The sequence below is a fragment of the Patescibacteria group bacterium genome (assembly GCA_041651355.1).
Classification (GTDB): Bacteria; Patescibacteriota; Patescibacteriia; order Patescibacteriales; family UBA12465; genus JAPLVX01.
Window position 1 is genome coordinate 173,014 of sequence record JBAZJK010000001.1, and the last position, 461,373, is coordinate 634,386.

The following is a 461,373-nucleotide window of genomic DNA, read 5'->3' on the forward strand; positions in this document are numbered from 1 at the left end:
TTTAGTATTATTTATTTATATGTCTTACACTTTAATTAGAAATTTATATCAAGACGCTAGTAAGTATTTGGGGCAGAAAGTTACGGTCGGTGCCTGGGTGCGAACGGTGCGTAGCTCTAAAGATTTTGCCTTTATTGAATTAAATGACGGTAGTTTTTTCAAAGGCCTACAGGTCGTTTTTGATACCAGCTTGGATAATTTTAGTGAAATTGAAAAGCTAGGAGTAGGCTCATCCTTGGAAGTGGAGGGGGTGCTCAAGGAATCACCGGCCTCTGGCCAAGCCTTTGAACTGAAGGCAGATAAGATTACTATCCTAGGCGATTCGCCTGAAGATTATCCTCTGCAGAAGAAAAAACATAGTTTTGAATTTTTGCGTACAATCGCTCACTTGCGTGGCCGCAGTAACACTTTCTCCGCCGTCTTCCGTCTCCGTTCCGCTCTTAGTTTTGCTATCCACAAATTTTTTCAAGAAGAAGGTTTTTCCTATGTCCATACCCCAATTATTTCTACCAGCGATGCCGAGGGGGCAGGGGAAGTATTTGGATTAACTACTTTTGACCTTAAAAAAACTTTGCCTAAAGATAAGGACGGAGAAATTGATTACTCACAAGATTTTTTTGGCCGTAAAGCCGGATTGACGGTCAGCGGCCAGCTAGAAGCTGAAACATTAATTAGCGGTCTTAATAAAGTCTATACTTTTGGGCCGACCTTTCGGGCGGAAAATTCTAATACCACTCGGCATGCTTGCGAATTTTGGATGATTGAGCCGGAAATGGCTTTTGCTGAGCTACAAGATGATATGGATCTGGCGGAACGGATGATTAAATATTTGATTCGTTACGTTCTCAAAGAGCTGCCAGAAGAGATGGAATTTTTCAATAAGTTTATTGACGAGAATTTACAATCTAGATTGGAAAAGGTCTTAAATTCCGAATTTATCCGCCTAACCTATACCGAAGCGATAGACAAGCTCATCGCTAGCGGTCAGAAATTCGAGTATCCAGTTAAATGGGGAATCGATCTTCAAACCGAGCATGAACGCTATCTGACTGAAAAGATTTTTAACGCTCCAGTTTTTTTGACCGACTATCCCAAAGACATCAAGGCTTTCTATATGCGCCAGAATGATGATGGAAAAACCGTGGCCGCTATGGATCTCTTGGTTCCGGGCATCGGAGAAATTATCGGTGGTAGCCAGAGAGAGGAGAGATTAGAAAAATTGGAAGCTAGAATCAAAGAATTGGGTCTTAAAGCCGAAGACTATTGGTGGTATCTGGATCTACGCAAGTACGGCAGCGTCAAACATGCCGGTTTTGGTTTAGGCTTTGAGCGGGCGATCATGTATTTTTCCGGCATGGCCAACATCCGTGACGTCATTCCATTCCCGCGTACGCCCAAGAACGCCGAGTTCTAATTTTAAATATTATACCAATGGGAAAAAGGCAATTTTATGATTGCCTTTTTTGTTGGCTTTAGTCTTTTCCTGCTATTTTCCATTTTTGAGGCGGGAAAAGATAAAGATCGAGACGAAAACCAAGAGAGCAGAAGCGAGCCAAGCCCAGGAGATCGAGAAACTGTCAGCTAGATAACCGCTTAACAGTAATCCGAGTCCGGCGCCGAGCTGGGAGATCATGGAGTCAAAAGATAGGACGGTGGCCCTTTGCTCGTCATTGATGCGCCTGTTTAAATAGGCTTGCTTTAGAGGACGCCATAGTCCCCGGCCGACTTCATGGAGCAGGAAGCCGTTTAAAACTGGGTATAGGCCAAGGCCTGAAGCGGCTAGCGCCATACCGATGGCCGTAATCGCTTGTGACCAGATAAGAGCATGTTTTTCCTGTTGAGGATTTTTTCGCCCGACTATCTTCAGAAAGGGTCGAGCTAATTGAGTCCCTAAAAAATTAGTCAAAGCAATCGCGTTGAAGATCCAGCCCATTTTAGCCACGCTGAGACCATAGCCAGAGAAGACTATCGGCCATTGCATGTTGAAGGCTTGGAAGGAGAGGGCTAAGCAGGCACCAAAGCCGATGAGATAGAAGAGACCGCGATGACGGTAGCCATATTGCACGCTCTCATGAGCGGTTTGGTGGATGGCTCGAAAGTTGAATTTGAGCTGTTTGTGGTGGGCGCCGTTTTTAGGTAAAGCCAAATGGATATAGATGCTGACTATCAGCATGCCCAGAGCGCTGGCCAGCCAAGGATAGCTGAGATTGAAAGAGCCGAGCCAGGCACCGCTTAAACTCCCCAGCATCAACCCGACCAGACGATAGCGGCCTTCTTTTTCGTAGATTTTTTCCAGATCGCCGGTGTAATTAGCTCGTTTAAGTGAATCAACCATCCAGGCCTCCAGAGCTCCGGAAATAAAGGTGCTGCCGAAAGCTCCAATTATTTCTGCTAAGACGAATATCCAGAAATTAGGCGACAGAAAATAGATGAGGAAGGATAGGCTGAGAATCAGGCAGCCGATGATAATAGATTTTCTCCGTCCAAATACATCAGCATAGGCCCCAGTGGGAATCTCCAGGATGAAGCAGCTTGCCATATAAGCCAGATTGATAAGATTGATCTGGAGATAGGACAAATGGTGCTCTAACAGGAAGAGCTGGTAGGTAGCAAAAAAGAAAGATTGCGCTAAAATAATTCCGCCAGCGCTAAATAAGTAGATGCGGGTAATTTTTTTAATCATAAGACCTCCGTTCTTATTTTGTTTGTTAATGAGCTTCAAAAAAGCCCGGTCGATGACCGGGCTAGGATGAATTTAGAGTCTTATGTGTGCGTTTAGCTGTGGTTATATCCATAAGAATTTAAAGCCATACTAGACCGGCCATTATCGAAGATTACATAAAAACGGCCAGTTTCTAACATCCAGGCGTAGTTTGGCTTTAAATTGTGTTGGTTGTTACTTATCATATGCTTATATAGTAATATACGGGAAAGAATAGTTTTTGTTACAGTTTTCTATTGTTTTTATCAGGAGCGCAGTCTATTATATTAATAAGACTTAATTTATGAAAATTACTTGGTTAATTCCCACCACCGGCTTAACTGGTGGCGTGAAAGTTATTTTTGAGCATGCCAACCGTTTGCAACGGCGTGGGCATCAAGTGACTTTAGTGTATCCCTATATTTTACCTCTACGGCCAACATCAAAGATGATTATCTTTGGTTATTTAAAAATGCTGCGGCGTTTTTTTATCTCTTTATTTAAAGGGAAGGGGATTGGTTGGTTTAATTTAGATAAAGGAGTGATTTTAAAAAGAGTTAGAGATCTATCAAATAAGAATTTACCTGATGGAGATATTATTATTGCCACCGCTAACGAAACCGCCGATTGGCTGAATATTTGTGCTGCTTCTAAGGGTAAAAAATTTTATTTTATCCAAGATTATGAAACCTGGACGAGAAACGAAGCCCAGGTAGATGCTACTTGGCGGATGCCATTTAAGAAAATAGTTATTTCTTCTTGGTTAAAGGATTTGGCCAAAGACAAGTTTCATGAGCCGGTAGCTGGATTAGTTTTCAATGGCGTTGATTTAGAAACATTTACGCCCAAAGATTATACAAGAGAGAGTAGACGGGGAAAGATAAATATTTTAATGCTCTATCACGTTTTTCCTAAGAAGGGTTTTATTGATGGACTTACCGCTTATAATAAAGCTAAGGAAAAATATCCTAATCTAGAATTATCACTTTTTAGCGTTTATCGTCCCAGACAAGATGTCCCAGCTGATGCTAAGTTCTATTATCGCCCGAGCCGAAGCCAGCTGAAAAATTTATATCAGGCAGCCGATATCTTTTTATGGCCTAGTCGTGTTGAAGGTTTCGGCTTGCCTCCACTTGAAGCAATGGCCTGCGGCACAGCCGTTATTACCACGGCCACCGGAGCCGCTTTTGATTATGCCAGAGATGGTGAGAATGCGGTAGTGGTATACCCATCCGATATTAATGCCATGGTAGACGCTTTGGAAGACTTGATTAAAAATTCAGAGAAGAGAACTTCGCTAGGAGCGGCGGCCGCTAAGATGGCGCAAGAATTTTCTTGGGAGAAGAGTAACAGTAATTTAGAGAACTTATTATTAAGGAGTTAATTTAATTTTTAAAAAAGGCGCTTTTTTGTTGTAGCGCCTTTTTGTATATTATTTTTTTTCTTTAATTTTTTTAATTATCTCCTTCGGATGCCTGACAAAAAACATTAATCTAGGCCAGAAGGCATCACTTAAGCTCCAATTTAGCCCCCAAGAATTCAAGCAACCCGGGCAATGTTTAGCTGTGCAACGAGCCTTTGCGGCCCCTGGGTTATTCCAGATTTCAGCGAAGCTTTGTCTGCGAGCATTGCCAATTTCCATATCCCAATGAGTAAGACAGGGAACAACGGTGCCGTCACATTTCATCACAAAGAAAGTATTGGCAGCGAAACAGCGGAATTTAATCGATTTATTTTCTAGTAATTTTAACCATCTTTCGCGTGTAGTACTTTGCACTTGCTTGGAAACAGCGTCTTTCATTTTTCTCTGTAGTTCTTTGCTGCTGCCATCTTTGTCGTTACCATAAAAAGATGATTGGTTATACCACTGAACCATTAATTCTATACCTAAGTTATCAGCGTATTTTTTAACATCTTCCCAACCATCAACCGTTAATTCTGATAGAGTTAAGCCAATAATAAGGGAAAGGTTTTTGGGATATTTGTTTTTTAGTTCTTTTAAGCCCTTTAAAAGTCGGTCAACTTTTTGGAAGTTACCCGGGACGCCTCTAATCTTGTCGTGTTTGTCGCCCAATCCGTCGAGTGAGACCCCGACATTTAGTTTGATTCCAGTTTTGGCTCCGTTTCTAAGGATTTCTTCAACGATACTGATTGTTTTGTCAGGAAGTAATCCGTTGGTGCTTAAATCTAGGTGGGCTTTAGGCAGAAGTTCGTGTTGTATTTTAACTATCTCAGTAATTTGGGGATGTAAAATGGCTTCGCCCCCAGAATTAATAATCGTTTCAACTTCATTGAGTAGGGGGTCGCTAAATATTTTTCTGATTTCATCTATATTAAGAGGCTTGGGGCAATTAGGTTGAGACCAGATGCTGCAATGAGTGCAGTGAGAATTACAGTTGTCAGTTACTTCAAACCATAGCCGCCTTGGTTTCATTGGTTTGCCGATTATTAGACGCCAAAGATTGCGATGACCATCAGTAAATCTTTTTAAACCTTTTCTAATCATAGTATTTATATAAAATAAGAAAAATTTGGTGGTTTTATGTCCACATTTTTCTTTATTTTTTAATAATTAACTTTTTTTATTTTTACTGCTTCAATAAACATGACGCCACTTTTAGGCTTGCTGATAATGGCAATTGGATAAATTAGGGACGCTAGAAATGACGGCGCGAATTTAACCCCAATAAAACGGGCAGTCCGGTAAACCGTTTTTTTAGTAATATGTTTTATCTTTCCTGGTATGCCTATTTTCTGTACGTTTCCGTTTGTCTGGTTGTTTGTTTTCGCAGTTGCCTTGAAACGTCTAGCTTGTTTAAAGTGTAGCTTGTCAGCTAAATATTCTAAGATTATTTCCCTGAGTTGGCCATAACTATTAATGTAGTCCGTCCTTATAACAGAAAATCCATGCAAAGATAGGGCTTTGCTTAGCGATGCTTGATCCCATCGGCTAAGGTGATGTAGCGGAAAGTCCCACTTCGCCCAGTTAGGACGGAAGCGTTCTCGCGAGGGCAGGCTTATAAAGAGTTTTCCGCTATCTTTTAGCCAAGGCTGAATAGCGTCTATTATTTCAAAAGGATCATCTGTGTGCTCGAAGACTTCAAACATTGTTACATAATCCATCTCGGTAAGTTTTGGTTGGCCTAAAAACTCTTCAATTTTTCCAGCTTGGAATTTGATTGATGGAAAAAAATTTTTCGCAATTTCAATAGCGGCGCGGTCAATATCAACCCCATAAGCTTCTCCGCCTCGTAATTTTAGGGCGTTCAAAAATTCGCCAGTGCCGCATCCAAGATCCAGAGCAGTAAATTTTTGCGGTAATTCTACTGTTTTTAAAAAGTGCTGGTGATAACAATGTGGATGACGAGGTTTCGCCTCGTCTTTTTGATTGTAGGTATCACCCTGTTCATACCAATTTCCGCCCGGATGGAAGAAGGGAAAAAAGAATTGTCCCTGACAATTTGCGCATTCGTATAATGAAAATTCCCCATTTTTGTTTTTTGTGTCTAAAATGAAAGAAAAATTATTTTGACTACAAGCAGGACAGGGCTTATTTGCTTCTTTTAGTGGCATATTATAAAATATATTAGCTTAATAATTATATTGTATCATTGGCAAAAAGGCAAACTAGCTAGTTGTTAACATATGCAGGAAAATTTTTGGCGCTTAATTTATCGTTTAACACCTTTATCGTGGCATCAGTATTTTGATCAGTCGGGTTGGAGGCGTTATTTTGGTAACACTTCTTGGCTTTTTTTGGCCCAATTGGTTTCTTTGGTTATATCTTTTTTTATTGGAGTTATTATTGCTCGTCGTTTAGGTCCGGAATTATATGGTACACTAAATTATGCCTTAAGCCTAACTACTATTTTGGGCATATTTTTTTGTTTCGGCATTGATGCGGCCATGAATAGGGAATTGATTAAATATCCCGAAAAAGAGAAGTCTCTTCTAGGGACATTCTGGGTTATTAAGCTATTGGGCGGGTTCTTGACTTTGGCTTCGGTTATTTTTATTTCTATTTGGAAGAATTTTGATGTATTAACTTTTAGTTTAGTGGTATTATTTGCCTTTGTATTTATAGGGCAATCATTTAATGTAATTACTCTGTTTTTTCAAGCTAGAGTTGAGTCAAAAAAATCATCTTTAGCCCAAATTGGTGCTAGCCTGGTGTCATTATCATTAAAAATCATTTGGCTATTTTCTTCGCTAAATCTTTTAGTCTTGGCGATTATCTATTTATCCGACGTCATTTTTAATAGTCTTTTTTTGATTTTATATTATCGTCGTGGGTCTGGCAGTCTACGCCAATGGCGTTTTGATTGCAAGGTATTCCGAAACATAATAACTTCGGGGGGCTTGTTGATGTTTTCTGGAGTAGCTATTTTGGCTATTTTGAAGATTGACCAGGTAATTATTGGTCAATTTTTAGGTAAGACGGAAGTTGGGTTCTATGCTGTAGCTGATCGTTTAACTGAGGTCTGGGATTTTATACCACGCCTAATTTGTTTGTCTCTATTTACAGCTATTATTAATGCTTATCGGACAGATATTAAGCTTTATCGTCGTCGTGTCCGTCGTCTTTACCAGCTGATGCTTGTTTTATCAATCAGTCTTACTATTTTGATTTTATTAATTTCCCGTCCGTTAATAATGATGTTATTCGGTCCAGAGTATGAGCCGTCGGTAGCTGTTTTAAGAGTTTACGTTTTGTCTTTGCCTGGTATTTTTTTGTTTACTGCCGCAAATCAGCGTTTAGTAGCGGAAAATAGAGAAAAGATTATTTTATTAGCCAATCTTTCTGGCTTAACTCTTAATATTGTTTTAAACTTTTTATTTCTACCTCGCTTTGGTTTAATCGGTTCTGCTTGGGCGACAGTAGTAACTTTTACTTATTTAACTATCTTTATGGTTTTTCGTCCCACCCGGCAACAGCCTAATGGGGCAGCTTCTTTAGTAGAGCCGGATAAGACTCGTGATGTCAATAGTATCTCGTTTTAAGATTTTAACATTTCCCATTTCCGGCAACATCGATCGGCCGTCAACTAGTCTGTTTTGACTGATACCGGGAACATAGAACAGGTTAGTATTAACCAGGCAGGAAACGGGTTTATCTAGAGCGATAGCTAGGTGAGCAGCGAAAGACTCTAGGCCGATAAAGCCCTGGCAACCCTTAATGAGGCTGGCCAGCTGTCCTAAGTCTAGATCACTACGAACGAGAAAGCGATTATATATTTCATTTTGGCCTCTTAGGCCATTTTTTATTTCTTCCAGCCACCCCGCTTGTTCTTTTGTTCCGCTAGCGATGATAATTTGTCCTGGATTTTTTTCTAAAAACACTCGAGAGAATTCTATCCATTTTTTCTTTTCCCAGGTCTTTTCCGGATCAAAGGAAACTGGTGCTAGCACCCAATAGGGAGCGTCTATCTCTTGAGCTAATTTTTGGAAGTTGAAAAACTGTCCTCGCGCTTCTGTGTTCTCTATGATTGTTTCTGCAACCCCGATGGCTCTTAGCAGATTCTGGTAATTTTTTTCTTCCCAAGACTTTAGGTCATAGGGCACGATAATATCAGCTAAATCGCTCAGCTGGCTGATATCGAAAGCAACCAAGGTTTTTCCTAATTTCCGGGCTAAGCGATTACTGCTCGGCCAGAAAGCGCGGCCGTTGATAACCAGGTCATAATCATGATCTATTTTAAGCTTAGAATAGTTTTTAAATATTTTAGACAGACTCATCCTTTGTCTGCCGGGGATATTGTTGAGGAAGCGGTTATTCCAGTGGTATATATTGTTAACGTTTGGATTATCTTTTAGGACGGCTTCATTTTTGGGGTTGATAAGATAATCGATATGGCTAGCTGGCCATTGTTTTTTGATGGCCGGCAAGAGCCAGGTGGAGAATAAGAGGTCGCCCAACTGATCAATCTTGATAATTAGTATTTTAGGTTCAGCGGGCAAACGATATTCTTTCTTCTTCCTAAATAATGATATCAAGTCGCTGATTATTTCTATAGGCCAGTAGGCCAAAAACCACAAAGCTTTGAAAATCTTGATTAGCTTCCGGATGCGGCTTACTTGCCAGTATGAAAGATTGGCTAAGAATTTCTGCCACAACTTCTGATGTTTTTTGATCAGTAAATTAATGGTCATAGCGATGGATTAAGGAATTGAAGTCTTGGGCGACTTGTGTCCAAGAGTAGTGTTCCAAGTTTTTTTGGCCGCGGGAGATTAATTCTTGTCTTAGCTTATCATCTGAACTGATTAAAGATAGAGACTCTTTGATGGCCGGTATATTTTTAGGATCGACTAAATAGGCGCCTTGACCGCAGATCTCGGGAATAGAAGAACTGTTACCCCCTAACACCGGAGTATTGAGAGCCTGAGCCTCGAGGGGCGGCAAGCCAAAGCCTTCATACAAAGACACAAAAGCTAAAGCCAAGGCGTTTTTGATGAGAGCCTGCTTTTCATTTTCAGTGATAAAGCCGGTGAAGATTATTTGGGAAGAAAATTGTGACCAAGCCCCATCTTCCTTAACCAGACTGGCTATCTTTCTGATTCCTTCATCCTGCTTGCCGGCGATGACTAAATAATATTTTTCCGCTTCATCTCCATTATCCACTAGAAATAGTCTGAAGGCTTCCAGTAGGCGATCTAAATTTTTGCGATAGTAGCCGGCGCCCAGGTAGAGCCAATATTTCTTGGGTTGGCGGTTTGCGCTGAGTAATTGGAACTTATTTAATACTTCAATCTCTTCGGTTTCAGATATTTCTGGAAATTCCGGCGCTCCTCGAGAAATGATGGCGATTTTTTCTTTAGGGACTCGCATTAGATCCACGATTTCCTGGCGGGAGAATTCAGAAATAGCGGCCAGCCCCAGGGAAAAATACTTGGCGGACCATAAGGCTAGTTTCAGGTATAGACGGAAGATGCCGCCCGATGATTCTTCACGGTAGCGGAGGAAGGCTAGGTCATGGATAGTAACTATTTTTTTACGCCAGAATAAGGGCAGGGCGAGCGAAGGGCAAAAGAGGACGTCTACCTTTTCTTTCTTTAAAGCTTGGTTGAAAGATAATTGTTGATATAGAGCAAGCTGGAACCGAGAGAGCCTAGGAAAATTTTTATTTATCATCTCTGCTCGAGGATTTAAATCCTTAAATAGTTCGCTTGATTTTTGATTGGTAAATAAAAGCAATCGGTCCTCCGGGCCGATTTGTAGATGCTCAAGCAGATTAGCGGCAAAGATTTGCAAGCCGTTTACTTCAGTATAGGGGATGAGATTAAAAGCAATTATCATTTTTTTAGCAGTTTGATGGTTTTATAGGGAAGGCGAATAAAGCGCATAATCAGACTTGCCAGTAGTCCATAATGTTTCTTAAAAAAATAGTTTTGGGAAAAATAGTAATACCGGCGGCGGGAGCGCTGCCTGGCTGGACTCTTGCCGCCATAATGGATGAGGCTAGCGCTTGGACAAATTACCACTAAGTAGCCTGATTTTCTAGTGCGCAGACAGAGGTCAGTGTCTTCCAGGTAAAGGAAAAATTTTTCATCCCAGCCTTTAATGCTCATAAAAACATCACGTCTAATGATTAGAGCGGCTCCGCTCACCCAGTCTGTTTCCCAATAATCAGCTTTCTTGCTTCGTAGCCAATTGGCTTTGGTGTTTTGCAGGAATAAGTTTTTAAGAGTCTGCTGCCGGCCGCAGGCGCCGAATTGCCACTTGCCTTCAGGGTTTAGCACCTTAGGCGCGAGCACTCCTATCTCCGTTTTACTTTCTAAAAGTTGTTTCAGCGGCGGCAAGATATTTTCTTTTATCTCCGTATCACTATTTAGAAAAAAAAGATATTTCCCCTTGGCTATTTGGGCGCCCTGGTTGTTGGCGCCGGCAAAACCACGGTTAGTATCATTTTGGATAAATGTGAGGCGCTCCTGAAATTTTTGCTTAAGCCTTGGAGCGCTATCATCATTTGAACAGTTATCTATTAAAATAATTTCCCAGCTCTTATCATTTGGCAAATAATTAAACAGGGAATCAAGACAATTTCTGCTTAAATCAAGAGTGCGATAGTTAATGATGATGAAAGAAAAATCCATAGGCTTAGCGGCCGCTTCGGCTGAGAATGATAGCTAAAGTCTTTAGAGCGATCGTTGCGTCCAAATAGAGGGAGCGGTGTTTGAGATAGAATAGATCATATTGTAGTTTTTCCCAGGTATCTTCCAGAGAGGGCGAATGGTATTGGCCAGAGATCTGGTCCCAGCCGGTTAATCCCGGTTTGATAAGTAGGCGAGTACGATAGAAAGGAATTTCTTTGCTTAGATATTCTGCTAGGTCCGGCCTCTCTGGCCGAGGACCGATGAAGCTCATTTCTCCTTTTATTATATTAATCACTTGAGGAATCTCATCGATCCGGGTCCGCCTCAAAATCCGTCCGCTAGCAGTTACGCGGTAGTCATTTTCCAGGGTAGGAGAGAAATCATTGCCGCTCACCCGCATGCTTCGGAATTTTATCAGTCGAAAATTTTGGCCATTCTGCCCGAGCCGATTTTGGCAAAAGAAGACCGGTCCGCGGCTGTTGATTTTGATAGTCAAAGCGACAAGCGGCCAGAAGGGCAGACTGATGGTGAGGATTATCAGGGCTAAGATAAAATCGAAGCCGCGCTTGAAAATAACGAAGGCATTCTTCTGTCCGGAGTTCAGATTATCTATGAACCAGGACTGGTCGATATCTTCGACCGGGATTTTTCCGGTCAGGAGTTCATAGAAGTCAGGGAAGTTGAAGTAATCAAGCTTGCTGGGGAGGCAATCGAACAACGCTTGGTTTAATTTTTCCGGCGCCCCTAGATTATCAGCTACCACGATCGTCTTGATATTTTTTTCCTGCACCAAAGCCGGGAGATTATCTAAAATACTAGCATCTTTGATGATGATAGCCGCCTGATAGCCCCAATGGGGGTGTTCTTTGAGGCTGTTGATCAAATTGGAAACCGAACGCTTGTCGCCGATGATAGCTAGATTGTTTTTGGGCAGGTAAGTCTTGATGATGAAGTTAAATAGTAGCCGCCAGGCGAGGAATAAGGCTAAGAAGATCAGGATGAAAATTAAGAGGTTAGTTTTAGGGGCGATATCTGATTTTACATTGAGATAGAAATAGGCAGTGGACAGGGAACTGGCGACTAAGGTCGAATTGATGAGGAGACGGTTAAAACGGCGGCCGGAACTGACCACATTCAGGTTGTACAGGTTATTGATATAGAAAACTAGGAGCCAGATCGGGAAGACGACTAAGAAATGGGGCCAGTGTTTCTGCCAAAGGAGGTTGATATCCAGGCTTTGATAGCGCAGGACTAAGGTCAGGTAAAGGGCGAGATTTAAGAGGAAAATATCGCCTAAGAGTAAACAGAGCTTTTTTAATTGTTTAGTCATGTAAGAAATATAGCAAAAACTTGGTGAAAAATCAATTTATATTGACATTTTTAATAAAATATGATATATTATTAGGTTAGTAATTAAACTATGTTAATATCAATATTTATTATTTTAATATTAGCTAAATTATATCATATGCTGACTAGAAATAAATCTAAAGCCTTAGTATTCTTCTTGGCCTTTCTATTAACTGGCCTATTTTTAGCCCGTCCCGCCTCGGCTTTGAGTCCGGCGATCCGCCAAGTGAAAACTCCAGATAACCCTGGCGTTTATTATCTTAACCACGCCAGCCAGACCAAGAAACTTTATTTGAACGAAGCGGCTTATTTGAGTTATGGCAACCATTGGTCGGATGTGAAGGTGATTAGCCAGGAAGAGTTGAACCGTTGGGCCAATGCCGTCTTGGTTAAAAGCGAGGCTAGCCCGGATATTTATTATATCCGAGGGGGACAGAAGGCTTTGATTGCCTCTAGCTCGGATTTGCTTAGCTTCAACTTGAGCAAGGAGCCGATCATTACGGTCAGTCAGATAGATTTAGATCAATATATCTTAGCTTCTTATAGCGATCTGGGCTTAGTCGCCAACAATCCTAATCCTAACTTTAGTAACCAGCCCGTCGCTCCGGTTTTAGCCTCTTCCACCTTAGAGATTTCTTTTGATAAAGTGACCAATAATACTAATAACAATATTTTAGCCGGCACTAACAGCAATCTGATCGGTGTCCTTAACCTAAAAGCCGGCGCTAATGACGTGGCCATCAAGACTCTAAAAGTCGATGTTACTGGTGTCTACGAAAATAGTTTAATTGATAAAGTATATATTACTTTAGAAGATTATAAGATGGTAGAACGCTATTCCCACTTCCATGACCGCCAGCTAGAGGTTAATTTTCCTGATGATCCCTATTTGATAAGCGCTAATAACACCAGGACTGTCAGGGTTTGGGTGAATCTTAAACCTTGTACCACTAATTGCGGTAATCAGAGCTTACGGACGGAAATAAAGAGCGCGGCTAATATTGATAGTAACGCCTCTGTCTCTGCTAGCTTGCCGCTTGTTTCTAATTATCTTGGGATCATATCGGTTCCCAATCTCTTGGGCCAAGCTAAGATTGAAGAACAGTCAATCGCTTCTAATACTAGCGGTATAAATATGGTTTTAGGGAAATACCTTTTAAGCGAAGAATCAGGCCAAGAAGAAGTTTATTTAAAAGAATTAGTTTTAACCAATCAAGGTTCAGCTGGCACCAGAGACTTGCAGAGCTTTCGTCTGCAACAGGGCGATACGATCATTTCTCGGGTCAGTACGATGTCGGATAATAAGATTGTCTTCAAGGTTAATTATTGCCGCATTAGCAAAGATAAGCCGGTAACCCTGATGGTTTTTGGCCAGAAATCTCCGGATTTCAACTCCGGCCAAACCCTCAACTTGGATGTTTCCAGTGCTTGGCTGGTCGGTAAGAATATCGGAGTTTCTCTTAATCCGGTGATCAATAATTTAAACGAAACTAAGATTATCAATTAAATCATAGATAATATAATAAAATAAGGGCGATTTCGCCCTTATTTTTTATTGGTTTTTTGTTTTTTCTTTGCTATAATTAGAGGGTGCCTCGGGATTTTTGTCTTCCCGGGCCGATCAAATATTTTTATGTCCAAGAAAATACAAAGAATTTTATTTTTGACGTTTTTTTTAGTTTTGCTTTTCGGTCTTAGCCTGACCGCCAGGGCGGAAAGCTGCGATATCGATATCGATTTCATCTTGCGTGACCCAGACGGCAATTTCATTCCCGGAGCCAGCGTTGATATTTATCGCCAGGTGGTAGATGCTAATGGCTATCATAAGCCGGGGGCGCGTTTGGCTGGGGCTAAAGTCAACGCGACTCTGGGTTCGGCTTTAATCCACTACCGCGACGCTGAAGGCGGCGGAACGATTGTCGCCCAAGTTAAGACGAATAATAATGCTAACAGCTACTTCTATTTCTATGACCTAAGTGCGGCTTGCGGTGATAACAGTTTTGACGAGGTATTAAGCGGACTGAATGTCGTTTTGCGCGATGCCGAGGGTAATCTGCAAAAAGACGCTAAGATCAACGTTTATACCCAGAAATATGACGCTGATAATAAGCCGGTACGGGAACGTAAGGACCTGATCGCTACCTTGAATACTTCGGTTATCGGCGAAGCTAAGATTTACGTCCCCCAGGGGAGCGTAAATAGCGTTGACGGCCGTGGTTCAGATTATTACGTAATCGAAATCGTCCGGCCGAAAGGTACTTTTTTCAAGTATGACCTAGGGGTTGTCGCCGGCGCTATGACTAACACGGAATATTTTTTAAGCGCTTTGCGGGCGAGTTTCACTAGTCCGGACGGATCCTTCTTTCCCGGTAAGACCAAGGTGGAAGTTTTTAAACAAACAACCGATGCTAATAACCAGCGCCAGAAAGGGAGCAAGGTTGGGGAGTTTTATACGGATGACAGCGGCACCGGTACTTTTGAATATCCCGCCGGCCTCTATGTCGCCGGCCTAATTGGCAAGGATGGTAAATATCAATATTTCTGGGACCTAGAAATCGAAGACCAGAAGTTAGCAGAATACGATCTTTCCTCGGATACTAATTGGACGCCTAATGCTGGCGCCTGTGAAAGCAATTCCACTTTTACTCTGACTGTTGGGGATTACCGTAACCAGCCTTTAGCCGGTTTAAAATTCGAGCTCTATGAACAGTCGGCTAACCTAAATGGCCAAGCGGCCCCTATCGGCCAGCCGGTGGTAAAAGGCGTCATCGATTCCGGCGGACGGGCGATTTCTACCTTCAAGCCGGATTCTCGTAAGACCTATGCTTTAAAAATCTACGATAAAAGCCCGAATTTCGGGGAATTTTGGTTCTTTAACGCCGTGAAGTTCGTCTGCGGCTATGACCGCAATCTCAGCAAGAATCTGCCTGGGCTCAAGATAGTCTTGCGCGATTCCTTAGGACGGCTCAAGAAGAATGCGGATATTTCTATTTACACTCAGCAGTTAGACGCTGATGGTAATCCGGTTAGGGATAAGAAAGATTTGGTGGCTACTCTGAATACTGGTTCAGAGGGCCAAGTTAATTTATATGTGGCTTCAGCCCATCCCTATGATTTGGAAAAACCAGGCGTCTATGTTTTAACGACGGTCGGTGATAAGAATTCTCAATTCACCCTCTATAACGTGAAAGCGAATGCTAACCAGGATACGGTCGTTAATTTCAATCTGAGCGAAATTTTCGTGACCGCCAAGAATGCTTCCGGACAGCTCCTGGCCAATCAGGAGATAAAATTATACGAACAGACCCAGTCTTCCCAGGGCAGGGCTTTGGGGCGGCTTATTACTCAAGGCAAGTCTGATAAAAGCGGGGTGTGGCGAGTAGAATATCCGGCCGGGAGTTATGCTTTAGTTATAAAAGATGACCTTAAACAGGATAATGTCTTTTGGGATCTCAAGATGCAAGATGGCATTTCTAACCGTTTCGTTATCAACGCTAATTTAACCCAGATAAGCATCAATAATTCCCAAGTTATAAATTTGTCTTCAGCTTTAAATCTCAAGGTTTTCGCTTTAACTAACAGCGGCGGTAACTCCTATATCAAAGGCAAGGAATTGGGCGCTCTAGCTTTCAAGAATGGGATTAACAATCGTTTCTCGATCGCTAATGGCTATTATCTGGTGTCCTATGTTGATAGCAAGAATAAAGTGGAATACGGACAGCCTTTAGGCGCCCAGAATGGCAAGTTGCAAAAAATTACCTTAAACCTTAAAGCCAGTAGTCGGATTACCGGCGACCAAGTCTTTACTTTAAGCCCGATTCCTTTAAGTACGGCAAGCAACGTCACGCCCGCCTCATCTGGTAATCCGGCTGCTTCTGGTTCCACTGGCGCCGTTAACACGGCTTTAGCTAATAAATTAAAGGGCTATATCCTTTTACAAATAGAAAATCAGGGACAAGCTTGGTATGTTAATCCTAAGACTGGCAAGCGCCGCTATCTAGCCAACGGTCAGGCAGCTTTCAACCTGATGCGCTCTTTGGGTCTGGGCATCAGCGACGCTAATTTGCGCAAGCTGCCGGTCGGTTTGGACAACCGTTTCTATGGCAATTTCGAAGATAGCGACGGCGATGGATTGCCCGATGTCCTAGAAAGGCCCATTGGTACCAGTGTGTTAAACAGCGATACCGACAGCGATAGTTTCTTGGACGGCCAGGAAGTGGCTAACAGCTTCGATCCTTGGCGGTCTAACCAGCGTTGGCCTCTGGATGTTAAATTAGTGGAAGCTGTCAAAGGGAAAATATTATTACAAGTTAATGCTGCCGGCGAAGCCTGGTATGTCTATCCTAAGAACGGCAAGCGCTATTTCTTAGCTGATGGAGCGACTGCTTTTCAGATTATGAAATATCTGGGTTTAGGGGTGAGTAATCAGGATTTAGCCAAAATACCGGTGGAAGAATAATATGGCAAAAACTCCTCTCCCAACTAAGACGCTAGGAGGAGCGTGGCCGGCTTTAGGCAATCAAGCAGCGGTTGATTTTTTAGCAAACAATATTAGCAAGGGAAAAGTGGCCCAGGCTTATATCTTCGCTGGACCGGCGGATTTAGGGAAATTCAGCCTGGCCACCGCCTTCGCCCGTAATCTTTTAGCGGCCGACTCTTCTTTAGCAGCTGATTTCTTGGATCGTCCGCAAGCCGATGATCGTTCCGATTTTTCTGGTTTAAGCGGTGATATCCATATTTTGCAACTTGAAGAGGGTAAGAAGAATATCAGTATCGAACAGACCCGGGCCTTCATTAAGATTTTGAGCCTGAGTTCTTTCCTTAATTCCTATAAGATTGGGATTATCCGGGAAGCTGAGAAGTTGAGCTTGGAAGCGGCTAATTCCTTGCTTAAGACCCTGGAAGAATCGCAGCCTAAGGTGGTAATTATTCTTACAGTTAATGATTTAACCGCTTTACCGGCCACCTTAGTATCCCGTAGTCAGATCCTTTATTTCCATCCAGTCAGTTCGGATTTGATCTATGATTTTCTGGTCAAGAGTGAACAATGCGACCGTAATTTGGCTCGCGATTTGGCTAATTTGGCTGCCGGTCGGCCTTTAAGGGCTTTAATGTTTTTTCAAGATAGCGAGGCTTACGAGAATTATCAGGCTATAGCCAGGGTCTTCTTGAACGCTTTTAACCAGGATTTGAATCAGCGCTTGGCTGCTTTAGCCGCTGTCTTCCCAAAGAACTACAGCGAGCTTGATCCACAGAGCGGCGCCAGAGCCATTTTAGAAATTTGGCAGAGTTTGGTCCGTGACCTTTTGCTAATCAGCCTGGAAGCAAAAGAGCTGGTCCAACATTCTGCCTTGGCGGCTGAGCTCCAAGCGGCTAGCGCCAGTTTAGGGGATCCGAGCAGCGAGACGGCTCGACTTTATCTGGTCGGCCTATTGGAAAGGATAAGGACCGGCCAAAGTTATCTGGCTTCTTATGTCAGCCCCGTAAATGTTTTAGAAAATATTTTGCTTAATTTATAATTTTAGAAATATGCATAAATCAATTTTAAAAATCAGCCTGCCACTTCTGCTTTTGCCTCTAGTGCTGTCAGGTTGTTCCTTGTCTTTTAACTCTGACCAGGGAGTGGAGAAGAACATCCCCGACGGCGGCGTCTATGTCTCCACTAACCGCGGCGACGCCTGGAAACAGATGGCGACCGTGCCGACTGTCGGCGGTAAAAAATCCTTAGTCTATACCGATGTTAGCACCTTAAGTATGGATCCAAGCGATAGCCGAGCCGTCTATTTCGGAGCGGTCGGAAACGGCCTTTATTATACATATAATATCGCTAACGGTTGGCGTGAGGACGAAATGTTCGCTAAAGCCAGCGTCAACGACGTCAAGGTCGACCCTAAAGCCAAGTGCACGATTTACGTTGCCGCCGGCAACAAGCTCTTCCGTTCCACCGATTGTAGCCGCAGTTTTGAACAGATTTATTATGATAACAATACTGGCGTGACCTTGAATTCGATCGTTGTGGACCAGTATAACCCTAAAAACATCTATATTGGGACTTCCCGAGGCGAGATTATAAAAAGCGTGGACAGCGGCGCTTCTTGGCGAACCATCCAGAGGCTCGACCCCAAGGAAGGCGTGAGCCGTTTGATTATTAATCCTTTGGACAGCCGCCAGTTCTTCGTGGCCTCGACCAAGAGCAATATCTTTAGCTTCAGCTCTAATACTAATACCAATGCTTCTAGTACGGCTGATGTTGAAGCTAACTTCGTGGTCGATAATTGGCTGGCTCTGTCTGATATCATGAAAAGCTCAGGCATGAAAGGCGACTTCAAAGATATGCTATATTGTCCAGCTGATCCCAAGATCCTAATAGCAACAGACAAGACGATCTTGCGTTCTGGAGATAATGGTTTGACTTGGGAGAACATCAATTTGATCCCTTCGGAAAAAGACGCAGTGATCAATGCCCTGACAGTTAATCCCAAGAATTGCCAAGAGATATATTATGTCACTAACACCACTTTCTATCGTTCGCTCGATGGCGGTGTCACCTGGACGACCAGAAAGCTGCCCACCACCCGTTCTGGACGCAAGCTATTAATTGACTTTAACAACCCCGATACCCTATACTTAGGGACGAAAAAGCTAGAAAAACAATCTAGCCTCTAAATATCTATCATATGAATCAATATTTAAATGACAAACAAGCTGACTTTGCCCAAGCTTTAGAATTTTTTAAGAAAGAAATCGCGACTTTGCGGACTGGCCGGGCTAATCCGGCAGTTTTAGACAGTGTTCAGGTCGAGGCCTATGGCGTTTTAAATCCGCTGAATGCCGTGGGTAATATCAGCGTTAGCGATGCTCGGAGTATCGTTATCGCTCCTTGGGACAAGACTGTCCTCAAGGCGATTGAGAAAGCGATTATTGAGGCTGATTTAGGCCTGGGGGTAGTGAATGAAGGCGATAAAATTCGCTTGACCGTACCGGCCTTAACCGAAGAGAACCGTAAAGAATTAGCTAAGCGCCTGAGTGAGAAGATGGAGAAGAGCCGGATCGTCTTGCGCCAGGCCAGAGAAGAAGTGAAATCTAAGATTGAAGCCGCTTTTGGCGCCAAAGAAATCAGCGAAGATGAAAAATTCCGTTTCATTAAAGAATTAGATGAGTTTGCGGCCAAGAAGAATGAAGAATTAAAAGAAATCAAGGACCGTAAGGAGAAAGATATTATGGAAATCTAAATTTAGCTTTTATTATGTTTTTTACGATTATCATATTCATTATTGTATTGTCAGTTTTAGTCTTTGCCCATGAGCTTGGCCATTTTTGGACCGCCAGACGTCTGGGCGTGAAGGCTGAAGAATTCGGCTTCGGTTTTCCTCCCCGGGTATTCGGCTGGCAGTTTAAATCTGGCCGCTTTTATTTCATACGGGGCAAGAGGGCTTTGACCGAGGCTGAGAGTGAACGCGGAACAGTCTATTCCTTGAATTGGATCCCGATCGGCGGTTTCGTGAAGATAAAAGGCGAGAACGGCGAGGGTCTGAGCGAGAAAGATAGCTTCGTTTCTAAGAAGATTTGGCAAAGAGCCTTGATATTGGCGGCCGGAGTCATCATGAACATCTTTTTAGCTTTCGTCCTCTTTTCTGCTTGCTTTATGATCGGCGCGCCCCAAGCGACGGATAGCCAGGGCCAGGTGCAAATCGAAGAAGTTATGGCTAAGAGTCCAGCAGAAAAAGCCGGAATCAAAGCCGGCGACCTGATAGTCAGCCTTGATGGCCAAGCTTTTTCCCAAGTCAGTGAAGTCCAGAATTTCATCAGTCAAAAGAAAGACCAGCCTTTTGACGTAGAAGTAAAGAGGGGAGGGGAAATAGTTAAGATAAATATTAAAGCCGAAGTAAAGGATGATAAGGCTTTAATCGGAGTCGGCCTCGGACAGATCGAGATTGTCCGTTATCCTTGGTATAAAGCGATTGCCGAAGGCTTTAAATATACTTTTTCCGTCCTCTGGCTGATTATCGTAGCCTTCTTTGAGCTCTTGCGTAATTTAGTGACTGGCCAGAGCGTGGGTGAAGCCGTTGGCGGCCCGGTGCGCATCGCCCAGATGACTGGAGACGTAGCGCGGGTCGGCCTCGTCTATCTCTTGAATTTCACCGCTCTTCTATCTTTGAATCTGGCGGTCATAAACTTCTTTCCTTTTCCCGCCCTTGATGGCGGACGTTTGCTCTTTCTCGTGATCGAGAAGATAAAGGGCCGGCCGGTTAAGAGGGAATTTGAAGCCGCCATGCACAATATCGGCTTTATCCTGCTTATGATGCTGATTATCTGGGTGACTATCAAAGACGTGCTCAGGATATTCAATTAATAATTAAATATAAATTTATGAACATTAACATCAAGTCAACACGTTTAGAATTGACCGACGCTATCCGTGATTATTTCCAGGACAAGATGGACATGCTCGATAAGTATTTAGGAGATTTAGAGGTGATAAACTGCGATGTAGAGATCGAGAAAGCGGTCGGCGGCCAACACAAGGGCCAGATTTATCGGGCGGAGGTCAACATCCAGGTGCCGCGCGAGATTCTGCGGGTAGAAAAAGTGGAGAAGGATCTGTACAAGGCCATTGATAAGGTTAAGGATCATTTGGAACTGGTTATTAAGAAGTATCGAGAGAAGAATCGGGATAAGAAAAGAGGAAAATAGCTATAGCTATAGAAAAACCCTGCATTGTTTGCAGGGTTTTTTGTCATATTAATAAAGTACGATTAGTTCTTCACCAGGAAATGATCCAGTCCGCTTTCTTTGATCAGTTCATCCATCTGGCCGTCGCCGATTCCTTCGGAAAAGCGATGGTTCTTATCAACTTTCAAGCAGAGGGCGCCAAGATTATCCTTGGCGTATTCAGCCAAACCCATGATCTGGGTGTTGAAGATGACGCTGAATTGTTTGCCTTGGAGGACACTGAGAATCATTTTCCCTAAACGGAAGCCGGCATCTTCCTGGGTGCCTTTACCGATTTCGTCGATAAAGACCAGAGATTGTTCTTTGGGCACCTTATGGATTTCTTCCAAAAGGTTTTTGACTTTGTTGACAAAGACGGTGGCAGTTGAGCCCTCGCCCTCATCGTTAGTTACAGAACCCAGGACGGTTTTGACATCCAGAGAGAAACTTTTGGCAAAGACTGGCAGTCCCGATTGGGCAAGATAGATATTTTCAATCACGCTTTTGCCGGTGACGCTTTTGCCGCCACCGTGACGGCCGGTCAGGCAGATCATTTGGCCGTTGATAGTCGGCAGGTCGAAAGGAATCATCTTCTTGTTTTGCCCCATCATGTTAATGGGAGCCAAACCGTTGAAGGATACTCCGATTTTGCCGCTATCCCTGATTTCCGGTACGCATAAAGGAATCGAAAGTTCCTCGGATTTTTTGATAAAGATTTCAATCACCCGGTTCAGGTCGGAGAGCTGTTGCAATGATTGCTTTAAAGCCATCCGCTGGTTAAGCAGATGTTTGTAGCTGAAAACATTTTCCTTCAAGTGGTAAAGGTTAGAGATTGCATACCATTTGAATTCTGAATCGGTCATGGTGGAGGGTATCCTGATCGTCCGGTTGAAAAGTTCGAAACGCTTTTGCATTTTTTCGTAAAACGGTAATACCCCGTACATTTCTCTGACGTGGCTCAGCTTTTCCGACATCTTGGCTTCGATGGAAGCGGCTATTTTCTTTTCTTTGTCAGTATAGCCGTCAAAATTACGGTAATGCAGTTCAAAGCTGGCGTTACGCACATTATTTTTCAGTCCGATAACCCTGATAGTCAGGCCGTGAGAGTCGTAGCGGAAGTAAATAGTCATGATCAGGCCGGATGTCTCTAAACTCCTGTTAAGGTCTATGATTTCCTTCCTCAATTTGTCACGTTTTTTCCTGTCGCTTTCGCTAATCTCCTCGCTCATATCCCGCCAATCGGTGGGAGGAGTGAGCAGGCTCCTGACGCCAGATTTGATGTCAGTTTCCAGGCAGCTGGGGAAGTGCAGGACGGCGGCTGAACGATAGGCATTCATTCTGACGGTTTCAGTTTTGATCTTCGTGGCCAGCTTTTTGATTCCGGTCAAGCGGCAGAAGAGGTTTTTCGTCCATTCGGGCGCATTTACTTTGTAGCCGGATGACCATTTGGCCGAATAAGCTTTACGTCCCCGGATAAACATATCCGCTTCGGAGTTGTAAACGAAGGGGTTGAATTCTAAGATTCCTTCCATTTCCGTGACGCTTTCCAGTTTCTTGGAAATTCTGGCAGCCATTGCCTTTTCCGTTTCCGATAGGATAGCTTTTTCCGCTTTCAGCTTTTCCGCCCAACCTTTAATCCTGGCCGGGGAGTCGGGACTGTCTAATTCCAGGATGATGGATTCGACCATCTCCCAGTAGGGGTTGTTTTCTTGCCCGTAGATACGAAGAAATTCATCTTCATTATTTGGCAGGCCGTTGAAATTTTTGGCAGCTTCGAGCCATTTATCGATTTTTTCTCTGGCTCCGGGAGATTGGAGGAGAAAGCGGGATATCTCATTCCTGAGCCTGATTTCCCGGGGGTTAGTGAGACCGAAAGAGTCCGGCAATAGTCCGGATTTTTTAATGGTCGAAATGATACTGGGCAGGGAGAAGTCCTGCGGATTAACTATGTTAATCCTTGATAAACTTTCCGGGTTAGGCCAGAAAGGGTTAACAACTACATTGGTTTTTTTCTTCATGTGCTGATTTTTTTGGGTTTTTGTCTAATTTTAGGTAATTATTATTGATTTTATTTAGTGTTGTTAAAGGGCTAAACAATTCGTAAATATTATAATATTAATCAAAATTTGTCAATATTTATTAAATAAGCAAAGCATATTATACTAAATTTAGGAAAATCATCTATATTTTCCAATTTTTTGATTTATAAACTATTTATATATCTATGGGTTTACTCAGCAAAATAATGGGCGATCCTAATGTCAAGATCATTAAAGGAATGAAGCCGATTTTAGATAAGATCAACGCTTTGGAACCAGACTTGCAGTCTTTATCCGATGAGGCACTAAGAGCCAAGACCCCAGCCCTTAAACAACGCTTAGAAAAAGAAACTCTAGACGATATTCTGCCCGAAGCTTTTGCCGTAATCAGGGAGGCGGCTCGAAGAATATTGGGCCAGCGACATTATGAAGTGCAATTAATCGGCGGCATCGTTTTGCATCGCGGCCAGATTGCAGAAATGAAGACCGGTGAAGGCAAGACTTTAGTGGCCACCCTGCCTTTGTATCTTAATGCTTTAAGCGGAAAAGGAGTTCATTTAGTAACCGTTAATGATTATTTGTCGCGAGTCGGTGCCGGCTGGATGGCTCCAGTCTATCATGCTCTCGGGCTGTCTACTTCCGTCATTATCCATGAGAATGCCTATATTTATGATCCTGAATATATTGATGAAACCCAATTCGATTCTCGTCTGCAGCATTTTCGCCGCCTGCCGCGCCGGGATGCCTATCGCTGTGATATTACCTATGGCACTAACAATGAATTCGGTTTTGATTACTTGCGGGATAATATGGTTGGGAGTCTGAGCCAGACTGTCCAGCGTCCTCTTAATTACGCGATCGTCGATGAAGTTGATTCGATTTTAATCGATGAAGCGCGTACCCCGCTCATTATCTCTGCTCCAGCTGAAGAATCTACCGACCGCTATTTTAAATTCGCCCAGCTGGTGGAAAGGTTGGAAGAAAATGAAGATTATAATGTCGACGAGAAGATGAAGGCGGCGACCCTGACGGAAAATGGCATCGCTAAGATGGAAAAATGGTTGGGAGTGGAAAATATCTATATCGCCGGCGGAGTCAAAGAAGTCCATCATATGGAGCAGGCCCTTAAGGCTCGGGTGCTTTTCAAGAAAGATAAAGATTATGTCGTCAAAGACGGCGAAATCATCATCGTTGATGAATTCACCGGCCGTTTGATGCCCGGTCGGCGCTATAGCGAAGGCTTGCACCAGGCGATTGAAGCTAAAGAGGGCGTGAAGGTCCAGAAAGAATCCCAGACGATGGCGACGATTACTTTCCAAAATCTTTTCCGTTTATATGATAAATTAGCCGGCATGACCGGTACGGCCGTAACCGAGGCAGAAGAATTCCACAAGATATATAAATTAGATACGATCGTTATCCCAACCCATAAGCCGAATATCAGGCAGGATGCTAACGATTTGATCTATCGGACCGAAGAGGATAAGTTCAAGGCGGTCATTCGTGATATCAAAGAACGTAACCAGAAGGGCCAGCCAGTGCTCGTCGGCACCATTTCAATCGAAAAGAATGAAGTCTTAGCGGATATGATGGAAAGAGAGGGCTTACATCCCGAAGTCCTTAATGCCAAGAACCACCTTAAGGAAGCTCAAATCATCGCTCAGGCCGGCAAGCGTGGTGCTATAACTTTAGCGACTAACATGGCGGGCCGCGGCGTCGATATTATCTTGGGTGGCAATCCGCCGGAAAAAGAAGAGCAGGCGGCCGTCCGGGAATTAGGCGGTCTGCATGTTATCGGTACCGAGCGCCATGAATCCAGGCGCATTGATAACCAATTGCGCGGTCGGGCGGGACGCCAAGGCGATCCTGGTTCTTCGCAATTCTTCGTCTCTACCGATGATGATCTGATGAGGATTTTCGGGGGCGATCGCATGCGCAATCTGATGAAGACCTTACGGGTGCCGGCTGATGTGCCGATTGAGAATCGGATGATTTCTCGCTCTATCGAATCCGCCCAGAAGAAGGTTGAGGGTAATAACTTTGATTTAAGAAAACACTTGGTTGAATATGATGACGTGATTAACAAACATCGCGAAGCTATCTATCGCCGCCGCCGGGAGATTTTGGAAATCGGCGAAAAAAATAATGAAGCCCCCGATGAGAACGGAGAGGCTAGGACTTTAGGTGATATCGTTTTAGAGATGGTCCAGGGAGAAATCATGGCCGTGGTGAATTTCCATACGGCCGGCGACCAGATTGAGGGCTGGAATGTGACTGAAATCTATGAAACGATGCGTAGCCTTTTTAACGCCGAGCCCGGTCTTCGCTTAGAACTGGAAAAGATCGCTAAAGGTGATGGTCATAAAGACAAGCTGCGCCAGGAGATGATTGATAATCTAATAAGCGCCAGCCGGGAAGCCTACGCGGAATTAGGTGATAAGTTTAAACAATCTAATATAGATTTTTCTGAAGTGGAAAAAGGTGTGCTCATCCGTTCGATCGATCAGATGTGGGTGGAACATTTGGAAACCATGGATTATCTCCGCCGCGGCATCGGTTTAAGAGGCTATGGACAAAGGGATCCTTTGGTAGAATATAAAAAAGAGGCCTATCGCCTCTATCATGAGTTAAATGACTTGATCCAGAAACAGATTGTCTATTCTATCTATAAGACTGCGGCCGCTTTAGCGGCTACCCCCAATTTAGTCAGTCTCATGGCTGAAGGTGAGAGCGAGCGGCCCCTAAATTTCCAGGGCGCGGCCAAAGAGATGGATAGACAGGCAAGAAATAATGATACGATTGACCTGGTTAAGGAGAAGGTAAAAGATGAAAGCGGCCATAAGGTCGGCCGGAACGACCCTTGTCCTTGCGGTAGTGGGAAGAAGTATAAGCATTGCTGTGGGAAATAAATTATTTTTATTCTTTATAAAAAATTTAACTTTTCTTAATGATGGTTTTGCTATAATGATTGGTATAATTTACTAATCATTAAAACTATGAAAAAAGAAGAATCTAAAAAAGAAATCGCCCTTTTTTCTGGGCAAGAAATCAGGCGTTCTTGGAATGAAGCGGAAGAGAAGTGGTATTTTGCGGTAGTCGATGTGATAGCCGTATTGACTGGAAGTGCTGATCCTAATGACTATTGGTATAAGATGAAAATTCGTGTTAAGAGCGAGGCCGGAGTTGAGTTATCGACAAATTGTCGAAAACTGAAATTTTTAGCTAAAGATGGCAAATATTATTTATCCGATGCCGCCGACACGGAGACAGTTTTCCGTATCATCCAGTCTATCCCGTCTCCTAAAGCTGAGCCATCCAAGCTTTGGTTAGCTCGGGTCGGTTATGAAAGAGTCGAAGAGGTTGAAGATCCGGAAAAGGCCATCCAGAGGGCAATGGCGACTTATTTAAAGAAAGGTTATTCTAAAGAGTGGGTTGACTTAAGACTGAAAAGCATTGAAATCAGGAAAGATTTAACTAATGAATGGAGCGCTAGAGGAGTTAAGAATAATGAGTTTGCTATTCTTACTGATGATATCACTTTTGCTTGGGCCGGAATCAAGGTTAAGGATTATAAGAAGATAAAAGATTTAAAGAAGGAGAATTTACGGGATAACATGACTAACTTGGAATTAGTCTTGAATATGCTGGCGGAAACTTCTACGACTGAAATTTCCAAGAAAGAATTGCCTGACACTTTTTCCAAGAATAGAAAGGTTGCCAAAAAAGGCGGCCGAGTGGCTGGCAAAGCTAGACAGGAATTAGAAAAACAGCTTGATCGCTCGGTTATTTCTAGAAATAAGTTTTTACCGGCCGAGAATAAGAAGCTAAAATGAAATATCCTGAGAAATAATATGCAAATAAATGTCGGTTCGAAAAATCCCGTTAAAGTTCAAGCCTTAGAAGAGATTCTTTCAGATTATCCTGATTTTAAAGGAGCGGAGTTGACTATAGTGGAAACACCCTCTGGAGTTAGCGACCAGCCGAAGTCTTTGGACGAGACCGTGCAAGGGGCTATGAATCGAGCTAAGAATTCATTTAGTAACTGCCAATATAGTTTCGGGATGGAATCAGGCTTGATGGCTGTTCCTAACACCAAATCAGGTTATATGGATGTTTGTGTTTGTGCTATCTTTGATGGAGAAGAATATCATCTTGGCCTGTCTTCAGCCTGGGAGGCGCCCAAAAAAGTAACTGAAATGATGTTGCGCGAAGGCTTGGACATGAACGACGCCGCCTATCGCTCTGGCTTCACCGATAATCTGAAGGTCGGGTCAGCCGAAGGTTTGGTTGGCATCATGACTAAAGGTAGGTTGACTAGGAAAGAATACACCAAAGAAGCTATCAGAACCGCCCTCATTCATGTGGAGAAATAATTTAAAATAATTATGACTGAAGCAAATAAAGATTTGAGGCCGCGTGGCGGTGTTGGTGTTTATATCATCAATAATCAGAAAGAAATTCTTCTGCTTTTGCGGGCGGCCACGCACGCCCCTGGTTTCTGGTGTCCGCCTGGAGGCCACATCGAATACGGTGAGAGTTTCTTTGATTCAGCGGCCAAAGAAGCCAAAGAAGAAGCGAATATCGACGTCGCCGAGATTGAAGTGATGGGCGTAACCAGCGATGTTTATCAAACCGAAACAAAACACTATATAACTGTACATCTCAAGGCCTTAAAATATAGTGGCCAGGAAAAGCTGATGGAGCCGAATAAGTTTGCCGATATCAAATGGTGGCCCCTAGCTGATTTGCCAGAGAATATTTTTCCAGCTGTGAGGAATTTTTTAGAAACGAATCCGGTCTGCCTTTGCGGCAGTGGTAAGAAATATTTAGAATGTTGTGCAAAATAATATGGCAATTATTAATAAAAAAATTTGGCCGGAATATTTTGAGCCAGTAGCCTCAGGCAAGAAAAAATATGAGTTGCGCCTCAATGATTTTAAAGTTCAGGAGGGCGATGTTTTAGTGCTCGAAGAATGGGATCCAGCTACTAAAGAATACACAGGCAGAAAGACCGAAAAGAAAGTAAGCTACGTCGGGGAATTTAGGATAGACGATTTATTTTGGCCAGAAGACCAGATTAAGGAAAAAGGTATTCAAATTATTTCCTTAGAATAATATGCAATTTAACGATCTAAAAGAATTTATTAAAGAAGAAGACAAGCGTTTGCGCGAGCGTTATGGTAATTATATCGATGATGAAAAGCGCATCTTAGCTAGAACCGTCAAGATTACGGAAGAATTAGGAGAATTATGCGATGAAGTTTTGAGTTTTAGTTCTTTGCAACGGCAAGATAAGCTGGATAAGCATGATCGGAATAATTTATCCGACGAGTTTGCTGACGTAATTATCACTACACTCCTGTTAGCTGATACTATGGAAGTCGATATCGAGCAGGCTCTAGAAGATAAGATTAAGAAGATAAGGTTAAGGAGCTAAGGATATGATACATGAGGATACCTTTAAAGAAGTAGATTTCAATGGTGCTAAGGGAATAGTTTTCTTGGGCGATAAAATGCTGGTCTATCGTCGTGATGATAAAACCAGTGATTCGCCCCTATGTCTTGATTTACCCGGCGGGGGACATGAGGTTAGTGAATCGCCCTTTGCTACTTTCCAGAGGGAAGTGAAGGAAGAATTCGGCCTCGATATCGAAGGAGAAGAAATTGAATTTTCCTGCACCATCCCGAGCGTAATGACGCCGGAGAAAAAATCCTTCTTTATAGTCGCTAAAGTTAAAAATTCTGGGCCTGAAGATATCGTCTTCGGCAATGAAGGCGTCGAATGGTTTCTGATGACTCCCGAGGAATTTATCGCTCATCCCGATGGCATTAAGCGCCAGCAGGAGAGGGTGGGGCAGTACCTATCAGGCAGCTTGGTTTCCGTATAATCTTCAAAGTAATATAAAAAGTTTAAAAATATGACAGCAGGAGAACAATTTAGCTTAATACCGGAGTTTGAAAAAGCCGATCGTGACGCCCGTAGCGAAGCGCAAGCTGAAGCCGCGCAAGATCGCGAAGAAGAAGAGAAGAAGATACAGGAAACTTTAAACCGTGGAACTTGGGAGGCCGAATTAAAAGCCCTTGATGATGAAAAACGCGCGGAAGAAATTGCCGCGGCCGAAAAAAAGTTGCATGATCTCTATGAGAAAGATGATCCTTGGTCAGACATTAATTCCCCGATTACTAACGAAATCTTGAGATCTAAGAAGAGAAAACGTTAAGCAAATTTAAAAGCGCCGTCTTCTGCTTTTAAATTTGGAAACAAACCTAAGAAATAAAGCAAAAGAGACGGCGCTTTAGAGAAGGAACGACACAACCAGTCGAACTTACTGAACATAAATAAATCAACAAAGCAGGTTAAATCAATACATGGCAAACTGACAAAACATAAACGAAAGCATCTGAAAAGACTGGTTGTTACCTATATTATATACTATAGCCTGTTTATAAGTCAAATCTATTAAAAATTTATCAATAAATATGCAGACTGAGCCAAAAAAGACGAATGATAATTCTTTTCCCAAGATGGAGGAACAAGTCCTTGATTTTTGGGCAAAGCATGACATTTTTAATAAAAGCTTGCACCAAGAATCGCCCCGAGGAGATTATGTTTTCTATGATGGCCCGCCTTTCGCTACCGGTACCCCCCATTACGGCCATATTGTGGCGAGCATCATGAAAGATATTATCCCACGTTACGCCACCATGCGCGGCTATCACGTCGACCGCAAGTGGGGTTGGGATTGCCATGGCCTGCCGATCGAAAATATCGTCGAGAAAGAACTGGGCACCAAGACTAAGAAGGAAATTATCGATCTAGGCGTAGCTAAATTTAACGACCTCTGCCGTTCTAAGGTCTTAACTTATGTCGATGAATGGAAGAAAGTCATCAGCCGCTTGGGCCGTTGGGCGGATATGGATAATGCCTATCGTACCATGGACTTAAGTTTCATGGATTCAATCTGGTGGGCCTTCAAGCAATTATGGGATAAAGGCTTGATCTATAAGGATTATCGTTCCATGCATATTTGTCCGCGCTGTGAGACGACCCTATCCCAGTCAGAGGTAGCCGAAGGCTATCGCGATATTAAGGATTTATCCTGTATCGCTAAATTTGAATTAAGCGACGAACCTGGAACCTATATCTTGGCTTGGACGACGACGCCTTGGACGCTAATCGGCAACGTCGCCTTGGCGGTTGGCGGAGAAATCGAATATGTGAAAATAAAGCTCGGGTCAGAGTTTTATATTTTAGCCAAAGAACGTTTAGGCGATGTCTTAAAAGACGCTCAATTTGAAATTACTGAGGAACTGAAAGGCCAAGGCTTGGTCGGGCGTTCATATAAGCCTTTGTTCGATTATTATTTTAAGGATAAAAGTCTGGCTAATCACGAAAACGGCTGGAAGATATATGCGGCTGATTTTGTCACGACCACCGATGGCACCGGCGTCGTCCATATCGCCCCTGCTTTTGGCGAGGATGACATGAATCTAGGAAAAGCCTGCCAGTTGCCTTTCATCCAGCATGTCGGCATGGATGGGCTGTTTAAGGCAGAGGTTAAGGATTTTGCCGGTTTGCACGTTAAGCCCCTGGCCGACCACAGTTCGAGCGATGTGGAGATAATCAAGCATCTGGCGGCCCGTAATTTGTTATTCCATAAAGAAAAGTATGAGCATAGCTATCCGCATTGCTGGCGTTGCGATACGCCGCTGATCAATTACGCTACTTCTTCCTGGTTTGTCAGCGTGACCAAGATTAAGGACCAGCTTTTGCAAAGCGCTCAGAATATAAATTGGTCGCCCAACTATATCAAAGAAGGCCGTTTTGGCAATTGGCTCGAAGGTGCGCGTGATTGGTCGATTTCCCGTCAGCGTTTCTGGGCTAGCGCTATCCCGATTTGGGAGTGTGAATGCGGTGAGCGCTTAGTCATCTCTTCGGTCGCGGAATTAGAAGCCAAGAGCGGGCAGAAGATTGAAGATATCCATAAAGATAAGGTCGATCCAATCACTTTCAAGTGTGAAAAATGCCAGGGAACCATCCAACGCATCCCGGATGTTTTGGATTGTTGGTTTGAATCCGGCTCCATGCCTTTTGCCCAGCTTCACTATCCGGAAGAGAATAAGGCTAAGTTCGATCAGAACTTTCCTGCCCAGTTTATCGCTGAAGGCTTAGACCAGACACGTGCTTGGTTTTATTATCTCCATGTTATCGCTGGCGGGATATTTTCTTCACATTCCTACGCTAACGTCTTAGTAAATGGCATTGTCCAAGCCGAGGACGGTAAAAAGATGTCGAAGCGTTTACAGAATTATCCCGACCCGATGCTTGTCATGGAAAAATACGGAGCTGATGCCTTGCGCGCTTATCTCGCCGCTTCACCTGTCATGCAAGCCGAAAATATAAATTTCTCAGAAAGGGGAGTGGAAGAATCCTTGCGCAAGAATATCATGGTCTTATGGAACGTCTATCGTTTCTATGAAATGTTTGCGGTTGATAAACAGGCAAAAGGAGTAAAAAGCACTAAGGCCTTAGACCTGTGGATCCTGGCTAAATTAAACCTTCTGGTTAAGGAAGTTACGGAAGCTTTGGAAGCATATAACCTGCCCAAGGCGGTCCGGCCGATAACCGAATTCATCGACGAATTGTCTACTTGGTATCTGCGCCGCAGCCGGGATCGTTTTAAATCAGAAGATCAAGATGACAAGCAAGGCGCCTTAGCCACCACTCAATATGTTCTCTCGCAACTTTCTAAGTTAATGGCCCCCTTCATGCCTTTTATCGCTGAGAATCTATGGCAGAAGGTAAATGGCTACGATTTTAATGATCCTGAGCAATCGGTCCATCTGCAAACCTGGCCTGAATATCAAACGAGCGACGCGGTTACGGGAAAAATATTATCCGAGATGGCAAGCGTCCGTGACATTTCCGCTTTAGGCCTAGCTAAGCGGGATGAGGCTGGCATTAAGATTAGGCAGAAGTTAAGCAAGGTTACAGTTAGCGGTGAAGTGGATCTAAGCGAGGAACTGATTCAAGTTATCAAAGATGAACTCAATATCGACGAAGTGATTATCCGTCCCGTCTCGGGTGCTCATTTGAAACTAGAGCTTGATACCGAGCTGACTCCGGAATTAAGGCGAGAAGGAATCAAGCGGGAGCTTATCCGTTTCATTAATCTTATGCGCAAAGAAAAGTCACTCAGCCTAAACGATCGCATTCAGATTTTGTATCAAGGCCCGGATGAACTCAGCCAAGACATTGAAGCGGCCAAGTCGGAAATAATGAAAGAGACCTTGGCGGATAGTTTGGAACAAGGAGACTTCGAAGCCGCCGCCGGCAAGACTTTGAAGATCGAAGGACAGGCGATAAACTTATTTATAAAAATAAATTAATAATTAACAACAAAACTATGACTACCTGGATCATCCTCGGCGTGATTGTCCTGATCGCTCTGATAATCATCGCCTTATATAACGGTCTAATCCGTTTAAAAAATCGTGTGGCCGAGGCCTATAGCGACATGGATGTGCAAATGAAGCGCCGTTATGATTTAATTCCCAATTTAGTCGAAACGGTTAAGGGCTACGCCGCCCATGAACGGGCCACCTTGGAAGCAGTGATTGCCGCTAGAAGCCAAGCGATGAATACTGGAGCTGAAGACGCGGAGAAAAAATTAGCTGCAGAGAACGCTTTGTCTTCTACCCTTAAATCCATCTTCGCTCTCGCGGAAAATTACCCCGATCTCAAAGCCAACCAGAATTTCTTAGAATTGCAAAGGGAATTGACCGACACGGAAGACAAGATCATGGCTGCCCGTCGGTTCTATAACACCAACGTCCGTGACTTCAACACCAAGCTACAAGTTTTTCCGACCAATATTTTTGGCCGGATGTTAGGCTTCAGTGCTTTTAAGTTTTTTGAAGTAGCTGATGCCAAAGAAAAAGAGCCGGTAGCCGTTAAATTCTAGGATTAGACGCTAAAACTATATGGCCTCCCTTTATACGCACAGCGCCGCTAATCGGCGTAAGACTTGGTGGCTGTTAGCCATCTTTCTGGTCGTCATCATCTTGATTGGCTATGTTTTTAGCTATTCTTTCGGCGATTCCAATATCCTCTATGGAGCCCTAATCTTCAGCATCTTTTTCAGTTTTTTCAGCTATTGGTATAGCGACAAGATGGTTCTATCTATGAGCCGAGCCAAAGAAGTCGACCATGATAGCGCCCGCGAACTCTATCATATCGTGGAAAATCTTTGCATTACGGCGGGTCTGCCCGTACCTAAAATCTATATTATCGATGACACGGCCCCGAATGCCTTCGCCACAGGTCGCAATCAAGAACATGCGGTGATCGCAGTTACTACCGGTTTGTTGCAAAAATTAGACAAGGCCGAACTTGAAGGCGTCATCGCTCACGAACTTTCCCATATCGGCAATCGCGATATTCTCTTAGCCACCTTGGTCACCGTCTTGGTCGGGGTCGTTGTTTTAGTGGCTGACTATGGTCGCCGCTGGTCATTATTCGGTGGCGGTCGCCGTCAGAACGACAGGGAGGGCGGCGATCAGTTGGCTTTTATCTTGGGTTTAGTCGCCTTAGCTTTATCAGTCTTAGCCCCACTTTTCGCTTATCTGATGCAATTCGCTATCTCCCGCAAAAGGGAATTCCTAGCTGATGCTGATGGCGCTCTCTTAACCAGATATCCGGAAGGTTTAGCGAGAGCTTTGGAAAAGATTGCTTCAGACCAAGAGCCCTTGGAAGTAGCTAACCGAGCCACCGCTCACTTATTTATCGCCTCTCCTTTTAAAGAAGATAGCCCCGCCCAGAAAAAGATCAGCTGGTTTACCAAGATGTTCATGACCCATCCGCCGATTGAGGAAAGGGTTAAGCGCCTAAGGGGAATGAATTCTTAAATATATATGCCTAAATTAGAGCTCCTCGCCCCAGCCGGCAACCTGGAAAAAATGAAGACAGCTTTTTTATATGGCGCTGATGCGGTCTATTTAGGCATCCCGGATTTTTCTTTGCGCGTCAGGATTAATGATTTTAGCCTTAAAACCTTGGGCGAAGGGATAAAACTGGCCCACCAACTCAAGAAAAAAGTTTATGTTACCGTTAATATCTTTGCTCATAATAAGCATTTAAAGAAGTTGCCGCCTTATTTAAAACTCTTAGGCCGTTTGCAGGTTGACGCTTTAATTATTTCCGATCCCGGAATTATAGCTTTAGCTAAAAAATATTGTCCAAAAATTCCCATCCATCTTTCTACTCAGGCTAATTGCACCAACAAAGAGGCGGTAAAATTTTGGGCCGGGCAAGGGGTGAGGCGTATCATCTTGGGTCGGGAAGTGACTCTAGAAGAAATTAAAGAGATTAAGCGCTTTGTACCCAAGATGGAATTAGAATATTTCGTCCATGGGGCAATGTGCATGGCTTATTCCGGCCGTTGTTTCTTATCTAAGGAATTAGTTAATCGGAGCGCTAATTTAGGCGATTGTGCCCAGCCTTGCCGCTGGCCCTATGAAATTAATATCCGCCCGGAAAAGCATGATGAGAGTTTTGAGTTGGTCAGCGAAGAGCACGGTTCCTACCTTTTAAACTCCAAGGATCTGTGTTTGATAAAATCTTTAGCTGATCTGGCCACCGCTGGAGTCAGCAGCTTCAAGATCGAAGGCCGGGCTAAAAGCATCTATTATTTAGCCATGGTGGTCGGGATATATAAGGCGGCGCTTTTAGAGATAAGGGCCGGGCGATCAAGACAGGCATCTTTTAAGAAGAAGATTAATTATTTTTTTCAGGAGCTTAAAACCAAGATTGCTCATAGGGGTTATACTTCTGGGTTTTTACTGGGGGAGAAAGGGGAACAGAATGTTTTTGATTCCCATGCTAAGATCGCTTGGGAGTTTTGTGGGCAGACAATAGCCTGGGCAGATGGCTTGGCTTTAGTGAAGGTTCATAATACGATTTTAGTTGGGAAAAACCTAGAGATTATTAAGCCGAACTATGATATAATAAAGGTGAAAGTCAAGGAAATGTTTGACGCCAATAGCCGGGAAAAGATTAAGGAGGCTCATGGTGGCGGCGGTGGCCAGCAGGTCGTGATCGCTTGCCCGGAAGTGCCGGCCGGTAGCGTCTGGCGCAGGCAGCTTTAAATTATTTTTTTATGATTGCTTATCTTCAAGGACCGGTTATCAGTAAGAGCCTTAATCAGGCCATCATCTTAGTTAATGGCGTCGGCTATCTGGTTTTTATTAGTGAAGCTTTAGCCAGTGAACTTAAACCAGGACAAGAAACGGAAATTTATACCTATCATGTCGTCAGGGAAGACGCTTCCGATTTGTATGGCTTTAAGAACCAGGAAGATTTAGAATTATTCGAATTGCTATTATCGGTTTCCGGGGTTGGACCGAAATCTGCTTTAGCGGTTTTAGCGATTGCTAGTGCTAGCGATATCAAGGAAGCGATTATCCGGGATAATGCCGATCTTTTAACCAAGGTCTCCGGCATCGGAAAGAAGACGGCGGAAAGGGTGGTTCTGGAGCTGAAGAACAAAGTAGCTAAATTGGGTGGCCGTCTCGATTTGAGTGCTGGTAGCGGCCTAGGAACCGGCGACGAGCTGGAAGCCTTGATGTCTTTGGGTTTTTCTTTGGCGCAGGCCCGTGAAGCTTTGAACGCGGTAGCCCCGGAAATAAAAGACAGCGGTGAGCGCTTGAAGGCCGCTTTAGCGAAATTAGCCCGCCAATAAGCGTTTATTTTGTTTAAAATTTGTCAATAAAATTAACTTTACAGCCTGTAGTTTTTAAGTTAGGATAAAGAGATATAAATCTATGGCCATTAACGAAAAAAGAACTATTACCAAACAAGCTGACGATTTTCCCGCCTGGTATCAGGATGTGGTAAAGGAGGCGGAATTAGCTGAGGTTTCGGAGGTGCGCGGTTGCGGCATTGTCCGGCCTTATGGCCTGAAAATTTGGGAGCTGATCAAGGAAGAGTTGAGCCGTCGTTTTACAGCTGACGGGGTAGAGAATGTCTATTTTCCGGTCTTCGTCCCCTTAGAAAATTTAGAAGCAGAGAAGGACCACGTCGAAGGCTTTTCACCGGAACTGGCGATTGTCACTCATGCCGGCGGTGAAGAGCTGACCAACAAGCTGGCGGTGCGGCCGACCAGCGAAGCGGCGATGTATAAAACCTATGCTAAGTGGATTCAGAGCTATAAGGACTTGCCTTTGCGTTTGAACCAATGGGCGAACGTCGTCCGTTGGGAAAAGAGGCCGCGCGCTTTCTTACGTTGGAGCGAATTTCTCTGGCAAGAGGGTCATACGGTTTTTGCTAGCGAAGATGAAGCGCGGGCAGAAGTCCGGAAGATGCTGGCTATCTATAAGGATCTGTATGAATATCTAGCTATCCCCGCTTTTTGCGGCCAGAAATCCGAAAGTGAGAAATTTGCCGGTGCTGTTAGCACCTTGACGGCTGAAGTGATGGCTAAAGATGGTAAAGCCATCCAAGGTGCTACCAGCCATTACCTAGGCACTAATTTCGCTAAAGTTTTTGAAGTTAAATATCTCGGAGCGGACGGCGAATTCCATTTTGGCCACCAAAACAGCTGGGGTCTATCCTGGCGGGCGGTCGGAGCGGTCATCATGGTCCATGGCGATGACAACGGCTTGCGTTTGCCTCCGAATATCGCCCCTATCCAGGTGGTACTGGTGCCGATCTATAAGGATGAAGCTAGCCGTCAGTCGGTCTTAGCCTATAGCGAGAAGATCGCCAAGACTTTGCAGAAAAAATATCGGGTTAAGATCGACAGCCGTGATTCCCAGACTCCGGGTTTTAAATTCAACTATTGGGAAGTGCGGGGCGTGCCAGTCCGTTTAGAAATCGGCCCGCAGGAAGCGGATGGTCAGAAAGTCACCGTCTTCCGCCGTGATAACAACACCAAGGAAAGCATCGCTCTCAGCGATTTGAATAAGCATCTAGCTAAGCTGATGAAAGATATCCATAAGAATCTGTATAGGCAAGCCTTCGATTTTTCCCGATCTCATATCCATCGCATCAAGGATTGGTCGGAAATCAAAGATCAAACCGGCTGGTTCGAAGCGAGCTGGAGCGAAGATCCGGAAACCGAAAAGCAGCTGAAAGAAAAATACGGCATTGTTTCACGCGTCCTTTTGGACAAACAGGCAAATTCTAAGCCGCGCCATCAGAAATGCTTCATTAGCGGCCAAGACGCTAAACATGACTGGCTTTTTGCCAAATGCTATTAGAGCCTTTCTTTTATTAGTTAATTATGTTTAAAAAACTTTTAGGAAAATTCAGCCATGATTTAGGAATAGATTTAGGTACTAAGAATACCCTGGTTTATGTTAGCGATAAAGGCATCGTGGTCAACGAACCGAGCGTGGTGGCAATTAATAAGCGGACCCATGAAATTTTAGAAGTCGGCGAAGAAGCCCGGAAGATGGTTGGTAAGACCCCGGGCCATATTGAAGCCATTAAGCCTTTGGTTGACGGCGTTATTTCTGATTTTGAGATTACCGAGAAGATGCTCAAGTATTTCATCAATAAAGTTCATAGCGAAAATTTCGTTTTGGTTCCTCGTCCTCGAGTGGTCATCGGCATCCCGTTAGATCTGACTGAAGTGGAAAAGAAAGCGGTTGAAGATGCCGCTCGTTCTGCCGGTGCCCGCAAAGTCTATCTGATAGAAGAAGCTTTGGCGGCGGCGGTTGGGGCTCGTTTGCCGGTAACTGAAGCAACGGCCACCATGATCGTCGATATCGGCGGCGGGACGACCGAGATCGCCGTCATTTCTTTGTCCGGCGTGGTTGCCTGGAAATCATTGCGGGTCGCTGGTAATGAATTTGATAATAATATCATTGAATATATCCGTGAAGAATTTAACATCCTGATCGGCGAACAGCTGGCAGAAGAGATCAAAGTGAAGATCGGCTCCGCCGTGTCCATTAAAGAGCTGAAGGAAATCGAAGTTAGAGGCCGAGATCTTCTCAATGGCTTACCTAAGGCAGTGATTGTCACTGATTCCCAGATCCGGGGGGCGATTAGCCGGACAGTCAATAAGATCATCGAGAACATCAAAATAATTTTAGAAACAACGCCGCCGGAATTGGTAGCGGATATCTATGAAAAAGGAATACATTTGTCGGGCGGCGGCGCTTTGTTGCGCGGTTTAGACCAGGCCATTTCCCAGGCGGCCAGGATTCCGGTTAAGATCGTCGACGATCCTTTGACCTGCGTCGCTCGCGGCACGGGTATCTTAATTAGTGATAAAGAATTACTCGCTAAAGTAACTTCACCGCTCGAAAGCGAGCGTTAAAGCTGTCAGCTATGTTGAGAATTTGGCAAAAACGAAAGTTGGTTTTGTTAGCGGTCGCTTTAGGGCTGCTAATTTTTTTTGGCCAGATCGGCTGGCTTGATCCGGTAGAAAATTTTTTAGTCCAAACCACGAATAAGCTGGCTAAAAGCGGGCATGACCTCAGTGTCCGTTGGGGCTTCGCCTACAGTGAACGCCGGCATCAAAAAAGCCTGGACTTGGATATTGCTAAGCTCGAAGCGGAAGTCGGGCGCTTAACGGCAGCTAATGCCAAGCTCCGGGAGCTCGAGGATGAAAATAACAAATTACGCAAGCAGCTTAATTTTTTTGCTTCAGAGAAATATAAATACGTCATGGCCCACGTCGTGTCCCAGCCGGCTTTACTTGGCGCGGCTGAAGCCGAAAAGGATTTAGTGGTTGATAAAGGTAGCAAGGATGGCTTGCGCCCAGGTTTAGCGGTCGTTAATGAGGATGGCTTGATTATCGGCAAGATAACCGAAACCAAGGATCGCTTGTCTCGCGCCTGTCTGATTACTAATTATAATTGTCGCCTAGCGGCCACGGTCCAGAACCAGACTAGGACAGTGGGGCTAACCGACGGCAATCTCGGCTTAACCATCAAGATGAGCTTTATTCCCCAAAGCGAGAAAATTAATCTGGGCGATACGGTCATAACCTCCGGTTTAGGTGGCAGCATTCCTAGGGGTCTAGTTATCGGCAAAGTCATCCAGGTTGATAATCGCAGTAATGAAATCTGGCAAGAGCTTAACATCGAACCTTTACTTAATTTGGACAACCTAACGATGGTGGCAGTGATCACCCCCTAAGCTTATGAGACGCCGCCTGGTCATCGCTTTAATTTTTTTCCTGTCTGCCTGGCTGATTTCCATCCTGCAGCTTTCTTTTTTAGATTCTTTGCCTGGCGTCTGGAGCCAGATTAATCTAGTCTTCCTGGCCTTGAGTTTCGTCCTATTCTTTTTAGATTTGAATAACGCCCTGGTGTTTGCTCTCATGCTCGGGCTATTTTTGGATTTTTTTTCTTTCAATCCTTTCGGTTTCAATCTTAGCCTGGCTCTGCTATCCGTTTTAGTCTTGAATCTTTTGCTAGTGAATTGGTTGACCAATCGTTCCTTCTATTCTTTAGTGGTACTGAGCGCCGTCGCTATCGTAGTCAGCCGGATCTTAGGTGCTTTGATACTGATGTTTGCCTCGGCCTGGGGGCCGGATAAGGCGGTTTTTGTTTTTTTACATTGGTTTTGGTGGCGCCAGATGCTCTGGCAGGTATTAGCCAGCTTCGTCTTAACCCTATTATTTTTCAACTTGATGAATATGCTCAGCTATCGTTTGAAGCCTTTTTTCTTGGCTAAAAAATGAAATTTGTGTATGATGATAAAAGCTAAATAAAGATTAAAATATTATGAAATACTCTGTGATTACTGTCGGCGGAGCGACTGAAGACATTATTTTCTATACCGCCGAAGGTTTGAGCCTCAATAACCCTAAAGATCTCTTGCGTCAGCATCTTCTTGCCTTCGAGGCTGGGGCCAAAGTCAAGATCGACCGTTCTTGGCCGAGTTTTGGCGGCGGCGCCGCTAACGCGGCTGTTAATTTCGCCGGCCTGGGTCTAAAGTGTGCCACCTTCGTTTGTTTAGGCAAAGATGATCGCGGCGCCAAAGTTAGAGCCAATTTCAAGAAAAGGGGAGTGGATGTCAAATTCTTATCCTATTCCAAATCACTGGAGACCGGCTTTTCTTTCGTCTTAATTGATCATAAGAGCAAGGAAAGGATTATTTTTTCTGCTCGGGGCGCTAATAGCGATCTCAGGATCAGCGCGAGCGAGCAACGGCAATTGGAAAAGAGCAAATGGATCTATATCACCTCCTTGAGCGGCGCTTGGAGCGCTAATCTTAAAGCTATCTTCAAGGTCGCTAAGCCCTTGATCGCTTGGAATCCGGGAGAAGCGCAGATCAAAGCGGGCGCTAAGTTCCTTAAACCCTTCTTGCAAAAAACTGAATTTTTATTTTTAAATAAAGACGAAGCCGTCGAGCTAGCTATCAGCCTGCCTAAGTTCAAGCATTTGCGTCCGACCCATAAGTTTTTTAACGATATCCATAATCTTTGCCAGATTATCAAAAGCCTGGGTCCGAAACGCCTGGTAATCACCGACGGCCGCCACGGCGCCTATTATTATGACGGTGGCGAAGTTTATGCCCAGACGCCGGCCAAAGAAAAGAAAAGAGTGGACGTGACAGGCGTCGGCGATGCTTTCAATTCTTCAGTCATCGCGGGTCTGGAAATATACCAAGGCGATATCAAGAAGGCTTTAAGTTTAGCGGCTAGGAATTCGGCAGCCAAGATCGCCCATCTAGGCGCGCAAACTGGCTTGATTAAGTTAAGATAAATTTATGATCAAAGGCGTAGTGATAAAAAAAATCGAGAGGTATGAAGATGAGCGCGGTTGGCTGATGGAGATTTTCCGTCAGGACGAGATGAATTTTTCTCCGCTAATGTCCTATGTCAGCCTAACCAAGCCGGGAGTTATAAGAGGACCGCATGAACACAAAGCACAGAGCGACGCCTTTGTCTTCATCGGGCCCGGGAGCTTTTCTCTCCATCTTTGGGATCGCCGCGATGATTCCGAAACTAAAGGTGAAAGCTTGGTTTTGGAGGTGGGAGAGAAGAATCCCTGCCTAGTGATCGTGCCCCCGGGTGTTGTCCATGGCTATAAATGTATTTCTGAGCAAGCAGCCCTGAGCATCAATTTGCCTGATAAGTTATATAAGGGCCCGAATAAGCAAGAGGAGGTGGATGAAATCCGTTGGGAAAAAGATCCTAGTAGCCCTTATAAGATTCAATAATTAAAGGTTCAAATAATATATGTGCGTTTTTTGCCAGATAATTAGCCAAGAGATTCCAGCCTACAGGGTCTACGAGGATGAAAAAACCTTGGCTTTCTTAGATAATCACCCGACTAGTCCGGGTCATACCTTAGTTGTGCCTAAAAGCCATTATGCTAATTTAGAGGAGATAAGTGACGAGGATTTGGCCGCGTTGATATCGACTGTCAAGAAGGTCGGACGTTTGTTGAAAGATAAGCTTGGCATTGCCGGCTATAATGTCAATGAAAATAACGATCCGGTAGCCGGGCAAGTGGTCAATCATCTTCATTTCCACGTGATTCCGCGGACGGAAAATGACGGCCTGACTCTCTGGCAGGGGAATGATTATAAGCCCGGAGAAGTGGAGGATTTAATAAATAAGTTAACTAGTCTATGAAAATCCTGGTTACCGGCGGTGCCGGTTTTATCGGTTCCAATTTTATCCGTTATTGGTTGGATAAATATCCTCAAGATGAAATTATTAATCTTGACCTTTTGACCTATGCCGGCAACCTGGATAATTTGTTAGCTGTTTCTGACCGTCCTAACTATCGTTTTGTCCAAGGCGATATTTGCGATGCAGCCCTAGTTGACAGCCTGTTAACCGGAGTCGAGCTGATTGTCCATTTTGCGGCGGAGAGCCATGTCGACCGTTCCATTAAAAATAGCGCCGACTTCATCAAGACAAATATCGAGGGTACTAGAGTGCTGCTAGAAGCTGCCAAGAATCATGGCAATATCAGATTTCATCATATCTCCACTGATGAGGTCTTCGGTTCTTTAGATTTTTCAGCGCCTAAATTCACAGAAAAGAGTCCCTATGACCCTCATTCACCCTATAGCGCCTCAAAGGCGGCGGCTGACCATCTAGTTCGAGCTTATTTCCATACCCATAAATTACCGATTACTATTTCCAATTGTTCTAACAACTATGGGCCCTACCAGTATCCAGAAAAGTTCATTCCTCTATTTATTACCAATTTGTTAGAAGGGAAGAAGGTGCCAGTATATGGGCAAGGGGCGAATATCCGTGATTGGATCCACGTCGATGACCATAATTATGGAGTTGATTTGATTATTAAACAGGGCCAGATAGGTGAGACCTATTGTTTAGGGGGTGATCAAGAGAAGACGAATTTAGAAATTACCAAGTTAATCCTGGACCTGATGGGGCAGACAGAAGAGATGATAGAATATGTCAGTGACCGACCCGGCCATGACCTGCGTTATGCGATCGATTTTACTAAAGCTAAAAATGAGTTAAATTTTTCTCCGCGGCGGGATTTTGCTTCCGGCCTTAAAGAAACCGTGGCTTGGTATAGCACCAATCGTTCATGGTGGGAGAAGTTAAAAAAATAATCATATGTCCAAGAAAATTTTTATCATCGAGGATGACACTAATATCCTGTATGCCCTAGAGGCCCAGTTTGCCGCCGAAGAGTTTATCGTGGAAACCAGTAATGGTGAAGAAGATCCGGAAGAGCTTTTTAAGCGCTTACGTCGTTTTTCTCCCGACTATATCGTCTTAGATGTGATTTTGCCGACTTCAGACGGTTTTGACGTCTTAAAGAAAATCCGTGAGGATGAGGAATTGAATGAAGCTAGGATTTTTGTCTTTACCGATATCAGCGATGAGGATAATAAGCATCGTTCTCTAGAGCTGGGAGCTGACTATTTCTTCTTCAAAGAGGATTTTGATACCTATGAATTCGTGGAGAAAGTTAAATCGATCGTCCGTAATGCCAGTAAGGAAAGGGAAGAGGAAACCGAAGACGATCGGGATTATGATGAATAGATTAGTAGTTAGCCGCATTTAAAGCTTTTTAAAAAGCGTCATCCGTTTGAGCGGATAACGCTTTTTTGTTAGTGGAGACAATAACGCAGTATTTGTTCCGCCTGGGGATTGCGATCGAAGAGGTGAAATTTAACATGATTAAAAGCGACCTTGATATCCGGGTCTTCCGGCCAAGCTGTAGCCACCGATTCAACCAAGTAAAAGGCAGCCAGACTGATCGCTTCATCAATATTTTCTTGATGGCCGGAAAAGGAATAGATGTAGCGGTAGCCTCTTAAGGCGCCGGCAAATTCATTGTTAGCCGGGTTCCGGCTTTCCCAGGACAAACAATGTCCGGGATTATTGAATAACCTTTGGCCTTTTTCTTGGCTCAGATGCAAATATCTGGCCTGTTTTTCTTCAGGGATTATTCCGCAAGCCAGGATGAGGACGATTTGGCCGGTTTTGGCATGTCGAATAGTTAGGTAACCGCCGCTACGGCGATTTTCTTCAGATAAGGCTGCATTTGCCCTAGCGATTATGTCATTGATAATTGCGTGGACTCTGGCAACGTTTTTCAGGAATTCTTCAGCTGTTTTCATGTTTAGAGGTTTTGGAAAGATCTAATTGGTAATCGTTTGATATTAACTGAAAAATCTATTTATGTCAATATTTAAGGTTTTGTTAAGCAAATTAAGCTAAATTTGACTAATCCCTAAAAAGTCGCTAAAATTAGTAATTATGTTTATCAAACGGATCGGGATTGATCTCGGGACAACTTATACGCTCGTTCATCTGCCAAAACGGGGCATAGTTATCAATGAGCCCAGCGTGGTGGCGGTTTCTTTAGATGATCGGAAAGTCTTAGCCGTCGGTAATGAGGCTAAAGATATGTTAGGTCGAACCCCGGATACGATCATGGCGGTCAAACCTCTTAAAGACGGGGTGATTGCTGATTATAAGGCGACGGAAGCGATGATCCGTTATTTTATCAACAAGAGCCTGGGCGGCGTGCGCTTGTTCCGTCCGGAAGTCATGGTGGCCGTTCCGGCCGGTATTTCTTCTACAGAAAGACGGGCGGTCATCGAAGCCACTATTGCCGCCGGAGCTAAGGCGGCCTATATCATTAAAGAACCGGTAGCGGCCGCGATTGGTGCTGATATCCCGATCGGTTCAGCCACTGGCCACATGATCGTTGATGTCGGCGGCGGCACCGCGGAAATGGCCGTTATCTCTTTAGGTGGTATCGTAGCTTCCTCTTCAGTCCGGGTCGGCGGTAATCGTTTTGATGCTTCCATCCTGGAACATATCCGCCGCAAATATAATCTGGCTATCGGTGAAAGGACAGCTGAAGAAATCAAGATCAATATCGGTTCCGCCTTGTTTATCGAAGATAAATTATATATGGAAGTCAGGGGTCGAGATATCGCTACTGGTTTGCCGCGGAGTCTAACCGTTTCCAGTGATGACGTCACTGAGGCAATCCAGAATGAGCTGGAGATGATTATTTCGGCCATCAAGAAAGTCTTGCACAAGACGCCGCCGGAGTTAGCGGCTGATATTATGGATAAGGGGATCATTTTATCTGGCGGTAGCGCTTTATTGCGGAATATCGACCAGCTGATCGCTCGCACCATGGGCGTTCCTGCCTATGTTGCCGATGACGCCCTCTTGTGCGTAGTTAAAGGCACAGGCATTGCTTTAGAGAACTTAGATTCCTATAAACGCAGTATTTTGGCAACCAAATAATTTTTTAAATATATGACTATCGGAATCGACGCTTCACGCGCTAATCGTCGATATAAAACCGGTACCGAGTGGTATTCATTTTATGTTATAAAAAATTTAGCGGAAATCGATCACGAGAATAAGTACGTCCTCTATACCAGCAATTTGCCGTCTTCGGAATTGCAAGAAATCATCCGTGATCATCCTAATTTTTCCCTTAAGGTTTTAAAGTGGCCTTTTAATTTTTTCTGGACCTTGGGCCGGCTGTCGATCGAAATGATTTTCTATCGTCCCGATATCCTATTCGTGCCCGCTCATACTTTGCCTCTGTTCCAGCCGAGGAAGACGATTACTACTATCCATGACATCGCTTTCACTAGGGAAAAAGCTCTTTATTTCCAGCATAAGCTGCCGACGACCACCCGTTTGGGGGAACTCATCCTTAATAATTTCGTGAAGATCATCACTTTTTCCAAATATGAGCCCAATTCCGTTGATTATTTGGATTGGTCGACCAGATATGCTTTTAAAAGAGCTAAAAAGATCATCACCGTATCCGATTTTACCAAACAGGAGATTTTAGACGTTTATCCTCAAGCCAAGGCTGATAAGATCGTTAGTATCCATAACGGTTATAATAATGATTTATATAAGAAGATCGATGATCCGCAAAGGATCGATAGCATTTTAGAGAAATATGGCTTAGAGCGGCCGTATTTTTTGTATGTCGGACGCTTGGAAAAGAAGAAAAACACCCCAGCTTTAATTGAGGCTTTTGCCCTCTTCAAAGAGAAAAACCCCGGCTATAACTATAAATTAGTCTTAATCGGCAGTGCTAGCTATGGCTTCGATGAAGTTAAATATGCGATCGAAGAATATAATTTGAATAAGGATGTCATCATGCCCGGTTGGGTGGAAGAATATGACATGCCCTATGTCTATAACGGAGCGGTCGGCTTCATCTTTCCTACCAAGCACGAGGGTTTCGGCATCCCGGTCATTCAATCCTTAGCTTGCGGTTTGCCGACAGCCGTCTCCGATATCCCGGTTCTCAGAGAAGTGGCTGGCGATTCGGTTATGTATTTTAACCCTAACCAACGTGAATCAATCGCCCAGGCTATGGAGAGTCTAGTTACCGACCAGCTTCAACGAGAAGAACTGATTAAAAAAGGCTATCTTACCGCCCAGGAATTCAGCTGGCGCAAGTGCGCCGAAGAAACTTGGCGAGAGATAATGAGCTTGTAAAATAGGGAGGAATCTAAACTTTTTCTAAAATAGAATATATGCTAAGATTAAGATGTTATGAGGAAATCAGTAACATCTTTTTTAATATTATCCAGCTTGGTTTTAAGCGGCGTCTTTTTTCGTAGCACCTACCTGACTCAAGCAGCTGACCCCAAGGATCCTTACTATTTCTATCAATGGTATCTGCCTAAGATCGGCGCGGAGTTAGCTTGGGACAAGATTAGCGCCAGTCCGAATATCACTATCGCTGTGATTGACTCCGGGGTGCAGATTGACCATCCTGATTTGAAAGATAATATCTGGCTCAATACTCGAGAAATTCCTGGCAATGGCTTAGATGATGACAAGAATGGTTTTATCGACGATACCCAGGGTTGGGATTTTATTGAAAATAAAGCTGATCCCCGGCCTAAATTCAGTCCCGGGTGGACGGAATCAGGCATATCCCACGGTACTATTATCGCTGGTATTATCGCTGCCGTCGGTCAGAATCAGCAAGGAGTGGCCGGCGTGACTTGGAGGGCTAAGCTGATGCCGCTTCGAGTCTTAGATGACCGCGGTGAAGGCCGCTTGGGTGATGTGGTGAGAGCGGTCGATTACGCGGTGAATAATGGAGCAGATGTAATCAATCTGAGTTTTGTCAGCTTTAATTACAGTGAAGCCTTGCAAGCGGCTATCAGACGCGCCTATCAAGCAGGCGTTATCGTGGTCGCGGCAGCCGGTAATGAACAATCAGCCGGCAGTGGCTATAACACCGACAAGGATCCGATCTATCCGGCTTGCTATGACGGTGAGCACGGGGAAAATATGGTTTTGGGAGTAGCAGCCACCGACGCTTTGGATCAGAAGGCAAAATTTTCCAGTTACGGCTATAATTGCGTCGATATCGCCGCTCCAGGCGTGAGTTTTTTTAGTACCATCACTAAAGGTGGTAACCCTAACGATTCTGATAAGCTCTATGATGGCTTCTGGTCCGGAACCTCGATGGCCGCGCCGATAATTTCCGGCACGATTGCCTTAATGGAGGAAATTAACCCCGATCTGAGTCGACAGGAGATTATCGATATCCTGTTCAATTCCGCTACCGATATCAGCCAGCTTAACCCCGCCTATCCAGGGCAGTTGGGCCACGGCCGGGTTAATGCGGCCCTAGCGGTGGAAGTGGCCAGGGAAAGGCTATTTACTAAATCAGGTAAGATCCTGATTACGCCGGTGAAGAATAATAATAAATTAGCGATTGTTAATAATAACGGAGCAATTTTCAAGGAGCTACCCTTGAATGAGAAGGGCCGGATTTCCTTGATAGCTGGCGACGTCAACGGCGATGGCCAGGATGAGATCATTCTGGCGCCGGGCCAGGGAAGCGAGCCGGTAGTCAAGATATTTAATGCTAACGGCAAGCTGCTCAAGCAGCTTTTGGTGGCTGATAAAAGCTTTCGGGGCGGAATCAGCGTCGCGAGCGGCGATGTCGATGGTGACGGGCAGGACGAGATTGTTACTATTTCAGCCACTAGCGGTTCGAGCCAGCTGAAGATTTTTAATTATCAAGGACAATTAAAGAAGCAGTTTTTCGTCGATAGCAAGAAATATCGGGGAGGATTCAATCTGGCCGTCGGTAATCTAGATGGTGCCGGCAATGCGGAAATCGTGGTCGCTTATGGCGCCGGAGCCAGGCCGATCCTGAAAATCTTTAATTACCAAGGCAAGCTGCAGGGAGAATTCATGCCTTATGATAAGAATTTTAAGGGAGGAATAAAGGTGGCGATTGCTAATATTGATGGCCGCAATAATCATAATAAGCAAGAAATAATCGTGGCCCCTGGGCCAGGAACTTTGCCGATAGTCAAGGTTTATGACAACCATGCCAAGTTGAAGCTAAAATTCGAAGCTTATAACTCTAATTGGCAGGGAGGAGTCAATATCGCTGCTGGGGACTTAAATAGCGACGGCCGGGCGGAAATAATCACAGCCGCTTATCCTGGAGCCGCCCCCCATGTCCGGACTTTTAACAGCAAGGGCGAATTGATTGATTCTTTCTATGCCTATGAAGAGAAATTCAACGGCGGAGTCAATGTCGGCTTTATCAAATTAAATAATTAGCAAATATATGCCTCAAAAAATTATTTTTGACAAGAAAAATGTCCTGGTGGCCGGTGGTGCCGGCTTCATCGGCTCTCATCTGTGTGATGAGCTGATCAAGACCTGCAAAGTGATCTGTATCGACAATTTTTCTTCCAGCAGTGAAAAGAATATCGATCATCTTCTAGCTAATCCGGATTTCGTTTTTATCAACCATGATCTATCCGAACCCTTAGATTTAGAGGCTTTACCAGAGCTTAAAAAATTCAAGATCGAATTCCAGGGCTTGCAAGAGGTATATAATTTAGCCTGTCCGATCTCGCCCCGGCGCTTCCTGGAAAATCGCTTGAATATCCTCCTGGCTAATTCTTTTGTCGTGAAGCATTTGTTAGATTACACTGTTAAATATGAGGCCAAGTTTCTGCAGTTTTCCTCCTCGGTAGTCTATGGCAATCGCCAAACTAGCCAGAATCTTCAGGTAAAAGAAGAGGATTTAGGGCTTGTGGATAACCTATCGGAACGCAGCGCCTACGACGAAGGCGAACGTTTTGCCGAGACTATGGTCTTTAACTATCGCCAGATTTACGGGATAGATGCCAAGATAGTCAGGGTATTTCGGACATACGGGCCTCGGATGGAGCTTAATGATGACCAGATGATTCCCGATATGGTCCTTAATGCTCTTAACAACCAGGATCTAGTCATTTTCGGCGGTCCGGAATTTTCTTCTTCTTTCTGCTATATCGACGATATTATCGACGGTGCTCTTAAAGTCATGAATTCTGCGCTTAATGGCCCGATTAACCTCGGCTCTGATGTCGATATAAAATTAGCGGACCTAGCGGCCATGATTATTGCCGCCGCCGGTTCGCAATCTAAAATCGTTCACGCTGAAACTAAGTTATTTATGAGCGAGTTGCTCTTGCCGGATATCCACAAGGCTAGGAACGAATTGAACTGGATGCCGGTGGTGACTTTGGAAAATGGTATCAAAAAAACCGTGTTTGCTCTTAGAGCCAATACCCAGCTTAGAGGCCTAGATGGCTAGAATTTACCTGAAATTATGAAAAAGCTTCTTATTTTCAGTCTCTTTATCTCGCTTTTTATCACTAGCGCCTGCGCTTCGCCAAAGCGTGAGAATGTCCAGATTCAGGAGAAAATGAAGGTGAAAGCTTTTTTTAGTAATAATACATTAGACCCGGAGATCAGTTGCCAAAAGGTTTTCCCGGTGGAGCGGGAGGTGGCTAAGACCCCAGCCGTTGCTAGAGTTGCCTTGTCAGAGCTGCTAGCTGGGGTGACGCCAGCGGAAAAAGAAGCCGGTTTCTTCACCAGCCTTAACCCCGAGATCAAGATCCAGTCCCTAACTATTGAGAACGGAGTAGCTCGGGTGGATTTTAGCAAGCAACTTGAGGCAGGGGTGGGTGGCTCTTGCCGCGTGTCAGCGATCCGCGCGCAAATCATTTCTACCCTCAAACAATTTCCTAGCGTAGAAGAAGTTATCATTTCTATCGACGGGCGCAGCGAAGATATCCTCCAGCCCTAAAGTCCTTGTGTCACTTTTTAAAAAGTTGTATAATATAGATAATTAAAAAATAAAGATAAAATAAATCTTTTTTATCTTATTATTAAGGGGGAACTATGCCTCATTGTTTACAGTTAATTACCAAAATAGACCTAATGTCACTTAGTAGTTTTTAAGGACGCCCACAGGCGTTTTTTATTTATATATTTAAAATAAAAATTATTTAAAACTTAATCATTAATTTAATTTCTGTTCTTAAAAAGTCGAAATTTAAGAATAGGCCAAAGTTATTTTAGTGGTTTGTAAAAATTATGAAAAAAATATTTAACGACAAAGTCTGGGGAAAACTTTTTTTCTCGGTTTTGTTTGTTGCTTTAATAGCCGGCTTCGGCCTTTATGCGCCGGCGGCTAATGCCGCTAGTAGCTATACCGTCACCGAAACCACGGCTACAGTGGGAACAGCCACTAATCTGGAAATTGAATATACGGTCGATTCTGGCGTCCAAACCTGGGCTGATGGCGATACCTTGACCATCACCTTGCCTAATAATTTCCCGATTTGGAGCTCTATGACGATGTCTGCTGAGTACGATACTGATACTACTAATAATGGCGTAGGTGAAACTCCAATCGCTCAAGGAGCGGGCAATGGCGAATATAGCCATGATGGCCAGAGAGTTTTGACCATAAAATGGAATGTTACTGGCTGGGGAGCAGTTGTTGATGATGCTTCAACTATCCGTATTTTAGTCACAGCTGATGCTGTTCCGATGTATGAAGATGCTACCTCTACTTTCACTTTTGGTGGAACGACTGCAGCTGGCGGCGATACTAATCCTAGCAGCACGGATGACGTTAACGTTTCCGCGGCTGATCCTAACGCTAGTATTGACGTGAGCGCGATTGATACTGTAGGTGAAACTGGCAATGTAGTCGCTACTTTTGATATCGATTATCCTTTAGTTAATAATGACCAAGTGTGGATAACTTTTCCCGCTAATTACGATGTTTCCGGAGCCACCTATGTTTCCGATACTTTTACTGGTGATTTTGACACCTGCGCTGTTGCTGGCCAGACAGTCAAATGCGATGCTAATGGCGGTATTGCCTCTCAAGGAAGCGGCACGATAACTATTAGCGGTATTAAGGCCAAATATGAAGCGGCTGCAAGCACCTATACCACCGCTTTATATGATGTTTCCGCTACTTCCAATATTTCTTCGGCTTCTGATGATGCGATTGGTGCGACTTATGCCGCTACTAGCTTTACCGGATCAGGTATAAACGCTTCTGAAGTTACTTTGGTGGGCGACACTGCCGGTCAAGTTATTTTTGCCATAACTTTTCCAGTAGCTTTGGCTGCCGGCGATACCATCAAAATAACTTTCCCTGATAATTATGATGTTTCTGGTTTAACCCAAGCCGCTGGCCAGAATTACAATTTAGATCAAGATGTCACCGTAGCCGTGGCGGGGCAGGTAGTTACCTTGACTTTATCAGGGGCTCAAACGGCAGGAACTGGAGAAATTATTAATTTTGAAGCTAATAAGATTTTGGCTAAATATGCCGCTACCGGGCAAACCGCGTCCATTCTTATTGAGAAATCTACGGGGCAAGATGTTTTGGCCGCTTCAACTGATGCCGGCGTGACTGATACTATCGAAAACACCACAGCTGCTGATCCAGTTTCTAGCATTAATGTCACCGCTATTTCTGAATATAACAAGACTGGCAATACTGTTGTGTCTTTTACCATCCCATATGCTTTAGCTAATGATGATGAACTAAGACTAACTTTGCCAGCTAGCTATAATGTCGCTAGCGCTGCTTACGTTTCTGATACTTTTACCGGAAGTTTTGATGCTTGTACAGCAGCAGGACAAACAATAACCTGTACCGCTAATGGTGCTATGACCGCTGAAACGGCAACGGTTACTATTTCTGGCATCAGAGCTGCTTCTAACACCCCAGCCGATGCTTCAACTTATACGACAACTCTGTATGATATTTCGGCTAGTGCTATAATTGCTACCGCTAATGATGACGCCATCGCGGCCACCACTGCTGACGCTACCGCTCCAACATTAGACACTGGTAATGTGATTGCTAATAATAGTCCAGCCGCAGATACTATCACTCTTCAGTTTAGCGAAAACATGGATGAAACTACTGCAGAAAATGTAGCTAACTATATCGTTACTAATAATGGCGGGTCTATAACCTATAATATCGCTACCGCCGTCTTAACTAATGACACTGTTGTCTTAACTCTGGCCACTGTTAATCCGGCTGACCCAACTACTTTCATGACCAGCACGGATGTAGCGGCTCACATTAAAGTTACTCCGAGCGTAAATATTAAGGACGCTAATGGCGTGGCCTATGGCGGTTTGCAGATTACAGAAAGCGGGGGATCTTTAGTTGATGCTACTGCCCCAACTTTAGCCGCTGGTTCCATCATTGTTAATAATCAGAATCAGCCGAATACGATAACTTTAACTTTCAGCGAGCCAATGGATCATACTCAGGCAGAAACCGTTGGTAATTACTTAGTACAAAGCAATGATTTGGGTATAACTTATGGCATCGCTTCCGCCGCCCAAGATCTTGGCGGAACCGTTATTACCTTAACTTTGAATGCTGTTAACCCCGCTGATAATACTACTTTTATCACTAATGCCGACGCTACGGCGGGGATTAAGGTGACTCCTAATGCTAACCTAGAAGATGTTTCAGGTTTCAATTATGCTGCTGGATTAGTATTAGCAACTGAAGACGGTTTCCAGGATATCACTCCTCCGACTTTACCGGCCGCCAATATCGATGTTAATAACTCCGTCTCTCCTAACACTATAACCTTGCAGTTTAGTGAAAAACTTAATAAAACTACAGCCGAAGATATTACCCACTATACTGTGACTAATAATGCGGCTGGAATTTCCTATACTATTGCCAGTGCCGCTCTAACCAATGATACCGTTGTTTTAACTTTAGCGGCTTTTGACAAGGATGATCCTCAGACCTATATAACTAATGCTGCTATTGCCGGTCATATCAAGGTTACACCATCAACCCACATCTTGGATGTAGTTGGCACTGCTTATGCTGGCGCTTTAGTAACTGAAGCTGGTGGTTCTCATACTTTACACTCTAGCGTTCCGACCGTGACGGTTGGCGGCACTTCAGTTGATAAAGCTGGTGACACCATCACCCTTACTTTTAATGAAGAAATGGACACTAGCACTATTACTAATGCCATCGTACAAGCTGATACTAATGTTACTCTTGATTATTCTGACGATGCCGGTAATACCAACCAGGCTAATATTCCTTTGACTAACGCCACCGTTTCCTGGAATGCCGCTAAATTGGTGGCCACTATTACCCTTAATGAAGCTACTGATTCCGCCTATATCCCCGACGGCAAGTTCTTAGGAGCAACTTTATCAGGCGTAACTGATATCTACGGTATCGCTGAAGCCGGCTCAGAAGTTTACTCCGGTGCTGGTATTGCCAAGGAAGCCACTGTCCCGACGATCGTGGTGACCGCCAATTCAGTTAATGCTGGCGGTGATACTATTACTATTACATCTGATGAAGTTCTATCATCGACTGCCACTACGATTGGTAATTGGACTGTCCAATACGATGATAATGGCGCCGGCCTTAACATCCAGACCGTTACTCTAGCTAATGCTGTGGCAACGATTAATGCCGCTAAGACCGTGGTTACCATCACTCTTGATGAAGTCACTGATGGCGCTTCTATTCCTAGCAGCAAATATGTTAAGGTAACTCCGAATGCTACTAATATCAAAGATTTAGTGGGTAATAATGGGGTAGCCGCTGATTATACTGCTGCTGGCGTTAGCTCTGAATCAACCGCTCCGACAATTTCCGCTACTTCCGTAGCTGACGGAGCCACTGGCGTGGCGGTTAACCCAACGATTTCCGTTACTTTCAGCGAAGCTTTAAGCCCGGCAACTGTAAACAGCAATACTGTTAAGCTGTATACTGATGTTGGTAATAATAATGCAGTTAATATTGGTACTGACACTGAAGTTCCAGTTACTATCAGCTTAGAGAACAATGGCGCTTCTACTAAAATCTATATCACCCCCAATTCTAATCTAAGCAATTCCGGTAATTATATCTATCGTATCTCAACCGGCGTTAAGGATTTATCTGGTAATGCTTTAGCTGCTAACGCTGATTACGACTTTACCACCGTCGCTCAATCCAATGGTTCCTTGGCGGTTACCAGCATTTCTACCACTCGTTCCTATGCCACCGCTGATGATACTTGGGGCAATGGTTGGGCTTGGACTTTCAATATTACCGTTCCAACTTCAGAAACTAGTTTCCGGATGAAATTTTCTAACTGGATTAGCGGTAGTAACACAATAGCGGCTGCTAACAATATCCGCTTCTATTCTGCTCAAGCTTCAGCTAATGCGGATGCGGACAACGCCCGCTTGATTACGGCGGCTGCTACCAATAGCGATGCGATCATTTTGGATGGTGATTTAGATGCTAATACAGCTGGTCGTCAGATCCAAGTGACTGTTGAAGCTAAGGTCCCAGCCGGATCTTCTGGTGGATCATATTCCACTTCTTACGGAGTTACTTCAAATTTACCATCATAATTGTTAGATAGTTGATTTTCCGGGGAAAGAATATTTTCTTTCCCCGATTAAGTCAATTATTAGTTTCGTTTATTTTTAATAAAAGATAAAAATATGAGAAAAAAGATTGTCAGCTTATCCCTGTTGGTCCTGTTGCTATTATTCGGAGTTTATTCCTTAAAGGTTAATGCTTCTACGGTCACAGGAGATTTAAACACCGGCTTAAATAGTAATTCTGGCAACATGGACGGCATCGTTATCGCCGCTCCCACTCCATCTCCGGCGGCCGGAACCTATACGAGCGCGCAAAATGTGACTTTAACAGCGGCCGGTTCGACGGCGATTTGCTACACCATCGATGGCTCTACTCCGGGCTGTACCAATGCTACCTCTTGCAGCGCCGGTAGCTTATATTCCGGGGCAATTTCCGTCTCATCTTCCAAAACCATTAAGAGTCTAGCTTGCTATAATAATAATTCTGCTGGCCCAGTTGCTACTAGCGCCTATACTATCAATATCTCTTCTGGCGGCGGCGGAGGCGGCGGAGGTGGTAACACCACCTACTGCTCAGCCGTAACTTATTCTGCTTGGGGAACTTGCGTAGGTAGCCAGCAATATCGTAGCGTTGTCTCCCAAACACCTAGTGGCTGCACTCTAACCACCACCCAGCAGATCGCTTTACAGCAGGCTTGCACGGCAGCGACTTCCACTCCGCCGGTTAATGAACCAGTTACTCCAGAAACGCCAGTGACGCCCCCCTCATCCGATATTATTAACGATATTTTAGATGAAGCGGGAATCGTCAGTTCTGGTAATCCGGACGATTTACTGGGCCACCTCAATAACACCCGGGATGAGAGCCGCGAAGGTATCGGTGCGACTAAGTATGGCAAGATTTTATCTCTTGATAAGAAACTAACTCGTGATGAATTGGATGCTATCGTCCGTTTCATTGTCTACGGTACCCGTACCACCCAGATTTTAGGGGAAGGGGAAAGAGCTGGGGTTATCAATTCCTATTTCCAGGCCTATTCCAAACTTCCGAATACTGAGGAAGAGTGGGCCGATGTCATTAAGATCGCTAACGGCCGGTGGCCGGTAGAACGAAGTACTAAGGCGGAAAACCAAGCTAAGTTAGAATTCCGCAAGGTCTATGCCCGTAATGCCAACTTAAGCAATAATATTGATGAGAACGCGATCATGGTAATCGCCTATGGCCTATTACCATCCCAGCGCAATCTAAACAGCGAAAAGGTGGCCATCAAGACTTTCAAATGGGTCTATGGGCATAATCCGGTCAGCGCTTTAGCTTGGAATGTCGTTCGCGCGATCGCCTATAGCGGTGCTACCAGATAATTAATTTAAAGATTAAAAATAAAGGACTGCTCTATCGCAGTCCTTTTGTTATAAAAAAGAATCCGCTTTGTTTAGCGGATTCGAGGCATAGGATCTTCTTATTTTAACTTAGCCATGATAATAGGCAGGAAGCTTTCAGTTTCGTCCGGTCTTTCGGCTTGTGGTGGGTAGTTGTCAGGATCGATGATGCGATCCAGAATCTGGTGGATTTCTTTGAAGATGCGGTTGTATTCGCTGGGATCAGCGATGTTTTTCAGCTCAGATTCAAAAACCTGCAAGCTGGTTAAAAAATAGTGGGCTTCCAGGCGGTCGGAAGAACCGATTTTTTCTGCTAATTTTAGCAGACAATGAAGCATGATGACACAGTAGTTCTCATCAGCTTGGCATTTCCGGATGTATTTAGCGGATTTGCTAAAAAACTTTGCTGTTTTAGCCATGTTAATGGGTTTATATCAGGTTGGTGATTTCAAGGAGCAATAAACCAGTATAACTATTTTATTTATTTTAGTCAAGGATATAGGAATTTAAAAAACTTTTAACCGTTATATGAATCCAGATATTTAAAAAATTATGAACTTTTATGGAGTCGGAGGGTCGGCGCTAATCCTCATCGTAACGAAACTTGAAGTTTCGCCCCGCAGTAGAGCCTTTCTGCATTTCAACCCCGTAAGAGTTCATAATCTATTTTAGAGTAGCAGATTTTTTTGGCAAAATCAAGCTCGGGTATTTAAATCTTTAATAATCCTTACTAACTCTGCCTGCTTACCTGGTTGGAACAGAATATCTTGGCTAGTCGTCAGCTCAGGAATGCCGCCGATACTAGAGGCGATGACTGTTAGGCCGATCTGCTTGGCTTCATAGATGACACTCGGAGAGTTTTCATAGACTAGAGAGGGAACCACCAGATAGTCGCTATTTCGCATCAGTTCCTTTACCTTTTCTTCTTTGTAGGGGAAGAATACGATATCGGCCCTATTTTTTACCATCTCTTTAAGATGCTTTTCTTCCTGTCCGTCGCCGATAATTATTAGCTCTCCTTTTTTATCTGCTTCCAGCCAGGCTTTAATGAGTAGCTCTAGGCCTTTGTGCTTTTCTAATTGGCCGACATAAAGGAATCTTTGCTTGTCTTGATTAATATCTTTTTTTTCTCTTGGGGTTTGGTTAAGAGGAAAGTTCGGTCTTACTATCTTTTCCGATTTTCTGAAGAAACCGCGCTGACTATGGATTTCAATTAGCCACCTAGAAGGTGAAACTATTTTATCTGCCCCTTGAAAAAGATAACGAGTAATTACTTGGTATATCTTGGCGCCCAGGGAATCGATAATCTTTTCTTGGCCGAAGTACATCAAGCCGCTAGGGTGGAGAAGCTGGATGTCGTGTAGATAATGTTCATGTTTTATCCCTAATTTTTTTATCAGCCTAGGAATTTGATAGCCTAGACCCATTAGGTTATGGCTAATGGCTAGATCAGGTTTTTCTTTTTTGAGGATTTTTTTGATTTGATAGTATTTATGGAGATTAAATAAGTTTATCATTTGCCAAAATAGGCGAAAGGCATAGCTATATTTGTGCAGTTCAGGAAAAAGGGAATTAAGCTCGTAGATGCTATATCGAATATTTATGGCTTTTTCTTGGCCCTTAGCTTTCGTGGCCACAAAAAAAACCTCGTGGCCCTGATCAGTCAGGTCTTGGGCCATTTTTTGGGCGACTTTTTCCGCGCCGCCGCGCTGATAGAGGCTATTTAAAATGGCGATTTTCATAAATATATTAATCAAACAACCCAAGTATCTGGTTGGCCATTAATCTAAGGTCATACTTATTCTCGGCTAATTTCCGAGCGGCTCGGCTCATATTTTCCCTTTGTTTTTCATCACTTAAGATCATCTGAATTTTATTTTGTAAATCAGAAATATCCCCTGGTTCTATCAGATAGCCTTCTTGCTTATCAGAGAAGACGCTCCTTACGCCCGGCAGATTAGAAGCAATAACTGGCGTGCCACAGGCTAGAGCTTCGATTAGGACCAAGCCGAAGGCTTCGTTTCTGTTAATCGAAGGCAGGACTAAAACCGCCGCGCCTTGGAAGGCTTTGATCAAATCATGTCCTCCCAGTTTGCCCAAGAACTTAACCTTATCTCTGATTCCTAATTCTGAAGCTAATTGTTCATATTGGGGCCGCAGTTCGCCCTCACCGCAGATTTTAAGGATGAATCTGTCATCTTTGAGACGGCTGAAAGCGGTAATCAGCTTATCCACCCCTTTGAAATAATGGGCTCGATCTAAGCCGCCAACGAAGAGGACGCTGAGCTGATGATGGTTGATAAAATTATCACTGACGAATTTGATGATATTCCGGCTGGCGGCGATCAGTGGGTTTTCCGGTTCGCTTTTTAGGATATCGGGCTTGAATTTTTCCAGATCAACGCCGAAAGGGATTTCTCGGAATTTTTCTGGATACTTCTGATATATATCTTTTATCGAACTGTTTTTCAGGTAATCAAAACTGGAGCAGATTATCTTATCCGCTTTTTTAAACAGGGAAGAGCGCAGGAGCTTAGCCGGCCCGGCCGCTATTTTAAGGAGGGGCGAGTCGAAATCAACGTCCATGTGATAGTGGATTATCAGTTTAGTTTTTTTGTTGAAAATCTTAAAGAGCCAGACCAATTCGCTGGCACCGAAGAAAGGATAGTGCAGATAGATATAATCAAAACGCCCCAGTTGGCTAAGGAGCTGGGGTGAAAAAGCGCTATGGCCGTAACGGAGCCAGGGTTTTAGATTGTCGGGATAGAAATTGGCTAGCTCGTACCGGCTGGAAATAATTTGTCCGATTTGGAAAGCGCTATTGCCGATGCCGCCAGCATATGGCGGCCAAGCGCAGACCAACTGGGCGATTTTCATAGTTTATTATCCTGAGCTTTTTCCCGGACCAAGGTCGCCAGGTTGTTTTCTAGCTTGGCAAGCTTGAGACGGAGGCGGAAAAGCAGGTAGAAGAGGGTAATGACTGCCAGGTAGATTAAGAAGTTAATGCCTGAGCCGGAAAATCCTAGATTATTAACCAAGCGGTCGATCGGCTTGATGAAAACGATGGCCAGACCGGCGATAATCCAAAAAATAAGCCAGAGAGCCAATTCATTCTTAGAGATACTATCTTGCCGCCTTTGTTTGAGCAGGCGGCCGATGAAGAAAACAATGATTACTAAGGCGAGTATTTGTTGCCACATATTTTTATTTGATGATTTTTTGGATAATCAGGTCTTTGATGATTCGTAATCCGCCGGAAAAATTTTGCCCGAATTCATGATAGGTGACGGTAATCGGCACTTCCTTGACTCTCAGCTTATGGCGGAAGGTCTCGACGATATATTCGCTACAATGAGCTTTGCCGTTTTGCCTGATCTTTATAGTCTGTGCCGCTTGGCGGCTCAAAGCCCGGAAACCGCTTTGCGGGTCGCTGAGGTTTACGCCTAAGAGCCGGTTGACGAAGCGGGCGAGCGGGATGATGATATTTTTTTTAACGAAAGGCAGATTGGATTTCTTACCCAAGAAGCGGGAGCCGAAGACCACATCCGCTTCATTGTTAATGATGGGAGCGATTACTTCCGGGATTTCAGATGCGGCGAACTGGTCGTCGGCATCAAAGTGGACGATAATATCGGCCCCTAATTTCAGGGCATAGCTGGTGCCGGTCTGCAGGGCGCCGCCTTGGTCGAGGTTGACGCTATGGCGCAAGACTTTAACTCCGCTGCTTTTGGCGATATTATAGGTTTGATCTTTAGAACAATCGTCAACGATGACAATGTCGTCTACCAAGGGCTTGACCTTGTCTATGACCCTAAGGATCCGTTCGGCTTCATTATAGGCCGGAATGACGCAGATTACTTTCATAGCTATAGTTTTAGCATTTCTTCCACTGATATTAATCCGTTTTTCAATTTTAGTAAAGCGTCTGCCAGCAGGGATTTTTTGTAATCCGGGCCGACCAGCTCGAACAGGGCGACCCTTAAGTCGTTGTCTGGATTTTGGCAGTGGCGGCAACCGCGGGTCTCATAGACGAACTTCGGCAGGTGGGGACCGATCTGTTTATATTTATGGCTTAATAAGCTGATATCAGAGGCGTTAAGACTTCGCTTGTATAAGCATTTAGGGCAATTCCTTTTGACCAGTCTTTGGCTGATGATCAGTTTTAAGTTTTCCTTAATTAGGCGGGCTGAACCGTGTTCTTTAAGCTCTTTAGCGACGTTAGCCGCTCTTTCCGCCTTCAGGCCGGCGAGGACTAAGCGGCCGCTGTGAGCCGCCTGGAGGGCTAGCGGCCAGATTTCCGGCTGGGATACTTCCATCAGGGCGATTACCTCAGAATCGTGGCGCAATAGGCGTTCCAGGGTTTTTTGGTAGTTCGCCTTATTGGCTTGCTTGATCAGCATCTGGTTGATTCCTTTGATCTTTAACTCCAAAAAATTTTCTAAAGTATAAATATTCAAGTGTTCAGCATTTAAGTGGTTGAGCAGGGAGTATAGGCTTTGGGATAAGCCCTGGTTGAAGGGAGCACTGACGATAATCAGGCCGGAGCGAGCTTTGAGGGTTTTTTTAATGAAGTTCAGGTCGGCCTTTTCTAAACCTAGACCGGTCAAGGGGCGGAGCTGCGGTTTCTTGTTGATGAAGTTGATGATTATTCTTTGGTTCTCGCCCTCCTTGATGGCGGTGATATAGAAAGTCCATTCCTTATCTCGATGCCTGATCTTATAGTATTTATTAATCCCCAGGGTCTTGCCAGACAGGCTCATGATTTCTTGGAGGTCGGCTAAAAGGGCGGCTTGCCGTTTAGGCGATAAGCGCCACTCGTGCTTGTTCAAACCGAGCTCGTCTCCGGAGATGATAGTCCCATCCGGTCCGGATTCAATTATCAGATTCTTCAATCCCTGCCAATTAGCATAATGACAGAGATGCTTGATAATTTTCGCCTGCATGTTCTTGGGTTCAAGCCGGTCTAAACGCAAAATAGGCCCTTAAACCTGGCTTGAGAATTTTTTTATATATTAGTCAATCTATCTTGATTATAGCATTATTTTATATTATGTTGAAATGTGTTAGAATTAAGGAGTAAAGAATAATTTTATGTTATATTTTTCTAAAGTCTATAATTATCTGGCTGATTTTAGGGTTAATTTCAAGAAGTCTTTCAAGCTGGTTTTCGCTCCGAAGATCTTCAAGCTTTATCTGATCTTAACTCTGGTTTGGCAGATACTAGCTTGGTATATTTCCGTCTATGTCTACCGTAACCTGAGCGGCCGTTTATTAATCCTCCATTATAACGTCGACTTCGGCACCGACCTGATTGGCGCTCCGATTCGCGTTTTTGGCGGGCCCTTGTTTGCTTTATTGATATTTCTAGTTAACGCCGTCTTCGCTCTGAGCTTAAATCGTCGCCAGGCGGCTTCGTTTCTAAACCATCTACTAATCGCCGGGGCCATGGTTTTAAATCTTTTTGTCCTAATCGCCCTCTTTACTATCTATCTAAGTAATTTCCGCTAACCGATTATCTTTTATGTTGGAATTTAATCTGATAAAAATCCTTTTATTATCTACGGTGGCCTTTATCTTCGCTATGCTGGTGACGCCTATTCTGGCTCATTTTTTATATAAGTATAAATTGGGCAAGAAGATCAGGAATAATGGCTCGACTCCGATATTTTCCAAGCTTCATGCCCATAAGACCGGCACGCCGACTATGGGCGGAGTCTTGATCTGGGGGACGGTCCTGATCTTTGCTTTGTTATTTTCCTTCTTGCCCAAGATAATCCCTGGCGATTTTTTCCAGCATCTTAACTTTCTTTCCCGAGCGGAGACCCTCCTGCCTTTAGGGGCTTTGGTAATCAGCGCCTTAATCGGTTTGTTCGACGATTGGCTTGATGTCAGAGGTAAAGGGGTTTTGGGCGGCGGCGGCTTAAAATTAAGACATCGGCTCTTGATTTATACTCTGATTGCCATCGCGGGCGCTCTTTGGTTTTATTTCAAATTAGATTGGACGGTTTTCCATGTGCCGTTTTTAGGGAACTTCGAAATCGGTGCTTGGTATATCCCGATTTTCATTTTTATCATTGTGGCTACCTCTTTTTCCGTTAATGAGACGGACGGCTTGGACGGTTTAGCCGGCGGTACCTTGCTTTTGGCCTTTGCCGCTTATGGCATCATCGCTTTTTCCTTGGGCCGTTATGATTTAGCCACTTTCTGCGGCGTCATTATCGGCGCCCTTTTAGCCTTCTTATGGTTCAATATCCCGCCCGCCCGTTTTTATATGGGGGATACCGGAGCGATGAGTCTGGGGGTCACCCTAGGCATAATCGCGATGCTCACCAATAATGCTTTGCTCCTGGTCTTTATCGGCGCCATCTTCTTGGTTGAATCCGCTTCGGTGATTATCCAGACCCTGTCTAAGCGTTTGCGCCACAAGAAAGTTTTCCTATCGTCGCCTATCCATCATCATTTTCAAGCCATGGGTTGGCCAGAATCCAAGATTGTCATGCGTTTTTGGGTCCTGTCCGGATTAGGCGTGGCTTTAGCTTTGATTATATTTTTATTGGATAAGCAGTTTTAAATAATGTTTAAGAAACTTAGAAAGCAATTTTCCACCAAAGGCCGCCGTGAAGTCGACAAAAACTTAATGGTCGCCGTTTTTATTTTGCTGATTTTTGGCCTAGTCATGCTATCAAGCGTGTCTTCAGTCGCCTCTTACGCCAAGTATGGCAATGCCTATCATTTTTTGTTCAAGCAGGTCATAGCCGTCCTGATCGGTCTCGGCCTCTTTTTTATTTTTTCCCGTTTGGATTACCATATCTGGCGCAAATATGCCGTGATGGCTCTCTTGGCTTCTTTATTTCTTCTTCTGCTGGTTTTTATCCCCGGTATCCGTTCAGAGAGCGGTACGGCTCGGAGCTGGATTAACATTTTCGGCTTTTCTTTCCAGCCGGCTGAGTTAGTGAAGCTGACTTTTTTAGTCTATCTAGCGACTTGGCTAGAAGCTAAAAAGGGACAGCTGAGCAGTTTTGAGGGCGGTTTTTTCCCCTTTATCGTTATTATGGGGGTTATCAGCGTTTTAATGATGGCTCAGCCTGATTTCGGCACCTTGTTTATTATCGCCTTTACTTCGATGGTCGTCTTTTTTGTGGGCGGAGCCAAGTTCAGCCATATTGTTATCATTCTGCTCTTGGCGGCGCTAATGATATTTTTAATGTTGAGCCTCAAATCTTCCTATCGCGATGACCGTTTCAAATGCCTTAAGGATCCTGGTTATAGCCCGCAGGATAAATGCTATCAAATCAACCAATCTTTGATTGCCGTCGGTTCGGGTGGCTGGTTAGGCCGAGGTTTGGGCCAGAGCCGGCAGAAATTTCTCTACCTGCCGGAGGTTTGGAGCGATGCTATCTTTCCGATCATTGCCGAGGAGATCGGTTTCATCTTCTGTGTTCTCTTAATCCTGTTATTCTTCTTTATCTTCTATCGCGGCCTCATGATTGCGCGCGGAGCACCGGATGCTTTCGGTCGTTTACTGGCAACCGGTGTCGTGTCCTGGCTAGCGGTTCAGACTTTTTTAAATATCGGCGGCATGATTAATCTGATACCTATGACCGGCGTGCCTTTGCCTTTCATTTCGGCCGGCGGCACGGCCGTCTTATCAGCTTTAATCGGCATTGGCCTGCTTGCTAGCATCAGTCGCCAGGCTAAGCTTTAGTCTATGTCTTTAAATGCAATAAAACCAAAGATAATCCTCTCGGGTGGCGGCACCATGGGTTCGGTTACGCCGCTTCTGATCCTGGCTGATGACCTTAAAGAGCGTTATGACTTTATTTTTGTCGGCACGACCAGCGGGGTGGAAAGGGAAATAGTCTCCAAGATAGCCTATCTGAAATACCAGCCGATCTTGAGCGGGAAGTGGCGGCGCTATTTTTCTTTTGCCAATCTTTGGGATCTTTTCAAGGTCATATTAGCTTTCTGTCAGTCGCTTTTTATCTTGTTCAAACTCAAACCAGCTTTGGTTATAAGCGCCGGTGCCTATGTCTCCGTGCCTTTGGCTTGGGCGGCCTATTTCTTGAAGATTCCGGTTTTGATCCATCAGCAAGATGTCCGGCCCGGCTTAGCTAACCGCTTGATGGCGCGGACTGCCCGGGTGATTACCACGGTTTTTGAAAAGTCGGTTCAGGATTATGGCACGAAAGCGGTCTGGGTGGGCAACCCGATTCGAAACTTGGATTTGGAAAGCGCCCAGCAGGTCATCAAAGCCTTCCAGATTAAAGATAACCGCCCCCTGCTCTTGGCTTTAGGCGGCGGCACCGGTTCCCAGTCCTTGAACCAATTGCTTGCAAACAGTTTAGAGGAGCTTACCTCATTCTGTCAGGTCATCCACATTACCGGGGCTAACAAGCAGCTAGTCCAATCGCTGTCTGATAATTATCAGTCATATGAATTCTTGCCTCACGAGAAGCTTTTAGCTTTGTTGTCTCGGGCTGATTTAGTTTTGTCTCGAGCCGGTTTAGGGGTACTGACGGAATTATCCAGTTTAGGCAAGCCGACCTTGCTCATGCCGATGCCTGCTTCCCATCAGGACGATAATGCTGATTATTTCGCTGAGCGCCAGGCCGCCCTGGTGTTAAGAGGTGAAGATTTGCGGCCGGAGCATCTGGTGGATAAAGTCAGACAGCTTCTATCTAACCATGAGCTCAGGGAGAACTTGAGCTATAATATCAAACGCGTTTTGCCGTCCGGAGCCAATGAGTCTTTGCGGCTCATCATTATCGGCTTGGCGGAAAATTCTCAGGGTAAATAAGATGATTAGGAAACAGAAAAAAAATAAATATTATTTCATCGGCATCAAGGGCGTGGGCATGACTATGTTAGCCCAGTTTTTGCATCAGTCCGGCCAAGAAATTATCGGTTCGGATGTAGCCGAGACTTTTTTGACCGATCGGGTGTTGAAAAAAGAAAAAATTAAAGTATTCAGCCCCTTTAATATTAAGAATATTCCGGCCGCCCCAGATGTCATTGTCCATTCTTCCGCTTTTACGCCTAAGAATAATCCAGAATTGGCATTCATTGCGCAAAATCGGGAGCGATTTAAGTCCTCTAGGCTCTTGAGCTATGCTGAAGCCCTGGGAGAAATATTCAGCCAGCATCGCGGCTTGGCGGTCTGCGGCAGCCATGGCAAGACGACGACTTCGGCTTGGTTGGGCTATGTCTTATGGCGTTCTGGTTTGGGCCCCAAGGTTTTAGTCGGTTCTCGGGTGCCGCAATTTCATGATAGCAGCGCCCTCTTCGGCGCTAGTCGTTATTTTGTTGCCGAGGTCGATGAGTATCAGAATAAGCTCCAGTATTTTTTTCCTTATGGCGTGATTTTGAATAATATTGAATATGATCATCCGGATTTTTTTAAGACGGAAGCCGACTATGTCCGAGTTTTTGCTGATTTTATCAAGAAGATTCCTAAACCGGGATTCTTGGTGGCCAATGAGGATGATAAGCAGATCAGGAAGATTAAGACTAAGAATCCTGGCCGCTATTTCCCCTATCGCTTGAAAGAGGTGAAGGATGTCCGCTATCAGCGCGGTCTGACCAGTTTCAAGTTCCGGTCTTGGGGTGAATTTAGGATCCGTCTCCAGGGTGAACATAACATCTCTAACGCCTTAGCGGTTATTTTAAGCGCGCGGGTCTTGGGCGTGCCTTTGGTTAAGATTAAAAAATATCTGCTCGAGTTTAAAGGGACGGCGCGACGAGCCGAAGTCCTAGGGAAATATAGGGGGGCTTTGATTATTGATGATTATGCCCATCACCCGACAGAGATTAAAGCGACTTTAAAAGCTTTGAGGAATGCCTATCCTCGTCAAAATATCATCACCCTTTTTCATCCCCACACCTATACCCGGACCAAGGCTCTGTTTCGAGATTTTGCCGAGAGTTTCCGGGATAGCGATGAACTCTTTATTTTAGACATCTATGGTTCAGCGCGGGAGAAGCAGGGAGGAGTTTCTAGCCAGCAGTTAGCGCGAGCGGTCAGGTCTTTCAATCGCCAGAACGGTATTGAGCAAAAAGTTGGGAATATTCCCCAACTCGAAGAAGCGATTAGTTATTTTAAGAACCAGCTCGGATCGGGCGACCTCTTAGTCCTAATGGGCGCCGGTGATGTCTTCCGGGTGGGGGAGGGTTTGATAAAAGCTAAAGTTTAGCATCTCGTTTTTCTTATTTTAATAGGCCATCTTTTGGCTTTTTTGATTATTTTATTTTTTTTGTAACGTTTAATAATTTTGTTCGTATACTATAGTGTCTTGATATGTCAGATAAACCGAAGCTAAAATTAAATGATTTCACGGCGAAATTCTGGAATCTAATGAAGCCTTTTCACGGGATGATGGGGCGGGTTTTTATTTTGACCTTTATTTTTGAAATCTTGGGTCTGGTTTCTCCTTATATCGTCAAGCTGATCATTGATGCTTTGACTAATTTTTCCGTGGCTGAATTATCTAAGTTGATTAGCCTGCTGCTTATTTTCTTTATCGCCGAACAAGCTAATTCTTTCAGCTATTATGTCCGTGATCGTCAGCTCTTCCGCCTCTTGATCGACATCGAATATCATTTGCCGATCCAGGCTCAGGGGAAACTAATGAACCTGAGCCTCGGTTATCACGAGACGGAAAATACTGGTAATAAGATAATTAAGACCGAGCGGGGGCTCAATAAGATCATCGATCTGATCGGCAACGTTTTTTGGGAAGTCCTGCCAACTTTACTTCAGTTGGTCTTGACCTTAGCCGTCCTAATTTTCGTGGATTATCGCTTAGCCCTGTCTTTCATCTTTTTCGTCCCCCTGTTTATCATCATTACCTATCGTTCCAATACCGTCCTCTATCCTTTGCGCAAACAGCGCCACAAGGAATATGAAGAAGCTTCAGGTAAAATGGGACAGTCGATCATGAATATTAACGCTGTCCAATCCTTCGTCCAGGAGAGAAGGGAAATCAAAGAATTCGGCAAGATAAAAATGGGTATCCGTATCAAGGAACTGAAGGAGTGGTTCCGTTTGCTCAAATTTGGCTTAGGTCGGAATCTGATTATCGATTTGGGACGGGTAGCGATAATATTCTTAGGCATCTATCTAGTTATCCAGAAAGAAATAAGCCTAGGTAGTTTGGTTTTTATTTTCACTCTGTCAGAAAAAGCTTATTTTTCCCTCTATCGCCTCTCCCGCTTCTATGACCGCCTGTCGGAGGGCGCCGAAGGCATTAATCGTTTTGCCGATCTCTTAGGAAGAGAAAATACGGTTAAGAACAAGGCTGATGGCTATCGTCCTAAGAATCTGGCCGGCCGGATCGATTTTGAAAAGGTTGATTTTTCCTATCGGCCTGACAGCCCCTTGGCCCTTAGAAAAGTCAATTTGAATATTAAAGCCGGGGCGGTGACCGCCCTGGTCGGACCCTCAGGCGGCGGCAAGACTACGATCGCCAAGCTGATCTATCGCCATTACGACCCCAGTAGCGGTGCGGTTAAGATCGATGATCGCGATGTTCGTGATTATGATCTATTCAGTTTGCGCCAATTTCTAGCTATCGTGCCCCAAGAGGTGGAGATCTTTGATTTGAGCGTCCGGGATAATATTGCCTATGCTAAGCCTCGTGCCAGCTTTAAAGAAATCCAGGCGGCGGCTCGAATCGCTAATGCCGAGGAGTTTATCTTGAAACTGGATAAAGGTTATGATTCTTTAGTCGGTGAGCGCGGCATTAAGCTGTCAGGCGGACAGCGCCAGCGTTTGGGCATCGCCCGAGCCATCCTGGCTAATCCGCGGATCCTGATTTTTGATGAAGCCACTTCTAATTTGGATAGCCAGAGCGAACGCTTGATCCAGGCGGCCATCGAAAAGATCCGCAAAGACAGGACTCTTATTATCATTGCTCACCGTTTAAGTACGATCAAGAAAGCTGATCAGATCATTGTCTTGGAAAACGGCCAGATAAAAGAGCAGGGCAGTCATTTGGAGCTATCACGTTTGGACGGCGGCCTTTATAAGAAATTGATCAAGTTGCAGTCGATGGGCGAGCTTGATTGATAAAAGCTTAATATTAATTATGAAAAAAGCTATCCTGAGTGGATAGCTTTTTTTATTTCGCTTATTATAAAGAACTATTGTTCATAGGGACGGCAGACTTTGGCTTTGAGCGTCCAGAAGCTGATGCGGAAATTCCTAACCCTTTGGTTACTATGAAAGGTTTCTGGCAGTTGCTTCAAGTCGACCTGGCTTTTAGGTTGGGTGAAGTGAAGCATCAGGTAATTTTGATAGGTCAGGCCTGGGTCGGGTTGGTCTTCTTCTGGTTTTTTTTCTGGCACCTTTTTTTTGATACTCATTTTAATTAAAATGGCGGCAAAAACGCTCAAGATAATTAAAGCGGTGGCAATCAGGTCGTGGCTAGGCCGGTTTTGACCAACATACATGCCATTATTGATGACAAAAATTAAGGATAGAATCCAAGCTATAGCCAGGTGGATTACAACGATTATCACCCAATTATTTCTTTTTTTCCAGTCTTCCAAGAGTCTTGTACAGATGGAGTTGATCAAGATACCAAGGAGCGCCGAGCCGGACATAAAACCTATCATATAAAGACCACTGATAAACATTTTGGTAGTTAGGAAGCTCAGCAGGGCTGTTAGGATGAGAAAAAGGGTGATATCAAGCGGTGAGAACCAGAGTTTTCCGCTTTCTTGGTAATAGCCGGTTTGATGATAGTCATGATAGAGCTGATATCTTTCTCCGGCGCAAATATCTATATCGATGTCTGCGTACAGGATAGCGTCTTTGATCCTTGCCCACCAGTCAGATAGGTAGATTGGCTGGTAGCCGATGAAAAGGGCTATCGGCGGGGCGATCAGCATATAGGCCAGGAAGATCATGAAACCGATGAATTTAAGCAACCACCAGGCGATAAAGAATGGTAGTTTCGGCAGAGCCAAAATGGCGGCGCGTTTAATGCTACATTCATCATTGGCTTTCCGGCTGGGCCATTTGAGATACCAGAAGAAGAATTTGCCGAGCAAGCTGCTTGGCTCCTTGGCAAAAAATTCGGCCGGGATGGTGAATTCCACTGTGGTACCGGCTAAAGCGCCAAGATGGGCATCTTTAACTTCTATCAGCTGGTCATCGATCGCTTCTCTGTAGCCTTGGCTATCTTTTAAAAGATGGGAAACGGCTTGGTCATAATCATTGAAAGCCAGGACGCTGAGGCGGTGTTGGCCGGAACGGTGGAGCTGGAGGAACGTGGCGGCTTGGTCAACACGGACCAAATAGCGCCTCCCCTTGTGTTGGGACGAAAATTGGTCCCGGGTCTTATCCACCAGAATAAGGTGGGTGGGTGAATATTCCGCCAGCTCTTTGGAGAAGAACCATTGGATTGGTATGGTAGCGCCTTGCAGCTCGTCCTTACCTCCGTTTAAGACCAAATTTATGGCTGGAGGCTCGTTTCTTCTAGGGGGTGCTTTCGAAGCAGGTTTTTTCATGTGTCTACTGGGTTTTTTAGGGTTATTATTTGGTTTATTTTGTCCTTGTTTTTAAAGAAATTATCTATTTCTAGATAATAGGTCATATTAGTATATTTATATAATTTTGTCAATAGTATGGATTGGCTTGCTTTAAAGCCTTTATTTACAGTATAATTTAAACATGTTGAAGATTTTAAAGAGGGTGTCTTTAGCGCCTTATACTAGTTTGAAAATCGGTCCCGCGGCTGACTTTTTTGCGATTGTGAAGACTAAAGAAGATTTGCTAGAAGCGATTTTTTGGGCCAAGAAAAACAAATATCCGATCTTCATCTTGGGCGGCGGCTCTAATGTCTTAATCACTAAACCCCTTAAAGCTTTAGTCATCAAGAACGAAATCAAAGGAATCAAGCGGAAGAGCAATTATTTGACAGCGTTGAGCGGGGAAATGTGGTCGCACCTTGTCCACGAAGCAGTGAAGGCTAAACTCTATGGCGCGGAAAATCTTTTCCTTATTCCCGGTACGGTCGGGGCGGCTCCGATGCAGAATATCGGTGCTTACGGCGTCGAGTTGAAAGACGTTTTTCATTTTTTGACAGCTATTAACCTGAAGACTGGCCAGGAAAAGATCTTTGATTTAGCTGACTGCGCTTTCGCCTATCGTCACAGTATTTTCAAGTCGAAATTAAAAGGTCGCTATTTCATCTATTCAGTCACTTTGAAATTAAGTCGTCGGCCGCAGTTCAAATTAGACTATGGCTCGATTAGAGGAGAATTGGAGTCTCAGGGAATCAAGCGGCCCCAGGCTAAAGATGTAATCAGGGCGATTGAGAAGATACGAAATAGCAAGCTGCCCAATCCGGCAGTCCTGCCTAATGCCGGTTCTTTTTTTCAGAATCCGAGCGTGGATCAAAAAGAATTTGCCCGGTTGGTGAAATTATATCCGGATATCAAGAGTTTTCCCGGACTTAAAGGCAGGGTCAAGATTCCCGCTGGCTGGCTGATTGAAAAGGCCGGTTTTAAAGGGAAGACCTTCGGGCCGGTGCGGATGTATGAAAAACAGGCTTTGGTCCTGGTCAACCAGGGTGGAGCTAGTGCCCAGCAGGTGTTGGGCTTGATGAAAAGAGTCCAAAAGGCCGTTAAGAAAAAATTCGGCCTCGATCTCCAAGCCGAAGTTAATATTATTTAAAATATTTAGCTATAAATCTATGAAGAGAATCTTAGGTACGATTACTATCTTTACTTCCGATCGCCAAGCCAGCTCCAGCGAGATGAATCGCATCTTAACGGAGAACGGCCACTTGATCATGTCCCGTTTGGGCGTGAATGTGCAGAAGGCTTGCGTGGACCATTGTCCCGGCCTGATTATCTTAGCCGTTGAAGGTGAGGACGAAAAAGTGTTCGCTTTAGAGGAAAAATTAAGGGATCTGCCGGAACTAGAGGTGAAGATCGCGGTCATGAGCGAACAGGATTAAGCCCCGATTTAATATTTTAACTGCTGTCAGCCAGTCAGGTTTATTTTTAATTATGAATATCCCTAAGCACATCTTAGATATCTTGCGTCAATTACGAGTCCATCAGCATGAGGCCTATATTGTGGGCGGTTGCGTTCGTGATTTGCTTTTGCAAAAGGAACCGAAAGATTGGGATATCACGACTAAGGCTAAGCCGGAGCAGATCTTGGCCGTTTTTAAGGATGCTAAATATGAAAATGAGTTCGGCACCGTCCTGCTGCCTTGGCGCCACCCAGCTAAAGCGGGGGAAGACAAGGGAGAGTTGGTCGATGTCATTGAGATAACCACCTATCGTAGTGAACAAGGTTATTCTGACCGCCGTCATCCAGACACGGTCCGCTTTGAAACTGAATTAGATAAAGACCTGGAGCGTCGTGACTTTACCATTAACGCCTTAGCCCTAGACCTGTCTGGTGATAAGCCAGTGGTGATCGACCTGTTTGGTGGACAAAAGGATTTAAAAGCTAAGATCATTAGGGCTGTAGGCGAGCCAGCTGATCGATTTAAAGAAGATGCTTTGCGTATGCTCCGAGCCGTCCGCTTCAGCGCCCAGTTAGGCTTTGAGCTCGAAGCTAAGACCCAGCGGGCGATCGTTAAATTAGCCGGCGGCTTGAAGTTCGTTTCCAAGGAAAGGATTAGAGATGAATTTATCAAGATAATCTCTTCTGACCGCCCGGCCGAAGGCCTGCTCTTACTCCATGAATGCAAGCTCTTGCAATATATTATTCCGGAATTGGAACAGGGAATCGGAGTCAACCAGGATAGACATCATATCTATCCGGTTTTCAAGCATAACGTCTTGGCTCTCAAGCATTGTCCGAGCCCAGCTTGGCCGGTGCGTCTGGCCGCCCTTTTTCATGATATCGCTAAACCCAAGACCAGAAAAATTATTAAAGGCGTCGCTACCTTCTATAATCATGAATACCTCGGGGCCAAGATGGTCGATCGAATCATGCTGCGCCTGAAATTTAGCACCCTGGAGCGCGAGCGCGTTGTCAATCTGGTCAGGAACCACATGTTCTATTATAATGTCGGAGAAGTGACGGCGGCCTCCGTCCGGCGGCTGATCGTCAAAGTCGGCCGGGAGAATCTCAAAGACCTGATTGATCTAAGGATCGCTGATCGCTTAGGCTCGGGGACGCCTAAAGCCGTTCCTTATAAGTTGCGCCATCTCCAATACATGTTAGAGAAAGTCCAATCCGACCCGGTTTCCGTCAAGATGCTCAAAATAAACGGTTCGGATTTGATGGAACAGCTGAAAATACCGCCTAGTCCAAAGATTGGAGCGATTTTAGACGTACTACTGAGCGAGGTGATAGAAAATCCAAACTTGAACACTCAAGAATATCTTAGCCATCGCGCCCTAGCGCTAAATAATTTAGACTTAGATGCTCTAAGAGCCCAGGCTAAAGATATTATCTCAGACAAGCAGCAGCAAGATGACCGGCAAATAAAAAAGAATTATAAAGTTTAATCATATAAAACCTATGAAAAAAATTCTTGTCTTCAGCCTTCTATTCGCTTTAGCTTTAAGCTTGTCGGCTTGCACTTCACAGACGATCGATAAGACGGAGCCAGAGCCAAGTTCGCCTCTGATCAACGATGAGAATAACAATAGCGCTGATGCTTTAACAAATAATACAAATACTAAGCAAACGGTCGAAACCCCAGCGGCCGCTACAAGTTCTATGACTAAAAAAAGATTTTTAGATGGCCAGGCTGATCTAGCCGCCACCTACAGTTCGGCCGCGATCGTCACTAACTTAGGCACGATCAAGGTAAAATTCTACGGTGATGATTCGCCTGTAACCGTCAATAATTTTTTGAATCTAGCCCAGAAAGGCTTTTATAACGGCGTTATTTTCCATCGCATCATTGAGAATTTCATGATCCAGGGCGGCGATCCGACCGGCACCGGCACCGGTGGTCCAGGCTATAAATTCGATGATGAATTCAATTCTCATAAGCTGGTTGAGGGTTCCTTAGCCATGGCTAACGCCGGTCCCAATACCAATGGTTCCCAGTTCTTTATCGTGACCGCCGAAGCAACCCCTTGGCTTGATGGCGCCCATACTAATTTTGGCGAAGTTATCGAAGGTCTGGATGTAGTCAAGAAGATCGCCGCGGTCAAGGTGGATGATAATGACAAACCTTTAAGCGCAGTGAAGATCGAGAAGATCGAGCTGATCAAATAAGTAATTACCACAAGATTGCCAAAAAGGTTCCGTTATCGGAACCTTTTGCTTAGTTTAAGAAATAGCGATGTTTCAGCCAGGCGAGGCTGATAGCCGACATGATAATAGCCCAGGCGGAAAAAAGCAGGCAAAGGATCAGGACAAAGCCGTTTTTCCAAGCGCTAAAAGCCAGAAGAATCAGCAGGAGGCTAAAGCTTATTGCTAGCCAGGAAATCTTATTTTCAGTGCTCATGTTATGGGGATTAAAGATCAGGTTTAACTATTGAAGTTATCATTTTGAATCGATTTTTGTCAACCCTTGGCAGAAATGATAAAATATTTTATAATATGATTCACTATAATTAATTTTATCCTAGGAGTATAATTTTTGTTCCTAGTTTAATATAATCTATGAAAGTGTATTTAGATAACGCGGCGACCACGCCGCTCGATCCTAGGGTCTTAGCTAAGATGCGGCCCTATCTTTTGAAGGATTACGCCAATGCTTCGGCTATACATTTCTTGGGGCAGAAGAATAATTTAGCCTTGGAAGCGGCTCGTTCTCGAGTAGCTGGGATTTTAGGAACAGATGCCAAGGAAATTATTTTCACTTCCGGAGCCAGCGAGGCTAATAATTTTATCCTTAAAGGTGTCATGGCTGCCAATCAAGACAAGGGCAAGCATCTGATCGTATCGGCCATTGAACATCCTTGCGTCTATCAAACCGCTAGGAACCTAAAAAATCAAGGCTATGAAGTAGATTTTTTACCCGTTACCGATGAGGGTTTAGTCAATCTTGAACGTTTGGCTAAAATGATCAAGCCAAGCACGGTTTTAGTTTCTGTGATGGCTGTCAATAATGAGATCGGAGTTATCCAGGATCTGGCCAAGATTGCTCGTTTGGTTCATGAAAAGGGCGCTTATCTACATAGCGATATCGTCCAGGCGATTCCTTGGTTAGAATTGGATTTAAATAATTTAGGGCTTGATCTGGCTAGCTTGTCAGCTCATAAATTCCACGGGCCTAAGGGCGTGGGCTTAGCCTATGTCAAGAAGGGAATTAAGATCCAACCTTTGATTGCCGGCGGCGAGCAAGAGAACGGCCTGCGGGCTGGCACCTATAATTTGCCTGGCATTATTGGTTTGAGCGAGGCTCTTGATCTGGCTTATAAGGAGAGAGGTAAGACGATAAAGACAGTGGAAAAAATGCGTGATTATTTGTGGCAGAGAATTAAGAAAGAAATCCCGAATGTGAAGCTTAACGGCGCCTTGAAATCACGGACGCCCAATAACCTTAACGTCATGTTCCATGGCATTGAAGGCGAGGCCATCTTAATGGATTTGTCCTTAAAAGGTATTTGCGTTTCTACTGGTTCAGCCTGTTCGGCTCATAACCTTAAGACTTCCTATGTCTTGCAAGCGATTGGTTTGAGCCTGAATGATCTTAACAGCAACATTCGTTTTTCCTTGGGTAAGCATAACACTAAGGCTGAGATCGATTATACCCTTAGGTGCTTGAAAGAAACCGTTAAACGTTTGCGGAGTTTTAGTCCGATAAAATAAAAACACCTCTGTTTGGAGATGTTTTTATTGAGTCTCGAAATTAGTAATCTTAAAGTTGACGTGCCTTTATATTAACATATTTATCAGGAAAGTCAATCGTGGACCAGTGGAGAATCGAACTCCAAAGACTCAAACGTCAACTTTAAGGCTTGAACCTTCCTGGCCCAAGCAGTTATTATAGCTCGAGCCCCTTAAAATCAATCTAAAAGATTAATAAACTAATAAGCATTAAACATATGGCGTTAAATTATACTAAAAAGACCATCGATCATTTCCGGCATCCCAAGAATATCGGTTCTATCAAGAATCCTGACGGCCAGGGGGAAGTGGGGAATATGGTCTGTGGCGACCAGCTGTCCTTTTTCTTGAAAGTGGAAAAAGGCAAGATAAAAGACGTGAAGTTCCTGTCTTTCGGTTGCGCTTCCAATATCGCGACCGCTTCGATCATGACGGAACGGGTCAAGGGCCTGACCGTCGAAGAGGCGAAGAAATTCAAATGGGCAGAGATCGTGGATGATCTTGGCGGCTTGCCGCAGCAAAAGATCCATTGCTCAGTGATGGCGGTCGAGGGCTTGAAAAAGGCGATCGCGGATTATGAGGCTCGCCAAGCGGCCGCTCCGAAAGCAGCTGTTAAGAAAAAGAGTCCGGCTAAAGCTAAAAAGAAAAAATAACAAAAAGACCCGCGGTGAGCGGATCTTTTTTAGTAGACTATGTGAGATTGATTTATTAGAATCTTTTTTCCATCGGTCTAGCTTCATTGACGATGACTTTGCGACCAGCGATTTCCTGGTTGTTGAACATGTTAACCGCTTTAGCAGCTTCTTCGTCAGAGGACATTTCGACGAAGCCGAAACCCTTGGCACGGCCAGTCATTCTATCTTTAACGATAAAGACAGATTCGACGACGCCGGCAGGAGCGAAAGCTTCCTTTAATTCATCCTCAGTGATTTGATAAGGCAGATTGCCTACAAATAATTTTTTCATTTTTTCACACTGACTTATTTATTCTTTAAGCCTTTGGCCAGAGAATAAATAAACTTTTATTAAACGTAAGACGACCTTTGGACTTTTAATTTCTTAAAAGCAGCTGGCTAATACTTTCTCAGATTGGGAGCAAGTATTGGCCAGCCGCTTTTTTACTCATAAAATACTTACTTTCTGACTATAGACTATTTTAAGTTAAATGTCAAGAGGCGAGCGTATATTATTAGATTTTGGTTTTTGGTGTGATATAATTATATTAATAAACTCATGTTCCCGTTTTTTCTAAAAATGTTTTAAAAAGTTAAGCTTAAGTCTATGTTTTTAAGTTTTGAGAAACCTAAACCTTTGACTGACGATAAAAAAGAATCACACGAACAAGAAACTTCCATTCCGGACAAGGTTGTAAATCATGAAACCCCCAGGCATTTAAGGATGTATGGTGATAAAACGATCGATTTATTTTGTAGTCAGTTTTCCGTTACCGGCCTTGATGACTTTAAAAAATTTAGAACCGAGCATCCAGATGAGAAATTTATCATCTCATCATCCCATTTGCATAATCTGGATGTTCCGGCCGCTTTAAGGACCCTGGGTCCAGAAGCCAATATCCAAATTACTGGCGAATCTGTTTTGTTAGAAAAAATGAAGTATCTGGGGCATAAGTTGATGATTAATTTGGCGGGGCGTAGCAATTTTACCCCTTTAGATTATAAGGAAAATAAAGTCGGAAAGTCTGGTGTTTTTAATCCAGATAATTTTGATGAGTTAGAGGAAAAAATGGCTGAGGGCAAGACTCCTTGGATCGCTGCCCATCCCTTTGCTTTAGATGGTAAAATGAAGAGGGCAAGTATTGGCCCGGTTTATTTAGCGGCTAAGACTGGAGCCTCAGTCCTGCCTACGGCCTTAGAAGTTTCTGGCGGCTCGGTTAATTTAGAAGGAATAAAAGAAAGCGCTAAAAATCTAATCCATCGCTCGGAAGCGACTTATCACATCGGCCAGCCAATCAAGTTTCCGCCCCTCGATGTTTCCATCATAGGGAAGGTATTAGCAGCTAGGGAAAAAGGTGATGAGGTGAGTCCTGAGGATCTAGCCGACTTTAAAGCTGTCCATCAAGAATTGAAGTCTAGGGCTGATATTCTAGCCCAAGCTATCAGTAATCTGTTGCCAGAAGAAAAAAGAGGTTATTATTCTCAACTAGAGCAACCAGGCGAAGAGTAATTTTTGCTTTTGATAAAAAAGGGATGGTTTAAAACCATCCCTGCCAGAATTTTCTTTTTGGCTCTTTTTTTTGAGTCGCCTGATGTTTAGTCTCGACATATTTAAGAGCGTGTTGAAATTGTCGTTCCGAAAGATAACCGAGTCGGGCGGGTCCTTTGTAAGCTTCAGCAATTGCCGGTCCGAAACCAAAAACAAAAAGACATAAATCAGTCGCCAGTTCGCTTTCTCTTAGTTCGTGTTTTAGGGAAAAAAGTAGCAGATGTGATAGTTCATGGACTGCGACGACGATAAACTGGGGGTAGTTGCGTAGATACTCTTCCTTGATATCAATCACAAATATCACTTTTTTATATTCTGGACTAGCGATGAAAGGCAGATCTTTGGGAAAATTTATCCGGCCTGAATTTTTTCCGTGAGGCCAAAGTTTTTCCGGAAATACCCTTAATTTGATGTGTGCGTCTATATTCATTATCCTTTTTAATTCTTGGATACATTCAGCATAAAGCCGGTGTTGATGTTGGATCCTTAAAGCTTTATCAGGACGTCTCAATACAAGGCCGAAGGTAGAGATCAATTTATCTAGATATTTTTCTAAATCACGATTAGAGAGGACTTCTGTTTGTTCCATTTTTTATCTTTTGTTTAAAGAACGATTTTAATTTTTATCCCTTATAATATTATTTAAATTTATTTTTGTCAATAAAAAACAGAGCCTTGCGGCTCTGCTTTTATTAGTATCGTAAAAATTATTGTTTAAGCGGCTACCACCTTAACAGCTGGGCTCATAGAAGCACAGATAGCGACGTTCTTCAGATATGTTCCTTTAGCGCTGGCTGGCTTGGATTTCTTGATGGTTTCAATCAAGGATTGGTAATTCTCGGCTAGTTTATTAGTATCGAAGCTAACTTTGCCGATAACAGCGTGCAGGTTGCCGGTGTCATCATTCTTGAAGCTGATCTTACCCTTTTTTAACTCTTCGACCGCCTTAGCCGGATTAGTGGTGACGGTATCGTTCTTAGGTGATGGCATTAAGCCGCGGGTACCCAATATCTTAGCGATGACGGCTAGGTTTTTCATCATCGCTGGTTCAGCGACGGCTACCTGGAAGTCGGTTTTTTCGCTCTTTTTGATTTCAGCGATCAGTTCATCGCCGCCGACATAATCGGCGCCGGCAGCTTTAACTGCTTTTTCGTTTTCCGCTGAGACGAAAGCCGCTACCTTGACGCTTTTGCCAGTACCATGTGGCAGGCTCACGGCGCCACGGACTTGCTGGTCGCCTTTCTTGGGGTTGATGCCTAAGCGGACATGGACTTCTACTGAGGCGTCGAATTTGCTACGGCTGATCTTCTTGATGATTTCTAAGGCCTCGCTGATCGAGTAGCTATTGCGGCGGTCGTAGATGGCGCTGAAATCAGTCTTAGTCTTAACAGTTTTGACTTTTTTTAGCTCCTTAGTTTTTTTGCTTGTTTTCTTTTCCATATGTTTGTTTAGTGGTCGAACGTCTTTTAGACTCCCACTTTAATTATAATTATTTTATTTCTACCCCCATTTGGCGGGCGGTGCCGGCAATGATTTTCATAGCCGCTTCGATATCCCTGGCGTTTAGATCAGACATTTTGATCTGGGCGATCTCTTTGAGTTGGTCCTGGGTGATGGAACCGACCTTATCGGTCAGGGGTTTGCCCGAGCCCTTAGAGATCTTAGCCATTTTTTTGATTAGTTCAGAAGCCGGAGCAGTTTTAAGGATGAAGTCATAGCTGCGATCTTCGTAGACGGTGATTTCCACCGGGACGACTTCGCCCATCTTGTCTTTGGTCCGATCATTGAACTGTTTGCAGAATTCGGCGATGTTTAAGCCATGTTGGCCTAAAGCCGGGCCGACTGGTGGCGCCGGGTTAGCCTGGCCACCGCTGATTTGTAGTTTTATTTTAGTTTTTATTTTTTTAGCCATATAGTTTCCCGGACGAAGAAGCGTCGTCCATTTTTTTATATTTTCTTAATTTGCAAGAAATCTAATTCAACGGGCGTTTCCCGGCCGAACATGGAGACTGAAACTTTAACTTTACCCTTAGCTTCATCGATATTAGTGACCTTGCCTTCCATATTTTTGAAAGGCCCTTCGTTGATTCTGACCGGAGTGCCAACGCTAACGTCGATCTTGAATTTCGGGTCTTCGACACCCATCCGTTTCTGCAGGGCCTTAACCTCTTCTTCGCTGATCGGAGTCGGGATAGTTCCGGTACCGATAAAGCCGGTGACATTAGGGGTGTTTCTCACGATATACCAGGATTCATCAGTGACGATCATTTCTACCAGGATGTAGCCGGGGAAGATCTTCTCTTCGACGACTTTACGTTTACCGTTCTTGATCTTGATCTTTTTTTCCGTCGGAATCAGAATATTGAAGATCTTGTCTTCCATATCTAAGGATTCCACCCTCTGTTTCAGGTTCTGAGCGACATTTTCTTCGTAGCCGGAATAGGTATGCAGGACATACCAGCGGCGGCCTAAGTTTAGTATTTGTTTAGCCATATAAGACTAAGCGAGCTGATCTGTTCCTCCTTGCTTAAGTTAAGCAGGTCCAGACAGCCTAATTATTTAGTAATGATAAATTGTAATCCCCAACCGAAAATCAGGTCTAAAAGTCCTAAGAAAACTGCCACGCCCAAGCTTAGCCCGATGACTAAGAGAGTGTAGTTATAGGTTTCTTTTTTGGTCGGCCAAGAAACTTTTTTCATTTCAGCGACCGCGCTTTTTAGATATTGGCTTATTTTATTCATATTAGTGTTTTAAAAAACAGCCCCCTGAGGCCACTTTTATCTATTAATAATATAGACAATTTAAGATTAGCTGTCAAGTAATTTCCGGCTTTTAGAGATTGGGGCTTTAGTTTGCCTTTTTTGGCCAAAAAAGATACAATAAAATAAAGCCAATATAATTAAAATTATGGTGAGTCCCAATCTTATCAAGCGGCTGGAAGACGATGGCGGGGCAGAGGTCAATAGCGACGCCAAGAAGCTTTTCCAGGTCATTTTTAATGCCAAAAACAAGCAGACTGAGGAAGATGACGAGGCTCCGAAGATCCACGTCTCCTCTTTGATTTCCCGCTTGTCTTTTTTCTATGAAAAAGTGCGCAACGCGGTTGATTATGACGAAGAGCATCTGCTTAGGAAGAACGCGATTAAAAGGATATTGAAGCGCCAGGTCGTTATCGAAGGCGTGCTTAAGGCTGCGAAGATAGAAGAGATTTCCTCGCACCTCTTAGTGGAATTGATCAGGGGTAGTTATCTGCCTAATGATAAGGTGCCGGAAGCCAAGCTGGGCGAGGTGTCTGCGATCATCGGCAAATACATCGGCCTGAAGAACCAGTGCGTCTTAAAGATCAATTCTGAGCTTAGCTTGAAAACCGATTGGAATAAGGCCCGCGGCCTATTCAGGGAGAAGAATAATCTGATCAAAAGACTCTTGGCTTTGGCGGCTTGCGAGATCGAAGAGAATCTGGGTACGGACCGGGTCAAGCAAGTCATGGTTTCTAATATGTTTAATATTCTATCTAAGAATATTAAACTGCCACCAGATCAACCTTATGAGAAAGATTTGGAAATCCAGATTTATTTGGCTATCAGCCGGACATTCTCCAAGTTCGATACGGACATGCTGAGCCTAGTGCTTTTTAAATATTATGTCGACAGCAAATTGCTGGAACCATCGAAATCGAAGAAGTTGGTGGATAATATCCAGTCCATTTTTGCTACTATCGATTACCAACTCAACCATCCTCTAGCTAGGCAGCTGGATAAGGTCGTGAAAGAATACGGCTTATATTTCAATGTCTTAGCGGAAACGGTCGAGCCGGATCCGGCTAAGATCTTCAGCGAAATCAAGAAGAATTCCAAGACTTTTATCAATCTGGTCAAAAAGACCTGTAATCAAAAGTATAAGAAAGCCAAGGGGCGCTTATGGCGGGCAGCGGTTCGCAGTATCATCTATATTTTCCTCACTAAGTCCATTTTCGTGTTTTTGATCGAAATTCCGGCTATCCGCTGGTTCGGCGAGCAGATAAATTATAGCGCCCTCTTCATTAATGTTAGTTTTCCGGCCATCTTGCTGTTTTTTATCGTTTTCCTAACCCAGACGCCGGGCGAGAAGAATACAGCCAAGATAGTCGAAGGGGTGAAAGAGATTTCTTTCGTGGGCGAAGAGCGTCGCCAACCCCTGGTCTTGCGCCGGCCGGGCCGACGGGGTTTCTTCATGAATGCTATCTTCAATATTATTTATACGGCCGCTTTCTTAGCCTCTCTGTTTTTCATTATCTGGGTCTTGACTAAGGTCGGTTTCAACTGGGTCAGCATCACCATCTTCCTCTTCTTCTTAGCTTTTGTCAGTTTCTTCAGCATCATTACCACTAAGGGCGTCAAAGATTTAATAATTATCGACCGCAAAGACAATCTGTTGAATTTCTTAGTCGATCTTTTCTATATGCCGATCATTTCGGCCGGACGCTGGTTATCCGGAAACGTTTCTAAGATCAATATCTTCATTTTCATCTTTGATTTCATAATTGAGGCGCCTTTCAAGGTTTTAGTCGAAATCGCGGAAGACTGGACCCGCTATATCAAGGAAAGAAAAGAAAGGATGACTTAATATGCCTACTCTTTATCTAGTCGCTACCCCGATTGGCAACCTGGAAGACCTGAGCTTCCGGGCTTTGCGTATTTTAAAAGAAGTTGATTATATCCTGAGCGAAGATACGCGGGTCAGCCAAAAGCTGTTATCGCATTATTCAGTTAAGACGCCCCTTATCTCCTATCATCATCATTCTGATCAAGCTAAGTTAGACAAGATTTTCAAGCTATTTACTACCGGCAAAGATTTAGCCTTAGTGACCGATGCCGGCACCCCCGGTATCGCTGACCCGGGTGGGCAGCTGGTTAAGGCAGTGAGGGAGCAGTTTGGCGAAGAAATAAAGATTATCCCTATTCCTGGCGCTTCCGCTCTGACCGCTTTATTGTCAGTCGCTGGCATCGCCGCTGATAAATTTTGGTTCTTCGGTTTCCTGCCTCATAAGAAGGGGCGGCAGAGCGCCCTTAGAGCAATTGCCGCGAGCGAATATCCGGTCGTCATCTATGAATCCAAACATCGCATCCTGAAACTTTTAGCCGAGCTTGATCCTCAATCTAAGGTCGTTCTGGGTAGGGAACTGAGCAAATTGCATGAGTCTTTCTATTTTGGTTCGCCTTTAGAGATTAGCGAGCAGTTAGGTCGGCAGCCAGCGGCGCTTAAGGGCGAATTCGCTTTAGTAATTTATCGAGATTAATATGTCTTGGTTTGATATCATCGTCATAGTCATTTGGGCCTCCTTCGTCTTTTTCGGTTTTTCTAAAGGCCTGATTAAGCTGTTTGGCCACATCGTAGCCTTGATTCTAGGGGCTTATGTGGCTAGCCATTTCTATCTGCAGTTTTTCACTTGGGGTCAGAGCCTATTTAGGGGCCATGATAATCTAGGTAAAGTAATCTGCTTCATTGTCCTCTTGGTTTTAGTTATTCGGCTGACCGACCTTTTGTTTACTATCATTGAAAAGATATTCAAGCTGATTTCCATTATTCCTCTGACTCAGCTCATCAACCGTCTTCTAGGGGCAGCTCTTGGCTTCATCGAAGGCGGATTATTCTTAGGTTTAATCGTCTTCGTTGCTTCCCGCTATGCCATCATCGGTAGCTTATTTGGCGGCCAGCTAGCCGCGTCTAAGGTTGCGCCCTTGCTTTTGAAGATCGTGAAGATAATCATGCCGGTTTTACCCCAGGCTCTTAAAGCCCTGAAATCCATTATCTAGAATTGCATGAGAAGCTTGAAGATAAGATTAAAGCAGTTAACACCTTCGCAATCGACGCTCATCGTCGATTGTTTAAATCGTGGCCAAGTACTGGCTCTGCCCACCGACACCATCTACGGCTTATCCTGCCGGGCGGATGATGCCCGAGCGGTCAATCGGATCAAAGCCATGAAGGGTGGCGCTAAAGACAAACCCTTGTCGGTCCTGATGTTTAGTGAGGAACAGTTGAAAAAGTATTGCTATCTTAGCCAGAGACGCTTAGATTTTATTAGGACTGTCAGAGCTGGTCGCCGGCCGGTGACCTTCATCTTGCCCTATAGAGGCGGTTTATCGCGAGCAGTGGTTGGCAATAGCCGCGGCTTGGGAGTGCGTTTGCCTAAAAGCCGTTTTTTGCGTAAAATATTAAGAGCTTCAGCTGTGCCTCTTGTTTCAACTAGTTTGAATCAGAGCGGCCAGGCGAATTTTAGCGTACCTCGGCGCTTACCGCCGAATCTGCAACCCGACCTAGTAGTAGATGCCGGGGAGCAGATAAGACCGGCGTCTCTAATTTGGGATCTCCGGGGCCGAGAGTTTAGAATTTTAAGAAAATAATATGTCAAAGAGAATTAAAATAATCTGGTCAACCCTTATCGTCTTAGTTATCATCGCCTTGTCTTTTGGCGGCGGCTTCTATTTCGGGCAGAAACGGCAATCGAGCGCTTTCAGCCGTCTTTTGAGCCGGCCTTTGGCCTATTCGGAAAGCTTAACTGGCAGAGGCGCTAAAAATGCCAGCTTATCTGGCGAGGTTGACTTTGATCTCTATTGGGAAGTTTGGCAGAATCTTAAGGTTAATTTCGTAGATAAGAATAAGATTAAGGATAAGGAGATGTTCTATGGCTCTTTACAGGGCCTAGCGGCTTCTTTAGGCGACCCCTATACCCTATTCATGGATCCTAAGACTTTTAAAGAATTCAATGACGATTTAGCCGGTACTTTTGAAGGCATTGGCGCTGAAGTCGGCATGCGTAATGAAATGGTGACGATTATCGCGCCGCTGGAAGGCTTGCCAGCCGCTAAAGCTGGTTTGCGCGCTGGAGACAAAGTGTTAGCCATCGACGGCCAAACCGCTTTAGGACTAAGCGTCGACGAGGCGGTAAAGAAGATTCGCGGCCCCAAAGGAACCAAGGTGACTTTGACGATTTTGCGAGGGAAGAGCGATAAGTCGCAAGATATCGTGGTTACCCGGGATGTCATAGTCGTGAAGAGCGTTAAGACGGGAATGAGGAAGGATGGAATTTATGTTATCAAGATAAGTAATTTTAATAACGATACCGAAGGCTTATTCGAGGCGGCTGTCCAAGATGTCCTCCTCAAGAACCCGAAAGGGATAATCTTGGATTTGCGCAATAACCCCGGTGGCTACCTGGAAACCTCTATCAAGATTGCGAGCGAGTGGATCAAGGAAGGGGTGGTCGTGGCTGAACAATTCAATGATAATCGGCGCAATGAGAGTTTCGCGGATGGCCAGGCTCGCTTGGCTAATTTCCCGACTGTCGTCTTGGTTAATGGCGGCAGTGCTTCTGCCTCAGAAATCGTGGCCGGGGCTTTGCGTGACTACAAGAAAGCTACTATCGTGGGAGAAAACACTTTTGGTAAGGGCTCGGTTCAGACGCTAAAAGACCTAAGCGATGGCTCAGCTTTGAAGGTAACGATCGCTAAATGGCTGACTCCGGCTGGGGATGCAATCGATGAGAAGGGAATCAAACCGAATGTCGAGGTCAAGATTAGCCAGGAGAATATAGATAAGAATATCGACTTGCAGATGGATAAGGCGCTGCAGATCCTGAAAGCGAAAAAATAAAAAAGCAGCTCCTGGGTAGAGAAGCCGCTCTTTATGGCTGTTTCTTTTGGGGGATTTTAATAGTATTCGTTGAGGAAATTTTCCCTCATCGCCTCCTCGGTGGGAGAATCGTGAACCTGATGGATCTTTATTTGCTCATGTATCTCCTTAATATCGAAAGGTGATACGTCGATGAGAATGTCATTATGACCAAGGATCCTTTCCGCCCAGTCATATTCATCGGCATTAAAGAGGTCATCAGCGAATTCTTCGCTGCCTTGGCCGGATGCGACCAAGTCCCCGTCGTCATTAAATAGGCAGATAATTCCGCCGTCATTTACTAATCGAGCCATGTTTACATTGTTTTAAATGGTTAGTAAGAACTATTATAATTTTTTTGATAATAAATTTATAACATACTATTATTCTTAAGTCAAGGGAATATGGAAAAGAAAAAAACATCTAAAAATAGCCCAAAATTTATCTTCGTGGTGGGCGGAGTCATGTCCGGAGTCGGTAAAGGCGTGACGACGGCGTCGATTGGTGAGATCTTGCAGGCACGGGGCTATAACGTCAGCTGTATCAAGATGGATCCCTATATCAATGTTGATGCCGGTACCATGAATCCGGTAGAGCATGGTGAAGTTTTTGTAACCGAAGATGGCGATGAAACCGATCAAGACATCGGCAATTACGAAAGATTCTTGAATAAGAATATTTATCGGGAGAGCTATATGACAACCGGGCGCGTCTATCAGACCGTCATCAACAAAGAACGGAATTTGGAATATAAAGGGAAGTGCGTCCAAGTTGTGCCTCATATCCCGCAAGAGATCCGCAACCGCATCGATGCTGCCGTGGCTAAGACCGGGGCGGAAATAATGATTATTGAAATTGGCGGCACGGTGGGCGAGTATGAAAATCTTCTATTTTTGGAAGCAGCCAGGGTAATGAAGCTCCATAACCCTAAGGATGTCCTCTTCGTCATCGTTTCCTATCTCCCGATTCCGAATAAGATTGGCGAAATGAAGACTAAGCCGACCCAGCACGCTGTCAGGAATTTACAGAGTGCCGGCATCCAACCCGACTTCTTGATTGCCCGCAGTGAAAAGCCGATGGATGAAGCGAGAAGAGAAAAGATTGCGATTAATTGTAACGTCTTTCCTGAAAATGTCATCGCCGCGCCTGACATCGATTCTATCTACGATATTCCTTTGAATTTCGAAAAAGGTAATCTAAGCAAGAACATATTAGAACGTTTCGGCTTGCCTTTGCGCAAGAAATCAGATAATCAGGAGTGGCGCAAGATGGCGAGTGCCATCAAGAATGCTAAGCAAGAGGTTAATATCGGGATCGTGGGCAAGTATTTTGCGACCGGTGATTTTTCTTTGGGAGATTCCTATATTTCCGTCATCGAGGCGATCAAACACGCCGCCGCCTATAATCACGCTAAGGCTAAGATCCATTGGTTGAGCGCGGAAGACGTAGAGGAGAAAGGCACCGGAGTCCTAAAAAATCTAGATGGTGTCATCGTGCCTCAAGGTTGGGGCGGCCGTGGTCATAACGGTAAGATAAAAGCCATTAGATATTGCCGCGAACATAAAGTGCCATATTTTGGTCTCTGCTATGGCATGCAGATGGCCGTGATTGAATTCGCCCGCAATGTAGCCGGCCTCAAAGACGCTAATTCTGCCGAAGTTGATCCTAAGACGACTAATCCGGTTATTCATATCATGCCAGGCCAGGAAAAGCTTATCCAAGAAAAAGGCTATGGCGGTACCATCCGCTTAGGCGGCTGGCCTTGTAAGATAACAGCCAGCACCCACTTAGCCAAAGCCTATGAGAAATTCACCGATCAAAAAATAATTTCCGAACGCCATCGCCATCGCTATGAATTTAATAACGATTATAGGCAGAAATTTATAGATTTAGGCCTCACTATCGCCGGCACCTCACCGGATGGGGAAATAGTGGAGGGTATCGAAATTACTAGCCACCCATTTTTCATCGGCGTCCAATTCCATCCCGAATATATTTCCCGCCCCTTAGCCCCGCACCCTTTATTTGTCGAGTTTATCAGGGTTTGCAAAGATTTAAGGAAGAAAAAATAATTTAAGAAAAAAAGAAGGCCGTCTTAATTAGACGGCCTTTTATTTTTTTATCCCCGAAAATGCTTGATCATTTTTTTCCTTAATTTATTCAAGGATATCCTAATAGCGAAGCTCAGGGCGTGCAGACCGACGAAGGCGATCAGATAGCCCGAAAGATAATGCTTGCCTCTGATATTTTCTGGATTTTCCATGATGTAGGTCATAAACCAGGAGGCGGTAATGCCGGCCATGAGCAGGAATTGGTAGAAATGATATGCTGGCCAAACCGTCCTTTCGCGATTATAGATCAGATCCGAGAACTTATAGATAATAAATAACATTACGATGGATAAGATCATCCAGAGAAATACAGAGGGCGGTTGGGCGATCAGGGCTATTATCCCAGCAGTGGTCATTATAGCTAAATTAAATAGGTAGGCGATAATAAAATCTTTATTCTTTTTGTCTAGGCCGATAAATCCATATAGCAGAATAACTGCGGCCGGAATTATAATCCCTAAGATAGTCCAGAACCAGCAAGCGCTTTCCTCACCCAGCTGGGATGATTTTTTAGCCGATATTATGTTTGACTGAGTTTGGTGCTCAGTGCTGTTTATAATATAAGCTTTTCTGACTGGCAGGATGGAGGTAATGATGGTCTTAGAGCTGGTGTCTTGTTTAATCACGCTTTTTCCTTGGAGAAGCTGTTTATAATCTTCCAGGTTAAGCGGCCGGCAGTCGTTAGCGATTTGCCATTTGGCCAGAAGCTGTTCGGTGGTGATTGTTAAGGAATCATGATTTTTTAATTCCTGGGTCCTACGGAAGAGGAAAACTTCTTCTCCCTGTTTTCTGAAGTTGGTGTCAGTCTGGCCAAAAAGCGGCAGACCGGCGCTGAGCATCAAGATGCCAAGCAGGATTGAGGCGATTTTTTTCATGAGGAATATTAATTTGGGGTTGTGAAAAGGACGATTAGTTTGATTATCTACCTTATTATTTATTTGATTATTTGTCAAGTAACAAAAAACCTCTTAAATCAGAGGTTTTTAGCTTATTTTTTGAAAATCAAAAGCCTTATTTAGCTGGGATTATGCTCACCACCTTGCAGCTTTTAGTAGAGCCGTCGTATTTAGTAAACTTCTTGGTACTGAATTTAACTATGCCGCTCTTTAAGGCGAACAAGGTGTCATCGCCGCCGCGTTTCACATTCAAACCGACCCGGTATTTAGTACCGCGCTGGCGGATGATGATCATCCCGGTCTTGATAGCTTGGCCGTCAGTGATTTTAACGCCGAGGCGCTTACTTTCTGATTCTCGGCCGAGCGAGGTGGAGCCGGCCGCCTTCTTATGTGCCATATTGGTTATAACTTAAAATGCCAGCCGGAAAGCTGCATTCTGAAGTCTGTAAATAATTTTTATATCTTTTGCTAATATAACAAAAGCTCGGTTTAATGTCAAGATTTGGCTGAGAAAAGCACTTTTTTCATTGCTTATTTGGATACTTTATACTAAGATTAAACAGGAAGGATTTTAAATAATTTGGTTTGATTTAATAATATGTCAAAGAAGATTTTAGTGGCCGCCGCCTGGCCTTATGCTAACGGTTCCTTGCATCTAGGGCATGTGGCCGGCCTGATCGGGGCGGATATCTTGGCACGCTACTGGCGCTTAGCTGGAGTGGAGGTCCTTTATGTCTCCGGATCCGATTGCCATGGGACTCCAATCAGCGTCGAAGCCGAGAAACAAGGCTTAGCGCCCAAAGCGATTGCAGAAAAGTATCATCAAGAATTTGTCGCGACCTTGGTCAAAGGCCTTAATTTTTCCTATGACAACTATACTAACACTTTGACCGACACCCATCAGAGGGTGGTACAGGATCTCTTTCTTCAGCTCTATGAAAAGGGCTTGATTTATAAAAAAAGCCAGAGTTTGCCATATTGCGTGTCTTGCAATCGTTTTCTACCTGATCGTTATCTGGAAGGCCTTTGTCCGCACTGTAATTTTGATCCGGCTCGAGGCGATCAATGTGATAATTGCGGCAAGATTTTAGATGCCAAAGAACTTATTAAGCCGCGTTGCAAGATTTGTGGCAGTACGCCGGAGTGGCGGGAGTCTGAACATTTTTTTCTTAAATTATCCGCTTTAGAAAAGGATTTAGAGAAATGGTTAAATACTAAATCTGGCTGGCGGGGTAATGCTTTGAATTTTTCCAAGAATCTCTTGAGTGGCGGCTTGCCAGATCGGGCGATTACCCGGGATCTAGATTGGGGAATTGAGCTGCCTTTGCCGGGTTATGAAGGCAAGAGGATCTATGTCTGGTTCGAAGCCGTCTGTGGGTATTTATCTGCCTCGCATGAATGGGCAGAGAAATCTGACCATCCTGAGGCTTGGAAAGATTTTTGGCAGGCAGAAGATGTTTTCCATTATTATGTCCATGGCAAAGACAATATCCCTTTTCATACCATTATCTGGCCGGCCATCCTTTTAGGCCAAGGACAGCTCCACTTGCCCGACATGATTGTCTCTTCGGAATATTTGACTTTAGCCCATAGACAATTCTCTAAGAGCCGCCATTGGGCGGTCTGGCTACCGGTTTTTTTGAAAAGCTATGACGCCGACACCCTGCGTTATTATTTAGTTATCGCTGGTCCGGAAACTTCCGATGCGGATTTTTCCTGGCCGGAATTTATGCTGAAGACTAACAATGAGCTTATCAGCACCTTCGGCAATTTCGTGAACCGGGTTTTGTCTTTAAGCGCGAAGAATTTTCCTGATGGTTTGAATTGGCCGAAATCGCCTAGTCTTTCAGCTCAAGCCCTCTTGGATTTGGCCGATAGAACCAGGGTGGCCGCTGGCCAGGCGATTGAAAAAGCTAATTTCCGAGAAGGGCTGAAATTGATTTTCCACCTGGTCGATGAGGCTAACGCTTACGTTAATCAAAGTTCGCCTTGGGTAAGTGTTAAGACTGATCCAGCTCAAGCTGAAGCGGATCTAGCTGTTTTACTCCAAATAGTTAAAGAATTAGCCATTCTCTTGTCCCCGTATCTGCCGTCAACCGCCCTGAAAATAGCAGCGAGCTTGGGTATATCCCTTAAAGCCTGGGAGAGACCGGAGTTCGCCTTTACCAAAGTCGGTGATTTCGCGCCTCTTTTCCGTAAGTTGAGCGAGGAAGAAATCGAAGCGGAAGCTGCTAAATTGGGTAATAAATAATCATAAAAATATGGTTTCACGCTTATCTAAGATGAAGAATCACAAGTCTTTCCGGCCGCTCCTGATCTTTTTCTTGCTTCTAGTTATCATCGTGTTAGCCATCTGGCTTAGAGCTAGGACTAATAGTTCTCAACCTTTGGATTTAAATTATCAGCCCAAGGCCCTGGAAACCAAAGCTGATTATGTCGCTAAAGATATCAAGGAAGAGAAAGTATATGCCTTACCCTCTGGCCATGACAGTTTCAATGACCTTTTCTTCTTTACTAGCCCGGACGGACAGAAGATCGCCTATGCTATTAGCAAGGATCAGGGTTGGGCGGTAGTTGTTAACGGCCAGGTTGGCGAAGCTTATGATTCCTTATCGCCAGTAGTCTTTTCTCCTGATAGCGAGCACTTCGCCTATACGGCTAAAAAGAACAATCAGGAAGTCATCGTAGTTGATAATCAAGCTGGCCCCAGTTTTGATTGGACCTTTGAACCCAAGATGTTTACCCCGGACAGTCGCTTTTTTATCTATAGGGCCAAGAAGGACGGCAAAGATCTGATAATGGTCAATAATTGGGCGAGCCGTTTATATGATGAGATCTATAAAGTTAATGTTTCGCCTGACGGCGGACAGCTATTTTTCTTTGCCCGCCAAGATAAGGAGCTGTGGCGGATTAGTATCGATTTGGATAAGAGCAAGGAGTTAAAATAGAGCTATGTCTCAGCGTTTAGATTTACTAAAAAAGAAAGCTAGAGCCGCGGTTCTGCCCGCTAAGACCCAGATCTTGCAGCGTTTTTTTAAGACCGCTCCGGGCGAATACGGGGCTGGAGATAAGTTTTTGGGCCTTATGGTGCCAGCTGCTCGGAAGATCGCTAAAGAATTTAAAGATTTACCCCTTAAGGATATCAGCCGTTTGATTAAGGACCCCTATCATGAATTAAGACTGATTGCTCTCTTGATCCTCGTGGAAAACTACCAAACAGCTAAGGACCAGCTCAGCCGGAAGCAGATCCTTGATTTCTATTTGCAAAATACTAGATATATTAACAACTGGGATTTAGTCGATTTGTCGGTCTATAAGATTTTGGGTGATTATCTACTCCTTTATCCCCGAGAAAAAAAGCTTTTAGTGAAATTAGCCAACTCGAGGAGTCTGTGGGAAAAACGGATGGCTATGGTTGCCACCCTTGCTTTTATAAAAGCTGGTTTTAGCCAGGAAACGCTTAAGATCGCTAAGATCTTAGTTTATGACCAGCATGACCTGATCCAGAAGGCTGTCGGCTGGATGCTTAGAGAGATGGGTAAACGCTTGGGAGAAAGGGAATTGAAGGCTTTTTTGGATCATTATTACAGAACGATGCCAAGGACCGCTTTGCGTTATGCGATCGAGAGATTGAAGCCGGCAGAACGCGAGCACTATCTCTATGCCGCTTAGCTTTGACATCAGGGAAAAATAGGGATAAAAGATAAAGAAGGATAATTTTAATAATATATAGATCTTTAACAATTCATTTTAGTATTAACCATATAAAAAAGGAGGCAAAAAATGGAGCCAGCACCCGTAACCGGACGAAATCTAACTATGCCGGACACTAACATCCTTTTGCACGACCCCAATGCCATTGATTTCTTGCGCGAAGGCGGCAATGTTGTCGTCTTAGCCCTAGAAACCATTGTCGAGCTGGACAATTTGAAGCGTAAGCCGGATATCGGCATCGATGCCCGCGAGGCAATCAAGAAAATCGAGAAGCTCCGCCACAGCGGCGACCCTTCTCTGATCATTGAGTACAACCCTAAGTTCGGGAACTTAAAGATTCCTGATCATGACAAGCCGGACCATAAGATCCTAGCTACCTTCAACAAGGTGGTGGATAATTTCACTGCCGGCCGCTACCGCAAGGAATACGGCAATTTTGACAAGATCAAATTCATCTCTAATGATGTCACTCTGCGCCTTTTGGTCCATGAATTAATCGGTGTTAGCCGTCCGAGCTACATCGCGGTCGAAGAGTATCGGCGCGATAAGATCAAAGTAGAAATTAAGCCTGACGTCGTCAAAAGGCTCCGAGTCAGTCATTCTGATGTTGCTTCCGACGGCCGAACCTTCTCTTTCCGGGCTAAAGCGAAAAAGGAGATAGCTGATGAGATTTTGGAAAACGAAGGCGTCGTCTGTCTGAGCAACCATAATCCCTATACCAAACAAGCCGAAGCTGAGTATAAGGAACGTTTTGTAGCCATTAAGAAAGGGGATTATTTCCAGATCGTCCATCCCAAGATTGCCGCTAGCGGTATCAGCTCCTTGTCCAATAATGGCAATGGCCCGAATTGGCAGCAGCAGATCGCTTTGGGCCAGCTGCTGGATCCGACCATTACCTGTAGTTTCTTGCAGGGAGGCGCCGGTACCGGTAAGACTCTTCTGGCCATCGCAGCCGCTTTGGAACAGAGGAAAAATTTTCGCCAGATCCTGATTTCCCGGCCGATGGTTTCCTTGGAAGATGAAGATAAGATGGGCTTTTTACCGGGTGGGATCAATAATAAGATGTCGCCCTGGATGGTCCCGATTATCCAGAATTTGGAGCTGATCGAACTGGTTAATCACCTGAATAAGTCCGCCGTCGTCTCAGCTGAGCCAAATGGTGGCAAGAATGGCAAAAAGAAGCGGAGTAATAGGGCTAATAACGGCAACAACGAAGAGGATAATAAGCCGCCAGAGGATATTTTTGTCCGTAACAAGATCATCAATGTCCCTCTGGATTATATCCGTGGCGCCACTTGGTTGGATCGTTTTGTGATTATTGATGAAGCCCAGAATCTGACTACCCACCAAGTCAAGACCATTATTACCCGGGTAGGGCAGAATTCTAAGATCGTCTTTACCGGCGACCTCGGTCAGATCGACCGCAAGAAGATTCCGGATTTCCGTTCTTCCGGTTTGGCCTATGCCTCACAGAAGATGAAGGGCAATCCCATGATTTCGGTTGTCAATTTTTCCGAAACGGTCCGTTCCGCCCTCGCTGCTTTCGCCGAGCAAGTTCTTTGATTCAAATATGCCAAGCGCGTTTATAAAAACGCGCTTGTTTTATTAGGGATAATCGATTAAAATAGTATTGCGATTTTCAAAAAGGTGTTATAATATAGGCAAATTTAAAAGACTAATTTATCTAATTTTATCAATATGACAGAAGAACACAAACATGCTTGTTGCGGCCATGAATCGGACGGCGGCTCAGGCCAATGCTGTTCCGGACGCCGCGGCCCTAAATTTTTCATCTTAGCCTTAGCAATCATCTGCTTGGCTGGGATCGTAGTAGTTTCAATTTTGCGCGATCGGATCGTTAGTCAGCAATATCGCCAGGTGACCGTCACCGGCCAAGGGCGTTTGAGCTATCAGCCCGATATCGCCATCGTGACCTTAGGCGTGCAGATCGACAAAGCCCCTTTAGCCGAAGAAGCCCTAAATCAGTTAAATGCTAAGGTAAACAGCATCAGTTCGGCTCTTAAGGCCTTAGGCGTCAGTGCGGAGAATATCCAGACGCAGAATTATTCCGTCATGCCCCAGTATGACTACAAGGATAATGTCAGCGTTGTCGGCGGCTATAATGCCAACCAGCAGCTGACCGTCAAGATTACTGATTATGACAAGAACCCAGGCAGCTTGAACCAAGTGATTGCCGCGGCCTCTAAAGCCGGAGCTAATCAGATCCTCAACCTGAGCTTTGATGCTTCCAATCTGAGCGATTTGAAACAACAGGCCAGGGTTAAGGCGATTGCCGACGCCCGAGAGAAAAGTGGCGCTTTAGCGGCGGCAGCCGGGGTCGAGCTCAAGAATATCGCTAATTGGTGGGAGAATTTGATCCAGCCGGTGCCTAGCTACAACTATGGCGGTATGGGCGCGGGTGGCGTCGGTGGGGGCGGCATGCCTCAAGTGCCGAGCGGCTCACGGGAGATTATCATCGAGATCGGTGTCACCTATAATATAAAATAAAAAATTTTTTAAACTGGCGGGTTTTTAGACGCGCCAGTTTTTGTCAGTTATGAACAATAATGAGCCTGGCCCGAATGGCAACAGCTTGGCGGACAAGACTATCTTGATCGTCTCCTCTTACAAGCGGTCATTTACCAAGAGAGTTAAGAACCTAGGGCTGAAAGTGATCGTTTTAGATAAGGAACTTAGCGGCCCTCAGCCCTATATCGACCACTTCATCAAAGCGGATAATTATAACCATAACGAAGCGATCAGCGCAGTCGATAATTTTTTGAAAGAGCATCCGGATATCAAGATCGATGGCGTCATGACTTTTTGGGAGGATGACGTTTTGTTGACTTCTAAATTGGCTGACAAGTTCCATTGGATTGGCATCCCCTATAAGGTAGCCAACCGGGCGCGCAATAAATTCTTGTTTCGGGAATTTTGCCAGCATCATGGTTTACCGACCGTCCAACATCAGGAAATAAAGCATGGCCGGGATTTGGAAGAAGTCATAGCAAATTTTAAGTTCCCAGTTGTTATCAAGCCTAGCTATGGCGCCGCCAGCGCCTTCGTTTTCAAAGCTAACGATCCGGATGAGCTCAGGGACAGCTATGCCTACATCAAGAAAGAGATAAACAATAAGGTAGAAAGCGCCCTAAATGACGGCTTAGGCGTCTTTGTCGAAGAATATATTGATGGCGATGAAGTCGATCTGGATATGATAATCCAGAACGGGAAGGTGAAGTTTTGCGCTATTTCTGATAACAGCAAGACTAAAGAGCCCTTTTTTGTGGAAACGACCCGTCTCACCCCCTCCAATCTACCGCTCAAGAATCGGTCCGAGCTGTTGAAGATGGCTGATGAAGTCTTGGAAAAATTAGGAGTATCTCAGGCTTGCGTTCATTTTGAAGCTAAATCTACCGCCAAAGGACCGGTTCCGATTGAGGTTAACTTGCGTCTAGGCGGTGATGAAATCTATCCCAGCATTAAAGCCGCCTATCATTTCGATTTGATCGAGGCGGCCGTTAAAGTGGCTTTAGGCGTCTATATCGCTCCGATAGAACCTTTCCGCGAACCATATAAATACTTGTTAGCTGAGACTTTTTCTTCTGACCATTCCGGCGTTTTGGTTAATTTAGATATCGCTGAGGATTTAAAGAAGAAGGAATTCGTTGAAGAGTTCCAGTTCGAAGCAGAAATAGGCGATTCGATCATGGCCCCGCCTAATGGCTATGATTATTTGGGCTGGATGATGGTTTCTGGCGAGCACCCGGTAGATGCTCAAGATAATCTGGAGTCGGCTCGGCAGGGCATCAGTTACGAGATTGCTCGTTTCCATCCGGCTTCTTCTTTAGGCAAGACCGAGAGGAAAAGCCACGTGTCTTTTTCCGCCCTTAACAAGGAATTCTTGAAGAGGCGAGGCAAGATTGAGAAGATCAGGCGCCTGTCAATTTCTAACCAGCGGAGTCTGCATATCGGCGTTGCCGGCAATCTGTATCAGGCTGATCCAAGCCAACTAGATTACCAGGAGTCGGTTAAAGGCGCTCTTAGCTCTGTTAGCGCGAATATCAAGAATACTTTGGAGGCTCGAGGTTATCGGGTAAGTTTTTTTGATTTTAACGACTTGCCCCAGGCTTTCAATGATTTAAAAAATAGTGATGTTGATTTAGTGTTCAACGTCTGCGAGCGTATCAATGATTCCAGCTTGCTGGAACCGCACGCCGCCTCGGTATTGGATACCTTGCAGATCCCTTATACTGGCTCTAATCCTTTTACCTTGGGATTGTGTATTGATAAGATCAAGGTGAAGAAGCTATTAAGCTATCACAAGATACCGACCCCGGAATGGGATTACATCTATTCTTTAGATGATGATATCCGGAGCGATTTGAAATATCCCTTAATGGTCAAGCCGGCTAATACCGATGATTCGATCGGCATCACTAACGATTCGGTCGTGACGGATAAGGAAGGTCTATATCGCGAGCTAAAGAAGATTATCTTGGGTTTAGGTCGTCCGGCCTTGATTGAAGAGTATATTGATGGCGATGAATATGATGTCCCAATTATCGGGAGCACCGAAGATGATCTTCGGGTCTTGCCGCTATCGCGCTCCATCTTCGATAATATGCCTCCGGATTATTGGCATATCTATACCTTCGAAGCGAAATATTCCCAATATGAAAGCGTTTATGACAAGTGCATCATCAAGCAGGAACCGCCGAAAAACATCAGCAAGAAGTTGGAATCACTCTTAAGCGAGATTGCCCTAGATACTTACAACATCCTGGATTGCCATGATTACGGCCGGGTGGAGATAAAAGTCGATAAGAACGATAACCCTTACGTCCTAGAGTTAAATCCTAATCCTTCAATCAATATTACCGATTGCCTTTCCCGCTCATCCAAGCTGGTCGGTTTTGATTATGGCGATTTCTTGGAGGAGATAATCCGTCTGGCGATCAATCGCTATAAGAACAACGACCCGTATTATCATCTGCAATCTAATTTGCTCTAAATCCATATGGTTAAGACCCCATCGCTCAAGACTCTAACTAAATCCTCCGACTGCTTTACTTGCCCTGACCCTTGTTGCCGTTTTGCTAAAGATGACGCCTATTTTGCTCCCGTGCTAGATGAAAAGGAATTAGCCAGATTGCGCCAGGCTGGCCGGTCGTTCGCGGTCTTGAAAAAGGGAAAAGGGGTCTATCTTTTGCGTTTGCGCCGGGGTCGGCGTCCCGGTCAAGGGCGGCTAGCTGGAACAGAAATATATGTTTGTCCCTTGCTGGATGAAGCTAGCGGCGCCTGTATCGCCTATGAGAATCGGCCGCTTGATTGCAGCCTCTGGCCCTTCATATTTTCTCGCAGTGCTGATGGCCAAAGAGTGATTCTGGCGGTTTTTAAAGGCATTTGTCCGAGTTTGAATCAGCGCAGCGCTAAGGAAAAGAAGGCTTATATAGATTACCTTAAAGAATATTTAGATCGGACTGATTACCAGAGCCGTCTTAAGAAATATCCCGCTCTAATCTGGGATTATGAGCCGGCAACCGAAGAGTTGATGACTATTTTTTGATTTCGCCCGTCTTTATTGGCTTTTTTATTAGGGTATGTTATAATACCCTTATAAACATTGAGGATTTTAAAATTTACAATAATTAAGAGCTGAGTCTATTAAATTTCCTTAGATTTTTCCAAGGTTATTAATAGTCGAGCCCCATGCAAAATTATGTCAAAAATGACTAAGTCCCAGCTGATTGCCAACCTGGCAGAAGCAACATCTTTAAGTAAAAAGGAGGTTAACAATTTCATGGAAGCCTTAGCGGATACTGTTTACAAGGAAGTAAAGAAGACTGGCGAATGTATCGTTCCTGGCTTCGGCAAATTAGTCAAAGCTAAAAGGAAAGCTCGCGAAGGCCGCAATCCTGCTACTGGCGAAACCATCAAGATCCCAGCTAAAACCGTAGTTAAATTCCGCTTAGCTAAAGCGGTTAAGGATACCATTCTTTAGTACTTAGCAAAATATATAGCAAAAAACCGCCTTAGGAATCGGGCGGTTTTTTGTTTGACATAATATTTATCTCGTGGTATATTTTTCCATCGTTCATTTTTGTGTTTTCTTTATAGACCTTTAAAATTTAATAACCATGGAATTAGAACACCGCCAGTTTTTAGAGCAATTCGTGTCTGATTATATTGATTGCTCCAATCTCGGAGATATTAACCGGGCTTTCAATAGGGCCGGGAAAAAAGAATTTGAGAGCCTGATGGCTCGGGCAGAGTCCATTCTGCAGAAGATTACAGATTTAGAAGCTTTACTTGTTTCCATTGATGAGCTTGATTCCTTGCAAGCCCCTTTGATTAAGCGATGCGGCTATTTCCAGGCCTTAGTGGCTAAAAGAGGGGCGGAAATCGCCTCCAGCATTAACAGCTTCGACGCCTTATGGGTGATTCCGTTTCAGGGTAAATTCCACATATCCGGGCCGCCCGCCTGGCTCTTGACTGCGCTTGATTCCCGGGCCGCCGTGCTCTTAAAGGAAGAGGCTTTAGCTCATGTATTTAATCTGGATATTTTAGCTAACTATTTATTCGATAGTGATCTTTATCCAGAAAGTCGTCGAGCTGTCCTTAATCGGATCAGGGAAGTTTTGCCCAGTGAAAAAGATGTGTTAGTCGTGGCCAGGCAATGTGATCGTCGTCCCAATTCGCAGGACAAATGTATGGAAGAATTTAAATATTTTTTGTTTAAACGCCTGGAAGAAATGTTGGATGACCTGCTTAAGTGGGACAATCCTGGGGTAATGATTAAAGTAATAGAAAAGATTGGATCTCCGCTTGATCCCGACCTGGAAAGGCTTTTAAAAGTCAAAGCCATGGAATTTTTGGAAAAGTGATTAATCCACAGCTGAAGTGAGAGTTTGGTTTTAAAGCCAAGCTCTTTTTTTATAAAAAAAGCGCTTAGTTGTCCCAGCGTTTTTTGTTTATTTAAATATATTGTTTAACAGTTATTCTTTCCACTTATCCACATATTGGCCTAAGCCGAAGTCTAAGAGCTTGTTTTGCAATTTGGTATTCTTATTCAGAAAAATCAAAAGGGAAGAGAGCTCGATTTGGTAGCGGTCTTTAACGATCTTATAAACAATCTTAGGGTCTGATTTAATGGCTCTTCTGATAGTTTTGCCTTGGACGCCGCCAATCTTCGCGGCTTCGGAAACTGATAACCAGAGAGGATTTTTGATTGTTTTATCAATTTTCTTGGCCATAGCAGATTTGATAGGTATTTAAGTCTACAATATTGTAGACTTAAATACTAAAAATGGCTAGTATAAAACAATATATAATTTTAAGTCCACATTAAATTAGACTTAAAACTTGGTTTTATTTAATAAATAAATATATAAAACGATTTTTGTAAATAGTTGATGGTAAAAATGAAATAAAACCTTTGTCAATCCGTCTGGTAATCGATATAAGTCCAATATTATTTGGACTTAAGTCACTTTTATCTTAAACATCCGCCTGCCAAAAGTCAAGGAGCCAAGAAGGGGCTTGCTTGGTGGAAATAATTTTTATATTTCAAATCTTAGACACCATCTTTAACTTGTTTTTGCTTTTAGCCTATGCTAGAATAAAATCAAGAAAAATAGCGTATAAATATGTGATCGGGCAGGGGGTAAAGTCCCTGGTTTTTCGTTTATCAGCATGACTATTAATTTAGCGAAAAAATTTAAAGATAAGAAAGCTATCAGCCAGCTGCGCAGCAAGGACCGCGAGGCCTTTATTGCTGTTTACGATAATCACGTTAAGGATATCCACCGCTTCGTCTATTTCAAGATCGGTCGCCAGGAAGAAGCTAATGACCTGACTTCCATGATTTTCTTGAAAACTTGGAACTATATCCAAACGAATCAATTGGCGGATGGTAAGACTTTGCGGGCGCTTTTATATAAGATTGCCCGTAACGCTATCGTGGATTATTACCGGGAAAATGGCCTTAAATTAGAGCTATCTTTAGATGATGAGAATAATCCGATTGAGGTGGTTGATGATAAGCAGGACTTAGCTGAAGACCTGACAGATAGGGCTAATTTAGAACTGATAAAGTCTAAGCTGCCTTTGCTTAAAGATGAATATAGGGAAGTGATTATATTAAAATTTGTCAATGATTTAGATTTGTCTGAAATTGCGGATATCACTGGTAAAAGCAAGGGTAATGTCCGGGTTCTGCTCCATCGCGCTTTAAACGCCCTCAGGGAGTTAGTCAGTGAGGCTGATCCTAAAACAGAGGAATAAGCCTTTAAATATCAAAAACCACCCCGTTTAAGGATGGTTTTTGTTTAAATCTCGTGGACAGAAATAGTGACTAGAATCGACTTTAATATAGTAGCATATTTTGAAAAAAAGTAAATATACTAGTCATTTTTGGTGGATCCGCAGGGAGTTGAACCCTGGAGATTTAGGTGTCGATCCTAGTCTCGAAACCCACCGGACCCAGGTTTTCAGACTAGCATAAACAGGCTGAGATTATCTTTAACTTTTCCTAAATTTTCCCTAAATCTTGCCAAGTGTAACAAAGACCCATATAATTCGTATACTATAACGTATGACGGAGAAAGAATTGCTCAAACAACTGAATAATCTTAAATCTGTCAACCCTAACCAAGCCTGGCTGCAAAGCAACCGGGAGATTTTATTAGCCCAAGTTTCTAATTCTGGGTCGGATAATCTATCTAATTGGAATAAGTTTTTAATCGACCTGAAGAGCCTGGTTCGGACTGCGTCCCAGCCTGCTTTTGCCCTCGGGTCTTTTTTGGTATTGCTTCTAGGGGCCAGCTTATTCAGCCATCAGGCCTTTAATCGCATCAAGCCTAATGATTCTCTATATATCGCCCGCATCATTTCCGAGAAGGCTCGGTTAAACACTGTCTTTAATGAAAACGACCGTGATCAATTAGCGATGGAATTTGCCGCGGAAAGAGCCCAGGATATTACCACCATCCTGTCCGATCCGAACTTTAACAACGAAGAACATAAGACTGAAGTCGATAAGCTTAATCAGAATTTCAGCCAGGAGATGGCTGTGGTCAAGACAGTTATCAACAAGACTAAACCGGTAGTAGCGGTGGTTGCTTCAACCAGCGATATAGTGATCAGCGCAGAATCTGCTAAAGATAAGGCTGGCGTTGAAGTCTATGAAAATCCGGGCGCTCAAGGCGCCAAGATCGCTTCTAATACTGATAAGGATGTCGTAAGCGTGGAAGCGACCAAAGACACCGGGTCGATTATCGATGAAGCCCAAAAGATGTTCAATAACAAGGAATATAATCAAGCTCTGGATAAACTTAAGGAAGTTAACGAGCTAATCAAGAAATAAGCTGATGCTTATTTATTAGTTTATCTCAGCCGCCCCTCCTTTTAGAAAGTTAGATCTCCTTCTTACTTCTGATTCGGACGAAAGCTCAGATAAATTAATAAATCCGCGTCAGCGGGTTGGCAAAACGGCTCAAGGTCGATTCTCGGGCAACCGGGAAGTTTTGTCCCTTAATAAATCAAAAAACTTATCCTTTGAAAGAAGCTTTTCAAATGTTTGAAGCTTAAAGCCCAATCTCTTAGCATAGATGATAGATTGGTTAAGCTTTTCTCCAGCCCGCTAGGACTTAGCTAGGGTTGGCAGAACTTTTTTTAAAGATCAGTCAGCCTTCGTCCCGGCGTCAAGCTGGCGAAGCGGGATTCCGACTGATCTATTAAAATATGAAAAGAGAAGAGGCTGAAAAGCGGAAAACAGATCAAGAGCTTCATATGAGGATGGGTAAAATCGTTACATTATCCCTATCGTTTTAACTTCAATGTCTAAAACATTCGGATGATGTCTTAATCAATTGTTTATGACTAAATTACGCAAATTCTTAACTATCGGCGTAATGGTAATGACAATTATTGCCATGAGTGGTGCTTTCATCACTCCAGCTAAAGCTGCCGCATCTGCTGGCGACTTAATTAAAATGGCTGGCAATTCTTCTGTCTATTACTTAGGTTCCGATAGCAAGAGATATGTCTTCCCTAATGAAGCTACTTATTTCTCTTGGTACAAAGATTTCAGCGGTGTGATTACTATCCCCGCTACTGAACTGCAGAGCTACATGCTTGGCGGTAATGTCACCATGAGACCAGGTACTAAATTAGTGAAGATCGTTACTGATCCTTCTGTATACGCTGTTGAACCAAACGGTGTATTAAGAAAGATCGCCAGTGAAGCTGATGCAATCGCTTTATACGGCTCTACTTGGGCAACCAGGGTAGTCGATGTAGCTGATTCTTTCTTCACTAACTACACTGTTGGCTCTCCTTTAACTTCTAACACTTATCCTAAGGGTTCTTTGTTAAAGAATGCTTCCAGTGCTAACATCTATTACTACGATGGTACTAACTATCGTTTGATTGCTAGCGACGCTGCTTTTACTGCTAACCGCTTTAATAATGCTTACGTCGTTACCACTTCCATGACCTTAACCGCTGGTGGTACTTCCATCACCGCCGCTGAAACCGGTATTACTAATACCGCTCAAGCTGGTGGCACTGGTCCAATCATCACTGGTTCTGGTTTAACCGTGGCTTTAGCTGCTGATCAGCCGGTTTCTGCTACTTATGTTAGAGATACTGGTGCTATCGTCTCACAAGCTGTTGCCCCTTTCTTGAAATTAAATTTTACAGCGGCCTCAGACGGACCCGTTACTGTTAATACCTTACGTTTAACAAGAAGCGGAATCTCTGCTGATTCTGATTTAGGTACTGTATATATTTATGATGGCGAAACAATGTTAGCAGAGCACACTTCTTTGTCTAACCGAGTAATCACCTTCAATAATAGTAATGGTTTATTTGTTGTGCCAGCTGGTACTACAAAGACTATTACTGTTAAGGCCGATATCGCTGCTGTTAATGCCACTGTTTCTGGTATAGTATTAGGTGTTAATGCTGCATCTGATATCACCTCTACCGGAGCCACTGTTTCTGGTTCTTTCCCGATTAATGGTAATTCTATGGCTGTTGGCACTGTTACAGACTTGGGTTATGTTAACGTAACCGGGTTTACAACCTGCCCAGCCACTATTGATCCAGGAAAAACCAATGAAGAAATTTGGAGATTCTCTGCTACTGCTAACGATCAGAACATGTCCATTAAATACTTAAAAATGACTGTTGTTGGCACTGTTGCGGTGAATGATTTAGCCAATTTTAAGTTAGAAGTGGGCGGCGTTCAGGTTGGCTCTACTGTAGCTAGTATGAATGCTAGTAAAGAAGTAATCTTTGACTTATCCGCAGCTCCTTATCAGATTACAAGCGGACAAACCAAGGTCTTCACTCTTAAGGCTGATGTCTTAAACGGTTCTAGCCGAGCCTTTAAGGTTACTATTAGGAAAGTTGGTGACTTTATTACCACCGATAATAATTATGGCGTACAAGTTAAGCCTCTAAAGAGTGGTGCTGCTTTCGCCTTAATTGAACCAACCACTGGCGCTGGTACTACTATTAATTCCGGCACCTTGACCGTTTCTGTTGCCTCTGACTCTCCAACTGGTAATATTCCAGCAGGCTCTAACGATGTTTCTTTAGCTAAGTTCACATACAAAGCTAATGGTGAAGATATTAAAGTAACATCCATTAACGTCTCAGTTAATGAAGAAAATGGAGATAAGGCTCTTAAAAATGGTAAATTGTATTGGAATGGTTCTCAGGTCGGTAGCACTGATACCAGTGTTGCTGATGAGACAACCGTTGTTTACACTTTAAGCCAGGTTATCCCAGCTGGTCAGACTGCCACTATTGAGTACAAGGCTGACACCATTGATGACACAAATACCAATCTTGTGTCAGGTCAAACTATCGTTGTGAGTCTAGTCGCCGGCACAACTGATGCTACTGGACAGTCATCTTTGAATTCTGTTTCTACGGCAGCTGCAACTGCAAGGACTTTAACCGTTGCTTCAGGTTTGGTAGTAGCTAGCGAGAATTTATCAATGGCTAATTACTCAGCGACCACTCCTACTGGAGTTGTCGGAGCGACTAACGTTAAAGTAGCTTCTGTTATCTTAACTGCTGGTTCTGGCGAAGGTGTAACCGTAAACCAGATCGTAGTTGGCGATGATGGTGATGACACTACTGAAGATTTTGGTGACAATTTCCAAAATCTAGTTCCAAAAAATTCTGCTGGTACCGCTTTAGCCACAGTTCAAGGCACTTTAGCGGCTACCGCTGGGGCTGATTATACTTTCACCCTATCTCCAGCCGTTGTTATCCCAGCTGGTCAACAGTATGTAGTTGACTTTTATGCTGATATTTTGACTGGCGCAACTGGTTTCGGTGGTGCCAGACCAGGCTTGGAGTTCGTGAACTTATCAGCTACTGGCAATACTACTAGTTCCGATGCCTATCCTAGTGCTAGCGTCGCTGACTTGCAGGATCTATACATAGCAGCTAATGGTTCGTTAACAGTTACAGCTGATGCTGACACTCCAACTGGCGCTCAGATAGTATTAGGTCAAACAGATGTTGAATTAGCTAAGTTAAAATTCACCGCTGGTGCTTCAGAAAATGTTAATATTAACAGGATTGCTTTAACTGATACCAGTTCAGCCGCTAATAGTTTAACTAACGTTAGATTATATGATGGCACGAATATGGTCGGTTCCTCAGTCGCTGCGTTTAATGCTGCAACTAATGGCGTAGCTACTTGGAATTTAGTAACTCCTTTAGTAATAACTAAGAATACTTCTAAGACTTTGACCGTTAAAGCTGATATAAATGCTTATCCTAATGGAACCTCTGCTAGCACTCATGTTATCAATTTAGCTTCTAATGCTAATATTGATTCTATTGGTGCATCTTCAGGCGCTCCTATTACCGAAACCGTTACTTCGGCTACCGGTAATACAATGACTGCCTATAGAACCAAAGTTTCTGTTAGTAAAGACGCAACTTCACCTTCTGGCGCGCCTACAGCTACTACCGATCAAACCGTCTTAGTATTCAACGTTACAAATACTAGTAATGTAGATAACCAGGATGCCACTGTTAAAGATTTAGCTTTAAATTTATCTACCTCTGGCACATGGTTGACTGCTACAACTAGAAATATTAAGGTTTACAAGAATACCATTACTGCTGGCAATTTAGTCGGCACGAAGGCTTTCGCCCCGGCCGCTGCTTTAGCCAGTGTGGCTTTCGATGGTTGGGATACCACTACATCATTAACCGATGTTAGTGTTGCCAATGGTAGCTCTGTAAAGTTTATTGTAACCGTTGATACTAACGAAGCTCCAACTGATGGTCGTTTGACTGTTAGTATTCCGAGCTCGAATGGTATTAAGTGGACTGATGGCGTTACCGCAAATATTGTGGTGGTTGATTCTTTACCACTTAACGGTGGGACTCTAACTTACTAATCTAAATTAGTTTGTTACAACAAAAGCACCCCTTATGGGGTGCTTTTGTTATTGATTTTTGGATATTTTTGCGGTATTATAAGAATTATTCATTAATTTTTTATTCATAATTTATGAAAAGTAGTAAATATATTAGAATAGGTTATTTAATTTTTTTACTTTTGTTTTTAAGTTTAGGATTGGTCGGTTTTTTATATTTTAAGAATTCTTTCACTAAAGTCGAACTTCCATTAAGTAATGAATCGGATGAGATAAATGAAAATAATGAAACTTTAGAACAGAGCGGTATCATTAAAGTTGATGAAGTTAAAAAAAATAATGTTGATCAACAAGTGGTTGGTTCCTATAATAATTATCTAGTAGAAGGTCTAAAATATAAAGCCAGTGGTGATGCTGGTAATAAGGACGACTATTATCAGGCTATAAATAGTTTTCAGAAGGCAGTTGATTTAACTAATGGACAATATTGGGTTCCAGTTGTGAATATTGCTAATATATACAAAACATTGGGCGAATATGGTAAGTCCGAGGTTTATTATAATAATGCTTTAAAAATATCTAATTATAGTGAAAGCTCTATTTATATTTCAAAAATTGATCTATATAAGAATTACCTTAAAAAAGACAATAATTCTATTATCTCTCTATACGATGAGGCTGTTGATAATGTTGTTATTGATCAGATGGTCGTTATTGCGGATTATGCCAGCTTCCTTAAGAGTATAAGTAAATATAGAGAGTCTCTAGATTATTATCGAATTTTGTCTAAAAGTTATCCTAATAATAGTCGTTATCGCGATGAAGTGGTTTTATTAGAGAGTTTAGTGAAATAAGTCTAAAATATATAAATCAAGCCGCCCAGATTGCCCATTTTCTGGGTTTTTTGCTATAATAATCAGCATAAGCCATTAATTCATTTTTTGTTTCAAATCTATGAAGCCTAAAGTTTATCTACTCATTTTGCGTCTGGGGGTTTTCTTGTCCTTGCTTACCGTCTTTTTGGTTTTTAGGAACCTTCTGTTTCCTTATATCACCTCTAAGCAGCTGGTCTTAAATATCCTGATGGAATTCCTTTTGGCGATCACCTTGGTCTTCTGGTGGAAGTTTCCTAGCTACCGGCCGAAGAAGTCTTGGATTACTTGGGGGCTTATTTCTTATTTTATAGCTATTATTGCTTCCTTATTCGTCACAATCGACTTCAATCTTAGTTTCTGGGGTGATGCGGAAAGGATGCTGGGCTTATTCCATCTCTTCCATTTCTTGATCCTGTATTTCATCATCATTACGGCTTTCCGGGAAAAGAAGGATTGGAAACTGCTATTTCTCGCCTCCATTCTGGTGGCGGTGGTGGAAAGCTATTTCTGCCTCAAGGGGCAGCTCGCCTATGGCACTATCGGTAATACGGCTTATGTTAGCGGCTACTTGATCTTTAATCTTTTCTTCGCCGCCATTCTGTTTCTAAAATCCAAATCAAAGCTCTGGCGTTGGTTATATTTAATCCCGGTGGTGATTATGCTTTTTGCCTTCCGCCGGGCCAATACTTCCGGGGCGATCATCGGTTTGGGCATTAGCGTTCTCTTATTCTTATTCTTATTCGGTTTCTTCCAGCGAAACAAAAAACTAAAATATTGGACTTTGGGAATAGCTTCAGTTTTGGTGTTAGGGGTGATTTTCGTCTTTTCCCAATCGCAATCCGATTGGTTCCAGTCAAGCACCCGTCTGCGTAATCTAACTTCCCAGAAGAGCACCTTCCAGACCCGCTTGGTTTCCTGGCGGGGTGCGGCGGCTGATTTCAAATTCCATCCGATCCTCGGGGTGGGTTATGGCAACTACGCTTCAGTTTTTGACCGTCAGTTCGATCCCAAGTTCTATAATTACAGCCGGACGGAAACCTATTTCGACCGGGCGCATAATAACCTGATCGATATCGTTACCACCACCGGCCTCTTGGGTCTCCTGGCTTATCTCAGCATCTTCGTCGCCCTCTTCTATTATCTATTCCTCTACTTCAAGCCCATTCTCCGCGATTATCGTGGTGGCGAAGAGGGAAGCAGCCGCCAGTTAGCTGAAGTCTTCTTGATTGTGTCGCTGGTTGTTGCTTATTTTATCCAGAACCTAGCGGTCTTCGATTCTCTGGTGACCTATATGGGGCTAATGATTATCTTGGCCTATGTATATTATCTGGTCCAAATTAAGCCCGAAGACGGGGAAGAAGAGGCTAGACCGGCGATCAAATCTAAGACGGAATATATCGCTCTGGGTTCTGTCATAATAGTCGCCTTGGTTTTTATCTATACTTTTAATGTCAGGCCCTGGCGTATGTTTGTAAATACGATAAATAGTTATTCCCAGACTTTATCCGGGGACGTGGTTAATGGCCTTAACAGCTATCGTGAGGCTCTAGACAGTAATACCGGTCTGGAGCGGGACGCTCGTTTTTCCTTTATTGGCCTGATCTCGACTAATCCGGCCGTCCTTTCCTATCTGACTCCGGCTGAAGCCCAGGATACTCTCGCCTATACGGTTAGCCTAGCCCAGAAGAACTTGAGCTATAATGAAGAGGATAGCTTGGGGCAATTACAGCTAGCGCAAATCGCTGATCTGGGCGCTCGGGTGAATTATCAAGACCAGGTCCTGTTTGAGAGGTATTCTACTCTCTCTTTGAACGCGATCGACGCGGCGATAAAAGCTAGCCCGCGCCGGCCAACCCTATATTTCGCTAAGGCCCAATTGCTTTTAGCGCGGGGTGATAAAGAGGGGACGATTGAAAGTATGAAATATGGTATTAGTTTGAACCCGGAATATCCGGATGGGCATTGCCAGCTGGCCCTTATCTATATCTTGTTAGACGATGACGAGGCTAGTTATCCTTATGTGACGAGTTGTTTGGATAATAAGGGACAATTCGCTTTCCCGGAGAAAGCTTTGACAATCTGGGCTAAGCACTATACCGCGCTTAAGGATACGGCTCATTTAGAGCAGATTAACGCCCAGCTGGAAGCTTACAAAGCTGATTCGCTGGCGCCAATACAACCCTAAAATCACTGATAATATAAAAGATCGACAAAACCAGCCTCCGGGCTGGTTTTTGTTAATGTTTTGCAGTCTTTGGCTTTTATCTTGATTTCAGGAAATCTTGGGCTTTCGATGAAGCCTGATGTGCTAGCCTGGAAGAGTAATATTTTCAATAAAAAATATGACTCTAAAAAAATTTTGCTTAAAGCATAGACGCACACTTCTAATCTCAGGCGGAATCATCCTGGCCTTATTGGTCCTAATGTTTATAAGCGCCCGTCCCTGGCGTTTAGCCGCCTCTTTGCGCGACCTGGAAGAATTATCTGCTTCTTTCAGGCGGGCCTATCCTTGCCATGAAGATTGTTTGATAAAGCGCTTGGGACTGGAAAACAAGCTGGCGGCGGCTTTAGAAGAAAAACAACCCGGTTTAGCAGAAATAATGGCCGCAAAAATTAAGGATGATTCCCAGGATGCGTCGTTTCGGCGCTCCTTGGATCGGATAATTAAATCCAGCGCTTATGAAAATGATTAAATTAGTTTCAAGTATCTGTTTTCTCTTGGCATCTCTCGTTTGTGGGCTAGAAGTTAAGGCGATGCCGATCGGTACCCTGTTGTATCGAACTTCTAACCAGGGTCTGATGTACGGCTATAACAGCCCGGAGCTGATCGTGAGCGAGAAAGGAGTGATTAAGCACATATATTCCGGCCATGTGGGAATCTATGTCGGTTTGGAAAATGGCGTGCCTTATGTGGTAGAGGCTTTGGGCGATGGCGTAGTTAAAACCCCGGCTCAGTATTTTGTAAATGAAAGCGCGGGGGAAAAATTTCTAGGCGCCAAATTCCCCAAGCAGGCGAACTCAGCCCAAGCCCAGCAAGCCGTGGCCATCGCCAAGAAGATAGCGGCTGATAATTTAGCCTATGACCTGGATTTCAGGCAACAGAAAGGTCCGGGCGATGGCGATTGGACTTGCGTCGGTTTAGTGGAAAAAGTTTACGAAAGCGCCAATATCTCTAATCCAGATAACCTAGGTGCTTTAGAGTATAATCAGCCCTATTATGCTGTCGATATTACGCCCGACGGTTTTGATAATACCAGCTTATATAATTCAGGGGGTGATTGCTTTTCTCGGAAGCGGGAATTCTCTAAAATTAGTCGCCAGGATGATCTTCTTGTCCCTCTGCCAGAATTGATCGGTTTTGCGGCCGGTTTAGAGTATAAAAATGAACGCTATATCTTTTTGCCTTATACTCAGTTCCTTCAAGAGAGTCTGCGGGAAGTAGCGGTAGATATTAAAATCAGCTCGTCCTTTCCGGAAGAGGAGATTAGGGGCTCAGTCTCGGTCTGGCCGGTAGTTTTAAAATGGAGCCTCATCAATAACCCGATTTCTTCTTTAAAGAAAGTCGTGCGCCTGATTTTTCCTAAGACCGATGATCTCGATGATATCCCCCTAGATAAAGCTGTACCGACCTTACTTAACCCCCTATCTGTAATTAATGAGGATGAGACGGATAAAGATGGTGAAGATGAAAGTTTGATAGAAAAGGTAGTACCGGAGGATTTGCTCGAGATAATTCCTCCAGTAGTGAAAGAGAAGGCCGAAAAAATCTTAGCTTCTTCAACAACGCTTAGCACTAGTCCGAAAAAGACGGCCGTGAAAGCGAGCTCTAGTCCAGCGGTCAAGCCTAAAACGGCCAGCTCTTCGCCTCCGGTACAAAATCAAGCCGCTCCATCTCCGCCCAAAGTCAAAGCGGCGGCGGAGACAAAGATCATCGCGCCGATCAGCACGAGCACTAATACCAGCACTCAAGCTTATGTGCGGCCGGTGAACACTTATGTCGCTACGACTTCGCCTGCGGCTAGTTCCTCAACTTCGACTCTGGATAATTTAGATCCGGCTTCGATCTTAGCCCCTGGTCATATTGTTATCAGCCGAGTCGGAGAAGCGGGCGAAGATGATTGGGTCGAGCTATTTAACCCCTTTCCTGTGGCCTTTGATTTAGCGGCTAATGATTATCGTTTGGAAAGGTCTAAGACTGCCGTAGATCCTTCAATCATACTACGTTTCAATGATCCTGAGGACGGAGTTTTCAAGACGACAGTCATCGCTCCTTATGGTCGTTATTTAATTACCAGGGCGGAAGCTAGCCCGGCTCTACGTAACCAAGCGCAGGCGATTTCTCTGCGGGATGAATTCTCCTGGCCTCTAGGGGGCTATACCTTGTATTTAGCCAAAGATGCGGTCAGCTCTAACCTTGATCCGGATATTATTGATTATCTTGGTTTCGGTGAAGCCGCCTATTATGAGGGGAGTGCTCCGGCGCCGGCCTTCACGGCTAATTATTATCTGAGCCGTAAAGCCCTGGCGTCTTCAACGCCGGTCACGATGCTAGAAGGCGGGGAGCACTACTCGCTTAACTTAGTCTATGATAGTAACAATAATTCCTTTGATTGGATATTATTACCGATATCCGGCAGTCTAGAGCTAGCGAGTTCTTCTGAGCCTTATGATGACACTGATTACGGCCTGGATTCTCCTGGCATAGTTTATCTTAATCATTTCGATGAATGTTATCAGCCCGGGCAGAAATTTATCGTCGGCCTCTTTGCTTGCGCCCGCATCTTTGATTTCAAAGAAACGATTGAAAGCGCCGATTTTTCTCCGTCTTTGGGGAACGGGAACTTTTCGCTTAGCTTTTTCTATAAGCCGCAAGGGGTTTTTCCCCGCTTCTTCTTCCGTCTGAGTAACGGTAATGGCAATGAAAATTTAGAAATCAGTTTAGAGTCTGGCATGAGCGAGATTGCCGGTTTGCCGGGCATCGCTTGGCGCAACTACGATCATAATTTTTGGCCGGATGAGGATTGGCATCTGTTTACCTTAGTGTCTAATAGCGCTGACGGCTATTGGGCGATTTATCAAGACGGAGAAGAAATCTATCGTCGAGACGTTTCGGGTTCTTTGCCTAGTTTTAATCATTTAGAATTTGGCGGTACTAACGGCTTCTTGGCTGTTGACGAATTTAGCGTTTGGAACCGGGCTTTAGGAGCAGGAGAGATTAGTCTGATCAGCCAAGCCAGACTGCCTTTCTATCCTTCGCCGCCGCTTAGTCCCTATGTTCCGGCAGTGCTGACTAATTTCTATAGTTTTGATGAAAATTTGGGTGACACGGCTCATGACGCGGTCGGCACTAACCATCTGTCTCTGGCCCATAATTTTTGGTATAGCAATGGCAAAGTCGGAGGCTATATCTTCCAAGACCAGAGGCAAACGCTTATCACTTCGCCTTTGGCAGATATCACTGGTTCGGATTTATCTTTAACTTTCTGGTGGCGCAATCGCTCGCACCCCAACGAGGGCAGGGTGAAGCTAGCTCTTAACCATGATGATAAGGCGATGTTCGGGATAGTGGCCGGTTATTATCGTCCTGCTTATATATTTAATGGAGAATACGGAATCATTAGCGAAGGCGAAGATAAGACTATTCCCTATGACGATAATTGGCATCACTTAGCTTTAACTTATAGCGCCCGTGATTACGCTTTGAATTTCTATGTCGATGGCCGCCTCAAATTTTCCCGCCCTTATATCTGGATTGCTCCGGGTGAGGAAATCAATAAATTGGAGATAGTTTTAGAAAACTATGAGGTCGATCTGGATGAGTTGGGCGTTTGGCGGGGAACCTTGAGCGCGGAGGAAGTGAAGAATATCTTTGAATCAGAGTAAACTTTATAAAGCTTAGCCATATTGACAAGTCTTATAAAGTTTGCCATAATGTCATTGTTGTGGTATTTATATGAATTTACGAGAAAAATTACAAATTATCCAAAATATTTCCAGTCTCACCCAGACAGCTTTAGCCGCCAGGTTAGAGGTTTCTTTTGCCACCTTCAATAGCTGGTGGACAGGGAAATCCCAACCGCGCCCCAAAAAGCTAGAACTGATAGACGGCCTGTATCGGGAGTTAAGCGGACAGAAGCTGATTCCCGACGATGTTTTAGTAGCCAAAAAGATGCTGGTTGCTAAGGAAGCGAAAAAATATCCTGATATCTTAAAATTAATCAGTGATAATCCGGATATCTATGACCAATTCCTTTTATCCTTGACCTATCACTCTAACAAGATCGAAGGTTCGACCCTTTCCGAAGATGAAACGGCCGATATCTTATTCAATAACCAGGCTCTCTCCAATAAAAGCCTGATCGAGCATCTGGAAGTAAAGAATCACCAGGCGGCCCTGAATTATCTTTTCACTTATCTGAAATCTAAAGTCAGGATCAGCGAGGAGTTGATCTTGAAATTGCACTCTATCTTGCTTAACGGCATCAGGGATGACGCCGGCTGTTTCCGCCAGCATGCCGTTCGGATCGTCGGCTCTTATGTGCCGACAGCCAATTATTTGAAAGTACCGGAATTGATAAAAGCTTTAGTCAAAGACATCAATGAAGCAGATAAAGATATTATCGCGACCACTAGCCGTATCCATGCCGAGTTTGAGAAGGTCCACCCCTTCGCTGATGGCAACGGACGGATTGGGCGCTTGATTATGGCGGCCCAGCTGGTTAGAGCTAATTTGCCGCCAGCCGTCATTGAGCAGGGGGTAAAGAGGCGATATTACAGCTCTTTGAACCGAGCACAGTTAAAGGGTGAATATCCGCCCCTGGAAGATTTTATTTGCGAGGCTGTCTTAAAAGGTTGCAAGATCGTAGATCGGAAATAAAAGTTTTGCTGTATCTATTGAAAAAGCCTGGACTTGTTAGTTCAGGCTTTTGTTTCTTATTCGGCGATCTGGCCGATGACATCTTCTTTGATTTTCCAATCGAAGGGAAGGGTAAGGCTATAGGAATTCGGGCTGGTCATTAAGTTGCCGTTCCCGAAATGATAGTAGTCCGTCTGGAGGCCGGGCTCTTCAATGTCCTGGTAGACGACTTCAACGCAAAGGAGAAAATGCCGCGCGTAGACGGTTTGCCAGTCGCGCTGGCCGCTAAGCATGCTTATCTTAAACCGTTGGCAACCGCCGCTGCGCCACAGGGCAACCTTCTTGACGCTGAGGACATGTTTATCGATGTAGTAATCCTCGTAGGTTTCATTCAGGATTTTTAAGATATCCTGGCTGGTCTTATGATGGAAGCCTTTGAATCCGCCGGGGATAAGCGCCGGGGCTCGATCCGGGTTGAAGTGATAGTAGATGATGAGCCACTTAGCCGTCCGGTAGATTTGGTATAAGGCGAGGACCGCCATGATCATAATGATCTTGAATTCTAATTTCTGTCCGATAGGCGTCGAAGAGTTGTCCGCTTCGCTGACCCGCCATATGAAAATGACGGCCAAGGCTAATAAAGCTAGGGCAGTGATCTGCATGGCTAGCTTCAGCCAGTGTTTGTTTCTTTCTTTCATGGATAAGGATTTGGTTTATAATGATTTTAAAAAGAGCGATTTTTAGTATCTGTCTATCTTATAATATTTATCTTTATTTGTCAATTATGTATTTATATATCTAATATTAGCTAATATTTATGAGTTACCAGCCTATTTTTCTGGTTCTTATTTTGCTTTTTATTCCTATAAATTTGGCTAATTCAGCGGGTCGGCCCTTGATTTTTTCGGCTTTTCCTTGTACTATGAAAACGTTATTAGGGCAGGCAGGTGGTCGCTCTGTTTTTTCAAACAGGGAGGAAAGTCCGGACTTCGTAACGGTAGTGGGTAACACCCACCGGGAGTAATCCTAGGGCCAGTGCCACAGAGACAATACTAGCCTTCCTTCGGGCAGGCGAAAGGTGAAAAGTTACCGAGGCGCAAGCTATCGGTTTCGGCCGGCGGTGACGCCGTGTCCGCGGTAAACCCTACCGGAAGCAAGAGCAAACTGGGATTCGTCCCAAGACAAGTGGCTCGCTTGACCGGCCCAGTGATGGGTCGGCTAGATAAATGACCATCCAACGACAGAATCCGGCTTATCGCTTGCCCTGGTAACCAGTTATCAATTAATTAATATATGAAAAAAATTGAATTGTTTTTTTCCTTTCTCTTCATCCCCGTTGATCTTATCATGATCATATTGGGCGGGCTTTCTGCCTACTATCTGCGTTTTTCTAATTTTTCTACCGGCATCCGTCCGGTTATCTTCGATTTGCCTTTAGCAGAGTATTTTCCTTCTTTGTTGGTTATCGCTTTCATTTGGACTCTAGTCTTTATCTTTTCCGGTTTGTACCGGATCAAGAGCGCGCGCAAGCTCGCTCAAGAGCTGGCCAGGATATTCATGGCCGTCTCTACTGGTTTAGCCCTAGTGGCGATTTTGATATTCTTCCGCCGCGAATTATTTGATTCTCGTTTTATAGTGTTAGCGACCTGGTTCTTTACGATCATCTATGTCAGCTTGGCCCATATCTTTATCCGCTGGTTGCAGCGCAAGCTCTTCGCTTTAGGGGTCGGAGTCCATAAGGTGGTAATTGTCGGCAATTCCAAGACGGCTGACAACCTTATCTCGGAGTTCTCCAGCAATAAGCGGGCGGGCTATGAAGTGGTGAAAAGGGTACGCGATTTTTCTTTGGAGACCGCCCAAGAATTAGCTGAGTTCATCAAGACTAAAGAAGTCGATGAGATTATCCAAAGCGATCCCAACCTGACTAAGGTGGAAACCCTGCGTTTATATGACTTCGCGACCGATAATCATATTATTTTTAAATATGTCGCTGATCTATTGGAGGTGAAAGTACTGCGCACCGAAGTGGCCGAAGTTTTTGGCGTACCGATTGTCGAGGTTAAGAGGACGACGCTCGATGGTTGGGGTCATATTTCTAAGCGTTTCATGGATCTTATCTTGTCTGGACTTTTAATCATTATCTTTTCCCCGATATTGCTATTGATTGCTTTAGCAATCAAAGTTTCTTCACGCGGCCCGGTTTTTTTCTCCCGGCGCGATGACGGTTCTTATCTGACCCGGATCGGAGCCGGCGGGGTGCCTTTTAAATATTTTAAGTTCCGTTCCATGATTCCTAACTCGGATAGCATGCGCTATAATGAGCTAGCAGACAGGAATATCCGAACTGACGGTCCGATGGTTAAGATAAAAGACGATCCCCGGGTGACTAAGATCGGCCGTTTTATCCGGCGCTGGAGCTTGGATGAACTGCCGGAATTATTCTTAGTCTTTATCGGCCGCATGAGCTTGGTCGGTCCTCGTCCTCATTTGCCGGAAGAAGTAGCTAAATATGAGAATAACCACAAGAAGACTTTGACGATCAAGCCCGGCATTACCGGCTTGGCCCAGATTTCTGGCCGCAGCGACCTCTTGTTTGAAGAAGAAGTCAAATTAGATGTCTATTATATTGAAAATTGGAGCTTGATGCTCGATATCTCTATTCTCCTAAAGACGCCTTTAGCTGTCTTGAAAAGACGCCAGGCGGAATAAATAATCTATGCGAACTGCCTTGATCCATGACCATTTAGCCCAGGCCGGCGGCGCTGAAAAAGTGTTGCAGGTTTTTGCCGAGATGTTTCCCGCCGCCCCGATCTTCACCCTGCTTTATGAGAAGGATAATGTGGATAAGAATTTTTCTGGGCGGCAAATAGAAACATCGGTTATCCAAAAACTTCCGGGCGGAGTCAAGCATTACCAATGGTATTTATATTTCATGCCGATGGCGGTGGAATTTTTTGATCTCCGCTCCTATGACCTGGTCATTTCCGATACTAGCTCTTTTGCTAAGGGGGTAGTGACCATGCCTGATACTTTGCATATCTGCTATTGCCATACGCCTACCCGCTACCTGTGGAGTGATACCCATCAGTATATCAATGAATTGAAATACGGCAGATGGCTGAAGAAGATCATCTCTTTAGTTTTAAATAGTCTGCGGATCTGGGATTATAATGCGGCGCAACGGGTGGATTTATTTATTGCCAATTCTAAAACCGTCCAAGCGCGGATCAAGAAGTATTATCGCCGCGACAGCGTAGTCATCTATCCTCCGGTCGAGACTGATAAGTTCTATATTTCTGACTTAAGCCAGCAAACTACAGGCGAAAAGTATTTTTTGATCGGCTGTCGCTTGGCGCCTTATAAGCGGGTGGATATCGTTATTGAAGCTTTTAAGAAACTAGGCCCGGACTATCGCCTGAAGATTTTCGGCGATGGCGTCGATATGAAGCGTTTGAAAAAGATTGCCGGCGAAGCGGCTAATATTGAATTTCTCGGCCGGGTCAACGAGACGGATAAGGCCAAGCTCTATAGCCAGGCCCAAGCTTTCATTAACCCTCAAGAAGAAGATTTCGGCATCACGCCGGTAGAATCGATGGCCTCCGGCCGGCCAGTTATCGCCTATCAGAAGGGCGGGGCGACAGAAACCATCATCGAAGGGAAGACCGGTTTATTCTTCCAGGAACAAAGCGCTACTGATATCATTAAAAACATCCAAGCCTTTTCCGGCTATAATTGGGATAGCCAGGCAATCAGGGAGCATGCTCAACAGTTCTCCGTAGCTAATTTTAAGGAGCAGATAAATAATTTTATTGCCAGTCACAAGACGAATGCTTAAAGCTAAGAAAAAGATAAAAGTCTTAGTCGCTATGTCCGGCGGAGTCGACTCCTCGGTGGCGGCGCAGTTATTAAAAAACCAGGGCTATCAGGTCACCGGTATTTTTTTAAATTTCTGGAAGGAACAGGGGATGAGTGGGGACAATAAGTGTTGTTCTTTAGAAGCCTTGCTTGATGCCCGGGCGGTCGCTCAGAAAATCGGGATCGAATTATTCACTTTTGATTTTAAAGACCGCTTCAAGCTGAAGGTGGTTGATAATTTCCTGTCTGAATATCAAAAAGGCCGGACGCCTAATCCCTGCGTAATCTGTAATCGTGAGGTGAAGATTGGCGGTTTGCTAAAATATGCCAGAGGCTTGGGCTTTGATTACGTGGCTACCGGGCATTATTTAAGACTTAAAAAAGTCGGTCGGACTTATCGCTTATATAAAGCTAAGGATAAGAATAAGGACCAATCTTATTTCCTATATACTTTTAATCAGGAGCAATTAGCCCATTTGCTTTTTCCCTTAGGAAACTATAATAAGCCGCGGGTCAGGGAACTGGCGAAGAAATATGCTTTGCCGACAGCGGAGAAGAAAGAGAGCCAAGAAATCTGCTTTATTCCCGGCAAGCATCATAATGATTTCTTAAAAAGGCATTTAAGATTGGCGCCGGGTGAGATTAAAATTTTAGGTACTGATAAAGTTATCGGTCAACACGAAGGCCTGGCTCTATATACCATCGGCCAGCGCCGTGGCTTGATTGGCGGCACCGGGCCATATTACGCCGCTAAGTTTGATGTTAAGACCAACACTTTGTATGTAGTTAAGGATTTTAACGACCCTGTCATCTATGGGGACAGCTTAAAGGCCAAGAATGTTAATTGGTTAGGCCGGCCGAAATTTCCTCTAAATTGTGAGGCCGTTATTCGCTATCGCCATCCAGCGGTCAAATGCCAAGTGCGCTTAGTGGGCAAGGATTATCTGGTTAGTTTCAAGAAACCCCAACGAGCCGTAACTCCTGGCCAGAGCATCGTGTTCTATCAGGGGCTAGAGGTTTTAGGGGGAGGGATAATCTGCTAGGCTTGACTTATGGTTTGACTTAAGGTAAACTTAAGTTAAACTACATAATCATTGAAAATATATGGAAAACTTAGTGGCTTTAAAAGATTTACGTCTTAATATGGATACTTATATTCGCAAATTAAATACGGGCCAATCTTTTATAGTTTTAAAGAAAAATAAACCGATTTTTAAATTAGAACCGGTTAATGAAGGTTATTGGGAAGAAGTGATTGATTTTACTAAGATTAGAAAAGGCGGTGTTAGTATAGACGAAATTCTCAAGAGACTTTAATATGGATAAGATTGCCAAGGTTTTAAATAAGCTTATTGATAATGAGAGAAAATCTTTAGAAATTGTCTTATTAAAAATAAAAAATAATTCCTTGGTCGGCTTAGATGTTAAAAAGTTAAAGGGTAGAGAAGATATTTTTAGAGTTCGTAAGGGAAAAATAAGGGTAATTTTTCAGGAGAACTATGACGGTATAGTTAAGATTATTTCTGTGGAACGCCGTTCCGATAAAACATACAAGAATTTTTAGTTTTGAGTATAAATACAGCCAAGAATATGGCTGTATTTTTATTTTATGCTATAATATTTTTTTAAACTAATTTTTTAAGCCTATGCCCGCTTCTTTGCCCGATGTTTTTAAACGAATCCAAGACTACAAGAAAGAACAGCGCGACCTGAAAGCCATGTATCGCGATGCGCTCTCAACTAACGCTGAATATCAGAGCGTGAAGGAAGAGCTTGAAGCTTTGAAGTTAAGGAAGAAAAAGATCGAGATGTCCGTTCAGACTGCCTTTAAAGAGGAGTTTGATAAATTAGAAGGTCTAAAGCTTAATATCGCCGGCGATAATCAGTTGATGAGCGACTTAGCTCTGAATCAGATCATGGCGGGGGAGAGCATCCGCTTGGTGGATGAAAATAAGGTAGAGTATGATCCGGTGTTTACAGTTCGCTTCAAGAAGGTGAAATAGGGAAGGAGATTTTTATATTAAGGATTTTAAAAACCACTGTTTAGGCAGTGGTTTTTAAAAGATCGGAAGAGTTATTTTAATCATATCTTTGCCATTTCTTGTTTTTCAGCTTCAACTATAGTTAGTTTTTTCTTTCTTATTTTACTAATCCAATAGGTGATTGCAAAAGACAGGAGCCCGCTGCAAAAATTTATAAGCAATGTGCGGTAGGCCATAGTGAGGGAGATACTCAAAATAAAGAGGGCGGACACAAGAGTCGCGCCGATTAAAAATGAGGCCAGGAAGGGCCAAAGGATGTTAATTGGACCCTTCGGTCGGCTAGACATCTTAATGTAAGTTTTAGCCGCCAAGAAGCCATAGGATCCTGGACCAATCAGAGGCGCTAAACAAGCAACAAATGAGATGATTGAATATAAAACGGTTGTCGTAAAATAAATTGTTCCTTTTTCGTTAGAGTTTTTTTCCATGGCATTTGTTTTATTGATTGATTTATGAATGTTCTAATTAACTTCTATAATATCATTATTGTTGGTAATTGTCAAGTATATTTGCTTATTTAAAAAACTCTCTTATTCAGAGAGTTTTTTGTGCCGCGAGAGGGAATCGAACCCTCACGGGGTTGCCCCCACACGATTTTGAGTCGTGCGCGTCTGCCAGTTCCGCCACCGCGGCTTGTGAATTACAAAAACCAGTATAATAAATCACAGCTAAATTGTCAAAGGATTTATTTTAGGTTATAATAAATTTAGATTTTTATGGCCAAAATAATTTCTATCGTCAACCAAAAGGGCGGGGTGGGAAAAACGACCACTGCCGTCAATCTCGGCGCCTATTTATCATATCTAGGCAAGAATGTTTTGTTAGTCGATATCGATCCCCAGGCTAATGCGACTTCCGGTTTAGGAATTGATCACAAGAATCTAGAGCATGGCGTCTATGAAGCCCTTTTAGGGCAGAAACTTGTCACCGATGTCGTCAAGCGGACCGTCCAGAACAACTATCATGTCGCCCCGGCCACCCTGTCTCTGGCCGGTGCCGGCGTAGAACTCGTCAGCTTGGATGATCGGGAATTCCGTTTAGCTCGGATCTTAGAGGAAGTGAAAAATGAGTACGATTACATCATTATCGATGGTCCGCCATCTCTTGGTCTTTTGACAGTTAATAGCCTAGTAGCTTCAGATGAAGTCTTGATACCGATCCAGAGCGAATATTTCGCCTTAGAAGGCCTAAGCCAGCTGCTAGAAACAATCGCCTTAGTGCAGAATAATCTTAAGCCCAATCTCGGTATTATGGGGGCAGTGATTACCATGTTCGACCGCCGCAATAAATTATCCGAAGCAGTCATGGAGGAGCTATATAAATATTTTCCTAATCGGATTTTCCGTTCGGTTATCCCGCGCAGCGTCCGCCTAGCTGAAGCGCCCAGTTATGGCCGTTCGATCTTGCATTATGATCCGAAATCCAAAGGCGGCCGCGCCTATGAAAATCTGGCGCGTGAAATTTTGGGTTTAGCCCGTGATTAATTTTTATTTCTATATACTTATATGCCTAGCGGTTTAGGGCGCGGTCTCGGCTCCCTGATTCCTAAAAAAACTGTTAATTATGATTCCGCGGCCACGGAAGACGTTTTTGTCGTGCATGACCAATCCGAGAAGCTGATTAGAATCTCTCCGGAGAAGATAGATTTCAACCCCTATCAGCCGCGCCAGGATTTTTCTGAGGGCGCCTTGAATGACTTGATCGATTCCATCAGGGAACATGGCATCATACAGCCTCTTATCGTCACTAAGAAAGATGGACGCTACCAACTCATTGCCGGCGAAAGGCGCTTGCGTAGCGCGTTGTCTCTGGCCTTGAACGAAGTCCCAGTTATCGTTCGGGAAGCTGACGAGCAAAAGAAACTGGAAATAGCCTTGATAGAGAACTTACAGCGCGAGAACTTGAATCCGATAGAAACTGCTTTAGCCTATCGCCGCCTGATTGATGAGTTTAGTATCAATCAGGAGGAGGTAGCCAGAAGAGTGGGGAAAGCCCGGCCGAGCGTGACCAACTCTTTGCGCCTGTTAGGTCTACCCGCGGAAATCCGCCAAGCGATCGCTGAAAAAAGGCTGAGCGAAGGGCACGCTAAATATCTCTTAGGCCTAGAGAGCGAAGCGAAACAGATTAATGTTTTCCGCAAGATCATGAGAAATAATTTGACGGTTAGCGAAACTGACAAGGTGATCAAGAATCTGGGCGGCACCAAGGCGGCCCGGATAAAGAATACTAGCGATGAGAACCGAGAAGAGAAGTTAAGTTCAATCTTGGGCACTAAGGTTGAAATCAAACGCCAAGGATCTAAAGGTAAATTGATTATCGATTTTTATAGCGAAGAAGAATTAAATAGTATCATGGAACGCTTCTAAACTAAGTCCAATAATTTAAAAAGGGCCGGATCAAGCCCTTTTTGGTATTAAAAAATGAGCCTGTCTTGGTAGAACAGGCTCATATAGTGTTTTTGAAAGAGCTAATTAAGCAGTTTTGGCTTGTAGGTAAAAGGGCACATTTTGTTGAATAATAAGATGATATTCTTCAACATCCAGAAGAAGCGGTGTATTTTAGTCCATAACCAGACCAGGCCGAACCAGATGACTACAAATGGTAGAGCTATGTTGGCCAGGATTCTGGCCATTTGGCTCTTTTTCCTTTCCCAGGCACTGCGCTGGGAATGGATAATGGATGCGGCCACTTCGAATTTTTTGCCTTCAATCATCAGATCCACAATTGCCCAGATCTCTTTGTTGTTAGAGGCGAATTCGTAAATCTTTTCTCTAACTTTCCAGATAGTGTCAACCGGTGGATATACGTCTGTGCTCGCCATTGTATCGATGAAAGCCAGTCTTTCTTTGGGCTTGCTAGGAAATAGACTAAAGCTCGTCTCAATTATCTTATCAGCTATTTCCCAGCGGTATTGATCGTCGATCGTCCAAAACCATTTGCTTTTCATGAGGCGGGAGATATAGCTTTTACTAGCAAAAAGACCTAGGTCATCATTAGCTTTGAATATCAAGTTGGCAATCTTATCGCGGTTTTCGATGTTTTCCTGGTTGCTTTGGTCGCCCATAATGAGAGCGAGACCCAGGAGCAGGAGGACAGCCGCTAAGGAGACTCCGGCTAGCAGGTTGTCAGTCAAGATCGTAAAGGTCCCGCTTTGCAGGAGAATGATGCCGAAGATAATGGCGCTTATTGCCAAGAATCCTTTGATCATCCAGAAGAAGAGTTTCTCATGGCGGACAAACCTTTTTTCATCAGTCATGAATAGTCTGTAGAAGAAGGCAAATCCGGCCGTAAACAGGAGCATCAAGAGGAACCAATTAGACAAGAGCAGGTCGCTGGTATACCAATCCCAAATACCTTGGGCGAAGGCGATTATTCCGGCGATAGCGGCGGCGGCCAGATATTTATCAAATATCACGACGGCGGCAGCAATCAAGGAAAAATGTAGGAGAAATCGGATGGTTTTCGGGGTATCGGAATAATTGTGTCCGGAATCGCCGGCGATAGCGACAAAGAAGAAACCGATGTAGAAGCAGAAAGTCAGGGTGAGCATGACGGCTAGGATTGAACCGACAATTGGAGCTAAAGCGTGGATCACAATCCCGATGCCATAGATAATTACACCGATGACCAATAGGACGAGAGCCGCGAGAGCGATGATGCCGATGGTTTGAGGGATAATCTGTAATTTTTTTGGCAGCATCTCGATTCCTTTAACTATCAAACGACAGCCAGCGATTATTATCCAGGCAATCAGCGGCAGGGAAGCGATCAGGGGAAACAGGGCAACATAACTGCCCTGGCTCTGGACCATCCAGAGGATAGCGCTGATGAGTCCGAGCGGCGAGATTACCCAGAAAGCCAGATGCGTAAGGAAGGTTACCCAGAAACCGGGGCAAACATGGCTTTTTAGCTTGATTTCCTTATTCGGCCAAAAAGCATAATTGGAGCGGGCGGTCCGGTATAGCCACCAGTATTTCCCGTCCTCCTGATTAACGACGAAATCATTGATATGTTCCTTGATCGACAAGAAGCGAGTGAAGCTTTTGTTGATGATCTTGGAATCATTGTTTTCGCCTTTGGGATAGAGGCTGAAGCCAAAGTCCAGGCCGAGGAGGTTGAAAGCCCAGGCGCCTTTGCTCTGGTAACGTTTTTCCCTTTGATACGGTTCCTGCAGGAGCTTCTTGCTGGTGATAATTCCGAAGAAGACTTTCAGGCGGTTACGTAACCCCTTTTTGCAGACCGGTGGCAGTTGTGGCGAATGCGGGTGTTCTTCCATATCCCAGTGGCCGAAAAGGTTGGCGTAATTGTCGGTGATAGCGGCCACCTGTTTGTCATCCAAGCGGCGCAGGCAGGCTTCAAAAGAATCCAGGTCGATATTCTCTTCCCAGAGTAATTTTCGCCAAACGCTGTCCGGCAGGGTTTCGATCATGGCCACGATTTTAATTAAAGGGTGAACCATCAGTTCGTTTTCAGTTTTCATCAGAGAGGTGATTTTTTCTCTCCTCTTTTGTACGTCGGAGTAATTCAGCTTCCTGAGATATCTCCAGAAAGTCAGAGCCATCGCAATGGTTTTGCGTTGATTAGGTACCTGGTAAGGGAAGGTGGTTTTTTTGTATTCACCGACCAGGTTGCGGGCTACAAAGGTTTTTAAGCCTTCATCATGAATGATAACTTTTTTCATGCTTGTTTGTTTTGGTGAGGTAAATTATTGGGTTATTCAGCTGGCCCAGCTTGAGCCGGCCAAACAACCCAATAATCAGCCTTTTTGTCAAAGATCTGATAATAGATGACATTAGCATTATAGTATGAATTTGTCAATACTAATCATTGGTTGCCAAGCCCTCATCCTTATACTAAAATGTTAAGGTAAAATTGAACTTATTTTTAGATTTTTTAAGCCTAATTTAATGTCCTTCGTCCATCTCCATAACCACACCCATTATTCCTTGCTTGACGGTCTGACTAAGATCGATGAGCTGGTTAGCTATGTGAAGGAACAGGGCTCGCCGGCGGTCGCTATCACCGATCACGGTACTATGTATGGCGTGATAGAATTCTACCAAAAATGCCAGAAGGCCGGGATCAAGCCGATTATCGGTGTGGAAACTTATCTCGCCCCTGGATCCCGGCATGACAAGAATATCAAAAGCGATGGCCGCGCCCATCATCTCCTCTTGCTGGCGAAGAACAATACTGGCTATAAGAACCTGATCAAATTAGTCTCATCCGCCCATCTCGAAGGCTTCTACTATAAGCCGCGGATCGACTGGGAGCTTTTGAAAGAACATAGCGAAGGCTTAATTGCTTGTTCAGCCTGTTTGGCGGGTGAGATACCGCGACTGATCATGGCTGACAAGTTGGCGGAAGCGAAAAAACGGATTTTAGAATATAACGATCTCTTTGGCCAAGGGAATTTTTTCTTAGAGATAATGAGCCATCCGGAATTAGAGGAGCTTGATAAAGTTAATCCCCAGCTGATTAAATTTTCTCGAGAGCTTGGTATACCCTTAGTGGCGACTAATGATAGCCATTATTTGAAAAAGGATGATGCGGCGGCTCAAGATATTCTCTTGTGCCTGCAGAATAAGAAGAAGGTCAAGGATGCCGACCGGATGAAGATGAACGGCGATTACTCCGTTAGGCCGAACAGCGAGATGATCGCGGCTTTCAAGGATACTCCAGAGGCAATCTCTAATACTTTGAAGATTGCAGAGATGTGTAATGTGGAATTGGATCTAGGTAATATCCAGCTGCCTCATTTCGAAGTGCCCGCTGGCTTTGATGGCAATTCCTATCTCCAAGATCTCTGTGAAAAAGGGATTAAGAAGCGCTATCCGAAGCTGAGCAAGGAAGAATTGAAACCGATCAAGGAAAGGCTTAACTATGAATTAGGGGTTGTCGCTAAGATGGGCTGGCCTTCATATTTCTTGATCGTTGCCGATTTCGTCAATTGGGCGAAAGACAATAAGATCGTCGTCGGTCCGGGCCGCGGCTCGGCTGCCGGCTCCCTGGTTTGTTATCTGACCGGTATCACCAACCTCGATCCTTTGGCCTATGACCTATTATTCGAACGTTTCCTTAATCCCGAGCGTATCTCCATGCCTGATATCGATATGGATTTTGCTGACGCCCGGCGGGATGAGGTCCTAGATTATGTCGGGGATAAATATGGCCATGACCACGTCGCCCAGATCATCACTTTCGGGACTATGGCGGCTCGGGCGGCCGTGCGCGATGTCGGCCGGGTTTTAGATTATCCCTATGACTATTGCGATAAGCTGGCCAAGAATATCCCGATGCTGACGAAATTGGACAAAGCCTTGAAAGAGGCTCCGGATTTGAAAGAAATGTATAATAGCGACCCTGAAGCTAAAAGGATTTTAGATTTTGCCAAACGTTTGGAAGGTGTGTCTCGCCATGCCTCGACGCATGCTTGCGGGGTCGTGATTACCAAACAGCCTTTGACCGATTACGTTCCCATCCAATATGCTTCCTCCTCGGACAAGACGATCATTTCCCAATATTCTTTACACCCGATCGAAGATCTTGGCCTATTGAAGATGGATTTTTTAGGCCTCAAGAACCTGACGATTATCGAATCGGCCTTGAAGATCATAAAGAATACGCGCGGATTGGAGATAAATATCGATGAGATTCCGCTAGCTGATAAGCTGACATATGAATTATTCCAGAAAGGCGAGACGACCGGCGTCTTTCAGTTCGAATCTTCCGGCATGAAACGTTATCTGCGCGAGCTAAAGCCGACGGAGTTTGAAGATATCATCGCTATGGTCGCCCTGTATCGCCCCGGTCCGATGGAATGGATTCCGGATTATATTGCCGGCAAGCATCAAATCAAGAAAGTCGCCTATCTCCACCCCAAGTTAGAAGGAATATTGAATAAGACTTATGGGGTGGCCATTTATCAGGAACAGGTGATGCAAATCGCCCGCGATCTGGCCGGTTTTAGTATGGGCGAGGCTGATGTCCTCAGGAAGGCGGTGGGCAAGAAGATTGCCTCCTTATTGGCCGAGCAGAAAGAGAAGTTCATTGAAGGCTGCGTGAAGAATGGTATCTATAAAGAACTGGCGGAAAAGGTTTTTTCTTTCATTGAGCCTTTTGCCGGTTATGGTTTTAACCGTTCTCATGCTGCCTGCTACGCCTTAATCGGCTACCAGACTGCTTATCTTAAAGCCCATTGGCCGGCGGAATTCATGGCCGCGCTTTTAACTTCCGACCAACATGATAGCGACCGGGTAGCGATCGAGATTGATGAATGCCGCAAGATGGGGATTAAGATAATGGCGCCTGATATTAATGAATCTTTTGCCTCCTTTACCGTCGTCACGGCCGGCACTAAAGAAAATCGGGCAGTCGCGGCCGGTGAGAAGGTCGAGACGATCCGTTTCGGTTTAAACGCCGTCAAGAACGTGGGTGAGCATATCGTGGAAGTAATCATCAAGGAAAGGAAGCAGAATGGCAGTTATGTGGATTTATTCAACTTTCTAGAGAGGATCACCGACAAGGATTTGAACAAGAAATCTTTAGAGAGTTTGATCAAGAGCGGAGCTCTGGACGCTTATGGCGAAAGAGGCTTCCTGCTCCACAATCTAGAGCGCCTTTTGACTTTCAATAAGGAAATTTCTAAAGCGCAGGATTCTCGGCAAAGTAGCCTGTTTTCTGAACCGATTTTTGGCGCTCTCAATCGCCCGCGGCTGGAAGAAGCCTTGCCAATTGCCAAAGGCGAAAAGTTAGCCTGGGAGAAAGAGCTTTTGGGTTTATATATTTCCGAGCATCCAGCCAGCACCCTTTGGCCATATTTATCGGGTTGGGCTAAGCCACTCTCTAGCCTGGGACAGTATCGCCAAGAAGAAGGAGTCGTCTGCGCCGGTGTCATCGCTAATATCAAAAAGATTATTACCCGGAAGAACGAATCGATGTTGTTCGTGAAGATCGAAGACGCCGTGAGCAATATCGAGCTTTTGGTTTTTCCTTCGCTCCTGAAGGAAACGCCGCTTTTATGGCAAGAAGGCCAAGCAATTATCTGTCAAGGCAAAGTGTCAGAGAAAGATCAGGATTTAAAGCTCTTGGTTAACAAGGCGGCCTTGATCAATCCTAATGACCCTCAGGCTTCAGTCGATGATTTTAAGCGCCTGATGCTAGAATATAAACCGCGTCCCAGCTTTTATCGCGGCGACAGGAATAATGATAGCCATCATCAGATAGCGCCTGTTAAAACTAAGCCGGCGGCGCCGGCGAAAGCCGATCCTAACTTAGCAGTTTTAAAAATCACCCTGCCAATCTCCTTGCCGGCAGCGGAACTGCAAGAATTAAAAAATATTTTAAGCTCTAACCCGGGCGGCAGTGCCGTTTATTTCCGTTTGCGCTCGGATGAGAAGGATAAGGTGATCAAAACCGCTTTCCTGGTGGACAATAACGAGTCTTTGCGCCGCGTTATTTCCGAACGCCTCGGTCCTAAGATTTCCGTCGCTTAGGTGGTAGCTGATAAATTTTGTTTTTAATTTAAAAATTTGTTATACTTAAATCAAGTGAAGCTTGATTTTTTTATGCGCAAAAATTTTTTATATTTTAATTTTTCCATACTATGCCTCCAGTGAAAAAAACTAAAGACTCTAACCCTAAAAGCTCTAAGTCAGCTCCGCTTGCTAGTAAAAAAGCGAAGCCGAAAGCGGCTAAGAGATCCAAGCCGAAGACTAAGGCGGAAGTGGAAATCTTAAAGCCTATCAAACCGAAGAAAGTCGCTCAGGCGATCGCGGTCGAAGTGGCTGAAGATAATTTTAATGCTAGCGCCTTCAATGACTTGCTCGCGAATCCAAATTATCAAGCTCCTGAAGAGGAAAATGTTAATCCGCCGGCGATCGAGATGGAAGAGCCTTTAGTCGCCGACGATAAGGGTTTGGATAAGCAGGATAAGTTTTTTACCCAGTTGGCTCAAGAGATTCAGACGGCGAAGGAAAATCCTCAAGAGGCAGGGAATGAAGCGGCGGTAGCGGCTGATAAGTTTGTAGGTGAGACCAAGCATTTCAAAAAATCTGCCGGCTTGTACCGTCGTTTAGTTATTAAATTCGTCCTAGCAGTCGCCGTCTTAGTCTTAGTGGTTGCTTATTTTTCCTTTTCTAAATTAACCTTGCTCATCACTCCTAAGACCGAGCATGTCGGCACCACTTTAGAGCTAGCTGTCTATGATCCGAGTGCGGGCGAGCAGAACCAGGCTAGCAGTACGGCCACTTTGATGAAAGGGCGACTTAAGAATCTCGGTGTCAGCGCTTTTAAATCCTATCCGGCGGGGGGCGAAGAAATCTTAGGGGAAGAGGTGGCAGGACGAGTGACTCTAATTAATAATTATAATAAGGACCAGGCTTTAGTGGTCAAAACTAGACTGCTTAGCCCGGATGGCAAATTATTCCGCTTGCAAGAAGCGGTTAATATTCCCGCCGGCGGGAAGACTGAAGCGGCGATTTATGCCGATGAACCTAGCCAGGAGATGGCAATCGCGCCGACTCGGTTTTCAATCCCCGGCCTGTGGGCTGGCCTCCAGGATAAGATCTATGCAGAAAGTTCGGAGAAATTCGTCTATCAGCACAAGATTAAGAAATATATCAAGCCGAGCGATCTCGAATTAGCCACTAAGGATATGGCTAACCACCTTTTAGCCCTGGCTCAAGGCCAGGCGGCTGATGAGTTCAACGAAGATTCAATTGCAGTCTATAGTATAGATGATAGCCAGGCGACGAGCACTTTTGATTCTAAAGTCGGGGATTATAAGGATAATTTCAATTTGACGGCTACCAGCTCGGTCACTATGGTTTTCTTTCCTAAGAAAGAAGCGGATGAGTTGATTAAGGAGCGTTTGAAATTATCAGTGCCGGATGACAAGGAATTAATCTCTTGGGATAAGGACCCGGTTTATACTTTGGAAAAATATGACCCAGCCACCAAGATTGCGACCGTCAAGGTGGAACTCAATGGCTTGATGGCGCTCAAGAAAGATTCAGAATTGATTGATCGTAGCAAGCTGGTCAACCTTAATCGGGAACAGATTAAGGAATATTTGGATAATTTTCCGGAAATATCTTCCTACGAATTGAAGTTATCGCCTTCATTCATTAATAAGGCTCCAGGCTTAGTCGACCGTATCCAGATAAAGATCAAGGCGCCCCAGTAGGAAGCAATCTTAATTTTTCTTATATAATAAAAATGGCTAGAAACAGCCATTTTTATTTTTACGTTTATTTTTAGAGGCTAAAGAAACTGAATAGGCTCTTAAATCTAGTCTTGGTCTTCAAGGGAGTGTTGAAGATTTTAAGGGCTTCTTTATCATTCTTATTCTTATAAATCAGGGCATTTAGGGCACGACTGAGGCGGATAGCTTCGTCTAATGATCTTTGATGAAGGTTGCGGCCGATAGCTAGACCGACGGTCTGGCCATGCTTGATCTGGAGATAGGTGCTTGTGATCAAGTCTTTGGCTGCTTGCTTGCTGCCGCCGACGCAGATGACTCCGGTATTGCCGGCTGCCAAGCTGACTTCACGGAAATCAGTCGCCGTCTTCACCTGGTTCTTATTCTTATAAGGGTATTTCACTTTGACGAAATCGGCTCCGAGGGCGGTCGCGACGCCAGCGGCGCCAGCAATCAGATGGATATCGTCTTCATTCTTCACTTTAGGATGGCGGGGGTAGATCCAAAGGATAGCCAATAGTCCGGCTTGGTGGGCATCATATATTATCTTAGCCGCTTCTTTGAGCATGCGGCCTTCATGCTCGCTGCCTAAATAGATGGTATAGCCGACGCCGACGATCTTAAGACGACTTTGATTCTTCAGCCTGACGACCTGGTCGACATTCAACCAACGTCGGCTTAGTAATTTGCTCTTATCTTCCAAGATATTAGTTTTGCTGTTTAATTTTACTACGTAGGGTATTTGCCGGTATGAGTCGCCATAGCGGGCGATCATTCCGAGCTGGGTAGCGAAGACGCCGATCTCGCTTTGCGAAGCGATCTTGAAGAGGTGCTCAGGGCTAGCATCAGCTTGGTCGATGCCGCGCCCGAAAAAATCGTCATTCAAATGCTCCACTTTCTGGTCGCCGGCAAACAGGAAGAGCCGGCCGCTTCTCTTAGTGGCGAGGCGCCAATTTTTTAGGTATTGGGATCGCTGGTTTTTAGGGACGCTGAGCGGCGGAACAAAGACGGGCATAATTTTATTTTTAGTTTAGATATGATATTATTAGAGTGCTAATATTATAACATAATTATGGAAAAAGATAAAAATCAGTTGAGCAAAAAAGCTGATAATAAAAAAATCGATCTTGATAAATATTATAAATCTCCGGATAGTCCTTCGGTCCGAACCCTTAATTTCGGTTTATGGCTGGCCAGTAACCGCCGCTCATTTATCCGCGGTTTCATCATGTTCTTAATCTTGGTCTGCCTTGGTTTCTTCTTGTATTCCGGTTATCATTATTTCATGTATTTTTTCGGTAATCAGGCAGAGAGCGATAAGCTGCTCGGATCTGCGGCCAGCAACCAAGTGGTGAGCCAGAAGAATCTCTATAGCGACTTAATTCTCGGCGTCCCTCAAGTGTTCAGCAATAAGAACAGCTATGATTTGGCGCTGAAGATCAAGAATCCTAACGATAAGTTCGTGGCGCGTTTTGATTATTGTTTTACCCAGGCCGGCCAAGACATCAGTTGCACCCCCAGTTTCGTCTTTCCTCAGGAAGAGAAGTATCTCCTTTCTTTAGGGCAGGAGCTTAAGAGCAGCGATCAAGTGTCTTTCAGCCTGAGGAACCTTTCTTGGTCCAGGTTGAACGCCCATACTTATCCTGATTGGCCCCAGTTCTATAAGAGTCATACTAATTTCTTAGTGAGCGAGCTCAAATTCAACCAGCAAGAGGCAATTCCTGATTTTAATAATCTGGAATTCGTTCTCACTAACCAGACACCGTATAATTTTTGGTCCGTGCCTTTTAATATCCTGATTTTCAACGGTTCTAAGCTAGTAGGCGTAAACAGCTATACCGCTAAGGATTTCTTGAGCCAGGCGAGCCTGTCAGTCAAACTGAGTTGGTCCGGCCGCTTAAATTCCGCCCAGAGCGTTTCCGTCGTGCCCAACCTGGATATCGTGAGTCCTGATATTTATCTCAAGAGATAGTTATGTGGTATCGTATCAGGCTGTATTTGAAGAATTTCGATTGGATCCTTCTCGTAGCGGTCGTTCTTTTAGTGCTGTTTGGTTTGGTCGAGATTTATAGTGTCGCCTTAGGCCAGGAAACGCTAAGCTTATTAAATTTCAAGAAGCAGGTTATTTTTATTATCGTTGGTTTAGTCTTGATGTTCGTCTTAGCTTTTACTGATTTCTATTTTCTTAAAAGCCTCAATAAATACCTTTATATCTTAGCCGCCCTGGTCTTAGTGGCGGTTTTGTTTTTCGGTTCGACTATCCGCGGAACGCGCGGTTGGTTCGATTTGGGTGGTTTTAATTTCCAACCAGTAGAATTCGTCAAGATAGCTCTCTTGCTCTACCTTTCCAGTTATTTTTCCGATTTAGCTACGAATATCAAGACCTTGAAACATCTTTGGCAATCCGGTTTAGCTACCTTAGTCTTGGTGGCTTTAGTCCTATTACAGCCGGATTTCGGTTCAGCCTTGATGCTGGTGGCACTATGGCTGGTCCTGTTGCTCTTAGCCGGATTTAAGAAGAAATATTTTTTTTCAATCATCGGCATCTCTTTGATACTTTTCCTGTCGGCTTGGTTTTTCTTTTTTAAGGATTACCAGAAGGAAAGACTGATGACTTTTATCAATCCCCAGGCCAACGATCTGGCGGCCGGCTATAATGTTTCTCAGGCTATGATTGCCGTCGGCTCCGGCGGCTTAACCGGCAAGGGGGTTGGTTTCGGTTCCCAATCGCAGTTGAAATTCTTGCCGGAAGCCCAGACCGACTTCATTTTTGCTGTCGTAGCCGAAGAACTGGGGTTTTTGGGTGTCGGACTAATCTTGAGCTTCTTTGCCATCTTTTTCGCCCGTTGTCTAGTCATTATCCGTAAAATCAATAATGATTTCGGGATCTATTTCATCCTCGGGGCGCTTGGCTTGATTTTTATCCAAATGTTTATTAATATTGCTATGAATATGGGGATGATGCCGGTAGTCGGCCTATCTCTGCCTTTTGTCAGTTATGGCGGCAGTGGCTTGATCTCCTTGTTTATTTTGGTCGGTATTATCCAAAATATAATTATTAAATCAAAGATAAGTTATTAACTCATAATCCTATGGAATTCAAATTATCAGCTGATCTTCGCGCCGTTGGTGAAAAGATCGCTCCGGATAGCTTGCCGGCCGTATTATATGGCAAGGGCCGGGCTAACGCTAATTTAAAATTAAAGTTGAACGATTTCATGAAAGTTTTTGCCGCCGCCGGCGAATCTAATTTGGTTGAGCTTCAGTTCGGTTCTGAAACCGTTAAGGTCTTAATTAAAGATGTGCAGATGGCCCTCATCAAAGACCGGCCGCAGCATGTCGATTTCTATCAGGTTAACATGAAAGAGAAGATCAAGACTGAAATTCCTTTACATTTTGTCGGTGAATCCAAAGCAGTTAGGGAGTTAGGTGGTATCTTCTTACACGAAATTACCGAGGTGGAAGTCGAGTGCTTACCTGGAGATTTAGTCGATCATATCGATGTTGATATTTCCAGCCTTAACACCTTCGACGATGAAATCAGGATTAATGATCTTAAATTACCAGCTGGTTTGCGCTTAGTCCATGAAACTAACGATATCGTAGCTCAAGTCAGCGCTCCAGCTAAAGCTGAAGAGGTAGCGGCTCCAGCGGCCGGTGTAGAAGCTGAAGCGCCTAAAGCGGAAGAGAAAAAAGAATAAGTATTATTTTTCCAAATCGATCATCAGGAAACGACTTAGCCCAGCTAGGTCGTTTTTTATAGTGATTTTCTTTTTTATCCCGGCCAGGTCTCGGTCTATCTGGTCCTTAAGTTTTTCTGTCTGGCTGGGATCGATTTCTAAGATCAGGCTGATATGGCTAAAACCTAGATTGAGGAGAGACTTGGCTTGAGGTAAGAGCTGCCGGTAGTATTTTAAGCCGTCCCGTCCGGCTTCTAAAGCCAATCGGGGTTCATATTTCAATTCTGGGTTAGCTTTGATTTGTTGGGGCCTAAGATAGGGGAGGTTAGCGCTAATAATCAGTTTCTGGTTTTTTATTGTTTGGAGATATCTAATTAAGGCAGGGGAAGACAGGACCCGGCTTAGCAAGTCGCTTTTTATGAAACGTATCTTGTCTCTTAGGTGATGGCGATTGGCATTATATCTAGATATTTTAAGGGCCTGAGGGCTGACATCCAGGCCGAGATATCTATCTCCTTCCGGCCTATTCTTAGCTAGAGCTATTATGATGCTGCCGCTACCACAGCCTAAATCGATCAAGCTGATCTTTTCTTGGCGGAAGCGTTCCAGGATATAATCGACAATCATTTCTGTTTCGGGACGAGGGATTAGGACACCAGGCTTGACTTGGAAATTCAGGCCGTAGAATTCTTTTTCACCGTTGAGGTAAGCGAAAGGGAAGCCGGCTGACCTTTTTTTAATTAAAGTCCGGATATGATCAACTTGTTTAGGGCTAAGCTTGGATTCGGGCCGGGATAATACAAAAATACGGTCTTTCTTAAGACCTAAGGCAATCAGGAGTTCGGCATCTAAAGGGTCTAGGCCTCGGTCCTGGGCTAGTTTTAGCATTTGCTTTATCTGCATTCGGGTGTTAAGATTTGATGAGGTCTAGCCCGAGATAAGGGTTAGCCGAAATTTGTTTCATCATTTTTAGGTAATGAGACTAAATAAAAAATAAAGGAAAAGGAGGTGCCATGATCCAACAAAATGTTCTTTTTACTGTCGAAATCTACGGTTTCAGCGGCCAGTATAACCAGGCCTTTAATTTCATCAGCCGAGCCATATTGGAGCTCAAACCGGAAGCTAAAGCCTTGTTCATTGAAGAAAAAAGCGGTATCAAGGATCTTGAAGGGGATGCCCAAGAATACATCAAGATTATCTATTCTGATCGCCGTTTAGCTTTAAAGCTCTGCAAAGCTTTAGAATCTTCAACTCTTTTTGACTCCTGCTATGTCGGTATTTTCCCTTTTAAGGAAGCTTTCCGACCGGGCAAGAAAACTAGCTGGCGGGAAAGGAGAGCGAAATCTAAAAATTCTAAGTCGAAAGACTGAACTGAAACAGCCTCAGCAAACAGGCTGTTTTTTAATTCTGCTGTTTAGCCGCTTTTCTGAGCTCATCGATAATCGTTTTTAGTTCGCCTTCCAAGATGCGGTTGATGCTATGCCAAGACATGTTTATCCGGTGGTCGGTAATTCGGTCCTGGGGGAAGTTATATGTTCTGATCTTATCGCTCCTATCGCCACCGCCGACTTGGTTCTTGCGTAAGCTCGACTCCTTGGCTTGGCGTTCTTCTTCTTGTTTAGCGAGCAAGCGGGAACGGAGGACTTGCAAGGCTTTTTCTTTGTTTTGGTGCTGGGATTTCTGGTCTTGACAGCTGACGATGATGCCGGTTGGAAGATGGAGGATGCGGATGGCAGAATAGGTGGTATTGACGCTTTGGCCACCCGGTCCGCTAGAACAGAAAGTATCGATCCTGATGTCGCTGGGCTTGATTTCGATATCAACTTCTTCAGCTTCCGGCAAAACGACGACGGTCGCGGTTGAGGTGTGGACCCGGCCCTGCTTCTCAGTTTCTGGAACGCGCTGGACTCGGTGGGTGCCACCTTCATATTTAAGCAGGCCATAGGCATTGGGGCCGATGACGCTAAAGATCACTTCTTTGAAACCGCCGATGCCGATGCGGCTGGCTTCGATCATTTCCAACTTGAAGCCCTGTTGTTCGCTGAAGCGGGTATACATGCGGAAGAGGTCGCCGGCGAAGAGGGCGGCCTCATCGCCGCCGGTACCAGCGCGGATTTCAATGATGGCGTTTTTCTTATCTTGGGGATTAGCCGGATGGACTTCATCTTCGATCTGTTCACTGAGCTTGGTAAATTCTTCTTTAAGTTTGAGATTATCTTGCTGAGCCAGATCTTTGATTTCCGGGTCTGATTCGGTCTTGATTAGGTCCTCATTGGCGGCTATCTGATTTTTAATCTTTTCCCAGGTGCTTATCAGGTTGACGATGCTTTTAAGAGCGGCGTGGGCTTGGGAGACCTTAATCATCTCCTCTCGGTCTTTCATGAGACTGCCATCGGCCAGCCTATTTTCCAGCTCAGCAAATTTTTGCTTGATATCTTCGTACATATTGACTCTTTATTGTATATATGTTATTTTATAGTCACTAAATAATTAGGCTAGTGAATGTTTGAAGCCTGTTTAAAAACAGTCAAGGACTCATTCAGATAGCCGACGGGATCGTCATTAAATCGTGTTTTCCTTCAGCCAGCAGGGTAGCAAGGCCAAAAATTAGGAAAATCTTACGACTGATGGTCCCTTTTTTTAAAACAAAAAAGCAATTATGGCTTAATTATAGCACAGATACGCTAAAATCAAGCTTAATTGCTTTTTATTGATCCTATTTTTTATTTAATTTGACCTGGGCTATTTTTTTGATATCCTTGGTTTTGACCACTACTTCCTTTTTGCTCTTTTGGCTATCCCTTTTGATTTTTTTGGCTTTTTTGCCTTTGCGGGTCTGGGAGCTTTCGGACTGAGCTTTGACCTTGGCGGTGAATTTTTCTACCCGTCGGGCCGTATCAACTAATTTCTGCTTACCGGTATAGAAAGGATGGCAAGCTGAACAGAGCTCAACCTTGATTTCCGGTTCGGTCGAACCAGTAGTGAACTTATGGCCGCAGACGCAAGTGACCTGGCAGTCAGGGTAGTATTTAGGATGGATTTCTTTTTTCATAAAATAAAAATTGCTTAACGCAAAATTTTAGGATTAGTCTTTTTTTATGATATGATATTATCATAACTTTAAAATTTAATCAAGGGGTGTTATAATTGCCCATATGCCAAAGATTCATAATATTGCTAAGAATACTTCATATTTGACTCTAGCCCTGGTTTTGCAGAAAATCATCTCTTTTACTTATTTTGCCATTTTAGCCCGTTATTTAGGGCCTCATAGCTTAGGGCAGTACTATTTTGCCCTGTCTTTTACGACTATTTTCTCTATCTTGATAGATTTAGGCTTTGCCAACGCTTTAACCCGGGAAATCGCTAAGATTGCCAGTACGGCCGGCCGGTATTTGAGCAATATCATGACGCTCAAGGTCCTGCTCAGCCTTTTTACTTTAGGGGCGGCTATTTTAAGCATCAATCTTCTAGGTTCTGATCCTTTAACTAAGAATTTGGTTTATATTTCTTGTATTTCAATGGTACTTGATTCTTTTACTACCACCTTTTTCGCTGTTAGCCGCGGTTTCCATAATCTTAAGTACGAAAGCTTCGCTTCGGTTAGTTTCCAGGCAATCGTCCTTTTGGGCGGCTATCTGGCTTTATATTATCATCTAGACATCGTTTATATCATGGCCGCCTTAGCGCTAGCCAGCCTGTATAATTTCTTTTTCGCCTGGTGGGTGTTAGTTAAGAAGATGAAGGTCAAGCTTTTTTTCAGCTTCAATCCTGTAGTCGCTAAAGAGATTTTAACTATCTCTTGGCCTTTCGCGGGCTTTGCTATTTTTCAAAGACTGTATACTTATTTAGATTCCGTCCTTTTGACTTTCTTAGCGGGTAGTGCTGCCACCGGCATCTACCAGGTAGCTTTTAAAATAATCTTCGCCCTGCAGTTCTTGCCCATGGCTTTTACCGCCTCTTTGTATCCGGCCCTGAGCTATTATTGGCTGCATAACAAGAATCAGCTCCATATCACTTTCGAGCGGGCCGTAAATTACCTGGTGATCATTTCGCTGCCGATTATCGGCGGTGCGATCGCTTTAGCGGATCGGATAGTCCTGATTTTTAAATCCGGTTTCAGCGGCGCGACTTTGCCTCTGCAGATTTCTATCCTGGCCTTGTTTTTTATTTTTATCAATTTTCCGATCGGCTCTTTGCTTAACTCTTGCGACCGCCAGCGGCGCAACACTTGGAATATGGCAATCGTGACCGTAGCGAGTGTGGTTTTGAATCTTATCCTTATTCCTAGATTCCAAGCAGTGGGCGCCAGCTTGACGGTCTTATTTACCAATATCCTGATGACAGTCCTAGGTGTATGGCAGGTCAGGAAGATTATCGCCTATCGGCCGCAGCGCAACTTAATCATGATCGCCAAGGCTTTAGGAGCGGCGCTGTTAATGGCGCTTATCGTTTTTTATGGTAAGGAATATCTGTCTTTAGTGGCGGCGACAGCTTTGGGGGCCCTGATGTATTTCTTATCTTTATTCGCGCTCAAGGGTTTCACGCGCGCGGATTTGTCGAGCATCCGGAAATCCTTTAAGATCTAAACCTATGAGGACTTTACTCTATACGCAGGAATTTCCGCCCTTTAAGGGCGGGGTGGCCAATTACTACGGCCAGATGCTGAGCCATTGGCCGGAAGGGGAGGAGATTTTTGTTTTGACCCAGAATCGGCATGGCCGTTTCCGCCAGTATTTCATCCATTTCTGCCAATTAGTCCGAGCCGTTTATAAGCATAAGATAGATTATATCATCGTCGGCCAGGTCCTGCCTTTAGGTTCGGTCGTCCATTTTTTTTGGCGTTTCCGCCGTTTGAAATACGCTGTCTTCTTGCATGGCATGGACCTTGCTTTTGCTCTCAAACATCCGCGGAAAGCTTGGCTGGCGAAATTGATCCTCCAGGATGCCAACCGAATTATTTGCGCCAATAGCTATACGGCTGAGATGCTGAAGGTGAAGTTCCCCCACTTAGCGTCAACTATCGTGGTCGTTAATCCGGGCGTTAGTCATTATCAAGAAAGGGAAAAATTGCCTCAGCTTAGGAAGGATCAAGAAGAAATAATCCTGCTAAGTATCGGGCGCTTGGTTAAGAGAAAAGGTTTCGCTGAAACCATTAAAGCTTTGCCATCCGGCGTCCGTTATGTTATTATCGGCCAAGGTCCGGAAGCGGCCGCTTTACACCAGATTGCCGACAGTCGCGTTACCTTTATCGAATCCGTGTCTGAAGCAGCTAAATGGTCTTGGCTTGAGGCTTGCGATATCTTTATCATGCCTTCAGTCGATTTAGACGGCGATTTCGAAGGTTTCGGCATCGTCTATTTAGAAGCTAATTTAGCTGGGAAGCCGGTGATCGCCGGCAACAGCGGCGGCATCAAGGACGCCGTCATCGATGGCTATAACGGCTTAGTGGTTAATGGCCATTCTCTGCCAGCTATCAGGGAAGCGATTTTAAAGCTAGCTTCCGATCCTGATTTAAGGCACAAGCTAGGCCAGCAAGGGAAGGCCAGGGCAGAAAAAGATTTTTCTTGGTCCAAACAAGCCCAGCTCATTTATACGGCCATTACTAATCAAGACAAGTAGTATTTATGATTTCTATAATTATCCCTGTCTATAACCAGGCAAAAAAATTAATTAAGACTTTGGAAAGCTTGCGGCGTCAGAGCTGGCGCGATTACGAAGTAATCATTGTCAATGACGGCTCTAGCGACGGGCCCGAATCTTTGTTTATCGATTACATCAAGAAATTACCGCCGGACAATCATTTTATTTTCATTAACCAAACTAACAGCGGGGCGCCAGCGGCGCGCAATCGCGGTTTCCGGGAAGCGCGCGGTGATTATATCCTGTTTTGCGATGCGGATGCCGTTCTAGAAAGCTTCGCCTTGGAGGTGATGCACTCTGCCTTGGAGCAGAACCCTGATTTCAGTTATGCTTATTCATCTTTCAATTGGGGAAATAAATTATTCAAAGTGGGTAGCTTCGATCCTGAAAAGTTGCGCCGGATGCCCTATATCCACACCATGTCTTTGATCAGGCGGCGTGATTTTCCAGAAAGCGGCTGGGATGAGAGCATTAAGAAGCTGCAAGATTGGGATTTATGGTTGACCATGCTGGAGATGGGAAAATATGGTTTATTCATTCCCCAGGTTTTATTTACCGTCAGCCCCGGAGGCACGATCAGCACTTGGCTGCCGGCCTTTGCCTATCATCTCCTGCCTTTTTTGCCAGCAGTGAAACGGTATAAGAAAGCGGTTAAAATAATTAAGGCTAAGCACGGCCTGAATTAAATATATGTTTCTCAGCACGAGGCGCGTTATTATTTTCGCCTTAGTAATCATCATCTTAATCTTACTGGGTATCTTCGAGTTGCTTTTGGTTAATAATTTGAAGAAAGAGGTCCGTTACTTGTTGCATATCAATGACCAAGCGATTTCTGTAGAATTAGCGGATACGGCCGCAGAGCGCTATAAGGGCCTGAGCCAAAGGAATGATCTTTGCGCCGATTGCGGCTTATTGTTTGTCTTTCCTAAAAAAGAGGTCCAGGATTTTGTGATGCGAGACATGAAATTTTCTTTAGATATAATTTTTATTGCGGATAACAAGATCGTCAAGATCGTCAGCTCGGCCCCGCCAGAGGGAAGCGATCCGCAGATAATCTATAGCAGCGACGAAGCAGTTGATTATGTCTTGGAATTGACAGGCGATTACGCCAGGAAAAATAATCTACGCGTCGGCGACCGGGTTTATGGACTCCATTTTAAGTAAAAAAATCTTTTATTTCTTGGGCGGCTTCGTTCTCTTGGAAGCCCTGTCCTTGGTAGCTTTTTCTTGGCCGGTGCTAGGCCCCTGGGTTTTTATCTTGGTGCTTATCGCCAGTTTTACTTTGGCTATTTATCGCCTGGAGTACGGCCTCCTGTTGTTGGTGGCGGAGATGATCATCGCTTCTAAGGGCTATCTGTTCTCTTGGGGGCCTTGGTCTTGGCGTTTAGCTCTGTTTGTCATTATAATCATTGCCTGGCTCTATCATGCTTTGAAGGCAAAGAATCTTTGGTCGCGTTTAAGGCAGCTGCCTCTGCCTTATTATTTCTCCGGGCTACTGTTATTCTGCCTGATCGGCGCGGTTCAGGGCTATCTGCATTATGGCTTGAGTTCTAATTGGTGGCCCGATCTCAACGGCTGGCTGTTTTTTGCGATCTTGCCGGCCTTAGCTTTCGTGTATTACAAGAATCCAGATAAGAAGGTTTATGAACGCTTGGCGCTAGTCGCTCTGGCAGCGGTCATCTGGTTAGGCCTTAAAACCTTGGTTTTTTTCTTTATTTTTTCTCATGATTTTTCTTGGTCTTATCACTTGTACCGTTGGATCAGGGTGAGCGGCGTGGGCGAGATTACTAATATCGGTTTTAATTGGCCTCGAATCTTTTTGCAATCTCAGGTCTATGCTCCGATCGCTTTCCTTGGCCTCTTATTTTTTCCCAGCAAGAAATTTGCCTATCATGTGCTTTTAACTTTATGCCTAATGACAACCTTGATCAGCTTCTCCCGCAGTTTTTGGGCAGGGTTGCTCTTGGCTTATATTTTCGCCGCCTTCATTTTAATTAAGAGGAATTCTTTGAAAATTTGGTTGAAGCAAACTTTACTGGTTGCGGGCCTGACTGCCGGTAGCCTGGTCTTGATTTATGTTTTGGCTTTTTTCCCTTATCCTAAATCTCTAGTTTCTTTTTCACCAGACTTATTCCAGCGCCGCGCTAATTTTTTGGAATCCGAAGCAGCCATCGCTTCGCGCTGGTCCTTGCTCAAGCCTTTGTGGCAGAAAGCCTGGCAAGAGCCGGTCTTAGGGCAGGGTTTTGGAACGCTTGTCAGCTATCATTCCAGCGATCCGCGGATCCTAGAGCTTCATCCGGACGGGTATTATACTACCTACGCCTTCGAGTGGGCTTATCTGGATATCCTTTTGAAAATCGGGCTTTTAGGGCTCCTGGCTTATCTGGTCCTCTTAGGTCGAATCTTGCGCCAAGGATTTAAGAACTCTACGCCCTTAAAAGCAGCTATCATTTCAGCCTTAGTCTTTTTGATAGTGACCAATGTCTTCACTCCCTATCTCAATCATCCGCTGGGCATCGCTTATCTCCTCTTCAGCTCTTGTCTTATTTTTTAAGATAAGGTATATTGAATTCCATAATTATTTATCACATCTAAATCAGCAAATTATGTCGGAGCAAATCATCTCGCAAGAGGGCTATGATAAGCTGCAGAGCGAACTTAATTTCTTGAGCCAAGTCAGGCGCAAGGAAATCGCTGAGCGGATCGAACGCGCTAAAGAATTAGGTGACTTGAGTGAGAATGCTGAATACAGTGAAGCTAAGGACGCCCAGGCCTTAAATGAAGGCCGGATCCTGGAACTGGCTAATATCTTGAAGAACGTCACCGTAGTCGACAGTCATGGCTCTAAGGATGAAGTGGTGATGGGTTCGGTCGTAACCGTAAAAAGCGATAGCCAGGAAAAGACTTATACGATTGTCAGTTTCAACGAAGCTGATCCGGCTAACGGCAAGATTTCCAATGAATCTCCTTTAGGACTCGCCTTCGTCGGCAAGAAAAAAGGCGCTATGGTCGAAGTGGAAACTCCGCGCGGGGTTATCAAATATAAGATCATGAAGATCGAGTAGATGGCAGTTGCTTTCTGATTTTCCCCTCAATTTTTATCTCCATGCTGGTCGTTTAAAAAAGATCATAATTTTATGGTCTTTTTTTTGACTTTTGCCGCCGAATCGCTTAAAATTAAGACATGTTAAACCAAGAAAATAAGCTAGTTAAATATGAATCATCCAGATAAAAAAGAGGCCGCCCCTAACGAGCGGACCGACCGTTTGAAAAAATTAGAAACTTTGCAAGCTCTCGGCCTAGATCCTTATCCCGCGACCGCTCGCCGCGACCATATGATCGCCGAGGTGCTAGCTAAATTTTCCCAATTAGAGAAGAAGTCAGATATTTTTTTCCTGTCCGGCCGCCTGCGCAGCCTGCGCACCCACGGCAACCTGACTTTTGCTAACTTGGAAGATTTTTCTGGCAATATCCAGGTCGCCCTCTCTAAGAATGACCTAGGAGGCGAGAGTTATAAGAATTTCGTGAAGTTGGTGGATGGCGGTGATTTCATTGAAGTAGAGGGCAGTTGTTTCGTGACCCATAAAGGTGAAGAAAGCGTCTTGGTAAAATCATGGCGCCTGCTGACCAAGGCTTTGCGGCCGGTTCCGGATGCTTGGTACGGCCTTAAAGATGAGGAGGAATTATTCCGGAAGCGATATTTAGATATCTTACTCAATCCTGAAACTAAAAAAATGGTTCTGACTCGGGCTAAGTTTTGGCAAGCTACCAGGCAGTTCCTATTAGATCGCGGTTTCATCGAAGTTGAGACTCCGGTTTTAGAAAATACGACCGGCGGTGCTGATGCCCGGCCTTTCGTCACTCATCATAATGCCTTGGATATGGATGTTTATCTGCGGATCTCCATGGGCGAATTGTGGCAGAAGAAATTAATGGTGGCGGGCTTGGAAAAGACTTTTGAAATCGGCCGGCAGTTCCGCAATGAAGGTATGGACGCCGAACACCTGCAGGATTATACCCAGATGGAATTCTATTGGGCTTACGCTAACTATGAGATGGGCATGGAACTGGTCGAGGAGATGTATAAGTATATCGCCCAGGCCGCTTTTGGTACTTTAAAATTCAAGATCAAAGGCTTTGATATTGATTTGGGTAAGAAATGGGAGCGCTATGATTACCGCGAGACAGTTTTAAATATGACCGGCGTCGATGTCTTGAAGGCCTCCGAGAAGGAAATCAAGGCCAAGCTGGATGAGCTTAAGGTTGAATATGATCATAAAGGTTTTAATATTACAAGAGCGATGGATAATCTTTGGAAATATTGTCGTAAGCAGATCGCTGGTCCCGGTTTCTTAGTGGGCACGCCAGTTACGGTTTCTCCTTTAGCAAAAAGGGATGAAAAGAATCCGGATTTAGCCCAGAAGTTCCAACCGATTATTGCCGGTTCCGAGGTTGGCAATGGCTATAGCGAGTTGAATAACCCGATTGATCAGGATATGCGTTTTAGGGAACAACAATCTTTGCGCGAGGCTGGCGATGACGAAGCCCAGATGTATGACCATGATTTCGTTGAAGCTTTGGAATATGGCATGCCGCCGACTTGCGGCTTCGGTTTCAGTGAGAGGCTGTTCAGTTTCTTGATGAATAAGAGCGCGCGCGAATGCCAAATTTTCCCCTTAATGAAACCGAGAGCTTAATATGCGTCTTTGGAGCCTGCATCCTAGGTATTTAGACCAGAAAGGCTTAGTAGCTCTCTGGCGGGAAGGCTTATTAGCCAAGAAAGTCTTAGAAGGGAAGACTAAAGGCTATAAGAGACACCCGCAATTGCAGCGTTTCCAAGATAGTCCTCACGCGCTACATGATATCAACGCTTATCTGACCGCCGTCTACCAAGAAGCCAAGGAGCGCGGCTATAATTTCCAGGCGGCCAAGATAAGTTTTAAAAAGATTAAGAAACAGATAACTGTAAATGAGGGGCAGCTGGCCTATGAATTCCAGCATCTTCTAGCTAAATTATTAGTTAGGGATAAGGCTCGGCATAAGAGCCTGAAAGCTATTAAATCAATCGCCGCCGCGCCTCTTTTTAAAATTGTCAAAGGCGGCAAGGCTGATTGGGAAAAAGTATGAAAAAAATCATTGCCAAGATAAAAAAACTTCTAAAGATCGCCGGCCCCGGGGTAATTACCGGAGCGGCTGATGATGATCCATCGGGTATCGCTACCTATACCCAGACCGGTGCTCAATTCGGCTATAGCCAGCTGTGGGCGACGATCGGCATCCTGCCTTTCCTAGTGGCCACCCAGGAAGCTTGCGCCCGGATCGGGGCTGTGACCGGGCAAGGACTCGCCGCGGTCATTAAAAAGAATTATAATAAGAAAATCCTTTTTTTCGCCGTGGCTTTGGTCGTTTTAGCTAACACTATCAATATCGGCGCTGATATCGGCGCTATGGCGGAAGCGGCCCAATTAATCATACCGGTTAATTTTACGATTCTGGCCCTGGTATTTACCTCTCTGATCTTAGTCCTTGAGATTTTCGTACCCTATAAGAATTATTCTAAGATCTTGAAATGGCTAGTTATCGCTCTCTTGTCTTATCCGATTACGGTTTTCTTGGTGCGCGAACCTTGGCTTTTGATCTTAAAGAATACCTTTGTCCCCAACATCCAGTTCGACTTTAATTTTTTCTTCATCATCACCGGTGTGCTGGGAACGACGATTTCTCCCTATATGTTTTTTTGGGAAGCTTCGGAAGAAGTAGAGGAGGAGAAAATCAAGCATATCTGGCGCCGTAACCTTTTTCCGCGGGGCCTGAAGAAATTCTTGCATAATCTCCAGATCGATAATTTTGTCGGCATGCTGTTTTCTAATTTAGCCGCTTGGTGCATTATCGTGCTGGCGGCCACAGTCTTGCATTCTAACGGGATTACAGACGTCGCTAATGCGGCAGATGCGGCTAGAGCTTTAGAGCCCCTGGTTAACACTTTCCCTAATGCCGGGCTTCTAGCTAAAATTATTTTTGCTGTTGGCATCATTGGTTTGGGTTTGTTAGCCGTTCCAGTCCTTTCCGGTTCGGCTTCCTATGCCATGTCCGAAGCTTTCGGCTGGAATGAGGGCTTGAACCATAGGTTTAGGAAGGCCCAGCATTTTTATGGAGTTATTATTGTAGCGACTCTTATCGGCCTCATCATCAATTTTATCGGTATCGACCCGATTAAGGCTTTGGTGTTTACCGCCGTCTTTAATGGCGTCGTGTCCGTCCCTTTGTTGTTTTTGATTGCTAAAATCGCCAGGAGCGAGAAGATTATGGGCGAGTATCGGAGCGGGGGAGTAAGTAATTTCCTGGTTTGGGGGACTTTTGCCGTCATGGCCCTGTCTTCTATAATCATGTTCTATACTTTAGGGCGTTCACTATTCTAAGCTATGGCTATCATTGAAGTAAATAATCTAAGTAAAAAGTTCAGAGACTTTACAGCCGTATCCGGTTTGTCTTTTCAGGTGTCTGCCGGTGAAATTGTTGCTTTTTTGGGTCCGAACGGAGCCGGCAAGACGACGACTATCAAGATGCTGACAACGGTTTTGAAGCCGACAGGCGGTCAGCTATCTTTGGCTGGGGCTAATCCGGTGACGGAAAAGAACCGCGCCCGGCAAGCTTTCGGGATAGTATTCCAAGACGCCAGCCTAGACGAAGAGTTGACTGCCTATGAGAATATGCTGGTACACGCTGTTTTATATCATCTGCCAGCCAAGGGCCGGAAAGAGAAGATAGACCAGTTGCTTAGTTTTGTAGAGCTGGCTGATCGGCGCCGGGAATTAGTCAAAAACTTTTCCGGCGGCATGAAGCGGCGTTTAGAGATTGCTAAGGGTCTTTTGCATCATCCTCAAATACTATTTCTAGATGAGCCCACCCAAGGTCTTGATCCCCAAACTCGCCATCATATCTGGGACTATATCAAGAAGTTGAACCAGACAGAAAAGATGACTGTTTTCTTTACCACTCATTATATCGAGGAAGCGGACAAGATGGCTGACCGGGTAATCATAGTTGACCATGGCCGGATAATAGCTATTGGCTCGCCGGCAGAGCTCAAGAGTCAAGCGCAAACGGACGACTTGGAAGGAGCATTTATAAAACTGACCGGTTCGGTGATCAGGGAGGAGAAGGCTGACGGTCTTGATCGGATGCGGCGCCGTTTCCACCATTAAACATATGGAGATAATTTATATTCTGTGGCTTAGGCAAATAAAGCGCTATTTACGTTCCCGGGCGCGTATCATTGGTTCTTTAGGACAACCCTTGCTTTTTATGGTCGCTCTTGGATTCGGCTTCGGTCCGATCTTCCAAAAGGCTGGGGCTGGCAATTATATCCAGTTCTTGGTGCCAGGTGTTATCGCGATGACGATTTTATTTACCGCCGTTTTTAACGGTTTAGAGATAATCTGGGATCGTCAGTTCGGTTTCTTGAAGGAGATGTTGGTAGCGCCAGTTTCCCGTTTGCAAATAATGGTTGGCCGTAATCTGGGCGGAGCGACTATTGCTGTTATCCAAGGCTTGATCGTCCTGCTTTTATCTTTTTTGATCGGCTTCCGCTTGGATAATTGGTGGAGCATTTGGCCGGCCCTTGGTTTCATGTTCCTGATCGCTTATCTTTTCACTCTTTTTGGTACGGCCATCGCCTCTCTGGTTAGGGATATGCAGGGCTTCCAGTTAATCATGAATTTCTTGATTATGCCTCTGTTTTTTTTGTCAGGTGCTTTTTTCCCCTTGGATGAATTACCCCGGCCCTTGCTGCTTGTTGTTAAAGTCGACCCCCTGTCCTATGGGGTTGATGCTATTCGTGGCGTCTTGGCTGGCTTGAATCATTTTTCCTTGTTTACAGATTTTGCCGTTCTTGGGATATTGATAGTTATCCTGCTTATAGTAGCTAGCTATCTTTTCTCCAGGATTGAGGCCTGATTGACTAAGAGACAGATGTCTATTATATTATAAATCAGCGGCTTTATGCCGCGCTTTAGATTCGGGGATCGTCTAATGGTAGGACAGCAGGTTCTGGCCCTGCTAATCGGGGTTCAAATCCCTGTCCCCGAGCACCTATATAAAAACGAGCAGAAATGCCCGTTTTTATTATGTTTAATTAGTTCGAAAATAACATCACATTTTTTTATCTTTAGCAAATGCTCTGATTTTATTGACTTAAAAAAGTTCGAATCCCTTTGCCTATTTTTTATTTGACAGCCGTTTTGTTAAAAAGTATCATATCAATATAAATTGATTATATAAATTTATGAAAGCAAAATGTTGTACGAATAAAAAGCTAACCGAGGAATTTTCTAACCTCGCTAAGTTTCTACGGATTATCAGTGACGATAATCGTTTAAGAATTTTATGCTTACTCAAAAATGGGGAACGCTGTGTTTGCGAAATATATCCTAACCTTGATTTATCTCAAAATCTTGTTTCTAGTCATTTAAAAGTTATGCTTGATTTTGGCTTGCTTAAAATTAGACAAGAATGGAAGAAAAACTATTACTCTATTAATCCAATAATATTTAAAAAATATAATTTATCATTAACCAATTTCTTTAAAAACTATGAATAAGCAAATTACCTCGATTCAAGTTTTGGGCTCCGGTTGCCCAACTTGTAAAAAACTATTTGAATTAACTCAAAAAGCAGTTGTTGAATTAGAGTTAAAAACAGAAGTTGAATATATTACCGATATTCAAAAGATTATCGAGCTTGGTGTGATGTCATCTCCGGTTTTAACAATTAACGGTAAAGTGGCCTTAGTCGGCCAATTACCCGGTCTAGAAAAGATAAAAGAATTGCTTGCTTTAAACAGCCAACCAAAGATAGAAGAATCTATTAGTAGTTGTTCTTGTGGTGGTAAGTGCTAAATAAAAATATGGACATTTTTTACCCTATACAATGGTTGGCGGATTTAGTAAGTTACAATTTATTAGGATTAGTTAAAGATTCTTATTTAGCTAATGCTGTTAATTTTTTTATTTACGACACGATAAAAATTGGGCTTTTATTGTTAGTTATAAACTTGGTAATGGCAGCTGTAAATTATTATTTTCCCATGGAAAGGGCTAGGGATATTTTGACTAAGAAGCGTTGGTTGGGTATGAATTATCTAATAGCGGCTTTACTTGGTATAGTCACCCCGTTTTGTTCTTGTTCTTCTATCCCGCTATTTATTGGCTTTATGGCTGCTAGAATACCGCTAGGCGTGACCTTTGCCTTTTTAATTAGCTCACCACTTATTAATGAATCTTCATTATATTTATTTCCAGCGATGTTCGGCATGAAAGTAACTATTCTTTATAATTTATTTGGGTTAGCGATTGCGGTTTTAGGCGGAATGCTTATACAAAAATTAAAATTAGAAAAATACGTAAAGCCCGAATTTTTGAATATTAAGTCACGAGCTAAAATGGAGACGACTATTAACGGGGATAAGCCTAAATTTAAAAAACTTCTCAAAGATTTTTGGCTAGATGGTTTTGCTTTAACTAAAAAAATATATCCTTACGTAATCTTAGGTGTTGGCGTTGGAGCTATTATTCATGGTTTTATTCCTAGTGATATAATTGGGCAATATTTGTCAGCCAAATCACTATGGACAGTTCCATTAGCAGTTATTTTTGCCGTTCCTCTGTATGCTAATTCTGTAACTGTTTTGCCAATAATGGAAGCCTTGGTTGGTAAGGGTGCCCCCCTAGGTACCGTTTTAGCTTTTATGACGGCAATCGTTACCTTGTCGCTGCCAGAGGCGATAATAATAAAAAAAGTGATGCGTTGGCCGCTTTTATTAATCTTTTTCGGTATCACAACGATTGGAATTATAATAATGGGTTATCTATTTAATATAATTTTATAAAATTAAATTATGAAGAAAAATATATTTCTCTTTATTACTTTAGGGGCGCTCATCTTAACCCTAACAGGCTGTTCTGGCGATCAAAAAATAACCTATTTTAACGAAGATGGTAGTTCCAAAACTGTAGCAGTAAAAGACATTGTTAAGCCTGATAAAATAGAGGTGTATCTCTTTCATGCTACTCAGCGTTGCGCTACCTGTATTGCCATTGGCCGCCTAGCCGGCGAAACTGTTAACGAATATTTTCAGCCGGAATTACGAGACGGAAAAATAGAATTTAGAGAAATAAATATTGATCTGCCGGAAAACAAAGAATTAGCCGAAAAGTTTGGAGCCACCGGCTCAGCCCTGTATACAAATGTTATTGTTAAAGGGCAAGATGCTATTGCGCAGGATGTTAAGGTGTGGCGCTTAACTACAAATGAAGAGGCTTTCAAGAGCTATTTAAAAGATAAACTTAATACCCAGTTAGGAAAATAATATGGAAATTATAAATAGCCTAATAGATAATTATAATATACCATTGCTTTCCGCCTTTCTTTTGGGAATATTAACTTCAATTAGCCCGTGCCCCTTAGCTACTAACATCACGGCGGTTGCCTTTATTTCCAAAGATTTTAAAAATCCCGAACGCTCACTTTGGAATGGCTTGTATTATACTTTGGGACGAGCTTTAAGTTATATAATCATCGCCGCCTTAATTTATTTTGGCTTTTCAACTTTTAAAATAGCCGGAATTTTTCAAGGTTGGGGCGATAAAGTCTTGGGATTGGTAATGATTATTATCGGCCTGTTAATGTTTGGGTTTATAAAAATCAATCTCAATTTTAAAAGTGAGAAAATAGAAAAAGCTAAAGTTTGGCTGGCTAGACAGGGCTACCTTGGATCATTTCTATTGGGCATGCTCTTTGCATTAGCATTTTGTCCATATAGCGGTGCTTTATTTTTTGGGGCAGTTATTCCATTAATCATACATTCTCATTCCGGACTACTATTAAGCCCGATATTTGGCTTAGGAACTGGGTTGCCTGTTGTTATTTTTGCTTTTTTATTAGCTTATAGCACTCAAAAGATTGGCAAGACATTCTCTGTTATACAGAAAATTGAGAAAGTAATGCGGTATTTAGTGGCAACTATTTTTATTTTAGTTGGTATATATTATTCTCAATTTTTGTTGTCATATCTTGTCAGTTTTTTTCAACAAATTGGCAAATAAAGTCCGAAAGCAGTCCCTCCAAGCGAGTAATCATATATAAAAATAGGCTAATTTGTGTCTATTTTTGTTTTTAATATTGACAAATTATTAATTATATTACATAATTATTGCAGAATTTTAAAACCCTAGACCGTGAAAATTAAAAATGTTATTTTTTTCGGCTTATTATGGGGAGTAATTTATTTCGGAACCAACAATATAATGCTGTTCACCGCCCGTGAGTTTCCATTATTTCCATTTGAAAGTAAGATTTCGATGAATGAATATTGGATGATTCCTTACGTTTCTTGGATCATTTATATTGTCGCTTTTTGTTTATCCATTAAAAAAGAGGCAAGAAAATTTATTTTGTTGGCAACACTTTTAGTGGTTATTCATGCTTTGATATTTATTTTTTACCCAGTTGAGTTTCCTAGGCATTACGATTTCAATTCGCTTTGCGCGGTAAACAAATTCTTATTAAGTTGCGATAACCCGCGGAATTGCTTTCCCAGCTTGCACGTATCTTTAATTTTCCTAACATTATTATCCGCTCGATTGCTTGGTATATCAAAAATAATGCGCTACCTCTTTGCGATTTGGGGTGCAGTTATCATGATTTCCGTAATCTTTGTGAAACAGCATTACTTGATTGATGTACTGGTCGGAATAATAATGACTACCATTTATTTTTATTTATTTAAAAATAGATTTCGAGAGAGCTTTTAATTGTTGGAGCTCTCTTTTTTAAAATAAAACAGTTCTAATTATATCCCAATTCCTGAGTGAGTAGACAAAATACCGCTTTTCGTGGTATTTTTTGTATATGAATAATTTTTTGGAAAAAATTTTACACATCTTAAGCAAATTAAACATCGCGCCAGTTATATATGGATCTTTTGGCGCATCTCTTTATCTTGGCAATTTCAAAGAATTTGGAGACATCGATATACTCATCGAGGATAATTATATCTCTAATGACTGGGAAGAGTTTAAGAAAACACTTGAAGTAGACGGCTTTACCTTAATTAATGAAAAGGAACATGAATTTGCATTTAACGGTAAGCAAGTCGGATTTGCTGGGAAAAGTATATTAATCAGGGATGGGATAATTAAAGATTATAAAGAGCTGGTCCGATATAAAGATAAGAATGCCCATACCTTAACCCCAGCCGATTTTTTAAGGGCTTACGAGTTCAGCTTCAAAGATGGATATCGTGTTAATAATCGAGCCAAAAACGATCATGACATTATCCTAAAGTTGAAAGATTACATAGCGGCCAATGGTAAGTAGTTCCAATTGCATACTAAGCTCTGAGCAGTTTAAAATAGCCCTATTTTAGTAGGTATAATTGAAGTTTAAGGTAAATAGTGCCAATATTAAAATAAATAAATCAAAATATAATTATGACCATTTGGGATAATATTTATAAAAAATATAAAAAGGATGGGCAAGAATACGCTACTTTACAGCCAGGTTTAATTCCGGAGTTTTTAAATTTTATTCAGAAACGGGATTTTAAGATAAAACAAGTTTTGGATATCGGCTGTGGTAATGGGAAATATTTAATTTTTTTAAAAAGTTTAGGCTTTAAGACCGATGGGATTGATTCTAGCCCGACCGCAGTGGAAATGACTAAAGAGATTTTAAAAGATGACTCAAATATATTATTAGCTGATATATATAAATATGATTTGCCTAAAGAGCAATATGATCTGGTAATTTCCATAGCTGCTATTCATCATGGTTTGAAAGCACAGGTCAATCGAGCCATAAAACAGATTTATCCGGCTCTTTTGCCAGGAGGAAGTTTTTTTGTTACCTTACCAGATAATGAAGGCAGTTCACATTGGACTAGCATGGTCGAACATAAGGAAATAGAACCAGGGGTCAGAGCGCCTCTGCATGGCCCCGAGGCAGGTTTGCCCCACAGCTCTTTTACTAAGGAAGAGATAAAAGAAATGTTTTCTGATTTTGCTAAGGTTGATATGCAACTCTTGGCTGATAGAGGTAGATGGATTATAACTGGTACAAAATAGTTCCAATCTTCTCCCAAACTCCGAACTAGATAGACAAAATACCACTTCTTGTGGTATTTTTGTTATATATTTAAAATATAAACTTATGAATAAAGTTACACACTTTGAATTTCCCTGGGATGATAAGGACAGAGCCAAATCTTTTTATCAAAATGTTTTTGGCTGGAAGCCTTTCGAATGGGAACAATTTTCTTATACTAGTTGGCAGACCGGTCCAGTCGATGAAAAGATGCAGCCCACTGAGTTTGGATTTATCAATGGTGGTTCCAGTAAGCGCGATCCGCAGATGCCTTATCCAATGTTTTACGTCGATGTGGAGGATATTGACGCGACCCTTGAAAAAATTATCGCTCAGGGAGGCGCGATCGTGAGAGGGAAGACCCCTCTTGGAGAAAATGGCAGCATGGGTTTCTTGGCTTGGTTTAAAGATTCCGAAGGTAATATTCTAGGTTTGTCCCAATATAAACAATCGGCCTGATGTTATGAGACAAGAGATTATAAAAGAAATAATCGATAATAAATTATTATATATTTCTCCGGATATAGATGAAAAAGATTGGGTGCTGCTAAAAAATAATAGTCGCACGCCAATTTTTTTAGATACATCAAAATTTATTTCTTTTCCTGAATTATTATATAAGGTAAATCTTTTAGTGATTGATATTATCAAAGATAATTCAATCATTTTTGATAAAATATTGGGTATCCCTTATGGAGGATTGCCATTTAGTTATGGCGTCACCAATATATTGAAAGCGCCTGGCCTAACAATCAGGAAAGAAGGTTATAAAGATTATAGTACTAAAGGGGAGTTGTTGGGTAATTACCAACAAGGGGATAAGGTCCTGATTATTGAAGATGCTACCGTGACAGCTAATACCGTCATGGGCTTTGTAAACAAATTAAAAGCCAATGCCCTAGAAATCAATGACGTGATTACGATTTTAGATATCGAAAAATCAGCCCAAGCTAACCTAGCTAAGTTAGGAGTGAATTTGCAGGCCTTATTTACCTGGAAAGAGCTATATGAAAGCTACAAAAAAGAGTATCCTGGTGTTATCACTAGGGATATGGAACTTTTCTTAGATGCATTTGTGAGCAATTAGTTTGGGATACGTATATTTAAAATCAATAATCAAACGATATGAAATTTTATCTTTCTTCATACAAGCTCGGAGACAGGGTTGGAGAATTAACCCAGCTTATTAATGGCCTCCCTAAGAGGGCAGTCTATATTCCTAATGCTTTGGATTTTGCTTCCGACCTGGAGAGACGGCAGAAGAGCGAGGACGGGGATCTGAGCGAATTATCTGTTCTGGGTCTTGGTATCGAACGGGTCGACCTCCGTGATTATTTCGGTAAAAAAGACGAGCTTAAGGAGAAGCTGTCTGCCTGTGGCCTTATTTATGTCCGGGGCGGTAATGTTTTTGTTCTCAGACAAGCCATGAAACTGAGCGGTTTTGATGACATCTTGAAAGAAATCAGCTCCCGGAACGATTTAGTTTACGGCGGCTATAGCGCCGGCGCTTGCGTGTTAGCTCCTTCTTTGCGTGGCGCCGAATTAGTTGATGACATAAGTGTTTTTCCCTATGAAGCTAATGACAGGGTTATTTGGGAAGGTCTTGGTCTTATAAGCTATGCCATCTTGCCTCATTTTCGCTCCGATCATCCAGAATCAGCGGCTATGGAGAAGGTCTTAGAATTTTATATTTCTTCGAAAATCCCCTTCGTAGCCCTAAAAGATGGAGAGGTTTTAATCTTTTGATTATTTGACTTCTTGCCTTTTATATGATATTATAGACTATTATAATAATCGGATTCGAATCTCATATTTAAGTGATCTTGAGAAAATCGGGTCACTTATTTTTTATGACTGAAAAAACAAATCTTGAAGTCGCTTCCCAAGCTAAGCAGGGTTTTAACGATCTCGGAATCAGCGCTTCGATCGTCAAAATAATTACCGGCTTAGGACTTGAGACTCCGACTCCAATCCAAAGAAAAACTATGCCGCTGGCCTTAGCTGGCCAAGATGTAATCGGCATTGCCCAGACAGGAACCGGCAAAACCTTAGCCTTCGGCGTGCCGATGATTGAGCGCTTGGCCCAACTCAAGGGCCAGGGCCTAATCGTCGCCCCGACCCGCGAATTAGCTCTGCAAGTCGAGGAAAGCATCAAAAAGATTGGTCGCCCCCTAGGCTTGCGGACAGCGGTCTTAATAGGCGGCGAAGCTCTAGACCGCCAGCTTTTTTGCTTGCGCAAAAAGCCGCATATAGTTATCGCTACTCCGGGGCGCCTGATTGATCATCTTAAACGTCGGACCTATCGCTTAGACCAGGTTAAGGTCATCGTGCTAGACGAAGCCGACATGATGTTAGACCTTGGTTTTGCTCCCCAGATTGCCGAAATAATGGAACAGGCTCCCTCAGAGCGCCAGACCATGCTTTTTTCGGCTACTATGCCAGCAGCCATCGTCAAGATTGCGGCTAAATATATGAAGACGCCGGTCAGTATCGAGGTGGCGCCTCCAGGAACGACAGCCGAACAGGTTGATCAGGAGATATTTATCATTAATGGTGAAGAACGCCTGACGCATCTGCAAAAGATCTTGGCCCGCTATTCTGGCTCAGTCTTGGTGTTCGTCCGTACTAAGCACGGAGTGAAAGCGTTGACGATCAAATTGAAAGCGGCTGGTCATCGGGCGGTAGAAATCCATTCCAATCTTTCTCTCGGCCGTCGAAAGGCTGCTTTGGAGAGCTTTAAGAATAAGAAGGAACGAATCTTAGTGGCCACTGATGTCGCCGCTCGCGGTTTGGATGTGAAGGGAATAGAATTGGTGGTTAACTATAACCTACCGGACTGTTCGGAAGATTATGTCCATCGTATCGGCCGGACCGGCCGAGCCGGCCAGCCGGGCAAGGCGATTTCTTTCGCGACAGCCGGTGAAAGCCGGGAGATAAGAGCAATCGAAAAGTTGATTAATAAGAATATCAAGCGGACGGAGTTCGTGAAACTAATCAAGCCGGTTCATCCCGCCACAGCTAAAAAGAGAAGGCGCTTCCAACCCAAACCGGCCAAAAAGGGTCAAGCTCCTTTTGCCAAGCGCTTCCGCAAGCCAAAGTATAGAAAAAATTAATATTAATAGACAAAATACCGCTTTCCGTGGTATTTTTGTTATATAAATAGACTCTAAAAATATGCTAGATCTCAAACAGCTCAAAGACTTCTTGGCCAAAGCTAAAAAAGCCGGCTATGCTAGCGGCGAAACGGCCGTTAAGGCAGTTGAGGAAGATAAGTCTAAGACTATTGTTTTTGAAGAAGGAGACTTTAAGTATCATGATAATTATTTTGGCGGCGAACCCTACGGAGGCAGGGAAGTTGTCTTTTTTAAGGGTGAGCCAGTCTATCTGATGGTCTATTATGGTTTGGTTAAAGAAGATATTAGCGACTTCAAGGCAGTCTATCGGATCCTGCAGAAATCGCTATCTTTGATTCCAGCTGACTACCCATATCGCGGGCCCAAGGAATTTAGTGAAGGGGATTATAGATACCAGAATGATTTTATGGGCGAGATTAATGATTTTTCCGGCGAAGAGCTGATAGAATTCCAAGGCCGGGAAATATATCGGGCTAAGTATATCGGCGGTTTGGTCGACCAAAGGAAAGAAGAATAAAATCTAAAAAGAATTATGCTATTATCATCTCTTCTGCTTTTACTAGCCTTGTTCGTAGTCGTAAAAAGCGCTAATTTTGCCATTCATTATGCTACCCTCTTAGCCGAAAGTTTGAGTTTGCCTAAATATGTAGTGGGTTTTGCCGTGGTGGCAGTCATCTCTATCTTGCCGGAAACTTTTGTTGCGGTGACTTCAGCGCTTGAAGGTCTGCCGGCTTTCGGCTTAGGCACCCTGTTCGGATCTAATATCGCCGATTTGACTTTAGTTTTTGCCTTGGTAGTCTTCTTGTCCGGCCGGAAGCTGAAGATAGAGAGCCGCCTGATCAAGAATCGCTTCTTCCATATCGGCGCGATGGCGGTTCCGATTATCTTGGGTTTAGATGGCCGCTATTCCAGGTGGGACGCCTTGATTTTGATCTTAGCCGGTATCGCGTTTTATTATGTCATCTTGAAGAAGAATATTTATATCGCCAAAACCGATCGGGAAAAGTTCCGTATCCAGAATATTCTCCTCTTATTATTAAGTATGGCCGGCTTATTAGCTGGTTCGCATTTTACCGTCAGATACGGAGTCAGCCTGGCTAATAGCTTAGAGATCAGCCCAATCTTAATCGGCATGCTAGTCGTCGGTCTAGGCACGACCTTACCGGAACTATTTTTTTCCGTTAAAGCCGCCCGGCACCATCACGACGATTTAGCCCTGGGAGATATCTTGGGCACGGTTATCGCTGACGCTACCATCGTGGTCGGGCTCATCGCCCTGATTAGTCCCTTTTCCTTTAATCTAAGGATTATCTATATTACTGGCGCCTTTATGTTTCTGGCCACCTTTCTTTTGTTTATCTTCATGAAGTCAGACAAAAGATTGAGCCGGAAAGAAGCGGGGTTACTTTTCCTTTTCTATGTCATATTCGTCATTACTGAGTTCTTAGCTAACCGTTAGTCCTGCCTTTGGATTTAATCTTTAATCTAAAAAACTTGCCTTCAGGCAAGTTTTTTGATGTAAGTAATTATTTGTCATCTTCATTCTTGGCGGCTTGGGCGCGATTGTTCACTTCATAGTTGGTATTCTGGGTTTCAAAGAAGTTGACCAGTTCTAAGGCGTCGGTGGCTGTCGCCATCCACTTGGCCGGGTTAGTGGCTTTGAAATGCGCTTCAAAGCCTAGTTCTTCCAGGCGCCGGTCAGCTACGTATCGGACATATTGGTTGACGTAGTCAGCGTTAACGCCAAGGATGCCACGGGGAAACATATCTTGGTTATAGCTAGTTTCCAGGTTGACGCCGTTAATGATGATGTCCTTAATTTCTTGGCTGAATTCTTTGGTAACTATTTCCGGGTTCTCTTCCAGGATAGTCAGGATGAGATTGAGACCGAATTTAAGATGCAGGCTTTCATCCCTGACTACCCAATCGATCATCGAGCCGAAATTCCTTAATTGGCGTCGTTGACGGAAGCTGAGAGCGACCATAAAGCCGCTATAGAACCAGATGCCTTCCATCACGATATTATAGGCGACTAAGTTACGGACGAAATCTTTCTTGCCCTCGGCGGTCTCGATATCTAAAGTCATTTCCGTCATCCTTTTCAGGTGATTAGTAATGAAATCTTCCTTGGCTTTAATGGAGGGCGTGTCCAGGTGCTTCTTAAAGACTTCTTCTCGGTTCAAAGGGAAGGTCTCTAAGACGTATTCAAAGGCTAAGCAATGATTAGCCTCTTCCCACATTTGCTTAGCTAGATAAAGGTGGGCTTCCGGGGCTTTGAGATAGGGATAGACGCCAAGCGCTAGAGTCCGGTTCACTATCAATTCGGCCGGATTAAAGAAACTCATTAGGAAGCTGACAGCTTGCCTTTCATCATCAGTCATCTTCTTCCAATCATCCAAGTCTTCGCCTAAGGCGATTTCATGAGGGAACCAGGTGTTAGCCACGGCTTGGTGATAGAGGTCATAGGCCCATTGATATTTTAAGGGACGAAGTTGCATGTCTTCGTTCAAAGGTTTTCCTAGTATCATATTTTTTATTGATTAATTATTTATATTATTGGCAGCTGTCACAGAGTAAACGTTCTTGCGGATCGATAGGACAAGCTGTTTTGCCTGTCTTGGTTTCATTGCTAGCCCAGAGGGCGCCAAAGCCCTTTTTGCCGCTATTTTCCGCCTTGTTGACCTTAACGGTGCTTTGTTCAGCGGTGTGCCTAGGTTTGAGATGGAGATAATAGGTGGTTTTTAGGCCTTTTCCCCAGGCGGTTTGGTAGATTTTCATGATTTCATCGGTATCCCTGGTGCTTAGATACATGTTGCGGCTGATAGCCTGGTCGACCCATTTTTGGGCCCGAGCGGCGATTTCGATGAAGGCTTTCGGATCGACCGAGAAAGAGTCTTTATAGATGTTTTTCAAGTTTAGGGGGATTTCTTCTATCTGGCTGAGGTCACCTTGAGCCGCTAGGATCTTTTCCCGAACTTTTTCCCAAATTCCCAGAGCCTTTAGTTCACTGGCGAGATTGAAGTTCAGTTCGAGATATTTACCCGATAGAGTGTTGCGGCTGAAAATCTGGGCGAAGCGCGGGTCGATACCGGTGGAGGTCCCGGCCACCAAGCCGATGTTGGCGGTTGGGGCGATCGCGAGCAGGGTAGAGTTACGCATGCCTTGCCTGCTTTTATTTTTTAAAGCTTCCCAATCTAAATTCAGGTCCGATTTGCTCAAGCTCACGCTTATCTCCCGGCCGCGGTTATCAGCCAGGCGCTTGATCGTATCATAGGGCAGATAGCCTTTTGACCAGAGTGAACCGGAAAAGTTAGAGTATGAGCCTCTTTCTTGAGCTAGATCGGCACTGGTGTCTATCGCCTGGTAGCTGATGAATTCCATCAGCCGGTCGCTCAGCTCGAAAGCCTCGGGGCTATCATAGGCTAGGCCCATCTTTTCTAAGAGATCAGCTAGTCCCATCACCCCTAAACCTAGGGCGCGGTTATGGCTGTCGAAGTTAATGGCTTCTGGGACAGGCGGCTGGTTGATATCAACCAGGTTATCTAATTGCCTGATGCCTAAGCGGACGCTATCTTTCAAGTTTGCCCAGTCGATCTCGATCTTGTTTCCCTCGGTTTTTAGATGCCGAGCCAAGTTGAGAGACAGCAGGTTGCAAACCGCGACGTTGTCCTTGTTAGTCGGCAGGGTGATTTCGGTGCAGAGGTTGGAGCTATAGATCGGTCCGGTGTTGTCGTTTAGGGCCCTGATATTTATCGCATCCTTCCAGGTAAGCCAGGGGTGGGAGGTGCCCTGGAGAGAGATGATTATCTGCCGGAATTGTTCGCCGGCCTTTATCTTTTGGAAAGCGCGCAATTCACCTTTTTCCGCTTTCTCGATATATTCCTGGTACCTCTGGCTAAAAGCTTGCCCTGACAAATCGACTAAGTCAGGAGTTTCTTTGGGGTCGAACAGATACCACCAATCATTGTTATCTACTCTTTTCATGAATTCATCCGAAAGATAGACGGCGGTATCGGCTGTCCGGGTGCGACGATAGTCGTCGCCGGCATTTTGCTTGAGGTCAAGGAAGTCTTGGAAGTCTAAATGCCAGTTCTCCATATAGAAGCAGAGGGCGCCCATCTTTTTTCCGGCCCGGGAGATAGCCCTAATCGTCGAGTCGATAATATGCAGGAAGGGGACTGGTCCGGAAGAAAAGGTATTATTGGTGCTGATGGGAGAACCGTTAGCTCGGAGCTTGGTGACTGACAAGCCGATACCCCCGGTAGCTTTAGATAGTTTCATGACATCAGAAACGGTTTTACCGATGTGGTCGATGTTATCTTCCATATCCAGAATGAAGCAGTTGCTCAGGGCCGGCTTTTTTGAGCCGGCATTGATATTGGTGGAGCCGCCGGGTATATATTCCAAGCGTGACATCTTGTGATAGAAGAGCTTGGCGCTAGCTGTCGGGTCCTTTTCTTTATAAGCCAGGCCCATCGCCACTCGCATCCAGAAGTATTGAGGACTTTCTTGGAGCTTCTGTTCGGCGCTTTTTATGAGATAACGGTGCTTCATGGTTGAAAGACCAGTGTAGGTGAGGAGCTGATCCCTTTCTAAATCTAAAGCTTGGGCTAGTTCCTCTAGATTGAATACTTCTAATTCTGTACTGAGCCAAGCGGCTTTGATGGCCCGGGTAATATAGGCAGGGAAGCCATGGCGGTGTTTTTCAAGCAGTTCTGTCCGGTCTTTAAAATCCCCCAAGACTTCCTTATAGATGGTTTTGAGCAAGAGGCGGGTAGCGACAATATCGAAATCTGGATCGTCCTTGATGTTTTGGACAGCCGCGTTGATTAGAGCCTGGTCTAATTCCAGAGTCGTGATGCCATCATAGAGAGTCAGCTCGGTTTCGGTCGCGATCTGGGTGATCTTAGCGCTAGCTTCAGGCAGGCCAGCACAAGCGGCGGCCACGGCTCGGTTTATTTTATCAGCTTCGAAGGCTTCTAAGCGGCCATCGATTTTTTTTATATTGATCGGCATAAGTTTGGGAAACGGTTAAACTAAGAGTTTTAATCCATTTCTATATATAGTGTTTAAAGTATTCTTTAGTATACCATATATTGTGTTTATGTGCCAAGGCTAAAAAAGAGAGTTTATTGTAATCGCTTGTGGATAAGTTAAGCTAGCAATAAATGATTTTATTTTTTTAAATAAAAAAGACTGATTTTTATGATCAGTCCTTGAACCTTACACGGAGTTTTATTTTATATAGATTAAAATCATTCTTTCACTCTAGTATTGACAAAATAACTATTTTAATGTTATAGTTTTTGTCTAAACGGTTCTTTTTTATAAAACCCTTGAAAATGGCAAAATTGATAGCAACATTATTGGTAATTATCGTTAAAGTGATGCTCTACATGATTAAAATTATTTATTTTTTTACCCACTTTATATCAAAAATTGTAGAGATCGTAGTGACCCTCGCCATCTTCGGCTGTATTGGTTTTTTGCTTAAAGAGTTCGGCTCGCCCTGGATATTCATAGTTATTCTTGGGTCAGCTTTTTGGTTCATATGTTTTATCATATTATTGATTTGGAAACCAAAAACAATGAACAAACTGATAAGCGATATATTGAAATAATTTAAATGGGATGTAAAATCCCATTTTTTATTTAACTTAAGAAATCAAATCACGCTTGATATTGATTTTTTTCGGGGTGAATATAAGTAAGAAGATGGCAATCAAACTGCCTGTCAAGCCGATAAAAGAGAAGGCTCCGGAATTGCCGAAGCGATCGGCTATGAAACCAGCTACCATCGGTCCCAAGACATAGCCCAGATTCGTGAAAAAGTCCTCTAGGCTTTCTATCTCTTTTTCGTAGTCAGGACTTTCACTGATGTAGTCGGCGTAGGCACCGTTAATAGCCGGCCAGGAAATAGAGATGAAGATTGAAGATATGAAAATGGTTAGGATTATCAATATCGGGTTGTCTAAGAAATATATCATAAATAAGAGCAGTGACCCGATGCCTAAAGACGTGAAGGCTGTCTTTTTTTTGCCGTAGCGTCGGGTGAGTGAGCCAACTAGCCAGCCAACCAAGAGAGCGGGCAGAGAGTAGGCGGTCATGAAGAACCCGGAAAATTTCCTGATTTCGCTCATGCCTTCGGCGAAGATCGGACCGACAGTCCAGAAGAAGGCATCAATGAAGTTAAGCATCAGGGTGAGGATCAGGACGGGCAAGAGGATTCGGCCTAGCTTCTTCCAGGTTTTTATTTCTAGCCAGAGGCCTTTTTCTTTGATTTTAGGAGCCGTGCTTTCTGTTTGGCGGCGGTTAGGGCTGAAATAATACATGACCAAGAAAAAGAAAATAGCGATGATCAGAAATATCCAAGCCAGGATTAAGGACTTATAGTCAAAGGCTTCAGCGATCATGAAGCCGACTAAGATCGGTGCGATCAGGAAACCGATCGATTGGAAGACTTGGATCAAGCCAAAGCCCTCACTGTGCTCGGATTTCTTCAGCTGGCGCCCGACAAAGTCGAAATTACCGATATTTTTCAGGTCGAAATAGACTCCCCAGATAGCCATTGCTAAGATATATAAGATGAAAGTATTGGCTTTAAATAAGATTAGGGGGTAGAACAGGCAGATAGCTAACATGATGAGGAACATCCGCTTGTAGTAAGTATTTTTGAATATCCGGCAGGCGATGAAATCGAATAGGGCGCCGGCCACCGAAGAGCTGCCGATGATTATTCCCATCAGGGTTTCAGAAATCCCCCGTTCGCTGATAATAAGAGGAGTCATATAGGAAATGACGCCTTCGTATAAGGACCAGAAAAGCATGACGAAGCAGAGGAGATAGAGGGTGCTTTTTCCGTGCTTGTATTTCTTGATAAAGTCGGCCAGCAGTCTCAAGGTAGGCATATTATTGGTAATTATACTATTATCATAGCATATTTCCTGATTATTAATATAATATTCTTAATTGCTACCCACCTTTAGGCGTGCTATAATTTTAATAATCTAATTAATTCATGCTTGGTATTTTAAAATATCAAGCTGATCGTCAATAATATGAAAAAAATCATAGTTAGCGTATTGCTTGTTTCTTTTCTGGGTCTGCCTTTAGCTTGGCAGGGGGCTCGAGCTGAAGACAGCTTTTCCGGGATTGCCGGGACGGTCGTGACTTCCGTGAATCGGCCGAGCGAGGATCTAGAAAAGATTCCCGCTCCGCAATTCATCAATCTCTATCGCTCCATCCGTAAGGTCGGGAGCGCTTTATGGGGCGTCAAGAAGGAAAGCAAGACTGAAGATACTAAATTGGAAAAGATCGCTACTCCTAATCAGATTTCCCAATATAGCAATATCCAACGCAAGGGTAATGCCTTGTGGGGGATCAAGAAATCAGATCCCTTTGTCGCTGTCACAGCCGAGCAATCAGCTTGCGTGATTAGCGCGATTGAGAACAAGGATAAAGCGGTAATTGAAAATCGGAATCAGGAACTCAAGGCTTTAACTGATCTGATCAATAATCGGACCGCTTGCCAGAAGAGCGCTTTAGCTAGCCTGGATGAACAGAAGGATAACCTGAAAAAATGTGCTAGCATCTTCAAATCATCCAATCGAGAGTTGCGGGTGATGACGCAAAAATCACAAACAGCCATTTGGCAGACATATAAGACAAGTTTAGCTGCCTGTTCCAAAGACTTGGTCGTTATCGAAGACGGTGATGAAACCGTGATGTCTACGACCAATGCCAAACTCGATTAAAAGCAAAGAAAAAAAATATTAGTGCGTATTAATTAAAAGATGAAGCCTTTCATCTTTTAATTATTTAATTATTAAACAAAAAATTATGGAAGAAAATAAAAATGGCGAAAAGAAGTCTCATCATGGCGATCATTGCTGCCAAGCTTTTAAGGGTTGCTGCGGTTCCCATGGCAAATTCATCAAGATTTTTTTGGCCTTGGTGATTGCGGTCTTCATCTTTTGCTTAGGCCTTAATTTCGGCTCCCACTTCGGACGCTATAAGGGTGCTTTCTATGGACCAGGCGCAATGATGGGGGGACGTTATTTCCGGGGAGGCGATAGGGACGGACAGGCTTGCCGTTTCCAGAATAAGGATAATAGCGCTTGCCCGATGCAGAGGCAATTGAACCAGGCTAGTCCGGAAGCGAGTAATAACCCGTCGACCGACCAAACTCCACCCGCTAGCGCTCCGCTCGAGAACGCAAATCCAGCCCAGTAAATCATTTTTTCCTATTAGAAAAGGCCCTTTTATCGGGGCCTTTTGGCGATTACTGCTTTCTCAACCATGGATTTTCATGCATGTAACGCAGGTAGTGGCCGTCGGGATGATTTCCAGCCTTCGTTGTTCGATTTCTTGGCCGCATTTTTCGCAGAATTCATAGCGGTTGTTACTGATCCTCTGCAGGGCTTTAAGGAGTTGGGTGATTTTTTGGCTTTTCTGTTCGACTAAGTAATTAGAGGCCTCACCCTGGATAGCGAGTTCTTCCTCAAGTTTTTGCTTGTCTTGGAGCCTTTTCAAATGGCTCGAAAGCCGCAGCCTTTGTTGTTCGATAAATTCCTTGTCCATCCTGATTGTTTTTATGTTGTTTATGTAATGTGCGAAGTTTCTAAATTATCATTTCGTTATCAATATGTCAAATGTTTGTTTAGTTGATAAAAGATAGGTATTCTGTTATCTTAAAAGCAAATCATCATTCGTTCATTAAAAGTCAGGAGGTGTTTCATGAAAAAAAAGAAAAGAGCTGTCTGGCTCAGAAAGTTAGCAGACGCCTTTTTTTTCTGGTTGCTGCTCTATCCGGCCATCATCGTATTAGGTTGGCTGTTTTTGGGCTCTTTAGAGCTTTTCGGAGCAATCCGGATCCGTAATAAGAATCTGCTTCCTAAATGGCCCCGAGGCCTTTTAGTGGTTTCTAACCATCCTTCTTTTTGGGAACCTTTTGCTTTAAATTATCTTTTTATCCGAGCGGCTAGCCTTAATCCGATCCGATTCTTTCCTTATGGGACTCCGGATTTCCATAATTTCAATAAATGGTATTGGACAACCTTAAAGAACCGCTTCATCTTTTTTCCGCGCGGGGACGACCGTTCTTGCGCGGCTGCTCATGCTCGGACCGCCCGCTTGCTCAAGAAAGGCAGGATTGTGATCATTTTCCCTGAAGGCGGAAGAACTGGAACCAATAAAAGCAATATTTGGTTGCAGTCTCCTAAGGGAAACCGTCTACGGCCCCTGAAAAGCGGAGCCGCACGTTTGGCCTTGCAGTCTAAATGCGACATCCTGCCGGTTTGGGTGAGAGGCGCCGATCGGGTTATGCCCTTGGGCTCTAAGTTGCCTAAATTTTGGCGCCGGACTGAGATTGTCGTAGGGGAAAGCTTTCGTTTAGAAGGCGAAGAAAGTCGCAGTTACCTGAAGTCGGCTAACGAAGAAATCGCTAATCGGCTCTTAAGCTTATCCGACCAATGAAAAGTCGGGAAAAGGGATGAGAAAATCATCTCTTTTTATATATTTGTCTTTATCGATATATTTGTTATACTAATATATACCTTATATTATTTATAAGTTTTAATTTATTTAATCTTTATCAATATTATGAAGAAAATAAGCTTGTCTTTATTGTTACTTTCCGCTGTTTTCGTTTTGGCGGCCTGCAGTACTAAAAGCAGCCAAGTCGTTAACGATCAAACCCCAATCCAGACTAACGCTCCGGCTGACTCAGCTATTCCGACTGAGCCGACTACTAACACCGCTTTTTTCACTTTAGCGGATGTGGCTAAGCATAATAGCCCTAGCGATTGCTGGCTAGCTGTTGACGGTAATGTCTTCGATGTCACGGCCTATGTCAAAGCCGGCTTACATCCGGGAGGAGAAGCGATTCTCAAGGGTTGCGGCCTAGATGCCAGCCAAATGTTCGCCCAGGTGAAGAAACACGGTGATAAGGCCAGGGGGATGCTCGATTCCTATTTCATCGGTAAATTACAATAACCAACTAGGTAGATTTTATCTTATTCAGGGATTAGGGCTTATGTCCTAATCCCGCCTTTTTATCGCTTATCAGGATTTATGGGTCAATTATTCCAGCTAAAATCAGAATTTTCTCCGGCGGGCGATCAGCCGGAAGCAATCAAGAGATTGCAATCAGGCCTGGCACGCGGCGAGCGCTACCAGACGCTTTTAGGCGTGACTGGGTCCGGTAAAACATTCACGGTTGCTAATGTGATTGCGAGCCAAGATAAGCCGGTTTTGGTGATGGCTCCTAACAAGGCTTTGGCCGCCCAGCTCTATCGGGAGTATAAGAATTTCTTTCCTGATAATGCGGTCCATTATTTCGTTTCCTATTACGACTACTATCAGCCGGAAGCCTATTTGCCAATCACTGATACCTATATCGATAAGGAAGCGATGATTAACCAGGAAATCGAGCGTTTGCGCCATGCCGCTACTTCGTCTCTTATGACCAGGCGTGATGTTATCATTGTCGCATCGGTCTCTTGCATATACAACCTAGGAGTGCCGGAAAACTACTCTGAATCAAAACTCCATTTAGAAAAAAATAAGCCAATGGTGCGAGCTGATCTGATTAAGCAATTAGTTAAAATGCAGTTTGAACGCACTAATGGCGAAATCAGTCGTGGCCAATTTAGGGCGCGGGGCGATATTTTAGAGATTCGGGCGATGTCGGAAAACATCGTTTATCAAGTTGAGATTATTGAGCAAAAGATTGCGGGACTAAAGATCATTGATAATCTTACCAAGAATATCCTGGATGATCTATCAGAAATAGTCGTTTTTCCTCCCAAGCACTTCGTTTCTACCCAGCCTCAGATTCAAGTTGCCATTAATAATATCAAGGAAGAACTAAAAGATCGTCTTAAGTATTTTAATAAGAATAAATTATATTTGGAGGCCGAACGCTTGGAGCGCCGGATCCGCTATGATATGGAGATGCTCAAGACTCTGGGCTATTGTCACGGGATTGAAAATTATTCCCGCCATCTGACCGGGAAGTTAGCTGGGGAAGCGCCAGATTCTCTTTTGGCCTATTTCCCCCAGAAAGCCGGCCAGCCTGATTTTTTAACCATCATCGATGAATCGCATATCGCGGTGCCGCAGGTAGGCGGAATGTATAACGGCGACCGGGCACGCAAAGAAACCTTAGTCCAATATGGCTGGCGTCTGCCTTCGGCTTTAGATAACCGCCCCCTTAAATTCTCTGAATTTGAACAGCGGATAGGCCAAGTTATATTCACAACGGCAACGCCGGGCGATTTCGAAATCAAGCACTCTAGCCAAGTTGTCGAGCAAGTAATCAGGCCGACAGGCCTAGTCGATCCAGAAATCGAGATCCGTCCAGTGTTTGATAAAGAATCTAATTACAGCCAGATAAATGATATTATTAAAGAAATCAAGGTTTTAGCCGCTAAGAACGAGAGGGTGATCGTTAATACCTTAACTAAGAAGCAGGCGGAGGAGCTGAACACTTATCTGCAAGCCCAAGGCTTGAAATCCAATTATCTTCATTCCGACGTTAAGACCTTGGAAAGGACAGAAATCCTCCAGCAATTTAGAGAAGGGAAATTTGACACTTTAATTGGAGTTAATCTTCTGCGTGAGGGCCTTGATTTGCCCGAGGTAACCCTAGTGGCGATCCTAGACGCTGATCGCGAAGGCTTTTTGCGTAGCCAGACTTCGCTTATCCAGACCATGGGCCGGGCGGCTCGTAATGTCAGGGGAAAGATCATCTTGTATGCTGATAAAATGACCGGTTCGATCAAGCGCGCTAAGCGGGAAGTTGACCGTCGCCGCCAAAAACAGCTGGCTTATAATGAGAAGCACAGCATTACTCCGATGTCGGTCTCCAAAAAGATAGAACACTTTCTAGATATTGAAGAGAAATAAGAAATTAATTTAAAGTAAGCTATTCTTATGAAGATAGAATACGAAGCTACGTTTACTAACATCGACAAAGAAGAGATTCGGGGGCGTTTGCGCCAAGCTGGAGCCTCTTTGATAAAGCCAGAATTTTTGCAGAAACGGGCGGTTTTTAATTTGCCGGATAATGATAGTAATTCTTGGCTACGCGTCCGAGATGAGGGGGATAAGATAACTATGAGCTTGAAGCGGGTAGATGGTGGGAGTATCCAGAATCAGAAAGAAACTTGTTTTACAGTCAGCGATTTTGAGGAAGCAAAAGAATTCCTGCAGCTTCTGGGTTGTCCATATAAATCATACCAAGAAACCAAGAGGGAAATCTGGCTGTTAGGCGAAGCGGAGATCAGTCTTGATGAATGGCCCTATTTGGAGCCATTCGTGGAAATTGAGGCTCAGGATGAGGCTTCGGTTAAGGCGGCGGCCCAGCGTCTTGGTTTTAACTACGAAGATGCTTATTTTGGCGCGGTTGATGTTTTGTATAGCAAGAAATATGCTTGTCCTTTGGAATTAATAAACCAGCGGACACCGCGGATAACTTTTGAAGACCCAAATCCTTTCCTTTAGCCATATGGAAGAAAAAATAATCATCCGCGGCGCGCGGATGCACAATTTAAAGAATATCGATTTAGAGATTCCTCATAATAAGCTGACAGTCATCAGCGGCGTTTCTGGTTCCGGCAAATCATCCTTAGCTTTTGATACGCTCTTTGCTGAAGGGCAGAGGCAATATGTAGAATCCTTGTCGCCTTATATGCGCCAATTTTTAGGACAGAAGAAACCGGCAGACGTTGATGAAATCATCGGTTTAGCCCCTTCGATTTCCATTGACCAGAAGGCTCTTTCCCATAATCCCCGCTCGACTGTCGGGACCCTAACGGACATCTATGATTACTTGCGCGTCCTCTATGCCCGGGTGGGAGAGGTGTTTTGTCCTTTGTGCGGTACTAAGATTGAAAAGCTATCCGCGGAAGAGATGGTTGATATCATTATCAAACGCGGAGAGGATATATCAGAAGAATATGTCACCATCTTAGCTCCTGTCATTTTGGATCGAAAGGGTGAGTACTACCAGCTTTTATATAATTATCTTTCTTTGGGCTTTGCTGAAGCCAGAATCGACGGTTCCTGGCATTCCTTGCGGGAGCAAATCAAGTTATCGCCTAAACAGAAGCATGATATCCAGATCGTGATGGACAAAGTGATGCTCAGCGACCAGAGCCGGATGTTTGAAGCAGTCGAGAACGCCTTATCATACAGCCAGGGATTAGTAATTGCTAAATACAAAGAGGCGGAATTCTTATTATCGGCCAACTGGACTTGTCCAAAAGATAATTTTTCTTTCCCTGAAGTTGAACCTCGCCTATTTTCTTTTAATTCTCCCCATGGAGCTTGCCCAGAATGCAACGGTTTGGGGAAGATAGGCTTTTTTGCTGAGAAATCCTGCCCCAAATGCCAGGGCGACCGCTTGCGTCCGGAGGCTTTATCCGTCCGGGTGAATAATAAGAATTTAGCCGAAGTGGCCAGGATGCCAATCGATAAGGCGACGGATTTCTTTACCAAATATTATCACAAGATGACTAAGCGACAATTAGCGATCGCTGAACCGGTTGTCCTGCAGATCATTAGTCGTTTCGAATTTTTGTTGAAAGTCGGCTTGCATTATCTTAATCTCTCTCGGGAAGCGGAAACCTTATCCGGCGGAGAGGCTCAGAGGATCAGGCTGTCTTCCCAGATAGGATCCCATCTTTCCCGGACTTTATATGTCTTAGACGAGCCGACTATCGGTTTACATGAGCGGGATACAGCTAGATTAATCCAGACGCTTAAAGCCCTGCGTGATAAGAATAATACGGTCGTGATCGTGGAACATGACGAAAAAACTCTTCGGGAATCTGATTATCTGGTAGACCTTGGCCCCTTAGCCGGAGTCCATGGCGGCGAAGTCGTCGCCGCCGGCAGAACCGAGGATCTTTTAGTTGAGAAAAATAAAGACGGCCAGGGGTCTCTGACATTGGAGTACTTGCGTGGCCAAAGAGATATCTCTTTGCCGGATAAAAGGCGCAGCCAGAATCATGGGAGCTTGAAAATCTTGGGAGCGAAAGCTAATAACCTAAAAAACCTAAAAGTTGAAATTCCTTTAGGGAGACTGGTGGGACTAAGCGGCGTTTCTGGTTCAGGCAAGTCATCCTTGATGTATGATGTTTTATATAAGAATATCAACCATATTAAGAATCGTCCGGGCGGGCGGGCTAAATTGGAGGACGTGAGCGATATCAAAGGTACCGATTACATTAATAAGGTGGTAGTTATCGACCAGTCGCCAATCGGTAGGACGCCGCGTTCTAATCCAGCCACTTATACCGGCATCTTCACTCCGATTCGCGATTTCTTTGCTGCCTTGCCTGAGGCCAAAGAAAGAGCCTATACTTTGTCGCGTTTTTCCTTTAATCGTCCGGGCGGACGCTGTGAAGCTTGCGAAGGCGCTGGTTCTAATTTGATTGAGATGCATTTCCTACCCCCGGTCTTGGTTGAGTGCGAGGTTTGCCGGGGTAAAAGGTTTAATCGGGAAACTTTGCAAGTGAAGTACAAAGGCAAGAATATCGCTGATGTTCTAGATTTGACGATTGATGAGGCGGTTAATTTATTCGCTGAACATTATTATATCGTAGATAAGTTGAAAGTCCTGCAGTCGGTCGGACTGGGCTATCTAAAATTAGGCCAAAGCGCCACCACTTTATCTGGCGGCGAAGCTCAGCGTATTAAGATCGCTAAAGAATTAACCTATACTTTAGGTAAGCGCACCCTATATCTCCTGGATGAGCCGACTACCGGCCTTCATTATTACGACATCGAGATGTTGCTTAGCGTCCTAAATAAATTAGTGGAGAAAGGGAACTCGGTTCTAGTCATTGAGCATAATCTTCATATGCTAAAATCAATGGATTATATCATTGACTTGGGTCCGGATGGCGGCGATCAAGGCGGCCGATTAGTGGCTAGCGGCAGTCCGGAAGAGATAGCCGCTAATAGCAAGAGCATTACCGGTGAGTATCTTAAAGAATATCTTAAATAAAAAAACCAGCTTTTGTGGCTGGTGTGAGAGAGGGAAGTAAGGAGAGTTCAATGGAATTGGGGGCAGTACATGATTAAGGCGGAATAAGCGAAGAGGATCAAGACGGCTATGAGTATAACCTTCCCGTAATCGAGATTCTGGAGCCTTCTTTCAAGCCAATCTGGTTTTTGGGTTTCTTCATTCATCTTATCTGGATTTTGGATTTATAATCAAAGGAACTGAGGATATTATAGTATAAATTAATATTTTTGTCAATACTAGAAGAGAAAGAAAAAACCGGAAAAAGTTCTTTTGTGGGCCCGCTTTCTTTAAAAACCTAGCGGGTGCAAAATATTTTTTCCGGCTTTCTGAGCCTGACCATCATTTTTTAAGATCACCTGCCGCGCTAGCGATTTAAGCGGTTTTACCAGGGAAAACCAATCGTCTTAGGGGAAAAGGACTAATTTCTTCTTTTATGGAAGAGGCTCATTTTCCGGTTTGTCTAGATGACGAAATAACCGGGTTTGTGAAGAGCAAGATGTCAATTGCCTCATCAGGACTAAACCTTCACGAAGCTATTTAAATCTTATCTTCCTTATAAAAATTTGTCAATCATATGCCAGATAAAAGTTTAGTAACTCCCTTTGCCCATCAGGTCTATAGCGCTTGCCGTAAGGTGCCCAAGGGCCGGGTTGTGACCTATAAAGGTTTGGCTATCCTTTTGGGCAAGCCCGGGGCTAGTCGAGCGGTCGGCAATGCTTTGCATCGGAATCCTTATGCGCCCGAGGTTCCTTGCCATCGAGTAATCAGAAGTAATGGCCAGGTTGGCGGCTTTGCTGGAGGAAAGGCGCGGAAGCTTAGGCTGTTAAGGGAAGAGGGGATTGTTATTAAAGATGGCCGGATAGATCTGAAGAAGTATCTGTATAATTTCAAGCCGACAAAAAATCTCCCGTAAGGGGAGATTCTTGTAACTTCGCCAAGCGGCTTTTTGATTGAACTTTGACTATTATATCTTAGCAAATAATATGATAATAGTCAATCTGTATTATATAAATTAAAGCGCGCGTGTGGACCCGCGGGGAGTTGAACCCCGGAGTTGGAATGTCAAAGTCCAATTTGCCACCTGGCCGGGCCCACGCTAAATTATTTTAACATAAGCCACTTAACCGGGGATTAAACGAAGGCTAAAATAAACATAAGAATACCTATGCCAAAAGGCAACAATCATTCTAACTTATTAAAGTCTCAATTAAAGACGATTCCTCTGAAACCGGGTGTCTATTTTTGGCTGGACAAGAAGGGGCGAGTCCTCTATGTCGGCCGAGCTACTAAGCTGCGGCAGAGGCTAAGCCAATATTTTTCAAACAGAGTTGAGGCGCGGATTCAGGAGATGGTGGCCCAGGCGGTTAAGATAAGATATGAAGTGACTGAGAATGTTCTAGAAGCGATTATTTTAGAGGCTAAGAATATCAAGAAGTATTGGCCGAAGTATAATGTGGTTGACCGCGATGACCGTTCTTTTATTTATATCGTTATCCCGAAGGATGACTATCCTCGTCCCTTAATCGTCCGCGGACGGGATTTGCGTAAATTTTCCTTGACCAGCGCTAAGGTTTTCGGACCCTACCAATCTTTCCATTTAGTGCAGAGCGCTCTCCGCTTAATCCGCCGCGTTTTCCCTTATAGCACTTGCCGCCCACTGAGCGGTCGTGCTTGCTTTGATTATCAGATCGGCCTCTGCCCAGGCGCCTGCCTAGGTACGATTAGCTCGCCTGCCTACCGCAAGAATATTAGGAATCTCGAGTTATTTTTAGCTGGTGATAAAAAAACTTTAGTTAAGAGACTAATGAAAGACAATCCTGATAAACTCCGGGCCCTTCAGCATATTCAGGACGTCTCTTTGCTGGGTCGGGAGGAGAATCTGGAAGAAGCTAAGTTAAGCCGGATCGAAGGCTATGATATCAGCCACCATGCCGGTCGCGAAACCTACGCCTCCTTAGTGGTCTTTGAAAATGGCCAGGCTAATCCCAATGAATACCGTTTGTTTAAAATCAAGAAAGCGGCCGCTGGTGATGATGAGCGGGCCCTCTTGGAAGCCCTAGAGAGGCGTTTTAACCATCCGGGGTGGCCTTCACCGGATATGATAATGATTGATGGCGGTAGTCCTCAGATCAGTTTCCTTTCCAGGCACTTAGCTAAATATAATCTTAAAGCGCCTTTGGTTGGTATTTCTAAATTCGGTGGTGATCGCTTGGTCTTTGCGACCGGGACTAAACAGAGCGTTAAGGAGTTAGCGACCAACCTGAAGCCGACGCTGTTAAAACTCCGCGAAGAGGCTCATCGTTTTGCTAATTACGGCCGGACCAGGCGGAAGCTTCGTTAATTAAAAAACCCTCATTTTTTAGAGGGTTTAAAGCAGTCGAGGCATAATGTCTGGACCAATACGTGATTCCTTAGTCTTGATGATTATGAAATCTGGAGATAAACCAGCTTCTTGGAAGGCTTTGGCTTCAGTCAGGGTCAGACAAACAGCGATGAAATTAAATCCCAGCTCTTTAGCGGCTTGGTAATCAGCTAGATTAGAGCTGAGTAAGACGACTTTCCCTGGGAAATAAGCTTGCTGGTCGATTAAGGCAATTTTTTGCAAGTGGGTGGCAAATTCTCCCAAAGCTTCACTTGCCTCCTTTTTTTCTTTAAGCCAGAAGAATAGATTGAGGTTAAGACGTAGCTTATGGGCCTTGCTTTCTATCTGGCCAGTCTGGCCATAGAGTCCGATGACATAGCCCGCCTGGCGCAATTGGAAGAAATCCGAATCGCTCAGCGGCTGATAGGCCGAATTTTGGAAAAGTCGGCTATCCACGGAAAAGATTAGGATTCTGTCCATTTTTAAGGTTTTTTTGAAAGAAAGTTTATTAGAATATTATTAAAATCATAGCAAAAATCGGAGGTATTGACAATATTTTAGGAAATGATAAGATATAGGCAATCAAATACTACCACAGACAGCCAGCTTTCCAGGTTTCCTGGATATAAGACTTGCCGAGGTAAAACCTTTCTAGGCTTTTATTGTCGTCTGTGGAAACACAGATTTTTTATTTATAATCAATTCAAAATAATATGCCTAAATCAAAAATCCAAAAGCAAGAGATTTTACGGACTCTGGTTGAGAAGATCAAACAATCGAAGTCTATCGTTTTTACCAATTTTAACGCTCTAGGAGTGAAAGAAAATGAGGATCTCAGAGCTAAGCTCCGGGAAGAGAACGGCGAATATTATGTCGCCAAAAAAACCTTGATGGAATTAGCTTTCAAGGATCAGAAAGTCGAAGGTCTTAAGATCAGGGGCCTGGAAGGCAAGGTAGCGGCCATCTTCTCCTATGCTGATGAAGTGGCTCCAGCTAAAGTAGTTTTCAACTTCAAGAAAGATAAGGAAGGGAAGATAGTTTTCTTGGGTGGAGTCTTAAATGATAAATTTTTAAATCAGAATGAGGTCGAGGCTCTAGCTAAGCTTCCCAGCAAATTGGAATTACAAGCCAAACTTGTTGGTTCCTTGAATGCTCCGGTTAGTGGTTTCGTTAACGTTTTAGCCGGCAATCTAAGAAGCCTGGTAACCGTCTTAAAAGCGATCGAAGAGAAAAAAGCTTAATTATAAATATAATAATAAGATAGCGTTTAGCCTTATCAAAGACTGCTCGCATCAATAAAATTATGTCAGAAGAAAAAAAACAAGTTGAAGTTCCAGCCAAATTCGAGAAGCTGGTTAAGGAAATCGAAACCATGAGCGTTTTGGATTTAGCGGAATTAGTTAAGATCTTAGAAGAAAAGTTTGGCGTCTCTGCCGCCGCTCCAGCCATGATGATGGCTGGTCCAGCTGGAGCTGCCGCTGAAGCTGCTCCAGAAAAAGACAGCTTTGACATCGAAATCACTGACGGCGGCGCTAATAAGATTGCTGTCATCAAGGTGGTTCGCGAATTGACTGAGATGGGCTTAAAGGAAGCCAAGGATCTCGTTGATGCCGCTCCGAAAATGGTAAAAGAAGGCGTCAAGAAAGAAGAAGCAGAGAAGATTAAAGCTAAATTAGAAGAAGCAGGCGCTAAGGTTACTTTGAAATAAGCTTAAAAAGCTAAATAACAAGAAACCGTCTATTAGGCGGTTTTTTGTTATATTAGGTAAATATACTTTATTGACTCTTTTAAGTAATTATGTTAATATAAGTTATTATTGTCCTTTGACAATCAATGGAGCTTTTGCCGGCTCTTTAAACCTGCTGTTAAAACAGTTAGGAGGTCTATCTGTCCGATTGGCCTAAGGTAGCTATTTTGTCCCAATCAAATACCGTAAAAAATGAAAAAGTTCATGAAAAGTCTTTGGGTCAGGATTTTCCAGACCTTGGTTTTTGTTTTGTCGTTCGGCTCTTTCTCCTTCAAGAAAAGAGGCCGGGTCCAGCGCTATCAATACTTAAGCACTCTGTGTTTGCTGCTTTGGGCGTTTATTGCCACGGTTGATGTTTATTTGGTAGTACGTTACTTCCAAGTCGGCAGCTATCTGCCCGTATTAATCGCGGTCATTCCTAGCATAATCATATCTATGCTGATCGGGAAATTATTCGCTCGGCATTTAGAAAGTCTCGATGACAACTTTGGCATGGAAGCCACCTTTATCATCGGGTTTTATTTGGTCTTTTATATCTTGATCGTGCTCTTCGGAGTTTACCTGCTCTTAGCTGAGCTAACTGGGTTTTTCCCTTGGTGCAGCTGGTTCTTTAGCAACTATTGGTTGGAGTCCTTGCTGATTATTCCCCTGTTTCTGATTTATCGTTCCCGCTTCTATCTGAGTGTCCTCTTGCGGCCGCTTGGGAGCTTAAAGCGGGTAGCCAGAATCATGGAAAAAATCGCTAAACAAGAAAATCAGCGTCGCCTGGATTTCTTTTACTGGCGACTGAGCAAAAGTCGTAATCTGCTGTTTATATCAATGGTTCTGTCTGATTTGATCCTAAACAAGTATCACGAGAAGCTGGGCCGCGACTATCGCCTTTTCAGGCGTTTTTCCGTCCTGCTTATAAATGCCGGACCGGATGAGCGCGACTCGATCAGACCTATCTTTATCACGACTGGCAGTTATAGCCAGACCACGGCTAAATTGCTGGCTTGTTTGCGCAATCTTATGAAAGAAGGCAGCGTTGAACGCAAGTTGGAAGTCCCAGCTATTTTGGAGATCGTGCTTAATTTCCTGGGTGCGCCGAAAGAAGCCAAAGATCATGATATGCTTAGAGGTTTTTTACCTTTCCGTGATTTCATAAACAGCCGGGTATTTGCTGAATACGTAGCCATCGAAGAATTCACCCAAAAAGAGGCGGCTAAATTAGCCCGGGAAAAACTGGCTAAACTTTTACGCGATATGAATAATGGGGATGTGGAGTCCTTCCTTTTCTTCTATAGCAAATATGGCATTAATCTCTTAGGTATCCACCGGGAAGAGACTTATAATTTCTTCGAATGCGTGTTTTCGGATTTAAGCAATGAACCCACGACTCTGTTCCATTATTCCCGGGAAAAGCGCCAAGCTTTCTGGGGTCCGAATCTCGATCTTTTTTTTATGGCCTGCCGGGAATTATATCGTTCTAGCCATGATGACGCATTGCTCGCTTGGATTAAAAGGGCCTGTAAAGCTCTCTTGACCCACATGGAATCATTTGCCGCTTCAGCCGTGAATCCGGCCAGCATCACCCGCTTATGTAAAAACAAAAGGGATGAGCTAAATTTCCTTTAGCCATCCTTAATCGTACTTTTTATAACAGAAAAGCTGCTTTCAAAAGAAGGCAGCTTTTTTCTTTGTCGTTGTTAGTAGTTAAGTTTAAGGGAATAGACGCTACTCCCATCTAGAATATAGGCTAGCTTTTCCGTTTCATTGATCTGGATATCTTTAAGTGAGTCAAAGGCTGAAAGGTCGAATTGGGCCAGGAAGGCACCGGCTTTAGGTCCGTCTTTCACGTCGTTCTTAGCGAAGACGGCTAAGCGTTTAGACGCCAGTTCGAAGACATAGAAATATTTGCTGCCGCTGATCAATTTAGAAGCTTGGGTCAGCGGGGGAATGATGCTTGAGGTATTTAAGTCCTGTCTTTTACCGCGATAGAGCTTAGTAATACTGCCGTCTTTTTTTAGGACATAGATTGTGCCGTCGATGGTGAAAGTAGTGCCATCTTTCAGATCAACTTGCTCTTTCAGCCAAGGAGTCGGACTAGAGAAGGTGTCGCCTTTCAGGTTTAGGCGATATATCTGGCTGCTATCAGCGCTGAGGATGTAAAGGCCGCTATTATAGAGGCGATAGTCGCTGAGAGCGCTGTTTAAGCCTTCGATCTTTAGGATCTGGCCTGTCTTGGTTTTCAGGTCGACTTTCATCAATTGCTTGTCGTCTAAATAATAAATATTGCCATCTGCTTCGCTCGGGTGGCTTAAGTTGGAACTGTTAGCTAAGCCGATAGTGGCCTGAGTCTTATTTTTCAAATCAAAACTATAAACGTTGTGGTTCTTATTGTCCGCCAGATATAATTGGCCATTTAAGAAAAAGAGATTGTCAATCGCCGCCTCCGGCTTGATATCGGAGGCTTTAAGGATTTCTTGGCCACGATCGGTTTTTGTCAGGTGTTGCACCCTCTCTGCTACAGCCGTGACTTTAGCTTCTAATAGTTTATATTTTTCTTTCTCTTTCTTGCTTTTCTGCGGGAAACTCTTGAGCAATTCTTGGAGGTTGATAAGCACCAGTTTAGCGCCTTCTTCGTTGTTATATAAGAGATATGAGTCAACCTGGCTCTGCTTGTCTTCGATCTGCGCTACCAAGTCGTCGAAGGCTTTCTGTTGCGCCTGGTAATGGTTATTAATCTTAGTGTAGGCCAGGCTGGCTATTAAGATGAGGATAAAGGCACCGAGGATGATCAAGAGGCCGCGCCGGTTCCGATTGAGCCCGCTAAAAGCATTTTTTATATTCTTTCCCAGTTGTTGGATGAAGCTCCCGGAAAATATCAGGACGAAATTTTGCAAGGCATTCTTGATCGGCGGCCAGATAGAAATGGTCTGGCGCCGGCCGAAGATTTTTTCTTTGATAATGAAGGATTCACGCGGCGCCGGGCTGTCTTTGGCTTTTAAAGGCAGGGCCGGCATCGGCGTTCTTTCTGATCGGACTTCTTGGCGGCTGATTTCCCGGCTTGACTGGGGTCGTTCAGGTTTTTTCGGCCAGAGATTCCGGATGATCTTGCCTAAGCTGCGGCTGGTTTTCTTGAGATTGATGATCCCGGCCGGGCTTAGCATCTTTTCCGTCTTTTCTTCGGTATAGTTCAGACTGGATATGGAGGATTGGGCTGAGACGTTCTTTTCATAGATTTCGCTTTCCAAATCCTGGCCGAAGGAATTCTTGATGATGATGCCCAAGAAAGGGACATAGGAGTTGATTTGGGCTAAAGTATTTTTGATCTGCTCCGCGGCTACAATCGGCGGTAGCTTAGTGACAATAGTCGTCAGTTCTTTAGGGGAGAGATATTCCGGTAAAGCTTCATTAGTGAAGACGAAATAGGAATTAGCGGGGATTTCGCCGCTCACGACCGAGGAAAAGAATTTGGGTTCATGGACTAGACCACCCGCCTTATTGGCTCCGTTTTCTTCTTCACTGCCGGATTCGACATTAGTGACAGCGAATCTGTCTTGGCGCGGATAGATCAGTAGGGACTTGTTTTTGCCTAGGTTGGAAAAGTATAGCTTGTTTTCATAAACTACTCCGACCACTAGATTGGCTGAATATTGGGAGATTTTTATTTTCTCTTCGTTGATAAAATCGACCAGGCTCTTGTTAGTTTTAGTCAAGACCGATTCGAAGATGTTCTCGACTTTGATCGTTTCTACTTTTTGCCTCAAGAGGATCTTTTCGTCGCCATAATAATCAGCATTGATAGTATTAACCAAAAAAGCCAGGATTTTCTCCGATTCTACCCGGCGACCTTTTATCTCCGCTAAGACGAAAAGACGACCAGCCAGGCTTTCTTTAAGGGCGTCCGGTTGAGCGATGAAGACGCGGTTAATCGTATTAGGAGTCTTGCCGGCGTTCAGGATGAGAGAGGCGATTTTATAATGCATAAATAAACAATAGCCAAGCTATTTATTGGTTTGACTGATTAACGCCTATATTATACTATAAAGACATAAATAAATAAATATGTTGAATAAGTTATTCGGTTCAGAATTAAGAGCGCGCGTTTTAGAAAAGATCCTAGCGGCGCCCGAAAAAAAATATTATCTACGTGCCTTAAGCCGGGAGCTGAAAGTGACGCCGGCCGCCCTGCAAAAAGAATTAGATAATTTAGAAAAATTAGGTTTGGTCGCATCCGGCCTAGATACGGAAATATCTGACCCGAAGAACAAGGAAAAGAAGTTTTTCATCCTAAAGCGAAATTTTCTATTATTCGATGAGCTTCAAGCCCTTTTCGCTAAGGCGCAATTATTCTTTGTCCAAGAGTTCCTGGGCCGCTTAGAGAAGCTGACTAACTTGAAGTATTTTGTCTTGACCGGCCGTTTTAGCGGTAATCCATTATCTAAAACCGACTTACTGATCGTGAGCCGTATCAAGCATGATAAGTTCTTGCCGATTTTAAATGACTTAGAGAAGAAAATCGGACAGGAAGTTAATTTCACCTTGATGGACGAAACTGAATTCTATTATCGCCGCGATATCATGGATATTTTTCTCTATTCAATACTAAATAACCGCAAGATCGTAATGGTGGACAACCTGGAGCCGCGTAAGGGGATAATTAAGGGCTAATATGGCTAAATCTAGGTCACCAATCATTAAATGGTTTAAACGTATACTGTGGCTTTTTTTAATATTAGTAGCCCTATCGATATTGTTGCTCAGCAGTTCGATTAATCAGTTTAAAAACTTCTATCGCCACACCCTCTCGGCGAAAGCTGGGCTAGAAACCGCTTTGCAAGCTCTGGAATCTAAGAATCTAGAGTCGGCCGGGGCTTCAGCTCAGAAGGCGGAGGCGGAATTTAAAGCCGCCTTATTAGAGCTAGACTCTACCCGTGATAATTTTTTGATTAAGAATCTGTATTTTTTCCGAGGCCAGATAGACGACTTAGCCGCTTTGGACCAGGCCGGTTTGTCTTTAAGCCAAGCCTTTAGTCGCGGCCTTAACATCGTCAGGCCCTTCCAAAGCGCCTTGGTTGATAATCAAGGCAAGAAATTTTTTGAATTTCCCGGGAGCGATAAAGCTCTAATTTTGCAGTCGATCAAGGATTCAGAGGCGGAATTTTCTAAACTGCAGGCCGATTTAGATACGGCCGCGGCCAATCTGGAAAGTATCCCTAAATTCAGCATCCTCTATCCCGTTCACAAACAGATTGATGATCTTAGGATCAAGGTTGAGGCTGGGCGCGAGCTTCTATTGGCTTTACGTCCTTGGCTGAGGCTAGCTCCGGTTATAGCCGGTTATCCTGAGCCGAGCCGTTTTCTTTTGCTTCTACAGAACACCGATGAGCTTAGGCCGACCGGCGGCTTCTTGGGTACTTATGGGATCTTGGAGTTGAGTGGCGGAGAAATTAAGACTTTAGTGACCGAGGATACATATCATCTTGATATGCCGGTGAAGGATACGCTCACGACCACGCCGCCCTTGGTCCTTAAAACCTATCTCAAGGTGGATAAATGGTTCCTGCGTGATTCCAACTGGTCGCCTGATTGGCCAACCGCGGCTAAAGATATCCAGTTTGTCTATAGGGAAGAGTTGAACCTTTTGAAACAGGCTGATTCTGGTTTTAGCGGCGTTATCGGGATTACGCCCGACTTAATCTCCGATTTGATCAGATTGACCGGACCGATCAGCGTCAAGGGCCAGGAATATAACCAGGATAATTTTCAGAAATTACTTCAATATAATGTCGAGGTTGCCTATAAGGACGATAATATATCCTCTTGGGACCGAAAAGAAATAATTAATGATATTATCAAAGAACTTAAAGATAGATTGATGGCTCTGCCGCTTAGTCGCGTTCAGGACCTGGTTCTATTACTGGAAAGGAATCTGGAGCAGAAGAATGTCCTGGTCTATTTCAATAATCCCGTCTATCAAGATCAGATTAATGACCTGAGTTGGGCGGGCAGGGTTAAGAAGAGCGCCGGTGATTATTTAATGGTTGTAGACGCTAATCTGGCCGCCTTTAAAAGCGATGCCGTAATGGTTAAGAGTATTGACTATGCCCTCAAAGCCAGGGATGAATATGAAGCTAAGCTTAAACTCCACTATCGCCATACTGGTGGCTTTGATTGGCGGACGACCAGATACCGCAGTTATACCAGGGTCTATGTTCCCAATGGGAGCCAGATAGTTAGTATTAAGGGAGAAGAGCCCGGGACGCTGAATGTCTACTATGACCCCGCCCTTGATAAGAATGTCTTTGCTTTTTTCTTAGTGGTTGAACCGGGCAAGGAAAAGACGATCGAAATAGATTATAAACTTTCAGATCAACTAAAGAAAGAAATGAACGCCGATAATTATTCACTCCTAGTGCAAAAGCAACCAGGGCGGAGAACTAGCCAATTAACGGTTGGTTTAGATTTTAAGAACAGGGTCAATAGATATACTAGCGACTTATTGACAGATAAGGTTTTTCAGCTGAAGCTCGAAGAATAGCTCGGTATAGTTGCTAATATTACTTAAATTAACTGATTGACATAATCGCTTAATTTGTTATTATATTTACGTAGCTTAACAATTTAATATTATTCCCGGGTAGCGCAGCGGTAGCGCAGTTGGCTGTTAACCAATTGGTCGTCGGTTCGAATCCGACCCCGGGAGCCAACGTAGATTAAGCGAGGTTAAAGCCTCGCTTTTTCTTTTATTTTCGCCAAAATATGTCGGTTCGAACCTAGCGATTTCAGCGTTAAATTTTTCAACGTTATTTCTGAGTGGAATAAGCCAATTATGATAAGAAATGCTAATGTTTTTGCCAATTATTCTTTGGTTCGAACCTAACTTCTTAATGATGTTATTTCGTGTTTCTTTGTCTCCTTTATCAAACTCCTTTCGAGCTTGAGCACAGAAAATAAAATTTTCTTTGGTAAGCTCTATTAGTTCTGCCTTGCTTGGTTTTGTTTTAATTTCATTTTGGCTTAAAGCTTCAATCTCAGCTTTTAATTTAGTCCGTTCGACTAAATAATCAGCATCATCAAGCATCTTTTTCATTCTCATGCTATTAAGCTCAGATAACTGATCTTCTAAATCTTTAACCTTCTTTTCTCTATCCAGTTTAACCGGCTTTTCTGTTTCAAATTCCTCTTTCATATTTTTCTCTAAATAATCTAAGGCTAAGCTTAAAAACTGGGGATGCATTTCCAGTTTTTTAAGGTCGCTTTTAACTTGTTTTTCTAATTCTTCTTCTTGAATAGAACCTTCTCGACAGCCAGTTTCTTTTCGTTTATGCGTACAATGGTAATAGTGATAAGTTTTAACTTCATTAGCTTCTAAAATATATTTTCTTTTGCGTTCAGCGGTAATAGCACAACCACAAAAACCACAGGTAAAAGCGCCAGAATACATAAAGTCTAACTTTTTAACATTTCTTTTATTACCCCTTAAGCCTAATAACTCTTGAATCCGATTATAATCTTCAAGACTAATTATCGGCTTATGTTTGCCCGGGCTTTCTTTACCGTTATAAGTGATTATGCCGCAATAAAATGAGCTAGTTAACATTTTATACCAGGTGCTTCTAGATAATGAATTGCCCCCAGTTTTAGCTTTTGCCCTAGTCTTATAACCCCAATCATTATTTAGCTTATTTAATACCTCTTGAGCAGTATAATTACCAGTTAAAAAGAGCTTAAAAGCCTCTTTAAGAAGCGGTGCACGCTTCTTGTCGGTAATTAGTGTCCGTTGACCTTTCTCGAGCCTCATATCGTTTAAATAGCCCTCAGGAGCTTGTCCTGGAAGCCAACCGAGAGAGACTTTCTTCTCTAAACCACGCTTTACATCCTTGCCTAATTTAGAAGAGAAATATTGAGACTGACTGAGAGCTAATTGGAGCATCATTATGCCTTCCGGGGAATTATCAAAATTATATGATCCGAATTTTAAATCTTTAATAATCCCGGTACGGACTAAATAGGTAATAGTTGAAGCATCTATTTCATTTCTTGATAATCTATCAGGATGCCAGGCAATAATGCCGTGCGCTTCACCTTTCCTTATTCTTTTTATCATCTCAGCGAAAACCGGCCGATTGTATGGCGAAAAAGCGCTATGCTTTTCTTCCATAACTGCAACAATTTCTAAGCCGCTAAAAAACTCTTTAACTTTATCCATTTGACTTTCAATGGATAAAGCCTGTCTTTCATCGCCTTCAGTTGATTTGCGGACATAGGCAAAATATTTAATTGGATTTTCGCTCGTCATATATGTATTTTTAGATAACAAAAAGGGACGGTCCTGAGCATCCAACTAAATATTGCCAAAAGCAATACTCGTCAGCAGAACCATCCCTTTTTGGGGGCGAGTATAAAAAAAGCTTTTGGGCTGTGTTATTTAGTTGGATGCTACTTATATATTACTACATTTTAAATTTTTTTCAAGTTTCTATAATATTGATTGTGCTGCGATTTTGTCATCGGCTTATAAGTCTGTTCCACTAGCCATAATAAATCAGCTGCCTGTTTGTAGGCCTCTTCGTCGCTTATTTCGATTTTAAAGATCTTCTGATAAAGCTTCTTGAATTCCTTCATGAAGCTGGGCGTAATTTCCATACTAGAACGGGAACTATGTTTATTTTTCAAAGGTAAAGTTAGAAACCGTATAAACGATATTGAATTTTTCCTAACCAATCAGAACGGTATGATTTTTCAAATAACGGCGGAATATTGCCAATAGCATTTGTGATAAATTCTTTTACTTCTTTAAAGACGGTAATAATAATTGGTTGCTCAAGGTTTTTTGAGGCTAATATTTTTCTCATTCCAAAATAGCGAATATCAAACAAATTTTTACTGACATATTTTGAAACGTAAAGCCCTAAATGATTAACGTGTTTAATTCTATTTATTTTTATAAATCCATTTTGCCAAATAGCTTTTAATTCATCAGAAGCCATTTCAAAATTAACTAATAAATGATAATGAACGGCTCCGCCATTTGGTTTTGGTCTACCATAGTAATCGTTATCAGATTGAAATTCAGGAATAGCGATATATTTTAAATTTGGCCTTTTTCTCTTTAGTCTTTTAATAAACTTCTTAAATATCGGATTAGCTTCAACTAGACTGGGAACATCAGAATCAAAGGTTAGGGTGATAAATACTTTTAAATCAGGATTAGCGTTTATTAAACGCACAATTCTTGATCTAGTCCGGCGCAAGGAAAAATCTCTCATTACCTCAACTTGAAAAGCCTTGTTAGCGCACTCTTTAATCTGCTTCATTATTTCTTCTTTTGTGCGACGTTTGGCGGCTTTTTTCTTCCTCTTCTTTTGGCCAACATGAATAGGCGTCTCGTATTGATAGAGCTCCACTTTCTTCCCGGATATTATTAACTTGTTCTGATAGGTGGTCATCTTTGAGGAGGAAATACAATTCTTCAACAACAGAAGTGTATTCTTCTTGATATGAGTTAAGTTTTCGAACTAAAAGCTCGAAATCGGTGGTTGAATCGGTTTTTATTCTTCTAGTAATTCCAAATCTTAAAGTTTTAATTCTTTCTCGAAGCCAAATAATGTAATCAAATTCTCTTTTAATGTTTTTATATATCATATATTTATCAAATATTCGTAGTGACGGCCCGGTGTGTGCGTATGGTCAAGTTAATTATATTAGGGAGGGGGCCGGGCCTCATTTCTAGTCTTAAGTCTCATTTACCGGCTGCGGTTTTTCTTTTTTGGCTCCCCCAAGGGGATGCCGCCAAAAAAGAAAAAAACTGCAGCAGCCGGTCGTAGTTTTAAATTTTAAAGGGAGTTGATTGTCTATCTGTGGCTTCTCATTTTAACGTCAGCTTATCGCCTATCAAGGTAGTAGCAAGTCTCCACTTTGACTGTCGCAAGCAATCAGACGTTGTCTCATTTCGTGCCGATAGATAATCTAAGGCGACGTTATCCGGCAATTTAAAAATCAGTCGCTACATTTAATTTTATGACTATATCAGTCAAATCAAATTGGACAGGTTCAGAGAGCACCTCTGATCTTGTTAGAAAACAGATTGCCGAGAGATGGGGCGAAGATGAAGCTAAACGTTATAATCCGTTTGTTAATTGCTTCACTTTTAAAGGTTGGCTTAAGAACGGTTATGTCGTCCGTAAGGATGAAAAAGCTATTCGGTCTTTCATTATCGTTGAAAAGAAAGACAAGAAAACCGGAGCGGTAGTTGAAAGACGACCGAAAACGATTTACCTTTTCTACGAGAAACAGGTTGAAGCGCAAGCTTAATAAATTTAGGAGTTAATCCTTCGGGATTGACTCCTTTTTTTGTATAGACAATTTAAAGAACTATCTTACAGTTAATTCTTTTTGTTTCAAGAATTCTCCTTCACTTAATGCACCTCTATAACCACCTTTATTTTCTCGTCCGCAATCAGAACAAATGCTAACAGGTTTCCAATAATGTTTTTTAGGTCGTAGCTTAATGTCATAACAACTGTCGTAAATTCCCGTTGGCTTAATAATTAAAACTTGCTTACATTTTGGACAATTATTTAAATTGAAGTCATGCCTTTCGTGGCACTTCTCACAAAATTTATGCTCAAGCTCTAATTTATATTCATTCCATTTAGTAAAAAGCAGTTTTGATTTAAGAAAAAATCTAAGCTCTGATAACCAAGAAAAAAAACCATTATCTTTTGGCTCCGGTTCTTCTTTTAGCATTTGGGTTCTATCAATAGAGCGTTCCCGGAAAATAATAACTCCTGGAATAAAGGTTAGGATGCGAAAACAATCAGTCCATTCATCGATAACAATACGAGCGCTTTTGGCGACTAACGTAATATTTTGGGTCGTGCCATAAACATCAACGTGGTGGTGGCGATGTTGTTGAAAAAATCTTCTGATAGCACCGCTTTCGTTTTCCCAGTTTCTAGGATCGAGCGGCTCGGCTATTTCATCGCAAACTACAATACAATTTCTGACATCAACAATGTCTTCCATTTCTTGGTAATAATGAAGATTATTTTTATCAGTATCCCATTCACCTAAAACATCAAAGCGTTTCCAGTTAAGCCATAAGTTAGAATATACTTGATAACCGGCGACAAGATAAGGATAAACAAAGGTCGCCATTATTAATGATTTACCGCTGCCAGGAAGCCCGGTAATTAATTTGAATTTTGAACCATCTAAAGCCATATTATTATTCTCTTAAACCGGAATTATTAATTAATATCTTAATGGCCATAATTGACCACAAGAAAGGATAAACAGAAAATATTAAACCAACTATTTGCCAGAGCGTATCAGTCGGAAAAATAAAATCAATGAGACTCGACCATTGTCTAATCATTCCGAAGAATATCGTAATGTTAGACCAGGGAATTAAGCTATTAACCGCTTGGCCAATAGCGTAAAGCAATCCTGATAAAAATGTTGTGATAAGAATTACTTTAATGAATTGAATTATTGCGTTCATATATTTATTGGCCGCCGGTCATTTTTTCAATGAAGGCTTTACCGTTTTTAATTGCCCATAAACCAAACAATCCCCACAGAGCCCATTTAATAATTGTTTTAATGGCTAAAAATAATTGATTGGTTTTTTGAGCATTAACTGTTCCTAATGTCGAGCTAGAAGTGAAAATATCTTTACCCCATAAGACAATGGTGGCGGTTGAGGTTCCGGTGGTTGGAATTTGAGCAGTTAAATTACCATCTACCGGCGAAAGAAAAGAAAGCTCGGTCATTACTGTCGCATTAGCACTCGCTTTCCAGGAATCATTTAAATTAGTGTATATATTAAAAGGGAAAACATTTTTTAAGATATTTCCGGCTTTATAAATTCCGTCAGTTGCTAGTGTGGTAAATTTATTACCAGCGATAATAAAGCCCAATTTAAATTTGCAACCGATAACTGTTAGATTAAGAGCGGGGACATCAACACCAAATATCTCCGGTGGTGGTGTATTCCAATCATCTTCGCTGCAAGCGGCGTCATACATCACGTCATCGTCATAAAAGGGATTACTTGAACTAGCCGCTAATATATCGGCTACGGTCGGAATTTGAGTCGGTTGCCAATTAACAGTTACGACATAGGGAATAGTTGTTGTTGCTTCGACGTCGCCCAAAGTAGGCGACCAATAGGCCGCTAAGTGTCCAATAATGTCATATTGGACATAACCAGTTGTTGAGGCATTTCCAGTTAAAGTGAAATAACTGTTTCCATTTGATTTACTAGTAAAAAATCCAGTGCTATCAATAATGGTACTTGTGGCGATAAATGTACTAGTTGTCCAATCAGGGCTTATCTCTCTTATTTCTATATAATCGTAAGGAGTGAATATATTTTCGTTATATAGATAACGAACAATAGCGGTTGATTGGTTAGAAAATGTGTAAGGATTAGAAAAGAAAAATAAATTTATTGAATCACCAGAATTAGGATTATTGGCACATTCGCCACAATCACTAGGACAAGTAGAGCAATTTTCGCTAATTGTTTGGCAGAGAGTATCACCGCAATATTCCGCTGGTGTAAAAGTTAAATTATTTAAGCCACCAGCGTGAACGTATATTTGAGCAACTTCTATATCGCTTAAAGTTTTATCCCAGACAGCAAAGTCGTCGTAAATATAAGTATTGCCAGCCCAGTTATTTGGATAAAAATATATCGCTCCGATATTTCCGTAATTTTGTGTAACGCTTAAATCAGCATCCCATTTCCTTACTCCATCAACATAAAGAACCTGGTGATTAGCGGTAAAAGTTAAAGTGATCAAGTGCCAACCGGCAGCGTAATTAGGAAAAGAATAATTGCCCGATGGATTGGCAATTAAATTAGAATTCCAAGTCGGGCTTTCGTTAATGTAGGCATTACTATAAACTTGAGGCTTGACCGGCCAACGACCATCGTTGACATGATCGGCACACAAATAAACAATCATTTGATTGTTTGTATTTTTTACTTCAAAACAATCGGCATTGTTGTTATAGTATTGCCAAAAGGAAATAGAAAAATTATTTCCTTGACTGATATTTAAGCCGGTTACATTAACGTTATTCCAAGACTGAGCTACGTTTAATGACCAATTGTCAGAAAAATTCCAGGGATTACTGCCGTTATAACCAAAATTATTCCCACTAATACTGCTGATTTTATCGACATTGGTATTATTAAAATCCCAGTATAATAAAAGGGAATCATCATAAACAGCTTTTACTTGTTTACTGCTTAAAATAAATAAACCAATTATTAAAGTTAAGCAGTATATAATTTTATTTATTTTATTTTTCATCTTTTTGGTTCGTTATTTCTCGCCAATTCTTATAAATCTCATCTAGCTTGAGCCGGTCGTGATAAAGCCTGGGCTCGGTGTATGTTTTATAAAACTGATAATCCAAATGGACGAGAATAGCTATTAAAATCACGAGTAAAATATTAGTAAACATAAAATTAATTTAAGAAAGGAGTTTTCGCCCCGCCGGTTAAAGCGGGGCGATAAACTATTTGATCGTGCCCCTGATTTTCTTCACGCCCCACATGATACCCTTGATAATCAAGGTTAGAGTGATGACGGCGCCGAACACTCCGAGGATATAAGGGATAAACGCATAAGCGTTATCCTTTAATAAACTGGTGGTGCTAGCTAAAGAATTCGTCAGGTCCGGATCGGCGGCCGCATGAGCGAAATTGGTGCTTAAACCAAGCGCGCCTAAGAAAGCCATAAATCCGATTCCAATCTTCTTAAACATAATTTTCACCCCCTTTCTAGTCTTTATTTTCGATTGTTAATAAAGAACGGAATAAGAATAAGACCGACGAATCCTGCCCACAAACACCACTTTAATACTTCATTTACTGCTTCAAATTCGGTCATATTATTTCAAACTATCTTTTATCTTTCTTAATCCCCAAATTATTAAGATGATAATAATTAAGGGTGTATAGATCTGCAAAAATTCAATGCCATTTATTTCCATATTTTTTTAGCTACGTAAATTATGATAATTGCGCCCAAGGCTATTTTTACGAAGAAAAATAAGCCGGCGATTGGCAATACGAAAGTAGCGCTTAAATTTACAATATTGTCAGCGCTGTCTAAAACTTGATAATGGAATAAAATTTCATTGAAATTCATAATAGTTAATTAGAGATTGGAGCGGACTTACAGGACATAAATCATTCCTTGCCGCCCCATATTTCTATTTTTTATCGTTTGCATTTCCTGGAACGTAAATAGAAAGATAAGCTCTTTGTCTTACCCCATCGACATAGCAATAGGGATAAACACTAACTTCCATTTCTACTTCTGAGCCAACTTGCCCAAAATCTTGATCCAACGGTACATTTACCTTTACCGGGTAAATACTGCCCAAGGGGTCAATGAATAACGAGCGAACAAGGCCGGGAACTCCGTCTTTGCTGACAAAATCTTTTGTTTTGTCATCTTTAATTTTTCCTTTTAAAATAAACATAGTTTTATTATTCTTTTATTTATTATTCTGCCCCCGACCTTTATCTGGCAGTTTACGCTCATATCATAGATAAAGATGGTTCTGAAAAGTTCCTGTACCATTTTTCAGAACAACAAAAAAAGACCTGTTTTACAGGCCTTTTTAGTGATATTTTTTCAGAACTTTAGATGTATTTTTTATTTAATTTAACTTTTCCTTTTCGTCCGGTATTGAAAACTAGGAAGTCTTTAATTTTAAGAACATCTTCAATTTTCTTATTAACTTCAAAGCAAATATTATGATACCTTTTCCAACGCCTTCGGTTTTCCTTATATTCATCAAAGTCATCAAACTCATCTTCGGCTATTTCTGAGTAAAAGAAATCATCATCTAAATTATCTTTATTATCAATAAAGATATATTTAAGCAATTTATGAGCATTTCCAATTTTATCTTGTTTGCCAATAGGAATCTTTTGTCCCTTTAGCCACAAAATACTTCTTTTCTCGTCAAAATAGGTTTTTTTATCATCCTCGTCTTCGCTTAGGAAGCTTTTTTGATCGAGTTGCTCAAAAATATTACTATTTATGACCTTAAAAGAGAGTTTAAGAGAATCTTTAGAATAGGGCTTAGAGAAAAGACGGCATAAATCATCAAATTCCTTTTTTTCTGGTATTTTACACTCCTTAATCTTCTTCATCCGGCTATATATGATTTTGAGGTTAGAATAATATACCCAAAATTCGTTAGTATGAATAACCTCGCTTTGAACATTGAGGAATTTATCCTCATTTAGCTCTTGTCCGGCCTCGCCCATAATTTCGGCCGTATTATCGAATATCTTTTGCAAAATATCTTTAGTTATTGGGTCTTTATCAATAAGGGTAATATATTTATAAATAATAACGAAACGCTGAAAAATGTTATTTTCTATACAAAAAAGCCTAGTTAAATCCAGCATTTTTTCTTTAACTGCTGAGCAATAGGCTTTCATATGATTTCTGCTTTTAAAATATTCCCGCCTTTTGAGCAGGGAATATTGGTTATTTTATGTAAATTTGTCAAGATGTCATGTTTTTATGGAAATTTTATATTCATATTATGCTTATTATAGATTAAATTTGGAAGTGAGACAAGTTGATAGAAATCGAGCTATTTTTGCTGTTATTATAATAAAAAATATGTTAATATTAAATTATTAATTAAAGCTATTGTAATTAATATGACAATTTTAGAGTTGGTAAATTTAAGAAATATCAGGGCATTGCTTGCCGTCTTTTTTAATTTAGTAGACGACGATGAGACATATTTTTATATTAAATCTGAATATAGGGATTCAGCATTTGCTCCAGCACGTTTAAATAGTTTTAATTATTTAACACTAAATACTAGTTTAAACTCGTACTTTAATTTAAACTTTGAATCATTATCTCTTGGCAAGCATTTGGTAAAAATAACAAAAACATCAGAAATAAATACTTCTGAAAAGTTTTTAGCAGAAATTTATAAACAAATTCAATTATTGAGTTTTGATATTGAAACAGAAAAATACGAAGAAGCAATTTTATTATCATTATTTATTTTACGTGGCAGCCCGGATTTTACTGCTAAATATTATGCTGTAGATATTTATAGAAAATATTCATCAAAAGAATATATAAGAAATATTTTTCAGATTCTTTCTGGTATATCAGCTATTTCTCAATTAAATTTAAATTTTAGAGAGCTTCAGCCTCAATTTACAGCAGGTAGAAACTTAAGAAATACTCAAATCCGAATTAAACTCGGTTGGTTTTGGGAAAAATTCGGAGAAAAGATAAGAGAAATTAATAATTATAAATATTCAATATTAAATAACAATACTGATAAAATTTCAGAACCATCAATAAGTATTGGCAATTTTTCCGATAGATTAGTTGAGTATTTAAATAATATACTTGGAGAAGAAAATCATAATATAGATATAAAAAGAGAAAGACAACGCCTTGGTCTTGAGGCTAGTGGGGCGGAAGCAAGAGATTTCAGTTTAAAAACAATAGCTAATAATATTTTTCCAGACGAATGCATGGCATGTAAAACTCGGTTTAACACTAATACAAGAACTTTTAAATTACGCAACCAAGATAAACACTATTTTGAAATACACCATATTATCCCATTTAGTAAGGGGAAGGAGCATGATCAAATAGATAATTTAGCGAAAATTTGCCCTGTTTGTCATAGAATTTTGACAAAGAATAGAGCTGAAGAAGCTTTGCAAAAACAAACAATCAAAGACATCTTAGAAAGCTCTGAAAATGCTCAAAAATATGTAAGTATTTTAATTGGCGATACAAACATAAATAATATAGTCGATTTTGTATATATGAAATTAGCATAGTTAATCTAAAATACTATTGCATTATTTTTTCAGCACTAGTATAATAGAAATTGAGGAACGAAAAATTACTCCCTCAATCAATAAAAACTATGAAATTTCAAATATTAGACTTGTTTTCCGGTGCCGGTGGATTATCTTTTGGCTTGGAAATGAATAATAATTTTAAAACTGTAGTTGCTACAGATTTTTTTAAAAGTTCTCTGGATACTCTTAAACACAATGCGCCAGATGTAGAAATTATTTTTGGTGATATTTTAAATAAAAATATCAAGAAAAAAATCATTGATGAATCAAAAAGAAGAAATGTAAATATGGTGGTTGGCGGCCCACCTTGCCAGGGGTTTAGTAATAAAGGAAAAAAACTAGGATTAAAGGATCCAAGAAATTTCTTATTTCTTGAATATTTAGATATAGTTAAAGAACTAAAACCGGAAATTTTTATTATAGAAAATGTAAAGACGTTAACAACCGCATCAAATGGTTATTTTATAAATGAAATACAGGAAAAATTTAGAAATTTGGGATATATTGTTTCTTATCAAGTATTAAAAGCGAGCGATTATGGTGTTCCACAAAGTCGCGAAAGAACTTTTATTATTGGATCAAGAACTTTAGCTTTTAATTTTAGTACATTAAAAAAAACCAACAAGACGATAACTGTTAAAGATGCTATTTCTGATTTGCACTATCTAAATTCAGGCGAAGGTGAGATTGTTATGGATTATATAAACAAACCTCAATCTCTATATCAAAAAATTATTCGAAAAGGCTCAAAAAAATTATATAATCATACTGCAACAACTCATTCAAAAATTGCAGTATATAAGCTATCTTTAATACCAGCAGAAAAAGGAAAAGAATTTTTACCGCAAAAATTGCTTGGTAATCAAAAATTCAAAACAACCTGGTGTCGCTTGGAATGGAATAAAGTTAGTCCCACAATAGACACTCGTTTTGACACGCCGTCAAATGGTAAAAATTCACACCCGGTACTTAATAGGGCAATAACACCACGTGAAGCAGCAAGAATCCAAAGTTTTCCGGACAGTTTTGAATTTTTAGGAAGTAAAACTGAAATATGTAGGCAAATTGGAAATGCCGTCCCACCTTTACTGGCAAAAGCAATTGCTGATTCTATAGAATTACAATACACAAAGAAAAAGAATTTAGAAAATAAAAAATGCAAAATATATTGTGATGATGCATATAATAAAATACACGAATTTCATAAAATCGGTCTGATTGTTGATCATATAATAACCGATCCGCCATATAACATTTCACAGAATAATAATTTTTCAACGATGAAATCGGCAAATCGCCAAGGTGTCGATTTTGGTGAATGGGATAAAGATTTTGATTTAACTGGTTGGATTAAAAATTATGAGAAAATTTTAAGTAAAAACGGATCAATGATAATATTCTGTTCCTATAGATTTATTAGTAAGATTATAGATGCATTAGAGAATAGTGAATTAATTGTAAAAGATATCTTGGAATGGCGAAAATCAAACCCAATGCCTCGAAATATAGATAGGCGTTATGTCCAAGATACCGAGTTTGCAGTTTGGGCTGTCAAAAAAGGCGCTAAATGGATTTTTAATAAATCGAAAGACGAATCCTATTTGAGAGCGCAATTTATTGCTCCAGTAGTAGCCGGAAAAGAGAGAACCGAGCACCCCACCCAAAAAAGTTTATTTGTTATGGAAAAATTAATAAAAATTCATACAAACCCAGGTGAAGTAATTCTTGATCCTTTTATGGGCAGTGGGACTACTGGCGTCGCTGCTCTTAAAAATAATCGTAATTTTATTGGAATAGAATTAGATAATAAATACTTTGATTTAAGTTTAAACCGATTATCCGCTTTTAACAATGAAGATTAAGATCATTTTTTTATTTTTAAATATATAATTTAAAATGAGTAAAAAATCCATAGAATTTCATGTTAAGAGTAATGATTATTTTGGCACATTAGCGACTGTCTTAAGTTTAATAAAGCAAACTCCGGAAAATATTGAAAAACATATCAAATCTTTTAATAAGTTAGAAAAAGATTTACTTTATTTACAAAATAATTATAAAATTGTTAGAAAATAGTCTATATGAAAATTCAAGATTTTATAAATAATCGTCATAAATATATTGTCGATCAAACATACCAGAGACCGGAGGGCGCTTGGTCAAAAGAAGATAACCAGTGTTTGATAGACACTATATTAAAGGGGGAGCCGATTCCTTTATTTTTTTTCAACTTAAAATCAAACGAAGACAAATATTATATTGTTGATGGACAACAGAGATTACATGCAATTAAACTCTTTTATGATAATAAGTTAAAGCTTAATGGCAAATTTTCTGGAGATGAAAATCATGGAAAAACTTTTAATGGTGAAAATCCTATTTACGATGATTTAAGAGAAAAATTTTTAAATTATAGCTTAAGTATTCATATTATTGAGGACTATGATGATGAAAAAATACGAGTAATATTTTCAAGGCTTCAAAGGGGAAAGCCGCTTACTCTGGGCGAGAGACTAAATGCGATGCCTGGAGAAATAGTAAATGTTTTGCGAGATATTTCTAAGCATCCCTTTATGGCAAGATCTATCGCAGTGACACAGGGCAGATATGGCAATTATGCGGATGCAGCAAGAATTCTTTTCTATGAAATATATGGTGCAAAGGATGCCGGTACGCCATATTTATTAGAATTTTTTGAAGAAAAAAAAGACCTGAATAAAGAAAGTACAGCTTATAAAAATTTAATTAAAACATTAAACTTTTTGGATAAATGTTTTCCATCAGAAAAAGGATCTTATAGATACTTAAGTAAACACGTTTGGGTTTTAACAGTCTACACAATGATTAGGGAACTAATGAAGGGGTATGTACTAACCGGGCATGAAGAAGAAATAAGAGAATTTGTAGTCAAATTTCATAGTAAAATATATTCTGAAGATCATCGAAGTTCTAATGCTAGTTATCAGAAATTTTACGATAACGCTAGAGGCGGATGGGCAGAGAGACTTACGGAATTAAGAAGATCAATTATTTTAAAAGAATTTTTGAATAAGCATGAATTACTACAGAAAGATGAAAATAGACAAATTAATGATATAGACAAAATTGCTGTGTTTGATAAATATGATGGTATTTGCCAAGGTTGTGGTATAAAATTTAAAGATCATGGTGAGCCCGATTATCACCATAAGGAGCTTTATTCATTGGGTGGTAAAACGAGCACGGAAAATATTACAATTCTTTGTAGGGGTTGCCATCACAAGATACATGGTTCAGAAAAAATAGAATTAACAACTCAAGAGGAGGAAGCCGAGTTTGATAATGAATAGTTCAAATTACAATATGGAAATATCGCCAATACACGACCCAAAAAGTTTTATTTCTCAAGTACTTATTGAAGAAATAGGAAATATTAGTATATCTAACGTTTATTTAAGTTTTGTTCTTATATCTATAGGTATAGAGTTTTTGGGCAAATGTATCGATGACGGAACAAGTGATTGGAGTACAAGCGGTAAATCAGAAATACATTTTAATTTAGCTATCTCAGAGTTGATGCCAATGTATAGACCTTATAATCTCTATAGACTTTTAAGATGTGGCTTATCTCATTCCTTAGCACCCCAAGACGGACTAGCTCTATCTGAAAGTAAAAATAATACGATTCATTTAACGATTAAATCTGATGGAACCTTAGTTTTAAATATTGAAAATTTTTATAATGATTTTAAAAATGCTTGTATGATTGTAATAAATAATATTGATAAAAATTTTTATAAAAATAAAAAAATATATCAACCATTTCTGGTAAGCAAGAGCTAAATTGAGTTATTTGTGCACGAAATTTGACTTTTTGCTAATTATCAGCTATAGTAATAGTGTAGTTAACAATACAAACTCGAGTGCGGAGTATAACAGCACCATTTATTTCTTTCACTTCGTGTGAATAGGCAATCAGGGAAATCTGCTGAGAGCCAAATGTAATAAATGACTAATCGTTAAAGCGGTTGGGAGATTTCATTCTAAGAGATAGCAATATCTTTTGGGTAAATCTCTTAGCCGCTTTTTTTGTCGGCTTAGCTAGTAAGGAGGTGATAAATATGGAAAAAAATAAAATGGAAATAATTCAAATGACAAAACCAGTTCAGTGCCATTTATGGATAAATGATAATGTTTGCCGAGATGACCTGGGTTGCGATAGTCTTGAGTTAATCGAAACATTTGTGGACGAAAGTCATTATTCTCGTTGGCTGGTTCAATGTAAAGAATGCGGACAACTATATTTTAAAGAATTTTATGAAGAAATAGACTGGATCGATGGCGAAGACCCTCAATACGTAACTTTTGTGCCAGTAAAAACTGCTGCCGAGATTGAAAAATTAAAAAAAACTAATATATTTGAGATTATGCTATTTCAGCCCTGTCTGAGAAAGGATTATCCTAAAGGGGCTGATAAACCAAAAGTATATTGGCTAGGAAAAAATTAATATTAAAATTTATGTTTAAGATTTACACAACAAAAATTCAAAAAGCAATTAAATTTGCTGCTAAAACCCATAACCAATACCAACAACAGAAGCGCAAGGGAAAAGAAATACCCTATATAACCCATCCCTTAACAGTTGGAATGATTTTATCCTTAGCTAAAGTCTCTGAGGATGTTGTTGTGGCTGGTATTTTACACGACACGATTGAAGATAGTATTGATGAAAAAAAAGTGACAACCAAGATGATTAAAGAAAGATTTGGGAAAGAGGTATTAAAACTTGTTTTAAGTGTTACCGAAGAGGATAAATCTTTATCCTGGGAAAAAAGAAAAGCTGAAGCGCTAGAACATATTAAAGATTTTTCTCATGAAGCTATTTTAGTTAAGTCGGCTGATGTTATAAGTAATGTTTCTGAGCTTATTGATGATTATGAAAGATATGGCGATGATGTTTTTGAACGTTTTAATTCTTCCAAAGAAGAGATTGTCCATAGTCAATTGAAAGTTATAAGCGCACTAATTAGTCGTTGGCCCGAAAGTCCATTGGCGCGAGATCTTAAATTTTTGGCCAGTGATTTAAGTCGGATTGAGAGGTTGGAATTTATGAAAAATCACCCAGCCCCAATTATTGAGTATAAAGATTATAATGAAAATATGAAACTAAAATGTCCGATATGTGGTTGGAAGGGAACGCCAAAAACAAGTGATTACGTAAATACTGATAGTCATTTTTGTCTCGATGTCTCTTGTCCTGTGTGTGATAAAATGCTATTAGTAGCTAACTATCCCAAAGTATAACGAGATTGATTAAATAGCTTAATTTTGTTATAGTATAAATACAATTGAATAATCGTTTTATAAAGAGTGCAGCGAGGGAACTAGCCCGACGACCTGCCAGCAACCCCGGAGTAATCCATCCGGAAGGTGCTAATTCTAGCCCGATGAGGGAAAGATAAAGGTCGATTTTTTATTTTCATAAATAAAAACTCTTTCCTTTGTTGGGGAAGAGCTTTTTTATTATTAATAACTAAATTTATGAAAAAAGAAAATATCGAATTTATAAGAAAAACAGCCCCAGATGGTTCATTAGAAGATATTAAGGTTTATGGTTTAGAGAACGGGGAAGAACAATATTATACAATTTTAGGAACGGGTTATGGGATTAATTTCGTTCACTGCTTTTCGATGGGCGCTAAGAACAAAGATAATTTCTGGGAAAGGGTATTCGCCTATAAAATTATTCCCAATAGAGATCCCGCTAATTTATTAGAGCGAGCAACGGGAGAGGACTATATTTCAGTTGAATTTTACGAATTAAGCTAAATTTAGCATTTTATCAGCAGAGTGCTATAATTAAGATAATAATAAATAACATAAAAATATGTTTAAGCTTTCAAAAGCCACAATTTACAAAATTTTACCACTAGCCATTCTTTATTTACTGCTAATTATCTCTTTTCTTGGACGGAGTGATTATGAATACTTAATTGTTCTAATAGCGGCAATTCCATTGGTTGCTTATATATTTACAGAGGATGGTAAACTTAAAAAATATCTTCAGTATGTTTTGTACATTTTTGTCGCAGGAATTATTGTTTATTGGATATTCGGTTCTTATGGCTGGGTTTGGTCAATATTTCATGGTTATTTTACTTTTTCTTGGCCTTCTTGTTTTTTTACTGGATGCTACGGTGAGACCGGATGGAATGTATTTATTCAAAGTGGTATTTTTCAAGGTGATTTAAAGGTTTTATTCTATTTAGGAATTATTTATTTGGCTATTAAAAATAAAAACAGGATTAAGGTTTAAAATATTATTTATTATTAGCCATACTAGTTCGAACTTCGTCCACGACCCCGAGCATTGAAGAAAAATCGCTTTTATTTGTGATTTCTGAGAGCTGTTTATATGGCTCTTTGAATGAAATATTGGCGATTTTTTTGTTGCCGATTTCGGCGTTCCAAAGTAAGGAAAATAAGACTTCTCGTTTTTTCTCAAGAGATAGGGTCAGAAAGCTATTTTTCAGTCTTTTAGGCTCTAAAAACACATTTTTTATCCGTTCCAAAGTATCCGTGCCTGCCTCTTTCAGTTTTTCTTTTAAGTCGCTTAAATCTTTTAAAGAGTTTATCTCTTCGTTGTTTAGTTGCTTATCCTTGGCCTCATAAACGGCCTTGTCTAGGGTTTTATCAAGGTAGGCGTCAAGCAGAGTATTTCGTCTTTCTTTGAGCTTGGCGAGCCTATTTTTTAGGGTTAACTCAAGTTCTTCTAAATAGTTCAGATTATTATTTCCTTGTTCTTTTTTAGTCTGATAGCAAAGCTCGATTAACTCGTCGTCAAATATTAGCTTATCAAACACGCCCAGTAATTCTTTATCTAAATAATCCTCGGTTAAATAGACTTTATGCTCTTCGCAAGTATTCTTGCCGTTGGTGCAATAGTAATAAATATGTTTACCTTTCTTTAGTGTGGCTGTTAGCAGACAGCCACACTTGGCGCATTTGAGCAGTCCCCGAAAAGCAAAAGGAATTATTTGGCTTTTTACATGTTTTTTAACGCCTAAAATAACTTGGACATCGTCAAATAATGCTTTAGTTATGATCGGCTCGTATTTGCCTAAATACTTAACGCCGTCTTTTTCCATAATTCCGCAGTAGAAAGAATTGCCTAATATAGTATGAATGGTACTGGGATAATATTTCTTTCCGCCCCGACTTCTGAATCCGTCTTCATAAAGAATTTGCGATATTTCTTTTACCCCATACCGACCAGTATTATACATCTCAAAAACTCGTCTGATAAATTTAGCCCGATGTTTATCAACGACAATTTTTAAGTCTTTATTTAAATAACCGATAGGCGCAAGATTCGGCCAATAGCCTTGAGATAGTTTCGCTCTAATTCCTCGTTTAACATTTTTACTTAAATCTAAAATAAACTGGTTAGCCATTCCACTTTCAACATTAAATAATAGAGCATTATCGCCAGGCAGATATTGCCGTTCCATTGTTTGGATTATCTTTAATTGGTTTTGTTGTAAGAGCCATTGAATAATAGCCGAGTCGATTGGATTACGAGAAAGACGGTCAATCTTCCAACAGATAACGCCGTCAATTTTACCTCGCTTGATCAAATTGATAAGTTCGGAAAATTGTGGTCTATTATCTGGTTTCTTGGCCGATTTACTTTCTCGAAAAGTTTGGATAATTTCTAAACCTAAATTATCCGCCATTTTAAGCATTTCTTGTTCTTGAGAATCCAAGGACAAGACTTGCCGATTATCGTCTTCGGTCGACTTTCGGCAGTAGAGGGCGTATTTAATTTTTTGGTCGTTATTTGTCATATTTTTAGTAAAGTTATAAAATATTAGCATTATGAATAATTTTCAATACAAAGCGGATTATAATTATTTCCTCAAGAAATTAGCTGATGGCGACAGAATCTTATTTAAAAAGAAATTTCTAAAAATGTTTGATTTTAGGAATCCGCAAGTCAAGAGGAAAGAATTTAATCTAATCAGAAATAAGGTTTATAAAGAATTAGTTTCAAAATACGGAGAAAAATGCCAATTAAATTTATGTTCGGATTGCAGTAAGATAAAATCTTTTGATGTTGATCATTCCATTCCGCTCTCAACAAATAAGCTTAATAAACTCTTGAGAAAATTAGAGCCAGAGGTCGGGAAGAAAGTCGCTAGTCAAAGTTTCGGCTCTAATAATATTCTTAACTTAAGGATAGCTTGCAAGAGGTGCAACTCTTTTAAAAAGCATAAAATCCTCTAAAAAATCAAAAAGGGCAGTCCTGGTTGCCCTAACTCAAAACTAGCCCAAAAGCTAATTTATCGCTAAGCAGAACTGCCCATTTTAAGCGACAAATAAATGTCCTCTATAAAAAAGGCTTCTGGGCAACACAGTATTGAGTTAGAGCAACGCTTTTAATATATCAAAGAACGAGTCTAAAATCAAGAATAAGTTTCCAGTATCTCGTTAATGCGATTTTCGGCGTGCGGATTATTGGATAAATCGTATTGCCAGTAATTGAGCCAACGCAGATAATTTTTCGGCTGTCCGACTTTATCGTTAATATCGCTATTGTTATATTCCGTCTCGCCGTCTCGCTTATAGACCAGGCAATCCAAGGGAATTTCCGACTCAATTAAATCAATCACTTCTTCAAAATATTGCTCCTGCGGTTTGAGCAGACCTTTGCTCGTGATGTATTTCTTTTGTCCTGGAAATTGATTATCAAAAATAGATTTTTGAATATACTTAATAAAGTAATCAATAATTTTCTTAAGCTGATCTTGGTTTTTAATCTTTTTAAAATTCTGTTCTTTTCCGCCGACCATAATCCTGCCTTGCCCCCAAATATCTCTTAACTTATCATAGATATTTTTAATATAGGGCAGATTGAAAAATATCATATGATAATGAATAGCTCCTCGCTCTTGGAGTTCAAATACCGCTAAGTATTTTAAATTACTCTGCTTTAAATCTTTGCCCTCAATTCCGTTGGTTTCATAATTTAATCTACGAATGAATTTGGTAAATTCATAGTTAGCCTGTTTGAGGTCTTGGATATTTTCCTTAAAGGTTAAAGTCAGAGTAATCGGCAAATAGGGTTTATTATTATTCTTAAACCATTTAAAGCTATTGGCGTATATCAACCTCTTAATCATCCTTTTAGATCGCCTGCAGGACGATTTGAGGATGTCTTCAAGACTGGACGGCTCTTTATGGCGCAAGGCTTCTTCTTCGGGAGTTCTCGATTTGCGGAGTTTACGCCCCAACATAATATCCGCTCCGAATTTATAGACCTCTACTAAACAACCCGATTTAACCAGTTTCTTTCTGGTCGGATAATTGAGTTGAATTTCTACCCCGAATTGGTCTTTATAGTTTTTCATATTGTTCTAATTAGATGTTCTTTTTAACAAGGATAACTTTTTTCTTTTCGGCTCCCCCTACGGGGGATCCGCCGAAAAGAAAAAAAGAGTTATTCCTTGGTAATAAATAGGTCATATAAATGAGCCAAACTTAATAAATATTGCTCGGCCTCATCGTCTTTGACTTCACGCCCAAACTTACGGCTGAAATAGACCTTGGCACGGGTGCGGAGTTGTTCGGACAGGGAGTACATAAAAAAAATGAGATTAGATTTAACTAATCCCATTTTAAAATAAGAGCCTTGCGCCATCTTGCATGCAAAGCTCTTTAGCCTATTTTATTATTTTTACAGGTGTTTTTGGTTAATTTTGCACCAACCGAGTTTTTCCGTGGAGTATATCAGAAAGTCGTTTATATTATCTCTTGTGTCTTTCTCGATTTTTTTGTTTAAGTTATCGCAGGCGTGCCTGAACTTATTCCAGTCTTTAGCCTTGTCATATTCTTCTTTAAGAAAATCTTTGGATATTTCCGAGAAATCAGCGGGATCGGAAATATCGTCTTTAGAGAAAATACACTCTAAAATATAATGGTCTATCGGTCTGTCTTTCTGCCTAGCGATTTTAATCTCTTCGCCTCGGATATTAAGCAGACTATTATCCTTGTCAAAAGAAATGGGAGGTTTTGGTTTGCTGTGAGCTAAAAATTCCTCGGCACCAATAGTATCAAGGATGTATTTGCCTACTAATCCCATACATTCCAAATGGAACGAGGCGGTACTGACGGTAGTGCTTTTTAATTCTCCTTGGGTATCTTTAACATTAATCGGAGCAAGCGAAAAAGACTCTTCTTTGGCTATTTGAGCCAGTCTGTTAGCCTCTTCGGGGTTATTTGACTTAATGCTGTCTTGGGCTTTGGCCATTAAATCATAAACAACTAGTAAGTCGAGCAGATAGATAGGCAAAAGAATAAAAATATTAAGGTCTTCTTGGCTTTTTATCTTTTTCTGCCACGAGTCATTTTCTTGTTTAAAAATAGGAATTGCCGAAGAATCCACGGGATTTTTCAAATCAAAAACCATTTTACTGGGGTCATATTTATCTAGCTCCTTAGTTTTTTTCATTTGGAGCATAATCTGTTTTTGGCTTTCGGCTCGTTCTAAAACATCGCCTAGTATCTTTTGAATATATGGCTCGGATTTTAAAAAACCAACAAAGTCAAAAATAATTCTAAAGCCCTCGAAAGTACCAGAATTATCTTGGTATTGGCTGATAAATGATTCTATTTTATTTTTGATTTTATCGGTAGTCATAGTTTTATTTTGGCATAAATTAGGGCTTATGGCAATTGGCTAATTTTTGATTATTTTAGGGTTTTATGGTATTTTAGAAATATAATATTTATTATAAAACCTTATGAAATTACTAGAACAAATATCATTGTTAAAATGGGATTTACGAAAGCAGGAATATAAAAATATTTTTTCCGATAAAAAATGGCTACCCGACCACCCCACGCAAAATGCTATAGCTTTTTCTGATAGCATAGATAATAGACAGGTTTCTGTGTCTGCATATTTTCTTACTGATAATCAAGATAAATTAGGTAAAATTGGCATATCTTTTGAAGATATTCAAACGGATATCGAACGCAAAGATATATATGAAAATTTGGTTAGAACTTTAAGCGAAAAATATGGTGATTTTAAATATTCAACCACAATGCCAAGGATAAATACTCCCATAGAATATCGTTTTTCAGAATCAATTCGATGGGCAACGGATGATACGATTGTCGAAGCCACTCTAATATTATCTGAGTGCGGTTCTCCTAATCCTGGTTTAGGAATTATTTTTTATGATAAAAAAAATGATCCTCTCATGAAAGAGTTTCCTGATTATGCGAGTCCAAACTATGAATCAAGCCCTATAACTGGTAAAAATTTTAGGCCGTTGTCAGAGGAGCAGATTAATCAGATTAAAAAAGCAACAGAAGATAAATAATTTTAAGATTATAAAATTATGAAAAAATGTCCATTTTGTGCCGAAGAAATACAAGAAGAGGCGATTAAATGTAAACATTGCTCATCGGATTTATTATTTGGAGATGCTGTAAATAATTCAGCAAATCCTGTAGTTGAAAATACCGAGAAAGGTAAAATAAGAACATTGACCTGTCAACAATGTGGCGGAGAAATGGTAAGAAAAAAAGTTGCTACAAATAATTCGTCAGCCTGTATATCATTTGTTTTAGGGATTATATGTCTACTATTTTTTTGGCCGTTAGGCTTAATATTGATTATTATAGCTTTAATTTTAGGAGCGACCTCTAAAAAGTATTGGGTATGTAAAAAATGCAGTTGTAAAATTGAAAAATTATAAAAAAATATAAATCTATGGCCACACAAAATCAAAAAGATACGCTGTATAAAAAATTGGCAAAATACAGCAAAAAGTATTTGAACAAGAAATATTCGGAGTTAGATGAGTCAGCAACCAGGATAATGGTCAACAATTTTCTAACGGAAATTCTTGGTTATGCCGAGCTAGAAGAAATTAAAACCGAATACAGGGTAAGAGGAGAATATGCTGATTATGTAATACAAGTTGGGCGGAAAAAGCACTTTATCGTTGAAGTTAAAGCAATCCAATTAGATTTATCCGACCACCATTTAAGGCAGGCCGTAAATTACGCCGCCAATGAGGGTATTGATTGGGTGTTGCTAACTAATGGTAAAAACTTTTCGCTTTATAAAGTAATATTTGCCAAGCCAATAGACAGTAAAAAAGTATTTAGTTTTAATTTATCAGACCCGAAAGAACTTAAAAGTTCTGTTGAATATATTATGTATCTAACAAAAAAATCAGTCATGAAAGACGAGTTGACTGATTTTTGGAAACGTTTTCAGGCTCTTGAGCCAAATCATTTATGTAAGAATCTATATGCAATTGAAGTCGTGAGATTTTTGAAGAAAGTTCTAAAAAAATCAACCGACTTATCTTTTTCTGATGACGATATTTTAGAGTCGCTTAATATTATTATCAGAGCTAAAATTGAGTCGGAAAAACCAAGATGTCCAATAAATGTTTTTGGAAAGAAAGGAAATAATCAAAATAAAACAAAAGGGGCATTTTTAAATAATGAGATTATAGATACAGAGCAGCCAATTATACCTAAAATATGATGCCAATAACTAAAAAAAAGATAAAAGAGTATGCTGATAAATACGACAGGGGCGCGATTGGCAGTTTTGACGAATATGGCGAGAAAGAACTAAAAGAATGGTTTATAGACCATAGATATTTAGATAAAGAAAAATTTATCAGACTGGGTAAATGGAAATCTCGTCGGCCAATAAAGCATTATGAAAGCAACAACGATAGTTTAATAAAAGATATTACTAAATTTAGTCTTTCGGTCGAGAATGAGGAAGCTCGTATTAAAATACTCTTTGTGTTAAAAGGCGTATCTTGGCCAGTTGCTTCTACAATTTTACATTTCGCTTTTCCTAATAAATATCCAATTATGGATTTTAGGGCTTTATGGTCGCTTGGCATAGAACAACCGAAAAGTTATAATTTTAATTTTTGGCAGAGCTATTGTGAGAAAATTAGAGAGGTGGCGCAAAGTGTTCATGAAGATATTAGAACAGTCGACAAAGCCCTTTGGAAGTATTCAAAAGAACATCAAAAATAAAATTTAGATATATAATTAAGAAATCTATGGCCAGATACTACAAAAGGAGTTATAAAAATTATGAAGAAGACGATGGGGCTAAATTTATTGTCGGAGTTGTTGTCTTTTTTATCGTTTGTCTGGTATTGGCTTATAATGCTGGAACAGCCACTTTTTTAGCTACCCTAGCTAGTGAGGTTGGGCTAATTGTTTTGGTAATCGTCGGGATTAAGGCTTTAAAAAAGAGCAAAGAAAATGCTCGTAAAGCTAAAGTTGAAAATATATTAAGCACTATCCAAAAAGCAGGGCTTGAAGAATATATCAATAATTTTATATCCCGATTCAGCCTTGGTCAGGAAAAGGATAAAAATGTTTGGGTAAGACGAAATTATAAAATCAGTTGGGATAGAATAAATGATTTAAAAGATTTTTTATATCAAAAAGAGATTGATTTTTCTTCTTCCGAAATCTGTATCCTTTTAGCTAACTATATTGATAAGAAAGAATTTGATCTAACTGTTAATAGCATTGGCGCAACTACTAATAGTTTTTCAAAATTAAACGGAACAGATTTTGAGCATTTATTATATCGTCTTTATGAGGCGATGGGGTATTCTGTCTTATCTAATGGAAAAACAGGAGACCAGGGAGGCGACTTAATAGCGACTAAAAATCAGGAGAGAATTTTAATTCAGGCGAAATGTTATAAAGATTGGAGCGTTGGCAATAGTGCCGTTCAAGAGGCCGTCGCAGCCAGGAATCACTATGATTGTAATAAGGCCATGGTTATAACAACGAGCGTTTTTACTAAAGAGGCCACGGAATTAGCAAAAACAAACAAAGTAGAATTAATACCCAAGGAATTACTCCAAAAAATGCTTCTAGATAATTTAAAAGAAAGTTGGAGTTATTAAGGATAAATTTTTTATTTAATTTTAGCTAGTTCGGTTCCAAGTATATCCCAACCTCGGAGCCAGATATCAAATCGTGACGTGCAAAGAGGGCTTGGAAGCCCTCTTTTGCTTTTATATCAGCTAATTCTTTGTTAGCTATAAAGAGTTCTGAAAAGACCTGCGTGGCTATTTCTCGCTTTTCAATATCAAGTGCGTGTTTATAGTAAACATTAGCCATTTTTACCAGTTCTGAAAAAGTAATGACGTATTTTAACATTTCATTGGCGGCTTCTTGGTGGGCGTGAGTTTTGTTTTCTATTACCTGCAACTCTTCGTTTAGGCGCTTTTCCTCTTTGGCTATTTCATCAATACTCATAGTATTAGCTCTAAGAAGGCTAATTTTATTTTTAGTAATATAGTTAAGATCAGCGTATATGCGCTTTCTTTCCTGATTAAAGTCATCCAGTTCCTTTTCTCTCCCAGAGGTTATTTTATCAAGCTCAAAATTAGCTCTGGCTTCAATTTCCTGTTTTTCGGCGTCCGTAAAGCTTATTTTCTCCAAAACCCGCTCTACAAGGCCGTCTATAGCCTTCTCGGTTATGCTTTTACTCTGGTTGTGGCAGCCATCTTTACATCTGGAATAATAGTAATTTATCCCTTTCCTCTGATAAGGGGAATATGACCGGCCACAAGGACATTTTATGATATTTCGATAAGTGAAGAAGTCTTTATCAATATAGTGGATGCAAACATTTTTTGATTTTAACACTTGTTGCACTTGATTGAATAAGGAAGTATCTATTAGGGGCTGGTGGGCGCCATCTATGTATTTTTCTTTTCTCCCAATTTTTATTTTTCCGATATAAAAAGGATTATTAAGGATATTCTCGATTGTTTTGTTATTTACCGGTCGGCTGGCCTTGGGTATTGTATTAACTTCAATGCCAGCCAGCATCTCTGCTTTTGTGCGATTTCGTCTTGCTGGCTTAGTGGTTAACCCTTGTGTATTTGCCCATTTTGCTAATTGGAATAAGCTCCATTCGCCGCTTGAATATAATTCAAAAATTCTTTTAACTATTGATGCTCGTTCGGGATCAATCGGTTTGCTCCCGGATCCCTCGTCAAGATAACCGATGGGCGACATATAAATGCATTTGCCTTCGGCTCGTAGTTTTTCTGCAGCCGCCTTAACCTTTTCGCTTATGACCCGTGAGTAATGCGCAGAAAACATCCCGTCTATATCACGGTGCAGGGCACCGGAGCTGCTTTTTTCGTAGTTTGCTTGCACGAACCGAATATCAACCCCCTTATCCATTAAGTTCTTGATTATAAGGCCGTCCTGCTCATTGCGGCTTATTCTGTCCCAGCAGAGGCAAATTATCCCCTTAAATTCCTTATCAAGCAGTTTTTGAACCATTACTTGGAATTTAGGACGTTCAATTTTATATTCTACCGTGCCATCCTTTTTCATTTGAATTCCGGAAGTCTTGAAGGCAGTATGCTTCTCCTTTATTGTCCCTGCCTCACAAAATCCCTCTTGGTCTAATTGAGCTATATCCAGCTTATGATCGCTGGCATATTTTGAACATTGTCCTATCTGATAGTCAATGGAATTTTTTTGATTATCGGCGTCATCCGTGCTTTTTCTTGTATAGATTAAATAATCATTTTGATACTTATTGTTTTTCATATTTTTATTTATTAACTAATAACTAAAATGGACGGTTCTGGCTTACCCGATATACATTACCAAAGGTAATTTTTATCGGCAGAACCGCCCATTTCAGGCGATAAAATAATAAAACCTTTGGGTTTATAGTATATCAGGTAAGCACTATTATAATACCAAAAATTTAATTTATTTTCAAGGTGGTTTAGATTGTGCTGGAGACAAAATATGGCCATCTTTGATTATATACCCTTCGCTCGTAAGCCGCCGGTGAACCTTTCTAATGGCATTATAAAAACCGGCAAAGTTTTTAATTTGTTCATCATTATAAATTGTATTTTTGCCGGTTTCTTGCATATTATTCAAACATTATTCTTCTATGGACTCCGAGCTTTTCGTTTGTTTTTGAAATTTTTTGGACTTTTTATAAAGCTTAATTAATTCCACAAATACTAAATTATAACTCTTGTTAGCAGCTATTTTTATTTCGCGGATTTCATTAATGGTTTTCTCATTAAGGCGATAACCAAATGGTTTGTAGTGTAAATTGCGCATAGTAATCCTATTGTTCTACTAAACCCCCGCTGCTCAAGCCGTATTCGCTCCCTAAGCAGTTAGTAGCTATGGTTAGTAATATCTGCACGGGGTTTAGTGTGATTAATATTATGGTTGTTAATTTATTTTGCTTGAGGTTTGCGTTTCCGTTTTGAACATCCTTCCGCCGCAATTTATTTTTGATCGCTCCGGCTGCCCGGATGTAGGGTCGGGGCACGATTTAATAGTTTAATTATATAAATAAAAAAAACTGGGGCACATCACCCCAGTTGTTTCAAAATACGGGAATTTTTTTTATTTAATTTTAGGTATTTTATTTAATTTTTTTGCAGCAGAATATCTATTTTTCTCCATTATCTTTGATACATCCGAGTAGCCTATAGTGGTCATTTGTGGAAAAACTGAATTTATAATATTGGCAGTTTCTTTATTTGTTACACCCCATCTTTTCAGAGCCCTTATAAATAGATCTCTTTTAGCGTTTTTTATAGATTTCAAATTTTTTATTTCATAGCCATAAACCTCTTTCTTAAAATTGCTTATTTTTGACCAATTATTTTGTATATCTCTGTAAGTCGTTTCGGGATATATTTTTATGGCGGCACAGTGTAACCCACTTCTTTCTTTATGCGTGATGAGCTCGCAAGGGGCAAATCCTTTGAGTATATTTTCATCCGGCATTCTTGCAAATATTATTATATACATTAAACAAACACCATAATGTTCATTTAATTTATATCTTATCCTTAATTCCTCTAAATCTTCAAGGCAGCACGCTACAGCATCGTGCCCATATTTTTTAATATATTCGTCGTCTACGCCCTCGTCAGGAATTAAAAATTTTTTCTTTATAGCAAGTATATCCTTTCGAAATCCATCGTTTGCGGTATATTGGAGCAGGTTATTGAGTATTTTTTGGCCGAAATGATTTTTCATATTAGCATTGTATTACTATATAAGTTTAACACTTATAGCATTTTGAGCAAATAAAAACCCCGTGTCGGGGGTTTATAATAAAATTATCTTTTCTATTATCTACTCGTCTTAGATCTGTTAAAAAATTTATTGTGCAGAATAATAGTCAGAAGGGTTATAATTATAGCTAATAAGTTTCTAAGAAGTTTACTTTGCTCTGGGAGTAATAGAAGAATTGTGAAATTATAAAACAGGTAGAACCCCACAACAGCAATAGTTGTTTTTATTATTTTATTTATTTTTGAGGTATTTATTTCTCTAAATAAAATGTTTTTGCCTTGATTTTTTTTCTTTTGCTGTTCTATGGCGATTGCCAATCCTAAAATGCCGGCTGTGATGGCTGAGCCTATTATTGTTCCCCAATTATAGTTATTTGTCTCGGAATTCGCCGCATAACAGATGTGTGGGGACATCACGGTTATCAGTAGTAAGATTAAAAAGCTATTTTTTCTCATATTTTTAATAATTTGTTAAGGTGCCCAAAAACAAAAATGGACACCCGATCCTGCAAAACAACAATCGGTGCCCGAAGACGCCTTTTGTGTCGGATCGGAATGTCCATTCCTGCACACAAAAGACGAAGCGAATAAACGCCAGCTTCGGGTTATAAGATTGTTGTTTTGCTTTTACAATATACCATAAAATATGGAAAAACTCAATTATATAAAATAGGCTATTTTTAGACATTTTTTACTTGTTTGTTTGATTTTTTATGCAAAATGACGTGGTGATTTTTTTTGCAATGGTGGTGAGCGACTCTTTTACGAAAATAAATTTAGAGGCTCAATTTACAGAGCAGCTAAAAAGGTATAAAATTTAATTGTAATAATAAATAAAATAATGACTATTTACGATAAAATTGATGTTGCGCTAAAAGCAATAAGACGCACGCAGGATTTAATCAGGCGGGGTCTTGCAAGGCCGGCAGAAAAACAAGAGGCTTTTCGGTTGGCGAAAGAAACGGCTAGTTTTTTTACCGATGATATTTTTAAGAGAAAAGCCGAAAGAGAAAGCAGGGTAACCGTTTGGTCTAACGAAACAAATGACGGTTTTGTCGCGATTGATGAGGCTGATCAATTAAATGGCTGGGTTAGCTTACTAGAGGAATATAAAGACGGTAGAAAAATTAAAGCCGAACTATCAAGTGAGAAAGTTCATATACAATCAGTTGTTGATGGCGAGGATCAGCATATTTTTATTACTGAGAAAGGTTCCGGTGAGCATACTCATCTTATTTTGGACGGTGGTACCGGTGAGATAAGAATTGACCCGAAAGACAAAACACCTCACGAAATAATTAAATCCATACAAGCAAAGCTTGAGCTTAAAACTGGTGAAACAGTCCAGGTTACAAAAACCGCTTTGAGTTTTGTTGAGCCCGAAGTTCCCAGGGTAGACGTTAGGGCTTATACTGCGATCAAAGACGACTGTTTTGTACTTGAGATTTATAATAATGGAGACGAAGATTTGGAAAATTTTTGTGTTCAAATAAATTGGGCGCAGCCGGAAGGACTACAGGAGAGGATTTTGGAAAAATTTAATAGTGAAAGTGATTATCTTGTTCTGGCGAGTCCAAAGTCGCTTAATTTGCTTAAAAAGGGAGAGCGAGTTTATTCCCAGATCCCCACTATAAGTGTTAATAAAAAAATAAAGATTACTATTTCCTGCAGAGGAATGCAGAGTGATAGACAAATTAAGAAAGAATTTGATCTTGAAACTCAAAATGAATATAAGTAATTTTTTAGATTTTTATCATCATTTATTTTTGTTAAAAAATGTTTAGTTGATAAATTATGGAATATATTTTAGCGGTTATACAATTTATCCCCAATCTTTTCAAATACATTAAACGTATTTGGAAGTTTAACTTACCGGCCGGAAAAGTTTTAGGGTCTGTAGCTGATAATAATGAAGAGTTAAAAATTTTTGTAAAAGATTTGATTGTTCTAGATAATATTATCAGTGCTCCAAAATTAATTTCAAAAGAAGGCGAACAAGTTCAATACAATCCCAACATAGAAAAGGTTTGGCCGGATGTGGAGGCTATTGGGGTGGCTAAATTATTTAATCTTCTTGGTCAAATAGGTAAAAATAATAAATTATCTATTATTGAAATGAGCGTAGGTTTTAATATGTGGGACAGTAATTTAATTGTTTTAGGAGCACAGTCCTTCAAATCTAGAGAATTTTACCGTCTGATGGAAAATGTAGGATATCGTATTGATGATAGTGAGATTTATGATAATGAGACCGGAGAAATTATCGAAAGAGAAAACGGTTATGGATATGGATTAATAATAAAAGCGACTAACGGAAAGTTAGCTGAAGGCAAGAAAGGCCTTGGGTTTTTATTAGGCGGGTATGGAGTTTTAGGAACTCAAGCGGCCGTTTATTATTTTTGTAATAATATCAGTCAACTGGGAAAAATGTTTGGAAGGAAAAAATTCAGTATAATTGTTAGGGCAAAAATATCAGTTGGCGAACAATCCGTTGAAAGATTAGATAGATATAATAAAGTTTATAGCAGATAATTTATATGGTTTTAATTAACTGAAAGATTATATGGCTGATCCAGATTTACAGAAAGTATTTGATCAAATTATTAGCTGGAATTCAATCCAGAAAATAATAAGCGAAGCTTATGAGCTGCTCGCGCTTGCGATAGGGCAGGCTGTATCTAATCTCTGGTTAACATCCAGAACTATTATCATATATTTAATCTTATTTTTCTTTGTAAGAAAATTTTACGACGGGGGCATCGGCAGTTTGGTATATAATTTAATATATTTTCTTATCGCCGCCGTTTTAATCTGGATATTTGGCTGGAAAGTATTGTTTAGTATTTGGTTTGAATTTATTTATCCATTTTCATATATAACCACAGGATTTTTATTAAGGAAAATTGGTGTTTGGAAATAACTTTTTCAATATATGAAAAATAATTTAGAAGATATTGTTATAAATAGTGGAAATGTTTTTCATTATCAAGTAGTAGAATTTTTAAGAGAGAATGGATGGACTGTTTTAATAAGTCCATTTTATAATGATAACCTAACAGATAAACCGAGAGAAATAGATATAATTGCAGAAAAGGAATTTGACGTATATTCTCACGGGCATAGTTGGGAGGGAACATTGAATGTCAGGCTGTTTATAGAGTGTAAATATATCAATCAAAATACTATTTTTTGGTTTGACAAGAAAGATTATTTTAGCGCAATACGTAGAATAATGGCAGACACTGGATTAAAACATCCTGACGAAAACATAAATATAACTGAGCACAGATTTTATAAGCTTAATAAAGTTGCTAAACTTTTTGCTTCTGGAAAAGAGAATCAAGAAAAGGAGTTTATTTATAAGGCTATAAATCAAAGCCTTAACGCGATGTTGCATTCCAGCAGTAGGCCATCCATAATACCTAGTGAGAGAAAAGGAAAAATTAAGAAGATTTTGAAGACAATAAATTATCCAGTAATTTTATGTAGTTCTTTCGCGGATTTTTATCAAATAAACGTTGACGATCCAGATAAAAAGATTACTCCGATTGTGGGTAATTTTAATTTAGAAATAAATTATGCTTATCTAGATTTTGAAAAAAATCCGAAAGCCGGTTATTTCCTGATTGATATTGTTTCTTTTGAAAATCTTTCCAATTTTTTAGCTGAATTAGAAAAAACCGATATAAGTATAATTAAAAATGATATTATCTGGTCATTGCGTGTAAGAAAATAATTTGTATTCATCAGTCTTGACAAAAAATAGATAAAATAGTAATATATTACATTTTTATTGAGTGTTTGGTATAATATAATAAACTAAAGATAATGAAAAACAATAATATACAAGCAGACAAAAAGTTGAATGAACTCATAAAAGCTTGCATAAAATTTGGTTCCGACCAAGATGGCCGAATAACTAAAACTAAGTTGGCTAAGTTAGTGTATTTAGCCGATTTTGTTTTTTATTATGAGAATTTGAAGCCAATAACTGGAGTAACTTATGTAAAAATGGCTCAAGGACCAGTAGCTTTTGAGTATTTTGATAAATTAACAGATTTAGTGGGAAATAATGAAATTAGTATAAAAAAATATAGAGCAGCTCAAATGATCGCTCTAAGAATAAATTTTATTAAAGATGTTTTGTCTGACAAAGAATTGGAAACCATACAAAAGGTTTGTCAAAAATGGAAAAATAAAAGTACAAATGAAATTGTTAAATTTACACACGAACAAGTTCCTTGGAAAATTTCTTTTGACAAGGACGAGGTCCCATATAGTTTAATTATTCAACAGGATGCGGCCAAACTATATTAACGGGAAGTATTCAGTTGTCTTCGATAAATATTCCGAGAGACATTACGAAAAGGACTTTAAGAAGAAGTATAAAAGCAATTGGCTGGCTACAAAGCAGTCGATTATTGATACACTCGAAAGAATAGCGAATTTAGATGGGATGGGGGTTGTAGATCCTATATGTAAATCAAATAAAGATACATTTTTGTTAAAATTTGATTTTGCTATTGCCAAAAGCGGAGTATCCCCCAAAGGTAGTGGAAATAGGTGTATTTTAGATGTATGCAATAATTCTTGTTGCGTTAAAATTTTATTAATTTATTGCAAGCATCACATAGACAGGCCTGATGGCCAGGAGACAATTTGGTGGCAAGAGAAAATAAAAGAGAATTTTGAATTGCATTGCACTTCTTAATTATTTATTTTAATAATATGGCAGGGAAAAACAAAATTGTGATAAAATCGTCACAAAATAAACAAAAATACGCCATTGTCAAATCGGCAAACAATAAAACGATCGCCGTGACAGAAACATATAAGACAAAGCAGGGCGTGAATAATGCCGCAAAAGCTTTGAAAAAAATTATAAAAGACGCTGTTGTTATTGATGAAACTAAGTAGATAATTTAATTGATTGCAGTTTTTTGGCGCTAATTTTAACCGCCTTGTATATATTATAAAGTTCTGAAAATATATAATCTGCAGAGCCAACAAAATTTTGGTGTAGTAGACCGAGATATTTCGTCTAAAATTAGCCAAAAAACAAAGAAACTCAGTTTACGCTGAGTTTTTTGTTGGAGTCAAATGTGAGAAAAGAGCCATAAATAAAGGGGATTTTTGGTTCTAATCCGAGTCCTATTTTAATTTTTAATAAAAAAGAGCTGTTGAAACAGCTCCTAGTTTTAAGTTCTAGTGTTTTTTTCCAATGATTTTTATCATTGGATGTTTTTTTTCTCTAATAGTGTTTAGACATTCTGATAACCAAAATACGGTTTTAAAATTTTTTGCTTGGTTTAGGTTGATCCATCGAAAATCATCATGCTCTCTTTTGTTTAGAATGATTTTTTTTGAATTACCTATACACTCTGCCAAAAAAATTAAAGTTATAAATTGTTTATCCTTCTCCTTGTCTACAATAGAGTTAAAAGAGAACAAAACCAGATTGTTAATATTTAGTCCGGTTTCTTCTCTCGCTTCTCTTATGGCGCCATCAATTGGGTTTTCTCCATCTTTTAAAGTACCGCCAGGAGTATCCCATTCTTCACTAAGAAAGAAGTTATTTTTTGATCTTTTTATAATTAATAACTCTCCGTGTTTAGTGATAATTGTGTGCACTATTATTCCTTTCTCCATTACTTTTTGTTTTTAATATACTATTTAAATTCAAGTAATTATACTATATTTATTAATAAAAGTCAATTTGACATTTAAATAGTTTTATTTTATAATTAATCATTAGTTCATTAAAATTAGGAGGATTGATAATGGAAAATTTTGGAGTTAATTTTTTGGATAATTCCGGTAGGCTTGTGAAAGAAGTAACTATTGATGGTGTCAATCGATATTATTATATGGGGGTTGATGCTCAAGGGTTTATAGAAACTGATAATAATGGGGAATACATTATCATCGGAGATGAAAAAAGATATTGGAAGGGTAACAAAGTTATTGTTCCAACAAAACTGCTTCTCTTAAATGATTTTAGTATTTGCATTTTAAAGCCTGATGCAAAATCTCCAGAATTAAGAAATGAGATATTTTCTGTTTTAAAGAACGATTTTCAACTACTATTTAGCGAAAAAATCAGTATAACAGCAGAAAATGTCTTTTGTTTGTACCCATATTTTTTTACAAAAAACTGGGAAAGAGCTCTAGTTGATTATTTAACAGAAGATCAGTCTGATTTATTGCTTGTTTCTGGGCGTGATGTTGTTAGGAGACTTATGGAGTTTAGAAATTATATCAGAGTTAAATATTATGATAGTAATAAAAAACATTGTGTATATAATTTAATACACTCCGCTGACAACAAAGAAGAGGCAATAAGGGAGGCCTTAATCTTTCTTGATGACAAAAAATTAATCAACTTGGTTGGTTTTAAAAAATAAAAGGTATTTCGCCCAGAGCTTAATACCTTTTTGTATATATATGATTAAATTGTTAATATTACTTTATTTTTTATTTTCGGCAATTTATTGGTTTATAAAATTTTATATATCAAATAAATGGCTGAATCGAAGCAAAAAATCACCCATAGCCAATATGGGGAATTTGAATTTTATTATAATTATTCCAGTTTTAAACGAGGGGAAAATTATAAAGGATACCGTTAATTATTTTTTGAACTTACTTAGCCCTTTTAGTAATTCTAAATTAGTTATAGTTACGACAGACAAGGAATCATTAAATGTTGGTTATTGCACCGAAAATACTATCAGTATCCTTAACTCTATTAATCATGATAAATTAATCAAAATTAATTATCCCAGCATTGACGGCAAAATGGCGCATCAGTTAAATTTCGCAATAAATTATCTGATAAAAAATAACATAATAAATAATCAGCTAATAGGTATCTATAATGCTGATTCTAGACCAGAAAAAGAAACTCTTAATTGGATCTCTGATAATTTTATTGATAATAATAAAGTATTTCAACAATATGGAAATTATTTTAATAATATAGATAGTATATTAAAAAGGAAGTTTTTTTCTAAATCTATATTATTTTCTTCAAGCGTTTGGCAAAATCGATGGAGTTTTGGTTTTGAGATTTTTAATAATTTAAAACAGCAGTCATTTTTAAATAATAATAAATTTCCTTTATTATACCCATTTAATTATTGCATAGGCCATGGATTATTTTTTACAAAAGAAATATTTTTGGAGTTGGGCGGCTTTAGTGAAAATACACACAATGAAGATGCTATTTTTGGCATGGAACTATGTTATAGAAAGGAATATATAAAGCCTGTACCGTATTTTGATTATGCCGATTCCCCCAACTCTTTAAAAGGTTTATTTTTTCAAAAGGCTACCTGGTTTTTTGGACCTTCGCAGGCATTTTTGTATTATAATATTTTAAAAAATGATAATAAAAAAGATAATCATTTTAGATTGTTTATTTTATCCTGCAAGCTGTTTTTGCATGCTATCTATTGGATTATTGGACCATTTTTATTATTATTTCTTTTTATTTACTCCTTTTGGATAAAAAATTTTTTGTTATTTTTGCTAGTATATTTAATTTATTTAATTATTCCGAATTTTATCGCGTGGTTATTATTAAAAAAAGATAAAAAAATAAAGGACATTAAAGCCTTTATTTATATTGTTATTGGATCTTTTTTTGCTTATATTTTACATGGATTTTCCGCTTATTATTCAATATTATGTTTTTGTTATTCTCTTTTAACAGGCAAAAAAATAGAAAAATATAAAACGGAAATAATAAGAGATTAACTATTTTGTTAGTTTTAAAACCGGATGTTTTTTATTAATAAAATATTCGATACATAGCTTTAAATAGCCGACAGTCTGATATTTAATTATATCTTCTGGCGTTATCCATTCTGATTGACTATGTTCATTGGTATCAATATTAACAATTGGGTTTTCATCGTTTAATTCTGTTATAAATATAACGGTAATGAATTGTTTATTTTTTTTAACATCTATATTTGAACTATAATAAAACAGCCCAGGATTTTCAATTCTAAGACCTGTCTCTTCAAACACTTCTCTTTTGACGCCATCTGATAAGTCTTCACCGTCCTCCAATGTTCCCCCTGGAAGATCCCAAAGTCCGCCCTCATAAGTATCTTCAATTCGCTTCAAAATTAGTAGTTTATCATCATTTATTATTAAAGAGTGAATAATTATTCTTTTGTCCATAAATTTAAATATTATTAAATTATGTTATCATTATAGTATGGCAATAAATTAAAGTAAAATTATGAAAAATATCAATGTCAAATTAGTTTTTTACAGAACGCTGTTTTCACAGTCAGCAGCATCTGTTACCATGGGTTCTCTATCGGCATTTTTATCTAATAATAAAATAAACAATAATCTTGTTTTGTTAGAAAAAAATAATTTTCATAGCATAGAAAGTATTTTTGAAAACATTAATTCAAAAACCGTTATAATTGCTAAACCGAATTTTAAAGATTATTATCAAATGCTTCAGCTTTTATCAGAAATTAAGAAGTATAATTTGGTAAATAAAATTTTTCTTTGCGGGCCTTATGCGAGCTTAAATTATAATAGTTTAATGAAAGAATTAAAATGGCTTGACGGGATTATTATTGGTAACGCAGAAGAAACGGCTGTTGAATTATTAGAATTATTAGAGAAAAGAACTTTTAATTGCAATTGTCCTGGCGGTGTTTGGCGCAATAGTAAAAATGGAGTTGTGTCTGTTTATTATCCAAGAAAATATAAATTAAAATTAAATAATCTTCCTTTTCCAGATAGAACTATAGAAAAACATGAAAATGGGTCGTATATAAATATCGAAGCGTCTCGTGGTTGTCCTGGGGCTTGTAGTTTTTGTCACATACCCCTTTTATCTAGGTTAAATGGGATTAATAATGTTGATTATCGTGATCCGCTACTCGTCGTTGATGAGATAGAGTTTTTATTTAAAAATTTGGGAAAAAAATTATTTATATTTAACGATAGCTGCTTTTGGAGAAGTCATAATGATGACAAAAGAATATTAAAGATTTGTTCGGAAATTAAAAAACGGAAACTTTCAATAAAATTTTATATATATTTAAAATGTAGCCCGTTTCCGTCTGATGATATATTAAAAAAGATGGTTGAGTCAGGGCTTGTTCGTGTATTTTTAGGGGTAGAAAATCACTCACAAACAAGCAAAACGTTATTCAATAAAAAAATAAAAGAAGGAACATATGAATTGATAAAAGAAAAATTAGACAAGTATCATGTTAATGTCCATATTGGTTTTATTATTTTTGAACCATATGCTTCTATAAATGAAGTCTCTAAAAATATAAAATATTTAAAAAAAATAGGTAAATTGTTTAGGATAGGTGTTTTTTTGGAAAAAGTTAGAATTATTCCATATTCAATTTTGCACAAAAAGTTAATCAAAGACGGTTTAATTAATAAATCGTTATCTTATAAAGATATAACATATGGTTATAAATTTAGAGACAAAAAAACAGAAGAGTATTATAAGTTAGTAAAAGAAGTTTTTTCCGTAATACTAAAAGAACAGTCTTATGAATTTGAGTATTATTGTACAACTGTCGGTTTGATAAAAGATATACTTTATAGGTTCGATAATAAAAATTTTAAAAGATTAAATGAAGACTTTTTGGAATTTAAGTTGTATCAAGACAAAATTGAAAAATTGATTTATGTATTTTTAATCAAATCAATCAAATCGATCAAAACTTTAGATGCTAATAAAATAATTAAAGAAAAAAAATCGTCTTATTTTATCCGAGATTTTAACAAGCTCTATTATATGATAAAGGTTAAATACGCTAATATTTTTTCAAAAATAAATCAAATAAATAATGGGGAATATGTTAAATTAATTTATAGCGGTTATGAACAAATAAAATAATATGAATATCAATAGTATTGCAACTAGGTTTCCTAAATTTTTTGAAATACAAACCGCCTCATTTTGTAACGGAGGTTGTGTTATTTGTCCATATAACGACGTTAAAGATGATAATCCGAAAGGGGTGATGAGTGATAATTTGTTTAAAAAAATAATTGATGAAATAGCAAAAATGAATAATTATGGAATAAAAATCGTTCCATATTTCAACAATGAACCATTCTTAGATAAAAAAATAATTGAAAGAATTAAGTATATTAATAAAAAGTGTCCCAAATGTGAAATTGAAATGTCTACAAATCTTTCTATCTTGGATAAAGAATATCAGAATAAATTAGCGGCCTGTAATTTAAAAGATTTAAGATTAAGCGTATTCGGTTTTTCAAAATTGTCTTATGAAAGCGTAATGACCGGGCTTAATTGGCGCGATACAAAAACTAATTTAGACAATCTATGTAAAAATAAAAAATTAAGAGAGAATATAGGACAAATAAGCTTAGTAATGATTAATTATCCTGGATTAGCAAAGCAAGATATCTGTTTAGCCAAGAAATATTGTAAAGATAATTTTATAAAATTTGAATTTTGGGGGTTTTTGGATAGAGCGGGTAATGTGAAAAAATTTAATAACAAGATTAATAGAAAAAATATTTACGGATGTGAACAACATCGCCCGCTTGAGCGTTTTCATATACTATTTGATGGTCGTGTTGTGCTTTGTTGCATGGACTGGAAATTACAGTATGTATTAGGGGACGTTAATAAACAATCAATAAATCAGATATGGAATTCTAAAAAATATGAAGCAATAAGAAAAAGCATATATGAAAATAAAAAGAACGCTCCAATTTTATGCAAAAAATGTAAATTGTCTATATGATCATAGCTTTAGATGGAAATGTGTTTGTTGGTAAAACCACTTTATGTAATATTTTTTCTAAAAAAAATAATTATAACGTTGTTTTAGAATATTCGGATTTTATTAATAAAACAAAAAATAAATCATTTAAGCAGGCTAGTTTCTTAGAACATAGTAAATATTTAAAGTTGGACAATATTAGAAAAAAATATTTAAAAAATAATATAAATTTTATTGATAGGAGTTTTGTTTCGTTATCAGCCCATATTTATGCTCTTTACAAAAACGGAATTGCTGATTTTAGGAGAGAGCATACGAATATGTTTCATCAACTATTGAAAAATAATAATATAATAATTCCAAATTGTTATGTATTTGTAACGTGCAATTATAATTGTGCAAAAAAGAGGTTTTTATTAGAAAAAAGAATTGATGAAAAAAAAGGAACACCAACATTTTTTATAAATAAAGGTTATTTTTTAGCAATTAATGAATTTAACAGTTTGTGGCAAAAAAATATAAAAAGCGGATTAATAATTAATACTAATCACAGTGCTAAAAAAAATAATCAGATAGGCATTAATAATAATTTTTTCAAGAAATTAACAAAAAAAAGAATTATTACAATAACGGAATCTATATTTTTTAGTAACGATATTGTTAACAATTGAATTTGATTTTTTTGGATTTTAAAATTTTGAAAAAATTTAGCTAATATTAGATAAGGCAGAGGATAATCGTGTTTTAAGACCGACCTCTAGTTCGAATCCCACCGCAGGAGCCAACACGATTTTGGTGTTTAAGACCGACACAAGGCATTAAACATTAACCAAAACACAAAGAAACATGATTTAGGTCATGTTTTTTTGTTGGCGTCAAATGTTTGAAAAGAGCCGTAAATAGAGAGGGATTGCAGTTCTAATCCGAGTCGCATCTGATTAGTTGTTTTATGCTATAATTAATTTATATGAATAAAATTTTAGTTACGCCTAAAATTAATCCCGATTTAGATGGAGTAGCCTGCGCTTATGCGTATTCTAAATTGTTAAATAAGATTGATTCTGCTAATAAATACACGGCTGGAATTTATGGCAAGGCTCAAAATGAGGCTGTATTTTTACTAGATAAGTTTAAGATCGGTGATGTCTTATTATTTAATCCAGTCGATATTAGTTTTGATAAATTTGTTATAGTTGATGCTAGCGATACAAAGGGCATGCCGGAAATTATAAGACCTCAAGATGTTAAAGAAGTCGTTGACCATCGAGAAATAAACAATGCTGGAGAAATTTTTCGCCAAGCCAAAATAAATATAGAATTATTGGGCGCAGCTGCTACACTGATTTTTGAGAAATTTCAAGAAGTTAGAGAAAGTATAGATTTTGATTCGGCGTTATTACTATATGGAGCGATTTTTTCTAATACCTTAAACCTACAGACTAATGTAGACAGCAGAGATTTGACAGCGATAACGGCTTTAGAAGAAATATTAAAGACCAGAATAAGTGAGCCAAGAGAGATTATTAATGAAATGTTTGAATATAAGACTAAATATATAGAAGAAAATTTGGAAGAATGTATTAGAAATGATTTTAAACATTTTGACGACAGTCTCGGCATCGCCCAATTAGAAGGTTTCGATATGCTTAAAGTTATCACGGAACATTATGATCAGATTAAAAATATATTAGACTCTCTTAAAAATGAGTCCAAATTGGAAAGGATATTTCTAACGGCGGCGGATATAAAGAATGGGCATAATATTTTTTTGGCTATTGGCGATGAAATGGCTAAAATATTAAGCAATAAAATGAATATCGAATTTGATACTAAGGGGATGGCAAAAAGTGGTAAGCTATATTTGAGAAAGCAAATATTGCCAATGATTAAATAATTTAGCTAATATTAAATACGGTATAAATTATCTTATCAATTTTTATATCTTTAGATATAATAAGGCCTATATGACTAAATATATATTGCATGGTGGAGAAACCGGTATTCCTAATGAGCATAACGCTGCCTTTTACCAAGAATGGATAAAGGGTTTTCCGGCCGATTTTAAACCATCCATTCTTCTGGTGTATTTTTCCCGCCCAGAAGAGGAATGGCAAGGATTGGAAAATAGTGATAAAGAAAGGTTCTCGCGCTATAACCAGGATAGGGAAGCAAATTTTTCTGTCGCCAGCCAGGACCTTTTTAGATTCCTGGAGCAAATCAAATCTTCTGATGTGGTCTATGTCCGCGGCGGCTCTACTGAAAAACTCCTTGAAACGATTCTGCCCATTAAAGACCGCTTGCTCAGTGCTTGGGATAATAAGGTATATGCTGGTTCTTCGGCTGGTGTTATGGCCATCAGTCATTTAACGAGAAGCAATATAGGCCCTTGGCGTCATGGCCTAGGTCTTATCCCTTTAAACAGTTTCGTCCACTATGGATCAGAGTTTAGACTAGACCTGGAAGCCTGCCAAAACGACCATCCTGAAAATAGTCTCGAATATCTCCTCTTACCGGAAACAGAGTTTGTGGTCAGGGAATATTAATATTAATAAATATTGACAAAAAATCATACTTATAGTATTATTTTTTGATAGTTAAAATTGCATTATTGAACTTTTAAAACTTAATGATCATGAGCATAGTAGAATTTTTCAAGAATAATTTTGAATATTTTTGGGATAGCTATTGTTTAAGTAACAAGGTCGGATATAAAAAGTTAGGGCCAGAAGAATCTGGCGCTAGCGTAAACTTTTTTATATTTTGGGCTCAAAATTCTGAGAATACTGTTAGAGTGATGATTATATTTTATCTGCCGTCTAACAAGTTAACCCCCATTATTCTAGCAAACATAACTAAAGAAGTGGTAATAAGTAATAATATTATCAAAAAAATGCCAGTCAGATTAAAAAATATTCAGAAAAGAGTTGGCAATTTTTACTTTAGCGATCATGAAATGTCGAGCCTATTAAAAGATGATGGCTCGTTAGACGAGTTCGCCAGAAAAAAAATCTACTCTTTTGTTGATTCGGACTTTCAGAGAATTGTTTCGTCTTTAGTTTGTAAAGGTGGGCGAAATAATAAAATTAGAGGCCATTCTGTTTACGCCATTCCCAGCGGGTTATATGGTTTAGGGAAAAATAGAAAGCATTAGAAAAAATAAACTTTGACCAATAAAATAATTTAAATCCACAAGACATAATGGAACAAAAGAAATACAGAATAGGGAATACTGGAATGGAATTGGAAATCAGTGAAGACTATTTAGGCTGGAAGCCTGAAAGCGGAAACTGGGATGATTTATTCCTACGCTTCGTGAAAAACACGAATATAACTATTATCAATCCCGGTAATAACGAAAGAAAGGATTTATTCCTGCACCATTTCATCATCAAAGACGCTTTGCCCCTGGAATTCTTATTAGAAAAAAGAGCTGAATATATGAATGTCTTTGCCATCGTTTCTAACGATGAAGTTACTAAGAAATTCATTATTCCCTTGTATTAGCCATGAAAAAAACTAACACCCTGGAAACATTATAGTTCCAGGGTTTTTTATAAGAAAAACCCTGTGGTTGACATAGGTCTATATCCATACTAAAGTAAGATGATTATTTTAAATAGTCTGATCCTTTAACAATCTTTATTAACTTTAAAGCGGAGGTTAGAATGCCTAAGAAAGAAATCGTATTCACTTTTCCTGGCGACGATAAGTTGCCTTATTCCACTGTCGTCAAAATTGGCGATCATTATCATTTTTCCGGAGTCGTTCCTGAGGTTTCTGACGGCCGCCTGGCCAGCCCGGGCGACGTAGAAAGCCAAATCAACGAAGTTTTTAAGAAGATCAAACACAACCTGTCGCTTTGCGGTTTACGCCGGGAAGACGTTTACAGCGCCACTGTCATGCTTAGTGGCTCCATGCAACACTTTCCCCTCGTTAATAAGATCTATTCTGATTTCTTCAATGTCAGCATCAAGCCGCGACGCAAAGCCTTTGCCGTTGCCGCTTTGCCTTTCGGAGCGGAAATCGAGATTGAAATCGATGCCATTAAGCAGAGTAAATAAAAATTTTACGCTGCCAAAAAACGGGACCAAAGATCCCGTTTTATAATACTAGTTTTTAGGTTTTGACTAATAACGCCGGCAAACTCCGGGAGCAATAGCTGTAATAACTTCTTCGGAAAAGTCTGTGTAGTTAACGAAATAATCTATCTGCGACAACAGATATTCTACTGGGCCGCCGCAATCTAAATAATGGCCGTCGGTGATAATCTTAGCTAATAAGCTGGTCTTTATCCGCATCTTGTTGATTACATCAATTAATCTCAGCTCTCCATTCTTATCAAGCTCTGTAGAGTCTAGGGCGGTAAAGATTTCTGGAGTGAGGATATAGGCGCCATGAGCAGCGTATTCTGAAGGCTCTTGGCCTAAAGCCGGCTTTTCAACTATTTGTTTAATGGTTTTGATTTCACTCTCTCCTGTAATATCTGATAATTCAGCCATGCCATAGCGTTGGCGTTTTTTAGGATCTTCGATCTTAACCGCGGAAATAACCGGTTGGCCGTATTTGTAATAGGCGTCTAGGCATTGGGCGACACGCGGTTTTGTCTTAGAGAAGATTATCTCATCCGACCAGGTTAGGACGAAGGGTTTGTCGCCAACCAGGTGCCTAACCGCACTCAAAGCGCCGCCGTTACCGCGCGGTTCATGGGTATAGACAAAATCGAAAGTTGCTAATTTTGATATATCCCTAAGCTCTTTGACCTTTTCATCCTGCTTAATCCTAAGAAAATAGTTTTCCAGTATTTCATTGGGGGCAAAGAAGCTTTCGATTGATTGTTTGTGATGCGAAACGACGAAAATAATATTTTCTATGCCGGAAGCGACTAGCTCCTCGACCACGTGTAGGATTATTGGCTTCTGTCCCAGCGGAAACATTTCTTTGGGGATGCTTTTGGTGGCCGGTAAAAAGCGGGTGCCCCAGCCGCCAGCTGGAACGACCGCGGTTGTGATTTTTGGGTATGTCATATTAAATTAATTTAAGCAGATCTCTCACAATACCAGTATGGCGGATCTCATCCTGCCTGATGCTTTCCAAGATTCTTCGTTGTCTTTTATCCTGGATTATCTCGATTAAGTCATTTATTTCTTTCTCCATATCGATTTCAATGGCATAGAGTTGTTTGAGATAGCTACGGTAGTCTTTATTACTAAACATATGATTATTTATATTCATTAGCGATCTTTTCGAATATCTTGGCGTGTCGCTGGGAATCTTTGGCTAGTATTCTGAGGCCAGCAATCACTTTTTTCTGCTTAGCCAAAGGTAGCCCCGACCAGAAAAAGGTCTGCTCGATATGGCTAGTATAGACCGGCACGGCCAGCTCTTCCTTGATCATTGCCTCTTTGATCTTGGTGGCAATCTCTTGGCGGCTGGCGGGAGTTTTAGTTGATGTTTTCTTCTTCATATTTTTGTATTTTAGGGGCTTGGTTCAAGCGGTATATATGGGACAAGACGAAAGAATGATAGAGGCACCAAGCGATATTAACAGCGATAGCGTATCTATTGTCAGTGAAATTAGAGATGCCGATAATTATCGCTAATATATTAAGGAGAAGCATTAGGGTCCAAGGCCAGAGCTGCCAGTTAGCCAAGCGGCCGGTTCCGCTCTTATCCGTAATTTGGAATTTTACCGGCAGACCGAAGATGGCATAGAGACTGGCTTTAATGGAAATAGGGAAGCTTAGGGAACTCATGATCATGCCGATAAAAATATCTTTAGCCTGGTAATGCCTCTTTTTCATTGTAGCATAAAAAGTCATGAGCGTAAGGAAGTAATAGGGCAGGAAGGAGCCGATATAGACATAGGGGTTAGAAAAATATGAAGGGAAGCCGAAGATAAGGTAGAGGATCGGACAGAGCATCATGATTAGGAATGACCAGCCGGTGAAATAATAGGTAGCGGAGAGCAGATATTCCCAGGATTGGATCTTGGTAAAATGGATTTGGCTTTTTAGCCTAGCTTTAATCAAACGCCTCAACACCCCGACTGTACCGGAAGCCCAGCGGAACTGCTGTTTCAGGTAGGCCGGCAGGGTGGCTGGGGCCATCCCGAAAACTCGGACATGGTTATAGTAGACGGAACGCAAGCCGAGGGAATGGATCATGACTGAAGTTGAAAAATCTTCCGTTACGGATTTTTCATCAAAACCGCCCACCTCTTTCAAGACCGCCGTCCGCATCAAGAAGTTGGTGCCACAGCAGAACATGGCATTGGAAAGCCCCTTAGCTTCACAGATGCTTTCGAAGAAGATTGATTGTTGCAAGGTTGCGCCGCGAGCGATCGGGCTGGCGCTGTAGTTGGTATACAATTGAGGAGTTTGGACGAAGGCGATATTTTTAGAGTGTTCAGCGATGGCCACGGTTTCCTGTAGGAATTCGGCTAAAGGCGCTTGGTCAGCGTCAAAAACAGCCAAATATTCGCTTTTAACTAGCGGCAGATAGGCATTTATTATCTCTGCTTTGCTTTTAGGCGGCGTTTTAGTTTGGAAATACTCCAAGCCATATTTATGCGCTAGGGCCTGATTAGCCGCTTGATATTCCGAGTCAGAGCCGTCTAGGAAGACCTTTTGCTTATTAGCATAATTTAAGGCGGCTAGGGCGACGAAGGTCGGTTCTAAGACCGTGAGCGGCTCGTTGCGCGCCGCAATCAGAACGCTAACGCTCGGCAGATTATTAGGATCAAGCTGCACCCTCCGGTGGTAGTTGGCTCCTGGCTTCTTGAGACGGTTTAGACTGCTAATAAAGCCTAAGGAATGGATGATAGAATGCAACTCGGCGCTAAACAGGAGTAGGGCAAAAAAGAAATTTAGGCCGCTATGGCTAGTGCCGATAAATAAAAAATAGGCCCTGGCGAGCAAATAGAAGCCCAAGCTCAAAGCCGCAATGTAACTTATATATTTCAGAAGCCTCTTGGATATTTTTGACACGGGATTTTATTTTTTATCATTATAGCATGCTTCTCGTCTCTTCTACAAAAAACCGGCCTTGTAGGCCGATAATTCTTAACTAAGCTTGTCTTTTATCTCCTTTTTTAGTTCGCCGGTAATCATGAGGGCTTTATCATATTCGCCTCGGCGAGCCGCCGCCCTAGCTGTAATGAAATTTTGGAAATAAGCCTCGTCGATAATGTTGTTTAGTTTGTTATTATAACCCATGATCTTTTGCCAAGATCGGTAATCGCCGTTTTCAAAGCTGTCTAGTATCTTTTTCCGCCTCTCGCTGGAATAGCTGGTATTTTCTTGATTAGGCAGATTAATATCCGAATCGAAATTATCATTCAGGAGGGAAAGGTCGACGCTATTTATTCCGCTGCTTAAGATGATAGTTAGAAGGGCGATATTGATGGCGGCTTTTTTATATATATTCATATGTTTGGTTTTTTGAATGTTTGTGTATATTACTACGCAGTTAGTGCCTGGTTTATTTATATGTATTGACAAAATATGATTTATGTTATATAGTAGGATTTCAGAACATTAATAATCAAAACCATATAGAATGAAAACACAGCCCATTATTAGGCAGCCTGGATCAATCAAGTATTGGTCGATAATTTTTAAATCATTATTGTTCACCGGCTTGAGCTTGTTGCTCTGGAATTACTTTTTTCTCGATAATTTTACGATGTCTCCGGAAAATTCCGAAGTGATGAGCGCCGTCGTGGCCGGCTTCCTGGTCTTTTCCGCCTTGCTTCCAACCTTTACGGTTTCCCGCTTATCCCAACAATTCGATGATCTTAAGTCAGCTATTATCGACGACGACTTCAAAGCTTTTAAGAAGATATATAAGCGGACCGTCCACCCCCTGACTTATTTGGCGATAATCGTGGTTTCTCTATTAGCTATCGCATCTTTAATGATGCTGCCTTACGCTAAATTCTGCGTCGGCCTATTTTCGGTCGGTGGCCTCAGCTTCGTCCATTGTTTTTTCTTCTATATCGCCAAGGAACTAGATAACCCTAATATTTTGGATTTAAAGATTCCTTTAAAATGGCAATTAGATTTGGCAGAAGACAATGCCTAAGGACTTTAGGAGAGAAAAAAACTCTCCTTTTTTGTTAATTTATTTTAATATAAGCATAATTTTTACTTTAGAGATTAAACTATTAAACCCTTGACAAAATTATATTTTATGTTAATATAGCAAATTAAGCTGTTTAACAATATTTATCAACCTATGGAAAAGAGAAAAGCTAAGCTGGTCATTTGCCACCATGTTTCTGATTTCCGGGCCCTTAAGGAAATCGAGGGCTCTAATGGCCGGTATATTCCTGCCCATACCGAAAGTACCAAAAACGTTTTCATCACCCAGGCTTCTTCTTCCTTATTAAAAAAGGAACTCGCCGCTATCGGCATCATCATCGACGATTGGCCCAGCGTGGACCGAGTGGCTGAGAAGTTCGCCAAAGAATTATGCTGTCGTCGTGACGGCAAATTAGCCCTTGACCAAGATTTTGGTCTTGGACTCTGTGAAATTTTGGAGTAAATACTCCTATCTAACCTAAAACCGCCAGAAAAAGGCGGTTTTTCTATTTATATAATTGTCACCTGTTTCCTAATTTAGTATAATATAACCGAAATCTAATGAAATATATTTATGAATCTATTCTTGCCCGATAATCTCCGCGGTCTGTCTAGCCAGGAGGCGTCCAAGAGGCTTGAGTCCGAGGGCTATAATGAATTGCCAACGGAAAAAAAGCGTCGGCTTTTGATGATTATCGGCGATATCTTGAAGGAACCGATGATCCTTCTACTTCTGGCCTGCGTGACTATCTATTTAATCTCCGGAGACAAGAAAGAATCGCTGGTTTTAGCCTTTTCCATATTTATCATCATCTTCATTACTATTTATCAGGAAAATAAGACGGAAAAAGCCTTATCCGCTTTAAAATCTCTAGCCAGTCCTAGAGCCCTAGTTTGGCGTGATGGTTCTTATCTGCAGATTGCCGGGCGGGAAGTAGTCCGGGGTGATCTGATCTTTTTAAAAGAAGGGGATCGGGTGCCAGCCGATGGCGTCTTACTCTGGAACCAAGGCCTTATGGTCGACGAATCTCTCCTGACCGGCGAGTCGGTGCCGGTCCATAAGACTTTAGGTAAGAAAGATTTGAAGATGCTTGAGCCTCAGGGAGAAAACAGCCCCTTCGTATATTCCGGCACCATGGTCGTTTCCGGGCAAGCCTTATTTACAGTCAAGGCAATCGGGCGGCAGACGGAAATGGGTCGGATCGGCAAGATATTAGATGAAGTGGAGAGGGAAAATACTCCCTTGCAAAACGATTTACATCATCTGGTTAGATATGTTTTGGTGGTAGCGATTATTTTATGCTTGGCGGTTATCGGTTTGAATTTTTTGGCTGGTCGCGGATTTTTGCCGAGTTTCCTATCCGGTTTGACGCTAGCGATGTCTATTCTGCCTGAAGAATTCCCAGTGGTTTTAGCTATCTTCCTATCGATCGGCGCTTGGCACCTGTCACATCATCAGATTTTAGTCCGGAAGCTAAGCATGGTCGAAAGCTTGGGGGCAGTAACTATGCTCTGCGTTGATAAGACGGGGACTATCACCATGAATCAGATGAAATTAGAATCCGTTTTCTTGTCATCCGCCGATAAGATGATAGACCTGTCAAAAGACCGAGCTGATCTCCCAGCTTTGGCTGAATCAGAAGCTTTCCGCTTAATCATAAAAGCTGGATCCTTATCAAGCCGGCGAGATACTTTTGATCCTTTAGAGAAGGCTATCAAATTAGTCCGACGACAGCTTTTCCATGAAGATATCTATAAAGGCCTGGAATTGAAGCAAGACTTTCCTTTATCCAGTGATTTCTTGGTTATGACTAATCTCTGGCAGGAAAAAGGCAACTTAAGCGCTTATGCTAAGGGCGCGCCGGAAGATATATTCAAATTAAGCCATTTAAAAGAAGAAGAGCTGAAGAGTTATCAGTTAATAATTAAAAAAATGGCCCGTTCGGGGCTTCGGGTCTTGGGCGTAGCCCACGCTAAAGAAGCTCAAAATAATGGCGGAATCCATGATTTTAAGTGGCAATTTTTGGGGTTATTCGGTTTTATGGACCCGGTCCGGCCGACCGTAGCAGAAGCGATCAAGGAATGCTATCGAGCCGGTATCCAGGTGAAGATGATTACTGGCGATTACCCGGAAACGGCGAGAACGATTGCCGGACAGATCGGCCTAGCTAATTACAAAACGGTTTTGAGCGGGGAAGACTTCGCCCAACTTAATGACAAGGCCTTAGCCAGGAAAATCAATGAAAGCAATGTCTTTGCCCGGATGATGCCGGAACATAAACTTAAGATAATCGATGCCTTGCAGGCCGCCGGACATATCGTCGCCATGACCGGCGATGGCGTCAATGACGGCCCAGCTCTTAAATCAGCTGATATTGGCGTCTCGATGGGTGCCCGTGGGACCGATGTCGCTCGGGAGGCTAGTGGAATAGTTCTACTGGATGATCATTTTTCTTCTTTAGTCAGCGGAGTCAAGGAGGGGCGGAGAATATTTGATAATTTGCAGCGAGCTATCGTCTATTCAGTGGCCATTCATTTACCGATTGCCATCTTAGCGCTAGTGCCGATCATTTTGGGCTGGCCTTTACTGTTCTTTCCAGTCCATATCATGTTTTTGGAATTAATCATCGATCCGGTCTGCTCCCTGGTTTTTGAGGCCGAGAAGCCAGCCGACAGTTTAATGTCCCGCCCGCCCAGGGATTCTCACCGTTCCTTGTTAAATCGGGGCAATCTTTTGATATCCTTCGTCCAAGGTTTCAGCATAGCCCTGATCGTCCTCTTGGTTTATTATTTCACTATCCGTTTGTCTTGGGGCGCTAGCGAAACCAGGGCGGCCGCTTTTTCGGCCCTCATCTTTGCCAATATATTTTTAATCCTCGTTAACCGCTCCTGGTCAGAAAGCTTATTAACGACCTTATTCAACAAGAATCGTTTCTTGTGGCCAATCATCTCTTTGGCCCTTATTTGCTTGTTTTTAGCGGTCTATCGTCCTTCGGTCGCTTCGATTTTTTCCTTTGAGCCTTTCGGCTTCAGCCATTGGACCTGGATTGCGTCTTTGGCACTTGTGCCCGCTCTCATCTTTGAGATATTTAAGTTTTTTAAGAGAAAATTATAATATTTTGCTTAATTTTACTTAAACTTGCCTAAATCAATTAATTATTGTAAGATAAGAACCTGTATTATTAAACAAATAGGAGGGGAAAAAATGAGCTCTTTAAAAAGTGAATCGCCTATGATAGGAATCATAGCCAACAGCACCTCTTTGGACAATCGGAAGGACCTTATAGCTGAATTAGGTGAACCGCGCGATGGTTTCTTCAGTCCCTTAAAATTCTCCTTTAAAGAATTACAAGGTGAAATCATTGCCCTCGACATCCAGCCTAATGAGATCCTGGAGAAAGCCGGCATGGCGAAAGCCAAAGAGGCTTTGTTCAAAGCTGTTGAATATTTATCTCAGCGAGGCGTTAAAGTGATTTGTTTCACGGCCTCGACCAAAAGGTTGCCGGGTAAAACTGGCAGCGAAATCAAAAAACTGTACCCCGATATCACTTTTTCTATCGGGGATAGCGCTACGATGGTTTCCTATCTGGCTTTACTCGACCATTATCTTTTGCCTGGCCATATCGACCGGGCACGGAACGAGATCGTCTGTTTAGGAGCCGGGTTTTTAGGGGTGAAATCCATTGAACATCTTTTACGCCGGGGTTGCAAGCGAGTAACCCTAATCAGCGAACAGGGTGAAAACGGTTTCCCTAAAGATATCCGGGTCATCGATTCTCTGGACAAAATGCCGAAGGGCATCAAGTTATTTTTGAGCTGTTCTCATAAATACGAGATCGATCCTGAATCTTTCCGGAAATTCCTGAATCCGCAAGCAGTCATCTTGGATGTAGCTGTACCACCAGGTATTAACCAGGCGGTATTTGCGGCCCTACCTGAGGGCGTATCTCGCTTCGATGGCGGCGACTTCTTCTTGGAGGATATCAAATATGATTTTCCTTCTCAAATCCTAAGCTTTCCTCGCGTTGGCTTCTGGTATGGCTGTTTCGCCGAAGCAGTCATCTTGGCGGTCGCTCGGCAAGCCGGAGTTGACTTGAAAAAGTTCAACTTTTTCGAAGTTAACCAGGAAAATTGCGATTTCCTGGCCTATTACCTGCGTCAAGAAAAAATTGCCATTCCGCGCATCAATTTCTTCGCTCCGGAGAATATTGCTTTCATACCGTTTTAAAGTTTCCTTAAGGGTCAGACGCCAAGTCTGCCCCTTTTTTATTTTCCTAAGAAATGATAAAATATGGGTATCAGTCAGTCATTAATTTATGGCCATAGTCAATAGCCTTTTTCCGCAAATATTTTCTTTGCTTAGTTTGTGGTTTATTATCAGCTTAAGCTTGGTGGTTCTAAAAAACAGCCATAAGCTGGTCAATAAGCTGTTTTTTATTTTAACCTTGATTTTGGATTATTGGGTGATTGGCAGTTTTATGATGTTCAACAGTACCCAAGAGCATCAGATTATCACCTGGGATCGCTTCGTTTATGCCGCTGTCGTTTTTTGGCCGGCTTTGCAATACCATTTCAGCTTGGCGGTGACTTACATTAATCGCCGGCGCCATCGTTTATTAGTCTTGGCTTATATTTTATCCCCAACTTTCCTGATTTTAAGCCAGACTAACTATTTCGTGAAAGATGTCTTCTATTATACTTGGGGCGCCCATACTCGCGCCCAGTTCTTACATCACTTTTTTTTAGCTTTCTTCGCGGTTTATGGTCTGCTTTTCTTTTATAATTTGATTAAGAAATACAAGCATGATTCTTCCCATCTAGAAAGGAAGCGAACCCTTTATTACATCTTAGGCTTCAGCGTCCTAGATTTTATCGGCGGCACCGCTTTCTTGCCGGCTTATTTGATTCCTTTCTATCCGATATTTCTAGCGACGCCTTTGATATTCTCCTTGATCATCGCCTACGCCATCACCTATTTCGGTTTGATGGATATCAAGCTGATCATGCGCCGTTATTTCGTGTATTTCTTATCCCTAGTTTCCGTCCTAGCCCCGATCTATATCTGCCTTTACTATGTCGACCGCTACTTCCCGCATTTCCTGTTTTTCGCTTCCTTAGTAGTTTTCATTTTCGCCCTATCCGTCTTTTTTCAGATCAAGAACTATTTTTACCGCTTCTCTAATAAGTATTTCTTTTCCTCCCTATACGATTTTAACGAACTCATCTATAGCCTTAATAACCGCTTACGGGCTTCCTTGGATATCAGTCAGATCTTCCAATCGACTATCAGCCTTTTGAGCCAAGCTTTCCACAGCAAGATGATCGCAGTGGTCAGCTATGAAGCCAGGAGTAAATATTGGCCGGTCTTGTATAACCAGAATTTCGATTTCAGCACTAACCGGATCAATTTTGATTATAAGCTGCTCGGCGACCTTTTTATCAACAACCGTCCGATTGCCTTGTCTAATTGGGAAAAAGTTAATGACCCCAAATATAAGGGCTTAGTTAGTTATCTTAATTCTTGGCAGATAGAGGTTGTCGTGCCTATTAAGATCAACCAGAAAAAACTGAGCAGCTTGATGTTGTTCGGACCCAAAGAATCTGGTGAAGCTTATAACATTAAGGATTTAAGGGTTTTAGAAAGCGTGGCGGCGGAAATTGCCATCTCCCTGGAAAACGCCTTGCTTTACCAAAGCGTTACCAAATTCAACTTGAAGCTTAAAAGCGAAGTCGACAAAGCTACCAAGCAGCTGCAGGAGCAGAACGAGACCTTAAAAAAACTAGACCAGGCCAAGACCGAGTTTATTGGTATCGCCTCCCATCAATTGCGCACCCCTTTGACCGGTATCCGCTGGTTTACGGAATTATTATTAAAGAATAAAGAACAGAACCTTAACCCGAAACAGCTGGATTTCTTAGAACAGGTCAGCGCCAGCAACCAAAGGATGATTAAGCTGGTCAATGACCTTCTAGATGTTTCCCATATTGAAACCGGGCGTAAATTCGATATTATTAAAAATGAATTCAGTTTGAATGACGTCATCCAGGAAGTCTTAAAGGAAAACGTCTTCTTAATCAGCACTAAAGGCTTAATAATCGATAATCAAGTTGATCCTGGACTTAAGATCTTCGCTGATCGCGATAAGATCAAGCAGGTTTGGCAGAATTTGATTTCTAATGCCACTAAATATTCTGGAGATAAGACCACTATCAAGATACTATGGAATAAAGATAAGGATAATAACCATGTCTTCTCGGTCAAAGACCAGGGGATAGGCATCCCTAAAGACCAGCAAAACCAGATTTTCAACAAATTCTTTAGGGCCAGCAACGCTTCCTTGCAGCACAGCGATGGTACCGGCCTAGGTCTTTATATAGCGCGGGAGATCGCCCGGGCTCATGGCGGCGAGATGTGGTTTGAATCAGTCGAACAAGAGGGAACCACTTTCTTTTTCTCCTTGCCCAGTCTGCCAGATACTATAAATAAAAAAATAAAAAAATAACTTATAAAAGTATGCCTAAAAAAATTCTTATTATCGAGGACGACCTGAGTTTAGCTAAAGCCCTCAGGGCAAGCTTGGAGGAGGAAGATTTCACGGTTTTTGAGGCTCATGACGGCTTCGAGGGTCTGGAAGCGGCTGAAAAAAATCTGCCCGACCTCATCCTCTGCGACATTAGTATGCCTAAGATGGACGGCTTAACCATGCTAGCTTCCTTAAGGAAGACCGAATGGGGCAAAAACCTGTCAGTCATCATGCTTACCAACTTTAGTGACGAAGAGAAGATATCGATCGCCCTGAAACACTCCGTCTTCCGCTATCTAGTCAAAAGCGATTGGGACTTATCGCAGATTATCGAAGAGGTCAAAAAAGAATTTAATAATTAAATATGAAAGCCAGAGCCAAGCAGCCCTCAAACCATTGGCCTAAGATATTAACCACTATCTTCCTCATCTTTGTTTCCAGCCTATTTTTGACTGCCTTGGTCGTTAATTTTTCATTAGATCCGGGCAATGGGGATAAGGTAGTTCTAAGCCCTGTGACGCCCGAAACGGCTACAGATAGCGACCAGATTCTGGCTGAGGAGATAAGCTTGAACATTAGTACTACTTCAAGCAGCACTGAAGCCGAAGTAACACCTGAAGCAAAAGAGGATAAGGAAGAAATATTAAAGCCGGATTCAGTTCTACCCGCTGACTTGAAAGGAATCAAGCAGTATTCAGCAGTCATCTCGGTCGTGGATGAACAGGGATTAAAGGTAATCAACCAGGAAGTCTTCAAGCGCGATGGCGCCCAGGTTCTGTCGGCGAATAAAGAATGGGTTCTTATATCTTTAGATCAGACTGATAAGATTTTTAGGGTGTTTTGCCAAAATGGCTTTGGTATTACTGATTGTAGTGGCGGCCAGGTAAGCCGCTTGAAGAGCGGCGATTTCTGCGCTAAAAGCGTAGAAAAGGATACTAAAAATACTATCAGTTTGGCCTGCGACCGAGTTAATAAATAAACAGTCTTATGTTTAAAACGAGAGTTTATACTTTTTGGTTAATCGTAATCAATTTAGCCTTCTTGATCCTCGCCTTTTTGTTATTCATATCCATTGAAAATAGGGAATATAGGAATTTTAACGCCAACTTAGAAGAAGTGTCTGATACCGCTTTAGCGGCGATAAACCCGGAAAGGCTCAAAACTTTAAAAGGGACAAGCGAGGAGATGCTTGCTAACCCTGATTATATCCGTCTTAAAGATCAGCTGATCAAGCTAGGCGACTCTTTCGCTAATCGAGGCATCGATTCTATCTACGCCATGGAGATAATGGATGACCAGGTTATATTTTTAGTGGATTCTTTCTTGCCCTCTGAATCTAAATACAGCGCCCCTGGGATAAGTTATGAACAGCCGCCTCTAGAAATAGAACAGGTCTATAAATCAGGGCAGTTTGCTGTCAGTGATGCTTATACGGATGAATATGGCTCTTTCTTGTCACGTTTTTCTCCAATCCGCAGTTTTAGCGATCAGAAAATCTTGGGTGTTCTCGGGGTGGATGTTGATTACCATTATTTCCAGAACCAGCTCAGACGGGCTCAGATATTAGGCCTTTTGATTTTGGCTTTAGTTTATATTCTATTCCTATTATTCTGGCTCTATTTTAAAAAACGCGGCCAAGCCCGCGAGTATATCTTTAATAATGAATCAAAATTGAAAGGCATAACTGATGTTATAACCGACGCTATCGTGATGGTCGACGAAGAGGGACGGGTCAATTTCTGGAATCGAGGCGCCGTTCGCTTATTCGGACAGTCGGAGGAAAAAGCTTTAGGGCAGAAATTTTCCGATTTAGCTAAGCTGGATAAGCTGTATGATCCGAAGCTGTGTTTACAAGTCGATAAGCTTAATTTTTTCGGCCGCAGTGCTATTGTCGACAAGATTTTAGAAGCTGAATATGGTCAGAAAGGCAAAACTAAGAAATATTTGGAATTTTCCTTGTCATCCTTATACCTTTCTGAGCACTGGTCGGCTGTCGGCGTCTTTAGGGATATATCCCAACGCAAAGCAAGGGAAATGGACCTGCTTAAGCAAAAGGAAGATTTTGAGCAGCTGAGCCAGGCGATGGTCGGGCGCGAGCTTAAAATGTTAGAGCTAAAGAATGAACTTAAGGCTTTAAAAGCTAAAAATAATTAAAATTTATGAAAGACTTTTTCAAATGGAAGGATGAATATCTCTTACAGATAGCTGAAATCGATAAGCAGCATCAGTATTTCGTTTCCTTAATAAATGAGCTTTACCGAGCGACGATTGAACGGGCAGATTCTTCTAGCTTGGCCATTTTTATCGGCCGTTTAGCCGCTTATGCCGATGAGCATTTTGCGACGGAAGAGAAGTATTTCGACCTCTTCAACTTTTCCGGAGCTGATGAGCATAAAGCGGAACACGCTAAACTAAGAGAAAGGGTCAGGGAATTTTCCCAAATAACCGAGTTGGATTCCCAAGCTTCATTTAAGATTATCGATTTCCTCGAGTCCTGGCTGCTAGATCATTTAGTGGCGATGGACCGGAAGTATGTCACCTGCTTTCATGAACATGGTTTGAGTTAAGATTGATTTAAAAAAAGGCCTCGGGTTACGAGGCTTTTTTCTTATTCCGGATTCTTAAGGTAAGTTTTCAGGTCTTTGATTATCTCTTCGAGACGATAATTTGACTTCGTGTAGTATTTACTCGCCCCTAGATTCAGATAGGTCTTAACCTTGTCTGGGCTAGCGGTATTAGAGACCACGAAAATCGGGATTTTCTTGAATTCTGGCTGGTTTTTTACTTTAGCCACTAAATCTAAACCGTTTTCTTGGCCTAAAAGATAGTGGTCAAGCCAGATAGCTCTGACATCTTTTAGATCTAAGAGTAGGGAATAGGCCTGCTCGACGGTTCGGGCACTGACGACTGAAAAGCCCGTCTGTTCTAATTTAATCCTGATTGCTTCCAGGAGCGCCTGCTCATCCTCGACGACCAGGATATTTATCTTATTGTTCATATTTTTATTTTAACTATATTAATCAATGGTTTTAGTGCCAGTTTTTTTAATCATCCCCTTAAGAGGCAGGGAAACGAAGAAAGTAGTTCCCTTATCTTCTTCAGACTCAAAGCGGACATTACCCTGAGAGCCTTCTATTATCGACTTAACGATGTATAAGCCTAAACCGGTGCCCTCCGTGTCTTTTTCTTTGACATTATCCGCTCTAAAGAGCTTATCGAATATTTTTGCTTGTTGCTCTTTAGGGATGCCATAACCGTTGTCCTGGACACTGATCATTAGGTTTTGACCCTCTGGATATATTTTAATCTTGATTAAGCCTTTATCCGGGGTGTACTTAGCCGCGTTAGATAGTAGGTTTTGGAACACTATTCTAATCAGTTTAGGATCAGCGGGGATTAGGCCTAACTTAGAGTCGCTAGTAAACTCTATCTTCAACTTCTTGTTGCTAATCATCGGCTTTAGCTCTTCTAAGACGCTTTGAGCTACTGCTTTAAAATCGGTTGGCACCGGTTCAACTGCGAAAGTGCCTAGCTCGATACGGGAAACATTGAGCAGGGCATTGACCAACTCTACCATCCGTTGATTGCCTTTATATATCGCTTCGACAAAATTCTTTTGTTCTTTGTTTAATTTGCCGGCATCGCCGTCTAGGAGCATTTCCGCATACCAATTGATACTAGAGAGAGGGGTGCGCAGCTGATGTGAAGCTAGAGAAACGAATTCGGTTTTAGCGCGGTCGATATTCTTTTCTTGAGTGATATCGCGGGCAACGCTGATTAGGAATTCTACTTCTTTATTCTTATTTAAGACAGGAGAAATAGTCACGTAAGAATCATATAACTCGCCGTTTTTACGATGGTTTTTAAGCTCACCGACAAAAGGCTTTTTATGGACACACAGGGCTTCATCCATCTTTTGTTTTAACTCCGGCGCTAGAGGCAGGCGCCAAAGCTCTTCGATTTTTTTGCCTAGAACTTCCTTGATCTTATAACCAGTAATTTTTTCCATGCCCTTATTCGCGTAAACGACCCTCTCATTGGCGTCGCTTATAATCATGTAATCAGAGGCGTTATCCATGGCTAACTTGAATTTTTCCAAATCATTAGCTAGGTTTAAGGATTTATTTTTTTCAGCTTCTACATCAGATAAAATATTTAAGATGGCTTTTTTAGTGTTTTCCAGCTGGGCATTTTTTTCTCCTAACTCTTTCGTCCTTTCTAAGATGCTGTTTTCGAGGTCGGAATAATAATTCTTGAGTTCTTCCGACATCTTAGCCATGATTTCACCCAGTTCCTCGAATTCATCATCTGTGTTTATACTGTTTTTGATATTTAGGTTGCCCAAGCTTATCTCATTAGCCATGTCTTTAAGCTTATTGAGGGGCCAAAGATTCTTTTTGATGATAACAATCAGGAAAATATCCGTCAAAATGACAATCAAGATGATGAGAAGAGAAAACATGCCGGCAATCTGGAAAGCTGAAATCATCAAACCCTCGCTATCGCTTTCTAAAACTAAGAATAAAGGCAAGTGGGCCAGACGGAAGATGGTTAAAGTCTCCTTTTCGTTGTCGGCCGTATCAAAAAAATTAACCATTTTCGGTTCTAATAAGGGACTTTTGATAATCTCGTAGGCCGGGTCATAGGGCAGGGCTTCGATTTCAAAATTTAAAAACTTCTTTTCTTCTTTTATCCTGGCCATCGTTGCTTGGTCTATTTTCCCTAGGCTTTGATATGTTCTTTCTGGACGGTCGGAGAAGAGGATAATCCCGTCCTTATCAGTCAGCATGATGTGGCCGTTCTTGCTGATTATCTCGTCTTGCAATATCTCATGGATAGGTTCTATCTTCATTTTCATGACCAAGACCCCAAGGAGTTCATTTTGGCTGCCAAAAACCGGGGCGGAAAAATAATACCCAGGCAGGAGGCTGGTGACGCCGATAGCGGCCTCAAATCCAGAATTACCCAGACTAGCCTGTTTGAAATATTCACGGAAAGCGTAATCGTTGCCGGTAAAAGACGGATCAGTCGAAACTAGGGCTAAACCATCTCGGTTTAACAGATAGATAGCTGTATAATTATTGTTTAGGTTGGCCGCTTCCAAGGTGTCTAATATTTCGCTTTGGTTTATGGCCTGCTTAGACTCTAGGAAACTGATTATTTTCTTATTTTTAGCCAACTTATCAGTTAGCTGGCGGTAGCTATCGGTTAAGATATCGAGATTACGGCTGTATTCATGGACTAGATCTTTCAAATAGACCTGCTTATTGACCAAGGACTGTTGATAGGAGACAAAACCGATCAAGGCAGAAACTATCAAACCGGCCGCCAGCAGTAAGACGGTTGTCGTAAAGATAATCTTATTTTGAGCTTTCCTAAATTTCATAAGACGGCAGCTAGGTTTTAATAAATCGACTTCTCAGATAAGAACCGGAGAAGTCGATTGAGCTAAATTGATATTTAAAGTTATCTGGTGGCCGTGATAGTCGCCCCTGATTCAGCTTGAGGTGCAGACACGGTGACGCGGTTGTTAGCGGTTTTTAGGATGTAATATCCGGTACCGGTAGCTGACACGCCGCCTTTAGGATCAACCGGGATAGAGGTTAAATATTTTTCGTTGGTCGTTAAGACGCCTAGGTCTATTAAACTACCGCAAGAAGAAGTGGCGGCGCAAATTTCAGTTGAAGAAGAGGTGATGGCGGCCGGAATGGTACCGCTATTATCGATCGAATATTGATAGACAGCGTTTAAAATAGTGTTGACGTCGACTCGTCTTTGAGCGTTTTTAGTTTCAGCTAATTGTTTATTAGGATTGATGGCCAGGATAACGATACCAGCTAGGATGGCAATCGCGGCTACCACCAACAAAATTTCTAAAAGAGTGAAGCCCTTGGCTTGTGTTTTTTTCATAAGTTTTAGTTGTTTTTATTTTAAAATTTATTTATTCCTAACTTCTAAATTATAGCATAGATAATAAAAGCTTGCCAAGCGATTTAATCTCCGACTTCATCCCAAGAAGTGACTAGGATTTTAGGACTGGTGGTGCTAATTACAACCCTAGCTTTTTGGACATTACTGCCCACTGTGCTACTAGCGTTAATTGTGCGATTACTGCCGCCGCTATTAGTTACGAGATAATTGCAGGTTAGAGACCCTAAATTCAAGCTGCCACTGCCAGTGAAGTTAATGTCATCGCGAATAGCTTGTAAAGCTTCTTCTGCGCAGGCATTAGCCAGGGCCCGGGCTTGACTAGCTTGTAGCTTATCCTGGCTATTTTTAGTCGCCCCAGTGCCGCTTTCCAGGAAAAAAATGATAATAGCTAAAATTACCGCCCCGGTAATAATGACGCTGATAAGAGTGATATAAGCGGGTGCTTGCCTGTTTAATTTCTTCATATTTTAGTAGCGCCGGCTAGCGCTCACATTAAATCTTTCGCTATATGAATACTCGGAACGATTATATGGATCGATTATTCCCAAAGAAAAACTGGCTGAGAGGCTACCGGTGCTGGAGGCATTGCTGAGATTATAAAAGATGAGATCGCTGGCCTTTACTCGGGAATTATTTAACTCTATATTAGAACCGCCGGCGAAGCTGACCACTAAGCTGGTGCTAGCCAGCTTGAAGACGGTTGGATTACGGGCAGGGTCGTTTGAGGCTAGGGAAAGGGTCGTGCTACTGGTTCCGGTTGCCGGAGAATTGATAGCACTGGATGCCTTGATGTTCTGGCTAAGCAGATAGGTGATCTGGTCGCCTTGCTGCTCGACTTCGTTAATAAGCTGGCCTTTGACTTTAGTCTTCAGGGTTATATTGATAAATTGCGAACTTATTAGTAAAATAACCCCCATTAAGCCGATATATAAAAGCAACTCAATTAAAGTGAAGGCGTCTTTTTCTAAATTTCCCCTTTTAGACATATTAAGGTTTTCTCTTCAAGGCTAAGATGTGTCGCGTTCCAGCATCACCACCGTTGACCGTTTGGCGATTAATGACGTTACCAGAAGCGCCAGCGGTCGGAATAGTGATGTAGGCTGAAGAGATCGAAGTATCATTACCCTGCAGATTACGATACTGGCTTAAACCAATATTAGCCCAGCCGGCAGTCTGCAAGGCCCAGGAATTGTCATCACCCGTAGTCCAAAACGCTAAGACCATGGCTCCGTCCGTATTAGTATTGATCCCGGTAATAGTCACATTCCTAGGATTTGCCGGAGCTGTGAAGGTGCCACCCGTCTGAGCTACATCCAAAACGCTAGTTGGATTGACGTTACGGAAAACATGCATAACAACTGTTAAACCTAGGGTGCCTGAACCGACCGTAATACTGGGATCAGCTGACCAGCTGCCGTTATAGACAGCATAGAAGATACGGGAAACATTGGTAGTGCCGTTAGCGACTTGGGTGAGAGCGGTCCAGCTCTGTCCGCCGGTATTGGAAACGGAGAGGGTGGCCGAAGCGCGATAGCTAGCTATTATTAAAGCCACGTCGCCAACCTGCATACCACTGGGTGGTGTCACTGATACAGTCGGACCAGCCTTAGTCCCGTTATCAGGCGGATTAGAAGCGCTACCGACTATACTTATATCGGATACGGAAACTTTGGCCCAATCATCCAGATAGGTTGCCAAGCTTAAACTACCACTCCTTTGGCTATTCTGGGCCCAGGTAACGGTCGAAGTGGCGATTTTACGGCTGGTACTAGCGCTAGCGATCGAGATTTGCCTGGTAAATTCTCCATTAGTACTGCTTGTACCGGTCAGGACCCACTGACCAGTACTGGTTGAGAGGCCATAGGTGCCAACACTTAAATTATCAAAGGAGGAGTCGCGGATATTGCGTACCGCCTCCAGTCCCTCCTCAGCATAATCTAAGGCTCTCTGGCGGCTGCCGCTTAAAGCGATCGATTCAACCCCGTAGAGATAGGCTCTCACCGCAAAAACCGCCAGCAACAGAAGTAGCGTGGCGCTTAAAATAACTTCGACCAATGCGAAGCCGGATTTAATAATATATTGTTCCTTGGGCATTTATATGGATATAACGGACTTCATTATCGGGATTTTTGAGGGTCGTAGTTGCGGCGCTTACGGGCGTGCTAGTCGCTTTTAAGAAGATTACTTCCGTGGTACTGCTGGCGACGACCTTCCCGGGAAAGACTTTAAGCTCGTCATAGTTGCTATCTCGGGCAGCATAAGAATTACCCTTGAAGATGGTGGAATTCGTGGCGTTAGCATATACTCCCCAGCTAGAATCAAGCTCCATAGTCCGCGCTAAGACTTGCGCACGACGATAATCCTGAACCAAGGTTTGCGTCGCTAGATCAAGGTTATTCCTGGTTTGGAAATGGTTATAGACGGGCGCCATAATGCCAAATAAAAAAGCCAGGAAGGAGATTACTAACAAAATTTCGAGCAAGGTAAAGCCGGATGCGTTCTTTCTAAGCATATTTTAATATTGGCTCATGCCTCCAATCAAGCTATATATCGGCAAAATAATCGCTAGAGCCACTCCAACCACTCCTAGCCAAACAATGATGAGCATTAAGGGCTCTAAGAAAATGACTAAGTTTTTCGTGGTCGTTTCCGTCTTCTCCTCGTAACGATGGCCGATTTTTTGTAAGATATCGGGTAAATTGCCGGATTGTTCACCGGCTACAATCATCTGCTGGATCGGATAGGGAAGGAGGCTGTTAAGATTGCGGAATTTCTGGAAACTGTTTTTGAACGATTCGCCTTCACCTATTTTTTCCTTTAGAAACAGACAGAGGCGGCGGTAGCGGTAAAAACCGCTGGCGGCGGCGCTAGATTCTAAGGCTTCCTCAATCGGGATGCCGGCCTCCAGTAATATGCCTAAAAGATAAGCAAAGCGTCCGACCTCTACTTCCTGGATTAGTTTTTTGAAACCCGGAGTGGCAAAGATAAGGCTTTGCCCGATAAATTTAGTCTTTTTGTTGAAAAAAACCAAATAAAAGAAGGCGGCCAGGAAAATGATTAAAGCGGGGAAGAAATAAGCACCGTTATTCTCTAAGAAAGCCCCGAAATCGATCAGATAGCGGGTAATCAGCGGAAGGGCAATATCCATCTGTTTAAAGACATTAGCCAGACGGGGCAGGATAAACCAAGAGACGCCAATTGCTACGACCAGGGCAATAATCAGGATAAAGGTGGGGTACATCATGGCGGAACGCAATTTCGAATGGAAGCTTTGGTCTTTTTGGTTTTGATCAGCCACTATCTTTAAATTATCTGCTAAGCGGCCGCTCGACTCTCCCACCCGGACGAGAGCGACTGCTGCCGGACTAAAGATCTTGGTAGTCATTAAAACGCGCCATAAGGGGGAACCGTTATCGACTTCTTCTTTGACTTGGGCTAAAACTTTTTTTAAAAAGCTTGATTTTATCTCTCCAGCTACCGCCTCTAAAGAAGAGGAGATGTTCAAGCCAGCCGCTAAGAGTAAGGTTAGGTTTTCTATCAAAATCTCTTTCTCTTTCTTAATAAAAAAACCGCGCCAAGAATTTATTTGCGAAGGCGCTTTCGATCGCGTTTTTCCTGAAAGCTTATTTTTCATAAGGGCTATTAGCGACTCGCAGAAGCTCATCGATAGTAGTTAATCCGTTTTTTACTTTATCTAAACCATCTTCAAACATGGAACGGCTGCCATTTTTTCTAGCTAAACTTTGGATTTCTTGGGTTGAAGGGTGTTTCAGTATCAGTTCGCGTAAATTCTGCTCTAAAGCGATGAATTCGAATAAACCGATCCGGCCTCGGTATCCGGTTTGGGAACAAGTCGGACAACCCCGGCCTTGATAGAGGGTAATCTTGGTTTTCGGGAAAAAACGGGCCAGTCCAGGATATTTTTTTTCTAATTCGGATTTAGTTAAAGTGGTGGAATAACGGCAAGATTCACAAATCCTCCGCGCTAGCCTTTGGGCGATAATCAGTTCTAAGGTAGAAGATAAGAGGAAGGGCTCTATTCCCATATCGATCAAGCGGGGAATGGCTGTAGCGGCATTATTAGCATGGAAAGTCGAGAGTAATAAATGGCCGGTCAAGGCGGCGTTAACCGCGATTTCAGCGGTTTCCTGATCCCTAATTTCTCCGACCAAAATAATATCCGGATCTTGGCGGACGATTGATTTGAGGCCAGTAGCGAAACTTAGATTTGTCTGCTGATTAATTTGGATCTGGTTAATCCCGGTAATTTTCATCTCTACCGGATCTTCGATTGTCGTAATGTTAACTTCCGGTTTATTTAAAGTCTTTAAAACCGCATATAGGGTCGTGCTCTTGCCAGACCCGGTCGGCCCGGTAACTAGGATCATACCGAAAGGCTTTTTAGCGGCGCTCTCCAATTGAGCCTGCTCCTCGCCGCTTAAACCTAGATCGCTTAAAGCGAAACCGCGCATGTATTCGGCCAAGAGACGTAAAACCATCTTTTCGCCATCAAGGGTTGGGATAATCGACAGACGAGCGTCAATATATTTACCGTTATTAGTAAAATGAATGGATCCGTCTTGGGCGGCAAAATGTTCGTCGATGCGTAAGTGAGCTTGGACTTTGAGTCGGTTAACGATATTTTCGTAATACTCTTTAGGGAGGCGACCGGCATCCTGTAAAACACCATCGACACGGAACCTAACTAATATTTCCTTTTCTTGGGGCTCGAAATGGATATCCGAAGCCTTGAAAACGCTGGCATCTTGGATGATTTCTGTGATTATTTCCGGGGCAACCTTCTTCTGGCCGGCGATGATCTGGCTGAAACGAGTTTCTAAAGTCTTACGATATGATTCCTCTAGGACAGCATCGATATCGCGTGTCAAAGAATAGGCTAAACTGAGACTCTTTTTAGGAAAGAGGGCTTTTAATTTCGAGATTATCTTGGCATTCTCCGGTAAATCAGTGGTCAGGATCACTCGCTTGTCATCTTCGCTGAATAGGATTAAGCGGAATTTTTTCGCCACTTCTTCCGGGATCTTCTTGACCTGGCTGACGCTGGGCTTCTGAGAATTAAGGTCAGCGTAGTTTAATTTAAAAAATTCCGCCAAAGCTTGGCCGATTAAGTCGGCATTTAAAAAATCCCCCTCAATCAAATAATCAAAAAGGGGTAGATGTTGCTTCTGGCTATCCTCAAGAGCTTTAGCTAAAATTTGGCCGTCAATATAATTTTCTGAGGCCAAAATACGGGCAAGTTGCTCGTCTTTTATATTCATAGTGACAGGCTAGGGATTTAAAATTTTCTGAATATGGGAAACCAGATTCACTAGCGGAGTATCTGATTTGACGAAATAGGCGCTAGCGCCCAAACTTTGAGCTTTTTCCATGTCGCCGCTCTGGCTAAGATTAGACAAAACTATGACAGCTGGCTGTTTCTTTTTAGTCTTAAGTTCCTCTAAAAAGGCGAAACCGTCTTTTTTGGGCATCATTAGGTCAAGCAAGACCAAGTCAAACAGATCTTTAGTGACCATATCAATAGCATCCTCTCCATTACTAACAACACTCACCTTGTACCCGCAGTGTTCTAATTTAAGCTGAAGAGCCTTGGCAATCGGCCGATCATCTTCAGCAATCAGGATTTTTTTAGATTTCTTTTCTGTCATATGCAACTAAGCTCCATTTAATCTAATAGTATCATAATCTGGAAAAGCTGACAATTTATTTTTTCTACTTTTGACTTAATTGTTCAAAAATATTAAAATGATAAAGTAAGACTAAAAAATTAAGATAATTACTTATGCCTTATATCAAATGGGAAGACTCATTTTCGGTCGGCGTCCATGAAATAGATGAACAGCACCAGAAGATTATCGAGATCATTAACCGCTTGAGCCAAATGTATGAAAAGAAAGAAGTTCAGGATTTCGTGTTAGAGGATATTATCAAGGAATTATCAGATTATGCCGACTACCACTTCGCGACCGAAGAAAAGTACTTCAAAAAATTCGCCTACGAAAAAACCGAAGGGCATATCGCTATGCATAATAATTATCGGGATAAGATCGGCGAACTTAGGGTGAAATATCTAGCGGATAAGAAAGAGGATGTCTTTTTCGAACTGACCAACTATCTGCACGACTGGTGGCTTTGGCACATCAACAACGCGGACAAGGAATATACGGAGTGCTTCCAAAATAACGGCTTAAATTAAAATTGAAAAATATGCAAGATTTAAATTCATTCATCATCGACTTCGTCTGGGTCTTCGTTTTACTCATGATCTGGCAGCTAGTCTGGAAAGGCTTAGCTCTCTGGAAGGCGGGGAAACGCCAGGATAAAGTCTGGTTTGTTATCCTATTTTTACTCAATACTCTCGGAATCCTGGATATCATCTACCTCTTCGCCGTGAAAACCAAGCAGACTCCTACTAACAATAATAATTAAAATAAGCTTATGAAGAAAAAAGGCTTCACTTTGATTGAGCTTTTGGTAGTAATCGCTATCATCGCTTTACTAGCTACCATCGCGGTTATCGCCTTGGGCCAATCCCGTATCAGGGCTCGCGATGCGAGACGCCTGTCTGATATCAAGCAGATCCAGACCGCCCTCGGCTTATATGTCCATGACGCCGGCTCTTATCCGAGCGATCTAGCGTCCGGAACGATTGCTTATAGCGGCACTACCTATATGTCCATACTACCGACCCCACCGACTCCGGATGACGGCTGTACTGGATCGACCCAATACACCTACGCCGTCCAAGCGGTCGGAGGCAATGCTGCTGGTTCCTATACTTTACGCTATTGTCTTGGAGCCGCCTCAGGCGATATCAGCTCCGGCCTGCATACGGCCACTCCGGGCGGAATTGAATAAAATAAGAGGAAAATTTGATAAAACCGCCAGAACAGGCGGTTTTATGGTAAAATAAAAAGAGCTCCTAGGGCGTAATAATAAAAGCATAATAAAAACAATGGTTAATAATCTAGAGCTTTGGGATAAAAAAAGCGATCAAGAGCTGGTAGCCATGACCCTTAAGGATAAGGAGGCTTTTGTCTATTTGCTTAAGCGCTATGAAGATAAATTGAGACGCTACATCCGTCGCATCTCTAATTTCAGCCCGGAAGAAACCGAGGATGTCTTGCAGGAGGTTTTTTTGAAAGTCTATAAAAACCTAAACGGCTTCGATGCCGATCTTAAGTTTTCTTCTTGGATATACCGCATTACCCACAACCAAGTTATCAGCAGTCACCGCCAACATCTTAGCCGGCCGCAAAGCGTAGAAATCGATGAACAGATAGTAAACAAGATAAAATCGGAGTTCGACTTGCAAGAGCTGGTTATAAACAGTGAGCAGCAAAATCTGACCGCTGGAATCTTAGAAAAGATGAAAGATAAGTACCGAGAGATCTTGGTTCTGCGTTTCTTCGAGGATAAGAGCTATAACGAAATCTCCGATATTTTGAAAAGACCTGGAGGCACTGTAGCCACCATGCTCAGGGAAGCGAAGAAGGAATTTAAAAAGCTCTGGCTAGAAAATAATAATAAGTAATCATATGTTAGATTTAAGCGATAAGATAATCGCTAAAATAGAAGAACAGAAAATCAAGCCGCGCCCCAAGTGGCAATTCATGGTGAAGAAATATGCCGTCCTTACTCTGGCTATCGCTTCTTTACTCCTAGGCGGCCTGTCTTTCTCCGTGATTTTTCATTTATTAAACAACCAGGATTGGACCTGGCAGTCGATTGATCGCAGCCATTTTTTTCTCTTGATTCTCAACTCTCTCCCTTTAGCCTGGCTAGCCTTTTTCGTTCTATTCATCGTGGTGCTTTGCTATAATTTCCGCCAATTAAAACACGGTTATCGATATCCAGTGAAAACAATCGCCTTAAGCGCTCTGGTAACCATGATATTTTTCGGCACCCTCGCGGCCATCCTAGGAATCAACCGTCAGGTCCATAATCTTTTAAACCGGGTTCCTGTTTACCAAAATACCTTTGATTCCAGACTACAGGCTTGGGATCGGCCGCAAGCTGGTTTCTTAACGGGCCGGATCAAAGAATTCAATCAATCTGGCTTTACCTTAGAAAATCCCCATTTGAAAAACTGGCAGGTCATAGTGAGCCCTAAAACCATTATTGACCCGGAATTGGAGGGCGAAATCAATGAAAGGGTCCGGGTCTTCGGTTTTGTCAGCTTACCAGGCAGCTTCATCGCTCAAGAGATAAAACCCTGGGAAAGAATGCGACCGCGAGAGGGCTTAATGCCGCCACCGATGATGAGATAAAATAAAAGAGGCGTATTTGCCTCTTTTTTCTTGATTTTCAAAGGATAAAGCTTTAAAATGCTGAAGAAGATATGACCAGGAAAAAATGGCAACTATACCTCAATTTCTGTCTGATCGCCTTCCTGGCTTTGGGCGTATTTTCCTTATCCCTGAAAGTTTTAGCGGATAACAGCTGGGAAAGGTTCGATTTCTCTAACTGGCATCAAGCGAGGAAAGACTATCAAGACGAAGGCCAGACACAAGTTGAGGAAAAACAAACTTTACAAATTGAATCTGGTTATAAATTACCGATTTTGATGTATCATTACATCAGCCTAGCGCCTAAGGATTCAGCTCTGCCCGGGTTATATCTGGACCCTGAAATATTTGATAAGCAATTGAAGGTAATTAATTCTGAGGCTTATCAGAGCTTATTCATGTCAGAGGTGCCAGGAATTATAAATTCTCAAAAAAAGAATAGAAAATATATCGCTTTAACCTTCGATGATGCTTATGAGGATTTCTATGCCCAGGCCTGGCCAAGGCTTAAAGCTGCCAAGATTAAAAGCACCCTGTATGTGATTATCAACAAGCTCGATCAACCCGGCTATATCAGCCGAGATCAACTGAAGGAGCTAGCAGGGAGCCAAATGGTAGAAATCGCTTCCCACACCTTTAATCATCCTAATTTGCAAAATTTAAACGAGCAGAAAGCTGGATATGAAATCAAAGCTAGTCGCCAAGTCCTAAGTGCCTTAAGCGGCCAGGATTTAAACAGTTTCGCTTATCCCTTCGGCTTGTATCGCGCCGAAACTTTAAAGATAGTTAAGCAAGCCGGTTATTCTAACGCCGTTTCCACCGCGGCCGGATCACGACAAAATCAAAATGATATTTTTTCTCTCAAACGCCTACGGCCCAACAGCCGCCAGGGAGAGGATTTTCGCAAATGGTTAGACTCCTGGCAGTAACAAAAAAGGGCTATCCTAAGATAGCCGATTTTCTTTATTTTTTGAATCCTAGCTTGGAATTATAAGCAGGGTTATGATGCTTTAAACTGGACTAAAGTCATCGTTTTCCAGAAGATCAAAACCTTGAGTGATCCTCAGGCCTTGGTTGGGCAAATGGTTGATAAAAATATCAACCGGAATTTCTAGATCATCATCAAATAAGATGTCTGAGCCCTCGTCTTCGACCAAGAACGAATTTTGTTTCAAATAATCATCCATTTACTAAGGATTATTTTTGTCAGTCGCAGTCTTTATGAAAGAACTACCACTTAAGGCAAGAAGCTTACAAACGCTTCGAGCCTAAAACCATGATAGCAAGAAAATGATAAAAAGTCAATTTAAAAACCCCTCTTTTCGAGGGGTTTTTATATTTTTATCCCGGAATCTAGGTCCGCGGGATGCGCATTTTATAGAAAGAACGATAGACAAAATAAAGGGCCAAGAGGAAAAAAGCCAGGCCGATATAAGGAGCAGTTGACCGGAAAGCGGCCGATATAGCTATTTCCATAGCTAGCAAACCAAAAAGGGTCGTGAATTTAATGATCGGATTCATGGCAACCGAAGAGGTGTCCTTAAAAGGGTCGCCGACCGTATCCCCGATAATCGTGGCATCATGCAACTGGCTGCCTTTTTCTTTTAAATCAACCTCAACCACTTTTTTGCTGTTATCCCAGCAGCCGCCGGAATTAGCCATAAAAACAGACTGAATTAAACCAAAAACGGCCACAGATATCAAATAGGAGACGAAGAAGGCAGCAGCTTCGACGGAAAAGGCCGAAATAAAAGGTATAGCCAAAGTAAAAGAGAAGAGGGCTAAGAAGATATTCCACATGCCTTTTTGGGCGTATTGGGTACAAATCTTCACCACTTCTTTGGAGTTTTCCGTTGAGGCTTTCAAATCTGCTTCCGGATCCAGATTGATATGTTTCTTGATGTAGGCTACAGCTTTATAGGCGCCAACTGAAACCGCCTGGATAGAAGCGCCGCTGAACCAGAAGATAACCATCCCGCCCATCAGGAAGCCGAAGATAGTCCAAGGATTCAAGATGTGCAGAATAGACTCCGGCTCAACCCCTAAAACATTCTTGATTACGAGGATGATAGAAAAAATCATGGTCGTAGCCCCTACGACAGCCGTACCGATCAATACCGGCTTAGCCGTTGCCTTAAAGGTGTTGCCAGCGCCATCGTTTGATTCCAGAAGATACTTAGCCTGCTCAAAATTGGGATCAAAACCAAAATTTTCCCTAATATCTTTGGTGCTAAAGTCTATATCCTCTTCGATGAGCGATAGCTCGTAAACTGATTGAGCATTGTCAGTTACCGGTCCATAGCTGTCAACCGCGATTGTCACTGGCCCCATGCCTAAGAAACCAAAAGCTACTAAACCGAAACCGCAGACAACGGGATAGATCATGAATTGACCCAAACCAATGACGGCCAGGATAAAAGCGATGAACATAAGTAATAAAAAGACTAAACCTTGCCAGAAAGAACTGAAAAATCCGGCTACTAGTCCGCTTAGGACGGTTAAAGAAGCGCCGCCTTCGCGCGAGGCCGCGACTGTTTCTTGGACATGAGCTGATTTCGGACTAGTGAATTTCTTGGTAAATTCCGGAATCAAGGCGGCGCCCAAAGTCCCACAGCTAATGATGGCTGAGAGGATAAGCCAGAGGTCGGCTGATTGGGCGCTTAGCTCGGTGCCAGGGCCGATCAACAGATAACTAGCCAGGAAGGTCACGATAATTGATAGGAAAGACGTTACCCAAACTAATGAAGTCAGGGGCTTTTCAAAATCAGGATTAAATTCCCGCAAATAAAAGCGGCTAGTTAGTAGATTGTTGAGCCAATAGGCTAGCAGCGAGGTAACGATCATCAGAATCCTCATTACGAATATCCAGACCAGGAGGCTGTTCTGCAAAGCTGTTTGTTCTGTAGCCGAGAAGCCCAAGCTGGGCAAACCAACGGCCAAAACGATAAAGGAAATAAGGGCAACTCCGGTAACACCATAGGTTTCGAAGCCATCAGCTGTCGGTCCAACACTATCACCGGCATTATCGCCAGTACAATCAGCGATTACTCCTGGATTACGAGGATCGTCTTCTTTGATCTTGAAGACGATTTTCATGAGATCGCTACCAATATCGGCAATTTTAGTAAAGATGCCACCAGCTATCCTTAAAGCGCTTGCCCCTAAAGATTCGCCGATAGCGAAACCTAAAAAACAGGCACCGGCTAAATGTCGAGGGATGAAAAGCAGGATAAAGAGCATCAGGATTAATTCTACGCAGATCAGCATCACCCCGATACTCATACCGGAACGCAAAGGAATGGACATCACCTGCCGAGGACGGCCACGTAAAGCGATAAAGGCCATCCGACTGTTAGCTAAAGTGTTCATCCTGATACCGAACCAGGCAACCCCATAAGAGCCAGCGATTCCGATAACCACCCAGGAAAGTATCAATATAACATCGATAACGGAACTGCCCTCGAGATAACCGAAATAAAAAGATACGCAAACCGCGATAAAAAGCAATAAAGCTAGGAGAAATTTGCCCTGTTGAATAAGATAGGTCTTACAGGTTTGGAAGATGGTGGCGGAAACTTGGCTCATTTTTTCATGCACCGGAGCCGCTTTTACCTTAGAATACTGGAATAAGCTGAATAAAATTCCAGCCAGGCAGATGAGAGAAAGCCAAAGTAGTAAATCATGTTGCCCCGAACTAAGTTCAGGAATCTTGAGATCAGCTTCGCTAGCCCAAATGAATAAAGGACTAAGAAGCGCCAGGAAGAACAAACAAATCTTTTTCATGGTTAAGGGTTTTGGTTAAACATTAGATCCTGATATGGATTGTTTTATGTATTGTTAAAGAAACCTGACTCGTTATGGTTCAGGATTATAAATTTTAAGTAAAAATAGGTAAATTGTCAAATAGACAAAAAGCTTTCTCTCCAGTCATTTTTTTGCTATGATTTAAGAGTAAAAATAATTATCTTTCCGGAATTTAATTTTTTAAAAAATAAATTCCGAATTTTAAAATCTATGATGCAAGATAGCGCTTACAAAGCGAATCTGGATCGCTTCCTGGACCAGCTTATCAATGAAAAAGGCCTAAGCGATAAGGACCCGGAAGTGGCCAAACAAATCAAGGATGATCTCTGGGATTTATTAGACCGAAAATTAGACGCTGTAATCTTGACTAACTTGCCTGAAGACAAGCTATCCGATTTTGAAGCTTTAATCGATGCTGGCGACCCGGAAGCGGTCAGGAGCTTTATCAGCCAAAATGTACCCGATCTTGATGAAGTAATCGCCCGCGGATTAATGGAATTCCGCCAAGCCTACGCTTAATCTCATCAATATGCCAAAAATCGCTACTAAAAAAACCGAGACGAAACAAGCGGTCTCGGCTAGCCAAAAGATAGATAAAATCTATCAGGATTTCCTTTTGAAGGTGGCTAAAATCGAAAAAGAAAGAGATTTGAAAATAAGCAAAATAATTAAAAAGGCCGAGACGGAAAAGATCAAAAAGATCTCGGCTTCTTTTAAAAGATAGGAGGACTAATATCAATAAATATGGACAAAGATAAACAAATGCCTGAGGACTTAAATTTAAAGAAAATAGAAAATGAAGAAGGAGCCTCAGAACTTCATATTTACGACCCGGAAGCGCAACCGCAGGAAAAAATTGACGCCGTTGACCAAACATCCCTAGCCGAAGCGCCCATCCCTGAAGACCTCAAAGACAACCCGGAAATAATCAAGGCTGACAAGGAGGCCGAGGAAAAACTGGCTCAACTTAAAGAAGAAACTAGAGCAAAATTAACCAAATTGATTGCGATTGTCGGCGTAGACAGCAAAGCCAGGGATACCGCTATGGACAGAAGCAGCTACGAGATGACTGAAGAAGCCAGAAAACTGAAATGGGTCAGCGGTTTTTTCAAAAAACTATGGAAACACGGCTTGGCTCGCGACGCCTATCATTTCGACAAGCAGCGCCTGGCTCATAAAAAGATAATGGAGGAAAATAATATCTTCGCTAATGAAACCGAGGATGATGGCCGGGAAATAAGCCAGGAGATAAAAGCTCAGAAACACCAGGAATTCGCCCGGGCGACCACGGAAAGATTTTTATCCGAAAATAACGACTTGGTTGAAGAGGCGATCGGAGAAAGGAAGGTGGAAGCTAATAATTTAGACATAAAGGACGAGATTAAAAATCTGATCGTTGACTTCGCCAGGGGCGGGATTGACGAAGCCGCTTTTTTGGAAGAGAAAAATCGCATCATCAGCCAAGTGAGAAATACTAATGAAGCAATCTTGGGTAAGCTACAGGTAGATAATATCTTAGAGGTGGCTAAAGAAGTCAAAGATCTAGCCGAGCACCAAGCTGGTCTGGAAGGAATAGAGTTCGATATCAATCTGACTTTAGGTAAAGCTGAGGGCGGAATTAAAAAGCAAGGTAATTACAGTAAATTAGAAAGCATTGTTAAAAAGATTAGTAGCCATCCTTTAGGGGCCGCTGTCTTGAACGAAACCAGCATCGCCGCTTCCGTCATCGCCGCGTCAGCCCTGGCTATCAATACAGGCAGCAAAATGGCCGCCTCCTGGGGAGGGCGCTTGCTCACCTTCGGCTTAGGAATCGGCATAGCCAGTGGCTTCGCCTATAAGAAAGAAGCCATGCGCACCGAGCATGACCGGGAAAGCCACGAAAGGGAGCTGGCCAGCAAGGGCGGGCAATTGAAAGACCTAATGGAAGCCGCGCCGGAAGCACCGACCAAGCCAGAGAGCTTCTCTAGCGAAGCGGAGCTTAAAGAATTCAAGGCAAAGGAAAAGGCCTATAAAAAGGACAAAAGGCGCTGGGAAAGGGATTACGGCCGGCGCCTAGAATTAGAAAAAGCCCGCTATGAAAGCGTGAAGGCAGAAGATTTGATAAAAAAACTCCAAGCTAACTATAATGACAACGGACAGCTCAAAGACTTGGATCGCTCCGGTTTCGAACAAGCCCTAGGCGGTCTTAGCGACGCGATCGCCCGTAATAACCTAGCTAATGAAAGAAGAATAGATCTCATTAGCTATTCAGCCATCTCCCAAGTAGAAAGTGAAAGAACTGAACTTTTGAAAACTATCAGTCGCCTCAAGGTTGACTTGAAAAGATTCCTGGAAACTAAAGAGGGCGAGAATCTGGAGCCGGATGATACCGAGGAAATCGCCGACCTTAGATTTGAGATCAGCCAATTAGAAAAGACTTTGGAAACAACCCGCGACCAAGAGGTTTTTCGTAATCTAGAAGAACAGATACAACAGAAGAAACTCGAGTTAGAGAGGCTGATCGCTATCAACAGGGCTAACACCAAGCTGCCACAAGCTACTGAACTAAAAGACCTGATAGACCTCGGGGCATCTGCTCAAGCTCAGGAACTGCAGAAGGATATCACTGAAAAAGATAAGTTATTCAGGAAGATAAAAAGCGCTCGGGCTTGGAAAGCGGCTAAATGGACGGCGATTATCGGCACGACTCTCGGCCTAGCCGCCCAAGAAATCGGGGCCGCTTTAAGTGACAAGATGCAGGGAATTTTCGAACACATAAAAGCCCCGGGTATTAATAACCAATTCACCGCCTTAGAAGCCCTAAGACGTTTTATGGAGGGCAACTTCGAGGCCGCCAACCTTCCGATGCATGAAGTCCCTCTAGGGCATAATATATTACAACTGCCTGAAGGGGTTGATTTAGCCCCGGGAAAAAACGGTCTCTTTGATTTAATCAGCCATGGCCAGAAAATAGCTGAGGGTTTAAGCCTGGAAAGCGACGGCACTCTGACCGACAGTGCCAAATCGATATTAGAACAAGCCGGAATCGCCACCAATGAAACAGCGGAAAATATTATCAGGGAAGGAACCACCACGGCTGATGCTCATGGCCTTTTGGATAATTTCCAAAAGAATGGCGCCAATGTGGAAGGAATAAAACGCCTGCTATGGTTTGATAATAACACTCCCGCCCCTAAATTCGACTTCAATGAACTGAAAGAATTTCTCCATTTAAATGGCAATGGCGATTACGCCTTTGATATTAAGAGTATGGCTCCAGAAGGGTCTTTCCATGGAGCGGATGCCGCCAATGCTCAGGCCTTAATGGCAGAAGGCAAGATGAATATCCTACTTTCTTTGAGCCGAGAAACGCAAAATGAAATAATCAAGATCCCGGTAGGGCCGGACGGCCTAGCAATTATTGACAAGGGAAGCGAAATCGGACAGAAACTTTTTGCTATCGTCAACGGCGAGCCAACTTCGCTAGCCAAATATGCCGAAGTCGCCTATGAAGCCGGCGTTAGTCCGGATGGCAAATCCTTACAGAAAATCTTGGCCACGGTAGTGGGTCAAGGCGTGGAAGGCGGAGAGATAAAGACCGAAGTAGTCGATACGATATATAAGACCAGCTTGAATGGTTCTAACACCTGGGCCATGTCTTATTTCATCCCAGTCAACATCAGAAGACCTTTAGAAAAACTGCGCAATCTCTTTACTAAAAAGAATAAAGAAGAACAGCCTAATCGAAACGAATTGGGTCCAGAACCGGAAATACAAAGAGAAAATATCGACGGACTCGACCAGGAAATCCCGGTTGCGGCCACCTTAAGCCCGGAACAAGAGGAAGAAAGACTGCAGCAACTAGAAAGGACTTTGGAAACCACTAGGGATCCAAAGGTATTCAGGAGCATTGAAGACCAGATAATCGCCGGCAGAGCGGCTCAGAAAGCAGAGAAGGCTGAATCCTTAGAACCATCCACTCCGGAAAAAAGGGAAAATGCCAACGATAATAAAGACAAGATTAAACAAATCCAAGAAGATTACCAAAAATACTATAACGAATTAAAAGAAAGGGAAGAGGAAATAAAACGAGTCATTTGGGATAAAGAAAAAGTTGCCAGCTTCGAAAAAGCTAAAGCCCACATCGAGGGTAAAATGAAAGAACTTTTAGCTAGGGAGGCCAATATCATAGATGCCGAACAACTTAAAAACCTAAACGACGAAGAAGCTAAATGGCAGCAAGAACTAGAACAGGAAAGCGAACTAGCTGTTCGTAGCGGTCTGGATAAAGGAGAAAAATTCCAGAGAAATAGGGATAAGATACTAAAAAAAATAGACGATCTAAAAATCCAACAAGACCCAATAAAAAGCCGCATGATTGACAGGACAGAAAGCGAAGATAGCTTCTTTGAGACCCTGGATTTAATGGGACCAATACAGAATGGTTCAAACACCAATTATGATACAAATTATTTCCGCAACTTGCTTAACAATCCCGACACTATAAATTTGAACCAGATTCCTAATAAATATAACCTTCCTAATAAATTTAAAAAATTAAGGATGAAGAAGGGGCCAAGCTGGAAAATATTATCATAAAATAGCGACTCAGACTGATAAAAAAGAGCCTAAAATAAGGCTCTTTTTTATATTGACAAAAACTATGAAATGTTATAAATTATAAAGCTAAACTTAGTTCATTCAAAATAAACCCATAAAAAACCAAAATCTGTAAACATGAAAAAACACCTGATTTTCCTACTGCTTATCCTGGCTGGTAACAGCTACGGACAGAAAATGAGCGTCCATTGGTACCTACCGACCCTCGACGCTATCCAGGCGATGAATATCGCCAAATATGACCTCATAGTCCTCGACTATGAAAATAAGTTCAACAACAGCGAGAGCATTGACCTGATTATTGAAAGAAACTCGAATGCCAAAATCCTCTATTACTGGAACTATGTCGAATGGTTCCGTCCGATGTTTCCCGATAAGCCCTGGTCGATTAAGATGCTAGCCGAACTGGAAAAACGCCCCGGATACTGGCTGAAGCAAACTGATAAAAAACCATTGGTCTTTTGGTCGGGCATGGAAATGATGAATATCACGGATTACTGCCCAAAAATCAAGGGTGAAAATTACCGGGAATTTATCACTAAACATTTGCTAAAAGATATTATATCGGATCCGCGCTGCCAAGGGATTTTCTTGGACAATATCTGGGCCACTCTGGATTGGCTGGGCAAATACGGGAAAAACGAGAGCATTGATGCTAATGGGGATGGAAAAATGGATAGCCCGGCTGAACTTAACGCTTCCTATCTAAGGGAAGCCAGGCAGTTCATCGCGGAAATCCGTAAAGCCAAGGGTAAAAATTTCATTATCATTACCAATCCCATCAACGCCACCCTGCTGGACTTAGTGGATGGCAAAAATATGGAAAATTTCCCTGACTTATACTTAGGTAGCACTAAAAACGGCGGCTGGGATATCAATATGACCTATGCCGATAACGGCAAGCGCTACAACATCTTCAACGCCCGGGCTGATAACCTATTCTTCACCATTTGCAGCGCCATGCTGCTTGATGACGTATACGTCTCCTTCCAACAGAATACTTTTTGGAAGGATGAGTACCAACTTAATCTCGGGAAGGCCCTGGGCAAGAAAGAATCGGAAGCAGGTAGCCAGACCATCCAGAAAAGAGAGTATGAAAATGGCACCGTTATCGTCAACGCTACCCTGGGTAAAGCCAAGATAAAATACCGTAACGGTACTGTTAGAAGCTCTTTCCAATTAGAGACTGACTCTGCGTCTATCAAGTAAGGTTCTAATTCTTTCACAAAACAAAAAGCCGTCCCAATGAGGATGGCTTTTTCTGTATCAAAATATGTTATGCTGCTTGATCCGCCTTTTTGGCCTGAACCGCGATTAATCCCCCTAAAAGGGCCCACCAACTCCACTGCAAGGCAGAATCATTCAAGATGTTGTCCCCAAAGCTTAAAGCATATAAGGCCAAACCGAGGGCGAGGACGAAAAGATTGATCATTTTGAGCCTCGGAGCTGAGGTTCTAAAGTAATTATCTTTCAGTTGCCACAGCAAGCTAATGATTAACAAAAGATAGAGGGATAGGCCGATTAAACCGCTATCGATGGCTACGCGCAAAAAATCATTATGCGGTTCATTAGACCCTAAGCGCCAATCACGGTTTTGGGCGATAACCGTCGAAGCCAAACCGCTGCCATAGCCCAGTAAGGGCTCACGTTTTATATAAGAAAGTTCATCGCGCCACAAGCTTATCCGCCAAGAGATCGAACCATAGGGATCAGATTGAAAGATGCTATTAAAACGACCGGAGATGGTATTAGAGGAAAGATATAACAAAAAGATAAAGGCTAAAGCAACAAATAAAAATTTGCGGAACTTCAAGGCACCGACAATAAAAACGATTGCCAGGAGAACTAAATAGGCTCCCCGGGTATAGGTGAAAAATAAGGTAATAGTAAAAATTAAGGCTAACAGCCAATACCAATACATCTCCACCCGATCTTTCTTCAAATTCAAACCGATAAACACCGCTAAAGTAATAATAAGAGTCAGAAAGAAGGCCAACATATTAGGATGGGCGAAGGTACCAAAGAGCCGATTCTGATTGCCTTCGATCAAACCGCTATAGCTAGCTAGTTGCCATAGAGCCACCGCCACCGGAATAAAAGCCGAAAAGATAATTACTTTTATCAAATCAGTCAGGTCTTGATTATTCCTGATCAAGCCTAGGCCGAGTATAAAAGCGGCCAGGAAGCTAGCTAAGCGAGCTAGTTCAACCAGACTGGAACTAGGCGCGAATGACCACAACAGGGAAGCTAAAGACCAAAATATAAAAGCTGACCAAAAAAACAAAACTTTCTTACCCCCTAATTTAGAGAAAGAAAAATGACCACCGAGGTAAAGATAAAGGGCAAAAATAATAAAAATCAAGCTATAAAGAGAAGCTAGATTCAGACTCCAAGAAGAAAAATTGATTAGCTTATAAGAAGTGGAAAAATCTAAGATGGGACGCAAAAATATAAAAAGGAAAAAACCGGCACGCGGCGCAAAAAAGCTAAGCGCCAAAATATACAAAGCTAAAGAAAAAAGTAGTTTAAGCAAGACTGGCCAAGCTGCAAACAGCCATAATAAGGCTAAAAATATAGTAATTATTGAGAGACTGAGCAGGGCAGGAGCAGTCTTTAGTTTGTCGAGCATATTATGCTATAATTAATTTACCTTAATTTTACCCTAATTTTTTGCCAAAAGTCAAAATTTATGAGGATTATCCAGGTTAATAAATTCTACTATCTCCGCGGCGGGGCTGAAAAATACCTGCTCCAAGCGGAGAAAGAACTAAAAAGCCAAGGGCACGAAGTGGCAGTATTTGCCATGAAACACCCCAAAAATATAAGCAGTCCATACGAAAAATACTTTGTTTCACGAGTTTCTTTTTCCGAAGGCGGATTCATTAACAAAGTCAAAGCGGCCAGAAGGCTGTTTTGGAGCCGGGAAGCAAAAAAAAAATTTACCCATTTAGTTAAAGATTTTAAACCGGATATTATCCATCTGCATAATATCTACCACCATCTTTCCCCCTCAATCCTTAAAGCCAGCCAAAAATATAATATACCGGTAGTCATGCATCTCCATGACTATAAGCTGATTTGTCCTAATTACCAGCTGTTCACGCAAAATAAGTATTGTGAGCGTTGCCGGGGCGGACATTATTATAATTGCTACCGTTACCGTTGCCTCAAAAATTCTGCCTTAAAAAGCGCCCTGGCCAGCCTAGCCATGTTCTATCATCATTCTTATCTTAAAATATACGAAAAGAATGTTAATCTCCTCATTGCCCCTAGTCGCTTCATTAAAGAAACTTTTACCAGATTCTCTTGGCCCGAAGATAAGATAGAGCTTCTATATAATTTTAGCGAAGAGAAATATCTGCAAAGCCCCGTTATCCCAGAGAAGGATTATATATTATACCTAGGCCGGCTCAGCTCGGAAAAGGGAATAGATATCCTCATTAGAGCTCTAAGTAAAACTCAGTTAAAACTAAAGATCGCTGGCCTGGGACCAGAAGAAGATAACTTGAAAAAATTGAGCCGAGAATTAGGATTAGAGGACAGGATTGAGTTCCTTGGTTTTAAAGATGGAGTAGAAAAAGATACTCTTATTGCCGAGGCTAAAGCTATCGTCATTCCTTCGATCTGGCCGGAAAACATGCCTTTCAGCCTCTTGGAAGCGATGGCTAAAGCCAAGGTCGTCTTAGTTTCTTTAGTCGGAGGATTAGGGGAACTAATAGAGGACGGGATAAACGGCTTCACTTTCGCTCCCGGATCAAGCCAAGCCATTTCAGACTGCCTAGGCAAACTAGAAACTGCCGATTGCCAAAGCATCGGATTGAAAGCTAGGGATAGGGTTAAAGATTTGGAGGCGCGGGACCATTTCCAATCCTTGGAAAAAATATACAGAAGCTTGATAAAGAAATAACAAAAAACAGCCCTTTAAGGGCTGTTTTCTTATACTAGAAACTAAATATTAGGGAATGATCTTGAAATTAATGCTATAGCTTAAACCGGAATTCTGGCCTTCAGCCTTAATATCTACCCAACCGCTCTTATTGCTCGGAACTGTCAGAGTTTGGACGAAACGTCCTTTCCAATCAGCCTGAGCTAAAGTCTTGGTGCCAGCAAAATCAACCATGACCGGTTCCTGGGGGAAATAACCGCCACCAAACAAGACTACGCTGGAACCGTTAGCGGCGATATTACGATCTAAGGTTAAAAATAGATTTTCCTGAGCGCTGCTGGTTTCCTCTTCCTGAGCCGGCGCGAAACCTAATTTTTTAAGATCCTGGTCTAAAACTAAGATGCTAGAATTATTGAAGACAACAACACGATCACCCTGGTCAGAATTTAGGACCTTGAGACCCATCGCCCAACCCTCAGGCTTAGCAATCGTAGTGGTGTAGGCATATTTTGCCAAACCCATATCGTCTTTTTTAAGCTTCACGACTCCGAAACCATTAGAGAAATAGATGAAGTCATTGCCCAGGGTGCTATCAACGTCGTAGCCGGTATTATTTAAATGCTTGAACGAAGCTAAGAGGCGACCGTTAAAATCGAATTTCTTCGTGTAGACATCGTCGCTGACAAAAATCTCATTGCGGATCAGATCATAATAGACTTTATGGTTAGTATCCAAGTTACTATAATCCAAAGAGAACTCCTTGGTAATATTCCTGGTCCAACGGTCAAAAATCTGGAGATTGGAACCATCGATACCGAAAATAAACTGTTCGCTACTATTAGAGCGGACACTGTAACGGTTAGAGGGCTTGAAGCTATATGAATCTAAAGTATTCAAATCCGTATCCCAAATCTTCATACCTTTATTGCCGACGGTCGCGATCCGATTACCGAATTTATCAATTCGATAATACCAATCCCAATAAGTATTCTTAACCTTCTTTTCCAGCTTGGCACTAGCTAAATCAGAGATATCGTACTTATAGATCGTGAATTCAGAGATAGCGTAAACATATAGGCGGCCATTTTCCTCGCTCAGTCTAGCGTCGGAGAAGCTGCCATATTTATTATAAGTCGGATCAAAAGGCTTGAACTTCAAAACCCGGACCAGGTCGCTGCCAGTCAGTTTGAATATTTCTAAACTGTCAGTATTCGTACTGGAAACGATAATTTGATTGGAATAATTGATGGCATCGCCAGAATGGTAAGACCTGATCTTGCTCTGGCCAGATTTAACCAATAAAAGCGAACTTAGGCCGACAAGGGTTAGAATCATCAGGCCAATCACAAAACTTCTTTTCATATTTTTAGCTAATATTAAAATAATTAATAATTACTTAGAGATTTTATTAACTTAACTTTAAATAATACATACTTAATCTTTTTATGTCAAGCTTTTAGGCTTGACAAATTCTTATAGATATACTAATATATAAGGTCAATTAAAAATATACATTATGGAGATTAATACCTTTTTAAAACTATACCAAAAACGCTCGGGAGCAGTTTTAGCTATCATCCTAATCTTTTTAGTGATTGGTTCTGCTTTCACTTTCTCCCAGCCTTTGAAATACCGTTCTAAGTCACGCTTGCTTATCGTCCAGAATATTAGCGCTGATCCCTATACCGTATCTAAATCTAACCAATATCTGAGCGGTCTATTTTCTGAAATTATCTATTCCGGTTCATTCTTCGACCTAATGACCAGTAACAGCCAATTCAATGTGGACAAGAATTATTTCAGCGGCAATTATAAGAAACAAATGGAAACTTGGAAAAAAACGGTTGAGGCCAAAAGCGTTGGCGATTCCGGTATTATGGAAATCAGCGTTTATCATAAGGATCCAGCTCAAGCCAAGCAGATTTCTTTAGCGATCAATAACACTTTAATGACTCAAAGCTTCAACTATCAAGGAGAAAGCCAGAGCCAAGCTGAATTCAACGTTATTGACCAGCCGATAGTTTCTGATTACCCAGTCAAGCCGAATATAGCTGTTAACTTAATAAGCGCTTTAGTCTTCGGTTTCATTTTCAGCCTACTCTATATTTACATGTTTCCTAACACTAAAAAAGCTAAGGTTAAGAACTTTCAGACCGGGAATATGATATCTAATTATCAAGCATCAATCAAAATAGAGGATAAACCGAATACTAATTATGAAAAAGTAACCCTGAAAGAAGAATATTATGCACCCCGACAAACTGACTATAGCCCTAATAATCTTCCCACCGAGGAAATAGAGGAAGAGGCCGCGAGTGAATTCAGCTTCCAGGGAAACATTGGAAATATTCTGAAATAATAATAATCTAAAAACATTTGGTTTTTAGATTCAGGCCTTAATCTAATTAAAGCTTGAAGTTAAAGACTAAAACGCACATTAACAAAATCAAAAAATAAATTACGCCATGAAGAAAACCTTGATCCTGTTTTTATTTTGCCTGGTGGGGACCACTGTCTTCGCCCAAAGGTTCCAAGCCTTAGTCGGTAACGGCTACGGTGAACGCAAAGGCCATGGTGACCTCACCTTTCGCTTCGGCGAAGGCAGATGGTTACCTTTCATTGAGGAAGGGCGCGAATGCAAATTCGGCTTCTTCTTTAACGCCACTCAAGTCAGCTCCGGTTTTGACGACTACGTCTACCAAGCTGAAGAACTAACCCCGGGCCTCAGCCTGGAATATTGCCCGACAAGCGCCGCTTATCTCACAGAGATATATAGCTGGTTCAATCTGGGCTATAAATTCTCCAGCGACCAAGGCGGCATTAACACCGGCAATGGTGTCTATACCAGTAAGCAAAAGGACGAGATGATCTATTTCTTTTCCGGACTGGTATTCACCGATAAGTTAGCGCGACCGTTTTATATAAAAAAATTCACGCTGACTTATCAAAACCCGGTCAAAACCGAAGGTCTGGCCACCTGGAAAGCTAATGAGATTACCGGAGGGTTATGGAACAAAGAATATTTTTCCTTAAGTGGAGAAAGTTCAATCTTTTCCATAATCTTAAATCCTTCCGGATCGCTTAAACTGGACCCAACCATCTTCTTAAGCTATAGCCATGAAAGCGGCAATAGCAAGGACTATTACAGCTGGGGCGTGAAGGGTATCTTCCGCCGCGATTTCAGCAACCAAGAGTTGCTGACTTTAAGCGGAGGCTTCCGTACTACCGTGCATTCCATCCCGATGCTTGAATTACAAGCAATACTGAATCTGGCTGAAACCGTCAGATATATTAAGCATTAAAAAAACCGAAACACTGAAACCAATAAAAAAACCAAAAACATGCAGACAACAAGAAACATTATCCTCGCCCTTGTGGCCATCGGCATCTTCGTGATCGCCGCTATCATGTACACCGGTTGCAGTCGGACCGAAAAGTCCAAAACCTCTACCGGCAAAGAATTCACCTCAGTCGCCAGCGCTGAAGCCTATGCCATCAGCCTGGAAGACACGCTCACAGCCTGGAAACAAGCCTATAATTACTGTGCTACCGGTGCCGGTTACACTGCCGGCGAACGTAAAATTACCGTGCCGCCGCCTACCAGAAAGAAGTGTAATTTCTGCCCGAAGGACCAGCCCTTGAGCGTAGAACTTCTGCAACACTATATCTGGGATCTTCAGGATTCCATTGTGGGCTACAAAGCCGCCTTAAATGATTGCATGAGCGGCAAGAAACACCACCAGCCTGTCATCAGACACCGTACCTACCGTAACAATCCCTGTCCGCCGTGTCCGCCGGTCTCTTCTGCTAACAACCCTCCTACCACTTATGTACCACCCCAGAATCCTGCTCCCCAAACAGTTGAAGATGATCTGGCCCCGGAAATGAGGGCTTTGCTCAATCAGGGCTCTAACCCGATCAGTACGCCTGGAGAACCGGTCAATCTGGCTGAGTATGTTGGTTACCGCGAAGGACCATTCTGCGTAACTATCAGCGCGGACGGCTATCCGCAATTCTGTGTCACCGACCAGATCTTCCGCCTCTCTAACCCGACCATAACTGCTCCACGGCATGCTACCGCCCAGGGTGGAGAATACCATTTGGAATCTGACGGCTACTGGGTTTATACGGACAAGACCAAGGGTTTGGTGACTATGGATAATCTTTTAAACCAGATCCAGATGTGGTCGATGTTCACCGGCATCAATCCGGAATGGAACTACCCCATGTTCATTCCACACGAACTGGTAAAGAAAGATGGATTGCTCCAATATAAAGAAAAACCCGGTGCTCCATCTATCCACCCGAACGGTATCAAATATGGAGACGATCTGACGGCTCCGGACAAGAATCAGGGTTGGCGCTTCCACGCCAAATTCCTGTACCGGAAACGTTAAACGTTAACGGTATCGATCCTTATACAAAAAAGGGGTCTCCTAGAGAGAGCCCTTTTTTCTTACAGAAATAATTTAACACAACAAAAAGACCCCCTGACTTTTTGGAGAATTTAATCTCTGAAAGTCAGGGGGTTTTAGTTAGAAAAGAACGACGAGCGGGACGAGTTTCTAAGTAGCGCAGTACTTACGGCCATCCATGGTTACGAGGTAAATTTTCGGACCAGGATTGTTAAGGGGGAGGGAAATCTGGAAGTATAAGCAATTCAGACTGGCTTGATAGAAACTGGAATTACTCATATTTCCATAATTACTCGGGGAATTATAGTTCCCCCCGGCCCGGAAATAGTACATACCACCGGAATTAATAATTTGGTTAATAGAAATCTTGATAAAACCCCAATCACTCCCAGGAATAAGACTCTGGTGTCTTAAACTCCAATTTCCGGGCAGGGAATCATATCCATAGAATACGAAAGGATTAGCACCCGGGAAGTAGGATTGGTTGTTCAAAAAAACTACCAAAGTGTCATCAGTGTTAGCGGTTCCATTCAGTTCAACGGTTAAACGTACGGTCGGTGCTACACCAGTTAAAGAATCTCCGGTTAAGCCTGGAATATTAACGCCTTGCTGTGAGGTATAAACAACACCGTTATAGCAATAACAATGGAATACACCTCCGGATGGTGGAGTCGGGTGCCAATAGACGCTCCCAGGATAGTTAGCCCAATTACCAGCCGCATCGCCATAAGACTGAACTTCGAGCCCGTTATATCTGACAACATGCCAAATTTTCCAGGCCTCACCCGAAATCATCATGGTATCAGTATTAGCTATGGTAACCTGGCTCCAATTACTGTGATCACCGACATGCCAAGCGGGATTGAAGAAAGCCTGACGCACGCCGAAGGTGTAGTTGTACGCGCCTACCATAGGGCCACTGGTAACTAAAACTGATTTCAAACAACGAAACTCCATGCCGCTGCTGTTTAAACCAACTAGGACGGTGTGGGTTAAAATGACAGTGGAACCGCTGCTGGGAACGATGGTAACTGTTAAGGTGTAAGTACCGGCGGCCATATACTTATGGACGACCTGGCTAATGCCAGTTCCAGTGGTATAGGGGCTATTGTCACCAAAATTCCAGGTAACCGTGAAGTTCACGCCGCTTTGATTCTCTAGATAGAATATTACCGGGACGGCTATGCCGGTTTCGGTGGTATCAGCTGAAGATTGGGAACTTGATTTTAGGAGGAAACCTCCGTTGTCAGGATTGGGGACATTCGGCTCGGAGAAGTCATAATCCTTCATGCAAGCCGGAAGCAACATCACTAAGGCCAGGAATACAAAAATTCTGCCAACCAAAAAATTGATCTGTTTTCTCATTGTCTACGTTTTAAGGGTTTATTTGATACAAAAAATTATTCGGGTATATATGTTGATATGAAATTTTCAAAGAACCAATAATATTTAAATTATTTATTCAATAACTCATGATAAATCTTAAGGGTATTCTGACTGATATCATCCCAGCTGTATTCATGCTTGACCCTGTTAAGGGCTTTATTTCCTAATTCCGAAACCAAAGACTCGTCTTTTAATAACTGTTCTAATTTAACTCTTAAATCCTGATAATCCTTATCTCTAAAAGTGACGCCAGCTTCGGCCACCGCTTCTTTATTGGCGGTAATATCACTGACTATACACGCCAAGCCATAGGACATCGCTTCAAGTAAAGCTAAAGACAAGCCTTCGGATTCAGAGGGCTGGACTAAGAGATAAGCGTTAGAAAACAGCTCGTTAAGGGTTTTGCCAGATTGGTTGCCGGTAAAGATGATATTTTCATTGCCCTTGGCTAAATCATAAAGTTCCTGAACATAATCATCAGTATAAGAACCGGCGCCAACGATGACTAGCTTCTTATCGGTTTTTATCTCTTGATAGGCTTTAAGGAGATATTGGACACCTTTATGGCGCACTAAGCGGCCGACCCATAAAATGTAGGAACCTTTATTCAATCCCCAGCGAGCCGTAATTTCTTCGGCCGCTAACTTATCAGGAATAAAGACTCCATTCGGAATATATATCGGATCGTTATGATAAGTAGCCCCGGTATAAGCGGTTAATTCATGGGAAGTAGTAATCACCCTATCAGCATAACGATTACCTAGTCTTTCCCCTAGTTTAAGATACCAGCGAGCCAAGCGACCCCATTTCTGATGGTGGTAATCCTGGCAATGGAAGGTAAAAACGACCGGAGTCTTAGGTTTAAGGATTTTCAAAAGAGGAATAAGAGAGCCGGGACCGATAGACTGGACATGAATGATATCAACCCGGTGCCGCAACAGATCCAAACAAGATAAGAAGGTCCGTATAATGGCTTCTAGGTTCTTTAGGGGGAGGGAAGGAATATTGATTAATTTAACCCGCCCATCTTTTACCAAGTTGGGTTGGTTATAATCCTTCTGGCCATAGACCAAAACTTCGTGTCCGGCCGAAGCGAGCTTACTCACTAAGCCCTCAACGTGTCTTTCGACCCCGCCAGTCTTAGCTGGCAAGCCTTTTTGTCCGATAAAAGCAATCTTCATATATCATTTGTAACAATTAATAATACTATAAATAAAATTATTTGTCAATAAACATTACAATAAAAAACAGAGCCTGTCAAGCTCTGTTTTTATGCTTATTTTAAACAAATAACTATAACCAACGCTTTCTTTTGAACACAAAAAGCATACTTACGCCAATAAGGGCCATTAAACCAATAATTATCCAAAAATCATAATGCCGACTGACTATCGGCATATACTCGGTCCTCATGCTGAAAATGGCAGCCAATAAGGTTAAAGGGAAGACGATTACGGAAAAAATAGTCAGGGTTTTCATGATGCTAGTCATCTGGTTATCTAATAATGACTGGTTGGTCATACCTAAAACTTCAATCATTTCTTTCTGGTTATCCAACATCTCCCAGATGCGCTTGGAATGGTCAACTAAGCGATCATAGCATTTCTTAAGTTCAGCCCGGGGAACTAAGCTGCTTCTCATCTCAGTCAAACGGCTCAGAATATTCTTATGGTTCTGCATTATCCGCCTGATATTGATAACATTCCGACGCAAATCTAGAATTTTCTGAGTGGCCTTCTTGGGTTCATTGGAAAATATTAAATTTTCTAAACGATTAATCGTAATGCTATTCTTGTCCAATAAGGCGTAACAGTTCTGGATGAGCTTGTCTAATAATTCATATAACAAGATGGCGGAAGACTCGAAATTATATGACAAAAGGGAATCAGGATTCTTGCGGCAGAGACTGAAAAAATCATCTAGGGAAGGAATGTTGCCGTTATGGATGGTAATCAGATAACCGTGACCGATAAAGAATTCGATTTCAGCAGCAACGATCCGGTTGCCGCGAAAAACTGGAAAATGGAGGATCAAAAAAACATAATCATCTTCCTCAAAAATCATCGGCCTTTGGGAAAAAATCGAGGCGATTGAAGCCCGCAGATGGTTAAGGTTGAAATTATATTGCTTACGTAAGTAGGCGATTTCCTTTTTCCCGGCCTGGGAAATATTCAGCCAGCGTAGACTGCCGGGGTTTTTAGGATTATCTAAAATGATTTCCTGGATCTTCTCGGAAATCCGACGATAATTATACATAAATGAAATTAAATAAGATGATTTTATTATAACATAATTTTATAAAACAAGAAATTGTCAAGCGGCCGGTCATTGCCAAAACAAGCCGATGTTATATAATAAAAATATGAATATTTTAGGAATCGAGGTCTCAGAGCTGTCCCAGGAAGAAGTCTGGAAAAAAATCAGAAGCTTCTTAACAGATGGCCGACCGCACTACATCGTCACTCCTAACCCGGAAATAATTCTCGCCTCTCATCAAGATGAGGAGTTTTTTTATATCTTAAACCAAGCTGATCTAGCTCCGGCTGACGGCTTCGGTTTAAAACTCGCCGCCCTAACCAGAGGGAAGGCGCTGCCACGGATCAGCGGATCAGACCTGAGCCCGAAAATACTAGAATTAGCCGCCCAAAAAGAGTTAAGGGTGGCAATCATTAATTTCAAATACGGATTGTCTAAAAAAGACGACATAGAAACCGCTTTAAAGAAAAAATTCCCTGAGCTGAAGATGATAATTATAGATACTGACAAAAAATCAGAGTTAAGCGCCGAGGAACTACACTTGATAAATCAATTTTCTCCCAACATCCTGTTTACTAGCCTGGGTGCCCCCTACCAAGAAAAGATTATCTGGCACAGCCTAGCCCAGATTCCCAGCCTTAATCTGGCCTTAGGGGTTGGCGGCAGCTTTGATTTCATCACCGGTAAGATAAAGAGAGCGCCTAAGCTAATGAGACGCTTGGGCTTGGAATGGCTATTTAGACTAATCAAACAACCCTGGCGCGCGCAAAGGATATTTAAGGCAACTTTCATATTTTCCACCAAGGTATTTTTCTGGCGCTTCGTCCACCCTTTTATGTACCGTCCCAACGTCGCCTGCTGGTTATATCGTGAATGTAGCGGTACTTACGAAGTCCTAATAGTGGAAAGAAGGGAAGAAAAGGGTCACTGGCAGTTACCTCAAGGAGGAACCGACGGTCAGAGCCTGCAGAAAGCTGGAGCCAGAGAGCTAGAAGAAGAATTGGACACTAAAAAGCTAATCGTCCGGGCCTGCTATCGTAATCTCTATAAATACAAAATGCCCAGTTTGATCCAAAAAATATACGGCTACAAAGGCCAAAGCCAGGGCTTATGCCTAGCGGAATTTATCGGTGAAGACGATGATATCAAGATAAATTTTTGGGACCACCAGGCCTGGGCTTGGGTCAAGCTTGATGATTTATTAGAACGTCTACACCCAGTACGCCGCGCAGGGGCAAAAATATTCCTCAGTAAGTTCCAAGAATATCTAAAGCAAAATAATCAATAATATATGGCAAAAAAAATTAGGTTGCGTTTTGCACCTTCGCCAACCGGCTTCCTTCACATCGGAAACCTACGTTCCGCCCTTTTCGGCTACTTACTCGCCAAGAGCTGGAAGGGAAAATTCATATTACGCATCGAAGATACTGATCAAAAAAGGGAAGTCGAGGGCGCTATTGGTAAACTCTTGGATATCTTAGCTTGGATAGGCATCAAATTTGACGAAGGTCCAGGCTTGGGCGGCGACTTCGGCCCCTATATCCAAACCCAACGCTTAGAAACATACCATGAACTATCCAAAGAGCTTATCGCCAGCGGCCAAGCCTATCGCTGTTTCTGTAGCGAGGAACGCTTAACGAAGATGCGAGAGGACCAGCAAGCTAATAAGCAAGCGCCACGATATGACCGCCTGTGCCGCCATCTTAGTGCCGAAGAAATAGATGATAAGCTGAAAAGCGGATATAAATACGTTATCCGTCAAAAGATGCCTCTGGAGGGCGAAATTAAAGTATACGACGAATTACGTGGAGAAATAACTTTTTCCGCCGCTGATTTAGATGACCAGGTCTTGATCAAATCTGACGGCGTCCCGACTTATCAATTTGCCAATATCGTTGACGACCACCTGATGGAAATTTCCCACGTTACTAGAGGGGAAGAGTGGTTGCCCTCCTTCCCTAAGAATATCTTGCTCTACCAGGCTTTCGGCTGGACGCCGCCAAAATTTATCCATCTTCCCCTCATCCTCAATAAAGGCGGGGGCAAGTTAAGCAAAAGGCAGGGCGATGTCTTCGTGGAAGATTATAAGAATAAAGGCTATCTACCTGAAGCCATCACCAATTTTTGCGCTTTGCTCGGATGGCACGCTAAAGATGATCAGGAGTTATACGTCCTGAAAGATCTGGTTAAAAAATTCAGCCTCGAAGGCTTAGGGTCTAGCCCGGCCATCTTTGATTTAGATAAATTAAATTACTTTAACGCCTACTACTTAAGGAAGAAGAGCCTCAAGGAATTAAGTGAAATCTGCTTGCCCTTCCTTTTGGCGGCCGGGGTGATAGAAACGGCCGGGCGCAGTTATAAGGTAGTAAGCGATGGGCGCCTAATTACCAGTCCCCAGCTTAAAAAAGTAATTGCCTTAGCCCAAGAAAGATTAGTTTGCGGCCAAGATATAACCGAGCTCACCCTATTTATTTGGCAAGAGATTTCCTATCCTCCCGATCTTTTACGCTGGAAGAGTTTGGATCTGGCTACCATTAAAGCTAACCTGGAGGAGTTATACCAGCTTCTATCTGTCATTGAAAAGAAAAACTGGGACAAAGATTATTTAGAAACTCTCATAATTAATTACCTGAAAAGCCATAATAAGCCGAATGGAGATTATCTATGGCCCCTACGCGTCTCTTTGAGCGGAGCTAAAAACAGTCCCAGCCCATTTGAAATTGCCGGTGCTCTAGGCAAGGACTTAAGTTTGCAAAGGATAGTGAAGGGGATTAGTTTGATAAAATAGGACTGAAAAAACCGCTTTTTTAGCGGTTTTTTATTTCCCAAAAGCTTTTGAATATGATATAATAGCGATATAAAACCATGAAAAAGATAGTCAGAGTTTTAATATTACTTCTTCTTATCGGCTCGATACTGCCTAGAGCCGGTTTTGTCTTAGGGCAGAATGGCGGCGATTTTAATGAAGAAATAGATACCTTAAATCAAAAAATCCAGGCTCAAAAGAAACAGATTGAAACGCTCCAATCTAAACAACGAGCCTATTCCGCCTTAATCGCTGAAAAACAGAAAGAGAAAAACAGCCTCAATAAGCAGTTATCAATCTTGGAAGATTCCGCCGCTAAATTACAACTGGATATTGACGGCGTTAATCTGGAAATAGATAGAAACAATTTAGAAACTAAGAAAATACAACTTAATATCGAAAATACCGACCGGGCCATCAGTCGAGAAAAAGAACATATGGCTCGACTGCTCAGGCTGATATACAAGCAAGACCAAGTCTCCACCTTGGAAATTCTTTTGCTTAACGATTCTTTAACTGAATTCCTTAACCAGATGAAATATCTGGAAAATACCAACGAAGAGATCGCTAATAGCTTAGAAACCTTGCAAGAAAATAAAAATGAATTAGAGATAAACAAGCAAGCCTTGCTTGATAAGAAAAAGGAGCTGGACAGTTTGCAGGCGGATCTACAAGAAAAAAATGGCCGCTTGGTAGCAGAAAAAGAAGACAAAGAATTTATCTTAGACCAAACCAGGTCTTCGGAAAAAGCCTATCAGAATCTCTTAGCCCAAGCGAAAAGGGAACAGGACCAAGCCGCTAGTGAAATTCTCAGCTTAGAAAAGACGGTTAGGGATAAATTAGCTAAAAGCCAAAAAAATAAATTAGACAATTCTGACTCTAGTATGGCTTGGCCGGTAGCTAAGAGCTACGTCACTGCCACCTTCCATGATCCTGATTATCCCTTCCGAAATCTTTTAGGTGAACATTCTGGAGTAGATATCAGAGCGGGCCAGGGCAGTTTGGTTAAAGCGGCCGCTTCAGGCTATGTCGCCCGAGTCAAATTCAATGGCACGAAGAGCTATGCCTATATCATGATCATCCATAATGATGGCCTATCAACTGTCTACGGCCACGTCTCCGGGGTAAATGTGGAAGCCGACCAATATGTGGAAAAGGGGCAGATCATAGGCCGTAGCGGTGGTATGCCTGGCTCGATCGGATCCGGCGGCTTCACCAGTGGACCCCATCTCCATTTTGAAGTCCGTAAAAACGGCTTGCCAGTTGACCCTCTAGAATACTTACCATAAAAATAGCTAATATCAAACAAAAAACACTATTACTAAATAGTGTTTTTTATATTGACAAATAATATTAAATATGTTATAATTGCACTAGTTAATTTTAAAATATATACAGAAATGGAAGCTTACTTATATGTTAATATTGGCCTTTTTACTCTGTCTATGATTTGTGGCATCATAGGAATACGTAGACTGAAAAAAACCATAGCCTGGAATAGGCAAAACAAAAAAGAATTCCAGGAAAGAATGGAAGCAATACAAAAAAAAGCCGCCCTCGAATGAGAGCGGCCCTTTTTTTATCTTAATCTTTTAGCGGATGAAACTTCTGTTGGATCTTCCTGGCATATAAATCAGAAGCGTGTACATATCTGGTCGTAGTATCTAAGGACTCATGGCCCAAAAGAACCTGGATAGCAGCCGGGTTAGCGCCTGATTCGGCCAAATAAGTAGCGAAGCCATGCCTTAGGGAGTGAGCGGAGGTGGGGACATTAATGCCCAAGAGCTCACGATATTTTTTTATCCTTTCCTGTAAATAATTAGTAGATATTTTTTTATTCTTTTCCGTATTATTTAAACCGCGATAGGGAATGAAAACGAAAGGGGAATCGGAACTACCTCTCGCCTTATCAATATACTCATTTAAGTGTTTAAAGGCTCTAGGGGTGAGATAGACAAAGCGTTCTTTCTTGCCTTTGCCCAAGACGAATATCTTACCTTCTTTATCAATCGCGTTCAATTTTAAATTCACCAACTCAGAAATTCTCAAACCGGTAGAAAACAAGACTTCTAGCATAGCTCGATTACGAGAAGCTACTAGAACGTTTTTTTCAAAACGTGAAGGAAATTCCAAAAGTTTAACCAACTCATCTAATTCCGCAACCTGCGGTTTTTTCTTAACAGTCTTGATCATTTTTATCACATCCGGGGGCAGGGGAGCTTTATAGTCCATTTCAATCAGGTATTTGAAGTAGGTCCTAATAACAGAGAGCATGCGGTTAATAGAGTAGGCATTGAGGCGTTTCTGGCCTAAACGGCTATTAGCGGTCTTGCGGTCAACCGAAGTGAGTAAGGCTTTATAGTTTAAAATATCCCGTTTACTCAAATTAGAAAATTTAATTTTATTTTCATTTAAAAATTCCGCGAATACTTCTAAGTCGCGTTCGTAATTATATAAAGTCTCCGGGGAATAGTTGTTGACCTTGAGATTGAGGAGAAAATCATCAAACAAGGGCAGTTGATTGGGCATACTGGCTTTGATTAGGCTTTATCTATAACTGAGTATAATATCCCTTACACTCAGTTATATTCTAGCTAATTCCTAGGATATATGCAATCAGCTAGTTAAAGCCTGGTAATAAGCAATCCCCAGAAATGGACATCCGGATTAAACAAAAGGATGATCTTAATAGCCAGGATAAAAGCTCCGATAACAATCAAACAAAAAACCAAGATTGCCAGGAAAAATGTAATTTTAAAAAGATTTTCCATATATTATTGATAATAGACCTTATCTTGATACCTAAGGTCGATATATTTTAATTTAGCAAAAGCATCTTTAATCGTCTCCTTTTTAACCACCAAAAGCTTATTAAGCTGGTCCAGAGCCTCTTCCCTGGTGCTGAAGTAGATTTCCGGGCCTTCTAAGCTTAATTTCACGGTATTGAGCTCATTATCGATAAAATATTTTTTTACTTTCAAATCCGGATATTTTTCCAGCTCAACCGCGATTTTCAGAATGAAGGGCAGGTAACTTTCATTTAAATCGAGGTAATTATCCTTGATCAAGCTATGGCCGGTGCGATTTTCCAGGATAAAATATTGTTGTTTCTTTTCGTCTGACACCGCTTCATCCCTAATCAGGCTTCCCTGCTGGTCGGAAAAATAATAGGAATCGCCTTCCTGCCAGATGAAAGCATAGGGGCGCTCACTGAGCCTAATTGATACCCTGCCCCTTAAGGGCGAATTCTTAATCTCTAAAGAAGCGAAATTAAAAGCTGAATTAATATCTTTTTCTAAACTTTTCTTATCTAAAATAAATAGGTTAGCTTGGGAAAAAATCAAAAATCTTTTTTTCTCAGTTTGTCGCCAAACTATATCCTCCACGGCTTTAGGATCGACCCTTTGGCCGCCCTCTACCTTCACCGCCCTCACCCGGAAAAGAGGAGAAAACCAGATAGCCCAAACGATTAGGATTATAAGCAATAAGGCTAATACTAAGCGCCATTTAAAAGACGATGGCCGGCCCTTCTTCTTAATACGGAAAAAAGGATTCTTTAAACCCTTGGCTTGATAATCTTTTTTCAGAGCTCGCCCCCTGTATTTAGGTTTTTCTTTTAACATCGGAGTAGATATTAAACTATTACACGGCGAATATTGGCTTGCAGCCTGACCAAGACTTCATAAGGAATCGTATCGATCGCCTGGGCGATACTTTCTACGGAGTTGAGAGCTTGGCACTCATTACTGATAAGCTCAACTTCCTGGCCGACTGCGGCCGGAATATCACCGATGTCCAAAACGGTCAGATTCATGCTTATTCGGCCAGCTATCTTAACTTCTCGACCTTGCAACTTGAATCTTATCTGGGAAGGCCCTAAACGCCTATCCAGGCCCTCAAAATAGCCAAAAGGGATAACTGCCGCTCGAGTTTTCTTTTGGACCACATAATCGGTGCCATAAGAAACAGTTTCTCCCGGCTCTAAATCCTGCAAAGCGACAATCTTTGAATAAACTCTAAGAGCCGGCTTGAGGCGCTCATCGCCATAACCATAAAAGGAGAGGCCGATCCGGAAAGTATTAGCTAACTTATTCTGGGCTGTAAAAAAGCCCAAAGAATTGCTTAAGTGCAGATATCTGGGATTTATCCCCTGCTCTTTCAAATAAGACACCATTGACAAAAATTTATTTTCTTGTTCATCAGTTTTAGGTCCGGACGCGGCTAGGTGAGAGCAGATTCCAGAAATCTGCAGTCGAGAGAGAGATTCCCGGCCAGCTTCATAGAAACTTTTAATATCCTTAATTCCCTCTCGATTCATACCGGTGTTAAGGAAAAGATGGATCTTGGCGCCAGGATGATTTTGAGCGAGATATTTGATCGTGTCTAAATTATAAACACAGAACTCCGTCCGATTAAAATTACAATATTTATAAGTCCCCAGGGGCATTTCGCCCAAAATCAAAACCCGGCCCTTAAAATTACTATAAACTATCTGAGCCTCAGGAAAAGAATCGACAACTACCATCCTAGCCTGGCTGCGATTAAGTATCTGACAGACTTCTTTCAGACCGTGGCCATAGGCATTAGATTTCAAGACCGGCCAAATCTGAGATTGCGGTTTCAAAGATTGCAGAAAATCATAATTAAATAGGAGATTACTAGCAACGATCTCAATCCGATTCAAGCTTTCATAGCGCGGTTTTATCAATTGTCTTAAAAGATTAATCATAATCATTACTGAGCAACACGTCCCTGCCCTTGGTTCAAATTATCAAAACGAAGATTGGTGTCTAAATTATTCAGGCGCCCACTAATTTCTGAATTGCTAATTTTATCGAAAGCGCTATAACGGATACCGGTTAGCAAGTCAAGCACTTTATCCATGTCCTCTTCCCCTGGTACTAATTGGATTTCGAAACCAGCCCGGGCGTTAGTAGCAGCACTAAAAGCAGGAATCGCCCAAATCATTCGCCTATTAGTTTCATTATACTTCAAGCTACCGGACAAGAGACTTTTCTTGCCCGTAAAATCGACCTTGGCCGGCAGTTGTAAACTAAGGACAAAATTCTCTAAATCTAAGCTAAAGTCAGCTAAGCTGAGGTCAACCCAATAATTAGTAGGCAAACCGACCTGAGGAGGCAAAGGCCCAGCCCCTAGCTGGTCACCTTGAGGACTATGATAGTAAATCTTCGCCTGAACTTTCAAATCGCTCGCTACCTGCAAATCAGGCAAAACCTGAAAATCACGGAACAACTGGCCCTGTCCTTTATATTCTAAGGCCGCTTGCCAGCCTATCTTGTCTCCAGGAATGAAAGGCCCCCTAGCTTCGATCGGGATGATTATGCCTTCAGCTGATTGGCCGGCTGGCAAATTATCAAGACTGAAATTAGCTGGAACAAAAGAATATTTATCATTCAGGCTTAGAAATTCCAGATTGAAAGCCTGCAAATCGCTAGCACCATTCTGGTAATCCAATTTGAGATTTATCTTTTCGCCGGGCCTGATGGTACTGGCTTGTTCGGTGTACAGCCTTACTGTCATGGGAGCTTTCTGCCACAAATCAGTCCGGGGTACTAGGCTAAAATCAAATACGGGGCGATAGCGCTGCCAGACGACCAAGCAGATCGCCAGGATGATGATAATAAGCAAAGCACTAAGGTCTAGCACTAAGTGCCAACGGTTCTTTTGATAGAATCTTTCATGGCGCCTTCTTAAAAAATGTAACATATGGTTAAAAGTTTTTGATCCCCGCTAAGATTTCCAATCTTCCATCATGGTTAATATCGCTCAGACTCGGCCTAACACCTTTACGGAAATTCTTGTCATAGGCTAAAAATTGCCCTAAAAGCCGGCCACCTTCGTTAAATATCCTGATTTGCGAATTTCCACCGGCCCGCGGCGCAGTCACCAGTTCCAATCTTCCGTCTTGATTAATATCGCCCAGAGCAACGTTAATACCACCGGTCCATTTTTTATCATAAGCTAAGATTTCCGACTGAAGATTGCCTTGGAAATCATAAATATAGACCGACGGATCGCGTGAGGCGACAGCAATCCTATCTCCAGCTGAAGCCAAACTAAGGTCTCCTTTGGCTTTAATCGCGAACAAACCCAGCAGTTTCCCCTCAAGATTAAAAACCCTTAACTGCTGTCCGGCGACAGCCACTATCTTATCCTGATTATAGCTAAAAGCGATAGCTATATTTTTTTTAGTAAAAGGATAGAATTTCTTAACTAGCTTTCCCTGGCGATAAACTTCGATTGCGCCTTGGCGGCTGATAATATTAACCAAATCGCTCCCTTGATGAAAACTTAGCAAATCCTGATCACCAGGAAAATTTGGCAGATAAGCAAAGAAACCGTTTTTCACGCTTTGACCGCGATCATTGTAGACGCGGACGAAATTGCCATTATTAAAATTACTGCCCAATATCTCCGCTCCGGATTTCAACAGGATAATTCCCTCCCCTGGTTTCAATTTTATCCAGGTAACTTTGGTGCCATCATTAACTTGCGGATCCTGGCTACCTTTAATCCGTTCTAACTCCTCCTTACCGAATAATAATTTCTGTTCTTGGGCGCTGGAATTAACTAAAGTTAAACCGTTGCTGAAATCACGACGCCAAAATCCAGGTTGGACTTTGGAGTCAGAACTTAAAAGATTATAAGCCTTAGATCTTGGAACGCCTAAATCAACATCATATTCGTCATACCACCAAGTCTGGCCATGGTCAGACAAATTCTTATCAGCGCTATAATAAGCATCTCCCAAAAGAGCGTTAGCTAGGCCGAAACGAGCCGAACTATAATTATCAAATCTCTCCACGCTGCGATTAATGATGTTTATCTGGGGGCGGCGGCTGACTTGTTCGTTCAACTTCAGATAATTGCTGAAAGAAGCCGACCATTCACCATTATGTTCCCAGGCCGGCGGAAAATTTTCCAGCATCAAGCCGTTTAGATTGGGGGTATAAGGCAAATAGGCCTGACCGTTACCAGCAATAACAAACTCATCGCCTAACAATTCCCGGCTGTTAACTAACATCTTCTTGACTCCTTCGGACCAGGCGCGGTTAATTTCGGCACAGCTTAGAGCGGTCCGGTTATTATTCAAATCTAATGATCCAGACTTCAGCCAACAGATATCGCCCCACAGATTGTCATAGAAAACTCCGTCCCAGAGGCCGCTGCTTTTTATCTCCCGAGCCACGAATTGAGGGAGATAGTCATTAAAACGTTGTCCCAAATCAGACAAGCCGGCGCCATCGCTTAGGTTAAGCATGGCGGTCCCGGGCCAAAAAGAAACCTTCTGACCATTTAAATCCTTGAGCCACCAAGCGGGGTAGATATTAGATAATAGTTTCTGGCGTAAGGAATTGCTGGGCAAATAAGCAGCATCGGACATGATTTCTTGAGAACTGATATAAGCGAGGAGAACGATATCGGGATTCAAACTTCGGATCTTTTCTAGTTGGGCGCGGCTAGTCACCTGGGTTTCCATATCCAAAACCAAAACATCCCACTTGGCTAGGGCCTGGGCCTTCTCATCATCTAGCTGCCAATGCAAAAAATAATTAGCTAGACGAGGGAAAGAATTTAAGTCTGGATTGGAGGCCTGGGTTGATTTAAAGGGCCAGAAAATCAAACCTCCAAGCAAAATGATTGAAAGATGGAGAAAGAAACGCTTCATGACTGCTCAGCTTTAATTATCTCTAAATTAGAAGGCAAGAATGGCCGTAAAGCGGGCGGAATAATCACGGAGCCATCGGCTTGTTGGCACTGTTCTAAGATAGCCGGAATCAAGCGGCTGGTAGCCAAACCAGAAGCATTCAAGGTGTGGACGAAGTTGGTTTTTTCGGCCTGCTTGTCTTTAAAGCGGATGCTACCACGACGCGCCTGATAATCTAAGGCGTTCGAGACACTGCTTACCTCCTTATAAATATTCATGCTGGGAATCCAAACCTCTAAGTCGTAAGTCTTGGCCATAGCGGCGCTGCAATCGCCGGCAGCTAGTTTTGATACCTGGTAATGTAATCCAAGGCCTTCGACTAATTTCTTGGCGTTAGCCAGAAGCTCATCAAATAAATTCCAAGAATCTTCCGGCCGGCAAAAAGCGAACATTTCCACCTTATTGAACTGATGCCCGCGAATCATCCCCCGCTCTTCTTGTCGGTAGCTGCCGGCTTCACGCCGGAAGCAGGGCGAATAAGCGTAATATTTCAAAGGTAATAAATCACCGGGCAAAATCTCTTCGCGATGATAATTGCCCAACATCATCTCAGAGGTGGCATTTAGACAGAGAGCGTCTTGCGTCCAGAATAAATCATCACGGAATTTAGGTAGATGGCCAGAAGTATAGGCAGATTTTTCTGTTAAGAGGAAAGGCGGGAGTAAAAACTCATAACCGTTCTTCTGATGGAAATCGATGAAATATGATAGAAGCGCCCACTCTAAAAGAGCGCCGACACCCTTATAGCACCAGAAACCCGAACCGGACATCTTCGCGGCTCTTTCATAATCGATCAGGCCGAGACTGGTAGCTAGGGCGACGTGGTCTTTAGGTGTAAAAGAAAATTCCGGCTTACTACCATAAGTATAGATAACCTCATTATTTTCCTTGCCTCCGGCTGGCACGTCGCTAGCTGGCAAGTTAGGCAACTCGGCTAACTTCTCCTGGAGCTCGCCTTCAGCTTTAGATAGGGATGCTTCCAACTTAGCTATGGATTCGCCGATTTTCTTCATCTGCTTAATGACGTCCGGGCTAGGCTTAGTCTTAGAATGAGCATTCCTTTCCGATTTTAAAGCCTCGACCTTCTGGATGATTTCCCGACGGTGGTCATCTAGTTCGAGCAGTTTCTCTAAATTAAATTCTTTGGTAGATAAGCGCTTGGCTAAAGCCTCCTTAACAGCTAAGGTATTCTCACGGATATATTTTAAATCCAACATATTTTTATTAAGTTAATTAACCACTTCACCACCGAAAGCTTGCAAGAGCTTGCCAAGCATATCCGGCCTTTCTTTATCTTTATCTTTGTTTTCAGGCTCGACTTCGCTGCTGGCTGGGGCTAGAGGCGCCGGGCTGAGATCGAGGTTCTCATCAACCTTAGCTTCTATCTCCAAGAGCGAACCAAAAGTTTCTTGCAAAGCCTTGGCTATGATCTCTTTGATCTGGGGGTCGCTGATACGGTCCTTATGGAATTTATATTTGAAGACCAAACTTAAACGGCTATCCTTAATCTCCAACGCTTGGCAATTCTGCAAGATGAAAGACAGGGAGTGATTATATTTTTTTATATTGATTAAGAGCTCGGGCCATTTGTCTTTAAGTGCCGACTGATCCAGGTTTAAGACCGGCCCGGAATTAGAATTTATTCCCCCCAACGGGGAGACTGAAGGCCCCGGCTTAGGAGAGGAGGGACTAACAGTCTGGCGACTAATATTTGCGGTTCCACTCTTAAGAGTTGCTACCGTTTGATCGCTGAGACCATGACAAATCTTAATGACGGCAATCTCTAAAGGCAGCTGGGCAATAAAGATATTAGCCGAAGCGGCGTTGACGTTTAAAAACTCCTGAATCATAAAAACCCACTGCTTCAGATCGAGCGTTTCGCTTAAATGGGCGACTTTCAACTCTAAGGCTTCACCGAAGTCTAAACCTAAACCGGAAGCTAAAGAAGGATTAAGCTGGTTAAAGATTATCTTCCTTAATACATTAATCACTTCCCCGACAAAATTCTTGATATTCAAGCCGCTGTCGACTAATTGGTTAAGGAGCCTGATAGCTCGAGCCGCATCCTTCTGGCTGAGGCAGTCAAGGAATTCAACTATCTCCTGACTGTTATAATTAGGCAAGATCAACTCAGCCTGGGCTGAGCTTATCTTCTTATCCCCCAAAGCCATCACCTGACCCAATAAGCTCTCAGCATCTCGCATGTAGCCGTTGGCTTGCCGGGCGATCGCGTCTAAGATGTCAGGCGCAATTTCTATCTTTTCTTGGCTAGCGATAAAATTTAACTTCTTGGCGACTTCACTTATGCTTATCCTTTTAAAATCAAAACGCTCGCAGCGGGAGATTATGGTCGCTGGCACCTTATGAATTTCAGTCGTGCAGAGGATAAAAACAACTTTCTGCGGCGGCTCTTCGATGATCTTGAGCAAAGCATTAAAAGCTGACAAGGATAGCATGTGGACTTCATCGATGATGAATACTTTATATTTAGTCTGGGGGGCTATCCGAGCCGAGGCAATTATATTTTCCCGAACATTATCAACCCCGGTGTTAGAAGCGGCATCGATTTCAATAATATCTAAATTACTACCTTTAGTAATACTTAAACAGCTAGCGCACTGATTACAAGGCTCATATTCCTTATCTTTACGGCTTTCGCAATTCAAAGATTTGGCCAGGATTCTAGCCAAAGTAGTCTTTCCTACTGCCCTGGGTCCGCAGAATAAATAGGCGTTAGCCAAGCGCTGGCTTTGAATCTCATTCTGAAGGGTAATTTTTATGTGATTTTGCCCTAATACTTCAGCAAAACTCTGGGGACGGTAATCCCGATAGAGGGTCGACATAAGAGGCTATTTTATTTAATAAATTCTTTATTATTATATACTTTTTATTATCCCTTTGCCAGTCCCTTGACAAATAAATAGTTATATGTTATAATATAGGCATAGTAAATAGTGCATTTAAAAACAACCAAAAACTATAGCCATGAAGAAAATTGCTTTCCTGTTGATTATTGCCCTGGCCGCCGCCACCATCCTGCCCTCCTGCTCAACTACTACCCGCGGTTTCGATTATGCGGGACTCCAGAAAAAACAAAAAAAGGCCAAAGGCCGCACCTGTAAGTACATGAAGCATCACAACCAGGACAGGTTGACAATGAAAGGGGTATTCTAAACTACTCCAAACGAAAAAAAAGAAAAGAAGCTTCCCTCGCGAAGCTTCTCTTTTTTTATTTAAATAATCTTTCTATACTCTAGTACGGCGCATTATCTCGGCTTCGACTATCCGACGGTCTTGTCCGTATTTGAGTCGACTCAAGGCTTTGATCTTATCAGACAAGCCATCGCGTTTAGTTCCTAACAAAGGCCAGATAGTTTTCAGGGAAAACGGCCGAAGTGCCGAGTTGTCAACTAATAATTTAATATAAGCTGTGCCTTTATCAACATTAATGAGATCGAACTCGTTAAAGACGGGTGAGAATTCCTTGACGATGAATTCAGCATCCTCGACGCCGATCTTAAAAGCGATCATCGTGCCGACGTTGCCGAAAACAGCATCTTTAATCTCGGTGTTATTATTCTTGCTCAGCTGTCCGATATACTGATGGGCCATAATCAGATTCAGAGCGTATTTTCTAGCTTCAGATAAGATCTGACAGATAGAATTAGTAGTGAAATTTTGGAACTCATCGATATAGAGATAAAAATCCTTTCTGGCTTCCTTGGATAAGTCAGTACGGGAAAGAGCGGCCATCAGTATCTTGCCAACGATGATCATGCCCAAAAGATAGGCATTCATCTCGCCGACCACGCCTTTAGGTAAATTGACCAAAAGGATCTTCTGCTTATCCATTAAATCCCGGACATTAAAAGAGCTCTTCTGCTGGCCGATAATCGGACGCATCATGTCATTAGAGATGAAGCTCGTCAGTTTAGAGGTAATATAGGGAACGATATTAGCTAAAGCCGCTTCCCCGCCCGCCTTCTCTGCCTCCTTACGCCAAAAATCTACGACCGTTACATCTTTGCATTTACTTAATTTCATCTTACGAAAATTCTCATCCGCCAAAACTTTAGGCACCTCCATCAAAGTCGAACCGCTTTCCGGATCAGACATGATCAACAATAAGGCGTTACGCATATACTGTTCGAACATCGGACCGCCCGTGCTTTTCAGGTCGTATAATTTATCAAAAATACCGATCAGCTCATTAATGACAAAAGTCTTCTGTTCTGGATATTTGGGGTCAAATTCTAGCAGATTAAGAGCCAGGGGCCTCTCGGTGTCTCCGGGTGAAAAGATAATCACGTCTTCCGCTCTTTCAATCGGCATCCGATCTAAGATATCGCTAATTAAATCACCGTTAGGATCCATGACGCAAACGCCTTCACCATTTTCAATATCCTGAATCGCCATATTACACAACAAGACAGACTTACCGACACCAGACTTACCGATAATATAAGTATGCCGCCGACGGTCTTCTCTCTTGATACGAACTTCTTTTTTCTCACCTCGGAAGACATTCTCGCCGAGAGTGATTCCTTCTTGAGGCAAGTCGGTCGGAGCGGGAGCATTCTTGGCAGTCAGCCAGACGATATTCGGTGTTTCCGTATTCTTAAGCGGAAAATGAAAAATACTGGTCAGCTCTTCGGTATTTAAAATAAAGCTGAAATTTTCATTGAAACGGCGATAGATGAAATCGTTAATCGTAGAGGCCGGGTGTGATTTATAGAAACGGGAAAAATTATTGCCGTAACTGTAATTATTAAATTCACTGAAGACGCTAGCCAGGTTATCCAGATAGAAATTTGCCTGTTCCTTTGTCTTAGCCGAACTAACTACCCTGATATTAACATCCAGGCCGGCTTTCTGATTCTTGCTTTCGATATTCTTTAGCATCTCTTCCTCTTCAGCTGTTAGGCGTTTATAATTGGGAGAATTCTGATCGTCGTGCTTCGGTTTAGACGTCTTATAGAAGAATTCCGCGATCAGGCCATACCATTTTAGCGATCGCAAACCTTCCCGAACCGAGCCTTTGCGATGTATCCGGGACGATAGGCGTTTAACCTGATAATGCCAAGAACCCTTAGCGCTACGGACCGTATACTGGATAGCCAAGCTCTCATCACGGTCTAGCTTGGACATGATGTTGATCAAGGAATTTAAAGGATCGACTTCCATCTTCTGGAAAGTCTTGATCGGCAGCATGAACGGATCCTTGGTTTTAAGATAACCAGCCGCGACCTTAGACAAGGGGCTAAAGGCATTATAATCATCTACCTCTTCAACCACAGCTTCTGGATAATGGGCGTTTATCTGTTTTTCTATGTAGACCGCTTGATTCGCGGGAGTAACGATATAGAAATAAATCTTGCCTCTTTCGGCTACGATTTCAAAACTAAAATGATCACTTCTGCCTAGCAACCAGGAAAAAAAGCCTCGTTCCGCCCGCAAGCCGCCGATACTAGCGAAGATGGTCTCGCCCTTAGCTATTTCTTCTTTCAGCTGTTGGACGGAGAAATCTTTACCATCATCTTTCGGTTTTTCTTTAGGCAGCCTGATCATTAAGGCCTTATGGGCAAAATGGCGACGACCTAAACCGAAAAACCTGATAAAAAAACGGGCTAAGAATAACAATAAACCCGCCGCGATGAAAGCAGAGACTATAATCAGGACTAAATCCGGATTAGAGTTCAAATTATCCGGAATTGTTTGAGGATCCATGGTAAATAAGCTTATTTTTTTATTCTCATGATGCGATCAGCCTTAATCTTGGCTTCTTGCTCTAAAAAATAACGGTTAACCCCGGGCAAAGTCGACAACCAGCGCCTAATCAGACTAACTATCTGCTTGATCTTAAACTTAGCGCTATCCAGTAATTTATTTATTTTCGCAACAGTTTCTTCGCCCTTAACCTTAAAGCGCTGCTGCTCCTGGGGCGGCAGAGCAATAAATATGTCCTCGAGGCCATCAGCCAGGATCCGATCGATTTCCATAGCTCGCTGTTGGCTTAAGGACTGGACATTAGTCTGGGCAACGATGTTCCGGGCAGGATTGGCGCTCCGAGTGGATTGAACCTCTTTGTCTGGCCTTTCAACCTTAGGTGATACTTGTTCATTTATCTTTTCTGGATTAGCCAACTTTTCCGGGCTTGAGCCGGAATTGGGCAGGACGCTCTCGACTTTCAACTTGAGATTTTCCGGCATAATAAAAAATTTTAATCTACCGAGATAGCTTCGACCGGGCAATTAAGGGCCGCCTGCTTAGCGCATTCGACGTTTTCCTGAGCAAAGGCTTCTGATTTGCCGGCATCATTCATACGAAAGACATCCGGACAAGTATTGGCGCATAAACCGCAGCCGATACAAAGTTCTTGGTTAACTTTTATCATAATTTTATATTTATAAATTAATAATCTCTTAATTTTTCTAAACCTTTTAATTTCCTGATTTTTTCCAAAGCCTTGGACTCGATCTGCCTTATACGCTCTCTAGTGACTTCGAACTCTTGTCCGACTTCTTCTAAGGTGTGGGCGACGCCATCAATAAGGCCGAAGCGCATTTCCAAGATCTTTTGCTCACGGGGCGATAAATTGGCCACCATCTCCTTGACATAATCCTTAAGGAGCTGGAGGGCGGCGGCACGATCCGGGGTAACATTCTTGATATCCTCGATAAAATCCTCCAGGGTAGAATCTTCCTCGTCATCACCGATGCTGGTCTCCAAAGAGATCGTATCCTGAGAAATTTTAATAATATATCGAACTTTATCAATCTCTTCTCCCATCTCGGAAGCGATTTCTTCCGCCAAGGGCTCGCGACCTAATTCTTGAATCAAGGTCCTTTGAACCTGTTGGAATTTATTAATCGTTTCCACCATATGAACCGGGATACGGATGGTGCGCGATTGGTCGGCTAAAGCGCGGGTAATCGCCTGCCTAATCCACCAAGTGGCATAGGTAGAAAACTTATAACCTTTACGATATTCGAATTTCTCAACCGCTCTGAACAAACCGATATTTCCTTCCTGGATTAAATCTAAGAGCCCCAAACCTTTGGCGCCGGCAAATTTTTTCGCGATGGAAACGACCAACCTGAGATTAGCCTCGATAATTTTCTTTTCTGCCTCCTTATCCCCTTTTTCCTTCCTTTTAGCAAGCTCGACTTCTTCTTCGCCGGAGAGTAGCGGCACCTTGCCGATTTCTTTAAGGTACATCTGAATAGAATCGGCATTAAGCTTCGACAAATCAATATTGATCGGGCTCGGCATCTTGCCGCCCGCCTCTTTCTGGCTTTCATTAACATCCAGGACCCGACCAGAATCTTCGATTATCCTGATTCCATTCTTCTGCAAATCGCCCAAAAAGATATCATAATCGTTTAAATATTCTTCGACTTCAGGAAAAAGATATAAGAGTTCGGTTTCCGTCACAAAACCGCGCATCCGGCCCTTGGCAATCAGCTTGTTCAATTTTTCCGGATCCGGCAAGACTATCGGCCTCGGAGTTGACTCCTTCTTAAAAGGAATCAGTTTTGGCTTCTTCTTAGCTAAGATGGCTTTTTTCTTTATTACTTTCTTTTTGCTAGCGACTTTAAGCGGAGCTTTTTTCTTGACAGAAACAGCCTTGGCGGGCAACTTCTTTTTAGTTTTAGCTTTAACGATTTTCTTCTTCATAATTAGAATTTTGAATTTGCCGCAGCTTATCGGTCAAATTTTTTAAATCAGACATCAAGGCGTCGACCCGAGCCTTATCAGCTTGTTTCTCAGCCTGGGACAGATCTTTCTCAATCTGCCTAATCTCCGTCTGCCAAGCTGATTTCTTCAGATCAAGGATGATCTTAATGATTTCATTCTTGACCGCTGCTGGACTGAAACTATAAAAATCCTTTTCTCCTAAAAGGCTGATCTTGTCGAGCATCGGACCCAATCTTTCGTCTTGATTAAGCAGATAATCCCGAAGCTGAGCATAGTCTAAAACATTAACTTTATTATAATAAATTATCAAGTTCCTGTAAAACAAACGGTTGATCTCGCCCACCAGATAATCGGGATCCAGATTATTCAGGCTATACTCCAAAAAATCAGTAAACTTAACTAAGAGAGCTAAGAGTAGTTCCGACAGCCTGGCCTCGCGGCTCAGGGCCTTATCAGCAGCTACTTCGTCTGCCTTATTAGTCTTTTCTCTCTCTTTAGGCGTACTAGATGAGGCAAGTTCTGTCTTAGCTACTTCTTCCCGAAGTAGGGGCTCAGGTATGTCTGCCGCCTGGCTGATCCTTTTTAACCAGAAATCAGCTTCGATCTTATTATTCAGCTGAGAAACCATCTTAAGCAGCTTAGCTACGCCTGTTTTCCGGCTGCTAATTTGGGAAAAATCGAATTCTTCCTCTACTTTCTGAAAATAGTATTCCATCATGCTGGGCGCTTGTGATAAAGCACCCTGGAAATCCTTAGGGTTATTACGCAAGCACTCATCCGGATCTTTGCCTTGCGGCAAGACGATCACCTTAATATTGAATTCCTGGGCCATTGCCTCTTTCAGGCCGCGATCGGCCGCCATCTGCCCAGCCGCATCCATATCAAAAGCCAGGGCGATATTAGAACTGAAACGCTTGATTAAGCGCAGCTGATCAGCGCTTAGGGCTGTACCGGAACTAGCCACCACATTGGTAAAACCATGTTGATGGGCGCTGATGGCGTCCATCTGCCCTTCAACGACGACCGCTAGATCTTCTTTCTTGATGCTCTTCTTGGCCCGGTTCAGAGCAAAGACGATTCGACTTTTGTCATACAGTTCAGTCTGGGGACTATTGATATACTTTCCCATCTTTTCGGTCGCTTCCTTATCAGGGTTAACCCGGGCGGTGAAAGCCACGACATTATTATTCACATCCCAAATAGGAAACATAATGCGATCACGGAACCTTTCATAGTATCTACCATTCTCAGTCTTAAGAGATAGGCCGGCTAAAAAAATTTCTTCATCGCTATACTTCTGCCCGCGGGCTGGGCGGGTCTTGAGAAAATTAATCAAGGCGCCCGCTTCTGGGCTATAGCCGATATTCCAAGATTTGATCGTCTCTTCACTCAGGCCGCGACCCAAGAGATACTGACGACAAGCTTGGCCGCGCCCATCCTTTTCAAGTTGATGAGAGAAATATTTAGCCGCCAAGTCCAAGATATCTAACAGGCGATTGCGGCGCGAATAGGCAGCCGCATTCTCATGGCGCCAAACGATCCCGGCTTTAGGAGCTAAGAGTCTGAGCGTTTCCATAAAGCCCAATGATTCCATCTCCATGACGAAAGCCAAGACATCACCACCACGTCCGCAGCCAAAACAATGCCAGATCTGCTTATCCGGGGATATGACAAAAGACGGGGTCTTTTCATGATGGAAAGGACATAGGGCTTGAAAATTAGCGCCGACCGCTTTGACCGGCACGTATTCCCTGATCACCTCGACGATGTCGAGGCGAGCTTTAATATCTTCGACTTGGCTCATAATATTTTAGCCCTCCTTGTCTTAGGCGAATAAATCTCCGCCCAAATTTTGTTTTAAACGATTTATCTCTTCAGCTACCAGCTCGCCGTCATATTCGCCGCTATGGCGGGTTATGCCTTCGTAGCTAGCCTTCTTCTGATCGAGGTGTAAATTAAAACTGAACTTATCACCGCTAGGCTCCACATATAGATGAAAACGGGGGTAAAAACCCCCAGACAAACGGCGCACGAAACTGACACCGCCCTCGCGGCTTTCGATCAAAGCATAGCCAAGCCGCCGCAACCATTGTTCCGGCGAAAAACCTGATAATTGTGCGGGGCTGACTAGTAACTTCATTTGTGTTTGCGGAAAATTATGAATTTATAGACGATGAAATTTACAAAGCCCAAGAAGATATTAACGATAACCTGGGCCAAAAGATACCAGACGGACAAGGTATTTACTAAAAAATGCATGGCGGCACCATTCAAGTTCAAACCGATTAGAGCGGTCAAAATATAAAGGAATATCTGACGGGCTAAGCGGGCGGAATTATAATTACGGAAAGTCCAAAATTTCTGCAGGGTAAAACTAACGACGAAAGACAAAATGAAGGCGGCGCTCGTAGAGAAAACTATCTCTAATTTAAATATCCCATGAAACAGAAACAGGGCCACTAAATCCGTCCCGCCGGCAAAACTGCCAGCGATGATAAACTTAAAAATCGATTTACGCGAATCCAAATACAGGAATGTCTTCGGCCAACGACGAGAAAAAAGACCGCGGAAAGATTCGTAAAGTTTATTGATTATCGCCATAAATAATGAAAAATTAATTCTGCCACTTATAGCCCTGGAAAGTCCAAGCTACTAAGGCCTTAGTTTGCTTGAAACGGTCGTTCTTACTAACGCCGTTTAAGACCACCGAAACGATTTCCCGGCCCTCTTTATTCTTGAACTGGCCGACGAAACAGTAGCCGGCTTTCTCAGTATAACCAGTCTTACCACCTTCCAAAAAAATTGAATCACTCAAGTCGCTGCCCAAAAGATAGTCGGTTGACTCTACTCTCTTATTCTTCCCGTCCAAGGTCTTGAATTCATAATTTTCCGTCAAGGTTGCCCGCTTGATGTCCTCATTCTTCAAGGCGACCCTAGCTAGGCGGGCAATATCTTTAGCGGTAGATAAATTATTGTCGCTTAAGCCGGTCGGATCGACAAAACTAGAATCGAACAAGCCCAGCTGCTTAGCTTTCAGGTTCATTTTCTTAATGAATTCTTCCTCACTCAAGCCGGTGGCATGCACTAGGGCTAAAGTAGATCCGTTGTCAGAAGCGACCAGGCTGGAATAAAAAAGATCTTTTATCCTGACTTCTTCTCCTAAGAACAGAGAAATCTTGCCACCCTCAACCTTATCTTCCGGCTTGATCTTATAGACTTCTTCCCAGCCGGGATTATGGTCAAGAAAGACCAAGGCGGTTAGCAGCTTAGTGATGCTAGCTAAAGGCTGCTTGATATCGGCATTCTTTTCCCAGAGGAAACTATTGGTCGAGACATCGAAGATGACCGCCCGATTAGCCGGGATAACCGGATCTTGCCAGCCGGAAATCCGTTCCGCCCTAGGGATATCTTGACTGAGAGGCAAACGGTTCTGGTGCAAGGCTTGGCAATCAGCCGACAAGGGCACCGGACTCGGAGATATATTTAATTGTATAAACAATAGGTAAAGTAAAAGATTGATGAAGGTAGAAAAACACATAAGCGGAAAATTAAGCGGTCGCGGCTAAAGCCTGCTCCAAGCTAGGATTCTGATGCAAACGTTCATAATCAGGCAGGTCGCTGACCTGTCTCAAGCCTAGGAACTTAATAAAATCTAAACTGACATTGTAGTAATTCTCATTCTTCTGCTTATCGAATTTCTCTTCAATCAAGCCCCGCAAGAGGAGATTCCTGATAATCAAGCTGCAATTAACCCCTCTGACTCTCTCAAGTTCCAGCTTGCTCACCGGCCCGCGATAGGCGATTACCGTTAAGGCTTCCAAGCTAGGCTGGGTCAGCTCGCCATCCGTTTCATCCTTGAGAAACTCTTTAACCAGAGCAGAATTGGCGGCCGCCGTCGTCAGTTGATAGCTATCGCCTTGCTTAATCAGCTGAAAACCTCGATCTGATTCGCTATATGATTGGCTCAACTCTTCCAAGCTAGCGCTGATTAAACTGGTTTTTTCTTTAGTTAAAACCCCTAGCTCTTTCAAAGATAAAGGCTTAGGAGAAATGAACAGCAAAGATTCTAATTGGGACGCTAAAGACATATTAATTATTCTTAATTAAATGAATCTCGCTAAATAGCTCGACCTGCTCGAAGAGAAGCTCTCTCTGTTTGGCTAATTCCAGAACTGCTAAGAAACTGACGATCACTTCGGTCTTATTCCGAGCGCGGGAGATCAGGCTGTTGAAGCTAAACTTGATTTCTTTACTCAAAGCTAAGCGAACCGCACCGATAATATCTTCGATACTGACTTTGCTTTCCAAACTGGCCTCCGGCAATTTCGTCTCAGTCAGCTCTAAGCGCTTAATAATTTTCAAGATTTCAATTCGTAAATCTTCCGCCTGCAAATTCCTGGGCGGCAAGAAATCTGGTAAGCTCAAGCGCTTCTTATTTTTCGACCAATCAGGCGTATAAAGGAAATTGTTCTGGGCGATAATATTGGCGATCTTCTCGCTCGCCTTGATAAATTCCTGATACATCCGCAACTGATCCTTAAGGTCATTAATTTCAGCCTCATCCTCCTGGCTAGCTAGATAGGGCAAAAGAGCGCGCGATTTGATAAACATCAGCTTAGCCGCTAAGACTAAAAAATCAGCCATTTCTTCAGGATCGATATCGCTTGCCTTCTGCAGATGCTCGACATACTGGTCCGCGATCTTGGCTAGATTTATTTCCGTGATATCCAATTCTTCCTTCTCGATTAACTGCAAGAGTAAGCCGAGCGGTCCCTGGAATTTTTCAGTAGAAAAATCGATCATACTTATTTGATAAATCCGGCCGCCGTCAAATTACGAATGCCACACCAATAACCAGCTCGATGGTTATCAAAGCTAGTCATAGGCGCATAGAGAAAAGTTGATTGGTTATCTACACGGCTATCGGTTCGAAAATTAGCACATAATTCAAAACTGTCTTCGCTTAGCTTATTATAGCTTATCTTCTCGGCGCTAGGATTTAAAGGAGAAAAACGGGCCTCCTTCTCTAACTCGGCTAAATCAGCAGGCAGTTTCTTATAGCGGCTGAAATAATCATTAACCGCGCTCTCGATGTTATACATGTTGCTAGTAATCGCTCGATCGAACAGCTTATCACGCGCTACTTTTGGTGATTCCACGTAAAACCAGGCGGCTATAAAAACAGCTGTGACTATCACGAGAGAAAGGTAGAAATATATTTGGAAAAAAATACTGGGACGATTGAACTCTTGACGCCTGAGGTCGAGAAAATAAAAAGAAAAGATGATAGAAGCTAGAACAAAGATGCTAAGCGCTTTAAAGACAAAACGCCAAGTCAGTTCTCCGGACAAGAAATTGTTGATTACACCGATCATCACTCCCAGGATTATGATGGAAGAAACTAGCAGGATAAAATAAGTCAGCCAGCGGCGCAAGGGGGCATCTGGAGCTAGCTCCCCCTTTTTCAAGCCTTGATAGATAAAACGAGAAATAATATAGAAAACCGGGGTAGCAATAATCAGTGAGGAAATCGCGAATTTTAAAGCCGAGTTAGAAGCACCGGCGTAACTACTAAGAATATCCGGCACGTTCTTGTCAATGATCTGGAAAAGGATCATGCCGACAGAAATACTCATAAACACTAAAGCCGCAAAAGATAAAAGGTAATAAAAGGCATATTTAGCGTTGTGTCTTGAACTCATAAAATTTGAGTTTATTTTTATTTAATAACAAAAAAATGACAAATTGGTGATTTGAAGAATTATTTGTCTAATCTTAGCTATTTAATTACTAATATATTTTAGCTTATTTTCTAAATTTTAGCAAGAAAAAAACTGTCGAAAACTAAGCTTATCCGCTTCTCAATGTCGCTTATTTTTATTTGAAAATAAGCCTAAAAATCGGAATAATGATATTCTAAGAACAATTTTAGCAAACGATTTAATTCTTTTAAATCATGGCTACTGAGAACTATTTTCCTTAAATTAGCAAATTCGAAATCAACGGCCAGACGTAATAGACGAATGACATTATCTCCTATCTTATAGACTGTTTCCGGAGGCGAAGCCATGCTTTGAAAACAACGCGAACAGAGCAAACCACCGCGCTCAATATCAAGGTAATTATGGCCGGGCGTAATCAGTTCCCCGGATTGGATGCAAACTGCCAACTCCGGGCTGGTCCCCAAAATGGCCAGCAACTTAGCTAGGAAAAAATTATAATAAAGGAGACCCAAGCTTTGGCTCAAACCATCGTCTTCACCGGATAAGGATTCTAAGTAACTTTCCAACAAGATGAACAAGGATGGATCGGCCTGGCTTGATCTTACCAAGCGATCGAAGAGCTTAAGAGCTTGACCGGCAAAATAAACCTTATTTAAATCAGACTTTAGATCATAGAAAGAGTTGAGGCTCCAGGCGCTAGCTATATAATCATGGTGACGGCCCCGCAATATCAGTAATTCGCATAAATTAAAAGGTTCGAGATGACCCGCTAATTTCGAGCCTGAGCGCCTCAAGCCGCGCGCCACCAAATCCAGCTTACCAAAACTCCAGGTAAAGACCCGGAGTTGCATATCGGCTTCATGCTTCGGCTGACGGCTTAAAACTATGGCTTTGGTAAGTTTTGAATCTTCTTCCATAAAACTGGCTAATCAATCATTTTTATCTAAGAAATCCTGCAAAATAACGGCGGCGGCGATCTCATCCCTTCCGGCTTTGACCTTATCAGAGCCGAATAGAGCATCAGCTCCTTTACTGCTTAACCTTTCATCTACTAGGGCTAAGGGCAAATTGCTTTGCTTTTCTAAATTATCCTTGAACGCCTGCCAGAATTGGTTAAGCTTGCCTTGGCCACTCAGTTTCAAAGGGACGCCTAGGACTATCACCCCAACCTCTTCTTCGCTGATTACTTTCTGGACCGCCCATAGGCTATCAACAGTCTTAAAGGGTAAGGCCAAGCGGGTTTCTTCATCAGCTAAGGCCAGACCTATCCTTTTTTCCCCCCAATCGATCCCTAAATATTTCATATGATTATAAAGCAGTTATAATTTCAGGCCCGGCGTCGGTAATAGCGACGGTATGCTCAAAATGAGCGCTCAAACTCTTGTCGGCACTGATAATGGTGAAGCGGTTCGGAGCGATCTTAATCCGACTGCTTCCCAGGTTGATCATCGGTTCGATCGCTAAAACCATGCCGGGTTGCAGAACTAGATTGTCTCGAGAATTATTAGGTATAACATAATTGCAAACGTTCGGCTCTTCATGGGCATAATGGCCGACACCGTGCCCCACTAAATCACGCACTACGCCATAGCCGTGGCTTTCAGCTAAAGTCTGAACTGCCCGGCCGATGTCGTTGAGAGTATTGCCCGCTTTAGCCTGCTCTATCCCCAGCCATAAGCAATCATGGGTTACCTTGATCAACTTCTTAGCTTCACGGCTAATCTTGCCGACGGCCACGGTCGCGCACATATCGGTAAAATAACCGCCCAGAGGAGAATGGGGATTGCGCGGCGCTCCCAATTTCAAACGCAGCTTATCATCAGCCGGCCATTCCATCCCTAAATCAATATCGACAATATCGCCGCTATTTAAAATCCGACTAGGCAAGGCGGCGCCATGGACGACTTCATCATTGATCGAAATGCACAGGATGGAAGGAAAAAATATCCCTCCGCCCATGTCATAATCCTTAAAAGCGGGTCGGCCGCCAGCTTCGGCCATAAGCCGAGCGGCTTTAGCTTCCAGTTCAGCCGTACCTAAACCGGGCTTTACCTCTTCGATCAAGCTCTTTAATATGCCAGCCAAGATTTTACCCCCAGCCCGCATCACCCTTATCTCTTCCTTGCTTTTGAAATAAATCATAGATTAATTAGCGCTCTTCAGTTCCCTATTAGCTCTAATGGACAGGAATAAGAAAATACCTAATAGCACGACAGTGTTAAGCGGGGCCACCCAGAAAGGATATTCTTTACCGAAACTCTCTAGGATCATTAAGATGCCCAACATGCCGATGGAATACATAGCGCCATTTTTCAGATAAGAGAACTTAGCAATCAGATTCAAGCCGCGGATAGTGAATTCTCGGACGACGAAAGCCCCTAAGCCGTTGCCGATAATGATTAAGGGTACGCTCATGGTGAAGGCGAAGGCACCGATGACGCCATCGATAGAAAAGGAGGCATCCAGGACTTCTAGATACAAGATCTTACTCCAAGCGCTGATATGCGGGCTGAGCAGCTGCTTTTCTTTCTCTTCGGCGTTGCGCTTAAAGCCATCAGTAATGAAAAAGGTAGAAATGCCGATGGTCGAAGCTAAGGCTAACATCGGATTTACTTGTAAAGATAAATAGATGATAAAGGTGGAAAAAATGGAAGAGAAAGCATAGAACCAGACCCCCTGACGGTGGATAAAACCTTCGACGAAAAAAGCATATTTCTTCTCTTCCAAGAATAACCAGGCTAAAAAAACGAAAAAAAGATAAACTCCGCCCCCTAAAAGCAATAGAGGCTTGGAGGCGGCGAGCGACTTCTCCACTGCTTCCCCGCCGGCAAAAGCGACTCGGAAAATATCCCCTGGGCTTAGGGCTGGATTAGCGATCCAAACGATTAAAAACGGCAAGACGCCACGGACAATGAAGACGGCGAACAGAAGGCCCCAAATTAAAAACCAACGCCGGAATTTCGGCGGCATCGTCTTGAGGATGTGAGCATTAACAATAGCATTATCAATACTACTGATAACCTCAAAGACCATTAAACCTAGGATGATGACGAAAATTTCCATATTAATCACGTGAAAAATGCTTTAATATCTTTTTAAAATCGCTTTTATCATTTCTGGTCAGGGGGACGGAGCTGCTATTTCTAAGTTGTTGGATAAGCTTTAAGCGGTCTAAGCGATTAAACCCGCCTAAATGGTTAACTTTTAACATATTATCTTTCCGAGACAGGACTTTTTCAACGTCCGGCAAATTATCGGCGAAATTTTCAAATTCTGGATTATGGTAAACTAAATGATGTAAACTTTTGTGCAAAGAATTAGGACCGCTAACTCGTAAATGACCTACCTCTGGCAAGCTGTCTAAACGGCTTGATTTAGCTGATAAGCGCTTATTAGGATTCAAACCGACGCCTCCGTCGACTCCCTGCCCATGGCTTATAGGGGGACTCTGTGGCCGATAATTATTATTATTTAAAGGCAAGGGGTTAATCGGATTAATCATAATAAAAAATATTAACGACTTTGCACCTATGGCCTCAGCCATAAAACTTAGTCTGTCTTAAAGCTCTCCAAGATATCCTTGATAGTCTCAAGATCCTGATGAGTCAGATTAAGTTTCAAGCGGTTCTGATACAGGTGGTAGGAATCCTCCCTAATGGTATAGCCGGAGACCCCAATCCCCTTCCTAATCTTATCCTTATACTTATGCACCAGGTCCAAAATCAAAGATTGGTTAGCCTCATTTAAATGCCGGAAACTCGGTTGCTTGCGCAAGAGCTCGTCAAAATGCTGTTCAATCTGGTAATCTGTCAGATTCTTAGCATTCTGGAATACGCTTTTTATATCCATATTTGTAGCTTTATACTTAAATTATAGCAGAAATATTGAATAAAAAAAGAGCTGGTTTTAAGCCAGCTCGAATCGATTAATCACTGTGGACCCAAATAGCTCCGAGTGAATCCCGCCTTACCCTAATCACTGGATGGTGCAGGCTAAGCCTTACCAGGATATCATTAACGATTTGCGATTTAGGGGCTATTCCTTTGTTTTTAAGAATCTCCAATAAAGTCAGAGATAAGGGCTTGGGCATAGAGACGATGTCGTTTATGACCAATTGTTTCAGGTGTTCTTCCCTGTCTATAAACATGATTTAGGTTTTTTTGTTATAGATTACTTGATTAATTGAATATTTATTATTTTAAATTATAAGCCGTCATACTCGCGCATCGTTAGTTGCGACTCTATCTGCTTGACTGTCTCGATTACCACTGAAACGACGATCAAAAGACTCGTACCGCCGACCGCCAAAGACTGCATGCCGGTGAAATAACGCATGATCAGAGGCAAGATGGCGATGATGCCTAAGAATAAAGCACCGACCAGGATTATCTTGTGAGTAGTGTTAGCTAGGTAATCACTCGTGTGCTTTCCTGGCCTGATGCCCGGAATAAACCCGCCCTGCTTCTGTAAATTTTCCGCTATCTGAGTCGGATGAAAAACGACTTCGGTGTAGAAATAGGTAAAGATAAAAACTAATAAGAAATAAGCGATGCCGTAAAAAAGCTGGTTATTGAACAAGGTGATCACCCATTGAGAAAAATTAGCAATCCAGGCGGTACGGGCATGCAAGAAAAATTGAGCCATCATCGGCGGCAATAAGACGACGGAAACCGCAAAGATAATCGGGATTACGCCCGCCATATTAACCCGTAAAGGCAGATGGGTGCTAGTGCCGCCAAAAGCGCGGTTACCCCTAATTTGCCTAGCGTATTGGACCGGAATATTTCTCTGAGCTTCATTGATCATGACTACGCCCACGATTGTTATCAAACCGATAACGATAAAACCGAGCAGAAGGAAAAGCTGAGTCTGGTCAAAGGTCAGAGCTAATTGTTTGAGAGTTTGAGGAATCGCGGCGACGATACCAGCAAAGATAAGGATGGAAATACCATTACCGATCTTCTTCTCGGAAATAAGTTCTCCAAACCACATTAGCAACATAGTGCCGGTCGTAATTGTCAGTAGCATCAAACCGAAATCAAAGGGGCTGATGCTGCCCAAAATACCAGAAGAAGAACGGCGTAAAAGGGTAATCATGCCATAAGCTTGGACTAAAGCTAAAGGAACGGTGGCATAGCGCGTCCACATATTTATTTTCTGGCGGCCAGCCTCCTCTTTCTGCATCTCTTCAATCTTCGGAACGATCATACCTAAAAGCTGGAAAATGATCGAAGCGGTGATATAAGGGGCGACGCCCATCATGACAATAGAAAAATTATCCATGCCGCCGCCGGAAAAAAGATTTAATAAGCCTAAAAATTGGTTAGAAGCGAACAAGTTCTTTAAAGCCACCGCGTTGACACCAGGAATCGGGATGTGGGCCGCCAGACGGAAAACCAAGAGTATCCCCAAGATAAACAAGATGCTGCGCCGTAAATCCTTGGCCTTCCAAATTTGTTCGATTTTAGCAAACATATATTTAAACGAAAATTATTCGCTGATTTATAAAATTACTGAGCGAGTTGGCCTTTAACCGCCTGGGACATCTTGACGCCAGCAAATTTTACTTTGACAAGTAATTTTTCCTTACCAAGAATCTTGACCGGCAAAGCCTTATCTAAGATTATATTCTTAGCTAATAAAGTTTCCGGGCTAACCAATTCTTGATCCTTGAAATTAGCATTGATTGACTTGACGCTAACAATCTGATTTTTGGGATAAACTGATTTAAAACCACGCAACTTAGGAATTTTCAAAAGCTGTTTCTTCATGCCTAATTTCTTCAAGCCGCTGACGCCCGAACGTGATTTTTGGCCTTTAAGTCCTCGGGTGCTATAGGTCCCATGCCCAGAGGCGTTACCACGGCCGACCCGTTTCCGTTTCTGGTTGGCACCTTGAGATTTTTTAATAGAGTTAAGTGATAGCATATTGGCTAAATTATTATTTGCTTGCTTCGGCCTCCGCTTTACCCTTATCGGCTTTGGCTTCTACTTTTTTCAATTTCCTTAAAGCTTCGATCGTACAGCGGGCGTTATTAATCTTATTATTAGTACCTAAGACTTTACTGGTAGCATTCTTGACTCCAGCTAACTCTAAAAGGACGCGGGTAACCCCACCGGCGATGACTCCCTTACCCTTCCTAGCCGGTTTGAATAGAATTCTAGCAGCCCCCTGGACTTCGAAGATGGAATGAGGAATGGTGTCCTTTACCATCGGCACGGTAATCATGTCTTTCTTGGCCCGATTAACAGCTTTGTTGACCGCCATAGTGACATCAGCGCCCTTGCCGACGCCGACAGCCACCTTGCCTTTCTTATCACCGATAGCTACACAAGCTCGGAAATTCATTCTTTTGCCTCCAGCCATAACTCTAGTCACGCGAGCAATATCTAAAATCCTCTGTTCGAATTCATCACGGTTAGCTTCACGACCACGGTCGCCGCGCTTAAAAGGACGGGCGGGACCTTTCTTTTTCTGTCCATCGCCATAAATATCCTTAGCCACGGTGCTGGCGGCCTGGGCATTAGTATCAACTGCTAAATTTTTTTTATCGTCTGCCATATGATATAAATTATACTAATTAAAATTCCAAACCGCCTTCTCTGGCGCCTTCAGCCGCCGCCTTGACTCGGCCATGGTATTTATAAGAACCGCGATCGAAAACGACTGCCTTGATTTTCTTATCCGCCGCCTTTTGGGCTAGCAGCTTACCTAAAGCCGAAGCGAGCTCGATCTTGCCGGCAGTCTTGGCCTTAATCTCGCGACTGTGGGCGCTAACGAGGGTGATAGCTTTCAAATCATCAATCAGCTGCAGGTACATTCCCGCATTAGAACGAAAGACACAGAGACGAGGCTTCTGGTCCGTACCCTTTATTTTAGACCTAGTCCTAGCTTGGCGTCGAGCGGTCTTCTTATTTTTTAGAATACTCTTGTTCATATGAAAATTTTATTTGATATTATTTGCCTTTAGCGGCAGCCTTACCAGCTTTGCGGCGGATGACTTCATCGCTGTATTTGACACCTTTACCCTTATAAGGCTCCGGCTTTCTGATCTTACGGATACGAGCGGCGGTCTCACCGACTAATTTCTTATCGATTCCGCTCAAAGTAATGGTATTAGCTTCCACGACGGCACTGATGCCAGCTGGCAACATGAATTCCACCGGATGGGAAAAGCCCAAATTCAAGGTTAATTTCTGGCCGCTGACGCTAGCCCGATAACCGACACCGTTGATTTCTAATTTTTTGGAAAAACCCTGGCTTAAGCCTAAGACCATATTATTGATCAAGCTCCTGTATAAACCCCATAACGCTCCGGAATTCTTATAGGCAGGGTTATTAACGACAGAGATTTCGCTCTCGGAGATATTAATACTAACAGCCGGATGCAGAGCTTGCTTCAATTCGCCCTTAGCGCCTTTGACCACGATAAAACCGTCGGCTATTTTAGCCTGGATACCGGCGGGCAAAGTAATGGGTAATTTTCCTAAACGTGACATATCTTTATTGCTTTAGTTATTTATTAATAAATCTCGCCAATCACTTCACCACCTACTTTAGCGCGTCTGGCTTCAAAATTAGTCATCAAGCCGGATGAGGTGGAAATAATTGCCATGCCTAGATTATTTAAAACGCTAGGGATATTATCCTTATCAACATAGATACGCAGGCCGGGTTTGCTGATGCGCTTGATCGAGGTGATATGGGGACGTCCGTTCTTGTGATATTTCAAGACTAAGCGGAGCTCGTCAAAATTATTACTCGCGCCATTCAAGCCGCCAGGAACAACGTTCGCTTCTTTAATCCAGCCTTCGCGGGCTAAAATTTTGGCTACTTCCAATTTCACCTTGCTCAACGGCAAAACCACCTCCGCCTTTTTGACTGCGGCAGCATTCCGGATGCGCGTAAACATGTCTGCGATTGGATCTGTCATAATATTGATTAATTAAAAATTTACATTATTTTAGATTACCAGCTAGCCTTCTTGATTCCTGGTAAATCTCCATTATCGGCTAATTCCCGAAAACAAATACGACATAAATCAAAGGCGCGCATATAGCCGTGGTTACGGCCGCAACGCCAGCACCGATTAATCTTACGGGTGGAAAATTTCGGTTTTCTTTTTGCTTTAACGATTAAGGCTGTTCTTGCCATACAAATATGAAAATTAATTACTTATTATCCTTTTTAAAAGGTATGCCTAAAAGACGGAAGAATTCCAATCCGGAATTTCTGTCTTGGGCACTAGTCGCCAAGCAGACTTCCAAACCGAAAAGGTTATCAGCGTCTTCCACTTTTATTTCTAAGAAGGAAGAGCTTTCCTTAACCCCGATCGTCAAGTTGCCATTTCTATCAACTGATTTTTCGCTGATACCGCGGAAATCGCGGACGCGAGGAAAAGTGATATTGATCAATTTTTCTACAAAATCATACATCCTCTGGCCGCGCAGGGTCACCATAGCACCAATGACCATGCCCTCTCTGATCTTGAAAGCGGAAATCGATTTCTTGGCTTTAGTCAAAACCGGCCTCTGGCCGCTAATCTTGATAAGCCCCTGTTCTACGGCTGCTACTAGCTCCTTCTCTTTCGCTTGGCGACCGAAACCGACGTTAATCACTACTTTCTGTAAACGCGGTACTAAGAAACTATTATTTACGCCCAAAGTCTTTTTCAGCTCTGGTAATATTTGTTTTTGATATTTTTCTTTTAATCTCATATATAGAAAGATTAGACTTGGCTTAATCGATTACCTCTTGGCACTTTTTGCAAGCCCGGTATTTTTTAGGCTTCTTGCCTTCGGCTTGATTGATGAATTTATGGGCGACTCTGGTAGCCTTGCCGCATTTCGGACAAATCAAGGCGACATTGGAAACATCGATAAAAGAAGGAAATTCTATCCGTTGACCCTTCTCACCTTGGCGACGCGGACGTAAGTGCTTAATTAACAGGTTCAAGCCTTCAACGCTCAGTTTGCCTTCACTGGGGATGGTTTGCAAAACTTTGCCCGTCTTGCCCCGGTCTTTGCCAGATAATATTTTTACTTTGTCGTTTTTTTTGATATTCATATATTTGCCAATGCTTTTAAGCTTAAAGGACCTCTGGGGCTAAAGAAGCAATCTTCACAAAACCGGCTTTTCTGATTTCTCTAGCGACCGGACCAAAGATACGGGTACCTTTCGGGTCTTTCTTCTCCTTATCAGTGATAATCACACAGGCGTTATCATCGAAACGGACGTAGGAGCCATCAACCCGGCGAATCTCTTTCTTGGTGCGCACGATCACGGCCTTAACCACGTCGCTTTTCTTGATAGGAGCATGGGGAGTCGCTTCTTTAACTGCACCGACGATAATATCGCCCACGCCAGCGTAACGGCGCTTATAACCTCCCAAAACCTTGATGCACTGGATCAATTTAGCTCCGGAATTATCGGCTACTTTTAAATATGTTTGGACTTGAATCATATGTTTTTATTTAATAACCCGCCAGCGCTTATCTTTGCTCAAAGGGCGGCATTCCACAAAAGTTACCTTATCACCGGTCTTGAATTCATTTTTCGGATCATGAACTTTATAGCGAGAGCTGACGGTGTAGCGCTTCTTATACTTCGGATTGATCTTGACGCGCTCGACTTTGACTACGATGGTCTTATCGCTCTTGTCACTAACAACCACGCCGCTGAATTTTTTGCGGATAACGATTGGCGCTTCAATTTTGGCTTCACTTTTAACTGGCATAATTTTAAAAACTTATTTTTTAAGAGAGGAAACCTTTAGCTGCGTAAAAACCCGGGCGATCAATTTCTTGACATTCCTGATCTCTCTGACATTTTTTAATTGCTTATTAGAATCTTTAAAACGCAAGTCGCGCAGCTTCTCCTGCTCCAGGCTTAGTAAGGCCTGAAGTTCGGCGGAGCTTTTACTTTTTAATTCTTGGCTATCCATATATTTATTAGCTTACTTTGCTTACGAATTTACATTTTACCGGCAATTTATAGGCGGCGAGCTCTAAAGCTTCTTTAGCGGTCTTAGCGTCTACTCCTTCCAGTTCAAACATGACCATGCCAGGCTTCACGACGACTACATAATGATCAACCGCGCCTTTACCTTTACCCATCGGCAATTCTCCGCCATGGGCGGTTACCGGCTTATCAGGAAAGATTCTGATCCACATCTTACCACCCTTCTTGATATATTTCGTGATCACGCGCCGAGCGGCTTCAATCTGTCGGGAAGTCACCCAACAAGCGCTAGTGCTTTTTAAGCCATAACTGCCAAAACTAATATTAAGCATCCGGCTGGCTTTCCCGCCCTGGCGACGCTTATGATCCTTGCGGTGTTTTGTTTTCTTTGGCATTAACATATTTTGGTAATCTTAATTTTCTTAATTAGCTCTCCTTCTCTTGGTTAAAGATTTCTCCGCGATAAACCCATACCTTGATACCGATGGCGCCATAACTAGTATGGGCCGCTCCGCGAGCATAATCGATATCAGCTCGCAAGGTGTGAAGCGGTACTTTTCCTGAAACTAATTTCTCGGTCCGAGCGATTTCCGCACCATTCAAACGGCCGCCAATTACCACCTTCACTCCCTGGGCTCCGGCTCTTTCCGCCTTGCCGATAGTCTGCTTCATCACTTTCCTAAAAGGCATTCTCTTTTCAATATCTAAAATCATCGATTGAACTAATATCTGAGCACTCAAATTCGGACGACTAACTTCTTTGATATTCAAATTTATTTCTGACAAACGGAAATTCTTTAAAAATTTATCATGAATCTTCTTTTTCAGTTCTTCGGCGCCATTGCCGCCACGGCCGATGAGCACGCCTGGCTTAGCGGTAAATAAGCTGACTTCAATCTTATTCAAACCGCGGGCAATCTCCACTTTGTCGATCCCAGCTTCTTTGAACTCTTTGATCAAATATTTTCTCACCAAAACATCCTGCTTAACATTCTTGATATAAGCGGTTCCCGATTCGAACCAGGTAGACGCCCAGCTCTTAGTGATCCCCATGCGGAATATTTTTGGATTTACTTTTTTTCCCATAGTATTAAAAATTTAAATCAATTAACCGCTCTTGCGATGAAAAACCTTGGTAGCAAAGCCCTTACCTCCTTTAGCTTCACCTTCTTCAACGGCTTTAGCTTTATTGGCAGGACTTTTCTTGCTAATCTTGCTTTCAGCCTCTTTAGCGATTTTCTCAAGCTTAACCGGTTTTTCTAATTTAGTTTCTTTCTTAGCACTCTTGCCGCTAGGATTAATCTCATCTAAGACAACATGGATATGGCAGGCCCGCTTTCGGATAGAAGTAGCTCGGCCGTGAGCCCTGGGAAACCAGCGCTTTAAAGTAACGCCTTCATCAACTGTCAAAGACTTGATATATAGGTTATTTTTATCCAAATCATAAGTATTCACCGCGTTAGCAGCTGCTGATTTTAGAACCTTAGCTAAGGGTTCGGCCGCTTTCTTATTTATGAATTTCAATTGGTCTAAAGCTGTGCTCAAAGGAGCTTTGCGCACCAAATCAGCCACCAGGCGTACCTTCTGGGGTGACATTCGCAAATGATTCAAATTAGCTTTTATTTCCATAGAATTATTGATTACTTAGCACCTTTAGCTTGGGCCTTAGCCATCTTACCGCCATGGGTTACAAATTTCTTGGTGGCCGCAAATTCTCCTAAGCGATGGCCGACCATGTTTTCCACTACGTAAACCGGGACATGGGTCTTGCCGTTATGGACGCCGATGGTAAAACCAACCATTTCCGGGGTAATAGTACAAGCCCGATCCCAAACCTTGACTACCGACTTATCGCCAGCCTTTAGGTTTTGAATCTTTTTTATAATCCTGGGATTAACGTATGGTCCCTTTTTTAGACTTCTGGACATATTTATAAAATAAATTTAATTGCTTATTTACGCTTACGGCCACGGCGCTTGATAATCAAGCGGTCAGAAGAGTGCTTGCGTCTGGTCTTAACGCCTAAAGCGAGCTTGCCCCATTTGGTCTTCGGAGCTTTCAAGCCGATCGGCTGGTTGCCTTCACCGCCGCCATGAGGATGATCAACCGGATTCATGGCTGTACCGCGGACAGTCGGCCTGATGCCTAAACGACGGCTACGGCCGGCCTTACCTAAACTGATATGGCGACGATCCGGGTTGCTAACCTGGCCGACAGTGCACAAACAATCTTTTTTAATTAACCTGATTTCTCCTGAAGGCATCTTAACCTGGGCATATTTCCCTTCGACGCCCATGACGCTGACAATATTGCCAGCTCCGCGAGCAATCTTGGCTCCTCGACCCGGTTCTAATTCCAAACAATTGATAGCGACGCCAGCGGGAATAAATTTAACCGGCAAAGCGTTACCTGTCTTGATTTCGATCAAGTCCTGGGAACTCATCAATTTATCTCCCAGAGCTAAGCCGACTGGAGCGATGATATATCTCTTTTCGCCGTCAGCATAAGCAAGCAGGGCTAAACGAGCGCCACGATTAGGATCATACTCAATAGTTTTAACAACGGCTGGTATATTAAATTTATCGCGCTTGAAATCAACGATCCGGATAAAGCGCTTTGCGCCTCCGCCACGATGTCTAACAGTTATCTTGCCTTGGGCATTACGGCCGCCCTGTCTTTTCTTGATGAGCAATAAGCTCTTCAAAGGCTGGGTGCTGGTAATATCCTTAAAATCGTCAAAAGTGGCTTCACGTCGACCCGGAGTATTAGCTTTTACTTTTTTAATTCCCATATAATTTAATGATTGAAACTATAATATTAGACGCCTTCGTACATCTTAATCGTCTGTCCGGCGGCTAAAGTGACAATGGCTTTTTTCCAATCCTTACGATTACCGCGCACTCGGCCACGAGTCACCTGTTTGCCTTTGACATTAACCAGATTAACGCCGAGGGGTTTAACGTGATAAACCGAAGCGACCGCTTTGGCAACTTCAATCTTATTAGCTCTTGGAGCCACCATAAAGACATACTGGTTCTGGGCGCTCAAATTGGTTGCCTTCTCCGTGACCAAGGGCTTGATTAATATCTCGTGAGCCCTTGAGTATTTAACGCTAGCGCTTGATTTCTTGGCGGAGCCAGACTTCTTGCTTGGAGTCTCTCCGGTATACAGATCTTTCATGCTAGCCGGAGCCACGGGTTTGGCTGCCTGGTCATCATTCTTAGTTTTCTTATTGCTAAATAAAGCCATATGATTAGGTAATTTAGTAAAAGCTATTTCTTTGGCTGTTCGTTGAGAACTTTGACAGCCTCAAGGCCGATTAATAGATTCTTATACTGCAAAACGTCTAAGATATTTAAATTCTCGGGATTGATTATCTTCACATCAGCCAGGTTGCGGCCGGAAAATTTAACTTTTTCATCCTTACTGCCGTTGATTAATAGGACACTGCGGCGATCTGATTTAAGGACCTGGCTCTCGATGGCTTTCAAGAATTGATTAAAGGTCTTAGTCTTGAATTCTGGCATTTCCAACTTATCAACGATCACCAAACTCTGGTTAGCTAGCTTATCAGATAGAGCCATATAAAGAGCTTTCTGGCGCATCTTCTTGTTAATCTTTTTAGAAAAATTGCGATCTTTAGTCGGACCGAAGGTAACGCCGCCGCCAATCCAAATCGGAGAACGGCTAGAACCAACGCGCGCTCGGCCGGTTCCTTTCTGTTTCCAAGGCTTCTTGCCGCCGCCCCGGACTTCGCTGCGATCTTTGGTGTGAGCTAAAACCTGGCGCTCATTAGACATCTGGGCGACAATCGCCTGATGCAAAAGATCGGCCTGGGCCTTAAGGCCAAAAACCTTGTCTGTTAAATCGATCTGGCCGACTACCTCGGCTTTTTGATTATAGATATTAGCGCTTAGCGACATAAAATTAATTTTTATTCTTTATTATCCTCAAGAGGCGCCTCCTCAACCTTAACCTCTTCGACTGGCGCTGCTTCTTCAGCTTTGTTTTCTTCAACGGTTTCAACTACAGGGTTTTCAACGGCCACCTCTTCCGCCTTCGCTTTAACAAAGTTTAATTCGCCCGGAGCCTTGATCATAAGGAAACCATTAACTGCTCCCGGAACCGCTCCCTGGATATAAATTATGTTATTCTCCTCGTCAATCTTAACGACCGTTAAATTCTTCACTGTCACTCTGACATTCCCCATATGACCAGCCATCCTAGTACCTTTAAAGACATGGGCCGGACCTTTCGGACCGATGGAGCCAGGCATGCGCAGCTGGTCTTTATTACCGTGAGTCTTGCGACCACCATGGAAACCATGACGTTTGACTACGCCCTGGAAACCTTTACCTTTTGAAGTACCGATAACATCGACTATTTCGCCGTTAGCAAAGCTACTAACTTTAACAAGATCACCTAAATCACAAGCCGGGATAGTTTCTACCCTGAATTCCCTTAAGAAACGAGCCTGAGAATTTATTTTTTTCAAATGACCAGCCTGAGGTTTCTTGATATTCTTAGCCTTCTTTGCGCCCCAAGCTAACTGCAAAGCTTCATAGCCATCCTTATCTTTCGTTTTGATCTGGCTAACTGCACAAGGACCAGCTAAAATCGGGGTCACGGCGATTACTCGGTCGTTCTCCCAAAGCTGAGTCATATTTAATTTTTTACCTAAAATGAATTTCATAGAAATAATAAAAAACTGGTCCGCGTGACCAGCCTTAAAAATTCCAAAAAATTAAAGAAATTTAACTTTGTTGTGAATTTATGTTTGGCTGGTAACCTCCGCTGTGACGCCGCTTCTGCCTTAAACACTTTCCAAATTTATAGAGTTATTTAAGATGTAACGGCTGTTTTTTGGTAAAATTTATTTTAAATTAGCAAAATACTTGCTTTCCTTATATATTACTGCATTTTTATCTCTAAGTCAACACCGGCTGGCAAGTTCAGATTTGTCAAATCTTCGATCGTCTTAGCTGAAGGATCGATAATATCGACCAAACGCTTATGAATGCGCATCTCGTACTGATCACGAGCATCCTTATGAACGAAGGTTGAACGGTTGACCGTGTATTTCTTCTTCTCGGTTGGCAAAGGAATCGGTCCAAAAATAACCGCATCGCTCCTTTGGGCAGTTTCAATAATGGTCTTGGTAGACTGATCAATGATCTTATGATCAAAAGCTTTGATCTTGATCCTGATTTTCTGTTTAAAATCTTTGTCTTCTTTCTTGTTTTCCGACATAGTTAATTTTCTTTAAATAAACACTACAAACCCGCCCATAGGCATGAGCGGGTCAAAGTGATTATTTGATAATCTTGGTCACCACGCCGGCGCCGACAGTGCGGCCGCCTTCGCGGATAGCGAATCTCATCTTATCTTCCAAAGCGATCGGAGCGATCAGCTTGATAGTTAAGTTGACGGTATCGCCAGGCATAACCATTTCTGTACCAGCTGGTAATTCAATCTCACCAGTAACATCGGTGGTACGGATATAGAATTGTGGTTTATAGCCTTTGAAGAATGGTTTATGACGGCCACCTTCGTCTTTACCTAAGACATAGACCTCGGCTTCGAATTCGGTATGCGGAGTGATTGAACCCGGTTTGCATAAAACCTGGCCGCGTTCGACTTCGTTCTTCTTGGTACCACGAAGTAATAAACCGGCGTTGTCACCAGCGCGACCTTCGTCTAACTGCTTGTTAAACATTTCCACTCCAGTAACGGTGGTCTTTTTGGTATCCATTAAGCCAACGATTTCAACTTCGTCACCAACTTTGATGATACCTCTGTCGATACGGCCAGTGACAACGGTGCCACGACCTTCGATAGAAAAGATATCTTCTACCGGCATTAAGAAAGGTTTATCAACGTCTCTCTTAGGTTCCGGGATGTAGGTATCTAAAGCTTCCATTAATTTTAAGATCGGTTCATTATCCGGACCAGTCGGATTTTCCAAAGCTTTTAAAGCACTGCCACGGATAATCGGAGTGGTGTCACCCGGGAATTCATATTTCTTCAATAAGTCGCGGATTTCCTCTTCGACCAAGTCGATGAGTTCTTTATCCTCGACCATATCACACTTGTTCAAGAAAACGATGATGTAAGGGACACCGACCTGACGAGCAAGCACAATGTGTTCGCGAGTCTGAGGCATAGGGCCGTCAGTAGCCGATACGACTAAAACTGCGCCATCCATCTGAGCGGCGCCGGTAATCATGTTCTTAACATAATCGGCGTGGCCCGGACAGTCGACGTGAGCATAATGACGAGCATCAGATTCGTATTCGACGTGGGCGGTAGCAATGGTAATGCCGCGCTCTCTTTCTTCAGGAGCGGCATCAATTTCATTAACGCCTTTCTTAGAGGCTTTCATGCCTTTGGCGTTAAACACCGCCAACATCGCGGCGGTTAAGGTAGTTTTCCCATGGTCGACGTGACCGATAGTGCCAACGTTGACATGGGGCTTAGTGCGTTCAAATTTTTCTGCCATGTTATTGCTTACGGCCCCCAAATCGGGGTTTTCTCCTCTAGGGAAACCAGCCGTTTTAAATTAAAATTTTATTTTATATTAAATAAAAATTACTCTATTTTCTTAGCTCCGCTCTTAATATCCGGCGGAATCTTCCAACTTGGCCGCGGACGGCTTTCTTCTTCTAAAAACTCGCTATTTTCCTGGTTTTTCCACATCAGAATCTCGCGATTTATTTTATCAGTTAAATCTTCATCTGTCAAATTTTTAGATTTTGGCTGATTATCGCTGATTTTATCCCCAGAAATTAGCTTTTCATAAGCTTCGAAATCAACGAGCACGACGGTATCATCCGGAGACTGGCTATCAAAGAAAACGATTTTATCACCAGTTTTTTTTACTAACCTTATAGCTTTTTTTAACTGGTCTAACATATGTTTATATTTTAGCCCTCCTTGATGTTACTACATTTTAGCAGGCCGGAGAACTTAGTTCAAGGCTTAGCGACCGCTCTTCTCCTTAATGCTCTCTAAGATATTCCTTGGCACTTCAGCATAGTGGGAGAATTCCATAGAATAATTAGCTCGGCCTTGGCTCATCGATCTTAAAGAGGTGGAATAGCCGAACATTTCTGCCAAAGGAACTTTAGCTTTAATAACTTTGGTTTTGGAACGATCAGTCATCTCATCAATCTGGCCGCGCTTAGCGTTTAAGTCACCGATGATATTACCCATGTATTCCTCTGGGGTGGTTACCTCGACTTTCATCACCGGCTCTAACAAATAAGCGCCCGCTTTCTGACAAGCATCCTTGAAGGCAAAGATAGCGGCCATCTTGAAAGCGATTTCCGAAGAGTCGACCTCATGATAACTACCGTCGAAGACGGCCACCTTGATATCAACCATTGGATAACCAGCCAACACGCCACCCTGGATCGCTTCCTTAACGCCTTTTTCAATCGCCGGGATAAATTCACGTGGAATGACGCCACCTTTAACTTCATCGACAAACTCATAACCCTTGCCCTGCTCTTGCGGTTCAACTCGCAAATAACAATGCCCGTATTGGCCGCGACCGCCAGATTGCTTAGCATATTTATGCTCGGCTTGAGCCGTGGTCTTAATAGTTTCACGATATGATACTTGAGGCTTGCCGACATTAGCTTCGACGCCGAATTCCCTCTTCATGCGGTCGACGATAATTTCTAAGTGTAATTCACCCATACCAGAAATCAAAACTTGGTTAGTTTCTTCATCGGTTTCAACCCTAAAAGTTGGGTCTTCTTCGGCTAAACGTGATAGGGCTACGCCCATCTTTTCTTGGTCAGCCTTAGTCTTCGGTTCAACCGCGATCTTGATAACCGGTTCCGGGAAAGTAATAGATTCAAGTAACAAAGGATTACTCTCATCGCATAAAGTGTTGCCGGTAGTAGTATTTTTCAAACCGATAATAGCGGCGATATCGCCCGCATAAATCTCTTTAATTTCTTCCCGATGATTGGCATGCATACGGACCAAACGACCGATACGCTCTTTATTGCCGGTAGATGAATTAATGATATAGGAGCCAGCTCTTAAAACGCCCTGGTAAACACGAACAAAACATAGTTTGCCGACAAAAGGATCAGTCGCGATCTTGAAAGCTAAACCAGCAAAAGAAGCGTTATCATCTGATTTGATCGGATATTTCTTTTCCGGGTCGCGTACGTCAGTCGCTTCAATTTCCGGAATGTCTAAAGGTGAAGGCAAAAACTCGCAAACTGCATCCAAAACCAATTGGACGCCGATATTCTGCAGAGCGGTCCCACATAAAACTGGATAAATCTGGTTGGCGATGACGCCTTTTCTGATAGCGGCGCGATATTCCTCTTCAGAAATAGCTTCGCCGTTTAAATACTTCTCAGTCAAAACTTCGTCGCATTCAGCTACTTTTTCCACCATGATATTGTGGTATTCATTAACTTTAGCGACCATATCTTCTGGAATAGCGATTTCTTCAATCTTCTCACCGAAATTACCCGAGAATTTATAGGCTTTTTTGGTTAATAAATCGATTACGCCGCTTAATTCAGATTCAGCCCCGATCGGTAATTGGATAGCAACGGCATTATTATTTAAACGATTCTTGATAGAATCAAGACTCATATAGAAATCAGCCCCCATCTTATCCATCTTATTCACGAAACAGAGGCGAGGCACCTGATATTTATCAGCCTGGCGCCAAACGGTTTCAGACTGCGGCTCTACCCCGGCCTGGCCGTCGAAAACCGCTACCGCACCGTCTAAGACGCGCAAAGAGCGTTCTACTTCAACCGTAAAATCAACGTGTCCGGGGGTGTCGATAATATTAATCTTGTTGTCGCGCCAAAAACAAGTAGTGGCGGCGGAGGTAATCGTGATTCCCCGTTCTTTTTCCTGTTCCATCCAATCCATTTCCGCTGCGCCCTCGTGGACTTCGCCAATCTTATGCTTTTTACCGGTGTAGAATAAGACGCGCTCGGTAAAGGTAGTTTTGCCGGCATCGATGTGAGCCATGATACCGATATTTCTAATTTTATCTAAGGAATAATCTCGGGGCATATTTTATAAAAAATTAAGCTTAAATTAATTAACGAGAAAAATGGGCGAAAGCCTTGTTGGCTTCGGCCATGCGATGGACGGCTTCGCGCTTCTTAACCGCTGCCCCTTCGCCATTAGAGGCGTCTAAGATCTCAGTCGCTAACTTTTCCGCCATAGAGTGCCCTTTGCGTTCTAAAGCGGCCTTGATCATCCAATTACAGCCCAAGAAATAGCGTCTTTCACCTCTAACCTGGAAAGGTACCTGGTAGTTGGCCCCGCCGACGCGCTTGCCGCGTACTTCCACTAAAGGAGAAACTTTCTTCACGGCTTTATTGAAAATATGGCGCGGATCTTGCTTGGTCTTGTCTTTGATAATATTAAAAGCACCATAGACGATCATTTCGGCTCTAGTTTTCTTGCCTCTTTCCATCACATAATTGATGAATTTAGCAATGTTCTTGTCGTTGTATTTTAGGTCGCCCTCGATTTTTCTCTTAGGCGCTGGTTTTCCTCTCATATTTTAGGCACCCTTGATTTATAGCTATCTAAACCAGGGTCTTATTTATGGTTAATTATTATTAAGCTTTTTTAGGTTTCTTGGCCCCATAGCAGCTGCGGCCCTGGCGTCTAGCATCTACACCCTGAGCGTCATATACCCCGCGGACAACTTTGTAGCGGACACCTGGCAGATCCTTGGTTTTACCGCCTTTGATCAAGACGATCGAGTGCTCCTGTAAATTATGGCCCATACCAGGGATATAAGCGGTTACTTCCATGCCGTTAGACAGGCGAACGCGAGCGATCTTGCGTAAAGCGGAGTTCGGCTTCTTCGGAGTGGTGGTAGTAACTTTAAGACATACGCCCTGCTTAAAAGGAGCGCCTTTGGCCGTTACTTTTTTCTTGCGGTGCAAAGAATCAAAACTAGTATGCAAAACCAGGCTTTTCTTAGCCTTTTTAGCGTTTTTGCGACCATGTTTAATCAGCTGATTAATGGTTGGCATAAAAATTTAAAATAAAAATTGCGAATTATAGTTAAATTCGTTTTGGTTTAAATATTAAAACAATCCTGAGCTATCAGGATGTATTTTTATTACTTAATAAATTTAACAAAATTAAAATGATAAGTCAAGACAATCAAGGATAAATGATTTTAAAAACAAGTTTTACTCAATTAGCCGAACCGATGGCCTTAAAAGATCGGATTAAACCGATTATTACCAATAAATTATATTGACTAATATGTCAATATATATTATAATGTTTAGTCAAGCAAATTCAAACTCTGTCTCAACTTATAAGAATCGCCATGCTTCAGCATTCCTTTATAAGAAGCTAGGGTGACCGGATGGGGACTAGCCGATATTTTCTTAATCATCCTCTTTTTTGTGACTGTCCTGATGACCCGATGGTCGCCAAACTCGACCCAACCCAAGAAATCGGAACCGCTGGTCAAAGTTTTTAGGGAAACTTTCTTGGGATGCAGGGATAATTTTAATTCACTCTCTAAAAAACGAACAAGCTTCGACAATAGCCCGACTAGGTCTTCCCGATCCGAACTTAAAATCAAAAAATCATCGGCATAGCGGATATAATATTTAATCCTCAAAGTCCTTTTCACGAATTGATCGAACTCGTTCAGATAAACATTGACCAGGAGCTGCGAAGTTAGATTCCCCAGAGGCAGGCCGACGCCCGGCCGGCCTGAGGTAGCAAAACTATCTATTACCCGGCCGAAAAGCCAAAGCAGGTCCTGATCCTCAATATATTTTGCCAGCAGACCCTTCAACACTTCATGATCGATACTGGCAAAAAATTTCCGGATATCACCTTTCAGGATCCAGGCCGTGTGCCGGCCATTACGGGAAGCCCGGTGGGCATCCGCTCGGAATCTATAGATAGCGCGATGAGTCCCTTTTTCCAAACGACAAGAAAAAGAGTCGGCAATGAAACGACGATCAAAATAGGTATAAGTTTCCCGGTAAAGCAGATGGTGCAAAAGCCGATCGCGGACGGTCGCCTTATGAATATTTCGCGGCTTAGGATCAGAAATATTGAAAGCTTGATAGGGGTCATGGTAATAGGTCTTGATCGCCAGCTCTTCTCTCAACTTCTGGATATTATCCATCAAGCGACCCTGGAATAAGGCAACATCCCGGCGCCGAGATTTGCCGGCTAAAAATTCTTTCCAGGCTAGCAGCAGGTTTTCTAGGCTGATTATTTCTTGATAGCTTTTACTAAATTTTTTCATTTAAACTTATAAAACTATGGCCGTAGCTCTGTTTTCGCCTCTGGTCCTAGTCCGAAGTAAAGAGGCTTATGCCTTATGGTTTAAGGCCTTGGCTGATTTTCCCAAGGTGTATCGTTATAATCTGGGCGGAAAGATTGAAGGGTGTTTTTTAGAACTTTTGGAAAAGATTTTCACCACTACCTATTTGGCCCGTGATAGGAAAAGCGACCAACTCTCGCTGGCTATCGTTAAGCTCGACCATTTAAAGTTCTTCCTGCAACTAGCCTGGGAAAGCAAATGCCTATCAAATAAAAGCTATGCTGATCTATCGACCCGACTGGACGAAATCGGGCGCATGCTCGGCGGCTGGAAAAAGGGCTTAGAAATGAAAACTCCCCCAAGATAGTTGGAGGAGAAAGTCATGAGTTGCGGAACGACCACGCGATGACGATAGTCGGCATTCCAGACGTTGTCATTCTCAAGCCGGTTGACGTTGACGTTAAGACCATCAGGGTTCACGTTCACGTTGGCCACAAAATAATGTATAGCGCGCCTTCCCCGACACCACCGCCCTGACAAAATAAAGAAACGGTTGAATATTACTTGGGACTTAGAAGTCCGCCAGCGCTCCATACCAACTTATGATTTTTGATCCAAAATATCCTTCCTCTCCGGCCCGCATTGACCGGCCGAACTCTCAAAAATATTCTGGAACAGCCTCGGCCCATCAGCCTTGACCAATGAGCGATCCGAAACCATCATTTTATTATATATAAAAATCCCCCGGATGCCAAGCATTTGGTTTTACTCCAAAGTGCTAAGAATCCGAGGGACAAAGGGTCAGCCGCCAAGCGGCTCAAGGTTTTAAGAAACTGAGGGCATAAGTTGCGGAACGACCACGCGACGACGACCGTCGGCATCCCAGACGTTGTCATCCTCAAGCCGGCGGACGACGACGCCCAGGCCACCCGAGCGCACGAACACGAAGGCCACGACTAAGTTCTCGCCAGGATTATTTTCATCCACAGACTGATTTTCATCCTTCTTGATCAGGAAGAAAGTGGCGTTTCCACCCTGGTGAAGCCAGTTGGTGCGGCTTTCGCAGAATTCAATCAGCTGGCTCTGAGAGAGCCATTTCTGTTCCCAGGTACCGGGCAGGGATTTAAAGATGTCCAGAAGAACGGCACTTTGGACCATCTCATGGACTTGAACCAGGGTGGCCGGAGTGGCCACGCCTTTTTTAGTCAGGCCCCAATTTCTAAAGTCAGAATCCAGGAAAGACTTAAAGACTTTTCCAGCCTGGTAAATGAGATCCCGGCCTTTCAGGGCTTTAATCTTGATGACTTCTCCGCTGGAAATCAGACGGAGGATGGGGGGTGGCGTGGTTTCGTCTATTGCTCCTGAAGCGGTGGCTGGCTTGGCTTCAACGGCCTTCTCGATTTTCCTTTTCAGGAAATCATTAAGCTCTTCTTCTGTAGAATTGACTAACTTCTTAAGAGCGCTACCGAACATGGAACCTTCTTTTCTGACCCTCTCGATGGCTGCACCGATGAGTCCGAGACCAGTGTTGTCTAACTTTTCCATTTTTCACTAGTATTTATTATGAACATTATTCCCGTTCCGTTTCCCAACGGATTAGGGCGGTAATCTTAAATTTCAGAACAATGCCCCTCAGAGTCCAAGGAATCCGAGGGACAAAGGGTCAGCCGCCAAGCGGCTCAAGGTTTTAAGAAACTGAGGGCATAAGTTGCGGAACGACCACGCGATGACGACAGTCGGCACCCCAGACGAAGTCACCCCCAAGCCGGAAGACGCCGACGACAAGACCAACAGGGAACACGCGCACGCAGGCCACAAAATAATCTTTACCTTTCTTAAAAAGGAAGAAAGTCCCATAACCTTCCTGGCGCAGCCAGTTGGCATGTTTTCGGCAAAAAGCCTTGATTTGGGCCTGGGTTAAACAGAGCTTATCCAAGTCGCCCCCCAGAGAACCAAACATCTGGCTAAAAGTGGCGTCTTTAGCCATCTCGTAGACCTGGACGGCCGTTCCTGTGGTGGCCTGACCGGCTTCTTTGAGATTCCAATTTTCGAAATCATTATCGATTCCCGAGGGGAAAAGATCGGAAGAGCCGTAGATTATTTCCGAGCCGTCGCAGGCATCAATGATAATTGTTTCACCTTTAGAGATGAGACAAAGAATACCCAATTCGGTTCCGGATGTTCTTTGGTGGTGGAATTTCCCCTCCACAATATCCTGGAGAGCTAAAGAAACTAACTCCGGGTCAAACGGACTACCGCCCTTAAGACGGATTTGGCGTTTAATTTCAAGCATCTGTCCGTCGATGCTGATGTACTGGTCGCCGGTGACAGAAAATTTTGCTGCCATGACAAATAATTTTAAAAGAACCGCAATTAACCCCGCGGATTTGGGGTTATGCTCGATTATTAAGCATTTAAGTAAAATATCATAATGTTAACCATAAGTCAATACTAAAAGAGCTTCTCTACCTATAAAAAAACCAGCTAACATTAGCTGATTTATAGAAAAATAAAGCTGATTCCCTTCTAAAAACTATAACCGGCTATCAGCTTAAACAGAAAATTGACTAGAGGCATTATGAGGTTAAAGCCTAACATTACGAAAAGAATCACAAAAATAAAGCCATATTTCTCTAAGCTGAGATACTTCTCTTCCCATTTAGGGGAAAGGAAGGCGGCTAAGATCTTTGAACCGTCAAGAGGCGGGATCGGCACCAAATTAAAGATCGCTAAAACCAAATTTATATAAATTATAGCCGCGATTAAGCCATTGAAAGTCAAGCTATAAAAAGGCATCAGCCTAAAAACCAAGGCAAAAAAAACAGCCACAATCAGGTTGCCTAAAGCCCCGGCCCCGGCCACCTTAGCCTCTCCCCACTTCCTATCCCTTAAATTATGGGGATTATAAGGCACCGGCTTGGCCCAACCAAAAACGAAGGGCATATGGGAAATAATCATGACTAAAGGCAACAGAAAAGAACCGAACCAATCCAAATGCTTCAAAGGATTAAGGGTGAGGCGTCCCAAATTCTTAGCTGTCGGGTCACCTAAACGGTCGGCCATCCAGCCATGCATATACTCATGGATAACGGCAGAAAATATTAAAACTATCACTTGAAATACGTAAATCATACCTAAAGCTTAGCATAGCTTGATTATTTTTCCAAATCCTGTTAGGATAATAAGGAAATAATTATTAAACACACAGGCCGCGGCCTGTTCTTTGAATTTATGGCAAAAAAATGCGATATCTGCGGCCGCAGCGCAACTAGAGGCGCTAGCCGCTCCCACTCAAAAATCCGAACCCTTAAAAGGCAGAATATCAATCTGCAGGTTAAGAATATCGACGGTCTAAAACTAAAGGTCTGCACCAGCTGTTTGCGCACCCGAGCGAAAAAAGAGCGAGAGATCGCTGAAAAGATCGCTAAGAACAAAGAGAAGATCAGCAAAGCTAAACTTGCTAAGCCCAAGAAAGTTGCTCCAAAAAAGACCAGGAAAGCTAAAAACAAAAAATAAAAAGCTATCAATACTTCAATAAAAACGAGCTTGTTACCAGGCTCGTTTTTATTATCCCCTAATTAGAAAATTCCAGCACGGCCCAGGGAGCGGCCGCCATTATTTTGACACCTATCAAAACCAACTTTAAAAGCAGGTAGCTCGGATAAAAGAGGGCTAAGCTTAAGCTGGGAAAAATAAAGCTTAGGATAATAGCTAAAAGCAAAGTCCACAACAAAAAAGGAAAGATCCAAAGTATCAGTAGATTGCTAATGGGGGCGACAAGCGACAAGCGGCCGAAGTAATAGATTAAAATAGGCGCCGTCGCTAACTGGCAGGCTAAAGTTAGACACATAATATCGCCTAGTTTAGAACCAGATAAAATCTTGACCCGGCGCAGAGCCGGATATATATAGATTATGCCTAAAACAGCGGCTAAAGACAGCTGAAAACCAATATCAGCTTTAAGGAGACGCGGGTTAAAGACCATCATCACGCTGGTCGATATCAGCAAACCGTTAAGCAGATTGGAGATACGGCCGGCCTGATAGGCCCATAAGACTAAGACGCCCATGATAGCTGAACGGAAAGCTGGGGCCTGGAGACCGGTTAATAAAACATAGAAAGCTAAAAAAGCGCTAAGAGCATAAAAAGCGAAACGGCGCCTCAAACCCAAGAATAATAAGGAATTAAGCAATAATACGCTTAAAATAGTGATATGGGAACCAGAAATAGCAATCATGTGGCTCAAGCCAGTGGCGGAAAACCTTTCCCGATTAACTGGATCCAAGCTGCGGCGATAACCCAAAACCAGGGCCTGAGCCAATCCGCTTTCCGGTTCAGGCAAAGACTGTTTAATCTTTCGGGCTAGTGATGCCTTAAAGCTAAATAGCTGGCGCCAGAAGCTCTCTTGATGGCCGACCAAATTTAGGCCTGGATAATAAGACAAAAGATAGATATCTTTAGCCTCCAAATAAAGGGCGTAATCGAAATCTGTAAAATTACGAGGCAGCTCTAGCTTGCCGGAAAGGGTTAGAAGGTCGCCATAATAAAATTCGGGATAGAGCGGGACGCTAGTTAAAATCTTTCCCTTATCCGAACACAAGACCAGCTGCTGCTTATCAAAACTAACTTCTGGTTCAGCACAAACCCTGACAGGCAGGCCGTTATACTTCCCTAGCCGGCTTGGGGCCAGGAATTTATCTGAGCGGCTATTAAGAAAAGAAAATAAGAAAAGGCTGCCGATAAAAATAAGATTTAGTTTCCTCAGCTTCTTAGACATAAAAAAATACTGGTTAGCCACCAGTATCCTAGCATTCTGCTCCTAAATTGCTTCTAAAATTATTATCAAGCCTTTTTCTCGGCCAGCTGCCATTTAAGATAAGCCTCGATAAAAGGTAATAAATTCCCGTCTAAAACCGCCTCAACGTCGCTGGTTTCATAGTTAGTCCGATGATCTTTGACTAAGCGGTTGCCATAAAGGAAATAGGAACGGATTTGCTTGCCCCATTCCGCCTTTTGCACTTCACCCTTTAATTCCCTTTCGGTGTTAGCTTTTTCTTCCAGAGCTAAATTATATAATTTAGCTTTTAAAATCTTCAAGGCGATTTCCCGATTCTGATGCTGAGAACGCTCAGTCTGGCAAGTTACAACGATCTTAGTCGGTAAATGGGTCAGACGGACAGCTGAATCGGTCGTATTAACGCTCTGGCCGCCGGGACCGCTAGAACGGAACACATCCCAACTTAAATCATCCTCTTTGATGACGAAACTGTCAGCCTCAGGCAAATCCGGCATGACTTCTACCAAAGCAAAAGAAGTCTGGCGCAGATTTTCCCCATCAAACGGGGAGACCCTGAGCAAGCGATGGACGCCATTTTCACTTTTCAGGTGGCCATAGGCATAAGGTCCGCTTATCTTCAGAATCACGCTTTTAAGGCCAGCTTCATTGCCATAATTCCTATCCAAAATCTCGACCATCCATGACTTTTTCTCGGCTAAACGCAAATACATCCTTTCCAGCATCTGGGCCCAATCCTGGGCATCGACGCCGCCGGTGCCAGCGTGGACCGACAAGATGGCGTTATCCCTATCATGTTTATCAGCCAAGAGGGTCAAGAACTCTAAATTATTAAAACGCTCCAAGAGCCTATTATATTTCTCTTCTAGATCAGGGGCTAGGGCCTCTTCACCTTCTTTGGCCGCTAAGGCTAAGAATTCTTCGCTCTCCCGTAAATCCTTCTCTAAATCCTGCCAAAGTTTGATTTCATTCATCAGGCTCTCGGCTGCCTGGCTGATTTTGACCGCACTGGCCTGGTCTTGCCAAAAATCCGGATCAGCCATCAGTCTCTGCTGGTCATGGAGCTGTACCAGCTTGGCATCGATACCCAAAATCTGCTTCATTTTCAGACAGCGTTCCCTCAATTCTTCAGTTTTTTTCAAAAGGTTTTCCATAATTTTATTATAACAAAAAAACCGGCGATTGCCAGGCTTCTAAAAAGACCCCGGACCAAATAGCTCAAAACTATTCTTTCCGGGGTGCGATTATAAATGATTCACAAAGACCTAAGCGCGTTTACCTAAAGCAGCGGGACTACTATAAGCTATTGTGCCAGTAATCCATTCAAAGGAAGCAGTCCAACCAGCTAAACCATAACTAAGGTAGCGAACACATAAGCCGTTACCTTCACTGCGATAAATTGTCCCCCAAAAAAGCACCCTTCCCATCTTCCAAGATTCCGGAATAAGCTCTCTGTGCTCTAAAAGATAATCAAGAACATTAGCGTTTAGGACAATCTTTCTTTTAATTTTTCCGATGATTTCCCTGAGCTCATCGCCGTCTTCGGAAAGATTTTTCTCTTGCTTCTTTGAATAAAACAGCTCAAGCAAACTTGGGTCCCAAGCCCACAAACCATGACCGATATGAGACCTCACCGACCAGCCATCTATAGGTATAAGCGGTGCAGCGTCAGTGTCGATCAGATGCTTAGGATGCTCAATTTTGCTTGGATCATTAACAAATGAAAGACATCTTGCCGATTTGTCTTCGATAATCACATACTGCAACACGTTCAGCACTTCAGAGAAGTCAAGAACGCCTTTATGAAGCCTTTTTTCAATTTCCCTGAATTTACGGTTCAGTTTCCCGAGTTGCTCGTCGGTTAATTTCCCACTGTCGACAACAGATTTTTTTCCGTTTTTCATTTTTGACAGTTTTTGGTTTTTAGCCGTACTCGAATCTTTGTTGATTCTGCTACAGCCCCTAAAAATCTAAGGATAGATCGCTAGGGGCTAAAGCAGAATATTTATAAAGGACTGATTCTAAAGACTAATCTTAGTATGCTAATAGTATTTTGTCAAAAAACACCCCTATTAAGGGGTGTTTCATAAAATATTCCAAAATCAAGATTAACGTTTGCTCCATTGCGGGCGCTTGCGAGCTTTTCTAAGACCAGGTTTCTTTCTTTCCACTTTACGCGGATCACGGGTTAAGAAACCATTGGCTTTCAAAGCTTCTTTAGACGCTGGATCAAAAAGCAGAATAGCTCGGGAAAGGCCGTGTCTAACCGCTTCCATTTGGCCGCTCTTGCCGCCGCCTTTAACAATGATGGAAAAGTTGAAATCACGGGCATGGCCGGTTACTTTTAAAGGTTGGCTAACGGCGGACAAGGATTCAGGAGAAAAATACTGGCTCAGCTTCTGACCGTTGACCACAATAGCGCCTTTACCATCTTCGTATAAGCGAATCTGGGCAACCGCGGTCTTACGGCGGCCGACTGCCTTGATGTATTTGCCTTTAAACTCAATATTTTCATTCTTATCAAAATCATGATCGTCGATTTCTTCATCGATAGCGGTTAAAGCTACCTCCAATTCTTCATCTGGCTTGATAATTTTTTTAGACTGAGCCGTCTTTTGTTTTCTTTCCATATTGATTATCTAATAATTAAACGCTTCATCATATTCGGGCGTAAACGGGTGGCGGGTAACATTTCTCTAACTGCCCGACGTAAAACTTCACCCGGATCCTTAGCGACTATTTCGGACATCTTTTTCGTCTTTAAACCGCCGATATAACCGGAAAAATGGTAATACTGCTTCTGATTTAATTTCTTGCCGGTGAACTTGGCAAACTTGATATTCGCTACTTCGACGATATCGCCTAAATCTAGATGAGCCTGGTATTCCGGCTTATTCTTTCCCCGCAAAATCGTAGCGATTTTGGTGGCTAAACGGCCGATCGTCTGATCAGCGGCGTCCAATTTATGTAATTTTCTCTCGATATTTTTCATAGATATAAAATTAGACTAATTCGATCTGCACCATTTCTGCGCCATCGCCTTTCCTGGGCTCCAGCTTGACGATCCGCGTATAACCCCCGGCTCTAGTCTTATAGCGTTCGCCCAACACTTCCATAGACTTCTTGATGGCGTTTTTTTGTAATAAAACCTGAATCAAGCCCCGACGAGCATTCAAGTCGCCCTTTTTAGCCAGACCGATCATCCTTTCTACTAAAGGACGGACGGCTTGGGCCTTAGCCTTGGTAGTTTTCACTTTTTCGTAGATCAAGATACTAGAAGCCAGGTTACGCAACATCAATTCGCGCGGCTCTTTCTTACGATCTAAAATTTTGTTCTTATTACGGTGTCTCATATGGATATAAAAGCTTGGGGGCTATAAAAATTATTTCTTAGTCTTTTTGGGCTTAGCTTCTTTTTCTTTCTTAGCTTTTTTAGGAGCTAATTCAATTTCTTCTTCGGATTCGACGATTGGCGCTTCTTCTAAAATCATGTCTGAGGTCATTTCCGGCTCTTCTTCATCCGTTTTAGCCGGAGCCAAGAGGGAGCTGAATTGTTCCACCAAAATCTTAACTGATTCCTCAAAAGCATCGCGCGGGCTGATAGTGCCATCGGTCTTGACGTTTAAAACCAGCTTATCCCAATTGGTCATCTTACCGACACGGGCATTTTCCACATCGATACTGACTGACAAGACTGGAGAAAAGATAGAGTCTATCTCCATGAAATTAATATCCTTATTCTCTTTCTTGTCGCCTTCTGACATCTTGTAGCCGCGGCCTTCTTTAACATAAATTTCCATTTCCAAACTGCCAGCTTCATCGGTAATAGTCGCTAACACTAAATCAGGATTCTTGATTTCCACTTCACTGCCTTTAATGTCAGCGGCAGTCACTTTTTTCTTGCCTTTCACTTTTAACTCCAGCTTAATCTCTTCCTCGGAAAAGACGCGCAAGCGGAGCTGCTTCAAATTCAAAATCAGCTCTAAAACATCCTCCTTGATATGCGGTAAAGCCATGAATTCATGGCTGACGCCCTTTATTTTTACACCGGTCACTGCCGCCCCTGGAAGGGATGACAAGAGAACCCGACGCAAAGAATTACCCAAAGTCATGCCGTAACCTGGATATAAAGGTTCGATCACTATTGCTTCTTGATTGGCCTGTTCGCCCTTTAAAAATTCGATTTTTTTAGGCAAAGCAATATTTTGCATAATGTTTTTATATTATGAATTATTTTACTTTGAATAATACTCAATAATCATCTGGACGTTGATGTTGGCGTTAAGGTCTTTTTCCTGGGGTTCGTGCAGGACTTTAGCCTGGAAATCATTAACTTCCCAGTTCAACCAACCCGGCAGTTCGGCTTTTTTGATCCGGTCTTTGATATTCTTGAAATATGGTTTAGCTAAACTAGCCTTCTTGACGCTAATAATATCCCCGACTTTAAGAGTCATAGAAGGTATACCAGCCTTGCGCTTATTGACAGTAATATGCCCATGGCTGACCAATTGGCGAGCACTGACACGGGACGGTGCTAAACCTAAGCGATAGACAGCGTTATCAAGACGCATTTCTAAAGCTCTCAAAAAATTCTGACCGGCATCGCCGCTCTTTTTCTGGGCTTTCTCGAAAATTAAACGGAATTGCTTCTCCAGAATATTATAATACTTCTTGGCTTTCTGTTTTTCCGCTAACTGCAAGCCGTAATCGCTAGAACGTTTCTTCCCTTTCGGGCCATGGAAGCCTGGCGGATAATTGCGTTTAATAATAGCGCACTTGGGGCCATAACAGCGTTCTCCTTTTAAGAAAAGCTTTTCTCCGGCCCGTCGGCATTGTTTACACTTGTTATCTAAATTTTTTCCCATAATGATAAAATTAATTAGACTCGTCTTGGTTTCTTGGGACGGCAACCGTTGTGAGGCACTGAAGTAACATCCTTGATAGCCATAACTTCTAAACCGTTAGCATTCAAAGCCCTGATAGCGGCCTCGCGACCAGTGCCGACTCCGGATACAAAAACGTTAACCTCCTGCAAACCATATTCTTCTTTAGCCTTTTGGACGGCGATCTTAGTGATAATCTGAGCCGCATACGGCGTAGCCTTCTTAGCGCCCTTGAAACCGGCCATGCCGGCACTCGCCCAAGAAATGACATCACCGTTATTATCAGCTAAAGAAATCATGGTGTTGTTATAAGTCGCATTGATATAAGCTCGACCGGATTTAACAACTTTAACACCTTTTTTCTTGCGCTTCTTCACCAGCTTTTTCTTAGCCCGAGCTGCTTTATTTTTTTCCAGCTTCTGCTTGATTTCCTCTGGTAACTCTTCGCTTTCCGTGTCTAAAGAAAATTTCTCCTCTTCTTCCTCTTTCTCAACCGGCTTAGCTTCAGCCATCACAACTTCCGGAGTAATCTCCTCGCTGCTGGCTTTTTTAGATTTTTTTTGTTCGTCTGACATAATTTATAAATGATTAGGTCTTCTGATTGGCAGCCTTGTTCTTACCGCTACCCATAGTGACGCGTTTATTACCGCGAACGGTGCGGCTATTTGTCTTAGTCCTTTGGCCGCGAGCCGGCAAATGCTTGGTATGGCGGCTGCCACGATAGCAATTTATTTCCCGTAAACGCTTGATATTGCTCTGGATTTCCCGTCTCAAATCACCTTCTAAGGTATATTTCTTCTCGATAATCAAACGCAAAGCATTAACCTCTTCTTCTTTTAGGTCTTTGATGCGCTTATTCTTATCGACCTTAGCTTCGCTTAAAATCGAATTGGAACGGGTTTTGCCGATACCGAAGATATAGGTTAAGGCGATTTCCGCTCTTTTGTCATTGGGAAGATTAACTCCCGCGATTCTTACTGCCATAAATTAAAAATTAGCCTTGTCTTTGCTTATGTTTTGGATTCTTGCAAATAACATGAACCCGACCTTTGCGTCGGACAACTTTGCAGTCCTTGCAAATTTTTTTTGCGCTCGCTCTCACTTTCATAAAATTTTGATTACATTCTATAAGTTATCCGGCCTTTCGACAGGTCATAAGGACTGATTTCAATCTTCACCCTATCGCCCGGCAATAACCTGATTTTATTAAGACGCATCTTACCGGAAAGGTGGGCTAAGATCTCGTGACCGTTATCTAGCACCACTTTAAACATAGCGGCCGGCATCAGTTCGATCACTTCGCCTTGCATCTCAATGAAATCTTTAGAATTTAGCGCCGCATTGCTAGCGGAGCTGTCGTGCTTGTTTGTCATTAACACAAAAAAATTTGATAAAAATAAAAACTTTATCAAAGTTTCTTTAAAATTTATATATTATTTTCAGCAATAGATTAATTATATAGATAAGCCTAATAATTGTCAAGGGAAAAATATTAACCTAAAATTGCCTTAATTCTCCGGACGCCAGCGCTGCTGGCTTCCTCTTTCTGGATGCTAAACTTACCCAATTCCCTGGTATTGTTGACATGGGGCCCACCGCAGATTTCATAGGAAAATACCTTATTTAAGCCGTCTTTTTCCTGTTTTCCCACGCCATAAACCTTTACCTGTTCACCGTATTTAGATTCAAAAACCCCCATCGCTCCCCGCTCCTTAGCCTCGCCTAAAGGCATTTCTTGACAAAAAACATCATATTCAGCATCAATAGCCTGATTAACTAAATCTTCAACCTGTTTAATCTGCTCCGGGGTCATTTTTTCCGGATGCGAAAAATCTAAACGTAAACGTTCAGGCGTTATATTGCTCCCCTTCTGGACTACGTGCTCTCCCAGAACCTTCCTTAAAGCGGCTAAAAGGAGGTGAGCGGCAGTATGCAGTCTGGTCGTCTGTTCGCTCGAATCAGCTAAACCGCCTTTAAACTTCCCGGCGGCGGCAGTCCGAGACAACTCTTGGTGTTTCTTAAGCTCCTCATTGAAGAGCTGTTTGATATCAGCTAAGGCCTGAGAACTGAAATTACAAGCTCGATTAGCTAATTCCTCCAATGATAGCTCCAAAGGAAAGCCAAAACTTTGATATAGGTGAAAAAGGTCAGCGCCGTTTAAAGCATTCTCTTTGGCACTGCTAATCCGGTCCAACTCTTTCAGACCTTTTTCCAGGCTACGCTCAAACTTCTCTTCTTCCTGATTCAAGCTGGAAAAGATAAAATTCTGATTCTGGCTAAGTTCAGGATAGACCGAAGAATAATCGTTAATGACAATTGCGGCGAGATCTTGAAGCCAAAGGTTCTTTTCGATCCCGAGTTTGCGGCCGTAACGGATAGCTCGACGCAAGAGACGACGGATAACATAGCCCTGGTCGGTGTTAGAGGGCGCGATTCCTTTAGGGTCACCGATGAGGAAAGTAGCCGCTTTGATATGGTCAGCGACCACTTCGAAACCAGCTCGATTCTCATCATTACCCGGATAAGTGCGGCCGCTCAAAACTTCAATCTGCTTGATTATCCTGCTGAAGAGATCGGTATTAAAGATGCTATTTTGCTTTTCTAAAACCATTAGCAACCTTTCCAGACCACCACCGAAATCGACATTCTTGCTAGCTAGTTCCCGCCAGCCATCGCTAGTTTTCTGGTACTGCATAAAAACGGAATTGCCGATTTCCAGGAAACGGCCGCAATCGCAATTGGGGTGGCAATAGGGTCCGAATCTAGGATCGTGCTCTTGTCCAGTATCAAAAAAAGTTTCGCTGTCCGGACCGCCTAATTCACCGACCGCCTCGCCCCGTTTCCACCAATTCTTATCACGATAAGGAAATATCCTCTGGACAGTAAAATCCAATTCTAGCCCCGACCCCAGTTCCCCCTTTCCTAGGGTGGCCGGTCCGACTTCGGCGCTTAAGCCATATTTTTTATAAATCTCTTGTAAAATAGAGATAGCCTCATTATCGGGGCCGATATTCTTACCATCACCCGCATAGACGGTCTGATAAATCCTCCTGGGATCCAGATTTAATTTTTCGATGAGAAATTCGAACCACCAATGTAATTGTTCTTTCTTAAAATAGTCACCCAAGCTCCAATTGCCCAGCATCTCAAAAAAAGTATTATGACGGGCATCACCCACTTCATCGATGTCTTCGGTCCGGAAACACTTCTGGCTATTTGCCAGGCAGTTACCAGCCGGATGCGGCGTACCTAAAAAATAAGGAACGAGCGGAAACATGCCTGAATTAGTAAATAAGAGGGTAGAATCGTTTTCCGGAATCAAAGAGGCGCTCGAAATCACCTGGTGATCGCGAGCGGCGAAAAAATCTAGATATTTCTGGCGTAATTCATTAGCATTCATATTTAATGTCTTTTCCTATAATGAGTATGTAAAACTTCTTCGCTTAAGCCCTTTTGCGCTAACCAATCAAGAGCTTTTATCACTTCCTGGTTGTCATGGGCCTTACGGATTTTCTTAAATTTATCAATCTTATACAAGGCAGCTACCCGAGCCCGCCTAATCTCCTTAGTCGTCGGCAAGGGCTGTCCGCCGCCGCCGATACAGCCGCCCGGGCAAGCCATAACCTCGATATAATCATAATTCTTAAGGTTTTTTTTAATTTTGTCAAAGACGCCAATGCCATTCACCACCCCCACCCTTAATTTACGGCCGGCAATATCGATAATTGCTTCCTTAAAATCTTCCAAGCCGCGGACTTCTTTGAAATCGATGCGGTTCGAGCATAGTTTAGCTTTGTCGTCTCGGCAAGCTAGGGCATAGGCGGTTCTTAGGGCCGACTCCATTACTCCACCGGATGAGCCATAGATAACAGCCGCACCACTACCTTCGTTGAATATCTTATCGCTATCTTCTGTTTTTAGAGAAGCGAAATCTATCTTATTCTTCTTTAATAGATAGGCGAATTCCCTGGTAGTAATAACTAAATCTACCGGCGCTAAGCGTCCGATCTTCAATTCGCTGCGCTTGGCCTCGAACTTCTTAGCTGTACAGGGCATGACGGAAACGACGACTATCTTTTTAGGGTCAAGTTTCATCTGGCTGGCCCAATAAGTCTTGATGATGCCGCCGATATGGATCTGAGGTGAACGGGCGCTCGTTAAATTTGGGAGTAATTCCGGAGCAAAAAATTCTGCATATTTCACCCAGGCTGGGCAACAAGAAGTAATCAGCGGCTTGACCGCCTTCTTGTCAGCGAGGCGCTCTAGAAGTTCTTGAGCTTCAACCATCGTCGTCACATCCGCGCCAAAATTAACATCAAAGACATAGGCGAAACCTAATTTCTTCAAAGCGGCCACGGTCCGCCCCGTGCTTTCACTGCCATAAAGCAAGCCGAATTCCTCGCCGATAGCTACTCGGACCGAAGGAGCGAACTGTGCCACCACTATCTTATCCTTAGCCTGCAAAGCTTTTTCCACTTCAAGCCAATTATCTTGCTCCTGGGCGGCCGCCACCGGACAATGGAGCGTGCATTGGCCGCAATAGATGCAATCGATATCTTTATCCTTAGTCGGAACAATCTCTTGTTTGGCTCCTTTGCCACTCACCTCTAAATAGTTTATATGTTGGACTTGGCTACAAACCTCGACACAATTACGGCAATCGATACATTGGCTGCCGTCAATCTCCACTGCATTAGCGAACTTATATGTCTGCCTTTCCTGTTTCCGGCCTTTAAATCTCTTGGCCCTGATCTTATATTTCTTAGCGAGATCCAAAAGGGCGCAATTATAACGCAAAGTGCATGTTGGGCATTTAGTTTCGTGCTCAGCAAATAATAACTCGAGATTAAGGTGCCTGGCCGACCTAACTCGCCGTGAATCCGTTAGGGCTTCCAAACCGTCAAAAACCTCGGTAGAACAAGCGGTACTTAATTTCTTCTGTCCTTTGATTTCCACGGCACAAATCCGACAATTAGCCTTGACGTCTAAATCTGGATGGAAACAAAGGGTGGGTATAAAAATATTGTTACGCGTAGCCACGTCTAAAATCGTTTCCCCGCTCACAGCCGGATATGTCTGGCCGTTGAGCCGGACTTTTATCTTTTTTTTAGGTAAAGCGCTTAACATGTGAATAAGATTAACGTTTCTTCGGCATCGGGCCTTTAATTTTCACTAGGTCGCGATAAACTTGAACCATGTATAAAAGGTAGATTGGAGAAATTAATATTTGGACAAGATTGACGATCCCTTGCCAAGCTCTATAAAAAGCGCTTTCCGTGGAAGCTAAAGCCAAGGGGAAAGATATTAATAAAGAGAACACCCAAACCACCAAGGCAAAAAATAGCATACGGCCTAAAACTGCCCACCAATACTTCTCTACCAAAAACATGCTGCGTCTTAAGGCTTGTAAGCCATTCAAGTTCTCAAATACCAAAGAAAAAGTTGAAACCCCGAAAAAGATAACCAGGATAAAAGCTAGGGTGAATAATATCAGGGCGCAGAATAAAAGCATTGCTAGAACCATCGGCGCCATCGGTAAAAGATTAATAGAAACCATGAAAGCTAGGCCAATTAAGAATAAAGGCGATAAAAATATTATAGTTAAGAATATTAGACTGATATAAGACCAAACAATCATCCTTGACTCTTTAAACTGCGGCCAAGTGTTCTTCTTAAAATTATTTTTGATCATTAAGAATACACTAATATAGACCCGGGCAAAATAATAAGCCAGCCACAAGAGGCTAAAAGTCACCAGAACCGCCAAACTAAGCTGCAGGCCCAAACTATTTATACCCCAAATGTCTTGCAATAAGAAAGCCAAAAAAGACAAGAAAAAAAGCGGCAGGAAACCGACAAGCGACCATAAAAACAAACGGATAAATTTATTGAAATTCTGCCAATAAATCTTTAGCGCGGACTCAAGCATGTTAAAAACCGGGCTTAATTTAGGATTTTTTGATTTAGTTTTAATTTTCATATTTATAATATTAAATTTTTAAGCTATAACGCCTGACTATATTCTGCCAATATGACTTGATCGGCGTTGGAATAGAAGCACCTAAAGCACAAAAAGAAGATTCGGATAAATCGCTCAGGATTTCTTCAAATAATTGCCAGTCCATCCGCGCCGCATTGATCGCTTCCCAGAGGCGGAAACTCCCTTCCCGGCAAGGCACGCATTGACCGCAGGATTCATTCTTAAAAAATTCCAACCAAGAAGCCAAAAGTTTATGAGGATTATGTGTCTTTAAATTATAAACAGTAATCGAGGCCGCGCCGCTAGCCGGCCGATTGAGCTGATCTTCAGACAAGACTTCTCCGCTAGCATCTCCGCCGACCTGGACAAAAAATGGCCAATTTGGGTAATTATCAGAGGCGCGCAAGACCTGGGCGATTGTCCAATGGGCCGGATAAGCAAACACCCCCTTATTTTTCAAATCCCCATTCAAAGTAAAGAAACGTTCCTTTTTATATTTTCCTGAGGCGACTAGGGCGACATCATAAAAAGTTTCAATATTATTAATCAGGGTCGGCTGATTAAACAAACCGTGAGCCGTCGGATAAGGCGGACGCAGACGCGGTTCTATGCGACGATTTTCTATGATATTTAAAATTGTGCTTTCTTCGCCGGCAATATAACCCGCTCCTTCTGGCTTAGACAGGATTTCTAATTTATTAAGAAGAGATATCTTGGCCGCCTCTTTTATCAAATTAGCCTCATATTTTTTAAAATAATCAGCCCTGAGAAAGATATAAACTTTTTTAGCCCGCAAAAAATCCACTGCTAATTTCAAGCCAGCTAAAAATATTTCCGGATATTTCTCTAGGATATACCCATCCTTCTTGATTCCCGGTTCACCCTCAGCGCCATTAGCGACGACGTAGCAGACTTTAGCCCGAGGACTCTGGTCAGGATGGTAATAGCAAGCGATCTCGTCTTGCCCTCTGACTTGGCAGTGGATATTTTCCGGGCTAAGCATGGCTCGATAAACCGCTAGCCATTTTAAATAAACCGGAAATTCGGCTCCGCCGCGTCCGACTAGTCCAGCCGCCTTGATTTTATGTATTAAATCCTTATTCATCTTATTTCTTGGCCCAATAGCGACCTAGCTCTACCAGACGATTGGCATAACCCCATTCATTGTCATACCAGGAAATTACTTTCAGCAGGTCTCCGCCAATGACTTTAGTAGATAAAAGGTCGACAATAGCGCTATGAGGATTGCCGATGATGTCGGTCGATACCAGCTCTTCCTTAGAAGCCTCAATGAATCCTTTAAAACGCCCCTGGGCGGCCTTGGTCAGGACTTTGTTAACAGCCTCAGCGCTAGTTTTTTTATTTAAAAGATAGACTGTGTCGCATAAAGAGCCGACCGGGCTAGGGACGCGGATCGCTAGGCCGTCAAATTTGCCTTTAAGAGCGGGGATCGTCTCGGAAGCGGCCAGGGCGGCGCCGGTGGTAGTCGGCACGATATTAAGAGCCGCGGCTCGAGCGCGGCGCCAATCCTTATGCGGTCCGTCGACTAGATTCTGGTCAGCGGTATAAGAATGGATAGTGGTCATAAGAGAACGTTTGATTCCGAAAGCCGATTTTATCACTGCCGTCACCGGTGCCAAACAGTTGGTGGTGCAGGAAGCGCAGGACAAGAATTGATCGTGCTTGGAAATCTTGTTTTCATTAACACCTAAGACGATGGTCTTAACCCCTCCTTTCTTGGCTGGGGCGGATAACAGAACCTTCTTAGCTCCGGCTTTCAGATGCAAGCCTAAACCGTCAGCATCAGTAAATTTGCCGGTGCACTCTAACACTAAATCGACGCCTAAATCTTGCCAGGGCAATTGGCTAGGATCTTTGACTGCCAAAACTGGAATCTTTTGATCGCCGACTATCAAGTGGCTCTTATCAGCCCTAACTTTGCGGTCATAGCGGCCATAGCAAGAATCATATTGAAGAAGATGGGTTAAAATCGCCGCTTCACTTAAATCATTGATTGCAACGATACGAAGGTCGGGAAAACGATCGATAATAATCTTAAAAGCGGCCCGACCGATACGGCCGAATCCGTTGATCGCCAAATTAATCTTAGGCATAGAAAATATTAAATTAAATAAATCTTTTTCTTACTAATAATTATAACATATTCCTAGTATAGAAAAAACCCCTAAAAAAGGGGTTGGGGGAGAGACAAAGATCTGGGATCATTTTTTAATTATTAATGATCTGTTTTAATACGGGCCAGGGATCGCGATGGACGAAGAAATCGTAGTGCAGTCCTATTTTGAGCCGAAAGCTCTGATCAACAATTCCGCGCTCACAAGAAGAAAGCATAATAATCTTCAATGCCGGCTTATTAAAGCGCAAATCGGCCAGCCAGACGGCTAAGTGCTTAGGAGGAAAACGATACGGATCAATGATCATGAAATCGTAAGCGCCCTCTTCTACCTGATCACCTGCCTGTTGTAAACTAAAAACTTGTTGGGCCTTGCAATTACAAAGGTTTTCAATTGGCACTGTCAAAGAACAGTTCAGAGGGTCAACCAGCAAAACTCGTTTCATGTTATAGTGTTTTAGTAAATGGTTAAGGAACTATTTATTTTTATTATTCTTATTATGACGATTAAGGTCAACTTCTACTACTAGGTTTCTCTCTCCCTCCTTATCCGGAGGAAATTCAACATTGACCGACTGTTTCAGGATATGATGGCTGACAACAATACCTCTTTTGCCATCAACGTTCACTCTAGTACCTAGAGGGGGTAATTTACCAGCCATGTCTTTATAGCCTTCATATTCATAGGACAAACAACACATCAAGCGGCCGCACATGCCGGAAATACGCTCGCTGCCCCGGTGGACGACTTGCTGGGCTTCAGCCATTTCAGAAGTAATGGAAAAGAAATCTTTAAGAAAGGTTCGACAGCAGAGATGGCCGCCGCAGGGGCCGCAATCGCCCGAAGCACGAGCTTCATCTCTGATACCTATCTGGTTTAAGCGGATGTTACAAGCGAAGTGGGCGGTTAGGTCCTTAACTAAATCACGAAAATCGACTCGACCGTCAGAAATGAAAGCAAAAGTAATCCGGCCGCCAGAATAGGCGAAGTGGACATCGACTAGCTTCATATCCAGATGCAGACGCTCCGCTACCTGCTTGCAATAGGCTAAGGCTTCGGCTTTTCTTGCTTCATCAGGCAGATTGGCAACATCATCATAATTAGCTAGGCGTAAAATCGGCTTCAGTTCCCGCTCGCCGCTCGCTGGCTTCAGTCCAACCACTCTGCCCAACTCTAAACCTAGGTCGGTTTCAACCATCACTATCGAACCGACACTGATATTTAAATCGCTGGGTTTAGAAAAATTATAAACCTTGTCCCAGCTGGCAAATTGAACTTGCACGCTAGACATAATATATAAACTTCACCCCGGATAAAGCCGGGGCAAAGATAGCGTTAAAGATTATAACGGATAAATTGGGAAATACCGGCTCCAGCCAAGATATCTTTGATCTTAAGTTTGTCATCCTTAATAAATTCCTGCTCAAAGAGGCAGACTTCAGTGTAATACTTGGCAACCTTACCTTCGACAATCTTGTCAACCATAGCTTCAGGTTTTCCTTCTTTTAAAAGCTGTTCGCGATAGATTTCTTTTTCTTTATTTAATTCCTCGCTAGGCACCTCCTCAGGTTTGATATATTTAGGATTAGTAGCGGCTATCTGCATTGCCACCTCTTGAGCCAATTCGGCCTTGCCGGCTTGATCCAATGCAACTAAAACTCCAATACGCCCTCCCAAATGAGAGTAAGCGGCCACACTAGCGCCGGAAATGACAGCTATCCGCTTCAAAATCATCTTTTCCCCGATTGTTCCGCTCAGGTTATCTAAATTCTCTTGAACCGTACCTTGAGCCATGTTTAAAGCCAAAAGAGCCTCCAAGCTAGCTGGTTTCTGAGTCTTGATAATTGATAAGACTTCATCGGCAAAAGTTTGGAATTTTTCGTTTCTGGCTACGAAATCGGTCTCTGAATCTAATTCTAAAATATAGCCCTCGTCGCCAGCCTCATTAACAGCAACCTTGATTACGCCTTCGTTGGTTTCACGATCAGTACGCTTGGCGGCCTTAGCAATTCCCTTCTTGCGTAAGACTTCGATTGCCTTATCTAAGTCGCCTCCGGTCTCATCCAAGGCTTTTTTACAATCAACCATGCCAGCTCCGGTTATTTCCCGCAGCTTTTTTATTTGTTCCATATGATTTAAAAGATTGAGATATTATTTAAGCTCTTTTTTCGCTTCGACGATAGCCGCTTTGACTGCGTCTAAAATCAAGGCGATCGTCTTAGTAGCATCATCATTAGCCGGAATCGGATAAGTTACCATTTCCGGATTGACGTTAGTATCACAGATACCGATGATCGGGATATTCTTTTTCCTAGCCTCGGCTACAGCTGTAGCTTCTTCTTTGATATCCCAGACAAATAGGGCGTCAGGTAATTTATTGAGATTGACCAAGCCGCCAACCCTGAGTTCTAATTTTTTTATCTCTCTATCGAAATCTAACTGTTCTTTCTTGGTATATTTATCCAGCTTGCCAGCGGCTTTCTTCTCTACTAAATCAGTATATTTTTTAATCGAACGCTTAACGATGCTGAAGTTAGTCAGGTAACCGCCTAACCACTTGCCGACGATATAAGGCTGTCCGGTTTCTTCAGCCATCTTCTTTAAAGGGGCCTTAACTTGAGGCTTAGTGCCAACGAATAGAATGCTCTTGCCTTCGCCTAACAACTGTTTGATGAAATCCAAAGCTTCCTGGAGCTTTTCCAGGGTTTTGTTCAAATCCAAGATATAAATGCCATTCTTAGAAGTGAAAATAAAAGGCTTCATCTTAGGATGCCAGCGGTTAGTCCGATGGCCGAAATGAGCGCCAGCCTTGAGTAACTCTTCGATTTTTGGTAATTTTGACATATTTTTCTTTTTTACGTCTGTCTTCTCTGCCCTCAATGGGCAAGAAAAATGGAAGACATGATAATTAATTATTACAAAATAGAGGCCGAACCTCTACTCTGATAAGATAAAGGAAATTCTAAATTGTGTCAATATCAGGCTTTAAATAAGCTAAATCTTAGTCTAAAAGGGTGATAAATAAGTCTTCTTTAGGGGCTTGGCGTAAATGGCTAGCGCTATTTATTGAATCGATCTTAATAAAACCGTCCCGATCGATAGCCAGTTTAGAAACCGAAGCCTGATAAATCTCTAAAGACAGGAAGCCGATCACGTCGGCATTCAGTATTCCAGTTAAAACAGTTTTGATGAAGTTACCATGGGTAAACAGGGCCACGCTTTGACCTTTATGGTGCCGATAGATATCGGCGATACAACGTCTGGCTTTAGACTGCATGCGATCTAGGCGGCGATTCAATAAGTCATGATGTTTAAGTTTCTTATTGCGCGTCTTCTCAGACATATTGAAATAAGGGACGCGGTGCCAATCAAGCCAATCGATCTCGTTCAGGCGCTCATCGATATCTACCTTCTTATTAGCTAAGACGGAAAAGACTTGGGCGGTTTCCTTGGCGCGGAGCAATTCGCTCGCGTAAATTTTATCAATCCCCTCGCCCAATAGACGCTTGGCCAATAATTTACTCTGGCTGATACCAAATTTAGACAAAGGAATGTTATGCTCGCCCAAATCTTTCTCTTGGCTATAATCAGGGTTGCCGTGACGGATAAGATAGATAAAGGTATAAGGCTTCCGAGTCTTGGGTTTTAATTTTATATAGGGATTCTTGTACATAAAACTAAGACAAATTGCTTTGAGCAAAATCCCAATTGAGAAGATGGCGCATCAAAGCTTCAAGGTAATCAGGCCGGCGATTCTGATAGTCTAGATAATAAGCATGTTCCCAAACGTCAACCACTAATAAGGGCTTAGAAGTTTTAAGATCAGGCAGATTAGCATTAGCGGTTTTAACGATCTCTAAAACCGTCCCGGTCTTGACTAGCCAGGCCCAGCCGCTGCCGAATTGGGAAGCGGCCGCCGCTTTAAATTCCGTATAAAAATTTTCCAGGGAACCAAAACTAGACTCTACCAAAGCTAGAAGCTCATCCGAAATCTTGGTATCCGGCTTCAAGCTTTGCCAAAAGAAAGCATGATTATAGCTCTGGGCCGCATTATTGAAAATAGCCAACTTATCCGGCTGTCCTGAAGTCGCGGCTATGACCTCTTCTAGGCTTTTGTTTTCTAGGTCGGTTCCAGCCACCAACTTATTAAGATTATCTATATAAGCTTGGTGGTGCTTGCCATAATGAAACTCTAGAGTCCGAGCAGAAATGTGGGGCGCCAAAGCTTCAGGCGCAAATGGTAAACTAGGTAAAGTAAACATAAGATTAAAATTAATTAATTATCTTTTAAAGTATAGCAAAGGCCGGTCTTTATCGCCAGCCTCTCAATCTAAAGCCCCAGGGACCAAGCTTTTAATTGACGCCTTAAGGTCAAATAATTTACTTGGGTTTGGGCTACTAAAGACCAAAAACGCTCGGAATGATTGAATTCCTTAAGGTGGCAAAGTTCATGGACGATGATATAGTCACGCAAAGCCTCAGGCAGATCCAGAAGCCGGACATTGAAATTAAGATTAGCGCGACGTGAACAGCTGCCCCAGCGAGTCGCCTGATTCCTAACCGTCACTTTTTGGTATTTAAAGTTATAGAAGGAATTGAAATAAGCCAAACGGGCATTGATGAGGGCGTGGGCTTCCAGCCGCTTCGCTTGATATGACTTCTGATCAAGCGCCGCCTCCTGGAAACGGGCGGGTTTAGATTCAAGATGCCTGATGACCCAATCCGCTTTGGATAAGATGAATCTTTCCGCTAACTCCAGGCTGACTCGTTTGGGTTTGGTCACCAGTAAATACTGGCCCGGATAAACCGTCAGTCGGAGGCGTCGGGCACGTCCACTTTCCCTTAAAATATAGGGTAAAGACCGGCCTTTGATTACTAAACTCCGATGCGACGCTATCTTTTGCTTCTCTAGAACACGCATCTTATTTCTTGCCGGCTAACTGGCCGCAAGCGGCTGATATCTCCTGGCCTAGACTGCGACGTACGGTGACATTAACCTTATTCTTAACCAGGACAGCTTTAAATTTGTTAACCCGGTCAAGACTAGGAGCCTGGAAGACTCCCGTGGGATTATAGACGACCAGATTAACCATATACAAGGGTTTCTTCATCATTTGTGAAAGCGATTCGGCGTCGGCTTCGGAATCATTGATATCTTTTATCAATAAATACTCAAACATGACTTTACGGCCAGTAAGAGAAATATAGTTGTCCACGGCAGGTAACAGCTGGCGCAGAGGATAGCGGCGATTGGCCGGCATCAAACGGGAACGCAAATCATCGTTGGTCGCATGCAAAGAAATAGCTAGATTCAGCTGCAGAGGTTCATGAGACAGCTTTTTAATGCCTTCGATCACGCCGACGCTAGAGATAGAAATCTTCCGCGCCCCGATATTCAAAGAATCTTGGCTGTTTAAAAATTTGATGGCCTTCAAGACATTATCATAATTCAAAAATGGCTCACCCATACCCATAAAAACCAAATTATCAACTGTTTCCTGTTTAGCCTTGAGATAGCGAGCCCAAAAAATAACCTGCTCGACTATTTCGCCATCTTCCAGATTGCGCTTAAATCCATTTTGTCCGGTGGCACAAAAACGGCAAGCCAAGGGACAGCCGACTTGAGACGACACACAGACCGTATAACGGTCATTGAGTTTCATGAGGACGGTTTCTATCTTATTTCCGTCCTCTAGGGTGATAAGAGCTTTCAGGCTGCCCTGGCGCCAAGACCCCGTAAGTTCAGCTGGTATGTCTAAGCTAACCTCAGACTGCAAACGGTCTTTCAGGTCTTTAGGCAGGTTGCTAACCTGGGACCAATCGCTGATTAATTCCTTAAATACGGCCCGTTCAACTTGGCGATAACGGAAAGCCGGAGCACCATCTAAGATTTTTTTTATCTGATTTAAATCCATAAAATTATTTTTTTTCCAAACGGATCGCGACGATCTCAGAGCGGCTGGTATTCCTTAAAGGCGGTCCCCAGGTGCCCAAGCCACAGGAAACATAAAGGGAAAAATCATGATCCTGATATAGGCCATAATTATAACCTTTATAGACCCATTTAGCGATGAAATTCAAAGGCCACATCTGACCGTTATGAGTATGACCGGCTAGCATCAAGTCGATCCCGGCGGCCTTGGCTTGGGCGATCCTTTTCGGCTCGTGCCACAAGAGGACGCTCGGCATCTTAGCATCATAGCCGACCCGGCTCAAAATTATCTTTTCTAAACTGAGGGAATCTTGCTTGAAATAATTGATACCGATAAATTGCAAGCCTTTCCTCACGATCCTTTCATTATTCAAGACCCTGATATCGCTTTCCCGGAAGATCTCAAACACATTTTTTAGGCCTAGATAAAGGTCGTGATTCCCGATAGCATAGTAGACGCCTTGAGGCGCGCTTAATCTCTTAAAAGGTTCATGGAGCCAAAAGAAATCCGCTTCCATGCCGTCAAACAAGTCTCCGCCGATCAGAACGACGCTAGGATTAAGCTGATTGATGCGGTCGATCGCCCGGTTCAGGAATCTTTGGCGATAAACCGGACCGATATGCACATCGGAAATCAAAACCAGAGTCTTATTCTCCCAATAATCAGGCAGGTCCTTGATTTTAACCGCCAAGCGCCTGATCTTAGGATAGAAGGCATAGGCTATATTAAGAATGGTGAATAAGGTCGATAAAATTAGAAGCAGCCAGGCATAATGAGAGGCATCAAAAAAATGATTCTGGAAACGCCAGACCAACTTCAAAGCAGCCAACGGCGTGATAAACAGGAGGAAATTGAAGAACCAGCCAATCCAGACCATGGAAAATATATAATACCAACGTATAAGTAAATGATCCTTTTTATGGATTAAGAAAGAAGATAAAACAATATTGGCCGGCATGGCCATTAGGAACCACTTCAAGCCATGAATAGCCCAAAGATCCAAATGAAAAATATAGACCGCTAAAGCAAAAACCACGACATGCCCTAAAGACATAATGATAAAACTCAACAAAAAAGCTAAGATTATCAAATGAGTATTTTTTTGGAATGATTTAACTTTCATAAAGACACAACTTAAGCTTTGAAGCTTTTCATTAAGTCCTGATAGAATTCTAGGTTATGGAGGGCGGCCAATCTTTGCCCCAGAGGATCATTCAACTTGAAAAGATGATGAAGATACGCCCGGGAATATTCTCTTAACTCCGGGAGCTTGCTCTTAGGATTAATGGCTTTAAAATCAAGCGCGAACCTAGCGTTATTTATATTTAAATTCTGGCGCGGTAAAAAGAGGCGTCCATGCCTACCCTCCCTCGTCGGAATGACGCAATCGAACATATCCCAACCTAAACGGATGCAGCGCTTAATGTCGCTGGGCGTCCCGACGCCTAAAGCAAAGCGCAACTTGTCGGGCGGAATAAATTCAGCTGTCCGACGCAAGACATTTTCCAAGAATCTGCCTTGGCTATCAACCGGTCTAGCACCGAAACCATAACCGTCAAAACCGATCTTGACCAGTTCGCGAGCGCACTCCTCTCTTAGATCTAATTCTGCCCCGCCCTGAATGACTGCAAACAGAAGAGGGCGCTGGCGCCCGCTCAAAGATCTCTTCTTGAGTTGGCGTTCATACTCCTGTTTACAGCGCTTAGCCCAGGCAATCGTGCGTTTGACTGCTTTGGCCAAATCTTGCCGGCTAAAGTCATTAGGCGGACAATCATCCAAACAAACCATCATATCAACTCCTAGATCAAACTGGATTTGGATGGATTTTTCCGGACTCAATTCGTGATAAGAGCCGTCCAAGGGGGAACGGAAGACGACCTGTTCATCATTAATCTTACCCAGCTTCTTATTCTTATGGATCAAAGAAAAAACCTGGTAACCGCCGCTATCCGACAGGAGCGGACCGGGCCAATTCATGAATTCATGTAAGCCGCCCGCGGCTTTTATAGTCTTTAATCCTGGTTGCAAATACAAATGGAAAGTATTAACCACTAAAGCTGGAACCTGGATAGATTCAAGCTCTTGCTTAGAGATCAGTTTAACTAAAGCCCGAGTCGCGTCCGGCATAAAGAAAGGGGTTGTTAAAACCCCGTGTCTGGTTCTTAATTTGAGAGCTGGCCGCCGCAGCTGGCCGTTTTTTGTTTTGGTCATGAAAATATTAATTACCGACTTGGCCGGAATTATTCAGATTAGCGATATCGTCATCTTCAAGCTTAGTAGTCTTAGCTGAAATAAGCTTAGTAATCTGCCCCTGGGTTTCAATATCCAAGGCTTCAGCGGTCGTGCCGGGGCTAAGGATTAATATCTTATCCAAATCATCATTTCCTGGCTGGATACTGATATTAAAAGCAGCTGAAGCGCGACGGGCTGATAGGGGCAGACGGCCTATCTCCCAAGTCAAGCGACGATTATTGGGATCATAAATTAATGACCCGGTATCTAGACTGCTCTTCTCTTCAAAATTCACATAAGCTGGCAGAGTTACCGATACCTTGCTCCCGCTCAATTCGTGCAAAGAATTGCTCACCGTCCAATAAACCCGGAAGCTAGTTTTAGCGCCGACTTTAGGGGGTAAGGGTCCGCTGCCGACCGGGATATTGTTCTCATCAAAATAGCGTATCTGCTCTGACAAGTCAAAATTACTATTTAGCCTGTTAATGATGGCGTTGCTTTGGCGGTCAGAACTAGCTTCATCCGTGCCGGAACTGAGATTAAACCGCGCCTGGCTATTTAAAGATAAATCTTTACCTAAATCAGAACTTTGGAAATCCTTCAGCTTGATACTAAAGGCGATTTTTCCCGACTGGCCAGGATCCAACGCGCTTAAAGCCGGCAACTGTTCTTTGGTCCAGACTAAGCCGGCGCCGCTCTTCTGCCCCCTTTGCTCATCCTGCAAGCTCGACCAATCGAAAAATTCACCCTGCAAATCGAGCCGAATGTTAACATCATTTAAAGTGGACGCTCCTAGGTTTGAATATTCTATCTCATAATTAAGGGTTTGGCCGAAATTGACCGGACTATCGGCTTTAACGCCGTTAACTGCCAAGGTGAGGTTTAAGTCGCTTTTCATGATCTGTAAATCTAAAGATTTTTCCCAGAAAATTAAGTTGCGTCCGTCGGGGGTCAGCTGCTCCAAAGCAATCATGATAGACTGCTGGTCTTCTAATTTCTCTTTGACTTGATATTTCAGGATGAGATTCTGCTTACTTGATTTTGGCACAGCGCCGCTGATCTGCCACTGGGTGCCGCTGATCTTATTAAGAGCTAGGGGCGGTGGTCCCTGGTTATCGCTGATTGGAGCGTTCTTCTCTTCGCTTTTAGCCAGATCGGTTAAACTAATATTTTCCGGGGCGCTGATGTTTAAAAGAAAATCATTCAGATACACCTGTTCGCCAAAGTTAGTGAAGGTTAATCTGACTTCGCCTATCTGGCCGATCAAAGCGGTATTAAGATAGTTAGCTTCGACCTCGAAACCTAGGCCGCTGATCAAGGTGTTGACACTAGTTTCCTTCTTAAATTCACTGGAAAAATTCTCTGGCGTATAGGCTAAACGGGCGTTTAAAATATTAGGAGCATCTTGCTTATTAATTAATTTCCCTTTTATCTTTAACGAATAACTTTGATTCGGACCCAAGTCAGGTAACTGCCAACTATCTTTTTGGTTACTAGCAGCCTCTGAACTTTCTATGAAGACAAAATTATCAGGATACTGGAGATTAAGGCTTATGTTCTTAAGGATAAAACGTCCGGTATTCCGATAGGCAATCTCATAGAAAAATTCTTCTCCGGACATTATTTTTTCTGGAGCCTGGATGTTAAAATCAAGGGCAGCTGAAGTGCTCCGGCGGCTGATGAAATAATACAAGCCATACACGAGAGCAAACAATAAAACTAGAGACAAAAAACGGCGCCAGAGGCGTCCCCAAACTGAACGGCGACGCCTGACCTTCAAGGTTTTGACGTCAACCAGACTGCCATCCCTGTCCCTATATATCTCCGATAAATTAGTATCTATTTCCTGGTCCCGTGCCTCTTGTTTAACCAAACGGTTGAAATTTGCCACCTCCTGCTCATTGGGTACTGGGCGCTCGATAAAGTCAGCCAGGCTAGAGCTGGATTTTTTTTGCACTTTTAGAGAAGACAGATCTTTTTTAGAAGGCATATGTTTAAATAGTCTTTAATATTTTAATCATGCTTATTCCCTATCCTGCTTCAAGATAGTCGCAAAATATTTATCGCTATCCAAATCAAAACTTGTTTCCCAAACATAAGGTTCGTGACCGCTGGCCGCCGGATATCGCCAAACCAAAGGCCAATCCCCGCTAGCGCGCAGGTGTAGAGAAAATGCACTGGCCGCTGCACCTGCTTGTTTTTGTATTAGCAAGGAATAAGGCAAAAGGATGGCTTGCCTAGGATTCAGCCAACGGTTCAAGTCTTCTACCCAAGTATCCGCTTGCGGTCGGCTCAGAACATTAAAAGGCAAGCGGTATTTAAAGGTTAGAATTGATTCTTCTCCCGGATCGACCATAGTCCAATTCGCAAACACGGTCTTGCCGTTCTCTTGGTAGATCTTGGTGCCGCTCGCTGGATCGACGGCAAAGATATTCTCATACTTAGCTAAGGTCGGATTTATTTCCCAATCTGCTTCGGGCTTAGAGAAATAACTAGCGTCAGGCACAGAAAAACCGCTAGCCTGAAGGAGTTGGCTGCCAGAGGGCACATAGACGCGGAGCCAATCGACGTTACGCACTCCGCTAAAAATTTCGTTCTTAACACCGGCGTGCTGACGACGGATAGTCAAAGTATTAACTACGCTGCCATCGCTTAAAATATCGCTATCTAAATCTATCGTCTCCTTGATCCGACGATCGCTTTTTTGCCCGGCGATATTCGTATTGATCACCGCTAAATAATCATAATTACTGGGTCGCATTTCACCAGCCCAATTATGGTCAGAGACGATTTTCTGCAATTTAGGATCATTAAAATAAAACAGGATCTGCTTGCCGCTTAGATTCTTTTCGCTTAAAGACAGAAGCTTAATCAGATTATCCTTATCCAGATGACTCGGTAATTCTTCCAAAATCTTAGCCATCAAGTCGCCGATTATCTTCTTTGGCTTATTGGCAGTATTCTGCTCTAAACCCTGGTTAAGGACCAAGGATGAGCTAGCCAGCAAACTGGAAGAAGCCGTGGCCGCGCCGCTAATAAAGCCTTGGTTCTTAGTTTCCACGACAGTCTGGACGTTCTCCCAAAAGTTATCAGCATCAACCACGACGCCATATTCTTGTCTCAAGTCTATCGGACCGATGATCTTAAGCAGGTCTTCGATTACCGTGGGGGTAAAGCTGATGACGCCATCGACAGTCGGCCCGTCGCTCTTCTCATAGAACCACATGATATTTTGGGCGCTAGTCGGCCAATCCGGCCACCAATTACAATCCCAAAAATGCCACTGGGGATTAACCAACCAAAGAGGAGCCGGCGAGACGATCTTTTTTTTCAAACCAGCCTCGGTGTCATAGGAGCCGCCGCCGGGAACTTCCAGATTCTTTATCTTGCCATCCCTAATATCAACTAAGGCATAGCTGCCCAAAAAACCGCCGCTAGCCCTGAGTTCGGTGTTATTTTGAAAAACCAATAAATATCGCTTATCCTGGTTCAGACCCAAGAATTCATGCAAAGACCGCAGCGAGGAAATAAATGACCCCAGGCCCCGCGAAAGATCTTGGACCTGCTGATTGAGATTAGCGAATTCTGCTTGATACTCGGGGGGCAGATTGCTGATTTTGACCGCGGATAAGTTCTGACTGACTTGTTTTAAGTCACGCTCGGCTAAGCCGCCGTAATAGGAAAAATTTTCCAATATTTTCGCAATGTCTTGCTGAGGGTTATTGAATAAGCTATCAAGCGCCAAGCTGAGGTTCTTACCTAAGCTAGCGGCCGCGCTACCGGCGGCTAAGAGCTTCTTGCTTTCCGCCGCCATTTTGATTTCTGGATTCGAAGAAAGAGAAGCTAAGGATAATAAAGAATTATTAATCTTCTCCGCTTCGGACTGGGCGGCGAGGAATTTCTGGCCAGCGGCACTGAACTCTGAATTAGCGCCGGACCAATCCAGGCTAGCGGCTCGGTCGGCTCCGGCCAAGAAACTGCTAACTCCGGATTGAGAACGGGATAATATCCTTGATTTCAAAGCATCGAGATCGAAATAATAAGACATGACTTTGAAAGGGACGACTAAGACTAAGAGGATGATGATAAAATAAAAAATCTCCCACCATCTTTTATTGCGGCGGACAGGATGGAACAGATGAGGCGCTACTACGATTTGGTCTTTCACTCGAGAAATACGAATATGAGGAACGCGAGAATTTAAAACTTTAAAATGCTTGGCCGCTGAGCGCAGATAAAGGTTCACGAAAGAAGAGCGATGTCGAGACCAAGGCCTCAAGAACCCTTTTCTGCGCCTGGGTAATAATCTGGATGGTAATAAATAATGGGGGACGAAATGCCGCCAAGAAAATTTTTCGGCCTGTGACTGACGCCATTCTTTAGAGCTTAAAAAATCAGGTCCTAATCTCAATTTTTTTAAAATCGAGAAATTAAACAAACTAGACGCAGATCTTCGTTTGCCTTTGTTAGCTCGGCGTTTTGACTCTGGCTGAGCTAATTGCGCCTGGACTTCGTCCTTTTTTCGAGGCGACCTTAAATCTACGACAAAACTAGAGAAATTATTTTTCCTCCGAGGTGAATTAGAATAAATTGACCTATCATCTTGAAATTTCATGCCTTTAATGGATCTTTAGACTGCGCTTATAAACATCCAGGGTTTCTCGGGCGCACTCCCACCAATTATACAGCTTGGCTTGCTGATAACCCTTCTCTATCAAAGACTGGCGTAATCCCTGATTATCCAGAATAATTTTGGCTTTAGCGATAAAATCTTCTTCCTGATAAGGGTTAAAATAAAGGGCTGCTTCCCCTAAGACTTCGGGCAGACTGGATTGATTTGAGCTCAGGACTGGACATCCTTTAGCCATCGCTTCCAAGGGCGGTAAACCGAAACCCTCATAAAATGAGGGAAAAACATAAGCCGCGGCTCTCTGATATATGATTTCTAATTGCCTATCAGGCACGTAACCGGGAAAAATTACCGGGCTGTTAATATTATTCGCCTGCCACAGATTATGGCTGCTAGCATATTCTTTGATTCGCCGATAAAAATAATCGTCTTTACCCACCAAAACTAGGCGCAAATCCGGCTTGTCTTTTCTGAGCTCCATAAACACCCGGATAAGAGATTCTAGGTTCTTATGGGGATAGGCATTACCAACGTATAATAGGAATTGACGACTGATATTATATTTAGCCAGAACTTCTTGGTCGGCCATTTTAGCTACAAACAAAGAATCGTGGCCATGGCTCAGATTAGCTACGCCCTCATAAGTCACAGTAATCTTAGAAGCTTTGACTTTGAATTTATCGATAATGTCATTTTTAGTAAACTGGGAAACCGTAATTATCTGACGAGCCCGCTTGATAGCTGCTAAGATGACCAGGCGATAGGCGATATTTTTCAGAAAGTACATCAGGGGTGATAAAGTGCTGGCCCGACGGGTAGGAAACTTGGTTAGAATTAAATCATGGATGGTGACGATAAAAGGCTTAGGGGTTAAGATCGGCACGTTAAAATGAGGAAAATGAATAAGGTCTACCTTTTCTTTAGTTAAGCGCCAAGGAAACAATATCTGCTCGGCCAAAGAATACCAACGGAAATTAAGTTTTATTTTCTTAACCAAGGGGTCATCGCTTAAGAATTCATCAAAATTGTCAGGACTTAGAAAAATTATAAATTCAAAAGGCCTCGACTCATCCGCCTGGCTGATCTTTATGATATTATCGACTATCTCTTGAGTATATCGCCCCAAGCCTTTGCCCAGGGGGCCATAGAACCGGGCATCAACAGCCAACCTTATTTTTTTCTGCTCTGGTGCCGGCATATCAAGCTGTAGGTAAATTAGGCGGCGGCGAAGCTTTCTCGATCACTGTTTTAGGCTTGGATTGAGACGGATTTTCCAGGGCTTGGCTGGACATTAAAACCTCTGGCTCCTTAATGATCATTTCTTCTTCCAGGTTTTCCAAGACTCCTGGCGCGGCTTCCGGAACTCTATCGAATAACAAATCTTGAGCATTATCGGTTATATCTTCAGAAATCGGCAAAGATGAAGGGGCGTCAGCCTTGCGGCCTGAAGCTTTTTGGATCATCGGCGCCCTCACGCTCGCTTCAATCGGGAAATGCCAGATGGTCGCTAATTCTTCGATGGTATATAAGCCAGCCTTGCGACCGCCCCAGGAATCACGGCGGATGTAATTATTTATAATCCTAGCTTTACGGGCATTCAAACGAGAATCTTTCATGAAATAAGACGTCTTAGTCATCGTATAGTTCAAATCCGGCTTAAAAGAATTTAAATCTAGAGCCGCAAACTGCTTCATATATCCCACTATGCCATTAGCTACCTTGGCTTTGTTGATAACGTCTTTACGAGCTAAGTAAACCACTCTTACCTTAGCTTCAAAAGCCAACTTCGCGGCCTTGCGATATACGCCCTCCATCTGGTTTTTTTCTTTCGGCTTCAGATCCATCATCGTCTTTGACTTCTCTTCCTTCTTTTCCGCTTCAATATCTCCCCAAAGACTGATGATTGATTCGCTCAACCAATCAACAAAGACCATGAATCGGTCTACGATCTTATTGCCCAAACTGACGTCTTTCTTGACTTTACCTAGTATCTTATCCGCCTCGACATCAGCTTCCTTGATCCAATCGAAGCCGGTGGGAATAACGATAATCTGGTACCATAGCTGCTCCCCGGCCCGCAAGCTACTACACAGATCCATTAAAGTGGCCATCGGATCCTTAAACTGGGTTTCCGAGGGGCCGAATTGGTGTTCGAAATCAGGATAAGTCTTAATCGGAAATATCTGGCTTGACGACTGGATAAACTCTGTTCCCCAGATATCATATTCTTCGTCCGGAAAAGTTTTGGGCGCATTATTGGTATAATCGTCCACTTCTACGATCTCAGCGTCGGGATATTGGGAATAGACCGATGACTCTACCAGATTACGGAACTGGATAGGGGTCCGGATTAAAAACTGGGTATAGCCTTCGATACTGACGATTTCATAGCTGAAAGCTAGTTGATACTCGCCTCCGAACCATTTTTCAAAAAAACTTTGGGTCCCATGAGCGCCAGCCAGATAGGAAAACATATTCTCAACCGCTTTGGGCGATTGCTCGTTGTTAGAAGGCAAATCGATCGCCAATAAAATAAACTTATTATTAGCTGACCATTTAAGGCGGCGGGAATAAAGCCACAAGGTCCGATTAGCTAACAAAAACATGATAGCGATCGGAATCCAGCCGATAGTAATAAAAAAATGCCAAAGCAAAAGGCCCGGTGACTGTTGGAATAAATTTTGCCAAGACACCCAATCAATCGTTAAATCCATAAGGATTGCAAAATTATTAACTCTCATATTTTATCATGTTTTATAGAAAATAACAAAATAAAAGCGCTAACAAAAAACCGTCCCTAAAGGACGGTTTTCTTATCTATACTTAATGAGGCAATTGACTTATTTTTTCCATTCTCTTAAGCCATAAACGCCGCGGCCGACTAGGACATAGCGGTTGTCCAAAATGAGTTCATTATGGACGGTAGCAGCATTGGCTGTTTTCTTATCGAATTTGACTTCATTAATCTTTTTGGCGATCTCGGTAAAATGCATAGGGTCACCTTGGTTCTTCAGGACTAGATAGATCTTGTCGTTGATTGTCTTGGGCTTGATCTCCTTCCAGTCAGCTAGGCCCCAATGGCCATACTTATTCTGTTCCAAGTTACGAATCGCCTGCATGAGGGAGTATAAAATCTTATTATTATTGATAATTTCGGCTTTATCCGGAAAAATCTGGCTTTTAAACACTTTAGTGATATCTAAATCGGAATCACGTTTCAGTTTCTCCTGATGCTTAGTATAAGCCTCTGAATTCTTCAGAAGATCCAAGAGTTCTTCAGTACTGACAGTCTTTTTCAAACCGTCAACCTTCTTTAATAAATCACTGGTAATATCTTCTAAATGGTTTAAATCATGATCCTTAAGACGATAAGCTGGGTTAAAATTATCCGCGTTTTCCATGGTTTCTAAATCATCTTGCAAAATACGAGAAATAAGGAAATGAAAATGATTTTTATATATCGCGCGATTCTTCTCATAATCCGCCCCTTCAGTCTGGCCGCTTAACTCTAAGCAGATAACGGTCAAGATATCTAATAAATAATCCTGGCGCATCAGGCCGCCGTGTTCACTCACTAAATGCTTCACCGTTTCTTTTAAAGCACCGATATGACCTTCTAAACTTTCTAGTTTTTTGATCTTCTTGATGCTGGCCGCCTCGATCTGGCGTACCCGTTCCCGAGTCAGCTTATGCATCTGACCGATCTTTTCCAAGGTTTCGCCTTCGCCACCGTCAAAACCAAAACGACGGGAAATAATGTCTTTTTCACGATCCATTAAATCAGCGAAGAGGTTACCGACAATAGTGATAGCGTTTAAACGGTTTATTTCTTCGGTTTTTTCTTCCTTAATGATTTTTTCTAATAAGTTTTCCATAAAAGGAAAAATATAGCCTTGACTATATTTAATTAAAATTTGATTTAGAGTAATCTCAATCTATCATAATATTTTATATTAGTCAAGCATAATTGACTAATATAAGCTATTTTGACTATTTTTTCCTATTATTAAACAAAAATCTTTCAAAAAATATTGCCCATAAATAGCTTAAAAAGCGGAGGGATAAAATAATGATTTTGTTTTTTAAGTTTTGTTTTGACCAGTGCTTGCGCCAGATCAAGCGTTGATTTTGGAAAGACCATTGCCTTATCTGACGGCTCTTACTTTTCCGTCCCTTTATTATCCCCAAAAGGCCGGGATCGGAAACGCGAGCGCTACGGTCATGATACACTACCGCCTCCTGAACCAGACGCGAAACTTGACCACGGCTAAAAAGCCGATAGGCTAGGTCGCAATCTTCTTTATACATGAACATCCTTTCGTCAAAATATTGGCCTTTCTCCTTAATGCTCTCCAAGGCAGACATACGGAACAGGCCAGCGGCCCCTGAGGGGCCAATAATCGACGGCTGGTCTCCTTTATCCTCTTGGCCCTGGCCATAATCAGCAAAACGTAAACCCGGTTTTAAGACCAGACCCAAGGTATCAATCCGGCCAGAATGCAAATCTAGGACTTTAGGGCTAGCCGAAGCTAAATTCAAATCTCTGTCTAAAGCACTGATTAATTCCTTGATAGCCTCTTTATCTAAAACCGTATCAGGATTTATCACCAAAAAATATTCCGCCTCTAATTCCCGAGCTCGGGCGATCAAACGATTATAGCCTTTAGAAAAACCCAAATTAGCGCGATTCCAAATAAATTCTAGCTTAGGGTCTGCGAAATTAAAAAAAACAGCGTTCGGGTTAAGCGCTGATTCGCTATTATCGCCGACCAGAACCTTATAATCTCCACCCCAAACAGACAAGGCTGATTGAAGGCTCGGCCAAAAATCCGGCAAATAACGAGCACTAGATTCGTTATAAGTTAAAAACCCGACCGCTAATTTCATAGCTATATGATCATTTTTCCAGACAATTTTTCTTTAGCGAAATTTTGAGCTTTAAGCAGGCTGTCGAAAGTCCCAGCATCAAGCCATTCGCCTTCAACCATGGCAACTGATAATTCATTCTTCTCTAAATACCAGTTGTTCAAATCCGTTATTTCCAGTTCCCCTCTCTCGCTGGGTTTCATGTTCTTAGCGATTTCAACCACGCGGCTATCATAGACATAAAGTCCGGTAACGGCATAATTACTCAGATACTCTTGTGGTTTCTCTACTATCTTCTGCGCCTTATTATTCTCATCAAATTTAACAACTCCGAAACGCTCCGGATCGGGTACAGATTTAGCAAAAATTTTCGCTCCGCCCTTAAAATTCTTGATTTCTTCAGAAAAGTCATCCTCAAAGATATTGTCCCCCAAGATCATGGTTACGTCTTCATTATCAATGAAATTCTGACCAATAATGAAAGCTTGAGCTAACCCTTCGGGCTTATCCTGGATCTCATAGGTGAATTTAACCCCGAATTCCTTACCACTACCTAAAAGGTTAAGATAATCGCCCGCTCTTTCCGGCGCTATAATGATTAAGATCTCCTTGATACCGGCTCGAATTAAAGTATTTAAGGGATAATAAATCATCGGCCGGTCATAGATAGGAAGCAGCTGCTTGCTAGTTATTTTGGTCAGAGGGCGCAAACGAGTGCCTGAGCCGCCAGATAAAATGATGCCTCTCATAATATTAGAGATTTAAATATTCTTTTAAAGCCTCGGGCCAAGCCCTTAAATTAGGCAAGTTATTATTTTCTAAAATCGAATAAAGGGGGCGGCGAGCTGGACGGTTTAAATCTGCTCCTTTAATGGCGATAAGCCGTGGATTAAGGCCCTTGATCTCAAACAGCGTTTGAGCCGCCTCAAACCAATTAGCCGCCTGAGAGTTGGTAATATGGTAAATGCCGGCAGGATGGGGGGACTGAAGCAGAGCTTGAGTAGCTCGAGCTAAATCGGGCGTATAAGTAAAGCAGCTGCTTTCTTCATCTACCACCTTTATTTCCTCTTTATTCTGAGCTAAATCCAGCATAATGTCAAAAAAGCTCGATTTAGATAGGGGGCTGGCACCGCGCGGACCGAACAGCTTAGAAGTGCGGATGATAAAATAAGACAAACTAGACTCAGCCGCTATGCGCCTGATCGCCTCTTCGCCGGCCGCCTTGCTGGCTCCGTATTTATTAACTGGATTAACCGGATCATCTTCTTTAAACTTTGGCTTGTTTAAATCGCCGGAAAAAACATAATCACTAGAGTAATGAAGCAAAGTCGCCCCTATCGCTATAGCGATTCGAGCCAAAGATTCTGGCAGATCACGATTTAGTTTATAGGCTAAATCTAATTCTTCTGAATCTTGTTCGCATTTATCCACCGCGTTATAGGCGACGGCATTAATTATGACTTCCGGCCGGAGCTGACCGATCTTTTCTTCTAGTAAGGGGAAATTTAAAAAATCAAGATCTTCCCTGTCCCAGGCTAAAGATCCTGAAAAAATCCGACTGAGTTGCGTGCCCAAGTTGCCCTGGCCGCCTAGAATAAGAACTGACATAATAATTTCGCTAAAAAATTAATCCCATTCTGCCCCCTGCCTGACTAACAGGTCTTTCGCCTGGTCAGGCTGGGCCATGATAGCCTTCACCGCTTTTTCCATCCGCATCCCCTGGGAGCCTTTGATTAAAATAAGGTCTTCGTTTTCAATCTCACCTAACAAGAAATCAGCCGCCTCGCTTGGAGAGTCAAAAGTATGGACATGGTTTTCATCCAAGCCATTCTCTAGAGCTGCCTGAGCGCTAAACCGAGATTGCGGTCCGACGCTAATTAAAAAATCTATCTTAAGCTCAGAAACTTTCTCACCAACCTGGCGATGGCCAGATTCGGAATAAGAACCTATTTCTAACATATCCCCCAAGACTGCCCAACGGCGGCGGGCAGGCATTTCTCCTAGAACTTCCAGGGCAGCTAAAGCAGAATCGGGTGAAGAATTGTAAGTGTCATCGATGATAGTTGCGCCCTTAAGAGCCGGGATCAGATTCAAGCGCCCCAAAGGCGGCTTGAATTCCGATAAGCGCTGGGCGATATCCAATAAGTTAAGTCCGTAATGCAAGCCCAGGGCGGCTCCAGCTAAAACAGCATAGACAGCCGGCCGGCCGACAGCTTGTTTCATGAACACCGGCACAATCGAGCCCTGATAGCTTAGCTTGAAATTCCGGCCATGCCATTCTTGGGCCACTAAATCAGCGCCGCGATCGAAGCCATAACTAAGAACCTTGGCACGGCTAGCTTCCGCCATTGCCCTAGTCGCTTCGTTATCATAATTTAAAACCACTAGGCCGTTATTATCGACCTGTTCGACTAACTTCTGTTTTTCGGCCTGGATTTTAGATAGGCTGCCAAAAAATTCCAGATGGGAATGGCTGACAGCTGTGACGACGCCGATATTAGGTTTGACGATTTTTGTCAGATAGTCCATATCACCAGGGCGATCTACTCCCATCTCTAAGATTAAAAATTTAGGATAATTCTTGTCTGTAAAAATTAATAGCTTCAGGGCGCGCGCTAAAACGGCCAGCCAGGCGGAAATAGACCGCCCGCCGGACTCTAGGCCTAAGATCGTCAAAGGCAAACCGATTTCATTGTTATAGTTCTTATAGCTGGCGCGGACGGAAAATTTATAACTCAAAACCCAGGCAATAGCGTCTTTAGCACTAGTCTTACCGATACTGCCCGTAATCCCGATAATCTGAGGCTGGTATTTCTGAAGCACCAGGCGAGCCAAAATTTTTAGTTTTAATTGCAAGAGGCGACGCATAATTAATCAGCTTTAGTCTTAGGAACCTGATAATATTTAAGGAGAAAATCGGCAATATCGCGCCATAAGGGCACGACTGAACCTTCAGCGTATTCGACATCCTTAGGATTATCAATCTTAGTTAACATGACGAAACGCGGGCTGTCAATCGGAGCAATGCCGACAAAAGTATGGATATAACGATCTTTAGCGTAACCGCCTCCTTCTGCAACCTGAGCGGTCCCGGTTTTCCCGCCGATATAATAGCCACTCAAGGCTGCCCGTTTGGAATGGCCGCTTTCGACGACGTTAGCTAACATCGCCAAAATCGTCGCCGCGGTCTTTTCGCTCACCACCTTTCTGACCATCTTAGGACTGACTTCATCCCTATGACCGTCCGGCCTGACTATAGTTTTGACCAGATAAGGCTTCATCAGTTCGCCCCGATTAGCCAAGGCGCTATAAGCCATCACCATCTGCAGAGGCGTCACGGAAATACCCTGCCCGAAAGAGGCGGTGGCAGCATCAATTTCCTTAATCTTATTCTTCAAAAGATTATCAATATTACCATTAGCTTCAGATCCTAGTTCTAGGCCGCTACGCTCACCGAAACCGAAATTCTTTACATAATCGGAAAAGACTTTGGCGCCAATAGTACGCATAGCGAAAATGGAACCGGTATTCAAGGAATTTTCCAAAACGAAATTCATATCGACCAAGCCGTGCGCTCCCTTGGTTGAGAAATCAGAATTGCTAATCGGCTTATTCCAGCCTTTGATCATCATCTGCCCAGGATCTTGGTAAGTAGTAGAGGGCGAAACCTTGCCCTGGTCCAAGGCAGCCGCCATGGTAATGGTTTTAAAGACCGAACCAGGTTCGTATTGATGCGAAATAATCGGATTGTTAAAGATTTGCAAATCCTTGATTTCTTTATAATTATTAGGATTGAAATCTGGCACAGAACACATCGCTAAAATCGCTCCGCTCTGCGGTTCGACTATGATGACGCTGCCACCGTCGGCACCGTGTTTTTTAACGGCCTCGCTTAATTTTTCACAAGCTGCGAATTGTACAGACCGATCGATGGTTAGAACTAAATCAGAGCCGGCTTCCGGCTTAACATATTCTCGATCGTTAACAATCACCACCTCGCTCGTCCCGCCGCGCTCCGATTTCAGGGAGCCATACTTACCAAAGAGCTCGTCATTAAAGAATTCTTCCAAGCCATAACGGCCCTTCTCTTCTTCATCAACATAACTGACAAAACCTAAGAAATGGGCACCAATATTGTTATCGGGATAATAGCGGTATTTCTTAAAATCAAAGCCCAGGCCAGTAATGCTTACTTCCTGACCGTCGTTCTTACTGACCACTTTTTGGTTTTTAATTTCTAAATCGCCAGGAGCCCGCCCGCTCAAAAAAGCATACAAACGAAGCAGGTCTTCGGTGCTCAGCTTATTCTTCAAAGGCTCATAAGGGTCGCCGGGTTTATCTAACTTAGCTAAATAAGCTTTAATAAGCTCTTCTTTTTGCCTATCAAAATCGGACTCGGGAAGAGCCGTTTCACTGCTGCTAGCTTGACTGTCCGTCTTTATTTCCTGCTCTGGCTTCAACTGTTTCAAGCCTTCAAGATCAAAAAATTCAAACAGTTTCTCAGCTAATTCTGGTGCCTGGGTAATATCTTTAGGTACAGCGTATAAAAAAGCAAAGTCCTTACTGCTTGCTAAAGGATAGAGCTTATCATCCTGGCCGCTCAAACGGTCGGAAATCAAGATCCTCCCCCGATCGGGCTTCAGCTGGCTGTTTATCTGGTGTTGAGAAGAAGCGAGGGCGGTATACCAATCGCACTGCTTAATCTGCAGGTTGAATAATTTATAAATCAAAGCGGCGCATAATAAAAAAATAATCGCAATCACTAAATGCAGGCGATTATTTTGAAAGCTGACCGCGCCTCGATTGTTTGTCCGCCGATCACGCCACATAATTACTTTTTAGCTACCATGTTCTTATTAAGGGTGAGATAATCAACTTCTCCAACTGCCACCATATTCAAGCCTTTAACCTTCTCCACTAGATTGTTATATGACTGGATGGCCATTACCTTGTCTTCTATCTCCTGGTTTTCATTGGCCAAGGAAGTCGCTCGGACTTTTAACTCCTTAAGGGCGAAACCTTTGACTGTTAAATCATTGATACAGACGACATAGGCCAGACCGAAGAGTAAAATTAGGGAAAAAAGCCCTAAATTCAACATTTTTAAAGATAAGCGCCTTGATTTGGGCCGAGACGTGGCGTTTAGTTTATTTTTAAAATCGGTCATAAGGATGACTAGTTAGTATATCTAATTTAAAAATTATCTTTTTATCGCCGCTCTCAGCTTGGCACTGCGAGAGCGGGGGTTGAACTGAATTTCGGCTTGATTCGGAACAAGTGGTTTCTTGGTTACAATCAACAGTTCCTCCTGACTATGGTTTCGAAAAAAATTCTTAACGATCCGATCTTCACCGCTATGGAAGGAAACGACTACTAAGCGCCCGCCGGGAGCGAGTAGGTCCAGAGCGGCCGGTAAAAACTGTTCCAAAACTCTTAATTCTTGATTGGTCTCCATCCTTAAAGCTTGGAATACCCGGGTGGCTGGATGGATTGACTGATGGCGGAATCTCCCCGGAATAGCGCTAACTATCAATTCTCGCAATTCTTTAGTGTTGGTAATCCTGTTTTCTCGGCGCCAGGCTACGATCCTCTTGGCAATCTGATAAGCGAACTTCTCTTCCCCGTATTCCCTAAAAACCCGGGTGAGCTCTAACAAGGGATAAGTATTGATTATTTCAGTCGTATCTAGGCCGTCATGACCAAAAGCCATATCAAGCGGCCGATCGCCTTGGAAAGAAAATCCTCTTTTCTCATCAGCTAACTGGGCTGAAGATAAACCTAGATCGACCACTATTCCCTGAACCAGGATTCCCTCGCCAAAGACTTGTCTGGCCGCCTCTTTAATATTTTTAAAATTCTCTTTAACTAAATGAACGTTTTTTACCTTTTTCTCCTTTAATATCTTTTTGGCGTTTTTTAAAGCCAAATCATCAAGGTCAAGGGATAACACCTGGCCTTTGGCTCCGACGGCTAGCGCTAAAGCTAGAGTATAACCGCCGCCGCCCAAAGTACCGTCAATTACCAGGTCGCCCGGTTTCGCTCGGAGACTAGCCAATACCTCGGGCATCATTACTGGGACGTGCTCATACATACTAAACTCCCAAATCTCCTAATTCTTCGGCGATCGCATTACTGTTCTTTTCTGCTTCGGCTTTATATTTCAACCAGGCTCCTTCCGGCCAGATTTCTAAATGGTTATAAAGGCCGGCAATAATTATGCTTTTTTTTAAAGACGAAAACTGCCGCAAATATTCTGGCAAAGTAATCCGACCCTGGTTATCAAACTCGACATCCATAGCACCAGCGAGCATATGACGGCTAAAAGCCCGAGCCTTAGCCTGGCTTAAAGGTAAGGCGGCGAATTTCTGGGCAATCTTTTCAAATTGTTCTTTGGAATATAAAAATAAGCAGTTATCCAAACCCTTGGTAACCACCGCGCCCTTTTTTAAGATAGCCCGAAACTTAGCTGGTATAGCTAAGCGGCCCTTGTCATCAAGATTGTGTTTATACTCACCAATAAACATATATTCGAATTAGCAATTAACTGATTCACCTTTGTTCCCCACTTTTCACCTGACAAGTATAATTATACACCACTAAGCCCCTCCTGGCAACCTTCATAAAAGCCCTAAAATAAGAGAAATAAATAAAAAAAGAAGCACTTATCAACAAGAGCTTCTTCTAATTTATTAAATTTTCTTTTTTCTAGGAAAAGTTATCAACAGGCTCTAATCCTAGGCCCCGATATTCGGTTCACGATCATAGGTTGGGGATACTATCTGGAGACCGCGACTTTTCTTGATAGTCTTCTCCTGGCCAATCGGGTAAACCGGGATCTTAAGAGCATAAGCCAGGGCATTAGCGGTAGCTATCCCTATCCTCAAAGCCGTGAAGCTTCCCCCGGAAGCAGCCACCCTGATTTCACTTAAATCCTCCAAGCTAACCCGGGATTTTCCCATTAACTTTTGAATAGCCGGCAAGAGCTTCTCTGATTGTCGGCGGGGCGCTGTTAAACTCAAACGGCTAACCGTTTCCTTTTTCTGCCCGACCCGTCTTTCTAGCCGCAGATATATCTTTTCTTTGTCCGAAGTATTAATAAATAAAATCATACTAAGTATTAAATAAAACCCTATCTAAATCGGCTAAACTATTAACCCTGACTAAAGAAGCCCGAAGCTGCGATGCTCCCTCTAGGCCGTTTACATAATAAACCAAATGCTTCCTTAATTCCACTAAACCATTATCGCCTTTGAGCTGGTGGACGAGCTTGGCGTGCTGTTTCATGAGTTTGAAAATCTCTTTAACTCCAGGTCGAGCTTGTCGTTTAAATATCCAAGGATTTCCCATCGCGCCTCGTGCGATCCCAACCCCGTCAGCTTGAGTAGCTTGCAAAACTAAATCTATATCCTCCGGGCTATTGATGCCGCCGTTAGCTAAAACGATACCCGGAAAATGTTGCTTGGCGGCTCTAATCAGCTTTAGATCAACCGGACCGCTAAAAGCACCGGCTAAGGTCCGGCCATGGATCATGACAGCCTTAATATCTAAATCGGACAATTTGTCCAAAAACTTCAAAGCGTTGGTTTTGCCGGCTCCAGCCCTAATCTTAATCGATAGAGGTAAATTAGTAGTTTCTAAGATAGCCCTTATGATCTGCCTGGTTTTTTTATAATCAGACATCAGGCTCGCCCCGGCTCCTTGTTTTAGAACCTTTTTCACCGGGCAACCGCAATTCAAATCTAGGCCGGCCGGCTTCACCTGCTCGCTTATAATCTTAGCAGCTCGGGCAAAATGTTCAGGCTCGGAACCAAATAATTGGACGACATAATTCTTTTCTTTCTTGGAATCAAAATCCATCAGGCTGATCGTCTCAGCTGAATCATAAAATAGGGCGGTAGCGCTTACCATCTCGCTATAGACCACTTGGGCGCCGAAACTCGAAGCAATCTGCCGATAGGCGCTATCGGTAAAACCAGCCAGAGGAGCTAAGGCCAAAATCGGCTTCTCTAAATTTGACCAAAAATTCTTAGACATTATTTTTTGCTGACCCGGCTCGAGGCGGCCGCATCCTCTACAGTGTAGCCCAGTTCTTCCAATTTCCAGCGTAATTCATCCGCTCGAGTAAAATGCTTGTTTCGACGGGCTGTTTCCCTCTCTGCTATTATCTCTTCTACTTCCCTAGGTAAAACTGTTTCTTCGAGGGGAGGAATATTTTCTAAATCAAGCCCCCATACCCGATCAAAATCGTATAGTGTGGCCAGCTTATCCTTGGCGGCTAAGTTAGATTTTAAAATTTCCGGCACTAGAGCTAATGTCGCTGGCACATTGAAATCATTAGCTAAGGCCTCGAAAAATTTTTTCTGCAAAGCCTTATCTGCCCGACCGGCCCGACGGCCTAATTCCCTAACCCGCTTATACAAACTTTCTAGTCCAGCCTGGGCGGCTTTCATCGCCTCCCAAGTAAAATTCTGGTTGGAGCGGTAGTGGGCTTGGAGGAAAAAATAACGCAAAGCTAAAGGCATGAAACGTTTTTCTTCAATCTCGGCCAAGCTATAGCTAGTACCAGCCGATTTGGACATCTTCTTATTATCAACTAATAGATGGGCATTATGTAACCAATAATTAACAAACTTCTGGCCATTAGCTGTTTCACTCTGAGCGATTTCATTAGTATGATGGACCGGAATATGCTCGATTCCGCCCATATGTATATCGATCGTATCGCCTAAAAACTTCTTGGCTAAGGCGGAGCACTCTAGATGCCAGCCCGGAAAGCCTTCTCCATCCTTCACTAAGGGGGAATAGAAAGGTGAAGGCCAAAACTGCAAAGCTTTCTTATGGACTCCGGCTTTAAAGAACCAAAGAGCAAAATCGGCCGGATCTTTTTTCTTCGGGTCGATCACTTCGCCTCGTCCAGCCTGGCTCTTATTCTGACTCAAATCCTGTCCGGACAAACGGTTATAGTCAGGAAACTTGGCTACAGAAAAATAAATCGCCAATTCGGTTTGGTAAGCAAAACCTTTATCCATCAGGGTTTTGACTAAAGCGATATCTTCCTTGATGTAATCGGTCGCGCGAGGCCTAAACTTCGGGGGCCAAATATTAAGATAGGAGGTATCTGATTCATAAATATCAATATATCTCTGAGCAATCGCCTGCGGACTCAAGCCCTCACGACTGGCGCCTTGGGACATCTTATCTTCGCCCGTGTCTTCATCAGAACTTAAGTGGCCGACATCCGTATAATTCCTGACCATATTCACCTTATAGCCAAAATAGGAAAGGCTGCGATTAACCAGATCGGCACAGACGGCGCCGCGAAGATTTCCGATATGCTGGATCCAATAGACGGTCGGTCCGCAATAATAAAAAGATATCTGCCCCTTTTTCAAAGGCAAGAATTCTTCCTTCTGTCTAGTTAAAGTATTATAGAGATAAATTTTTTTCATACTGCTTGATAAACTCATTTATTTTCTCCTGATAATCGCCTCGGACCACCTCCTTACTTAAGACCGACATAACAGCTAAAGGCTTAAGACCGATAAAATCGGCCAGGATCTTAAATATTTTCTCTTGGCCAACTCCCTGCTGGGTAGTAAAACAGGCTAGGGCCTTAAAGCTACTTTTGAAGCGATCAAGATAGGCGCGAATCGGCGAAGACATGGTGCCCGCCCAGAGAGGCGTGCCGATGATTACTAAGTCATAATCGGCGGGATTTAAACGAGGCGCTTCAATCTGGGCCAACTTTTTGCTAATCGCTTCACGGCCGCTGACGATATATCCTAAAACGCCGGAGCGCGGGTTATGATCGATAATTTCTTCCAAATCGGCCCCGATCTTTTCCGCTAAGCTCAAAGATAATTTTTTGGTTAAGCCGGTACGGGAATAAAAAGCTATTAAAATCTTCATAGAGTATAAAATTAATCCGCTGACCAGCGCATCTTCTCTAAAGAAGGCGCAAAGCTGGCTAAATTCTTCTGTAAATCGCGATGAAGGCTTTTGTCAGCGGAAAACTGGGCATACTGATTGCCTAAAGATTCAATCAACTTCTTATAGACCCCCTTTTCCTTAGCTGACGGCTTACTATTCTCGGCTAAAGAATGTAATAAGTCATTTAACTCCGCTTTGCTCAAGGAAAAATAAAAAAGCGGGACATGCTCCAAACTGCGACTTGTCAGCTGGCCATCCTCCATAGCAGCGCCATATTTTATCCTGGCTCCACCCTTATCCATCTTATTTTTTATCTTAACAGCTTTTTTCTGGCTACCGTCATCGCCGTCGCGCCCCAAAACATCGTCAATACCGCAGATAACCGCCCCGCTTTCCCGGTCGACTATTATATTATCAGCGCCATTTTCATAATCGTCATAATCAGAAGCCCTTAACACCGCGAACTTATCACCCAACACGCGATTAAAGAGCAAGGTGATACCCATCTCGGCTAAGTTAGCAGGGTCGCTTTCTTTCTTAATAGTCCATTCTTCCCAACTCAAGCCTTTTTCTTGGGCCCAGGCTCTTTCTTTGATATCAATATTCTTTTTATCATAATCAGCTTCAGAACCAGACATGATAATTTTGCCTTCAGTATCCATAAAACCTTTATAGCCCGGCTTTTCAGATAAAGCTCTCAGCGAAGCCTGCAAAGAACCAAGATAATATTCTGGTCTAGGTTCCAGGTTCTTTTTAGGTTCGAATTGCGATAAATCTATCTTATCGCCCGGACGCAGGCCCGGTAAATACTCAATGGACATAAGATTATTTAAAAAATATCGGAATCCTTAATTCATCATCATTTTCCGGCAGACCACTCGGATTATCTTTCTTGATTACCATATAACCGCTGGTCGCCTGGGTAGAAAAATTTAAATTCGCCGTAAAAGGTACTAAATCGCTAGTCATCCAATCGCTTAAAGCCCGGGCAGGGACGGATACAATTTCCTGCCCCTGATTATCAAGCAGTTTAACCGGCAATGAAGCCTCAAAAAACCAGCTTCCCGGAGCTAAACCGCTAACTTCATAGGGGCTTAGAATAAGCTCGCTAGCCTGAGGCTTGACGATCCGCGGCTTAGACTCTGCGCTGATAACCGGGGTCGTACTAGCGGGCATTACCGGATTAGCCGGAACTTGTTCGACTACCTGAGGAACCCTAGGCTCCTGATTAACCGCTTTCTTCTTTGATCCGGCAACACGGAGTAAAAGAGCGCTAGCTAAGATGACGGCTAAGATTATTAAAGCAAATTTATGATCTTTAAACATAAAATTTACAAACTAAAAATCAGACGGCCAATCCGGCTTATGTTTGGAACGGCGTTTATAGGCTTTAGCGCTAGCCTGTGTCTTTCCTTGCAATTTAACAGCGGCTGACAGGGAGCTTTCTCTTTTAAGTTTCTTTAGCACCTTCAATTTGTCTTGAGCGCTTAATTTGACGATTATATTGGTTGGGGCCATATCATTCATCTTTATTCTAGCATATTTCTCTAAACTATCCACCCTTGACAGATAACAAAAAGCCGCTCCCAAAGCGACGTCTTGGTGGTCGTTAGTGGGCTCGAACCACTGACCTCTGCGATGTGAACGCAGCGCTCTAACCAACTGAGCTAAACGACCTTATGCTAAAACAATAAGATAAATCCTCGCCAGCGTCAATATTACCATCTAAAAAAGAGCCTTATTTTCTAAGGCTCAAACTTTTTAAGGCTCTGTCCTAAGGCTTTCCGCCCAGACTAGCTCAGCTGTTCCTTGCTTATATATCTCTTCCCAAGCAAACAACTGGCAGGCTTCCCGGAAAATGTCATAATAGCGCTGGATTAAAGGATGATGAAAATGGGTCACCAAGGTTTGCATGATGTCGCGATAGTAGGTAGCCATGAGCTCTTCGGAAACCCCGAAAATCTCCCAGATCCTCATCTTCTTATGCTTATAATCTTCAACCAGAGAAAAAAGGTTGTGGACTTGGTTAGCGGCGAAGATTATCTTAGCCGGCGGACTCAGGCGATGGAAATCACCCAAGGCTTCATACTTGCTACTGCGCCAATCAAGCAATGCACCGTTCTGGGAATCACGGTAATGGCTGATTTCATCGACCAGCCTGGCAGCCGAGATGCCGATCATGAGGACGAGATCCGTGTAATCATAAATCTGTCCGGGATCTTTAGCATCCGGCTTAGGGATTTCTTTCTTGAAGAAATCATGGAAAAGGGCGGCGACTTGGGTGCTAACATCGTCGCTGTGATCCTTGACGATCAAGAAGACGCTAAAAGAATGGGTAATGTAGGGCAAATCGCTGCCTTCGCGCTTGATGCCATCATAAATACGGGTAGCCAAATTAATAGCTTGCAAGACCTCTAGGTTTATCATGCTTATCGGTTTTAAGGTGATTGATTTTAAAATAACGGTGCCCGAAGAGGGACTCGAACCCTCACGGAGTTGCCTCCACAGCGCTCTGAACGCTGCGTGTCTACCAATTTCACCATCCGGGCTGTCTCTGTGACTTTTTCAGCTTGCCATAAAAAAAATTGCTTGTAAAGTAAGCAAAATGCTACAATATAAGCATGTTGGATCTAAAAACCGAAAAAAAATATTTTGACCTAGGATACAGATATGTCGCCGGCTTAGATGAGGCTGGACGCGGCCCCTTAGCCGGCCCGGTTGTAGCGGCTTGCGTGATTATCGACCAAGATTTTTCCCTAGATGATCCAGAGCTAAGCTTAGTGGCTGATTCTATAAAGCTCAGTGCCAAGCAGCGGGAAAAGTTGTTTGCCGTCATCAAAGCAAAAGTTAAAGCAGTGGAAATCGGCGTAGTCGACAATCTGACGATCGATAAGATAAATATCCTCCAGGCCAGCTTCTTGGCTATGCGCCACGCCTTAAAAAAAATCCCGCTCCAGCCGGATTACATTCTATTAGACGGTCCTTTTAAAATTCCCAAAATAAGCCAGCCGCAAACCGCTGTCATCAAGGGTGACAGCCAGATATTCTGTGTTGCCGCCGCTTCTATCATCGCTAAAGTCAGCCGCGATTATATGATGTCGGAATTGGCTAAAAGCTACCCCCAATATGCTTTTGAGAAACACAAGGGCTACGGCACCAAGCTTCATCTGGAAAGGATCGCCCAATATGGTCCCTGCCCCATCCATCGCTTCAGCTTCGCACCCCTGAAAAATCCTCAAGACAAAGACTTAAATAAATCGAGATAAGCGCGTGCGCTCCCAGACCAAGAAAACTCAGCGACTTGCTGTTTAGCCTGCCCGATAAGAGCGTCTCGCAATGTGGTATCACTCAGCCCTAAACCCAAGGCTTTAGCTAATTGAGGAATATTATAGGGATCAATACTCAAGACGGCTTTCCCGCCAACTTCGGGTAGACTAGAAACATTAGAACAGACGACCGGCAAATTATAACTCAAGGCTTCTAAGGGCGGAAAACCGAAGCCTTCATAAAAAGAAGGATATACGAATAAGCCCGCCCTTAGATACAAGCAGGCTTTATCCGTCTCTGATACATAACCTAATAACCTAATATCATTTTTATAAGATGATCCCTGCCAGGCGGCGCGGATCTCTTTTGTTTTCCAGGCATCAGCTCCGGCTATGACTAAGAGTTCGGACCGGTCAGGATTATTCGCCCGGAATAACTCATAGGCCCTGATTAGGCCCAAGATATTCTTCCTCGGCTCGACATTGCCTAGATATAAGATATAAGGCGAAGATAACTTATGGATTTTCAAAAACTCCGTGATAGCCTCGGACCTAAGCTCGCTGGCCCGGCGGTTAAGACCGGAGTGTACCACGGAAATTTTATCCGCTCCAAGCCCCAGAAGCTCTATTAGGTCCTGACGTGTATTCTCTGATACGGCCACCACTCGGTCAGCCCTTTCAATCAGCCGCTTAACTGCTAAGGCTCGATGCCAAATATTCTTCCGACCGGAAAAGAATTCAGGGTATCGCAAGAATGACAGGTCATGGACGGTCAGGACAAACTTCGTCTGAGGCGACAAGGCGCAAAAATTAAGATGGGGAGCGAAAAATAAATCACAACCGCCAATCAGCTGATCGATTTTAGGATAAGCTAATAATTTTTGCCCCAAGTAATTAAAAATCTTATTGGGATAGCGGCTAGCGATAATCTTGACTCCCGGACGCTTTAAAAAATCCAAGCGACCGCTGAGGTCACGCCAAGAATTATAAAAAAGGCGGTATTCGTTATCAGGGTCGAGCTCAAAAAGCGCGGCCAAAAGATTGGCCGCGTATTCGGAAACACCACTATAATGCTTATCCATGAGAACCCTGGCATCGAAACCGATAATCATAAGCTTAATCCAAAGACTTAATTTCTTCTTGGCCGCTGGCCATATCCTTTATTTTATAAACACTCTGGTTCTTTTCTTCGCCGCCGAAGATAATTACCTTGTCGATACCGCTCTTATTGGCGTACTCCAAGGCTTTGCCTAATTTCTGTTCTTCCAAACCCAAAACTATGTTTAATCCTGAGATTCTTAAGCTCTTAGCTAGCCTCTTCACTTCTAAGGTGAGACTAACATCTAAAAGAGGCAAATAATATCTAACGGGCGCAAATTTTTTCAAACCGGGTATCAGCCCCCAGCTATCTAAGAACAAGCGAGTCGTTTCGTCACCTGGAGCGAAGCCGACCGCCGGAAAACTTGCCCCGCCGAAAATATCTGCTAGGCCGTTATAGCGGCCGCCGCCGAACATCGCCCGATTATTTTCGGGATTATTGTCGAACACCTCGAAAATAAGGCCATCATAATAATCAAAACCACGAATAACAGCTGGATTGAATTTAACATAATCGCCATAGGATAAATCAGTTAGCTCCTTGATCACTTTTTCGAGCTCTAAATAGGCTGGATTATCTTTTAGAACCGGCAAAACTTCGCCCAGATCCTCTAAACTTCGGCTCCCGATAAACTTATCAAGGTCGCTGATAGCCTCAGCTTTCAAGCCGGCTTCACTTAAGCGGGCTCGAAAATCTTCCTGGCTAAGCTTATTAAATTTATCCAGGGTACGGACTACCTCGAGCTTGGTCTCGGCCAATTTCTCAGCGGGCACGTCTTTTAAAGCTATATCCAAGACAGCCTCAATCAAACGCCGACTGTTTAGGTTCAAGGAAAAAGAATCTTTCGGAGGATTGAACTCCAACATTAAATCCAAGGCTAATTGTAAAATTTCCAGATCAGCACTTAAAGCAGAGCTACCGAAAGTATCGCAATTAAGTTGCCAGAACTCCCGATTGCGGCCACGTTGCGGCTTCTCGTTACGCATGAAATTAGCGATGGAGAAATACTTCAAAGGCTTAGGAGAAGAAGCATATATCTTAGACACCATGCGCGTCACTGAGGGCGTCATCTCCGGCCGGATTGACAGCTCCCGTCCACCCAGGTCGGTAAAGGTAACCAATTCTTTGCCGCCGACATCTTCTCCGGACTTAGCACGATAGACTTCGGCGCTTTCGACTAAAGGGGTCATGTATTCTTCGAAGCCGTAGCGCAGGCAGACTCGCCGCCAAGTATCAAAAATATATTTTCTAATTAAAAACTCCTCAGGCAGCCAGTCCCGAGTTCCTTTCGGCTCTTGGTTGGAGATAATCTTGTTTGACATATTTATCCTAAAATTAAATAAATTTAACCAACATAAAATCAATTTAATCTTACAATACTTAGTAAAATTAATCAACTTGCCAGCCGCGCCAGGAGTTTAGAAAAAGTTTAGATAAAATTTAAAGCCCAAATTATATAATTTACTTATATTTATCTAAACAACAAAAATATGCGCATCCTTATCATCGAGGACGACCAGGAAATCCGGGATTTCCTAAAATCTAACTTAGCCACCGAACTTTTCGCAGTCGACGTAGCGGCTGACGGCGAACAAGGTCTAAGCTTGGCGCGCAGCAATGATTATGACCTAATCATTCTGGATTATGTCTTGCCCAGGCTCAATGGCGCCCAAATCTTAGCTAGCTTGAGACGCGACCAGAATCAGGTGCCGGTTATCATCCTTAGCGTAAAGTCGGAATTTAACACCAAGAAAGAACTATACACGTTGGGAGCGGATGATTATCTGACCAAGCCCTTTCTCTTCCAAGAGTTAAAACTAAAGATTAGGGCCTTGCTTAAGCGTCCGCCGCAGATACAGAGCCAGACGATCAAGGTTGATAATTTAATTATCGACCTGGACCAGCAAACGGTTAGGCGTGGCGGCCGGACTATCTATCTTACCCGCAAAGAATTCATGCTCCTGGAATACTTCATGAAAAATCGAGGCCGGGTCCTGACACGAGGCATAATCCTAGAGCATGCTTGGGATATAAACTCCGACCCCTTCTCTAATTCCCTGGAAACCCACATCGCTAGCTTGAGGAAAAAACTTAATTCCGGTAATAATAAGAACCTTATCCATACTTTTCACGGCCGCGGATATAAATTTGATCTCAAAAAACTCAAGATTTAGGGATAAACTTCTTGTCTTTTATCTTTTCCGGTAAATATGTCTGATCTTTTTCTTTAGTTAAAGGAGTGTACTTATAATCGCGGCCATATCCTAAATCTTTCATAAGCTTGGTCGGGGCGTTCCGTAGATGCAAAGGCACGGGTAGATTGCCGCTCTCGGCAACCTCTTGTTTAGCCGCTTCATAAGCCTGATAGACGGCGATGCTTTTGGGCGATTTAGCTAAATAGACTGCAGCTTGGGCTAAATTAACGCCGCACTCAGGCAGGCCTATTTTCTGGCAAGCGTCATAGGCGGCATTAGCTAAGAGCAAAGCGCTGTTGTTAGCTAGCCCGATGTCCTCGCTAGCGAAACGGATCAGCCTCCGAGCGATATACAGAGGATCCTCTCCGGCCTCGATCATCCGTACTAGATAATATAAGGCGGCATCGGCATCATGGCCGCGCAAGGATTTATGCAAAGCGGAAATCAGATTATAATGTTCTTCCCCGTCTTTATCATAGAGAAGATTCGGCTTATTAATGATTTCCTTAACCAACTTCGAGGAAATATTCCGGCTCTGAGCCGCGGCGCTTTCCAGGATATTCAAAGCTCGCCGGGCATCCCCGTTAGCTAACCTAGCTATCAAGCTAGACACATCGGGTTTAAGTTTTAATTTTAAATTTAAGGCGGCTCGATCAGCGATTACTTCTAAATCTTTATCTAAAAGCCTTTCCAGAACGACTACTTTTAAGCGTGAGAGCAAGGCGCCGTTGACTGCAAAACTAGGATTTTCCGTGGTTGCCCCGATCAGGATTACGATGCCGTTTTCAACTTGGGGTAGCAGAGCGTCTTGTTGCGCTTTGTTCCACCGATGAATTTCATCGATGAATAAGATTGTCTTCTGTCCTAAGCGCTTAGCGCTTTTCGCTCGGTCGACGATTAGCTTCAAATCTTTAACACCGCTGCTAGTCGCGCTTAGTTCCACGAATTCAGCCTTGGTTTCCTTGGCGATGATAAGAGCCAGAGTCGTCTTACCGCTCCCTGGTGGCCCCCAAAACAAAAGCGAAGGCACCCGATCGCCTTTTATCGCCTGATACAACCAGGACTTATTATTTATAATTTTTTCCTGGCCGACAAATTCCTGCAGATCTTTAGGGCGGAAACGGGCGGCCAAAGGAGTTGAATCTAGCATAATGATTTAATTTTAAACCTTTTTACACTTTTCTCCAACTTGACAAGCAGCTGATTTAATAATTAAATGCTATAATTAGATGGAACCTTAAACAAAAAACCGGATGAAAAAAATCAAAAATCTCATTCTGCTCTTAATGTGGATCAAAAGCATCCAAACTAAAAACAAAAGAAGCCTAACCACAAAAATTGGAATCCGGCTCCAGAAACACTAAAAACAAAAAGCCCCCAACAAACGGGGCTCTTTTATTAGGCAAACAAATAAGGCTAAGCTACTTTCTTTCCTGACGGTATAAAATATAAGAATATACTGGTAGCGGGAATACTAATATAGCGATCGCCAAGAAAAAAACCAGCTGCTTCCAAAACAGCAGCAAGAAGCCGCTAGTAGCTATCAGCAGGCCGGAAATAATGAAAATCGGACGAGCCAAAAGATGCGTCTTAAGCCAGACCCTTTCTGAAGACAGAGTCCAGGGAGTCCGGATGCCGATAAACCAATTAGGCTTTAAATTATGCAAGAAGAGGCCGATGATGGCAATGAAACCTCCGATGATAAGAGGTATATAGACAGCGAGATTTATTTGGTAGCCTAAAGCGGCTAAGTTGCTAAGTATATAGACAACAAATAATAAACTGACTAGCAAATCTTTAAAATAATGATAATTCCGGCTGAAAGACTGATACTGGTCTCGCTTCGGATCAAACTTAGGCAAGAAAAGGAGTAAAAGGTAGAGGGCGATACTTAAGATAGGCAAAAACCAGGCGGCCATCGCCGGGCTGCTGTAAGAATCAGCCTGACCAGACCAATCCCAGTGGATAGGGGCCTTAGCCGGAAGGCGAGAATAAAAGAAGAGAGCAGCCACTAAAAGCAGTAAATTGATGGCGACGGCATACCATTCGGTCCGAAAACTAGGTTTAAGCGGGTTGGGCATATATTTAAATCTAGATAAATAATATCTTAAGCAGCCACATGATGAAAATCCCGAACACTATGAATAATAATTGCAGGAAAGATTTGATCGGCCTGGTTTCTTTGTTTAGCTCCGGGATTAAGTCAGCGGTCGCGATATAAATAAAACCGCCGGCCGTAAAAGCCAGGATAAAATCAGTAAAACCAAGCAGACCATTATTAAAAGCCAAAGCTACAGCCGCACCCAAAATTGCCGAAAGAGCGGTCAAAAAGTTAAGCCATAAAGCCCGCCGTCGGGAATAGCCGGCATAAATCAGGACGCCAAAGTTACCGATTTCCTGAGGAATTTCATGAGCGATGACCGCAATCAAGGTAGCCAAGCCTAAGGGCCAGCTGGCCAAGAATGAACCGGCGATTATCAGACCATCAAAAAAATTATGAAAAGTATCACCCACTAGATTCATCATGCCCAGATGATGCGGATGCTCTTGACTGGTAGGCACATGGCAATGGCGCCAATGGATTATCTTCTCTAGGATGAAGAAGATTAAGAGGCCGCCCATCAAGCAGAACCAAATCCCTAAGCCCTGATCATCGCCGGCGCTTATCTCTGGTATTAGGTGGATAAAGACATCACCAATCAAAGTGCCGGCCGACAAGCTAACTAAGAAGAATACCAGTTTTTTCAAGACTGTCTGAGAGAATGATAAAAAAAAGACCCCGACCAAAGATATGGCCGAAACCAGAACCACGCTACCGAAAATATAAAAATAATTAACCATATAAATATTATGACAAGCCAGGGAGAAAATTTCAAGCTCAGGTAATTTGACTTTTGGGGCTTAAAATGGTAAAACAAAAACACAAGTCCAAAGCAAGATCTTTATCAATTCATATCAATATAGGAGGACAAATCCAATGAAAAAGAACAAATTTTTAGAAGACTTCGTCTTTATTATCGGGACCGGAAATCCTGAACTAGGCTGGAAGATAATCACCTGGATCGGCGAAAACATGAACTCCAACATCACGCCCTTACACCTAAACTTCGACACCCACCCCGACAATGAACCGAACTTCAAAATCGTCGACAATCACAAGATTAAAGGTAAAATCGTCATTATCATCGAAAGTGTATATGCCGAATCCCCAGAACTAGAAACAAACCTCTTCCAATTACTATGGGCAACTAAATACCAATACGGGGCCAAGGGCATCATCCTGGTTATACCTTTTATGAAATACCGTCGCCAAGACCATCCAGAAAAAATGGATGAAATCCACCGTAACCGTTATTTTATCCACCAATTAAAAAATAACGGGGTCGACGCTCTTCTTCTCTGCGATATCCATTCTCGGGAAACCTTAAAGAACTGTCAGGAAGAAGGCCTGCGAGCAGAAACCGTTTCCAGCGCCCACGCCTTTGCCGATCAGTTGCGCCCTCAAGTTGTTATTGCTAGAAGTGAAGGTCGTAAATTCTATATTTTCTGTCCGGACGAAGGCTCTTTGCGCCGGAATATAATCTTAGCTAAACTCCTGGATGTCCCCATCCTCATCATCCTGAAAAAACGTCTACCTAACGGCCAGCTGGAAGTCTACCGCGATGATGAACGAATTGCGGCTTTATCCAAAGAATACGACCTGCCAATTCTATGGCCGGAAGCGGAATTAATCAAAGACGCCACCATATGCCTATCGGACGATGAAGTCGCGACTGGACGCACAGCTACAACCACTGGCCGCGAACTTCTAAAACAAGGAGCGAAAGAAGTAGAATTCTGTTCTACTCACCCCGTTTGCACTCCGGGTTGGAAAGCGGAAGTGATTAATAGCGAAATCTTTTCTATGATACTATTCGGCAACACCATCCCTCGCGATTACAAAAAACGGACGGGTAAAAAAGTCACTGACGTTTCTCTCCATTGGATCCTAGCACCCAAGCTCCTAAGCCTGATGGCGGAAATGAAATTTTAAAACCAAGCCAAACTGAAAAAGTTTGGCTTTTTAAGAATCTCCAACCAGATGCAAAAAACATTTGACGCCATTTTTAAAAAAGACTATAATACTACCTATACCCCAGGTATGGGTAATAAATAAAAATATATGATACATGACAAACAAAAGATCAACACTAATTTCAAAAAGGCTAAAAGCTCGATCGACAGCCTGATAAACATGGTAGACTCGGGCGAATATTGCATCAACATCATGCAACAGAACTTGGCTGTCATCGGCCTGCTCAAATCCGCCCATCAGATGCTCTTAAGCAACCATCTTAAGACTTGCTTCAAGAATGCCATGGCCTCAAAAAACGAGAGGATTAAAAAACGTATGGTAGAGGAAATCCTGAAAGTTAATAAATTAGCTAACAAATAATATGGCTCAACAAAAAATCATCCTACCGATTTCTGGCCTGCATTGCCGTTCCTGCGAACTACTCCTAGAAGATGGATTAAGCCGGGTTAAAAACGTTAAGGGGGTGAAGGTTAGCCATAAGTTGGGTCAAGCAGAGATAAGCTATGACCAGGAAACTCCTGATCTAAAAACCCTGAGCCAAAGCGTCGAAGAACTGGGATATAAGATAGGTTCTAATAAAAATAAGAACAAATTGAATTCTTCCCTACTCATCTTGGCCGCCATCCTGATTATTTTCTTCTTGATAAATTATTTCGGCCTGCTCAATTTTAATCTCGACTGGCTGCAATCAGAACTAAGCTGGCCCCTCGCGCTTCTGGTCGGCTTGGTAGCGGGCATTTCGACTTGCATGGCTTTGGTGGGTGGATTAGTCCTGGCTTTAGCGACCGATTATGCCAAGCGGCACCCTCAAGCCAAGGCTCGCCAAAGATTCCAACCGCATCTGATATTTAATCTGGGGCGCATCATTGGTTTCTTTATTTTAGGAGCTGTCCTCGGCTGGCTTGGCGCCGGTTTTAAATTTTCCCACATCACTAATGGCATCATCAGCTTGATAATCGGTGGTGTCATCTTATTCCTCGGCCTGAAATTACTAGGCTTTTTCTCTAATTATGACCTAGCACTACCCAAGCTAATCAGCCGCCGGCTTGGTTTGAAACCGGATGGCGGTAAATATAAAAACTGGCGAACTATGATCCTGGGAGCTCTAACCTTCTTCGTTCCCTGCGGCTTCACCCAAGCGATGCAGGTCTACGCCTTGGGTAGCGGAGATTTCTTAAGCGGCGGCCTGATTATGGCGGCCTTCGCCCTGGGAACGGCTCCGGGTTTATTAGGCGTCGGCGGCTTGGCGGCTTTAATCAAAGGGAAAAGGGCGGAAATATTCTATAAGATCGCCGCTATAGTTATCATCGTATTCGCCCTGCTTAACCTTAACAACGGCTATAACCTGCTTAAGCTGAACCCTGGGAAAAGTATTAAGAAAACCGCAACCATCCTTGATCAAAATGTCGAAACTACCGAAAATCTTCAAATCATCAGAATGACAGAAAACTCCCGCGGTTATTCTCCTAATCGCTTCACTATCAAACAGGATATCCCAGTAAGATTGATAATCGACGCTAAGGCCCCCTATTCCTGTGCTAGCGCTTTCATCATTCCTTCTCTTAATATTTCACGCCAACTAAAAGCCGGAGAGAATATTATTGAATTCACTCCTAAACAGACGGGGAACATTCCCTTCTCTTGCTCAATGGGAATGTACACCGGTAATTTCCGGGTCGTCTCCGAGGATGAAACTGATAATCAGGATCAAAGCACCAGTTTAGATCTCGAGTTAACACAGAATAGTGGCGGCACTTGCGGCCAAATAAAAAATAATAATATAAATACAAATAGCGGCGGATCATGCCATTAAACATATGGAGAAAACTATTAATATCGGCGTCAGCGGCCTGCACTGCTCAGCTTGCGCTCGCACCGTAGAGAAAGAAATCGGACGCCATCCGGAAATAAAAGCGGTGGCTGTTAATCCTCTAACTGAACAAGCTGAAATAAAATATCAAGGAGAAAACCTGGATGTCGCCAAGCTGAACGTGAGCCTGAATAAACTAGGCTATCAACTACAAACAAATAAAAAAGCCGAACAATCATCCCTGTCTGATATCAAGTCGCAAAAATTACAAGAACTGAAGCAACAGAAAAATAAGCTGAAAGTCGCCGTCCCTCTAGCATCGATCCTGCTGCTTTCACTATTCTGGATGATCGGGGCTAAATATTTCACCCTCCCGTTCCCTCTGCTTATTCCCGAACCATTTTTTACCCCCCTGACTTTTGCGGTGGCGACCTTAATCCTTTTCTGGACCGGTCTTGATTTCCTGAGAGCAGTTAGCAGATTTTTTCTTCACGGCCGTCCTAATATGGACACCCTGATCGGCCTAGGCACGGGGGTCGCCTATTTTTACTCCACTATTATCTTCCTCTTGCCTGATCTCCGGCAAGCCCTCAATCTCGCTCCGATGTACTTCTTCGATGTCACGGTCGTGGTCATAACCTTCGTCTATCTGGGGAAATACTTAGAGAATAAGGCTAAATTCAAAACTAATGAAGTCATCGAGAAACTGCTTAATCTCCAAGTCAAAACCGCTTGGATAGAAAAAGATGGTCAGAGTCGAGAAATTCCTTTAGACCAGTTAGCAGTCGGCGATATCGTCGTCGTTAAGCCGGGCATGAAAATACCAGCGGACGGAGAGATAGTTTTTGGCGCCTCAGCCATCGATGAATCGATGATTACCGGGGAGTCTCTGCCGGTTGATAAGAAGGCCGGTGACCTGGTTATCGGCTCGACCATTAATCAGCAGGGCTTGATAAAGATCAGGATCACTAAAGTCGGCAGCGAAACCATCTTGGCTAATATTGTTAAAGCGATCGAGCGGGCACAAAATTCAAAAGCTCCCATCCAAAAAATGGCTGATAGAGTATCAGGCGTATTTGTCCCAATTGTTCTAATAATTTCTGCGCTTACCTTGTTGCTCTGGTTAACTATCGGCTCTCGTTTCTTGCCTTGGCCGGATACGGTTAGCCTAGCCATCACCTGCTTCGTCAGCGTACTCGCTATTGCCTGCCCTTGCGCCTTAGGACTAGCTACTCCTACCGGCATCATGGTCGGTTTAGGTCTAGCTAGTAAGAACGGTTTTCTGGTCAAGAACGCCGAGAGCTTAGAAAAATTGGGAAAAGTCCAAGCGATTGCCTTGGATAAGACTGGAACAATTACCAGAGGTAAACCGGAATTAACCGATATCATACCTATCCAAGGAACAAGCAATGAAATCCTTAAAGTGGCGGCTTCTCTAGAAAATAATTCCGACCACCCCTTAGCTCACGCCATCGTTAAGCACGCGCAAAAAGAAAATACCAGCCTGGAAGATGTTAATAATTTCAGCAATTTCCCCGGCCAAGGACTAAGCGGAGAGATTAGAAATAAAAAATACTATCTTGGTAATATGACCCTCAATCCCCTGAACCAAGAAAAGATAGAAGAAAAGATGAAAAGCTTAGCTAAACAGGGTAAAACCCCTCTTATCTTAAGCGATGAAGAAAAAATCATGGGTATTATTGCCATAGCTGATACTATCAAGCCTGATGCCATCAAAGCTATCTCGGATCTCCATAAGCTAGGGTTAAAAGTTATTATGTTGACCGGCGACAAAAAAGAAAGTGCTCAATATATCGCTGAACAGGTACGGATTGATGAGGTAATCGCTGAAGTCACGCCTTTAAACAAAGAAGGCAAGATACAAAATCTAAAAAACCAAGGCTACATTACAGCTATGATCGGTGATGGAATTAATGATGCCGTTGCTTTAAGCAGCGCCGATATCGGTATCGCTATGGCTAACGGTTCGGACATCGCCATTGAAGCGGCTGATATTACTATTCTGCACGGAGATCTTAGCAAGATAAGCAAAGCCATCAAACTCTCGCGCTTGACTATCAGAAAAATCAAACAAAACCTATTCTGGGCCTTCTTCTATAATATCATCTCTATCCCGATCGCAGCCGGGCTTCTCTACCCTGTTTTCGGTTGGCTGCTCAGCCCGGTGATAGCCGCTGGAGCCATGTCCCTTTCTTCGCTTAGCATTGTCACTAATACGCTGCTGATGAGGAAGGTAAAACTATAAGCAAGGATTAAAAAAAGAGCCAGTTTCTAGAACTGGCTCTTCTATTATAAAGAGCGTTAAGATATTCGACGACCGACTTCAGCCTTGGCTTTCCGAGGGTGAAGGGCTGAACTGGACATGATCAGGATGACGGCGGTCCGGAGTTCCCTTTGCAGGAACTCAAAGATTGCCTGGCGGGTGGCTGGCGGCTCTAAGCACATTTCCAACGCTTTAACGGCGATGTACTCTTGATACAGGATCAAGTTGCGCTCGTTAGCTTCCATTTTCGCCCAAAGATCGCTTCTCATGTTGAAGGTTAGAATCCCGGTCTCCTCTTCGAATTCCCAGTGGTGGTCGTTACCCGGCATTTCTTCGTAGCAGAACTGTACCCCCGTGGAATGTCCACGAACCAAGCGACGACGACCGCCTTTTGGTCCAGAAACGCTGAAAGGCATATGTTCCGGATGATCGGAATCAGGTAGCTTAGGCGTTTTAGCCTTAGGGCTAGATTTGCCGCCACCACCGACCTGATTAGTGTCTTTGGTCTTGAAACCTTGTTCCTTACCGGCGAAATCAAAGCCGTTGTGACCGGCACCGATGTTACCGACTTTGAAGGTTTTAACCACGTTCAGAAGATGAGGCATCTCAGCCCGCAACTTTTCTTCCAGGTTCTTAATAGCAACCTGCCCGATAGCTTGCAACCACACATCCCGGGTGCTGTCTTTAGCAGCAATGATATGTTGTTGGCCATGGTTTTCCACCCAGGAATCAAGATGGATGCAAAACTCCACCAAAGCTTCGTCTTCACGGAACTCTTTACGATTCTGGTGTAAGGTGCAGGCACTCGATAATATCTGGCCTTCGAAGAAACCGGAAGCTAGGACGTTGACGGTTTCAGAATTGGCAATACCCTCGATGGATCTCCTAAAAACCGACATCGGGATACGGAAGTCGTTTCCTTTGACCCCAAAGATGACAACGCCTCTACGACCGGCTTTAGTTTTGGGAGAAACATAGAGTTCAAAAGTCGTTTGACCGGACATCTTGTCGCCATAGGCGACTGCTTCCAATTTCTGTCCCTTAAACTGGGCGGCTTGGAAGTTCAGCTCCTCTACTTTCTTGTCGGAGCGCTTGATGCGCAGATGAATAGTCACATTGAGACGCTTCATAGCCTCGGAAAATTGGCCGAGAATCAAGGAACGCAAATCCTCTAAGCCGACAGCGTTAATGCTGTTGTCTTTAGAGAAACCATACAAACGGACTTCTGTCCGCCAAGGAACCGGCTTCTTATTAGGACCGGCGCGGCCAGTCAAAGAAAAAAGGATCTCAGGAGCATCTTGCCGTAAGATCTCAGAAAACTCACTGCTTTCCAAGATTTCCTGGCTGTTAAAAGTCCAACGGCTATACTTCGATTGCGCAGGAGCCGAGGTGATGATGAAGTACTTGCATTTGCCTAAGGGTGACAACATGCCGATTCCGAATTGGCCGAGCTTGCCCCGGTCGGTCTTGTTGGATTTGCAGACTAAACTAATAGCCTCACTGAATTGCGCAGGGGAAATGCCCGAACCATTGTCACGGACATAAATGCTGCGTTGGTTGTAATCTACCGAAATATAAATTTCGTTAGCGTCCGAATCAAGCGAATTCTGGACTAACTCAAGGATAACCTTGCTTAAGGTGGGATAATTGTCAGTAATGTATTTCAAAGCATTACCAGCATGTACCCCCATAACCACTTTTTGCTGGCTCATTTATACCTCCATTATTAATTAGACATTTTTTGATTGCGCCAGTGATTTTTCGCTGCACAGAGCATTAAGCATCTGAGACAAGCGATACACCTGGTTGGAAATACTGAATAAACTGGTTTTAGCTTCCCGGTTTTCCAGCAAATTACGGAATGTGTGGCGGACAGACGGATCCGACTTTGCAAGACGGTCCAACTGGGGTTCCAACACCTTGGTGCTTGCGCCAACTACTTGAATCAAAGAAACAAGCAGATCCAAATCAATGGGCGATAGATTGTCGACAAGCTTAGAGGTGGTTTCCCGACTAAGCTTAAGCCTCGTTTCAACTTGGCTCTGGACGCTCGGTTTTAGGCCGATAAAATAGAAAGCGAAGGAATCGGGCAGATCGAAACTTAAGTCTCCTGACCAATTGCCGACAAATAACTTTATATCTTTCAACATCTTATCGGAAATAGCCCTCTTACCGAAAATAAGACGGAATAATTCCGACTTTTGAGAATAGCCGAGAGACTCAGATACTTCTTCAACATTTGCCTTTTCCAGAGAAACGATAGAAACCAAGCGCCAAACTTCCGGCGGCAAGTCTTCCAGTTCATTCATCTGGTAGCCAATCAGGTCGAGAATAAAAATACCCTTAACCAAGCGGAGGCCGATGGGCGAACCCTGTTTTCTCCCCCATACATATAAGCTCTCATTGTCGCTTAAGCCAAAAAACTTCTGCAGGAAACGCATCTCCTGGGGATTACGACGTGCAATTACCCGGCCAAAAAAATGTCCGAGAGAATCTTTAATGCTCTGTTTTTCCATGTCATGGTTTTTATGTGTTTTAATTGTAAAGATCATAGCAACTTTTAAACTACATATATAATTTAAAAATTCCTAAAATAATAATATATTTACTTAAAAAAGTCAATAAAAAAGCAAAGATACTAAATTAAATTACTAATATTAAATAAAATAATGATAGAACCACTTATTTTTATGCTAAAATTAATTATCGCATATCCTTGACATAAGCAGTACCTTTTGTTAAAAATCAAGCATCTGTCCTAGAGTATCTTTAACAACAAAACCATAAAAACGGAGGGAAAATGACTTTAAGCTTATATGAAAAACTGGGCATTGATCCTAATAAGGATGCGGTGCGTGAAATCTTCAACCGGATTATCGATAACGAATACCCGGGTGCATTTGTTAATATCATCAGTGATCCTTTTGACACTAAACGGGTGATAACTCAACACCAAGATGGTGACGGTAGTAAATTCATCCAACGGCTGATGAATATGATGGCAGACGGCAACTACGATTACCGCCTCCTCAAAGGCATGGTTGACGATGCCTTATCTATGAATACTGGCGACATCGCTGCCGCCGGTTTTGTTTTCGGACCATGGATAATCACCGATGTCATCAATTTCGGCTTAGCCAAAGACATCAAGAAAGATCTGATGTTAGCGGTCGCTGAACGCTTGTTTGAATTACGGGATTTATACCAACAAAACGGATTCCACATCAAATTCTTGGGTGGAGAAACCGCTGACCTGCCCGACCAAGTTAAATCAGGTGTCTTTGACATCGCGATTACTGCTTGGGCGAACAAGAAAGATATTATCAAGGGAAATATTCAGGCGGGTGATGTAATTTATGGCTTTGCCAGCAACGGCCGAGCTATTTGGGAAGAGGAAGAAAATTCCGGGATCATGTCCAACGGGCTCACTATGGCTCGAAGCGTTCTGATGAGCAAGGATTACAACCAATTCCCTAAATTCAAACGTGACGGAGATTTCTACCGCGGCAACATGAAGCCTAATCATTCGGTCGGCTTACTTAAAGGCGTGACGGTCGGTCAGGCCTTAACTTCACCTACCCGCCAATGGGCGATAGTTATCCGCAAAATCATGGAAGAGTTGGAACGCAAAAATGCTTTACACCTGCTACATGGCATCACCATGAACACCGGCGGTGGCGCCACCAAAATCAGGCACCTGGGTAAAGGCGGAATCCGATATTATAAAGAAATGCCACCGGTCCCTCCTCTTTTTTCTTTAATCCAAATCAGAAGCCAGGAAGAATGGCGGGCGATGTACCAAACCTTCAACTGTGGCATCGGAATCGATGTGGTCGGCCAAGATTCACGTCTTTTCCGGGATGCTCTTAAAGCTGTTTCCGAAGAATGCCAAATAAATCTTCATCGTCTGGGTGAATGTCGCGCACAAACTGAAGAAAAGGCAAACAACAGCGTTCTGATCTACTCGCCTTACGGCGTCTGGGAATATTAGTTCTTTATTCGCCAACATTTAGGCCGCTTACCAAATAGCGGCTTTTTTAATTAAAAAAGACGTCTCTTATAAAGACGCCTTAAGGTGTTTAGTCTTCCATAGCTTGTTTTAAAACCGACCATTCTTGTTTCGGTCTCCAGACGATTTTGCCGGCAGCAACCAAGCTGGCAACCCGATCATCATTCTGGCAGAACTGATCAGCGGAAACAAAACAGGCCGATATAACCGGTAAAACCGGGAGCGAGGCACCAGCACCAACAACAACATCTTTCTGACCAGAACGATTAAAAGCGCAGGCAATGGCCACAACTTCTGCTCCCCTGGATTGAATTAGCGTCGCCAATTTATCGGTGGTGGAAAAATTATTGCAGATATCCTCCACAATTAGCACTCTATCCCCGGGTAAAATGTCATGACGATCGATGATCTGTTCGCTTTTTTCCTTAATGCCTTTGTCAGGATCAGCCAGGGCCACCACTTTCTTTTCTGCAAAGATACTACGGCAGTTCAGATGACGAGCTATGTCGCCGGCCAATAAAATGCCGCCCATGGGAGCGCCGATGACCAAGCTGGGAACGATTCCCTCCCGCTTCAGGCTGTCGACAATGATTCGGGCAAAATAATCGCGGACCAGCGGTATTTCCTCGGCTTTAGCAAAATTGAAATACTCAAAGCCGACCTTATTCTTCTTCTGGCCGCTCTCATCTTCATAGGTGCCGGCATAGGCCACCAAGGGGCCGATAAAATTTCCGACTTTATCCTTCGGGCTGCAATAATAACCCTGGCAGTTCTTAAGAGTTAGAAGCGGGTCAGCTTCAATCAAGATGGCTGAAGATTTTTCGATCTCAGCCATGGTGAAATCCTGGCTCATGACGGCACTGACATCATTTTGAGGATTGCCCTTAGTCAGTTGGGCGCCCATCACCACATAACTTGCCCCCAAATCCAGAGCTTCCCGGACGCCGGTAGTCCGTTGCTGGTGGTCTGATAACATCCAGGAATCACGGATACCTGGGACGATGAAGCCGTAGGAAGCGGGTAGGTTGTTTTTCAAAATTCTCACTTCCTGCGGTGAACAGACAATCAAATCAAAGGGTTCATCCGGGTAAGTGCCCGCATTTTTCTTCTGGTATTCAGATCGGATGTTGGCCAGGTCGTTAAAGATTTTTACCACCGGATGCATTCCAAACCGGCGCTGGCATTCATCAACACTCATATCAGTCAGAGCGCTCACCATGGCGAGTTTAGTCGCCGGCAAAGCTTTGCGCAAAGCGATAATACCATCGACACTACATTGAGAGCTGACGGTCAGGATGTCGGGCTGGAAGGCAGCATACTTCTTGGCATAATTTTCCAAAGTGGCAGAGACGTCGAAGACTTTAAGATCGAGGAACAGCCCGACCTCAGGTCCGATTTCAATCCGCAACATTTCCTTGATTTTTGCGACTAAGGCTGGCCCGCCGCAATCATAGTTGTGTATGCCATCGTTGACTTTCACATAGGCCAGCATTTTATTGATGCTTTTTTTAGAAACAGTTTCCCACATCCTCGCCAGTAGCTGGGTGGCATCAGGAATACCATCGAAAGGTAAAATTACTACTCTTCTCATGATAATTGATTTTTGGTTAATATTCGGTTTACTTAGGTTTTAATTTTCAAACAACTAATCAAAACATATTAAATTAACAGTCGAAAAAAGTCAAACAAAAAAACCTCTGTTTGAGGTTTTTTATAAATTCCAGTTCAAAACAAAAATGTCGTGCTAATTTAGCTTCCAAATAGAATAGTTTAATATCGAGGCGAAACTAACCCACAATAGATAAGGAATTAATAAATAGGAAGCTCGTTTATCTATTCGGTAAAAAAGACCGATTAATAATAATATAGAAAGCCAAAGAATAACTATTTCAAAGAATGCTAGCATTGGATTATGCAATCCGAAAAATATAATTGACCACAGGGCGTTGAGTATTAGATGCGCAAAAAATATTATCAAGGAAATCTTAACTGACTTAATATCGCCCCTCCTTTTCCAAATCAAATAAGACGCTATGCCCATTAAAACATAAAGCGTTACCCACATAGGTCCAAATATCCAATTTGGCGGGTTAAAGCTCGGCTTATCTAAAGTTGAATACCAGCCTGGTATGGCTGAGCTGGTAAAAACGGAACCGATTACGCCAGCTAGCTGGCTGATTAATATAAAGACTAAGGGTCGTAAAAATTTCATAAATTTATTTTTAATAAATACAACCTAATTATACAACAAATTTAAAACTCCCGCACCACCTAACAAAAATCTTGTGTAATTCTATATGCGCACCGCTTGTTGAATGATGTTAGGAATTTAATTTTTGATTATAATAGTCCAATTTATGTTAAAAGGGTTAAAAAATTCAAATAAAAATTTATCATATATTATTACCATCTTTTGATTTTTAAGACAAGAAAAAAGCCACCGATTTTTACAAAGCTTTGCTTTATAAATCTCGGTGGCTATAAAACCACCAGTTTTTTACAGTCGCTATTCTATGCTTTCTAGAGCATGTGCTTAAATCGTTAAAACGATAAACCAACCCGCCCCAATAGCCTAACTGTAGATGATGATAACCTTAAACTTGCCACTTCTTACGAAGAGATGATGAATCCGGTCAGCTCTCCATCATTGTTAATTCAATAATAACTCACCTTTTATATTCATGTCAATAAATTATTATTTGAAAATTAAGCCAGAAAAAATAATTTATAATAAAAATAGACCCTTCGATCTATTTTTATATTTACGCACGGGATGAGGGAATCGAACCCCCGCCAACGGTTTTGGAGACCGCCGTACTACCACTATACGAATCCCGCAAAATACTCTCCTAGAGGAGAGTATAGCTGTCTGGCTACTCTCTTGTCTACTTCTCTTCTTCTTTCTTTAATTCCATGTCTTCACCACAGCAGATAAGGCGGCCGCCGCCATCCTTTTCAAATCTTACTTCATTGCCGCAAATCCGGCAAAAATATACTTTATCGACACGATTACTCATATAATTATAATCTTAAATTAATAATTTTCTGACAAAATTTCAAAATAGGCTTTAGGATGAGAACAGGCTGGGCAGGTCTCCGGTGCTTCCACGCCTTCATGGATATGCCCGCAATTATTACACTTCCACCTCTTGACCTCCGGACGCTTGAACACGAGACCATTCTCCACGTTTTCTAAGAGCTTTTGATAACGGGCGGCATGGGCCGCTTCCACTTCCCCGACTTCTTTGAAGAGACGGGCGATTTCAGTGTGTCCTTCCTCTAAAGCCTCTTTAGCCATACGAGGATACATCTCTGAAGTTTCATAGGTTTCACCAATGATAGCTGCTTTCAAGTCTTCTTTAACATCGTCACTGATATAGCCTAATTGTTTGGCCCATAATTTAGCGTGCTCTTTCTCATTCAGGGCTGTTTCCGAAAAAATATTAGAAATCTGGACGTAGCCAGCCTTCTTGAAAACCGAAGCGAAATAATCATATTTATTCCGAGCCATTGATTCGCCGGCAAAAGCCTCTTCTAAATTTTTCTTGGTTTTTTCTCCTAACATAAATTTATATTCATTATTATTATTTTAAATTTTTATTTTTCTCTTATTTATCTTTCTCATCTCAGCCGCTAGTTGTTTAGCCTGTGTCTCCGGATATATATCCAAGTCCTTACGGTATTCCAATTCATAGATATGCATAACGGTCACGGAGATGGCGATAATAAGCGGGCCTAAGACAACACCCCAGAAACCGAAGAGGATGACCCCACCCAAGATGGAGAAAAGGACAAAAATCGGATTAACTTCCGCTTTATCCTTAATCATATAAGTCCGTACCACATTATCTACCGTACCGATTACGAACATGCCCCATAATAAGATGAAGATTCCCTGCCAGATATTGCCGGTAAGTAGATAATATACCCCCATCGGGACGTAAAAGAGCATTGAACCCAGATAAGGCAGAAGAGACAAAAGAGCAACTAAAATTCCAGCCAGGAGAAAAGGAAAACCGACAATAGCGAAACCGACAGCGCCGGCTATTCCCTGGACCAAGGCGGCAACGAAAGTGGAGACGAAAGTAGTATAGCTTACCGCCCGGAACTTATGAAAGATCTCTAAATCATACTTATTGGGAAGCGGCGACCAATACATCACTTTCTCCAGCATCTTCTTGCCGTCAACGAAAAAGAAAAACATAGTAATCACAATCAGGACTAGGGACACCAAGAAACTGGAAGTCTTTTCCAGGATCATCGTCGCTCCGCTAATCAGCCAATTACTGGAATTCTTGATCACGTCCAAGGCGATGGTCTGGAAAGTATCATTATTATACTTGCTCAGATTAATGTTCTTTAGGATGGTGTTTTGGAAAATTGGCCCTTGGGAAATATCCTTCAAACTGTGAGTGCTGAAAAAATTAACTGCTTCCGAATAAGCATTGATAGATTTTTCGCCTGCATAAAGCATGATTCTCACCGTCGGCACGACGATTACAAGCAGCAAGATGAAACACATGATAAGAGCCGCTAGATTCTTGCGTCCTTTAAGGCGACGAGTGAGGCCTTGATAGGGGGCATAGAAAATAGAAGCCAGGACAGCAGCAACAAAAATCTCAGTCAAAAAAGGACGAAAAAGAAAAAAACAAGCCACTGTTATAATCAAAACCAAAATTAACAGAAAAGGCTTGGTTAATTTTTCAGACATAATTTAAATTTGTTCACCCGGCAAAACATGGGGTTCTTGCCGGACAAATTATTTAGTCTATTTACTTAGTTTCTTTGTGTAAAGTGTGAGTCTTGCAAACCGGGCAATACTTCTTCATTTCCAATCTTTCTTTTAGGACTTTCTTGTTTTTCTTGGAAAAATAATTGATCGTCTTGCATTCCGTGCACTCTAACTTGATCATGTTGTCTTGAGACATATCTTTGAACTAAAGCCCAATTGTCCAGGAATCGGTCATTCAGGCATTTAAAAAAATAAATAAATTTTCTTTACTCTTGGTAATCTAACAATATAAAAAAACCCAAAAAAAGTCAAATCAAGGGCGGCTAACTAAACTTGGCAAAAAGAGCAATAATGGGTGCCCCGGCCGGCTAGTTTTATCTTGCTGATTGGACGCCCGCAAGTTGGGCAAGGAGATAGGTGGCGGCCATAGACTCGCAGACGATGAGAAAAAGAACCTTTACGACCCTCCGAATCACGATAGCTATTAAAAGTAGTGCCTCTATCCTTAATCGCTTGAGCGATAATTTTATTAATCGCTGAATATAGCTTCTTCAGCTCCGGGGCGCTCAGGCTGTCAGCCCGACGCTTAGGGCTGATCTTAGCTAAGAACAAAGATTCGTCGACATAGATATTGCCTAAACCGGATACATTCTTCTGATTCAATAAAGCCGCTTTAATATTCGTCTTCTTGCTTTTTAAAGCTCCAGCTAAGCTCACTAGGGAAAAATCGGGATGCAGAGGTTCGGGGCCATAATTACGACGAATGAAATCATCCAGATCTCCAGCGCTAGCTAACTTGATATAGCCGAATTTTCTCAAATCGTTAAAAAAAAGTCGGCCATTATTTTTAAAATTAAAAATAACCCGAGTATGGCGATTGGGATATTTAGTCCCCTCCTCTTTGCTCAAACTGTGCCCGCCAGCTAGATGAGAGTGTTTATCTTGATAAATTAACTGCCCGGTCATCTTTAAATGAACCAGGAGATATTCGCCTGATGGCTTCAGTTTGAAGAATAATAACTTAGCGCGCCGGCCAACTATATCAATACTCTGACTAGATAAGCGTTTATAAAAAACAGCGGGCGCTAAAGCGACCGTTTTCTGATTAAGGATTTCCACTGATTGTATCCGCAGGCCAACGAGCTTGCGCGCCAAATCGCCGCGGATGGTTTCCACCTCCGGTAATTCCGGCATAAATTATTTGATTAGGACTATCCCGGTAATGATCAACCCGAGGGCTAAAAATTCTACTAAGAAAATCTTGAGAAAGCTAAGACCGAGTTTGTCCGGATTAAGTAAAGGCATATCATTAAGGTGGGGAGCCTGGTATGATTTGGGAACCTGGCTCGTTAATAATAGATATGTTGATATTATAGCTTTAGACAAATAAAAAAGGAAGTCGTTGATAGACTTCCTTTGAACGAATTTGAAACGGTTTAAGCTTTTTTAAGTTTAGGAACTAAGCTAAAAATTCCTAAAATAACTATCAGACCGCATAAATAGAAGTACATATACGGAGACGATGACATTAAACTGTCTAAAATAAATTTTGCCAATGTCCCGAAGACAAAAACAAATAGCAAGAGCCCGATGGCTAATTTTTTTGATTCCGACATTTTAATAAGTCCATAACATATAAGCATTATGGCACTTATGCACATTATTCCGATATTAGTAAAGGATGGAACCTTTATAAAAATCAGTAATACGAAAAACAGTGCTATCGATAATCCGGAAAAAATCAGAACTGAGGCTTTTGTTTGTCTTCTACTCTCCAGGAGTTGAGCCTTGGCTTCATACTTTAACTCGAGGCCATAATTGGTTTTTGCGCTTGCGTTTATTTTGTCCAGTGTTCTTTGGTAATCGGAAATTTCCTTTTCCGTTAATGGTTTTCTGTGCATGAACATTTCAACATAGACAATAACCGCAGCAACAAACCCGATAACCATAATACTAATAGTTGTTTCCATTTTTTACGTTTTTTAAGATTAAATTATTTGATTAATTACTAAATTCGCCTAAATTCAGACGAACTTGGTAATTAACCAAATTTAACCTTATTTGTAAACGAACTATTTTAATATTTATATAATAGCATAGTTTTAACAAAATGTCAATGGTTTGCCAGTTTACGACATAAAACCCAATAAAATCAAGCCGTTTATCATATTATCCTGGATTATAACTCCGAAAAGCTAAAAATGTGGATAAGTCTATAAACAATTATGCCCGACTTTCAAAAATTACCCCGAATGGTGCAAGACTGACTAAAAAAGCTAACAAAAATGACAAAATATAGAGTTTGGTCTTGCGTGCAAGATGGTGCAAATCGTTTCTGTATACTGATGTTATAAAGATTCTTTTCTTTTTATCTGGCTTCTCTATTAACCAAGGAATAACTCTTTTTTTCTTTTCGGCGGATCCCCCGGAGGGGGAGCCGAAAAGAAAAAGTTATCCTTGTTTAAAAGAACTTATAATTAGACAGGAATCTAGATAGCTAATCATTCAACCAATATGAAATATATCCTCTATGCTCGCAAGTCTTCTGAAGACAAGAGCAAACAAATATTATCCCTAGAAAGCCAAGTCAATGAAATGAAAAAATTGGCTCATAGTTTAGGTTTGGAAATTGATAAAATATATACTGAATCTAAATCGGCTAAACTGCCAAATAATAGACCGCTCTTTGCGGAAATGCTGAAACTGTTAGAAAGTAATAATGAGTCCGAGGGCTATGGGATATTATGTTGGAAAATAGATAGACTTTCTCGTAATCCGATAGACAGCGGAAAAATTCAATGGCTATTACAACAGTCTAAAATAAAAGTGATTCAGACGAGCGATAAACAATATCTGCCGAGTGATAATGTTTTGCTCTTAAATATTGAGGGCTCAATGGCTAATCAATATATTTTAGACTTAAGTAAAAATGTTAAACGAGGATTAAGGACTAAACTGGAAAAAGGCGGGTGGCCGTGTATAGCTCCGATAGGTTATCTCAATGACGGGAAAGGTAGTATTTTAGTTGATAGAAATAGAGCTCCTTATGTTAAACAAATATTTCAAATGTATATTAGCGGTAATTATACGATTAAAGAAATTGCCGATAAAATATATCTGGCGGGACTAAAAAGCCGGGGCGGTACTAAATACCATAAATCGCAAATATATACTTTGTTAAACAATAAATTCTATTACGGAATTATGACTTCTCATGGTGAAGAATATCAAGGAAATCATAAACCAATAATATCAAAGAGGCTATTTGAGGAAGCACAAGAAATGGCTCATAAAAAACAGCATATTAAAAAGAACCGCCTAGACTTTATTTTTAGGGGGTTAATGGTTTGCGCTCATTGCGGTTGCTTATATACTGCCTCTAAAAAGAGGGGCAAGCATATTTACTATTACTGTACTAATGGAAAAAATAAATGTGAGGAGCATAAGAGCTATCTGAAAGAAACCGATGCCGTTAAAATGTTAGCTGATATTTTTGATAGATTAACTTTTCCTGAAGAAGTTATTAATTTAATGTATGAGGCGAGTCTAGATAAATTAAAACGGGAAGCGGAAAACGAGAATTATCTTAAAACTAAAAATGAGCTTTCAAGACAGCTCAAAATTAGAGAGGAACGCCAAGCCGAACTATTTAACCTCCTACTAGATAAAGCCATTAGCAAGGACTATTTTGAGGCCAAGCGAAAGACAATAACCGAGGAGCTGAACTCGCTTAATGATGAATTAAAAACTTTAGAAAACAAAAATCAGCCACTAGCTAAAACTACTTTGGAACAAATGAAAAATGTCTTTTTAGCCCAACGGGCAATGAAAAATAAGTTTTTAGAAGCTAATTCAAATAAGAAAAGAGAAATAATAAAAAACATGCTTTGGAACGCCGAAGTCAAAGACGGAAAACTGACTAATATTAAATTTAAAGAGCCCTATTCTTTATTCGCAAAAGACCCCCAAAAAGGGAGTCTTGACTTAATGTGGGCCGAGTTGGATTCGAACCAACGAAGGCGCAAGGCCAGCAGATTTACAGTCTGCCCCAGTTGACCGCTTTGGTATCGACCCCTTTGAAAGACTGGTTCTATGATAAAAAAAATATCGATAAATGTCAAACTAAAAGAGCCACGGCTAGCGGCTCTTTATCAATTCAAGCTGATATTAAGTCACGCTGCCAAGCAGGAATCTAACTAAGGCATAAGAGCTGAATATTATTACCAAGCCGATTACCGCCCAAACTACTATATCTCTCCCCTTCTTAATCTTATCAGGACTCCCGCCAGAAGTCATCCAGGTGATGCCGCCAAAAATAAACATGACCAAGGCTAAGGAACCGACCACCCCTAGGACGGCGGTAATAATCTTGCCGATTAACGCTTGGAAACTATTAGCACCAATCGGGTTATCGATGCAAGCACCATTACCGGCGGCACAGGGGGCAGGATTGGAATCAGTGTTATTATCCTGGGCTAATACTAGAACTGGGCTCAAAAAAATGAAAAATGAAAGAAAAATAAAGAGATATTTCTTCATGTGGTTAGAATTATTTTATACTCAACTTAACTAAAATATAGCATATTACGGGAAATAAAAAAAGAGGCTGCCGTCTTTTGACTTCAGCCTCTTTATGAACTAATCATTTCTTGGTTTTTAGTAAACCTTTAAAATAATCAGCTCATCAGATTGATTTTTAATTTTAAAGAAATTAGTGGAAGGCCACTGCGTGCCTTCCCAAGAGTCGACACTACTGCCATCCTTGTAGAAACAGGTGAAACTGGCATTCGGGTTACGGAACCCATAACGCTTTTTGCAGCCGATTTCTATCCAACCTGATGTTTCGCCTTTTTTGAGGCGAAGCTCATAGGTGCCTGGTTCATGGAAGCCGGCGTAGCGCGAATGAGAAAATTCCTCGGCATTATGTTCCGGATTAGCAGGTTCGGGTGAGGATAACTTTTCTTCCCATCTTTCCTTGTCCCATTTTTCTTTAAACTCGACCTCCACTTTGGCTGCGCCCTCAACATCACCGGCAGCTAAACGCTTCCGGTATTCTTTGAGCATTTCTTCACCATGTTGGCCTTTATAGGCTTCCCAGGTAATATCGGTTTTCAGGCCAGTTGAGTCGGCCTGTTTAGCGATAAAGAAATCGGTTCTGGCCTTGAACCAAGGCATTGACTTGTAAGTCATCGGCATCTGAGTCTGGATCAGAAAGACCACTACCACCGCTATAAGCGCGATGGTAATCATCTTGGCGAGGGTTTTGGTCCGCTCAAACTCTTTCAGTCGAGCTACAACATAAATTACCAGAAGGCCGGCAAATATCAGGCCGAATGACCAGCCGGTCAGAAAGCTGACCAAGAGAGCCACCAGGAAATCGATGGCTAAGAAAGCCACAATTCCTACTCCTTTACTACTATTACTATTATTTGTTGGCATGATTCTGAATTTTTTTTGTTTTTTACAATTTAGTTAGAAAGCTCTCCGGAATATCGCCGGTACGATGTGGATGATAGCCTCAAAAAGAAGCTCTATCCCAATCATTTTGGTCCAACTGTTACCGCCATGATCTTCATTATTGCCGCCACTGGTAGATACCTGAGCAGCCTGGGGACGACGGGCGACATTATAGGTGCCAACCCATTTAATCAGACGCTCAAAGGCCGGATCGCCAGCTCTAGCGTAATCCTTGTCTAACATGCGCTCAACGCCTTCCCTAACGCCTTCAGCTACTTCTTCCCTTAATGACAGGGGAGCGTAGACCAAGGTAATCAGGGTGACGATAATCGCCAGTTTCCACCAGATCTTATGTCCGGTGTTCTGGTGCTCCTTGGGAGGAATCTGATAGCTCTTGTCAACATCCTTTACGATGTTGTTATAGAGCTGCTCTTGCTTAGAAAGCCCGGACTCGTTCCTGAAGGTGGTCGGGTTGATCAGAGGTTCACCTGGGCCAATGATGGCACAGACGATCCAGAGAAGGACCGACAGAATTATCAGAATCAGGGCGCGGCCATTGTTAGTGCCTAACCACCAGGCTCCGGTATATTTCGGAACATTGTGAGGCGGAGCGGCCGGACGGCTTATTTTAAGCTGAGCGGCATCAGAAATTCCGCTGACCGTCGCTCTTAAAGGGAAGCTTTCCCCGGGAGCGAGAGTGCCCGGAACATTAAACACGGCTTCGCCGCAGTTGTTTGTCTGTGCTTGGTGCTGTAAACCGCGGTACCAAATTGATACCGGGACAGCGATTCCCTGGCCCTGGTGTTTGAGCACCCGAATGTGCACCCGGAAATTTCCATACCCGTCGTGGTGGCGGGAAAGAATCATCCGGTCCGGATCGTTAGTATTAGCCTGGCCTGAAGCGATGGCCGGAATCGTAACTGTTATCTCGGCTTCTTCAGCATAACCGGCCAAACAGAAGCGAAAAATAAATATTTGTTCAGTATTGGCCTGATTGCCATTCCTGGTAAGGATACAGACTCCATACTGGTCTGTCGTCAGATTTTCAATGATTGTAAGCCCTCTCTTCACGAGAACGGGCTGATTGGTCATAGCAATGCCATTGTCAGATACTTGGCATTCCACCTGGAGGTGGAAAGTGCCATTCTGTAAGCTTACATCCGGTCTCAGGCGGATAACCCTGCTTTGGCGCGGCTGGCGCTGATTTTCTTGTTGAGTTGCCATTTTTTATTTCTCCTATATTTGTTTTTTATTGATTTAATTGTCAAAGAGCAGTTTTTGCCAGACACGCCAACTACTCATTTATTAGCTATAATTATAGCATATTTATCATTTTCTGTCAATATTATAAACCAACCAACAAAATAACCGAGATAACTATTTAATTTATGATAATATTTGGCTAATATTAATCAATAAATTTTAATAAACCGTACAATCTATTGACAGCTTACCGATATTTTGATTTAATGAGACCACTCTCTTTACAAATTAGCAACCCAAAAAATAAAAAAGGATCACCATGGTAAAAAAAAGAAAAAGATCACAAACGGCTAAGCCGAGCCTGAAAGTCGTGCTTTTCTCTAACTATCATTTTGCGGACCCTTGGTTCCTGAATGAGTTCCGGCCTCAGCTAGAGAAAGAACGCCAAGGACCGGTCGAAATGATTTGCTTCCATGATTACCTAAATGGTAATTGTGAAGAATTCTACCGCGAAACTTCAGGCGCCAGCCTATTACTCACTGGCCGAGAAAATTTTGACTGGCAACGCGATGATTATCTCAGCCGCCTGCAAGCCGAAGAAGAATTGTACACCCTGGTAGCCGAGGCCAAAAGACGCAACCCAAACCTCTTGGTCATGTCGGTCACCAAAGATTACCGGGCCCCGGTTGACAAGATTGCGGAAAGCATCAACGCCTGGGACGATCCCCTGGTCATACAGGCCATCAGAGAACTTTAAGAGCCAGCCTGGCAAACACCTGCCAGGCTTTTTTAAAACAAAAAAAACGATCCGAAGATCGATTTAATGAATGAGCCGTTGCGCGGGCTTGAACCGCGGACCTTCTCCTTACCATGGAGATGCTCTACCAACTGAGCTACAACGGCAATGATGGATTACAAATTTTCAATCTTTTCTTTCCAAGCGGCCAACTTATTATTTTCCGGATTAACCGCTTCCAATTTATTCCAGGCTTCCTGGGCTGAATTTTTATCTTTTTTCATTATACTTAATTCTAAAAGTAAATCAAGATAGCGAGGATTATTTGGAACCAGCTCTAAGGCTTCACGGATATAATCAAGGGCGGCGTCTAGATCGGGCAAGACCTGATTGATTTCAGCTAAACGGAAATTTATCTCCGGTTTTTCATTTTTCGCCTTGAGGCTGAGGGCGAGTTTCAAGGCATATTCGAAGGTTTGCTTGGCTTCGTGATACTTCTTGCTGGAAAAATACACATCGCCCAATTCGATAAAAGCGGCCAGATTCTGGTTATCAAGACGGATGACTTCGATCAATTTGTTTTCTGCCTCACTAAAGTTTTCTTCTTTGAAATCAACTTCTGCCCGGGATAGGAGTTCTTGTAAACGCGCCTGCTTTTCCGGCCAGCTTAACTTCTGGCTGCGCCGATGATGTTCAGCTAAATTTTTAAGGCGCGCATATAAATTCTCGAAAACTCTCAAATGCTTATCTAAAAATTTCTTGATCTTAATAAAAAATTTCCCAAAATGGGCTAAATCTCTTTCCAGTCTTGCTTTCATAATCTTCTCCTTGAATTCATTCTCCTTCTGTCCCGGGATATTATCCACATCTAGTATCGCTAAGGCCGGAAACTTCTTTAAGACTATAGAGAGGACGATGAGCAAGCAGACAATTATTAAAATAACAGAAATTATAGTTGGCATATTTTATAAAACTCCGAAGCTTTCAAACTGGCACCGCCGACTAAGAAACCGTCAACATCCTTAGCACCCTTAAATTCTGGACCGTTTTTAGCATTCAGGCTGCCGCCATAGATAACTTTTATCTCCTTTTTCAAGATTTGTCTAGCTTCTGATTTAATCAAGCTATGAACCTCGGAAGCTTCGATGGCTGTCGCGTTTCGGCCACTACCGATAGCCCAAACTGGTTCATAGGCGATAATTAAAGGCTTAGAAAGGCCTTTTAGGGCCCGCTTAACCTGATATTTAACTATCTCTAAAGTCTTGCCTTCGCAACGCTCTTGAGCGCTTTCGCCAACGCATAAGATAACCTGGAGACCGACCGCTTGAGCCTCTTTTAATTTTTGGTTGATAAGAACATTATCTTCCTTAAAATACCCTCGTCTTTCACTATGTCCGATAATCACGTACTTAACTCCAAGCTTTTTTAGGTTAGCGGGTGAAACGGCTCCAGTATAGGCTCCTAGTTTAGCCGGAGCACAATCTTGAGCGCCCAAACTCAGTCTACCACCCTTTAAAATGCTGGCTATCGCCGGTAGAGACAGAAAATCCGGGCAGACAATAACTTGACCAGAAAAATTTTTAAGATATTTCCCATACTCTCGAGCCAGCTTAATGCTAGCCTCGTAAGTAAGGTTCATTTTCCAATTGGCGATAAAGATCTTAGCCATATTTAATTTAAAATTATAGATTACCTTTATTAGCTTGTGCCCAGGAAATAGTCTCTTTGATCCCCTCCTTTAAATCAACTTTTGCCTGCCAAGATAGGACACTTTTTGCTCGAGAGGGATCTAAACAACTACGACGCTGTTCTCCCGGGCGTCCAGGTTGGTCTAATTTCATAAACGGCTTCCCCGTGGCTTCTTCTATTTCTCTGATAACCTCTAGAAGGTTTACCTCTCGGCCCAAGCCGATATTTAACGCTTCACGGCAGTCATTATCCTTCGCCAACATTAAGGCTGCGACTACGTCGGATATAAAGACAAAATCCCGTGTCTGCCCGCCATCGCCATATAGAAGACTGGATTTTCCTAGAACGGCATTAGCGATAAAAATGGAAATTACCCCGGCCTCCCCGCCTTTATATTGACGCGGCCCATAAACATTAGCGAAGCGCAAAATCGCATAATTCTGATTAAAAACCTGATAATAATAGTTAAGGTACTTTTCAAAGGTCAGCTTATGAATGCCATATGGTGAAATCGGCTCGGCTAAAGCGATTTCTGGCGTCGGGATTATAGCCCCTTCTCCATAAATAGCGCCGCCAGTCGAAGAAAAGATAATCTTCTTTACCTTGAGGCGCGCGCAATTCATCAAAACGTTCAAGGCTCCTAAGACGTTAATATCATTATCTAAACGGGGGTCAGCAACTGATTTAGCGACCTCGATCTGGGCCGCTAGATGGTAAACAAAATCGGGCTTTTCTTCATCAAATATTTCAGCAATCTCTTCAGAGCGGATATCAGCTTGATAAAATTTAGCGAGCGGATTAAGGTATTCCTTCTTTCCACTAGTTAAATTATCAATAACGACCACGTCATTACCAGACGCTACTAAGGCATCGACCAGATTTGACCCGATAAAACCGGCGCCGCCGGTGACGATTATTTTTGTCATATTGATTATAATATCATGATTTTCCAAGAAATTAAAGGAGGCTAATTAAGAGCTCTATTTATTATATATAAAGAAAAATAGCCTTTTACGGCTATTTCCCTGTTATTTACTATATAGATTATTCCCCTCCGCTCCCCCCCATCCAGCCGAAAGTCTGTTCGATGTTCTTGAGAATGACCTGGAAGACTGATTCTTTCTGACGGGGAGTGAGGACAGTATAGGTCTTAGATCTAGTTTTTTGTCCATTAGAATCAGTGCTTTCGACCTGGAACTGGTATATTTCTCCGGGCAGGAAGTCGGTCATGATTACTAGGTGATGGCGGGTATAGCCGGCATCAACTGGAGATTCTGAGGGCCAGTAGTTATCATCCTTGCTGGTGCCTTGGCGGTAATAGACTTTGGATGTTGAGAGCTTAGTAGTGTCCCAGGAGATGATTGTCTGGACTTGGAGGCTATTGCCAGCCGCCAAGGCTGAGCTAGTCTTGACCTGTTCGATCAAGAATGGCAACTCTTTGTTGACGGTAGAAAAGGCTTCAATGGTTTGGGAAATGATTTTCCCAGAATTATCCCGACCGAAGAGGTCGATCTTATAGAAAACCCCCGGTTCTAGACTATCGATTGTCATTTCATGGATAGAGGTTAATTTGCCGTCGCTTACTATCCTGGCTTCATCATAAGACAAAGTATTATTGCGATAAGGTGTTACTCGCACAGAAGTATCAGTCGGCAAAGAACTAGACCATTTAAAAGAGGCGGATTCATCATTTAATCTATCGGCCACATAGTTATCGACTTTAGCCGCTTTAGACAGCGTGGTAAAGGTTGAAGGGCTAACATTTAAACTAGAACCGATAACCGTCGCTCCTTTAAGCTGATAATTATAGGTTGTCGCTGATTTTAAGCCCACGAGAATAACTTGGTGATCTGTCGAATATACATCGGGATTGCCGATTACCTGAGCCCGGCTAACATCATTCAAAGATACTCCGACCTCAGAATAATTAACCAAGGAACTAGTCTTTTTGTTGGTCTCCCAAGAGATGATTGCCATGTCTTCCCAGGTCTTCACGGTCGGACCGGACACGACTTCTGGCGCTGGCGCTAAACCAGCCAACTCCTTAATGCTATTTTGTTGTTCGATCAAGCTTGATTCCAAAATGGATAAAGAAACGTTCTGCGCCGCTTGTTTGATAAAATCAAAGGTACGACGCAAAATCTCCGCAAAATTGCTATCATTAGCCACCTGATCGCCAGATTTGTTCTCATCCAGCTCTAATTCGCTCGCACTGAAAGTCGGGGTAGTAAAAGTCCCGGTCTTAGCTTCGGAAATATTGCCAGACATATCAGCTGAAGTAACGCGGTAATAGTAAGAAGTATTAGGAAAGAGATTGGGCAAGGAAAGAGAATGGCTCGTTACTCCGTCCCGGCTAGCCGAGGTGAAGCCATAGGAATCAGATACGCCGAACTCTACCATACTATCTGCCGTTTCATCAGTCGACCAAGAAATCTTCGCCCGATTAGCTGTCAGGTCGCTAATCTTCAAAGCGCTGATTATAGGCGGCACCCGATCATTCTTATCAATCACAGTCGCACCGCCGCCCACGTAGACGGTCGTACTAGTAGCCCCAGCTACCAAAGTATCCTGGGTGGTAAAACTAAACTCCGAACTGCTAGTCGCATTGCCGTTGCTATCTTTGGAAGTCACCTGGAAATAATATTTTGTCTTCACGCTTAGATTACTTAGAACAACCGAATGGCTATAGTTATAGAGAGCGTTAGTCGAAGATGCTGTGTAAGTAGCCACGGCCGTACCATAATCCACCAAAGAATCGGCTCCTTCATCAGTCGTCCAGGTAATCAAGGCGGAAGTATCAGCCACTTGTTCGGCCTGGACGCTGGTGATTACTGGTGCCGTTACATCCGTATGATCCTCAGTCGTAAAGGTATAGTTATCTGAAGTCGTCAAATTATTGCCAGCATCTGTACTCTTGAGACGGAAATTATATAAGGTGCCCTTAGTTAACCCGGTCAGCTTAAAGGAATGGCTCGTATTCAAATTATCATTTGAGACGCTGCTGCCATACTCTAAATCGGACCCGTATTCAAGGCTCGAAGTGGCAGCTTCGTTAGTAGTCCAAGAAATCCTGATCGAGGTCTCGCTTTTCTCACTGAGACCAGCCTCTGGATCAAAGGTGATGATTGGTGGGGTCACATCAGTATTATCCAGGGTAGTAAAAGAATAGCTATCGGAGGTGGTGGCATTACCGTTGGCATCAGTGCTCTTGAGGCGGAAATTATACAGAGTACCTTTAGTCAGGCTGGTTAATTCAAAATTATGATCAATATTGGAATTTCCATTGCTCGCTGTCAGATTATAGCTATCATCTTCGCTATATTCCACGCTAGAAGTTGCATATTCACTGGTCGTCCAATGGATGCGGATGGAGTTTTCTGTCTTAGCAGTCAAATCGCTCTCTATATTGAAGCTGATAGTCGGAGCCGTACGGTCAGTATAATCCGGAGTAGAAAAACTATATTGAGGCGAAGTGGTCGGATTGCCGTTAACATCAGTACTCTTGAGGCGGAAATTATATAAGGTGCCCTTGCTTAGACTCGTTAGCTCGAAGCTATGGTCAGTATTCAGGTTTGAGTTAGTTTGGCTGCTAGAATAACTTTCGTCCGTACTGTATTCGATGGTCGAAGTAGCTAGTTCACTGGTCAGCCAAGAGATACGAGCTGAAGTCTCTGTCTTATCAGTAATATCGCTTTCCTGATTGAAGCTTATCGTTGGAGGCACAATATCGGAAGTGGTGGTGAAGGTATAATAAACGACTTCACCATCGATAATATTCTTGTCTTCCGCCACCCCAGATTTAACGTAATAATAATAGGTCGTCCCGTTGCTTAATCCAGTTAAATTCACTGAATGAGCGGTACTATTGTCACCCAAACTAAAGCTGGCCGGGCTAGAAAAATCGGGATTTAAGGAATAATAAACCCGAGAATCACCTTGGCTGCTCGTATCCCAAGTGACGGTAGCGCCATCATTACGGATATTTATTGACTGGACATTAGAAATCACCGGACCAGCCAAAACGGTAAACGACATCCCTAGACCGCCAGTCGCAGTATTAGTATTTGGATCAGCTGAAGATACTTGGATATAATACTCCACCCCCGCTTCCAAATTATTCAAAAAGACCGAATGCTTACCTAAACGGCTGGCGGTATCCATCATAGAGGAGACGCCGACATTGGGAGCGTCTGTGAAATCTCCAGAATCATTGGTTATATAGCTAACCGTAGAATTGGAGGGTTCGTCGGTTTCCCAGGTAATTAAAGCTGATTGGGCGGTAACTTCAGAAATAACAACATTACTGATAACCGGTGGCGTCAAATCAGTCCCGCCTTGACCATCCGGACGATCGCTAATGATATCGGAATAGAAAGAAATATTACCGGCATCATCCTCGGCTGTCACCCGATAATAATAGACAGTATTAGTATCTAAATTAGCGTCTAAGACGAAATTGGTGGAACGATCAGTCTGAGGAGGGGGTAATAAAGAGAAATTTTCTCCATCGGTCGAACGATAGATATTATATTGTTTGAATCCCAAAGGTGGCTCAGGTACCCGGCCCCAAGCGATGAATTCCCGCCATTCTTCGGTTTCCGTGTTTGAGACATCTTGATATAAGATGTTGGGCGGTTTAGTTGGTAAGACAACCGCATGGGTGCCATTATTAGAAATATTTCCGTATTTATCTTTGATCTGATAATAGACAGTCGGGGATTCATTGGTAAAGGTCCATACTTTAGTAGCAGAGTAAGCAATCCACTGGCCAGAATCAGCGTTAACGCCGTCGGCCGCTAAATCACTGCGATTAGACAGCTTCATCTGCATATTATCCAAGGAATCATCACTTACGCTAATCGTAATATCGTTCTCTGCATCGCTCCGCGCATCCAAAACAAAAGAATCAACTACTGGATTTACTGTATCCAAAGTAAAGGCGTTAGATTCGGAGGTAGAAATATTATTAGCGCCCTCATTATCATTAGCCTTAACCCTAATCTTAGCATCGGTTAAATAATGATTGTTATGATCAACTTTCGGATCCCAAGTTAAAGTATAGGTAGTGTAGTCTTCCATCTCAACATCTTTGTTATCAGTCGCTCCAGCCGAGAGGGTGGTACAGCTTGTCCAGGAGCTGCCATCCCAATATTCAAAAGAGGGGGTGATTTCCCAGGGGGTATTGCTACCAGCTGAAGCATCTGGGTCACGAACATCATAGGAAATATTCACCTTTCCATCACTGCCTTGAGAAGCGGTGATATTTTGGATTTCGGGCGAAGCATTAACCACATATTTAATTTCCACTCCTGATACAGTTGGAGTCAGATCTCCAGCAGAAGCCAGAGTAATCTTATATTGCCAAAAACGGTCATCACCTCCAGATTTCAACTCGCTCGGCAGAGCGCTAAGCGGACAATAGACTACGCCTTCGGCTTCGCTGCAGTTAGTGCTAGCATCCGTAAAATCATACCAAGCCGCCCCTGCTAAACCCCCTTGGCTGGAAGCTGTCCGGATAGAAAACGTAACGCCGGTGCCTGAAGGTAAAGTGGCATCTTCGGTAAAACCAATCGATCCCATAACATTGGTCGCATCGGTAGTATCGTAGGGGGAAGAAATTAATGATTGAGAGCCTGGATAGAGGCTATAATTTATAGTAATATCGTCAAGAGTCGAAGAGAACACCCCGTCGGACGTGCTTAAATTAACCCGATACTGGATGAATTGATGTGAACCTAAGGTGCTAATATCTCCGCCGCTAGCCACTCCGGTTTGCCAAGCCGTCCAGCTACCATCGCTAGTGTTTGCACTATCACCCGCTCGGATATCAATAGTAATATTTGAATTTGATTTAAGGGTGGTGGTGTAGGTTAAGGTGGAAAAACTCTGAGCTTTAGAACCAAGGTTAATCGGTCCAGACGTATAAGTTCCAGCGGCATCGTAAACGGTAGAAGCTAGATTGAGTTTGGAAACTCCGGAAGAATTAGCGAACCACATCGAATTAGAAACCGGGTCGAAGGCAATCCCCTTTTTATTGACTGATCCATAATATGTGGCTAAGCCTCCGCCAGCAGGGTTGACCCTGACTATCGTGCCTCCATAATACCAATCGGTAAACCAAACCGTATTGGTTAGGGGGTCAAATTCCACACCAATATCATAAAAAATGCTGATGCCGATCTGGACATAAGTGCCATCCGTCACATTGACTTTCTTGGCTTTACCGGAGTTATATTCAGCTGTCCAGATAGAATTAGTTAAAGAATCAAAGGCGATACCGCCGTAGGAGCCGAAGGCTAAAGTTAAGGTTACACTCCTGGTCGCAGTATCTATTTTATAGAGAGCGCCAACGCTTGAAACCCAAACGGAGTTAGTATATGAATCGAAAGCAATATAAGAAGTACCCGAACCAACGGTGGCCGTCCCCAAGGAAGCTCCGTCTGAGGCGCGCAATTGAGTAACTACCCCGCTGGAAACCACCCAAATTGAATTAGTTGAAGAGTCAAACACTGCCCTTTGCGGTGAAGCCGCCACAGTCGAAGTACTAATAATAGCACCGGTTGTCGGATTTATTTTAGAAACATTATTAGAACCGGCATTAACCACCCAAATTGAATTAGTCGAGGGATCGAAGGTCACGCCCAGAGGGTTGGTGCCCACGGGATAAGTGCCAATCGTCGCACCAGTAAAAGGATTCATCTTAGTGACGTTATTCGATCCATAATTGGTAACCCAGAGAGAATTAGTTAAAGTATCAGCAGCAATGCCGTTGGAATTAGTGCCAGTAGAGTATGGGCCTGAAATATAACCGCTTAAGACGGTTATTTTCGTAATTGCAGTTCCGCTCCCTGAAATCCAAACCGAATTCGTCAAGGGTTCAAAAGTAACAGCCGTTTGGTTAGTCGTAGGCACTCCGATATAATCTCTGATCGCCCCCGTCTCCACATTTACTTTTATAACCGAAGTGATACGCTGCAAGCCTATCCAAACCGAATTAGTTACAGGATCGAATGCAATAGCCTCTCCGCCGCTGTTTCCGCCGGTTGAATAGGTGGCGGTAATAGAACCGTCACTAGCCTTTACCTTGGCCACCGTATCATTCCAATTAACCACCCAGATTGAATTAGTATAAGAGTCAAAGGCCACGCCTCGAGGAGTAAAACCTAAAGAATAGGTGCCGGTAACCGAGCCATCGGATGCCAAAATCTTTGAAACACTACCCGAATTGTAATTAGTCACCCACACAGAATTTGTCGAAGAATCAAAAGCTAAACGCCGAGGGCCGGTGGCCACCGTCGAGGTTCCAATAATACCGCCCGTCTCCGAATTAATCTTGGTGACATTAGCTGAACCGCCATTGGCCACCCAGATAGAATTAGTTGAAGGATCAAATTCGACATCAGCCGGTGCGGAGCCAGCCGTATAAGAACCGATCAGAGATCCATCTTCTGAATTTATTTTTTTGACCGTGTTATTACTACTGTTAACCACCCAAATCGAGTTAGTGTGAGAATCAAAAGCAACACCACTCCCGGGGAAATTATAGGTGCCAATTACTACCCCGGTAGCCGGATTAATCTTAGAAACTCCGCCGGAGTTTAAAACCCAGATAGAATTAGTATGGGAATCATAGGCGCTTAAACCTAAAGAAGAATTAACAGTGTAGTCATTACGAGCATTGGTATAAGTCGTCGTATTCGTCAGCTCCACACTAGCGCTATTCCCTGTTCCTGAAACGGTGCTTGAAGCAAAATTAGATCCAGCCAGATTGAAACCGGTTGTGGAGGCGGTATTATCGGTTTGAGTCGTCGAAGCGACGGCTGTCGTCATTTGCAGAGCGGTCCCGCCATTTACTATCTCAAGATTAGCATCTTTGGATTCATATTTATTCCAATTAGATTGATCCCCGGGATGCGTAGCTAAATTAGCGCTTTGACCGCCGCCCCAGTTCACTTGATTAAAGGTATATGTGGCCGCCAAAGTAGTATGGCTGCGAAAATTGGAGACAACTAAAACTACGATCAAAATAAGAGCTAGGGTTTGCTGGCGCCAAGCTTCTTTCCGATACATCTTAAGCAGACGGCGCTGGGCAGGAGAAAGAGAAAGATAATTTGTTTTTTTATATTTTTTAAATCTAGAATTTAATTTCAAGAATATTCTTTTCCCTTCCTTTATTAAAATATAGGAATAATCATCTGCCCATCTAAACATCTTTACCATAAGCATCCATAATCTGGTAATATTAATTGCTTTACCCTTAAATAAAACACTCCCCTGTCTCCATCGAGCTCCAGAGGTCTTAATCCTTGAACTTCTATTTTTTTTATATTTCTTATTAATCATGTCTTTACTTATACCGCAAAGCTTCAAGAGGATTTAATTTAGCGGCCCGGCGGGAAGGATATAGGCCAGTCAAGAAACCGGTTAGGGTAGAAAAACCGATGATGAATAAGACAAACCAGGCTGGACTATAGAATAAATCGAGAGCTTGGCCGCCAAAATTCTTTGCTAAGATATTAATAACTATATTAAAAAGCTTACCGCTGACAAAACCTATAAAAACGCCGGAAATACCACCCAAAAACCCCATAATCACCGATTCCATCAAGAATAATTTAGCAACATCGATATTGCTAACACCGATAGCCCGCATGATCCCGATTTCTTGAGTCCTCTCTAATAAAGTAATTGTCATCGTGTTAAACATACCAATAGCGGAAACAATCAAGGCAATCAAGCCAAAAATACCTAGGACGATCTGGATAACTCGGAAGATCTTCTTTGTCTGATCAATCGTATCAGAAACCGAAGATGCCAAAAAACCTTGCTTGATTATTACCTCCCGCACCGGGTTCAACTGTTCGCCATCTTCGACCCTGACTTTAAGACTAGAATAAGCCGGCAAATTTATATCTCCTAAGGTAAGGAGCGGCACATAGAAAAAACTGGTATTATCATCATCGATAACGCCAACGACTTTATATTCAACATTAGGGCTGACAATATTCACCTCCCCTTGCCCGCCTTCTGGAACAAATAAGTTAAGACTGACTGTCTGGCCAATCATATCTGACGCCTGGCTGAAATTAAAAATCTTAGCGCTAGCTGATGACACGATGACTTCCGGGGCATCGCTAGCTGAAAATTCTTTACCCGCCCCTAAATTCAAACCGCTCAAACGGAAAAAGGGCTTATCAACCACGAAAGCCAAGGCATCGGTCGTTTCATTACCATAGGAAATCTGACCCGACATATCGAGGGCCGGGCTAGTTTCGGCCACTCCCGGCAAGGCGTTAATCGCCGCTAAATGTTCTTTATCTAAAGAAATTAGTTCTGAAGCCGGTGATATGTCTAAAGTTAATAAGGCATCGGTAGTCGTTATTTTATCCAAAATTATGTTTTGCAAGCCATAGCCCAAAGAAACTAAAAACAAAACCGCGCCGATGCCAACTCCCAAACCTAAAACAGTCAAAGCCGTCCGGCTAGTATTAGTACGGAAACTACGAATCGATAGAGTGACTAAATCTTGTATTTTCATATTATCCTTTATGGCCAATTAACCAAACCTCTAATCGTTTAGCTAACTTGCTAGCTAAACGATTGGCTAAACCAGCTCCGCCTTTGCGTAAAGGCTCATGAAATAAGACAAATAATTCTTTGCGGCTGATCTCACCTCGGATACGCGCTAAAATAGCTTGGTCTATCACTTTCAAACTTTCAAAATTCTTAAGTTTGATATCAAGTTCGTCAAAGATGGAGCGGCGGATTATCACCTCTTCCCGATCTTCTTCCGTCATCACTTTTTCTGTCCGTTCATGGCTAGAATCAACTTCAGGCAAAGCTTCGCTAGCCTTCAATTCAAGGGCTAGGGATTGTAAATGTTGAGCAATCTTGACCGCCGTCCGTTTATCCAAACCTAAACCGCCCTCATCGGGGTTAATATCTAAAAATTCCTGTACTGACTTAAAATTATCTTGCTTATAAAGAGAAGCCTCTACCTTCTCCCGGAATAAATCAAAATCATCAGCTGACAAGCCAGCTAAGGCCAAGGTCGCCATGTTCTTCGCCTGAAAAGACCGGATCAAGAAGCCGGGCTGATGGGATTTGAATTTAGAATAATGATGGGACAAGAAATCTAATTCTTTAGCATGGGTGCTGGTAGCAAAATTATCCTGGACAGTTACTTTGTCTTTTATATCTCGATTAACTTTCGTATCGACCAAGCGTCCGTCCTTGATAAAAAATACCCGATGAGCGATATCCAGATAAGTCGGGTCATGAGTAACTAGGATTACCGTCTTACCTAGACGGATATTGATATCTTTAAAAAGCTCTATAACCTCGGCCGCCGACTTCGAATCAAGGTTACCTAAAGGTTCGTCAGCTAAAAGTATATTCGGGTTGTTGATTACAGCCCGGCAGATAGCCACTCTCTGCTGTTGTCCGCCTGATAACTCGCTGGGTAATTTATTTGCCTGCTTGTTAACTCCGAAACGAGTCAGTAATTCCATGGCTCTTTCTTTTCTTTCTTTAGGATTTACTCCGGCAGAAATGAGAGGCAAAGCTACGTTCTGCAAGACGCTGAGGGTAGGTATAAGGTGGTAGGCCTGAAAGACCATGCCGATCGTATCACGATGATATCTCTCTTTATCGCGACGGGATAAGTCTTTGATATCCTCACCATTAACCGATAGTTTGCCCTGGAAACTCTCTAAATTAGCGATAGAATAAAGCAAAGTGGATTTACCACATCCAGATGGACCAAAAAAGATAATAAACTCGCCCTCATAAATCGAGAGGTTGATATTATCTAATGATTTGACTTCATTGCTCTGGCCAGGAAAATAGGTAACAGACAAAGAAGAAGCAATTATTTGCTCTTTGATTGTAGTCTTGGTGCTAGGCATGGGGCACGCAGCTTAATTAAAATACCTAAAAATATCTGATTATATTAAATAAAAAAAGTATACTGAGTACACCTAGATTATAACATTTTTTTTATTAGCGGCCAAGCTTTTTTAAGACAAAAAGTGGATAACTTACCACTCTTTTCTATTCCACCCTCAAGGCTGCTACCGGATCAAGCTCAGCCGCCTTGCGAGCGGGCCGATAGCCGAACAGGAAGCCGCAAATCAGGGAGAATAAAAAGGATACTATAATTCCCTGCCAAGGAAAAACGCTCTGCCAATTAAGTTCAAAGCTTCGAGCCACCCAGGCGAGAACGTAAGAAGCGATAACGCCGAAGATAACCCCTAATAACCAACCCCAGATAGTGATAAGTAAAGATTCAATTAAAAACTGCCAAGTGATATCCGGCCGAGTAGCGCCAACGGCTTTTCTCAGGCCGATTTCTGAAGTTCTTTCAGTAACAGTGACATACATTATGTTCATAATCCCGACTCCGCCGACTAAAAGAGAAATCAAGACGATCGCTAAAAGCAAATAGGTGACGGCGTTAGTTACCGTCCCCAAAGTATCAAGCATCTCTGCCATTGTGGAAACGCGAAAATCCTCCTTATCAGGATCGCTGATATCATGACGCTCACGCAGAATAGCCTTAATTTCTTCTGCGGTTTCATCGGCTCGATCAACATCGTTAAGTTGATGCATGAAATACATAGCATAATCGATGCCCAGAAGCCGTTTATGCAAAGTGCTGATTGGAATATAGACTATATTGTCAAAATCTAAAAACCCGGCGCCACCGCCCTGAGGAGCCAAGACTCCCACTACCTGGAATTTTTTATTTCCAATTTTAACAAAACGTCCTAGCGCTTCTTGCCCGGAAAACAGGTCTTCGGCTAGACTGGCGCCTAAAACCGCTACCAAGGCTTGGCCTCGTTCGTCTTCTGGACTAAAAAAATCTCCAGTAGCCGCTTTGGTTTTGGAATCAATCCTGATATAGGGTTCACTGACACCGAAAATAAAGACTCTTTTCCCCTCTGCTCCGTAACTTACCTTCTGCTGCCCCAAGGAAGCAGCGTAACTCTCCCGTACATTATCGAGGTTATTGATCGCTTCCATGTCCGACAGCTTTAAAGTCGTTACCTCAGCATTGCCCGCGATATTCTTTCCCGGCGCCTTAGTTTCAGTTTGGATGATATTGGTGCCATAAGACTCAATCTCGCCGGATATCAAACGGCTGATACCGCTGCCAGCGGAAAAGACGACTATAATAGCCGCCGCGCCGATAACCACTCCCAAAACTGTCAAGCTGGTACGCAAAAAATTGCGACGCAGGGAGTGCCAAGCGAGAAAGGCGGCCGTGATAATAACATTTTTCCTCTTATTCATAACGCAAAGCTTCGGTCGGGCTCAAACGGCTAGCCCGCTTAGCTGGATAATAGCCAAAAACAACTCCGATTAAAGTCGAAAGACCAATAGCTAGAATGACTGAAGGCAAGGAAATTACAAAATCCCAACGATAGCCGAGAGAGCGAACAATAATCGCTGTCAGATAAGAGATAAAACTACCGGCAAACAAGCCGATCAATCCTCCTATCATGGTTAAAGAAATCGATTCGAATAAAAATTGGCTCAAAACCTGACGACTAGTCGCCCCGATCGCCTTCCTTAACCCGATCTCCCGAGTCCTCTCGGTCACGCTCACTAACATGATATTCATAATGCCAATACCTCCGACCAAGAGCGAAATAGCCGCCATCGCCGCCAGGAAATATCTCAAAGCATTAGTGATACCAGTCACCATATCCAGGGCCTCCTGAAAGCTACGCACGGAAAAATCATCATCTTCGGGATTATCAATATCGTGCCTCTCCCTCAAAGTCTGCTTGATTGCCTCCATGTTTTCCGCGATATTATCGGGATTATTAATCTTAACCTTGATAGCGCTTAGATAATTAACCCCGGCTAATTCTTTTTGAGCAAACAGGAGCGGCATAATGACTAGATTATCATAATTCTGAAAGCCGACCATGCCTCTTTTTTTCATTACCCCGATAACTGATACTGTTTGATTGCTAACCTTCATTTTCTGCCCGATCGGATCATTACCGCCGAACAGCTCATCGGCCACCGCACTACCGATAACGGCCAAACGTAAATTTGAGGTCATTTCCTCCGAACTTAGGAAACGGCCCGATGAAATCTCTCCGCCCTCAACTGCAAAATAATCTCCAGACACTCCTTGAGCGCTAACGTCGAAAGTCTGATCTCGCCAAGAAACAACCGCATTATTCTGGTAATAAGAAGCCACTGCCTTAGCATCAGGCACATTCTTAGGGTCAAGAAAAGCCTCAGCGTCCGCGCTGGTCAAAGTCGTTACTTTAACTCCGAAAACCGAAGCTGGCGGACCTTTAGAATCAGACTGGCCAGGCAAGACGCCGATGAGATCGCCGCCAAAACCTTCAAGCTGTCCCAAAATCAAAGACTGAGCGCCAGCGCCTAAGGAAATTATTAGAATTACTGCCCCGACGCCAATGATTATCCCGAGCATCGTTAAAAAACTCCGGGTCTTATTGCTTAGTAAGGCCCGGAAAACAAGACGCAAAAGTTGGCGAAAATTCTCAAGCATAGTTATTTCAACAACTGGCCTTCGCGGGCATAACGGCGATGCTTGACTATATCATCGCTGGCAACCAAGCCATCGCGGATACTAATTATCCTCTCCGCGTGTTCGGCGGTAAAGGTCTCATGAGTCACCAAGATAATTGTCTTACCTTCCTTATTAAGCTCTTGGAGTATCCGCATCACCTGGACACCAGATTTTGAATCAAGATTACCGGTCGGTTCATCGGCAAAAATAACTGAGGGTTCATTCACTAAAGCACGGGCAATCGCCACTCTCTGTTTTTCACCGCCAGAAATTTGGTTGGTATAATAGTGTAAGCGATGGCTTAAGCCGACGCTATCTAAAACCCGGGTCGCTCTTTCATCCATGTCTTGCTTATTATGAGAATAAATCAGGGGCAATTTGACGTTTTCTAAGACGCTAGTACGGGGCAAAAGATTAAAGGCTTGAAATACGAAGCCTATCTCTTTGTTCCTTAAACGAGCTAAATCATCGTCGCTTAAACTATTAATATTATGGCCAGCGAATCGATATAAACCACCGCTAGGTCTCTCTAAGAGGCCTAAAATATGCATTAAAGTTGACTTACCTGAACCTGACGGACCCATAATAGCGACGAATTCCCCTTCTTTCACTTGAAAATTAATACCTTTTAACACCTGGGTAGCCAGTTCCTCCTCGCCATAAGTCTTAATCAGATTGTGAATTTCTAATAGAATCTTAGTCATAATTATTTACCGTTCTTTACAAAAGTTATAACCAAGTCATCGGCCATTAAGCCGCTAGTTACTTCGATCATACCTTCATCGCCCCTTAGCCCGGTCGTGACTTCAACCTCGCTAAGGTCCTTGCCTTTAAGCAAGCGGATAATTTTTTTGCCGTCCTTTTCAATGATAGCGCGTGCCGGCACTTGCATTACTTGGGCACGACTATCGGTCGTAATCACTATATTAGCCGTCATGCCGGCTTTGAGATCCAAATTCTTGGCGGCAATCTGATTCATGGACTCGGCTAAATTAGCGAAATCTATCTTCACCTTATAATACACAACATCTTGAACTAAAGTCTGGGCCGGTTCAATGAAACTGACCACGCCCTTGAGGATGAAATCGTCAGGAAAAGCATCTAAAGTAATATCGACTGGATCGCCGACTTTAACCTTACTGATATTCGACTCAGCGATATCAACTTCGACGTTAAAGCTATTGTTAACCAAGATGACTATCATCGGCTTGCCAGCCGGGCTGAATTGCTCACCGACTTCATAATTAACAGCCGTAACCACGCCTTCTACTGGGGCAGTCAGGATCGCATCTTTTAATTGCTGTTCTATGCCAGCCAGATTTGCAGCTGCTTGGCTGACCTGCGCCTGGGCTAAGGCGATATCTTGAGCTCTGGCGGGAGCAATTGTGCTATTAAGCTGAGCTAAAGCCAGGGCAACGCTTTTTTGAGCGCTGTCTAAACGAGCCTGAGCGGCTGAAATCTGCTGAGCACCGCTAAGATTCAGGGAGCTAAGATTATTCCTAGCGGCTAAGACGGCATTATTAAGACTACTCTCAGCTTGACGCAAATTCTCTTCAGCACTAGCTACAGAAGTATTCTTATTTAAAATCGCATTATGAAAACCCTGGGTAGCAGACTCTAAAGCCGTACTCGCCGTGTTAATCGTCGTCGACTGCGTACTGATTATAGTCTTGTAATTATCTAAATCCGTTTGGGTGAAATTAATATAGGTAATACTGGCTTCAAGCATGGCGTAGGCATAATCTAAAGCTTTATCAGTCTGTAATAAAAGAGCCTTGACTTTAACTGAAGCATCTTCGACCGAAGCTTCGCTGCCATTATTTTTAGCTAAAGTGGCGGCCGCTTCGGCTGGAGACACTAAAGATAGAGCCAACTGTCTCTCGTTTTTCGTCTGCCATAACAAGGAGATGTCTTTAACGCCTAAAACTGTGGCGGCGTCATCATCTTCTAAAATAGTATTAATCTTATCTAAAGCTATCTTAGCGCTTAATATCTTGTCATTAATCGTCAGAATGGCAGAATCATAAGCGTTAGCAACATTTTTTTCGCCCGTCTGTTTAGCATTCTTAAGGGCGGTTTCTGCACTAGCGACTGCTTGTTCTGAAGGTGTTAAAGTGCCAGGATCACGCGACTCTAAATCAGACAAAGCTTTGGCAGCCTGACGTAAACTTTCATCTACACTCGCTTTAACACGATCTAAATCGATTCTAGCTGAATTTGCACTTGTTTGGGCCTGACTTAAAGTGGAACGGCTGATGGAAACAGTCTCTTGGCTAGCTCCGGCTAAGATCTTGGATAAAGAGGCCTCGGCAATCTTAAGGCCGGCTTCAGCCTCTGATTTCCTAACTAGCAAGGAACTATTATCCAAGGCTGCTAACTCGGCGCCAGCCGCCACTTTATCACCAACTTTTACTTTCACCGACTGGACTCGGCCAGTAGCCAAAAAATTCAAGGCTAATTCTTTAACCGGCTTTAAGGTTCCGGTTTCACTAACCGTCTGTAACAACGGCCCAACCTGGACTTCAGTAGTTGAATAGGATACTGCTTGGCTACGGCTTTTCAACCATAAGGATAGGATGACGACAGAAAAGAAAATCACCGCTATAATAATCAACCAACGTTTTGCCTTTTTTTTGAAAATCATAATATTGACTTAATAACAAAAAATTATCTCAAGGATGCGAGACTTAAAAAAACAATAATATTATATTTAATTAACTTATTTTTAAAGTAAAAACAAGCAATATTTATATATTACCACGAATTTTATGAAAGAGCTATGACTGCTTAGATTGCCAGATTTATTGGCTTAAAAGGGCTTTTTTTAGAGCTAAGAGCGGATTGGCCAATCCTTGCCAAACAGGCCCTGATTTGCTAAAATATAATAAGAAAATATAATGTTTTAAAATTAAAATTTAGCTAAAAATACCCCTGATAATCGGGAATTTTTTGTTTTAAATGTCTATGGCAACCAAAGAAAAAAAGGAGCTAAAAAAAACAAATAACTACGGCGCCGACGCTATTACCGTCTTAGAAGGTCTTGATCCAGTCAGAAAGAGACCAGGCATGTATATCGGATCAACTTCAGCTGCTGGTCTCCATCACCTGATCTGGGAAGTAGTTGATAATTCAATTGATGAAGCTATGGCGGGCTATGGCGATACGATCGATGTTTCCCTGCTGGAAAACGGAATGGTTTCCGTAGTCGATAACGGTCGGGGCATTCCAGTAGAAAAACATAAGACAACTGGCGTATCTGCTTTAGAGACGGTTTTAACCAAGCTCCATGCCGGCGGTAAATTCGGCGGGGGCGGCTATAAAGTATCCGGAGGTTTGCACGGCGTCGGCGTATCAGTCGTCAATGCTTTAAGCGAATATTTAAAAGCAGAAGTCCATCGTGATGGCAAACTTTGGATGCAAGAATATAAAACTGGCAAGCCCCTAAAACCAGCCAAAGTGATCGGCACTACTAAAAAAACCGGCACCACCATAACCTTTAAAGCTGACCCGACTATTTTTACCGAATTAGAATTCAGCTGGGGCAAGATCCTGGATCGCTTACGACAACAGACGTACCTGACTAAAGGCATCACGATCAACGTCTTCGATCGCCGTCCGGGGCATCGGCCTAAAAAATATAGCTTCTACTTCGAAGGCGGCATCAAGTCTTATATCAAAGCCTTAAACCGTAATAAATCCGTTAAAAATGAAACGATTTTTTATTTTGAAAAAGAAATAGACAGTAATAAGGTTGAAATCGCCCTGCAATACAACGACGAATACAACGAAACCGTCTTAGCTTTTGCTAATAATATCCACAACCCAGAAGGCGGGACTCACTTGGTCGGTTTCCGCACCGCCTTAACCAGAGTTCTTAACTCTTATGCTAGAAACCATAACCTAATTAAGGAAAAGCAGGAAAACCTGACCGGCGAAGATGTTCGTGAAGGCTTGACCGCTATTGTCAGCGTAAAACTTCCTGATCCTCAATTTGAAGGACAGACAAAGGGTAAACTAGGTAACGCTGAAATGAAAACTTATGTCGAACAGGCTACCGGAGAAATGTTCAACACCTTCTTAGAGGAACACCCCAAAGAAGCGGAAGCGATCATCGGCAAATGTGTCCTGTCAGCCCAGGCCAGGCTAGCCGCCCGGACTGCCAGAGCGACCATCCTTAGAAAAGGCGCCCTTGAAGGTATGACCCTGCCGGGCAAACTGGCGGATTGCTCTAGCCGACACCCTGAGGAATGCGAACTCTATATCGTAGAGGGGGATTCTGCCGGCGGTTCAGCTAAACAAGGCCGAAACCGCAAATTCCAAGCCATTCTTCCCTTACGCGGCAAGATACTTAACGTTGAACGAGCCCGCTTAGATAAAATGTTAGCTAATAATGAAATTAAAAATCTGGTTATCGCCCTAGGCACCAACATCGATGACCAGCTAGATATCGAAAAACTGCGCTATCACCGCATCATTATTATGACTGATGCTGATGTCGATGGCGCCCATATCCGTACCCTGCTTCTTACCCTCTTCTTCCGTCATTTCGGCGCCCTGGTAAATGCCGGCCATTTGTATATTGCCCAGCCGCCTCTATACCAAGTAAAAAAGAACAATCAAATAAAATACGCCTACAGCGATGAAGAGAAAAACAAAATAATCGAAGACTGGGGTGGACAGGTCGGAGAAATAGAAGAGGTGAACGAAGATGATGAGGGTGAATTCATTAGTGCTGAAGATAAGGTGACAGATGGCAAAAAAGCTAAAACTGACGAAAAGAAAAAAAGCAGCCGCATCTCTATCCAGCGCTATAAGGGTTTAGGTGAAATGAACCCGGAACAGCTCTGGGAAACAACTATGAATCCAGAAACTAGGATTGTTAAGCAAGTCAGCATCGAAGATGCCGCCAGGGCTGACCAAATTTTCGATATGCTGATGGGTGATAACGTCGCTCCCCGCAAAAATTTCATTACGACCCACGCCAAAAAAGTAGAAAATTTGGATATTTAAATCCTTTAATATGTATATTTACATCGCCGTCCCCTTAATAGCTTTCGCCATCGCCCAAACCACTAAAGTGCTCCTGAAATCACGCCACCAAAAACTAAATCTTAGGAACCTTTTCGCTTATTCTGATATGCCTTCCGGCCACACGGCTATCGTCAGCGGACTAGCCATGATTATTGCTCTTAAAGAAGGCTTGGGTTCCCCGTTATTCGCTCTTAGCTTCGTCTTTGCCAGCGTGGTGATTACTGACGCTGTCGGCCTCAGAACCTACTTAGGGCAACACGGTAAAACCTTAAATGTTCTAGTCAAAGACTTGAAAGAAGATGAATTCCTAGACCGGAGCTATCCAAAACAACTCGAGCACATCGGGCACACCCCTCTGCAGGTAATCATCGGCGGGCTGATTGGCATCATTGTCGCCTTGTTAGCCTATCTAATATTTTAAAGAAGACACCAATAAAAAATCAGGCTCAGGCCTGTTTTTTTGTGGGGATAGAATTTCAAACTAAGCTTTGACTGCCCATTCCTTCGGGCTTAGCCAGATTCATTATCCTGATTACGGTCGGAGCAACATCGCTGAGCGAACCTAGAGGCTCGAGCAAACTAAGATCGTTGTTTAAGACATCCTGTCGTCCAATTGTCTTGCCTTTGAATTCTGGTCCTATGACTAAAAATGGCACCGGATTATCAGTAATCTCCTTATCTACTAAATCTATTTTTAAATCAATCATCCTTTCAGCGTTGCCATGGGCGCTGGTGAGCAAAACGGTGCCGCCAGCATCCAAAACAGCCTTACTTATCCGATCAATAGTCTTATCAAGGAGAGGTAATATTCTAAGAATCGCCTCCTTATCACCTAAGCTGGCCAGAAGATCTAAATTAGCCAGGTTGAGCAAGATAAAATCATAGGCCTGTGATTTTATTTTTTTTAAAGCCAAGCTAGATAATTCTTTCAGGGATAACTCTGGCTTTTCGGAATAATCACCAGCTACCGAAGAGATGATAAATTGTTCCTCGCCTGATAAGAGCTGGGCATTCTTGCCTTTAAAAAAATAGGTAGCTAAAGCGAATTTTTCACTTTCAGCAATATAGGCTTGCCTTAAGCCGGCGGCGGAGATTATTTTTGGCAAAGTTTCTATCTCGTCATAAGGCGCTTCCAAGCTAAAGGCCGGACGGCCACTGCCTAGGCTTAAGTAACTCAAAGCTGGATTCTTGAAAGTGGTCTGCAAAGCAGCTACCGGATATTCAGCTATCAAGCGATTAAGATTAGGGCATAGGCTTAAATCAATCGCATTAGCCGGACTTTGGGGCGCTAGCCCCCAACCATCAAGCAATAAAAGAAGAACCGGGCGCGAACCGGCTAATCTCTCCTTACCATCTTTAACTGTTTTGACCATGAAATTAAATAATAAGAAATTTAAGATAGCATGATATCCTCTATCTCCATCAAGCGATTATATTTAGCTATCCTCTCTCCACGAGACAAGGACCCGGCCTTCAAATAATCCGCACCAACAGCGACCGCCAGATCGACAATGAAGTCATCGTTGGTTTCACCGCTACGATGGGAAACGATTACCTTATAGTTATGGCGCTGGGCAAGCTTAACGCAAGCCATAGTTTCGCTCAAAGTTCCTATCTGATTCGGCTTGATAATGATGGAATTAGCAGCTTTAGCTTGCAGCCCCTGACGCAAACGATTAGGGTTGGTGGCAAACAAATCATCACCGACAATCATCAACTTATCCCCCAGCTCGGCTGTTAACTCTGTCCAAGCGCCCCACTCTTCCTCATCTAGTCCATCCTCGAGGTATATGATGGGAAATTTTTTCAACCATTCATTATATAAACCGATCAGATTGTCATTAGAAAATAGGGCGTTATCTAAACGGAAAACATACTTCTTCTGATTCTTATCAAATAAGACCGAAGAACCAATGTCTAGGCCGAGATTGATATCCCTTCCTGGCTCATAGCCGGCTTCGATAATTGCCGCCATAATCAGTTCCAGAGCTTGGATACTAGAATCAATATCCGGAGAATAACCTCCCTCTAAACCAACCGCCGTGCTATAGCCCGATTCCTTGAGTATCCGACCTAAAGTGTGGAAGACTTCAGCACCAGCTTGGATCAAGCGCTTGAGCGGGCGACCACCCTGGCTATTCTTAGCGCTTTGATAAAAAGTAGATTGAGCGCTAGGGATAACCATAAACTCCTGAAAATCTAAGCCGGTATCGGCATGGGCACCGCCATTAAAAATATTAAACAAAGGCAAAGGCAAGCGCTTAGGATTAGAAAAATTAAAAGTTCTCGCTAAGTAAGTATATAATTCTTCGCCGCTATCTAGGGCGGCCGCTCGAGCCGTCGCGAGCGACACGGCTAAAATCGCATTCGCCCCCAAATTCTTCTTAGTCTCGCTACCGTCTAAACTAATCATCAGCTTATCAATCGTCTCAGCTTGGTCGACCTTCAAACCGATAAGCTTAGGTGCAATAACTTCGTTAAGCTTAGCAACAGCTTTGAGGACGCCTCTTCCCTGGAAACGGTTCTTTTCTTCATCACGCAAATCGTTAGCCTCGAAGCTTGAAGTAGAGGTGCCGCAAGGCACGGCTGCTTTAGCGCTGAGGCCGTTGCTCAGGGTAACTTTGGCTTCAAGCGTCGGTTCTCCTTTCGAGTTCAGAATTTCACGAGCAATGATGCTTTTTATTTTAGAACTCATAGTATAAAAATTAAATGATTTTTTCTAAACCGGGCATTTTATCTCCTCCTAGATAAGCCAGCATTGCACCGCCAGCGGTCGACACCCAATCAACATAATCTTCCATCTTGCTCATTTTCAAAGCTTCTACCGTCTCACCGCCACCAACCAAGCCATAGGCGCTGCCCTTAGCTCGAGCGGCGACCAAACGAGCTAGACTTAGAGTCCCTTGGCGGAATCCAGGCGTCTCGAATTTTCCCATAGGGCCATTCCAGACGATTGTCCGGGCCTGTTTGAGATAAGCGGCAAACAGCGCGATACTATCAGGGCCAATATCCAAAATCGCCTCCTTAGGCTTGATGTCGCCCAAGATCTGGGCTCGCGGCGAAGCTGTCTGCGAAGCAACCACGATATCTATCGGTAGAATTATCTTCTTATCCACTTTTCCACCCTTAAAAAATTGCTTGATTTCTTTATCCACGCCACTCTCACAGATAGACCGGCCGATTTTAATTTTTTGAAACTGAAAAAAGTTATTAGCTAATCCTCCTCCCAAAATAATTTGATCGGCTATCTTATAAAAACGGCTAATGAGCGGCAGCTTGGTGCTTATCTTAGATCCGCCTAGAACTAAAACCAAAGGATGCTTTGGCTTTAAAGCCTTATTTAAATTAGTGACTTCCTTCTCTAAAAGCAAACCAGCGTAGCTAGGCAAATACTTCTTAATCGCACTAACCGATGCTTGAGCGCGGTGAGAGACCGCAAAAGCATCATTCACATATAAATCCATCCCACGACTCAGGCGCTTAGCGAAAACCGGGTTATTATCAAGCTCACCTTTATCAAAACGCAGATTTTCTAAAAAAATTAAATTGCCCGGAGCTAGATCTCTAAGAGCTTTATCCACCAAGGGACCAAACAGAGCCGGAACGAATTTTACCGGCTTAGATAATAGCTTCTGCAAACGTTTAGCGATTACTTGGGTGGAATATTCAGGCTGTTTCTTTCCCTTTGGCTCACCCCAATGGGTGGCGACGACCAGTTTACATTTCCTTTCTAATAAAAAATTAATAGTTTCTAAACCAGCGATTATCTTATAATCCTCGCTGATCCGACGGCCACGACGCGGCACATTAAAATCAACCCGCAGCCAGACTGTCTTATTTTTCAGGTTCTTTAACTTCCTTAAAGATTTAATAGCCATAATTATTTTCTTTCACCCAATTTAATATCAACATCCTGATCTTGTCCGTCCCGTCTATAACTCAAAGTAATCACGTCGCCTGCCTTGTGCTCAGCTAGAGCTTCACTAAGGCCGAAACCGCCGCGCAATTCTTGGCCTTCAAGGCGGAGAATGATATCACCGCTCTTCAAGCCGGATTTAGCTGCCGGAGATTCCGGATCGAATATTAAGCCCTTCTCGTTCGGATATACTAAGGCGCCATAATTTATAGAATTAGCGCTAAGCTTGATCCGATCTAAATCCAAATAATACAAGCCTAGATAAGGAGCTCGGCTAGCCTTATCTTTCATCAAGCGCTGCCAACCAAGATCCAAATTACCCGCCAAGATCAATTCTTTATTATCATCGCTCAGAGCGACTAAGTCTCCCCCCAAATTGAAAACAAAAGCTTTTTTAAAATCATTACTCAGAGCATCAGCTAAGACTAGGCGCTCGGCACTCTGATCGCTGCTCCTGACCAGATTAGGCCAAACCTTATCAACCAAGAATGTAGGCATAACCGCCCCCTTGGGACTGATTAGCAACAGACTCTGCCCCATTTGGAGAGACCGAGTATCCAACAGCTTCCGTACCGGCAAATTACTGGCTGCTTGCAAATGGACAAAGATCCAGGGCTCGGCTTTTTCATAGATAAGCTGGTCTAACTTATATTCCTTCTTATCATAAGTCACCGCTACGAAAGCCGGCAAATTAGCCTCACTTAAATCTAATTTCTCCAAATCAGTTTGCGAAGCATTAAGAACCAGCCAACCATCGCTAGAGAGGATAAAGCCGGTAGCCAAGCTTTGGTCTAAATCATAATAAGCCAGCTTCTTGCTCTTGCTATTGTCGGGCAAGCGCTTAAAAATTCCGACGAAGCTAGCCTGGGCGGCATTATATGTCTCCAACACTTTTAGGTCTTGATTAACGACGACCTTCTTGGCATCACTGATAATCAAATTAGGATTGTTGAAGGAGTTTAAATCTACTTCCTGATTGGGCAGATTAGAACGGCTATACTGCGATGACACAAAACCGGCTGCTGCGCCTGCCCCCATCGCTAAAATTACCATTAACAATAACCACCCATACAAATCTTTCTTTTTTTGAAACATAATCTTATTGTTTATCTAAAACCAGCGGGCACTCAAGATAAGGACTACGAACACGACCGAACTGAAAATCAAGTAAAACTTAATCTTAGCCTTATCTAAATTAGAGCCCAGATAAAGACGGGCACAATTAAGCAAAATATAATAGACTAAAACGACTATCAAAGCTAAGAGTTGATAAGTAAACGGCCAAAAGAACAGGACAGCAATCGTCTCTATCAATAATAGATTGACGATCACAAACAGATTGAGATTCTCCTTTATATTCAGCTGACAAATCTGCCAATTATGGTAAACGACTAAAACGACAGCTAAGCAACTCAGAAAAAACAAGCTCCAGGTGGACCAGCTGACAAAAACCTGCAGGCTATAGATATTAAAGATAGAAGAAAATATTATTATCAGCCCGGCGCTTAAGGAAAAATTCGGCAAACGGTCGATCTGCTTCAAATCGTTCTTCACCCAAAAATTATATAATAATTTCAGATAACGGCTTAGGAACAATATCAAAAAAGCGAAGATTATCTGGATAAGCCAGCGATTAACCAAGATGGTCGCGCTAAAAGATAAAGACGCAAAAAACAGTAAGGGCAAAAGGGCGTGTATCATCCACTTTTTGCCCAAGGAACTGCGTCGGGAAAAATACCTAATAACAAACACTAACCATATCAAAGCGAGGATCTCGAAAACAAACAAGAGCTTAGGCCAAAACATGAACGACTCTAAACAGACGAGTAAAACCAAGGGGCTGAGTAATAGAAACAATCTTGAACTTTTCATAAAAACTAATTAGAAACGGCCGCCGAGCCACTTATCCCTCCGGCGGCTGGGGTAGATAGGGGCATAGGAACTGCCGGGCCAGGAGAGCTTGATAACTCTATCTTCTTCACTAAAGGTAAAGGTTCGGTTCCAGTAGCGGCCACCAGGCTATTTACCATAATGAACTTATTGGAGAAAGTATATAAGTCATTATTGATATATAAAGCCCGCTTGACAGAATTATCATAATAATTGAATCCTCCCCAGTAATCAGATTGATTATACTGGCCGCCGTCAGAATGGTCAATCCGGCCTTTCAATTCGAACTTATCATTATTTATATTGAAAACCAAGGCGCCACTGAAATTCAGCTTAGACGGCGCTCCGGCCAGTTCTTCTCTGAGGGAAATCGGAATCGATAATAAATTCTTGGATTTAGAAAATAGGAAGGCTTTATGATCAGATAAAGCGATGGAATCACTGAACTGGTTGCCGATGATATAACTACTACTTTCCTTGGGCTTAGTTAAATCAGTAAAATCGAACAGTGATAATTTTACGCCCTTTATTTTGACATTACCGCTAGCATCTTCTTCAGTCTCACGACCTAAACCGATAATCTTATTACCATTCTCATCATAAGGGTGAATATAGCTAGAGAAACCTGGAATCTTCAGGGCGGCTAAGATTTTAGGATCTTCCGGTTTGCTTAGGTCAATCACATAGATCGGGTCAGTCTGCCTAAAGGTAACGACGTAAGCGCGATCACCCATGAAACGGGCGGCATAAATCCTCTCCGTCGTACCGAGGTTTTCTAGACCGCTAACCACTTTCAGATTCTCATCCAATACATAGACATTGCTATATGATTGCTGCTGCTCTTCGCTTTGAAAATTTGACCAGCTGCGGTTCTTGGTGGTGGCTAAGCGGAAATAGCCTTTATTCTCGTCCATGGAAAATTGGTTTAAAACCTGGCCATTGACCTGACCCATAGCTTTATATTCCAGCTTGTTACCGCTAACAGCAATCTTGTAGATGAAAGTCTGTTCTAATTGGCGGGCCAAGTCGATATATTTTTGTTTCATCCTAGTCTGCCAGTTATCATCGAAGGTCTTAGCTTCTTCCGTGCCTAAAGAGTTGATAAACACATCAATAATCTGGGCGACCTTTGACTTTTTTTCAGCGGCGTTAAGGATAAAATTCTCGGTGGCTTCGATTTTAGCGACCCGATCCTTATCCTCCTGACTAAGACGGTCATAAATAAGTTCCCGTTTCACATCTTGCTGTAAGCCATATTCATCCAGATACTTCGTATAGGTGATATAGATATTATTATTGGAAACATAAATATTCTGCGTCCCATTAAGAAGATAGGTCTGGCCGCTGATTGCTTCGTTATTGTCATTAATGTTAACGGCGGTTACGGAAGTAAAATTATAAGAATCGTAAGGGATATTAAAATAATAGACATCCGGGGAATAGCAACGATTACCACTAATGTCGCATTTTTCCGGAATTACCTGCCCCTTATCCAAAACTCTCGGCAAGAGGGGTTCGCCGGCATCATAATAAGAATAATTATCAGTAATGAAATACAAATAGTCGCCAATCAAGCGGGAGCTCACATAAGATCCTTCAAATTCCAGGTCCCTGACCAAAGCCGGGTTTTTCCTGTCTTTTAAGTCAAACACTTTTAAGAAGGCATAGGGATTACGACGACGGAAACTATCATAGATTTTGGCAGTATATATCTGATCATCAGCCCCGAAAACCACTAAACGGTCGCCAGTAACATAGAGGTCCTGGGGACGAGACTTGAAAGTTATCTTGCTAATCACCTGCGCTTCACTGGCTGGCTGTGCTTTAATGATATAAAGGTCGTTATAGACTAAAGCGTAAAGATAATTGCCGTCACTTTTGATAATGTCGCCTTCATCTACTCCGGCCACCTGAATATTAGTAGTGGAATAATCCGAGCCGGCTACGGGAGCGCTGGAAAGAGCAACATCGGTCGCGACGGCGTTAGTCGGAGCCATGGTCTTGACCATCATCTCGGCTCCTCGGCCGTACATCAAAGACGCACCGGCACCTCCGGGGTTAGCGCTCAGAAATTTTTTCAAGTCGTCGAGGTTGTTGAATTTTTTAACCGTAAAAGACTGGTCTTCGCCCGGGTTGTTATCAACCGGATTTTCCACCTGATTAGCCGGTTCATTACTGACGGGCGCAGCTTTCTTAAAAGGGTTCCAAGAGCAAGCGCTTAAAATAATCAAGAGGAAAAATAGTAGTCCGGCCAAAGGCCAATTTTTTTTGAACATATATTGAATATAAAAGCCAAAAAGAACGGCTGAGCCGCTGGCTATGACATATTTATGCTATTTACAGTATATCATTTATCATCTGCGACCGCAATTTTAAATACGATCTTAAAATCACAAAAAGCGGCTTAAGCAACCCTAATAGATTTGCACCTCCGTGCCCGTCGCGATCCGATCAAACAAATATTCAGCCGGACCGATTCCCAGGCGGATACAACCATGCGAGACTGGTTTGCCTAAATGATCACTGCCCTCACGATAAGAGTCGGGCCAGATGGGTAGTTCATGAATGCCGAACTCTCCTTTATTTAAGCCCAACCAAAAAGGCATCCATAGGCCATATTTCTTAGACCAAGCTTTTTTATACTTATTAAGTATCTTGAACTTCCCTTTCGGAGTATCCATTCCTGGCTTGCCACTAGAAATAATGAAACTCTTCAACTCTACTTCTTTAACTAAATAGAAAAGCTTTTGCTTCTTCAAATTGATCGCTAGCCTTTGCGGCAGCTTGAGTTTAGCACTTGATAAAGGGTCGTAAGCCCAATCAACTTCCAGACCATCCTTAAAACCATCTCCGTCAGTATCCGGACTATTGATATCCGTGCCGAATTTTATCTCTAGCTCATCATCTAAACCGTCTTGATCAGAGTCAAGGGCCGCCAAGGCGGTCAAAGGAAAAAAAACCATTAACAATAATAGGCTGATGATGATATGCCTATTTCTTTTTTGTTGATTTGAAAGCATATTCACAACCGCAAAATTTTTGGCGATAGAAACCTAAACTTTTAGCTAAATCCTGGGAACGGCGATAAATATCTTGGACGGGCCAATCCCTATCTAAAAACTCCAAGCCATGCTTGGCGGCAATTTCTAAAGCAGCTTGGCGGATAAAGGCCTGGTTCTTGAAAGGACTAAAAGCCAAAGTAGTAGCAAAAACCTTGAAGCCCTTGGTTTTGGCCAAGATCGCTGTTCTTTCTAAACGATCGCTCAAACATAGTTCACAACGCTTAGCTCCTTCGGTTTCAGTCTCTAAACCCCGCACTCGGTCTCGCCAGGCTTCGTGAGCATATGGTTCGACAATCAGCGGCCAATTATTCCGAGCGGCTAATTCTTTGACATAAGACAAGCGTTTATCAAATTCTTCCTGAGAAAGAAGGTTGGGGTTATAGAAATATAAGGTTAAATCATATTGGGGTGCCAAGATCTCCTGGCTAGGATAAGCGCCACAAGGAGCGCAACAGATATGGAGCAGGAGACCTTCATGATCCGGCTTAGCTGGCAGTTTCTTCAATCTGGAAAAAGAGATAATAATCAGCATCATCAAGACGAGCAGGACAACCAAAGCTAAAAACTTTCCTTGGCTTTGGAGAAATAGGGCACTTAGCCCGAACAACAAAGAAAAAGAATAGAAAACTACGACAGTCTGTTTTTGACTTAAGCCTAAGCTGAGTAAACGATGATGCAAGTGCTCCCGATCGGCCGATTTGAAGGGATTCTGCCTTTTAGCTAAACGGCGAATAATAGTCCAGACTAAATCTAAGACCGGCAATCCCATAACCAGCAAAGCGATGGCGATCTTCCCGCCAGAAATAATCGCCAACACGCCTAAGATATAGCCAAGCAACAAAGAACCACCTTCACCCAAGAATATCTTGGCCGGATTAAAGTTAAGCACTAAAAAGCCAAGGCAAACCGCCGATAATATCAAAGCGGCCAAAGCAATATCCGGCTGATAATAACGAGTGGTCAGGGTAAAAAGAAAAATCACTAAGCCGCCGATAGCGCTCAAGCCTCCCACCAAGCCATCTAATCCATCCAGGAGCTTAGTGGTATACATCATCCCCATCAGCCAGAGGAAAATCAAAACTGGGCTGGCCAAGGCCCAAGAAGATAAAAATATCCAGCCTCCGAAAGGGTTACTGATCTTTTCAATGTTGACTCCGCCGATAATCAGGATCAAGACTGCTAAAATCGGAAAGATTATCTGCCATTTAGGCGGCAGATTGTATTTATCATCTAGGATCCCACCGATAATCAGAATGAGGGCGCCAGCGAAAAATCCCAGCCAAGGCTGATACGATAAGCCACCGCTAAGCAGTTCCGAACGCACTAGTAGTAATGTCAAAAAATAAGCGATGAATATCGCTACTCCACCCAAAAGAGGGGTGGCTAGTTTGTGGACCTTGCGCGCTCCGTCAGGCTGATCAATGATATTGAATTTCAAGGCAATTTTCCTTACCAAAATCGTTAAGACCCAAGATAGGATAAAAGCGAAAATAGCCGGCCAAAAATAATCCATAAATATTTGACTCTATTTAAAAAATCTGATAACTTATAAGCATTAATCGCAAAAAATAGTATTAACCTAAAAAATCAGAAGCATGACTGAACCGGAAGATGTAAAGAAGGGCTTAGCTGCCATCCAGATTACAAACAATCTGGAAGCCATCAACAGGAAACTGGAACAAGAAAGGAAGAAAACCTCCCCTGATCCTGACCGGATCAAAAAATTTAACTTCCAACTTTCCTGTTGCCGAAAAGGCTTGCTCAGAAAAACTTAAACCCTGGCTAAATCGGGCCATATCGCTACCACCCGACAAATCCAGGCGCGATTAAAAAAATGAAAGGCATGAATATATAATCAAACAATTGATTTTATACTTGTGCCTTTCTTTTCGTTTTAGAGAGCAGGGGCTTTTTCAATCTCTACCTCGCCTCGTCCATTAATCAAGACGGCGTCACGCCTTTTCAGTTCGCCGTTGATAATCTTAACCGCGACCACATCTTCGATCCGCTCCTGGAGGAGACGGCGTAAGGGCCGGGCGCCGAATTTAGGATCATAACCTAATTTCGATAAGATTAAAACCCCCTCCCTGTCAGCCTTCAAATCTATCCCCTGCCCCTCCAGATTCTTCTTGAATTTCTTGAGCATCAACTTAGTGATAGCAAAGACATTATCTTCACTTAAAGGCTTAAAGACGATAATGCCGTCAAAACGATTAATCAATTCCGGCCGCATCACCTTATTCAACTCATTATCGATCAGATTCTGCTTAATTACAGAAATATCCGCTTTTTCTTTAATGGCTTGCTGGATATACAAAGCCCCCACGTTCGAGGTGGCGATAATGATAGATTCAGAGAAACTAATCGTTCTCCCCTGGCCATCGGTCAGACGGCCATCATCCAACATTTGCAAAAACAGGTTTAAGATATCTGGATGCGCTTTCTCCACTTCGTCTAAGAGGACGAGGGCGAAGGGTTTCTTCCTCACCGCTTCCGTCAAATAACCGGTAATGCCGTTAACATCACCGATCATCTTCCTGACGCTATCGGCATACTGATATTCGCTCATGTCGAGCCGAATCATATAAGCTTCGTTGCCGAAATATACTTCTGAAACCGTCTTAGCTAATTCCGTCTTACCCACGCCGGTCGGACCCAAGAAAAGGAAGCTGGCAATCGGACGCTGGCTATCGCGCAGCTCGGCGCGAGCGCGGCGCAAAGCATTGGACACTGCTTCCACAGCCTCTTCCTGACCGATCATCCTTTTATGCAGGCTCTCTTCCAACTGCAACAATTTCTGGCCTTCACTAGCGCTAATCTTATTAGCTGGGATGCCGGTCATCTCAGCGATCGCTTGGGCCACCTCTTCACGAGTACAAATCGAACGTTCCGGATCTTCCTTGGCGGCCTTAGCGGCATTGGAAGCAGCGGCTTGTAGTAAGTCTATAGCTTTAACTGGCAGGAAACGATCATGGAGATAGCGGTGGGACATATCCACGGCTGCCTCAATCGCGTCATAAGCAAAAAAGATGCCATATTTATTTTCAAACCAGGCTACCTTGCTCTCCACTATCTGAATCGCCTGGTCGGCCAATGGTTCCTTCACTCCGATCGTGCTCAGGGCTTGGCCTAAAGATCTATTCTCAATATGCTTGCTATAATTTTCCGTAGTCGCGGTCGCGATACAAAAAACATTCTGCCTCTGCACGGCTTCAGCCAAAACCTCCGAGAGGTCGAGACTACCCTCGCCGCCATCGCTGATGCCGACCAGATTTTCGATATTGGAAATATATAGGATGATATTGCCGGCCCGATTAACTTCATTGATGGCTGTCAGCAGCCTCTCTTGAGCTTGGGTCGGAGACGAGCCGCTAACTAAAGCCGGCGAATCTATTTCCACGAGACGTTTATCTTTTAAAAACTTGGGCACATCTTCCTGGACCATAAGCTGGGCAACGCCGTCGACGATCGCTTTCTTGCCGACACCGGGCTGACCGACCAAAAGGACGCCATTATGCCCGCTAGCAAAAGCCTCAAAGATCGCTTCGATCTCTTTTTTCCGCCCGACACAAATTTCTAAACGTCCATATTTAGCAGCTAAAGTCAGGTCATGAGAAAAGTGATCTAAGGTGGGAGTGGCGACGGCCGTATAAGAACGGTTCATGCCAGAACCGGGCTTGAGCGCCGCCATCTTGCGGAACTTACGGTAGCTATCGATTAGCTGCTGGTTAACCCGGAACCAAGTGATAACATTAGCAATTTTGCTATGGTTTATTTCTAAATCAAATAATATTTCCGCCAGCATCTCATCCTTCTGATCGCAGAACATGAGCAAGGAAAGGACGTCGATACTGGGTAACTTCAAGCTATGCGCTTCGATAAATGATAATATCAAAGCTTCCTGCAAAGCTGGGGCTACCCGGCAATCCGCGCTTTCTTTTAAACTAGGGTCCACTAAATGCTTCTCAACTTTCTCTACTAGCTTTTTCGCATCGACCTTAAGGCGGATAAAGACATTTTGGACATCTTTGTTCTTTAACAGAACCCGAAATAGGTGAATTGCCCTGACTTCCGGCTGGCCGAAACGGCTAGCTAAAGCATAGGCTTCCTGTAGAGCCAAGCGGCTATCCTCGTTTAAAGCCTGGGCGACGTTATATTTATCGCTGGCATCAGTTAGCGGCTTAGGATTATCAAGCAATTCCTTAAAATATTTATAATTTATCTTCTTAGTCTTAGCTCGACGCTCGCTCCGCCGGTAGATTAAAAATAAATCAAACCACAGAGACAGCAAGAAAAATAGAACCAAGACGTGCTGTTCGCGCCAAAAAAGCAACAGCCTTTGCCAGGAATTTATTAAATGGGCGCCATATTGGTAGAACCAAAGGACCAAGCTGATCCAACCAAAGACGGCGATAGCATAGCTGATACCATTAACCAGGCGATCTAAGCGGTTCTTAGATTTTTGCAAAGCGGCCATGAGCGGCTTCAGATTTAATTCACAATATAAAAATAAGCCGGACCACCAGCGACCATAGGCTTTAAACTGGAGAGAATCGACAAACTGTTCATTTTTATCTTTAGACTCGGCCATAATTATAAGAATTGCAAAATGATAGCGACTAAGAGTCCGACGGGAAATAGCAACCAAACAGCTAGCGCCAGCACGCCGATAACTAAGACGACCAGCATAGCTAGCCCGCGGTAAATTATCTGGATCAAGCGGATGATAAAGCTGATCATGCGACCGGCGAAATCATGCTGGCCGTACATCGGCACAAAAATGTTCTTGACCCAAACCAAAAAACCCAAGGCGGCTTCTTGGTTATGCCAAAATTCGAGAACCTTCTTGGCAAAACGCCAAAAACCAAGCGTGTACCACCACAGAGGAAAATACAAAAACTCCCAGACCACCTGCAGGGAAACTTTGGCGCCGTAAGTCAAAAAATTGTGCTTAAACATGAGAACTCGATAATTAATCTAGCTAAATTTATTATACCATAAAATAAAAAAACCGACAGCTTGAAAACCGGATTGACAAGCTCTGCGAGCTATATTATATTTAATTTAGCACTCAAAGCGAAAGAGTGCTAAAAACTAAGCGAATAATATCTATAAAAATATCAATATGTTTAATAAATTTACCGATAAATCACAAGAGGCGATTATCAACGCCCAAGCAATCGCTCATGAAAACGGCCAAGCCAACATTGAGGCTCTCCATATTCTTCTTTCCCTCTTGGGCCAGAACGAAAGCATCGTTCGTTCAATCCTAGAAAAGATGAAAATCGATCCGGAAATGATTGAACGCTATGCCGCCGAGGAAATAAAGAAACTACCTCGCACTAACACCCCGAAGAATCCCGGCCCCATCCAGACCGTTTCCGGAACTAACGAGACTGCCTTCATCTTAGAACGGTCTCAAAAAGAGGCTGACGGCTTAGGCGATGAGTTCATCTCGACCGAACACATCTTTTTAGCCCTGATCGGTATTCCCTCTAATGCCCAGAATATCTTGTTAAGATTCAAGGTCGCCTATGAAACGGTTAAGACTATCTTAAACGAACTTCGCGGCGGCCAGACTATCACCGATCCTTTTCCGGAAAACAAGTTCAAAGTCTTGGAAAAATATACTACCAACCTGACCGAACTGGCGCGCCAAGAAAAACTTGACCCGGTCATCGGGCGCGACACGGAAATCCGCCGCATCATGCAAGTTCTCTTGCGCCGCACCAAGAACAACCCGGTACTGATCGGCGAAGCTGGAACCGGCAAGACCGCCATCGTTGAGGGCTTAGCACAGAGAATCGTGGCTGGTGATGTGCCAGAAAATTTAAAAAACAAAGAAATAGTCAGTCTAGACTTAGGGGCGATGGTCGCCGGAGCTAAATTCCGCGGCGAGTTCGAGGATCGCCTGAAGGCCGTACTTAAAGAAGTTAAAAACCAGAACGGGCGCATCATACTTTTCATCGACGAATTGCATACTTTAATCGGGGCTGGCGCTTCCGAAGGCTCAATGGACGCATCCAACATGCTTAAACCAGCCTTAGCACGTGGCGATCTCCGGACTATCGGCGCCACTACAACCAAGGAATACCAAAAATATATCGAGCGCGACGCGGCCCTAGAAAGACGCTTCCAGCCAATTTACGTATCCGAACCGAGCTTAGAGGATACGATCGATATGCTGCGCGGCTTAAAAGAGAAATATGAAGTCCATCATGGCGTCAGGATTACAGACAACGCCTTGATCGCCGCAGCTAAATTATCCCAAAGATATATTTCCGACCGCTTTCTGCCGGATAAAGCGGTTGATTTGATCGATGAAGCAACCTCTTCCCTGCGTATGGAGATAGATTCCATGCCTGATGAACTCGACCAGATCAAAAGAAAGATCAAACAGCTAGAGATTAACAAAGCCGGGCTTATCAGCCAAGAAAATAAATCCCCCAAACTTCGTGCCATCAACGCCGAACTGGCCAAGCTGAAAGAACAGGCGAGCCAGTTGGAATTGCATTGGAACAACGAAAAAAATATCATTTCCCAGATTAGAAACTCCAAGAAAGAAATTGATGACTTGAAGATTAAGGCGGAAATAATCCAGCGCCAGGGAGCTGATTTAACTGAAGTGGCTAAGATAAGATACGGTTTGATTCCTGAATTAGAACAGACCATAAAGATCCAGCAAGCTGAACTCCTGAAAATACAGAAAAAAGGACAAAGGATCCTAAAGGAAGAAGTAGATGAAGAAGACATCGCCAAGGTAGTAGCGCGCTGGACCGGAGTGCCGGTCAATAAGATGCTGGAAAACGAAATCAAAAAACTCAGTCAGGCTGAGCAAGAGTTAAGCCAGGAAGTTATCGGCCAAGATGAAGCGATCAAGGCGGTCGCTAATGCCCTGCGTCGTTCCCGCGCTGGAATCAGTGAAGAAAAAAAACCGATCGGTTCATTCATGTTCATCGGCCCTAGTGGTGTCGGCAAGACTGAACTAGCTAAGACTCTGGCTAAATTCATGTTCAACAACGAAAACGCTTTAATCCGCCTAGATATGAGCGAATTCATGGAAAAGCACAGCGTCTCAAAATTGATCGGTTCACCTCCGGGCTACATCGGCCATGACGAAGGCGGACAATTAACCGACAAGATAAGGCGTCACCCCTACAGCGTCATCCTCTTCGATGAGATTGAAAAAGCTCATCCCGATACTTTTAATATCCTGCTTCAAATATTGGATGACGGCCGACTGACGGATTCTAAAGGCCGTGTCGTCAACTTCAAAAACACCATCATCATCATGACTTCCAATTTAGGCAATGAGGTCATCAAACAATATTCCATCGGTTTTAGCGACCACTCGGACCAAGAAAGGAGCCAGACTATCAGAACCGAAGAAATGAAAGAAAAAATAGACAAGATACTTAAAGAAAATTTCAAATTAGAATTCTTGAACCGGATCGATGAAATCGTGCTTTTCAAGAGCTTGAGCTCGGATGCCTTAGAAAGGATTGTTGATCTAGAACTAAGCAAGGTGGAGGCGCGCTTGAACTTGAAAAACATCCAGCTTAAAATCGGCGCTAAAGTAAAAAAATTACTAGCCGAGAAAGGCTATGATATCAGCTACGGTGCCCGACCTCTAAAAAGAGTTATCCAAAGCCTGATTTTAGACGAACTGGCCCTAGAAATAATCGAGGGCAAGATCAATGCTGGCGATAAAGTAAGGATTGACCTGGGTGAACGGGAAAAAATTTCTCTGAAGGTGGCATAAAAATCCGATTCATAAAAACCCTGTTTTCTCAGAAACAGGGTTTTTGTAATTCTTGCCGCTAGGCTTTATTCATAATGATCAATGATAACCATGATTGCCAAAGAAACGAGAAGCAGGTTAGTAGCCGCTAAAGCGATAAGCTTAAAGCGATTAATTCCGCTAGAATATTTGAGCTCCCTGAAATAAGCATCCTCCAGAACGAAGTGGTTGAAAAGTCTGCACACCAGGGCGCCGGCCACGAGAGTACTGATATACAGCCAGGGCCAGGCGATCATAGGAGACCCAATGAACCAATTCACGAAATCTAGACCGCTGAAAGATATCACCGGTAGCAGGGTCGGAATGAGTACTAAGCGGTAAGCTTTGTCCCCGTCATATTCAAAAAATAAGACTAGACAAAACAAAAGCAAATTTATTATCCAGAAGGCAGCGGCGCTGAAAACCCAGCGGGTCAGAAGGAAAAACAAGATGATCAAGCAAAAATCAGCAACTAAGGAAAAAGCGATTAATCTTTTCATGGTATATAGTTTTTTATTGATAATACGAATTTAAAAAGAACCAGGTAATAAATAATTTAACCATTATCATTGTCGATTGTCAATACTTTGTCTTAAAACCACAAATATATTATAATGAAGGGAGTAAATAAAATAATTATGAAATATCAAAAATCCATCATCTTGGCTATTTTGTTTGTTGGCTTATGGGGATTAAGTGCCCAGGCCCAAGGAGTGATTGACCCTAATTTCAATCCTAATTACATCATTTCAGACGAAGACCTATACCAATACAACAGCCTAAGCCTAGAAGAAATCCAAAACTTCCTTAGGAACAAGGGGAGCTACTTAGCTAATTACCAGACTTTAAATACCCACGGAACCCTGAAATCAGCGGCGGAAATAATCTATGATGCTGCTAATAATAACTTTGATTGCAGCGGCGTCGCCCTGAGCGATAGTCCGACCGAGGCAGAAAAATCTTTGAAATGCCGACACATCACCACGATTAACCCTAAATTCTTATTAGTACTGCTGCAGAAAGAAGCCAGCTTAATCGAAGACCCTAGCCCCAGCCAATCCCGGCTCGACTGGGCGACTGGTTATGGCTGCCCCGATAGCCTGGCCTGCAACCCTTATTACAAGGGCTTCGGCAAGCAAGTTAACAGTGCTTCGCTCCAATTCCTAGCCTACATGAATGAACCGCAAAATTATTCTTACAAAGCCGGACAGACCTACATCTTCAAAAATAATTACGGCAGCATTTCCAGCGATCCGGTAACGGTCACCCCCAGCAACCGGGCAACAGCTGCTTTATACAATTATACCCCGCACGTTTTCAACGGCAATTACAATTTTTATAAGATCTGGCAAAGATATTTCCCGACCAAAATCCAGCGCTACCCCGACGGTTCGCTGCTTCAGGTCAAAGGCGATAATAGCGTCTTCTTAATTGAAGGCGGAAAGAAACGCCCATTCGCTGGCAAAGCCGTCCTCCTTTCTCAATTCAATCTTAACCAGATTATCACGGTCGACCTAGGGACTTTAGACAGCTACGCCTCCGGCACCCCGATTAAATTTCCTAACTACTCCCTGGTAAAATCACCTAAGAATAATGTCTATCTTCTAGTGGGCAAAGAGAAAAGAGGCATCGTCAGTTGGCCGGTCTTTAAGAAAATAGGTTTCAACCCGGCAGAGATAATCGATGCGACCACGGAGGAATTAGCGGCCTACCAAGATGGTCCGAACATTACTGCCACTTCCACCTATCCCTTAGGAGCTCTACTGCAAGACACTAAAACTGGTGGCATTTATTTCGCGGAAAATGGAAACAAGGCGCCTATCTTAGATAAACAGATAATCGACTTAAAATTCAAAGGCAAAAAAATCATCAAAACCAACGATAAAGAATTAAAGAACTACAAGACGATCGACCCGATCCTTTTAGACGACGGCGCTCTGGTCAAATCTAATTCCAACGAAACGGTCTATCTTATCTCTAATGGACAGAAAAGGCCTTTCGCCAGTCTCGAAGCTTTGAAACAGCTGGGTTATAAAGTGGAAAATATCCTAAACATTTCTCCCCAACTTCTCTATCATTACCCACTGGGCAGTCTAATTAACAGTTAAAATTATGCCGATCGTCAAAGCTGCTCTCCTGCCCCATTCCCCTTTACTTATACCGGAAATAGGAAAAAGTAACCAAAGCCTATTACAAAAAACCAGGGATGCTTATCAGGAAATCATTGCTGATTGCCAAGAAAAAGAAGTTGACACCATCGTCATCCTGTCACCGCATGGTCCGATCCAAGATAATTTCTTTACGATTAACATCGCCCCTGATTTTTCCTTAGACTTAAGCCAATTCGGTTATTTGAATAATAAAAAAATCCCAGGTGATACGGCTTTGGCCTATCATCTTAAGCAGACCCTCAAGCAGGATTTTCCCATCCAACAAATTACTGTCAACCCGACTGATTACGGTAGCGCCATCCCCCTGCACCTCTTTCAAGCCGCTATCCCTAAATTAAAGACTATAATCATCTATCACTCCCGCTTAGATTTGGAAACTCACCACCGTTTCGGTTTGCTCTTGGGTGGATTCTTGCAGACCCAAGCTAATAATATAGCCGTCATCGCTTCGGGCGACCTTTCCCACCGCCTCAAAAAAAGCTCCCCGGCCGGTTATTCACCCAAAGGAGCTAAATTCGATAACAAAATAATCGAATACCTAAACGACCCAGAGAATGGACGGGATAATCTGCTCAAAATTGATGCGAACCTAAGCAAGGATGCCGGAGAGTGCGGCCTGAAAGCGATTGTCATCTTAACTGGCCTTTTGGAAAATTTCCCGCATGAAGCCAAGGTGCTAGCCTACCAGACCGATTTCGGTATCGGCTACCTAAGCATGGACTTCTTACTAAAATGATATGTCCGATTTTAATTCATTCCAAGACATCCTGAAAAATAAAAAAAATATCAAAGCGCCCGCCTATCCCTGGCAAGACCTAGCCTTGAGGATCATCAAAGAATTAGGCATTCCTAACTTCAAACGCTCAGCCGTTTTCAAGGTTTGCAAAGACAAGTCGCCCCATATCATCGAAAAAGCCCTGATTGACACTAAGGAATTATGCCAGAGCGGGCAAAAATGGAAATACTTCTTTAAAATTATCGATCAAGAATAAAAATTAATCATCTATGGCCAAAGTCCTAAAAATAATAACCCACCCCAACCCCATACTTCGAAAAAAATCCGCCGAGATTTCTTTATCAAAAATTAAAGATCCGGAAATACAAAAACTCTTGCTAGATATGGAAAAAACCATGATCGTAAAAGATGGCGCCGGCCTAGCCGCCCCGCAAATCGGAAAAAACATCAGACTAATCGTTATCGCCCACAATGGAAAGAATCTTTTCCTGATTAACCCGAAGATCACCCGTCGTTCTTGGGCTCAGGAAATAGGCGAAGAAGGCTGCTTATCAGTCTTAGGTCCTCAGGGAGAAATAATCTATGGACCAGTCAAGCGACACAAGAAAGTCAGCTGTCTCTATTTTGATAGCCAGGGGCAGAAACAAAAACTCCAGGCTGAAAATCTCTTAGCCCGGGTCATCCAGCACGAAACAGACCATCTAGACGGCGTTCTCTTTATCGACCGCTTAGAAAAATAGTATTCTGCTTTTCAAAAAAGGCCGCCAGCAGGCGGTCTTTTATCAGGTTAATTATTCTTCTTCCGGCGGCGATGGTAATAAACATAAACTAGGGATAAGGAACAAATTATGATTAGAGTCCAAAAGATGCCCGTATAATACTCTTCCAACAGTTCCTTGTTCGCTCCCAAAAAATACCCTAAAACAGCCAGGATCGAAACCCACAAGAAGGACCCTAAAAAAGTATAGGTTATAAAAGGCCGTAAGGGCATCTTAGAAAAACCAGCCGGGATGGATATTAAGTGGCGCACGACCGGAAACAAGCGGCCGATAAAAGTCGCACTCCGCCCCCTAGTCAAAAACAGGTCTTCAGCCTTCTTAATCTTTTCCGGTGTCACCAAGATAAAACGCGCCCATTTAGTACTAGCCAAACGATAAACCACCGGCCGGCCCAAATAATAAGCGAGGGCGTAATTTATCAAAGCGCCGATTACGCTACCAATCGCCCCGGCTAAGATAATTAAGATAATATTAAAGCGGCCGTCAGCGGCCAGGTAAGCCGCCGGCGGAATGACAATTTCCGAGGGTAAGGGCAAAATCGAGCTTTCAATCGCCATCAAAACCACTATCCCGCCGTAGCCGATCTGACTAAAGATATCCAAGATTGTATTGACTAAACTGCTAAACATAAATAAAATCTTTTCATATAATAGCATCGCCTAAAATTTATGTCTAACCCTAGGATTCGCACAATTTTCATGGGCACGCCGGAATTCGCCGTTAAACCCCTTCTCAGTCTCATCGCCGATAATAGTTTCGAAGTCGTCGCGGTTTTTACTAACCCGGATGAAAAGGTAGGCCGAAAGCAAACTCTTAGCGAACCGCCGGTTAAAAAGATAGCTATCAAAAATGGATTGCCCTGCTACCAACCTCAAAAGATTAGAACCGAAACGGATCTAATAAAAAAATTGTCTCCCGACCTGATCGTCGTGGTGGCCTATGGCCATCTCATCCCTCAAGAAATATTAGACATTCCTCGATATGCTTGCATTAACCTCCATGCTTCGCTGCTGCCAAAATACCGAGGCGCTTCCTGTCTGCAGGCTCCGATATTAAATGGAGATAAAACAACCGGCCTGACGATAATGAAAATGGAAGCCGGCTTAGATACCGGCCCGATTCTTGAACAAGCGGAAATAGAATTAGCGCCTGAGGAAAATTTAGAATCCTTGAGAAGTAAACTGGGTGATCTCGGCGGAAAAATAATCACCCGGACGCTAAAAGATTATATTGCCGGCAAGATAAAGGAGAGAAAACAGGAAGAAGCTGGGGCAAGTTATGTAAAAATTACCAAAAAAGAAAACGGGAAAATAAATTTCTCTAAAGCGGCCGCTGACATAGAAAAAATGGTCCGCGCTTTCTATCCCTGGCCTACAGCCTGGTTTGAATTAGCTGGACCTGATGGTCAGAACAGGAAAATACAAATCTTAAAAACAGACACAGAGATTATAAAAGGACGATTCACGGAACCGGGCCAATTCTTCAGACACCAAAAACAACTTGGACTCCAATGCGAACAAGACGCCCTAGCAATAATAAGCTTGAAAATTGAAGGTAAAAATCCCATCACTAGCCAAGCTTTCATGAATGGTTATAAAAATCTAATCAAATAAGATGGAAACTATCTTAGAAATAAAAGACGGGAAATACCCAGATAACCCCTCAGAAATTAATATAAGAGAAGCCGCCAGGGCAATCCTCTTTAACGATTCCCGCTTCATCCCCCTATTATTCGTCTCTAAACACGGATTTCATAAACTGCCTGGAGGAGGCTTGGAAGAGGGAGAAGAAATAACGGATGCTTTGGCTAGGGAGATCGAAGAAGAAACCGGCTGCCAAGCAGAGATTACCGGCGAACTAGGAAAGATAATCGAATTCCGCTCTCGCTGGAAACTAAAACAAACCTCTTATTGCTACTTAGGAAAAATAACCTCCCAAGGCAAACCTAATTTTACTGAAAAAGAAACGCTCGAGGGCTTTAAGCTAGTCTGGCTGGAATTAGACCAAGCTATCTCCCAGATGGAGAAAGAACGGCCGGACAACTATGAAGGCAATTTTATCCAAAAAAGGGACCTAGCTTTTCTTAAAAAAGCCAGAGAAACCTTAAAAATTGACTAATCTTGATTATGCCCTAGAATATTGATATCCTATTCTTGCAAGACTTTTTGGCCCTTTCGTCTATCGGTTAGGACGCCAGGTTCTCATCCTGGTAAGACGGGTTCGATTCCCGTAGGGGCTGCCAAATATAAAAATCTCCATTTATATAAATGGAGATTTTTATTTTATTAAATACAAGGTTATTATTGACAAAAAAACATAATCATGCTAAAATTAGCGATTGTCTATCCTTAGGCAATATTTCTTTAAAACTAAATAAAAAAACTAGAAAATGAAAAAAATCCTGCCTTTATTGATTAAGATCGTTTTGGCTGGACTTTTCCTTTATAATCTCCACTTCTTTTATTTTGTCACCCAAAGCTTTCATCAAGCTGGACAAAAAGCGCCCCCTCCCTGCAAAGCAGATGGCGGTCGAGAAGATATTAGATTTTTAAATGAAAAGATCCAAAAAGCCAAAGCCTTAGGTTCTAACTACCTGGCCGAAGAATATTTTTCTGATTTGACTGCCATCAGGCTGAAAGAAAAGAATAATGACTTCGACCGGAGCGCTGTCCTGGCGGTTAATAATACCCTGACCGAGTTAATGGGAACATTTACCCGTAACTTAAGTAATTTGCGTGGACATAGTTCCGACCAAGCATATAGAGATGCTTTGTTTGAACTAGAAGATGCCAGGAGCCGCTCCCAAGAAACTTTGGAGCCAGGATCTAGCCGACGCGAACAGGAATTACAAGCCCAAATGGACAAACCGGGTTACTGGCACGCAAAGCTAGTAAGCCTCCTATCCTGGTTAAGCAATTTTTACCTGAAGAATTTCTTCCTCGCTCTAAGCCTTCTTTGGCTTTGGTGGTACCAAGAAAAAAACAGCCTACGGATCAAGAATCCTTTCAGCTTCCTGATTTGTCTTCTGCTCTATCCCTTAACCATCGGACGCGTTTGGTATAAGCTATCGCGGGACAATTTCCGCGCCTTAGCTTTACAGGTAGAGTTCCGCCGGCGCCAGACAGACATCTTCGCCTTGATTTCCGAAGATGAGCTAGCTGACATCCGCCGCTTTGCTAACAGCCGCCTCAAGCTCCGCGATTACAGACATTATCTAGACCAGCGCGGACTGTACCGCCATCAAAGCCTGATGCCAGCTCTAGCGGTAACACTACTCTTCCTGATTGTCACTCCTATTACTAAAGCCCAAACCAAAGTAGATGCGAATCTAGACGGCCACATTCAAACGGAAATAAAGATTAACGCGCCGCCTGGTGACCAAGGGGCACAGATTGACTACAGTCAAACTCCAACTGCCTCGCCGGCCTTAGTATTTGATGATTACCGACCGATTATCCTGGCTTTAGCTAGCAGGCTATTAGTTGCTAATTGCCAGGAAAAATTTCCCGGGTTCCTGAAAAATCCCGACCCGATTCCTTTGTTTGATTAATGATTGCCAAACGCGTGTTCTTAGTTAAGAAAACGCGAACTAAACAATTATTAATCAAAGTCAAAGGAAAAAATGAAAAAAATCATCAGCATAATCATCAGCCTCTTATCAATTACGATTTCCGGCCAAATCCTTGGCCAGAATATCAATCTGGAAAGCACTATCGTCGCCGATAGCGTTTCTGAGCAAATCAGTACCCAAAGGATTGAAGTTAAGACCGACAAGTTTAGCTTCAAATACGATTACAAAGCAAACGGCCGAGATGTCATCGGCTTAATCTTCCCCGCCTTCTGGGCCGATTCCCTCTCCTCCCTAAACGCCATGATCGTCAAGATTGGCGATAACGGTCGTGATGACCAATTCGTCCTTGATGTCTGGGCCAAACGCCGCTACAAAAATTTTGAAGCCACTTTGGAGGCTGGACGGATGAGCAGCCAAGCTAACGACCCGATTGATTATGCCGGCGCCAGGCTATCCCGGCCCCAGCTGACAATCGAAGCCTATGGTTTAGTCTATCATTCGCTGTTCGGTGAAAAGATCGGTCCGAAGTATGCCAGTTATGCTTGGATCGCCTACCACCCGAAAAATTTCTATATCGCTCTCGGCAAACAAGACCGGGATTACTGGGCCTTCTTCGGCACTAAGAACCAGAAACATTTTGGCAATTTCACTTTCACTAACTACCAGCCAAAAACCAAAAATTTTTGGTGGCGCTCCCAATTCGGTTGGGGTGAAATTAACCAGGGTTTTTTCAACCAGGATCTCTATCTAGAAGGCACGAGCTATCTAGTCGTCCCCGTTTTCTACTACAAACATTTTTCGCCCATCTGCGCTAAGGGCGAATACTCCCTAAAACTAGAAGGACGCCGTACCGGCTCTAACCAGACATACGAATTGATGATGGGAAAAAGAATAGGCAATGATATCTTCCGCCTAGCCGTCGGGATAAACAGCTCCCTCCTTGAAGGACAAGCTAACAGCTTGCGGCTCGCCCCCTCCTTTGAAGCTTATAAAGCTTGGAAAGGCAAAAACGGACAGGCCATCGTCGAATTGAGATATGATCTTCTTAGCCGGATAGCTAGCGCCTATCTGGTCTTCCGTTACTAATACTAAAATCGCTCTTTGAAAAATCCTCAGCCGCTTACACGGCGACTATGATGAGGTACCGCGGTCTAACAACGACCGCGGTTTTTTTATATAAAAAAACCGTCCTGCATATGATTTTAGGTCATAAACAGGACGGGCTTGATCAGAAAAAACTTTTTAAGCTTTCTGAAACTTATTAATCACGCATATTTCCGACTCCCCCGTAGCAATCTCAATGAATTTCACTGCCACTGAGATGCGATTGGCTTCATCCAGGTTGTCCCAAACGGTCTTAGCGATCTCCCCGATTGTACCTTCTAAAGGCAGAAGATAGGGGTCTCCCTTAAACGATGGCAAAGGGTTACCATCTCCGGAATAGGTATGAATGCAGTATCCGAAGGCCGGTATGGTGACCAAATCATAATAATACAGGTCTGATTCTTCGCTGCCATACGCGGGCTTCTTCAATAAAGCCATGCTGGCTATCCGGTTGTATTCCATATCCGGGTCGTCATCAAAAAGGTCGAAACGGGCTGCAATCCGCGGCGTAAAATTTGGGGCATCCGGTTCATAATAATACTGATCATTTATACAACGGATGCCTGAATCTAAAACGAAACCGGTGTGTTCACCATTTGTGACCACGAAAGAGCTTGGCCTAAGCGATTGATCCTGAGCCATCGCTGTGTAAACGATCAGACTTAAATCTTCATTTTCGCTGAGCAGGCTAGGGTCGGCTACTTCGACTTTCAGTTGGCCAAGTTCTTTAATTGGAACCAAAACGCGGTTCCGGCTCTTTGGGCTCCGGCCCATCAGGGCATAAACCTGGATCAGATATTTACCGGTCTCATCTAAACCAGCGATAATCAGTCTTCCGGGGTAAGGGTTGGCTTTAAGGGCGGCTAAATTATTAGCGGCTTCTTCTTTTAATTTAGTTAAATCCACGATTCCTCCTTTTTTAGAGTGTAAAAAATTATTTAAGAACGATTAAATTACCAAGAGTAATTCCTAATAAATTAATAGAAATAACACAAAATGTCAATCTATATCAAACCTTAACATTAAGCATCTCTCCCGGACGCCCGATATCTTGGCGCAGATCTAAATCAAAATGGAACTCGGTCTTACCTCGCTTCTTCTGGTCGATAATCACCGCCATGCTTTTCCCTTGATACTTTCTCAAGATCGCTTCTCGATATTTTTTCTCTAAACGATCAGACAGCGCCCGCAATTTCTGCGAACGCTCCTTAATCTTCCCGTCGCTCACCCGGCTGCTGAGCTTATAGGCGGCAGTCTGAGGGTGGGCGGAAAAAGAAAAGACATGAATCTTGCTAAAAGACATCTCTTTAGCAAAATCATATGTCATTTGAAAATCCGCTTCGTTCTCACCCGGAAAGCCGACAATGATATCGGTACTCAAGGCGATGTCCGGCATGCTCTGACGAATTTTTTCAATCCTCTGGCGAAAGTCCTTTACCAGATAAGGACGCTTCATTAATTTTAAAATCTTATCCGAACCGGCTTGCAAAGAAATATGCAGATGCCGACACAGCTTCTTATTTGAAGCGATTAGCTCTATCAGCTGATCGTCAACTTCATTTATTTCGATCGAGCTTAAGCGCAAGCGGCCTAAACCATTAATCTTGACCAATTTTTTAAGCAGAGAAACCAAGTTGACATGTCCCCGGAGATCCTGACCATAAAGACCAAGGTGAATACCAGATAAGACTATTTCTCTATATCCGGCCTTAACAGCTAAACGCGCCTCCTGAATTAATTCTATTTCGCTTCGGCTCTTGACCCTTCCACGAGCGAAAGGAATGACGCAGTAAGAACAAAATTGGTTGCAACCGTCGCCGACTTTCAAGAAATAGCGCGAACGGTCAGTCACTGTCAAACCACTCTCTAAATACTTAAAACCAGAAAATTTTACTATTTTTTTGATCTGAGCTACTAACTTGGGCAAATCGCCTACGCCCCACACCAAATCCGCCTTGATTGCCGGCTGATAGGTCTTGGGCCAGCACCCCATCACAACTAACTTGGCCTGTTTATTGTCTGATTTTAATTTATTCAAAGCTTGTTTATCTTTGCTAATCGCAGCTAGAGTCACGGCACAGGTGTTCAAGATTACCAAGTCGAGCCTATCGGCCACCGCCATGAATCCAGCCTGTTCTAAAAGCCTTCTCAGGTCGGCTGAATCATATTGGTTAACCTTGCAACCCAGGGTCCTAATCAAAAACCGCGGGCCTAAATTTATTGATTTGTTAGCATCAAAATCGACTTTGAGCATATATTTTATCATCAGTATAATTTTTCCTTACGCTCTTGTCAAAAAAAAATATTTTTGTTATTATCAAAATAATCAAAATAATGCGCTGTTTCCAGCCTTTTTTATTTTGATAATGCGCCCATAGCTCAGTTGGTAGAGCAGCTCCCTTTTAAGGAGAAGGTCGTAGGTTCGAATCCTACTGGGCGTACTTTTTTAAAGCCATCTTAGCTCAGCTGGTAGAGCAGCTGTCTTGTAAACAGCAGGTCGTCGGTTCGAACCCGACAGATGGCTCCGTTTAAAAAACCGCCTCTTGAGGGCGGTTGTTTTAGAACTACAACTTCTTAATTACGGGAAAAATCAATAACTATCATTCCTATACCCGAAGAACCGAATTCCTCATCAAGTCTCTCCTGGTTAAGCTGATTACTTCCGGGCACGGCGTAAATTTCAAAACCCCTGGTAAAAGCAAAGTCACCAAAGTAGCTAAGCTTCAAACCAACCTTTAGACTGCCCAGGCGCGCACAATGTTCTTGAAGCCAGGTGATATCAAGATATTCTTTAAGTAAACGCCTAATCGGTTCGTTGTAGGGAGTATCAAGCGGTTCGGGATCATTTTGGCCTTCCCCCTTAATTTCATCATCGATATCCTGATCATCATCTTCTTCATCCTCCAAGGTTTCCTCTTCGCTAGATTTATTAAGCTCTTGTAAATATTGCATAGACGCAGCTTGCAGATCAGAAATTTCTTGGATGATGGCGTTCTTTTTTTCTTGTTGCAAGGAAACGAGGGTGAAAATTTTCTTGTCGAGGTCATCCATAACCCCGATTTTTACCTCAGTAGGTAGAGGGTCAGTGACTGGCTCGATCATATCCTGACCGCCTAGCAAAAAAATCTGTTCGTCTATCCAGAGGGGTAGATCTTGAATGAAATCAAATGCTTCCATGGCTTTATATTTAGATGTTAAGTATTAAAGAACAATATTATTTTTATATTATAAAGTATGGCAAAAGTCAAACATTTAAAAACATGTTCCCATCTTCGGCAAAACGTGATAAAATTATGATAGACTTAAAGTTAAGCTAAAATTTAAAAAATATGGCCAAAGTAGCCCGGGATTTTATTTCCGAAGAAAAACGCAAGTTCAAATGGGTATTAGGGAAAATTCTTGCCTCCTCTCTTTCCGGCTTTATCGCCGGTATCATCGTCACCTCTCTTTTCTTCTACGCCTTATTTGATATCAGCCTTAAATAAACAGGTAAAATAAATAAGAAAAACCCGATTACTCCGGGTTTTTTATTAGAAAAAACAGTGGAAATCTTGAGTAAATCTTCAGCTTGAAAAATGGCTTTAATTAAGATAAGATAAGAGAACTATGACTAAAACCGACAACATCCTGGAGAAGCTGCCACCCCAAAGCCTAGAAGCTGAAGAATCGCTCTTAAGCTGTCTTTTAATAGATAAAGATACGATTATCAAGGTTGTCGACCACGTCATGCCTCATGATTTCTATAAGGATATCCATAAGACGATATATGAAACCATCCGGGAACTATACAACAGCCAGGAACCAATAGACATCATCACTCTGGCCAACCGTTTGGAAGAAAAAAAACAGCTTAGCCTAATCGGTGGCCGCACCTACCTAGCCTATCTTTCCAATCTGGTCGCCACCTCAGCCAACGCCGGCCATTACGCCAATATCATCCAAAGAAAAGCGACCTTGCGCCGTTTACAACAAGCGGCTAGTGAAATCATGACCATGAGCTACGAGGAAGAGAGAGAGATAGACGAGATCCTCGATGAAACTGAAAAGAAGATATTCAGCGTTTCCCGCAAATACCTGAAAAACGCTTTCTTGCCGATCGATAACCTGCTAACCGCCGCCTTCGACCGCATCGATGAGCTCCACAAAAAAAGCGGCAAGCTTAGAGGCTTGAGCACCGGCTTCTTGGATTTGGACAACCTGTTAGCCGGTCTGCAGAAATCCGACCTTATCATCCTAGCCGCCCGCCCCTCTGTCGGAAAAACATCCCTAGCTTTAGATATCGCCCGGCAAGCAGCCATTAAGAATAAAGAAGGGGTCGGTATCTTTTCCTTAGAAATGAGTAAAGAACAATTAGTCGACCGCATCCTCTGCGCCCAAGCGAATGTCAGCCTTTGGAAGATGCGCACAGGCAATTTATCAGAAAAGGATGATGATAATGATTTCGCTCGCATCGGCGAAGCGATGGGTAAGCTGGCTGAAGCCCCGATCTATATCGATGACTCCGGCACCCTCTCTATCATGGAGATTAGAGCTAAGGCTCGACGTCTCCAGATGGAAAAAGGTCTGGGCTTGATTGTAATCGACTATTTGCAATTAATGGAAGGACGAGGCAAATATGGCGATAACCGCGTCCAAGAAATCGCTGAAATCAGCCGTGGCCTCAAATCTATCGCTCGCGAATTAAATATACCGATCCTAGCCCTGGCCCAGCTGTCGCGCGCAGTAGAAGCAACTCATCCGGCCATCCCCAAACTATCACACTTGCGTGATTCCGGTTCCATCGAGCAGGACGCCGATATCGTCATGTTCATCTACCGCAAAGCGGCCGACCGGGGCTATAACCCTAACGACCTGCCTATGGATGAAAGATACCGCGCCGAAATCCATATCGCCAAACATCGTAACGGTCCGACCGGAGTAGTCAATCTGTTCTTTGATGAAAACACCGTCAGCTTTAAAAACTTACATAAACAATCCGGCCCCGAAGGTCCGGTCCAATTCTAAATAATATGTTCAGCAAACTAAAACAATTCAAAGACTTAAGAAGCCAGGCTAAGACCATGCAGAATGCTTTAGCTGAAGAAAATATCGTGATAGAAAAAAACGGCACTAAAGTCAGCTTAAATGGTAACTTAGAAATCAGCCAGGTCAGCCTTAACGAAAATCTAAGCAAAAACTCTCAGGAAGAGATATTAAAAGACTGCCTGAATGAAGCGATTAAAAAAGCCCAGAGACTCATGGCTAAAAAACTCCAAGAAATGGGAGGCTTGCCGGGCTTGATGTAAGCGCCCCAACATGAACTATCCTAAATCAATCCAAAACTTGATTGATTTCTTCAAAGAATTGCCTAGCGTCGGACCAAAAACAGCTGAACGCTATGTTTTTCATTTACTCAAGAAACCTGAAGCTCAAATAAAGTTATGGGCCTCCTATCTCAACGATCTTAAGGCTAATACCACTATCTGTAATTCCTGCCAAGCTATTTCGGAAAGTAATCCCTGCCATATCTGCCAGGATGATAAAAGACAAAAACAGATCCTCTGCTTAGTTAAGAACACTCAGGACTTAGCGGCGATTGAAGCCACTCGCCAATTCTCTGGACGTTATTTTGTCTTAGACGGACTTATAAATACGATTGAAGATATCGGGCCCAATGATATCAACGTCTCTCTGCTGATGAAAAAGATAAAAAACGAAGGCATCCAGGAACTGATCATTGCCCTAGATTTTACCCTTGAAGGAGAAACAACTACCCTCTATCTTAATAAAGCCCTAAAAGATTATAATGTAAATATCAGCCGCCTAGCTCGAGGGCTGCCGGCCGGCTCTAATCTGGAATATGCAGATGAAACTACCTTGGCGACGGCTTTAAAAAATAGAAACCAAATATAATAGTTCTTTAAAAAAAGGAAGGAGGAAAATCATGATCCCGAGTTTAATCTTACTCTGGCTTATCATGGGAATACTTTTTTTAATAGGTGCCTTCTCTCCGCGCATTAAAAAATTAGCTAAGAGAATGCAAGTCTTTATCAGTGACAAATTAATATTTTTACTCAGCTTATTGCCGACTTACAGCAAAAATATATTAGCAAAAATAATCATTTGTCTCTGGTTGACGCTTTGGATATTAAAACAAAGATTCCTGGGATAAAAAAACCGACCCTTGAAAGAGAGCCGGTTTTTTGTAAACAAAAATTTTTAAGCAATTTTAGCAATCTTCACGGCCGTAAAAATCTGGCGATGGCCGATAGTCCGCTTATATCTGATTTTATTCTTATATTTGACCACGGTTACCTTTTTGCCCTTAGCGGTCTCCAAAACCTCGGCTTCAACCTTTTCTCCTAAAGAAGGCTGGCCTAAATCCAGCTTATCGCCTTCGGCAACCAAAAGAGTATCAAATTTGACCTTCTGACCCGGTTCAAGCTCTAATTTTTCCACCTTAAGAGTCTCCCCTTCCTTGACTTTATACTGCTTGCCGCCAGTTTTGATTATTGCAATTTTTGACATAATATTTTAGTCTTTATAGACTATCTAAATTATAAAAAAATCAGCACTTACCTGATTACTTATCAATAATACCAAATATTTGAAAAATGTCAATAAATAGACTAAGATTAGATTTAGAGACTAAAATTTTATTAAAATCACAAAAATATGCCTAAATTCTTGATTAGTGGTGGCCGACCCCTAAAGGGAGAAATAAGCGTTGAAGGGGCCAAAAACAATGCCCAGATCATGCTGCCGGTAGCCCTTTTATCTGACCAGGACATGACTATCAGTAACCTGCCAAACATCGATGGCGTCGATAAGTCTTTAGAGCTGCTTCAAGATTTAGGAGCCACAGTCAAACGCCAAGAAAAAGCTGTCACTATAAGCACTAAAAATGTCAAAAAGGTGGAACTGGATGCTAAGCTAGCCGATAAATTCAGAACCTCGGTCATGTTTGTCGGCCCGCTACTGGCACGCCTAGGAGAAGTGAAATTTCCCCATCCGGGCGGTTGTGTCATCGGAGCCGCCGGCCGACCGATTGATTTTTTCTTAGACTTCTTGACCAAAATGGGCGCCGAACTAGAAATGCAAGAAAAGTTCTATCACATCAAAGCTGAAAACCTGAGGGGTTGCGAATATTTCTTCCCCACCATCAGCGTCACTGGAACCCAGAGCTTGATCATGACTGCCTGTTTAGTCCCAGGTCGAACCGTTATCGGTAACGCCGCCATGGAGCCGGAAATAGAAGTCTTGGCGGAATACTTAAATGCCCAAGGCGCTAAGATCCAGGGCGCTGGCACGCCCACAATCATCATCGACGGAGTGGCAAGCATCCAGGCTGGCAATTATAATGTCATCCCTGATCGTCTAGAAGCGGGATCTTTCGCTCTGATGGCTGCCGCTACAAAATCAGAAATCCTGATTAAAAATTGTTGGCCTAAACACATCACTAGCCTTTTAACTATTTTTGAAAAAATCGGAGTTAAATATGAAAAGGGAGAAGATTGGCTAAAAATTCTAGCTAGTCAGGAGATAAAGCCTTATGATATCAAGACCCATGAATATCCAGGCTTCCCGACTGATTTGCAAGCGCCTTATGTAGTGCTGATGACGCAGGCTCAGGGCACTTCCTTGATCCAAGAAACTATTTATGACCGCCGCCTACTTTGGACGGACATGCTTTCCCAGATGGGAGCGAACATCACGATGTGCGATCCGCACCGCATCGTGATTAACGGTCCAAGCCGTTTATACGGAAAGAAACTAATCAGCCCGGATATCCGAGCCGGGATCGCCCTGGTAATTGCTGCTTTAATCGCTTCGGGAACGACCGAGATAGATAACATCTACCAGCTTGATCGGGGATATGAAAGATTAGATGAGCGCCTCCGCCAGCTGGGAGCGGATATAAAAAGGGTGGAATAATTATGACTCACAAAACCCGCCGCTGGCTTTATCGCTTCTTCATCCTGCTATTTATCATCCTGACAAGCTATACTTCCCTCTACGCCACCGGCTACCAACTTAATCTCCGAGGTCCTTGGCGCTTAAAGCGCTTAATCGTCAAAACCGGGACCCTAGCTATCAATTCCCAACCCAGCGGGGCTAGCATTTATATTAATGACAAAAAACAATCAGATTTCTCTTGGAAAAATTTCAATGGCAAAACCTTAGCTACGCCCGCTAAAATAAAAAGCTTGGCTCCGGGAGAATATGAAATCCGCCTGGAGAAAGATGGCTACTGGCCCTGGGAAAAACGTTTGAATATAAATGCCGAACAAACGACCTACGCTGAAGACATTAATCTCTTCAAGAAAGATTCGATTCTAAATATCTTGGAATGTGGCTGCCAAGAAATAGATTTAAACCCGAACCAGCGCTACCTGCTCTTGAAACAAGGGAAAAAAATCATCGATCTCCGGAATAACCGGGATTTTAAATTAGATATCAAAGAAGAAATAACTAGTTACCAATGGTTAAAAGACAGCGATCGGGTATTAATCAATAATCGCTTGTTCGACCTAAGCACTAATAGCTGGACGGATTACCAAGAAATTATCGGTCCGGAAATCAAGAACCTATTCTATGATGAAACCAGTAACCGTCTGTACTACCAATACAAAGATTCCTTGAATTACTTTGAAAATAACAAAAAAATCAGCCAGAACCTAATAGACAAAAAGGATTACTCAAGCTTTTATCTCAAGGATGACCGCCTATTCTTATTAAGAAAAAAAGGGCAAACCCAGGTACTAGAATCATACAACTTAAAAAGTCATGCCCTTAAAGAATTATCCTTACCCGCTGGTGGCAATTATAGCTTCCATCTCGGTGATTCCGCCTGGCTGGAAATATTCGAAGAGAAAAGCCGCTCCCTTTTCCTAGTCGATCCAGAATTTTTCATGTTGCCGCGAGAAGGCTTGAAAAATTTCCGGGGCGGCCTGTGGCTACAAGCTGACAAACTACTCTATCACACTGATTTTGAAATATATCTCTTCGATCTAAAACAGAACACTAAGACCTTAATGGATCGGGTCGGATATCCGATCAAGGACCTCGTCTGGCAAGCCAAAAATAACTATCTGATTTATGCGACGAGCGAAAGCATCAACAGCCTAGACTTAAGCAACCATAACAGCACCCGGCTGTTGGCGGCAGAAAATATTTCCTCAATCTTCTTGGATAGTAAAAATAATACTCTCTATTTCACGGCGACTATCAACCAGAAAAGCGGTCTATACAAGATGATTGTCCAATAAAAACCAAAACGATTACAAAAATACGCCCGATTGGGCGTATTTTTTATTGACTACTGCCATCTTATTTGAAATCTTTCTTATTCAAATCCCGGATGAGCTTTTTCAGATCGCGGCCGATTTCTTTATCTTTCAAACCCAGCTTGATTGAAGCCTTGAGATAATTAAATTTGTTGCCAGTGTCCAGCCACTCCCCCTCTATGTTCTTTCCATAGATTGGCCTTTTCCCTTCCAACATCAAATCGAAAGCGTCGGCCAAGCGAATTTCGCCTGACTTGCCAGAATCCATCTTGGCTAAGACTTTGATTACTTCCGGAGTAATGACATAGATACCAACGGCGGCTAGATTAGACGGGGCCTTATCTACCGGCGGCTTTTCCACGAAGCGCCTGATTTCGTAAACGCCGCCACCCAGGTTCAAGCCGTCGATGACGCCGAACTTATCAACTTCTTTCTTGCCAACCGCTGATAGGCCGACAACCGAATCGCCATATTTTTCATAAACATCCAAAACCTGCTTAACCGGAGAAATTTTTGCGTCATACAAGGTATCGCCGAACATGATCAAGACCGGTTCATCATCCCGCACTAAGTGGGCGGCGCATTTGATGGCGTGCCCATCCCCTAAGGGAATCGCTTGGCGGACATAGGAAAATTTAGCCAAGCTATCTATTTCTTTCACCTTCTCGAGCAGATCCAATTTGTTCTTCTCTACCAAAGTCTTTTCTAGCTCGAATGAATAATCAAAGTGATCCTCAATCGCCCTTTTCCCCCGGCCGGTCACGAAAATTATTTCCTCGATACCGGCAGCCACGGCTTGTTCCACCAGATATTGTATAACCGGCTTATCAACTACCGGCAGCATTTCTTTAGGCTGAGCCTTAGTGGCTGGCAAGAAACGGGTGCCGAAACCGGCGACGGGTAAAATTGCTTTTTTAATTTTCATAAAAATAAATTATTATATTTTGCTTTTAAGTCCCCATTTCAAAAAGTATTTCCACCAGGAAAGAATGTGGAGCCAGGCCAGACGACTCTTGAAGATTGCCTGGTACCAAGGAAGCTCCGCACTAGCCCGTTGATGATCATGAACAACGACCGCTTCTGGGTTATAAATGACTTTCAAGCCGCGACTTCTCACTTGACGGGCTAAATCAGTGTCTTCAAAATACATGAAATAACGTTCATCAAATCTCAGGTCTCTTTTAAACATCAGACAAGACCCCATCAACCAATCAACTTCGCTGATCAGATCGTGATTAAAATCAAGCATCATGAAAGAATCCCGGACCTGTCGAAAATAATCCCCCAAGAAAGTGCGGCGCAAGATCGGGATCCAAAAACCTGGAAAACGGGAACAAGAATATTGCAAAGAGCCGTCGGGATATACTAGTTTCGGACCGACTAAGCCGACTTCAGGGTGTTGCTTGATATAATTATACAATATTTTTAGAGAATCGGCTTTAACTAAAGTATCAGGATTCATGATGGCGACATATTCCCCTTGCGATTGGCTAATACCCAAGTTGTTTCCGCCACCCATACCCAGGTTGCGGGGACTTTTGATGACTTTTGCTAGCGCCTCTAAATCTCCCAGGTCGTCTCCGGAATTATTTTCTACAACAATAATTTCGGATTGGATGCCTGAAAAATCAGCCGCCCGCAAAGAGGCTAACAAACGCCGCAATTTATCCTGGCTTTTATAGTTCACAATTACGATCGATAGGTCCATACTAGATGATTAGTTTAACTAAACGCCAATACAGGCCCAATATCGGGTTGGCTATATAGCGCAGCAAAGGATTATTAATTTCTTGAAAATTAATCTGGCCGACGAAATCTTTAGCTATTTCTTTAAAGGGTACTACCTGGAATGATCTTATGTTCCGCCTCTCTTGAAAAATCAAACGATAGGTTCCCGGCCTGAGATAATAACGGTAAGCCTTGCTTAAATCTGGAAACCAGCCGCCGACCAAAGCATAAAAGATCATGCCAAGATTCATCAAGAAAAGAGGCAAGGACAATAAGATGATTAAAGCCCAAGGATAAAAAGAAAGTACAAAAAGGCAGCGATTCCTTTCCATATAATAAACCATCTTGATACTGCGCTTGAATTCATACTTATGATAAATGCGGGCAAGAGGCGCTAATACAATCTTATAACCGGCTAATCTAGCTTTTAATCCTAATTCCAAATCATCATGGTACATGTAGTACTCTTCATTATAGCCCTTGATCTTAGCGATCAATTCTTTCTTCATCATCAAAGCGCAGCCGCTGGCATAGCCCTTAATCTCTGGATAAGGAGCGGATTCCAAAAATTGCCTAAAAGCTTCTTCTCTCTGGCCATAGCCGCGGGTAAAGCCGAAGCCCAAAAAATGAACCAGGTTACCGATGCTATTTAAAAGCGAAGCGGACTTATCCTGATTTGCCTCATGGAGAAGAATCTTAGCCTGGACAATCCCTATCTGGGAATCGCTGCCCAAGGCGGTGGCCATCTCAAACAGGCAATCCGGATCCAACTCCGTATCCATGTTAAGGATTGTCACATAATCGCAAGCGTCAGCGAGCGCCATCTTAATGCCTAAATTATTGGCGGCAGCATAGTTGCCATCCGGCCGAGGAAAAATATTAATGTCAGGATAATTTTTTTTCAAAAAAGCTAAAGATTCCGGGCTAGAGGCGTTATCAACGATATAAACCCGATAAGAAAAATTTCCAAGCCTCTGTTTTTGCAGGCTGGCAAAACAAGCCTCTAAATACTTAGCGGCGTAATCTTTATAATTTATCAGGATGACTCCGATTAACTTAGACATGTAAAAAAGTAAATTTATTTAGCTAGGATCTTTTTGCCAACAGTGTATAGTTTGGCTAGAAAGCTTCCTAGAGGCCACAGACATGACAAGACCCGATATTGCCAAGCTGGCTCCCATTTCTGGAAATAGGCAAGCATAGAAGATTGAAAATATGATTGCGTCCGTCCAATCCCGATTTGCTTGAAGCTTTGCCCGACCAGATCAAGAGCGGTTGCCTCAGGATTATACCAAACCTCGCCCCCTAATTTATAAACCTGGCGGCAAAAATCAACCTCTTCAAACCAGACAAAATATCTTTCATCTAATAAAGGTTTGTCTTGGCCGCTGATTGCCTGATAAGCTAGACGATCGATTAAGAAAAAAGAACCGCGGATAGAAGCGACTTTAGACGCCTGAGAATAATCAAAATTTTTCTGCAGATATTTAGACAAGAGGCCTGGAAATAAGTGGGGTAGCTTCAAAATCACTAAAGCTTGATCCCAAAAAGTGGGAAAATTTCGAACTTGAGGTAAAACCTTCCCCTCCCTATCTAAGAGACGGGCGCCGGCTACCACTGCGGACTTTTTGTTAGCCATAAAATCCAGCATCTTCTCCAAAGTATCGGTTTGCAAGCGCATATCCGGATTGAGCAAGAGGATAAAGCGCCCCTGAGCTTGTCTGATAGCAATATTGTTGGCCTTAGCAAAACCGAGGTTGGAATCGTTAGCGATCAGTTTAACCCCTGGGAAAAACTCTTTAAGCATTTCCTGGCTGCCGTCCTCAGAAGCATTATCGACGACAAAAACCTCCCAAGAAAATTTAACTTGGGAAGCATATAAAGCTTTCAGGTTTTCCCGTAACTGCTCTTTAACATTCCAAGAGACGATGACGACTGATATATCCATATTACTGTAAAATCTTAACCAGCTTCAAAGCTTCGCCGGCACCAGCCAAGATCTTAATGTTAGACTTATCAACCTCGAATTCTTCGGCTAGGAAGCGGATCAATTCCAGGTTGGCCCGCCCGCGTTGGGGTGGGGCGGCGATGGCTATTTTCAAGGTGTCATCTACCATAAGCTGCTGAACCCCGGAAAATGGAGCCCGCGGACTGACTTTTATCCTTAAATATAGCTCTTTTTTTGCAGAGAGCTGTTGTTTAAACTTTTCTAGCATTTTATCGCTTTTTATGTCTATATCTTAGCATTTTCCGGCCAAAAATCAAGCAAAAACAACAAGATAAATGATTTTAGTCAATCTTTATTTTCTTTTAATAATATATTAAAATAAAGAAGCTTATCTAGGCTCTAAATATATAAAACATATGAGCGAAAACAACGGATATAAACGCCCATCTTGGGATGAATATTTCATCCAGATAATGAATATGGTTGGCAGCCGCGGTACCTGTGATCGGGGCCGTAGCGGCTGTGTCATCACCAAAGATAAACGATTGATTGCCTCTGGTTACGTCGGCTCCCCGATCGGCTGCCCTCACTGCGATGAAGAAGGGCATGAAATGCATACTGTCATCCATGAAGACGGTCATGAAAGCCGACATTGTATCCGGACCGCCCACGCCGAACAGAATGCTATCTGTGAGGCCGCTCGTATGGGCATCTCCCTGGAAGGCGCCACTTTGTATTGCAAGATGACTCCCTGCTATACCTGTGCCAAGATGATAATCAATGCCGGCATCAAGCGGGTCGTCGCTGAACAAGACTATCATGCCGGAAATCGCAGTAAAGAAATATTTAAAGAGGCTGGCGTTGTCTATGAACTGCTCAATAGCACCGTCACTAAATATGAAGACCAATAAAAACTAAAACTATGGCGAACATTTTCATTTACGACGAATTCAATCCCGAAGATAGCGCGATGATGCAAGCGCTCTATTCCCGTAGCCCTAAAAGCGTAACCGAGCATGTCGAGAAAGTAAAAAGCAGTGGCTCAGGCAAATTCATGGAAACCTTCTACGTCGGCTATGGCCACGCCTCGATTGCCGATTGCGGTAGTACAACCATGTTCATCGAGGGCGTCAGCATGCTAGCTGATAAAGCTATCCAGGATTGGCAACTATACAGCGGCCAAGAAACCAGCACGCGTTATATAGATATGTCCAAACAAGCGATCATCGACCCTATCGCTAGCCCGGAATCAGCGGCCATTTTAAAAAACTGGATGGACTTTTATATCAGCAATCAAGAAAAAATACAAGCCTATTTACAAACTAAATATCCGAAAAAAGCTGATGAAGATGAAGCGGTTTATCTAAAAGCTATCAAAGCCCGCGGCTTCGACATCATGCGCGGCTTCCTGCCAGCCGGGATTACTACCCAGCTTAGTTGGCACACGAATCTTCGCCAGGCCTGGGACAAGTTAGCCCTGCTCTTGCACCACCCCCTGGAAGAAGTCCGGACGATTGCTCAAGAAATCTATCGTCAGCTAAAAGAGAAATACCCGCACAGCTTCTCTCACCCTTATAACGAAGACCAGGAAAAATATCGGGAAAACATGATGGCCAAATATAATTACTATCACTCAACTAATGCGACTGATTTCGCTTTCTTGACCACGATTAAAAATGAAGAGATCAGCGACTACCAAGATGCCTTTGACTCCCGTCCGCCAAAAACCAGCCTGCCTAATTTCTTAAATGACCTTGGTACTTGCACTTTTAAATTCTTGCTTGACTTCGGCTCTTTCCGAGACATCCAAAGACATCGCAGCGGCATCTGCCGCATGCCCCTTCTTAGCACCGAGCTCGGTTTCAACCCCTGGTATTTAGAGCAATTACCTGAAAATTTAAAGCTAGAGGCAGAAAAACTAATTGCTACCCAAAAAGAAGCTATCGCTAAATTGGACGCCAGTCCAGAAATCAAGCAATATTACATCGGCATGGGCTTCAACGTCTTCTGTCGTAATACCTACCCCCTGGCGGCAACAGCTTATGTCGTCGAACTTAGGTCGGGCAAGGCTGTCCATCCGACCTTACGCCGCGTCGCGCATAAGATGGCGGCGGCGATTAGCAGCTCCCTGCCTAATTTCAAATTGTACTGCGATTTAGATCTGGATGACTGGGACATCCGTCGCGGCCTAGCGGATATCGTTAAAAAATAATTATGTCCAAAATCATCCTCGGCTTCGCCGGCCCTCTGGCTAGTGGTAAAGAAGTCGCTAAAAAATATTTAGAGACCGAACATCAGGCTAGCGTCCATCGCTTCTCTGCGATGCTTCGCGATATCTTAAACCGTCTCTACTTACCGATTAGCCGGGAGAACATGCAAAACTTATCTTTTGATTTACGCCAACGCTTCGGCGAAGACACCTTGGCCCGCGTCATCGCTGAAGACGTAAAAAATGACCCCCATGGCATAATCGTCATCGACGGTGTCAGACGCCTGGATGATATCGCCAGCCTAAAAGATGTCCCCGGCTTCTCTCTGATCAGTATCGATGCCGATCCTAAAATCCGCTACGAACGGATGAAATGCCGTAATGAAAATAAAGGCGATGCCGATAAAAGCTATGATGATTTTTTGGCGGACGGCCAACGTGAAGCTGAACTGCAGATACCCGAAGTGATGGCCACCGCTAAATTCCATATTGATAACAACGGCGACCTGCCAAATCTATACCAGCAGATAGAAACGATATTGGACGCCTTAGGTAAACAATAAATTTATTTAATAAGGAGGAGCGCGATTTTAAAACGCTTCTTTTATTATCTTAAAAATATGATCACTCGCTCAGGGAAATTCATCGTCATTGACGGCACGGATGGCTCCGGCAAAACCACCCAACTCAACCTCTTGGCTACAAAACTGAAAGATGAAGGCTACGGCGTAGCCATCGCTGATTTCCCTCAATACAATACCAAATCAGCTGGGATGGTCGAAGAATATTTATCTGGAAAATACGGCGGCGCCGGCGAGGTTGATCCCTATCAAGCCTCCATCTTCTACGCGGTCGACCGCTATGATGCTAGCTTTAAAATCAAAGAGTGGCTAAAGGAAGGAAAAATAGTCTTAGCTAACCGCTATGTCAGCTCCAACCTTGGGCACCAAGGTGGCAAATTTGACAACCCTTTAGAAAGGAAGATTTTCTTTAACTGGCTATATGATCTGGAATACCGCCTATTTTCCGTCCCTAAACCCGATTTATCCCTAATCCTTCACGTCGAAGCTGATATCGCCCAACAGCTAGCCGCTAAAAGACAGCGGGAAGACTGGACGGGAAAAACCAAAGACATACATGAGAACGATCTCAACCATCTCAAAAGAGCGGAACAGGTGTATCTAGAAATCGCTCGAACTTTCCCCGACTTTAAACTGATAAAATGTACGAACCAGGGAAAAATATTACCGCCAGAAGAAATAAACTATTTAATCTGGATATACATTAAGAGGATTATAAACATCGGAGAACCAGCCAAGACTAAAGGTTTGCAGGCAATTTCTGACATCATCACCAAGAACCACCGCCTAAGTGAAAAATTTCCTGAGTTGAGCGCTCAGTCCTATCGCGCTCCGGAAAACGAAGATATCAAAATAAAAAAACTCAACGATTGGCTGAATCCTGCCTCAGAAACAGAAGCACCGATAGAGATAAGCCTAAAGGCTGAAGAAAAAACAGAAAAAACCGAGGTAAAAGCTCATAAGAGAAGTTGCAAAATTAGGGTGCAAAAAATACACCCCAGTGCCCAGCTTCCCAGCAAAGAGCATCATCGCAATGCTGGCTTCGACCTTTATTCGCATGATTATTATTCAATTCCTCCATATCAGCAGGCCCTGATTTCCACCGGCTTGAAGATAAAGATACCCCATGGCCATGTCGGCCTCATCTGGGATAAGAGTGGCCTGGCGAACTTCGGTTTCAAGGTCATGGGCGGCGTCATCGATGCTAACTACCGGGAAGAAATCCGAGTGATATTTAAAAACCTGAGTGAAGATATATATCATATCGTCCCTGGGCAGAAGATTGCCCAGCTCTTAGTCCAGCCGATTGCTGATCCGGAAATGAGTGAAGACCTATAAAAACTTTACTTTTCCGGCTAGATATAGGAAAATAAAGGGGTAAGCTAAAAAATAATCATAAAAATTATGTGGCCATTTTCTCGAACCGCACCTGAAGCCGAAATGTATCCTTTCCCGAAAAACAATATTTTAAACACCGAGAACAAAGAACAAGACTTAAGCCAGGAAGAGCAAGAAATATACCAAGGATTAATCACCCGGCTAAAGACAAAAAATCTGCCTGACGATCAACAGGAAATTAGCCCGGAAGATAAAGAAAAGATAGATATGGGCGGACATGCCATCACCTATCAAACAGATGGAATCAGCCTGGGAATACCTAGTATCCACTTGGCTTATGCTTTTCATGAAATCGACCAAGCTTTCCCTGAAAAGCCCTGGCAATGGAAAAGAGATTTGGCTGGCAAATTAGCTAGCTTGCTAAAAACTAAACACCGACAAAACTAATGGACTATGATGTCATAATCGGCTTGGAGATACACGCCGAGTTAAAAACTAAATCAAAGATGTTCTGCGCCTGCGATAATGATTCGCTTGGCAAAGAAGCTAACTCTTGCGTCTGTCCGGTGTGCCTTGGACATCCCGGCACCTTACCCGTGCCTAACAAGGCGGCCATCGAGTGGACGATCATGACTGGCTTGGCTTTGAATTGCCAAATTAACCGTATTTCTAAATTCGATAGGAAGAACTATTTCTACCCTGACCTACCTAAAGGCTATCAAATTTCCCAATATGATCTCCCCCTAGCCTATAACGGCTATTTAGAGATAGATGGCGATAAAATTGAAATTACCCGCATACACCTAGAAGAGGACACTGGCAAATCAATGCATAATCGCGACCATACCCTATTAGACTTCAACCGGGCCGGTACGCCACTAATGGAACTGGTTACTGAACCAGTGATGAAAAATGCCGCCCAAGCAAAAAGCTTTTGCCAATCATATCAGCAAATATTGAGATATCTCGGAGTTGCTAACGCCAACATGGAAAAGGGCGAACTGCGCTGTGAAGCCAATGTCAGTCTGCAGAAACCTGGGGGATGGGAATACAGGGATGGACAAATTTTAGCAATCGGAAAAAACAAGCTTAACCCTAAAGTCGAAGTAAAGAATATAAACTCTTTCCGCGCCCTCGAGAAGGCTATCAATTTTGAAATTGTCAGACAGTCGGAAGCTCTAAAAAACCACAAGATAATTATTGCTGAAACCAGGGGCTGGGATGATAACAAAAACATGACGGTCAGCCAGAGGATTAAAGAAACTTCAGCTGACTATCGCTATTTCCCTGAGCCAGATATCCCGCTTCTCAAGATTTCCGACACCGAAATAGAAAAATTACAAGCTGATCTACCAGAATTGCCCATCGCCAAGAAAAAACGTTTCCTTTCTGAATACGGACTTGATCCTAAGATGGTCGAGGTTCTGATAACGGATAAGAAAATAGCCGCCTGGACTGAAGAGGTAATTTCTGAACTCAAGGCCTGGACAGAGACTAGGGGGGATGATATCGCCGGACAAGACAAGCGCTTAGCCCGTCTGGCCGCTAATTGGATTAGCGGAGAAATCCTAAAAATCCTGAACGCTCAAGAAGAAAGCGATATTAGGAAACTAAAAATCACTCCGGAAGACATGGCTGAGTTGATTTGCCTAATCTATGAAGGTCGCATCAATTCTTCAACCGGCCAGAAGGTCTTATCCATAATGGCGGAAAGCGGACGCGACCCAGAAGAAATAGTTAAAGAACAAGGTCTAGAACAGAGTCATGACCAGGATGAGATAAAAAATGCCGCCACTAAAGTAATCGCCAATTATCCCGACCAGGTCAATGAATATCTAAAAGGTAAAACTAATATTATCCAATTCCTTATCGGCAAAGTAATGGCTGAGACCCAGGGTCGAGCCAATCCCCAAATTGCCAAAGAAGCTTTAGAACATTTTTTAAATAAACCACCAAAACTCTAAACCATGGACAGAAAAGCTGAAGACTATGTTGAATTTATGGCTGGCTCTAAGAGCAGTAACCCACTAAGAAAAACCGGTGAGCAAATACTGCCACCGGATACCGAAGAAACCAACCGGGATGACAAAGAAAATAACGATGAAATCCCCGGCGAAGAAGACCGCTAAAGAAAAAAAGCTATTCACTGAGAATAGCTTCTTTTAAAGCTGGTCTTCACGCCCCCTTAATTATCTTCTCTGCCTGAGCGGCATCTTTAAACCATTTTATCTTTCTTCCTTGCCTTTCCCAACGTTTGAACCAAGTTAATTGCCTCTTAGCAAATTGACGGATGGCAATGTTAAGATCGACAAACATCTTATCATAATCTATTTTCTTTTGCAGATAATGAGCAAGGAACTTATATTCTAGGCCAAAACTTTCAAGCCGCTGCCAAGAGACTCCTTGTTTATGTAATTTCTTCACTTCCTCAATTAAGCCTTCTTTTTCTAAGCGCTCTTGCAAGCGCTTTTCTATCTTCTGGCGCAGTATTTCCCGGCCAGGATTTAAACCAATTAATTCAAAGCTATAGCGGGATTCTTTCTTTTGATTGTTGACATGCCCTTGTTCCACAATTTCTAAGTAACGAGCCAAACGCCTGGTATTATGGCGATCGCTGTCATTTATCTTCTTGGCGAAAGCGGGATTTAGGCGATCAATTTCATTAAATAATTCTAAAGCGTTTAAACGTTCGCGCCTGGTCCTTTCCTTGTGATCTGAACCGAATGTCCCTAAATCATAATTATCTACAACGGCCTGGAGATATAGGCCGGAGCCGCCCACTAAAATCGGGAGCTTATTCTTTTGTAAAATCTTATCAATCGCTTTAAAAGCTAATTTTTGAAACTTAGCTAAATCAAAACTCTGGTTAGGCTTAACAATATCGATTAGGTGATAGGGGATCTTTTTCTTGCCAACTTTGTATTCCCCTAAATCCTTGCCCGTGCCAACATCCATGCCTTTATACACTTGCCGGCTATCAGCGCTTATAATCTCGCCATTAAATTTAGACGCTAGAGCCACGGCTAACTTGGTCTTGCCGCTAGCTGTCGGCCCAAGGATAACTAAAACTAAGGGATGAGGCTCGCTATTAGATTTTACTTCGGGTGACATATGTAATTTGAAATTAAACGTTATTTATTATATAATTAAGTTAACTGGACTAAACTTAGCCAGCCGACGCTGTTCTTTTTTATTCACCAAACCAAATTCCACCCAATGAAAAAGTTAATACAAAGCGACAATTAGCCGGTTGAAAAAAGGTGAGACGATTCGCTTCTTCAATTAAATCCTGAAGCTGTAATCTTAATTGAATGAGCGGTGTTTTAAGAAATGAAGAGGGGTTGCGTTAGAACTTACAAAAAGTTTTAACCAGCTCCTTTTTTATTTAACCACTTCCCCGGTTAAGCCGAAATCCCTGACCCCGGTAATCTTCGCTTTCACAAACTCGCCAATCTTCACCTTCTTATCAACTAGAGATACCGTCTTGGAACTTGAGCTAAGACCAAAATATTTACCCTTACGATTCTGACTCTCAACCAATATAACAATCTCTTTCCCTAAAAGTTTTTTATTATTTTCCAAGGCGCTCTTTTTTAAAACCTTTTCCAAAATCTCTTCTCGCTTTTTTTTCTCCTCAAGGCTGACATTATCCTTTAATTTAGCAGCCGCCGTCCCGAAACGCGGACTATAGCGGGCGATAAAGGCTTGGTCGAAATTTAACTGCTTGAATAACTTAAGAGAGTTATTAAATTGCGCCTTTGTTTCTCCCGGAAACCCCACAATCACGTCAGTGCTAATGGCAATGCCCGGTTTAGCTTGCCTGATCTTAGCGACTAAGTCCACATACTGTTTGGCACTATATTTCCGGTTCATAGCTTTAAGGATCCGGTCATCGCCTGATTGGACGGCTAAATGCAAATGATGGCAAATCTTGTCACTTTGGCTCATAACCCTAATCAGCTTACCGCTCAAATCCTTGGGATGGCTAGAAGAGAATCTTAGCCAGAAATCACCAGGGATATCAGCTAAAGACCGCAACAAATCAGCAAAATCAAATTTCTTTTTAGCTCTTAGGGAGTGGTAGCTGTTAACATTCTGGGCAATCAAAGTGATCTCCTTGTAACCCTTCCTCACCAAGGCCTTAACTTCCTTGATAATATCTGCGGCGCCGCGATAGACTTCCCGGCCACGGGCATAAGGCACCACGCAATATGAACAGAAATTATTACAACCATTACCGATAGGCACGAAAGCCTTAAAGTAGCTGGCATGTTTCGGCAAGATCGCTAGATATTTTTCGCCGCTCAATTCTCTCAAATCATCTAATTTTAATAAGCGTTCGCTATTTTTCAGGAGAGATAAAAGATGGGGCGTTTCATTTATCGGAAAAAACAGATCGACCTTCGCTTGTAAGCGCTTTTTCACATCTGCTCTCTTGCTTAAGCAGCCAGTAATCGCTATCTGGGCGCTAGGGTTGAATCTCTTGATCTGGTTAACCAGGCCATATGCCCGATCTTCAGCCGACTGCCTGACGCCGCAAGTATTAATGATTACAATATCGGCCAATTTAAAATCAGCGACCGCTTGATATTTTTTCTTTTCCAAATAAGCGGCCAGTCGCTCGCTGTCCGCCTTATTCATCTGACAACCAATCGTAATTATATTATATTTCATATTAAGGACGTGTTTTAGGCGCCTCTATGGGCGCTACGAAATTTAAACGATATAAAGAAAAATCCTGATCAATCTTCTTAACCAAGCTGATATTAAGATCGGCTTTGGGTAGCTTGCTGCTGTTTAGATAATCTAGATCCTTGGGCGGAAAAGAAAAATTATAGTAATAGACCGGCACTTTCCGAGCCAACTGTCCATAATAATAATTCATATTATCGTCGTTTAACAAGCCGACCAGAACCCGGCGCTCGGGAAACAAGAACTTGTCATGATACTGGGTGATAATAACGGCGCTCGGCTCGGTTAATTCGACGACTTTAGCGCTAGAAACCTTGGCACTATAATTACTATCAGCCAAATAAAATAAGCCCTCTTCTGAACCAAAACTGACAAATAATAAAGAGCTAGTCATGATTGCTAAAACGCCGCAGGCTTGCAAGGCGTTGCTCCAAAAAATCGGCAGACGATACAAATGATAGCGCTCTGACTTTCCCGCTTCTAAAACCAGCTGACTGATACGGACGATGAATAGAGAGGCCAAAGGCAAGAAAAAGAGATAAATCGGCAACCAGTAGCGGGTATAGGAATTACCGATAGTGAAACTTTTAGGATCAGGATTATCATTGAACTGCCAACTACCGTAATAGAAAATCAGGATAACGCTTGTTAGGATCAGACTAAGGATGTAAACCAAATAACGGCGCTTGAAACGGACCAGACTGTCGCCGAATAAAAACATCGCACCCCAAAAACCGGCTAAAAGCAGCCAGGGGAACATCAAGGCAAAATAATAATAGAACATCTTTAAGGACAAGCGCAAGTTAAAACCGAAATAAAAGACATTATGGCTCAAAGAGTTAAAAAAACCACTAATGGCTCCGGCGCCCGATGATAAACTCCCGGTCACCAGGCTCTGGCCCGCCCGGGAAATATCAGCCAAAGACTGATTCATGGCACCATAACCACCATAGACCGGTGAACCGTATAAGATTTGGTTATAATAGAAGCCGGGCAAGAGCGCTAGAGCCGTACCGACCAGAAATATCAATGGTTTCAAAATGCCAGCACGCCTAATATTAAAAATCCAGATAATGAAAAGCAGGGGTCCAAGCCAAAGCAGTTCCGAGGCTCTGGTCAGGGCTGCTAGTCCGAAAAAAATCCCAGCCAAAAAAGACCAAAGCCAGCCCAAACTAATATTCTTGCTTAAGGAGAAACGCCAGAAAGAACGCTTTTCATAACAATATTTTTTTTCTAGAAAAAAGGATAAGAAGTAGAAAGAAATAATGACAAAAACGACAAACAGTACATTATGGAATAAGCTGCGCACACTATAATAGATATACACCGGAAAACTAGCCAAGAGGAAGGCGGCAATCAAGCCGACCCTTTCCGAAAATAGACGCTTGATAAGCAGATAGAAAAAGAATATCCCAAAAGAAGCAAAGATCGGGGTTAAGAATGGAATTATCCAATCCCCCAGCCAAGCGCCCAGCTGGCCAAAAATCAGAATTATACCCAGGAAACTAACCGGCTTGAGCCAAGCTAAATCGCTCCGGAAGCTACGTGGATGGACTAAATCATAGGCCCGAAGATTTAAAGGCTCAAAAACCGACAACTGGCCGCTAGCACTAAAATTCTTAGCGAAAAAATAATTAGCAGTTTCGTCTGGAGAATTCCACTTAATCTGACCGGCACTTAGCTGTTGATAGTTATAATAAGAAGTCGCCAAACAAAAAAAGACGGCTACCACTAGGACGATGACGGTACTCCAAGAAAAATGATGGCCGAACTTAGATAATTTGTCTTTGAAACCGGGCATAAAAATTAAGGCTTTTTTTCAGCTTTCTCGTCTTAAATTTAGCAAAAATTACCACTTTTAGCAAGAATTTGCTATGATAATAAGAGCTTTTATGCCAAGAAAAAAAATCACAAATTTCCTTAATTTAGAAAGTTTCGGCCTATTACTGAGCCTGATAGCTATTTTTGGAGCCGGCATTTATTACTTCTACGCCCTAAATCGCTTCGGCCTAGTAATCACACTAGCCTTGAGTGTGTCGGCTTGGCTTTTTATAATGAAACGGCTATTCAGGGACAAACCAGAAAAAACAAAGGAGGAGGATAAGCCAGAAAAAAATCTTCTAAACCTGATATTACTAGCCACCTACACCCTTATCTATCTAGCCCTTTTTTATATCTTGTGGTCCAAACAAAGCGACCGCCCCTTGATTTCACCTTGGGAAATAGTGCCGGGTTATTTTTGGCCACTCTTTATTCTGCTCAATCTAACGCTTATCTTCATCCTTAGCCGGAGATATATAAGGACCAACGTGAAATTGGTTTGCCTGACATTTCACTACCTAATCAATTTCTCCGTGGCTTTGCTAATCTATAAAATAAACTACGGCTTTGACCCTTTCATTCATCAAGCTACTTTGGAACTGATTGCCAAAAACGGCAGCGTCGATCCGAAGCCGCTATACTATCTGGGGGAGTACAGCCTCATAATCAGCCTGCATAAAATCTTCGGTTTCTCCATCTACTGGCTTAATCGCCTCCTAGTGCCATTTATAGCCGCCATCTTCCTGCCCGCCGCCTTGTCTAAATTCCTCACGAGCTTCAAGGGTGATGCTAAATCTAATAATACAATTCTCTTGGCAATACTAGGATTACTAGCCCTACCATTTTCTATCTTCATTATTAGCACTCCCCAAAATCTAGCCTATATATTCTTAATCCTTAGCCTCTTAGCCTCTTTTGATCAGAAAAAAAATTTAACAGTAAGTACCATTTTTAGCTTAGCCGCCTGTGCTGTCCATCCTCTAGCCGGCCTGGCTGGTTTAGGCTGGCTAGCCTTTCTGGCTTTTGATAAATACCGAAACCTAGTGCCAAACAACAGGCGAAAACTTATTATCAGAATAATTTTCAGCCTTTTCTGCCTATCCTGGCCGATAGCTTTCTATGCGAGCACCGGTGGCGGCTTTAAATTAAACGCCTGGTCCGATATAATCAGCCAATTATGGCTGCCTAGTTCCTTCTTCCCTAACCAGGAAAATATCTTCCTTAATTTTTCTTACTTCATCTATTTTAACTATCCGGGTTTGATTGCAATCTTAGTCGCACTCGGACTTTATAATTACTATAAAACGCGGCCAACAGATTCCCGTTTTGCCTATTTAAATTTAGCCTCGCTTGGGATCGCAATCGCTTGGGTTCTTAGCAATCTGTTATCTTTCAATAGCTTGATAGATTATGAACAGAATAATTATGCACGGCGGCTCTTGGTCATCCTGGTCATTTTTCAACTGCCCTTCCTTCTCTGGCTAATAGAGTCCTTTATGACTAAAGTCCTTAAAGCCAAGCCATTGGAAAAAATCATCTGGTCGCTTCTTCTTGCCTTATTGCTCAGCGTCTCTCTGTATACTTCCTACCCCAGGCGGGATAATTACCTTAATTCTCGGGGCTACGCTGTTAGCCGGGCCGATATCGAAGCCGTCAACTTCATAGATAAAAACAGCCAAGGGGATTATGTGGTCCTAGCTAACCAGCAAACTAGCGCGGCGGCTTTGAAAGAACTGGGTTTCGATCATTATTATCCTAGTCCATCAGGCCCGATCTATTTCTACCCGATACCGACCGGCGGACCTTTATACCAATTCTATCTTGATATGGTATACAAAAAACCCGACCGGGCCAGTGTGCTTAAAGCTATGGACTTAGTCGGGGTCGACGAAGCTTATTTTGTCATTAATAAATATTGGAAAGATAGTCGCCGGATCATCGAAAACGCCAAACTAGAGGCTGATAGTTTTGAATCGATAAATAAAGGAGAAATCTATGTTTTCCGCTATAAGCGCTAATTACTGCGGACGGCTTTCTTGATAGTCGAAGACCGGACCGACCGACATAACCAGACGGCCATCCTGTTCGCTGACTAATAACATGAATTTGAGGCGGCTCAAATCTTCACGCATAGAACGCCTTTCCGCTAGATTAAAATTCAAAGTCAACTGCTTATTACCTAACTGCTCAGTCTTATAAGATTGGATAAAATTAAGGATAGTCTGTTTATCTTCCGGGCTCAAGCTGGTGGCACTGAGCTCTTTTTTTATAATCCCGCGCAAATCTTGGAGTTGGCTAAGCAGAACCCTGAGATTCAGATTAACGATATTGGCCTCTTCGCTCAGATTTAAAGCTTGAAACATTCCCTGAAGCATCTCGGCTTGAGCGATAAGTTCATCCAGTTGTCCTAGATTAGGTTCCACGTAAACATTATTCATGATTGAAGCTGAGGTCTTCAGGCCGCCGCTAGTCCCCGGCGATTGCAAGCTCAGTTTATCCAAAGGTAATTGTAGGTTGATCCAGGTAGCCACGGCGCCATTTAGGTAGCGGCTTTGCCAGAGCTGGGAAGCAGCCTGGGCAGGCGGATAACGGAAATTATTTTCCAATCCGGTTTTTAAATAAGCTAAAGTCGACCAATAGTTATTAGCATGCCAGATTTGCCCCTGATCTATCTTATCGCGCATGACCGCTATGTTAGCGTCATAATTAGCATAACTGATATTATTCTGCCAATATTGATTACCGGCTAAAGGCGGATAAATCAAGGAGATGGCATCCAGAGCAATGCCATAGCAACGCTGGTAAGCATTGCCTTGGCGGCAAGCCGTAATCGCTCCGCGAGCATTACCGCCGATATAATCGCCGGCGGCAGGACGGGTCAAATTCTTAAAAATATAATCATTGGGCCAATAAAAATCAGCGATGATTTTTAAACCTAAGTCGGGTTTAGTATCAGCTTCATTACCATTAAAACCGCCGGCGATCTCTATAAAACTTCTATTTAGGAGATCCTGGCGCAATTTGTCTAGATTATCTTCGGCCTCATTATTACTAGCGGAAAATAAATCAACCGGATTGTAGTCAGCGCCAAAAAGAGCGACCAAGCGATCATGGTAGAGAACATAGCTAAAATCATCGCGCAAACCCTTAAAGAAAGACATGATCTTATAGATCCTGGCCCAACGCTGTTTTAACTGAGGATCGGCGGCAAAATCTTTGGCCAAGAAAGAGGCCGCGGTCAGATTAATCCGCCAATCGTCCTTATCCAATAGGCAGTCAGGGCAGACTTCGCTCTTATAATTCAAGGGCCAAACTGAATTAAGCCAACGCAGAGAGAGGTAGAAGTTATTAAGGCGGGCATTACTGCGATATTCGGCCGGGACGGCAAAGCTGGTATAGTTCTTAGGATAAGACATGACCGGCGACTTAGCCGCTTTTTCTTTTGCCTCCCTGATCAGGCCTAATTCCCGGCTGACATCGGCTTGCAGGTATGCCGGCAAGGGAAAATTAAAATATTCTACTTCGCGGGAATTAAACTTATCAACCAAAACTAAATCTTTATTGGAATTTATCTGGGCCGCCGTCGGTTTTAAGAGCTCTAAAGCAACGGCTAAATAAGCTAACTCTAAGCGCTCAGCTTCCAAGACTGGATCATTTGAACCATTCGCCTGAGCGGCGTGATCTTCGTAGCGCTTTTTAGCTACCATATACAAATCTTTGTTTATATTCCAAAGATTCTCATAAAAGACATTCTCTTCTATATCCTTAAAGATCTGCTTCAGGTTGTTTTGATAATGATAGGTGATAAAATCATTCGTAACCAAGATCGGAACTTTTTGCTCAGCTAATTTTTTATACAAACCGTAGAAATCCTTAATATCTTTATCCCAAGGATTAGTAATGAACGCCAAACCGTCCTGGTTAAGATTAGCTAAGACTGGGTCTAGGTTAAACTGCCGAGAAACTTCGTAATAATTAGCGACCTCCGTCTTAGAATTTATCGGCAAACTATAAGCCGGCGGGTCGTAATTATAATCATCGGACGGAGCTTTATAAAAATCATTGAAGCTAAGATATTCAATCTTCACCTTCTCCTCGAAATTAGAACTCGAGCTGGTCGCAGCGTTATCTTCATTGGGCAGGCTGTTAGCTAGGCGTGGCAAATCACTGGCTAGTTCCGGGGCAGAGGGAGCGGGGTGACGCCAATTAAGATAAACTCCCTTCAGCCAATTAAAGCTAGGCCAAAGGACGCTTATAACTAAAAGCGGGATAGCCACAGCCAAAACTACCGGCTTCCAAGGGAATGG

The 461,373-nt window shown here is 42.6% G+C and carries 462 protein-coding genes, 11 tRNA genes, 1 other RNA gene, 4 pseudogenes and 1 riboswitch (1 of these 479 only partly in view); of the genes and pseudogenes, 231 read left to right on the forward strand and 247 right to left on the reverse strand.

Annotated features, from left to right (window positions below; all coding sequences use genetic code 11):
• The first annotated feature begins 19 nt into the window (after nt 1-19).
• Nucleotides 20-1,414 carry an asparagine--tRNA ligase gene (gene asnS, locus WC441_00860; GenBank protein ID MFA5163058.1) on the forward strand — a complete coding sequence of 465 codons (1,395 nt, stop codon included), beginning with the start codon at nt 20-22 and terminating at the stop codon, nt 1,412-1,414.
• Between the two features lie 72 nt (nt 1,415-1,486).
• Here asnS and WC441_00865 read toward each other — a convergent pair whose 3' ends face one another.
• Nucleotides 1,487-2,683, reverse strand: coding sequence for an MFS transporter (locus tag WC441_00865; GenBank protein MFA5163059.1), 1,197 nt, complete (start codon nt 2,681-2,683; stop codon nt 1,487-1,489).
• A 92-nt stretch (nt 2,684-2,775) separates the two neighbouring features.
• On the reverse strand, nt 2,776-2,907 hold the full coding sequence (locus tag WC441_00870) for a hypothetical protein (protein MFA5163060.1): 132 nt from the start codon (nt 2,905-2,907) through the stop codon (nt 2,776-2,778).
• A gap of 98 nt (nt 2,908-3,005) precedes the next feature.
• Between WC441_00870 and WC441_00875 the strand changes: the two genes are divergently transcribed.
• A complete protein-coding gene (locus WC441_00875; GenBank protein ID MFA5163061.1) occupies nt 3,006-4,085 on the forward strand; it encodes a glycosyltransferase family 4 protein in 1,080 nt (359 codons plus the stop codon).
• Between the two features lie 48 nt (nt 4,086-4,133).
• Here the strand turns inward: WC441_00875 and WC441_00880 are convergent, their stop codons facing one another.
• Nucleotides 4,134-5,207 (reverse strand): radical SAM protein, encoded by a 1,074-nt coding sequence (locus tag WC441_00880; protein MFA5163062.1) that lies wholly within the window; start codon nt 5,205-5,207, stop codon nt 4,134-4,136.
• A 59-nt stretch (nt 5,208-5,266) separates the two neighbouring features.
• Nucleotides 5,267-6,274 (reverse strand): class I SAM-dependent methyltransferase, encoded by a 1,008-nt coding sequence (locus WC441_00885; GenBank protein ID MFA5163063.1) that lies wholly within the window; start codon nt 6,272-6,274, stop codon nt 5,267-5,269.
• A gap of 72 nt (nt 6,275-6,346) precedes the next feature.
• Between WC441_00885 and WC441_00890 the strand changes: the two genes are divergently transcribed.
• Complete coding sequence (locus WC441_00890) at nt 6,347-7,702, forward strand: flippase (GenBank protein ID MFA5163064.1); 1,356 nt, start codon at nt 6,347-6,349, stop codon at nt 7,700-7,702.
• Here WC441_00890 and WC441_00895 read toward each other — a convergent pair.
• From WC441_00895 to WC441_00910, 4 genes are read right to left on the reverse strand one after another with little or no spacing between them, the layout of a single operon-like run.
• On the reverse strand, nt 7,655-8,851 hold the full coding sequence (locus tag WC441_00895; protein ID MFA5163065.1) for a glycosyltransferase family 9 protein: 1,197 nt from the start codon (nt 8,849-8,851) through the stop codon (nt 7,655-7,657). The two genes, WC441_00890 and WC441_00895, sit on opposite strands and share 48 nt — an antisense overlap.
• The gene (locus tag WC441_00900; GenBank protein ID MFA5163066.1) at nt 8,841-9,995 is read right to left on the reverse strand and encodes a glycosyltransferase family 1 protein; all 1,155 of its coding nucleotides are present in this window, start codon (nt 9,993-9,995) and stop codon (nt 8,841-8,843) included. Before WC441_00900 ends, WC441_00895 begins: the two co-directional genes overlap by 11 nt.
• The gene (locus WC441_00905; protein ID MFA5163067.1) at nt 9,992-10,792 is read right to left on the reverse strand and encodes a glycosyltransferase family 2 protein; all 801 of its coding nucleotides are present in this window, start codon (nt 10,790-10,792) and stop codon (nt 9,992-9,994) included. The genes WC441_00900 and WC441_00905 overlap by 4 nt, the downstream gene beginning before the upstream one ends.
• Nucleotides 10,793-10,796: 4 nt before the next feature.
• On the reverse strand, nt 10,797-12,122 hold the full coding sequence (locus tag WC441_00910; protein MFA5163068.1) for a sugar transferase: 1,326 nt from the start codon (nt 12,120-12,122) through the stop codon (nt 10,797-10,799).
• Between the two features lie 138 nt (nt 12,123-12,260).
• On the opposite strand from WC441_00910, the gene WC441_00915 reads away from it, so the two are divergent.
• The 7 genes from WC441_00915 to raiA all read left to right on the forward strand — a co-directional run bounded on the left by WC441_00915 (nt 12,261) and on the right by raiA (nt 20,836).
• Nucleotides 12,261-13,649, forward strand: a complete 1,389-nt coding sequence (locus WC441_00915) for a hypothetical protein (GenBank protein MFA5163069.1) — start codon at nt 12,261-12,263, stop codon at nt 13,647-13,649.
• 126 nt (nt 13,650-13,775) lie between these two features.
• Nucleotides 13,776-16,601, forward strand: coding sequence for a hypothetical protein (locus WC441_00920; protein MFA5163070.1), 2,826 nt, complete (start codon nt 13,776-13,778; stop codon nt 16,599-16,601).
• A 1-nt stretch (nt 16,602) separates the two neighbouring features.
• Nucleotides 16,603-17,661 (forward strand): hypothetical protein, encoded by a 1,059-nt coding sequence (locus tag WC441_00925; protein ID MFA5163071.1) that lies wholly within the window; start codon nt 16,603-16,605, stop codon nt 17,659-17,661.
• Between the two features lie 10 nt (nt 17,662-17,671).
• Nucleotides 17,672-18,808 (forward strand): hypothetical protein, encoded by a 1,137-nt coding sequence (locus tag WC441_00930; GenBank protein ID MFA5163072.1) that lies wholly within the window; start codon nt 17,672-17,674, stop codon nt 18,806-18,808.
• A gap of 11 nt (nt 18,809-18,819) precedes the next feature.
• Nucleotides 18,820-19,374: a ribosome recycling factor gene (gene frr / locus WC441_00935; GenBank protein ID MFA5163073.1), complete on the forward strand. Its 555-nt coding sequence runs from the start codon at nt 18,820-18,822 to the stop codon at nt 19,372-19,374.
• A 14-nt stretch (nt 19,375-19,388) separates the two neighbouring features.
• Complete coding sequence (rseP, locus tag WC441_00940; GenBank protein ID MFA5163074.1) at nt 19,389-20,495, forward strand: RIP metalloprotease RseP; 1,107 nt, start codon at nt 19,389-19,391, stop codon at nt 20,493-20,495.
• A 17-nt stretch (nt 20,496-20,512) separates the two neighbouring features.
• Nucleotides 20,513-20,836: a ribosome-associated translation inhibitor RaiA gene (raiA, locus tag WC441_00945; GenBank protein ID MFA5163075.1), complete on the forward strand. Its 324-nt coding sequence runs from the start codon at nt 20,513-20,515 to the stop codon at nt 20,834-20,836.
• Between the two features lie 62 nt (nt 20,837-20,898).
• Here the strand turns inward: raiA and WC441_00950 are convergent, their stop codons facing one another.
• Nucleotides 20,899-22,872, reverse strand: coding sequence for a hypothetical protein (locus WC441_00950; protein MFA5163076.1), 1,974 nt, complete (start codon nt 22,870-22,872; stop codon nt 20,899-20,901).
• 206 nt (nt 22,873-23,078) lie between these two features.
• Here WC441_00950 and secA point away from each other — a divergent pair, with 206 nt between their 5' ends.
• The 22 genes from secA to WC441_01060 all read left to right on the forward strand — a co-directional run bounded on the left by secA (nt 23,079) and on the right by WC441_01060 (nt 42,890).
• On the forward strand, nt 23,079-25,802 hold the full coding sequence (secA, locus tag WC441_00955) for a preprotein translocase subunit SecA (protein ID MFA5163077.1): 2,724 nt from the start codon (nt 23,079-23,081) through the stop codon (nt 25,800-25,802).
• A gap of 87 nt (nt 25,803-25,889) precedes the next feature.
• Entirely contained in the window at nt 25,890-26,726 is an 837-nt protein-coding gene (locus WC441_00960) for a BRO family protein (protein MFA5163078.1), read from the forward strand.
• 18 nt (nt 26,727-26,744) lie between these two features.
• On the forward strand, nt 26,745-27,266 hold the full coding sequence (yjjX, locus tag WC441_00965; GenBank protein ID MFA5163079.1) for an inosine/xanthosine triphosphatase: 522 nt from the start codon (nt 26,745-26,747) through the stop codon (nt 27,264-27,266).
• A 12-nt stretch (nt 27,267-27,278) separates the two neighbouring features.
• Complete coding sequence (locus tag WC441_00970; protein MFA5163080.1) at nt 27,279-27,740, forward strand: NUDIX domain-containing protein; 462 nt, start codon at nt 27,279-27,281, stop codon at nt 27,738-27,740.
• Between the two features lies 1 nt (nt 27,741).
• Nucleotides 27,742-28,008: a DUF3850 domain-containing protein gene (locus WC441_00975; GenBank protein ID MFA5163081.1), complete on the forward strand. Its 267-nt coding sequence runs from the start codon at nt 27,742-27,744 to the stop codon at nt 28,006-28,008.
• A gap of 1 nt (nt 28,009) precedes the next feature.
• On the forward strand, nt 28,010-28,330 hold the full coding sequence (locus WC441_00980) for a MazG nucleotide pyrophosphohydrolase domain-containing protein (protein ID MFA5163082.1): 321 nt from the start codon (nt 28,010-28,012) through the stop codon (nt 28,328-28,330).
• A 4-nt stretch (nt 28,331-28,334) separates the two neighbouring features.
• A complete protein-coding gene (locus WC441_00985; protein MFA5163083.1) occupies nt 28,335-28,781 on the forward strand; it encodes an NUDIX domain-containing protein in 447 nt (148 codons plus the stop codon).
• Between the two features lie 30 nt (nt 28,782-28,811).
• A complete protein-coding gene (locus tag WC441_00990; GenBank protein MFA5163084.1) occupies nt 28,812-29,114 on the forward strand; it encodes a hypothetical protein in 303 nt (100 codons plus the stop codon).
• A 259-nt stretch (nt 29,115-29,373) separates the two neighbouring features.
• On the forward strand, nt 29,374-32,283 hold the full coding sequence (gene ileS, locus WC441_00995) for an isoleucine--tRNA ligase (GenBank protein MFA5163085.1): 2,910 nt from the start codon (nt 29,374-29,376) through the stop codon (nt 32,281-32,283).
• Between the two features lie 17 nt (nt 32,284-32,300).
• A complete protein-coding gene (locus tag WC441_01000; protein MFA5163086.1) occupies nt 32,301-32,858 on the forward strand; it encodes a LemA family protein in 558 nt (185 codons plus the stop codon).
• A gap of 19 nt (nt 32,859-32,877) precedes the next feature.
• Nucleotides 32,878-33,801, forward strand: coding sequence for a M48 family metallopeptidase (locus tag WC441_01005; protein MFA5163087.1), 924 nt, complete (start codon nt 32,878-32,880; stop codon nt 33,799-33,801).
• 6 nt (nt 33,802-33,807) lie between these two features.
• The gene (locus WC441_01010) at nt 33,808-35,040 is read left to right on the forward strand and encodes a U32 family peptidase C-terminal domain-containing protein (GenBank protein MFA5163088.1); all 1,233 of its coding nucleotides are present in this window, start codon (nt 33,808-33,810) and stop codon (nt 35,038-35,040) included.
• An 11-nt stretch (nt 35,041-35,051) separates the two neighbouring features.
• The gene (gene ruvA, locus WC441_01015) at nt 35,052-35,633 is read left to right on the forward strand and encodes a Holliday junction branch migration protein RuvA (protein ID MFA5163089.1); all 582 of its coding nucleotides are present in this window, start codon (nt 35,052-35,054) and stop codon (nt 35,631-35,633) included.
• Between the two features lie 82 nt (nt 35,634-35,715).
• A complete protein-coding gene (gene proS / locus WC441_01020) occupies nt 35,716-37,152 on the forward strand; it encodes a proline--tRNA ligase (GenBank protein ID MFA5163090.1) in 1,437 nt (478 codons plus the stop codon).
• Nucleotides 37,153-37,175: 23 nt separating this feature from the next.
• Nucleotides 37,176-38,219 carry a rod shape-determining protein gene (locus WC441_01025; GenBank protein MFA5163091.1) on the forward strand — a complete coding sequence of 348 codons (1,044 nt, stop codon included), beginning with the start codon at nt 37,176-37,178 and terminating at the stop codon, nt 38,217-38,219.
• A gap of 11 nt (nt 38,220-38,230) precedes the next feature.
• Nucleotides 38,231-39,043 (forward strand): rod shape-determining protein MreC, encoded by an 813-nt coding sequence (gene mreC, locus WC441_01030; protein ID MFA5163092.1) that lies wholly within the window; start codon nt 38,231-38,233, stop codon nt 39,041-39,043.
• A 4-nt stretch (nt 39,044-39,047) separates the two neighbouring features.
• A complete protein-coding gene (locus WC441_01035; GenBank protein MFA5163093.1) occupies nt 39,048-39,590 on the forward strand; it encodes a hypothetical protein in 543 nt (180 codons plus the stop codon).
• A 43-nt stretch (nt 39,591-39,633) separates the two neighbouring features.
• Nucleotides 39,634-40,617 (forward strand): PfkB family carbohydrate kinase, encoded by a 984-nt coding sequence (locus WC441_01040; protein MFA5163094.1) that lies wholly within the window; start codon nt 39,634-39,636, stop codon nt 40,615-40,617.
• A gap of 4 nt (nt 40,618-40,621) precedes the next feature.
• Entirely contained in the window at nt 40,622-41,074 is a 453-nt protein-coding gene (locus WC441_01045) for a dTDP-4-dehydrorhamnose 3,5-epimerase family protein (protein ID MFA5163095.1), read from the forward strand.
• A gap of 19 nt (nt 41,075-41,093) precedes the next feature.
• The gene (locus WC441_01050; GenBank protein ID MFA5163096.1) at nt 41,094-41,492 is read left to right on the forward strand and encodes an HIT family protein; all 399 of its coding nucleotides are present in this window, start codon (nt 41,094-41,096) and stop codon (nt 41,490-41,492) included.
• On the forward strand, nt 41,489-42,454 hold the full coding sequence (gene rfbB / locus WC441_01055) for a dTDP-glucose 4,6-dehydratase (protein ID MFA5163097.1): 966 nt from the start codon (nt 41,489-41,491) through the stop codon (nt 42,452-42,454). The genes WC441_01050 and rfbB overlap by 4 nt, the downstream gene beginning before the upstream one ends.
• A 4-nt stretch (nt 42,455-42,458) precedes the next feature.
• Nucleotides 42,459-42,890 (forward strand): response regulator, encoded by a 432-nt coding sequence (locus WC441_01060; protein ID MFA5163098.1) that lies wholly within the window; start codon nt 42,459-42,461, stop codon nt 42,888-42,890.
• A gap of 68 nt (nt 42,891-42,958) precedes the next feature.
• Here the strand turns inward: WC441_01060 and WC441_01065 are convergent, their stop codons facing one another.
• On the reverse strand, nt 42,959-43,471 hold the full coding sequence (locus tag WC441_01065; GenBank protein ID MFA5163099.1) for a hypothetical protein: 513 nt from the start codon (nt 43,469-43,471) through the stop codon (nt 42,959-42,961).
• Nucleotides 43,472-43,610: 139 nt separating this feature from the next.
• Between WC441_01065 and WC441_01070 the strand changes: the two genes are divergently transcribed.
• The 7 genes from WC441_01070 to WC441_01100 all read left to right on the forward strand — a co-directional run bounded on the left by WC441_01070 (nt 43,611) and on the right by WC441_01100 (nt 55,424).
• Nucleotides 43,611-44,618 carry a rod shape-determining protein gene (locus tag WC441_01070; protein ID MFA5163100.1) on the forward strand — a complete coding sequence of 336 codons (1,008 nt, stop codon included), beginning with the start codon at nt 43,611-43,613 and terminating at the stop codon, nt 44,616-44,618.
• A gap of 12 nt (nt 44,619-44,630) precedes the next feature.
• Nucleotides 44,631-45,842 carry a glycosyltransferase family 1 protein gene (locus tag WC441_01075; GenBank protein ID MFA5163101.1) on the forward strand — a complete coding sequence of 404 codons (1,212 nt, stop codon included), beginning with the start codon at nt 44,631-44,633 and terminating at the stop codon, nt 45,840-45,842.
• A gap of 57 nt (nt 45,843-45,899) precedes the next feature.
• Nucleotides 45,900-47,942 carry a S8 family serine peptidase gene (locus WC441_01080; protein ID MFA5163102.1) on the forward strand — a complete coding sequence of 681 codons (2,043 nt, stop codon included), beginning with the start codon at nt 45,900-45,902 and terminating at the stop codon, nt 47,940-47,942.
• 7 nt (nt 47,943-47,949) lie between these two features.
• Nucleotides 47,950-48,969 carry an NAD-dependent epimerase/dehydratase family protein gene (locus tag WC441_01085; protein MFA5163103.1) on the forward strand — a complete coding sequence of 340 codons (1,020 nt, stop codon included), beginning with the start codon at nt 47,950-47,952 and terminating at the stop codon, nt 48,967-48,969.
• A 15-nt stretch (nt 48,970-48,984) separates the two neighbouring features.
• Nucleotides 48,985-49,464 carry a GerMN domain-containing protein gene (locus tag WC441_01090; GenBank protein ID MFA5163104.1) on the forward strand — a complete coding sequence of 160 codons (480 nt, stop codon included), beginning with the start codon at nt 48,985-48,987 and terminating at the stop codon, nt 49,462-49,464.
• Nucleotides 49,465-49,754: 290 nt separating this feature from the next.
• Nucleotides 49,755-54,089, forward strand: coding sequence for an Ig-like domain-containing protein (locus WC441_01095; GenBank protein MFA5163105.1), 4,335 nt, complete (start codon nt 49,755-49,757; stop codon nt 54,087-54,089).
• A gap of 93 nt (nt 54,090-54,182) precedes the next feature.
• A complete protein-coding gene (locus WC441_01100) occupies nt 54,183-55,424 on the forward strand; it encodes a chitobiase/beta-hexosaminidase C-terminal domain-containing protein (GenBank protein ID MFA5163106.1) in 1,242 nt (413 codons plus the stop codon).
• 98 nt (nt 55,425-55,522) lie between these two features.
• Here the strand turns inward: WC441_01100 and WC441_01105 are convergent, their stop codons facing one another.
• From WC441_01105 to WC441_01130, 6 genes are all read right to left on the reverse strand, one after another.
• Complete coding sequence (locus WC441_01105; protein MFA5163107.1) at nt 55,523-55,861, reverse strand: hypothetical protein; 339 nt, start codon at nt 55,859-55,861, stop codon at nt 55,523-55,525.
• Between the two features lie 276 nt (nt 55,862-56,137).
• On the reverse strand, nt 56,138-57,184 hold the full coding sequence (locus WC441_01110) for a glycosyltransferase (protein ID MFA5163108.1): 1,047 nt from the start codon (nt 57,182-57,184) through the stop codon (nt 56,138-56,140).
• A gap of 7 nt (nt 57,185-57,191) precedes the next feature.
• The gene (locus WC441_01115) at nt 57,192-58,319 is read right to left on the reverse strand and encodes a glycosyltransferase family 4 protein (GenBank protein MFA5163109.1); all 1,128 of its coding nucleotides are present in this window, start codon (nt 58,317-58,319) and stop codon (nt 57,192-57,194) included.
• Nucleotides 58,316-58,642 carry a DUF2304 domain-containing protein gene (locus tag WC441_01120; GenBank protein MFA5163110.1) on the reverse strand — a complete coding sequence of 109 codons (327 nt, stop codon included), beginning with the start codon at nt 58,640-58,642 and terminating at the stop codon, nt 58,316-58,318. Before WC441_01120 ends, WC441_01115 begins: the two co-directional genes overlap by 4 nt.
• 4 nt (nt 58,643-58,646) lie before the next feature.
• Nucleotides 58,647-59,306 carry a glycosyltransferase family 2 protein gene (locus tag WC441_01125; protein MFA5163111.1) on the reverse strand — a complete coding sequence of 220 codons (660 nt, stop codon included), beginning with the start codon at nt 59,304-59,306 and terminating at the stop codon, nt 58,647-58,649.
• 2 nt (nt 59,307-59,308) lie between these two features.
• Complete coding sequence (locus WC441_01130; protein ID MFA5163112.1) at nt 59,309-60,385, reverse strand: ATPase, T2SS/T4P/T4SS family; 1,077 nt, start codon at nt 60,383-60,385, stop codon at nt 59,309-59,311.
• A 148-nt stretch (nt 60,386-60,533) separates the two neighbouring features.
• Between WC441_01130 and WC441_01135 the strand changes: the two genes are divergently transcribed.
• From WC441_01135 to WC441_01160, 6 genes are all read left to right on the forward strand, one after another.
• Nucleotides 60,534-60,950 carry a hypothetical protein gene (locus WC441_01135; protein ID MFA5163113.1) on the forward strand — a complete coding sequence of 139 codons (417 nt, stop codon included), beginning with the start codon at nt 60,534-60,536 and terminating at the stop codon, nt 60,948-60,950.
• Nucleotides 60,951-60,963: 13 nt separating this feature from the next.
• Complete coding sequence (gene mraY, locus WC441_01140) at nt 60,964-62,013, forward strand: phospho-N-acetylmuramoyl-pentapeptide-transferase (protein MFA5163114.1); 1,050 nt, start codon at nt 60,964-60,966, stop codon at nt 62,011-62,013.
• Nucleotides 62,014-62,016: 3 nt separating this feature from the next.
• Nucleotides 62,017-63,147: a putative lipid II flippase FtsW gene (gene ftsW, locus WC441_01145; protein ID MFA5163115.1), complete on the forward strand. Its 1,131-nt coding sequence runs from the start codon at nt 62,017-62,019 to the stop codon at nt 63,145-63,147.
• A 3-nt stretch (nt 63,148-63,150) separates the two neighbouring features.
• On the forward strand, nt 63,151-64,239 hold the full coding sequence (locus tag WC441_01150) for a UDP-N-acetylglucosamine--N-acetylmuramyl-(pentapeptide) pyrophosphoryl-undecaprenol N-acetylglucosamine transferase (protein MFA5163116.1): 1,089 nt from the start codon (nt 63,151-63,153) through the stop codon (nt 64,237-64,239).
• Between the two features lies 1 nt (nt 64,240).
• A complete protein-coding gene (gene murC, locus WC441_01155) occupies nt 64,241-65,632 on the forward strand; it encodes a UDP-N-acetylmuramate--L-alanine ligase (GenBank protein MFA5163117.1) in 1,392 nt (463 codons plus the stop codon).
• A gap of 104 nt (nt 65,633-65,736) precedes the next feature.
• A complete protein-coding gene (locus tag WC441_01160) occupies nt 65,737-67,506 on the forward strand; it encodes an ABC transporter ATP-binding protein (GenBank protein ID MFA5163118.1) in 1,770 nt (589 codons plus the stop codon).
• Between the two features lie 74 nt (nt 67,507-67,580).
• Here the strand turns inward: WC441_01160 and WC441_01165 are convergent, their stop codons facing one another.
• Complete coding sequence (locus WC441_01165; GenBank protein MFA5163119.1) at nt 67,581-68,951, reverse strand: hypothetical protein; 1,371 nt, start codon at nt 68,949-68,951, stop codon at nt 67,581-67,583.
• A 163-nt stretch (nt 68,952-69,114) separates the two neighbouring features.
• On the opposite strand from WC441_01165, the gene murB reads away from it, so the two are divergent.
• From murB to WC441_01185, 4 genes are read left to right on the forward strand one after another with little or no spacing between them, the layout of a single operon-like run.
• Nucleotides 69,115-70,119, forward strand: coding sequence for a UDP-N-acetylmuramate dehydrogenase (gene murB, locus WC441_01170; GenBank protein MFA5163120.1), 1,005 nt, complete (start codon nt 69,115-69,117; stop codon nt 70,117-70,119).
• A gap of 19 nt (nt 70,120-70,138) precedes the next feature.
• Nucleotides 70,139-70,405 carry a hypothetical protein gene (locus tag WC441_01175; protein MFA5163121.1) on the forward strand — a complete coding sequence of 89 codons (267 nt, stop codon included), beginning with the start codon at nt 70,139-70,141 and terminating at the stop codon, nt 70,403-70,405.
• 52 nt (nt 70,406-70,457) lie between these two features.
• Nucleotides 70,458-71,918, forward strand: coding sequence for an HD domain-containing protein (locus tag WC441_01180; protein MFA5163122.1), 1,461 nt, complete (start codon nt 70,458-70,460; stop codon nt 71,916-71,918).
• Nucleotides 71,919-71,931: 13 nt separating this feature from the next.
• On the forward strand, nt 71,932-72,639 hold the full coding sequence (locus WC441_01185) for a peptidylprolyl isomerase (protein MFA5163123.1): 708 nt from the start codon (nt 71,932-71,934) through the stop codon (nt 72,637-72,639).
• 49 nt (nt 72,640-72,688) lie between these two features.
• On the opposite strand, the gene WC441_01190 is transcribed toward WC441_01185, so the two are convergent.
• On the reverse strand, nt 72,689-72,871 hold the full coding sequence (locus tag WC441_01190) for a hypothetical protein (protein MFA5163124.1): 183 nt from the start codon (nt 72,869-72,871) through the stop codon (nt 72,689-72,691).
• 158 nt (nt 72,872-73,029) lie between these two features.
• Between WC441_01190 and WC441_01195 the strand changes: the two genes are divergently transcribed.
• Both WC441_01195 and WC441_01200 read left to right on the forward strand, forming a co-directional pair.
• Nucleotides 73,030-74,181 (forward strand): cysteine desulfurase family protein, encoded by a 1,152-nt coding sequence (locus tag WC441_01195; GenBank protein ID MFA5163125.1) that lies wholly within the window; start codon nt 73,030-73,032, stop codon nt 74,179-74,181.
• A 236-nt stretch (nt 74,182-74,417) separates the two neighbouring features.
• Complete coding sequence (locus WC441_01200; GenBank protein ID MFA5163126.1) at nt 74,418-74,852, forward strand: iron-sulfur cluster assembly scaffold protein; 435 nt, start codon at nt 74,418-74,420, stop codon at nt 74,850-74,852.
• 55 nt (nt 74,853-74,907) lie between these two features.
• On the opposite strand, the gene WC441_01205 is transcribed toward WC441_01200, so the two are convergent.
• Nucleotides 74,908-75,165, reverse strand: coding sequence for a hypothetical protein (locus tag WC441_01205; GenBank protein MFA5163127.1), 258 nt, complete (start codon nt 75,163-75,165; stop codon nt 74,908-74,910).
• 315 nt (nt 75,166-75,480) lie between these two features.
• Here WC441_01205 and WC441_01210 point away from each other — a divergent pair, with 315 nt between their 5' ends.
• Nucleotides 75,481-76,383: a hypothetical protein gene (locus WC441_01210; GenBank protein ID MFA5163128.1), complete on the forward strand. Its 903-nt coding sequence runs from the start codon at nt 75,481-75,483 to the stop codon at nt 76,381-76,383.
• A 28-nt stretch (nt 76,384-76,411) separates the two neighbouring features.
• Here WC441_01210 and WC441_01215 read toward each other — a convergent pair whose 3' ends face one another.
• The 5 genes from WC441_01215 to secE all read right to left on the reverse strand — a co-directional run bounded on the left by WC441_01215 (nt 76,412) and on the right by secE (nt 79,163).
• A complete protein-coding gene (locus WC441_01215; GenBank protein MFA5163129.1) occupies nt 76,412-77,011 on the reverse strand; it encodes a hypothetical protein in 600 nt (199 codons plus the stop codon).
• A 125-nt stretch (nt 77,012-77,136) separates the two neighbouring features.
• A complete protein-coding gene (rplA, locus tag WC441_01220; GenBank protein MFA5163130.1) occupies nt 77,137-77,862 on the reverse strand; it encodes a 50S ribosomal protein L1 in 726 nt (241 codons plus the stop codon).
• A gap of 49 nt (nt 77,863-77,911) precedes the next feature.
• A complete protein-coding gene (rplK, locus tag WC441_01225) occupies nt 77,912-78,334 on the reverse strand; it encodes a 50S ribosomal protein L11 (GenBank protein MFA5163131.1) in 423 nt (140 codons plus the stop codon).
• Between the two features lie 35 nt (nt 78,335-78,369).
• On the reverse strand, nt 78,370-78,915 hold the full coding sequence (gene nusG / locus WC441_01230; protein MFA5163132.1) for a transcription termination/antitermination protein NusG: 546 nt from the start codon (nt 78,913-78,915) through the stop codon (nt 78,370-78,372).
• Nucleotides 78,916-78,977: 62 nt separating this feature from the next.
• Entirely contained in the window at nt 78,978-79,163 is a 186-nt protein-coding gene (gene secE / locus WC441_01235; protein MFA5163133.1) for a preprotein translocase subunit SecE, read from the reverse strand.
• A gap of 166 nt (nt 79,164-79,329) precedes the next feature.
• Here secE and WC441_01240 point away from each other — a divergent pair, with 166 nt between their 5' ends.
• Genes WC441_01240 through WC441_01260 form a run of 5 tightly spaced genes read left to right on the forward strand, consistent with a single transcriptional unit; the run spans nt 79,330 to nt 84,057 of the window.
• Nucleotides 79,330-81,027 carry a hypothetical protein gene (locus WC441_01240; protein MFA5163134.1) on the forward strand — a complete coding sequence of 566 codons (1,698 nt, stop codon included), beginning with the start codon at nt 79,330-79,332 and terminating at the stop codon, nt 81,025-81,027.
• A gap of 1 nt (nt 81,028) precedes the next feature.
• The gene (gene rsmI / locus WC441_01245; protein MFA5163135.1) at nt 81,029-81,700 is read left to right on the forward strand and encodes a 16S rRNA (cytidine(1402)-2'-O)-methyltransferase; all 672 of its coding nucleotides are present in this window, start codon (nt 81,029-81,031) and stop codon (nt 81,698-81,700) included.
• A 1-nt stretch (nt 81,701) separates the two neighbouring features.
• Entirely contained in the window at nt 81,702-82,217 is a 516-nt protein-coding gene (locus WC441_01250) for a CvpA family protein (protein MFA5163136.1), read from the forward strand.
• 6 nt (nt 82,218-82,223) lie between these two features.
• A complete protein-coding gene (locus tag WC441_01255) occupies nt 82,224-82,808 on the forward strand; it encodes an L-threonylcarbamoyladenylate synthase (protein ID MFA5163137.1) in 585 nt (194 codons plus the stop codon).
• Between the two features lies 1 nt (nt 82,809).
• Entirely contained in the window at nt 82,810-84,057 is a 1,248-nt protein-coding gene (locus tag WC441_01260; protein ID MFA5163138.1) for a S41 family peptidase, read from the forward strand.
• A gap of 56 nt (nt 84,058-84,113) precedes the next feature.
• On the opposite strand, the gene WC441_01265 is transcribed toward WC441_01260, so the two are convergent.
• Nucleotides 84,114-84,389: a hypothetical protein gene (locus WC441_01265; GenBank protein MFA5163139.1), complete on the reverse strand. Its 276-nt coding sequence runs from the start codon at nt 84,387-84,389 to the stop codon at nt 84,114-84,116.
• Between the two features lie 90 nt (nt 84,390-84,479).
• Between WC441_01265 and WC441_01270 the strand changes: the two genes are divergently transcribed.
• Nucleotides 84,480-86,147, forward strand: a complete 1,668-nt coding sequence (locus WC441_01270; GenBank protein ID MFA5163140.1) for a CTP synthase — start codon at nt 84,480-84,482, stop codon at nt 86,145-86,147.
• Between the two features lie 47 nt (nt 86,148-86,194).
• On the opposite strand, the gene WC441_01275 is transcribed toward WC441_01270, so the two are convergent.
• Nucleotides 86,195-87,061 carry a hypothetical protein gene (locus WC441_01275; GenBank protein ID MFA5163141.1) on the reverse strand — a complete coding sequence of 289 codons (867 nt, stop codon included), beginning with the start codon at nt 87,059-87,061 and terminating at the stop codon, nt 86,195-86,197.
• A 136-nt stretch (nt 87,062-87,197) separates the two neighbouring features.
• On the reverse strand, nt 87,198-87,479 hold the full coding sequence (gene rpmA / locus WC441_01280; protein MFA5163142.1) for a 50S ribosomal protein L27: 282 nt from the start codon (nt 87,477-87,479) through the stop codon (nt 87,198-87,200).
• 201 nt (nt 87,480-87,680) lie between these two features.
• On the opposite strand from rpmA, the gene metG reads away from it, so the two are divergent.
• The 9 genes from metG (at nt 87,681) to WC441_01325 (ending at nt 97,680) form a co-directional block, all read left to right on the forward strand.
• The gene (gene metG / locus WC441_01285) at nt 87,681-89,333 is read left to right on the forward strand and encodes a methionine--tRNA ligase (protein MFA5163143.1); all 1,653 of its coding nucleotides are present in this window, start codon (nt 87,681-87,683) and stop codon (nt 89,331-89,333) included.
• 10 nt (nt 89,334-89,343) lie between these two features.
• Complete coding sequence (locus WC441_01290) at nt 89,344-90,030, forward strand: hypothetical protein (GenBank protein MFA5163144.1); 687 nt, start codon at nt 89,344-89,346, stop codon at nt 90,028-90,030.
• 4 nt (nt 90,031-90,034) lie between these two features.
• Nucleotides 90,035-90,754: a DNA alkylation repair protein gene (locus WC441_01295; GenBank protein ID MFA5163145.1), complete on the forward strand. Its 720-nt coding sequence runs from the start codon at nt 90,035-90,037 to the stop codon at nt 90,752-90,754.
• Between the two features lie 147 nt (nt 90,755-90,901).
• The gene (locus WC441_01300) at nt 90,902-92,359 is read left to right on the forward strand and encodes a PhoH family protein (GenBank protein ID MFA5163146.1); all 1,458 of its coding nucleotides are present in this window, start codon (nt 90,902-90,904) and stop codon (nt 92,357-92,359) included.
• Nucleotides 92,360-92,494: 135 nt separating this feature from the next.
• Nucleotides 92,495-93,304 (forward strand): SIMPL domain-containing protein, encoded by an 810-nt coding sequence (locus tag WC441_01305; protein MFA5163147.1) that lies wholly within the window; start codon nt 92,495-92,497, stop codon nt 93,302-93,304.
• Between the two features lie 49 nt (nt 93,305-93,353).
• Nucleotides 93,354-95,807: an ATP-grasp domain-containing protein gene (locus WC441_01310; GenBank protein ID MFA5163148.1), complete on the forward strand. Its 2,454-nt coding sequence runs from the start codon at nt 93,354-93,356 to the stop codon at nt 95,805-95,807.
• Between the two features lie 6 nt (nt 95,808-95,813).
• Nucleotides 95,814-96,362 carry a YkgJ family cysteine cluster protein gene (locus tag WC441_01315; protein ID MFA5163149.1) on the forward strand — a complete coding sequence of 183 codons (549 nt, stop codon included), beginning with the start codon at nt 95,814-95,816 and terminating at the stop codon, nt 96,360-96,362.
• A 153-nt stretch (nt 96,363-96,515) separates the two neighbouring features.
• Nucleotides 96,516-96,797 carry an HU family DNA-binding protein gene (locus tag WC441_01320; GenBank protein MFA5163150.1) on the forward strand — a complete coding sequence of 94 codons (282 nt, stop codon included), beginning with the start codon at nt 96,516-96,518 and terminating at the stop codon, nt 96,795-96,797.
• Between the two features lie 136 nt (nt 96,798-96,933).
• Nucleotides 96,934-97,680 (forward strand): hypothetical protein, encoded by a 747-nt coding sequence (locus WC441_01325; protein ID MFA5163151.1) that lies wholly within the window; start codon nt 96,934-96,936, stop codon nt 97,678-97,680.
• Between the two features lie 111 nt (nt 97,681-97,791).
• Here WC441_01325 and WC441_01330 read toward each other — a convergent pair whose 3' ends face one another.
• Nucleotides 97,792-98,049, reverse strand: a complete 258-nt coding sequence (locus WC441_01330; GenBank protein MFA5163152.1) for a hypothetical protein — start codon at nt 98,047-98,049, stop codon at nt 97,792-97,794.
• 439 nt (nt 98,050-98,488) lie between these two features.
• Between WC441_01330 and WC441_01335 the strand changes: the two genes are divergently transcribed.
• The 8 genes from WC441_01335 (at nt 98,489) to WC441_01370 (ending at nt 111,960) form a co-directional block, all read left to right on the forward strand.
• Nucleotides 98,489-99,079: an RNA polymerase sigma factor gene (locus tag WC441_01335; protein MFA5163153.1), complete on the forward strand. Its 591-nt coding sequence runs from the start codon at nt 98,489-98,491 to the stop codon at nt 99,077-99,079.
• Nucleotides 99,080-99,389: 310 nt separating this feature from the next.
• Complete coding sequence (locus tag WC441_01340; protein ID MFA5163154.1) at nt 99,390-100,160, forward strand: hypothetical protein; 771 nt, start codon at nt 99,390-99,392, stop codon at nt 100,158-100,160.
• Nucleotides 100,161-100,671: 511 nt separating this feature from the next.
• The gene (locus tag WC441_01345) at nt 100,672-104,229 is read left to right on the forward strand and encodes a hypothetical protein (protein MFA5163155.1); all 3,558 of its coding nucleotides are present in this window, start codon (nt 100,672-100,674) and stop codon (nt 104,227-104,229) included.
• 113 nt (nt 104,230-104,342) lie between these two features.
• Nucleotides 104,343-105,062 carry a hypothetical protein gene (locus WC441_01350; protein MFA5163156.1) on the forward strand — a complete coding sequence of 240 codons (720 nt, stop codon included), beginning with the start codon at nt 104,343-104,345 and terminating at the stop codon, nt 105,060-105,062.
• A 100-nt stretch (nt 105,063-105,162) separates the two neighbouring features.
• Nucleotides 105,163-107,268, forward strand: a complete 2,106-nt coding sequence (locus WC441_01355; GenBank protein ID MFA5163157.1) for an O-antigen ligase family protein — start codon at nt 105,163-105,165, stop codon at nt 107,266-107,268.
• 157 nt (nt 107,269-107,425) lie between these two features.
• Entirely contained in the window at nt 107,426-107,776 is a 351-nt protein-coding gene (locus tag WC441_01360; protein ID MFA5163158.1) for a hypothetical protein, read from the forward strand.
• Nucleotides 107,763-110,966 (forward strand): LamG-like jellyroll fold domain-containing protein, encoded by a 3,204-nt coding sequence (locus WC441_01365; GenBank protein ID MFA5163159.1) that lies wholly within the window; start codon nt 107,763-107,765, stop codon nt 110,964-110,966. The genes WC441_01360 and WC441_01365 overlap by 14 nt, the downstream gene beginning before the upstream one ends.
• Nucleotides 110,967-111,036: 70 nt before the next feature.
• Nucleotides 111,037-111,960: a Fic family protein gene (locus WC441_01370; protein ID MFA5163160.1), complete on the forward strand. Its 924-nt coding sequence runs from the start codon at nt 111,037-111,039 to the stop codon at nt 111,958-111,960.
• Between the two features lie 56 nt (nt 111,961-112,016).
• Here WC441_01370 and WC441_01375 read toward each other — a convergent pair whose 3' ends face one another.
• Nucleotides 112,017-112,637, reverse strand: coding sequence for a hypothetical protein (locus WC441_01375; GenBank protein ID MFA5163161.1), 621 nt, complete (start codon nt 112,635-112,637; stop codon nt 112,017-112,019).
• A gap of 237 nt (nt 112,638-112,874) precedes the next feature.
• Between WC441_01375 and rnpB the strand changes: the two genes are divergently transcribed.
• From rnpB to WC441_01410, 7 genes are all read left to right on the forward strand, one after another.
• An RNA gene (rnpB, locus tag WC441_01380) (RNase P RNA component class A) lies at nt 112,875-113,210 on the forward strand.
• A gap of 22 nt (nt 113,211-113,232) precedes the next feature.
• Entirely contained in the window at nt 113,233-114,648 is a 1,416-nt protein-coding gene (locus WC441_01385; GenBank protein ID MFA5163162.1) for a sugar transferase, read from the forward strand.
• A gap of 7 nt (nt 114,649-114,655) precedes the next feature.
• A complete protein-coding gene (locus tag WC441_01390) occupies nt 114,656-115,774 on the forward strand; it encodes a glycosyltransferase (GenBank protein ID MFA5163163.1) in 1,119 nt (372 codons plus the stop codon).
• Nucleotides 115,767-116,837: a tRNA 2-thiouridine(34) synthase MnmA gene (gene mnmA, locus WC441_01395; GenBank protein ID MFA5163164.1), complete on the forward strand. Its 1,071-nt coding sequence runs from the start codon at nt 115,767-115,769 to the stop codon at nt 116,835-116,837. The genes WC441_01390 and mnmA overlap by 8 nt, the downstream gene beginning before the upstream one ends.
• 61 nt (nt 116,838-116,898) lie before the next feature.
• Nucleotides 116,899-117,111 (forward strand): hypothetical protein, encoded by a 213-nt coding sequence (locus tag WC441_01400; GenBank protein MFA5163165.1) that lies wholly within the window; start codon nt 116,899-116,901, stop codon nt 117,109-117,111.
• A 1-nt stretch (nt 117,112) separates the two neighbouring features.
• Nucleotides 117,113-117,358: a hypothetical protein gene (locus tag WC441_01405; protein ID MFA5163166.1), complete on the forward strand. Its 246-nt coding sequence runs from the start codon at nt 117,113-117,115 to the stop codon at nt 117,356-117,358.
• A gap of 82 nt (nt 117,359-117,440) precedes the next feature.
• Nucleotides 117,441-117,797, forward strand: a complete 357-nt coding sequence (locus WC441_01410) for a hypothetical protein (protein MFA5163167.1) — start codon at nt 117,441-117,443, stop codon at nt 117,795-117,797.
• Between the two features lie 80 nt (nt 117,798-117,877).
• Here the strand turns inward: WC441_01410 and WC441_01415 are convergent, their stop codons facing one another.
• Together WC441_01415 and WC441_01420 are read right to left on the reverse strand one after the other, a co-directional pair.
• Nucleotides 117,878-118,264, reverse strand: a complete 387-nt coding sequence (locus WC441_01415) for a hypothetical protein (GenBank protein MFA5163168.1) — start codon at nt 118,262-118,264, stop codon at nt 117,878-117,880.
• A gap of 121 nt (nt 118,265-118,385) precedes the next feature.
• Nucleotides 118,386-118,469 (reverse strand) — tRNA-Leu (locus WC441_01420).
• An 83-nt stretch (nt 118,470-118,552) separates the two neighbouring features.
• Between WC441_01420 and WC441_01425 the strand changes: the two genes are divergently transcribed.
• Nucleotides 118,553-119,320 (forward strand): AAA family ATPase, encoded by a 768-nt coding sequence (locus WC441_01425; protein ID MFA5163169.1) that lies wholly within the window; start codon nt 118,553-118,555, stop codon nt 119,318-119,320.
• A gap of 21 nt (nt 119,321-119,341) precedes the next feature.
• Entirely contained in the window at nt 119,342-120,202 is an 861-nt protein-coding gene (locus tag WC441_01430) for a ParB/RepB/Spo0J family partition protein (protein ID MFA5163170.1), read from the forward strand.
• 101 nt (nt 120,203-120,303) lie between these two features.
• On the opposite strand, the gene WC441_01435 is transcribed toward WC441_01430, so the two are convergent.
• Entirely contained in the window at nt 120,304-122,517 is a 2,214-nt protein-coding gene (locus WC441_01435) for a hypothetical protein (GenBank protein ID MFA5163171.1), read from the reverse strand.
• Nucleotides 122,518-122,743: 226 nt separating this feature from the next.
• Between WC441_01435 and WC441_01440 the strand changes: the two genes are divergently transcribed.
• Nucleotides 122,744-126,331 (forward strand): DNA polymerase III subunit alpha, encoded by a 3,588-nt coding sequence (locus WC441_01440; protein ID MFA5163172.1) that lies wholly within the window; start codon nt 122,744-122,746, stop codon nt 126,329-126,331.
• Nucleotides 126,332-126,441: 110 nt separating this feature from the next.
• Entirely contained in the window at nt 126,442-128,022 is a 1,581-nt protein-coding gene (locus WC441_01445) for a hypothetical protein (protein ID MFA5163173.1), read from the forward strand.
• 70 nt (nt 128,023-128,092) lie between these two features.
• Here WC441_01445 and WC441_01450 read toward each other — a convergent pair whose 3' ends face one another.
• Nucleotides 128,093-129,052, reverse strand: coding sequence for an aldolase (locus WC441_01450; protein MFA5163174.1), 960 nt, complete (start codon nt 129,050-129,052; stop codon nt 128,093-128,095).
• Between the two features lie 57 nt (nt 129,053-129,109).
• Here WC441_01450 and WC441_01455 point away from each other — a divergent pair, with 57 nt between their 5' ends.
• Genes WC441_01455 through WC441_01465 form a run of 3 tightly spaced genes read left to right on the forward strand, consistent with a single transcriptional unit; the run spans nt 129,110 to nt 131,738 of the window.
• On the forward strand, nt 129,110-130,009 hold the full coding sequence (locus WC441_01455; protein ID MFA5163175.1) for a hypothetical protein: 900 nt from the start codon (nt 129,110-129,112) through the stop codon (nt 130,007-130,009).
• Nucleotides 130,010-130,011: 2 nt separating this feature from the next.
• A complete protein-coding gene (gene rodA / locus WC441_01460; protein MFA5163176.1) occupies nt 130,012-131,118 on the forward strand; it encodes a rod shape-determining protein RodA in 1,107 nt (368 codons plus the stop codon).
• Nucleotides 131,119-131,129: 11 nt separating this feature from the next.
• The gene (locus WC441_01465) at nt 131,130-131,738 is read left to right on the forward strand and encodes a 50S ribosomal protein L25 (protein MFA5163177.1); all 609 of its coding nucleotides are present in this window, start codon (nt 131,130-131,132) and stop codon (nt 131,736-131,738) included.
• 3 nt (nt 131,739-131,741) lie between these two features.
• Here WC441_01465 and prmC read toward each other — a convergent pair whose 3' ends face one another.
• On the reverse strand, nt 131,742-132,620 hold the full coding sequence (prmC, locus tag WC441_01470; GenBank protein ID MFA5163178.1) for a peptide chain release factor N(5)-glutamine methyltransferase: 879 nt from the start codon (nt 132,618-132,620) through the stop codon (nt 131,742-131,744).
• 110 nt (nt 132,621-132,730) lie between these two features.
• On the opposite strand from prmC, the gene WC441_01475 reads away from it, so the two are divergent.
• Nucleotides 132,731-133,087: a hypothetical protein gene (locus WC441_01475; GenBank protein ID MFA5163179.1), complete on the forward strand. Its 357-nt coding sequence runs from the start codon at nt 132,731-132,733 to the stop codon at nt 133,085-133,087.
• 31 nt (nt 133,088-133,118) lie between these two features.
• Here the strand turns inward: WC441_01475 and prfA are convergent, their stop codons facing one another.
• A complete protein-coding gene (gene prfA / locus WC441_01480) occupies nt 133,119-134,162 on the reverse strand; it encodes a peptide chain release factor 1 (protein MFA5163180.1) in 1,044 nt (347 codons plus the stop codon).
• Nucleotides 134,163-134,535: 373 nt separating this feature from the next.
• Nucleotides 134,536-134,769: pseudogene (gene rpmE, locus WC441_01485) on the reverse strand (50S ribosomal protein L31).
• A 103-nt stretch (nt 134,770-134,872) separates the two neighbouring features.
• Between rpmE and WC441_01490 the strand changes: the two are divergent.
• From WC441_01490 to WC441_01615, 26 genes are all read left to right on the forward strand, one after another.
• Nucleotides 134,873-136,306 carry a flippase gene (locus tag WC441_01490; GenBank protein ID MFA5163181.1) on the forward strand — a complete coding sequence of 478 codons (1,434 nt, stop codon included), beginning with the start codon at nt 134,873-134,875 and terminating at the stop codon, nt 136,304-136,306.
• Between the two features lie 4 nt (nt 136,307-136,310).
• Nucleotides 136,311-137,339 (forward strand): glycosyltransferase family 4 protein, encoded by a 1,029-nt coding sequence (locus WC441_01495; protein MFA5163182.1) that lies wholly within the window; start codon nt 136,311-136,313, stop codon nt 137,337-137,339.
• Between the two features lie 5 nt (nt 137,340-137,344).
• Nucleotides 137,345-138,046, forward strand: coding sequence for a glycosyltransferase family A protein (locus tag WC441_01500; protein MFA5163183.1), 702 nt, complete (start codon nt 137,345-137,347; stop codon nt 138,044-138,046).
• 4 nt (nt 138,047-138,050) lie between these two features.
• On the forward strand, nt 138,051-138,524 hold the full coding sequence (locus tag WC441_01505; GenBank protein MFA5163184.1) for a DUF192 domain-containing protein: 474 nt from the start codon (nt 138,051-138,053) through the stop codon (nt 138,522-138,524).
• Nucleotides 138,505-139,914, forward strand: coding sequence for an O-antigen ligase family protein (locus WC441_01510; protein MFA5163185.1), 1,410 nt, complete (start codon nt 138,505-138,507; stop codon nt 139,912-139,914). The genes WC441_01505 and WC441_01510 overlap by 20 nt, the downstream gene beginning before the upstream one ends.
• A 52-nt stretch (nt 139,915-139,966) precedes the next feature.
• Nucleotides 139,967-140,425 carry a transcription elongation factor GreA gene (gene greA / locus WC441_01515; GenBank protein MFA5163186.1) on the forward strand — a complete coding sequence of 153 codons (459 nt, stop codon included), beginning with the start codon at nt 139,967-139,969 and terminating at the stop codon, nt 140,423-140,425.
• Between the two features lie 150 nt (nt 140,426-140,575).
• The gene (lysS, locus tag WC441_01520; protein ID MFA5163187.1) at nt 140,576-142,057 is read left to right on the forward strand and encodes a lysine--tRNA ligase; all 1,482 of its coding nucleotides are present in this window, start codon (nt 140,576-140,578) and stop codon (nt 142,055-142,057) included.
• Nucleotide 142,058: 1 nt separating this feature from the next.
• Nucleotides 142,059-142,487: a pyrimidine dimer DNA glycosylase/endonuclease V gene (locus WC441_01525; GenBank protein MFA5163188.1), complete on the forward strand. Its 429-nt coding sequence runs from the start codon at nt 142,059-142,061 to the stop codon at nt 142,485-142,487.
• Nucleotides 142,484-143,779, forward strand: coding sequence for a divalent metal cation transporter (locus tag WC441_01530; protein MFA5163189.1), 1,296 nt, complete (start codon nt 142,484-142,486; stop codon nt 143,777-143,779). The genes WC441_01525 and WC441_01530 overlap by 4 nt, the downstream gene beginning before the upstream one ends.
• 3 nt (nt 143,780-143,782) lie before the next feature.
• A complete protein-coding gene (locus WC441_01535) occupies nt 143,783-144,565 on the forward strand; it encodes an ATP-binding cassette domain-containing protein (protein MFA5163190.1) in 783 nt (260 codons plus the stop codon).
• A 4-nt stretch (nt 144,566-144,569) separates the two neighbouring features.
• Nucleotides 144,570-145,316 (forward strand): ABC transporter permease, encoded by a 747-nt coding sequence (locus WC441_01540; GenBank protein ID MFA5163191.1) that lies wholly within the window; start codon nt 144,570-144,572, stop codon nt 145,314-145,316.
• Between the two features lie 61 nt (nt 145,317-145,377).
• Nucleotides 145,378-145,448: transfer RNA gene (locus WC441_01545), tRNA-Gln, on the forward strand.
• 196 nt (nt 145,449-145,644) lie between these two features.
• Nucleotides 145,645-145,959: a metalloregulator ArsR/SmtB family transcription factor gene (locus tag WC441_01550; GenBank protein MFA5163192.1), complete on the forward strand. Its 315-nt coding sequence runs from the start codon at nt 145,645-145,647 to the stop codon at nt 145,957-145,959.
• Nucleotides 145,952-146,257, forward strand: a complete 306-nt coding sequence (locus WC441_01555) for a thioredoxin family protein (GenBank protein ID MFA5163193.1) — start codon at nt 145,952-145,954, stop codon at nt 146,255-146,257. The genes WC441_01550 and WC441_01555 overlap by 8 nt, the downstream gene beginning before the upstream one ends.
• 8 nt (nt 146,258-146,265) lie before the next feature.
• Nucleotides 146,266-147,246 (forward strand): permease, encoded by a 981-nt coding sequence (locus tag WC441_01560; protein ID MFA5163194.1) that lies wholly within the window; start codon nt 146,266-146,268, stop codon nt 147,244-147,246.
• A 9-nt stretch (nt 147,247-147,255) separates the two neighbouring features.
• Nucleotides 147,256-147,726 carry a nitrophenyl compound nitroreductase subunit ArsF family protein gene (locus WC441_01565; protein ID MFA5163195.1) on the forward strand — a complete coding sequence of 157 codons (471 nt, stop codon included), beginning with the start codon at nt 147,256-147,258 and terminating at the stop codon, nt 147,724-147,726.
• A 1-nt stretch (nt 147,727) separates the two neighbouring features.
• Nucleotides 147,728-148,462 carry an aromatic aminobenezylarsenical efflux permease ArsG family transporter gene (locus tag WC441_01570; protein MFA5163196.1) on the forward strand — a complete coding sequence of 245 codons (735 nt, stop codon included), beginning with the start codon at nt 147,728-147,730 and terminating at the stop codon, nt 148,460-148,462.
• 132 nt (nt 148,463-148,594) lie between these two features.
• Nucleotides 148,595-149,170 (forward strand): phosphatase PAP2 family protein, encoded by a 576-nt coding sequence (locus WC441_01575; GenBank protein ID MFA5163197.1) that lies wholly within the window; start codon nt 148,595-148,597, stop codon nt 149,168-149,170.
• Nucleotides 149,171-149,267: 97 nt separating this feature from the next.
• On the forward strand, nt 149,268-149,735 hold the full coding sequence (locus WC441_01580; GenBank protein ID MFA5163198.1) for a hypothetical protein: 468 nt from the start codon (nt 149,268-149,270) through the stop codon (nt 149,733-149,735).
• Nucleotides 149,736-149,848: 113 nt separating this feature from the next.
• Nucleotides 149,849-150,481 carry a class I SAM-dependent methyltransferase gene (locus WC441_01585; GenBank protein MFA5163199.1) on the forward strand — a complete coding sequence of 211 codons (633 nt, stop codon included), beginning with the start codon at nt 149,849-149,851 and terminating at the stop codon, nt 150,479-150,481.
• A gap of 85 nt (nt 150,482-150,566) precedes the next feature.
• Complete coding sequence (locus tag WC441_01590; protein MFA5163200.1) at nt 150,567-150,959, forward strand: VOC family protein; 393 nt, start codon at nt 150,567-150,569, stop codon at nt 150,957-150,959.
• Nucleotides 150,960-150,963: 4 nt separating this feature from the next.
• The gene (locus tag WC441_01595) at nt 150,964-151,587 is read left to right on the forward strand and encodes a phosphoribosyltransferase family protein (GenBank protein MFA5163201.1); all 624 of its coding nucleotides are present in this window, start codon (nt 150,964-150,966) and stop codon (nt 151,585-151,587) included.
• Between the two features lie 38 nt (nt 151,588-151,625).
• Entirely contained in the window at nt 151,626-152,246 is a 621-nt protein-coding gene (locus WC441_01600; protein ID MFA5163202.1) for a Type 1 glutamine amidotransferase-like domain-containing protein, read from the forward strand.
• 104 nt (nt 152,247-152,350) lie between these two features.
• Nucleotides 152,351-153,613, forward strand: a complete 1,263-nt coding sequence (locus WC441_01605) for a DEAD/DEAH box helicase (protein ID MFA5163203.1) — start codon at nt 152,351-152,353, stop codon at nt 153,611-153,613.
• Between the two features lie 61 nt (nt 153,614-153,674).
• Complete coding sequence (locus tag WC441_01610) at nt 153,675-154,151, forward strand: DUF5680 domain-containing protein (protein ID MFA5163204.1); 477 nt, start codon at nt 153,675-153,677, stop codon at nt 154,149-154,151.
• Nucleotides 154,152-154,166: 15 nt separating this feature from the next.
• The gene (locus WC441_01615; GenBank protein MFA5163205.1) at nt 154,167-155,093 is read left to right on the forward strand and encodes a sodium:calcium antiporter; all 927 of its coding nucleotides are present in this window, start codon (nt 154,167-154,169) and stop codon (nt 155,091-155,093) included.
• 67 nt (nt 155,094-155,160) lie between these two features.
• Here WC441_01615 and WC441_01620 read toward each other — a convergent pair whose 3' ends face one another.
• From WC441_01620 to WC441_01630, 3 genes are all read right to left on the reverse strand, one after another.
• The gene (locus WC441_01620) at nt 155,161-156,162 is read right to left on the reverse strand and encodes a ribonucleotide-diphosphate reductase subunit beta (protein ID MFA5163206.1); all 1,002 of its coding nucleotides are present in this window, start codon (nt 156,160-156,162) and stop codon (nt 155,161-155,163) included.
• Nucleotides 156,163-156,187: 25 nt separating this feature from the next.
• Entirely contained in the window at nt 156,188-158,650 is a 2,463-nt protein-coding gene (locus tag WC441_01625) for a ribonucleoside-diphosphate reductase subunit alpha (protein ID MFA5163207.1), read from the reverse strand.
• A 641-nt stretch (nt 158,651-159,291) separates the two neighbouring features.
• Nucleotides 159,292-160,542, reverse strand: a complete 1,251-nt coding sequence (locus WC441_01630; protein MFA5163208.1) for an MFS transporter — start codon at nt 160,540-160,542, stop codon at nt 159,292-159,294.
• A 150-nt stretch (nt 160,543-160,692) separates the two neighbouring features.
• On the opposite strand from WC441_01630, the gene WC441_01635 reads away from it, so the two are divergent.
• Both WC441_01635 and WC441_01640 read left to right on the forward strand, forming a co-directional pair.
• Nucleotides 160,693-161,388 (forward strand): hypothetical protein, encoded by a 696-nt coding sequence (locus WC441_01635; GenBank protein ID MFA5163209.1) that lies wholly within the window; start codon nt 160,693-160,695, stop codon nt 161,386-161,388.
• 85 nt (nt 161,389-161,473) lie between these two features.
• Nucleotides 161,474-161,866 (forward strand): hypothetical protein, encoded by a 393-nt coding sequence (locus WC441_01640; GenBank protein MFA5163210.1) that lies wholly within the window; start codon nt 161,474-161,476, stop codon nt 161,864-161,866.
• A gap of 60 nt (nt 161,867-161,926) precedes the next feature.
• Here the strand turns inward: WC441_01640 and WC441_01645 are convergent, their stop codons facing one another.
• Nucleotides 161,927-162,214, reverse strand: a complete 288-nt coding sequence (locus WC441_01645; protein ID MFA5163211.1) for a TraR/DksA C4-type zinc finger protein — start codon at nt 162,212-162,214, stop codon at nt 161,927-161,929.
• A gap of 156 nt (nt 162,215-162,370) precedes the next feature.
• Here WC441_01645 and WC441_01650 point away from each other — a divergent pair, with 156 nt between their 5' ends.
• From WC441_01650 to uvrA, 5 genes are all read left to right on the forward strand, one after another.
• The gene (locus tag WC441_01650) at nt 162,371-163,108 is read left to right on the forward strand and encodes a lysophospholipid acyltransferase family protein (GenBank protein MFA5163212.1); all 738 of its coding nucleotides are present in this window, start codon (nt 162,371-162,373) and stop codon (nt 163,106-163,108) included.
• A gap of 126 nt (nt 163,109-163,234) precedes the next feature.
• Nucleotides 163,235-163,627 (forward strand): cytochrome b5 domain-containing protein, encoded by a 393-nt coding sequence (locus tag WC441_01655; GenBank protein MFA5163213.1) that lies wholly within the window; start codon nt 163,235-163,237, stop codon nt 163,625-163,627.
• A 78-nt stretch (nt 163,628-163,705) separates the two neighbouring features.
• The gene (gene uvrB / locus WC441_01660; GenBank protein ID MFA5163214.1) at nt 163,706-165,541 is read left to right on the forward strand and encodes an excinuclease ABC subunit UvrB; all 1,836 of its coding nucleotides are present in this window, start codon (nt 163,706-163,708) and stop codon (nt 165,539-165,541) included.
• 27 nt (nt 165,542-165,568) lie between these two features.
• Nucleotides 165,569-166,138 carry a class IV adenylate cyclase gene (locus tag WC441_01665; protein MFA5163215.1) on the forward strand — a complete coding sequence of 190 codons (570 nt, stop codon included), beginning with the start codon at nt 165,569-165,571 and terminating at the stop codon, nt 166,136-166,138.
• Between the two features lie 4 nt (nt 166,139-166,142).
• A complete protein-coding gene (gene uvrA, locus WC441_01670) occupies nt 166,143-168,647 on the forward strand; it encodes an excinuclease ABC subunit UvrA (GenBank protein MFA5163216.1) in 2,505 nt (834 codons plus the stop codon).
• Nucleotides 168,648-168,694: 47 nt separating this feature from the next.
• On the opposite strand, the gene WC441_01675 is transcribed toward uvrA, so the two are convergent.
• Complete coding sequence (locus WC441_01675) at nt 168,695-168,832, reverse strand: hypothetical protein (protein MFA5163217.1); 138 nt, start codon at nt 168,830-168,832, stop codon at nt 168,695-168,697.
• A gap of 410 nt (nt 168,833-169,242) precedes the next feature.
• On the opposite strand from WC441_01675, the gene WC441_01680 reads away from it, so the two are divergent.
• Both WC441_01680 and WC441_01685 read left to right on the forward strand, forming a co-directional pair.
• Nucleotides 169,243-169,581 (forward strand): MGMT family protein, encoded by a 339-nt coding sequence (locus WC441_01680; GenBank protein MFA5163218.1) that lies wholly within the window; start codon nt 169,243-169,245, stop codon nt 169,579-169,581.
• 252 nt (nt 169,582-169,833) lie between these two features.
• Entirely contained in the window at nt 169,834-171,009 is a 1,176-nt protein-coding gene (locus WC441_01685) for a GIY-YIG nuclease family protein (protein MFA5163219.1), read from the forward strand.
• A gap of 27 nt (nt 171,010-171,036) precedes the next feature.
• Here WC441_01685 and WC441_01690 read toward each other — a convergent pair whose 3' ends face one another.
• Nucleotides 171,037-171,510: a hypothetical protein gene (locus WC441_01690; GenBank protein MFA5163220.1), complete on the reverse strand. Its 474-nt coding sequence runs from the start codon at nt 171,508-171,510 to the stop codon at nt 171,037-171,039.
• A gap of 233 nt (nt 171,511-171,743) precedes the next feature.
• On the opposite strand from WC441_01690, the gene rplJ reads away from it, so the two are divergent.
• From rplJ to WC441_01705, 3 genes are all read left to right on the forward strand, one after another.
• Nucleotides 171,744-172,271, forward strand: a complete 528-nt coding sequence (gene rplJ / locus WC441_01695) for a 50S ribosomal protein L10 (protein MFA5163221.1) — start codon at nt 171,744-171,746, stop codon at nt 172,269-172,271.
• Between the two features lie 62 nt (nt 172,272-172,333).
• A complete protein-coding gene (gene rplL, locus WC441_01700) occupies nt 172,334-172,738 on the forward strand; it encodes a 50S ribosomal protein L7/L12 (protein ID MFA5163222.1) in 405 nt (134 codons plus the stop codon).
• Nucleotides 172,739-172,981: 243 nt separating this feature from the next.
• Nucleotides 172,982-174,394: a hypothetical protein gene (locus WC441_01705; protein MFA5163223.1), complete on the forward strand. Its 1,413-nt coding sequence runs from the start codon at nt 172,982-172,984 to the stop codon at nt 174,392-174,394.
• Nucleotides 174,395-174,465: 71 nt separating this feature from the next.
• On the opposite strand, the gene WC441_01710 is transcribed toward WC441_01705, so the two are convergent.
• A complete protein-coding gene (locus WC441_01710) occupies nt 174,466-176,748 on the reverse strand; it encodes a hypothetical protein (GenBank protein ID MFA5163224.1) in 2,283 nt (760 codons plus the stop codon).
• A gap of 79 nt (nt 176,749-176,827) precedes the next feature.
• Between WC441_01710 and WC441_01715 the strand changes: the two genes are divergently transcribed.
• The 3 genes from WC441_01715 to WC441_01725 all read left to right on the forward strand — a co-directional run bounded on the left by WC441_01715 (nt 176,828) and on the right by WC441_01725 (nt 179,471).
• The gene (locus WC441_01715) at nt 176,828-177,433 is read left to right on the forward strand and encodes a hypothetical protein (protein ID MFA5163225.1); all 606 of its coding nucleotides are present in this window, start codon (nt 176,828-176,830) and stop codon (nt 177,431-177,433) included.
• A gap of 1 nt (nt 177,434) precedes the next feature.
• Entirely contained in the window at nt 177,435-179,303 is a 1,869-nt protein-coding gene (locus WC441_01720; GenBank protein MFA5163226.1) for a DUF4012 domain-containing protein, read from the forward strand.
• 93 nt (nt 179,304-179,396) lie between these two features.
• Nucleotides 179,397-179,471, forward strand: a tRNA-Asn gene (locus WC441_01725).
• Between the two features lie 1,754 nt (nt 179,472-181,225).
• Here the strand turns inward: WC441_01725 and WC441_01730 are convergent.
• From WC441_01730 to WC441_01740, 3 genes are read right to left on the reverse strand one after another with little or no spacing between them, the layout of a single operon-like run.
• Nucleotides 181,226-181,441: a hypothetical protein gene (locus tag WC441_01730; GenBank protein ID MFA5163227.1), complete on the reverse strand. Its 216-nt coding sequence runs from the start codon at nt 181,439-181,441 to the stop codon at nt 181,226-181,228.
• Nucleotides 181,442-181,449: 8 nt separating this feature from the next.
• The gene (locus tag WC441_01735; protein ID MFA5163228.1) at nt 181,450-182,082 is read right to left on the reverse strand and encodes a hypothetical protein; all 633 of its coding nucleotides are present in this window, start codon (nt 182,080-182,082) and stop codon (nt 181,450-181,452) included.
• Complete coding sequence (locus tag WC441_01740) at nt 182,069-182,410, reverse strand: hypothetical protein (protein MFA5163229.1); 342 nt, start codon at nt 182,408-182,410, stop codon at nt 182,069-182,071. Before WC441_01740 ends, WC441_01735 begins: the two co-directional genes overlap by 14 nt.
• 375 nt (nt 182,411-182,785) lie before the next feature.
• Between WC441_01740 and WC441_01745 the strand changes: the two genes are divergently transcribed.
• Nucleotides 182,786-183,079, forward strand: coding sequence for a hypothetical protein (locus WC441_01745; protein MFA5163230.1), 294 nt, complete (start codon nt 182,786-182,788; stop codon nt 183,077-183,079).
• Nucleotides 183,080-183,139: 60 nt separating this feature from the next.
• On the opposite strand, the gene WC441_01750 is transcribed toward WC441_01745, so the two are convergent.
• The 8 genes from WC441_01750 to WC441_01785 form a co-directional block, all read right to left on the reverse strand.
• On the reverse strand, nt 183,140-183,991 hold the full coding sequence (locus WC441_01750; GenBank protein ID MFA5163231.1) for a zonular occludens toxin domain-containing protein: 852 nt from the start codon (nt 183,989-183,991) through the stop codon (nt 183,140-183,142).
• A 4-nt stretch (nt 183,992-183,995) separates the two neighbouring features.
• On the reverse strand, nt 183,996-184,271 hold the full coding sequence (locus WC441_01755) for a hypothetical protein (GenBank protein ID MFA5163232.1): 276 nt from the start codon (nt 184,269-184,271) through the stop codon (nt 183,996-183,998).
• A gap of 4 nt (nt 184,272-184,275) precedes the next feature.
• The gene (locus WC441_01760; GenBank protein ID MFA5163233.1) at nt 184,276-186,093 is read right to left on the reverse strand and encodes a hypothetical protein; all 1,818 of its coding nucleotides are present in this window, start codon (nt 186,091-186,093) and stop codon (nt 184,276-184,278) included.
• Nucleotides 186,083-186,247 carry a hypothetical protein gene (locus tag WC441_01765; protein ID MFA5163234.1) on the reverse strand — a complete coding sequence of 55 codons (165 nt, stop codon included), beginning with the start codon at nt 186,245-186,247 and terminating at the stop codon, nt 186,083-186,085. The genes WC441_01760 and WC441_01765 overlap by 11 nt, the downstream gene beginning before the upstream one ends.
• 54 nt (nt 186,248-186,301) lie before the next feature.
• Nucleotides 186,302-186,550 (reverse strand): hypothetical protein, encoded by a 249-nt coding sequence (locus WC441_01770; GenBank protein ID MFA5163235.1) that lies wholly within the window; start codon nt 186,548-186,550, stop codon nt 186,302-186,304.
• A gap of 218 nt (nt 186,551-186,768) precedes the next feature.
• A complete protein-coding gene (locus WC441_01775; protein ID MFA5163236.1) occupies nt 186,769-186,936 on the reverse strand; it encodes a hypothetical protein in 168 nt (55 codons plus the stop codon).
• A gap of 64 nt (nt 186,937-187,000) precedes the next feature.
• Entirely contained in the window at nt 187,001-187,273 is a 273-nt protein-coding gene (locus WC441_01780; protein MFA5163237.1) for a hypothetical protein, read from the reverse strand.
• A 163-nt stretch (nt 187,274-187,436) separates the two neighbouring features.
• Nucleotides 187,437-188,246 (reverse strand): hypothetical protein, encoded by an 810-nt coding sequence (locus WC441_01785; protein ID MFA5163238.1) that lies wholly within the window; start codon nt 188,244-188,246, stop codon nt 187,437-187,439.
• A gap of 228 nt (nt 188,247-188,474) precedes the next feature.
• Between WC441_01785 and WC441_01790 the strand changes: the two genes are divergently transcribed.
• The 10 genes and pseudogenes from WC441_01790 (at nt 188,475) to WC441_01835 (ending at nt 195,952) form a co-directional block, all read left to right on the forward strand.
• Complete coding sequence (locus WC441_01790; protein ID MFA5163239.1) at nt 188,475-189,632, forward strand: HNH endonuclease signature motif containing protein; 1,158 nt, start codon at nt 188,475-188,477, stop codon at nt 189,630-189,632.
• Nucleotides 189,633-189,721: 89 nt separating this feature from the next.
• Nucleotides 189,722-190,759: pseudogene (locus WC441_01795) on the forward strand (DNA cytosine methyltransferase).
• A gap of 9 nt (nt 190,760-190,768) precedes the next feature.
• Complete coding sequence (locus WC441_01800) at nt 190,769-191,518, forward strand: site-specific DNA-methyltransferase (GenBank protein ID MFA5163240.1); 750 nt, start codon at nt 190,769-190,771, stop codon at nt 191,516-191,518.
• A 34-nt stretch (nt 191,519-191,552) separates the two neighbouring features.
• A complete protein-coding gene (locus WC441_01805) occupies nt 191,553-191,732 on the forward strand; it encodes a hypothetical protein (protein ID MFA5163241.1) in 180 nt (59 codons plus the stop codon).
• 5 nt (nt 191,733-191,737) lie between these two features.
• Nucleotides 191,738-192,985 (forward strand): DUF262 domain-containing protein, encoded by a 1,248-nt coding sequence (locus tag WC441_01810; GenBank protein MFA5163242.1) that lies wholly within the window; start codon nt 191,738-191,740, stop codon nt 192,983-192,985.
• A complete protein-coding gene (locus tag WC441_01815; protein MFA5163243.1) occupies nt 192,978-193,478 on the forward strand; it encodes a hypothetical protein in 501 nt (166 codons plus the stop codon). The genes WC441_01810 and WC441_01815 overlap by 8 nt, the downstream gene beginning before the upstream one ends.
• 278 nt (nt 193,479-193,756) lie before the next feature.
• Nucleotides 193,757-194,143: a hypothetical protein gene (locus tag WC441_01820; protein MFA5163244.1), complete on the forward strand. Its 387-nt coding sequence runs from the start codon at nt 193,757-193,759 to the stop codon at nt 194,141-194,143.
• Nucleotides 194,144-194,154: 11 nt separating this feature from the next.
• Nucleotides 194,155-194,940: an HD domain-containing protein gene (locus WC441_01825; GenBank protein ID MFA5163245.1), complete on the forward strand. Its 786-nt coding sequence runs from the start codon at nt 194,155-194,157 to the stop codon at nt 194,938-194,940.
• 54 nt (nt 194,941-194,994) lie between these two features.
• Nucleotides 194,995-195,101, forward strand: a riboswitch (SAM riboswitch).
• Between the two features lie 76 nt (nt 195,102-195,177).
• A complete protein-coding gene (locus WC441_01830) occupies nt 195,178-195,465 on the forward strand; it encodes a hypothetical protein (GenBank protein MFA5163246.1) in 288 nt (95 codons plus the stop codon).
• 58 nt (nt 195,466-195,523) lie between these two features.
• A complete protein-coding gene (locus WC441_01835; protein ID MFA5163247.1) occupies nt 195,524-195,952 on the forward strand; it encodes a hypothetical protein in 429 nt (142 codons plus the stop codon).
• A 4-nt stretch (nt 195,953-195,956) separates the two neighbouring features.
• On the opposite strand, the gene WC441_01840 is transcribed toward WC441_01835, so the two are convergent.
• Nucleotides 195,957-197,483 carry a recombinase family protein gene (locus WC441_01840; GenBank protein ID MFA5163248.1) on the reverse strand — a complete coding sequence of 509 codons (1,527 nt, stop codon included), beginning with the start codon at nt 197,481-197,483 and terminating at the stop codon, nt 195,957-195,959.
• Nucleotides 197,484-197,514: 31 nt separating this feature from the next.
• Here WC441_01840 and WC441_01845 point away from each other — a divergent pair, with 31 nt between their 5' ends.
• A complete protein-coding gene (locus WC441_01845; protein MFA5163249.1) occupies nt 197,515-197,922 on the forward strand; it encodes a hypothetical protein in 408 nt (135 codons plus the stop codon).
• Nucleotides 197,923-198,101: 179 nt separating this feature from the next.
• On the opposite strand, the gene WC441_01850 is transcribed toward WC441_01845, so the two are convergent.
• The 3 genes from WC441_01850 to WC441_01860 all read right to left on the reverse strand — a co-directional run bounded on the left by WC441_01850 (nt 198,102) and on the right by WC441_01860 (nt 200,335).
• Nucleotides 198,102-199,046 carry a hypothetical protein gene (locus WC441_01850; GenBank protein MFA5163250.1) on the reverse strand — a complete coding sequence of 315 codons (945 nt, stop codon included), beginning with the start codon at nt 199,044-199,046 and terminating at the stop codon, nt 198,102-198,104.
• Nucleotides 199,047-199,135: 89 nt separating this feature from the next.
• On the reverse strand, nt 199,136-199,279 hold the full coding sequence (locus tag WC441_01855; GenBank protein ID MFA5163251.1) for a hypothetical protein: 144 nt from the start codon (nt 199,277-199,279) through the stop codon (nt 199,136-199,138).
• Nucleotides 199,280-199,372: 93 nt separating this feature from the next.
• On the reverse strand, nt 199,373-200,335 hold the full coding sequence (locus WC441_01860; protein MFA5163252.1) for a hypothetical protein: 963 nt from the start codon (nt 200,333-200,335) through the stop codon (nt 199,373-199,375).
• Nucleotides 200,336-200,438: 103 nt separating this feature from the next.
• Between WC441_01860 and WC441_01865 the strand changes: the two genes are divergently transcribed.
• Genes WC441_01865 through WC441_01885 form a run of 5 tightly spaced genes read left to right on the forward strand, consistent with a single transcriptional unit; the run spans nt 200,439 to nt 203,612 of the window.
• The gene (locus WC441_01865; GenBank protein ID MFA5163253.1) at nt 200,439-201,026 is read left to right on the forward strand and encodes a hypothetical protein; all 588 of its coding nucleotides are present in this window, start codon (nt 200,439-200,441) and stop codon (nt 201,024-201,026) included.
• A gap of 18 nt (nt 201,027-201,044) precedes the next feature.
• Nucleotides 201,045-201,404, forward strand: coding sequence for a hypothetical protein (locus tag WC441_01870; GenBank protein ID MFA5163254.1), 360 nt, complete (start codon nt 201,045-201,047; stop codon nt 201,402-201,404).
• Nucleotides 201,405-201,418: 14 nt separating this feature from the next.
• Nucleotides 201,419-202,207 (forward strand): type I restriction enzyme HsdR N-terminal domain-containing protein, encoded by a 789-nt coding sequence (locus tag WC441_01875; protein MFA5163255.1) that lies wholly within the window; start codon nt 201,419-201,421, stop codon nt 202,205-202,207.
• Nucleotides 202,204-202,719, forward strand: a complete 516-nt coding sequence (locus WC441_01880) for a hypothetical protein (protein ID MFA5163256.1) — start codon at nt 202,204-202,206, stop codon at nt 202,717-202,719. Before WC441_01875 ends, WC441_01880 begins: the two co-directional genes overlap by 4 nt.
• Complete coding sequence (locus WC441_01885) at nt 202,689-203,612, forward strand: restriction endonuclease (protein MFA5163257.1); 924 nt, start codon at nt 202,689-202,691, stop codon at nt 203,610-203,612. The genes WC441_01880 and WC441_01885 overlap by 31 nt, the downstream gene beginning before the upstream one ends.
• Nucleotides 203,613-203,637: 25 nt before the next feature.
• Here WC441_01885 and WC441_01890 read toward each other — a convergent pair whose 3' ends face one another.
• The 3 genes from WC441_01890 to WC441_01900 all read right to left on the reverse strand — a co-directional run bounded on the left by WC441_01890 (nt 203,638) and on the right by WC441_01900 (nt 207,245).
• A complete protein-coding gene (locus WC441_01890) occupies nt 203,638-205,281 on the reverse strand; it encodes a recombinase family protein (GenBank protein ID MFA5163258.1) in 1,644 nt (547 codons plus the stop codon).
• 828 nt (nt 205,282-206,109) lie between these two features.
• On the reverse strand, nt 206,110-206,751 hold the full coding sequence (locus WC441_01895; protein ID MFA5163259.1) for a hypothetical protein: 642 nt from the start codon (nt 206,749-206,751) through the stop codon (nt 206,110-206,112).
• Nucleotides 206,752-206,846: 95 nt separating this feature from the next.
• Complete coding sequence (locus WC441_01900; GenBank protein MFA5163260.1) at nt 206,847-207,245, reverse strand: hypothetical protein; 399 nt, start codon at nt 207,243-207,245, stop codon at nt 206,847-206,849.
• A gap of 385 nt (nt 207,246-207,630) precedes the next feature.
• On the opposite strand from WC441_01900, the gene WC441_01905 reads away from it, so the two are divergent.
• The 7 genes from WC441_01905 (at nt 207,631) to WC441_01935 (ending at nt 211,706) form a co-directional block, all read left to right on the forward strand.
• Nucleotides 207,631-208,527 carry a hypothetical protein gene (locus tag WC441_01905; GenBank protein ID MFA5163261.1) on the forward strand — a complete coding sequence of 299 codons (897 nt, stop codon included), beginning with the start codon at nt 207,631-207,633 and terminating at the stop codon, nt 208,525-208,527.
• Between the two features lie 56 nt (nt 208,528-208,583).
• Nucleotides 208,584-209,321 carry a hypothetical protein gene (locus WC441_01910; protein ID MFA5163262.1) on the forward strand — a complete coding sequence of 246 codons (738 nt, stop codon included), beginning with the start codon at nt 208,584-208,586 and terminating at the stop codon, nt 209,319-209,321.
• Between the two features lie 31 nt (nt 209,322-209,352).
• Nucleotides 209,353-209,709, forward strand: coding sequence for a hypothetical protein (locus WC441_01915; GenBank protein MFA5163263.1), 357 nt, complete (start codon nt 209,353-209,355; stop codon nt 209,707-209,709).
• A 12-nt stretch (nt 209,710-209,721) separates the two neighbouring features.
• Nucleotides 209,722-210,525 (forward strand): hypothetical protein, encoded by an 804-nt coding sequence (locus WC441_01920; protein MFA5163264.1) that lies wholly within the window; start codon nt 209,722-209,724, stop codon nt 210,523-210,525.
• A 92-nt stretch (nt 210,526-210,617) separates the two neighbouring features.
• Complete coding sequence (locus WC441_01925) at nt 210,618-211,106, forward strand: Panacea domain-containing protein (GenBank protein MFA5163265.1); 489 nt, start codon at nt 210,618-210,620, stop codon at nt 211,104-211,106.
• Nucleotides 211,087-211,500, forward strand: a complete 414-nt coding sequence (locus WC441_01930) for a hypothetical protein (GenBank protein MFA5163266.1) — start codon at nt 211,087-211,089, stop codon at nt 211,498-211,500. Before WC441_01925 ends, WC441_01930 begins: the two co-directional genes overlap by 20 nt.
• 17 nt (nt 211,501-211,517) lie before the next feature.
• Nucleotides 211,518-211,706: a DUF1508 domain-containing protein gene (locus WC441_01935; protein MFA5163267.1), complete on the forward strand. Its 189-nt coding sequence runs from the start codon at nt 211,518-211,520 to the stop codon at nt 211,704-211,706.
• Between the two features lie 288 nt (nt 211,707-211,994).
• Here the strand turns inward: WC441_01935 and WC441_01940 are convergent, their stop codons facing one another.
• Nucleotides 211,995-212,438 carry an NUDIX hydrolase gene (locus tag WC441_01940; GenBank protein MFA5163268.1) on the reverse strand — a complete coding sequence of 148 codons (444 nt, stop codon included), beginning with the start codon at nt 212,436-212,438 and terminating at the stop codon, nt 211,995-211,997.
• A 131-nt stretch (nt 212,439-212,569) separates the two neighbouring features.
• On the opposite strand from WC441_01940, the gene WC441_01945 reads away from it, so the two are divergent.
• A complete protein-coding gene (locus tag WC441_01945; GenBank protein MFA5163269.1) occupies nt 212,570-213,193 on the forward strand; it encodes a hypothetical protein in 624 nt (207 codons plus the stop codon).
• A gap of 40 nt (nt 213,194-213,233) precedes the next feature.
• Nucleotides 213,234-214,547: a glycosyltransferase family 2 protein gene (locus WC441_01950; protein ID MFA5163270.1), complete on the forward strand. Its 1,314-nt coding sequence runs from the start codon at nt 213,234-213,236 to the stop codon at nt 214,545-214,547.
• On the opposite strand, the gene WC441_01955 is transcribed toward WC441_01950, so the two are convergent.
• Entirely contained in the window at nt 214,548-214,979 is a 432-nt protein-coding gene (locus tag WC441_01955; GenBank protein MFA5163271.1) for an NUDIX hydrolase, read from the reverse strand. It abuts the gene before it with no gap.
• A 61-nt stretch (nt 214,980-215,040) separates the two neighbouring features.
• On the opposite strand from WC441_01955, the gene WC441_01960 reads away from it, so the two are divergent.
• The 8 genes from WC441_01960 to WC441_01995 all read left to right on the forward strand — a co-directional run bounded on the left by WC441_01960 (nt 215,041) and on the right by WC441_01995 (nt 221,604).
• Entirely contained in the window at nt 215,041-216,684 is a 1,644-nt protein-coding gene (locus tag WC441_01960; protein MFA5163272.1) for a radical SAM protein, read from the forward strand.
• A 1-nt stretch (nt 216,685) separates the two neighbouring features.
• Nucleotides 216,686-217,564 (forward strand): radical SAM/SPASM domain-containing protein, encoded by an 879-nt coding sequence (locus WC441_01965; GenBank protein MFA5163273.1) that lies wholly within the window; start codon nt 216,686-216,688, stop codon nt 217,562-217,564.
• Nucleotides 217,561-218,214, forward strand: coding sequence for a deoxynucleoside kinase (locus WC441_01970; GenBank protein ID MFA5163274.1), 654 nt, complete (start codon nt 217,561-217,563; stop codon nt 218,212-218,214). The genes WC441_01965 and WC441_01970 overlap by 4 nt, the downstream gene beginning before the upstream one ends.
• A gap of 296 nt (nt 218,215-218,510) precedes the next feature.
• Nucleotides 218,511-219,437, forward strand: coding sequence for a DHHA2 domain-containing protein (locus WC441_01975; protein ID MFA5163275.1), 927 nt, complete (start codon nt 218,511-218,513; stop codon nt 219,435-219,437).
• Nucleotides 219,438-219,507: 70 nt separating this feature from the next.
• Nucleotides 219,508-220,086 carry a Type 1 glutamine amidotransferase-like domain-containing protein gene (locus WC441_01980; protein ID MFA5163276.1) on the forward strand — a complete coding sequence of 193 codons (579 nt, stop codon included), beginning with the start codon at nt 219,508-219,510 and terminating at the stop codon, nt 220,084-220,086.
• Nucleotides 220,087-220,175: 89 nt separating this feature from the next.
• Nucleotides 220,176-220,694: a hypothetical protein gene (locus tag WC441_01985; protein ID MFA5163277.1), complete on the forward strand. Its 519-nt coding sequence runs from the start codon at nt 220,176-220,178 to the stop codon at nt 220,692-220,694.
• Between the two features lie 47 nt (nt 220,695-220,741).
• The gene (locus WC441_01990) at nt 220,742-221,047 is read left to right on the forward strand and encodes a hypothetical protein (GenBank protein MFA5163278.1); all 306 of its coding nucleotides are present in this window, start codon (nt 220,742-220,744) and stop codon (nt 221,045-221,047) included.
• Nucleotides 221,048-221,208: 161 nt separating this feature from the next.
• Nucleotides 221,209-221,604 carry a Rid family hydrolase gene (locus tag WC441_01995; GenBank protein ID MFA5163279.1) on the forward strand — a complete coding sequence of 132 codons (396 nt, stop codon included), beginning with the start codon at nt 221,209-221,211 and terminating at the stop codon, nt 221,602-221,604.
• Nucleotides 221,605-221,670: 66 nt separating this feature from the next.
• Here the strand turns inward: WC441_01995 and WC441_02000 are convergent, their stop codons facing one another.
• The 5 genes from WC441_02000 to WC441_02020 all read right to left on the reverse strand — a co-directional run bounded on the left by WC441_02000 (nt 221,671) and on the right by WC441_02020 (nt 224,970).
• Nucleotides 221,671-222,567 (reverse strand): sugar phosphate nucleotidyltransferase, encoded by an 897-nt coding sequence (locus WC441_02000; GenBank protein ID MFA5163280.1) that lies wholly within the window; start codon nt 222,565-222,567, stop codon nt 221,671-221,673.
• Nucleotide 222,568: 1 nt separating this feature from the next.
• Complete coding sequence (locus WC441_02005) at nt 222,569-222,757, reverse strand: hypothetical protein (protein ID MFA5163281.1); 189 nt, start codon at nt 222,755-222,757, stop codon at nt 222,569-222,571.
• Between the two features lie 4 nt (nt 222,758-222,761).
• Complete coding sequence (locus WC441_02010; GenBank protein MFA5163282.1) at nt 222,762-223,007, reverse strand: hypothetical protein; 246 nt, start codon at nt 223,005-223,007, stop codon at nt 222,762-222,764.
• Entirely contained in the window at nt 222,985-224,529 is a 1,545-nt protein-coding gene (locus WC441_02015) for a glycosyltransferase (GenBank protein MFA5163283.1), read from the reverse strand. Before WC441_02015 ends, WC441_02010 begins: the two co-directional genes overlap by 23 nt.
• 75 nt (nt 224,530-224,604) lie before the next feature.
• A complete protein-coding gene (locus WC441_02020; protein ID MFA5163284.1) occupies nt 224,605-224,970 on the reverse strand; it encodes a hypothetical protein in 366 nt (121 codons plus the stop codon).
• Between the two features lie 130 nt (nt 224,971-225,100).
• On the opposite strand from WC441_02020, the gene WC441_02025 reads away from it, so the two are divergent.
• From WC441_02025 to WC441_02065, 9 genes are all read left to right on the forward strand, one after another.
• Nucleotides 225,101-225,625: a hypothetical protein gene (locus WC441_02025; protein ID MFA5163285.1), complete on the forward strand. Its 525-nt coding sequence runs from the start codon at nt 225,101-225,103 to the stop codon at nt 225,623-225,625.
• 153 nt (nt 225,626-225,778) lie between these two features.
• Nucleotides 225,779-226,087 (forward strand): hypothetical protein, encoded by a 309-nt coding sequence (locus WC441_02030; protein ID MFA5163286.1) that lies wholly within the window; start codon nt 225,779-225,781, stop codon nt 226,085-226,087.
• A 111-nt stretch (nt 226,088-226,198) separates the two neighbouring features.
• Nucleotides 226,199-228,739: a cation-translocating P-type ATPase gene (locus tag WC441_02035; GenBank protein MFA5163287.1), complete on the forward strand. Its 2,541-nt coding sequence runs from the start codon at nt 226,199-226,201 to the stop codon at nt 228,737-228,739.
• A 117-nt stretch (nt 228,740-228,856) separates the two neighbouring features.
• A complete protein-coding gene (locus WC441_02040) occupies nt 228,857-229,852 on the forward strand; it encodes a hypothetical protein (GenBank protein MFA5163288.1) in 996 nt (331 codons plus the stop codon).
• 88 nt (nt 229,853-229,940) lie between these two features.
• Nucleotides 229,941-232,127, forward strand: coding sequence for an ATP-binding protein (locus tag WC441_02045; protein ID MFA5163289.1), 2,187 nt, complete (start codon nt 229,941-229,943; stop codon nt 232,125-232,127).
• 11 nt (nt 232,128-232,138) lie between these two features.
• Complete coding sequence (locus tag WC441_02050; protein ID MFA5163290.1) at nt 232,139-232,510, forward strand: response regulator; 372 nt, start codon at nt 232,139-232,141, stop codon at nt 232,508-232,510.
• Nucleotides 232,511-232,512: 2 nt separating this feature from the next.
• Nucleotides 232,513-233,127: a hypothetical protein gene (locus WC441_02055; GenBank protein MFA5163291.1), complete on the forward strand. Its 615-nt coding sequence runs from the start codon at nt 232,513-232,515 to the stop codon at nt 233,125-233,127.
• 8 nt (nt 233,128-233,135) lie between these two features.
• Nucleotides 233,136-234,302, forward strand: coding sequence for a PAS domain S-box protein (locus WC441_02060; GenBank protein ID MFA5163292.1), 1,167 nt, complete (start codon nt 233,136-233,138; stop codon nt 234,300-234,302).
• Nucleotides 234,303-234,307: 5 nt separating this feature from the next.
• The gene (locus WC441_02065; protein ID MFA5163293.1) at nt 234,308-234,715 is read left to right on the forward strand and encodes a bacteriohemerythrin; all 408 of its coding nucleotides are present in this window, start codon (nt 234,308-234,310) and stop codon (nt 234,713-234,715) included.
• A 41-nt stretch (nt 234,716-234,756) separates the two neighbouring features.
• Here WC441_02065 and WC441_02070 read toward each other — a convergent pair whose 3' ends face one another.
• From WC441_02070 to WC441_02115, 10 genes are all read right to left on the reverse strand, one after another.
• Entirely contained in the window at nt 234,757-235,146 is a 390-nt protein-coding gene (locus WC441_02070; protein MFA5163294.1) for a response regulator, read from the reverse strand.
• An 18-nt stretch (nt 235,147-235,164) separates the two neighbouring features.
• Nucleotides 235,165-237,534 carry an ATP-binding protein gene (locus WC441_02075; protein ID MFA5163295.1) on the reverse strand — a complete coding sequence of 790 codons (2,370 nt, stop codon included), beginning with the start codon at nt 237,532-237,534 and terminating at the stop codon, nt 235,165-235,167.
• An 80-nt stretch (nt 237,535-237,614) separates the two neighbouring features.
• Nucleotides 237,615-238,058, reverse strand: coding sequence for a prepilin-type N-terminal cleavage/methylation domain-containing protein (locus WC441_02080; GenBank protein ID MFA5163296.1), 444 nt, complete (start codon nt 238,056-238,058; stop codon nt 237,615-237,617).
• A gap of 83 nt (nt 238,059-238,141) precedes the next feature.
• Nucleotides 238,142-238,543, reverse strand: coding sequence for a hypothetical protein (locus WC441_02085; protein ID MFA5163297.1), 402 nt, complete (start codon nt 238,541-238,543; stop codon nt 238,142-238,144).
• A gap of 3 nt (nt 238,544-238,546) precedes the next feature.
• Nucleotides 238,547-239,065, reverse strand: a complete 519-nt coding sequence (locus WC441_02090; protein MFA5163298.1) for a hypothetical protein — start codon at nt 239,063-239,065, stop codon at nt 238,547-238,549.
• 1 nt (nt 239,066) lies between these two features.
• Nucleotides 239,067-240,173 (reverse strand): hypothetical protein, encoded by a 1,107-nt coding sequence (locus WC441_02095; protein ID MFA5163299.1) that lies wholly within the window; start codon nt 240,171-240,173, stop codon nt 239,067-239,069.
• Entirely contained in the window at nt 240,148-240,591 is a 444-nt protein-coding gene (locus WC441_02100; GenBank protein ID MFA5163300.1) for a type II secretion system protein, read from the reverse strand. The genes WC441_02095 and WC441_02100 overlap by 26 nt, the downstream gene beginning before the upstream one ends.
• A 3-nt stretch (nt 240,592-240,594) precedes the next feature.
• Complete coding sequence (locus WC441_02105; GenBank protein ID MFA5163301.1) at nt 240,595-241,713, reverse strand: type II secretion system F family protein; 1,119 nt, start codon at nt 241,711-241,713, stop codon at nt 240,595-240,597.
• On the reverse strand, nt 241,703-243,358 hold the full coding sequence (locus WC441_02110) for an ATPase, T2SS/T4P/T4SS family (protein MFA5163302.1): 1,656 nt from the start codon (nt 243,356-243,358) through the stop codon (nt 241,703-241,705). Before WC441_02110 ends, WC441_02105 begins: the two co-directional genes overlap by 11 nt.
• A gap of 9 nt (nt 243,359-243,367) precedes the next feature.
• Nucleotides 243,368-243,745, reverse strand: a complete 378-nt coding sequence (locus WC441_02115; GenBank protein ID MFA5163303.1) for a response regulator — start codon at nt 243,743-243,745, stop codon at nt 243,368-243,370.
• Between the two features lie 134 nt (nt 243,746-243,879).
• Here WC441_02115 and WC441_02120 point away from each other — a divergent pair, with 134 nt between their 5' ends.
• The 6 genes from WC441_02120 to WC441_02145 all read left to right on the forward strand — a co-directional run bounded on the left by WC441_02120 (nt 243,880) and on the right by WC441_02145 (nt 247,314).
• Nucleotides 243,880-244,293, forward strand: a complete 414-nt coding sequence (locus WC441_02120) for a bacteriohemerythrin (GenBank protein ID MFA5163304.1) — start codon at nt 243,880-243,882, stop codon at nt 244,291-244,293.
• Between the two features lie 11 nt (nt 244,294-244,304).
• Nucleotides 244,305-244,526 (forward strand): DUF5652 family protein, encoded by a 222-nt coding sequence (locus WC441_02125; GenBank protein MFA5163305.1) that lies wholly within the window; start codon nt 244,305-244,307, stop codon nt 244,524-244,526.
• 9 nt (nt 244,527-244,535) lie between these two features.
• Entirely contained in the window at nt 244,536-244,955 is a 420-nt protein-coding gene (locus tag WC441_02130) for a type II secretion system protein (GenBank protein MFA5163306.1), read from the forward strand.
• A 97-nt stretch (nt 244,956-245,052) separates the two neighbouring features.
• Entirely contained in the window at nt 245,053-245,631 is a 579-nt protein-coding gene (locus WC441_02135) for an RNA polymerase sigma factor (protein ID MFA5163307.1), read from the forward strand.
• A gap of 4 nt (nt 245,632-245,635) precedes the next feature.
• Nucleotides 245,636-246,367, forward strand: coding sequence for a hypothetical protein (locus WC441_02140; GenBank protein MFA5163308.1), 732 nt, complete (start codon nt 245,636-245,638; stop codon nt 246,365-246,367).
• A 71-nt stretch (nt 246,368-246,438) separates the two neighbouring features.
• Entirely contained in the window at nt 246,439-247,314 is an 876-nt protein-coding gene (locus WC441_02145) for a polysaccharide deacetylase family protein (protein ID MFA5163309.1), read from the forward strand.
• An 81-nt stretch (nt 247,315-247,395) separates the two neighbouring features.
• On the opposite strand, the gene WC441_02150 is transcribed toward WC441_02145, so the two are convergent.
• Nucleotides 247,396-247,572 (reverse strand): hypothetical protein, encoded by a 177-nt coding sequence (locus WC441_02150; protein ID MFA5163310.1) that lies wholly within the window; start codon nt 247,570-247,572, stop codon nt 247,396-247,398.
• A gap of 166 nt (nt 247,573-247,738) precedes the next feature.
• Complete coding sequence (locus WC441_02155; protein MFA5163311.1) at nt 247,739-250,168, reverse strand: sodium-translocating pyrophosphatase; 2,430 nt, start codon at nt 250,166-250,168, stop codon at nt 247,739-247,741.
• A 231-nt stretch (nt 250,169-250,399) separates the two neighbouring features.
• On the opposite strand from WC441_02155, the gene WC441_02160 reads away from it, so the two are divergent.
• The 4 genes from WC441_02160 (at nt 250,400) to WC441_02175 (ending at nt 255,997) form a co-directional block, all read left to right on the forward strand.
• The gene (locus tag WC441_02160; GenBank protein ID MFA5163312.1) at nt 250,400-250,708 is read left to right on the forward strand and encodes a DUF5663 domain-containing protein; all 309 of its coding nucleotides are present in this window, start codon (nt 250,400-250,402) and stop codon (nt 250,706-250,708) included.
• Between the two features lie 10 nt (nt 250,709-250,718).
• On the forward strand, nt 250,719-250,913 hold the full coding sequence (locus WC441_02165) for a hypothetical protein (GenBank protein ID MFA5163313.1): 195 nt from the start codon (nt 250,719-250,721) through the stop codon (nt 250,911-250,913).
• 20 nt (nt 250,914-250,933) lie between these two features.
• Complete coding sequence (locus tag WC441_02170) at nt 250,934-254,767, forward strand: hypothetical protein (GenBank protein MFA5163314.1); 3,834 nt, start codon at nt 250,934-250,936, stop codon at nt 254,765-254,767.
• Between the two features lie 138 nt (nt 254,768-254,905).
• Nucleotides 254,906-255,997 (forward strand): putative glycoside hydrolase, encoded by a 1,092-nt coding sequence (locus tag WC441_02175; GenBank protein MFA5163315.1) that lies wholly within the window; start codon nt 254,906-254,908, stop codon nt 255,995-255,997.
• 67 nt (nt 255,998-256,064) lie between these two features.
• Here WC441_02175 and WC441_02180 read toward each other — a convergent pair whose 3' ends face one another.
• On the reverse strand, nt 256,065-257,417 hold the full coding sequence (locus WC441_02180) for an O-antigen ligase family protein (protein ID MFA5163316.1): 1,353 nt from the start codon (nt 257,415-257,417) through the stop codon (nt 256,065-256,067).
• A gap of 60 nt (nt 257,418-257,477) precedes the next feature.
• Here WC441_02180 and WC441_02185 point away from each other — a divergent pair, with 60 nt between their 5' ends.
• Nucleotides 257,478-258,695, forward strand: a complete 1,218-nt coding sequence (locus WC441_02185) for a glycosyltransferase (GenBank protein MFA5163317.1) — start codon at nt 257,478-257,480, stop codon at nt 258,693-258,695.
• Between the two features lie 48 nt (nt 258,696-258,743).
• On the opposite strand, the gene WC441_02190 is transcribed toward WC441_02185, so the two are convergent.
• On the reverse strand, nt 258,744-260,036 hold the full coding sequence (locus tag WC441_02190; protein MFA5163318.1) for a hypothetical protein: 1,293 nt from the start codon (nt 260,034-260,036) through the stop codon (nt 258,744-258,746).
• 154 nt (nt 260,037-260,190) lie between these two features.
• Between WC441_02190 and WC441_02195 the strand changes: the two genes are divergently transcribed.
• The 3 genes from WC441_02195 (at nt 260,191) to WC441_02205 (ending at nt 263,071) form a co-directional block, all read left to right on the forward strand.
• A complete protein-coding gene (locus WC441_02195) occupies nt 260,191-261,033 on the forward strand; it encodes a hypothetical protein (GenBank protein ID MFA5163319.1) in 843 nt (280 codons plus the stop codon).
• A 106-nt stretch (nt 261,034-261,139) separates the two neighbouring features.
• Nucleotides 261,140-261,976: a hypothetical protein gene (locus tag WC441_02200; protein ID MFA5163320.1), complete on the forward strand. Its 837-nt coding sequence runs from the start codon at nt 261,140-261,142 to the stop codon at nt 261,974-261,976.
• 39 nt (nt 261,977-262,015) lie between these two features.
• Nucleotides 262,016-263,071, forward strand: a complete 1,056-nt coding sequence (locus WC441_02205; GenBank protein MFA5163321.1) for a hypothetical protein — start codon at nt 262,016-262,018, stop codon at nt 263,069-263,071.
• A gap of 168 nt (nt 263,072-263,239) precedes the next feature.
• On the opposite strand, the gene WC441_02210 is transcribed toward WC441_02205, so the two are convergent.
• The 3 genes from WC441_02210 to WC441_02220 form a co-directional block, all read right to left on the reverse strand.
• Nucleotides 263,240-264,454 carry a PKD domain-containing protein gene (locus WC441_02210; GenBank protein MFA5163322.1) on the reverse strand — a complete coding sequence of 405 codons (1,215 nt, stop codon included), beginning with the start codon at nt 264,452-264,454 and terminating at the stop codon, nt 263,240-263,242.
• Between the two features lie 89 nt (nt 264,455-264,543).
• A complete protein-coding gene (locus WC441_02215) occupies nt 264,544-265,656 on the reverse strand; it encodes a glycosyltransferase family 4 protein (protein ID MFA5163323.1) in 1,113 nt (370 codons plus the stop codon).
• 112 nt (nt 265,657-265,768) lie between these two features.
• Complete coding sequence (locus WC441_02220) at nt 265,769-266,731, reverse strand: magnesium transporter CorA family protein (GenBank protein MFA5163324.1); 963 nt, start codon at nt 266,729-266,731, stop codon at nt 265,769-265,771.
• 106 nt (nt 266,732-266,837) lie between these two features.
• Here WC441_02220 and WC441_02225 point away from each other — a divergent pair, with 106 nt between their 5' ends.
• The 3 genes from WC441_02225 to WC441_02235 all read left to right on the forward strand — a co-directional run bounded on the left by WC441_02225 (nt 266,838) and on the right by WC441_02235 (nt 270,826).
• Nucleotides 266,838-268,019: a WecB/TagA/CpsF family glycosyltransferase gene (locus tag WC441_02225; protein ID MFA5163325.1), complete on the forward strand. Its 1,182-nt coding sequence runs from the start codon at nt 266,838-266,840 to the stop codon at nt 268,017-268,019.
• A 3-nt stretch (nt 268,020-268,022) separates the two neighbouring features.
• The gene (gene gltX / locus WC441_02230; protein ID MFA5163326.1) at nt 268,023-269,519 is read left to right on the forward strand and encodes a glutamate--tRNA ligase; all 1,497 of its coding nucleotides are present in this window, start codon (nt 268,023-268,025) and stop codon (nt 269,517-269,519) included.
• A gap of 77 nt (nt 269,520-269,596) precedes the next feature.
• Entirely contained in the window at nt 269,597-270,826 is a 1,230-nt protein-coding gene (locus WC441_02235) for a peptidoglycan DD-metalloendopeptidase family protein (protein ID MFA5163327.1), read from the forward strand.
• Nucleotides 270,827-271,121: 295 nt separating this feature from the next.
• Here WC441_02235 and WC441_02240 read toward each other — a convergent pair whose 3' ends face one another.
• From WC441_02240 to dnaX, 8 genes are all read right to left on the reverse strand, one after another.
• Complete coding sequence (locus tag WC441_02240; GenBank protein MFA5163328.1) at nt 271,122-272,066, reverse strand: tyrosine-type recombinase/integrase; 945 nt, start codon at nt 272,064-272,066, stop codon at nt 271,122-271,124.
• A gap of 95 nt (nt 272,067-272,161) precedes the next feature.
• On the reverse strand, nt 272,162-272,308 hold the full coding sequence (locus WC441_02245) for a hypothetical protein (GenBank protein ID MFA5163329.1): 147 nt from the start codon (nt 272,306-272,308) through the stop codon (nt 272,162-272,164).
• 3 nt (nt 272,309-272,311) lie between these two features.
• Nucleotides 272,312-273,160 carry a hypothetical protein gene (locus tag WC441_02250; GenBank protein ID MFA5163330.1) on the reverse strand — a complete coding sequence of 283 codons (849 nt, stop codon included), beginning with the start codon at nt 273,158-273,160 and terminating at the stop codon, nt 272,312-272,314.
• A gap of 11 nt (nt 273,161-273,171) precedes the next feature.
• Nucleotides 273,172-274,266, reverse strand: a complete 1,095-nt coding sequence (alr, locus tag WC441_02255; GenBank protein MFA5163331.1) for an alanine racemase — start codon at nt 274,264-274,266, stop codon at nt 273,172-273,174.
• Between the two features lie 5 nt (nt 274,267-274,271).
• On the reverse strand, nt 274,272-275,264 hold the full coding sequence (locus tag WC441_02260; protein ID MFA5163332.1) for a hypothetical protein: 993 nt from the start codon (nt 275,262-275,264) through the stop codon (nt 274,272-274,274).
• Nucleotides 275,265-275,268: 4 nt separating this feature from the next.
• On the reverse strand, nt 275,269-277,227 hold the full coding sequence (locus WC441_02265) for a putative glycoside hydrolase (GenBank protein MFA5163333.1): 1,959 nt from the start codon (nt 277,225-277,227) through the stop codon (nt 275,269-275,271).
• Nucleotides 277,224-278,483, reverse strand: a complete 1,260-nt coding sequence (serS, locus tag WC441_02270; GenBank protein MFA5163334.1) for a serine--tRNA ligase — start codon at nt 278,481-278,483, stop codon at nt 277,224-277,226. Before serS ends, WC441_02265 begins: the two co-directional genes overlap by 4 nt.
• A 12-nt stretch (nt 278,484-278,495) precedes the next feature.
• Nucleotides 278,496-280,109, reverse strand: a complete 1,614-nt coding sequence (gene dnaX, locus WC441_02275) for a DNA polymerase III subunit gamma/tau (protein ID MFA5163335.1) — start codon at nt 280,107-280,109, stop codon at nt 278,496-278,498.
• A gap of 142 nt (nt 280,110-280,251) precedes the next feature.
• On the opposite strand from dnaX, the gene WC441_02280 reads away from it, so the two are divergent.
• A complete protein-coding gene (locus WC441_02280; protein ID MFA5163336.1) occupies nt 280,252-280,440 on the forward strand; it encodes a hypothetical protein in 189 nt (62 codons plus the stop codon).
• Between the two features lie 72 nt (nt 280,441-280,512).
• Here the strand turns inward: WC441_02280 and WC441_02285 are convergent, their stop codons facing one another.
• From WC441_02285 to WC441_02505, 45 genes and pseudogenes are all read right to left on the reverse strand, one after another.
• Complete coding sequence (locus tag WC441_02285; GenBank protein MFA5163337.1) at nt 280,513-282,993, reverse strand: type IV secretory system conjugative DNA transfer family protein; 2,481 nt, start codon at nt 282,991-282,993, stop codon at nt 280,513-280,515.
• A gap of 11 nt (nt 282,994-283,004) precedes the next feature.
• On the reverse strand, nt 283,005-283,475 hold the full coding sequence (locus tag WC441_02290; GenBank protein MFA5163338.1) for a hypothetical protein: 471 nt from the start codon (nt 283,473-283,475) through the stop codon (nt 283,005-283,007).
• Nucleotides 283,476-283,486: 11 nt separating this feature from the next.
• Nucleotides 283,487-283,660, reverse strand: coding sequence for a ferredoxin (locus WC441_02295; protein ID MFA5163339.1), 174 nt, complete (start codon nt 283,658-283,660; stop codon nt 283,487-283,489).
• A gap of 17 nt (nt 283,661-283,677) precedes the next feature.
• A complete protein-coding gene (locus WC441_02300; GenBank protein ID MFA5163340.1) occupies nt 283,678-284,712 on the reverse strand; it encodes a sigma-70 family RNA polymerase sigma factor in 1,035 nt (344 codons plus the stop codon).
• Between the two features lie 211 nt (nt 284,713-284,923).
• Nucleotides 284,924-286,768 (reverse strand): DNA primase, encoded by a 1,845-nt coding sequence (gene dnaG, locus WC441_02305; protein ID MFA5163341.1) that lies wholly within the window; start codon nt 286,766-286,768, stop codon nt 284,924-284,926.
• A gap of 21 nt (nt 286,769-286,789) precedes the next feature.
• Nucleotides 286,790-287,104: a hypothetical protein gene (locus WC441_02310; protein ID MFA5163342.1), complete on the reverse strand. Its 315-nt coding sequence runs from the start codon at nt 287,102-287,104 to the stop codon at nt 286,790-286,792.
• Nucleotides 287,101-287,565: a GtrA family protein gene (locus tag WC441_02315; protein MFA5163343.1), complete on the reverse strand. Its 465-nt coding sequence runs from the start codon at nt 287,563-287,565 to the stop codon at nt 287,101-287,103. Before WC441_02315 ends, WC441_02310 begins: the two co-directional genes overlap by 4 nt.
• Before the next feature lie 13 nt (nt 287,566-287,578).
• A complete protein-coding gene (locus WC441_02320; protein ID MFA5163344.1) occupies nt 287,579-288,502 on the reverse strand; it encodes a serine hydrolase in 924 nt (307 codons plus the stop codon).
• Nucleotides 288,503-288,512: 10 nt separating this feature from the next.
• Nucleotides 288,513-289,052, reverse strand: coding sequence for an SMC-Scp complex subunit ScpB (gene scpB, locus WC441_02325; protein MFA5163345.1), 540 nt, complete (start codon nt 289,050-289,052; stop codon nt 288,513-288,515).
• A gap of 1 nt (nt 289,053) precedes the next feature.
• Complete coding sequence (locus tag WC441_02330) at nt 289,054-289,767, reverse strand: ScpA family protein (GenBank protein ID MFA5163346.1); 714 nt, start codon at nt 289,765-289,767, stop codon at nt 289,054-289,056.
• A gap of 2 nt (nt 289,768-289,769) precedes the next feature.
• A complete protein-coding gene (locus WC441_02335) occupies nt 289,770-290,666 on the reverse strand; it encodes a DUF5671 domain-containing protein (GenBank protein MFA5163347.1) in 897 nt (298 codons plus the stop codon).
• Between the two features lie 191 nt (nt 290,667-290,857).
• Nucleotides 290,858-291,604 carry a DNA repair protein RecO gene (gene recO, locus WC441_02340; protein ID MFA5163348.1) on the reverse strand — a complete coding sequence of 249 codons (747 nt, stop codon included), beginning with the start codon at nt 291,602-291,604 and terminating at the stop codon, nt 290,858-290,860.
• 12 nt (nt 291,605-291,616) lie between these two features.
• The gene (gene ruvX / locus WC441_02345; protein MFA5163349.1) at nt 291,617-291,991 is read right to left on the reverse strand and encodes a Holliday junction resolvase RuvX; all 375 of its coding nucleotides are present in this window, start codon (nt 291,989-291,991) and stop codon (nt 291,617-291,619) included.
• A 4-nt stretch (nt 291,992-291,995) separates the two neighbouring features.
• A complete protein-coding gene (gene map / locus WC441_02350) occupies nt 291,996-292,829 on the reverse strand; it encodes a type I methionyl aminopeptidase (protein ID MFA5163350.1) in 834 nt (277 codons plus the stop codon).
• Between the two features lie 3 nt (nt 292,830-292,832).
• The gene (locus tag WC441_02355) at nt 292,833-293,750 is read right to left on the reverse strand and encodes a DUF475 domain-containing protein (protein ID MFA5163351.1); all 918 of its coding nucleotides are present in this window, start codon (nt 293,748-293,750) and stop codon (nt 292,833-292,835) included.
• Between the two features lies 1 nt (nt 293,751).
• Nucleotides 293,752-294,189 carry a hypothetical protein gene (locus WC441_02360; GenBank protein MFA5163352.1) on the reverse strand — a complete coding sequence of 146 codons (438 nt, stop codon included), beginning with the start codon at nt 294,187-294,189 and terminating at the stop codon, nt 293,752-293,754.
• A 47-nt stretch (nt 294,190-294,236) separates the two neighbouring features.
• Complete coding sequence (locus tag WC441_02365; protein MFA5163353.1) at nt 294,237-294,536, reverse strand: hypothetical protein; 300 nt, start codon at nt 294,534-294,536, stop codon at nt 294,237-294,239.
• Between the two features lie 76 nt (nt 294,537-294,612).
• On the reverse strand, nt 294,613-294,834 hold the full coding sequence (locus WC441_02370; GenBank protein MFA5163354.1) for a hypothetical protein: 222 nt from the start codon (nt 294,832-294,834) through the stop codon (nt 294,613-294,615).
• 56 nt (nt 294,835-294,890) lie between these two features.
• A complete protein-coding gene (gene secY, locus WC441_02375; protein MFA5163355.1) occupies nt 294,891-296,162 on the reverse strand; it encodes a preprotein translocase subunit SecY in 1,272 nt (423 codons plus the stop codon).
• 35 nt (nt 296,163-296,197) lie between these two features.
• Nucleotides 296,198-296,614 carry a 50S ribosomal protein L15 gene (gene rplO, locus WC441_02380; protein ID MFA5163356.1) on the reverse strand — a complete coding sequence of 139 codons (417 nt, stop codon included), beginning with the start codon at nt 296,612-296,614 and terminating at the stop codon, nt 296,198-296,200.
• Between the two features lie 13 nt (nt 296,615-296,627).
• Nucleotides 296,628-297,248: a 30S ribosomal protein S5 gene (locus tag WC441_02385; protein MFA5163357.1), complete on the reverse strand. Its 621-nt coding sequence runs from the start codon at nt 297,246-297,248 to the stop codon at nt 296,628-296,630.
• A 19-nt stretch (nt 297,249-297,267) separates the two neighbouring features.
• Complete coding sequence (rplR, locus tag WC441_02390) at nt 297,268-297,624, reverse strand: 50S ribosomal protein L18 (protein ID MFA5163358.1); 357 nt, start codon at nt 297,622-297,624, stop codon at nt 297,268-297,270.
• A gap of 19 nt (nt 297,625-297,643) precedes the next feature.
• Nucleotides 297,644-298,186 carry a 50S ribosomal protein L6 gene (gene rplF, locus WC441_02395; GenBank protein ID MFA5163359.1) on the reverse strand — a complete coding sequence of 181 codons (543 nt, stop codon included), beginning with the start codon at nt 298,184-298,186 and terminating at the stop codon, nt 297,644-297,646.
• Between the two features lie 23 nt (nt 298,187-298,209).
• The gene (gene rpsH / locus WC441_02400) at nt 298,210-298,620 is read right to left on the reverse strand and encodes a 30S ribosomal protein S8 (GenBank protein MFA5163360.1); all 411 of its coding nucleotides are present in this window, start codon (nt 298,618-298,620) and stop codon (nt 298,210-298,212) included.
• A 35-nt stretch (nt 298,621-298,655) separates the two neighbouring features.
• Nucleotides 298,656-298,841, reverse strand: a complete 186-nt coding sequence (locus tag WC441_02405) for a type Z 30S ribosomal protein S14 (GenBank protein MFA5163361.1) — start codon at nt 298,839-298,841, stop codon at nt 298,656-298,658.
• Nucleotides 298,842-298,858: 17 nt separating this feature from the next.
• A complete protein-coding gene (gene rplE, locus WC441_02410) occupies nt 298,859-299,404 on the reverse strand; it encodes a 50S ribosomal protein L5 (GenBank protein MFA5163362.1) in 546 nt (181 codons plus the stop codon).
• Between the two features lie 22 nt (nt 299,405-299,426).
• The gene (rplX, locus tag WC441_02415; GenBank protein ID MFA5163363.1) at nt 299,427-299,753 is read right to left on the reverse strand and encodes a 50S ribosomal protein L24; all 327 of its coding nucleotides are present in this window, start codon (nt 299,751-299,753) and stop codon (nt 299,427-299,429) included.
• Nucleotides 299,754-299,775: 22 nt separating this feature from the next.
• Nucleotides 299,776-300,150, reverse strand: coding sequence for a 50S ribosomal protein L14 (gene rplN, locus WC441_02420; GenBank protein ID MFA5163364.1), 375 nt, complete (start codon nt 300,148-300,150; stop codon nt 299,776-299,778).
• Between the two features lie 6 nt (nt 300,151-300,156).
• Nucleotides 300,157-300,423: a 30S ribosomal protein S17 gene (gene rpsQ, locus WC441_02425; protein MFA5163365.1), complete on the reverse strand. Its 267-nt coding sequence runs from the start codon at nt 300,421-300,423 to the stop codon at nt 300,157-300,159.
• Nucleotides 300,424-300,435: 12 nt separating this feature from the next.
• A complete protein-coding gene (rpmC, locus tag WC441_02430) occupies nt 300,436-300,630 on the reverse strand; it encodes a 50S ribosomal protein L29 (protein ID MFA5163366.1) in 195 nt (64 codons plus the stop codon).
• A 7-nt stretch (nt 300,631-300,637) separates the two neighbouring features.
• Nucleotides 300,638-301,048, reverse strand: a complete 411-nt coding sequence (gene rplP, locus WC441_02435) for a 50S ribosomal protein L16 (GenBank protein ID MFA5163367.1) — start codon at nt 301,046-301,048, stop codon at nt 300,638-300,640.
• Between the two features lie 25 nt (nt 301,049-301,073).
• The gene (gene rpsC / locus WC441_02440; protein ID MFA5163368.1) at nt 301,074-301,733 is read right to left on the reverse strand and encodes a 30S ribosomal protein S3; all 660 of its coding nucleotides are present in this window, start codon (nt 301,731-301,733) and stop codon (nt 301,074-301,076) included.
• A 216-nt stretch (nt 301,734-301,949) separates the two neighbouring features.
• Nucleotides 301,950-302,276: pseudogene (gene rplV / locus WC441_02445) on the reverse strand (50S ribosomal protein L22).
• Nucleotides 302,277-302,287: 11 nt separating this feature from the next.
• Nucleotides 302,288-302,575, reverse strand: coding sequence for a 30S ribosomal protein S19 (rpsS, locus tag WC441_02450; protein MFA5163369.1), 288 nt, complete (start codon nt 302,573-302,575; stop codon nt 302,288-302,290).
• A 23-nt stretch (nt 302,576-302,598) separates the two neighbouring features.
• Nucleotides 302,599-303,438 carry a 50S ribosomal protein L2 gene (gene rplB, locus WC441_02455; protein ID MFA5163370.1) on the reverse strand — a complete coding sequence of 280 codons (840 nt, stop codon included), beginning with the start codon at nt 303,436-303,438 and terminating at the stop codon, nt 302,599-302,601.
• A 26-nt stretch (nt 303,439-303,464) separates the two neighbouring features.
• Complete coding sequence (gene rplW / locus WC441_02460) at nt 303,465-303,734, reverse strand: 50S ribosomal protein L23 (protein MFA5163371.1); 270 nt, start codon at nt 303,732-303,734, stop codon at nt 303,465-303,467.
• A gap of 185 nt (nt 303,735-303,919) precedes the next feature.
• Nucleotides 303,920-304,570 carry a 50S ribosomal protein L4 gene (rplD, locus tag WC441_02465; GenBank protein MFA5163372.1) on the reverse strand — a complete coding sequence of 217 codons (651 nt, stop codon included), beginning with the start codon at nt 304,568-304,570 and terminating at the stop codon, nt 303,920-303,922.
• A gap of 167 nt (nt 304,571-304,737) precedes the next feature.
• Nucleotides 304,738-305,340, reverse strand: a pseudogene (gene rplC / locus WC441_02470) (50S ribosomal protein L3).
• Between the two features lie 218 nt (nt 305,341-305,558).
• Nucleotides 305,559-305,897, reverse strand: coding sequence for a 30S ribosomal protein S10 (rpsJ, locus tag WC441_02475; GenBank protein ID MFA5163373.1), 339 nt, complete (start codon nt 305,895-305,897; stop codon nt 305,559-305,561).
• A gap of 61 nt (nt 305,898-305,958) precedes the next feature.
• On the reverse strand, nt 305,959-307,146 hold the full coding sequence (gene tuf / locus WC441_02480; GenBank protein MFA5163374.1) for an elongation factor Tu: 1,188 nt from the start codon (nt 307,144-307,146) through the stop codon (nt 305,959-305,961).
• A gap of 89 nt (nt 307,147-307,235) precedes the next feature.
• Complete coding sequence (locus tag WC441_02485; protein ID MFA5163375.1) at nt 307,236-307,559, reverse strand: hypothetical protein; 324 nt, start codon at nt 307,557-307,559, stop codon at nt 307,236-307,238.
• Between the two features lie 66 nt (nt 307,560-307,625).
• Nucleotides 307,626-309,704 (reverse strand): elongation factor G, encoded by a 2,079-nt coding sequence (gene fusA, locus WC441_02490; GenBank protein MFA5163376.1) that lies wholly within the window; start codon nt 309,702-309,704, stop codon nt 307,626-307,628.
• 28 nt (nt 309,705-309,732) lie between these two features.
• Entirely contained in the window at nt 309,733-310,200 is a 468-nt protein-coding gene (rpsG, locus tag WC441_02495) for a 30S ribosomal protein S7 (GenBank protein MFA5163377.1), read from the reverse strand.
• Between the two features lie 61 nt (nt 310,201-310,261).
• Nucleotides 310,262-310,684, reverse strand: a complete 423-nt coding sequence (rpsL, locus tag WC441_02500) for a 30S ribosomal protein S12 (GenBank protein MFA5163378.1) — start codon at nt 310,682-310,684, stop codon at nt 310,262-310,264.
• Between the two features lie 260 nt (nt 310,685-310,944).
• Nucleotides 310,945-311,931: a reverse transcriptase/maturase family protein gene (locus tag WC441_02505; protein MFA5163379.1), complete on the reverse strand. Its 987-nt coding sequence runs from the start codon at nt 311,929-311,931 to the stop codon at nt 310,945-310,947.
• A 16-nt stretch (nt 311,932-311,947) separates the two neighbouring features.
• On the opposite strand from WC441_02505, the gene WC441_02510 reads away from it, so the two are divergent.
• The gene (locus tag WC441_02510; protein MFA5163380.1) at nt 311,948-312,316 is read left to right on the forward strand and encodes a four helix bundle protein; all 369 of its coding nucleotides are present in this window, start codon (nt 311,948-311,950) and stop codon (nt 312,314-312,316) included.
• A 458-nt stretch (nt 312,317-312,774) separates the two neighbouring features.
• Here the strand turns inward: WC441_02510 and WC441_02515 are convergent, their stop codons facing one another.
• From WC441_02515 to WC441_02525, 3 genes are all read right to left on the reverse strand, one after another.
• On the reverse strand, nt 312,775-313,494 hold the full coding sequence (locus tag WC441_02515; GenBank protein ID MFA5163381.1) for a hypothetical protein: 720 nt from the start codon (nt 313,492-313,494) through the stop codon (nt 312,775-312,777).
• 142 nt (nt 313,495-313,636) lie between these two features.
• Nucleotides 313,637-314,296 carry a hypothetical protein gene (locus WC441_02520; protein MFA5163382.1) on the reverse strand — a complete coding sequence of 220 codons (660 nt, stop codon included), beginning with the start codon at nt 314,294-314,296 and terminating at the stop codon, nt 313,637-313,639.
• A gap of 179 nt (nt 314,297-314,475) precedes the next feature.
• Complete coding sequence (locus WC441_02525; GenBank protein ID MFA5163383.1) at nt 314,476-315,081, reverse strand: site-2 protease family protein; 606 nt, start codon at nt 315,079-315,081, stop codon at nt 314,476-314,478.
• 99 nt (nt 315,082-315,180) lie between these two features.
• Here WC441_02525 and rpmB point away from each other — a divergent pair, with 99 nt between their 5' ends.
• On the forward strand, nt 315,181-315,465 hold the full coding sequence (gene rpmB, locus WC441_02530) for a 50S ribosomal protein L28 (GenBank protein MFA5163384.1): 285 nt from the start codon (nt 315,181-315,183) through the stop codon (nt 315,463-315,465).
• Nucleotides 315,466-315,523: 58 nt separating this feature from the next.
• Here the strand turns inward: rpmB and WC441_02535 are convergent, their stop codons facing one another.
• The 50 genes from WC441_02535 to WC441_02780 all read right to left on the reverse strand — a co-directional run bounded on the left by WC441_02535 (nt 315,524) and on the right by WC441_02780 (nt 359,882).
• Entirely contained in the window at nt 315,524-316,726 is a 1,203-nt protein-coding gene (locus tag WC441_02535; GenBank protein MFA5163385.1) for a ComEC/Rec2 family competence protein, read from the reverse strand.
• Between the two features lie 65 nt (nt 316,727-316,791).
• Nucleotides 316,792-317,898 (reverse strand): peptide chain release factor 2, encoded by a 1,107-nt coding sequence (gene prfB / locus WC441_02540; protein ID MFA5163386.1) that lies wholly within the window; start codon nt 317,896-317,898, stop codon nt 316,792-316,794.
• Between the two features lie 111 nt (nt 317,899-318,009).
• Nucleotides 318,010-318,648, reverse strand: a complete 639-nt coding sequence (locus WC441_02545; GenBank protein ID MFA5163387.1) for a hypothetical protein — start codon at nt 318,646-318,648, stop codon at nt 318,010-318,012.
• A gap of 204 nt (nt 318,649-318,852) precedes the next feature.
• Nucleotides 318,853-319,230: a 30S ribosomal protein S9 gene (gene rpsI, locus WC441_02550; protein ID MFA5163388.1), complete on the reverse strand. Its 378-nt coding sequence runs from the start codon at nt 319,228-319,230 to the stop codon at nt 318,853-318,855.
• Between the two features lie 149 nt (nt 319,231-319,379).
• Nucleotides 319,380-319,736, reverse strand: coding sequence for a 50S ribosomal protein L13 (rplM, locus tag WC441_02555; protein ID MFA5163389.1), 357 nt, complete (start codon nt 319,734-319,736; stop codon nt 319,380-319,382).
• A gap of 10 nt (nt 319,737-319,746) precedes the next feature.
• A complete protein-coding gene (rplQ, locus tag WC441_02560; protein ID MFA5163390.1) occupies nt 319,747-320,097 on the reverse strand; it encodes a 50S ribosomal protein L17 in 351 nt (116 codons plus the stop codon).
• Nucleotides 320,098-320,127: 30 nt separating this feature from the next.
• The gene (rpoA, locus tag WC441_02565; GenBank protein ID MFA5163391.1) at nt 320,128-320,955 is read right to left on the reverse strand and encodes a DNA-directed RNA polymerase subunit alpha; all 828 of its coding nucleotides are present in this window, start codon (nt 320,953-320,955) and stop codon (nt 320,128-320,130) included.
• Between the two features lie 24 nt (nt 320,956-320,979).
• Nucleotides 320,980-321,609 carry a 30S ribosomal protein S4 gene (gene rpsD, locus WC441_02570; GenBank protein MFA5163392.1) on the reverse strand — a complete coding sequence of 210 codons (630 nt, stop codon included), beginning with the start codon at nt 321,607-321,609 and terminating at the stop codon, nt 320,980-320,982.
• Between the two features lie 14 nt (nt 321,610-321,623).
• On the reverse strand, nt 321,624-322,043 hold the full coding sequence (gene rpsK, locus WC441_02575) for a 30S ribosomal protein S11 (GenBank protein MFA5163393.1): 420 nt from the start codon (nt 322,041-322,043) through the stop codon (nt 321,624-321,626).
• Nucleotides 322,044-322,215: 172 nt separating this feature from the next.
• Nucleotides 322,216-322,611 carry a 30S ribosomal protein S13 gene (gene rpsM, locus WC441_02580; GenBank protein ID MFA5163394.1) on the reverse strand — a complete coding sequence of 132 codons (396 nt, stop codon included), beginning with the start codon at nt 322,609-322,611 and terminating at the stop codon, nt 322,216-322,218.
• A 10-nt stretch (nt 322,612-322,621) separates the two neighbouring features.
• A complete protein-coding gene (gene rpmJ, locus WC441_02585) occupies nt 322,622-322,735 on the reverse strand; it encodes a 50S ribosomal protein L36 (protein ID MFA5163395.1) in 114 nt (37 codons plus the stop codon).
• A 10-nt stretch (nt 322,736-322,745) separates the two neighbouring features.
• Nucleotides 322,746-322,937: a translation initiation factor IF-1 gene (infA, locus tag WC441_02590; GenBank protein ID MFA5163396.1), complete on the reverse strand. Its 192-nt coding sequence runs from the start codon at nt 322,935-322,937 to the stop codon at nt 322,746-322,748.
• A 182-nt stretch (nt 322,938-323,119) separates the two neighbouring features.
• Nucleotides 323,120-325,027 carry an alanine--tRNA ligase-related protein gene (locus WC441_02595; protein MFA5163397.1) on the reverse strand — a complete coding sequence of 636 codons (1,908 nt, stop codon included), beginning with the start codon at nt 325,025-325,027 and terminating at the stop codon, nt 323,120-323,122.
• Nucleotides 325,028-325,029: 2 nt separating this feature from the next.
• The gene (locus tag WC441_02600) at nt 325,030-326,754 is read right to left on the reverse strand and encodes a [FeFe] hydrogenase, group A (GenBank protein MFA5163398.1); all 1,725 of its coding nucleotides are present in this window, start codon (nt 326,752-326,754) and stop codon (nt 325,030-325,032) included.
• Between the two features lie 10 nt (nt 326,755-326,764).
• Entirely contained in the window at nt 326,765-327,607 is an 843-nt protein-coding gene (locus WC441_02605) for a hypothetical protein (GenBank protein MFA5163399.1), read from the reverse strand.
• Between the two features lie 10 nt (nt 327,608-327,617).
• Entirely contained in the window at nt 327,618-328,712 is a 1,095-nt protein-coding gene (locus tag WC441_02610; protein MFA5163400.1) for an NADH-ubiquinone oxidoreductase-F iron-sulfur binding region domain-containing protein, read from the reverse strand.
• A gap of 1 nt (nt 328,713) precedes the next feature.
• On the reverse strand, nt 328,714-329,721 hold the full coding sequence (gene gap, locus WC441_02615; GenBank protein MFA5163401.1) for a type I glyceraldehyde-3-phosphate dehydrogenase: 1,008 nt from the start codon (nt 329,719-329,721) through the stop codon (nt 328,714-328,716).
• A 115-nt stretch (nt 329,722-329,836) separates the two neighbouring features.
• The gene (locus tag WC441_02620; protein ID MFA5163402.1) at nt 329,837-330,187 is read right to left on the reverse strand and encodes a hypothetical protein; all 351 of its coding nucleotides are present in this window, start codon (nt 330,185-330,187) and stop codon (nt 329,837-329,839) included.
• Between the two features lie 30 nt (nt 330,188-330,217).
• A complete protein-coding gene (gene ricT, locus WC441_02625) occupies nt 330,218-331,033 on the reverse strand; it encodes a regulatory iron-sulfur-containing complex subunit RicT (GenBank protein ID MFA5163403.1) in 816 nt (271 codons plus the stop codon).
• Between the two features lie 44 nt (nt 331,034-331,077).
• On the reverse strand, nt 331,078-331,872 hold the full coding sequence (tsf, locus tag WC441_02630; GenBank protein MFA5163404.1) for a translation elongation factor Ts: 795 nt from the start codon (nt 331,870-331,872) through the stop codon (nt 331,078-331,080).
• 21 nt (nt 331,873-331,893) lie between these two features.
• Entirely contained in the window at nt 331,894-332,586 is a 693-nt protein-coding gene (gene rpsB, locus WC441_02635) for a 30S ribosomal protein S2 (protein MFA5163405.1), read from the reverse strand.
• 157 nt (nt 332,587-332,743) lie between these two features.
• Entirely contained in the window at nt 332,744-333,415 is a 672-nt protein-coding gene (locus WC441_02640; protein MFA5163406.1) for a histidine phosphatase family protein, read from the reverse strand.
• A gap of 4 nt (nt 333,416-333,419) precedes the next feature.
• Nucleotides 333,420-334,004: a superoxide dismutase gene (locus WC441_02645; GenBank protein MFA5163407.1), complete on the reverse strand. Its 585-nt coding sequence runs from the start codon at nt 334,002-334,004 to the stop codon at nt 333,420-333,422.
• A 68-nt stretch (nt 334,005-334,072) separates the two neighbouring features.
• The gene (locus tag WC441_02650; GenBank protein MFA5163408.1) at nt 334,073-334,663 is read right to left on the reverse strand and encodes a M48 family metallopeptidase; all 591 of its coding nucleotides are present in this window, start codon (nt 334,661-334,663) and stop codon (nt 334,073-334,075) included.
• A 1-nt stretch (nt 334,664) separates the two neighbouring features.
• A complete protein-coding gene (gene rlmN, locus WC441_02655; GenBank protein MFA5163409.1) occupies nt 334,665-335,657 on the reverse strand; it encodes a 23S rRNA (adenine(2503)-C(2))-methyltransferase RlmN in 993 nt (330 codons plus the stop codon).
• A gap of 4 nt (nt 335,658-335,661) precedes the next feature.
• Nucleotides 335,662-336,798, reverse strand: coding sequence for a metallophosphoesterase (locus tag WC441_02660; protein ID MFA5163410.1), 1,137 nt, complete (start codon nt 336,796-336,798; stop codon nt 335,662-335,664).
• 11 nt (nt 336,799-336,809) lie between these two features.
• Nucleotides 336,810-337,886 (reverse strand): tRNA guanosine(34) transglycosylase Tgt, encoded by a 1,077-nt coding sequence (gene tgt, locus WC441_02665; GenBank protein ID MFA5163411.1) that lies wholly within the window; start codon nt 337,884-337,886, stop codon nt 336,810-336,812.
• Between the two features lie 7 nt (nt 337,887-337,893).
• Nucleotides 337,894-339,897, reverse strand: coding sequence for a hypothetical protein (locus WC441_02670; protein MFA5163412.1), 2,004 nt, complete (start codon nt 339,895-339,897; stop codon nt 337,894-337,896).
• Nucleotides 339,898-339,930: 33 nt separating this feature from the next.
• A complete protein-coding gene (locus WC441_02675; protein MFA5163413.1) occupies nt 339,931-342,522 on the reverse strand; it encodes a DUF4012 domain-containing protein in 2,592 nt (863 codons plus the stop codon).
• 4 nt (nt 342,523-342,526) lie between these two features.
• Complete coding sequence (locus WC441_02680) at nt 342,527-343,735, reverse strand: glycosyltransferase family 1 protein (GenBank protein ID MFA5163414.1); 1,209 nt, start codon at nt 343,733-343,735, stop codon at nt 342,527-342,529.
• 1 nt (nt 343,736) lies between these two features.
• Nucleotides 343,737-345,251: a hypothetical protein gene (locus WC441_02685; protein MFA5163415.1), complete on the reverse strand. Its 1,515-nt coding sequence runs from the start codon at nt 345,249-345,251 to the stop codon at nt 343,737-343,739.
• 126 nt (nt 345,252-345,377) lie between these two features.
• Nucleotides 345,378-346,412: a sigma factor-like helix-turn-helix DNA-binding protein gene (locus WC441_02690; GenBank protein ID MFA5163416.1), complete on the reverse strand. Its 1,035-nt coding sequence runs from the start codon at nt 346,410-346,412 to the stop codon at nt 345,378-345,380.
• Between the two features lie 115 nt (nt 346,413-346,527).
• Nucleotides 346,528-347,424 (reverse strand): glycosyltransferase family 2 protein, encoded by an 897-nt coding sequence (locus tag WC441_02695; protein MFA5163417.1) that lies wholly within the window; start codon nt 347,422-347,424, stop codon nt 346,528-346,530.
• A gap of 2 nt (nt 347,425-347,426) precedes the next feature.
• Entirely contained in the window at nt 347,427-348,152 is a 726-nt protein-coding gene (locus tag WC441_02700) for a sugar phosphate nucleotidyltransferase (GenBank protein MFA5163418.1), read from the reverse strand.
• Between the two features lie 4 nt (nt 348,153-348,156).
• On the reverse strand, nt 348,157-349,011 hold the full coding sequence (locus tag WC441_02705) for an NAD(P)-dependent oxidoreductase (protein MFA5163419.1): 855 nt from the start codon (nt 349,009-349,011) through the stop codon (nt 348,157-348,159).
• Nucleotides 349,012-349,029: 18 nt separating this feature from the next.
• Complete coding sequence (murF, locus tag WC441_02710) at nt 349,030-350,271, reverse strand: UDP-N-acetylmuramoyl-tripeptide--D-alanyl-D-alanine ligase (GenBank protein MFA5163420.1); 1,242 nt, start codon at nt 350,269-350,271, stop codon at nt 349,030-349,032.
• A 2-nt stretch (nt 350,272-350,273) separates the two neighbouring features.
• Nucleotides 350,274-352,232: a penicillin-binding protein 2 gene (locus WC441_02715; GenBank protein ID MFA5163421.1), complete on the reverse strand. Its 1,959-nt coding sequence runs from the start codon at nt 352,230-352,232 to the stop codon at nt 350,274-350,276.
• Nucleotides 352,233-352,234: 2 nt separating this feature from the next.
• Nucleotides 352,235-352,570, reverse strand: coding sequence for a hypothetical protein (locus WC441_02720; GenBank protein MFA5163422.1), 336 nt, complete (start codon nt 352,568-352,570; stop codon nt 352,235-352,237).
• A gap of 33 nt (nt 352,571-352,603) precedes the next feature.
• Nucleotides 352,604-353,494: a 16S rRNA (cytosine(1402)-N(4))-methyltransferase RsmH gene (gene rsmH, locus WC441_02725; protein MFA5163423.1), complete on the reverse strand. Its 891-nt coding sequence runs from the start codon at nt 353,492-353,494 to the stop codon at nt 352,604-352,606.
• A gap of 1 nt (nt 353,495) precedes the next feature.
• Nucleotides 353,496-353,927 (reverse strand): division/cell wall cluster transcriptional repressor MraZ, encoded by a 432-nt coding sequence (gene mraZ, locus WC441_02730; GenBank protein ID MFA5163424.1) that lies wholly within the window; start codon nt 353,925-353,927, stop codon nt 353,496-353,498.
• A gap of 210 nt (nt 353,928-354,137) precedes the next feature.
• Nucleotides 354,138-354,512, reverse strand: a complete 375-nt coding sequence (gene tsaB / locus WC441_02735) for a tRNA (adenosine(37)-N6)-threonylcarbamoyltransferase complex dimerization subunit type 1 TsaB (GenBank protein MFA5163425.1) — start codon at nt 354,510-354,512, stop codon at nt 354,138-354,140.
• Between the two features lies 1 nt (nt 354,513).
• Nucleotides 354,514-355,437 carry a tRNA-dihydrouridine synthase gene (locus WC441_02740; GenBank protein ID MFA5163426.1) on the reverse strand — a complete coding sequence of 308 codons (924 nt, stop codon included), beginning with the start codon at nt 355,435-355,437 and terminating at the stop codon, nt 354,514-354,516.
• Nucleotides 355,437-356,852, reverse strand: a complete 1,416-nt coding sequence (gene cysS / locus WC441_02745; GenBank protein MFA5163427.1) for a cysteine--tRNA ligase — start codon at nt 356,850-356,852, stop codon at nt 355,437-355,439. Before cysS ends, WC441_02740 begins: the two co-directional genes overlap by 1 nt.
• Nucleotides 356,830-357,312, reverse strand: coding sequence for a flavodoxin (locus WC441_02750; protein MFA5163428.1), 483 nt, complete (start codon nt 357,310-357,312; stop codon nt 356,830-356,832). The genes cysS and WC441_02750 overlap by 23 nt, the downstream gene beginning before the upstream one ends.
• 11 nt (nt 357,313-357,323) lie before the next feature.
• Nucleotides 357,324-358,154 carry a hypothetical protein gene (locus WC441_02755; GenBank protein MFA5163429.1) on the reverse strand — a complete coding sequence of 277 codons (831 nt, stop codon included), beginning with the start codon at nt 358,152-358,154 and terminating at the stop codon, nt 357,324-357,326.
• Between the two features lie 4 nt (nt 358,155-358,158).
• Nucleotides 358,159-358,659, reverse strand: a complete 501-nt coding sequence (locus tag WC441_02760; GenBank protein ID MFA5163430.1) for a Gmad2 immunoglobulin-like domain-containing protein — start codon at nt 358,657-358,659, stop codon at nt 358,159-358,161.
• A gap of 12 nt (nt 358,660-358,671) precedes the next feature.
• Complete coding sequence (locus WC441_02765; protein ID MFA5163431.1) at nt 358,672-358,851, reverse strand: hypothetical protein; 180 nt, start codon at nt 358,849-358,851, stop codon at nt 358,672-358,674.
• Between the two features lie 82 nt (nt 358,852-358,933).
• A tRNA-Val gene (locus WC441_02770) sits at nt 358,934-359,010 on the reverse strand.
• Between the two features lie 84 nt (nt 359,011-359,094).
• The gene (locus tag WC441_02775; GenBank protein MFA5163432.1) at nt 359,095-359,760 is read right to left on the reverse strand and encodes an HD domain-containing protein; all 666 of its coding nucleotides are present in this window, start codon (nt 359,758-359,760) and stop codon (nt 359,095-359,097) included.
• 38 nt (nt 359,761-359,798) lie between these two features.
• A tRNA-Leu gene (locus WC441_02780) sits at nt 359,799-359,882 on the reverse strand.
• 72 nt (nt 359,883-359,954) lie between these two features.
• Between WC441_02780 and WC441_02785 the strand changes: the two genes are divergently transcribed.
• Nucleotides 359,955-360,599, forward strand: coding sequence for a ribonuclease HII (locus WC441_02785; GenBank protein MFA5163433.1), 645 nt, complete (start codon nt 359,955-359,957; stop codon nt 360,597-360,599).
• On the opposite strand, the gene WC441_02790 is transcribed toward WC441_02785, so the two are convergent.
• A complete protein-coding gene (locus WC441_02790) occupies nt 360,569-361,711 on the reverse strand; it encodes a glycosyltransferase family 1 protein (GenBank protein MFA5163434.1) in 1,143 nt (380 codons plus the stop codon). The two genes, WC441_02785 and WC441_02790, sit on opposite strands and share 31 nt — an antisense overlap.
• A 4-nt stretch (nt 361,712-361,715) precedes the next feature.
• A complete protein-coding gene (hisS, locus tag WC441_02795; GenBank protein MFA5163435.1) occupies nt 361,716-363,020 on the reverse strand; it encodes a histidine--tRNA ligase in 1,305 nt (434 codons plus the stop codon).
• A gap of 168 nt (nt 363,021-363,188) precedes the next feature.
• Here hisS and WC441_02800 point away from each other — a divergent pair, with 168 nt between their 5' ends.
• A complete protein-coding gene (locus WC441_02800) occupies nt 363,189-363,872 on the forward strand; it encodes a response regulator transcription factor (protein ID MFA5163436.1) in 684 nt (227 codons plus the stop codon).
• On the opposite strand, the gene WC441_02805 is transcribed toward WC441_02800, so the two are convergent.
• The 3 genes from WC441_02805 to WC441_02815 form a co-directional block, all read right to left on the reverse strand.
• A complete protein-coding gene (locus tag WC441_02805) occupies nt 363,862-365,043 on the reverse strand; it encodes a replication-associated recombination protein A (protein ID MFA5163437.1) in 1,182 nt (393 codons plus the stop codon). The two genes, WC441_02800 and WC441_02805, sit on opposite strands and share 11 nt — an antisense overlap.
• Nucleotides 365,044-365,314: 271 nt before the next feature.
• Complete coding sequence (locus WC441_02810) at nt 365,315-365,974, reverse strand: SdpI family protein (protein ID MFA5163438.1); 660 nt, start codon at nt 365,972-365,974, stop codon at nt 365,315-365,317.
• Nucleotides 365,975-365,984: 10 nt separating this feature from the next.
• Nucleotides 365,985-366,734 (reverse strand): ZIP family metal transporter, encoded by a 750-nt coding sequence (locus WC441_02815; GenBank protein MFA5163439.1) that lies wholly within the window; start codon nt 366,732-366,734, stop codon nt 365,985-365,987.
• A gap of 136 nt (nt 366,735-366,870) precedes the next feature.
• Between WC441_02815 and WC441_02820 the strand changes: the two genes are divergently transcribed.
• The 4 genes from WC441_02820 (at nt 366,871) to WC441_02835 (ending at nt 372,044) form a co-directional block, all read left to right on the forward strand.
• Nucleotides 366,871-367,926, forward strand: a complete 1,056-nt coding sequence (locus WC441_02820; protein MFA5163440.1) for a phosphoribosyltransferase family protein — start codon at nt 366,871-366,873, stop codon at nt 367,924-367,926.
• Between the two features lie 129 nt (nt 367,927-368,055).
• Nucleotides 368,056-368,328 (forward strand): metal-sensing transcriptional repressor, encoded by a 273-nt coding sequence (locus WC441_02825; GenBank protein MFA5163441.1) that lies wholly within the window; start codon nt 368,056-368,058, stop codon nt 368,326-368,328.
• A gap of 1 nt (nt 368,329) precedes the next feature.
• The gene (locus WC441_02830) at nt 368,330-369,781 is read left to right on the forward strand and encodes a sulfite exporter TauE/SafE family protein (protein ID MFA5163442.1); all 1,452 of its coding nucleotides are present in this window, start codon (nt 368,330-368,332) and stop codon (nt 369,779-369,781) included.
• Nucleotides 369,782-369,785: 4 nt separating this feature from the next.
• Nucleotides 369,786-372,044, forward strand: coding sequence for a heavy metal translocating P-type ATPase (locus WC441_02835; protein MFA5163443.1), 2,259 nt, complete (start codon nt 369,786-369,788; stop codon nt 372,042-372,044).
• Between the two features lie 56 nt (nt 372,045-372,100).
• Here the strand turns inward: WC441_02835 and WC441_02840 are convergent, their stop codons facing one another.
• Together WC441_02840 and WC441_02845 are read right to left on the reverse strand one after the other, a co-directional pair.
• The gene (locus tag WC441_02840; protein ID MFA5163444.1) at nt 372,101-373,774 is read right to left on the reverse strand and encodes an ATP-binding protein; all 1,674 of its coding nucleotides are present in this window, start codon (nt 373,772-373,774) and stop codon (nt 372,101-372,103) included.
• An 18-nt stretch (nt 373,775-373,792) separates the two neighbouring features.
• The gene (locus tag WC441_02845; GenBank protein MFA5163445.1) at nt 373,793-374,578 is read right to left on the reverse strand and encodes a hypothetical protein; all 786 of its coding nucleotides are present in this window, start codon (nt 374,576-374,578) and stop codon (nt 373,793-373,795) included.
• Nucleotides 374,579-374,862: 284 nt separating this feature from the next.
• On the opposite strand from WC441_02845, the gene WC441_02850 reads away from it, so the two are divergent.
• On the forward strand, nt 374,863-376,053 hold the full coding sequence (locus WC441_02850) for a hypothetical protein (GenBank protein ID MFA5163446.1): 1,191 nt from the start codon (nt 374,863-374,865) through the stop codon (nt 376,051-376,053).
• Between the two features lie 88 nt (nt 376,054-376,141).
• Here WC441_02850 and WC441_02855 read toward each other — a convergent pair whose 3' ends face one another.
• From WC441_02855 to WC441_02915, 13 genes are all read right to left on the reverse strand, one after another.
• A complete protein-coding gene (locus WC441_02855) occupies nt 376,142-377,662 on the reverse strand; it encodes an orotidine 5'-phosphate decarboxylase / HUMPS family protein (protein ID MFA5163447.1) in 1,521 nt (506 codons plus the stop codon).
• Between the two features lie 153 nt (nt 377,663-377,815).
• Nucleotides 377,816-378,283, reverse strand: a complete 468-nt coding sequence (locus WC441_02860; GenBank protein ID MFA5163448.1) for a TspO/MBR family protein — start codon at nt 378,281-378,283, stop codon at nt 377,816-377,818.
• A gap of 555 nt (nt 378,284-378,838) precedes the next feature.
• A tRNA-Trp gene (locus WC441_02865) sits at nt 378,839-378,909 on the reverse strand.
• A 47-nt stretch (nt 378,910-378,956) separates the two neighbouring features.
• The gene (locus WC441_02870; GenBank protein MFA5163449.1) at nt 378,957-379,088 is read right to left on the reverse strand and encodes a desulfoferrodoxin FeS4 iron-binding domain-containing protein; all 132 of its coding nucleotides are present in this window, start codon (nt 379,086-379,088) and stop codon (nt 378,957-378,959) included.
• Nucleotides 379,089-379,105: 17 nt separating this feature from the next.
• The gene (locus WC441_02875; protein MFA5163450.1) at nt 379,106-379,636 is read right to left on the reverse strand and encodes a rubrerythrin family protein; all 531 of its coding nucleotides are present in this window, start codon (nt 379,634-379,636) and stop codon (nt 379,106-379,108) included.
• 24 nt (nt 379,637-379,660) lie between these two features.
• Entirely contained in the window at nt 379,661-380,782 is a 1,122-nt protein-coding gene (locus tag WC441_02880; GenBank protein ID MFA5163451.1) for an AI-2E family transporter, read from the reverse strand.
• A gap of 61 nt (nt 380,783-380,843) precedes the next feature.
• Nucleotides 380,844-380,999, reverse strand: coding sequence for a 50S ribosomal protein L33 (gene rpmG, locus WC441_02885; GenBank protein ID MFA5163452.1), 156 nt, complete (start codon nt 380,997-380,999; stop codon nt 380,844-380,846).
• A gap of 131 nt (nt 381,000-381,130) precedes the next feature.
• Nucleotides 381,131-381,997, reverse strand: coding sequence for a bifunctional DNA-formamidopyrimidine glycosylase/DNA-(apurinic or apyrimidinic site) lyase (gene mutM, locus WC441_02890; protein ID MFA5163453.1), 867 nt, complete (start codon nt 381,995-381,997; stop codon nt 381,131-381,133).
• Between the two features lie 242 nt (nt 381,998-382,239).
• Nucleotides 382,240-382,773, reverse strand: coding sequence for a hypothetical protein (locus WC441_02895; GenBank protein MFA5163454.1), 534 nt, complete (start codon nt 382,771-382,773; stop codon nt 382,240-382,242).
• Between the two features lie 2,020 nt (nt 382,774-384,793).
• Nucleotides 384,794-384,877, reverse strand: a tRNA-Tyr gene (locus WC441_02900).
• Nucleotides 384,878-384,970: 93 nt separating this feature from the next.
• Entirely contained in the window at nt 384,971-385,342 is a 372-nt protein-coding gene (locus WC441_02905) for a pilin (protein MFA5163455.1), read from the reverse strand.
• Nucleotides 385,343-385,459: 117 nt separating this feature from the next.
• Entirely contained in the window at nt 385,460-386,242 is a 783-nt protein-coding gene (locus WC441_02910) for a hypothetical protein (protein MFA5163456.1), read from the reverse strand.
• A gap of 33 nt (nt 386,243-386,275) precedes the next feature.
• Nucleotides 386,276-387,484: a hypothetical protein gene (locus tag WC441_02915; protein MFA5163457.1), complete on the reverse strand. Its 1,209-nt coding sequence runs from the start codon at nt 387,482-387,484 to the stop codon at nt 386,276-386,278.
• Between the two features lie 298 nt (nt 387,485-387,782).
• On the opposite strand from WC441_02915, the gene WC441_02920 reads away from it, so the two are divergent.
• Nucleotides 387,783-388,220, forward strand: coding sequence for a hypothetical protein (locus WC441_02920; GenBank protein MFA5163458.1), 438 nt, complete (start codon nt 387,783-387,785; stop codon nt 388,218-388,220).
• 73 nt (nt 388,221-388,293) lie between these two features.
• Here the strand turns inward: WC441_02920 and WC441_02925 are convergent.
• The 11 genes from WC441_02925 to WC441_02975 form a co-directional block, all read right to left on the reverse strand.
• A tRNA-Thr gene (locus WC441_02925) sits at nt 388,294-388,366 on the reverse strand.
• Between the two features lie 9 nt (nt 388,367-388,375).
• Nucleotides 388,376-389,161, reverse strand: coding sequence for a hypothetical protein (locus WC441_02930; protein ID MFA5163459.1), 786 nt, complete (start codon nt 389,159-389,161; stop codon nt 388,376-388,378).
• The gene (gene tpiA, locus WC441_02935; protein MFA5163460.1) at nt 389,149-389,868 is read right to left on the reverse strand and encodes a triose-phosphate isomerase; all 720 of its coding nucleotides are present in this window, start codon (nt 389,866-389,868) and stop codon (nt 389,149-389,151) included. The genes WC441_02930 and tpiA overlap by 13 nt, the downstream gene beginning before the upstream one ends.
• 13 nt (nt 389,869-389,881) lie before the next feature.
• A complete protein-coding gene (locus tag WC441_02940) occupies nt 389,882-390,814 on the reverse strand; it encodes an NAD-dependent epimerase/dehydratase family protein (protein ID MFA5163461.1) in 933 nt (310 codons plus the stop codon).
• A gap of 118 nt (nt 390,815-390,932) precedes the next feature.
• On the reverse strand, nt 390,933-398,108 hold the full coding sequence (locus WC441_02945; GenBank protein MFA5163462.1) for a fibronectin type III domain-containing protein: 7,176 nt from the start codon (nt 398,106-398,108) through the stop codon (nt 390,933-390,935).
• 127 nt (nt 398,109-398,235) lie between these two features.
• Nucleotides 398,236-399,426: an ABC transporter permease gene (locus tag WC441_02950; protein MFA5163463.1), complete on the reverse strand. Its 1,191-nt coding sequence runs from the start codon at nt 399,424-399,426 to the stop codon at nt 398,236-398,238.
• Between the two features lies 1 nt (nt 399,427).
• Nucleotides 399,428-400,795 carry an ABC transporter ATP-binding protein gene (locus tag WC441_02955; GenBank protein ID MFA5163464.1) on the reverse strand — a complete coding sequence of 456 codons (1,368 nt, stop codon included), beginning with the start codon at nt 400,793-400,795 and terminating at the stop codon, nt 399,428-399,430.
• A gap of 145 nt (nt 400,796-400,940) precedes the next feature.
• Entirely contained in the window at nt 400,941-402,182 is a 1,242-nt protein-coding gene (locus tag WC441_02960) for an ABC transporter permease (GenBank protein MFA5163465.1), read from the reverse strand.
• On the reverse strand, nt 402,175-403,422 hold the full coding sequence (locus WC441_02965) for an ABC transporter permease (GenBank protein MFA5163466.1): 1,248 nt from the start codon (nt 403,420-403,422) through the stop codon (nt 402,175-402,177). The genes WC441_02960 and WC441_02965 overlap by 8 nt, the downstream gene beginning before the upstream one ends.
• A gap of 2 nt (nt 403,423-403,424) precedes the next feature.
• Complete coding sequence (locus WC441_02970; protein ID MFA5163467.1) at nt 403,425-404,147, reverse strand: ABC transporter ATP-binding protein; 723 nt, start codon at nt 404,145-404,147, stop codon at nt 403,425-403,427.
• 2 nt (nt 404,148-404,149) lie between these two features.
• Entirely contained in the window at nt 404,150-406,087 is a 1,938-nt protein-coding gene (locus WC441_02975) for an HlyD family efflux transporter periplasmic adaptor subunit (GenBank protein ID MFA5163468.1), read from the reverse strand.
• Nucleotides 406,088-406,407: 320 nt separating this feature from the next.
• Between WC441_02975 and gyrB the strand changes: the two genes are divergently transcribed.
• On the forward strand, nt 406,408-408,453 hold the full coding sequence (gene gyrB / locus WC441_02980; protein ID MFA5163469.1) for a DNA topoisomerase (ATP-hydrolyzing) subunit B: 2,046 nt from the start codon (nt 406,408-406,410) through the stop codon (nt 408,451-408,453).
• A gap of 10 nt (nt 408,454-408,463) precedes the next feature.
• Nucleotides 408,464-408,895 carry a divergent PAP2 family protein gene (locus WC441_02985; protein MFA5163470.1) on the forward strand — a complete coding sequence of 144 codons (432 nt, stop codon included), beginning with the start codon at nt 408,464-408,466 and terminating at the stop codon, nt 408,893-408,895.
• A gap of 55 nt (nt 408,896-408,950) precedes the next feature.
• Here the strand turns inward: WC441_02985 and WC441_02990 are convergent, their stop codons facing one another.
• The 8 genes from WC441_02990 to WC441_03025 all read right to left on the reverse strand — a co-directional run bounded on the left by WC441_02990 (nt 408,951) and on the right by WC441_03025 (nt 418,855).
• Nucleotides 408,951-409,847 (reverse strand): hypothetical protein, encoded by an 897-nt coding sequence (locus WC441_02990; GenBank protein ID MFA5163471.1) that lies wholly within the window; start codon nt 409,845-409,847, stop codon nt 408,951-408,953.
• A gap of 20 nt (nt 409,848-409,867) precedes the next feature.
• Nucleotides 409,868-411,169 carry a phosphopyruvate hydratase gene (eno, locus tag WC441_02995; protein MFA5163472.1) on the reverse strand — a complete coding sequence of 434 codons (1,302 nt, stop codon included), beginning with the start codon at nt 411,167-411,169 and terminating at the stop codon, nt 409,868-409,870.
• A 10-nt stretch (nt 411,170-411,179) separates the two neighbouring features.
• Nucleotides 411,180-412,352, reverse strand: coding sequence for a phosphoglycerate kinase (locus WC441_03000; protein ID MFA5163473.1), 1,173 nt, complete (start codon nt 412,350-412,352; stop codon nt 411,180-411,182).
• 2 nt (nt 412,353-412,354) lie between these two features.
• Nucleotides 412,355-413,485 (reverse strand): S1C family serine protease, encoded by a 1,131-nt coding sequence (locus WC441_03005; GenBank protein ID MFA5163474.1) that lies wholly within the window; start codon nt 413,483-413,485, stop codon nt 412,355-412,357.
• Nucleotides 413,486-413,500: 15 nt separating this feature from the next.
• A complete protein-coding gene (locus tag WC441_03010) occupies nt 413,501-414,262 on the reverse strand; it encodes a hypothetical protein (protein ID MFA5163475.1) in 762 nt (253 codons plus the stop codon).
• Between the two features lie 5 nt (nt 414,263-414,267).
• Entirely contained in the window at nt 414,268-416,556 is a 2,289-nt protein-coding gene (locus tag WC441_03015) for a beta-propeller domain-containing protein (GenBank protein MFA5163476.1), read from the reverse strand.
• A gap of 138 nt (nt 416,557-416,694) precedes the next feature.
• Nucleotides 416,695-417,300: a L,D-transpeptidase family protein gene (locus tag WC441_03020; protein MFA5163477.1), complete on the reverse strand. Its 606-nt coding sequence runs from the start codon at nt 417,298-417,300 to the stop codon at nt 416,695-416,697.
• Nucleotides 417,272-418,855 (reverse strand): epoxyqueuosine reductase QueH, encoded by a 1,584-nt coding sequence (locus WC441_03025; GenBank protein MFA5163478.1) that lies wholly within the window; start codon nt 418,853-418,855, stop codon nt 417,272-417,274. Before WC441_03025 ends, WC441_03020 begins: the two co-directional genes overlap by 29 nt.
• A gap of 82 nt (nt 418,856-418,937) precedes the next feature.
• Between WC441_03025 and WC441_03030 the strand changes: the two genes are divergently transcribed.
• Nucleotides 418,938-419,117 (forward strand): hypothetical protein, encoded by a 180-nt coding sequence (locus WC441_03030; GenBank protein MFA5163479.1) that lies wholly within the window; start codon nt 418,938-418,940, stop codon nt 419,115-419,117.
• 119 nt (nt 419,118-419,236) lie between these two features.
• Here WC441_03030 and WC441_03035 read toward each other — a convergent pair whose 3' ends face one another.
• Entirely contained in the window at nt 419,237-421,933 is a 2,697-nt protein-coding gene (locus tag WC441_03035) for an ATP-dependent Clp protease ATP-binding subunit (protein MFA5163480.1), read from the reverse strand.
• 2 nt (nt 421,934-421,935) lie between these two features.
• Entirely contained in the window at nt 421,936-422,301 is a 366-nt protein-coding gene (locus tag WC441_03040; protein ID MFA5163481.1) for a hypothetical protein, read from the reverse strand.
• 166 nt (nt 422,302-422,467) lie between these two features.
• On the opposite strand from WC441_03040, the gene WC441_03045 reads away from it, so the two are divergent.
• On the forward strand, nt 422,468-425,104 hold the full coding sequence (locus WC441_03045; protein MFA5163482.1) for an AAA family ATPase: 2,637 nt from the start codon (nt 422,468-422,470) through the stop codon (nt 425,102-425,104).
• A gap of 65 nt (nt 425,105-425,169) precedes the next feature.
• Here the strand turns inward: WC441_03045 and WC441_03050 are convergent, their stop codons facing one another.
• Nucleotides 425,170-425,622, reverse strand: coding sequence for a hypothetical protein (locus WC441_03050; GenBank protein MFA5163483.1), 453 nt, complete (start codon nt 425,620-425,622; stop codon nt 425,170-425,172).
• 138 nt (nt 425,623-425,760) lie between these two features.
• On the opposite strand from WC441_03050, the gene WC441_03055 reads away from it, so the two are divergent.
• The 4 genes from WC441_03055 to def are packed head-to-tail and all read left to right on the forward strand — an operon-like array spanning nt 425,761 to nt 428,769.
• Nucleotides 425,761-427,230 carry a hypothetical protein gene (locus WC441_03055; GenBank protein MFA5163484.1) on the forward strand — a complete coding sequence of 490 codons (1,470 nt, stop codon included), beginning with the start codon at nt 425,761-425,763 and terminating at the stop codon, nt 427,228-427,230.
• Nucleotides 427,231-427,234: 4 nt separating this feature from the next.
• The gene (locus tag WC441_03060; GenBank protein MFA5163485.1) at nt 427,235-428,029 is read left to right on the forward strand and encodes a class III extradiol dioxygenase subunit B-like domain-containing protein; all 795 of its coding nucleotides are present in this window, start codon (nt 427,235-427,237) and stop codon (nt 428,027-428,029) included.
• 1 nt (nt 428,030) lies between these two features.
• Nucleotides 428,031-428,285, forward strand: coding sequence for a hypothetical protein (locus WC441_03065; protein ID MFA5163486.1), 255 nt, complete (start codon nt 428,031-428,033; stop codon nt 428,283-428,285).
• Between the two features lie 13 nt (nt 428,286-428,298).
• On the forward strand, nt 428,299-428,769 hold the full coding sequence (gene def / locus WC441_03070; GenBank protein ID MFA5163487.1) for a peptide deformylase: 471 nt from the start codon (nt 428,299-428,301) through the stop codon (nt 428,767-428,769).
• Between the two features lie 47 nt (nt 428,770-428,816).
• Here def and WC441_03075 read toward each other — a convergent pair whose 3' ends face one another.
• On the reverse strand, nt 428,817-429,437 hold the full coding sequence (locus WC441_03075) for a DedA family protein (GenBank protein MFA5163488.1): 621 nt from the start codon (nt 429,435-429,437) through the stop codon (nt 428,817-428,819).
• A 39-nt stretch (nt 429,438-429,476) separates the two neighbouring features.
• Between WC441_03075 and fmt the strand changes: the two genes are divergently transcribed.
• The 5 genes from fmt (at nt 429,477) to WC441_03100 (ending at nt 433,465) form a co-directional block, all read left to right on the forward strand.
• Nucleotides 429,477-430,421, forward strand: a complete 945-nt coding sequence (fmt, locus tag WC441_03080) for a methionyl-tRNA formyltransferase (GenBank protein MFA5163489.1) — start codon at nt 429,477-429,479, stop codon at nt 430,419-430,421.
• Nucleotide 430,422: 1 nt separating this feature from the next.
• Nucleotides 430,423-430,926 carry an NUDIX domain-containing protein gene (locus WC441_03085; protein ID MFA5163490.1) on the forward strand — a complete coding sequence of 168 codons (504 nt, stop codon included), beginning with the start codon at nt 430,423-430,425 and terminating at the stop codon, nt 430,924-430,926.
• Nucleotides 430,927-430,975: 49 nt separating this feature from the next.
• Nucleotides 430,976-431,050 (forward strand) — tRNA-Glu (locus tag WC441_03090).
• Nucleotides 431,051-431,197: 147 nt separating this feature from the next.
• Nucleotides 431,198-432,358 (forward strand): hypothetical protein, encoded by a 1,161-nt coding sequence (locus tag WC441_03095; protein MFA5163491.1) that lies wholly within the window; start codon nt 431,198-431,200, stop codon nt 432,356-432,358.
• A 72-nt stretch (nt 432,359-432,430) separates the two neighbouring features.
• Nucleotides 432,431-433,465, forward strand: a complete 1,035-nt coding sequence (locus tag WC441_03100; GenBank protein MFA5163492.1) for a hypothetical protein — start codon at nt 432,431-432,433, stop codon at nt 433,463-433,465.
• Nucleotides 433,466-433,621: 156 nt separating this feature from the next.
• On the opposite strand, the gene WC441_03105 is transcribed toward WC441_03100, so the two are convergent.
• Nucleotides 433,622-434,389, reverse strand: a complete 768-nt coding sequence (locus WC441_03105; GenBank protein ID MFA5163493.1) for an IMP cyclohydrolase — start codon at nt 434,387-434,389, stop codon at nt 433,622-433,624.
• Nucleotides 434,390-434,492: 103 nt separating this feature from the next.
• A complete protein-coding gene (mtaB, locus tag WC441_03110; protein ID MFA5163494.1) occupies nt 434,493-435,737 on the reverse strand; it encodes a tRNA (N(6)-L-threonylcarbamoyladenosine(37)-C(2))-methylthiotransferase MtaB in 1,245 nt (414 codons plus the stop codon).
• A 114-nt stretch (nt 435,738-435,851) separates the two neighbouring features.
• Between mtaB and WC441_03115 the strand changes: the two genes are divergently transcribed.
• Nucleotides 435,852-435,924, forward strand: a tRNA-Lys gene (locus WC441_03115).
• 10 nt (nt 435,925-435,934) lie between these two features.
• Nucleotides 435,935-436,007 (forward strand) — tRNA-Thr (locus WC441_03120).
• Nucleotides 436,008-436,057: 50 nt separating this feature from the next.
• Here the strand turns inward: WC441_03120 and WC441_03125 are convergent.
• Nucleotides 436,058-436,660, reverse strand: coding sequence for a hypothetical protein (locus WC441_03125; protein ID MFA5163495.1), 603 nt, complete (start codon nt 436,658-436,660; stop codon nt 436,058-436,060).
• Nucleotides 436,661-436,812: 152 nt separating this feature from the next.
• Between WC441_03125 and WC441_03130 the strand changes: the two genes are divergently transcribed.
• The 4 genes from WC441_03130 (at nt 436,813) to recR (ending at nt 439,375) form a co-directional block, all read left to right on the forward strand.
• Complete coding sequence (locus WC441_03130) at nt 436,813-436,968, forward strand: hypothetical protein (protein ID MFA5163496.1); 156 nt, start codon at nt 436,813-436,815, stop codon at nt 436,966-436,968.
• Between the two features lie 121 nt (nt 436,969-437,089).
• Nucleotides 437,090-438,487 carry a replicative DNA helicase gene (gene dnaB, locus WC441_03135; GenBank protein MFA5163497.1) on the forward strand — a complete coding sequence of 466 codons (1,398 nt, stop codon included), beginning with the start codon at nt 437,090-437,092 and terminating at the stop codon, nt 438,485-438,487.
• A gap of 5 nt (nt 438,488-438,492) precedes the next feature.
• Complete coding sequence (locus WC441_03140) at nt 438,493-438,768, forward strand: YbaB/EbfC family nucleoid-associated protein (GenBank protein ID MFA5163498.1); 276 nt, start codon at nt 438,493-438,495, stop codon at nt 438,766-438,768.
• Between the two features lie 10 nt (nt 438,769-438,778).
• Nucleotides 438,779-439,375, forward strand: coding sequence for a recombination mediator RecR (gene recR / locus WC441_03145; GenBank protein ID MFA5163499.1), 597 nt, complete (start codon nt 438,779-438,781; stop codon nt 439,373-439,375).
• A gap of 306 nt (nt 439,376-439,681) precedes the next feature.
• Here recR and rplU read toward each other — a convergent pair whose 3' ends face one another.
• Complete coding sequence (gene rplU / locus WC441_03150; GenBank protein MFA5163500.1) at nt 439,682-439,990, reverse strand: 50S ribosomal protein L21; 309 nt, start codon at nt 439,988-439,990, stop codon at nt 439,682-439,684.
• Between the two features lie 147 nt (nt 439,991-440,137).
• Between rplU and murA the strand changes: the two genes are divergently transcribed.
• Both murA and WC441_03160 read left to right on the forward strand, forming a co-directional pair.
• Complete coding sequence (gene murA, locus WC441_03155) at nt 440,138-441,397, forward strand: UDP-N-acetylglucosamine 1-carboxyvinyltransferase (GenBank protein MFA5163501.1); 1,260 nt, start codon at nt 440,138-440,140, stop codon at nt 441,395-441,397.
• Between the two features lie 2 nt (nt 441,398-441,399).
• Nucleotides 441,400-442,731, forward strand: a complete 1,332-nt coding sequence (locus tag WC441_03160) for a PEGA domain-containing protein (protein ID MFA5163502.1) — start codon at nt 441,400-441,402, stop codon at nt 442,729-442,731.
• A 61-nt stretch (nt 442,732-442,792) separates the two neighbouring features.
• Here WC441_03160 and WC441_03165 read toward each other — a convergent pair whose 3' ends face one another.
• From WC441_03165 to WC441_03185, 5 genes are read right to left on the reverse strand one after another with little or no spacing between them, the layout of a single operon-like run.
• Entirely contained in the window at nt 442,793-443,674 is an 882-nt protein-coding gene (locus tag WC441_03165) for a UTP--glucose-1-phosphate uridylyltransferase (protein ID MFA5163503.1), read from the reverse strand.
• A 12-nt stretch (nt 443,675-443,686) separates the two neighbouring features.
• Nucleotides 443,687-444,457 (reverse strand): glycosyltransferase, encoded by a 771-nt coding sequence (locus tag WC441_03170; protein ID MFA5163504.1) that lies wholly within the window; start codon nt 444,455-444,457, stop codon nt 443,687-443,689.
• Between the two features lies 1 nt (nt 444,458).
• Nucleotides 444,459-445,541: a glycosyltransferase family 2 protein gene (locus tag WC441_03175; GenBank protein MFA5163505.1), complete on the reverse strand. Its 1,083-nt coding sequence runs from the start codon at nt 445,539-445,541 to the stop codon at nt 444,459-444,461.
• A gap of 14 nt (nt 445,542-445,555) precedes the next feature.
• On the reverse strand, nt 445,556-446,425 hold the full coding sequence (locus WC441_03180; protein MFA5163506.1) for a glycosyltransferase family 2 protein: 870 nt from the start codon (nt 446,423-446,425) through the stop codon (nt 445,556-445,558).
• Nucleotide 446,426: 1 nt separating this feature from the next.
• A complete protein-coding gene (locus WC441_03185; protein ID MFA5163507.1) occupies nt 446,427-446,693 on the reverse strand; it encodes a DUF167 domain-containing protein in 267 nt (88 codons plus the stop codon).
• A gap of 148 nt (nt 446,694-446,841) precedes the next feature.
• On the opposite strand from WC441_03185, the gene WC441_03190 reads away from it, so the two are divergent.
• From WC441_03190 to WC441_03220, 7 genes are all read left to right on the forward strand, one after another.
• The gene (locus tag WC441_03190) at nt 446,842-447,336 is read left to right on the forward strand and encodes a cytidine/deoxycytidylate deaminase family protein (GenBank protein MFA5163508.1); all 495 of its coding nucleotides are present in this window, start codon (nt 446,842-446,844) and stop codon (nt 447,334-447,336) included.
• Nucleotides 447,337-447,347: 11 nt separating this feature from the next.
• Complete coding sequence (locus WC441_03195; GenBank protein MFA5163509.1) at nt 447,348-448,637, forward strand: FAD-dependent thymidylate synthase; 1,290 nt, start codon at nt 447,348-447,350, stop codon at nt 448,635-448,637.
• A 2-nt stretch (nt 448,638-448,639) separates the two neighbouring features.
• Nucleotides 448,640-449,197, forward strand: a complete 558-nt coding sequence (locus tag WC441_03200; GenBank protein MFA5163510.1) for an AAA family ATPase — start codon at nt 448,640-448,642, stop codon at nt 449,195-449,197.
• A 57-nt stretch (nt 449,198-449,254) separates the two neighbouring features.
• Nucleotides 449,255-450,553 carry a hypothetical protein gene (locus tag WC441_03205; protein ID MFA5163511.1) on the forward strand — a complete coding sequence of 433 codons (1,299 nt, stop codon included), beginning with the start codon at nt 449,255-449,257 and terminating at the stop codon, nt 450,551-450,553.
• Nucleotides 450,554-450,619: 66 nt separating this feature from the next.
• Nucleotides 450,620-451,000: a hypothetical protein gene (locus WC441_03210; GenBank protein ID MFA5163512.1), complete on the forward strand. Its 381-nt coding sequence runs from the start codon at nt 450,620-450,622 to the stop codon at nt 450,998-451,000.
• Entirely contained in the window at nt 451,000-452,517 is a 1,518-nt protein-coding gene (gene gatB, locus WC441_03215; GenBank protein MFA5163513.1) for an Asp-tRNA(Asn)/Glu-tRNA(Gln) amidotransferase subunit GatB, read from the forward strand. Before WC441_03210 ends, gatB begins: the two co-directional genes overlap by 1 nt.
• 3 nt (nt 452,518-452,520) lie before the next feature.
• Nucleotides 452,521-452,682, forward strand: a complete 162-nt coding sequence (locus WC441_03220; GenBank protein MFA5163514.1) for a hypothetical protein — start codon at nt 452,521-452,523, stop codon at nt 452,680-452,682.
• Nucleotides 452,683-452,728: 46 nt separating this feature from the next.
• Here WC441_03220 and miaA read toward each other — a convergent pair whose 3' ends face one another.
• The 3 genes from miaA to WC441_03235 form a co-directional block, all read right to left on the reverse strand.
• Nucleotides 452,729-453,664 carry a tRNA (adenosine(37)-N6)-dimethylallyltransferase MiaA gene (gene miaA, locus WC441_03225; GenBank protein MFA5163515.1) on the reverse strand — a complete coding sequence of 312 codons (936 nt, stop codon included), beginning with the start codon at nt 453,662-453,664 and terminating at the stop codon, nt 452,729-452,731.
• 270 nt (nt 453,665-453,934) lie between these two features.
• Complete coding sequence (gene miaB, locus WC441_03230; GenBank protein ID MFA5163516.1) at nt 453,935-455,227, reverse strand: tRNA (N6-isopentenyl adenosine(37)-C2)-methylthiotransferase MiaB; 1,293 nt, start codon at nt 455,225-455,227, stop codon at nt 453,935-453,937.
• Between the two features lies 1 nt (nt 455,228).
• Complete coding sequence (locus tag WC441_03235; protein MFA5163517.1) at nt 455,229-457,046, reverse strand: glycosyltransferase family 39 protein; 1,818 nt, start codon at nt 457,044-457,046, stop codon at nt 455,229-455,231.
• Nucleotides 457,047-457,137: 91 nt separating this feature from the next.
• Between WC441_03235 and WC441_03240 the strand changes: the two genes are divergently transcribed.
• Entirely contained in the window at nt 457,138-459,084 is a 1,947-nt protein-coding gene (locus WC441_03240) for a hypothetical protein (GenBank protein ID MFA5163518.1), read from the forward strand.
• Here WC441_03240 and WC441_03245 read toward each other — a convergent pair whose 3' ends face one another.
• Nucleotides 459,085-461,373, reverse strand: the 3' portion of a protein-coding gene (locus tag WC441_03245) for a DUF3160 domain-containing protein (GenBank protein ID MFA5163519.1). It continues 81 nt past the right edge of the window; the window shows 2,289 of its 2,370 coding nt (coding positions 82-2,370); the start codon falls outside the window, past its right edge; the stop codon is at nt 459,085-459,087.

Bases quoted from the DNA above. Each gene is read 5' to 3' on its own strand.
- metG (MFA5163143.1), top strand. From the start codon at position 87,681: ATGTCAAAGAAGATTTTAGTGGCCGCCGCCTGGCCTTATGCTAACGGT.
- WC441_01455 (MFA5163175.1), top strand. From the start codon at position 129,110: ATGGAAAAAGATAAAAATCAGTTGAGCAAAAAAGCTGATAATAAAAAA.
- WC441_01710 (MFA5163224.1), bottom strand. From the start codon at position 176,748: ATGCATTATAAAATCGCCTCTCTCATCCTGAACGCCGGCAAGACTCCT.
- tuf (MFA5163374.1), bottom strand. From the start codon at position 307,146: ATGGCAGAAAAATTTGAACGCACTAAGCCCCATGTCAACGTTGGCACT.
- WC441_00915 (MFA5163069.1), top strand. From the start codon at position 12,261: ATGCTGACTAGAAATAAATCTAAAGCCTTAGTATTCTTCTTGGCCTTT.
- gyrB (MFA5163469.1), top strand. From the start codon at position 406,408: ATGGCAACCAAAGAAAAAAAGGAGCTAAAAAAAACAAATAACTACGGC.
- WC441_02160 (MFA5163312.1), top strand. From the start codon at position 250,400: ATGATGCAAGATAGCGCTTACAAAGCGAATCTGGATCGCTTCCTGGAC.
- WC441_01970 (MFA5163274.1), top strand. From the start codon at position 217,561: ATGATCATAGCTTTAGATGGAAATGTGTTTGTTGGTAAAACCACTTTA.
- WC441_01620 (MFA5163206.1), bottom strand. From the start codon at position 156,162: ATGATACTAGGAAAACCTTTGAACGAAGACATGCAACTTCGTCCCTTA.
- WC441_02510 (MFA5163380.1), top strand. From the start codon at position 311,948: ATGGCCGTAGCTCTGTTTTCGCCTCTGGTCCTAGTCCGAAGTAAAGAG.
- WC441_01135 (MFA5163113.1), top strand. From the start codon at position 60,534: ATGTTATATTTTTCTAAAGTCTATAATTATCTGGCTGATTTTAGGGTT.
- WC441_01240 (MFA5163134.1), top strand. From the start codon at position 79,330: ATGGTGAGTCCCAATCTTATCAAGCGGCTGGAAGACGATGGCGGGGCA.
- rfbB (MFA5163097.1), top strand. From the start codon at position 41,489: ATGAAAATCCTGGTTACCGGCGGTGCCGGTTTTATCGGTTCCAATTTT.
- WC441_01400 (MFA5163165.1), top strand. From the start codon at position 116,899: ATGGAAAACTTAGTGGCTTTAAAAGATTTACGTCTTAATATGGATACT.
- WC441_03000 (MFA5163473.1), bottom strand. From the start codon at position 412,352: ATGGCTATTAAATCTTTAAGGAAGTTAAAGAACCTGAAAAATAAGACA.
- WC441_01565 (MFA5163195.1), top strand. From the start codon at position 147,256: ATGAAGAAAAATATATTTCTCTTTATTACTTTAGGGGCGCTCATCTTA.
- rpsJ (MFA5163373.1), bottom strand. From the start codon at position 305,897: ATGTCGGAAAACAAGAAAGAAGACAAAGATTTTAAACAGAAAATCAGG.
- WC441_01495 (MFA5163182.1), top strand. From the start codon at position 136,311: ATGAGGACTTTACTCTATACGCAGGAATTTCCGCCCTTTAAGGGCGGG.
- WC441_01830 (MFA5163246.1), top strand. From the start codon at position 195,178: ATGAAAAAAGAAAATATCGAATTTATAAGAAAAACAGCCCCAGATGGT.
- WC441_03130 (MFA5163496.1), top strand. From the start codon at position 436,813: ATGGCCAAAGTAGCCCGGGATTTTATTTCCGAAGAAAAACGCAAGTTC.
- WC441_02600 (MFA5163398.1), bottom strand. From the start codon at position 326,754: ATGTTAAGCGCTTTACCTAAAAAAAAGATAAAAGTCCGGCTCAACGGC.
- WC441_03160 (MFA5163502.1), top strand. From the start codon at position 441,400: ATGACTCACAAAACCCGCCGCTGGCTTTATCGCTTCTTCATCCTGCTA.
- WC441_02815 (MFA5163439.1), bottom strand. From the start codon at position 366,734: ATGGTTAATTATTTTTATATTTTCGGTAGCGTGGTTCTGGTTTCGGCC.
- WC441_01320 (MFA5163150.1), top strand. From the start codon at position 96,516: ATGTCAAAAATGACTAAGTCCCAGCTGATTGCCAACCTGGCAGAAGCA.
- WC441_01180 (MFA5163122.1), top strand. From the start codon at position 70,458: ATGAATATCCCTAAGCACATCTTAGATATCTTGCGTCAATTACGAGTC.
- WC441_01065 (MFA5163099.1), bottom strand. From the start codon at position 43,471: ATGAAAACAGCTGAAGAATTCCTGAAAAACGTTGCCAGAGTCCACGCA.
- WC441_01505 (MFA5163184.1), top strand. From the start codon at position 138,051: ATGTTTCTCAGCACGAGGCGCGTTATTATTTTCGCCTTAGTAATCATC.
- rpsS (MFA5163369.1), bottom strand. From the start codon at position 302,575: ATGTCCAGAAGTCTAAAAAAGGGACCATACGTTAATCCCAGGATTATA.
- WC441_01580 (MFA5163198.1), top strand. From the start codon at position 149,268: ATGAATAATTTTTTGGAAAAAATTTTACACATCTTAAGCAAATTAAAC.
- WC441_01615 (MFA5163205.1), top strand. From the start codon at position 154,167: ATGCTATTATCATCTCTTCTGCTTTTACTAGCCTTGTTCGTAGTCGTA.
- WC441_02825 (MFA5163441.1), top strand. From the start codon at position 368,056: ATGATACATGACAAACAAAAGATCAACACTAATTTCAAAAAGGCTAAA.
- WC441_02365 (MFA5163353.1), bottom strand. From the start codon at position 294,536: ATGGATATAAAAAGCGTATTCCAGAATGCTAAGAATCTGACAGATTAC.
- rplP (MFA5163367.1), bottom strand. From the start codon at position 301,048: ATGTTAATGCCAAAGAAAACAAAACACCGCAAGGATCATAAGCGTCGC.
- mutM (MFA5163453.1), bottom strand. From the start codon at position 381,997: ATGCCGGAATTACCGGAGGTGGAAACCATCCGCGGCGATTTGGCGCGC.
- WC441_02285 (MFA5163337.1), bottom strand. From the start codon at position 282,993: ATGGATCCTCAAACAATTCCGGATAATTTGAACTCTAATCCGGATTTA.
- WC441_03240 (MFA5163518.1), top strand. From the start codon at position 457,138: ATGCCAAGAAAAAAAATCACAAATTTCCTTAATTTAGAAAGTTTCGGC.
- WC441_01605 (MFA5163203.1), top strand. From the start codon at position 152,351: ATGACTGAAAAAACAAATCTTGAAGTCGCTTCCCAAGCTAAGCAGGGT.
- WC441_01445 (MFA5163173.1), top strand. From the start codon at position 126,442: ATGCCTCCAGTGAAAAAAACTAAAGACTCTAACCCTAAAAGCTCTAAG.
- uvrA (MFA5163216.1), top strand. From the start codon at position 166,143: ATGGAAGAAAAAATAATCATCCGCGGCGCGCGGATGCACAATTTAAAG.
- WC441_02010 (MFA5163282.1), bottom strand. From the start codon at position 223,007: ATGAAGAAGAAAACATCAACTAAAACTCCCGCCAGCCGCCAAGAGATT.
- WC441_02265 (MFA5163333.1), bottom strand. From the start codon at position 277,227: ATGAAGCGTTTCTTTCTCCATCTTTCAATCATTTTGCTTGGAGGTTTG.
- mnmA (MFA5163164.1), top strand. From the start codon at position 115,767: ATGCTTAAAGCTAAGAAAAAGATAAAAGTCTTAGTCGCTATGTCCGGC.
- WC441_02235 (MFA5163327.1), top strand. From the start codon at position 269,597: ATGAAAAAGATAGTCAGAGTTTTAATATTACTTCTTCTTATCGGCTCG.
- WC441_02965 (MFA5163466.1), bottom strand. From the start codon at position 403,422: ATGCTTGAGAATTTTCGCCAACTTTTGCGTCTTGTTTTCCGGGCCTTA.
- tsaB (MFA5163425.1), bottom strand. From the start codon at position 354,512: ATGATTTTATTTATTAATACTTCGGACAAAGAAAAGATATATCTGCGG.
- rplQ (MFA5163390.1), bottom strand. From the start codon at position 320,097: ATGAGACACCGTAATAAGAACAAAATTTTAGATCGTAAGAAAGAGCCG.
- WC441_02355 (MFA5163351.1), bottom strand. From the start codon at position 293,750: ATGGAAATTTTCGTCATCATCCTAGGTTTAATGGTCTTTGAGGTTATC.
- WC441_02755 (MFA5163429.1), bottom strand. From the start codon at position 358,154: ATGTCCATTGAGTATTTACCGGGCCTGCGTCCGGGCGATAAGATAGAT.
- WC441_02650 (MFA5163408.1), bottom strand. From the start codon at position 334,663: ATGCGTGTTCTAGAGAAGCAAAAGATAGCGTCGCATCGGAGTTTAGTA.
- lysS (MFA5163187.1), top strand. From the start codon at position 140,576: ATGAATCATCCAGATAAAAAAGAGGCCGCCCCTAACGAGCGGACCGAC.
- WC441_03040 (MFA5163481.1), bottom strand. From the start codon at position 422,301: ATGTTTAAGCACAATTTTTTGACTTACGGCGCCAAAGTTTCCCTGCAG.
- nusG (MFA5163132.1), bottom strand. From the start codon at position 78,915: ATGGCTAAACAAATACTAAACTTAGGCCGCCGCTGGTATGTCCTGCAT.
- WC441_01035 (MFA5163093.1), top strand. From the start codon at position 39,048: ATGAGACGCCGCCTGGTCATCGCTTTAATTTTTTTCCTGTCTGCCTGG.
- WC441_01405 (MFA5163166.1), top strand. From the start codon at position 117,113: ATGGATAAGATTGCCAAGGTTTTAAATAAGCTTATTGATAATGAGAGA.
- WC441_01940 (MFA5163268.1), bottom strand. From the start codon at position 212,438: ATGGAGAAAGGAATAATAGTGCACACAATTATCACTAAACACGGAGAG.
- tsf (MFA5163404.1), bottom strand. From the start codon at position 331,872: ATGGAACAAATAAAAAAGCTGCGGGAAATAACCGGAGCTGGCATGGTT.
- WC441_03100 (MFA5163492.1), top strand. From the start codon at position 432,431: ATGAAAAAAATCATCAGCATAATCATCAGCCTCTTATCAATTACGATT.
- WC441_02750 (MFA5163428.1), bottom strand. From the start codon at position 357,312: ATGAAGATTTTAATAGCTTTTTATTCCCGTACCGGCTTAACCAAAAAA.
- prmC (MFA5163178.1), bottom strand. From the start codon at position 132,620: ATGCAGATAAAGCAAATGCTAAAACTAGCCCAGGACCGAGGCCTAGAC.
- WC441_03010 (MFA5163475.1), bottom strand. From the start codon at position 414,262: ATGAAAAGTTCAAGATTGTTTCTATTACTCAGCCCCTTGGTTTTACTC.
- WC441_01350 (MFA5163156.1), top strand. From the start codon at position 104,343: ATGAAAAGTAGTAAATATATTAGAATAGGTTATTTAATTTTTTTACTT.
- WC441_01500 (MFA5163183.1), top strand. From the start codon at position 137,345: ATGATTTCTATAATTATCCCTGTCTATAACCAGGCAAAAAAATTAATT.
- WC441_00960 (MFA5163078.1), top strand. From the start codon at position 25,890: ATGAAAAAAGAAGAATCTAAAAAAGAAATCGCCCTTTTTTCTGGGCAA.
- WC441_02835 (MFA5163443.1), top strand. From the start codon at position 369,786: ATGGAGAAAACTATTAATATCGGCGTCAGCGGCCTGCACTGCTCAGCT.
- uvrB (MFA5163214.1), top strand. From the start codon at position 163,706: ATGGGTCAATTATTCCAGCTAAAATCAGAATTTTCTCCGGCGGGCGAT.
- WC441_01785 (MFA5163238.1), bottom strand. From the start codon at position 188,246: ATGAAAGCCTATTGCTCAGCAGTTAAAGAAAAAATGCTGGATTTAACT.
- gatB (MFA5163513.1), top strand. From the start codon at position 451,000: ATGGACTATGATGTCATAATCGGCTTGGAGATACACGCCGAGTTAAAA.
- WC441_02690 (MFA5163416.1), bottom strand. From the start codon at position 346,412: ATGGAAAACTTATTAGAAAAAATCATTAAGGAAGAAAAAACCGAAGAA.
- WC441_01315 (MFA5163149.1), top strand. From the start codon at position 95,814: ATGGTTAAGACCCCATCGCTCAAGACTCTAACTAAATCCTCCGACTGC.
- WC441_02115 (MFA5163303.1), bottom strand. From the start codon at position 243,745: ATGACAGAAAAGAAATCTAAAAAAATCCTGATTGCTGAAGATGATCGG.
- WC441_03025 (MFA5163478.1), bottom strand. From the start codon at position 418,855: ATGGATTATTTTTGGCCGGCTATTTTCGCTTTTATCCTATCTTGGGTC.
- WC441_01355 (MFA5163157.1), top strand. From the start codon at position 105,163: ATGAAGCCTAAAGTTTATCTACTCATTTTGCGTCTGGGGGTTTTCTTG.
- rplX (MFA5163363.1), bottom strand. From the start codon at position 299,753: ATGAATATCAAAAAAAACGACAAAGTAAAAATATTATCTGGCAAAGAC.
- WC441_01640 (MFA5163210.1), top strand. From the start codon at position 161,474: ATGGAAGAAAATAAAAATGGCGAAAAGAAGTCTCATCATGGCGATCAT.
- WC441_01270 (MFA5163140.1), top strand. From the start codon at position 84,480: ATGGAAAAGAAAAAAACATCTAAAAATAGCCCAAAATTTATCTTCGTG.
- WC441_01530 (MFA5163189.1), top strand. From the start codon at position 142,484: ATGAAAAAAATCATTGCCAAGATAAAAAAACTTCTAAAGATCGCCGGC.
- rpmJ (MFA5163395.1), bottom strand. From the start codon at position 322,735: ATGAAAGTGAGAGCGAGCGCAAAAAAAATTTGCAAGGACTGCAAAGTT.
- WC441_01915 (MFA5163263.1), top strand. From the start codon at position 209,353: ATGGCTGATCCAGATTTACAGAAAGTATTTGATCAAATTATTAGCTGG.
- WC441_01980 (MFA5163276.1), top strand. From the start codon at position 219,508: ATGACTAAATATATATTGCATGGTGGAGAAACCGGTATTCCTAATGAG.
- WC441_01415 (MFA5163168.1), bottom strand. From the start codon at position 118,264: ATGGAAAAAAACTCTAACGAAAAAGGAACAATTTATTTTACGACAACC.
- ruvA (MFA5163089.1), top strand. From the start codon at position 35,052: ATGATTGCTTATCTTCAAGGACCGGTTATCAGTAAGAGCCTTAATCAG.
- WC441_02680 (MFA5163414.1), bottom strand. From the start codon at position 343,735: ATGCCGGCACCAGAGCAGAAAAAAATAAGGTTGGCTGTTGATGCCCGG.
- WC441_02125 (MFA5163305.1), top strand. From the start codon at position 244,305: ATGCAAGATTTAAATTCATTCATCATCGACTTCGTCTGGGTCTTCGTT.
- WC441_02955 (MFA5163464.1), bottom strand. From the start codon at position 400,795: ATGCCTAGCACCAAGACTACAATCAAAGAGCAAATAATTGCTTCTTCT.
- WC441_01950 (MFA5163270.1), top strand. From the start codon at position 213,234: ATGATTAAATTGTTAATATTACTTTATTTTTTATTTTCGGCAATTTAT.
- WC441_01510 (MFA5163185.1), top strand. From the start codon at position 138,505: ATGGACTCCATTTTAAGTAAAAAAATCTTTTATTTCTTGGGCGGCTTC.
- prfB (MFA5163386.1), bottom strand. From the start codon at position 317,898: ATGGAAAACCTTTTGAAAAAAACTGAAGAATTGAGGGAACGCTGTCTG.
- WC441_02130 (MFA5163306.1), top strand. From the start codon at position 244,536: ATGAAGAAAAAAGGCTTCACTTTGATTGAGCTTTTGGTAGTAATCGCT.
- WC441_02765 (MFA5163431.1), bottom strand. From the start codon at position 358,851: ATGGCCCCAACCAATATAATCGTCAAATTAAGCGCTCAAGACAAATTG.
- WC441_01050 (MFA5163096.1), top strand. From the start codon at position 41,094: ATGTGCGTTTTTTGCCAGATAATTAGCCAAGAGATTCCAGCCTACAGG.
- rplA (MFA5163130.1), bottom strand. From the start codon at position 77,862: ATGGAAAAGAAAACAAGCAAAAAAACTAAGGAGCTAAAAAAAGTCAAA.
- WC441_02040 (MFA5163288.1), top strand. From the start codon at position 228,857: ATGATAGGAATCATAGCCAACAGCACCTCTTTGGACAATCGGAAGGAC.
- greA (MFA5163186.1), top strand. From the start codon at position 139,967: ATGTCGGAGCAAATCATCTCGCAAGAGGGCTATGATAAGCTGCAGAGC.
- WC441_02695 (MFA5163417.1), bottom strand. From the start codon at position 347,424: ATGAAATTAGCGGTCGGGTTTTTAACTTATAACGAATCTAGTGCTCGT.
- WC441_00910 (MFA5163068.1), bottom strand. From the start codon at position 12,122: ATGACTAAACAATTAAAAAAGCTCTGTTTACTCTTAGGCGATATTTTC.
- WC441_03050 (MFA5163483.1), bottom strand. From the start codon at position 425,622: ATGAAAAGATTAATCGCTTTTTCCTTAGTTGCTGATTTTTGCTTGATC.
- WC441_01975 (MFA5163275.1), top strand. From the start codon at position 218,511: ATGAATAAAATTTTAGTTACGCCTAAAATTAATCCCGATTTAGATGGA.
- WC441_03060 (MFA5163485.1), top strand. From the start codon at position 427,235: ATGCCGATCGTCAAAGCTGCTCTCCTGCCCCATTCCCCTTTACTTATA.
- WC441_02100 (MFA5163300.1), bottom strand. From the start codon at position 240,591: ATGCTTAGAAAGAACGCATCCGGCTTTACCTTGCTCGAAATTTTGTTA.
- WC441_01760 (MFA5163233.1), bottom strand. From the start codon at position 186,093: ATGAAAAATAAAATAAATAAAATTATATACTGCTTAACTTTAATAATT.
- WC441_01675 (MFA5163217.1), bottom strand. From the start codon at position 168,832: ATGAATGAAGAAACCCAAAAACCAGATTGGCTTGAAAGAAGGCTCCAG.
- WC441_01475 (MFA5163179.1), top strand. From the start codon at position 132,731: ATGATCCAACAAAATGTTCTTTTTACTGTCGAAATCTACGGTTTCAGC.
- WC441_01120 (MFA5163110.1), bottom strand. From the start codon at position 58,642: ATGTGGCAACAAATACTCGCCTTAGTAATCATTGTTTTCTTCATCGGC.
- WC441_02880 (MFA5163451.1), bottom strand. From the start codon at position 380,782: ATGTCTGAAAAATTAACCAAGCCTTTTCTGTTAATTTTGGTTTTGATT.
- ftsW (MFA5163115.1), top strand. From the start codon at position 62,017: ATGTTTAAGAAACTTAGAAAGCAATTTTCCACCAAAGGCCGCCGTGAA.
- WC441_01290 (MFA5163144.1), top strand. From the start codon at position 89,344: ATGGTTTCACGCTTATCTAAGATGAAGAATCACAAGTCTTTCCGGCCG.
- WC441_01190 (MFA5163124.1), bottom strand. From the start codon at position 72,871: ATGAGCACTGAAAATAAGATTTCCTGGCTAGCAATAAGCTTTAGCCTC.
- WC441_01665 (MFA5163215.1), top strand. From the start codon at position 165,569: ATGAAGATAGAATACGAAGCTACGTTTACTAACATCGACAAAGAAGAG.
- prfA (MFA5163180.1), bottom strand. From the start codon at position 134,162: ATGTACGAAGATATCAAGCAAAAATTTGCTGAGCTGGAAAATAGGCTG.
- map (MFA5163350.1), bottom strand. From the start codon at position 292,829: ATGATTTATTTCAAAAGCAAGGAAGAGATAAGGGTGATGCGGGCTGGG.
- WC441_03055 (MFA5163484.1), top strand. From the start codon at position 425,761: ATGAAATATCAAAAATCCATCATCTTGGCTATTTTGTTTGTTGGCTTA.
- rplK (MFA5163131.1), bottom strand. From the start codon at position 78,334: ATGGCTAAAAAAATAAAAACTAAAATAAAACTACAAATCAGCGGTGGC.
- mreC (MFA5163092.1), top strand. From the start codon at position 38,231: ATGTTGAGAATTTGGCAAAAACGAAAGTTGGTTTTGTTAGCGGTCGCT.
- WC441_01570 (MFA5163196.1), top strand. From the start codon at position 147,728: ATGGAAATTATAAATAGCCTAATAGATAATTATAATATACCATTGCTT.
- WC441_01655 (MFA5163213.1), top strand. From the start codon at position 163,235: ATGAAGAAAATAAGCTTGTCTTTATTGTTACTTTCCGCTGTTTTCGTT.
- WC441_03005 (MFA5163474.1), bottom strand. From the start codon at position 413,485: ATGTTTCAAAAAAAGAAAGATTTGTATGGGTGGTTATTGTTAATGGTA.
- WC441_01300 (MFA5163146.1), top strand. From the start codon at position 90,902: ATGCCGGACACTAACATCCTTTTGCACGACCCCAATGCCATTGATTTC.
- WC441_02280 (MFA5163336.1), top strand. From the start codon at position 280,252: ATGAAGAAAATTGCTTTCCTGTTGATTATTGCCCTGGCCGCCGCCACC.
- rplD (MFA5163372.1), bottom strand. From the start codon at position 304,570: ATGTCGCTAAGCGCTAATATCTATAATCAAAAAGCCGAGGTAGTCGGC.
- WC441_00990 (MFA5163084.1), top strand. From the start codon at position 28,812: ATGACAGCAGGAGAACAATTTAGCTTAATACCGGAGTTTGAAAAAGCC.
- WC441_01060 (MFA5163098.1), top strand. From the start codon at position 42,459: ATGTCCAAGAAAATTTTTATCATCGAGGATGACACTAATATCCTGTAT.
- WC441_02760 (MFA5163430.1), bottom strand. From the start codon at position 358,659: ATGTTTAAAGATCATAAATTTGCTTTAATAATCTTAGCCGTCATCTTA.
- dnaX (MFA5163335.1), bottom strand. From the start codon at position 280,109: ATGTCGACCCTCTATCGGGATTACCGTCCCCAGAGTTTTGCTGAAGTA.
- raiA (MFA5163075.1), top strand. From the start codon at position 20,513: ATGAACATTAACATCAAGTCAACACGTTTAGAATTGACCGACGCTATC.
- WC441_01805 (MFA5163241.1), top strand. From the start codon at position 191,553: ATGAGTAAAAAATCCATAGAATTTCATGTTAAGAGTAATGATTATTTT.
- WC441_02060 (MFA5163292.1), top strand. From the start codon at position 233,136: ATGTTTAAAACGAGAGTTTATACTTTTTGGTTAATCGTAATCAATTTA.
- WC441_01195 (MFA5163125.1), top strand. From the start codon at position 73,030: ATGAAAGTGTATTTAGATAACGCGGCGACCACGCCGCTCGATCCTAGG.
- WC441_02335 (MFA5163347.1), bottom strand. From the start codon at position 290,666: ATGAGTTCAAGACACAACGCTAAATATGCCTTTTATTACCTTTTATCT.
- WC441_02520 (MFA5163382.1), bottom strand. From the start codon at position 314,296: ATGGCAGCAAAATTTTCTGTCACCGGCGACCAGTACATCAGCATCGAC.
- rsmH (MFA5163423.1), bottom strand. From the start codon at position 353,494: ATGTATGAGCACGTCCCAGTAATGATGCCCGAGGTATTGGCTAGTCTC.
- WC441_03170 (MFA5163504.1), bottom strand. From the start codon at position 444,457: ATGGACCTATCGATCGTAATTGTGAACTATAAAAGCCAGGATAAATTG.
- rsmI (MFA5163135.1), top strand. From the start codon at position 81,029: ATGCCTACTCTTTATCTAGTCGCTACCCCGATTGGCAACCTGGAAGAC.
- WC441_00970 (MFA5163080.1), top strand. From the start codon at position 27,279: ATGACTGAAGCAAATAAAGATTTGAGGCCGCGTGGCGGTGTTGGTGTT.
- WC441_00920 (MFA5163070.1), top strand. From the start codon at position 13,776: ATGTCCAAGAAAATACAAAGAATTTTATTTTTGACGTTTTTTTTAGTT.
- WC441_01750 (MFA5163231.1), bottom strand. From the start codon at position 183,991: ATGGCTTTAGATGGTTCAAAATTCAAATTAATTACCGGGCTTCCTGGC.
- WC441_01600 (MFA5163202.1), top strand. From the start codon at position 151,626: ATGAAATTTTATCTTTCTTCATACAAGCTCGGAGACAGGGTTGGAGAA.
- WC441_02140 (MFA5163308.1), top strand. From the start codon at position 245,636: ATGTTAGATTTAAGCGATAAGATAATCGCTAAAATAGAAGAACAGAAA.
- mtaB (MFA5163494.1), bottom strand. From the start codon at position 435,737: ATGCTCAAAGTCGATTTTGATGCTAACAAATCAATAAATTTAGGCCCG.
- WC441_02855 (MFA5163447.1), bottom strand. From the start codon at position 377,662: ATGAGAAGAGTAGTAATTTTACCTTTCGATGGTATTCCTGATGCCACC.
- WC441_01755 (MFA5163232.1), bottom strand. From the start codon at position 184,271: ATGAACGCAATAATTCAATTCATTAAAGTAATTCTTATCACAACATTT.
- infA (MFA5163396.1), bottom strand. From the start codon at position 322,937: ATGCAAGGCGAAGTGATCGAACTGATGCCGGCCGCTATGTTTAAAGTG.
- rpmG (MFA5163452.1), bottom strand. From the start codon at position 380,999: ATGTCTCAAGACAACATGATCAAGTTAGAGTGCACGGAATGCAAGACG.
- WC441_01810 (MFA5163242.1), top strand. From the start codon at position 191,738: ATGAAAATTCAAGATTTTATAAATAATCGTCATAAATATATTGTCGAT.
- WC441_01105 (MFA5163107.1), bottom strand. From the start codon at position 55,861: ATGGCTAAAACAGCAAAGTTTTTTAGCAAATCCGCTAAATACATCCGG.
- secY (MFA5163355.1), bottom strand. From the start codon at position 296,162: ATGTTTGCTAAAATCGAACAAATTTGGAAGGCCAAGGATTTACGGCGC.
- WC441_03210 (MFA5163512.1), top strand. From the start codon at position 450,620: ATGTGGCCATTTTCTCGAACCGCACCTGAAGCCGAAATGTATCCTTTC.
- WC441_01865 (MFA5163253.1), top strand. From the start codon at position 200,439: ATGAAATTACTAGAACAAATATCATTGTTAAAATGGGATTTACGAAAG.
- serS (MFA5163334.1), bottom strand. From the start codon at position 278,483: ATGTTGGATTTAAAATATATCCGTGAGAATACCTTAGCTGTTAAGGAG.
- murC (MFA5163117.1), top strand. From the start codon at position 64,241: ATGATTAGGAAACAGAAAAAAAATAAATATTATTTCATCGGCATCAAG.
- WC441_02185 (MFA5163317.1), top strand. From the start codon at position 257,478: ATGAGGATTATCCAGGTTAATAAATTCTACTATCTCCGCGGCGGGGCT.
- WC441_02120 (MFA5163304.1), top strand. From the start codon at position 243,880: ATGCCTTATATCAAATGGGAAGACTCATTTTCGGTCGGCGTCCATGAA.
- WC441_03035 (MFA5163480.1), bottom strand. From the start codon at position 421,933: ATGGCCGAGTCTAAAGATAAAAATGAACAGTTTGTCGATTCTCTCCAG.
- WC441_02250 (MFA5163330.1), bottom strand. From the start codon at position 273,160: ATGTTAAAAGAAAAACCTAAATACAGGGGGCGAGCTCTGAAAAAAGAT.
- WC441_02225 (MFA5163325.1), top strand. From the start codon at position 266,838: ATGAATATTTTAGGAATCGAGGTCTCAGAGCTGTCCCAGGAAGAAGTC.
- rpsB (MFA5163405.1), bottom strand. From the start codon at position 332,586: ATGTCAAAATTACCAAAAATCGAAGAGTTACTCAAGGCTGGCGCTCAT.
- WC441_00890 (MFA5163064.1), top strand. From the start codon at position 6,347: ATGCAGGAAAATTTTTGGCGCTTAATTTATCGTTTAACACCTTTATCG.
- WC441_01610 (MFA5163204.1), top strand. From the start codon at position 153,675: ATGCTAGATCTCAAACAGCTCAAAGACTTCTTGGCCAAAGCTAAAAAA.
- WC441_02790 (MFA5163434.1), bottom strand. From the start codon at position 361,711: ATGATTATCGGTTTCGATGCCAGGGTTCTCATGGATAAGCATTATAGT.
- WC441_01540 (MFA5163191.1), top strand. From the start codon at position 144,570: ATGGAGATAATTTATATTCTGTGGCTTAGGCAAATAAAGCGCTATTTA.
- WC441_01385 (MFA5163162.1), top strand. From the start codon at position 113,233: ATGAAAAAAATTGAATTGTTTTTTTCCTTTCTCTTCATCCCCGTTGAT.
- WC441_02005 (MFA5163281.1), bottom strand. From the start codon at position 222,757: ATGTTTAGTAATAAAGACTACCGTAGCTATCTCAAACAACTCTATGCC.
- yjjX (MFA5163079.1), top strand. From the start codon at position 26,745: ATGCAAATAAATGTCGGTTCGAAAAATCCCGTTAAAGTTCAAGCCTTA.
- WC441_02170 (MFA5163314.1), top strand. From the start codon at position 250,934: ATGGACAAAGATAAACAAATGCCTGAGGACTTAAATTTAAAGAAAATA.
- WC441_01870 (MFA5163254.1), top strand. From the start codon at position 201,045: ATGAAAAAATGTCCATTTTGTGCCGAAGAAATACAAGAAGAGGCGATT.
- WC441_01275 (MFA5163141.1), bottom strand. From the start codon at position 87,061: ATGAAAAAAATCGCCTCAATCCTGCTTGGCATCTTGATGCTCAGCGCC.
- rpsC (MFA5163368.1), bottom strand. From the start codon at position 301,733: ATGGGAAAAAAAGTAAATCCAAAAATATTCCGCATGGGGATCACTAAG.
- WC441_02840 (MFA5163444.1), bottom strand. From the start codon at position 373,774: ATGAGCCAGCAAAAAGTGGTTATGGGGGTACATGCTGGTAATGCTTTG.
- WC441_03030 (MFA5163479.1), top strand. From the start codon at position 418,938: ATGACTGAACCGGAAGATGTAAAGAAGGGCTTAGCTGCCATCCAGATT.
- WC441_00905 (MFA5163067.1), bottom strand. From the start codon at position 10,792: ATGGATTTTTCTTTCATCATCATTAACTATCGCACTCTTGATTTAAGC.
- WC441_02025 (MFA5163285.1), top strand. From the start codon at position 225,101: ATGAAAACACAGCCCATTATTAGGCAGCCTGGATCAATCAAGTATTGG.
- WC441_03200 (MFA5163510.1), top strand. From the start codon at position 448,640: ATGTCCAAAATCATCCTCGGCTTCGCCGGCCCTCTGGCTAGTGGTAAA.
- WC441_02875 (MFA5163450.1), bottom strand. From the start codon at position 379,636: ATGTTAGGAGAAAAAACCAAGAAAAATTTAGAAGAGGCTTTTGCCGGC.
- WC441_02895 (MFA5163454.1), bottom strand. From the start codon at position 382,773: ATGGAAACAACTATTAGTATTATGGTTATCGGGTTTGTTGCTGCGGTT.
- dnaG (MFA5163341.1), bottom strand. From the start codon at position 286,768: ATGAGCCAAGTCGAAGATATTAAAGCTCGCCTCGACATCGTCGAGGTG.
- WC441_01825 (MFA5163245.1), top strand. From the start codon at position 194,155: ATGTTTAAGATTTACACAACAAAAATTCAAAAAGCAATTAAATTTGCT.
- WC441_02320 (MFA5163344.1), bottom strand. From the start codon at position 288,502: ATGTGTTTTTCTACCTTCATCAATCTTTTACTTTACCTATTGTTTATA.
- WC441_02830 (MFA5163442.1), top strand. From the start codon at position 368,330: ATGGCTCAACAAAAAATCATCCTACCGATTTCTGGCCTGCATTGCCGT.
- WC441_02545 (MFA5163387.1), bottom strand. From the start codon at position 318,648: ATGAAAAACGGAAAAAAATCTGTTGTCGACAGTGGGAAATTAACCGAC.
- WC441_01450 (MFA5163174.1), bottom strand. From the start codon at position 129,052: ATGCCCGTCTTTGTTCCGCCGCTCAGCGTCCCTAAAAACCAGCGATCC.
- WC441_01765 (MFA5163234.1), bottom strand. From the start codon at position 186,247: ATGTTTACTAATATTTTACTCGTGATTTTAATAGCTATTCTCGTCCAT.
- WC441_01100 (MFA5163106.1), top strand. From the start codon at position 54,183: ATGAGAAAAAAGATTGTCAGCTTATCCCTGTTGGTCCTGTTGCTATTA.
- WC441_02330 (MFA5163346.1), bottom strand. From the start codon at position 289,767: ATGATCGATTTTTCTACTGAAAAATTCCAGGGACCGCTCGGCTTACTC.
- WC441_03220 (MFA5163514.1), top strand. From the start codon at position 452,521: ATGGACAGAAAAGCTGAAGACTATGTTGAATTTATGGCTGGCTCTAAG.
- WC441_02295 (MFA5163339.1), bottom strand. From the start codon at position 283,660: ATGATAAAAGTTAACCAAGAACTTTGTATCGGCTGCGGTTTATGCGCC.
- WC441_01465 (MFA5163177.1), top strand. From the start codon at position 131,130: ATGGAATTCAAATTATCAGCTGATCTTCGCGCCGTTGGTGAAAAGATC.
- WC441_02190 (MFA5163318.1), bottom strand. From the start codon at position 260,036: ATGAAAAGAAGTTTTGTGATTGGCCTGATGATTCTAACCCTTGTCGGC.
- rpoA (MFA5163391.1), bottom strand. From the start codon at position 320,955: ATGCAAAATATTGCTTTGCCTAAAAAAATCGAATTTTTAAAGGGCGAA.
- WC441_00875 (MFA5163061.1), top strand. From the start codon at position 3,006: ATGAAAATTACTTGGTTAATTCCCACCACCGGCTTAACTGGTGGCGTG.
- WC441_01440 (MFA5163172.1), top strand. From the start codon at position 122,744: ATGTCCTTCGTCCATCTCCATAACCACACCCATTATTCCTTGCTTGAC.
- WC441_01345 (MFA5163155.1), top strand. From the start codon at position 100,672: ATGACTAAATTACGCAAATTCTTAACTATCGGCGTAATGGTAATGACA.
- WC441_01200 (MFA5163126.1), top strand. From the start codon at position 74,418: ATGGCGTTAAATTATACTAAAAAGACCATCGATCATTTCCGGCATCCC.
- WC441_01910 (MFA5163262.1), top strand. From the start codon at position 208,584: ATGGAATATATTTTAGCGGTTATACAATTTATCCCCAATCTTTTCAAA.
- WC441_02820 (MFA5163440.1), top strand. From the start codon at position 366,871: ATGAAAAAGAACAAATTTTTAGAAGACTTCGTCTTTATTATCGGGACC.
- WC441_01330 (MFA5163152.1), bottom strand. From the start codon at position 98,049: ATGGCCAAGAAAATTGATAAAACAATCAAAAATCCTCTCTGGTTATCA.
- WC441_00980 (MFA5163082.1), top strand. From the start codon at position 28,010: ATGCAATTTAACGATCTAAAAGAATTTATTAAAGAAGAAGACAAGCGT.
- gltX (MFA5163326.1), top strand. From the start codon at position 268,023: ATGGCAAAAAAAATTAGGTTGCGTTTTGCACCTTCGCCAACCGGCTTC.
- WC441_02675 (MFA5163413.1), bottom strand. From the start codon at position 342,522: ATGAAATTTCAAGATGATAGGTCAATTTATTCTAATTCACCTCGGAGG.
- WC441_01535 (MFA5163190.1), top strand. From the start codon at position 143,783: ATGGCTATCATTGAAGTAAATAATCTAAGTAAAAAGTTCAGAGACTTT.
- WC441_03015 (MFA5163476.1), bottom strand. From the start codon at position 416,556: ATGTTCAAAAAAAATTGGCCTTTGGCCGGACTACTATTTTTCCTCTTG.
- rplL (MFA5163222.1), top strand. From the start codon at position 172,334: ATGTCAGAAGAAAAAAAACAAGTTGAAGTTCCAGCCAAATTCGAGAAG.
- WC441_01070 (MFA5163100.1), top strand. From the start codon at position 43,611: ATGTTTATCAAACGGATCGGGATTGATCTCGGGACAACTTATACGCTC.
- WC441_02910 (MFA5163456.1), bottom strand. From the start codon at position 386,242: ATGCCAACAAATAATAGTAATAGTAGTAAAGGAGTAGGAATTGTGGCT.
- WC441_03075 (MFA5163488.1), bottom strand. From the start codon at position 429,437: ATGTTTAGCAGTTTAGTCAATACAATCTTGGATATCTTTAGTCAGATC.
- WC441_02240 (MFA5163328.1), bottom strand. From the start codon at position 272,066: ATGCCCAATCAACTGCCCTTGTTTGATGATTTTCTCCTCAATCTCAAG.
- rpsM (MFA5163394.1), bottom strand. From the start codon at position 322,611: ATGGCAGTAAGAATCGCGGGAGTTAATCTTCCCAATGACAAAAGAGCG.
- def (MFA5163487.1), top strand. From the start codon at position 428,299: ATGGCCAAAGTCCTAAAAATAATAACCCACCCCAACCCCATACTTCGA.
- WC441_02150 (MFA5163310.1), bottom strand. From the start codon at position 247,572: ATGGATGATTATTTGAAACAAAATTCGTTCTTGGTCGAAGACGAGGGC.
- WC441_01305 (MFA5163147.1), top strand. From the start codon at position 92,495: ATGACAGAAGAACACAAACATGCTTGTTGCGGCCATGAATCGGACGGC.
- WC441_01985 (MFA5163277.1), top strand. From the start codon at position 220,176: ATGAGCATAGTAGAATTTTTCAAGAATAATTTTGAATATTTTTGGGAT.
- WC441_02070 (MFA5163294.1), bottom strand. From the start codon at position 235,146: ATGAACAATAAGATAAATATCCTGGTCGTCGAGGATGAGCAGGCGCTC.
- WC441_01995 (MFA5163279.1), top strand. From the start codon at position 221,209: ATGCCTAAGAAAGAAATCGTATTCACTTTTCCTGGCGACGATAAGTTG.
- WC441_01025 (MFA5163091.1), top strand. From the start codon at position 37,176: ATGTTTAAAAAACTTTTAGGAAAATTCAGCCATGATTTAGGAATAGAT.
- miaB (MFA5163516.1), bottom strand. From the start codon at position 455,227: ATGAAATATAATATAATTACGATTGGTTGTCAGATGAATAAGGCGGAC.
- WC441_02290 (MFA5163338.1), bottom strand. From the start codon at position 283,475: ATGCCGGAAAATCTCAAGTTGAAAGTCGAGAGCGTCCTGCCCAATTCC.
- rpmB (MFA5163384.1), top strand. From the start codon at position 315,181: ATGGCAAAAAAATGCGATATCTGCGGCCGCAGCGCAACTAGAGGCGCT.
- WC441_02215 (MFA5163323.1), bottom strand. From the start codon at position 265,656: ATGAAGATTGCTTTTATCGGACAAAAAGGCTTGCCAGCTAAGACTGGC.
- WC441_01720 (MFA5163226.1), top strand. From the start codon at position 177,435: ATGGCTAAATCTAGGTCACCAATCATTAAATGGTTTAAACGTATACTG.
- WC441_01295 (MFA5163145.1), top strand. From the start codon at position 90,035: ATGTCTCAGCGTTTAGATTTACTAAAAAAGAAAGCTAGAGCCGCGGTT.
- WC441_01790 (MFA5163239.1), top strand. From the start codon at position 188,475: ATGACAATTTTAGAGTTGGTAAATTTAAGAAATATCAGGGCATTGCTT.
- WC441_01185 (MFA5163123.1), top strand. From the start codon at position 71,932: ATGAAAAAAATTCTTGTCTTCAGCCTTCTATTCGCTTTAGCTTTAAGC.
- WC441_02155 (MFA5163311.1), bottom strand. From the start codon at position 250,168: ATGAAAAAGATTTGTTTGTTCTTCCTGGCGCTTCTTAGTCCTTTATTC.
- WC441_01490 (MFA5163181.1), top strand. From the start codon at position 134,873: ATGCCAAAGATTCATAATATTGCTAAGAATACTTCATATTTGACTCTA.
- WC441_01835 (MFA5163247.1), top strand. From the start codon at position 195,524: ATGTTTAAGCTTTCAAAAGCCACAATTTACAAAATTTTACCACTAGCC.
- WC441_02715 (MFA5163421.1), bottom strand. From the start codon at position 352,232: ATGTGGCGTGATCGGCGGACAAACAATCGAGGCGCGGTCAGCTTTCAA.
- WC441_02810 (MFA5163438.1), bottom strand. From the start codon at position 365,974: ATGCCCAACCCGCTTAAACCTAGTTTTCGGACCGAATGGTATGCCGTC.
- rplR (MFA5163358.1), bottom strand. From the start codon at position 297,624: ATGAACAAGAGTATTCTAAAAAATAAGAAGACCGCTCGACGCCAAGCT.
- WC441_01250 (MFA5163136.1), top strand. From the start codon at position 81,702: ATGTCTTGGTTTGATATCATCGTCATAGTCATTTGGGCCTCCTTCGTC.
- murF (MFA5163420.1), bottom strand. From the start codon at position 350,271: ATGCGTCGCCTCTTGCAATTAAAACTAAAAATTTTGGCTCGCCTGGTG.
- ileS (MFA5163085.1), top strand. From the start codon at position 29,374: ATGCAGACTGAGCCAAAAAAGACGAATGATAATTCTTTTCCCAAGATG.
- WC441_01880 (MFA5163256.1), top strand. From the start codon at position 202,204: ATGATGCCAATAACTAAAAAAAAGATAAAAGAGTATGCTGATAAATAC.
- mraZ (MFA5163424.1), bottom strand. From the start codon at position 353,927: ATGTTTATTGGTGAGTATAAACACAATCTTGATGACAAGGGCCGCTTA.
- WC441_01625 (MFA5163207.1), bottom strand. From the start codon at position 158,650: ATGCCGATCAATATAAAAAAAATCGATGGCCGCTTAGAAGCCTTCGAA.
- WC441_01775 (MFA5163236.1), bottom strand. From the start codon at position 186,936: ATGAATTTCAATGAAATTTTATTCCATTATCAAGTTTTAGACAGCGCT.
- WC441_02165 (MFA5163313.1), top strand. From the start codon at position 250,719: ATGCCAAAAATCGCTACTAAAAAAACCGAGACGAAACAAGCGGTCTCG.
- WC441_01255 (MFA5163137.1), top strand. From the start codon at position 82,224: ATGAGAAGCTTGAAGATAAGATTAAAGCAGTTAACACCTTCGCAATCG.
- WC441_02310 (MFA5163342.1), bottom strand. From the start codon at position 287,104: ATGAAGTTACTAGTCAGCCCCGCACAATTATCAGGTTTTTCGCCGGAA.
- WC441_01630 (MFA5163208.1), bottom strand. From the start codon at position 160,542: ATGCCTACCTTGAGACTGCTGGCCGACTTTATCAAGAAATACAAGCAC.
- WC441_01690 (MFA5163220.1), bottom strand. From the start codon at position 171,510: ATGGACAGAATCCTAATCTTTTCCGTGGATAGCCGACTTTTCCAAAAT.
- rplE (MFA5163362.1), bottom strand. From the start codon at position 299,404: ATGAGATTAAAAGAAAAATATCAAAAACAAATATTACCAGAGCTGAAA.
- WC441_01845 (MFA5163249.1), top strand. From the start codon at position 197,515: ATGAATAATTTTCAATACAAAGCGGATTATAATTATTTCCTCAAGAAA.
- rodA (MFA5163176.1), top strand. From the start codon at position 130,012: ATGTGGTATCGTATCAGGCTGTATTTGAAGAATTTCGATTGGATCCTT.
- rpsH (MFA5163360.1), bottom strand. From the start codon at position 298,620: ATGACAGATCCAATCGCAGACATGTTTACGCGCATCCGGAATGCTGCC.
- rplU (MFA5163500.1), bottom strand. From the start codon at position 439,990: ATGTCAAAAATTGCAATAATCAAAACTGGCGGCAAGCAGTATAAAGTC.
- hisS (MFA5163435.1), bottom strand. From the start codon at position 363,020: ATGTCAAACAAGATTATCTCCAACCAAGAGCCGAAAGGAACTCGGGAC.
- WC441_01925 (MFA5163265.1), top strand. From the start codon at position 210,618: ATGAAAAACAATAATATACAAGCAGACAAAAAGTTGAATGAACTCATA.
- WC441_01210 (MFA5163128.1), top strand. From the start codon at position 75,481: ATGTTTTTAAGTTTTGAGAAACCTAAACCTTTGACTGACGATAAAAAA.
- WC441_01310 (MFA5163148.1), top strand. From the start codon at position 93,354: ATGAACAATAATGAGCCTGGCCCGAATGGCAACAGCTTGGCGGACAAG.
- WC441_02195 (MFA5163319.1), top strand. From the start codon at position 260,191: ATGGAGATTAATACCTTTTTAAAACTATACCAAAAACGCTCGGGAGCA.
- WC441_02210 (MFA5163322.1), bottom strand. From the start codon at position 264,454: ATGAGAAAACAGATCAATTTTTTGGTTGGCAGAATTTTTGTATTCCTG.
- WC441_00895 (MFA5163065.1), bottom strand. From the start codon at position 8,851: ATGACCATTAATTTACTGATCAAAAAACATCAGAAGTTGTGGCAGAAA.
- WC441_02105 (MFA5163301.1), bottom strand. From the start codon at position 241,713: ATGAAAAATAAGCTTTCAGGAAAAACGCGATCGAAAGCGCCTTCGCAA.
- rplJ (MFA5163221.1), top strand. From the start codon at position 171,744: ATGCCTAAATCAAAAATCCAAAAGCAAGAGATTTTACGGACTCTGGTT.
- WC441_01045 (MFA5163095.1), top strand. From the start codon at position 40,622: ATGATCAAAGGCGTAGTGATAAAAAAAATCGAGAGGTATGAAGATGAG.
- WC441_01425 (MFA5163169.1), top strand. From the start codon at position 118,553: ATGGCCAAAATAATTTCTATCGTCAACCAAAAGGGCGGGGTGGGAAAA.
- WC441_02685 (MFA5163415.1), bottom strand. From the start codon at position 345,251: ATGGATTTAACGATTGATTGGGTGTCTTGGCAAAATTTATTCCAACAG.
- WC441_01375 (MFA5163161.1), bottom strand. From the start codon at position 112,637: ATGAAAGAAAGAAACAAACACTGGCTGAAGCTAGCCATGCAGATCACT.
- WC441_00975 (MFA5163081.1), top strand. From the start codon at position 27,742: ATGGCAATTATTAATAAAAAAATTTGGCCGGAATATTTTGAGCCAGTA.
- WC441_01115 (MFA5163109.1), bottom strand. From the start codon at position 58,319: ATGAAAATCGCCCAGTTGGTCTGCGCTTGGCCGCCATATGCTGGCGGC.
- murB (MFA5163120.1), top strand. From the start codon at position 69,115: ATGTTGAAGATTTTAAAGAGGGTGTCTTTAGCGCCTTATACTAGTTTG.
- WC441_01855 (MFA5163251.1), bottom strand. From the start codon at position 199,279: ATGTACTCCCTGTCCGAACAACTCCGCACCCGTGCCAAGGTCTATTTC.
- WC441_01160 (MFA5163118.1), top strand. From the start codon at position 65,737: ATGTCAGATAAACCGAAGCTAAAATTAAATGATTTCACGGCGAAATTC.
- WC441_02055 (MFA5163291.1), top strand. From the start codon at position 232,513: ATGAAAGCCAGAGCCAAGCAGCCCTCAAACCATTGGCCTAAGATATTA.
- WC441_01740 (MFA5163229.1), bottom strand. From the start codon at position 182,410: ATGATATATAAAAACATTAAAAGAGAATTTGATTACATTATTTGGCTT.
- WC441_01010 (MFA5163088.1), top strand. From the start codon at position 33,808: ATGCCTAAATTAGAGCTCCTCGCCCCAGCCGGCAACCTGGAAAAAATG.
- rplF (MFA5163359.1), bottom strand. From the start codon at position 298,186: ATGTCACGTTTAGGAAAATTACCCATTACTTTGCCCGCCGGTATCCAG.
- WC441_01645 (MFA5163211.1), bottom strand. From the start codon at position 162,214: ATGGACAAGGAATTTATCGAACAACAAAGGCTGCGGCTTTCGAGCCAT.
- rplN (MFA5163364.1), bottom strand. From the start codon at position 300,150: ATGATTCAAGTCCAAACATATTTAAAAGTAGCCGATAATTCCGGAGCT.
- WC441_01930 (MFA5163266.1), top strand. From the start codon at position 211,087: ATGCGGCCAAACTATATTAACGGGAAGTATTCAGTTGTCTTCGATAAA.
- WC441_02385 (MFA5163357.1), bottom strand. From the start codon at position 297,248: ATGGCAGACGATAAAAAAAATTTAGCAGTTGATACTAATGCCCAGGCC.
- rlmN (MFA5163409.1), bottom strand. From the start codon at position 335,657: ATGGATTTAAATCAGATAAAAAAAATCTTAGATGGTGCTCCGGCTTTC.
- WC441_01945 (MFA5163269.1), top strand. From the start codon at position 212,570: ATGGAAAATTTTGGAGTTAATTTTTTGGATAATTCCGGTAGGCTTGTG.
- WC441_02860 (MFA5163448.1), bottom strand. From the start codon at position 378,283: ATGAAATTTTTACGACCCTTAGTCTTTATATTAATCAGCCAGCTAGCT.
- WC441_02740 (MFA5163426.1), bottom strand. From the start codon at position 355,437: ATGTCTAAGAATTTTTGGTCAAATTTAGAGAAGCCGATTTTGGCCTTA.
- WC441_02220 (MFA5163324.1), bottom strand. From the start codon at position 266,731: ATGTATAATTATCGTCGGATTTCCGAGAAGATCCAGGAAATCATTTTA.
- WC441_02960 (MFA5163465.1), bottom strand. From the start codon at position 402,182: ATGAATAAGAGGAAAAATGTTATTATCACGGCCGCCTTTCTCGCTTGG.
- WC441_02645 (MFA5163407.1), bottom strand. From the start codon at position 334,004: ATGTTTACTTTACCTAGTTTACCATTTGCGCCTGAAGCTTTGGCGCCC.
- WC441_01125 (MFA5163111.1), bottom strand. From the start codon at position 59,306: ATGAAAGTAATCTGCGTCATTCCGGCCTATAATGAAGCCGAACGGATC.
- WC441_01560 (MFA5163194.1), top strand. From the start codon at position 146,266: ATGGACATTTTTTACCCTATACAATGGTTGGCGGATTTAGTAAGTTAC.
- WC441_01085 (MFA5163103.1), top strand. From the start codon at position 47,950: ATGCCTCAAAAAATTATTTTTGACAAGAAAAATGTCCTGGTGGCCGGT.
- rplB (MFA5163370.1), bottom strand. From the start codon at position 303,438: ATGGGAATTAAAAAAGTAAAAGCTAATACTCCGGGTCGACGTGAAGCC.
- rseP (MFA5163074.1), top strand. From the start codon at position 19,389: ATGTTTTTTACGATTATCATATTCATTATTGTATTGTCAGTTTTAGTC.
- WC441_02175 (MFA5163315.1), top strand. From the start codon at position 254,906: ATGAAAAAACACCTGATTTTCCTACTGCTTATCCTGGCTGGTAACAGC.
- mraY (MFA5163114.1), top strand. From the start codon at position 60,964: ATGTTGGAATTTAATCTGATAAAAATCCTTTTATTATCTACGGTGGCC.
- WC441_02950 (MFA5163463.1), bottom strand. From the start codon at position 399,426: ATGAAAATACAAGATTTAGTCACTCTATCGATTCGTAGTTTCCGTACT.
- WC441_01745 (MFA5163230.1), top strand. From the start codon at position 182,786: ATGACTATATCAGTCAAATCAAATTGGACAGGTTCAGAGAGCACCTCT.
- WC441_01175 (MFA5163121.1), top strand. From the start codon at position 70,139: ATGAAGAGAATCTTAGGTACGATTACTATCTTTACTTCCGATCGCCAA.
- WC441_02805 (MFA5163437.1), bottom strand. From the start codon at position 365,043: ATGCTAGATTCAACTCCTTTGGCCGCCCGTTTCCGCCCTAAAGATCTG.
- WC441_02720 (MFA5163422.1), bottom strand. From the start codon at position 352,570: ATGACCGATTTTAAAAATAAACTAAACGCCACGTCTCGGCCCAAATCA.
- scpB (MFA5163345.1), bottom strand. From the start codon at position 289,052: ATGTCTTTAGCGTCCCAATTAGAATCTTTGCTGTTCATTTCTCCTAAG.
- rplO (MFA5163356.1), bottom strand. From the start codon at position 296,614: ATGCTATCACTTAACTCTATTAAAAAATCTCAAGGTGCCAACCAGAAA.
- WC441_03125 (MFA5163495.1), bottom strand. From the start codon at position 436,660: ATGGAAGCATTTGATTTCATTCAAGATCTACCCCTCTGGATAGACGAA.
- WC441_02080 (MFA5163296.1), bottom strand. From the start codon at position 238,058: ATGAAAAAAACACAAGCCAAGGGCTTCACTCTTTTAGAAATTTTGTTG.
- WC441_01550 (MFA5163192.1), top strand. From the start codon at position 145,645: ATGAAAGCAAAATGTTGTACGAATAAAAAGCTAACCGAGGAATTTTCT.
- WC441_02370 (MFA5163354.1), bottom strand. From the start codon at position 294,834: ATGTTTATAGACAGGGAAGAACACCTGAAACAATTGGTCATAAACGAC.
- WC441_02870 (MFA5163449.1), bottom strand. From the start codon at position 379,088: ATGAGTAATCGTGTCGATAAAGTATATTTTTGCCGGATTTGCGGCAAT.
- WC441_03020 (MFA5163477.1), bottom strand. From the start codon at position 417,300: ATGCTTTCAAATCAACAAAAAAGAAATAGGCATATCATCATCAGCCTA.
- WC441_00925 (MFA5163071.1), top strand. From the start codon at position 16,603: ATGGCAAAAACTCCTCTCCCAACTAAGACGCTAGGAGGAGCGTGGCCG.
- WC441_01705 (MFA5163223.1), top strand. From the start codon at position 172,982: ATGAAAAGTCTTTGGGTCAGGATTTTCCAGACCTTGGTTTTTGTTTTG.
- WC441_00870 (MFA5163060.1), bottom strand. From the start codon at position 2,907: ATGATAAGTAACAACCAACACAATTTAAAGCCAAACTACGCCTGGATG.
- WC441_01735 (MFA5163228.1), bottom strand. From the start codon at position 182,082: ATGAAGCAGATTAAAGAGTGCGCTAACAAGGCTTTTCAAGTTGAGGTA.
- WC441_03190 (MFA5163508.1), top strand. From the start codon at position 446,842: ATGAGCGAAAACAACGGATATAAACGCCCATCTTGGGATGAATATTTC.
- WC441_02050 (MFA5163290.1), top strand. From the start codon at position 232,139: ATGCCTAAAAAAATTCTTATTATCGAGGACGACCTGAGTTTAGCTAAA.
- WC441_02085 (MFA5163297.1), bottom strand. From the start codon at position 238,543: ATGAAGAAATTAAACAGGCAAGCACCCGCTTATATCACTCTTATCAGC.
- WC441_02135 (MFA5163307.1), top strand. From the start codon at position 245,053: ATGGTTAATAATCTAGAGCTTTGGGATAAAAAAAGCGATCAAGAGCTG.
- WC441_02000 (MFA5163280.1), bottom strand. From the start codon at position 222,567: ATGACATACCCAAAAATCACAACCGCGGTCGTTCCAGCTGGCGGCTGG.
- WC441_01215 (MFA5163129.1), bottom strand. From the start codon at position 77,011: ATGGAACAAACAGAAGTCCTCTCTAATCGTGATTTAGAAAAATATCTA.
- WC441_03140 (MFA5163498.1), top strand. From the start codon at position 438,493: ATGTTCAGCAAACTAAAACAATTCAAAGACTTAAGAAGCCAGGCTAAG.
- WC441_02660 (MFA5163410.1), bottom strand. From the start codon at position 336,798: ATGAAAGTTAAATCATTCCAAAAAAATACTCATTTGATAATCTTAGCT.
- WC441_01935 (MFA5163267.1), top strand. From the start codon at position 211,518: ATGGCAGGGAAAAACAAAATTGTGATAAAATCGTCACAAAATAAACAA.
- WC441_01095 (MFA5163105.1), top strand. From the start codon at position 49,755: ATGAAAAAAATATTTAACGACAAAGTCTGGGGAAAACTTTTTTTCTCG.
- WC441_01905 (MFA5163261.1), top strand. From the start codon at position 207,631: ATGACTATTTACGATAAAATTGATGTTGCGCTAAAAGCAATAAGACGC.
- gap (MFA5163401.1), bottom strand. From the start codon at position 329,721: ATGCCTAAGATTAATTTGGCGATCAACGGATTCGGCCGTATCGGTCGG.
- WC441_02525 (MFA5163383.1), bottom strand. From the start codon at position 315,081: ATGATTTACGTATTTCAAGTGATAGTTTTAATATTTTCTGCCGTTATC.
- WC441_02945 (MFA5163462.1), bottom strand. From the start codon at position 398,108: ATGGTAAAGATGTTTAGATGGGCAGATGATTATTCCTATATTTTAATA.
- WC441_02200 (MFA5163320.1), top strand. From the start codon at position 261,140: ATGAAGAAAACCTTGATCCTGTTTTTATTTTGCCTGGTGGGGACCACT.
- WC441_01820 (MFA5163244.1), top strand. From the start codon at position 193,757: ATGGAAAAAAATAAAATGGAAATAATTCAAATGACAAAACCAGTTCAG.
- WC441_01130 (MFA5163112.1), bottom strand. From the start codon at position 60,385: ATGCAGGCGAAAATTATCAAGCATCTCTGTCATTATGCTAATTGGCAG.
- WC441_02605 (MFA5163399.1), bottom strand. From the start codon at position 327,607: ATGAAAATTAAAACTAAATCAAAAAATCCTAAATTAAGCCCGGTTTTT.
- WC441_01585 (MFA5163199.1), top strand. From the start codon at position 149,849: ATGACCATTTGGGATAATATTTATAAAAAATATAAAAAGGATGGGCAA.
- WC441_01965 (MFA5163273.1), top strand. From the start codon at position 216,686: ATGAATATCAATAGTATTGCAACTAGGTTTCCTAAATTTTTTGAAATA.
- WC441_01005 (MFA5163087.1), top strand. From the start codon at position 32,878: ATGGCCTCCCTTTATACGCACAGCGCCGCTAATCGGCGTAAGACTTGG.
- WC441_01650 (MFA5163212.1), top strand. From the start codon at position 162,371: ATGAAAAAAAAGAAAAGAGCTGTCTGGCTCAGAAAGTTAGCAGACGCC.
- WC441_02920 (MFA5163458.1), top strand. From the start codon at position 387,783: ATGGTAAAAAAAAGAAAAAGATCACAAACGGCTAAGCCGAGCCTGAAA.
- WC441_01590 (MFA5163200.1), top strand. From the start codon at position 150,567: ATGAATAAAGTTACACACTTTGAATTTCCCTGGGATGATAAGGACAGA.
- ricT (MFA5163403.1), bottom strand. From the start codon at position 331,033: ATGTCTAGCGTGCAAGTTCAATTTGCCAGCTGGGACAAGGTTTATAAT.
- WC441_02915 (MFA5163457.1), bottom strand. From the start codon at position 387,484: ATGGCAACTCAACAAGAAAATCAGCGCCAGCCGCGCCAAAGCAGGGTT.
- WC441_02180 (MFA5163316.1), bottom strand. From the start codon at position 257,417: ATGCTCGACAAACTAAAGACTGCTCCTGCCCTGCTCAGTCTCTCAATA.
- WC441_02505 (MFA5163379.1), bottom strand. From the start codon at position 311,931: ATGAAAAAATTTAGTAAAAGCTATCAAGAAATAATCAGCCTAGAAAAC.
- WC441_01110 (MFA5163108.1), bottom strand. From the start codon at position 57,184: ATGAAAATCGCCATTTTAAATAGCCTCTATCAGCGCGGCGGCGCGGAA.
- rplM (MFA5163389.1), bottom strand. From the start codon at position 319,736: ATGAAAAATATCGAGAGAAAATTACATAAATTGGACGCCGCTGATCAG.
- WC441_01595 (MFA5163201.1), top strand. From the start codon at position 150,964: ATGAGACAAGAGATTATAAAAGAAATAATCGATAATAAATTATTATAT.
- WC441_01165 (MFA5163119.1), bottom strand. From the start codon at position 68,951: ATGAAAAAACCTGCTTCGAAAGCACCCCCTAGAAGAAACGAGCCTCCA.
- eno (MFA5163472.1), bottom strand. From the start codon at position 411,169: ATGAGTTCTAAAATAAAAAGCATCATTGCTCGTGAAATTCTGAACTCG.
- WC441_02020 (MFA5163284.1), bottom strand. From the start codon at position 224,970: ATGAATATATATAAAAAAGCCGCCATCAATATCGCCCTTCTAACTATC.
- WC441_02620 (MFA5163402.1), bottom strand. From the start codon at position 330,187: ATGAAACGAGTTTTGCTGGTTGACCCTCTGAACTGTTCTTTGACAGTG.
- WC441_01370 (MFA5163160.1), top strand. From the start codon at position 111,037: ATGAATTTACGAGAAAAATTACAAATTATCCAAAATATTTCCAGTCTC.
- rpsD (MFA5163392.1), bottom strand. From the start codon at position 321,609: ATGGGAAAAAATTTAGATAACAAGTGTAAACAATGCCGACGGGCCGGA.
- WC441_01435 (MFA5163171.1), bottom strand. From the start codon at position 122,517: ATGAAAAAAGTTATCATTCATGATGAAGGCTTAAAAACCTTTGTAGCC.
- frr (MFA5163073.1), top strand. From the start codon at position 18,820: ATGAATCAATATTTAAATGACAAACAAGCTGACTTTGCCCAAGCTTTA.
- WC441_01815 (MFA5163243.1), top strand. From the start codon at position 192,978: ATGAATAGTTCAAATTACAATATGGAAATATCGCCAATACACGACCCA.
- WC441_01265 (MFA5163139.1), bottom strand. From the start codon at position 84,389: ATGGCTCGATTAGTAAATGACGGCGGAATTATCTGCCTATTTAATGAC.
- WC441_02800 (MFA5163436.1), top strand. From the start codon at position 363,189: ATGCGCATCCTTATCATCGAGGACGACCAGGAAATCCGGGATTTCCTA.
- asnS (MFA5163058.1), top strand. From the start codon at position 20: ATGTCTTACACTTTAATTAGAAATTTATATCAAGACGCTAGTAAGTAT.
- WC441_02110 (MFA5163302.1), bottom strand. From the start codon at position 243,358: ATGAATATAAAAGACGAGCAACTTGCCCGTATTTTGGCCTCAGAAAAT.
- WC441_02360 (MFA5163352.1), bottom strand. From the start codon at position 294,189: ATGATTAATCCGATTAACCCCTTGCCTTTAAATAATAATAATTATCGG.
- WC441_01990 (MFA5163278.1), top strand. From the start codon at position 220,742: ATGGAACAAAAGAAATACAGAATAGGGAATACTGGAATGGAATTGGAA.
- WC441_02940 (MFA5163461.1), bottom strand. From the start codon at position 390,814: ATGACAAAAATAATCGTCACCGGCGGCGCCGGTTTTATCGGGTCAAAT.
- WC441_03165 (MFA5163503.1), bottom strand. From the start codon at position 443,674: ATGAAAATTAAAAAAGCAATTTTACCCGTCGCCGGTTTCGGCACCCGT.
- WC441_01360 (MFA5163158.1), top strand. From the start codon at position 107,426: ATGACTCTAAAAAAATTTTGCTTAAAGCATAGACGCACACTTCTAATC.
- WC441_02515 (MFA5163381.1), bottom strand. From the start codon at position 313,494: ATGGAAAAGTTAGACAACACTGGTCTCGGACTCATCGGTGCAGCCATC.
- WC441_02535 (MFA5163385.1), bottom strand. From the start codon at position 316,726: ATGTCTAAGAAGCTGAGGAAACTAAATCTTATTTTTATCGGCAGCCTT.
- cysS (MFA5163427.1), bottom strand. From the start codon at position 356,852: ATGAAAAAAATTTATCTCTATAATACTTTAACTAGACAGAAGGAAGAA.
- alr (MFA5163331.1), bottom strand. From the start codon at position 274,266: ATGATTAATCTTTTAAGACAATTGATAAAACCGCGCTATGAAAGCTTG.
- WC441_02700 (MFA5163418.1), bottom strand. From the start codon at position 348,152: ATGAGAGGCATCATTTTATCTGGCGGCTCAGGCACTCGTTTGCGCCCT.
- rpsL (MFA5163378.1), bottom strand. From the start codon at position 310,684: ATGCCAACCATTAATCAGCTGATTAAACATGGTCGCAAAAACGCTAAA.
- WC441_02260 (MFA5163332.1), bottom strand. From the start codon at position 275,264: ATGTTACATTTTTTAAGAAGGCGCCATGAAAGATTCTATCAAAAGAAC.
- WC441_02970 (MFA5163467.1), bottom strand. From the start codon at position 404,147: ATGACTAAGATTCTATTAGAAATTCACAATCTGATTAAGACTTATGGC.
- WC441_02990 (MFA5163471.1), bottom strand. From the start codon at position 409,847: ATGGTCAAAACAGTTAAAGATGGTAAGGAGAGATTAGCCGGTTCGCGC.
- WC441_01960 (MFA5163272.1), top strand. From the start codon at position 215,041: ATGAAAAATATCAATGTCAAATTAGTTTTTTACAGAACGCTGTTTTCA.
- rpsG (MFA5163377.1), bottom strand. From the start codon at position 310,200: ATGAGAGGAAAACCAGCGCCTAAGAGAAAAATCGAGGGCGACCTAAAA.
- fusA (MFA5163376.1), bottom strand. From the start codon at position 309,704: ATGCCCCGAGATTATTCCTTAGATAAAATTAGAAATATCGGTATCATG.
- WC441_02610 (MFA5163400.1), bottom strand. From the start codon at position 328,712: ATGAATAAGGATTTAATACATAAAATCAAGGCGGCTGGACTAGTCGGA.
- WC441_01555 (MFA5163193.1), top strand. From the start codon at position 145,952: ATGAATAAGCAAATTACCTCGATTCAAGTTTTGGGCTCCGGTTGCCCA.
- WC441_01955 (MFA5163271.1), bottom strand. From the start codon at position 214,979: ATGGACAAAAGAATAATTATTCACTCTTTAATAATAAATGATGATAAA.
- WC441_01635 (MFA5163209.1), top strand. From the start codon at position 160,693: ATGAAAAAAATCATAGTTAGCGTATTGCTTGTTTCTTTTCTGGGTCTG.
- WC441_00885 (MFA5163063.1), bottom strand. From the start codon at position 6,274: ATGCCACTAAAAGAAGCAAATAAGCCCTGTCCTGCTTGTAGTCAAAAT.
- WC441_02095 (MFA5163299.1), bottom strand. From the start codon at position 240,173: ATGCCCAAGGAACAATATATTATTAAATCCGGCTTCGCATTGGTCGAA.
- WC441_00985 (MFA5163083.1), top strand. From the start codon at position 28,335: ATGATACATGAGGATACCTTTAAAGAAGTAGATTTCAATGGTGCTAAG.
- WC441_01715 (MFA5163225.1), top strand. From the start codon at position 176,828: ATGTTGAATAAGTTATTCGGTTCAGAATTAAGAGCGCGCGTTTTAGAA.
- fmt (MFA5163489.1), top strand. From the start codon at position 429,477: ATGTCTAACCCTAGGATTCGCACAATTTTCATGGGCACGCCGGAATTC.
- rpmC (MFA5163366.1), bottom strand. From the start codon at position 300,630: ATGGATAGCCAAGAATTAAAAAGTAAAAGCTCCGCCGAACTTCAGGCC.
- miaA (MFA5163515.1), bottom strand. From the start codon at position 453,664: ATGTCACCCGAAGTAAAATCTAATAGCGAGCCTCATCCCTTAGTTTTA.
- secE (MFA5163133.1), bottom strand. From the start codon at position 79,163: ATGAATAAAATAAGCCAATATCTAAAAAGCGCGGTCGCTGAAATGAAA.
- WC441_01040 (MFA5163094.1), top strand. From the start codon at position 39,634: ATGAAATACTCTGTGATTACTGTCGGCGGAGCGACTGAAGACATTATT.
- WC441_01410 (MFA5163167.1), top strand. From the start codon at position 117,441: ATGCCCGCTTCTTTGCCCGATGTTTTTAAACGAATCCAAGACTACAAG.
- WC441_01680 (MFA5163218.1), top strand. From the start codon at position 169,243: ATGCCAGATAAAAGTTTAGTAACTCCCTTTGCCCATCAGGTCTATAGC.
- WC441_01685 (MFA5163219.1), top strand. From the start codon at position 169,834: ATGCCAAAAGGCAACAATCATTCTAACTTATTAAAGTCTCAATTAAAG.
- WC441_01525 (MFA5163188.1), top strand. From the start codon at position 142,059: ATGCGTCTTTGGAGCCTGCATCCTAGGTATTTAGACCAGAAAGGCTTA.
- WC441_03175 (MFA5163505.1), bottom strand. From the start codon at position 445,541: ATGTCTAAGTTAATCGGAGTCATCCTGATAAATTATAAAGATTACGCC.
- WC441_02245 (MFA5163329.1), bottom strand. From the start codon at position 272,308: ATGGAAAATCTTTTTAAAATTACATTTTTCCTGGCAATCTTGGTTTTT.
- WC441_02075 (MFA5163295.1), bottom strand. From the start codon at position 237,534: ATGAAATTTAGGAAAGCTCAAAATAAGATTATCTTTACGACAACCGTC.
- WC441_01430 (MFA5163170.1), top strand. From the start codon at position 119,342: ATGCCTAGCGGTTTAGGGCGCGGTCTCGGCTCCCTGATTCCTAAAAAA.
- WC441_01850 (MFA5163250.1), bottom strand. From the start codon at position 199,046: ATGAAAAACTATAAAGACCAATTCGGGGTAGAAATTCAACTCAATTAT.
- WC441_02975 (MFA5163468.1), bottom strand. From the start codon at position 406,087: ATGATTTTCAAAAAAAAGGCAAAACGTTGGTTGATTATTATAGCGGTG.
- WC441_03095 (MFA5163491.1), top strand. From the start codon at position 431,198: ATGAAAAAAATCCTGCCTTTATTGATTAAGATCGTTTTGGCTGGACTT.
- WC441_03085 (MFA5163490.1), top strand. From the start codon at position 430,423: ATGGAAACTATCTTAGAAATAAAAGACGGGAAATACCCAGATAACCCC.
- recO (MFA5163348.1), bottom strand. From the start codon at position 291,604: ATGGAAGAAGATTCAAAACTTACCAAAGCCATAGTTTTAAGCCGTCAG.
- WC441_03195 (MFA5163509.1), top strand. From the start codon at position 447,348: ATGGCGAACATTTTCATTTACGACGAATTCAATCCCGAAGATAGCGCG.
- WC441_01920 (MFA5163264.1), top strand. From the start codon at position 209,722: ATGAAAAATAATTTAGAAGATATTGTTATAAATAGTGGAAATGTTTTT.
- WC441_01890 (MFA5163258.1), bottom strand. From the start codon at position 205,281: ATGAAAAACAATAAGTATCAAAATGATTATTTAATCTATACAAGAAAA.
- WC441_01000 (MFA5163086.1), top strand. From the start codon at position 32,301: ATGACTACCTGGATCATCCTCGGCGTGATTGTCCTGATCGCTCTGATA.
- WC441_02045 (MFA5163289.1), top strand. From the start codon at position 229,941: ATGGCCATAGTCAATAGCCTTTTTCCGCAAATATTTTCTTTGCTTAGT.
- dnaB (MFA5163497.1), top strand. From the start codon at position 437,090: ATGACTAAAACCGACAACATCCTGGAGAAGCTGCCACCCCAAAGCCTA.
- WC441_01770 (MFA5163235.1), bottom strand. From the start codon at position 186,550: ATGTTTAAGAAGATTGGAATCGGATTTATGGCTTTCTTAGGCGCGCTT.
- WC441_01860 (MFA5163252.1), bottom strand. From the start codon at position 200,335: ATGACTACCGATAAAATCAAAAATAAAATAGAATCATTTATCAGCCAA.
- WC441_01205 (MFA5163127.1), bottom strand. From the start codon at position 75,165: ATGAAAAAATTATTTGTAGGCAATCTGCCTTATCAAATCACTGAGGAT.
- recR (MFA5163499.1), top strand. From the start codon at position 438,779: ATGAACTATCCTAAATCAATCCAAAACTTGATTGATTTCTTCAAAGAA.
- WC441_02035 (MFA5163287.1), top strand. From the start codon at position 226,199: ATGAATCTATTCTTGCCCGATAATCTCCGCGGTCTGTCTAGCCAGGAG.
- WC441_02065 (MFA5163293.1), top strand. From the start codon at position 234,308: ATGAAAGACTTTTTCAAATGGAAGGATGAATATCTCTTACAGATAGCT.
- WC441_03180 (MFA5163506.1), bottom strand. From the start codon at position 446,425: ATGGATATATCAGTCGTCATCGTCTCTTGGAATGTTAAAGAGCAGTTA.
- WC441_01075 (MFA5163101.1), top strand. From the start codon at position 44,631: ATGACTATCGGAATCGACGCTTCACGCGCTAATCGTCGATATAAAACC.
- WC441_02775 (MFA5163432.1), bottom strand. From the start codon at position 359,760: ATGATAAACCTAGAGGTCTTGCAAGCTATTAATTTGGCTACCCGTATT.
- WC441_01900 (MFA5163260.1), bottom strand. From the start codon at position 207,245: ATGAGAAAAAATAGCTTTTTAATCTTACTACTGATAACCGTGATGTCC.
- murA (MFA5163501.1), top strand. From the start codon at position 440,138: ATGCCTAAATTCTTGATTAGTGGTGGCCGACCCCTAAAGGGAGAAATA.
- proS (MFA5163090.1), top strand. From the start codon at position 35,716: ATGGCCATTAACGAAAAAAGAACTATTACCAAACAAGCTGACGATTTT.
- secA (MFA5163077.1), top strand. From the start codon at position 23,079: ATGGGTTTACTCAGCAAAATAATGGGCGATCCTAATGTCAAGATCATT.
- WC441_00950 (MFA5163076.1), bottom strand. From the start codon at position 22,872: ATGAAGAAAAAAACCAATGTAGTTGTTAACCCTTTCTGGCCTAACCCG.
- WC441_01895 (MFA5163259.1), bottom strand. From the start codon at position 206,751: ATGAAAAATCATTTCGGCCAAAAAATACTCAATAACCTGCTCCAATAT.
- WC441_02595 (MFA5163397.1), bottom strand. From the start codon at position 325,027: ATGAATGCTAATGAATTACGCCAGAAATATCTAGATTTTTTCGCCGCT.
- WC441_00880 (MFA5163062.1), bottom strand. From the start codon at position 5,207: ATGATTAGAAAAGGTTTAAAAAGATTTACTGATGGTCATCGCAATCTT.
- rpmA (MFA5163142.1), bottom strand. From the start codon at position 87,479: ATGGCACATAAGAAGGCGGCCGGCTCCACCTCGCTCGGCCGAGAATCA.
- WC441_02145 (MFA5163309.1), top strand. From the start codon at position 246,439: ATGACCAGGAAAAAATGGCAACTATACCTCAATTTCTGTCTGATCGCC.
- WC441_02205 (MFA5163321.1), top strand. From the start codon at position 262,016: ATGCAGACAACAAGAAACATTATCCTCGCCCTTGTGGCCATCGGCATC.
- WC441_02300 (MFA5163340.1), bottom strand. From the start codon at position 284,712: ATGCGCGGTTTTGTGACGGAAACCGAACTCTTATATCTTTTTCCTGAA.
- WC441_01090 (MFA5163104.1), top strand. From the start codon at position 48,985: ATGAAAAAGCTTCTTATTTTCAGTCTCTTTATCTCGCTTTTTATCACT.
- WC441_02670 (MFA5163412.1), bottom strand. From the start codon at position 339,897: ATGCCTTCTAAAAAAGATCTGTCTTCTCTAAAAGTGCAAAAAAAATCC.
- WC441_02930 (MFA5163459.1), bottom strand. From the start codon at position 389,161: ATGCCAACTATAATTTCTGTTATTTTAATAATTGTCTGCTTGCTCATC.
- WC441_01390 (MFA5163163.1), top strand. From the start codon at position 114,656: ATGCGAACTGCCTTGATCCATGACCATTTAGCCCAGGCCGGCGGCGCT.
- WC441_00930 (MFA5163072.1), top strand. From the start codon at position 17,672: ATGCATAAATCAATTTTAAAAATCAGCCTGCCACTTCTGCTTTTGCCT.
- WC441_00900 (MFA5163066.1), bottom strand. From the start codon at position 9,995: ATGATAATTGCTTTTAATCTCATCCCCTATACTGAAGTAAACGGCTTG.
- tgt (MFA5163411.1), bottom strand. From the start codon at position 337,886: ATGACCAAAACAAAAAACGGCCAGCTGCGGCGGCCAGCTCTCAAATTA.
- rpsQ (MFA5163365.1), bottom strand. From the start codon at position 300,423: ATGCCAGTTAAAAGTGAAGCCAAAATTGAAGCGCCAATCGTTATCCGC.
- WC441_02705 (MFA5163419.1), bottom strand. From the start codon at position 349,011: ATGTCAGTTCTTATTCTAGGCGGCCAGGGCAACTTGGGCACGCAACTC.
- WC441_02845 (MFA5163445.1), bottom strand. From the start codon at position 374,578: ATGGAAAAACAGAGCATTAAAGATTCTCTCGGACATTTTTTTGGCCGG.
- WC441_02030 (MFA5163286.1), top strand. From the start codon at position 225,779: ATGGAAAAGAGAAAAGCTAAGCTGGTCATTTGCCACCATGTTTCTGAT.
- WC441_02850 (MFA5163446.1), top strand. From the start codon at position 374,863: ATGACTTTAAGCTTATATGAAAAACTGGGCATTGATCCTAATAAGGAT.
- WC441_02405 (MFA5163361.1), bottom strand. From the start codon at position 298,841: ATGGCAAGAACAGCCTTAATCGTTAAAGCAAAAAGAAAACCGAAATTT.
- WC441_01150 (MFA5163116.1), top strand. From the start codon at position 63,151: ATGTCTTTAAATGCAATAAAACCAAAGATAATCCTCTCGGGTGGCGGC.
- WC441_03045 (MFA5163482.1), top strand. From the start codon at position 422,468: ATGTTTAATAAATTTACCGATAAATCACAAGAGGCGATTATCAACGCC.
- WC441_02640 (MFA5163406.1), bottom strand. From the start codon at position 333,415: ATGTACAAGAATCCCTATATAAAATTAAAACCCAAGACTCGGAAGCCT.
- WC441_01340 (MFA5163154.1), top strand. From the start codon at position 99,390: ATGACGGAGAAAGAATTGCTCAAACAACTGAATAATCTTAAATCTGTC.
- WC441_01325 (MFA5163151.1), top strand. From the start codon at position 96,934: ATGGAATTAGAACACCGCCAGTTTTTAGAGCAATTCGTGTCTGATTAT.
- WC441_02785 (MFA5163433.1), top strand. From the start codon at position 359,955: ATGTTGGATCTAAAAACCGAAAAAAAATATTTTGACCTAGGATACAGA.
- WC441_02315 (MFA5163343.1), bottom strand. From the start codon at position 287,565: ATGGCGATAATCAATAAACTTTACGAATCTTTCCGCGGTCTTTTTTCT.
- WC441_02485 (MFA5163375.1), bottom strand. From the start codon at position 307,559: ATGTTAGACCAGTTAAAAAAAGCTATAAGGTTAGTAAAAAAAACTGGT.
- WC441_02985 (MFA5163470.1), top strand. From the start codon at position 408,464: ATGTATATTTACATCGCCGTCCCCTTAATAGCTTTCGCCATCGCCCAA.
- WC441_03065 (MFA5163486.1), top strand. From the start codon at position 428,031: ATGTCCGATTTTAATTCATTCCAAGACATCCTGAAAAATAAAAAAAAT.
- WC441_01260 (MFA5163138.1), top strand. From the start codon at position 82,810: ATGTCAAAGAGAATTAAAATAATCTGGTCAACCCTTATCGTCTTAGTT.
- tpiA (MFA5163460.1), bottom strand. From the start codon at position 389,868: ATGGCTAAGATCTTTATCGCCAATTGGAAAATGAACCTTACTTACGAG.
- WC441_02090 (MFA5163298.1), bottom strand. From the start codon at position 239,065: ATGTCTAAAAGGGGAAATTTAGAAAAAGACGCCTTCACTTTAATTGAG.
- WC441_03185 (MFA5163507.1), bottom strand. From the start codon at position 446,693: ATGCTAGAAAAGTTTAAACAACAGCTCTCTGCAAAAAAAGAGCTATAT.
- ruvX (MFA5163349.1), bottom strand. From the start codon at position 291,991: ATGAAATATTTAGGGATCGATTGGGGGGAAAAAAGGATAGGTCTGGCC.
- WC441_03205 (MFA5163511.1), top strand. From the start codon at position 449,255: ATGATCACTCGCTCAGGGAAATTCATCGTCATTGACGGCACGGATGGC.
- WC441_01365 (MFA5163159.1), top strand. From the start codon at position 107,763: ATGAAAATGATTAAATTAGTTTCAAGTATCTGTTTTCTCTTGGCATCT.
- WC441_00865 (MFA5163059.1), bottom strand. From the start codon at position 2,683: ATGATTAAAAAAATTACCCGCATCTACTTATTTAGCGCTGGCGGAATT.
- WC441_01080 (MFA5163102.1), top strand. From the start codon at position 45,900: ATGAGGAAATCAGTAACATCTTTTTTAATATTATCCAGCTTGGTTTTA.
- WC441_03235 (MFA5163517.1), bottom strand. From the start codon at position 457,046: ATGCCCGGTTTCAAAGACAAATTATCTAAGTTCGGCCATCATTTTTCT.
- WC441_02905 (MFA5163455.1), bottom strand. From the start codon at position 385,342: ATGAAGAAATATCTCTTTATTTTTCTTTCATTTTTCATTTTTTTGAGC.
- WC441_01780 (MFA5163237.1), bottom strand. From the start codon at position 187,273: ATGTTTATTTTAAAAGGAAAAATTAAAGATGACAAAACAAAAGATTTT.
- WC441_01335 (MFA5163153.1), top strand. From the start codon at position 98,489: ATGACTATTAATTTAGCGAAAAAATTTAAAGATAAGAAAGCTATCAGC.
- WC441_01875 (MFA5163255.1), top strand. From the start codon at position 201,419: ATGGCCACACAAAATCAAAAAGATACGCTGTATAAAAAATTGGCAAAA.
- WC441_01840 (MFA5163248.1), bottom strand. From the start codon at position 197,483: ATGACAAATAACGACCAAAAAATTAAATACGCCCTCTACTGCCGAAAG.